The 457,088-nt window shown below is 70.3% G+C and carries 415 protein-coding genes, 7 tRNA genes, 3 rRNA genes, 14 pseudogenes and 2 riboswitches (2 of these 441 cut by a window edge); of the genes and pseudogenes, 185 read left to right on the top strand and 254 right to left on the bottom strand.

Annotated features, from left to right (window positions below; translation table 11 throughout):
- Nucleotides 1-406, top strand: the end of a protein-coding gene (locus OG819_RS28965) for an IS110 family transposase (protein WP_266647905.1). 932 nt of this gene lie to the left of the window's left edge; the window shows 406 of its 1,338 coding nt (coding positions 933-1,338); the start codon falls outside the window, past its left edge; it ends in the stop codon at nt 404-406.
- A 224-nt stretch (nt 407-630) separates the two neighbouring features.
- A pseudogene (locus OG819_RS28960) lies at nt 631-962 on the top strand (DUF721 domain-containing protein); the annotation flags it as partial.
- Nucleotides 963-1,028: 66 nt separating this feature from the next.
- Here the strand turns inward: OG819_RS28960 and OG819_RS28955 are convergent.
- Entirely contained in the window at nt 1,029-2,090 is a 1,062-nt protein-coding gene (locus tag OG819_RS28955) for a peptidoglycan-binding protein (RefSeq protein ID WP_266622797.1), read from the bottom strand.
- Between the two features lie 237 nt (nt 2,091-2,327).
- Between OG819_RS28955 and OG819_RS28950 the strand changes: the two genes are divergently transcribed.
- Nucleotides 2,328-3,233 (top strand): DUF2690 domain-containing protein, encoded by a 906-nt coding sequence (locus tag OG819_RS28950; protein ID WP_266622798.1) that lies wholly within the window; start codon nt 2,328-2,330, stop codon nt 3,231-3,233.
- A 45-nt stretch (nt 3,234-3,278) separates the two neighbouring features.
- Here the strand turns inward: OG819_RS28950 and OG819_RS28945 are convergent, their stop codons facing one another.
- Nucleotides 3,279-3,989: a hypothetical protein gene (locus OG819_RS28945; protein WP_266622800.1), complete on the bottom strand. Its 711-nt coding sequence runs from the start codon at nt 3,987-3,989 to the stop codon at nt 3,279-3,281.
- 294 nt (nt 3,990-4,283) lie between these two features.
- Between OG819_RS28945 and OG819_RS28940 the strand changes: the two genes are divergently transcribed.
- From OG819_RS28940 to OG819_RS28930, 3 genes are read left to right on the top strand one after another with little or no spacing between them, the layout of a single operon-like run.
- A complete protein-coding gene (locus OG819_RS28940; protein ID WP_266651534.1) occupies nt 4,284-4,889 on the top strand; it encodes a hypothetical protein in 606 nt (201 codons plus the stop codon).
- Complete coding sequence (locus OG819_RS28935; RefSeq protein ID WP_266651533.1) at nt 4,886-5,542, top strand: hypothetical protein; 657 nt, start codon at nt 4,886-4,888, stop codon at nt 5,540-5,542. The genes OG819_RS28940 and OG819_RS28935 overlap by 4 nt, the downstream gene beginning before the upstream one ends.
- Nucleotides 5,539-5,937, top strand: coding sequence for a DUF5958 family protein (locus tag OG819_RS28930; protein ID WP_266622804.1), 399 nt, complete (start codon nt 5,539-5,541; stop codon nt 5,935-5,937). The genes OG819_RS28935 and OG819_RS28930 overlap by 4 nt, the downstream gene beginning before the upstream one ends.
- Here the strand turns inward: OG819_RS28930 and OG819_RS28925 are convergent.
- The 3 genes from OG819_RS28925 to OG819_RS28915 form a co-directional block, all read right to left on the bottom strand.
- Complete coding sequence (locus OG819_RS28925; protein ID WP_266651532.1) at nt 5,852-6,808, bottom strand: DUF4253 domain-containing protein; 957 nt, start codon at nt 6,806-6,808, stop codon at nt 5,852-5,854. The genes OG819_RS28930 and OG819_RS28925 overlap by 86 nt on opposite strands.
- 32 nt (nt 6,809-6,840) lie before the next feature.
- Nucleotides 6,841-7,245, bottom strand: a complete 405-nt coding sequence (locus OG819_RS28920) for a hypothetical protein (protein WP_266622808.1) — start codon at nt 7,243-7,245, stop codon at nt 6,841-6,843.
- A 90-nt stretch (nt 7,246-7,335) separates the two neighbouring features.
- Nucleotides 7,336-7,872, bottom strand: a complete 537-nt coding sequence (locus OG819_RS28915) for a DUF4240 domain-containing protein (protein WP_266622810.1) — start codon at nt 7,870-7,872, stop codon at nt 7,336-7,338.
- Nucleotides 7,873-8,361: 489 nt separating this feature from the next.
- Between OG819_RS28915 and OG819_RS28910 the strand changes: the two genes are divergently transcribed.
- From OG819_RS28910 to mug, 8 genes are all read left to right on the top strand, one after another.
- Nucleotides 8,362-8,538 carry a hypothetical protein gene (locus OG819_RS28910; RefSeq protein ID WP_266622812.1) on the top strand — a complete coding sequence of 59 codons (177 nt, stop codon included), beginning with the start codon at nt 8,362-8,364 and terminating at the stop codon, nt 8,536-8,538.
- Nucleotides 8,539-8,574: 36 nt separating this feature from the next.
- Nucleotides 8,575-8,913, top strand: a complete 339-nt coding sequence (locus tag OG819_RS28905; protein WP_266622814.1) for a DUF4326 domain-containing protein — start codon at nt 8,575-8,577, stop codon at nt 8,911-8,913.
- A gap of 117 nt (nt 8,914-9,030) precedes the next feature.
- Complete coding sequence (locus OG819_RS28900; protein ID WP_266622816.1) at nt 9,031-9,645, top strand: hypothetical protein; 615 nt, start codon at nt 9,031-9,033, stop codon at nt 9,643-9,645.
- 63 nt (nt 9,646-9,708) lie between these two features.
- A complete protein-coding gene (locus OG819_RS28895) occupies nt 9,709-9,948 on the top strand; it encodes a ferredoxin (RefSeq protein ID WP_266622817.1) in 240 nt (79 codons plus the stop codon).
- Nucleotides 9,938-11,332: an FAD-dependent oxidoreductase gene (locus tag OG819_RS28890; RefSeq protein WP_266651531.1), complete on the top strand. Its 1,395-nt coding sequence runs from the start codon at nt 9,938-9,940 to the stop codon at nt 11,330-11,332. The genes OG819_RS28895 and OG819_RS28890 overlap by 11 nt, the downstream gene beginning before the upstream one ends.
- A gap of 24 nt (nt 11,333-11,356) precedes the next feature.
- Nucleotides 11,357-12,595, top strand: coding sequence for a cytochrome P450 (locus tag OG819_RS28885; protein ID WP_266651530.1), 1,239 nt, complete (start codon nt 11,357-11,359; stop codon nt 12,593-12,595).
- 102 nt (nt 12,596-12,697) lie between these two features.
- On the top strand, nt 12,698-14,140 hold the full coding sequence (gene purB / locus OG819_RS28880; RefSeq protein ID WP_266622821.1) for an adenylosuccinate lyase: 1,443 nt from the start codon (nt 12,698-12,700) through the stop codon (nt 14,138-14,140).
- Nucleotides 14,137-14,682 (top strand): G/U mismatch-specific DNA glycosylase, encoded by a 546-nt coding sequence (gene mug / locus OG819_RS28875; RefSeq protein WP_266590979.1) that lies wholly within the window; start codon nt 14,137-14,139, stop codon nt 14,680-14,682. Before purB ends, mug begins: the two co-directional genes overlap by 4 nt.
- A gap of 4 nt (nt 14,683-14,686) precedes the next feature.
- Here mug and OG819_RS28870 read toward each other — a convergent pair whose 3' ends face one another.
- From OG819_RS28870 to OG819_RS28860, 3 genes are read right to left on the bottom strand one after another with little or no spacing between them, the layout of a single operon-like run.
- Nucleotides 14,687-15,130, bottom strand: coding sequence for a hypothetical protein (locus OG819_RS28870; RefSeq protein WP_266651529.1), 444 nt, complete (start codon nt 15,128-15,130; stop codon nt 14,687-14,689).
- 57 nt (nt 15,131-15,187) lie between these two features.
- Nucleotides 15,188-15,910 (bottom strand): ABC transporter permease subunit, encoded by a 723-nt coding sequence (locus tag OG819_RS28865; RefSeq protein WP_266622825.1) that lies wholly within the window; start codon nt 15,908-15,910, stop codon nt 15,188-15,190.
- 3 nt (nt 15,911-15,913) lie between these two features.
- Nucleotides 15,914-16,834, bottom strand: coding sequence for an ATP-binding cassette domain-containing protein (locus OG819_RS28860; RefSeq protein ID WP_266651528.1), 921 nt, complete (start codon nt 16,832-16,834; stop codon nt 15,914-15,916).
- A 108-nt stretch (nt 16,835-16,942) separates the two neighbouring features.
- Here OG819_RS28860 and OG819_RS28855 point away from each other — a divergent pair, with 108 nt between their 5' ends.
- From OG819_RS28855 to OG819_RS28845, 3 genes are all read left to right on the top strand, one after another.
- Nucleotides 16,943-18,100, top strand: a complete 1,158-nt coding sequence (locus OG819_RS28855; RefSeq protein WP_266651527.1) for a histidine kinase — start codon at nt 16,943-16,945, stop codon at nt 18,098-18,100.
- Between the two features lie 9 nt (nt 18,101-18,109).
- Nucleotides 18,110-18,772 (top strand): response regulator transcription factor, encoded by a 663-nt coding sequence (locus tag OG819_RS28850; protein WP_266651526.1) that lies wholly within the window; start codon nt 18,110-18,112, stop codon nt 18,770-18,772.
- 122 nt (nt 18,773-18,894) lie between these two features.
- A complete protein-coding gene (locus tag OG819_RS28845; RefSeq protein ID WP_266622831.1) occupies nt 18,895-20,052 on the top strand; it encodes an ROK family transcriptional regulator in 1,158 nt (385 codons plus the stop codon).
- Between the two features lie 78 nt (nt 20,053-20,130).
- Here OG819_RS28845 and OG819_RS28840 read toward each other — a convergent pair whose 3' ends face one another.
- Both OG819_RS28840 and OG819_RS28835 read right to left on the bottom strand, forming a co-directional pair.
- Entirely contained in the window at nt 20,131-20,892 is a 762-nt protein-coding gene (locus OG819_RS28840) for a GntR family transcriptional regulator (protein ID WP_266651525.1), read from the bottom strand.
- A gap of 256 nt (nt 20,893-21,148) precedes the next feature.
- Nucleotides 21,149-22,033, bottom strand: coding sequence for an RNA polymerase sigma-70 factor (locus tag OG819_RS28835; RefSeq protein WP_266651524.1), 885 nt, complete (start codon nt 22,031-22,033; stop codon nt 21,149-21,151).
- 230 nt (nt 22,034-22,263) lie between these two features.
- On the opposite strand from OG819_RS28835, the gene OG819_RS28830 reads away from it, so the two are divergent.
- The 3 genes from OG819_RS28830 (at nt 22,264) to OG819_RS28820 (ending at nt 26,726) form a co-directional block, all read left to right on the top strand.
- Entirely contained in the window at nt 22,264-23,094 is an 831-nt protein-coding gene (locus OG819_RS28830) for an alpha/beta fold hydrolase (RefSeq protein ID WP_266651523.1), read from the top strand.
- A gap of 699 nt (nt 23,095-23,793) precedes the next feature.
- Nucleotides 23,794-24,993 carry a transposase gene (locus OG819_RS28825; RefSeq protein WP_266652869.1) on the top strand — a complete coding sequence of 400 codons (1,200 nt, stop codon included), beginning with the start codon at nt 23,794-23,796 and terminating at the stop codon, nt 24,991-24,993.
- A gap of 296 nt (nt 24,994-25,289) precedes the next feature.
- A complete protein-coding gene (locus tag OG819_RS28820; protein WP_266651522.1) occupies nt 25,290-26,726 on the top strand; it encodes a GNAT family N-acetyltransferase in 1,437 nt (478 codons plus the stop codon).
- A 61-nt stretch (nt 26,727-26,787) separates the two neighbouring features.
- Here the strand turns inward: OG819_RS28820 and OG819_RS28815 are convergent, their stop codons facing one another.
- A complete protein-coding gene (locus tag OG819_RS28815; RefSeq protein WP_266651521.1) occupies nt 26,788-27,984 on the bottom strand; it encodes a PLP-dependent transferase in 1,197 nt (398 codons plus the stop codon).
- 60 nt (nt 27,985-28,044) lie between these two features.
- Between OG819_RS28815 and OG819_RS28810 the strand changes: the two genes are divergently transcribed.
- Nucleotides 28,045-28,551, top strand: coding sequence for an Lrp/AsnC family transcriptional regulator (locus tag OG819_RS28810; RefSeq protein ID WP_266622842.1), 507 nt, complete (start codon nt 28,045-28,047; stop codon nt 28,549-28,551).
- A gap of 63 nt (nt 28,552-28,614) precedes the next feature.
- A complete protein-coding gene (locus tag OG819_RS28805; RefSeq protein ID WP_266651520.1) occupies nt 28,615-30,306 on the top strand; it encodes a DUF885 domain-containing protein in 1,692 nt (563 codons plus the stop codon).
- 172 nt (nt 30,307-30,478) lie between these two features.
- Here OG819_RS28805 and OG819_RS28800 read toward each other — a convergent pair whose 3' ends face one another.
- Nucleotides 30,479-31,384 (bottom strand): MBL fold metallo-hydrolase, encoded by a 906-nt coding sequence (locus OG819_RS28800; RefSeq protein WP_266651519.1) that lies wholly within the window; start codon nt 31,382-31,384, stop codon nt 30,479-30,481.
- Between the two features lie 148 nt (nt 31,385-31,532).
- On the opposite strand from OG819_RS28800, the gene OG819_RS28795 reads away from it, so the two are divergent.
- Nucleotides 31,533-32,402 carry a LysR substrate-binding domain-containing protein gene (locus tag OG819_RS28795; RefSeq protein WP_266651518.1) on the top strand — a complete coding sequence of 290 codons (870 nt, stop codon included), beginning with the start codon at nt 31,533-31,535 and terminating at the stop codon, nt 32,400-32,402.
- Nucleotides 32,403-32,614: 212 nt separating this feature from the next.
- On the opposite strand, the gene OG819_RS28790 is transcribed toward OG819_RS28795, so the two are convergent.
- A complete protein-coding gene (locus tag OG819_RS28790; protein ID WP_266622848.1) occupies nt 32,615-33,121 on the bottom strand; it encodes a rhodanese-like domain-containing protein in 507 nt (168 codons plus the stop codon).
- 163 nt (nt 33,122-33,284) lie between these two features.
- Between OG819_RS28790 and OG819_RS28785 the strand changes: the two genes are divergently transcribed.
- Nucleotides 33,285-33,731: an Lrp/AsnC family transcriptional regulator gene (locus OG819_RS28785; RefSeq protein WP_266622849.1), complete on the top strand. Its 447-nt coding sequence runs from the start codon at nt 33,285-33,287 to the stop codon at nt 33,729-33,731.
- 55 nt (nt 33,732-33,786) lie between these two features.
- Here the strand turns inward: OG819_RS28785 and OG819_RS28780 are convergent, their stop codons facing one another.
- The 3 genes from OG819_RS28780 to OG819_RS28770 all read right to left on the bottom strand — a co-directional run bounded on the left by OG819_RS28780 (nt 33,787) and on the right by OG819_RS28770 (nt 39,024).
- On the bottom strand, nt 33,787-36,789 hold the full coding sequence (locus OG819_RS28780) for an SMC family ATPase (RefSeq protein WP_266651517.1): 3,003 nt from the start codon (nt 36,787-36,789) through the stop codon (nt 33,787-33,789).
- Between the two features lie 76 nt (nt 36,790-36,865).
- Nucleotides 36,866-38,029 (bottom strand): exonuclease SbcCD subunit D, encoded by a 1,164-nt coding sequence (locus OG819_RS28775; protein WP_266651516.1) that lies wholly within the window; start codon nt 38,027-38,029, stop codon nt 36,866-36,868.
- 368 nt (nt 38,030-38,397) lie between these two features.
- The gene (locus tag OG819_RS28770) at nt 38,398-39,024 is read right to left on the bottom strand and encodes a YigZ family protein (RefSeq protein ID WP_266416863.1); all 627 of its coding nucleotides are present in this window, start codon (nt 39,022-39,024) and stop codon (nt 38,398-38,400) included.
- Between the two features lie 512 nt (nt 39,025-39,536).
- Here OG819_RS28770 and OG819_RS28765 point away from each other — a divergent pair.
- Nucleotides 39,537-41,528, top strand: a complete 1,992-nt coding sequence (locus tag OG819_RS28765; RefSeq protein ID WP_266651515.1) for an amino acid transporter — start codon at nt 39,537-39,539, stop codon at nt 41,526-41,528.
- Nucleotides 41,529-41,573: 45 nt separating this feature from the next.
- Here the strand turns inward: OG819_RS28765 and OG819_RS28760 are convergent, their stop codons facing one another.
- Together OG819_RS28760 and OG819_RS28755 are read right to left on the bottom strand one after the other, a co-directional pair.
- The gene (locus tag OG819_RS28760; RefSeq protein WP_266651514.1) at nt 41,574-42,119 is read right to left on the bottom strand and encodes a histidine phosphatase family protein; all 546 of its coding nucleotides are present in this window, start codon (nt 42,117-42,119) and stop codon (nt 41,574-41,576) included.
- Nucleotides 42,116-42,796: a hypothetical protein gene (locus tag OG819_RS28755; protein WP_266580801.1), complete on the bottom strand. Its 681-nt coding sequence runs from the start codon at nt 42,794-42,796 to the stop codon at nt 42,116-42,118. Before OG819_RS28755 ends, OG819_RS28760 begins: the two co-directional genes overlap by 4 nt.
- Before the next feature lie 346 nt (nt 42,797-43,142).
- Between OG819_RS28755 and OG819_RS28750 the strand changes: the two genes are divergently transcribed.
- The 3 genes and pseudogenes from OG819_RS28750 (at nt 43,143) to OG819_RS28740 (ending at nt 44,609) form a co-directional block, all read left to right on the top strand.
- A complete protein-coding gene (locus OG819_RS28750; protein ID WP_266651513.1) occupies nt 43,143-43,823 on the top strand; it encodes a response regulator transcription factor in 681 nt (226 codons plus the stop codon).
- Nucleotides 43,824-43,936: 113 nt separating this feature from the next.
- Nucleotides 43,937-44,161: pseudogene (locus OG819_RS59135) on the top strand (acyl-CoA dehydrogenase family protein); the annotation flags it as partial.
- 130 nt (nt 44,162-44,291) lie between these two features.
- Nucleotides 44,292-44,609 carry an acyl-CoA dehydrogenase family protein gene (locus OG819_RS28740; protein ID WP_266651511.1) on the top strand — a complete coding sequence of 106 codons (318 nt, stop codon included), beginning with the start codon at nt 44,292-44,294 and terminating at the stop codon, nt 44,607-44,609.
- Nucleotides 44,610-44,668: 59 nt separating this feature from the next.
- Here OG819_RS28740 and OG819_RS28735 read toward each other — a convergent pair whose 3' ends face one another.
- Together OG819_RS28735 and OG819_RS28730 are read right to left on the bottom strand one after the other, a co-directional pair.
- Nucleotides 44,669-45,187, bottom strand: coding sequence for a MarR family transcriptional regulator (locus OG819_RS28735; RefSeq protein WP_266651510.1), 519 nt, complete (start codon nt 45,185-45,187; stop codon nt 44,669-44,671).
- A 62-nt stretch (nt 45,188-45,249) separates the two neighbouring features.
- Entirely contained in the window at nt 45,250-45,915 is a 666-nt protein-coding gene (locus tag OG819_RS28730; protein WP_266622862.1) for an SDR family NAD(P)-dependent oxidoreductase, read from the bottom strand.
- A 389-nt stretch (nt 45,916-46,304) separates the two neighbouring features.
- Here OG819_RS28730 and OG819_RS28725 point away from each other — a divergent pair, with 389 nt between their 5' ends.
- Both OG819_RS28725 and OG819_RS28720 read left to right on the top strand, forming a co-directional pair.
- Nucleotides 46,305-46,712 carry a CoA-binding protein gene (locus OG819_RS28725; protein ID WP_266651509.1) on the top strand — a complete coding sequence of 136 codons (408 nt, stop codon included), beginning with the start codon at nt 46,305-46,307 and terminating at the stop codon, nt 46,710-46,712.
- Nucleotides 46,713-46,787: 75 nt separating this feature from the next.
- Nucleotides 46,788-47,228, top strand: a complete 441-nt coding sequence (locus OG819_RS28720) for a GNAT family N-acetyltransferase (protein WP_266622864.1) — start codon at nt 46,788-46,790, stop codon at nt 47,226-47,228.
- Nucleotides 47,229-47,247: 19 nt separating this feature from the next.
- Here the strand turns inward: OG819_RS28720 and OG819_RS28715 are convergent, their stop codons facing one another.
- Both OG819_RS28715 and katG read right to left on the bottom strand, forming a co-directional pair.
- Nucleotides 47,248-48,096 carry an alpha/beta fold hydrolase gene (locus OG819_RS28715; protein WP_266622866.1) on the bottom strand — a complete coding sequence of 283 codons (849 nt, stop codon included), beginning with the start codon at nt 48,094-48,096 and terminating at the stop codon, nt 47,248-47,250.
- 126 nt (nt 48,097-48,222) lie between these two features.
- Nucleotides 48,223-50,439 carry a catalase/peroxidase HPI gene (katG, locus tag OG819_RS28710; protein WP_266651508.1) on the bottom strand — a complete coding sequence of 739 codons (2,217 nt, stop codon included), beginning with the start codon at nt 50,437-50,439 and terminating at the stop codon, nt 48,223-48,225.
- A gap of 484 nt (nt 50,440-50,923) precedes the next feature.
- On the opposite strand from katG, the gene OG819_RS28705 reads away from it, so the two are divergent.
- The 3 genes from OG819_RS28705 (at nt 50,924) to ppk2 (ending at nt 52,513) form a co-directional block, all read left to right on the top strand.
- The gene (locus OG819_RS28705) at nt 50,924-51,340 is read left to right on the top strand and encodes a Fur family transcriptional regulator (RefSeq protein ID WP_266651507.1); all 417 of its coding nucleotides are present in this window, start codon (nt 50,924-50,926) and stop codon (nt 51,338-51,340) included.
- A gap of 118 nt (nt 51,341-51,458) precedes the next feature.
- Nucleotides 51,459-51,608, top strand: a complete 150-nt coding sequence (locus tag OG819_RS28700; RefSeq protein ID WP_266652956.1) for a hypothetical protein — start codon at nt 51,459-51,461, stop codon at nt 51,606-51,608.
- Nucleotides 51,609-51,628: 20 nt separating this feature from the next.
- Nucleotides 51,629-52,513 (top strand): polyphosphate kinase 2, encoded by an 885-nt coding sequence (gene ppk2, locus OG819_RS28695; RefSeq protein ID WP_266651506.1) that lies wholly within the window; start codon nt 51,629-51,631, stop codon nt 52,511-52,513.
- 16 nt (nt 52,514-52,529) lie between these two features.
- Here ppk2 and OG819_RS28690 read toward each other — a convergent pair whose 3' ends face one another.
- Nucleotides 52,530-52,889, bottom strand: coding sequence for a metalloregulator ArsR/SmtB family transcription factor (locus tag OG819_RS28690; RefSeq protein WP_266416836.1), 360 nt, complete (start codon nt 52,887-52,889; stop codon nt 52,530-52,532).
- A gap of 62 nt (nt 52,890-52,951) precedes the next feature.
- Here OG819_RS28690 and OG819_RS28685 point away from each other — a divergent pair, with 62 nt between their 5' ends.
- The gene (locus OG819_RS28685; RefSeq protein ID WP_266651505.1) at nt 52,952-54,100 is read left to right on the top strand and encodes a cation diffusion facilitator family transporter; all 1,149 of its coding nucleotides are present in this window, start codon (nt 52,952-52,954) and stop codon (nt 54,098-54,100) included.
- A 42-nt stretch (nt 54,101-54,142) separates the two neighbouring features.
- Here OG819_RS28685 and OG819_RS28680 read toward each other — a convergent pair whose 3' ends face one another.
- Nucleotides 54,143-54,700, bottom strand: a complete 558-nt coding sequence (locus OG819_RS28680) for a YbaK/EbsC family protein (protein WP_266622874.1) — start codon at nt 54,698-54,700, stop codon at nt 54,143-54,145.
- A gap of 43 nt (nt 54,701-54,743) precedes the next feature.
- Nucleotides 54,744-55,316, bottom strand: a complete 573-nt coding sequence (locus tag OG819_RS28675) for an XRE family transcriptional regulator (protein WP_266651504.1) — start codon at nt 55,314-55,316, stop codon at nt 54,744-54,746.
- A 107-nt stretch (nt 55,317-55,423) separates the two neighbouring features.
- On the opposite strand from OG819_RS28675, the gene OG819_RS28670 reads away from it, so the two are divergent.
- Entirely contained in the window at nt 55,424-56,281 is an 858-nt protein-coding gene (locus tag OG819_RS28670) for a DMT family transporter (protein WP_266651503.1), read from the top strand.
- A gap of 35 nt (nt 56,282-56,316) precedes the next feature.
- Here the strand turns inward: OG819_RS28670 and OG819_RS28665 are convergent, their stop codons facing one another.
- Nucleotides 56,317-57,117 carry an acyltransferase gene (locus OG819_RS28665; RefSeq protein ID WP_266634149.1) on the bottom strand — a complete coding sequence of 267 codons (801 nt, stop codon included), beginning with the start codon at nt 57,115-57,117 and terminating at the stop codon, nt 56,317-56,319.
- Between the two features lie 88 nt (nt 57,118-57,205).
- On the opposite strand from OG819_RS28665, the gene OG819_RS28660 reads away from it, so the two are divergent.
- Nucleotides 57,206-57,736: a gamma carbonic anhydrase family protein gene (locus OG819_RS28660; RefSeq protein ID WP_266416823.1), complete on the top strand. Its 531-nt coding sequence runs from the start codon at nt 57,206-57,208 to the stop codon at nt 57,734-57,736.
- A 15-nt stretch (nt 57,737-57,751) separates the two neighbouring features.
- On the opposite strand, the gene OG819_RS28655 is transcribed toward OG819_RS28660, so the two are convergent.
- Together OG819_RS28655 and OG819_RS28650 are read right to left on the bottom strand one after the other, a co-directional pair.
- Nucleotides 57,752-58,402 (bottom strand): DedA family protein, encoded by a 651-nt coding sequence (locus OG819_RS28655; protein WP_266622878.1) that lies wholly within the window; start codon nt 58,400-58,402, stop codon nt 57,752-57,754.
- 72 nt (nt 58,403-58,474) lie between these two features.
- Nucleotides 58,475-58,717 carry a hypothetical protein gene (locus tag OG819_RS28650; RefSeq protein ID WP_323138102.1) on the bottom strand — a complete coding sequence of 81 codons (243 nt, stop codon included), beginning with the start codon at nt 58,715-58,717 and terminating at the stop codon, nt 58,475-58,477.
- Nucleotides 58,718-58,971: 254 nt separating this feature from the next.
- Between OG819_RS28650 and OG819_RS58635 the strand changes: the two genes are divergently transcribed.
- The 3 genes from OG819_RS58635 to OG819_RS58625 are packed head-to-tail and all read left to right on the top strand — an operon-like array spanning nt 58,972 to nt 60,175.
- Nucleotides 58,972-59,214, top strand: a complete 243-nt coding sequence (locus OG819_RS58635; protein ID WP_323138103.1) for a hypothetical protein — start codon at nt 58,972-58,974, stop codon at nt 59,212-59,214.
- Complete coding sequence (locus OG819_RS58630) at nt 59,148-59,795, top strand: transposase (RefSeq protein WP_323139367.1); 648 nt, start codon at nt 59,148-59,150, stop codon at nt 59,793-59,795. The genes OG819_RS58635 and OG819_RS58630 overlap by 67 nt, the downstream gene beginning before the upstream one ends.
- Complete coding sequence (locus OG819_RS58625; protein WP_323139366.1) at nt 59,771-60,175, top strand: transposase; 405 nt, start codon at nt 59,771-59,773, stop codon at nt 60,173-60,175. The genes OG819_RS58630 and OG819_RS58625 overlap by 25 nt, the downstream gene beginning before the upstream one ends.
- 71 nt (nt 60,176-60,246) lie before the next feature.
- Here OG819_RS58625 and OG819_RS28640 read toward each other — a convergent pair.
- Nucleotides 60,247-60,381, bottom strand: a pseudogene (locus tag OG819_RS28640) (glycoside hydrolase family 3 N-terminal domain-containing protein); the annotation flags it as partial.
- Complete coding sequence (locus OG819_RS28635; protein WP_266651502.1) at nt 60,381-62,228, bottom strand: TIGR03767 family metallophosphoesterase; 1,848 nt, start codon at nt 62,226-62,228, stop codon at nt 60,381-60,383. The pseudogene OG819_RS28640 and the gene OG819_RS28635, both read right to left, overlap by 1 nt.
- Nucleotides 62,229-62,635: 407 nt before the next feature.
- On the opposite strand from OG819_RS28635, the gene OG819_RS28630 reads away from it, so the two are divergent.
- Both OG819_RS28630 and OG819_RS28625 read left to right on the top strand, forming a co-directional pair.
- Complete coding sequence (locus tag OG819_RS28630; RefSeq protein WP_266651501.1) at nt 62,636-65,014, top strand: beta-galactosidase; 2,379 nt, start codon at nt 62,636-62,638, stop codon at nt 65,012-65,014.
- 91 nt (nt 65,015-65,105) lie between these two features.
- Nucleotides 65,106-66,191: a LacI family DNA-binding transcriptional regulator gene (locus OG819_RS28625; RefSeq protein ID WP_266651500.1), complete on the top strand. Its 1,086-nt coding sequence runs from the start codon at nt 65,106-65,108 to the stop codon at nt 66,189-66,191.
- A gap of 215 nt (nt 66,192-66,406) precedes the next feature.
- Here OG819_RS28625 and OG819_RS28620 read toward each other — a convergent pair whose 3' ends face one another.
- Nucleotides 66,407-66,859 (bottom strand): DUF4442 domain-containing protein, encoded by a 453-nt coding sequence (locus OG819_RS28620; protein WP_266416808.1) that lies wholly within the window; start codon nt 66,857-66,859, stop codon nt 66,407-66,409.
- A gap of 249 nt (nt 66,860-67,108) precedes the next feature.
- Here OG819_RS28620 and OG819_RS28615 point away from each other — a divergent pair.
- A pseudogene (locus OG819_RS28615) lies at nt 67,109-67,965 on the top strand (hypothetical protein).
- 195 nt (nt 67,966-68,160) lie between these two features.
- Entirely contained in the window at nt 68,161-69,495 is a 1,335-nt protein-coding gene (locus tag OG819_RS28610) for an MFS transporter (protein ID WP_266651499.1), read from the top strand.
- Here the strand turns inward: OG819_RS28610 and OG819_RS28605 are convergent.
- The 4 genes from OG819_RS28605 to OG819_RS28590 all read right to left on the bottom strand — a co-directional run bounded on the left by OG819_RS28605 (nt 69,457) and on the right by OG819_RS28590 (nt 73,640).
- The gene (locus tag OG819_RS28605) at nt 69,457-70,302 is read right to left on the bottom strand and encodes a fused MFS/spermidine synthase (RefSeq protein WP_266651498.1); all 846 of its coding nucleotides are present in this window, start codon (nt 70,300-70,302) and stop codon (nt 69,457-69,459) included. The two genes, OG819_RS28610 and OG819_RS28605, sit on opposite strands and share 39 nt — an antisense overlap.
- Before the next feature lie 154 nt (nt 70,303-70,456).
- Nucleotides 70,457-71,236 (bottom strand): patatin-like phospholipase family protein, encoded by a 780-nt coding sequence (locus OG819_RS28600; RefSeq protein WP_323138106.1) that lies wholly within the window; start codon nt 71,234-71,236, stop codon nt 70,457-70,459.
- Between the two features lie 178 nt (nt 71,237-71,414).
- The gene (tuf, locus tag OG819_RS28595) at nt 71,415-72,587 is read right to left on the bottom strand and encodes an elongation factor Tu (RefSeq protein ID WP_266622888.1); all 1,173 of its coding nucleotides are present in this window, start codon (nt 72,585-72,587) and stop codon (nt 71,415-71,417) included.
- Between the two features lie 318 nt (nt 72,588-72,905).
- Nucleotides 72,906-73,640 (bottom strand): DNA alkylation repair protein, encoded by a 735-nt coding sequence (locus tag OG819_RS28590; RefSeq protein WP_266622889.1) that lies wholly within the window; start codon nt 73,638-73,640, stop codon nt 72,906-72,908.
- A gap of 49 nt (nt 73,641-73,689) precedes the next feature.
- On the opposite strand from OG819_RS28590, the gene OG819_RS28585 reads away from it, so the two are divergent.
- A complete protein-coding gene (locus tag OG819_RS28585) occupies nt 73,690-74,469 on the top strand; it encodes a TVP38/TMEM64 family protein (RefSeq protein WP_266416794.1) in 780 nt (259 codons plus the stop codon).
- Nucleotides 74,470-74,524: 55 nt separating this feature from the next.
- Here OG819_RS28585 and OG819_RS28580 read toward each other — a convergent pair whose 3' ends face one another.
- Nucleotides 74,525-75,694: a thiolase family protein gene (locus tag OG819_RS28580; protein WP_266622891.1), complete on the bottom strand. Its 1,170-nt coding sequence runs from the start codon at nt 75,692-75,694 to the stop codon at nt 74,525-74,527.
- 102 nt (nt 75,695-75,796) lie between these two features.
- Here OG819_RS28580 and OG819_RS28575 point away from each other — a divergent pair, with 102 nt between their 5' ends.
- Nucleotides 75,797-76,258 carry a helix-turn-helix domain-containing protein gene (locus OG819_RS28575; RefSeq protein ID WP_266622893.1) on the top strand — a complete coding sequence of 154 codons (462 nt, stop codon included), beginning with the start codon at nt 75,797-75,799 and terminating at the stop codon, nt 76,256-76,258.
- Nucleotides 76,259-76,468: 210 nt separating this feature from the next.
- Here the strand turns inward: OG819_RS28575 and OG819_RS28570 are convergent, their stop codons facing one another.
- From OG819_RS28570 to OG819_RS28560, 3 genes are read right to left on the bottom strand one after another with little or no spacing between them, the layout of a single operon-like run.
- Entirely contained in the window at nt 76,469-77,203 is a 735-nt protein-coding gene (locus tag OG819_RS28570) for a cupin domain-containing protein (protein ID WP_266622895.1), read from the bottom strand.
- The gene (locus tag OG819_RS28565) at nt 77,197-78,138 is read right to left on the bottom strand and encodes a PmoA family protein (protein ID WP_266622896.1); all 942 of its coding nucleotides are present in this window, start codon (nt 78,136-78,138) and stop codon (nt 77,197-77,199) included. Before OG819_RS28565 ends, OG819_RS28570 begins: the two co-directional genes overlap by 7 nt.
- A complete protein-coding gene (locus OG819_RS28560) occupies nt 78,135-79,346 on the bottom strand; it encodes a Gfo/Idh/MocA family protein (protein ID WP_266651497.1) in 1,212 nt (403 codons plus the stop codon). Before OG819_RS28560 ends, OG819_RS28565 begins: the two co-directional genes overlap by 4 nt.
- A 344-nt stretch (nt 79,347-79,690) precedes the next feature.
- Here OG819_RS28560 and OG819_RS28555 point away from each other — a divergent pair, with 344 nt between their 5' ends.
- Complete coding sequence (locus tag OG819_RS28555) at nt 79,691-80,566, top strand: undecaprenyl-diphosphate phosphatase (RefSeq protein WP_266580853.1); 876 nt, start codon at nt 79,691-79,693, stop codon at nt 80,564-80,566.
- 32 nt (nt 80,567-80,598) lie between these two features.
- Here OG819_RS28555 and OG819_RS28550 read toward each other — a convergent pair whose 3' ends face one another.
- Nucleotides 80,599-81,174, bottom strand: coding sequence for a carboxymuconolactone decarboxylase family protein (locus OG819_RS28550; RefSeq protein WP_266651496.1), 576 nt, complete (start codon nt 81,172-81,174; stop codon nt 80,599-80,601).
- Between the two features lie 221 nt (nt 81,175-81,395).
- Here OG819_RS28550 and OG819_RS28545 point away from each other — a divergent pair, with 221 nt between their 5' ends.
- Together OG819_RS28545 and OG819_RS28540 are read left to right on the top strand one after the other, a co-directional pair.
- Complete coding sequence (locus tag OG819_RS28545) at nt 81,396-81,680, top strand: helix-turn-helix domain-containing protein (protein WP_266622904.1); 285 nt, start codon at nt 81,396-81,398, stop codon at nt 81,678-81,680.
- Between the two features lie 294 nt (nt 81,681-81,974).
- Nucleotides 81,975-82,154, top strand: a complete 180-nt coding sequence (locus OG819_RS28540; RefSeq protein WP_266416779.1) for a hypothetical protein — start codon at nt 81,975-81,977, stop codon at nt 82,152-82,154.
- A gap of 63 nt (nt 82,155-82,217) precedes the next feature.
- Here OG819_RS28540 and OG819_RS28535 read toward each other — a convergent pair whose 3' ends face one another.
- Nucleotides 82,218-82,958: an SDR family NAD(P)-dependent oxidoreductase gene (locus tag OG819_RS28535; RefSeq protein WP_266622906.1), complete on the bottom strand. Its 741-nt coding sequence runs from the start codon at nt 82,956-82,958 to the stop codon at nt 82,218-82,220.
- Nucleotides 82,959-83,091: 133 nt separating this feature from the next.
- Nucleotides 83,092-83,670: a hypothetical protein gene (locus tag OG819_RS28530; RefSeq protein WP_266622908.1), complete on the bottom strand. Its 579-nt coding sequence runs from the start codon at nt 83,668-83,670 to the stop codon at nt 83,092-83,094.
- A 317-nt stretch (nt 83,671-83,987) separates the two neighbouring features.
- Here OG819_RS28530 and OG819_RS28525 point away from each other — a divergent pair, with 317 nt between their 5' ends.
- Nucleotides 83,988-84,473, top strand: coding sequence for a nuclear transport factor 2 family protein (locus tag OG819_RS28525; protein ID WP_266622910.1), 486 nt, complete (start codon nt 83,988-83,990; stop codon nt 84,471-84,473).
- Between the two features lie 85 nt (nt 84,474-84,558).
- Nucleotides 84,559-86,169: an apolipoprotein N-acyltransferase gene (lnt, locus tag OG819_RS28520; RefSeq protein ID WP_266651495.1), complete on the top strand. Its 1,611-nt coding sequence runs from the start codon at nt 84,559-84,561 to the stop codon at nt 86,167-86,169.
- Here the strand turns inward: lnt and OG819_RS28515 are convergent.
- Nucleotides 86,087-86,998, bottom strand: a complete 912-nt coding sequence (locus tag OG819_RS28515; protein WP_266651494.1) for a Gfo/Idh/MocA family protein — start codon at nt 86,996-86,998, stop codon at nt 86,087-86,089. The genes lnt and OG819_RS28515 overlap by 83 nt on opposite strands.
- A gap of 289 nt (nt 86,999-87,287) precedes the next feature.
- Here OG819_RS28515 and OG819_RS28510 point away from each other — a divergent pair, with 289 nt between their 5' ends.
- Complete coding sequence (locus OG819_RS28510; protein ID WP_266634151.1) at nt 87,288-87,800, top strand: DinB family protein; 513 nt, start codon at nt 87,288-87,290, stop codon at nt 87,798-87,800.
- A 131-nt stretch (nt 87,801-87,931) separates the two neighbouring features.
- The gene (locus OG819_RS28505) at nt 87,932-88,402 is read left to right on the top strand and encodes a hypothetical protein (RefSeq protein WP_266651493.1); all 471 of its coding nucleotides are present in this window, start codon (nt 87,932-87,934) and stop codon (nt 88,400-88,402) included.
- Nucleotides 88,403-88,428: 26 nt separating this feature from the next.
- On the opposite strand, the gene OG819_RS28500 is transcribed toward OG819_RS28505, so the two are convergent.
- From OG819_RS28500 to OG819_RS28470, 7 genes are all read right to left on the bottom strand, one after another.
- Nucleotides 88,429-89,046 (bottom strand): hypothetical protein, encoded by a 618-nt coding sequence (locus tag OG819_RS28500; RefSeq protein ID WP_266622917.1) that lies wholly within the window; start codon nt 89,044-89,046, stop codon nt 88,429-88,431.
- Between the two features lie 306 nt (nt 89,047-89,352).
- Nucleotides 89,353-90,036, bottom strand: coding sequence for a uracil-DNA glycosylase (locus tag OG819_RS28495; protein WP_054229079.1), 684 nt, complete (start codon nt 90,034-90,036; stop codon nt 89,353-89,355).
- Between the two features lie 113 nt (nt 90,037-90,149).
- Complete coding sequence (locus OG819_RS28490) at nt 90,150-91,730, bottom strand: ABC transporter substrate-binding protein (RefSeq protein WP_266651492.1); 1,581 nt, start codon at nt 91,728-91,730, stop codon at nt 90,150-90,152.
- A gap of 209 nt (nt 91,731-91,939) precedes the next feature.
- The gene (locus OG819_RS28485; protein ID WP_266416749.1) at nt 91,940-92,701 is read right to left on the bottom strand and encodes an SDR family oxidoreductase; all 762 of its coding nucleotides are present in this window, start codon (nt 92,699-92,701) and stop codon (nt 91,940-91,942) included.
- A gap of 16 nt (nt 92,702-92,717) precedes the next feature.
- Nucleotides 92,718-93,479 carry a 3-oxoacyl-ACP reductase FabG gene (gene fabG, locus OG819_RS28480; RefSeq protein ID WP_099923884.1) on the bottom strand — a complete coding sequence of 254 codons (762 nt, stop codon included), beginning with the start codon at nt 93,477-93,479 and terminating at the stop codon, nt 92,718-92,720.
- 189 nt (nt 93,480-93,668) lie between these two features.
- Nucleotides 93,669-94,052: a DUF3037 domain-containing protein gene (locus OG819_RS28475; RefSeq protein ID WP_266622922.1), complete on the bottom strand. Its 384-nt coding sequence runs from the start codon at nt 94,050-94,052 to the stop codon at nt 93,669-93,671.
- Nucleotides 94,049-94,813, bottom strand: coding sequence for a HipA family kinase (locus OG819_RS28470; protein WP_266622924.1), 765 nt, complete (start codon nt 94,811-94,813; stop codon nt 94,049-94,051). The genes OG819_RS28475 and OG819_RS28470 overlap by 4 nt, the downstream gene beginning before the upstream one ends.
- A 197-nt stretch (nt 94,814-95,010) precedes the next feature.
- Between OG819_RS28470 and OG819_RS28465 the strand changes: the two genes are divergently transcribed.
- Nucleotides 95,011-95,502, top strand: coding sequence for a Rieske (2Fe-2S) protein (locus OG819_RS28465; protein ID WP_266622925.1), 492 nt, complete (start codon nt 95,011-95,013; stop codon nt 95,500-95,502).
- Between the two features lie 18 nt (nt 95,503-95,520).
- Here the strand turns inward: OG819_RS28465 and OG819_RS28460 are convergent, their stop codons facing one another.
- Nucleotides 95,521-96,159, bottom strand: a complete 639-nt coding sequence (locus tag OG819_RS28460; RefSeq protein WP_266651491.1) for a cysteine hydrolase — start codon at nt 96,157-96,159, stop codon at nt 95,521-95,523.
- Between the two features lie 154 nt (nt 96,160-96,313).
- Here OG819_RS28460 and OG819_RS28455 point away from each other — a divergent pair, with 154 nt between their 5' ends.
- Nucleotides 96,314-96,781, top strand: a complete 468-nt coding sequence (locus OG819_RS28455) for a pyridoxamine 5'-phosphate oxidase family protein (RefSeq protein WP_266416738.1) — start codon at nt 96,314-96,316, stop codon at nt 96,779-96,781.
- A gap of 31 nt (nt 96,782-96,812) precedes the next feature.
- Here the strand turns inward: OG819_RS28455 and OG819_RS28450 are convergent, their stop codons facing one another.
- Nucleotides 96,813-97,715: a LysR family transcriptional regulator gene (locus OG819_RS28450; RefSeq protein WP_266622930.1), complete on the bottom strand. Its 903-nt coding sequence runs from the start codon at nt 97,713-97,715 to the stop codon at nt 96,813-96,815.
- 74 nt (nt 97,716-97,789) lie between these two features.
- Between OG819_RS28450 and OG819_RS28445 the strand changes: the two genes are divergently transcribed.
- Complete coding sequence (locus tag OG819_RS28445) at nt 97,790-98,725, top strand: DMT family transporter (protein WP_266651490.1); 936 nt, start codon at nt 97,790-97,792, stop codon at nt 98,723-98,725.
- Between the two features lie 27 nt (nt 98,726-98,752).
- Here OG819_RS28445 and OG819_RS28440 read toward each other — a convergent pair whose 3' ends face one another.
- Nucleotides 98,753-100,084 (bottom strand): aminotransferase class I/II-fold pyridoxal phosphate-dependent enzyme, encoded by a 1,332-nt coding sequence (locus tag OG819_RS28440; protein WP_266622933.1) that lies wholly within the window; start codon nt 100,082-100,084, stop codon nt 98,753-98,755.
- 35 nt (nt 100,085-100,119) lie between these two features.
- On the opposite strand from OG819_RS28440, the gene OG819_RS28435 reads away from it, so the two are divergent.
- Nucleotides 100,120-100,809, top strand: coding sequence for a pyridoxamine 5'-phosphate oxidase family protein (locus tag OG819_RS28435; protein ID WP_266651489.1), 690 nt, complete (start codon nt 100,120-100,122; stop codon nt 100,807-100,809).
- Nucleotides 100,810-100,864: 55 nt separating this feature from the next.
- Here the strand turns inward: OG819_RS28435 and OG819_RS28430 are convergent, their stop codons facing one another.
- From OG819_RS28430 to OG819_RS28420, 3 genes are all read right to left on the bottom strand, one after another.
- Nucleotides 100,865-101,836 carry a DMT family transporter gene (locus OG819_RS28430; protein ID WP_266622937.1) on the bottom strand — a complete coding sequence of 324 codons (972 nt, stop codon included), beginning with the start codon at nt 101,834-101,836 and terminating at the stop codon, nt 100,865-100,867.
- Nucleotides 101,837-102,065: 229 nt separating this feature from the next.
- A complete protein-coding gene (locus tag OG819_RS28425) occupies nt 102,066-103,076 on the bottom strand; it encodes a DMT family transporter (protein WP_266622939.1) in 1,011 nt (336 codons plus the stop codon).
- A 46-nt stretch (nt 103,077-103,122) separates the two neighbouring features.
- Nucleotides 103,123-103,764, bottom strand: a complete 642-nt coding sequence (locus OG819_RS28420) for a Clp protease N-terminal domain-containing protein (RefSeq protein ID WP_323139364.1) — start codon at nt 103,762-103,764, stop codon at nt 103,123-103,125.
- A gap of 310 nt (nt 103,765-104,074) precedes the next feature.
- Between OG819_RS28420 and OG819_RS28415 the strand changes: the two genes are divergently transcribed.
- Nucleotides 104,075-104,503 (top strand): SRPBCC family protein, encoded by a 429-nt coding sequence (locus OG819_RS28415; RefSeq protein WP_266622942.1) that lies wholly within the window; start codon nt 104,075-104,077, stop codon nt 104,501-104,503.
- 101 nt (nt 104,504-104,604) lie between these two features.
- On the opposite strand, the gene OG819_RS28410 is transcribed toward OG819_RS28415, so the two are convergent.
- Complete coding sequence (locus tag OG819_RS28410; RefSeq protein WP_266622944.1) at nt 104,605-105,246, bottom strand: PadR family transcriptional regulator; 642 nt, start codon at nt 105,244-105,246, stop codon at nt 104,605-104,607.
- Nucleotides 105,247-105,468: 222 nt separating this feature from the next.
- On the opposite strand from OG819_RS28410, the gene OG819_RS28405 reads away from it, so the two are divergent.
- Nucleotides 105,469-106,284, top strand: a complete 816-nt coding sequence (locus OG819_RS28405; RefSeq protein ID WP_266622946.1) for a PhzF family phenazine biosynthesis protein — start codon at nt 105,469-105,471, stop codon at nt 106,282-106,284.
- A 119-nt stretch (nt 106,285-106,403) separates the two neighbouring features.
- Here the strand turns inward: OG819_RS28405 and OG819_RS28400 are convergent, their stop codons facing one another.
- Nucleotides 106,404-107,204, bottom strand: a complete 801-nt coding sequence (locus tag OG819_RS28400; RefSeq protein ID WP_266651487.1) for a CPBP family intramembrane glutamic endopeptidase — start codon at nt 107,202-107,204, stop codon at nt 106,404-106,406.
- Between the two features lie 202 nt (nt 107,205-107,406).
- Here OG819_RS28400 and OG819_RS28395 point away from each other — a divergent pair, with 202 nt between their 5' ends.
- Complete coding sequence (locus OG819_RS28395; RefSeq protein WP_266651486.1) at nt 107,407-109,176, top strand: substrate-binding and VWA domain-containing protein; 1,770 nt, start codon at nt 107,407-107,409, stop codon at nt 109,174-109,176.
- A gap of 113 nt (nt 109,177-109,289) precedes the next feature.
- Here OG819_RS28395 and OG819_RS28390 read toward each other — a convergent pair whose 3' ends face one another.
- A complete protein-coding gene (locus OG819_RS28390) occupies nt 109,290-110,810 on the bottom strand; it encodes a glutamate-cysteine ligase family protein (protein ID WP_266580906.1) in 1,521 nt (506 codons plus the stop codon).
- Between the two features lie 536 nt (nt 110,811-111,346).
- On the opposite strand from OG819_RS28390, the gene OG819_RS28385 reads away from it, so the two are divergent.
- On the top strand, nt 111,347-111,931 hold the full coding sequence (locus tag OG819_RS28385) for a hypothetical protein (protein ID WP_266622951.1): 585 nt from the start codon (nt 111,347-111,349) through the stop codon (nt 111,929-111,931).
- 435 nt (nt 111,932-112,366) lie between these two features.
- Entirely contained in the window at nt 112,367-112,573 is a 207-nt protein-coding gene (locus OG819_RS28380) for a DUF5999 family protein (protein ID WP_054229126.1), read from the top strand.
- Between the two features lie 99 nt (nt 112,574-112,672).
- On the opposite strand, the gene gcvP is transcribed toward OG819_RS28380, so the two are convergent.
- Nucleotides 112,673-115,558 carry an aminomethyl-transferring glycine dehydrogenase gene (gcvP, locus tag OG819_RS28375; RefSeq protein WP_266651485.1) on the bottom strand — a complete coding sequence of 962 codons (2,886 nt, stop codon included), beginning with the start codon at nt 115,556-115,558 and terminating at the stop codon, nt 112,673-112,675.
- 180 nt (nt 115,559-115,738) lie between these two features.
- A riboswitch (glycine riboswitch) is annotated at nt 115,739-115,834 on the bottom strand.
- 114 nt (nt 115,835-115,948) lie between these two features.
- On the opposite strand from gcvP, the gene OG819_RS28370 reads away from it, so the two are divergent.
- On the top strand, nt 115,949-116,320 hold the full coding sequence (locus tag OG819_RS28370; protein ID WP_266580912.1) for a PRC-barrel domain-containing protein: 372 nt from the start codon (nt 115,949-115,951) through the stop codon (nt 116,318-116,320).
- A gap of 53 nt (nt 116,321-116,373) precedes the next feature.
- On the opposite strand, the gene OG819_RS28365 is transcribed toward OG819_RS28370, so the two are convergent.
- From OG819_RS28365 to OG819_RS28305, 13 genes are all read right to left on the bottom strand, one after another.
- On the bottom strand, nt 116,374-117,822 hold the full coding sequence (locus tag OG819_RS28365; protein WP_266651484.1) for a DNA polymerase IV: 1,449 nt from the start codon (nt 117,820-117,822) through the stop codon (nt 116,374-116,376).
- A 44-nt stretch (nt 117,823-117,866) separates the two neighbouring features.
- Complete coding sequence (locus OG819_RS28360) at nt 117,867-118,511, bottom strand: MerR family transcriptional regulator (RefSeq protein ID WP_266622956.1); 645 nt, start codon at nt 118,509-118,511, stop codon at nt 117,867-117,869.
- A gap of 310 nt (nt 118,512-118,821) precedes the next feature.
- Nucleotides 118,822-119,295, bottom strand: a complete 474-nt coding sequence (locus tag OG819_RS28355) for a bifunctional nuclease family protein (protein WP_006123076.1) — start codon at nt 119,293-119,295, stop codon at nt 118,822-118,824.
- Nucleotides 119,296-119,381: 86 nt separating this feature from the next.
- Nucleotides 119,382-120,146, bottom strand: a complete 765-nt coding sequence (locus OG819_RS28350; protein ID WP_266622958.1) for a MerR family transcriptional regulator — start codon at nt 120,144-120,146, stop codon at nt 119,382-119,384.
- Between the two features lie 42 nt (nt 120,147-120,188).
- Nucleotides 120,189-121,154: an FHA domain-containing protein gene (locus OG819_RS28345; RefSeq protein ID WP_266580920.1), complete on the bottom strand. Its 966-nt coding sequence runs from the start codon at nt 121,152-121,154 to the stop codon at nt 120,189-120,191.
- A gap of 61 nt (nt 121,155-121,215) precedes the next feature.
- Nucleotides 121,216-122,058: a DUF881 domain-containing protein gene (locus OG819_RS28340; protein WP_266622960.1), complete on the bottom strand. Its 843-nt coding sequence runs from the start codon at nt 122,056-122,058 to the stop codon at nt 121,216-121,218.
- A 5-nt stretch (nt 122,059-122,063) separates the two neighbouring features.
- Entirely contained in the window at nt 122,064-122,396 is a 333-nt protein-coding gene (locus tag OG819_RS28335; RefSeq protein ID WP_003988855.1) for a small basic family protein, read from the bottom strand.
- Nucleotides 122,393-123,229: a DUF881 domain-containing protein gene (locus OG819_RS28330; RefSeq protein WP_266634153.1), complete on the bottom strand. Its 837-nt coding sequence runs from the start codon at nt 123,227-123,229 to the stop codon at nt 122,393-122,395. The genes OG819_RS28335 and OG819_RS28330 overlap by 4 nt, the downstream gene beginning before the upstream one ends.
- Before the next feature lie 167 nt (nt 123,230-123,396).
- Nucleotides 123,397-125,892: a mannose-1-phosphate guanyltransferase gene (locus tag OG819_RS28325; protein ID WP_266622961.1), complete on the bottom strand. Its 2,496-nt coding sequence runs from the start codon at nt 125,890-125,892 to the stop codon at nt 123,397-123,399.
- Between the two features lie 116 nt (nt 125,893-126,008).
- Complete coding sequence (locus OG819_RS28320; RefSeq protein WP_266622962.1) at nt 126,009-126,617, bottom strand: CDP-alcohol phosphatidyltransferase family protein; 609 nt, start codon at nt 126,615-126,617, stop codon at nt 126,009-126,011.
- Between the two features lie 166 nt (nt 126,618-126,783).
- Nucleotides 126,784-126,900: ribosomal RNA gene (gene rrf / locus OG819_RS28315) — 5S ribosomal RNA — on the bottom strand.
- Between the two features lie 92 nt (nt 126,901-126,992).
- A 23S ribosomal RNA gene (locus OG819_RS28310) occupies nt 126,993-130,115 on the bottom strand.
- Nucleotides 130,116-130,430: 315 nt separating this feature from the next.
- Nucleotides 130,431-131,956 (bottom strand): 16S ribosomal RNA (locus OG819_RS28305).
- Together the 16S, 23S and 5S rRNA genes form the textbook arrangement of a ribosomal RNA operon.
- A gap of 686 nt (nt 131,957-132,642) precedes the next feature.
- Here OG819_RS28305 and OG819_RS28300 point away from each other — a divergent pair.
- Both OG819_RS28300 and ptsP read left to right on the top strand, forming a co-directional pair.
- On the top strand, nt 132,643-133,092 hold the full coding sequence (locus tag OG819_RS28300; protein WP_266416665.1) for a PTS glucose transporter subunit IIA: 450 nt from the start codon (nt 132,643-132,645) through the stop codon (nt 133,090-133,092).
- A gap of 83 nt (nt 133,093-133,175) precedes the next feature.
- The gene (gene ptsP, locus OG819_RS28295; RefSeq protein WP_266416662.1) at nt 133,176-134,846 is read left to right on the top strand and encodes a phosphoenolpyruvate--protein phosphotransferase; all 1,671 of its coding nucleotides are present in this window, start codon (nt 133,176-133,178) and stop codon (nt 134,844-134,846) included.
- Nucleotides 134,847-134,914: 68 nt separating this feature from the next.
- Here ptsP and OG819_RS28290 read toward each other — a convergent pair whose 3' ends face one another.
- A complete protein-coding gene (locus tag OG819_RS28290) occupies nt 134,915-135,808 on the bottom strand; it encodes a hypothetical protein (RefSeq protein WP_266622963.1) in 894 nt (297 codons plus the stop codon).
- Nucleotides 135,809-135,830: 22 nt separating this feature from the next.
- Nucleotides 135,831-137,039 carry an MFS transporter gene (locus OG819_RS28285; RefSeq protein ID WP_266651483.1) on the bottom strand — a complete coding sequence of 403 codons (1,209 nt, stop codon included), beginning with the start codon at nt 137,037-137,039 and terminating at the stop codon, nt 135,831-135,833.
- A 114-nt stretch (nt 137,040-137,153) separates the two neighbouring features.
- Here OG819_RS28285 and OG819_RS28280 point away from each other — a divergent pair, with 114 nt between their 5' ends.
- Nucleotides 137,154-138,473, top strand: a complete 1,320-nt coding sequence (locus OG819_RS28280) for an aminotransferase class I/II-fold pyridoxal phosphate-dependent enzyme (RefSeq protein ID WP_266651482.1) — start codon at nt 137,154-137,156, stop codon at nt 138,471-138,473.
- Here OG819_RS28280 and OG819_RS28275 read toward each other — a convergent pair whose 3' ends face one another.
- Nucleotides 138,474-140,441, bottom strand: coding sequence for an acetoacetate--CoA ligase (locus OG819_RS28275; protein ID WP_266651481.1), 1,968 nt, complete (start codon nt 140,439-140,441; stop codon nt 138,474-138,476).
- Nucleotides 140,442-140,645: 204 nt separating this feature from the next.
- Between OG819_RS28275 and OG819_RS28270 the strand changes: the two genes are divergently transcribed.
- Entirely contained in the window at nt 140,646-143,012 is a 2,367-nt protein-coding gene (locus OG819_RS28270) for a TIM-barrel domain-containing protein (RefSeq protein ID WP_266651480.1), read from the top strand.
- A gap of 28 nt (nt 143,013-143,040) precedes the next feature.
- On the opposite strand, the gene OG819_RS28265 is transcribed toward OG819_RS28270, so the two are convergent.
- Together OG819_RS28265 and OG819_RS28260 are read right to left on the bottom strand one after the other, a co-directional pair.
- Nucleotides 143,041-143,574: an NUDIX domain-containing protein gene (locus OG819_RS28265; protein ID WP_266416646.1), complete on the bottom strand. Its 534-nt coding sequence runs from the start codon at nt 143,572-143,574 to the stop codon at nt 143,041-143,043.
- Between the two features lie 128 nt (nt 143,575-143,702).
- A complete protein-coding gene (locus tag OG819_RS28260) occupies nt 143,703-144,512 on the bottom strand; it encodes a M15 family metallopeptidase (RefSeq protein ID WP_266651479.1) in 810 nt (269 codons plus the stop codon).
- 288 nt (nt 144,513-144,800) lie between these two features.
- Between OG819_RS28260 and OG819_RS28255 the strand changes: the two genes are divergently transcribed.
- The 5 genes from OG819_RS28255 to glpK all read left to right on the top strand — a co-directional run bounded on the left by OG819_RS28255 (nt 144,801) and on the right by glpK (nt 150,982).
- A complete protein-coding gene (locus OG819_RS28255) occupies nt 144,801-145,226 on the top strand; it encodes a zinc ribbon domain-containing protein (RefSeq protein WP_266652867.1) in 426 nt (141 codons plus the stop codon).
- Nucleotides 145,227-145,254: 28 nt separating this feature from the next.
- Nucleotides 145,255-146,445 (top strand): lipid-transfer protein, encoded by a 1,191-nt coding sequence (locus tag OG819_RS28250; protein WP_266651478.1) that lies wholly within the window; start codon nt 145,255-145,257, stop codon nt 146,443-146,445.
- 171 nt (nt 146,446-146,616) lie between these two features.
- The gene (locus tag OG819_RS28245; RefSeq protein ID WP_266651477.1) at nt 146,617-148,242 is read left to right on the top strand and encodes a GGDEF domain-containing protein; all 1,626 of its coding nucleotides are present in this window, start codon (nt 146,617-146,619) and stop codon (nt 148,240-148,242) included.
- Nucleotides 148,243-148,664: 422 nt separating this feature from the next.
- Entirely contained in the window at nt 148,665-149,405 is a 741-nt protein-coding gene (locus tag OG819_RS28240; protein ID WP_266651476.1) for an MIP/aquaporin family protein, read from the top strand.
- A 56-nt stretch (nt 149,406-149,461) separates the two neighbouring features.
- On the top strand, nt 149,462-150,982 hold the full coding sequence (glpK, locus tag OG819_RS28235) for a glycerol kinase GlpK (RefSeq protein WP_266651475.1): 1,521 nt from the start codon (nt 149,462-149,464) through the stop codon (nt 150,980-150,982).
- 118 nt (nt 150,983-151,100) lie between these two features.
- Here the strand turns inward: glpK and OG819_RS28230 are convergent, their stop codons facing one another.
- Genes OG819_RS28230 through OG819_RS28210 form a run of 5 tightly spaced genes read right to left on the bottom strand, consistent with a single transcriptional unit; the run spans nt 151,101 to nt 159,092 of the window.
- Nucleotides 151,101-151,706 (bottom strand): ATP/GTP-binding protein, encoded by a 606-nt coding sequence (locus OG819_RS28230; protein WP_266416634.1) that lies wholly within the window; start codon nt 151,704-151,706, stop codon nt 151,101-151,103.
- A complete protein-coding gene (locus OG819_RS28225; RefSeq protein WP_266651474.1) occupies nt 151,687-155,316 on the bottom strand; it encodes a hydantoinase B/oxoprolinase family protein in 3,630 nt (1,209 codons plus the stop codon). The genes OG819_RS28230 and OG819_RS28225 overlap by 20 nt, the downstream gene beginning before the upstream one ends.
- 24 nt (nt 155,317-155,340) lie before the next feature.
- A complete protein-coding gene (locus OG819_RS28220; protein WP_266416629.1) occupies nt 155,341-155,736 on the bottom strand; it encodes a DUF742 domain-containing protein in 396 nt (131 codons plus the stop codon).
- A gap of 9 nt (nt 155,737-155,745) precedes the next feature.
- Entirely contained in the window at nt 155,746-156,186 is a 441-nt protein-coding gene (locus OG819_RS28215) for a roadblock/LC7 domain-containing protein (RefSeq protein ID WP_266416627.1), read from the bottom strand.
- The gene (locus tag OG819_RS28210; RefSeq protein ID WP_266651473.1) at nt 156,183-159,092 is read right to left on the bottom strand and encodes a nitrate- and nitrite sensing domain-containing protein; all 2,910 of its coding nucleotides are present in this window, start codon (nt 159,090-159,092) and stop codon (nt 156,183-156,185) included. Before OG819_RS28210 ends, OG819_RS28215 begins: the two co-directional genes overlap by 4 nt.
- Nucleotides 159,093-159,744: 652 nt before the next feature.
- On the opposite strand from OG819_RS28210, the gene OG819_RS28205 reads away from it, so the two are divergent.
- Entirely contained in the window at nt 159,745-160,308 is a 564-nt protein-coding gene (locus OG819_RS28205; RefSeq protein WP_266651472.1) for a hypothetical protein, read from the top strand.
- A 120-nt stretch (nt 160,309-160,428) separates the two neighbouring features.
- Here OG819_RS28205 and OG819_RS28200 read toward each other — a convergent pair whose 3' ends face one another.
- Both OG819_RS28200 and OG819_RS28195 read right to left on the bottom strand, forming a co-directional pair.
- Nucleotides 160,429-161,622, bottom strand: a complete 1,194-nt coding sequence (locus OG819_RS28200; RefSeq protein ID WP_266651471.1) for an FAD-dependent oxidoreductase — start codon at nt 161,620-161,622, stop codon at nt 160,429-160,431.
- A gap of 34 nt (nt 161,623-161,656) precedes the next feature.
- Complete coding sequence (locus tag OG819_RS28195; RefSeq protein WP_266416618.1) at nt 161,657-161,977, bottom strand: bifunctional 3-phenylpropionate/cinnamic acid dioxygenase ferredoxin subunit; 321 nt, start codon at nt 161,975-161,977, stop codon at nt 161,657-161,659.
- 215 nt (nt 161,978-162,192) lie between these two features.
- Between OG819_RS28195 and OG819_RS28190 the strand changes: the two genes are divergently transcribed.
- A complete protein-coding gene (locus tag OG819_RS28190; protein ID WP_266622991.1) occupies nt 162,193-163,014 on the top strand; it encodes an IclR family transcriptional regulator in 822 nt (273 codons plus the stop codon).
- Between the two features lie 269 nt (nt 163,015-163,283).
- Nucleotides 163,284-164,369 carry an S-(hydroxymethyl)mycothiol dehydrogenase gene (locus OG819_RS28185; RefSeq protein ID WP_266580959.1) on the top strand — a complete coding sequence of 362 codons (1,086 nt, stop codon included), beginning with the start codon at nt 163,284-163,286 and terminating at the stop codon, nt 164,367-164,369.
- Nucleotides 164,370-164,436: 67 nt separating this feature from the next.
- On the opposite strand, the pseudogene OG819_RS28180 reads toward OG819_RS28185, so the two are convergent.
- A pseudogene (locus tag OG819_RS28180) lies at nt 164,437-164,514 on the bottom strand (MBL fold metallo-hydrolase); the annotation flags it as partial.
- Nucleotides 164,515-164,518: 4 nt separating this feature from the next.
- Between OG819_RS28180 and OG819_RS28175 the strand changes: the two are divergent.
- From OG819_RS28175 to OG819_RS28140, 8 genes and pseudogenes are all read left to right on the top strand, one after another.
- Nucleotides 164,519-164,686, top strand: a pseudogene (locus OG819_RS28175) (MBL fold metallo-hydrolase); the annotation flags it as partial.
- Between the two features lie 43 nt (nt 164,687-164,729).
- Entirely contained in the window at nt 164,730-167,255 is a 2,526-nt protein-coding gene (locus OG819_RS28170) for an FAD-dependent oxidoreductase (RefSeq protein WP_266651470.1), read from the top strand.
- Between the two features lie 48 nt (nt 167,256-167,303).
- Complete coding sequence (gene solA / locus OG819_RS28165; protein ID WP_266651469.1) at nt 167,304-168,458, top strand: N-methyl-L-tryptophan oxidase; 1,155 nt, start codon at nt 167,304-167,306, stop codon at nt 168,456-168,458.
- 11 nt (nt 168,459-168,469) lie between these two features.
- A complete protein-coding gene (locus OG819_RS28160) occupies nt 168,470-169,615 on the top strand; it encodes an aromatic ring-hydroxylating dioxygenase subunit alpha (protein ID WP_266651468.1) in 1,146 nt (381 codons plus the stop codon).
- Entirely contained in the window at nt 169,608-171,074 is a 1,467-nt protein-coding gene (locus tag OG819_RS28155) for an aldehyde dehydrogenase family protein (RefSeq protein ID WP_266651467.1), read from the top strand. The genes OG819_RS28160 and OG819_RS28155 overlap by 8 nt, the downstream gene beginning before the upstream one ends.
- 129 nt (nt 171,075-171,203) lie before the next feature.
- Nucleotides 171,204-172,778 (top strand): APC family permease, encoded by a 1,575-nt coding sequence (locus OG819_RS28150; protein ID WP_266416583.1) that lies wholly within the window; start codon nt 171,204-171,206, stop codon nt 172,776-172,778.
- A 51-nt stretch (nt 172,779-172,829) separates the two neighbouring features.
- Nucleotides 172,830-174,383, top strand: coding sequence for a GMC family oxidoreductase N-terminal domain-containing protein (locus tag OG819_RS28145; protein ID WP_266651466.1), 1,554 nt, complete (start codon nt 172,830-172,832; stop codon nt 174,381-174,383).
- Nucleotides 174,384-174,505: 122 nt separating this feature from the next.
- The gene (locus OG819_RS28140; RefSeq protein WP_266624488.1) at nt 174,506-175,903 is read left to right on the top strand and encodes an IS1380 family transposase; all 1,398 of its coding nucleotides are present in this window, start codon (nt 174,506-174,508) and stop codon (nt 175,901-175,903) included.
- A 161-nt stretch (nt 175,904-176,064) separates the two neighbouring features.
- Here OG819_RS28140 and OG819_RS28135 read toward each other — a convergent pair whose 3' ends face one another.
- From OG819_RS28135 to OG819_RS28120, 4 genes are all read right to left on the bottom strand, one after another.
- Nucleotides 176,065-180,762, bottom strand: coding sequence for a hypothetical protein (locus OG819_RS28135; RefSeq protein WP_266651465.1), 4,698 nt, complete (start codon nt 180,760-180,762; stop codon nt 176,065-176,067).
- Between the two features lie 67 nt (nt 180,763-180,829).
- Nucleotides 180,830-181,711 (bottom strand): hypothetical protein, encoded by an 882-nt coding sequence (locus OG819_RS28130; RefSeq protein WP_266651464.1) that lies wholly within the window; start codon nt 181,709-181,711, stop codon nt 180,830-180,832.
- 37 nt (nt 181,712-181,748) lie between these two features.
- On the bottom strand, nt 181,749-183,266 hold the full coding sequence (locus tag OG819_RS28125) for a hypothetical protein (protein WP_266416574.1): 1,518 nt from the start codon (nt 183,264-183,266) through the stop codon (nt 181,749-181,751).
- Nucleotides 183,267-183,512: 246 nt separating this feature from the next.
- Nucleotides 183,513-184,217 carry a GntR family transcriptional regulator gene (locus tag OG819_RS28120; RefSeq protein WP_266651463.1) on the bottom strand — a complete coding sequence of 235 codons (705 nt, stop codon included), beginning with the start codon at nt 184,215-184,217 and terminating at the stop codon, nt 183,513-183,515.
- Between the two features lie 212 nt (nt 184,218-184,429).
- On the opposite strand from OG819_RS28120, the gene OG819_RS28115 reads away from it, so the two are divergent.
- The 5 genes from OG819_RS28115 to OG819_RS28095 are packed head-to-tail and all read left to right on the top strand — an operon-like array spanning nt 184,430 to nt 188,908.
- On the top strand, nt 184,430-185,773 hold the full coding sequence (locus OG819_RS28115; protein WP_266651462.1) for an MFS transporter: 1,344 nt from the start codon (nt 184,430-184,432) through the stop codon (nt 185,771-185,773).
- Nucleotides 185,774-185,826: 53 nt separating this feature from the next.
- Nucleotides 185,827-186,612, top strand: a complete 786-nt coding sequence (locus tag OG819_RS28110) for a putative hydro-lyase (RefSeq protein ID WP_266634157.1) — start codon at nt 185,827-185,829, stop codon at nt 186,610-186,612.
- 30 nt (nt 186,613-186,642) lie between these two features.
- Complete coding sequence (locus tag OG819_RS28105; RefSeq protein WP_266623006.1) at nt 186,643-187,401, top strand: LamB/YcsF family protein; 759 nt, start codon at nt 186,643-186,645, stop codon at nt 187,399-187,401.
- The gene (gene pxpB / locus OG819_RS28100; protein ID WP_266651461.1) at nt 187,398-188,042 is read left to right on the top strand and encodes a 5-oxoprolinase subunit PxpB; all 645 of its coding nucleotides are present in this window, start codon (nt 187,398-187,400) and stop codon (nt 188,040-188,042) included. Before OG819_RS28105 ends, pxpB begins: the two co-directional genes overlap by 4 nt.
- Nucleotides 188,039-188,908 carry a biotin-dependent carboxyltransferase family protein gene (locus OG819_RS28095; protein WP_266651460.1) on the top strand — a complete coding sequence of 290 codons (870 nt, stop codon included), beginning with the start codon at nt 188,039-188,041 and terminating at the stop codon, nt 188,906-188,908. Before pxpB ends, OG819_RS28095 begins: the two co-directional genes overlap by 4 nt.
- 27 nt (nt 188,909-188,935) lie before the next feature.
- On the opposite strand, the gene OG819_RS28090 is transcribed toward OG819_RS28095, so the two are convergent.
- From OG819_RS28090 to OG819_RS28070, 5 genes are all read right to left on the bottom strand, one after another.
- Nucleotides 188,936-189,793 carry an SGNH/GDSL hydrolase family protein gene (locus OG819_RS28090; protein ID WP_266651459.1) on the bottom strand — a complete coding sequence of 286 codons (858 nt, stop codon included), beginning with the start codon at nt 189,791-189,793 and terminating at the stop codon, nt 188,936-188,938.
- A complete protein-coding gene (locus tag OG819_RS28085) occupies nt 189,790-190,944 on the bottom strand; it encodes a glycosyltransferase (RefSeq protein WP_266651458.1) in 1,155 nt (384 codons plus the stop codon). Before OG819_RS28085 ends, OG819_RS28090 begins: the two co-directional genes overlap by 4 nt.
- The gene (locus tag OG819_RS28080; protein ID WP_266651457.1) at nt 190,941-192,065 is read right to left on the bottom strand and encodes a glycosyltransferase family 1 protein; all 1,125 of its coding nucleotides are present in this window, start codon (nt 192,063-192,065) and stop codon (nt 190,941-190,943) included. The genes OG819_RS28085 and OG819_RS28080 overlap by 4 nt, the downstream gene beginning before the upstream one ends.
- Before the next feature lie 139 nt (nt 192,066-192,204).
- Entirely contained in the window at nt 192,205-193,623 is a 1,419-nt protein-coding gene (locus tag OG819_RS28075; protein WP_266651456.1) for a HEAT repeat domain-containing protein, read from the bottom strand.
- Nucleotides 193,624-193,924: 301 nt separating this feature from the next.
- Nucleotides 193,925-194,317, bottom strand: coding sequence for an ankyrin repeat domain-containing protein (locus OG819_RS28070; protein ID WP_266416552.1), 393 nt, complete (start codon nt 194,315-194,317; stop codon nt 193,925-193,927).
- A gap of 360 nt (nt 194,318-194,677) precedes the next feature.
- Here OG819_RS28070 and OG819_RS28065 point away from each other — a divergent pair, with 360 nt between their 5' ends.
- Both OG819_RS28065 and OG819_RS28060 read left to right on the top strand, forming a co-directional pair.
- Nucleotides 194,678-194,872, top strand: a complete 195-nt coding sequence (locus tag OG819_RS28065) for a hypothetical protein (protein WP_266416551.1) — start codon at nt 194,678-194,680, stop codon at nt 194,870-194,872.
- Between the two features lie 37 nt (nt 194,873-194,909).
- Complete coding sequence (locus tag OG819_RS28060; protein WP_266651455.1) at nt 194,910-196,469, top strand: hypothetical protein; 1,560 nt, start codon at nt 194,910-194,912, stop codon at nt 196,467-196,469.
- A gap of 137 nt (nt 196,470-196,606) precedes the next feature.
- Here OG819_RS28060 and OG819_RS28055 read toward each other — a convergent pair whose 3' ends face one another.
- Nucleotides 196,607-198,106 carry a PLP-dependent aminotransferase family protein gene (locus OG819_RS28055; RefSeq protein ID WP_266651454.1) on the bottom strand — a complete coding sequence of 500 codons (1,500 nt, stop codon included), beginning with the start codon at nt 198,104-198,106 and terminating at the stop codon, nt 196,607-196,609.
- Between the two features lie 135 nt (nt 198,107-198,241).
- Between OG819_RS28055 and OG819_RS28050 the strand changes: the two genes are divergently transcribed.
- The 4 genes from OG819_RS28050 (at nt 198,242) to OG819_RS28035 (ending at nt 201,717) form a co-directional block, all read left to right on the top strand.
- On the top strand, nt 198,242-198,931 hold the full coding sequence (locus tag OG819_RS28050) for a YitT family protein (protein ID WP_266623019.1): 690 nt from the start codon (nt 198,242-198,244) through the stop codon (nt 198,929-198,931).
- On the top strand, nt 198,928-199,695 hold the full coding sequence (locus tag OG819_RS28045; protein WP_266651453.1) for a glycerophosphodiester phosphodiesterase: 768 nt from the start codon (nt 198,928-198,930) through the stop codon (nt 199,693-199,695). Before OG819_RS28050 ends, OG819_RS28045 begins: the two co-directional genes overlap by 4 nt.
- A 42-nt stretch (nt 199,696-199,737) precedes the next feature.
- A complete protein-coding gene (locus OG819_RS28040; RefSeq protein WP_266623022.1) occupies nt 199,738-201,087 on the top strand; it encodes an MFS transporter in 1,350 nt (449 codons plus the stop codon).
- Between the two features lie 255 nt (nt 201,088-201,342).
- Nucleotides 201,343-201,717 (top strand): RNA polymerase-binding protein RbpA, encoded by a 375-nt coding sequence (locus OG819_RS28035; RefSeq protein ID WP_003977404.1) that lies wholly within the window; start codon nt 201,343-201,345, stop codon nt 201,715-201,717.
- A gap of 176 nt (nt 201,718-201,893) precedes the next feature.
- Here the strand turns inward: OG819_RS28035 and fxsA are convergent, their stop codons facing one another.
- The 4 genes from fxsA to OG819_RS28015 all read right to left on the bottom strand — a co-directional run bounded on the left by fxsA (nt 201,894) and on the right by OG819_RS28015 (nt 206,027).
- Complete coding sequence (gene fxsA, locus OG819_RS28030) at nt 201,894-202,463, bottom strand: FxsA family membrane protein (protein WP_266623024.1); 570 nt, start codon at nt 202,461-202,463, stop codon at nt 201,894-201,896.
- A 125-nt stretch (nt 202,464-202,588) separates the two neighbouring features.
- Nucleotides 202,589-203,383, bottom strand: a complete 795-nt coding sequence (locus OG819_RS28025) for a polyprenol monophosphomannose synthase (RefSeq protein ID WP_266623026.1) — start codon at nt 203,381-203,383, stop codon at nt 202,589-202,591.
- A 539-nt stretch (nt 203,384-203,922) separates the two neighbouring features.
- Nucleotides 203,923-205,539: an amidohydrolase gene (locus OG819_RS28020; protein WP_266651452.1), complete on the bottom strand. Its 1,617-nt coding sequence runs from the start codon at nt 205,537-205,539 to the stop codon at nt 203,923-203,925.
- Nucleotides 205,540-205,586: 47 nt separating this feature from the next.
- Nucleotides 205,587-206,027 (bottom strand): Lrp/AsnC family transcriptional regulator, encoded by a 441-nt coding sequence (locus OG819_RS28015; protein ID WP_067366187.1) that lies wholly within the window; start codon nt 206,025-206,027, stop codon nt 205,587-205,589.
- 267 nt (nt 206,028-206,294) lie between these two features.
- Here OG819_RS28015 and OG819_RS28010 point away from each other — a divergent pair, with 267 nt between their 5' ends.
- On the top strand, nt 206,295-206,732 hold the full coding sequence (locus OG819_RS28010; protein ID WP_266623029.1) for a hypothetical protein: 438 nt from the start codon (nt 206,295-206,297) through the stop codon (nt 206,730-206,732).
- Nucleotides 206,733-206,745: 13 nt separating this feature from the next.
- Here the strand turns inward: OG819_RS28010 and OG819_RS28005 are convergent.
- Nucleotides 206,746-207,033 (bottom strand): annotated as a pseudogene (locus OG819_RS28005) (phosphotransferase family protein); the annotation flags it as partial.
- 221 nt (nt 207,034-207,254) lie between these two features.
- Between OG819_RS28005 and OG819_RS28000 the strand changes: the two are divergent.
- The gene (locus OG819_RS28000; RefSeq protein WP_266416527.1) at nt 207,255-207,515 is read left to right on the top strand and encodes a hypothetical protein; all 261 of its coding nucleotides are present in this window, start codon (nt 207,255-207,257) and stop codon (nt 207,513-207,515) included.
- Here OG819_RS28000 and OG819_RS27995 read toward each other — a convergent pair.
- On the bottom strand, nt 207,478-208,704 hold the full coding sequence (locus OG819_RS27995; protein WP_266623031.1) for an acyl-CoA dehydrogenase family protein: 1,227 nt from the start codon (nt 208,702-208,704) through the stop codon (nt 207,478-207,480). The two genes, OG819_RS28000 and OG819_RS27995, sit on opposite strands and share 38 nt — an antisense overlap.
- Nucleotides 208,705-209,055: 351 nt before the next feature.
- Between OG819_RS27995 and OG819_RS27990 the strand changes: the two genes are divergently transcribed.
- Nucleotides 209,056-210,288, top strand: a complete 1,233-nt coding sequence (locus tag OG819_RS27990) for a glycoside hydrolase family 18 protein (RefSeq protein WP_266651451.1) — start codon at nt 209,056-209,058, stop codon at nt 210,286-210,288.
- Nucleotides 210,289-210,339: 51 nt separating this feature from the next.
- Here the strand turns inward: OG819_RS27990 and OG819_RS27985 are convergent, their stop codons facing one another.
- From OG819_RS27985 to OG819_RS27975, 3 genes are all read right to left on the bottom strand, one after another.
- Nucleotides 210,340-210,999: a TetR/AcrR family transcriptional regulator gene (locus OG819_RS27985; RefSeq protein ID WP_266651450.1), complete on the bottom strand. Its 660-nt coding sequence runs from the start codon at nt 210,997-210,999 to the stop codon at nt 210,340-210,342.
- A gap of 148 nt (nt 211,000-211,147) precedes the next feature.
- A complete protein-coding gene (locus tag OG819_RS27980) occupies nt 211,148-211,294 on the bottom strand; it encodes an SCO1431 family membrane protein (RefSeq protein WP_107096575.1) in 147 nt (48 codons plus the stop codon).
- Between the two features lie 731 nt (nt 211,295-212,025).
- Complete coding sequence (locus OG819_RS27975; RefSeq protein WP_266623038.1) at nt 212,026-213,384, bottom strand: peptidase C39 family protein; 1,359 nt, start codon at nt 213,382-213,384, stop codon at nt 212,026-212,028.
- A 209-nt stretch (nt 213,385-213,593) separates the two neighbouring features.
- On the opposite strand from OG819_RS27975, the gene OG819_RS27970 reads away from it, so the two are divergent.
- Entirely contained in the window at nt 213,594-214,247 is a 654-nt protein-coding gene (locus OG819_RS27970; protein ID WP_266651449.1) for a hypothetical protein, read from the top strand.
- A gap of 436 nt (nt 214,248-214,683) precedes the next feature.
- On the top strand, nt 214,684-216,549 hold the full coding sequence (locus OG819_RS27965; RefSeq protein ID WP_266651448.1) for an AAA family ATPase: 1,866 nt from the start codon (nt 214,684-214,686) through the stop codon (nt 216,547-216,549).
- Nucleotides 216,550-216,722: 173 nt separating this feature from the next.
- Here OG819_RS27965 and OG819_RS27960 read toward each other — a convergent pair whose 3' ends face one another.
- The 10 genes from OG819_RS27960 to OG819_RS27915 form a co-directional block, all read right to left on the bottom strand.
- Nucleotides 216,723-217,826: a hemolysin family protein gene (locus OG819_RS27960; RefSeq protein ID WP_266623045.1), complete on the bottom strand. Its 1,104-nt coding sequence runs from the start codon at nt 217,824-217,826 to the stop codon at nt 216,723-216,725.
- Nucleotides 217,823-219,157 (bottom strand): hemolysin family protein, encoded by a 1,335-nt coding sequence (locus OG819_RS27955; protein WP_266651447.1) that lies wholly within the window; start codon nt 219,155-219,157, stop codon nt 217,823-217,825. The genes OG819_RS27960 and OG819_RS27955 overlap by 4 nt, the downstream gene beginning before the upstream one ends.
- A gap of 202 nt (nt 219,158-219,359) precedes the next feature.
- Entirely contained in the window at nt 219,360-219,815 is a 456-nt protein-coding gene (locus OG819_RS27950; RefSeq protein ID WP_266623047.1) for a PH domain-containing protein, read from the bottom strand.
- Nucleotides 219,816-219,832: 17 nt separating this feature from the next.
- Nucleotides 219,833-220,690, bottom strand: a complete 858-nt coding sequence (gene hisG / locus OG819_RS27945) for an ATP phosphoribosyltransferase (protein WP_266623049.1) — start codon at nt 220,688-220,690, stop codon at nt 219,833-219,835.
- 56 nt (nt 220,691-220,746) lie between these two features.
- Nucleotides 220,747-221,019, bottom strand: coding sequence for a phosphoribosyl-ATP diphosphatase (locus OG819_RS27940; RefSeq protein WP_086764978.1), 273 nt, complete (start codon nt 221,017-221,019; stop codon nt 220,747-220,749).
- Nucleotides 221,020-221,053: 34 nt separating this feature from the next.
- The gene (gene ribH / locus OG819_RS27935; RefSeq protein ID WP_266581013.1) at nt 221,054-221,539 is read right to left on the bottom strand and encodes a 6,7-dimethyl-8-ribityllumazine synthase; all 486 of its coding nucleotides are present in this window, start codon (nt 221,537-221,539) and stop codon (nt 221,054-221,056) included.
- A gap of 22 nt (nt 221,540-221,561) precedes the next feature.
- The gene (locus tag OG819_RS27930; protein ID WP_266651446.1) at nt 221,562-222,860 is read right to left on the bottom strand and encodes a bifunctional 3,4-dihydroxy-2-butanone-4-phosphate synthase/GTP cyclohydrolase II; all 1,299 of its coding nucleotides are present in this window, start codon (nt 222,858-222,860) and stop codon (nt 221,562-221,564) included.
- Nucleotides 222,857-223,498 carry a nicotinamide mononucleotide transporter family protein gene (locus OG819_RS27925; protein ID WP_266623053.1) on the bottom strand — a complete coding sequence of 214 codons (642 nt, stop codon included), beginning with the start codon at nt 223,496-223,498 and terminating at the stop codon, nt 222,857-222,859. Before OG819_RS27925 ends, OG819_RS27930 begins: the two co-directional genes overlap by 4 nt.
- On the bottom strand, nt 223,495-224,130 hold the full coding sequence (locus OG819_RS27920) for a riboflavin synthase (RefSeq protein ID WP_266416490.1): 636 nt from the start codon (nt 224,128-224,130) through the stop codon (nt 223,495-223,497). Before OG819_RS27920 ends, OG819_RS27925 begins: the two co-directional genes overlap by 4 nt.
- A gap of 153 nt (nt 224,131-224,283) precedes the next feature.
- Nucleotides 224,284-224,414: riboswitch (FMN riboswitch) on the bottom strand.
- Nucleotides 224,415-224,733: 319 nt separating this feature from the next.
- Nucleotides 224,734-225,978 carry an ROK family transcriptional regulator gene (locus OG819_RS27915; RefSeq protein ID WP_266651445.1) on the bottom strand — a complete coding sequence of 415 codons (1,245 nt, stop codon included), beginning with the start codon at nt 225,976-225,978 and terminating at the stop codon, nt 224,734-224,736.
- A gap of 120 nt (nt 225,979-226,098) precedes the next feature.
- On the opposite strand from OG819_RS27915, the gene OG819_RS27910 reads away from it, so the two are divergent.
- Nucleotides 226,099-227,310 carry an MFS transporter gene (locus OG819_RS27910; RefSeq protein WP_266623056.1) on the top strand — a complete coding sequence of 404 codons (1,212 nt, stop codon included), beginning with the start codon at nt 226,099-226,101 and terminating at the stop codon, nt 227,308-227,310.
- Here the strand turns inward: OG819_RS27910 and OG819_RS27905 are convergent.
- On the bottom strand, nt 227,270-227,731 hold the full coding sequence (locus OG819_RS27905) for a thioesterase family protein (protein ID WP_266623058.1): 462 nt from the start codon (nt 227,729-227,731) through the stop codon (nt 227,270-227,272). The two genes, OG819_RS27910 and OG819_RS27905, sit on opposite strands and share 41 nt — an antisense overlap.
- Nucleotides 227,732-227,830: 99 nt before the next feature.
- Nucleotides 227,831-229,096: an alginate lyase family protein gene (locus tag OG819_RS27900; RefSeq protein WP_266651444.1), complete on the bottom strand. Its 1,266-nt coding sequence runs from the start codon at nt 229,094-229,096 to the stop codon at nt 227,831-227,833.
- A 77-nt stretch (nt 229,097-229,173) separates the two neighbouring features.
- Here OG819_RS27900 and OG819_RS58620 point away from each other — a divergent pair, with 77 nt between their 5' ends.
- Entirely contained in the window at nt 229,174-229,464 is a 291-nt protein-coding gene (locus OG819_RS58620) for a TetR/AcrR family transcriptional regulator C-terminal ligand-binding domain-containing protein (RefSeq protein WP_323138108.1), read from the top strand.
- A gap of 7 nt (nt 229,465-229,471) precedes the next feature.
- On the opposite strand, the gene OG819_RS27890 is transcribed toward OG819_RS58620, so the two are convergent.
- Together OG819_RS27890 and OG819_RS27885 are read right to left on the bottom strand one after the other, a co-directional pair.
- A complete protein-coding gene (locus tag OG819_RS27890; RefSeq protein WP_266623065.1) occupies nt 229,472-230,203 on the bottom strand; it encodes an HAD family hydrolase in 732 nt (243 codons plus the stop codon).
- A gap of 140 nt (nt 230,204-230,343) precedes the next feature.
- On the bottom strand, nt 230,344-230,493 hold the full coding sequence (locus OG819_RS27885) for a hypothetical protein (RefSeq protein WP_266651443.1): 150 nt from the start codon (nt 230,491-230,493) through the stop codon (nt 230,344-230,346).
- A 3-nt stretch (nt 230,494-230,496) separates the two neighbouring features.
- Here OG819_RS27885 and OG819_RS27880 point away from each other — a divergent pair.
- Nucleotides 230,497-231,435 (top strand): annotated as a pseudogene (locus OG819_RS27880) (uracil-xanthine permease family protein); the annotation flags it as partial.
- Between the two features lie 715 nt (nt 231,436-232,150).
- The gene (locus tag OG819_RS27875) at nt 232,151-236,422 is read left to right on the top strand and encodes a discoidin domain-containing protein (RefSeq protein ID WP_266651442.1); all 4,272 of its coding nucleotides are present in this window, start codon (nt 232,151-232,153) and stop codon (nt 236,420-236,422) included.
- 114 nt (nt 236,423-236,536) lie between these two features.
- Here OG819_RS27875 and OG819_RS27870 read toward each other — a convergent pair whose 3' ends face one another.
- Nucleotides 236,537-237,655 (bottom strand): glycoside hydrolase family 6 protein, encoded by a 1,119-nt coding sequence (locus OG819_RS27870; RefSeq protein ID WP_266652865.1) that lies wholly within the window; start codon nt 237,653-237,655, stop codon nt 236,537-236,539.
- A 213-nt stretch (nt 237,656-237,868) separates the two neighbouring features.
- Between OG819_RS27870 and OG819_RS27865 the strand changes: the two genes are divergently transcribed.
- Together OG819_RS27865 and OG819_RS27860 are read left to right on the top strand one after the other, a co-directional pair.
- Nucleotides 237,869-238,543, top strand: a complete 675-nt coding sequence (locus OG819_RS27865) for a DUF5995 family protein (protein WP_266623077.1) — start codon at nt 237,869-237,871, stop codon at nt 238,541-238,543.
- Between the two features lie 88 nt (nt 238,544-238,631).
- Nucleotides 238,632-239,564, top strand: coding sequence for an LLM class F420-dependent oxidoreductase (locus tag OG819_RS27860; RefSeq protein WP_266651441.1), 933 nt, complete (start codon nt 238,632-238,634; stop codon nt 239,562-239,564).
- A 56-nt stretch (nt 239,565-239,620) separates the two neighbouring features.
- On the opposite strand, the gene OG819_RS27855 is transcribed toward OG819_RS27860, so the two are convergent.
- From OG819_RS27855 to OG819_RS27810, 10 genes are all read right to left on the bottom strand, one after another.
- Complete coding sequence (locus OG819_RS27855; RefSeq protein WP_266623081.1) at nt 239,621-241,330, bottom strand: NAD(P)/FAD-dependent oxidoreductase; 1,710 nt, start codon at nt 241,328-241,330, stop codon at nt 239,621-239,623.
- Between the two features lie 58 nt (nt 241,331-241,388).
- Complete coding sequence (locus OG819_RS27850; protein WP_266581041.1) at nt 241,389-242,177, bottom strand: carbon-nitrogen hydrolase family protein; 789 nt, start codon at nt 242,175-242,177, stop codon at nt 241,389-241,391.
- 252 nt (nt 242,178-242,429) lie between these two features.
- Nucleotides 242,430-242,810, bottom strand: coding sequence for a DUF742 domain-containing protein (locus tag OG819_RS27845; RefSeq protein ID WP_266623085.1), 381 nt, complete (start codon nt 242,808-242,810; stop codon nt 242,430-242,432).
- Between the two features lie 7 nt (nt 242,811-242,817).
- Entirely contained in the window at nt 242,818-243,288 is a 471-nt protein-coding gene (locus OG819_RS27840; protein WP_266651440.1) for a roadblock/LC7 domain-containing protein, read from the bottom strand.
- Entirely contained in the window at nt 243,278-245,569 is a 2,292-nt protein-coding gene (locus OG819_RS27835; RefSeq protein ID WP_266651439.1) for a nitrate- and nitrite sensing domain-containing protein, read from the bottom strand. Before OG819_RS27835 ends, OG819_RS27840 begins: the two co-directional genes overlap by 11 nt.
- Nucleotides 245,570-245,730: 161 nt before the next feature.
- The gene (locus tag OG819_RS27830) at nt 245,731-247,266 is read right to left on the bottom strand and encodes an HAD-IA family hydrolase (protein WP_266651438.1); all 1,536 of its coding nucleotides are present in this window, start codon (nt 247,264-247,266) and stop codon (nt 245,731-245,733) included.
- 44 nt (nt 247,267-247,310) lie between these two features.
- A complete protein-coding gene (locus tag OG819_RS27825) occupies nt 247,311-248,387 on the bottom strand; it encodes an ABC transporter ATP-binding protein (protein ID WP_266651437.1) in 1,077 nt (358 codons plus the stop codon).
- Nucleotides 248,388-248,390: 3 nt separating this feature from the next.
- Nucleotides 248,391-249,230 (bottom strand): ABC transporter permease, encoded by an 840-nt coding sequence (locus OG819_RS27820; protein WP_266416442.1) that lies wholly within the window; start codon nt 249,228-249,230, stop codon nt 248,391-248,393.
- Nucleotides 249,215-250,126, bottom strand: a complete 912-nt coding sequence (locus tag OG819_RS27815) for an ABC transporter permease (RefSeq protein WP_266651436.1) — start codon at nt 250,124-250,126, stop codon at nt 249,215-249,217. Before OG819_RS27815 ends, OG819_RS27820 begins: the two co-directional genes overlap by 16 nt.
- Complete coding sequence (locus tag OG819_RS27810; protein WP_266623096.1) at nt 250,123-251,280, bottom strand: ABC transporter substrate-binding protein; 1,158 nt, start codon at nt 251,278-251,280, stop codon at nt 250,123-250,125. The genes OG819_RS27815 and OG819_RS27810 overlap by 4 nt, the downstream gene beginning before the upstream one ends.
- A gap of 212 nt (nt 251,281-251,492) precedes the next feature.
- Here OG819_RS27810 and OG819_RS27805 point away from each other — a divergent pair, with 212 nt between their 5' ends.
- Entirely contained in the window at nt 251,493-252,233 is a 741-nt protein-coding gene (locus tag OG819_RS27805; RefSeq protein WP_266623098.1) for a GntR family transcriptional regulator, read from the top strand.
- Between the two features lie 106 nt (nt 252,234-252,339).
- Here the strand turns inward: OG819_RS27805 and OG819_RS27800 are convergent, their stop codons facing one another.
- The 13 genes and pseudogenes from OG819_RS27800 to fmt form a co-directional block, all read right to left on the bottom strand.
- Nucleotides 252,340-252,792 carry an Lrp/AsnC family transcriptional regulator gene (locus tag OG819_RS27800; RefSeq protein WP_015661832.1) on the bottom strand — a complete coding sequence of 151 codons (453 nt, stop codon included), beginning with the start codon at nt 252,790-252,792 and terminating at the stop codon, nt 252,340-252,342.
- 54 nt (nt 252,793-252,846) lie between these two features.
- Nucleotides 252,847-254,100, bottom strand: a pseudogene (locus OG819_RS27795) (RNA-guided endonuclease InsQ/TnpB family protein).
- Between the two features lie 222 nt (nt 254,101-254,322).
- Nucleotides 254,323-254,460 (bottom strand): annotated as a pseudogene (locus OG819_RS27790) (amino acid permease C-terminal domain-containing protein); the annotation flags it as partial.
- Nucleotides 254,461-254,485: 25 nt separating this feature from the next.
- A complete protein-coding gene (locus OG819_RS27785) occupies nt 254,486-255,928 on the bottom strand; it encodes a GuaB1 family IMP dehydrogenase-related protein (RefSeq protein ID WP_266634163.1) in 1,443 nt (480 codons plus the stop codon).
- Between the two features lie 107 nt (nt 255,929-256,035).
- Nucleotides 256,036-256,422 carry a barstar family protein gene (locus tag OG819_RS27780; protein WP_266623101.1) on the bottom strand — a complete coding sequence of 129 codons (387 nt, stop codon included), beginning with the start codon at nt 256,420-256,422 and terminating at the stop codon, nt 256,036-256,038.
- Nucleotides 256,419-256,868, bottom strand: coding sequence for a ribonuclease domain-containing protein (locus tag OG819_RS27775; protein WP_266623102.1), 450 nt, complete (start codon nt 256,866-256,868; stop codon nt 256,419-256,421). Before OG819_RS27775 ends, OG819_RS27780 begins: the two co-directional genes overlap by 4 nt.
- 241 nt (nt 256,869-257,109) lie before the next feature.
- Nucleotides 257,110-258,153, bottom strand: a complete 1,044-nt coding sequence (locus tag OG819_RS27770) for a sugar-binding transcriptional regulator (RefSeq protein ID WP_266581061.1) — start codon at nt 258,151-258,153, stop codon at nt 257,110-257,112.
- Between the two features lie 78 nt (nt 258,154-258,231).
- The gene (gene rpe / locus OG819_RS27765) at nt 258,232-258,918 is read right to left on the bottom strand and encodes a ribulose-phosphate 3-epimerase (RefSeq protein ID WP_266623104.1); all 687 of its coding nucleotides are present in this window, start codon (nt 258,916-258,918) and stop codon (nt 258,232-258,234) included.
- Nucleotides 258,919-259,128: 210 nt separating this feature from the next.
- Nucleotides 259,129-259,956: an alpha/beta fold hydrolase gene (locus tag OG819_RS27760; RefSeq protein ID WP_266623106.1), complete on the bottom strand. Its 828-nt coding sequence runs from the start codon at nt 259,954-259,956 to the stop codon at nt 259,129-259,131.
- A gap of 70 nt (nt 259,957-260,026) precedes the next feature.
- Nucleotides 260,027-261,517 (bottom strand): NAD(P)/FAD-dependent oxidoreductase, encoded by a 1,491-nt coding sequence (locus OG819_RS27755; protein ID WP_323138109.1) that lies wholly within the window; start codon nt 261,515-261,517, stop codon nt 260,027-260,029.
- 174 nt (nt 261,518-261,691) lie between these two features.
- Nucleotides 261,692-263,134: a transcription antitermination factor NusB gene (locus OG819_RS27750; RefSeq protein WP_266651435.1), complete on the bottom strand. Its 1,443-nt coding sequence runs from the start codon at nt 263,132-263,134 to the stop codon at nt 261,692-261,694.
- Nucleotides 263,127-263,300 (bottom strand): hypothetical protein, encoded by a 174-nt coding sequence (locus tag OG819_RS27745; RefSeq protein ID WP_266651434.1) that lies wholly within the window; start codon nt 263,298-263,300, stop codon nt 263,127-263,129. The genes OG819_RS27750 and OG819_RS27745 overlap by 8 nt, the downstream gene beginning before the upstream one ends.
- Before the next feature lie 198 nt (nt 263,301-263,498).
- Nucleotides 263,499-264,431, bottom strand: coding sequence for a methionyl-tRNA formyltransferase (gene fmt / locus OG819_RS27740; protein ID WP_266651433.1), 933 nt, complete (start codon nt 264,429-264,431; stop codon nt 263,499-263,501).
- A gap of 337 nt (nt 264,432-264,768) precedes the next feature.
- On the opposite strand from fmt, the gene OG819_RS27735 reads away from it, so the two are divergent.
- Nucleotides 264,769-265,311, top strand: coding sequence for a hypothetical protein (locus OG819_RS27735; protein WP_266651432.1), 543 nt, complete (start codon nt 264,769-264,771; stop codon nt 265,309-265,311).
- A 123-nt stretch (nt 265,312-265,434) separates the two neighbouring features.
- On the opposite strand, the gene OG819_RS27730 is transcribed toward OG819_RS27735, so the two are convergent.
- The 14 genes from OG819_RS27730 to pyrR form a co-directional block, all read right to left on the bottom strand.
- Nucleotides 265,435-267,582, bottom strand: a complete 2,148-nt coding sequence (locus OG819_RS27730; RefSeq protein ID WP_266623113.1) for a primosomal protein N' — start codon at nt 267,580-267,582, stop codon at nt 265,435-265,437.
- 472 nt (nt 267,583-268,054) lie between these two features.
- Nucleotides 268,055-269,263: a methionine adenosyltransferase gene (metK, locus tag OG819_RS27725; protein ID WP_266623114.1), complete on the bottom strand. Its 1,209-nt coding sequence runs from the start codon at nt 269,261-269,263 to the stop codon at nt 268,055-268,057.
- A 239-nt stretch (nt 269,264-269,502) separates the two neighbouring features.
- The gene (coaBC, locus tag OG819_RS27720; protein WP_266623116.1) at nt 269,503-270,705 is read right to left on the bottom strand and encodes a bifunctional phosphopantothenoylcysteine decarboxylase/phosphopantothenate--cysteine ligase CoaBC; all 1,203 of its coding nucleotides are present in this window, start codon (nt 270,703-270,705) and stop codon (nt 269,503-269,505) included.
- Between the two features lie 91 nt (nt 270,706-270,796).
- A complete protein-coding gene (gene rpoZ / locus OG819_RS27715) occupies nt 270,797-271,069 on the bottom strand; it encodes a DNA-directed RNA polymerase subunit omega (protein WP_003982715.1) in 273 nt (90 codons plus the stop codon).
- 47 nt (nt 271,070-271,116) lie between these two features.
- Entirely contained in the window at nt 271,117-271,674 is a 558-nt protein-coding gene (gene gmk, locus OG819_RS27710) for a guanylate kinase (RefSeq protein WP_266651431.1), read from the bottom strand.
- 37 nt (nt 271,675-271,711) lie between these two features.
- The gene (locus OG819_RS27705; protein WP_016638838.1) at nt 271,712-272,035 is read right to left on the bottom strand and encodes an integration host factor; all 324 of its coding nucleotides are present in this window, start codon (nt 272,033-272,035) and stop codon (nt 271,712-271,714) included.
- Nucleotides 272,036-272,312: 277 nt separating this feature from the next.
- The gene (pyrF, locus tag OG819_RS27700) at nt 272,313-273,155 is read right to left on the bottom strand and encodes an orotidine-5'-phosphate decarboxylase (RefSeq protein WP_266623119.1); all 843 of its coding nucleotides are present in this window, start codon (nt 273,153-273,155) and stop codon (nt 272,313-272,315) included.
- The gene (locus OG819_RS27695; RefSeq protein ID WP_266581071.1) at nt 273,152-274,258 is read right to left on the bottom strand and encodes a quinone-dependent dihydroorotate dehydrogenase; all 1,107 of its coding nucleotides are present in this window, start codon (nt 274,256-274,258) and stop codon (nt 273,152-273,154) included. The genes pyrF and OG819_RS27695 overlap by 4 nt, the downstream gene beginning before the upstream one ends.
- An 85-nt stretch (nt 274,259-274,343) precedes the next feature.
- Nucleotides 274,344-277,652 (bottom strand): carbamoyl-phosphate synthase large subunit, encoded by a 3,309-nt coding sequence (gene carB / locus OG819_RS27690; protein ID WP_266623121.1) that lies wholly within the window; start codon nt 277,650-277,652, stop codon nt 274,344-274,346.
- Nucleotides 277,645-278,802: a glutamine-hydrolyzing carbamoyl-phosphate synthase small subunit gene (gene carA, locus OG819_RS27685; protein ID WP_266651430.1), complete on the bottom strand. Its 1,158-nt coding sequence runs from the start codon at nt 278,800-278,802 to the stop codon at nt 277,645-277,647. Before carA ends, carB begins: the two co-directional genes overlap by 8 nt.
- Nucleotides 278,799-279,380 carry a hypothetical protein gene (locus tag OG819_RS27680; protein WP_266623124.1) on the bottom strand — a complete coding sequence of 194 codons (582 nt, stop codon included), beginning with the start codon at nt 279,378-279,380 and terminating at the stop codon, nt 278,799-278,801. Before OG819_RS27680 ends, carA begins: the two co-directional genes overlap by 4 nt.
- A complete protein-coding gene (locus OG819_RS27675; protein WP_266623125.1) occupies nt 279,377-280,663 on the bottom strand; it encodes a dihydroorotase in 1,287 nt (428 codons plus the stop codon). Before OG819_RS27675 ends, OG819_RS27680 begins: the two co-directional genes overlap by 4 nt.
- A gap of 5 nt (nt 280,664-280,668) precedes the next feature.
- Nucleotides 280,669-281,646 carry an aspartate carbamoyltransferase catalytic subunit gene (locus OG819_RS27670; protein WP_266651429.1) on the bottom strand — a complete coding sequence of 326 codons (978 nt, stop codon included), beginning with the start codon at nt 281,644-281,646 and terminating at the stop codon, nt 280,669-280,671.
- A gap of 96 nt (nt 281,647-281,742) precedes the next feature.
- Nucleotides 281,743-282,333, bottom strand: a complete 591-nt coding sequence (gene pyrR, locus OG819_RS27665; RefSeq protein WP_099923780.1) for a bifunctional pyr operon transcriptional regulator/uracil phosphoribosyltransferase PyrR — start codon at nt 282,331-282,333, stop codon at nt 281,743-281,745.
- 253 nt (nt 282,334-282,586) lie between these two features.
- On the opposite strand from pyrR, the gene bldD reads away from it, so the two are divergent.
- The gene (gene bldD, locus OG819_RS27660) at nt 282,587-283,087 is read left to right on the top strand and encodes a transcriptional regulator BldD (protein WP_152786397.1); all 501 of its coding nucleotides are present in this window, start codon (nt 282,587-282,589) and stop codon (nt 283,085-283,087) included.
- Nucleotides 283,088-283,285: 198 nt separating this feature from the next.
- Here the strand turns inward: bldD and nusB are convergent, their stop codons facing one another.
- From nusB to OG819_RS27595, 13 genes are all read right to left on the bottom strand, one after another.
- The gene (gene nusB, locus OG819_RS27655) at nt 283,286-283,720 is read right to left on the bottom strand and encodes a transcription antitermination factor NusB (RefSeq protein ID WP_266416352.1); all 435 of its coding nucleotides are present in this window, start codon (nt 283,718-283,720) and stop codon (nt 283,286-283,288) included.
- A gap of 2 nt (nt 283,721-283,722) precedes the next feature.
- The gene (gene efp, locus OG819_RS27650; protein ID WP_010988257.1) at nt 283,723-284,289 is read right to left on the bottom strand and encodes an elongation factor P; all 567 of its coding nucleotides are present in this window, start codon (nt 284,287-284,289) and stop codon (nt 283,723-283,725) included.
- Nucleotides 284,290-284,347: 58 nt separating this feature from the next.
- Nucleotides 284,348-285,454 carry an aminopeptidase P family protein gene (locus OG819_RS27645; protein ID WP_266623126.1) on the bottom strand — a complete coding sequence of 369 codons (1,107 nt, stop codon included), beginning with the start codon at nt 285,452-285,454 and terminating at the stop codon, nt 284,348-284,350.
- 352 nt (nt 285,455-285,806) lie between these two features.
- Entirely contained in the window at nt 285,807-286,685 is an 879-nt protein-coding gene (locus OG819_RS27640; protein WP_266623127.1) for a Pro-rich N-terminal domain-containing protein, read from the bottom strand.
- Nucleotides 286,686-286,880: 195 nt separating this feature from the next.
- Complete coding sequence (gene aroB, locus OG819_RS27635; RefSeq protein WP_266581083.1) at nt 286,881-287,972, bottom strand: 3-dehydroquinate synthase; 1,092 nt, start codon at nt 287,970-287,972, stop codon at nt 286,881-286,883.
- A complete protein-coding gene (locus tag OG819_RS27630; RefSeq protein ID WP_266623128.1) occupies nt 287,969-288,487 on the bottom strand; it encodes a shikimate kinase in 519 nt (172 codons plus the stop codon). Before OG819_RS27630 ends, aroB begins: the two co-directional genes overlap by 4 nt.
- On the bottom strand, nt 288,484-289,668 hold the full coding sequence (gene aroC, locus OG819_RS27625; protein ID WP_266623129.1) for a chorismate synthase: 1,185 nt from the start codon (nt 289,666-289,668) through the stop codon (nt 288,484-288,486). Before aroC ends, OG819_RS27630 begins: the two co-directional genes overlap by 4 nt.
- A gap of 178 nt (nt 289,669-289,846) precedes the next feature.
- Nucleotides 289,847-290,686, bottom strand: a complete 840-nt coding sequence (locus tag OG819_RS27620) for a shikimate dehydrogenase (protein WP_266623130.1) — start codon at nt 290,684-290,686, stop codon at nt 289,847-289,849.
- Nucleotides 290,667-292,511 carry an endolytic transglycosylase MltG gene (gene mltG / locus OG819_RS27615; RefSeq protein ID WP_266651428.1) on the bottom strand — a complete coding sequence of 615 codons (1,845 nt, stop codon included), beginning with the start codon at nt 292,509-292,511 and terminating at the stop codon, nt 290,667-290,669. Before mltG ends, OG819_RS27620 begins: the two co-directional genes overlap by 20 nt.
- 392 nt (nt 292,512-292,903) lie before the next feature.
- Nucleotides 292,904-293,368 (bottom strand): Holliday junction resolvase RuvX, encoded by a 465-nt coding sequence (gene ruvX / locus OG819_RS27610; protein ID WP_266422011.1) that lies wholly within the window; start codon nt 293,366-293,368, stop codon nt 292,904-292,906.
- 35 nt (nt 293,369-293,403) lie between these two features.
- Nucleotides 293,404-296,076, bottom strand: coding sequence for an alanine--tRNA ligase (gene alaS / locus OG819_RS27605; RefSeq protein ID WP_266416334.1), 2,673 nt, complete (start codon nt 296,074-296,076; stop codon nt 293,404-293,406).
- Nucleotides 296,076-296,420, bottom strand: a complete 345-nt coding sequence (locus tag OG819_RS27600) for a DUF6167 family protein (protein WP_266416331.1) — start codon at nt 296,418-296,420, stop codon at nt 296,076-296,078. The genes alaS and OG819_RS27600 overlap by 1 nt, the downstream gene beginning before the upstream one ends.
- 7 nt (nt 296,421-296,427) lie before the next feature.
- Complete coding sequence (locus OG819_RS27595) at nt 296,428-296,862, bottom strand: DUF948 domain-containing protein (protein WP_101406251.1); 435 nt, start codon at nt 296,860-296,862, stop codon at nt 296,428-296,430.
- 187 nt (nt 296,863-297,049) lie between these two features.
- Between OG819_RS27595 and OG819_RS27590 the strand changes: the two genes are divergently transcribed.
- The gene (locus OG819_RS27590; protein ID WP_266651427.1) at nt 297,050-298,396 is read left to right on the top strand and encodes an AAA family ATPase; all 1,347 of its coding nucleotides are present in this window, start codon (nt 297,050-297,052) and stop codon (nt 298,394-298,396) included.
- 33 nt (nt 298,397-298,429) lie between these two features.
- Here OG819_RS27590 and rpsD read toward each other — a convergent pair whose 3' ends face one another.
- The 3 genes from rpsD to OG819_RS27575 form a co-directional block, all read right to left on the bottom strand.
- Nucleotides 298,430-299,044 (bottom strand): 30S ribosomal protein S4, encoded by a 615-nt coding sequence (gene rpsD / locus OG819_RS27585; RefSeq protein WP_054233962.1) that lies wholly within the window; start codon nt 299,042-299,044, stop codon nt 298,430-298,432.
- A 314-nt stretch (nt 299,045-299,358) separates the two neighbouring features.
- On the bottom strand, nt 299,359-300,714 hold the full coding sequence (locus OG819_RS27580) for a replication-associated recombination protein A (RefSeq protein WP_266623136.1): 1,356 nt from the start codon (nt 300,712-300,714) through the stop codon (nt 299,359-299,361).
- Between the two features lie 44 nt (nt 300,715-300,758).
- Nucleotides 300,759-301,394, bottom strand: a complete 636-nt coding sequence (locus OG819_RS27575; RefSeq protein ID WP_266416322.1) for a vitamin K epoxide reductase family protein — start codon at nt 301,392-301,394, stop codon at nt 300,759-300,761.
- Nucleotides 301,395-301,533: 139 nt separating this feature from the next.
- Between OG819_RS27575 and OG819_RS27570 the strand changes: the two genes are divergently transcribed.
- From OG819_RS27570 to OG819_RS27555, 4 genes are read left to right on the top strand one after another with little or no spacing between them, the layout of a single operon-like run.
- Nucleotides 301,534-302,400, top strand: coding sequence for an ABC transporter ATP-binding protein (locus OG819_RS27570; RefSeq protein WP_266416319.1), 867 nt, complete (start codon nt 301,534-301,536; stop codon nt 302,398-302,400).
- Nucleotides 302,397-303,242, top strand: a complete 846-nt coding sequence (locus OG819_RS27565; protein ID WP_266623139.1) for an ABC transporter permease — start codon at nt 302,397-302,399, stop codon at nt 303,240-303,242. The genes OG819_RS27570 and OG819_RS27565 overlap by 4 nt, the downstream gene beginning before the upstream one ends.
- Entirely contained in the window at nt 303,239-304,444 is a 1,206-nt protein-coding gene (locus tag OG819_RS27560) for a sensor histidine kinase (protein ID WP_266651426.1), read from the top strand. Before OG819_RS27565 ends, OG819_RS27560 begins: the two co-directional genes overlap by 4 nt.
- Complete coding sequence (locus tag OG819_RS27555) at nt 304,441-305,064, top strand: response regulator transcription factor (protein WP_266416313.1); 624 nt, start codon at nt 304,441-304,443, stop codon at nt 305,062-305,064. The genes OG819_RS27560 and OG819_RS27555 overlap by 4 nt, the downstream gene beginning before the upstream one ends.
- A gap of 233 nt (nt 305,065-305,297) precedes the next feature.
- Here the strand turns inward: OG819_RS27555 and hisS are convergent, their stop codons facing one another.
- On the bottom strand, nt 305,298-306,560 hold the full coding sequence (gene hisS, locus OG819_RS27550) for a histidine--tRNA ligase (protein ID WP_266651425.1): 1,263 nt from the start codon (nt 306,558-306,560) through the stop codon (nt 305,298-305,300).
- Nucleotides 306,561-306,572: 12 nt separating this feature from the next.
- Entirely contained in the window at nt 306,573-307,298 is a 726-nt protein-coding gene (locus OG819_RS27545; protein ID WP_266623144.1) for an MBL fold metallo-hydrolase, read from the bottom strand.
- A gap of 181 nt (nt 307,299-307,479) precedes the next feature.
- On the opposite strand from OG819_RS27545, the gene OG819_RS27540 reads away from it, so the two are divergent.
- Nucleotides 307,480-308,319 (top strand): peptidylprolyl isomerase, encoded by an 840-nt coding sequence (locus OG819_RS27540; RefSeq protein ID WP_266651424.1) that lies wholly within the window; start codon nt 307,480-307,482, stop codon nt 308,317-308,319.
- Between the two features lie 135 nt (nt 308,320-308,454).
- Nucleotides 308,455-309,684 carry a DUF349 domain-containing protein gene (locus tag OG819_RS27535; protein ID WP_266651423.1) on the top strand — a complete coding sequence of 410 codons (1,230 nt, stop codon included), beginning with the start codon at nt 308,455-308,457 and terminating at the stop codon, nt 309,682-309,684.
- A gap of 111 nt (nt 309,685-309,795) precedes the next feature.
- Here the strand turns inward: OG819_RS27535 and OG819_RS27530 are convergent, their stop codons facing one another.
- From OG819_RS27530 to pgsA, 16 genes and pseudogenes are all read right to left on the bottom strand, one after another.
- Entirely contained in the window at nt 309,796-312,333 is a 2,538-nt protein-coding gene (locus tag OG819_RS27530) for a bifunctional (p)ppGpp synthetase/guanosine-3',5'-bis(diphosphate) 3'-pyrophosphohydrolase (protein ID WP_266623150.1), read from the bottom strand.
- Nucleotides 312,334-312,562: 229 nt separating this feature from the next.
- Nucleotides 312,563-313,111: an adenine phosphoribosyltransferase gene (locus tag OG819_RS27525; protein WP_266416297.1), complete on the bottom strand. Its 549-nt coding sequence runs from the start codon at nt 313,109-313,111 to the stop codon at nt 312,563-312,565.
- Nucleotides 313,108-314,223 carry a protein translocase subunit SecF gene (gene secF / locus OG819_RS27520; protein ID WP_266623152.1) on the bottom strand — a complete coding sequence of 372 codons (1,116 nt, stop codon included), beginning with the start codon at nt 314,221-314,223 and terminating at the stop codon, nt 313,108-313,110. Before secF ends, OG819_RS27525 begins: the two co-directional genes overlap by 4 nt.
- Before the next feature lies 1 nt (nt 314,224).
- Nucleotides 314,225-316,021 carry a protein translocase subunit SecD gene (secD, locus tag OG819_RS27515; RefSeq protein ID WP_266623154.1) on the bottom strand — a complete coding sequence of 599 codons (1,797 nt, stop codon included), beginning with the start codon at nt 316,019-316,021 and terminating at the stop codon, nt 314,225-314,227.
- 139 nt (nt 316,022-316,160) lie between these two features.
- The gene (yajC, locus tag OG819_RS27510) at nt 316,161-316,673 is read right to left on the bottom strand and encodes a preprotein translocase subunit YajC (protein ID WP_266416289.1); all 513 of its coding nucleotides are present in this window, start codon (nt 316,671-316,673) and stop codon (nt 316,161-316,163) included.
- A gap of 162 nt (nt 316,674-316,835) precedes the next feature.
- Complete coding sequence (ruvB, locus tag OG819_RS27505; RefSeq protein WP_266623156.1) at nt 316,836-317,906, bottom strand: Holliday junction branch migration DNA helicase RuvB; 1,071 nt, start codon at nt 317,904-317,906, stop codon at nt 316,836-316,838.
- 122 nt (nt 317,907-318,028) lie between these two features.
- Nucleotides 318,029-318,637, bottom strand: a complete 609-nt coding sequence (gene ruvA / locus OG819_RS27500) for a Holliday junction branch migration protein RuvA (protein WP_266416282.1) — start codon at nt 318,635-318,637, stop codon at nt 318,029-318,031.
- Entirely contained in the window at nt 318,634-319,215 is a 582-nt protein-coding gene (gene ruvC / locus OG819_RS27495) for a crossover junction endodeoxyribonuclease RuvC (protein ID WP_266634165.1), read from the bottom strand. The genes ruvA and ruvC overlap by 4 nt, the downstream gene beginning before the upstream one ends.
- Nucleotides 319,216-319,333: 118 nt before the next feature.
- A complete protein-coding gene (locus tag OG819_RS27490; RefSeq protein ID WP_266416280.1) occupies nt 319,334-320,086 on the bottom strand; it encodes a YebC/PmpR family DNA-binding transcriptional regulator in 753 nt (250 codons plus the stop codon).
- Nucleotides 320,087-320,161: 75 nt separating this feature from the next.
- Complete coding sequence (gene pdxT / locus OG819_RS27485; protein ID WP_266623158.1) at nt 320,162-320,770, bottom strand: pyridoxal 5'-phosphate synthase glutaminase subunit PdxT; 609 nt, start codon at nt 320,768-320,770, stop codon at nt 320,162-320,164.
- Nucleotides 320,771-320,809: 39 nt separating this feature from the next.
- On the bottom strand, nt 320,810-321,733 hold the full coding sequence (gene pdxS, locus OG819_RS27480) for a pyridoxal 5'-phosphate synthase lyase subunit PdxS (RefSeq protein WP_266416276.1): 924 nt from the start codon (nt 321,731-321,733) through the stop codon (nt 320,810-320,812).
- A 443-nt stretch (nt 321,734-322,176) separates the two neighbouring features.
- Nucleotides 322,177-322,722, bottom strand: coding sequence for a hypothetical protein (locus tag OG819_RS27475; RefSeq protein WP_266416274.1), 546 nt, complete (start codon nt 322,720-322,722; stop codon nt 322,177-322,179).
- A 25-nt stretch (nt 322,723-322,747) separates the two neighbouring features.
- A pseudogene (locus tag OG819_RS27470) lies at nt 322,748-323,548 on the bottom strand (formylglycine-generating enzyme family protein).
- A gap of 274 nt (nt 323,549-323,822) precedes the next feature.
- Nucleotides 323,823-324,983 carry a glycosyltransferase family 4 protein gene (locus OG819_RS27465; protein ID WP_266416272.1) on the bottom strand — a complete coding sequence of 387 codons (1,161 nt, stop codon included), beginning with the start codon at nt 324,981-324,983 and terminating at the stop codon, nt 323,823-323,825.
- Nucleotides 324,980-325,939, bottom strand: coding sequence for a phosphatidylinositol mannoside acyltransferase (locus OG819_RS27460; protein WP_266651422.1), 960 nt, complete (start codon nt 325,937-325,939; stop codon nt 324,980-324,982). Before OG819_RS27460 ends, OG819_RS27465 begins: the two co-directional genes overlap by 4 nt.
- On the bottom strand, nt 325,936-326,658 hold the full coding sequence (gene pgsA / locus OG819_RS27455) for a phosphatidylinositol phosphate synthase (protein ID WP_266634169.1): 723 nt from the start codon (nt 326,656-326,658) through the stop codon (nt 325,936-325,938). Before pgsA ends, OG819_RS27460 begins: the two co-directional genes overlap by 4 nt.
- 217 nt (nt 326,659-326,875) lie before the next feature.
- Between pgsA and OG819_RS27450 the strand changes: the two genes are divergently transcribed.
- Together OG819_RS27450 and OG819_RS27445 are read left to right on the top strand one after the other, a co-directional pair.
- On the top strand, nt 326,876-329,071 hold the full coding sequence (locus OG819_RS27450; protein ID WP_266651421.1) for an elongation factor G-like protein EF-G2: 2,196 nt from the start codon (nt 326,876-326,878) through the stop codon (nt 329,069-329,071).
- A 157-nt stretch (nt 329,072-329,228) separates the two neighbouring features.
- Entirely contained in the window at nt 329,229-330,902 is a 1,674-nt protein-coding gene (locus OG819_RS27445) for a hypothetical protein (protein WP_266623162.1), read from the top strand.
- A 127-nt stretch (nt 330,903-331,029) separates the two neighbouring features.
- Here the strand turns inward: OG819_RS27445 and OG819_RS27440 are convergent, their stop codons facing one another.
- Nucleotides 331,030-331,590, bottom strand: coding sequence for an HIT domain-containing protein (locus tag OG819_RS27440; protein WP_095855764.1), 561 nt, complete (start codon nt 331,588-331,590; stop codon nt 331,030-331,032).
- Nucleotides 331,591-331,657: 67 nt separating this feature from the next.
- Between OG819_RS27440 and OG819_RS27435 the strand changes: the two genes are divergently transcribed.
- The gene (locus OG819_RS27435) at nt 331,658-332,335 is read left to right on the top strand and encodes a potassium channel family protein (RefSeq protein ID WP_266651420.1); all 678 of its coding nucleotides are present in this window, start codon (nt 331,658-331,660) and stop codon (nt 332,333-332,335) included.
- A 63-nt stretch (nt 332,336-332,398) separates the two neighbouring features.
- On the opposite strand, the gene thrS is transcribed toward OG819_RS27435, so the two are convergent.
- From thrS to OG819_RS27420, 3 genes are all read right to left on the bottom strand, one after another.
- Nucleotides 332,399-334,375: a threonine--tRNA ligase gene (gene thrS / locus OG819_RS27430; protein WP_266416257.1), complete on the bottom strand. Its 1,977-nt coding sequence runs from the start codon at nt 334,373-334,375 to the stop codon at nt 332,399-332,401.
- Between the two features lie 127 nt (nt 334,376-334,502).
- Nucleotides 334,503-335,738: a hypothetical protein gene (locus tag OG819_RS27425; RefSeq protein WP_266651419.1), complete on the bottom strand. Its 1,236-nt coding sequence runs from the start codon at nt 335,736-335,738 to the stop codon at nt 334,503-334,505.
- Nucleotides 335,735-336,301 carry a DUF4365 domain-containing protein gene (locus tag OG819_RS27420; RefSeq protein WP_266623170.1) on the bottom strand — a complete coding sequence of 189 codons (567 nt, stop codon included), beginning with the start codon at nt 336,299-336,301 and terminating at the stop codon, nt 335,735-335,737. The genes OG819_RS27425 and OG819_RS27420 overlap by 4 nt, the downstream gene beginning before the upstream one ends.
- A gap of 170 nt (nt 336,302-336,471) precedes the next feature.
- Between OG819_RS27420 and OG819_RS27415 the strand changes: the two genes are divergently transcribed.
- Nucleotides 336,472-337,197, top strand: coding sequence for a 3'-5' exonuclease (locus OG819_RS27415; RefSeq protein WP_266623171.1), 726 nt, complete (start codon nt 336,472-336,474; stop codon nt 337,195-337,197).
- A 56-nt stretch (nt 337,198-337,253) separates the two neighbouring features.
- Here the strand turns inward: OG819_RS27415 and OG819_RS27410 are convergent.
- Together OG819_RS27410 and OG819_RS27405 are read right to left on the bottom strand one after the other, a co-directional pair.
- A tRNA-Val gene (locus tag OG819_RS27410) sits at nt 337,254-337,325 on the bottom strand.
- Between the two features lie 86 nt (nt 337,326-337,411).
- Nucleotides 337,412-337,858, bottom strand: a complete 447-nt coding sequence (locus OG819_RS27405; protein ID WP_266623173.1) for an SRPBCC family protein — start codon at nt 337,856-337,858, stop codon at nt 337,412-337,414.
- A gap of 89 nt (nt 337,859-337,947) precedes the next feature.
- Here OG819_RS27405 and OG819_RS27400 point away from each other — a divergent pair, with 89 nt between their 5' ends.
- Nucleotides 337,948-340,338, top strand: a complete 2,391-nt coding sequence (locus OG819_RS27400) for an SCO7613 C-terminal domain-containing membrane protein (protein WP_266651418.1) — start codon at nt 337,948-337,950, stop codon at nt 340,336-340,338.
- A 3-nt stretch (nt 340,339-340,341) separates the two neighbouring features.
- On the opposite strand, the gene OG819_RS27395 is transcribed toward OG819_RS27400, so the two are convergent.
- From OG819_RS27395 to OG819_RS27365, 7 genes are all read right to left on the bottom strand, one after another.
- The gene (locus OG819_RS27395) at nt 340,342-343,074 is read right to left on the bottom strand and encodes a Tat pathway signal sequence domain protein (protein WP_266651417.1); all 2,733 of its coding nucleotides are present in this window, start codon (nt 343,072-343,074) and stop codon (nt 340,342-340,344) included.
- A 78-nt stretch (nt 343,075-343,152) separates the two neighbouring features.
- Nucleotides 343,153-343,773: a hypothetical protein gene (locus tag OG819_RS27390; protein WP_266651416.1), complete on the bottom strand. Its 621-nt coding sequence runs from the start codon at nt 343,771-343,773 to the stop codon at nt 343,153-343,155.
- Nucleotides 343,774-343,775: 2 nt separating this feature from the next.
- Nucleotides 343,776-344,648 (bottom strand): carbohydrate ABC transporter permease, encoded by an 873-nt coding sequence (locus OG819_RS27385; RefSeq protein WP_266623179.1) that lies wholly within the window; start codon nt 344,646-344,648, stop codon nt 343,776-343,778.
- On the bottom strand, nt 344,645-345,601 hold the full coding sequence (locus OG819_RS27380; RefSeq protein WP_266651415.1) for a carbohydrate ABC transporter permease: 957 nt from the start codon (nt 345,599-345,601) through the stop codon (nt 344,645-344,647). Before OG819_RS27380 ends, OG819_RS27385 begins: the two co-directional genes overlap by 4 nt.
- Before the next feature lie 11 nt (nt 345,602-345,612).
- Complete coding sequence (locus OG819_RS27375; RefSeq protein ID WP_266651414.1) at nt 345,613-346,902, bottom strand: extracellular solute-binding protein; 1,290 nt, start codon at nt 346,900-346,902, stop codon at nt 345,613-345,615.
- A 1,193-nt stretch (nt 346,903-348,095) separates the two neighbouring features.
- A tRNA-Val gene (locus OG819_RS27370) sits at nt 348,096-348,170 on the bottom strand.
- A 132-nt stretch (nt 348,171-348,302) separates the two neighbouring features.
- Nucleotides 348,303-348,737, bottom strand: coding sequence for a TIGR02611 family protein (locus tag OG819_RS27365; protein ID WP_266623184.1), 435 nt, complete (start codon nt 348,735-348,737; stop codon nt 348,303-348,305).
- Between the two features lie 191 nt (nt 348,738-348,928).
- Here OG819_RS27365 and OG819_RS27360 point away from each other — a divergent pair, with 191 nt between their 5' ends.
- Together OG819_RS27360 and OG819_RS27355 are read left to right on the top strand one after the other, a co-directional pair.
- The gene (locus tag OG819_RS27360) at nt 348,929-349,342 is read left to right on the top strand and encodes an SsgA family sporulation/cell division regulator (protein WP_003959770.1); all 414 of its coding nucleotides are present in this window, start codon (nt 348,929-348,931) and stop codon (nt 349,340-349,342) included.
- 494 nt (nt 349,343-349,836) lie between these two features.
- Nucleotides 349,837-350,394, top strand: a complete 558-nt coding sequence (locus tag OG819_RS27355; protein ID WP_266623185.1) for a CGNR zinc finger domain-containing protein — start codon at nt 349,837-349,839, stop codon at nt 350,392-350,394.
- 67 nt (nt 350,395-350,461) lie between these two features.
- On the opposite strand, the gene OG819_RS27350 is transcribed toward OG819_RS27355, so the two are convergent.
- Nucleotides 350,462-350,614 carry a hypothetical protein gene (locus OG819_RS27350; protein ID WP_168490065.1) on the bottom strand — a complete coding sequence of 51 codons (153 nt, stop codon included), beginning with the start codon at nt 350,612-350,614 and terminating at the stop codon, nt 350,462-350,464.
- Between the two features lie 144 nt (nt 350,615-350,758).
- Complete coding sequence (locus tag OG819_RS27345) at nt 350,759-351,205, bottom strand: hypothetical protein (RefSeq protein WP_266623187.1); 447 nt, start codon at nt 351,203-351,205, stop codon at nt 350,759-350,761.
- Nucleotides 351,206-351,376: 171 nt separating this feature from the next.
- On the opposite strand from OG819_RS27345, the gene OG819_RS27340 reads away from it, so the two are divergent.
- A complete protein-coding gene (locus OG819_RS27340; RefSeq protein ID WP_266651413.1) occupies nt 351,377-351,895 on the top strand; it encodes a DsbA family protein in 519 nt (172 codons plus the stop codon).
- Nucleotides 351,896-351,910: 15 nt separating this feature from the next.
- Here OG819_RS27340 and OG819_RS27335 read toward each other — a convergent pair whose 3' ends face one another.
- Genes OG819_RS27335 through OG819_RS27325 form a run of 3 tightly spaced genes read right to left on the bottom strand, consistent with a single transcriptional unit; the run spans nt 351,911 to nt 354,659 of the window.
- Nucleotides 351,911-352,735, bottom strand: coding sequence for a GNAT family N-acetyltransferase (locus OG819_RS27335; protein WP_266651412.1), 825 nt, complete (start codon nt 352,733-352,735; stop codon nt 351,911-351,913).
- Nucleotides 352,736-352,788: 53 nt separating this feature from the next.
- Nucleotides 352,789-353,610: an aminodeoxychorismate lyase gene (locus tag OG819_RS27330; RefSeq protein ID WP_266651411.1), complete on the bottom strand. Its 822-nt coding sequence runs from the start codon at nt 353,608-353,610 to the stop codon at nt 352,789-352,791.
- Nucleotides 353,607-354,659 carry a chorismate-binding protein gene (locus OG819_RS27325; protein WP_266651410.1) on the bottom strand — a complete coding sequence of 351 codons (1,053 nt, stop codon included), beginning with the start codon at nt 354,657-354,659 and terminating at the stop codon, nt 353,607-353,609. The genes OG819_RS27330 and OG819_RS27325 overlap by 4 nt, the downstream gene beginning before the upstream one ends.
- Before the next feature lie 156 nt (nt 354,660-354,815).
- On the opposite strand from OG819_RS27325, the gene OG819_RS27320 reads away from it, so the two are divergent.
- From OG819_RS27320 to OG819_RS27300, 5 genes are all read left to right on the top strand, one after another.
- Nucleotides 354,816-354,888: transfer RNA gene (locus tag OG819_RS27320), tRNA-Gly, on the top strand.
- A gap of 39 nt (nt 354,889-354,927) precedes the next feature.
- Nucleotides 354,928-355,001 (top strand) — tRNA-Cys (locus tag OG819_RS27315).
- A gap of 1 nt (nt 355,002) precedes the next feature.
- Nucleotides 355,003-355,074: transfer RNA gene (locus OG819_RS27310), tRNA-Val, on the top strand.
- 34 nt (nt 355,075-355,108) lie between these two features.
- Nucleotides 355,109-355,180: transfer RNA gene (locus OG819_RS27305), tRNA-Val, on the top strand.
- 47 nt (nt 355,181-355,227) lie between these two features.
- Nucleotides 355,228-355,302 (top strand) — tRNA-Val (locus tag OG819_RS27300).
- A 67-nt stretch (nt 355,303-355,369) separates the two neighbouring features.
- On the opposite strand, the gene OG819_RS27295 is transcribed toward OG819_RS27300, so the two are convergent.
- The 4 genes and pseudogenes from OG819_RS27295 to OG819_RS27280 form a co-directional block, all read right to left on the bottom strand.
- Nucleotides 355,370-355,669, bottom strand: a complete 300-nt coding sequence (locus OG819_RS27295) for a zf-TFIIB domain-containing protein (RefSeq protein WP_054230604.1) — start codon at nt 355,667-355,669, stop codon at nt 355,370-355,372.
- A gap of 74 nt (nt 355,670-355,743) precedes the next feature.
- Nucleotides 355,744-356,682, bottom strand: coding sequence for an aminoglycoside phosphotransferase family protein (locus OG819_RS27290; protein ID WP_266623195.1), 939 nt, complete (start codon nt 356,680-356,682; stop codon nt 355,744-355,746).
- 295 nt (nt 356,683-356,977) lie between these two features.
- Nucleotides 356,978-357,184 (bottom strand): hypothetical protein, encoded by a 207-nt coding sequence (locus OG819_RS27285; RefSeq protein WP_266416192.1) that lies wholly within the window; start codon nt 357,182-357,184, stop codon nt 356,978-356,980.
- A 198-nt stretch (nt 357,185-357,382) separates the two neighbouring features.
- A pseudogene (locus OG819_RS27280) lies at nt 357,383-357,689 on the bottom strand (hypothetical protein).
- A 196-nt stretch (nt 357,690-357,885) separates the two neighbouring features.
- Here OG819_RS27280 and OG819_RS27275 point away from each other — a divergent pair.
- Complete coding sequence (locus OG819_RS27275) at nt 357,886-359,208, top strand: serine/threonine-protein kinase (protein WP_266634171.1); 1,323 nt, start codon at nt 357,886-357,888, stop codon at nt 359,206-359,208.
- 33 nt (nt 359,209-359,241) lie between these two features.
- Here OG819_RS27275 and OG819_RS27270 read toward each other — a convergent pair whose 3' ends face one another.
- The 8 genes from OG819_RS27270 to OG819_RS27235 all read right to left on the bottom strand — a co-directional run bounded on the left by OG819_RS27270 (nt 359,242) and on the right by OG819_RS27235 (nt 370,615).
- Entirely contained in the window at nt 359,242-360,060 is an 819-nt protein-coding gene (locus tag OG819_RS27270) for an RNA methyltransferase (RefSeq protein ID WP_266651409.1), read from the bottom strand.
- A 64-nt stretch (nt 360,061-360,124) separates the two neighbouring features.
- Nucleotides 360,125-361,369 carry a uroporphyrinogen-III C-methyltransferase gene (gene cobA / locus OG819_RS27265; RefSeq protein ID WP_266651408.1) on the bottom strand — a complete coding sequence of 415 codons (1,245 nt, stop codon included), beginning with the start codon at nt 361,367-361,369 and terminating at the stop codon, nt 360,125-360,127.
- A gap of 202 nt (nt 361,370-361,571) precedes the next feature.
- Nucleotides 361,572-365,381 (bottom strand): nicotinate-nucleotide--dimethylbenzimidazole phosphoribosyltransferase, encoded by a 3,810-nt coding sequence (gene cobT / locus OG819_RS27260; RefSeq protein WP_266651407.1) that lies wholly within the window; start codon nt 365,379-365,381, stop codon nt 361,572-361,574.
- Nucleotides 365,382-365,726: 345 nt separating this feature from the next.
- On the bottom strand, nt 365,727-366,938 hold the full coding sequence (gene cbiE, locus OG819_RS27255; RefSeq protein ID WP_266623199.1) for a precorrin-6y C5,15-methyltransferase (decarboxylating) subunit CbiE: 1,212 nt from the start codon (nt 366,936-366,938) through the stop codon (nt 365,727-365,729).
- Between the two features lie 175 nt (nt 366,939-367,113).
- The gene (locus OG819_RS27250) at nt 367,114-367,752 is read right to left on the bottom strand and encodes a GNAT family N-acetyltransferase (protein WP_266623201.1); all 639 of its coding nucleotides are present in this window, start codon (nt 367,750-367,752) and stop codon (nt 367,114-367,116) included.
- Nucleotides 367,753-367,916: 164 nt separating this feature from the next.
- Complete coding sequence (locus OG819_RS27245) at nt 367,917-368,747, bottom strand: MetQ/NlpA family ABC transporter substrate-binding protein (protein ID WP_266623223.1); 831 nt, start codon at nt 368,745-368,747, stop codon at nt 367,917-367,919.
- A gap of 99 nt (nt 368,748-368,846) precedes the next feature.
- Entirely contained in the window at nt 368,847-369,584 is a 738-nt protein-coding gene (locus tag OG819_RS27240) for a methionine ABC transporter permease (RefSeq protein WP_095855741.1), read from the bottom strand.
- Nucleotides 369,581-370,615, bottom strand: coding sequence for an ATP-binding cassette domain-containing protein (locus OG819_RS27235; protein ID WP_266651406.1), 1,035 nt, complete (start codon nt 370,613-370,615; stop codon nt 369,581-369,583). Before OG819_RS27235 ends, OG819_RS27240 begins: the two co-directional genes overlap by 4 nt.
- Before the next feature lie 574 nt (nt 370,616-371,189).
- Here OG819_RS27235 and OG819_RS27230 point away from each other — a divergent pair.
- Together OG819_RS27230 and OG819_RS27225 are read left to right on the top strand one after the other, a co-directional pair.
- Nucleotides 371,190-371,549 carry a hypothetical protein gene (locus OG819_RS27230; protein ID WP_266651405.1) on the top strand — a complete coding sequence of 120 codons (360 nt, stop codon included), beginning with the start codon at nt 371,190-371,192 and terminating at the stop codon, nt 371,547-371,549.
- 1 nt (nt 371,550) lies between these two features.
- Nucleotides 371,551-372,015, top strand: a complete 465-nt coding sequence (locus tag OG819_RS27225; RefSeq protein WP_266623226.1) for a hypothetical protein — start codon at nt 371,551-371,553, stop codon at nt 372,013-372,015.
- A gap of 25 nt (nt 372,016-372,040) precedes the next feature.
- Here the strand turns inward: OG819_RS27225 and OG819_RS27220 are convergent, their stop codons facing one another.
- The 4 genes from OG819_RS27220 to OG819_RS27205 all read right to left on the bottom strand — a co-directional run bounded on the left by OG819_RS27220 (nt 372,041) and on the right by OG819_RS27205 (nt 374,785).
- On the bottom strand, nt 372,041-372,544 hold the full coding sequence (locus OG819_RS27220; RefSeq protein ID WP_266416167.1) for a GNAT family N-acetyltransferase: 504 nt from the start codon (nt 372,542-372,544) through the stop codon (nt 372,041-372,043).
- A gap of 46 nt (nt 372,545-372,590) precedes the next feature.
- Complete coding sequence (locus OG819_RS27215) at nt 372,591-373,097, bottom strand: sigma-70 family RNA polymerase sigma factor (protein WP_266651404.1); 507 nt, start codon at nt 373,095-373,097, stop codon at nt 372,591-372,593.
- Nucleotides 373,098-373,170: 73 nt separating this feature from the next.
- Nucleotides 373,171-374,370, bottom strand: a complete 1,200-nt coding sequence (locus OG819_RS27210; protein ID WP_266651403.1) for a glycerophosphodiester phosphodiesterase — start codon at nt 374,368-374,370, stop codon at nt 373,171-373,173.
- Nucleotides 374,371-374,554: 184 nt separating this feature from the next.
- Nucleotides 374,555-374,785 carry a hypothetical protein gene (locus tag OG819_RS27205; RefSeq protein ID WP_266651402.1) on the bottom strand — a complete coding sequence of 77 codons (231 nt, stop codon included), beginning with the start codon at nt 374,783-374,785 and terminating at the stop codon, nt 374,555-374,557.
- 328 nt (nt 374,786-375,113) lie between these two features.
- On the opposite strand from OG819_RS27205, the gene OG819_RS27200 reads away from it, so the two are divergent.
- Complete coding sequence (locus OG819_RS27200; protein ID WP_266651401.1) at nt 375,114-375,734, top strand: lysophospholipid acyltransferase family protein; 621 nt, start codon at nt 375,114-375,116, stop codon at nt 375,732-375,734.
- A 94-nt stretch (nt 375,735-375,828) separates the two neighbouring features.
- Here OG819_RS27200 and OG819_RS27195 read toward each other — a convergent pair whose 3' ends face one another.
- From OG819_RS27195 to OG819_RS27175, 5 genes are all read right to left on the bottom strand, one after another.
- Nucleotides 375,829-377,367 (bottom strand): MFS transporter, encoded by a 1,539-nt coding sequence (locus OG819_RS27195; RefSeq protein ID WP_266651400.1) that lies wholly within the window; start codon nt 377,365-377,367, stop codon nt 375,829-375,831.
- Between the two features lie 2 nt (nt 377,368-377,369).
- The gene (locus OG819_RS27190; RefSeq protein ID WP_266623233.1) at nt 377,370-377,915 is read right to left on the bottom strand and encodes a TetR/AcrR family transcriptional regulator; all 546 of its coding nucleotides are present in this window, start codon (nt 377,913-377,915) and stop codon (nt 377,370-377,372) included.
- 107 nt (nt 377,916-378,022) lie between these two features.
- Nucleotides 378,023-378,994 carry an aldo/keto reductase gene (locus OG819_RS27185; RefSeq protein ID WP_266651399.1) on the bottom strand — a complete coding sequence of 324 codons (972 nt, stop codon included), beginning with the start codon at nt 378,992-378,994 and terminating at the stop codon, nt 378,023-378,025.
- A gap of 176 nt (nt 378,995-379,170) precedes the next feature.
- Nucleotides 379,171-380,604: an argininosuccinate lyase gene (argH, locus tag OG819_RS27180; RefSeq protein ID WP_266623236.1), complete on the bottom strand. Its 1,434-nt coding sequence runs from the start codon at nt 380,602-380,604 to the stop codon at nt 379,171-379,173.
- 82 nt (nt 380,605-380,686) lie between these two features.
- Nucleotides 380,687-381,880 carry an argininosuccinate synthase gene (locus OG819_RS27175; protein ID WP_266651398.1) on the bottom strand — a complete coding sequence of 398 codons (1,194 nt, stop codon included), beginning with the start codon at nt 381,878-381,880 and terminating at the stop codon, nt 380,687-380,689.
- Nucleotides 381,881-382,210: 330 nt separating this feature from the next.
- Here OG819_RS27175 and OG819_RS27170 point away from each other — a divergent pair, with 330 nt between their 5' ends.
- From OG819_RS27170 to OG819_RS27160, 3 genes are all read left to right on the top strand, one after another.
- Nucleotides 382,211-383,059: a hypothetical protein gene (locus tag OG819_RS27170; RefSeq protein WP_266623239.1), complete on the top strand. Its 849-nt coding sequence runs from the start codon at nt 382,211-382,213 to the stop codon at nt 383,057-383,059.
- A gap of 139 nt (nt 383,060-383,198) precedes the next feature.
- Complete coding sequence (locus OG819_RS27165) at nt 383,199-383,786, top strand: pyridoxamine 5'-phosphate oxidase family protein (RefSeq protein ID WP_266623240.1); 588 nt, start codon at nt 383,199-383,201, stop codon at nt 383,784-383,786.
- Nucleotides 383,787-383,789: 3 nt separating this feature from the next.
- Nucleotides 383,790-384,479, top strand: a complete 690-nt coding sequence (locus tag OG819_RS27160; RefSeq protein WP_266623241.1) for a L,D-transpeptidase — start codon at nt 383,790-383,792, stop codon at nt 384,477-384,479.
- Between the two features lie 67 nt (nt 384,480-384,546).
- Here OG819_RS27160 and OG819_RS27155 read toward each other — a convergent pair whose 3' ends face one another.
- The gene (locus OG819_RS27155; protein ID WP_266651397.1) at nt 384,547-386,040 is read right to left on the bottom strand and encodes a HAMP domain-containing sensor histidine kinase; all 1,494 of its coding nucleotides are present in this window, start codon (nt 386,038-386,040) and stop codon (nt 384,547-384,549) included.
- Entirely contained in the window at nt 386,037-386,786 is a 750-nt protein-coding gene (locus OG819_RS27150) for a response regulator transcription factor (protein WP_266623244.1), read from the bottom strand. Before OG819_RS27150 ends, OG819_RS27155 begins: the two co-directional genes overlap by 4 nt.
- A gap of 183 nt (nt 386,787-386,969) precedes the next feature.
- Here OG819_RS27150 and OG819_RS27145 point away from each other — a divergent pair, with 183 nt between their 5' ends.
- The 5 genes from OG819_RS27145 (at nt 386,970) to OG819_RS27125 (ending at nt 391,943) form a co-directional block, all read left to right on the top strand.
- Nucleotides 386,970-388,340: a ferredoxin reductase family protein gene (locus tag OG819_RS27145; protein WP_266651396.1), complete on the top strand. Its 1,371-nt coding sequence runs from the start codon at nt 386,970-386,972 to the stop codon at nt 388,338-388,340.
- A 7-nt stretch (nt 388,341-388,347) separates the two neighbouring features.
- Nucleotides 388,348-388,836: an FMN-binding protein gene (locus OG819_RS27140; protein WP_266651395.1), complete on the top strand. Its 489-nt coding sequence runs from the start codon at nt 388,348-388,350 to the stop codon at nt 388,834-388,836.
- Nucleotides 388,837-388,959: 123 nt separating this feature from the next.
- Nucleotides 388,960-390,297 (top strand): ferredoxin reductase family protein, encoded by a 1,338-nt coding sequence (locus OG819_RS27135; protein WP_266590987.1) that lies wholly within the window; start codon nt 388,960-388,962, stop codon nt 390,295-390,297.
- A gap of 19 nt (nt 390,298-390,316) precedes the next feature.
- Nucleotides 390,317-391,162: an FMN-binding protein gene (locus OG819_RS27130; protein ID WP_266651394.1), complete on the top strand. Its 846-nt coding sequence runs from the start codon at nt 390,317-390,319 to the stop codon at nt 391,160-391,162.
- Nucleotides 391,163-391,205: 43 nt separating this feature from the next.
- Nucleotides 391,206-391,943 carry an FAD:protein FMN transferase gene (locus OG819_RS27125; RefSeq protein ID WP_266652863.1) on the top strand — a complete coding sequence of 246 codons (738 nt, stop codon included), beginning with the start codon at nt 391,206-391,208 and terminating at the stop codon, nt 391,941-391,943.
- A 147-nt stretch (nt 391,944-392,090) separates the two neighbouring features.
- Here OG819_RS27125 and OG819_RS27120 read toward each other — a convergent pair whose 3' ends face one another.
- From OG819_RS27120 to OG819_RS27095, 6 genes are all read right to left on the bottom strand, one after another.
- Nucleotides 392,091-392,627 carry an arginine repressor gene (locus OG819_RS27120; RefSeq protein WP_101406180.1) on the bottom strand — a complete coding sequence of 179 codons (537 nt, stop codon included), beginning with the start codon at nt 392,625-392,627 and terminating at the stop codon, nt 392,091-392,093.
- Between the two features lie 10 nt (nt 392,628-392,637).
- Complete coding sequence (locus OG819_RS27115) at nt 392,638-393,843, bottom strand: acetylornithine transaminase (RefSeq protein WP_266623251.1); 1,206 nt, start codon at nt 393,841-393,843, stop codon at nt 392,638-392,640.
- Nucleotides 393,840-394,760 (bottom strand): acetylglutamate kinase, encoded by a 921-nt coding sequence (argB, locus tag OG819_RS27110; protein WP_266623252.1) that lies wholly within the window; start codon nt 394,758-394,760, stop codon nt 393,840-393,842. Before argB ends, OG819_RS27115 begins: the two co-directional genes overlap by 4 nt.
- Nucleotides 394,757-395,908: a bifunctional glutamate N-acetyltransferase/amino-acid acetyltransferase ArgJ gene (gene argJ, locus OG819_RS27105; protein ID WP_266416122.1), complete on the bottom strand. Its 1,152-nt coding sequence runs from the start codon at nt 395,906-395,908 to the stop codon at nt 394,757-394,759. The genes argB and argJ overlap by 4 nt, the downstream gene beginning before the upstream one ends.
- Nucleotides 395,905-396,933 carry an N-acetyl-gamma-glutamyl-phosphate reductase gene (gene argC / locus OG819_RS27100; protein ID WP_266651393.1) on the bottom strand — a complete coding sequence of 343 codons (1,029 nt, stop codon included), beginning with the start codon at nt 396,931-396,933 and terminating at the stop codon, nt 395,905-395,907. The genes argJ and argC overlap by 4 nt, the downstream gene beginning before the upstream one ends.
- A 185-nt stretch (nt 396,934-397,118) precedes the next feature.
- Complete coding sequence (locus tag OG819_RS27095; protein ID WP_266416118.1) at nt 397,119-397,535, bottom strand: DUF5997 family protein; 417 nt, start codon at nt 397,533-397,535, stop codon at nt 397,119-397,121.
- A gap of 57 nt (nt 397,536-397,592) precedes the next feature.
- On the opposite strand from OG819_RS27095, the gene OG819_RS27090 reads away from it, so the two are divergent.
- The 3 genes from OG819_RS27090 to OG819_RS27080 all read left to right on the top strand — a co-directional run bounded on the left by OG819_RS27090 (nt 397,593) and on the right by OG819_RS27080 (nt 399,369).
- The gene (locus OG819_RS27090) at nt 397,593-398,390 is read left to right on the top strand and encodes a LysR family substrate-binding domain-containing protein (protein ID WP_266651392.1); all 798 of its coding nucleotides are present in this window, start codon (nt 397,593-397,595) and stop codon (nt 398,388-398,390) included.
- Between the two features lie 125 nt (nt 398,391-398,515).
- The gene (locus OG819_RS27085; protein WP_266623257.1) at nt 398,516-398,929 is read left to right on the top strand and encodes a MerR family transcriptional regulator; all 414 of its coding nucleotides are present in this window, start codon (nt 398,516-398,518) and stop codon (nt 398,927-398,929) included.
- Nucleotides 398,926-399,369: a carboxymuconolactone decarboxylase family protein gene (locus OG819_RS27080; protein ID WP_266623258.1), complete on the top strand. Its 444-nt coding sequence runs from the start codon at nt 398,926-398,928 to the stop codon at nt 399,367-399,369. Before OG819_RS27085 ends, OG819_RS27080 begins: the two co-directional genes overlap by 4 nt.
- Here OG819_RS27080 and OG819_RS27075 read toward each other — a convergent pair.
- Nucleotides 399,356-401,833, bottom strand: a complete 2,478-nt coding sequence (locus tag OG819_RS27075) for an alpha-L-arabinofuranosidase C-terminal domain-containing protein (protein WP_266651391.1) — start codon at nt 401,831-401,833, stop codon at nt 399,356-399,358. The two genes, OG819_RS27080 and OG819_RS27075, sit on opposite strands and share 14 nt — an antisense overlap.
- A 168-nt stretch (nt 401,834-402,001) precedes the next feature.
- On the opposite strand from OG819_RS27075, the gene OG819_RS27070 reads away from it, so the two are divergent.
- On the top strand, nt 402,002-402,457 hold the full coding sequence (locus OG819_RS27070; protein WP_266623261.1) for a DUF6314 family protein: 456 nt from the start codon (nt 402,002-402,004) through the stop codon (nt 402,455-402,457).
- 12 nt (nt 402,458-402,469) lie between these two features.
- Here OG819_RS27070 and OG819_RS27065 read toward each other — a convergent pair whose 3' ends face one another.
- The 3 genes from OG819_RS27065 to OG819_RS27055 form a co-directional block, all read right to left on the bottom strand.
- Nucleotides 402,470-403,054, bottom strand: coding sequence for a histidine phosphatase family protein (locus OG819_RS27065; protein WP_266416104.1), 585 nt, complete (start codon nt 403,052-403,054; stop codon nt 402,470-402,472).
- Nucleotides 403,055-403,144: 90 nt separating this feature from the next.
- A complete protein-coding gene (locus OG819_RS27060) occupies nt 403,145-403,582 on the bottom strand; it encodes a GNAT family N-acetyltransferase (RefSeq protein ID WP_266651390.1) in 438 nt (145 codons plus the stop codon).
- A gap of 76 nt (nt 403,583-403,658) precedes the next feature.
- Nucleotides 403,659-405,095 carry a PLP-dependent aminotransferase family protein gene (locus OG819_RS27055; RefSeq protein ID WP_266623265.1) on the bottom strand — a complete coding sequence of 479 codons (1,437 nt, stop codon included), beginning with the start codon at nt 405,093-405,095 and terminating at the stop codon, nt 403,659-403,661.
- On the opposite strand from OG819_RS27055, the gene OG819_RS27050 reads away from it, so the two are divergent.
- From OG819_RS27050 to OG819_RS27040, 3 genes are all read left to right on the top strand, one after another.
- Nucleotides 405,094-406,032, top strand: a complete 939-nt coding sequence (locus OG819_RS27050; protein ID WP_266651389.1) for a DMT family transporter — start codon at nt 405,094-405,096, stop codon at nt 406,030-406,032. The genes OG819_RS27055 and OG819_RS27050 overlap by 2 nt on opposite strands.
- Nucleotides 406,033-406,076: 44 nt before the next feature.
- Nucleotides 406,077-406,268: a DUF1918 domain-containing protein gene (locus OG819_RS27045; RefSeq protein WP_266416097.1), complete on the top strand. Its 192-nt coding sequence runs from the start codon at nt 406,077-406,079 to the stop codon at nt 406,266-406,268.
- 512 nt (nt 406,269-406,780) lie between these two features.
- A complete protein-coding gene (locus OG819_RS27040) occupies nt 406,781-407,650 on the top strand; it encodes a 3-hydroxybutyryl-CoA dehydrogenase (protein ID WP_266651388.1) in 870 nt (289 codons plus the stop codon).
- Between the two features lie 937 nt (nt 407,651-408,587).
- Here OG819_RS27040 and OG819_RS27035 read toward each other — a convergent pair.
- Both OG819_RS27035 and OG819_RS27030 read right to left on the bottom strand, forming a co-directional pair.
- The gene (locus tag OG819_RS27035; RefSeq protein WP_266651387.1) at nt 408,588-408,959 is read right to left on the bottom strand and encodes a Uma2 family endonuclease; all 372 of its coding nucleotides are present in this window, start codon (nt 408,957-408,959) and stop codon (nt 408,588-408,590) included.
- A gap of 148 nt (nt 408,960-409,107) precedes the next feature.
- Complete coding sequence (locus tag OG819_RS27030; RefSeq protein WP_266651386.1) at nt 409,108-409,656, bottom strand: peptidoglycan-binding domain-containing protein; 549 nt, start codon at nt 409,654-409,656, stop codon at nt 409,108-409,110.
- 717 nt (nt 409,657-410,373) lie between these two features.
- On the opposite strand from OG819_RS27030, the gene OG819_RS27025 reads away from it, so the two are divergent.
- Nucleotides 410,374-410,601: a transposase gene (locus OG819_RS27025; protein ID WP_266651385.1), complete on the top strand. Its 228-nt coding sequence runs from the start codon at nt 410,374-410,376 to the stop codon at nt 410,599-410,601.
- A 41-nt stretch (nt 410,602-410,642) separates the two neighbouring features.
- On the opposite strand, the gene OG819_RS27020 is transcribed toward OG819_RS27025, so the two are convergent.
- The gene (locus tag OG819_RS27020; protein ID WP_266651384.1) at nt 410,643-414,452 is read right to left on the bottom strand and encodes a hypothetical protein; all 3,810 of its coding nucleotides are present in this window, start codon (nt 414,450-414,452) and stop codon (nt 410,643-410,645) included.
- A gap of 297 nt (nt 414,453-414,749) precedes the next feature.
- Between OG819_RS27020 and OG819_RS27015 the strand changes: the two genes are divergently transcribed.
- The 5 genes from OG819_RS27015 (at nt 414,750) to OG819_RS26995 (ending at nt 417,859) form a co-directional block, all read left to right on the top strand.
- On the top strand, nt 414,750-415,181 hold the full coding sequence (locus OG819_RS27015) for a DUF2690 domain-containing protein (protein ID WP_266651383.1): 432 nt from the start codon (nt 414,750-414,752) through the stop codon (nt 415,179-415,181).
- 348 nt (nt 415,182-415,529) lie between these two features.
- Nucleotides 415,530-416,039, top strand: coding sequence for a SigE family RNA polymerase sigma factor (locus tag OG819_RS27010; RefSeq protein ID WP_266652861.1), 510 nt, complete (start codon nt 415,530-415,532; stop codon nt 416,037-416,039).
- Nucleotides 416,040-416,242: 203 nt separating this feature from the next.
- Complete coding sequence (locus OG819_RS27005) at nt 416,243-416,677, top strand: hypothetical protein (RefSeq protein ID WP_266651382.1); 435 nt, start codon at nt 416,243-416,245, stop codon at nt 416,675-416,677.
- Complete coding sequence (locus OG819_RS27000; RefSeq protein ID WP_266651381.1) at nt 416,670-416,861, top strand: hypothetical protein; 192 nt, start codon at nt 416,670-416,672, stop codon at nt 416,859-416,861. Before OG819_RS27005 ends, OG819_RS27000 begins: the two co-directional genes overlap by 8 nt.
- A gap of 452 nt (nt 416,862-417,313) precedes the next feature.
- Nucleotides 417,314-417,859: a hypothetical protein gene (locus tag OG819_RS26995; protein ID WP_266651380.1), complete on the top strand. Its 546-nt coding sequence runs from the start codon at nt 417,314-417,316 to the stop codon at nt 417,857-417,859.
- 166 nt (nt 417,860-418,025) lie between these two features.
- Here the strand turns inward: OG819_RS26995 and OG819_RS26990 are convergent, their stop codons facing one another.
- Nucleotides 418,026-419,009, bottom strand: a complete 984-nt coding sequence (locus OG819_RS26990) for an IS66 family transposase (RefSeq protein ID WP_266651379.1) — start codon at nt 419,007-419,009, stop codon at nt 418,026-418,028.
- Between OG819_RS26990 and OG819_RS26985 the strand changes: the two genes are divergently transcribed.
- The 4 genes from OG819_RS26985 to OG819_RS26970 all read left to right on the top strand — a co-directional run bounded on the left by OG819_RS26985 (nt 418,914) and on the right by OG819_RS26970 (nt 421,738).
- Nucleotides 418,914-419,528: a helicase associated domain-containing protein gene (locus tag OG819_RS26985; RefSeq protein WP_266651378.1), complete on the top strand. Its 615-nt coding sequence runs from the start codon at nt 418,914-418,916 to the stop codon at nt 419,526-419,528. The genes OG819_RS26990 and OG819_RS26985 overlap by 96 nt on opposite strands.
- Nucleotides 419,529-419,574: 46 nt before the next feature.
- A complete protein-coding gene (locus OG819_RS26980; RefSeq protein ID WP_266651377.1) occupies nt 419,575-419,805 on the top strand; it encodes a hypothetical protein in 231 nt (76 codons plus the stop codon).
- Entirely contained in the window at nt 419,802-420,779 is a 978-nt protein-coding gene (locus OG819_RS26975; RefSeq protein ID WP_266651376.1) for a hypothetical protein, read from the top strand. The genes OG819_RS26980 and OG819_RS26975 overlap by 4 nt, the downstream gene beginning before the upstream one ends.
- 230 nt (nt 420,780-421,009) lie before the next feature.
- Nucleotides 421,010-421,738, top strand: coding sequence for a helicase associated domain-containing protein (locus tag OG819_RS26970; RefSeq protein ID WP_266651375.1), 729 nt, complete (start codon nt 421,010-421,012; stop codon nt 421,736-421,738).
- Between the two features lie 57 nt (nt 421,739-421,795).
- On the opposite strand, the gene OG819_RS26965 is transcribed toward OG819_RS26970, so the two are convergent.
- The gene (locus OG819_RS26965; RefSeq protein WP_266651374.1) at nt 421,796-421,942 is read right to left on the bottom strand and encodes a hypothetical protein; all 147 of its coding nucleotides are present in this window, start codon (nt 421,940-421,942) and stop codon (nt 421,796-421,798) included.
- 105 nt (nt 421,943-422,047) lie between these two features.
- Between OG819_RS26965 and OG819_RS26960 the strand changes: the two genes are divergently transcribed.
- Entirely contained in the window at nt 422,048-422,614 is a 567-nt protein-coding gene (locus OG819_RS26960; protein ID WP_266647764.1) for a hypothetical protein, read from the top strand.
- Here OG819_RS26960 and OG819_RS26955 read toward each other — a convergent pair.
- Nucleotides 422,532-423,488 (bottom strand): IS5 family transposase, encoded by a 957-nt coding sequence (locus OG819_RS26955; RefSeq protein WP_266647766.1) that lies wholly within the window; start codon nt 423,486-423,488, stop codon nt 422,532-422,534. The two genes, OG819_RS26960 and OG819_RS26955, sit on opposite strands and share 83 nt — an antisense overlap.
- A 570-nt stretch (nt 423,489-424,058) precedes the next feature.
- Between OG819_RS26955 and OG819_RS26950 the strand changes: the two genes are divergently transcribed.
- The 4 genes and pseudogenes from OG819_RS26950 to OG819_RS26935 all read left to right on the top strand — a co-directional run.
- Nucleotides 424,059-425,303, top strand: a complete 1,245-nt coding sequence (locus tag OG819_RS26950; RefSeq protein WP_266651373.1) for an IS110 family transposase — start codon at nt 424,059-424,061, stop codon at nt 425,301-425,303.
- A 1,057-nt stretch (nt 425,304-426,360) separates the two neighbouring features.
- On the top strand, nt 426,361-426,624 hold the full coding sequence (locus OG819_RS26945) for a helix-turn-helix domain-containing protein (RefSeq protein WP_266651372.1): 264 nt from the start codon (nt 426,361-426,363) through the stop codon (nt 426,622-426,624).
- A 109-nt stretch (nt 426,625-426,733) separates the two neighbouring features.
- Entirely contained in the window at nt 426,734-428,068 is a 1,335-nt protein-coding gene (locus OG819_RS26940; RefSeq protein ID WP_266651371.1) for a site-specific integrase, read from the top strand.
- Between the two features lie 51 nt (nt 428,069-428,119).
- Nucleotides 428,120-428,224: pseudogene (locus OG819_RS26935) on the top strand (3-hydroxyacyl-CoA dehydrogenase family protein); the annotation flags it as partial.
- Nucleotides 428,225-428,688: 464 nt separating this feature from the next.
- Here OG819_RS26935 and OG819_RS26930 read toward each other — a convergent pair.
- The 4 genes and pseudogenes from OG819_RS26930 to OG819_RS26915 form a co-directional block, all read right to left on the bottom strand.
- Nucleotides 428,689-428,823 carry a hypothetical protein gene (locus tag OG819_RS26930; RefSeq protein ID WP_266651370.1) on the bottom strand — a complete coding sequence of 45 codons (135 nt, stop codon included), beginning with the start codon at nt 428,821-428,823 and terminating at the stop codon, nt 428,689-428,691.
- 648 nt (nt 428,824-429,471) lie between these two features.
- Nucleotides 429,472-430,227 carry an HAD-IB family hydrolase gene (locus tag OG819_RS26925; protein WP_266651369.1) on the bottom strand — a complete coding sequence of 252 codons (756 nt, stop codon included), beginning with the start codon at nt 430,225-430,227 and terminating at the stop codon, nt 429,472-429,474.
- Nucleotides 430,224-430,526 (bottom strand): hypothetical protein, encoded by a 303-nt coding sequence (locus OG819_RS26920; protein WP_266651368.1) that lies wholly within the window; start codon nt 430,524-430,526, stop codon nt 430,224-430,226. Before OG819_RS26920 ends, OG819_RS26925 begins: the two co-directional genes overlap by 4 nt.
- A gap of 614 nt (nt 430,527-431,140) precedes the next feature.
- A pseudogene (locus OG819_RS26915) lies at nt 431,141-431,218 on the bottom strand (hypothetical protein); the annotation flags it as partial.
- Nucleotides 431,219-431,454: 236 nt separating this feature from the next.
- Here OG819_RS26915 and OG819_RS26910 point away from each other — a divergent pair.
- On the top strand, nt 431,455-432,045 hold the full coding sequence (locus tag OG819_RS26910; RefSeq protein ID WP_266651367.1) for a TetR/AcrR family transcriptional regulator: 591 nt from the start codon (nt 431,455-431,457) through the stop codon (nt 432,043-432,045).
- Between the two features lie 11 nt (nt 432,046-432,056).
- Here the strand turns inward: OG819_RS26910 and OG819_RS26905 are convergent, their stop codons facing one another.
- Nucleotides 432,057-433,043: a ScbA/BarX family gamma-butyrolactone biosynthesis protein gene (locus tag OG819_RS26905; RefSeq protein ID WP_266651366.1), complete on the bottom strand. Its 987-nt coding sequence runs from the start codon at nt 433,041-433,043 to the stop codon at nt 432,057-432,059.
- Nucleotides 433,044-433,204: 161 nt separating this feature from the next.
- Here OG819_RS26905 and OG819_RS26900 point away from each other — a divergent pair, with 161 nt between their 5' ends.
- On the top strand, nt 433,205-433,855 hold the full coding sequence (locus OG819_RS26900) for a ScbR family autoregulator-binding transcription factor (protein WP_266651365.1): 651 nt from the start codon (nt 433,205-433,207) through the stop codon (nt 433,853-433,855).
- A gap of 278 nt (nt 433,856-434,133) precedes the next feature.
- Here OG819_RS26900 and OG819_RS26895 read toward each other — a convergent pair whose 3' ends face one another.
- Nucleotides 434,134-435,144: a ScbA/BarX family gamma-butyrolactone biosynthesis protein gene (locus OG819_RS26895; RefSeq protein ID WP_099923622.1), complete on the bottom strand. Its 1,011-nt coding sequence runs from the start codon at nt 435,142-435,144 to the stop codon at nt 434,134-434,136.
- Between the two features lie 152 nt (nt 435,145-435,296).
- Between OG819_RS26895 and OG819_RS26890 the strand changes: the two genes are divergently transcribed.
- From OG819_RS26890 to OG819_RS26785, 22 genes are all read left to right on the top strand, one after another.
- Nucleotides 435,297-435,989 carry a ScbR family autoregulator-binding transcription factor gene (locus tag OG819_RS26890; protein WP_099923621.1) on the top strand — a complete coding sequence of 231 codons (693 nt, stop codon included), beginning with the start codon at nt 435,297-435,299 and terminating at the stop codon, nt 435,987-435,989.
- A gap of 461 nt (nt 435,990-436,450) precedes the next feature.
- Complete coding sequence (locus OG819_RS26885; protein ID WP_180293068.1) at nt 436,451-436,909, top strand: acyl-CoA thioesterase; 459 nt, start codon at nt 436,451-436,453, stop codon at nt 436,907-436,909.
- 53 nt (nt 436,910-436,962) lie between these two features.
- A complete protein-coding gene (locus tag OG819_RS26880; protein ID WP_099923619.1) occupies nt 436,963-438,168 on the top strand; it encodes a serine hydrolase domain-containing protein in 1,206 nt (401 codons plus the stop codon).
- Nucleotides 438,169-438,281: 113 nt separating this feature from the next.
- On the top strand, nt 438,282-439,706 hold the full coding sequence (locus OG819_RS26875; RefSeq protein ID WP_266651364.1) for an MFS transporter: 1,425 nt from the start codon (nt 438,282-438,284) through the stop codon (nt 439,704-439,706).
- Between the two features lie 16 nt (nt 439,707-439,722).
- On the top strand, nt 439,723-440,760 hold the full coding sequence (locus tag OG819_RS26870; RefSeq protein WP_099923617.1) for a ketoacyl-ACP synthase III family protein: 1,038 nt from the start codon (nt 439,723-439,725) through the stop codon (nt 440,758-440,760).
- Nucleotides 440,754-441,947, top strand: a complete 1,194-nt coding sequence (locus OG819_RS26865) for an FAD-dependent monooxygenase (RefSeq protein ID WP_266651363.1) — start codon at nt 440,754-440,756, stop codon at nt 441,945-441,947. Before OG819_RS26870 ends, OG819_RS26865 begins: the two co-directional genes overlap by 7 nt.
- 68 nt (nt 441,948-442,015) lie before the next feature.
- Complete coding sequence (locus OG819_RS26860; protein ID WP_266651362.1) at nt 442,016-442,294, top strand: acyl carrier protein; 279 nt, start codon at nt 442,016-442,018, stop codon at nt 442,292-442,294.
- Nucleotides 442,291-443,547: a beta-ketoacyl-[acyl-carrier-protein] synthase family protein gene (locus tag OG819_RS26855; protein WP_266651361.1), complete on the top strand. Its 1,257-nt coding sequence runs from the start codon at nt 442,291-442,293 to the stop codon at nt 443,545-443,547. Before OG819_RS26860 ends, OG819_RS26855 begins: the two co-directional genes overlap by 4 nt.
- Complete coding sequence (locus tag OG819_RS26850; RefSeq protein WP_266651360.1) at nt 443,544-444,644, top strand: beta-ketoacyl synthase N-terminal-like domain-containing protein; 1,101 nt, start codon at nt 443,544-443,546, stop codon at nt 444,642-444,644. The genes OG819_RS26855 and OG819_RS26850 overlap by 4 nt, the downstream gene beginning before the upstream one ends.
- The gene (locus OG819_RS26845; protein ID WP_099923612.1) at nt 444,641-445,588 is read left to right on the top strand and encodes an AfsA-related hotdog domain-containing protein; all 948 of its coding nucleotides are present in this window, start codon (nt 444,641-444,643) and stop codon (nt 445,586-445,588) included. The genes OG819_RS26850 and OG819_RS26845 overlap by 4 nt, the downstream gene beginning before the upstream one ends.
- Nucleotides 445,585-446,277: an HAD-IA family hydrolase gene (locus OG819_RS26840; RefSeq protein ID WP_266651359.1), complete on the top strand. Its 693-nt coding sequence runs from the start codon at nt 445,585-445,587 to the stop codon at nt 446,275-446,277. The genes OG819_RS26845 and OG819_RS26840 overlap by 4 nt, the downstream gene beginning before the upstream one ends.
- The gene (locus tag OG819_RS26835; RefSeq protein ID WP_099923610.1) at nt 446,274-446,984 is read left to right on the top strand and encodes an SDR family oxidoreductase; all 711 of its coding nucleotides are present in this window, start codon (nt 446,274-446,276) and stop codon (nt 446,982-446,984) included. Before OG819_RS26840 ends, OG819_RS26835 begins: the two co-directional genes overlap by 4 nt.
- Nucleotides 446,985-446,987: 3 nt before the next feature.
- Nucleotides 446,988-447,392, top strand: a complete 405-nt coding sequence (locus tag OG819_RS26830; RefSeq protein WP_266651358.1) for a hypothetical protein — start codon at nt 446,988-446,990, stop codon at nt 447,390-447,392.
- Nucleotides 447,389-447,955 carry a hypothetical protein gene (locus tag OG819_RS26825; RefSeq protein WP_266651357.1) on the top strand — a complete coding sequence of 189 codons (567 nt, stop codon included), beginning with the start codon at nt 447,389-447,391 and terminating at the stop codon, nt 447,953-447,955. Before OG819_RS26830 ends, OG819_RS26825 begins: the two co-directional genes overlap by 4 nt.
- Before the next feature lie 66 nt (nt 447,956-448,021).
- Entirely contained in the window at nt 448,022-448,987 is a 966-nt protein-coding gene (locus tag OG819_RS26820; protein ID WP_266651356.1) for an ACP S-malonyltransferase, read from the top strand.
- An 84-nt stretch (nt 448,988-449,071) separates the two neighbouring features.
- A complete protein-coding gene (locus tag OG819_RS26815; protein ID WP_266651355.1) occupies nt 449,072-450,616 on the top strand; it encodes an acyl-CoA carboxylase subunit beta in 1,545 nt (514 codons plus the stop codon).
- 30 nt (nt 450,617-450,646) lie between these two features.
- Nucleotides 450,647-450,877, top strand: coding sequence for an acyl-CoA carboxylase subunit epsilon (locus OG819_RS26810; protein ID WP_099923604.1), 231 nt, complete (start codon nt 450,647-450,649; stop codon nt 450,875-450,877).
- A gap of 219 nt (nt 450,878-451,096) precedes the next feature.
- Nucleotides 451,097-452,869 carry a biotin carboxylase N-terminal domain-containing protein gene (locus tag OG819_RS26805; RefSeq protein ID WP_266652859.1) on the top strand — a complete coding sequence of 591 codons (1,773 nt, stop codon included), beginning with the start codon at nt 451,097-451,099 and terminating at the stop codon, nt 452,867-452,869.
- An 88-nt stretch (nt 452,870-452,957) separates the two neighbouring features.
- A complete protein-coding gene (locus OG819_RS26800; RefSeq protein WP_099923603.1) occupies nt 452,958-453,620 on the top strand; it encodes a 4'-phosphopantetheinyl transferase in 663 nt (220 codons plus the stop codon).
- 89 nt (nt 453,621-453,709) lie between these two features.
- A complete protein-coding gene (locus tag OG819_RS26795) occupies nt 453,710-454,222 on the top strand; it encodes an SRPBCC family protein (protein ID WP_266651354.1) in 513 nt (170 codons plus the stop codon).
- A 539-nt stretch (nt 454,223-454,761) separates the two neighbouring features.
- On the top strand, nt 454,762-455,217 hold the full coding sequence (locus tag OG819_RS26790; protein ID WP_266651353.1) for an IS3 family transposase: 456 nt from the start codon (nt 454,762-454,764) through the stop codon (nt 455,215-455,217).
- A 466-nt stretch (nt 455,218-455,683) separates the two neighbouring features.
- Nucleotides 455,684-457,088, top strand: the 5' portion of a protein-coding gene (locus OG819_RS26785) for a reverse transcriptase/maturase family protein (protein WP_266651352.1). Its footprint extends 383 nt past the window's final position; the window shows 1,405 of its 1,788 coding nt (coding positions 1-1,405); the start codon lies at nt 455,684-455,686; the stop codon falls past the right edge of the window.

Below are 457,088 nucleotides of genomic sequence, written 5' to 3'. Positions count from 1 at the left end.
GACGGTCTTCCCCACCGCCGGCCATCTCGTGTCCTGGGCGAAACTCTCCCCACGCACCCTCCAGTCCGGAAACAAGAACACCTCCGGCCCCACCGGCAAAGGCAACCCCTGGCTCCGCGGCGCCCTCGGCGAAGCAGCAATCTCCGCCGCCCGCACCGACACCTTCCTCGGCGCCCGCTACCGCCGCATCGTCAAACGCCGCGGCCACATGAAAGCCCTGGTCGCCGTCGCCCGCTCCATCCTGGTCGCCGTCTGGCACCTCATGAACGACCCGACCGCCCGCTACCGAGACCTCGGCCCCGACTTCCACACCCGCAACCTCGACCCGGCCCGCAAGAGCCGCGACCTCGTCCGCCAGCTCAAGGCCCTCGGCCACGACGTCACCCTCACCCCGGCAGCCGCCTGACATCCCACGACCCCACCGCCCCACACCAGCCCCCGACCGTCACCATCGAGGGGCTATCTCGCCATCCCCATCTGACCGTTGAGTTTTCCGGTCAGACCGTCGCTAGCACCTCAGTGGTGTCATGCTGCTGCGCGTCCCACCGAGCGAGGGCCGTGCACAGCGTGGAGGCGAGGTCGGGCGCGGTGTGCCAGGTTGCACGGTGGAAGCCCGTCCAGGCGGCCACGACCGCGCCCAAGGCGCCGGTGAAGACCAGGGAGACGGCCTCGCCCCGCTTCCATCAGGCGCTCGCCGCGCACCAGGCAGCCGCGCCCGCGCAGCGGGTCGACCCCGGGATCGCAGAGGCCGGGGAGCGGCAGACGAAGGCAATGCGCGAACTCAGCCGCCTCGCCTTCCCCGAACCGCCCCTGACGGAGGGCCAGCCCCCATCGAGGACGCCCATGTCGAGCGCCACCGCCAGGCCGGCGCCACCCACGCCGCCGCCCTGCGACGGGCGCGGGCCTGGCGGGCGGGCGTAGCGTTCCCCCAGGCGTCTCAGCCAGTCGCAAGGACGGCATGAGCGATACGAGGGGGCTTCCCGGGCGGCGCCTGCCACCCGGGAAGCCCCCTCCAACGGAGTGATGTGTCAGCTGACCTGAAGGGTCAGGTTCTTGGGCCAGTGGGCCTGGTTGAGGTGGGCGAACAGGTTCTTGATGTCGGCGGGGGCGAGCTTGATGCATCCGTAGGACTTGTAGCTGCCCCGCCAGCGGCTTTCGCCGTTCTTGGTCATGTTGCTGTGGATGAACAGATCGCCCCGCGTGACACCCGTCTTGCCCTGCTTGGTGTGGCACGGCTTGTCCTCGAGGTGGATGGCGTAGCCCTTGATCGCGGTGTTGCGGTTGGTCTGGTGTCCGAGGATCTTGTAGGTGCCGCTGGGCAGCCAGCCGAGCTTCGTGGCGCACTCGTTCGTGCTGCCCATGCCGGACCCGGCACGGTAGCTCTTGACGATCCGGCCGTCGTGGTAGAGGGCGAGCTTCGAGTTACCCGGGGCGCTCAAGTTCTTGGTGAACTTCAGCCGGTACCCGCGTGGGGCGGGGGTGGTGCCCGCGGGGCCGTTCACCAGGGCGTTCCAGGTGTTGGGTCCGACGATGCCGTCCGCGCGCAGGTGGTGCTGGCGCTGGAAGGCCTTCACCGCGGACGCGGTGCCGGAGCCGAACGCGCCATCCGTCTTCGCAGCATGACCCCGAGCGGTCAGGAGTTGCTGGGCTGCGGTGACGGCGTGCCCGCGGTTTCCGGAGCGCACGGTGACGATCAGCGCGTTCCAGGTGTTGGTGCCCACGACGCCGTCCGCGCGCAGGTGGTGCTGGCGCTGGAAGGCCTTCACTGCGGACGCGGTACGGGAGCCGAACGCGCCGTCCGCTGTCGCCGCGTGCCCCCGAGCGGTCAGCAGGTGCTGAACTGCGCGGACCGCCGGCCCGCGGTTGCTGGAGCGCAGCGTGGGCCAGTTCCGGGCGTGCGAGGCACCGACGGCCTTCGCGCCGGGGTGGGCGGCGTGCAGCGGCTGGGCCAGGTGCGCCGGGTGGGTGGTGCCGGCGTCGTGGGCGGCGGCGATGCCAGCGGGTGTGGCCAGGCCGAGTACGGAGAGGAGCCCGGCGGAGGCGGCTGTGGCGGCGGCGATCCGCAGGCCTGTGCGGTACTTCGTGTTCATGATGGTTCGCCCTTTCGTGTCATGTCTTCGGGCATGTCCGTGACGCGCCAGGGCATGGCGCGGCCAGGGACTACCGGGGAGGGGATTGGCCGGGACGTTTTCTCCGGCTGACGACAACCTTGGACCATGTTCCGAGCCGGTTCTACGCTGATCGCGGTACCGGCCATACGCGCATATACACCGCGGCGTGTATGGGGTTTGACCTGGTGCTTGAAACTGGACAGAGGGAGCGTGCGGGTGGACACCCAGCCTCGAGACGACGCCGACAGCGGCCAGGAGCCGCCGACTTCCGCAGGGATCGAGCTGGGGCAGACACTCAAACGCTGGCGCGAGGAGAGCAACCGGAGCCAGAACGTGGTCGCCAAGAAGCTCGGGACTAGACAACCGACGGTCTCGCGATGGGAATCGGGGGCCACGCTCCCCGCCATCGAGGCGATCCAGGCGCTCTGGCGGATCCGAATGCAGGCCACCGAAACGCCACCGAGCGACGCGGAACTCGACCGGGTCCTGGAACTACACCAGCGCGCGGAGACGGAACGCGGCCGCTTCCCTAAGCAGTCCGCGCCATCGGCATCCCCAACGACGACGGCCTCAGCAGCTTTACCAGCACCGGCGGAAACCGGAAAGAAGGGGAGCGTGCTGACGATCCTCACCGCCTCGGGGGTGGTCGTTGCCATGGTGGTCGCGTTCATGGTCTGGCAACACTTCGCCGGTTCCACCCAAGCCGGAGGAGCGGACTACCCGTCGACATCAGCGGCATCGGCCCGGCCCGCACCGCCCGCCACATGCAGCGGCGCCTCCTGCACGTCCGTGGAGCCGACCACCACGGTGTGCGCGCAGGACGCCACCACGGCGTACAGTGGCCGCAGCTACGGAGTACGCGTCGAACTGCGCTACAGCCGCCGCTGCCACGCCGCCTGGGCCAAGATGAGCGGCACCTCCCCCGGCGACCGGATCACGCTCGCTGTCGGGAACGACGATGAAAATTCACAGGAGTACCGGCAGCAGACCGGTCATGACGCTCACACCCGCATGATTCACGTGGACGACGTGAGCGGTGTCCGTGCCTGTGCCATTGTCGAGGGCCGGGGCACCGTCTGCGCCACCACCAAGGCCGTCTCCGGCATCACCACACGACCGTGATCGGCTGCCCTGAAGTGTGACGGCTGCTCAGACCGCGGACATGAGTCAGCCGCGGCGGCCCTGGCGGACGGTGACCAGGTGCCGCCAGCGCTGCCGGGGGGCCACCTCCCCGTCGATCCAGCCAGCGCTCGATGCCTGGGGCAGGGGCAGGCCGGCCATGAAGTGGGCGATGTCGTTGTAGTAGCCGTAGTCGTCACCCGAGTTGAGGGCGATGCAGCGGGTGAGCTGGTCTTCCGAGGCGGTGACGGGGTGGTGGATGACGAGCGCGAGTTCGAGGACTGCTTGTACAGCGGTGATATCGGCGGCGTCGATCTCGGCGCGCAGCACGCGAGCGCCTTCGAGGTCGGAGAGGGTCCAGGCGTCGCGGGCAAGGACGGCGACCTGTGCGGTGAGGGCGGTGGCACGCTGGTCGAGTCCGGCGAGGAGCTGCTGGGCGAGGGTGATTTCGTCGTCGGTGCGGTCGGGGGCGGTGAAGGCGCAAGTGGGAGCGATGTGGGCTTGAGCGATGGCCTGCTCGCCGAGGTTGCCGTGCTGTTCGGCTTCCGCGCGGGCGGCGGTGTAGCAGGGGGCGGCCTGGTCCATGTCGCCGTGGGCGAAGTGGATGTCGCCCAGGACGCGGTTTTGCCAGCCGGGCCAGTCGAGGGTACGGGCGGTGGCGAGCGCGGTGGGGAGGGCGCCGGCCGCGCGGGCAAGGTGCGCGAGGCCTCGGGTGGCGTCGGGGACGAGTCGGCCTCCTGCTTCGTCGACGTAGCGCATGTCGTCGCGGGAGGCCGCATTCTGGCCGAGGTCTCGGTGGGAACGCGGGGCGGCCCTCGAACACGCCGAAAACAGCCATCGACCAGGGCGTTCACGAATACCGCTGGCCAGGCTGGACAGAAGCGGTTGAAGATCGCTTCCCAGTTGACCGGAGATCGTTTCCCGCTGATGGGGCGGCCACTCGATATGGAGTGGAGTCAGGACGGCTACGCAAGGCAGAGTGGGATGGTGAGTGAACTGTGGGCACATACCCTGACGTGGGCAGATGTGGATCCGGCTCGACATCCGTTCGAGATGGACGACGATGCGGCGGAGGAGTTGGCGAGCCTTGTCGCGCCCTTGCTGCCCAGCGCTGAAGTCGCTCGCGAGGATCGCTGGCGTTCTTTGGATCCCGTCACCGAGTTCCTGGCGGGCCGGTACGGCCGATGGGCCTGCGGATGGAACTGGTCGGTCGGTGAGGGCGACGTCGATGGAGGCGTCGTCGAGGTGTGGTGCTGTTCATCCGACTCCGTGACGACCCCGGATGCGACTGCCCCGCTGGCTGTTGAGGCCCTTCAGGAATGGCGTGGCTGGCTGGAGGACCTGGCGGATCGGTTCGCGGCCCTGACTCCGCTGGGGAACACCCCGGTGACTTCGACGGACCACTGGTACTGGGAGCGAGCATGCACCCGCCTGGTCACCGTGGTGGCCGACCGCACCCAGGCCGAGAGCGGCTGGTACGGGCACTGCATGCAAGTCCTCCGATGGTTCCTCGCCTACAACGGCATCGACGAGGGCCAGGCCCAGGAGATCGTCGAGAAAGCGGTCGGCGGCCGGTTCGGCAGTTGGATCGCACCTGACGTTCCGGCGGTCGACGCGGTGAGCTCGCGGTTCGCCAGAGGCGTGGGCGGAATCAGATGACTTCCGGGCCCGGCCAACCGAAGGACAGCCTCGCCGACTGGATGCTCGACCGGACGGAGGTCTCCTGGCCGTCCTGGCGCGGCGTATGCCCCGTCTCTGAAGCACCGGCCCGCGACGGCTTCCGGAATTTCTTCATGACAACGCGAGGCGGACGTGACAGCGAGGGAACCGCGCGGGTCCTGACCGCCCTCGAGTTGGCCTTTGCCGACGCGGAGCAGGGCAGGCCGCTGACCTTCGCCCTCATGGCGAAGTGGCAGCGGACCGTGCTGGGCCACGACGTCGTCGTCTTCCGCACGATGCCGGCCTTCGCGAAGGGCGGACGGGAGCGCTACGGCCTTGCACCCGATACGCGGGCGCGATTCGAGCGCTGTCTGTCCGAGAGCGCTCAACCGGATCTGCCCCTCCCCTCACGCGCTGCCCGGACCTACCTCGACATCCTCTTCTTCCATCCGTTCGAGGACGGCAACGCGCCCGCGGCCATGCTGGCGTTGGCCTTCGTCCTGGCACGGGAAGGCGTCCTCCTCGACCAGGTTCACCCACTGCAGACCACCCGCTGGGCCGACGACGCCGAAGGCGCAGCCGATCTGGCGGTGCTGCTCGGAATCCTGATCACCGCTGCGCAGCGGCATCTGTCACACGGGAAGCAATCATGAACGAACGCGACGTCCTGCTCAACGAGCTCGCGCAGGGGCTGCGCCCGATGTCAGAAGGCATTGAATGGTTCGACGGCCTCGGTCAGGAGGAGCAGTCCGAGGTGCTGCTGTTCCTGCGCCATCACTGCGTCCAGGCGCGCGCCGTCGCCGAGGACGCACCGGAGAGCATCCGCCGTGCCGGGCTGCGCCCGACACATACGCCCGCAGTGCTGATCTCACGAGGCCGGATCGACGAGCAACTGGGAAAGATCGCCGGTCTCGCGCCTCTCAACGAACGCCGCAAGGCGTTCCGGCTGCTGATCGCGGTGCTCACGATTGCCGACGCGCGGCGCCGCGAGCGCTTCTGCTCTGGCGGCTGCAGTCACTGGTGGCACAGACTGTCCGCCGTCGCCTGAAAACCCAGCACCACACCCCTGAAGGCCAGTTCCCGGTTGAGCGTCTTCTGCGGAGCGGATCAGTCCCACCAGAAGTCCCAGTGGTGGGCGCCGACGATCCGCCGGCGTATGCGGCCAGTGTGTACGGCCTGCTGCCCTGCCAGATGTTGTCCGGGCAGAAGGCGAAGTGCTCGGCCGCGACCAGGAGAGCCTCGTGCTCGTCCACAGGTGGTGCGGCGACGCTGAGGTGCAGCGTGGAGAACCCGACCGCGACGACACGGGCACCGAAGCGGTGTTCCCAGTCACGGAGGACCGCAGAGAACTTCGCGGTGTCGTTGTCGTAGTTGCAGGGTCCGGCCCAGCCCGCAGCCGTCAACGCCTCGGCACCGGACGCTGCGGCGACCAGTCCCAGACGTGTCTGTGGGCGGTCGGCGAGGAACGCCTGCGCGAACTCGGCGGCCAGTTGATCGGGGTTCGTTGCCGTCTCCCGGCTAGGCGCGAGGCCGGGCCAGGTCTGTCCGAAGGGGGCCGTGACGGCGAGGCGCCGGTCGGTGTCGAGGATGTCGTCGTCTTCATCGACGGCCGTGTAGGTCGCCCACCACTGCGCGAGCAAGCTGGCAGGGTCGTGGCTTGCCGCGAAGGACATCTGCTCGGGGAAGACCTCCCCGGATCCCCATGGGCGGAATTCGCCGTCGTTCGGATCCACCGAGTCGAGCAGCAGCGGCCACAGGCCAAAGCGTGTGTGTTCGGCGCGCATCCGCGTCCACAGCACAGCTGTGGCCGGCCCGTCACTGAGCCACAGGGGCTGTACGTCTCCGTCGCCTTCATCGGACGTGACCATCCGACCCGGCGGGAGCAGGCCCTCACAGCTCAATCGGGCTTCAGGGCGCATGCGGCGGATGCTGCTACTGCGACCGGGAGGCATCACTGAAAGGGTCCGACCACTCTGTCGCGGAACTGCTGGAAAGCGTGCCAGCCCGACGTCTGCCCCGGAGTGATCAGTTCCCCTTCGGCACAGTCGAGCGCCTTGCACCGCAGAGCGTCGGCAAGACGGAGGATGGGCGCCAGCACGTCGTCGCCGGAGCCCCGGATGTGGAGCATGACGGAGTCCACCGGGTCTTCTGAGCCGATGTTGAGCTCGATGGACCACGTGGGGCCGGAAAGTTCACCCCAGGCGGGGTCCGAGAGATCAACATCGGGAACGGCCTCGGTGACAGCCGCGAGTACGTCGTGTCGCCGGCCGAGCAGGTCCGGGGTGTAGTCGGCGGGGATCTCCTCCATCGAGGTGACGTCGTCAGGCAGGCGGAGAAGGAGCACGTCCCAGCTCATGATGGCCTTCCGGATAGGACTCGAGTACCGGTTACGGTGGGTCAGATCAGGCTGGGCTCTGTCGGAATCACGTGATGTTGCCGACTACTGTCAGTACGAATACAGCGCGGTCAAGGCGGGAAGCCTGCGAGCCATCTCTTGACGGTCGTCAAAATCGAAGTTCCCGGCAGGGTCCAGGTCGGGGTACCGGATGGTGAAGGCGTCGGCGGGAAGCTCCAGGCCGGTGGCCACCTGGTGGGCGTTCCAGGCGATGCTCAGTATCTCTTCACAGTCGAAGTCGATCCCTTCAGCCGCGGCAGCACGGACGCCAGGGAGTTCGGCAAGTGCGTCGGGGTCAGCAACGACGCGCTCGAATACCGCGCGGCCTTGGGCGATCAGCCATCCGCGGAAGTAGTCGAAGCCATCGTCCGAGCACCCGCCGTTGAGAACGTAGGCGGCGGCCCACAGCGGATTTCGGTATGAGTCGGCCATGAGATCCCAGAGGATCTGCTGTGCCGCGGTGATCTCTTGTGATGAGCGGCGGGCAAGCAGCTCAGAGGCACGGCCGGCGATGCCGGAAGCGTCCCTGATGTCGAGCACCTGCTCGCGGGCTTCCTCGATCAATATCCAAAACTGCTCCCTGTTCATGGCCGCGAGCATGCCACTACGTACTGACATCGGATTCCGGGACGGTGACTGCCAGGGGACACAGCCACCGTGCTGACCTGGCGAACTCTTATACGACGTTGGGGACCAACGGCTTGTGCCGAGAGCTTGAACGGTCCAGCCGTACCGGTCAGCGGCTTACGATGTTGTTCGGCGGGCCGCACCAGTCGCTGCCGAGCTTCCAGCGTGCGGGAGTACAGCCTGGCGACCGCATCTACCCCGTGCGAGCCCACCGCGCCCGTCTCCATGTGCTGGGGGTGCTGGAGGTAACTCACATCGTCCCCTGCGAGAACGTTGGCTCGGCGCTCCCCGACCGCGACCTGTACGCGCTTGGACCGCAAGGGCTGATCAGCGTCAGCGTCGTAGCCGGGGTTGTCGCTCGCCCACGCCGCTTCCGTGCAATAGCCAGCCCCGGTCGGTGACGTGTGCTGGACTTCGGCGAAGGTGGTCTCGCAGGAGGCCGGGCTGTAGTTGCCGATCACCTGCGCGCTGTCCGGGATGCCGGAGACCTTGTACCAGACGATGGCGGCCCGCTCCGCTCCACAACTCTTTGCCTTCGGAGGCTTCGGCTTGGTCGCGCTGCGGTCCGGGGACGGACGCCCCGCCAAGCGGCCGGAGCTGCTGCCGTACGAGGGGCCCGTGAGGTAGACACCGGAGGGTAGGCGGACGACCGAAGGGAATCCCATGCCCACCACCGTGATCAACCTCGAGGGTCATATCCACGAGTTCGGCCCCCGGCTCGAACACGCCCCGGCGGACCTCGTCTACATCGGCCGCCGCTGGACCATGGGCCACTGGGACCTCCCGCAGCACCCGCTCTACAACCCCTTCGTCTACGACACCCCCACCAAGAAGCGCGACGGAACCCGCGCCGAGATCATGGACAAGTACCGGGCGTATCTCCTCGAGCGCCCCGACCTCCTCGCCCAGGTGCCCGCATTGCGCGGCAAGACGCTGGCCTGCTGGTGCGTACCCGAGCTGTGCCACGGCGACATCCTCGCGGAGCTGGCCGACGCCTCGTAGCCCCGCCGAGGGCTTCGGGGTATCACCCCCACGGGTGTCCCCGGTGGCGTCGCGGCACCGGTGCCTGCTTGCTGGACCGAGAGGGGGACGGGGGCTTCGGGAGGAGAGCTGGCGCCGATGGAGCCGAAGGAAGAGCGGTTGCGGACACCGCGCGCCGCCGGATTGGCGGGGACGGTGTTCGCCCTCCTGCTGGCGGCGGCGATCGTGCTGGTGCGGATCGCCATCCCCACGGGGAACGCCGCCGACGAGACCGTCGCGCCGAACGAACAGTGGGCGGTGCGTACGGCTTTGGAGATCCTCCCGTTCACGGGGATCTTCTTCCTGTGGTTCATGGGCGCCCTGCGCGCACGGGTCGGCGATGCCGAGGACAGATTCGTCGCCACCGTCTTCCTGGGCAGCGGACTGGTCTTCGTGGCCACCATGTTCGGGGCCGGCGCCGCGGCGGGCAGCGTACTGAGCCAACCCTCCGCTTTCGGCCGCCACTTCGCCTACACGATGATGACGACGTACGCGCTCCGCATGGCCGCCGTGTTCGTCTTCACGGCCTCGACCATCGGTCACCGGCTCGGCGCCCTCCCCCGTCCGCTCGCCCTGTTCGGCTATCTCGTGGGCCTCGTCCTGCTCGTCGCGGGATCCTCGCTGCCCTGGTCGGAACTGGTCTTCCCGGCCTGGGCACTCGTCGTCAGCCTCCACCTCCTGCGCGTCGGCCTGCGCGCTCCGGCGAGCGGCTGAGCACCCTCTCGCGCATGCTGATGGCAGGGGGACGAGAACGGGCCACGGAAAGGCTGATCCTCGGTGAGGCTTGTCGTCGATCTCAACCGCTGCCAGGGATACGCACAGTGCGCGTTCCTGGCTCCCGATGTGTTCGCCATGCACGGGGACGAGTCCCTGCTCTACAACCCCGAGGCCGGGGAGGACCGGCGCGAGGACATGGCGCGAGCCGTGGCCGCGTGTCCCGTCCAGGCCATCACGGTGGACGCGGACTTCCTGGACGGGAACCCCGGAACCGACCAGGAGGCGACCGGTGAACAGTGACGGATCGCTGGACCGGCTCAAGCGTGAAGGCCGCATCGTCGTCGTCGGCGCCTCGCTGGCGGGTCTGCGGGCCGCGGAGACTTTGCGGGAGAAGGGGTTCGCCGGTTCCCTCACGATGATCGGGGACGAGCCCCACGAGCCCTACGACCGACCGCCGTTGTCCAAGCAGGTCCTGCTGGGCAGAGCGACGGCGGACCGCACCGGCCTCCCCCGGCACCGCGCCATCGACGCGCGTTGGCGCCTCGGAGTTCCGGCCACCGGCCTCGACATGGCGGCCCGGCGGGTACGGCTGGCCGACGGCGACGAGGTGGAGTACGACCGGCTGCTCATCGCCACCGGTGTACGGGCCCGTCCCTGGCCCCAGGAGGAGGAGGCGGAGCTCGACGGGGTGTTCGTGCTGCGGACCCGCGACGACGCCGACGCGCTGGAGCGCTCGCTCGCGCAGGGCCCCCGCCGTGTGCTCGTCATCGGCGCCGGGTTCACCGGCTCCGAGATCGCCTCCGCCTGCCGGGAACGCGGGATCGCGGTGACCGTGGCCGAGCGGGCGGGCGCGCCGCTGGTCGGGGCACTCGGCGGAGTCGTCGGCGAGGTCGCCGCGGAACTGCACCGCAAACACGGCGTCGACCTGCGCTGCGGCGTCATGGTGACCGGCCTGGAGGGCGACTCCGCGGGGCACGTCCGCGCCGCGCATTTCTCCGACGGGAACACCATCGAGGCCGACGTGGTGGTCGTCTCCCTCGGTGCCCAGCGCAACACCGAATGGCTCGCCGGGTCCGGACTCGGCGCGGGTCCCCGGGGGATCGCCTGTGACGCCGGGTGCCGGGCCTTCGACATCCGGGGCATCGTCACCGACGACATCTATGTGGCCGGCGACGTCGCACGCTCGCCGCACCCGCTGTTCGGATACCAGTTCCTGTCTCTGGAGCACTGGGGCAACGCCGTCTCCCAGGCCGAGACCGCCGCGCACAACATGCTGAGCGACAGTGCGGACCGCCGTCCCCACATCTGGGTGCCCGCCTTCTGGTCCTCCCAGTTCGGCGTGAACATCAAGTCCGTCGGGGTGCCGTCGATGGGGACCGAGATCCTCATCGCCCTGGGCTCCCGCGGCGAGCACAGGTTCACCGGCGTCTACGGGTACCAGGACCGCGTCATCGGCGCCGTCACCTTCGACCAGACGAAGTGGCTGCAGTTCTACCAGCAGCTCATCGAGACCACGGCGCCGTTCCCGCCGGCCTCCCCCACCGTGGACCGCCGCCCCGAGGGGCAGCAGCCGATGCCCGCGGACTTCCCCGACCCGTCCGTGCCCACCCACGGCCCGACCGTCACCCTCAGCGGATACGCGCCGGACGACCGGCGGCTGACGTTCACCCCCGCTCGGCACTGATCCGACGTTCCCTAGGACGCACTCATGACCGAAGCCATCCTGCGGCAGATCATCGACTACGCCCACCGTGCCGATCCGTATCCGCTGTACGCGGAGCTGCGCAAGACGCCGGTGTACCACGACGCGGACGGGCCGTTCGTCGTCAGCAAGTACTACGACATCCAGAGCCTGCTCCACGATCCGCGCATCAGCTCCGACGCCCGCAATCTGAAGACGCCGGTCGCCGGAGGCCCACTGGCCGCCGAGGCGGACGAGGAGACGGCCCTTCCGCCGAGCTTCCTGCGGCTCGACCCGCCGGAGCACGACCGGCTGCGGCGCATGACGAACCGGCCGTTCGGGCCGCCGCACTCCCCGCGGCGTGTCCACGAGATGCACGGCGAGCTGAAGGACATCGTCTCCGGGCTCATCGACGGCATCGACAACCCGAACCAGATCGATCTGGTCGACCAGTTCTCCTATCCCTTCCCCGTGACCGTGATCTGCCGGCTGCTGGGGGTGCCGCGCGAGGACGAGGCGCGCTTCCACTCCTGGGCGGACACGATCGCCGCCAGCCTGGACCCCGTCCCGGGCGCCGACGCCGACGAGCGCGCCAAGGTCTCCCACAACGCCCGCACCGAGCTGGGCATGTATCTGGCCGGGCTCATCGAGGAACGCCGCAAGAAGCCCGGTGACGACATGCTGTCCCAGCTGTCCACGGCGGGAGGGCCGGACGGTGTCATGACGACGATGGAGGTCCTGAGCACCGCGGCACTCCTGCTGATCGCCGGCCATGAGACGACGGTCAACCTCATCACCAACGGCATGCTGACCCTCCTGCGCAACCCCGACGTGCTGGAGCGGCTGCGCAAGGACCCGAACCTGGCCGTCCCCATCGTCGAGGAGCTGCTGCGGTTCGAGCCGCCGGTGCAGCTGGTGCCGCAGCGCACCACGGTCGCCGACATCGAGGTCCGCGGGGTCACCATTCCCAAGGGCGCGTCGCTGTGGCTGGTGCTGGCGGCGGGGAACCGCGACCCCGACCGCTTCGAGGATCCGGACCGGTTCAACCCGGACCGCGGGGACATCCAGCACCTCGGCTTCGGCAGCGGCATCCACAGCTGCTTCGGGGCTCCGCTGGCCCGCCTTGAGGCACAGCTCGCGCTGAGCGAGCTGGCCCGCAGACTGGAGAACCCCCGGCTGCTGGAGGACCCGCCGCCCTACCGGCAGAACGCAGTCCTGCGCGGACCACGCCATCTGCCGATCGCCTGCGACGGCATCCTCCCCTAGGGCAAGCCCTGGGCCTCCGGCCCAGGCCACCACCGCTGACCTGGGCTCCGGAGCGTACGGACGTTCCGGAGTCCCTCCGGACGGCGGGTAAACTCCGTCCACGTGACTGCCGCGCCTGCAAAGCCCCGTATCCCCAACGTCCTCGCCGGACGCTACGCCTCCGCCGAGCTCGCCACGCTCTGGTCCCCCGAGCAGAAGGTAAAGCTGGAGCGTCAGCTGTGGCTCGCCGTGCTGCGAGCGCAGAAGGACCTCGGGATCGAGGTCCCGGACGCCGCCCTCGCCGACTACGAGCGCGTCCTCGACCAGGTCGACCTGGCCTCGATCGCCGAGCGCGAGAAGGTCACACGGCACGACGTGAAGGCGCGGATCGAGGAGTTCAACGACCTCGCCGGGCACGAGCACGTGCACAAGGGCATGACGTCGCGGGACCTCACCGAGAACGTCGAGCAGTTGCAGATCCGGCTCTCGCTGGAGCTGATGCGCGACCGTACGGTGGCTGTCCTGGCGCGGCTCGGCAAGCTGGCGGGCGAGTACGCCGAGCTGGTCATGGCCGGCCGCTCGCACAACGTGGCCGCCCAGGCCACCACCCTCGGCAAGCGCTTCGCGACCGCCGCCGACGAGCTGCTCGTGGCGTACGGCCGCGTCGAGGAGCTGCTCGGCCGCTACCCGCTGCGCGGCATCAAGGGCCCGGTCGGCACCGCGCAGGACATGCTCGACCTGCTGGGCGGGGACGCGGCGAAGCTCGCCGAGCTGGAGCAGCGGATCGCCGGGCACCTCGGCTTCTCGCAGGCCTTCACCTCCGTCGGCCAGGTCTACCCGCGCTCGCTGGACTACGAGGTCGTGACCGCGCTGGTACAGCTGGCGGCCGCGCCGTCCTCGACAGCCAAGACGATCCGGCTGATGGCCGGGCACGAGCTGGTGACCGAGGGCTTCAAGCCCGGCCAGGTCGGCTCCTCGGCGATGCCGCACAAGATGAACACCCGCTCCTGCGAGCGTGTCAACGGCCTCATGGTCATCCTGCGCGGCTACGCCTCGATGACGGGCGAGCTGGCGGGCGACCAGTGGAACGAGGGCGACGTGTCCTGCTCGGTGGTCCGCCGGGTCGCGCTGCCCGACGCGTTCTTCGCGCTGGACGGTCTGCTGGAGACCTTCCTCACCGTCCTCGACGAGTTCGGCGCCTTCCCGGCCGTCGTCGCGCGCGAGCTGGACCGCTACCTGCCGTTCCTCGCGACGACCAAGGTCCTGATGGGCGCGGTGCGCGCGGGTGTCGGCCGTGAGGTCGCGCACGAGGCGATCAAGGAGAACGCCGTCGCCTCCGCCCTCGCCATGCGCGAGCAGGGCGCCGAGCGCAACGAACTCCTCGACAAGCTCGCCGCCGACGAGCGCATCCCGCTCGACCGTGCGCGCCTCGACGAACTGATGGCCGACAAGCTGTCCTTCACCGGTGCCGCGGCCGAGCAGGTCGCCGCCGTCGTCGCCCGGGTCGAGGAGATCGTGAAGCAGCACCCGGAGGCCGCGGGCTACACGCCGGGGGCGATCCTCTGACCCGCTTCACCCAGGCGGAGCTGGAGGCCGCCCGCGACCGTCTCGTACCGGACGTCGTCGCGGACGGCCTCGGTGTGCTGTTCTGCGGTATCAACCCCGGTCTGATGACGGCGGCGACGGGCCACCACTTCGCCCGGCCCGGCAACCGCTTCTGGCCGGTGCTGCATCTGTCCGGGTTCACGCCGAGGCTCATGAGACCGTCGGAGCAGCAGGAGTTGCTGTCGTACGGGCTCGGCATCACGAATGTGGTGGCGCGGGCGACGGCACGGGCCGACGAGCTGAGTGCGGAGGAGTACCGCGAGGGCGGGCGGCTGCTGGCGTCGAGGATGACGGGGTGGAAGCCGCGGTGGCTGGCCGTGCTCGGGGTGACCGCCTACCGGGCCGCGTTCGACGATCGCAAGGCCCAAGTGGGGCCGCAGGAGCGGACGTTCGGCGACACACGCGTGTGGGTGCTGCCCAACCCGAGCGGGCTGAACGCGCACTGGACGGCGCAGACGATGGCGGAGGAGTTCGGGCGGCTGCGGGAGGCTGCGCGGGGCTAGCGGGTCATGGTGGGGCAATCTCCGTGACGGTGGCCAAGAGTTGGAACGGGAGTTCCTTGTCCCACTGGGATACGCCAAGGGCCATCCACCGGCCCGTCTTGGGCAGCCTCCACAGCTGTACGTTCGGCACGTGCGAGCTCAGGGAGGCCCAGGGCTCCGGTATGTCCTCGTCGTCCTGCGCACGTTCGAACGTGCTCTCCAGGCTGATGACATCGGGCGCTCCCCAGCGCTCGGTCAGCCGCTCACCGAGTCCGTCCCGGTCGCATTCGTACTGCGCCTCGGTCTCCTCCCGCTCCGTCCCGTCGTCCTCCCAGAAGTCGCCGCTCGTCTGTAACTCGGCGATGTGATAGCCGGGTCCCCCCGTGCCCACGTCCGTCCTGCCGTGCTCCGCGGGGAAGTCCCGGGCGCACAGCAGGTCGATCGTGGCCAGCCAGTGCGTGATGTCCATGGCTCCAGTAAACCGGCCACCACTGACAACTGGCGGGGCGCCGGCGTCTGCCCGAGGTCAGGCGTCCCGGCGCCGTACGCTCCACGCCCCCGCCGCGAGCGCCGCCGCCGTCCACAGCCCGGTCACCGCGAGCCCGGTCCAGGGGCCCAGGGCGCCGTCCCAGGTCTCGTGGAGAACGACCTGACCGGCCCGGTCGGGGAGGAGGTCCGCGATGTTGTTCGACATGTCCCCGACCACGAAGGACACGATCAGCAGGAACGGTACGAGGATGCTCAGCGTCGCCACTCCGCTGCGCAGCAACGCCGTCAGTCCGGCCGCGAACAGCGCCATCAGCGTGAGATAGACGGCGCAGCCGACCGCGCCACGCGTCTCCTCGGCCAGGCTCAGGCCGTCGGCCTTGGTGCCCAGGACCGCGTGGCCCACCGCCAGCGTGACGAGGCCGGTGATCAGGCCGACGGTCAGCACGGGCACGGCGATCGCGGTCGCCTTGGCCACGAACCAGCGCCCCCGGTGGGGCACCGCGGCCAGCGACAGTCGCAGTGCTCCGCCCTGGAACTCGGACGACACGGCGGTCGTGCCGAACGCGATCGCCGCGATCTGTCCGAAGCTGACGCCGAAGAAGGCCGAGAAGAGCGGGTCGAAGTCGTCACCGCCGGAGTCGGACGAGGCCAGCGCGGAGAAGAGTGCCGTCACCGCGAGGATCGTGGCGAGCGCCGCGAGCAGTGACCGCAGGGTGCGGATCTTGATCCACTCGGAGCGGAACACGGGCGTGAATGCCATGGGTCAGGCCTCCTGGTGCTGTGCGGTGAACTCGGTCTCGGTGGCCGTCAGATCGAGGTAGGCCTGCTCCAACGTGCCTGCGGTGGCCGCCAGTTCGAGGATCGGGACACCGGCGGCGGACAGCAGGGTCCCGATGTCGTCCACGCGTGGGTGCGGCACGGTCCAGGCCCCGTCCTCGTCCTGCACGGCGTCGTGTCCGTGCCGGGCGAGCGCGTCCTTGAGGGCCCCGGCGTCCGTCGTACGGATGCGTACGTGGGGTTGCACGCGCGCGTCGATGAAGTCCCGCATGGGGGTGTCGGCCAGGAGTCGTCCCCGCCCGAGGACCACGAGGTGGTCGGCGAAGGAGGCGGTCTCGTTCATCAGGTGGCTGGAGACCAGGACCGTGCGGCCTTCCGCCGCCAGCCGGCGCAGCAACTCGCGGATCCAGACGATGCCTTCGGGGTCGAGGCCGTTCGACGGCTCGTCCAGCAGGACCACCTCGGGGTCGCCGAGAAGGGCACCGGCGATGCCCAGCCGCTGGCGCATGCCGAGGGAGTACGTCTTCACCCGGCGCCGCCCGGCCGACGCGAGTCCCGTCTCCTCCAGCACCGCGTCGACCCGGCCGACCGGAATGCGATTGCTCGCCGCCAGGGCCCGTAGATGGTCCCGGCCGGTGCGGGAGCCGTGCGCGGCCTGCGCGTCGAGCAGGGCGCCCACCTGGCGCAGCGGCTCGGTAAGGGTGGCGTAGGTACGGCCGCCTATCGTCGCGGTTCCGGAGGCGGGCCGGTCGAGGCCGAGGACGAGGCGCATGGTGGTGGACTTTCCGGCGCCGTTGGGGCCGAGGAAGCCGGTGACCTTGCCGGGCCGGACGCTGAAGGTGAGGTGGTCCACGGCCCGGCGGGTGCCGTACTCCTTGGTGAGGTCTCGTACGTCGATGCTGGTCATGCCCAACAGCCTGGCCGTTCAGGGGGATCGGCTCCTCCCCCGACGGTGGAGATCGTCTCCCCCGCCCGGGGGACGCCGATGGTCGGTGCCGGCTGTCACGATGTCGCAATGGCCCGCTTCCTGCGCCCGCTGTTGCGGGGGACGACGTATACGCGTCTGCTGCACCTTTGGGTGCCGATGCTGATCGTCAGTGTGTGGATGTTCATCGACGCGTCGAAGCCGTATGTGCCCGCGCTGCTGCTGATCCCTGTCGCCCTGATCCCGGCGGTGCGGATGGGCGAGGGTGTGCAGGCGCGGCTGCTGCTGACACCGGGCAGGCAGGACACGGGGATCTCCGTGGCACCGTCGACGACTTGGCGGGACCGGGGCCACACGATGCTGTGGCTGGAGGCGCGGATGGCTCTGGGGTGGGTGGCGGGGCCCATCACCGTATGGGGGCCGATCCTGTCCGTCACGCTCGTCGGGCTGGCCGTCGGACGAGTGCCGGACGGCGTCCCCGTCCTCAGCAGCGCTCGACCGCACTGGGGATACGCCGTCCTGGCACCGCTTCCCCTGATCGCGATGTACGGCGTGGTGGTCGGCCTCGGCGAGTTGGCCACACTGCTGGCCCGGCAGTTACTCGGCCCCTCGCGTGCGGAGCGGCTCGCCGCGCTGGAGGAGCGCACCGAGCAACTGTTGGAACGCAATCGCATCGCCCGTGAGCTGCACGACTCCATCGGGCACGCGCTGACGGTGGCGGTGGTGCAGGCGGGCGCGGCCCGGGCGGCGGGCGACCCGGAGTTCACCGAACGCGCGCTGGGCGCCATCGAGGAGACCGGCCGGGCCGCGCTGGAGGACCTGGAGCGCGTGCTGGGCGTGCTGCGTGAGGTGGAGCGGCCGGTGAGCAGCCGGCCGACGCTGGCGGACGCCGACCGGCTGCTGGAGTCCGCGCGGGCCTCCGGTGCGAAGGTCGGCGCGGAGGTGACCGGGCCGTTGGACACCGTGCCGGGGCCGGTTTCCCGGGAGGGGTACCGGATTCTGCAGGAGGCGCTGACCAATGTGCTGCGGCACGCGGGATCCGTCCCCGTCCGGGTCCGTATCCGGGTGGCCGACGGCACCCTCGATCTGGAGGTGCGCAATCCGCTGACGGCGGCGATATCCGGTCCGGGCCGGGGCAGTGGTCTGCGGGGCATACGTGAGCGCGCGGCGCTGCTCGGGGGCCGGGCACGGACCGGGCCGGACGAGGGTGACTGGCAGGTGCATGCGGAGCTGCCGACGCGGCACTAGGCTGGCCGGATGCCGGTCACCGTTCTCCTGGTCGATGACGAACCCCTCGTACGCGCGGGTCTGCGGGCCGTGTTGGAGGCGCAGCCGGACATCGAGGTGGTCGGGGAGGCCGCCGACGGGGCGGCGGTGATCCCGCTGGTGCGGCAGTTGCGGCCCGACGTGGTCGCCATGGACGTACGGATGCCGCTCCTGGACGGAATCGAGGCCACGCGCGCGGTGCTGCGGACGGTCGACGACCCGCCGAAGATCCTGGTCATCACGACCTTCGAGAACGACGAGTACGTGTACGAGGCGCTGCGAGCCGGTGCCGACGGGTTCCTGCTGAAGCGGGCGCGGCCGACCGAGATCGTGCACGCGGTGCGGCTGGTGGCCGAGGGCGAGTCGCTGCTGTTCCCGGCCTCCGTGCGGCAGCTGGCCGTGGAATACGGCGACGACGGCGGGAACCGGGCGGCGCGCGCGGTGATGGAGCGAGCCCAGTTGACCGAGCGTGAGGCCGAGGTGCTGCGGCTGATGGCCCGGGGGCTGTCGAACGCGGAGATCGCGGGGAGGCTGATCGTCGGGACCGAGACGGTCAAGTCGCACGTCAGCGCCGTACTGGCGAAGCTGGGCACCCGGGACCGCACGCAGGCGGTCATCGCGGCGTACGAGTCGGGGTTCGTGGCTCCGGGCTGAGACGGTGGTCCGCCGGTAGCCGAAGCGACCGGTCGGTAGTAAAGGAGGTCCCCGGCTCTCGCCGGGGCGCGCCGCGCCGAGTACGATCCGGCCAACACGCGCGCGAGCTGGGAGGACGGACGTTGGGGCGGTTGACCGGCGGGGACCCCTCTCTGCTGCGAAGGATCAATTCCGCTGTCGTGCTGCACGCGCTGCGTGCCACGGACTGCGCGACACTGACCGAGATCACCCGGGTGACCGGGTTGTCCCGGCCCACGGTCGAAGGTGTCGTGGAAGGGCTGATCGAGGCGGGGCTCGTGGTCGAGCAGGCGGCCGAGGAGGGCGCCGCACGGCGCCAGGGCCGTCCCGCGCGGCGGTTTCGGTTCCGGGCCGAGGCGGGCCATCTGCTGGGCCTGGAGATCGGTCCCCATCGTGTCGCCGGGCTCCTCGCCGATCTGGACGGCCGGGTGCTGGGCGCCATGTCCAAGGACGTGGACGAGACCGCGTCGGCGGACGAGCGGCTGGAACGGCTGCGTACGGCGGTCGCCGACCTGCTGCGCCGCGCGGGTGTCGCCCGCAGCTCCCTGCGGGCGGTCGGTGTGGGCAGCCCGGGGATCGTCGAGGCGGACGGCACCGTACGCCTGGGCACGGCGCTGCCGGAGTGGACGGGGCTGCGCCTCGGCGACCGACTGAACCGTTCCTTCAAATGCCCGGTGCTCGTGGAGAACGACGCCAACGCGGCGGCGGTCGCCGAGCACTGGAAGGGGTCGGCGACGGAGTCGGACGACATGGTGTTCGTGCTGGCCGGGCTGAGTCCGGGGGCCGGTTCGCTGATCGGCGGGCGGCTGCACCGGGGCTACGGGGGCGCCGCCGGGGAGATCGGGGCGCTGCATCTGCTGGGCCGCGGAGCCACCCCCGAGACGCTGCTGTCGACCACGGACGAACCCCTGCACCCGCTCGACGAGCAGGCCGTCGCCGAGGTCTTCGCGCTGGCCAAGGGCGGTGACCTGCGGGCCCGCGCGGCGGTCGACCGCTTCATCCAGCGACTGGTGCACGACGTGGCGGCCCTCGTCCTCGCCCTCGACCCGGAACTGGTCGTCGTCGGCGGCTGGGCCGCCGGTCTGGACGGCGTGCTGGAACCACTGCGGCGCGAGCTGGCGCGCTACTGTCTGCGCCCGCCCAAGGTGGCGCTCTCCCTGCTGGGCGAGGCGGCCGTCGCGACGGGCGCCCTGCGGCTGGCTCTCGATCATGTCGAGGAGCAGCTGTTCGCGGTGGAGGGGACCGTGACCGCACGCCGCTGACCAGCGGTCTCACGGGAACAAAAAAGCGTCACGCCCCGGGGTGTTCCGGGGCGTGACGGCCGAGACCTGTGCCGCGGCTCAGGAGGCCCGGCGCTCAGGATCGTGGTGGATCTCCATGCCGCCGGAGTCGCCGAAGGTCAGCCGGCAGGTGTCGGCGCGGTAGGTGGCCACGGAGACCGCGGCGGTACGCCCCTTGGCGAAGTAACGGGTCGTGACGACGAGAACGGGCGCCCCGGGCAGCCGGTCGAGCTCCTTGGCGTCGTCCGCGCGGGCCGAGCCGAGCTCCACGGCGCGGTTCTGGCCCTCCAGGTCGAGGTGCTGCAGTTCGCGCAGCACGGCACGGGCGAGCGTGGCCCCCGACGGGGCGTCGATCGCGGGGAGGCCGGGCACCGAGGACGCCGGGATGTAGAGCAGCTCGGCGGCGACCGGCTGGCCGTGCGTCATACGGGAGCGGCGGATGGTGTGCACCTGGTCGTCGGGGTCCGTCTCCAGGGCGTCGGCCACCGCGGCGGGCGGGACCGCCACCGCGCAGTCCGTGGGCCGCCAGGCGTCGCCGACCGCCCCCGGCCACACGTGCTGCTCGGTTCCGACGGCCACGCCCACCCGCGGCGGGGCGACGGTCGTGCCCACCCCGCGGCGGCGCTGCAGTCGCCCTTCGAGCTCCAGCTGCTCCAGCGCCTGGCGCAGTGTGGCCCGGGCGACGCCGAACCTGGCCGCGAGATCGCGTTCGTTGGGCAGGATCTCGCCCACGGAGAACTCAGAGTCCAATGCCTCGGTGAGCACCGTCTTGAGATGCCAGTACTTCGGCTCCGGCACCGTTTCCAGCTGCGTGGTCCCCACCCTGTCCTCCGCAATCGCCGTGGCCCGGCGGCGTTTTAGCGCCCTTGTTTATTAAAGGTTCTTGCACTATCTCTGCGACCATAGGCCCGCCCCCACCCTTGGTCAAGACCAATCCTCGATCCCTTACGGATTGCACAGACGCCATGCCGCACAGCGTTCACAGGGCGTTCGCGGGGGGCGACGTTCGTGACACAACGCCGAAAGCCCCCGTCCAGATGACGGGGGCCTTCGATGGTGCGGTAGGGCACCGCGGCGGCTACCGCCTACCCAGGGACGCCAGCTTCTCGGGGTTGCGCATGATGTAAACGCACTGGATTCGGCCGTCCACGACATCCAGCTGCACGACACTGTCGGGCCGGCCGCCGGAGAGCACGAGGAGCGCGGCGCCGCCGTTGAGCTCCAGGGGGCGGTACGACGGGTCGGGAACGCCCTTCTGGGCGACGGCGTACATGAAGCGGCCCACCTTGTCGGCGGTTTCGATGACCCGCAGCGGCGCCTTCGACAGTCCGCCGCTGTCGCCGATCAGGCGAACGTCCGGGGCCAGCAGGGACAGGAGCCCCTCCAGGTCGCCTTCGGCCGCCGCAGCGAGGAACCGCTCGGTCAGGTCGCGGCGTTCGGCCGGATCGACCTCGTAGCGCGGCCGTCGTTCCTCGACGTGTCTGCGTGCCCGTCCGGCGAGTTGGCGCACGGCGGGCTCCCCCCGGTCGAGAACGGCGGCGATGTCCGCGTACGGGTAGCCGAACGCCTCCCTGAGGACGAACACCGCGCGCTCCAGGGGTGACAGGGACTCCAGGACGACGAGGACGGCGAGCGAGACGGAGTCGGCGAGCACGGCCCGTTCGGCGGTGTCGGGGGCGGTGTCCCCGAAGTCGGTGACGTACGGCTCGGGAAGCCACGGTCCGACGTACGCCTCGTTGCGCGACTTCACCTGGCGCAGCCGGTCGACGGCGAGCCGGGTGGCGATGCGCACCAGGTAGCCGCATGGCTCGCGCACCTCGGACCGGTCGGCGCCGGACCAGCGCAGCCAGGCCTCCTGGACGACGTCCTCGGCGTCGGCCACCCGCCCCAGCATGCGGTAGGCGACGCCCATCAGGACGGGGCGGTGCTCTTCGAAGACCTCGGTCGCGGTGTCGATGGCCACGGCTCCATCCCATCCCGACACGTTCCGCCGTGTCCAGGCGGCGCCGGTGCCTTTCGGAGCACAAAAACCAGCGGCCGGCGGGCGGGTGGCCGGCTGTCGCCCGTCGAGTCGGACGGCGTGGGCGAGCAGTTCCAGGTGACGGCGACCGGGGGCTACCCGTCGGTAGCGGTTGCTGACAAGCTGTCTACGAAGACGGTTCGTCAGCGTGTCACCAGACGAGGAGCAGCATCATGTCCGCCACGGTCTCCTTCAGCCTTCCCTCCGCGCACGGTCCGCGGACCGTGACCATGTCCTACGCGCGTGTGGGCACCGGAGAACCGCTGCTCCTCCTGCACGGCATCGGCCACCACCGGCAGGCCTGGGACCCGGTCGTGCACATCCTGGCCGCCGAGCGGGAGGTGATAGCCGTCGACCTGCCGGGATTCGGCGAGTCCCCGGCGCTGCCCGGCGGGCTGACGCACGACCTCGGGACGGTGGTGCCCGTGCTCGGCGCGCTGTGCGAGGCGCTGGAGATCGAGCGTCCGCACGTGGCGGGCAACTCCCTGGGCGGCCTGCTGGCCCTGGAGTTGGGGCGCGAGAAGCTCGTACGCTCCGTCACCGCGTTCTCGCCCGCCGGGTTCTGGTCGCCGGTCGAGCGGCGCTACGCCTTCGGTGTGCTGCTCGCGATGCGACAGGGCGCGCGGCGCCTGCCGCTCCCGGTGATCGAACGGCTCTCCCGCTCGGCGACCGGGCGGGCGGCCCTGACCAGCACCATCTACGCCCGGCCCGGCCGCCGTTCACCCGAGGCCGTCGTCGCCGAGACCCTCGCGCTGGCCCACGCCGAGGGTTTCGCCGACACCCTCCGGGCCGGCACCACCGTCCAGTTCACGGACGACATCCCGGGGCTACCCGTCACCGTGGCCTGGGGTACCCGGGACCGGCTGCTGGTGCGCCGCCAGGGGATCCGGGCCAAGCACATCATTCCCCGGGCCCGCCTGGTGCGGCTGCCCGGCTGCGGCCACGTCCCGATGAACGACGACCCCGCGCTTGTCGCCCGCGTCATCCTCGACGGCAGCCGCTGAGCGACGCCGGGTGAGGCGCCGCGCGCTGGAGCCCGGGGCGATGCCCGCGCCGACCAGGACACCGCCGCCGCCGGTCGGCGCCGTACGCACCGGCGCCGACCGGCGGCGGCGTACACAGTGCCGCATGAGCCACCCGAGGCGAGACCATCGCGCAAGACACCCGGACCGAGGACGTCGCACAAGACACTCAGGCCGAGGCCCTCGCAAAAGACACCCGGGTTGGGGGCATCGCATAAATCCTCCGGGCCGGGGACGTCGCACAAAACCCCCGGCCGGAAGCCTCACACGAGTGGAGGGGGACTGGACCGTGGGCGACGACCCCCGCGCGCAGCGGTGGGCTCGGCGGCCGGGCGGGTGGCGTGGACGGGGCATCCGTGGGACATGCCGGCGTGGAGGCGGATGCCGGTTCCCTTGTCGGCGGGGCCAGTTGTTCACCTGGTCTCTTGCGAGGAGGCCCCGGCGTTCACGCCGGGGGGAATCGCATCCTGTGACGGCGATGAGGAGCGTCGCCGTATCCGGCTCCCCGGGGCGGAGCGCCGGTAGGGTCCGCCGACGGAGCCGGGTAATAACGAACGGGTATGCCTTTGTCCGCTGGTTGGGGTGGTTGCGACGGAAGGGGGGTGCGGGTGTGCGGGTGTCGCACGTACGGTCGCTTGGCGGGAGTCGGGTGATACAGGGCGGGGTGGGGGTGACGCCGTGGTGGCGGTGAAGGGGGCCGACGGGGTCGGGCATGCCCGGTACACGTACCGGCTGCGGGTGTCGTCCACGGCCCGCGCGGGGCTGCTGGCCGAGTGGGACCGGTGCCGGTGGGTCTGGAACGAGTGCGTGGCCCGCTCCAAGAAGGCCCACGCCGACGGGGAGAAGTGCGGCCCCGCCCGGCTGGACAGGATGCTGACCCAGGCCCGCACAGTGGTGCCGTGGCTGGCCGAGGGCTCCTCGGTGCCGCAGCAGCAGCTCATCCGGGACTTCGGCACGTCCCGCGCGAAAGCCCTGAAGGACACCAGGCAGCGGCTGCCGATGCACCGCCGGGCCGGGATGCCGAAGCACAAGAAGAAACGCGAGGCGCTGCCCACGCTGAACTACACCCGGCGCGGCTTCCGGCTGAAGGACGGGCGCCTGCACCTGGCGGGCGGGATCGTCCTGAGCGTGGTGTGGTCCCGCGAACTGCCCGCCGAGCCCTCCTCGGTGCGTGTGTACCAGGACAGCGTCGGGCACTGGTACGCCTTGTTCGTCGTCCCCGTCCAGACCGAGCCGTTGCTGCGGACCGGTCGGGTGATCGGGATCGACTGGGGGGTGAAGGAGACGGCGACCACCACCAGCGCCGCCCACGACCTACCGCACGTCGAGCACGGCCGGAAGGCACAGGCCAGGCTGACCCGGTACGACCGCATGATGGCCCACCGCAAACCCAGGAAGGGGCAGGCCGCCTCCAGCGGCTACCGCGAGGCGAAGAAGTGGCGGGCGAAGACTTACCAGAAGATCGCCCGGCAGCGGCAGGACACAGGCCGCAAGTGGGCGAAGAAGGTCGTGCGCGACCACGACGCGATCGCGGTGGAGGACTTCCGCCCGAAGTTCCTGGCCAGGACCACCATGGCCCGCAAGGCGGCGGATGCCGCGATCGGCGCCACCAAGCAGGCTCTGGTCGAGATGGGCCGCAAGCACGGGCGGGATGTCCGCCTGGTGCATCCCGCGCATACCACCATGGACTGCGGATCGTGCGGAGCGAGAACCAAGCACGCACTGCCGCTGTCGCAACGTACCTACACCTGCACCATATGCAAAGCGGTGTCCCCTAGGGACAAGAACTCCGCGCGTGTGATGCTCGTCCGGGCTGGTCTGGCCCCGGCTGGTGTCGAGGGCGTAAGACCTCCTGGAGCGCCGCTCCAGGGGGCGGCCTGAGCCAGGAATCCCCTCCCTTCAGGGAGAGGAGCAGTCAAACAGGTGTTGCAGCCGGGGCACATAGGTCAGTGACCGCGCCCAACTCCCGTACCCTGTAAGGGTTGGGCCGCGCACCGGAGTCATCCCCCGGTGCGCGGCCACTCTCGTGACCAGGCGCGTAAGCCAGGCGCTCCGAGGCAGGCAAAACAAGCGCAAAAAGAACCGCAAAAAGGATAGAACGACACTTTACCGATCAGTCACAGGCCGTTCGTGATCACGCAACACCACTCCTTCACAGTGGCTGCATGACTCCAGACATGTCTGATGTGACCCGGGCGAAGCACGGACGCCCCGTCCACCACTGGCGACGCGACGTGGTCGAGCTCGCCGCGCTGTTCACGGCCGTCGCGGTCGCCGACGCCGTCGCCAATCTGATCGGACACGGACCCGACGGTCCGGCCCTGCTGGTGATCTCGTCCGTGGTCCTGGCGGCCACGGCCGGATTCCACACCTGGTGGGCACGCCGCCACGGTCACGCCCCGCCGGCGGACGATACCGGTACCCGGACACTCGCCGTGGGGCGACCGGCCGGGCAGGCCGACCGGGCCCAGGCGATGCCGGAGGCCGTCACGGGGGCGACCGTCCTGTGGCGGATGCGGACGACGGTGAAGGACGAACCGGGATCGCTGGCCGCGCTGTGCACGGCGCTGGCCCACCAGCGGGTCGACATCCTGAGCCTGCAGACGCACCCGCTCGCCGCGGGCACGGTCGACGAGTTCCTGCTGCGCGCGCCCGCCGAGCTGGCCGCGTCCGAGATGACCCGCGCCCTCTCGCTGGCGGGTGGCACCGGGACCTGGATCGAGCGGGCCGACGCCCACGACCTGGTGGACGCTCCGACGCGCGTCCTGGGACTGGCCACGCGCACCGCTTTGGACGCGGCGGAACTTCCGCTGGCCCTCCGGCAGTTGCTCGGTAGGTGCACCATTCGTTCGCTGCCCGCCCGCTCCCCCGGGTCGAGCCGGGCGGAGGAGGGTGCGCCGGTCGAAGGAGTGCTGGAAGACACGGTGATGCGGTTGCGCGCACCGGAGGGTGGGGTGATCACGGTGGAACGGCCGTATCTGCCGTTCACGCCGACCGAGTTCGCTCGGGCGCGGGCGTTGGTGGAGCTGGACGCGCGGCTGGGTCCGCGCATTCCGCTCAGCCAGGACATGCTGACACTGCCGGAGGGCAACGCGATCACCGTGCGTCGCGCCGACGTCTCCGACCTCGACGCGGCGAAGGCGATGCACGAGCGCTGCTCCTCGAGCACGTTGAACATGCGGTACCACGGGCCGGTCGGGGACGCGGACCGCTATCTGAACCACCTGCTCAGTCCTCGCTTCGGGCGCACCCTCGCCGTGCAGACGGCGTCGGGACGCGTCGTGGGTCTCGGCCATCTCCTCTGGGACGGCGACGAGACGGAGATCGCGCTGCTCGTCGAGGACGACTGGCAGCGGCGCGGCATCGGCGGCGAACTGCTCGGCCGTCTCGTGACCATGGCCGTCGAAGCGGGCTGCGAGAGCGTGTACGCCGTCACGCAGGCCTCCAACACCGGCATGGTCGCCGCCATGCGCGGCCTGGATCTCCCCCTCGACTACCAGATCGAGGAGGGCACCCTCGTCATCACGGCCCGCCTGGACGCCACACCGGTGACGTCCCGACTGCCGTACGACCAAGGACACAGGCAGGCGCAGAAGCAGGGGCAGAAGAAGTAGGACGGCGCACGGCGGACGCCGCGAGGCCCCGGGCACCCTGCCCAGGGCCTCCTCCCACCGGTCACCGCCCCAGCGCACCGTCCAGGTCGGCCCACAGGTCCTCCACGCCCTCCAGCCCCACCGACAGACGCAGCAGCCGGTCGCTGACCCCCGCCTCGCGGCGGTCGGCGGCGGCCACGATGCGATGGCTGATGGACGCCGGATGCTGGATCAGGCTGTCGACGCTGCCGAGGCTCACCGCCGGGGTGATCAGGCGGACCCCGGCGACGACCTCGTGCGGGTCGCCGTGGACCTCGAAGGCGATCATGGCCCCGCCGATCCGCGGATAGTGGACGCGGTCGACGCGCGGATCGGCGGCGAGCCGAGAGGCGAGTTCCGCGGCGTTCGCGGACGCGGCCCGGACCCGTACGGGCAGGGTCGCCAGGCCCCGCAGCAGCAGATATCCGGCCAGCGGATGCAGCACACCGCCGGTCGCGAAGCGCACTTGGCGCAGTCCCCGCGCGAACTCCTCGTCGCAGGCCACCACTCCGGCCATGACGTCCCCGTGTCCGCCCAGGTACTTGGTGGCGCTGTGCAGGACCAGGCGGGCCCCCTGTCCGGCGGGGCGTTGCAGCACGGGTGTGGCGAAGGTGTTGTCGGCGAGCAGCGGGACGGAGCCGCAGGCGTGCGCGACGGCGCGCAGGTCGAGTTCGGCGAGCGTCGGGTTGGCCGGGGTCTCGACCATGACAAGCCCGGTGTCCGGGCGCAGGGCGTCCGCGATGCCCGCCGGGTCGACCCAGGTCACCTCGGTGCCCAGCAGTCCGGCGGTCAGCAGGTGATCGCTGCAGCCGTACAGGGGCCGTACGGCGACGACATGGCGCAGGCCGAGCGCGCCGCGCACGAGCAGTACGGCGCTCAGCGCGGCCATACCGCTCGCGAAGGCGACCGCGCTCTCGGTGCCTTCGAGGCGGGCGAGGGCGGTCTCGAAACGGGCGACGGTCGGGTTGCCTAGGCGGCCGTAGACGGGCGGGCCCTCCGGTTCGGCGCCGTCGGCCGCGAACGCGTCGATGCGGGCGGCCTCGCCGCGGCTGTCGTACGAGGGGTAGGTCGTGGACAGGTCGATCGGCGCGGCGTGCAGCCCCAGCCCGGCGAGGTCCTCCCGCCCGGCGTGCACGGCCTCGGTGGCGAGGGCTCGGGCGCGGGGCGCCGGGACACGGGTGTCCTGAACGTCGTAGGGGTCGTCCTGAGCGTCGTATGCGTCGTGCACCACGGATTCCATGCACAGCAGACTGAACACCGGACGGGACCCCGGCCGCACACTCCGTGTTACGTTCGGGCCATGGCTGAATCCGTCGTACTCGATCCGGTCGATCTTCATCTGCTGCGGCTGCTCCAGAACGACGCACGGACGACGTACCGCGATCTGGCCGCGCAGGTCGGAGTCGCGCCCTCGACCTGTCTGGACCGGGTGACGAGGCTGCGCCGCGCGGGGGTGATTCTCGGCCATCAGCTGCGTCTCGATCCGGCGAAGCTCGGGCGAGGCCTGGAGGCCTTGCTGTCCGTGCAGGTCAGACCACATCGGCGGGAACTGGTGGGGCCGTTCGTGGAGCGGATCAGGGCGCTGCCCGAGTCCCGGACCGTCTTCCATCTCACCGGGCCCGACGACTACCTGGTCCTGGTCGCGGTCGCGGACATGGCAGATCTGCAGCGGCTGGTCCTGGACGAGTTCACGTCCAGGCGCGAAGTGGCCCGCGTGGAGACCCGGTTGATCTTCCAGCAGTGGGACTGCGGCCCCCTCCTCCCGCCCGCCCCGCCCTCGGCCTCGCCCTCGGCAAAATCAAGCTGATGTCGGCCCCGTGCCCGGTCGACCGGGCTGACGCGGCACCCGTCCCCGTATGAGGATGTCGGCATGTCAGAGACGAAGAGCCCGCTGCCCCGCGAGGTCGCCGACGCGTACGTCGACGAACTCATCGCCCTCGATCCGGTCCTCGGTACCTACCTCGGTGTGAAGGAGAGTGCCGGAAAGCTCCCAGACACCTCGCCCGCGGGGCAGGAGGCCGTCGCGGAGCTGGCGCGTACGACGCTCGCCCGGCTCGACGAGGCGGAGCGGCGACCGGGCGCGGACAGCGACGTCGAGCGCCGCTGCGCCCGGCTGCTGCGCGAGCGGCTCACAGCCGAACTGGCCGTCCACGACGCCGACGAGGGCCTGCGGGCCGTCGGCAACATGCAGACGGCCGCGCACTCCGTGCGCCAGGTGTTCACCATCGCCCCGACCGAGACGGACGAGGACTGGGCCGCGATCGCCGAGCGGCTGCGCGCGGTGCCGACCGCGCTGACGGGGTACCGCGAGTCCCTCGCCCTCGGGCTGGAGCGCAAGCTGTACGCGGGCCCGCGCCCCACCGCGACCTTCATCGAGCAGCTCACCGAGTGGTCGGACCCGGACGGGCAGGGCCACGGCTGGTTCGAGGACTTCGTGTCCGCGGGTCCCGAAGCCCTGCGGGAGGAGCTGGACACGGCCGCCCGGACGGCCACGCGGGCCCTGGTGGAGCTGCGCGACTGGATGCGTGACGTCTACGCGCCGACGATCGAGGGCGCGCCCAACACCGTGGGCCGCGAGCGGTACGCGCGCTGGACGCGCTACTTCAACGGTACGGACCTCGACCTCGACGAGGCGTACGCGTACGGCTGGTCCGAGTACCACCGGCTGCTCGCGGAGATGCGGTCCGAGGCCGAGAAGATCCTGCCCGGCGCCGAGACCCCCTGGGTGGCGCTCGCACACCTCGACGAGCACGGCAGGCACATCGAGGGCGTCGACGAGGTCCAGGCGTGGCTGCAGGACGTGATGGACCGCGCGATCGACGCACTGGACGGCACCCACTTCGAACTCGCCGAGCCGGTGCGGAAGGTGGAGTCGCGCATCGCACCACCCGGCGGTGCGGCGGCCCCGTACTACACCGCACCGTCCGCGGACTTCTCGCGGCCCGGCCGCACCTGGCTGCCCACCATGGGGCAGACCCGCTTCCCCGTGTACGACCTCGTCTCGACCTGGTACCACGAGGGCGTCCCCGGCCATCACCTCCAGCTCGCCCAGTGGGTGTACGTGGTCGACGACCTCTCGCGCTACCAGGCCACCGTCGGTCTCGTCAGCGCCAACGCCGAGGGCTGGGCGCTGTACGCGGAGCGGCTGATGGACGAGCTGGGCTTCCTGGAGGACGCGGAGCAGCGGCTCGGCTACCTGGACGCGCAGATGATGCGCGCGGCCCGGGTCATCGTCGACATCGGCATGCACCTGGAACTGGAGATTCCAGCGGACTCCCCCTTCCACCCGGGCGAGCGCTGGACCCCGGAGCTGGCTCAGGAGTTCTTCGGCGCGCACAGCAGCCGTCCGGCGGACTTCGTGGAGAGCGAACTCACCCGCTACCTCTCCATCCCGGGTCAGGCCATCGGCTACAAGCTCGGTGAGCGGGCCTGGCTACGGGGCCGCGAGAACGCGAAGAAGCGGCACGGGGACGCCTTCGACGCCAAGGCCTGGCACATGGCGGCCCTGTCGCAGGGGTCGCTGGGCCTGGACGACCTGGTGGACGAACTGTCCCAGCTCTGACGGTCACGGACGGCGGCCGGGCTCCCCACGACGACGGGGCCCGGCCGCCGCGTATCAAGTACGCCGCACCTCAAGTACGCCGCACCTCAAGTACGCCGCACCTCAAGTACGCCGCGTATCAAGTACGCCGCGTATCAAGTACGCCGCGTATCAAGTACGGGGAGTTCCGGACCTACCGGGCGTGCTCGGCGTGTTCGGAGCACAGACAGCCGACGCCCTTCTCGATCCACTCCTGGCCGACCCACTCCGGGTGCCGCTCGGTCATCAGCGCCGAGATCTCCTCCACGATCGTCCGCTCGTCGAGGGCCGAGTCGCGGCGGGCCCAGGTCTCGTCCCGCAGCAGCCGAAGGTAGTCGCGCACGTCGGCCAGCAGCCGCGCACCGCCGATCTCGCCGTGGCCGGGCACCACGATCCCGGGGCTCTCGGCCGCCAGCTTCTCCATCACCGCGATCCAGCGGGTTCCGGACGTGTCGGTGTCGTGCGGCGGGAACCAGGGGAAGATGGCGAACTGCCCGGCTTCCACGAGGTCCCCCGTGAACAGGACGTCCGCGTCCGGCACCCTGACCACCTGGTCGCCCCTGCTGTGGGCCCGGCCGGTGGCCCTCAGCTGCACCACCCGCCCGCCCAGGTCCAGGTCGTACGCCTGGTCGTAGACGACATCGGGCCGCGCGAGTTCGACACCCTGGAGCCGGCGTGCGACCGTCTTGCCGAGCCCCTTGAACATCTCCAGGTATCCCGGCCCCTTCACCTCCAGGTCCTCGGCCTGATCCCGGTTGAGCAGGAACGTCGCCTCCCCGGCGAAGACCTGCGCCCCGAAGGAGTGCTCGGGGTGAAAATGCGTCGTCGTCAGGTACAGCCGACGTCCCTTGGCATGGTCGGCCGCGAACTCCAGCACTTTTTCGGCGTTGCGCGGGCCCATCCCGGTCTCGACGACGAGCACGGCGCTGCGACCGCCGATGACGCCGATGTTGGGCACGAGAGGCACCCGCCGGTCGGGAATGACCACCAGGTCACGGGCCAGCTCCTGAACACCCTCGACGTGGACGACGGGATCCGTCGTCACCGTTTCCTCGGACACTGCGACTCCTCGGTGTTGCGCTGAGCCACCAGTCCAGCGCGGGACGCACGGAGGCGTCCAACACCGATCTCGCCACCCCGATACCACGCGGGTATCGTCGCAGTTGAGAGCGGCCGAGAGAGCGTCTCGGAACAGCGATGGAGCGACGATGGAGCTGCGGACCCTGCGCTACTTCGTGGCAGTCGCCGAAGAACTCCACTTCGGCCGGGCCGCCGCACGACTGCACATGACCCAGCCCCCGCTGAGCCGGGCCGTCAAGCAGCTGGAGACCGACCTCGGCTGCGCACTGCTGCGGCGCTCACCCGCGGGCGTCACCCTCACCCCCGCCGGAGCCCTGCTCCACGACGAGGCACGCGCCCTGCTGGCGCAGGCCGACCGGACGCGGGCCCGGGTGGCCGCCGCGGCCGGCCCGGACACCCTGACCATCGGCACCCTCGCCGACAGCGCCGAGCAGGCCGGCACCCGGCTGGCCGCCGTCTACCGGCACCGACACCCCGCCGTACGCATCCACATCCGCGAGGCCGACCTGACCGACCCGACCATCGGACTGCGGGCCGGCCTTGTCGACGTGGCCCTGACCCGGGCGCCGTTCGACGACACCGGCATCACCACCCGTGTGCTGCGGTCGGACCCGGTCGGCGTGGTCCTGCGCGCCGACGACCCGCTGGCCGACCGCGACCGGCTGCGCCTGGACGAACTCGCCGACCGCCGCTGGTTCCGGTTCCCGGAGGGAACGGACCCGGTGTGGCAGGCCTTCTGGACGGGCCCACCCGATGCCTACGGGCGCCGTGACGGACCCGTCATCCGCACCGCCCACGAATGCCTCCAGTCCGTCCTGTGGAACGACACCGTCGGGCTGATGCCCCTCGCCCACTCCCACGCCCTGCCCGAGGGCCTCACGGTGATCCCCCTGGTGGATGCCCCGCCCAGCGACCTCGTCATCGCGTGGAACAGCGCCCACACCACCCCGCTCATCCGCTCGTTCGTCAGCCTCGCAACGACCCTCCCTCGGACCTAGTGCCGCAGCAGGCAACGTTCGCCCCGTCGCGACGCCCGGCACGCTCCCCCACTGCCTCAAGGGCGCGGGAGGTGCCCCCACTCGCCGCACCGGCCGAAAGCCCAAGTACGTCCAGTACGAGGACTTCCGGCCGGCACGCCCAGAGCACGCACCGGGCGCCGCTCCTTGACGGGCAAACGCTGCCTGCCGCGGCACTAGGACCCCAGGAGCGGTCAACAGCCACAGTCCGCCGCGTCCACCGGAGCCGTCAGCGGGTCCGCCGCGCGCCGCTCGTCTCCCTCCCAGGTCTCGTACGCGAAACCTTCGCGCACCCAGTACTCGAAGCCGCCGAGCATCTCCTTGACCTGGAAGCCGAGTTCGGCGAGGGCGAGGGCGGCGCGGGTCGCGCCGTTGCAGCCGGGTCCCCAGCAATAGGTGACGACGGGCACCGACTTGTCGAGGAGCCGCTCGGCCTGCTCGGGGACGAGCGCGGTGGGCAGATGGATCGCGCCGGGCACGTGCCCCTGGTCCCAGGACGCGGTCGAGCGGGAGTCGAGGACCACGAAGCCGGGGTCGCCGCCGGCCGCGAGCGCGGAGGCGACGTCGGAGACGTCGGCGTGGAAGGCGAGGCAGGCGCCGAAGTGGGCGACGGCCGCGGCCGGGGACGCCGGGGCGACGCGCAGAACGGCGTTCGTCATGGTCGCGGTGCTGGTCACAGTGGTGCCGCCGGTCACAGTCATGGTCTGGCCTTTCCTCCCTGCCCCCGCCGGACCGGCACCTTCGCCGTACCGGTCTCACGGGGACTTCCTGGCCAGAAATCTACGGTCGGTGATCCTCTTCCTGAAGTGGGGATCCACGGCATCACTCTTGATCGGCCGGGGATTTCCCTGCTATCCATCGCTCATGACCGCGTATTCCCCGGACGCCACCGACTGGCACATCCTCGATGTCCTCCAGCGCGAGGGCAGGGCCAGCTTCGCGGAGCTGGCCCGTGCCGTCTCGATGTCCGCGAGCGCGGTCACCGAGCGGGTGCGCCGCTTGGAGGAGGCGGGCGTCATCCAGGGGTACGCGGCCGTCGTCGACCCGGAGCGCCTCGGTCTGCCGATCCTGGCCTTCGTGCGGCTGCGCTACCCGAACGGCAACTACAAACCGTTCCACGACCTCGTCGGGGCGACGCCCGAGATCCTGGAGGCGCACCACGTCACGGGCGACGACTGCTTCGTCATCAAGGTCGCGGCGCGCTCGATGAGCCACCTGGAGGAGATCTCCGGCAGGATCGGCACCCTGGGTTCGGTGACCACGAGTGTCGTGTACTCCTCACCGCTCCCCCGGCGCCCCTTGGGTCACTGATCCCCCGCTGACCCGGCCCACGCCGGGCCGCCGAATCGGTCCTGGACGCCCCGCTTCAGTCCTGGACGCCCCGCTGCCGTACGACCGATCCCGTTCTGCCCTTCACGACCTCCAGCTGGGCGTGGATACGCCGCCGCAGGTCCGCGACGTGGCTGACGATGCCCACGCTGCGGTCACGCTCCCGCAGTGAGTCGAGCACGTCGAGGACCTCGTCCAGGGTCTGGTCGTCGAGGCTGCCGAAGCCCTCGTCGATGAAGAGCGTGTCCAGCCGCACTCCACCGGCCTCGTCCGTGACGACGTCCGCGAGGCCGAGGGCCAGCGCGAGCGAGGCGAAGAACGTCTCGCCCCCGGAGAGCGTCGCCGTGTCGCGCTCCCGGCCGGTCCAGGCGTCCACGACGTGCAGTCCGAGTCCGCTGCGGCCACGGCCCGCGCGGTCGTCGGAGTGGACGAGGGTGTAGCGCCCGGAGGACATGCGCTGCAACCGTACGGTCGCGGCGGCGGCCACCTGTTCCAGGCGGGCGGCGAGGACGTACGACTCCAGCCGCATCCTGCGCTCGTTCTCCGCCGAGGTGCCCGCGGCCAGCCCGGCCAGGCGTGCCACCCGGTCGAACTCCTCGCGCAGCGGCGCGAGCCGGCGCACGGACGTGCCCGCGCGCGTGGACAGCCGGTCCAGTTCCGCGCAGCGGCGGGCGGCCTCGTCCTGGGCGGAGGCGGTCTCCCGCAGCCGTCGGGCGGCGGACTCGGCGGCCCGTTCGGCGGCGGCCAGGTCGGCGGCCGGCTGCCGTGCGGCGGCGGCCGTGTCGGCCTCGGCGAGCACGGCACGTACCGCGCTCTCCTCCAACTGCCAGGCGTCGAGGCGTCGTTGGAGGTCCCGGTGGGCTGCGTCGTCGAGCAGCGCGGCGGCCGCGGCCTGGGGGGTGTCGAACCCGGCGCGGAAGGCCGCGTCGGACAGGCGCGCGTCGGCGTCCTTGAGACGCTGCGCGGCATCCTCGGCCGCGCGCACAGCGTCCGCGGCCTGCGTGAGCAGCGCGGCCTGCCGCTCCAGCTGGGCGGCGCGCGCGGCGACGCTGTCGGCGGCGCCCCGGGCCTGCGTCAACTCCTCCTCCAGGGAGGCCCTTTCGCGGTCGTTCCGGTCCCGGTGGGAGACCCGGGCGGCGGCGCGCAGTGCGGCCTCCTGCTGGGCCACGACCCGCCGCTCGCGCTCGAGCCCGGCATGCGCGAGCCGCTCCCGCGCGGCGTGCAGTCCGGATCCCGCAGCCCGCGCCTCGGCGTAGTGCCGCTCCAACTCGTCTGCCTGTTCGGCGAGTTGTGCGGTCGGCGCGTCGCCCGCCTCGGCGGTGGCGGCCGCCACCGCCTCGCGTACGACGCCGAGCCGCCGCTCGTCCGCGGTGGCCTGCTCGTCGGCACGCTGGTACGCGTCGAGCGCCCGCTCCTCGGCCTCCCGGTCGACGTGTCCGTCGATCCTGCGCGCGGGCTCGGGGTGTTCGGTGGCGCCGCACACGGCGCAGGGCTCGCCGTCGACGAGACCGGCGGCGAGTTCCGCGGCGATGCCCTGAAGACGCTGTTCCTTCAGGTCGAGCCAGTGGGCCCGCGCGTCGGTCGCTCGTTCACGGGCGGCAAGGGCCTGGGCGTGGGTGGCGGCCGCGTCCCGGGCGAACTGGTCGCGCCGACGGGCCGCCCTGAGCCGCGCCTGGGCGGGATCGCGCTGTACGGCGAGCTGCTCCGCACGCGTGGCGGCCTCCTGCGCGGACTCGATGCGCGCCTGGAGGTCGGCCCGGGTCGCCTCCCAGGTGGCGAGCCAGCTCTCGGCGTCCTGGCGGACGTCGTCGTCCTCGCGCTCCTGGCGGTCCAGGGAGGCGCGCTCCTGGGTGAGTTCGCCGAGTCGGCGCTCCGCCCTGCGGGCCGACTCCAGGCCGCCGAGCTCCTCGGCCGCCTTGCGCGCCGCCGCCGCCAGCCCGGGCGCACCGGCTCCGGCGTAGGTGTCCGGCAGGGCGAGACGCGCGCGTGCCTCGGCCGTCGCCGCGCTCCGGTGCTCGGCCTCGGCGGCGTCGCGCAGATCGAGCGCGGGGGCCACCGCCTCCGCCTTGCGCGCCCGCTCCATCAGCGCCTGCGCCTCCTGATGGGCGTCGGCGCGCTCCTCCAGCCGCGCGGCGCGCTCCCGCGCCTCGGTGAACCTGCGCTGCAGCCGGGCGACTTCGCGTACGTCGTCGAGTACGCGGTCGGCCGCGGTCTGCGCGGACTCCGCGGCCGTACGTGCGCCGCGCGCGAGGGTCAGCCGCTCGCGGGCCGTGCTGCGGGCCACGGCGGCCCAGGTCAGGACGGCCTCGGCGAGACCGGGCTCACCGGGTGCGAGATCGGGCAGCGGCACCTCGACGATGTCTCCGGCGGCCTGCTGCATACGGTGCGCGTCGGCGAGCAGCGCCGCGTCGCCCTCCCGCGCTTCGGCCTCGGTGGCCCGGCGCCGCTCCGCGAGCCGCTTCTCGACCTCTGCGAAGCGGTGGGTGTCGAAGAGCCGGCCGAGCAGCTTGCCGCGGGCCTCGGCGTCGGCCCGCAGGAAGCGGGCGAAGTCGCCCTGGGGCAGCAGCACGACCTGGCAGAACTGCTCACGGCTCATGCCGAGCAGTTGGGTGATCTCCTCGCCGATCTCCTGGTGGGAGCGGCTGAGATCCTTCCAGGTGCCCGCCGACGCCTCGTACTCGCGCAGCCAGCTCTGCGCCTTTTCGGTGGTCGTGCCCGTACCGCGCTTCTTGGGGCGGGCCCAGGGCGGCTGCCGGGTGACCTCCAACCGGCGTCCCGCGACGGTGAGTTCGAGAGTGATCTCGGTGCGCGTCGCGGGTGCCGCGTGGTCGCTGCGCAGGGTCTGGCCCTGGCCGCTCTGGCGGGCGCCCGGGACCGCCCCGTACAGCGCGTAGCAGACGGCGTCGAGGACGGACGTCTTGCCCGCGCCCGTCGGCCCGTGCAGCAGGAAGAGCCCGGCCGCCGACAACTCGTCGAAGTCGACGCTCTGGGTGCCTCCGAAAGGCCCGAAGGCGGTGATGTCCAGGCGGTGCAGCCTCATCGGGCCTCCTTCAGGTCGCGCGGGCCCCGCACGCCTCGCATGTCCTGCCTGTCCTGCGCGTCCCGTGTGCGTGGTGTCACCGGGCGACCTCCCGGACGGCCTCGTCGGCGCGGACGGCGTCGAACGCGCCCCTCAGCACGGCCCGCTCGTCGGCGTCGGGGCCCGCGCCGCGCACATGGGCCACGAAGTCCTCCGCGATCTCCTGCTCGCTGCGGCCGGCGAGCCGCCGGGCGTAGGAGACGTCCGGGTCCTCGGGTGCCCGCTCCGGGTCGAAGACGAGGCTGAGCGTGTGCGGGAAGCGCTCGGTCAGCCGGGCCATGGGCTCGGCGGGGCGCACCGGGTCGGTGAGGGTCGCCTCGACCCACGCCTCCTCGTGGCGCGTCAGCAGCGGATCGGCGAGCAGGTCTTCCAGGTGACCCCGGACGCGGGCGAGCTTGCGGGGAACGGGACAGTCCACCCGCTCCGCGCCCACGAAGCCCTCCGGCCCCAGGTCCACCAGCCACATGCTCTTGTGGTGGTCGACCTCCGAGAAGGAGTAGGGCAGCGGGGAGCCGGAGTAACGCACGCGCTCGGTGATGGTCTGGCTGCCGTGCAGATGGCCCAGTGCGGCGTAGTCGACGCCGTCGAAGACCCCGGCGGGTACGGCGGCGACCCCGCCGACGGTGATGTCCCGCTCGCTGTCACTGGCCGCCCCGCCGGTGACGAAGGCGTGGGCGAGGACCACCGAACGGGTGCCCCGCCCGCGCGTGGCGAGGTCGGCGCGGACCCGGTCCATGGCGGCGGCGAGGACGGCTTCGTGCCCCGCCTTCTCGACACCGAACTCGGCCTTGACCAGGGCCGGTTCGAGATAGGGCAGGCCGTAGAAGGCCACGTCGCCGTGGTCGTCGGCGAGGATCACCGGCGTGCCGCACGCGGAGGGCTCGGTCCGCAGGTGGATGCCCGCACGGCCGATGAGCCCGGCGCCGACGCCGAGCCGACGCGCCGAGTCGTGGTTTCCGGAGATCATCACCGTGGGCGCCCCGAGGTCGGCGAGCCGGTGCAGCGCGTCGTCGAAGAGCTCGACGGCGGCCAGCGGCGGCACCGCCCGGTCGTAGACGTCTCCGGAGACGACCACGGCGTCCACGTCGCGCTCACGCGCGGTGGCGACGAGGTGACCGATGAACCCGGCCTGGGCATCGAGCATGTTGACCCGGTGGAAAGCCCGGCCGAGATGCCAGTCGGACGTGTGCAGAATCCTCAAGGCGCCACTCCGACCCGCATGTTTCCCCTTACTACGCCCTGAAACCAGCACCCACCAGCACGGGCCTCCCTGTCAGCACCGACCACGCTAACGCCTGTCCGCCCCTGATCTCTCACGGATCGCGTTCCGCCGACGGCATCCGATGCGATATATCCCTCTATATCCTTATTGATTTACCCTTATTGATTTGGATGACGGCGCACTCCGGGCCATGGGGGTGGCGGAGCCGTGGGCAAGCCGTTCGATGCCCGGGAGGTGCACATCTGGCGCGTCCGCGGCGGCAGGATCATCGACCTGGAGGTCCATGTCGAAACCCCCTGATGCTGGAGGCGCTCAAGCCGTAACCGCTCACGGGGCCCTTGCCGGCCCTAAGCGTCCCCGTACGCCTCTCCGCCGAGTTCGAACCCGGCCGTCCCGGCGGTGGCGTCGGCGAGCCAGGCGCGGAAGGCCCCCACCTCGGTGTCCGGCAGCCCGATCTCGATCGTGACGGCCTCGCCGTACCGGACGTCACGGACCTCGCGCCCGGTGGATCGCAGGTCGTTCTGTATCTTGCCGGCACGCTGGTGGTCGACCGTGACCGTGGCCAGCCGGAAGCGTTTGCGCGTGAGGGTGCCGAGGGCGTCCAGCGCCTCGCCGACCGAGCCGCCGTACGCCCTGATCAGTCCGCCCGCGCCGAGCTTGACCCCGCCGTAGTAACGGGTGACGACAGCGACGACGTACCGCATGTCGCGGCGCAGCAGCATCTGGAGCATGGGCACGCCCGCGGTGCCGCCGGGTTCGCCGTCGTCGCTCGCCTTCTGGACGGCGGCGTCGGCTCCGATGACGTACGCGTAGCAGTTGTGCGTGGCGTCGGCGTGCTCCTTGCGGACGCCCGCGATGAACTCCTGGGCCTCCCGCTCGGTGGCCGCCGGGGCGAGGGCGCACAGGAAGCGGGAGCGGTTGACCTCGGTCTCGTGCACACCCGCGCGGGCCACTGTGCGGTACTCGTCCTGCATCACGCCAGCGTATGCGCTTCCCGCGCGGGTACGTCACGGCGGACCCGGCCCGCGCGGCGCGGGCCGGGTCCGCCGGTGGTCTCGTCGGTCCGGCGAGGGAGCGCGGCTCGCCGCGCAGCGGTGGCAGCACGCGGCGGACCCGGCGGCCGCGCACCCGGCGGCCCGGGATCGCCGGAAGCCCGGCCCCGGCCACGGCCGCGGCGGGCCGACCTCCACGCCTTCGGCCCCGCCGCGTACCGCGCCCGACCGCGCCGCCGGGTCCGCCGGTGGTCGCCTCCGGCGGACGCACCACGCCCCGGCCGGGCACGCGAGCGCCCCGGTCGAGGCGCCCCGAGCCTCACGCCATCGCCCCGGCGAGAGCACGACAGCCCAGGTCGACTGGCGGCCGACCCCGGTCGCCGACCCCCGGACGTCCGGGGGCGGCTCCGGTGCGCGGGGCAAGGTGGTGGATACTCGCTCCTCGTTGCCCGAAGCCGGATCGCCGGCCCGACCGATCGCAGGGAGATCGCAGCATGACCGGCACCCAGGTGGACACTTCGGACTCCGCCGAGCCTCTCGAACGCGAGCCCTCGGCAGCCGCGCCGCGCTGGCGCGCGTGGCTTCTGGAGGGGCTCAGCGAGCAGTCGGCCAAGCACCCCGGCCCGCACGCCACCCCGGACGCCGAGCACCAGGGCCACAAATGGTGGCGGGTGATGTGCCTCACCGGCGTCGACTACTTCTCCACGCTCGGCTACCAGCCGGGCATCGCGGCGCTCGCCGCCGGACTGCTCTCCCCGCTCGCGACGCTCGTCCTGATCGCGCTCACCCTCTTCGGTGCCCTGCCGGTCTACCGTCGCGTCGCCAAGGAGAGCCCGCACGGCGAGGGTTCGATCGCGATGCTGGAGCGGCTGCTGCCCTGGTGGGCCGGGAAGATCTTCGTCCTGGTGCTGCTCGGCTTCGCGGCCACCGACTTCCTGATCACGATCACTCTGTCCGGAGCGGACGCCTCCGCACACGTCGTGGAGAATCCTTTCTCTCCGCACTGGATGCACGGCGGGAACACCTGGATCACCCTCCTCCTCATAGCCGCGCTGGGCGCCGTCTTCCTGAAGGGCTTCAAGGAGGCGATGGGCATCGCGGTGGTGCTCGTGGCCACCTACCTCACCCTCAACGTCGTGGTCCTGACCGTCTCGGCCTGGCAGGTGCTCAGCCACCCGGTCAAGATCGGCAACTGGACGGACGCGTTGACGGCCGCACACTCCTCGCCGCTCGGGATGATCGGCGTGGCGCTCCTCGTGTTCCCGAAACTGGCGCTGGGCATGTCCGGCTTCGAGACGGGTGTGGCGTTGATGCCGCAGGTCGAGGGCGACCCGACGGACACGTACGAGAAGCCGACGGGCCGGATCCGCGAGACCCGCAGGCTGCTCACCGCGGCCGCCGTGATCATGAGCGGCTTCCTGCTGCTGTCCAGCCTGGCGACGACGATCCTGATCCCACAGGACGAGTTCAAGAGCGGCGGCTCGGCGAACGGCCGTGCCCTCGCCTACCTGGCCCACCAGCACCTGGGCGAGGCCTTCGGCACGGTCTACGACATCTCGACCATCGCGATCCTCTGGTTCGCGGGCGCCTCCGCGCTCGCCGGCCTCCTCAACCTCGTCCCGCGCTATCTGCCGCGCTACGGCATGGCGCCCGAGTGGACCCGCGCCGTCCGCCCCCTCGTGCTGGTCTTCATGGCGGCCGCCGTCCTCATCACGCTGTGGTTCCACGCGAACGTCGACGCCCAGAGCGGCGCGTACGCGACCGGCGTCCTGGTCCTGATGTTCTCCGCGGCCTTCGCCTCGGCGGTCGCCGTCCACCAGCGGGGCCACCGCGTCGCCGTGATCGGCTTCGGCGCGATCACCGCGGTCTCCGGCTACACCCTGGTCGCCAACGGCATCGAACGCCCCGACGGCATCAAGATCGCGCTGATCTTCATCCTGGCGATCCTGATCACCTCGTTCGCCTCCCGGGTGCGCCGCGCCTTCGAACTGCGCGCCGCCGAGGTCACGTTCGACGAGACCGCGGCCCGTTTCATCGACGAGGCCGCGGCGAGCGGCCCGCTGCGGCTGATCGCCAACGAGCCGCACGAGCACAGCACCCGGGAGTACCGCGCAAAGGAGTACAGCCAGCGCGAGCAGACGCACATCCCGGACGGCCGTCCCGTGCTGTTCCTGGAGGTGTTCGTCACGGACTCCTCGGACTTCACCGCCGACCTCGCCGTGCACGGCGAAGAGAAGTACGGCGTGCGCAGGCTGCGCGTCGAGGGCGCGACGGTGCCCAACACCATCGCGGCCGTCATGATGCGGCTGCGCGACCACACCGGTCAGGTCCCGCACGCCTACTTCAACTGGACCGAGGGCAACCCCGTCGGCCACCTGATCCGCTTCCTCGTCTTCGGCGACGGCGAGGTCGCCCCGGTCACCCGCGAGGTGCTCCGGCGAGCCGAGCCGGATCCCGAGCGCAGGCCCCGGATCCACGTCGGCTAGCCGTTCCTCCGGCCCGTCGGTCCCTCTTCCTTCCCTCCCGCCCCGTCAGTCCTTCTTCTTGCCCCGTGGCAGGGTCATGCCCGTCAGCAGCGCCGTGCCCGGGGCGAGCGCGTCCCAGGAGTCCCCGTGCCAGGCGAGGACCGCTGTCGCGGAGGTCGGGAACTTCGTCCGTACGTCGTCCAGCGCGTCGTCGAGGCTGTCCCCGGCCAGTTCGAGCACGAGTTCCTCCAAGCCGGGGTTGTGCCCGATCAGCAGCAACGTCCCGATGTGGTCGGGGACTTCGTGCAGGGCCGCCAGCAACTCCGGTACCTCGGCGCCGTACAGCCGCCGGTCGAACCGTACGGGTGGCGGGGTGCCCCACTGCCGCGCCGCCAACTCCCAGGTCTGGCGGGCGCGTACCGCGGTGGAGCACAGGGCGAGGTCCGGCAGACAGTCGGACTCGGCGAGGGCGCGCCCGGCGGCGGGGGCGTCGCGGCGGCCGCGCGGGGCGAGGGGGCGCTCGTGGTCGGCGACGCCGATCGGCCACGCGGACTTGGCGTGCCGCAGGACGACGAGTCGGCGCAGCGGACCGGTTCCGGCGCGCCCGGTCACCGCTGCGCCCCGATGTCACGGGTGAGTTCGAGCCCGAGGAGACGGTCCGCGTAGGCGTACGTCTCGAAGCGGGCGCCGTCCGGCACGTCGTCCGCGTGCTCGAGGCGCCGCAGCACCTCCAGTACGGCGGGTACGTCGAGGTCGTCCTCCCATGCGGCGCGCAGTTCCTGTCGTACGCGCTCGGGGACGGGCTTGGACGGCCGGGTGGCCCAAGTGGCGACGGACTCGCGCCAGCGCGCGAGCGTCTCGCGGGCGCCGTCGAGGTCGGCGGTGGCGAGGTCGACGGGCTGCCGGCGGGGGGCCGCGAGCAGGACCATCCGCAGCAGCGACAGGTCGGCCTCGCCGCTGACCGGGGCGACCTCGACCCGGATGCCCTCCCCCGCTGTGGCGTCGGGCGCGAGCACATGCAGGGCCGGGCCCGCACCGCTCCGGTCGCCCTCGGCCCGGCGGATGCCGAGCGCGTCGGCGCGCGCCCGGAGTTCCGCGGGCGGGTCGGCCACCGTGACGACGGGGGTCCCACCGAGTTCCAGGGTCCTGGCGAGCACGTCGGCGACCAGCAGCACCCGTAGGGCGGACAGATCGTCCCGCTCCACGTGGGCCTCGAGGCGGGTCAGGCTCCGGCGGGCAGGGACGGCATCAGTGGGCTCGCCCGTTCGGGCGTCGGTGATACGCAGCACGGGGCGAGCGTAGGCGGGCGGGCGTCCCGGCGCAGGGAAGTGGGCCCATTCCGGACAGGCGGGTTCCCTTCACGGCGGGAGAATCCGCACGTGGGCGCGGTGCCGGTGGGAGGGCGAGGACGGCAGGGGGCCGTATCCCGTGCGCCCTTCCCCGGCTGTCACCCCCGCACAACGGAGTGATGGTTCCACCCCAGTGGTGTAGCCCGCTGCACCAAGGGTCCGGGAGGGCGCTCTCTCGTGAGCGGGGGCGGGGGACGGAAGGGTTGATCCCAGCGGACAACAGCCCGTCGACCTCGGAGATCTCCCCTCCGCACGCTCCTCCGGCCCGGAAGAGGACCTCACCCCCATGACCATCCGTGTCCTGCTCGCCGACGACCAAGCCCTGCTGCGGGCGACGTTCCGCATCCTGATCGACTCCTGCGCCGACATGGAAGTGGTCGACGAGGCCTCCGACGGCCGGGCGGCGGTCTCGCTCGCCCGCGCCCACCACCCCGACGTCGTCCTCATGGACATCCGTATGCCGGGCGCCGACGGCCTCACCGCCACCGCCACCATCCGCGCGGACCCCGACCTCTCCACCACCCGCGTCCTCATCCTCACCACGTTCGAGACCGACGAGGACGTGGCCCGTTCCCTGCGCGCCGGAGCCAGCGGCTTCCTCGGCAAGGACGTCACCGCGGACGAACTCCTGGCCGGCATCCGCACCGTGGCCGCGGGCGAAGCGCTCCTCTCTCCCCGGGCCACGCACACCCTGGTCACCCACTTCCTCGCCTCCCCCGCGCCCAGGGCCCAGTCGGCGCTTCCCGGACAGCTGGCCGCTCTCACCGCCCGCGAGCGGGAGGTGACCGCGCTGGCGGCCGAGGGCAAGTCCAACGACGAGATCGCCGAGGAACTCGTCGTCAGTCCGCTGACCGTCCGCACCCATGTGCACCGCGCCATGACCAAACTCCACGCCCGGGACCGGGCCCAACTGGTCGTCATCGCCTATCGGTGCGGGCTCGTACAGGTCCCGCAGCCCCGGGAGTGAGCGCGCTCGGCCCGCGCGTCGGCCCTCTGGCCACAGCGGCCCGCCGTGAGCGAGAATGCCGTATGCCAGAATTAGAGAATGTGACTTATGCCACTCACTAGGGGGCGCGACTCGTGGACCTGGACTTCACGGACGACCAGACGGCGCTTCGGGACACGTTGCGCACGTTCTTCGAGAAGGAGTCGTCCACCGCGGCCGTGCGCGCGGCGGAGCCACTCGGGTTCGACGGTGCGCTGTGGCGGAAGGTCGTCGACCTGGGGCTCGCCGCGATCGCCGTACCCGAGCACCTCGGTGGTGGCGGCGCGGGTTTCGTGGAACTGGCCGTCGCTGCGGAGTGCCTCGGGCAGTCCCTCGCTCCCGTACCCCTGATCGAGGCGGCGGTGGCGAACGACCTCATCGCGTCGCTGCCCGACGAGCGGGACCCCCGTCTGGAGCCCCTCACCGCACGCGCCGTCGCGGGCGAGCCGGATGGCGGTCGACGAGGAGGTCACACGCCTGCTCGCCCTCCGCAACCGCTGGCGCGCCCAGAAGGGCGAACTCCCCGGCGTCGAGGGCTCGATGTGGAAGCTGTTCGCCACGGAGGCCGCGCAGCGCCACTCCGGCGACATCCTCGACATCCTGGGCGCCGAGGGCGTACTGGCCCCCGAGGCGGCCGGCGCCCCCGCGGGCGGCAGGTTCGAGGAAGGCTTCCGGGCGGCGGTGGTCGGCACCATCTACGGTGGGACGAGCGAGATCCTCCGGGAGATCATCGCGGAGCGCCACCTCAGGCTGCCCAGGAACCGGTAGCGCCACGGGGCCCCGCAGGGCTGGCGAGGAACGTCCGCCCCGAGACGAACCCCCCGGCGTCAGGCCTTGGGAGAGCCCTCGGGCAGCAGGTCGATCTCGTCCTCGGCGTGCTCGTAGAAGTCGTCGGCGAGCCGATGGCACAGCGTGGCGAGCTGCCGCAGCTCCTCCGGTGACCAGTCCGCCAACGCCACCGTCATGCCTCGGCAGCTCGCCTCACGTACGCGGTCGACCGCGTCCCGGCCGGTCGGCGTGAGCTCGATGCGCTGGGCCCGGCGGTCGTTCGGGTCCGGGACTCTGGTCAGATGTCCGGCCTTCTCCAGCTGCTGCACCTGCCGGGTCACATGGGACGCCTCGACGGACAGCAGGTTCGCCAGCTCGCTGGGGCGCAGCGAGCCGGAGTCGGCGACCTGCCGCAGCAGCGCCACGGCGGCTCGGTCCAGAGGAAGCCCGGCCAGCGCCATGAGACGCTCATGCTGACGAACCCTGCTGGTCAGATACGAGATGCGGGTGAGCGCACGCTCGATCTCGGCCACGTCCGTCAACGAGGGATCGGCCGCTGGGGGCGGTGGTGTGGGCATGGGACGAGCTTAACGTCCACTTGCATGAGTCAAGCAATACGGGCCTGTTCGGACTCCGCGGGTCAGGAGTCGAGGTCGTCGGCGAAGTGCCGGTAGCCGTGCCGGTCCCGGTGGATGTTCCAGAGGGACTCCGCCAGCGCGGCGGGGTCCTTCCTGGGGTGTCCGGGGCTGATCGCGCCGGGGATGACGAGTTGCGCGACGTGGATGCCCTCGTCGGCGAGCACGCCGTGCAGGAGGTGTCCGTAGGCGCTCTCCGCGGCGAAGGCGAGGGAGGTGCCGGCCCGGTCGGGGTGGGGTACGGCGGCGGTACCGCCGTTGACGAAGAGGATGGTGCCGCGGCCGAGGGCGCGCATGCCGGGCAGTACCTGGTGCACGGCGGCGACGGGGCCGTACACCGAGAACTCGATCGGGCCCACGAGATCGGCGGGGGTGGTCTCCAGGACGGGGCGCATGAACTCCCGCTGCGGGACCGGGCTGTACTGCATGACCTCGATGGGCCCCAGGGTCGCGGTCGCCGCGTCCAGCGCCGCTTCGAGGGCCTTCGGGTCGCGTACGTCGGCCGCGAAACCGCGTGCTGTCAGGCCCTCGCCGGCCAGATCCGCGGCGAGCGCCCGCGCCCGGTCCGCGCTGCGTGTGATGAGGGCGACGTCGAACCCCTCGCGGCCGAACCGCCGTGCGACGGCGACTCCGAGGCCGGGTCCGGCTCCGATGATGGCGATGGTGGTCATGGTCTTCCTTGGGGCCTCGGGGGTGGGGCAGCCTACGAGGGGCAGCATGCCCCCGGTGGGCACCCCGCCGCTCGTCCCTCACGGCGACGCCCCGTACGAAGGCCCTCGGGTGGCGCCTCGTACGGGGTGCCCTCAGGGCGTTGACGAGGTTCCGGCCCGGGAAGCGCGTCCACAGTGACAGCTCGGGCCGACCAGGTCCTCGTTGGTGTGGGGACCGTACACGTCGGCGGTGTCGATGAGGGTGGCGCTCGGGTCCCTTGACACGGCCCCCCCACGCCACGGGGAATCAGCGTGTGCCTCATGCTGTTGTCCGGCTGAGCGAGCAGACGGGCCGCTGCGGCCCACGGCAGTCCACGACAGTCCTTGACACCAGACCCAGGAGGCCGACCGTGTACGGCGACCCGGCAACGATCCGCAAGATCCTCACCGAACTCGGCGACACCTGGGCGATCGTCGGCCTCTCGTCCAACGAGCGGCGCGCGGCGTACGGAGTCGCCTACGTCCTTCAGCGCTACGGCAAGCGGATCGTCCCCGTGCACCCGAAGGCCGAGACCGTCCACGGCGAGAAGGGCTACCCCTCGCTCGACGCGATCCCGTTCGACGTCGATGTCGTCGACGTCTTCGTCAACAGCGACCTCGCGGGGCCCGTCGCCGACGAAGCCGCCACCGTCGGCGCCAAGGCCGTCTGGTTCCAGCTCGGCGTCATCGACGAGGGCGCGTACGACCGTACCCGCGCCGCCGGACTCGACATGGTCATGGACCGCTGCCCCGCCATCGAGATCCCCCGCCTCGGCTGACCGACGTTCGCGCGCCAAGCCGGTTCGCGGCAAACCCGGTTGACGGCCCGTGGTGGGGATGGGTTTGCTGCTCCGGTGTCCACTCTCCGTTTCCAGCAGTCGGACGACGAGGCCGGTCTCAAGGACTGGCGGTACGTCCACAATGTCATCGTGCCTCCCGCCGCCCTGTCGCTCGACGAGGTCCGTGAGCGTGCCGGGCGCAACCACTTGGAGGTCGTGTACCTCGGCGACGTCCTGGTGGGCTGCTCGACCGTACGTCCGCCGAAGGACGGCGGCTCGACGGCGACGGTGATCGCCCGGGTACTGCCCGAACACCGTCGGCAGGGGTTCGGCGAGGAGCTCTACGAGCGCGGGCTGGAGCGGGCTCGGGCGCTGGGCGCGGAGATGATCGAGACGGTCGTACTGGCGTCCAACGAGGACGGGCTGCGGTTCGCCGTGCGGCGCGGGTTCGTCGAGATCGAGCGGTATGTGCTGCCGGGCGAGACGGCCGAGTGGGTCGACCTGCGGCTGGCCTGAACCCGGTGGTGCGCAGCGGTCACCGCGCCCGGTCGAGGAAGGCCGTCACGGTGGCCGTGAAGCGCCCGGGGTCGTCGAGCCACGGGTGGTGGCCGGCCCCCGGCTGAACGGTCAGTTCCGCGTCGGGGAACAGCTCCGCGACGGCGGCGGCCACCCGCGGCAGTGGGCCGCTGTCGAGTTCGCCCGCGAGCAGCAGGACCCGTGCGTCCAGCTCGGCGACGACGGCGCGGGCCACGGCTGGTTCGAAGGCGCCGGCGGACGCGTACAGGTCCGCGGCCTCCTCGTTGGTCTGTTCCGCCTCGGTCCCGGCGTGCGCCTGTGCGGTCGCGTCCCAACGGCCGTAGAAGAACGGGGCGACAGCGTCCCAGTCGGCATCGGCCGTCGAGCCCGCCCAGATCCGTTCGTAGGCGTCGTACGCTTCCTCGAACCACGGCTCGGCCTTGCGCCGCGCCGCCGCCTCCCGGCGGTGCTCCTCGGTGAAGTCGACGCCGAGGGCGCGGGCGCGAGCGGTGACGAGTGTGAGGGTGCGGACGCGGTCGGGATGCCGGGCCGCGTAGAGGAGCGCGAGGTCGCCCGCAGCCGAGTGGGCGAGGAGATCCACTCGCTCCAGCCCGAGGTGCGCCCGGAAGGCCTCGACGTCGTCCACCTGCCCGTCGCAGCGGTACGTCGCCGGGTCGGCCGGGACGGCGGAGTCGCCGGTCCCCCGCAGATCCAGCAGGAACAGCCGACGGTGTCGCGACAGCCCGCCGAGATCGCCGAGGTAGGCGGAGGCACGCATGGGACCACCGGGCAGACAGAGCAGCGGCTCGCCCTGGCCCGTGACGTGGTAGGCGAGTTCGGTCCCGTCGGGGGCGGAGAGGATCGGCATTCCGTCATCCTCATGACGCCGACACCCTCGGGGCAAGCGTTTTTGCGCACGCCTCGGGGGGGTCCCCGGGCCGAGGACGTCCAGGTCGGCCGGTGCGGGCCGACCTGGACGTCAGGGTCGTACTGGTCAGACGAGGTCGAACCGGTCGAGGTTCATGACCTTGTCCCACGCGGCGATGAAGTCCTTGACGAACTTCTCCTTCGCGTCGTCGCTCGCGTAGACCTCGGCGAGCGCGCGCAGCTCGGAGTTGGAGCCGAAGACGAGGTCGGCGCGGGTGCCGGTCCACTTGATCTCGCCCGTGGCGTCGTCGCGGGCCTCGAAGGTGGTCGCGTCCTCGGAGGTCGCCGTCCACGTCGTGCCCAGGTCGAGCAGGTTGACGTAGAAGTCGTTGGTCAGCGTTCCGGGGTTCGTGGTGAGGACACCGTGCGAGGACTGCTGGTGGTTGGCGCCCAGGACGCGCAGGCCGCCGACGAGGACCGTCAGCTCGGGGGCGCTCAGGGTCAGCAGGTTCGCCCGGTCCAGCAGCAGGTACTCGGCCGGCAGCCGGTTGCCCTTGCCGAGGTAGTTGCGGAATCCGTCGGCGGTCGGCTCCAGCGCGGCGAAGGACTCCGCGTCGGTGTGCTCGTCCGTCGCGTCGACACGGCCCGGGGTGAAGGGCACCTCGACGTCGTGACCGGCGTCCTTGGCGGCCTTCTCGACCGCGGCGCTGCCGCCGAGGACGATCAGGTCGGCGAGGGAGACCTTCTTGGCACCGGCGTTGAAGTCCCGCTGGATGCCCTCCAGCGTGCGCAGCACCGCCGCGAGCTGGTCGGGGTCGTTGGCCTCCCAGCCGCGCTGCGGCTCCAGGCGGATACGGGCGCCGTTGGCGCCGCCGCGCTTGTCGCTGCCGCGGAACGTCGAGGCCGACGCCCACGCGGCGGAGACCAGCTGCGAGACGGTCAGGTCCGAGTCGAGGATCTTCGCCTTGAGGGCGGTGACGTCCTCGGCGTCGATGGGCGCGCCCTGCGCCTCCGGCAGCGGGTCCTGCCACAGCAGGGTCTCCTCCGGGACCTCGGGGCCGAGGTAGAGGGACTTCGGGCCCATGTCACGGTGGGTCAGCTTGTACCAGGCGCGGGCGAAGGCGTCCGCGAACTCCGCGGGGTTCTCGTGGAAGCGGCGGGAGATCGGCTCGTAGATCGGGTCGAAGCGCAGCGACAGGTCCGTCGTGAGCATCGTGGGCAGGCGCTTCTTCGACGGGTCGTGCGCGTCGGGGATGGTCTCCTCGGCGTCCTTCGCCACCCACTGGTTGGCGCCCGCCGGGCTCTGCGTCAGCTCCCACTCGTAGCGGAAGAGGTTGTCGAAGAAGCCGTTGCCCCACTGGGTCGGCGTGCTGGTCCAGGTGACCTCGAGGCCGGACGTGATCGCGTCGCCGCCCTTGCCCGTGCCGTACGTGCTCTTCCAGCCCAGGCCCTGCGCCTCGATCGGGGCGGCCTCGGGGTCGGCGCCCACGGCGTCCGCCGGGCCCGCGCCGTGGGTCTTGCCGAAGGTGTGACCGCCCGCGATCAGGGCGACCGTCTCCTCGTCGTTCATCGCCATGCGGCGGAAGGTCTCGCGGATGTCGCGGGCCGCGGCGATCGGGTCCGGGTTGCCGTTGGGGCCCTCGGGGTTGACGTAGATGAGGCCCATCTGGACCGCGCCGAGCGGGTTCTCCAGCTCGCGGTCGCCCGTGTAGCGCTGGTCGTCGAGCCAGGTGGTCTCGGGACCCCAGTACACGTCCTCCTCGGACTCCCAGACGTCCGCACGGCCGCCGGCGAAGCCGAAGGTGTCGAAGCCCATCTGCTCCAGGGCGACGTTGCCGGTGAGGATCATGAGGTCGGCCCAGGAGAGGCTCTGGCCGTACTTCTTCTTGACCGGCCACAGCAGGCGGCGGGCCTTGTCCAGGTTGCCGTTGTCCGGCCAGCTGTTCAGGGGGGCGAAACGCTGCTGCCCGGCACCGGCGCCGCCGCGGCCGTCGCTGATGCGGTAGGTGCCCGCGCTGTGCCACGCCATACGGATCATGAAGGGGCCGTAGTTGCCGAAGTCGGCGGGCCACCAGTCCTGCGAGGTGGTCAGCACCTCGGCGATGTCCTGCTTCACGGCCGCGAGGTCGAGGGTCTTGAAGGCCTCGGCGTAGTCGAACTCCTCACCGAGGGGGTTCGCCACGGCGGGGTTCTTGGCGAGGATCTTCAGGTTGAGCCGCTCCGGCCACCACTGACGGTTTCCGCCGCCCTGGGTCGGGTGCGCGGCGCGTCCGTGCGCGACGGGGCAGCCACCTGCGCCCTCCGATTTCGCATCGGTGACGATTGCATCATGGTTCTCGGACATGGGAATCCTTCCGGACGGGGCGGATCACTGTGCTCAGGAACTGCGGGCGGTGAAGCGGTCGGGCGGAACAGTCGAAACAGCCGGGGCACAGGCCCCTGGGGACGTCGTCGACGACACCGTACGACCGGCACATGACGTAGGGGCGGCAGTCGCCGACGCGTCGCTCGAACCGGGTCGGGCTGCCGGGTTCGGCACGGCGTACACGGCGCACCGCGATGGGTGCGCGGAGGGCCCCGTGCGCGGGGCACCGGCGCCACTCGTACGGACGATGCGCCTCGCGTGGACGCTGCGCTCGGGGATGCGCTCGCGGCTGAAGTGGGCGAGCTCCACCCGTCTCCTGAACCGTCACGTGCTTTTCCCTGCTGTTGTCCTGTCCCTTGGCTGCCGCCGGAACCGATCCTACGATGGACTCAATCCAAGTCAATACGAGAACCAGACCCGTACGGATTCATTCGTCAGACGATGCATGGTTAGGCTGGTGAGCATGAGTAACCTGCTCGAACGACTTCGCGGACGGGGCTGGCGGATGACCGCCCAGCGCCGGGTGGTCGCCGAGGTACTCGACGGCGAGCATGTGCACCTCACCGCGGACGAGGTACTCGCGCGCGCCACCGCCCGACTGCCGGAGATCTCGCGCGCGACCGTCTACAACACCCTCGGCGAGCTCGTTTCGCTCGGCGAGGTGATCGAGGTGGCCACCGACGGCCGCGCCAAGCGCTACGATCCGAACGCCCACCGCCCCCACCAGCACCTGGTGTGCTCGGTCTGCGGCGCCATCCGGGACGTCCACCCGAGCGGCGACCCGCTGTCCGATCTGCCCGCCTCCGAGCGGTTCGGCTTCACCGTTTCCGACGTCGAGGTGACCTACCGGGGCCTGTGCCCGGACTGCGGCCGCACATAGGACGAGTTCCACACACAGGGCGAGTTCCGCACACAGGACGAGTTTCAGCCACCGCACGCCGACCAGTCCCCGAGCGAACCGCGTCTGGGTCCGGTCCCCGCACCCTCACCATCACCCCATGGAGTGGACCGCACTCGGCGACGTCACCACGGTGAGCGACGCCGACGGCACCCACGCTCTCGGCGTCGCACAGGCCGGACTGTGCTTCCTGGCCTGCGCGGCCTTCGTCGCGTACGGAATTTACCGGATCGTGCCGCAGTTCCACTGAGTGAAGCCGGGGAGGCCGCGATGACGCCATTGCTGACGGGTCTGACCGTCGATTACAGCGACCACGACGACCCGGTACTGATTCGGCCGGACGGCAGTCCGGTGGAGACCTGGCGTGAGAACTACCCGTACCACGAGCGCATGGAGCGCAAGGAGTACGAGTGGCACAAGCGCCTGCAGCAGATAGAACTGCTGAAGCTGCAGAGTTGGATCAAGGCGACCGGCCGGCGTCTCGTCATCGTCTTCGAAGGGCGCGACGCGGCCGGCAAGGGCGGCACGATCAAGCGCTTCACCGAGCACCTCAATCCGCGCGGCGCCCGGGTGGTGGCACTGGAGAAGCCGACCGAGCGCGAGCGCGGACAGTGGTACTTCCAGCGGTACGTGGAGCATCTGCCGACCGCGGGCGAGATCGTGATGTTCGACCGGTCCTGGTACAACCGGGCCGGCGTCGAGCGGGTGATGGGCTTCTGCATGGACGACGAGTACCGGCGCTTCATGCGGCAGGCGCCCGCCTTCGAGCGGATGCTCGTCGACGACGGAGTGGACCTGATCAAGTTCTGGTTCTCGGTGTCGCAGGGCGAGCAGCGCACCCGCTTCACGATCCGCCAGGTCGACCCCGTACGGCAGTGGAAGCTCAGCCCCATGGACCTGGCCTCCTTGGACCGCTGGGAGGACTACACCGCCGCCAAGGTCACCATGTTCCGCGAGACGGACACCGAACAGGCCCCCTGGACCGTGGTGAAGAGCAACGACAAGAAGCGGGCGCGCGTCGAGGCGATGCGCAGCGTCCTGGCCCGCTTCGCCTACGCGGACAAGGACGACGAGGTCGTCGGCAGCCCTGACCCGAGCATCGTGGGCGCGGCGGCGAACCTGCTGGAGGCGGGCGAGGACGACACCGGCCACTGAGCGCCGGGGGTTTCCCTCAGTCGTGCGGCGGGCGGTCGGTGAGGCGGTGGTCAGCCAGGTTCAACGCCTCGTCGACCACCCGGCGCAGATGGCCGTCGCCGAGTGAGTAGATCACCCGGCGGCCCTCCTTACGGGTGTTCACCAGACCGGCGAGACGCAGCCTGGCCAGATGCTGACTGACGGCGGGGCGGGCGGCACCGCACGCCTCGGTGAGCGTCGTGACATCGGCTTCTCCCCCGGTCAGGGCGTGCAGGAGGGCGAGGCGGGTGCGGTCGCCCAGGAGGGCGAGGAGTTCGGCGGCGAGCGCGAACTGTTCCTCGCCCGGGGTACGCGGATGCGCATCATGCGCAGGTGATAGGTGCATGCGTGCGCTCATACGCACATAATGGCCTCGTGGACGCCGGCACGTCCACTCCCGCGCAACGGAAGGGGACCCCCGTGAGCGACCGGCACGACGCGTACGGCCACAGCCACAGCCATGAGCACGGGCAGGGCCAGGGCCAGGGCCAAGAGCACGGTCGCCCGGCACGCGACCACCCGCAGCCCCACACCCACCCCCAGCCCCACTCGCACCCCCACACTCACACCCACGACACTCCTTCCGGCCCGCTCCCCCGTCTCCGCCACCTCCTCACCCCCCACTCCCACGAGACCGGCGACAAACTCGACTCCGCGCTGGAGTCGTCGGCCCGCGGTATGCGCGCCCTGTGGGTGTCCCTCGTCGTCCTCGGCGCGACCGCCGTGGCACAGGCGGCCGTGGTCGTGATCTCCGGGTCGGTCGCGCTGCTCGGCGACACGGTGCACAATGCCGCCGACGCGCTCACGGCCGTCCCCCTCGGCATCGCCTTCGTCCTGGGCCGGCGCGCGGCGACGCGCCGCTTCACCTACGGCTACGGCCGGGCGGAGGACCTCGCGGGCATCGCGATCGTGCTGACGATCGCCGCGTCCGGCGCCTTCGCGGCCTGGACCGCGGTCGCGCGGCTGATCGACCCGCGCCCCCTGCACCACATCCCGGTCGTCGCGGCGGCCGCGCTGATCGGCTTCCTCGGCAACGAATGGGTCGCCCGCCACCGGATCCGTGTCGGGCGTGAGATCGGCTCGGCCGCGCTCGTGGCGGACGGCCTCCATGCCCGCACGGACGGATTCACCTCACTGGCGGTGCTGGTGGGGGCGGGCGGCGCGGCACTGGGGTGGCAACTCGCCGACCCGCTGGTGGGGCTGGCCATCACGGCCGCGATCCTGCTGGTGCTGCGCGACGCCGCCCGCGAGGTGTTCCGGCGCGTGATGGACGCCGTGGACCCGGAGTTGGTCGACTCGGCCGAGCGGGCTCTGCGGGCGGTCCCCGGCGTGCGCGATGTGGGTGAGCTGCGGCTGCGATGGATCGGGCACCGGCTGCGCGCCGAGGTGGCGATCGTGGTGGACGGCGAGGCGCGCGTGCGGCAGGCGCACCGCATCGTCGTCGAGGCCGAACACGCCCTGCTGCACGCCGTACCGAAGCTCACCGCGGCCCTCGTGCACGCCGATCCGGCGCCCGCGCCCGGCGAGACGGACCCGCACCTCGCACTGGCGCATCACATGGTCGCGTAACCCCGCATCCGGCGCCGGGGCATCACGTCGTCGTGCAACCGGTCAGGCGAGCCCCAGCCCCTCCAGCACCACCACGTTCGGCAGCTCGGCGAACGCCTTCCCCGGCACCAGAAGCTTTCCGCGCCGCCGGCCACTGCCCACCAGGACGTACGGCAGCTCCACGACCGCCGAGTCCACCAGCACCGGCCAGTCGCCCGGCAGTCCGATCGGGGTGATGCCGCCGTACTCCATGCCGCTCTCGCCGGTCGCGGTCTCCATCGGGGCGAACGAGGCCTTGCGGGCGCCGAGTTGGCGGCGGACGGCGCCGTTGACGTCGACGCGGGTGGTGGAGAGGACCACGCAGGCGGCGAGCGTGGTCTGGCCGCCGCGCCTGCCCGCGACGACCACGCAGTTGGCCGACTGCTCCAGCAGTTCCTTGCCGTAGTGCTCGACGAAGGTCGCGGTGTCGGCCCACTCCGGGTCCGTGTCCACGTACACGATCTGGTCGGCGGGGACGGTCCCACGCCAGTGGCGTACGCCGTCCGCGACCGGGCGGGTGAGCTCGTCGAGGCAGTCGGGGGCGGCCGTGGCGTGGTCGAAGTGTCCGATGGGAGCGCGCATGACGGCACGCTAACAGCCGCTCCGGTCCGCCCGGTCGGGTGTCTCAGTGCACGGGCGGGACCGACACCGCCATGACCATCTCCACCGGCACATCGCCCTTGTTGCCGTACGTATGGGGGGTGTCGGCCTCGAAGGACGCACTCGCGCCCTCGAGGACGCGGTACTCGGTCCCGTCGACGGTGAGGGTGAGTTCGCCCGCCATGACATGGACGAGTTCGACCGTCCCCGTGGGGTGCGGGTCCGAGGGGCTGCCGTCGCCGGGCATCAGCCGCCAGTCCCACATCTCCAGCGGTCCCGGCGCCTCGGTGCCCGCGAGGAGGCGGTTGTAACTGCCGGCGTCCGTGTGCCACAGCCGTACGGCCTGCTCGGCCGGGACGATCCGGACTTTGGGCCCCTGCTCGTAGTCGAGGAGGGTCGTGATGCTGACACCGAGCGCGTCACCGATCTTCACGACGGTACCGATGCTGGGGTTGGTCCTGGCCTGCTCGATCTGGATGAGCATGCCGCGGCTGACTCCGGCGCGGCCCGCGAGCGTGTCCAAGGTGAAGCCGCGCTCGGTGCGCCAGCGCTTGACGTTGCGCGCCAGGGACTGGGTCAGCAGGTCGAGATCCGACACATTCCGTCCAATAATCCGCGTCCAATATTCTAAATGACAGAGTTCAACAGAATGAACTATGCTGTGGTGCACCCGATCGTTCACCGAACTGTACTGCGAGGCGACCCATGACAGTGCTCTTCGCCCTGGCCACCAGCCTCCTGTGGGGCCTGGCCGACTTCGGCGGAGGGCTGCTGACCCGACGTACGCCCGCACTCACCGTGGTCGTCGCCTCGCAGTCGATCGCGGCGGCGGTACTGGGCGCGATCGTGGTGGCGACCGGCGGCTGGAGCGCGGCGGGACCTCAGCTGTGGTTCGCGTTCGCCGCGGGACTCGTGGGACCGGTCGCGCTGCTCTCCTTCTACAAGGCGCTCGCCCTGGGCCCGATGGGCGTCGTCTCCCCACTCGGCTCGCTGGCCGTGGCCGTCCCCATCACCGTGGGACTCTTCCTCGGCGAACACCCCGGACTGACCCAGATGGCGGGCATCGCGGTCGCCGTCGTGGGCGTCGTCCTCGTCGGCGGGCCCCAGCTGAGGGGCGCCGCCGTGCAGCGACAGGCGGTGCTGCTCACGCTGATCGCCGCGCTGGGCTTCGGCACGGTGTTCGTGCTGATCGCGCAGGCTTCCTCGTCGGTGACCGGGCTGTTCCTCGCGCTGTTCGTGCAGCGCGTGACCAACGTCGTCACGGGAGGCGCGGCACTCTTCGTCGCCGTGCGGCGCGGCGCCGTCGCCCTCCCCAAGGGCGGCTTCCCCTGGCGCTCCCTGCCCGCGCTCGCCTTCGTCGGCCTCGCCGACGTCGCCGCGAACGGCACGTACTCCGTCGCCGCCCAGCACGGCCCGGTCACGGTGGCCGCCGTCCTCGCCTCGCTCTATCCGGTGGTCACCGCCCTGGCCGCACGCGGCTTCCTCAGCGAACGGCTGCGCGCGATCCAGGCGGCGGGCGCGGGCCTGGCCCTGGTCGGCACGGTACTGCTGGCCACCGGCTGATCGACGCCCCTCAGGAAGACTCGGCTCAGCGACGCTCAGGAAGACTCGGCGTCAAGCTCCGCCAGCCGCGCCGCCGACTCCTCGTCCAGCTCCGACAGCGCGAGCAGTTGTTCCGGTGTCACCCCGTCGGGAATCGGTACCGGCGCGGGCGTCCGCAGCGGAGGCTGCCACCCGTCGACCACGTCCCAGCGCCGTACGACCCGCGCGGGCGCGCCCGCGACGACCGCGTGGTCCGGCACCGCGCCGCGTACCACCGCACCGGCCGCCACCACGACGTTCCGCCCGATCCGCGCTCCCGGCAGGATCACCGCCCCGGTGCCGATCCAGCAACCGGGTCCGATCTCCACCGGCTCCATCCGGGGCCACTGCTTGCCGATGGGCACGTGCGGATCGTCGTACGAGTGGTTCGTGGACGTCACGTACGCATACGGCCCGAAGTAGCAGTCGCTGCCAATCGTGACCGTCGTGTCGGCGATGACGTGGCTGCCGCGGCCGAGCACGACACCGTCGCCGATGCGCAGGATCGGGTCGGAGCCGAGGTCGAGGTCGGGCATCAGACCGGCGGTGAGGGTGACCTGCTCGCCGACGATGCAGTGGGCGCCGAGGTGGATCCACGGTTCACCGAAGACGGTTCCGAGCGGGAAGGCCAGTCTGGTACCCGTTCCCATCGCACCGAAGCGCAGCCGCCCCGGGCGCTCGGCGGTCACCGAACCCGTGCGCTGCACCCAGGCCCAGCCCGCGTGGACGGCGCGCTGCGCGAGACGGCGCCACCATGATGAGAACACGTTCTTGTTGCTGGGCACCCGCTCACGGTACTCAGGACGGCCGGGACCCAGCAGAGATCACCGCTGTGATCTTCGCCCCACCGGGGCCGGCGGCGATGGCATACGGTGCCGCTGTAGCGACGACGACGAGGAGACGGCGATGACGCAGCAGGCGCTGATCATGGGGATCGGCGGCAAGGACCCGCAGGTGGACCCGGAGTCGTTCACGGCACCGACGTCCGTGGTGATCGGGGACGTCACTCTGCACGCGGGCGCGAGCGTCTGGTACGGCGCGGTGCTGCGCGCCGACTTCGGTCCGATCGTCATAGGCGCCGACAGCAACATCCAAGACAATTGCACCCTTCACGTCGACCCCGGATTCCCGATCACGGTCGGCGAGCGCGTCTCGGTCGGCCACAACGCCGTACTGCACGGGGCGACGGTCGAGGACGACTGCCTGATCGGCATGGGCGCCACGGTCCTCAACGGCGCGGTGATCGGCGCCGGTTCCCTGGTGGCGGCCCAGGCCCTGGTCCCCCAGGGCATGCGGGTCCCGCCGGGCTCCCTGGTGGCCGGAGTCCCGGCCAAGGTCAAGCGCCCCCTGACGGAGGAGGAACGCCAGGGCATCACCCTCAACGGCACCGTATATGTGGACCTGGCGAAGACACACAAGAAAGCGCACGGGAGCTGAAGCGCCCGACGACAACTACTCGGAAGCCGCCACCGGCTCCCGCTCCCCCGTCTCGATCTCCGCCGCCGCCTTCTTCGCCTTGCGCTTCACGATCAGCATCGAGGCGAGCCCGATGAGCACGGCCACCACGAGCCCGACCCACGAGAACCGCTTCAGCCAGGACTCGGCGACGACACCCACGTAGTAGATGACCGCGGTGGTACCCCCGGCCCAGATGATCCCGCCCAGCACATTGGCGATCAGGAACTTCCAGTACGGCATCTTCAGCACACCCGCGAGCGGCCCCGCGAAGATCCGCAGCAACGCGATGAACCGGCCGAAGAAGACGGCCCACATGCCCCACTTCTGGAAGGACCGCTCGGCCGTCGCGACGTGCCCCTCGCTGAAGTGCCTGGGGAACTTCGCGCCCAGCCAGGCCAGCAAAGGGCGGCCGCCCTTGCGGCCGATGGCATAGCCGATGGAGTCTCCGACGACCGCGCCGATGCTGGCGCACGCACCGAGGATGACGGGGTTGATGCCCGAGTGCTGTGAGGACAGCAGCGCCGCCGAGACCAGGATGATCTCGCCGGGCAACGGGATGCCCAGGCTCTCCAGGCCGATGACCAGGGCCACCAGCGCATAGATGCTGACCGCGGGCACCGTCTCGAGCCAATGCTGGACGTCCAACGCCGGTTCCTCCCGAAATCACACGCTTCCCGGCGTGCGCCCGAGATGGGCGCACGCCGGGAAGCCTACCGCTCAGCCTCGCGCGGCGGCGTCCCACAGGTCGCACCGGTGCTCCTGGTGGACGGTCGTGCTCACGACATTTCCGCCCCGGGACGCGGTCCGCAGCGAGAGGACCGGACCGATGCCGTCGGGCATCGCGGGCTGCCCGACGGCACGTGGCATGGCCGCGCCGGCGCGGGCGGCGACGGCTGCCTCGAAGCCGCGCAGTACGACCTCGCGCATGGTCTGTTCGTCGACCCGCACGTCGATGGACATGCGGTCCTGTTCTTGGTTGTTCAGCCTGATCTTGCGGGTAGCCGCGGGCGTTCACGCCCGGGAGGAATCGCGTCCCGTGGCTGTGACGCGGAGCGTCGCAGCGGCTTCTTTTTCGGGTGCGGTGCGCCTGTGTCGCTGTCCTGCGGAGCCGGAGAACGAGCGTGAGGCGTACATGTGCGTGACCGTTCGCTTGATCGTGTTGAGCATGTACGCGATGGGGCGGACTGTATGCCCAGAGGCTTAGGGTCGGCGTCATGAAGTTGGTGGTGCAGGTCAGGCTGCTGCCGACGCCCGAGCAGGCGGCGGCACTTGAGGCGACCCTGACCGCCTGCAACGAGGCCGCCACCTGGGCCGCGTCCGTCGCCTTCGAGGAGGGCGCGCGCAAGAACCTGGCACTGCGAAAGCTGGCCTACCAGGACATCAAGACCCGGTGGGGGCTGGGGCACAGGCCGCCCAGCACGCGATCAAGAAGACCTGCGACGCCTACACCACCCTGAAGGCCAATCTGCAGGCCGGCCGGTACGGCAAGCCGGGATCGAAACGCCACACCCGCGCCTCGGGTAAACCGGTCACCTTCCGCCCAAAGGCCGCCCAGCCCTACGGTGACCGGATGCTGTCCTGGCAGCACGAGGCTCGCACCGTGTCGATCTTGACCACGGCTGGCAGGATGAAAAACCTCGCCTTCACCGGACAGGCCGAACAGCTGGAGGTCCTGGCCCAACGCCGCCAGGGCGAGTCCGACCTGCTGCACCACGGTGGGAAGTGGTACTTGATCGCGACCTGCGAGATGCCCGAAGCCGCGCTGAACACCCACCCGGTCGCCTTCCTCGGCGTGGACCTCGGCATCGTGAACATCGCCGCCACCAGCGACGGTGAACGCCACTGCGGGCGCCGGATCAACCGGAAACGGGAGAACGACCGCAAGCTGCGACGCAGGCTACAACAGAAGCAGACCAAGTCGGCCAAGCGGCGGGCGAGGAAGTACGCGCGTAAAGAGGCCCGCCGTAACAAGGACATCAACCACAAGATTTCGAAACGGATCGCGGCGGAGGCTTGGGGGTACCTCCCACGCCCTTAAGGCAGTGGGGGAGCACCGGTCGCGGAATCGCCCTGGAAGACCCGAAGGGCATTCGCGAGCGGGCCCGGCTGAGAAAGCCCCAACGCACCACGCTCCACTCCTGGCCCTTCGCGCAACTCGGCGCCTTCATCGCCTATAAGGCGAAGAAGGCCGGGGTACCGGTCGTGTACGTCGATCCGGCGTACACCAGCCAGGAATGCTCCCAATGTCATCACATCGAACGCGGCAACCGGCCCTCACAAGCCCGGTTCGCCTGCCGGTCCTGCGGATTCGTTGATCACGCGGACCGCAACTCGTCCCACAACATCGCCCACCGCGGGTGGATGGCGTGGGTCTGCGGGGTCCAGTCAGCGGCCCCTGAACTCACGATCATCGCGTGAGCTCTGGACGCGGCCGACCCCATCACCGCCAGCGATGGTCACGAGCTGCAAGCCCGGGAATCCATTCCCGGGTCGTTGACCGCGAAGTGCTTGACGGTCGCCATGAGGCCCTCGCCCTGGACGCCGCGGATCTCGGCCGCGACCATGTCGCCAACGAGCAGCGGGCCCTCCCCGAAGGTCTCGAAGTTGCGGCCCGCGCACGGGGTCACCCTGCCGCCGGTCCGCCCGTCACCACCAGTTCCGTGTTGCGGTCCCCGGCACCGCCCGCCCAGCCCTCCTGGACACCGCCCTTCATGCTCTCGGCAAGACCGGGAGCGTTGTAGGCCACTTCCCGGTACAGGGAGGCGAGTCCCACCGCCGACAGGTCGTCGAAGTCCCGGGCGGTGCGGTGCGGCGCGGCGGACTCGACGAGGGTGGTGAACAGGGACACCGTTCCGTCCCCGTTGTCGGCCAGTTCGATCAGCCGGGCGTGGTGCGGATAGTCCACGTGGGAGGCGGTGTTGACCTCCCAGAAGGAGCGGGCGGGCATCGCGTGCGGGTGCGGCGTGATCCGGTTGACGTGACTGTGCCCGTTGATCCAGGCCACCACGTTCGGGAACCGGCTGAGCAGGGCGATGACCTCCGCTCCGTCGTGGCGCGGCTCGTCCGTGCGGGCGGCGTCGGGACGGCGGGTCATGCTGGGGCTGTGGTGGTGACTGAAGACCAGGATGTGGGCGTCGTCGGCCCCGGTGTTGCGGACGAGCCGGCCGTCCGCGTCGTAGGACCGGGAGCTGTGCGCGGCCAGGATCCCTTCCAGCCAGCGGAGTTGGTCGCTGCCGAGTGAACCCTCGTAGTGGCCGCTGCGATACGTCGTGTCGATGCTGATGCCGACGACGTTCTCGGCCACCTTGAAGGAGTAGTACATCCGCTCGCCGTCCAGGTTGTCCTGGGTGTAGCCATGGCCGACCGGACCGGCACCGGCGTGGGCGGGATCGAGATGCGCGGCGAGATAGTCGTGCGGGGTGCACAGCCGACGCCGCTCGTCGGCGGTCACGGTCCGCGCCGAGGCCGCGTTCGTGGTGAGGATCGCCTTGAGCACCTCGCTCTTGGGGTCGTCACCCGACCCGAGCGCCTTGGCGTAGGCGGCCGCGTCCGCGGCGGACACCGACAGCAGCTTGCGTGAGCCGACGGCGAAGTCGTTCAGCGCGGGCGACAGACAGCCGCCCGGCAGATCGTCGTGGTTGCCGACCGTGGAGTACCAGGGGACGCGCAGCCCCGGGCTGGTGACCGGGCGGGTGGCCGCGTCGAGGAAGCCGGGGATCAGGGGCAGCCCGCGCCGCTTGTCCAGGTCGCGCAGGTGGGGGTCACCCGGGTGCCAGTACAGGGGAAGACCGGAGTTCTGGGCGCCCTCGTACGCCGCCGGGTCACCGGTGTTCGGCGTGATCCGGCCCCCGTTCATGACGGCCAGGAACCACTCCAGTTCGATCGCGGAGTTGTTGTCGACGTTGTCGCCCGTCGTCATCACGAAGGCGGGGCGCAGCCCGGTGTACGGCCCTCCTCCGAGCGCGTTCACCTGTTCTACGAGCGCGACCGCCCCGGCCACCGTCAGCGCCTCCTGCGCCCGCCACGACGAGGCACCGCGCGAGCGCAGGAACTCGGTGCGCAACGGGTTCTGCACGTCGGCGAGATGGAGGTCGGTGAACTGCACGAAGCACGCGAGCGGGGTGCGCCGGTCCTGGCGCCCGGCACCGGGCGTGGCGAGCTCCTTGCGGACGACCAGGGGCCAGCCGGGGCCCGAGACCAGCCGCCGGTAGGTGCCGGGGCCGGCGCCACCGCCGAGGCGGGCCGTCGTCTCCAGGGTGGTCAGGGCGTACGGCGCTGCCCGCGGGGCGCCGCGGGCCTGCCGCTGGGCGGCGGCGCTCCGAGCGGCGGGCTCCATGGCGGGGTGTCGGCGCCGGCGCGGCAGGAGCGCCCCCGCGCTGGTTCCGGCGACGCCGGCCGCTGCCGTGGCGCCTGAGGCGAGCAGAAATCGACGACGGTTGACGGCGGCGGACACGGGTTCGGTTCCGGCCATGGGGCGACCCTCCGGTGCCTCCGAGCGATTCACTGGCTGGAACCACTCAGTCAGGCCGCGGGGACACCGGCGTGGCCTCACCGTGAACGCCTCCGGAACAGGCAGAACGCGACTCGACCCGTACGTTTCCGGCCGCGTCGCCCGGCCACCGGGAGGTCCGGTGGCGGCGCGGACCGCAGCCGTCCAAAACCGTTTCGCCGACGGTCCCAAAGTCCCTTGACGCATGCGATGTTACCGATAACATCACTTGGCCTGGGAGCGTTCCCAAGACCCAAGACCCACGGCCGAGTACGACCCCGAAAACGAGCCCGAGCCCGAGAACGAGCGATAGCACCGCGCCTCAGCCACACCCCGCCGTAGCCGACGCCCTCCCCCCTGCCCCCCGACCCCGGACCGGAGAAGTCCCGATGCCGCATCTCCTGCGCGTCCCCGCGCCTCCCGCACCGCCCCTGACCGGCCACCTGCCCTTCGCCGACGCCCCGGGGGCGCCCGACCCCATCGAGGTGACCAGCCGCTACCTCACGCGCGGCGGCCGCCCCTGGTTCCCGGTCTCCGGCGAGTTCCACTACTCGCGCTACCCGGCCCGGGACTGGGAGGAGGAGCTCCTGAAGATGAAGGCGGGCGGGGTCACCGTCGTCGCCAGCTACGTCATCTGGATCCACCACGAGGAGATCCAGGGCCGCGTCCGCTTCGACGGCGACCGCGATCTGCGACGCTTCGCCCAGCTGTGCGCCCGGCACGGCCTGGACTTCATCCCCCGCATCGGCCCCTGGTGCCACGCCGAGGTCCGCAACGGAGGCTTCCCCGACTGGCTGCTCGCCCGCACCCGCGCGCCCCGCACCGACGACCCCACCTATCTGAAACCCGTACGGGGCTGGTTCGCGGAGATCGCCGCACAGCTGCGCGGACTCGACCGGGCCCACGGCGGTCCGATCGTCGCGATCCAGATCGAGAACGAGCTCTACGACCGGCCCGGCCACCTCCTCACCCTGAAGCGGATGGCCCAGGAGGCGGGTCTGAGCGCGCCGCTGTGGACGTCCACGGCGTGGGGCGGGGTCCAACTGCCGCCCGACGAACTGCTTCCGCTGTACGGCGGCTACACCGAGACGTTCTGGACTGAGGCGGACGGAGGCTGGCCGGACACCTGCCGCAAGCACTTCTTCTTCACCCATCAGCGCGACGACGAGGGCATCGGCGCCGACCTGCGCCCGACGACCGTACGCGGCGGCGACCCCGCGCCCACGGACCGCTTCCCCTGGGCCACCTGCGAGCTCGGCGGTGGCATGGCCGTCGCCTACCACCGCAGGCCACGCGTCGAGCCCGACGACATCGGCGCCCTCGGCCTCACCAAGATCGGCTGCGGTTCGGTCTGGCAGGGCTACTACATGTTCCACGGCGGCACGAACCCGGCCGGTGAACTCACCACCCTCCAGGAGTCCCACGCCACCGGCTACCCCAACGACCTGCCCGTCCGCACCTACGACTTCCAGGCGCCGCTGGGCGAGTACGGCCAGGTCCGGCCCTCGTACCACGCACTGCGCCTCCAGCACCTGCTGCTGGCCGACTTCGGCGACGTGATCGCCCCCATGCGGTCCGTCCTGCCCGAGCGGCAGCCCGCGTCCCAGTCCGACCGGGACACCCTGCGCTGGGCCGTGCGCGGCGACGGCACCTCCGGCTTCCTGTTCGTCAACAACCACCAGCCGCACGAACCGCTGCCGGCCCACCCCGGCACGACCTTCACGGTCGACTTCCCCGACGCTCCCGCCCTGACGTTGCCCAGCGCCCCGGTCACCGTCCCGACCGGCGGGTACTTCTGCTGGCCGCTGCGTCTCGACGTCGCCGGTCTACGGCTCGACTGGGCCACCGCCCAGCCGGTGTGCCGGGTCGAGGACGACGGGCGTACGGTCCTGGTACTGGCCGCCACCGACGGCATTCCGGTCGAACTCGCCCTGGAGGCGGGCACGGTCACGTCCGTCGACACGCCCTCCGGAGCGGTCGACAAGGCCGACGGCCGTGTTCTGATCACCGGTCTGCGTCCCGGCACCGACGCCCTCGTCCAGGTGAGGACCGCGGACGGGAACGAAATGGGCCTGCTCGTCCTCGACGCCGCCACCGCGCGCACCGCCTACCGGGGGACGGCGTGGGGCGCCGAGCGGCTGGTCCTCTCGCCGGACAGTGTGGTTTTCGACCAGGACGAACTCCGCGTGCACAGCTCCGCGTCGCGACCTTCCTTCGCCGTACTGCCCACGCCCGCACGGCCGTTGACGGTGGCCGGAGCACCCCTGTCGGCGACGGCCGACGGTGTGTTCACCCGCTGGACGACCGAGGAATGGGCCGACGGGGACATCGCGCCCGCCGCCACCCTCGTGCGCCCCGCGGGCCCGCCGCCCACGACCGAGACCGGTTCCCTGGGCCGGGCGAGCGTCCCGGCGGACGAACACTTCGCCGCCTCCGCGGCCGAGTATCACGTCAAGCTGCCGGACGACCTCCCGCACCGGCCGCCCGGCACCCTCCTGCGCATCCGCTGGACCGGCGACGTGGCCCGCGCGTACGTCGGAGACACCCTCGTCGCCGACCAGTTCTTCTCCGGACGCGTCTGGGACATCGGCCTGGACGGGCTCCCCGCGGCGGCCCCGCGCAACCATGGGCTGCGGCTGCTGTTGCTGCCCTTGGCCGCCGACGCTCCGGTGTATCTGCCCGAGCGGGCCGGCGACGTCACGGGGCGGGCGGCCGTGTGGCGCGTCGAGTGGGTGACCACCCGCACCTGGGCGGTCCGGGCGGGCTGACGAAGGGGAGGCGGGCCCGGCGGGCCTATCCTGTGGGCCTGCCGGGCGGATCGGGACAGACCGCCGCCGTGACGTCGGAGGATGCGCCCCCATGACCCGAGGTGCCACGGACGGCGCCGTCCCCCAGGGAACCGAGGGCCCCAAGGGACGCAGCCGGCGCAGCTTCGCGGGAGCGCGCCCGGTGATGGACGACGTGGCCCGGCTGGCCGGTGTCTCGAAACAGACGGTCTCCCGGGTGCTCAACGGCAGTCCCGCGGTGCGGCCCGAGACCCGGGAGGCGGTGATGGCCGCCATGCGCACGCTCGGCTACCGGCCGAGTCGCAGCGCGCGTTCCCTGGCCAGCGGCAGGACGCGGATGCTCGGGGTGATCTCGTTCGACGCGGCCCGCTACGGGCCCGCCTCCATCCTGACCGCTATCAACTCCGCTGCCCAGGAAGCCGGTTACCTGGTCAGCTCCATCGCACTCGACACGGCCGACCGGGACACCCTGGTGCGCGCCGTGCACACGCTGTCGGCCGAGGGGGCGGACGGCCTGCTCGCCATCGCACCGCAGCGCTGGGTGGGCAAGGCCCTGGCGGAGGCGGCGCTCGACGTCCCCCTGATGGTCCTGGAGAACGACCTCGGGGACGACGCGTCCTACGTCACCGCGGACTCCCGCGACGGGGCGCGCCAGGCCACCGAGCACCTGCTGAAGCTAGGCCACGGCACGGTTCACCACATCGCGGGCCCCACGGGCTGGCTGTCCGCCGAGCGCCGCCTGGAAGCGTGGCGGGACACCCTTCGGGCGGCGGGGGCCGAGGTCCCCGAACCGCTCATCGGCGACTGGAGCGCGGACTCCGGGCACGCGCTGGGCCGCCGCCTGGCCGGGCGCCCCGACGTCACGGCGGTGTTCGCCTCCAACGACCAGATGGCGCTCGGCCTGCTGCGCGCCCTGCACGAGGCCGGGCGCCAGGTGCCGGACGACGTCAGCGTCGTCGGCTACGACGACATCCCCGAGGCCGCCCACATGCTGCCCCCGCTGACGACCGTGCGTACCGACTTCGCCGCGACAGGCCGACGCTCGCTTCAGCTGTTGCTGTCGCGCATCGACGGACCGGCGAAGCCCCGGGTCGATCACATCGAGCCGGTCCAGCTCGTCGTCCGCCGCAGCACGGGCCCCGCGCCGCGGGAGTGGTGACGCGCGGGAGCGATCGAGCCGCGGGAGCGATGGCGCCGCGGGAGCGATGGCGCCGCGGGAGCCGTAACACGGCTGAAACGGTGACACGGCGAAGGCCGTGCCGCGGCGGGAACCGCCGGGCGGGCCCGCCCGGCGCTCGGCCGAGAGGACCCGCTCTGTCGTTCCGTTCGCTCGGCTCAGCCTCTCGACTCAGCCGCTGGGCTCAACCCTTCGGCTCAGCCGTTCGGCCGAAGGGTCCACACGACGGTCATCTCGCCCGTCACGGCGCCGTCCGCGCGCTGGATGGCGATGGCCACGGGGAACTCGGGGCGCTGCCCCGCGTCGAGTTCGGCGATGACCTCGGCGGCCGGGCGGCCGAGGGTCGCGGTGGCCGTCACGGGGCCCATCGCGAGCTTCTTGTACGCGATCTCGGCGCTGACCGCGAGCGGCACGGCGCGCGACAGCTGCTCCCCGAACGCGGCGAGGACGATCGCTCCGCTCGCCGACTCACCGAGGGTGAACATCGCTCCGGCGTGCGGCCCGCCGACGTGGTTGTGGTAGTCGCTCTGGTCCGGCAGGGCCACCACGGCTTTCTCCGGCGTGGTCTCCACGAACTCGAGGTTCAGCGTGCGGGCCATCGGCACCGTGGCGGCGAGCATCTCGCCGATCGTCATCTGGTCTGCGCTCATGCCGACATGTTACTCATGAGTAGTTCGATCTGGCCAGATTTCGATGCGTCCCTGACAAGGAGCGGTGACCGAATCGTTTTCCTGCTGCCACTAGGGTTGGCGCCCATGTGGCCAGGACAGCAGCCGCCCGGGGGCGAGCAGAACCCGCAGAACAACAGCCCGTACCAGTAGCCGAATCCGTACCAGCAGCCCGGCTACCAGCAGCCCAACCCGTACGGGCAGCAGCCGCAGTGGGGCACCCCTGAGGGCATGGGCGCGCCGCAGCCGCCCCAGGGCGGGGGCGACGGCGGCAACCGGACGAAGGTCGTGGCAATCGTCGCGGCCGCGGCTGTGGTGGTGGCCGCGGGCGTGACGGGTTTCCTGGTCCTCGGCGGAAACAAGGACGACAAGGCCGGGGGCGACACGAACAACACCTCCAGCCCGTCGACGTCGGCATCGACGGACCCGAGCGACTCGGCGTCCATTTCGGACGACAACCCGCGCGGTACCGAGACCGAGAAGCCGACCATCGCCGGCTGGAAGGTCGTGGTGAACCCCAAATGGGGTATCGCCTTCGACGTGCCCGCGGACTGGGAGGTCCAGTCCCCCGGCTTCGGGATCGGCTTCGAGTTCCCGAAGGAGGAGGACAAGGGAATCACGATGTCGGGCACCGCCGAGAACAAGTCCAAGTGGTGCACCTCGGACGACGACAAGGACGGCCGGACCGAGGACACCCCGCTGGCCGTGGTGGGGACCAAGGGCGCCAGTGGCGCCAAGACCAGCGACGAGATCGCGGTCAACACCCCCGTCTGGTGGGTCTTCGGTGGCTACACCCAACCCGACAACCCGACAAGAAGAGCCTCTCGTACGACAAGAAGGGCACGCCCTTCACGACCACCTCGGGCATCACGGGCAGCATCGGGTGGGCCCAGTCGACCAACACACCCGACAAGGGCAAGTGTGCGAGCGACGGCAAGGCACTGACGTTCGGCTTCAAGAACTCCGCGGCCGATTTCGTGTCGTTCAACTTCTACGGGGCCAAGGGCGTGAAGGACGAGGTCTCCAAGGCGACCCTCATGAAGATCCTCGGCACGGTCCGGCTGCACGGGACCCCGACCGGCGGCTGACCTCGGTGGCACACCGGCCCGCCCCGACGGGCGGGCCGGAACGCCGGGGAGCCTCAGCCCTTCAGGTGGTTACGGAAGACCCAGCGGCCCGTGATCGCGTCCTCGTCGACGAGCAACACTGCCCCGGGGCGACGGGAAGGGCCGCGCCCGGCGCACGATGTTGCGTGAGGGGACCGCGGCGGCGATAGTCGGCCGGTGACCTCTGCCGCCGACGCCTCCCGCCGTGCCCGCCGCCTCTCCGGGGCGGGCCGCAACTACACCCTGCTGACCGCCGCCGCAGTCGTCACCAACCTGGGCAGCCAGGGTGCGCTGATCGCCGCGGCCTTCGCGGTGCTCGACGCGGGCGGCGACGGGGGTGACGTAGGGCTGGTGGCGGCGGCGCGGACGCTGCCGCTGGTGCTCTTCCTGCTGATTGGCGGAGCGGTCGCGGACCGGCTGCCGCGCCACCGGGTCATGGTCGCCGCCAACGCCCTCAACTGCGTCTCGCAGGCGGTGTTCGCGGTCCTCGTCCTCACCGGTGAGGCACGGCTGTGGCAGATGATGCTGCTGTCCGCGCTCGGCGGCACCGGGCAGGCGTTCTTCAGCCCGGCGGCCGAGGGCATGCTGATGTCCTCGGTGAGCGGGGAGCAGGCGAGCCGCGCCTTCGCCATGTTCCGGATGGCGATGCAGGGCGCTGGTCTGGGCGGTGCGGCCCTAGGCGGGGCGATGGTGGCCGTGGTCGGGCCCGGCTGGGTGCTCGCCGTGGACTCGGTGGCGTTCGCGGCCGCCGGGGCGCTGCGGTCGTTCCTGGACGTGAGTCACATACCGCCGCGCGAGCCAGGCGGCGGGCTGCTCTCCGATCTCTACGAGGGCTGGCGGGAGTTCGTCGGACGCCCGTGGCTGTGGACGATCGTCGCGCAGTTCTCGGTGGTGGTCGCGGTCGTCGGCGCCGCCGACGCGGTCTACGGTCCGTTGGTCGCCCGGGGCAGCCTCGGCGGGCCCGGGCCATGGGGGCTCGCGCTCGGCGCGTTCGGCGCCGGAACCGTCGGCGGCGCCCTGCTGATGACCCGCTGGAAGCCGCGCCGGCTCCTGCTGGCCGGCACCCTCTGTGTCTTCCCGCTCGCCGCCCCGGCCGCCGCACTCGCCGTGCCGGTGCCGGTGGGTCCCCTGTGCGCCGTGATGTTCGTCAGCGGTGCGGCGATAGAGGTGTTCGGGGTGTCGTGGATGACCGCCCTGCACCAGGAGATCCCCGAGGACAAGCTCTCCCGCGTCTCCGCCTACGACTGGTTCGGCTCGATCGCGATGGTCCCGCTGGCCACCGCCCTGGCGGGCCCGGCCGAAGCGGCCTTCGGGCGTACGACCGCCCTGTGGAGCTGTTCGGCGCTGGTCGTCGTGGTCACGGCGGCGGTGCTGTGCGTGCCGGACGTACGGAATCTGACGCGGCGGACCAAGCCGGTGGCCCAGGGATCACCGGTGGCCCAGGGGTCACGGGTAGCGCGGGGCGAGCTCGGGTCAGCCGATGCTGAAGGCGCCGCCGGGCGGCTCGGGTGAGGGGACCGCGTCCTCGTCGCACACGGGTGCGGCGGAGCCGATGAACTCCCGCAGTGCCGGGCCGTTTTCGACGCGTGCGGGAAAGGCGTCGGCGGCGGTGCGGCGGGCCAGGACGGCCGTGTCGAGCGCGCGGTGGGAGGCCACGAGCACCGCGTTGCCGAAGCGCCGCCCGCGCAGGACGCCAGGTTCGGCGATCAGGGAGAGCTCCTCGAACACCGTGGCGAACGTGGCGAGTTGGGAGCGCAGAAAGGCGAAGGGCGCGGCGTCGGCGAGGTTGGCCAGATAGACGCCGTCCTCGCGCAGCACGCGCGCCGCGGCGCGCGCGTAGGCCGTGGACGTCAGGTGCGCCGGGACACGCGTGCCGCCGAAGACGTCCGCGATCACGATGTCGGCGGAGGCGGTCGCGGCGGATTCGAGCCAGCCCCGGGCGTCCGCGGCGTGCAGCGTGATGCCGGCGTCCTCGGGCACGGGCAGGTGCTCGCAGACCAGGTCCAGCAGGCCCCGGTCGGCCTCCACCACGTCCTGCCGTGAGCCGGGGCGGGTCGCGGCCACATAGCGGGGCAGCGTCAGAGCTCCGCCGCCGAGGTGGAGCACGTCCAGGGCGCGCCCCGGCTCCACGGCCGTGTCCAGGACGTGCCCGAGCCGTCGGGTGTACTCGAACTCCAGATGCGTCGGCTCGTCCAGATCGACGTACGACTGCGGCGCGGTGTCGACCGTCAGCAGCCAGGCCCGCTTCCGGTCCACGTCCGGCATCAGCTTGGCGGTTCCGTGATCCACGGTCCGTGTCACGGGTATCGGCTCGTCCACGGGTCCATTGTGCCGCCGATACCGCTGTGCTGCGGTTGCGCCTGGTTGTATGGCGGGCGGCGGCTGGTCGCGCCCACGCGGCAAAGCCGCAGGATGTCACAGCCCCCGCGCCCTTTCCGCGGGGGCCGCGGCCGGGTCGGTCACAGGGGCACGGTCAGCGCTGCCAGACCTCCGCGATCTCCTCGGCGTGGGCCGTCGCCTGGACCCGGCCCGCGCGGGCTGCGGCCTCTCTGACCGCGGGATCCAGCGGGTTGCGGCCGAAGGCCTGCTTGGCGGTGGCGTCGGGGGTGACGACGGCGACCCGGGCGCCCGCCTCGGCGAGCTTCCTGCCCTGGTCGGCGGCCGAGACGAGGGGGCCGCCGCCGGTGCCGACGGGTGCCAGGACGACGACCTGTCCATACCCCGCGGCGAGGTGGGCGTTGGCCGGGGAGTGCGTGCCGCCGTCCATCCAGCGGCGGCCGTCGAGGGCGACCGGTGGCCAGGCGCCGGGGACCGCACAGCTCGCGGCCATGGCGTCGACGAGCTCCACCCCGCTGTCCTTGTCGAAGACGCGCAGCTCACCGGTGGCCGTGTCGACAGCGGGCATCCGCAGCGGCCGGTCGGGCCACTCGGGCGAGACGAGCCGGCTCTCGATCGCGGCGCGGCGCGTCGCGGCGTCCGGAGTGGTGGCCGCCAGCGCCATCCGGCCCGTCTTGCGGCCGTACGCCTCGGGGGTGCGGGAGGACAGCGTGGCCCAGGCATAGCGGACGTACGCGCCGATGCCGAGGTGTCCGGGCACCTCGCCGCTCTGCGGGCCGAGTTGACGCTCGTAAAGCTGCTCCGCCGTCAGCTTGCCCGAGGCGAACTGGGCACCCACGGACGAGCCCGCCGACGTACCGATCACCACATCGGCGTCGCTCAGATCCACGCCCGCCTCCGCGAGTCCGTACAGCATTCCGGCGAGCCAGCCGATCCCCCCGCTGCCCCGCCGCCGAGCACAAGTGCCTTGTCCGCCATGGGTTTCCCCCTCCATCGCGACCTGTCTGTGATCAGTCTCGCGCACGGCACTGACATCGGGACGAGCGGGTGCCCGCTCCTTTCGTAGCGGGCACCCGCGTCCTCCCTCTCGGTCGTCAGCCGACCGAGGTCACCGTCCCCGCGCCGACCGTCCGGCCGCCCTCGCGGATCGCGAAGCCGAGCCCCGGCTCCAGCGGCACCTCGCGCCCGAGCTCGACCGTCATCGTGACGGTGTCGCCGGGCCGGGCGGCCACCCGCTCGCCGAGGTCGACGTCGCCGACCACGTCCGCGGTGCGGATGTAGAACTGCGGCCGGTACCCGGTGGAGACGGGTGTCGTACGGCCGCCCTCGCCCGTCGACAGGACGTACACCTGGGCCGAGAAGCGGCGGCTGGGTACGACACTGCCGGGCGCGGCGACGATGTGTCCGCGGCGTACCGCGTCACGGGGCACCCCGCGCAGCAGCAGCGCCACGTTGTCCCCGGCCTGCGCCTCGTCCATGGGCTTGCCGAACGTCTCCAGGCCGGTGACCACCGTGTCGACGGCCGCGCCGAGCACTTCGACGCGGTCACCGACCCGGATCGTGCCGCGCTCCACCGCGCCGGTGACGACCGTCCCGCGCCCGGTGATCGTGAGCACGTTCTCGACCGGCAACAGGAACGGCGCGTCGAGGTACCGCTCGGGCATGGGCACATACGTGTCCACCGCGTCGAGCAGCGCGTCGATCGCCGCCGTCCAACGGGGGTCGCCCTCGAGGGCCTTGAGACCGGACACCCGTACGACGGGTACGGACTCGCCCCCGTAGCCGTGCGCGGAGAGCAGCTCGCGGACCTCCAGCTCGACGAGGTCGATGAGCTCCTCGTCGCCACTCGCGTCGGCCTTGTTCAGGGCGACGACGATGTGGTCGACGCCCACCTGCCGGGCGAGCAGCACGTGCTCGGCGGTCTGCGGCATGATCCCGTCGAGCGCGGAGACGACGAGGATCGCTCCGTCGAGCTGCGCCGCGCCGGTGACCATGTTCTTGACGTAGTCGGCGTGACCCGGCATGTCCACGTGCGCGTAGTGACGGGTGTCGGTCTCGTACTCGACGTGCGCGATGTTGATGGTGATGCCGCGCGCGGCCTCCTCCGGGGCCCGGTCGATCCGGTCGAACGGTACGAAGGTGCCGGAGCCGCGCTCGGCGAGGACCTTGGTGATGGCGGCGGTCAGGGTCGTCTTGCCGTGGTCGACGTGACCCATCGTGCCGATGTTCAGATGCGGTTTGGTGCGGACGTATGCCGTCTTGGGCATGGCGATACCTCGAAGCCTCTTCAGTGTCAGCGGAGCCGAGTGATGGCCCCGGCGCTCAGCGGCCGGGACGGGGACCCCCAGGACTTGCCGACCCTCCCCCTGCGGGGTCCGCCGGACTTTCCGGGAAGGGTCAGCTTCGGGCGCCGTCGACAGCGGCCACGATGATCGGGACGGCAGCCTTCGGCGCATCCGCGACTGCGGATGCTGCGAGGAGGAAGGCGTACCGGAACATGAGGCGATCATCGCCGACGTGTCAGGCCACGTCGAATGGTTTTTCTCGCCACGGATGCCCGTGTGGTGAACGTTTCTGTGGGTGTCTCAGGGGCCGACGTTCTTGAGGGCCTCGCGTACGGAGAGGGGCGCGAGCCGCCCCCGTTCCCGGGCGACGAAGTCCCGTACCGCCTCCGGGTCCGTCTTCGCGTACTCGCGCAGACACCAGCCGATCGCCTTGCGGATGAAGAAGTCGGGGTGTCCGGACTGCCGTACGCAGTAGGCGAAGAGCCTCTCGGTGTCGGTCGTCTCCTTGTGGCGGAGTTGGTGGAGCAGGGCCGTACGGGCGACCCACAGATCGTCGTCCTCGATCCACGCGTCCATGTCGCTCGTCAGCTTCGGGTCGGCGGCCACGAGGCCTCCCACTACGTGGGAGGCGAGTGCGTCGACGGTGTCCCACCAAGGGACCGTGCTGACGAGATGGCGTGCCACCGGGAGGAAACCGGAGGAGAGTTGCCTCACATGGCGGCGCAGATAGTCGACGGCGAAGTAGTGGTACTCGCGCTCCGGAAACGCCCAGCAGCGCAGGGCCACGGCGGCGCAATCGGCCTCTACAGGGGCCGCTGTTCCGCGAAGGACCGTGCGGGACAGCGTGCGGCGATCGGGCGTGGTCAGACCGAGGAAGGGGGCGACGTCCTTCATGTACGCCCGCATGGACACGGCCCGTTGCGGATCGGCCGCCGCGCCGTACGTGGCGGTGAGCCGTTCCAGGACCGTGTCCGCGAGGGAACTGTTCGGCACCTCGAACCGCGTACCCGACGTTCCGGAACCTGTGACGCCCATGAGACGAACCATACGGCGATCACACACACGGGTCGGTTAGTGTCGCCGAATGCTCGATGCCACCACCCGCTCTGGGGGCACCGCCACAGCCGTTCCCCCGGCTCCCGTCACTGAGCTCTCCCTCGCCGCGGAGTTCGCCGTCGCCACGCCCACGGGCCTCGCCGCCCGTTGCACGAGAGTCCTGCTCTCGCCCTGGGCCCGGCTCTCCCTGCTGCTGGTGCTGCTCGCGGCGGCCGCGTCGAGCGTGTTGCTCTTCGAACCGCAGCGGCTGCTCTCCGACGGCTGGCCGCCGCAGCTCAGCGGGGCCGCGGCGGCCGTGGTGTTCGCGGTGGCGTACGGGCTGTGCACCGTGGCGTTCGTACCCCGGCCGCTGCTCAACCTCGCGGCGGGCGCGCTCTTCGGCTCGCAGCTGGGCCTCGGCACGGCGCTCGCGGGCACGGTGCTCGGCGCCGGTGTGGCGTTCGGGCTCGGCCGGATCCTCGGGCAGGACGCGCTGCGCCCGCTGTTGCGCGCCCGCTGGCTGAAGGCGGCCGACGGACAGCTCAGCCGGCACGGCTTCCGCACGATGATGATGGCCCGGCTGTTCCCCGGCGTGCCCTTCTGGGCGGCGAACTACTGCGCGGCCGTCTCCCGTATGGGCTGGCTGCCGTTCCTCCTCGCCACCGCCCTGGGATCGATCCCGAACACCGCCGCGTACGCCGTGGCCGGCGCCCGGGCCTCGGCGCCCACCTCCCCCGCCTTCCTGATCGCCATGGGCTTCATCGCACTGCCGGCCCTGGTCGGCGCGGTGGTGGCCTGGCGCAAACGCCACCACCTGCGCGGACACTGATCAGCCTCCGGGCAGGGCAGATCACGGGAAGACGGACGACCCGGGCCGTCCGGGGTTACACGGCCTCCAGCACCATCGCGTTGGCGAGTCCACCGGCCTCGCACATCGTCTGCAGGGCGTAGCGGGCTCCGCGCTCGCGCATCGCGTGGACGAGGGTCGTCGTGAGCCGGGTTCCGCTCGCGCCGAGCGGGTGGCCGAGCGCGATCGCCCCGCCGTGCACGTTGACCCGGGACAGATCCGCGCCGGTCTCCTGCTGCCAGCTCAGGACGACGCTCGCGAAGGCCTCGTTCACCTCGAAGAGGTCGATGTCGCCGAGGGTGAGCCCCGCCTTGCGCAGCACCTTCTCGGTGGCCGGGACGACGCCCGTCAGCATCAGCAACGGATCGGAGCCGGTGACGGCGAAGCTGTGCAGCCGGGCGAGCGGGCGCAGGCCGAGCCGGGCCGCGGTCTCGCTCGACGTGATGAGCACGGCCGACGCGCCGTCGTTGATCGGACTCGCGTTGCCCGCCGTGACGGACCAGCCGATCTGAGGGAAGCGCTCGGCGTAGGCCGGGTCGTAATAGGCGGGCTTGAGTCCGGCGAGTACCTCCGTGGTGGTGGCGGGCCGGACGCTCTCGTCACGCGTGACGCCCTCCAGGGGCGCGACCTCGGCGTCGAAGAGGCCGTTTCCCCAGGCCGCGGCCGCCTTCTGGTGCGAGCTCGCCGCGAAGGCGTCCATCTGCGCGCGCGACAGGCCCCACTTGGCGGCGATGAGCTCGGCGCTGATGCCCTGCTGCACCAGGCCCTCGGGGAAGCGCGCCGCGATCCCGGGTCCGAAGGGGCCCTCGGTACCGCGCACGTTCGAGCCCATCGGCACGCGGCTCATCGACTCCACCCCGCAGGCGATGACCATGTCGTACGCCCCCGACAGGACACCCTGGGCCGCGAAGTGCACGGCCTGCTGGGACGAGCCGCACTGGCGGTCCACGGTGGTCGCGGGCACCGTCTCGGGAAAGCCCGCCGAGAGCACGGCGTAGCGGGTGATGTTCGCGGCCTGCTCGCCCACCTGGCTGACGGTCCCGCCGATGACGTCGTCGATCAGCGCCGGATCGACTCCGGTGCGCTCGACGAGGGTGCGCAGCGTGTGGGCGAGGAGCTCCACGGGCTGGACATGGGCGAGGGATCCGTTCGGCTTGCCCTTGCCGATGGGGGTGCGTACGGCTTCGACGATGACGGCGTCACGCATGTTTGATCTCCAAACTCACCAAGTTTGATTTCCAAACCCACTAGGTGACTCAAGAGTAACTCGATGGGTTGGACAAACCAACCCACCCCCTAGACTGGTGGCATGAAGGACGCTCGCCCCTGTTCGATCGCCGACACGCTCGCTCTCGTCGGCGAGAAGTACTCTCTGCTGGTCATGCGTGAGGTGTCGCTCGGCGCCACCCGCTTCGACCAGCTCGTCCGCAACATCGGCGCACCGCGCGATGTGCTCACCGCCCGTCTGAAACGGCTCGTCGAGGCGGGCGTCCTGGAGAAGGTCGAGTACAGCGACCGCCCGAAGCGCTACGAGTACCGGCCCACCCAGGCCGGTCTGGAACTGGAGCCGGTGCTGCACACGCTGATGGCGTGGGGCGACCGCCATCTCCAGGAGGGCGGTTTCCGTCCCATGGTGCTGGAGCACACCTGCGGCCATGAGCTGGTCCCGCAGGTCGTGTGCCGGGAGTGCGGCGAGGTGGTCGAGCACGGCCATCTGACGGCTCACCCGCAGACCCCGGGCTGGACGGCGACGGGGCCTGCGGCGGCGTAGACCTGAAAGGGGCCCCGTAGGGGCTAGGGCCTGTCCGGCGGATCATGCCGGAGACGCGGGGCTTGGCACGCCCATCTGCGGCATTGTCGTCGGTTGCCGACGCTCCGCCTCGACGCCCTCCTCCGCCTTGCAGCTGCACGCACCAAGCCCGGCTCACCAGCGTCGATGAGGCACCGTCGCTTCCCTCCGACTTGATCCGCCGGACAGGCCCTAATCGGTTCCCTTGTAGACGTCGAGCCGTCCGCACATCCCGAACTTGCCGTACGCGGAGGGCTGTTCGGCCCGTACGAGGGCATCGCCGAGGTGGGAGACGTCGCCCCGCTCCAGCCGGTCGAGCTGCTCTCCCGTGGCCGCGGCGGCGGCCTCGGCACCGCGCCTCCATCGCTCGCGCCACGCGGCGAGCCGGGGCCGCACCAGCGCGGCCGCGGCCCGGTGGAACGCGGCGAGCGGTTCGGGCCCGTCCGCCGCGCGCAGCGCCCGATAGCCCTCCAGGGCGAGGTCCCGCCGGGCCCGGGCGACCCGTTCCCGCTCCTCCTCGGGCGCGTCGGCCGGGATCGCCGTCGCGGCCGCGTAGGTCTGGGGGTCGGTCAGGTACTCCGGTGGCAAGGTGAGCACGGCGTCACCCGCTTCGGGAAGGCCATTGTTCTGCATGAGGACGGTGATGCGCAGATCGTCCTCGTTGACCAGCCGGTGGATGGTGCCGGGCGTGAACCACGCGACCGTACCGGGTTCCAGCGGTGTGACCTCGTACCCGGACGTCGTCAGCGTCTGCACCGCACCGCGCCCGCCGGTGACGACGTACGCCTCCGAACAGGTCAGGTGCAGATGGGGCGTTCCGCCGGAGACCCCGTCGGCGGCGGGCCAGTCGTACACACAGAGGTGCGAGACGGCGACGGCGCCCGGCAGCCCGGTGAACACCGGGCCCTCGTGCGCTCCGCTCACCACGGGTGCTGCTCCAGGTACTTGGCGACCTCCTCGCGCTCCCAGGCCCCGTCGGCCACGACAACCCGGTAGCGGCGGGCGAGGGTGTCGCCGGGGGCGAGTTCGAGCTCGTCGAAGAAGGCGAACGAGGGGGCGACGGCGGCGAACGGATCGTTGCGCACGAACCAGTGGGCCGGGTGGGCGCCGCCCTCCCCGGTGTGGTCGTTCTCGGGGGCGTGCGCGAAGACGAGGGTCGCGTGGCCGTCGGCACCATCGTGCTCGCCCGAGTACGCGAGCCAGGGCGCCTGCTGTCCCATCAGGCCGGGGCCCTCGGAGTCGGGCCCGATGACGCGGCCGTCCCGGAAGGCTCGCGGTCCGCGCCAGAACAGGCCCGTGTAGCCGGCCGTCTCCCGCCCCGCGGTGGTCGGGCTGCCGAAGCGCAGCGGTTCGTCCCGCCGGTTGGTGACCGCGGTCGTCCACGTCAGCGCCCAGGAACCCGACACGGGATCGACGTCGTGCACCTCGACCCGGCGCTCCTCCTCGGCCCACAGCTCGCCGTCGTACGGATGCCAGGTGAGGCGCTCGGCGATGACCGCGCGGTGCCCGTCCGAGGCCACCTCGTCGAAGCCGACGTGCGCCATCGACCCGACACGCTCGGGGAGCTCGAGGTACCCCTCCCCGTGGACGTACGAGTTGCCGCCCCACAGGTTGGCGCCGGACAGGTGCGAGGCCGTCATCTGGAGGCCCTTGTGCCAGCGGTGGTCGTTGGGCCGGTAGTCCGTGACGACGTCGCCGGCCAGCGTCCTGAGGGGATGCACATACGGCTTGGGGGCCTCCCAGGCCGCCTCGGGCCGGTAGACGTAGCTCAGCAGTTCCACGCCGGTGCCGGTGTCGCTGATCGTGATGCGATCACCGTGGACGTGGACGATGCGCAGCGCGCCCTGTGCGGACTCGGTCATGCCGACGCCTCCTGGCTCCCGGTGGACTCGGACTCGCCGGTGACCGTCGCGGACTCGGCGGACGGCGCCCAGCCCGGCGCGCCCCCGTGCAGAGCCGTGTAGAACGGATCCCCGGGACCGACCTCGCCCGCGCGGACGGTCGTGTCCGTGAACGCCGACTTGTAGAGGGCGGTGATCAGTTCCAGGCTGGTGCGCCCGTCCGCGCCGCTGCTGCGCGGCCGCTCCCCCGCGCGCATGCTCGCGACCAGCTCCCGCAGCTGCTCCAGATGCGAGCTGGGCACGTCCGCACCGAAGTCCCGCCAGGCCGCCGCGTCCTCGTCCGGCACGCCGGGAGCCGGGGTGATGTGCCAGTTGTCGTTGCTGTGGCCGTAGAGGTGTGTGAGCTCGACGGTGGCGCGTTCGCAGTCGATGCGGATACGGCTCACCTCGTCCGGGCTCAGGACGCTGTTGACGATCGTGGCCAGGGCACCGCTCTCGAAACGGACGAGGGCGGTCGAGACGTCCTCCGTCTCCACGTCGTGCACCAGGCGCGCGGCCATCGCCCGCACCTCGCTCCACGGCCCCATCAGATCCAGCAGCAGGTCCATCTGGTGGATGCCGTGTCCCATCGCGGGCCCGCCACCCTCGGTCTCCCAGCGGCCGCGCCAGGGCACGGCGTAGTACGCGGCGTTGCGGTACCAGGTGGTCTGGCAGTGCGCGACGAGCGGCCGGCCCATGGCCCGGTCTGCGATGAGGCGCCGCACGTGCCGGGAGCCCGAGCCGAACCGGTGCTGGAAGACGATGGCCGCGTACGGGCCCCCGTCCTTCCCCTCCTCCGCCTCGACGGCGTCGAAGTCGGCGAGCGTCAGGACGGGCGGCTTCTCGCACCACACCCAGGCCCCGGCGCGCAGCGCGGCGACGGTCTGGTCGCGGTGCAGGGTCGGCGGGGTGCAGATGGCGACCAGGTCGGGCCGCTGCTCCTCGAGCATGCGGTCCAGATCGGTGTACGCGTGCGGGATGCCCGCCTCGGCGCAGAACTTCCGGACGGCATCCTCGGCGATGTCGACCGCGGCGACGATCTCCGTCTCGCCCTCCTCGGCGAGCCGGGCCAGCGCGGGGACGTGGCCATCGCGCGCGATGGCGCCCGTACCGATGACGGCGACCCGGATACGGCGGCCCTCGAACGGGGTCGCGAGGCTGTTGGCGGCGGACTCGGCTCTATTACTCATGTACGTGATCAGCGCTCCATCGGACGTGACTCCAGACGTTGGCCAACGCATGGTGTCACCGATACGGAACCGGTGACAGCAAGCGCTTTCTCTACTGCTGCAACGTATGTGCAGGCCCAGCGGCAGGTCAACACCCCGGTCACCCGGTGGACAACGTTGCCCACCGGGTCGACACAAGACAGTCACCGTCCTCCCGCCGCCCGCGCACCGCCCGCTCACGAAACCCCTCTGGCCGCACCGTCCTTGGGGGACGCTACGCTGCCACTGACACCCGTGATCACCGCGCTCCGCGGCTCGGCGTGCCCGTCGCCCTTTTCCGATCAGCGCTTGGACCACCTCACTTCATGTCTTGGTTTGAATCCCTCATCCTCGGACTCGTCCAGGGGCTGACCGAATTCCTTCCCGTCTCCTCCAGCGCGCACCTGCGCCTGACCGCGGCGTTCTCCGGCTGGAAGGACCCCGGAGCGGCCTTCACCGCGATCACCCAGCTCGGCACGGAGGCGGCGGTACTGATCTACTTCCGCAAGGACGTCGGCCGGATCCTCGCGGCGTGGTTCCGCTCGCTCACGAACAAGGAGATGCGCAGGGACCACGACGCCCAGATGGGCTGGCTGGTCATCGTCGGCTCCATACCCATCGGCGTGCTCGGCCTGACCCTCAAGGACCAGATCGAGGGGCCGTTCCGGGATCTGCGGGTCACCGCGACGATGCTGATCGTCATGGGCGTCGTCATCGGTGTCGCGGACCGGCTCGCGGCGCGCGACGAGACCGGTGGCAAGCACCGGGCGCCGAAGCAGCGCAAGACCCTCGAGAACCTGAACGCCAAGGACGGCCTGCTGTACGGCCTCTGCCAGGCGATGGCGCTGATCCCCGGTGTCTCGCGGTCCGGCGCGACCATCAGCGGCGGTCTGTTCATGGGCTACACCCGTGAGGCCGCGGCCCGTTACTCCTTCCTCCTCGCCATGCCGGCCGTGCTCGCCTCGGGCACCTTCGAGGTCAAGGACGCCACCGCGAACGGCCATGTGTCGTGGGGGCCGACCATCTTCGCGACGGTGATCGCGTTCGCGGTCGGTTACGCGGTCATCGCGTGGTTCATGAAGTTCATCTCGCACAAGAGCTTCATGCCGTTCGTCTGGTACCGGATCGCCCTCGGCATCGTCATCATCGCGCTGGTGGCCACGGGCGGACTGAGCCCGCACGCGGCCGAGTCCGCGGGCTGACGCTCACCGAAGGCGCCCCCTCACAGGCCCCCTCAGGCGCCCGGGCGGTCCGTCCCGGGCAGGGCGAGTGCCCAGGGTTCCGGCTCGATCCGCGCGCCGTTGGCGACGTACGCGATCGTGCGGTACCAGCCCGCGAGGACCAGCAGCTCCAGGACTTCGGGCTCGTCGAGGTGCTCCCGCAGTCCGCTCCACGCCGCGTTGCTCACGTGGGCCGTGTCGTGCAGTTCGTCGACGGCGCGGAGCAGCGCGGCCTGCCGGACAGACCAGGCCGGATCGCCGGGTTCGCCGGTCGCCGTGAGCGCCACCTGGCGCGGAGCGAGTCCGGCCGTCTCGGCGTACGTCGCCATGTGGACGCCCCACTCGTACGCGCATCCGGAGCGGGCCGTGACACGGGCGATGACGAGTTCCCGGTCGGCGTCGCTCAGCCGGCCGTGGACGAGGAGACCCGCGCCCAGTGCCCGCATGCGTGAGGCGAGGTCCGGGTGGCGCTCCAGCACCTCGAACAGCATCAGAGGTTCGCGGGTGACACCGGGCGGCATCCACCGGCGTAACGCGCGGTCGGTCTCTGGCTCGTAGGGCGGCGTGACGCCGTCGATGCGCTGCTTCATGGCTCGCAGCCTTGCGCTTCTGAAATCGAAGCGCAAGAGTGAGAGGTGAGCGGCTCCCTGCGAGAGGTACGCACTTGGGCACGACACCTGCGCCGAACGATTCGACTTCCGGTACTGCGACGCGGGGCGCCCCGGGTCCCGGCGGCCCTTACGAGGGCACGGGCAGCTCGGTCCCCGGTCCCGGCCGCCCTGTGCGCGGCTCGGCCACCGGTCGTCCCGTCATGGCGGCGCTGGATCTGCTCGGCCGACGCTGGACACTGCGGGTCATCTGGGAACTCCACGTCAACGGCGCCCCGATCGGCTTCCGGGACCTCCAGCGCCGCTGCGACGGCATGTCGTCCAGCGTCCTGTCCACGCGCCTCACGGAACTCCGCGAGGCGGGCATCGCCACGTCGACAGCGACGGCGACGCAGCCGGCATGGCACCTCACCGCGCTCGGAGACGACCTGGTCACCGCGATGGAGCCGCTGCTCGACTGGTCCCACGCCTGGGCCGAGCGGCGGTAAGCCGATCCCGGCCACGGCGAAACCCGGGCGACGGCACACCTCCGACCTGCCCATACTCCAGCGCATGGCCCTGACCCAGGCGGTTCGCCGAGTCACTCCGGAGTACTCGGCGCGGTGGACACCGACTGGGGATTGATAGACGCGTACGTCACCGCTCAACTCCGGGGCCAGTGCGTCGTCGTATGGATCGACTGAGCCCATTCGCGTCGCTCCGCGTCGGCCGTGACGAACCGCATACGGGTCGAGTAGCCACCCGGTAGCGCTGTGTCAGCCCTTGCCCCTAGGCTGGTCCGCATGTCCCCCGATTTAATGTCCTCTGGTTCCGTGCGGTCCGCTGCCGTGCTCAACGAACAGATCCGCGCCTTGTGGATGCGCGCGGGCGGCTCCCTCTCCGCCCAGGAGCGCGCGGAGTACGAGCTGCTGGTCGTGAAGTGGGCGGAAGCGATACGCGGAGAGGTCGTCGAGGCCGCGTGAGACCGGGGGGCATGGGGACCCGCGCGAAGTCCAAGGGCCGATGACCGGCCTCTCTGCCGGGGCTCACCGTCCCCCGGACACGCGCAACACCGTCCCCGTCGTGTACGACGCATCGGGCGACATCAACCAAGCGATGGCCGCGGCGACTTCCTCGGCCTGACCGACGCGGCGCAGCGGAATCGACGAGGCGGCGCGCTCAGCTCGGCCCGGATCTCCGCTGGTGGCGTGCATCTCCGTGGCGATCATGCCGGGTGCGACCGCGTTGACGCGGATGCCGTCCGGGCCGAGTTCCTTGGCGAGACCCACCGTCAGGGCGTCGACGGCGGCCTTGGTCGCCGCGTAGTGGACGAAGTCACCGGGGCTGCCGAGTGTGGCCGCCGTCGAGGACACATTGACGATGACGCCGCTCCCCCAGGCCGCCATGGACCGGGCGGCCCGACGCGAACACAGCAGCGTGCCCAGCAGGTTGACGTCCACCACGCGCCGTAGATCCGCGGGGTCGGTGTCCGCGAGCCTGCCGAGCGGACCGGTCACACCGGCGTTGTTCACCAGCCCCGTCACCGGCCCGAGCCGGTCCGCCGCCGTGTCGAAGAGCCGCTCGACGTCGTCCTCGTCGGAGGTGTCCACCTGGACCGTGACACAGCGCGCCCCCGCCGCACGGACGGCTCTCGCGGTCCACTCCGCGGCGGCGCCGTCGCGCACGTACCCCACCACCACGTCGTGCCCGTCCGCCGCGAGTCGCGCACAGGTCGCGGCACCGATCCCCCGGCTGCCGCCCGTGACGACGGTGACATGACGTGTCATACGTGCCTCCTGGTGGGGAACGGGCAACCCGGGCCGGGCTCGAGCCGTGCTCGTCTTCGATCACTCTACGATCGAGGACACACCGCCGGGCAGGGGGTGACGGAGCCCCACCGCACCCGCGTCTGCTCCTGCCTCAACTGCCTTGGGCATCTGGAGAGTTGCGGAACCGGGCGACGGGGTACGCAGCGCCGGACGGCACGCGGAACACACGGCCTCGGGCTCGCCGCAGCCCGGGGACGCCCTGCCACAGCACGGCCCCGTTCACACGCTCCCAGCCCGCGGTCGCCCGGGACCGCGCCCACTGCGCCACGGCCAGGACGACCAGCATGATCGGCGGCATCACCTGACGGGACGTCACGCCGATGAACAGCAACCAGCAGGCCAAGACACCCACGAAGCCCGCCATGCGCCGCAGCGACAGCCGCCGCACCGCGTCCTGCCCGTCGAGCGGTTCGGCGACGCTCCCGATCGGCACGGCATCGTCGTACGTGCGGCGCAGCCGGGCGGGGAGACGAAGACACATCGGCAGCACCACCAGGGACACGAAGACGATCGCGAGCGATCCCACCATCAGCACCTCGCGGTGGTGAGCCGTGCCGACCAGGGCGAGCAGCGCCGCTTCGGACAGCACCGCACCCACGGCCATCATCAGCGCGGACATCCGCTCCAGATACACCACGCGTATCAGCCCGTCGCGGGCGTCACCAGCCACCGTCGTACCCCCTCACCGCCCGGACACCCGCATGGGCAGGCAAGATCCAACTCCGGGCGGAACACTGGGTCAAGACGCGACAGCTTCAGGATGCGCGGTCTTGACCACCCGTTGGCCGATGCGTGGGCGAGTCGGCGATCATCGCGCTCCACCGGCAGCTAGAACACGCACCACGTCGATGGTCACGCCTCCGGCCGTTCCTCGACACGACCCGGCGTGGCCACCGATACGTGGCCACCGATATTGGTGCACGATTGGTGCACGCCAATTGGGGCGCGCCCCTTGGCTGCGCACGTCCCGTGGCCAACACTGAGCCGATGACGCAGCGTGTGGAGCTCGCGACCGTGATGGACCGGTTCGCCGTGGACGAACTCGTCACCGCATACGCGGTGGCGGTCGACGACGGCGACTGGGAGGCGTACCGGAGGCTGTTCGCACCGAACGGACGCGCCGACTACCGCTCGGCAGGCGGTATCGAGGGCGACGCCGACGAGGTCGCGGGATGGCTCGCACAGAGCATGGAGCTCTTCCCCATGCGGCAGCATCTGATCGTGAACCGGCGGCTGCGGTTCGGGGTGCTGGACCATGACACGGACGACACGGCCCAGGTCCAGGCGGACTACATCAATCCGATGCGGTTCGCGGGCCACGACGGTGGGTCCACCGCGCCCGATTTCGTGTGCGGCGGCCGGTACGCCTTCGGTCTGCTGCGTACGCACCTCGGCTGGCGCCTGCGCGAGGTCGTCGTCCAGGAGAAGTGGCGCCGCACCCCGCAGCCACGCCAGGAACCCGCCGCCACCTGACCGGAAAGCCCTGACCGGACGCCCCCTGTCGGAGATCGTCCGCGACGCGCACACTGGAGGCATCCCCCGGGGAGGGAGGCCCTGTATGAAGTGGCCCGAGCGTTGGCCCGAGCGTTGGCCGGGCAGTGGGACCGGTCTTTGGCTCGCCTCCCCGTGGCGGCGCGCGATCGTCGCCGCGCTGGCCGGCGCACTGCCGATGCTCGCCTTCCCCGCCCCTTCGTGGTGGTGGTTCGCGTACGTGGCCCTCGTGCCCTGGATCCTGCTGGCCCGCTCGGCCCCGACGGGCAGGCGGGCCGCGTACGACGGCTGGCTCGGCGGGCTGGGATTCATGCTGGCCGTGCACCACTGGCTGCTGCCGAGTCTGAATGTGTTCACGGTCGTCATCGCGGCACTGCTCGGCGCGCTGTGGGCGCCCTGGGGCTGGCTCGTACGGCGGTTCCTCGGCGGAGTGCCATCGGCAGGGCGGGTCGGGGCCGCGCTCCTCGTGCTGCCGTCAGGCTGGCTGATGGTCGAACTCGTCCGGTCCTGGCAGGGCTTCGGCGGACCCTGGGGGCTGCTCGGGTCGAGCCAGTGGCAGGTGGAACCCGCACTGCGGCTCGCGTCCGTCGGCGGGGTGTGGCTGCTCAGCTTCCTGGTGGTCGCCGTCAACGTGGCGGTCGCCGTACTGGTCGCGGTGCGTGAGTCCCGTATGCCCGCCGTCGCCGGACTGGTCGCGACGGCCGCCGCGACCTCGGCGACCTGGGTGTGGTCGCCTCGCCCGGACGTGACGGGCCAGGTCCGGATCGCCGTCGTGCAGCCCGGGGTGATCGGCGGCGCGAACAGTGCCGAGGCGCGTTTCTCCCGCGAGGAGACCCTCACCCGCACCCTCGCCGGACAGGATCCTGACCTCGTCGTCTGGGGCGAGAGCAGCGTCGGTTTCGACCTCGCGAACCGTCCCGACCTGGCGAACCGGCTCGCCGCGCTGTCCCGGCTGACCGGCGCCGACATCATGGTGAACGTCGACGCGCACCGCTCCGACCACCCGGGGATCTACAAGAGTTCGGTCCTGGTGGGACCGCAGGGCCCGACCGGCGACCGCTACGACAAGATGCGGCTCGTCCCCTTCGGCGAGTACATACCCGCGCGTTCCCTCCTCGGCTGGGCGACCTCGGTCGGGAAGGCGGCGGGCGAGGACCGCAGGAAGGGCACCGAGCAGGTCGTGATGAACACCGGACACGGACTGCGCGTCGGCCCGCTGATCTGCTTCGAGACGGCGTTCCCCGACATGAGCCGCCATCTCGCCCAGGACGGCGCCGAGGTGCTGCTCGCGCAGTCCTCGACCTCGACCTTCCAGCACAGCTGGGCACCCGAGCAGCACGCCTCGCTCGCCGCACTGCGGGCCGCCGAGACCGGCCGCCCGATGGTGCACGCGACACTGACGGGGGTCTCGGCCGTCTACGGCCCGGGCGGCGAGCGGATCGGCTCCTGGCTCGGCACGGACGCGAGCACGGCGGCGGTGTACGACGTACCGCTGGCGCGGGGCGTCACCCCGTACGTCCGGTTCGGCGACTGGCCGGTGCACGCGGCGCTGCTCATCCTGGCGGCGCTGTGCGCGACGGAGGGCTTCCGGGCGTTCAGGCCGCGGCGGACCGCTCCTGAACCGCTCGTACCACCCGCTCGCACAGCTCATGAGTCGCCAGCACGTCACGGGCGCTGAGCACCTTGCCCGCGCGCGCGGCGTCGAGGAAGGCGAGCACGCCCTGCTCGATCCCGCGCTGCCGGGCCACCGGCACCCAGTCCCCGCGCCGCCGCACGGACGGCTGCCCCTTGTGGTCGATCACCTCGGCGAGGTTGACCACCTGACGCTTGGTGTCCTGCCCCGAGACCTCGAGGATCTCCTCCGCCGAGCCGCTCATCCGGTTCATCACACCGAGCGCCGTGAAGCCGTCCCCGACGAGCTGCAGCACGACATGGTGCACCAGGCCACCGTCGACCCGGGCCCGTACGATCACGTCGTCGATCGGCCCCGGCAGCAGGAACCGCAGCGTGTCCACGACGTGGATGAAGTCGTCGAGGACCATCGTGCGCACGTCCTCGGGCAGACCTATGCGGTTCTTCTGCATCACGATCAGCTCGCGGGGGTGCTCGGCGCACTGCGTGTACCCGGGCGCGTAACGCCGGTTGAAGCCGACGGCGAGGCTGACGTTGCGCTCCTCCGCGAGCCGCACCAGACGTTCGGAGTCGGCGAGCTCGTACGCGAGTGGCTTGTCGACGAACGTCGGCACCCCCGCCTCCAGGAGCCGCGTGACGATCTCGGGGTGCGCGACGGTGGCCGCGTGCACGAACGCCGCGTCGAGGTTCTGCGCCAGCAGCTCCGACAGGTCGGTGTGCCGCTGCCGCTGCGGCAGGCGCAGGCTGTCGCCGACCCGGGCGAGTGTCGCGGGCGTCCGCGTCTGCAGATGCAGCTCGACCCCCGGCTGGACGCCGAGCACCGGCAGGTACGCCTTCTGCGCGATCTCGCCGAGTCCGATGCAGCCGACCTTCACCAGGGTCTCCTTCAGTTGCCGACGCGGGCCTCGCCGGAAGCATACGGCCGCTGCGACGGCCGGATAGCCGACGATGCCGGTGCGCTGGGCGACCTGGACGGCCTTCCGGGCGATTCGGGTCGTACGGGGCCCGCGGCCCGCCCTGCCCGAGGGGCGGCGGCATGGCGTGCGCCGCGTCGACGAACTGCGATACGGGTTGCGGGAGTTGTTGACCGGAATGCTGCGCGACCGACTCCGCGTTCGCAGGAAAGCCCTGGTGAACGAGCGCGCGCTCGACGAAACTACGGGCATGACGAAGCAGCGCACCGAACCCGCCACCGACGCCGACGAACGGTCCATGCTGGAGGGCTGGCTCGACCACCACCGCGAAACACTCGAGATGAAATGCGCGGGTCTCGACGACGCCCAGCTCAAGACCGCCTCGGTCCAGCCGTCCGAGCTGTCCCTGCTCGGTCTGGTGCGGCACATGGCGGAGGTGGAGCGGGGCTGGTTCCGCAAGGTCCTGGTGGGCGACGATCCGGGGCCGATCTACTACAGCGACGAGGACCGGGACGGAGAGTTCCATCTCACCGACGCGGACACCTGGGACGAGGCGTACGCCACCTGGCAGGCCGAGATCGGGATCGCCCGGCGCAACGCGGCTCGTTTCGCGTTGGACGATGTCTGCGAGGGCGAGAGCAAGTTCACCAAGGACCCCATCAACGTGCGGTGGATCTACACCCACATGATCGAGGAGTACGCGCGTCACAACGGTCACGCGGATCTCATCCGGGAGCGGATCGACGGCGCCACGGGTGAGTGAGGCAGCGTGACTCGGCTTCGGGTCACCTTGCGGACAGCGGCGCCCTCCGGAGGGGCGGAAGCATCACCCGTGTGGGGCAACCTCCGCTTGTCCGCTCCCCAAAGGGAGCCGAACGCAGCAGAGTTGAGCGGGTGCATCGAACGACGACCGCCGCAACGCTCCTGGCAACCGTGGCCACCGCCGCCCTCTCCGGCTGTGTGACCGTCCAGCGACCGCCCGCTCCCACCCTGCCGACCGCGCCGTCCCGGCCTTCGCCGCCACGTCCGGACGGCAGGACCGGCCCGCAGGTCGTGCAGGCGCCGGCGCGCGAGGCGCTGGAACTCATCGGGCCGTCCAGGAAGCCGTCACCGAGCGCTCCGGCGCCGCACCGTACGCCCGTCCCGGCGCCCGCCGCCCCCCAGGCGCCCGCCGCACGCCACCCGCACAACGCCGCCCCGCACCCACACCCGGAGCCCCACCCGCCCGCACCCCGCATCGCCGTCCCGCCCGCCCCACAGGGCCTGCCGAACAACACGGACGTGTGCGCCCTCGGCCGGAAGTACGGGGGCTGGAAGGCGGACAGCCCGGAAGCGGTCATCTGCAAGGGGACGTACGGGAATTGACGCCGCCGGGACCCGGGCGACGCGGCCTAGGGTCGCTGTCTCGGCGGCCCCAGGGTCTCTCCTCCCGGCCCCCCATGGGAACCGGGCCCACCGAAGGAACCAGGCCCACCGAAAGGACCTGGCCCCTCGACGGTGCCGGGGCCCTCCCCCGGTGCCCCGTCCGACGGCCCGTCCCCGTCGAGTCTCAGCTCCAGTCGGCCGATCGCCGCCCGTACACCGTCGCCGTAACGGTCGTCCCCGAGGGCGCCGACCGCGCCCCGCGCCCGGCGCAGATGGCTGCGGGCGGCTTCGGAGCGGCCGAGTTTCACATAGTCGGCCGCCAGGTTCAGATGCAGCGACGGGTAGAACGCGCGTGCCGCGAGCGACTGGTGGGGCTCGACGCCCCCGCCGTCGGTGAGTTCCTCGGCTGCCGACAACGCCCTGAGATCCCAGGCCAGTTCGTCCGCGGGGTCGTCCTGCGTGTCCGCCAGGTAGTGCGCCAGGGTGCAGCGGTGCAGGGGGTCGCCGTCCTCGCCGATCTCCCCCCAGAGGTCCAGGAATCGCCCCCGAGCCTCTTCGCGGTCGCCGCCGTGGTGCAGCATGACGACCTGCCCGATCCGGGTCATCATGGCATCCGGCGCCGCCTGCTCCTGTTGCTCCGCCACCGCGTCCTCCAGGCTCGTCGCTGTCCCTTCCGACGCTAGGGCCTGTCCGGCGGATCATGCCGCAGGCGCGGGCCTTGGCACGCCCATCCGCGGCGTTGAGGCGCCCCCCGTTTCCCGCGACCTGTATCCGCCCGGACAGGCCCTGGCCGGGCGCACTGACCATCGGGCTCAGCCGCCCCCCGTACGCCACTGAGCGTTCCGGTGACAGCGGGACCAGAGCCCCCTCCCGGCCCAGGTCCCGCCTTCGGATCACGCCTGGACCACGGGATCCGCTCACGTGTCCGCCACGCCGTCGGGCGCCCCGGATCAGCCCAGGTTCGGAATCCGCCAGTCGATCGGCTCGTGGCCCTGTCCCGCGACCGCCTCGTTGATCTGCGTGAAGGGGCGGGAGCCGAAGAACTTCTTGGCGGAGAGCGGCGAGGGGTGCGCGCCCTTGACCACGATGTGCCGCTTCTCGTCGATGAGCGGGAGCTTCTTCTGCGCGTAGTTCCCCCACAGGACGAAGACCGCCGGGTCGGGCCGGTCGGCCACGGCACGGATCACCGCGTCCGTGAACTTCTCCCAGCCCTTGCCCTTGTGCGAGTTCGCCTCACCGGAGCGCACGGTCAGCACCGCGTTGAGCAGCAGAACGCCCTGCTCGGCCCACGGCATCAGATAGCCGTTGTCCGGGATCGGGGTGCCCAGCTCCTCCTTCATCTCCTTGTAGATGTTGCGGAGCGAGGGCGGGGTCTTCACCCCCGGGCGGACCGAGAAGCACAGGCCGTGGCCCTGACCCTCGCCGTGGTACGGGTCCTGGCCGAGGATCAGCACCTTCACCCGCTCGTAGGGAGTCGCCTCCAGCGCCGCGAAGACCTCCTCGCGCGGAGGGTAGACGGGACCGTTGGCGCGCTCCTCCTCCACGAACTCGGTGAGTTCCTTGAAGTAGGGCTGCTGCAGTTCGTCACCCAGGACGCCGCGCCAGGACTCGGGCAGCATGGCGGTGTCGGTCACGTCAAGTTCCTCCGATGTGCGGTCACTTCCAGGTCTCAGAACCTACAGGCGACCACTGACAATCGGCCCCGCACCCCGTATGACCACGCTACCCGCCAGGGCCTGCCGGTGCCCTACCAGCTGGTCTTGCGGTACAGCTCCCACATCATCATGATCGTCGAGGGGTCCAGGGCCTGCTCCCCGCCCGAGATGTCCTCGCTCGCCGCCACGAACTGCTTGCCCTGCCACAGCGGCAGCAGCCGAGCGTCATCGACGAGAATCTGCTGGGCCGCCTCGAACTCCTCGACCACCGCTCCACGGTCGCTCTCGCGGCGCGAGGCGGGCAGCAGGGTGTCGGTGATCCGGGGCGCCGGATAGGGCGTACCGAGCGCGTTCTGCCGGCCCACGAAGGGGGCGATGAAGTTCTCGGCGTCCGGGAAGTCCGGGAACCAGCCGCGCCCGAACACCGGGTACTCGCCCTTGCGGTAGCCCTCTTCGTACGTCTTCCAGGGGCGCCCGTTGAGGGACACACGGAACAGACCGGAGTCCTCGAGCTGCCTCTTGATCTCCTGGAACTCCGGGGCGGTTTCGGAGCCGTAGCGATCCGTGGTGTACCAGAGGGTGAGGGGGACGCGCTCGGTGATGCCCGCCTCCAGGAGGATCTGCCGGGCCTTGGACGAACTGGGGTCCCCGTAGTCGTCGAAAAAGCCCGTGGTGTGACCGGTCAGGCCCGCGGGGACCATGGAGTACAGCGGGTCGACGGTGTCCTTGTAGACCTTGTGCGCGATCGCCGCACGGTCGATGACCTGGGCGACCGCCTTGCGGACCGCGAGCTTCCTGGCCCAGGGATCCTTCGGGTTGAACACCAGGTAGCTGATCTCCATGCCCGCGCCCTCGACGAGCTGAAGGCCGTCGTCCGCTCCCCCGCTTCGGAGCGAGACGATGTCCTTGGAGGCCAGTCCGCGGTACGTGACGTCGATCTTCTTGTCCTTGAGGGCGTCGACCATCTGCCCCGAGTCCTGGAAGTAGCGGATGGTGACCGCGTCGTTCTTGAGCTCGGCGAAGCCCTTGTAGTGGTCGTTCCTGACGAGTTCGGCCTGCTTGCCGTCCTCGTAGGAGCGCAGGCTGTACGGGCCGGACCCGATGACCTTGCCGTCCTTGCGCAACGAGTGGGCGGGGTAGTCGTCGGGGTCCACGATCGACATGGCCGGCGTGGCGAGGACGAACGGGAACGTCGCGTCCGGCTTGTTCAGGTGGAAGAGGAGCTCGCGCTCGCCCCGTACCTGGATCCGGTCGGGGCTGCCGAGGAGGCCGGCGGGACCGCTGGGCAGGTTGATCTTCTTGATCCGGTCGATCGAGTACTTGACGGCCCGGGCGTCCAACGAGTCGCCGTCGGAGAACTGCATGCCGGCGCGCAGCTTGCAGCGGTACACCAGGTTCGTTCTGTCGGTGAACGCACAGCTCTGGGCGGCGTCGGGCTCGGGCGTGGTCGTCCCGGTGGGGTAGCTCAGGAGCGTCTGGTAGATGTTGCGGAACAGCTCCCACGAGCCGTCCCAGGAGGCGGCCGGATCCAGCGTGCTCGGGGCACTGGTGGTGCCCACGACGATCGGTCCCTTGTCGTCGGAGGACGCCGAGGAGAGGACGCCGCACCCGGCCACCAGGGCGACGGACGTGACCGCCGCCAGCTGCCGCAGACATTGGTTGCGGTTGAACACGCGCACGCTCCTCGATCTGCCGTACCAAGGGTCGGCAGACCATACCGCAGCGCCCGGCCGGTGAACCCGCGTTCCCTGCGCGGCACTTGATCAGCGCGTTTGTGACAAGGTTGTCATCGGGCTGTCCGTCTTCATACGTCGACGCGGGCGCCGATTTCGTCCATCAGCGCCCGCGTCGATGCTCCGTTCGTCCCGTCTCGGGGCTCCGGTCAGCCCACTCCGGCGTTCAGGAATATGCCGCCGTCGACGACGAGCGTCTGACCGGTGATCCAGTCCGACTGCGTCGAGGTGAGGAAGGCGGCGGCGCCCCCGATGTCGGAAGGCACGCCCAGTCGGCCGAGCGGGTAGGACGCGGCCGCCTCCGCCTCTCGGCCCTCGTACAGGGCCTGCGCGAACTTGGTCTTGACCACGGCGGGCGCGATCGCGTTGACCCGCACCTTGGGCGCGAACTCGTGCGCCAGCTGCACGGTCAGGTTGATCATGGCGGCCTTGCTGATGCCGTACGCGCCGATGAAGGGCGAGGGGGCGATGCCCGCGACGGACGCGATGTTGACGATCGCGCCGCCGTTCTCGCTCTGCCAGGCCTTCCAGGTCAACTGGGCGAAGCCGAGCGCCGAGATGACGTTGGTCTCGAAGACCTTGCGTGCCACGTCCAGGTCCAGGTCGGCCATCGGGCCGAACACGGGGTTCGTACCGGCGTTGTTGACCAGGTAGTCGACGCGGCCGAAGGCCTCCATGGTGCGCTCGACGACGGTGGCCTGGTGGGCCAGGTCGTGCGCCTTGCCGGCGACGCCGATGACGCGGTCGGCACCGAGTGCCTCGACGGCCTCCTTGAGGGCGTCCTCGTTGCGGCCCGTGATGCACACGCGGTCACCGCGCGCGACGAGGGCCTCCGCGATGCCGTAGCCGATGCCGCGGCTCGCGCCTGTGATGAGCGCGACCTTGCCGGAGAGTTCGGGGAGTGTGGTCATGTCGTGCCCTCCGGCGTCAGTTGAGCGGTCCGCCGGCCACGTACAGGACCTGGCCGGAGACGAATCCGGCGGCCTCGCCGGTGAAGAAGGCGATCGCGTTGGCGATGTCGTCGGGGTTGCCGACGCGTTGCACGGGGATCTGGGTGGCGGCCGCGGCCTGGAAGTCCTCGAAGCCCATGCCCACGCGCTCGGCGGTGGCCGCCGTCATGTCGGTGGCGATGAAGCCGGGGGCGACGGCGTTGGCGGTGACGCCGAACTTGCCGAGCTCGATGGCGAGGGTCTTGGTGAGGCCCTGCAGACCGGCCTTGGCGGCGGAGTAGTTGGCCTGGCCGCGGTTACCGAGCGCCGAGGACGACGACAGGTTGACGATCCGGCCGAACTTGGCGTCCACCATGTACTTCTGGCAGGCCTTCGCCATCAGGAAGGCGCCGCGCAGGTGCACGTTCATGACCGTGTCCCAGTCGGACGCGGCCATCTTGAACAGCAGGTTGTCGCGGAGCACGCCCGCGTTGTTCACCAGGACGGTCGGCGCACCGAGCTCCTCGGCGATCCGCGCGACCGCGGCCTCGACCTGGGCCTCGTCGGAGACGTCGCAGCCGACCGCGATGGCCTTGCCACCGGCGGCGGTGATCTTCTCGACGGTGTCCTTGCACGCGGCCTCGTCGAGGTCGATCACCGCGACGGCGCGGCCCTCGGCGGCCAGTCGTACGGCGGTCGCGGCGCCGATGCCGCGCGCGGCACCGGTGACTACGGCTACGCGCTGCTCAGTGGTGGACATTGCTGGTTCTCCTCGCCCTTGAAAAGCCCTGCGGCATGAAATGCTCTGCGGTGGTATGTCCCGCGGTGGCATGTCTTGCGGCTCACACGGTACGCCCGTCCGGTGAGCGACCGCTTAGTACCTTCAGTAGACGTGACGCTAGAAGCCCTGGCACCCGGTGTCAACGGCACACGGCGCGGGTGTGATCCATTACCTGACCAGCAACTGGAGCAACCGCTCCGTCTCCGCTTCCGGATCGGCGGTGAGTCCGGTGTGCACGGGTCCCGGCTGCACCACCGTCGAGCGGGGCGCGATCAGCCAGCGAAAACGCCGCCCGGCGTCGTCACCGGCGGCCTGACCTGCCGCTTTGCCACCCGCGCAGACTCCTTCGACCGCCCGCAGCGCGGCCCGTACGCCGGCCGTGTCGGCCTCCGGGTCCAGGGCCAGCAGCTTGGCCTCGTCCAGATGGGTGCGCACCCCGACGAAGGACTTGGCGCGGCAGTACACCAGTACGCCCGCGTTGAAGCACTCGCCGCGCTCGACCCGCGGCACCACGCGCAGCAACGCGTACTCGAAGACGTCCCGCTCGCTCACTTGTCCCCCTCGAAGCCCTTGATGCGCCCCTCGATCACACCGGCGCGCGCCAGGAGCGGCTGCGCATAGGCACGCCGGAGAGCGTCCGGCGAGTCGAAGCCGGGTTCGTCGGCCAGCCACGCGTCGGGAATCTCCGCGGTCACCTCGGCCAGCAGGTCCTCGGTCACCAGCGGTGCCAGGTCGGCCGCGGCGGAGGCGATGTCCGGGCCGAACGGCGCGAGCGCGTGGTCGGAGGCGTCGTAGGGCTTGGCCGCGGAGTTCGCCGCGCCCGGCCAGTGGTGGTGCCAGATCATGGTGGCGCCGTGGTCGATGAGCCACAGGTCGCCGTGCCACATCAGCAGATTGGGGTTACGCCAGGAACGGTCGACGTTGTTGACCAGCGCGTCGAACCAGACCATCCGCCCGGCCTCCTCCGGGCTCACCTCGAAGGCGAGGGAGTCGAAGCCGATCGCGCCGGGAAGGAAGTCCATCCCGAGGTTCGGACCGCCGCTCGACTTGAGCAGCTCCTGCACTTCCTGGTCCGGCTCCCCGAGCCCCAGCACCGGGTCGAGGTCGAGTGTCACCAGGCCGGGCACACGCAGGCCGAGCCGGCGTGCGAGTTCACCGCAGACGACCTCCGCGACGAGCGTCTTGCGCCCCTGCCCCGCGCCGGTGAACTTCATGACGTACGTCCCGAGATCGTCGCCCTCGACGAGCCCCGGCAGCGAGCCGCCCTCACGCAGCGGCGTGATGTAGCGGGTCACGATGACTTCCTTGAGCATCGCCCCAGGCTACTGGGGCGGTCACGGCCACCGGACGCGACCCGTGGGCGCCCGCGGCGGCGGAGCCCCGAGCCGGTCGGCGCGGCTGTCGAACCGCTGTCGATTCGGTCAAGAAGTCCCTAGCTCCTGAACAGGGCACACGGGCGGACCGTACTTGTGTACGGATCACCATCACGTCCGTTGAAGGGAATGTCAGCATGACCAGCGAATCGCTTCACCCCGTTCCGACCCCGGCCCGCCGCACCGTCGTGGCGGCGGTCGGCACGGCGGGACTCGCCGTCGCGCTGACCGCGTGCGGGTCGGACAACAAGTCCTCCGACTCCACCAGCTCCAACTCCGGCTCCAGCGCGAGCAGCGGGGGTACGGGCGGGGGCGACAACGCCGCGGCGGGGAACGCGGGCGGCACGGTCCTCGCGAAGACCACCGACATCCCGGAGGGCGGTGGCAAGGTCTTCGAGTCCCAGGGCGTCGTCGTCACCCAGCCGACCGCGGGCACCTACAAGGCCTTCTCCTCCAAGTGCACCCACCAGGGCTGTGCGGTGAAGGGCATCGCCGACAACGTCATCACCTGCCCGTGCCACAACAGCCAGTTCTCCGCGACCGACGGCAGTGTGAAGAAGGGGCCCGCGACGCAGCCGCTGGCCGCCGCCAACATCACCGTGGACGGGGACTCGATCAAGCTCGCGTGACCCGGCCGGGCCCGCGCTTCAACGGCGCGGTCGCTTGAGGCAGGCCAGCACGTCGTCGGTCGCCGTGATCGTGGCGACCAGGGCGAGTGTGTTGCGGATCATCGCGGGGGTGTAGTCGGAGGGCACCCCCGCGATGGCGTCCGCGGGCACCACGGCGGCATAGCCGCGGTTCACGGCGTCGAACACGGTATTGGGGATGGCCACGTTGGCGGAGACACCGGTCACGACGAGGGTGCGACAGCCCAGGTTGCGCAGCAGCGCGTCCACTTCGGTGCCCGAGAGCGGGGACAGCCCGTGCAGGCGACGTACGACGAAGTCCTCCTCGGCGACCTCGATCGGCGCCGCGACGCGGACCGCGGTGGTGCCCGACAGCTGCTGCACGGGCAGCCGTTCGGCCGCGCGGAACAGGCGGGCGTTGCGGTTGGCGCCCCGCCCGTCGGGCCGTCGCTCGGCGATCGCGTGGATCACCTGGACGCCGCTGTCGTGGGCGCCTGCCACCAGCCTGGCGATGTTCGCGAGGGCCCCCGACGACCGGGCCTCTCTGGCGAGTTCGGGCAGGGCGCTGTCCGGGCCGACGACGCCCTGCTGGCACTCGACGGTGAGCAGAACGGTGCCGTCCGGGTCGAGGAGTGTGCTGAGCTGTTCATGCGAAGGCATGACTCCCCTTGTCGTCGAGGGCCGGGGCGGGCGAGCGTAACGAGCATTGCGCACGGACGGAAGACGGCCCATGCTTTTCTGACGAACCGCCAGAAGCTCTCTGTCGACGCAGAAGATCGTCGCACAAGGTCGACACGAAAGAAGAGGTGACCGTATGACCGTCACTCAGCGCAGGGGTCGGAAGATCATGATGACCCCCGGCGAACTGGACGAGTTCCTCACCACCCAGCGCACCTGTCGCGTCGCCACGGTGTCGAAGGACGGCGCCCCGCACGTGAGCGCGCTCTGGTTCGTCTGGGACGGCACCTCGCTGTGGCTGTACTCCGTGGTACGCAGCAAGCGCTGGACGGAGCTGCGCCGCGACCCGCGCGTCGCGGTGGTGATCGACACCGGCGAGGACTACGGGGAGCTGCGCGGTGTCGAGCTGTCCGGCACGGTGGAGTTCGTGGGCGAGGTCCCCCGCACCGGTGAGCTGTGCGCCGAACTCGACGTCCCCGAGACCTTGTTCGCCCGCAAGAACTTCGGCCTGGAGGAACTGCCGCACGACGGCCGCCACGCGTGGGCCCGGCTGACGCCGACAGCGATCGCCTCCTGGGACTTCCGCAAGCTGCCGCCGCTCTAGGGCCTGTCACAGCCCAAGCCCAGGTCAGCGCTCAGCCGATGCTCTCCCCCGCCGCCCGCAGCGCCCCCACCGCCGCTCTGATCGACGGGCGGCGGTCGGCGTCGGCGCGCCAGATCACGTAGACATGCCGCCGGACGGCCTGCCGCAGCGGCACCGTGACGACCCCCTCGGGCATCGGATGGCGTCCGAGCAGCGGCGCGATGCAGACACCGAGCCCCGCGGCGACCAGGCCCAGCTGTGTGTGCGTTTCGCCGGCACGATGGCCGATGTGCGGCTCGACGCCCCGGGAGCGCAACGTGAACATCAGCCACTCGTGGCAGAACTCACCCTCGCCCCAGGTGATCCACTCGTCGTCGGCGAAGTCGCCGAGGTCGACCTCCGCGCGGTCCGCGAGCCGGTGGCCGACCGGCATCGCCACATCGGCCGGGTCGTCGAGGATCGGGGCCTTGACCAGACCGTCGGGCAACGGCATCGGCTTGTTGTACCAGTCGAGCACCACCGCCAGATCGAGGTCGCCCCGGATCACCCCGGCGACCCCGGCCTCGGGCTCCAGCTCGCTGGAGCGCACCCGCAGCCCCGGGTGTTCGGCGCGCAGCGCGGCGAGCGCGGCGGGGAACAGCCCGCGTGCGGCGGTCGGAAAGGCGGAGAGCCGCAGCTCGCCGACGACCTGACCGCGCTGGGCCTCCAGGTCGGACTGGGCGAGCTCGACCTGCGACAGGATGCGCGCGGCATGGTCGGCGAGCAATCGCCCGGCGTCCGTGAGACGCACCCCGCGGCCATTCTTGGCGAGCAGCTGCTGCCCCACCTCGCGCTCCAGCTTGGACATCTGCTGGGAGACGGCCGACGTCGTGACATGCAGCCCCTCGGCCGCGCCGCTCACCGAGCCGTGCCGTGCGAGGGCGTCGAGGGTGCGCAGGCGCTCCAGATTCAACATGTAAGCAATGCTACGAGATATCGCTCGAACAATCTCGCTTGTCCTACGGGATTGTCTCCTTCATCGTTACGTCCATGAGCGCCGCGACCACTCCCCGAACCGACACCCCGACCGCCACGACCCCCCGCCGTCGCACCGCCCTCGGCTGGCGGATCCGTTTCGGCGTCCTCTCGCTGATCTGGGGTTTCAGCTTCCTGCTCATCAAGGTCGGGACGGAGGGCTACGCGCCGTTCCAGGTCACCTTCGGACGGCTGCTGTTTGGGACGGCGGTGCTCGCAGCGGCGATGGCGGTGAAGCGGGAGCGACTGCCGCGCGGGGCCCGCACCTGGGGTCATCTCGCGGTCGCGGCCTTCCTGCTCAACGCACTGCCGTTCTCGCTCTTCGCCTACTCCGAGCTGACGATCCCGTCCACGCTGGCGGGCATCTGCAACGCGACCTCACCCCTGTGGGGCATGGCCCTGTCCCTGGTCGCCCTCTCCGAGGACCGTCCGACCCGGCGCAGGGTCGCCGGTCTGGGCATCGGCTTCCTCGGCGTCCTGACGGTCCTCGGTGTCTGGCAGGGCTTCCACGGCCTGGACGCCAGGGGCACGGCGATGGCCCTGCTGGCCTCGCTGAGCTACCCGATCGGCTGGATCTACGTCCGCCGCACCCTGGCCGGCGCCGGCCACTCGCACCTGTCGATGACCGGCGCCCAACTGCTGCTCGCCACCGTCCAACTGGCCCTTGTCACCCCGCTGTTCACCACACTGCCGAGCCGCTTCCCGGTCGTCCCGCTGCTCGCGATCGCCACCCTGGGAGCCCTCGGCACGGGCCTGGCCATGCTCGTCCAGTACGGCATCGTCGCCGAGGTCGGTCCGACGACGGCCCAGATGGTCACGTACTTCATCCCGGTGATAGCCACCGCCGCGGGCGTCGCGATCCTCGGCGAGTCGCTGAGCTGGTCGACGCCGGTCGGCGCGGTGATCGTCCTCGCCGGCGCGGCACTCACCCAGGCCCGGCCGCGCCGCTGACCGCGCCGTCAACGCGTACGGACCGCCTCACGCGTAACCACGCACGGGCGCCGGGCCGACCGCGGAGGCGATGGCGTCCGCCAGTGGTTCGATGTCGTCCGGCGTCAGGATCGAGACGGTGATCCGGATGCCGGGCGGCGCGCTCATCCGGAAGCGCGCCCCGGGCGCGACCGCCCAGCCGGCGTGCAGCAACCGCGCGACCGCCCCCGTCTCGTCCGGGACGGGGATCCACACGTTCATCCCGCTGCGCCCGTACGCCTCGATGCCACGCTCCTTCAGGGCGTCGATCAGCGCGTCCCGGCGCCACCCGTACGCCGCCGCCACGGCCCGTACGTCCACCGCGCCGTTCGCCCACAGGTGTACGACCGCCCGTTGCAGCAGATGGCTCACCCAGCCGGGCCCCAGCCGTTGCCGCCCATGCACGCGGTCCATGGTGACGGGGTCCCCGGTGAGGACGGCGAGCCGCAGGTCGGGGCCGTAGGCCTTCGCGGCGGAGCGTACGAAGGCCCAGCAGCGGGTCACCCCGGCCAGAGGGTGCAGCGGCAGGTCGACGATCCGGTGCCCGTGGTCGTCCTCGACGAGCAGGACCTCCGGGTGCTCCTTCAGCACCGAACGCAGGGCACGCGCGCGTGGGGCGCTGACCACGGCGCCGGTCGGATTCTGCGCCCGGTCCGTGACGATCAGGGCGCGGGCACCGGCCACCAGGGCGTGTCGTACGTCGTCGGGGACCGGGCCCTCGTCGTCGACACGCACCGGGACCGTGCGCAGCCCGAGCGCCGGGGCGAGGTCGAACACGCTGCCCCAGCCGGGATCCTCGACGGCGACCGTGTCCCCGGGCTTGAGATGGGCCGCCAGCACACGCTCGATGGCGTCGAGCGATCCGGAGGTGACGACGACGGGCCCGTCGGGCACGCCGTCCGCGTCGAGATCGGCGCGCGCGAGCCGCTCGAGCTCAGCCTCGACCGCGGCCTCCCCGTACATCACGGGATCCCGGTCCGACTGCCTCGCCGCCGCCACGAACGCCTCGGCGAGACCGGGCAGCAGTGCCCGGTCGGGGTTGCCGTCAGCCACGTTGCGCACACCTTCCGGCACCTCGACCCGGATGTACTCGCGTCCCGTCGTGACGGGCTTCGAACGGATCCGGCTGCCCCGACGCCCCGCGGTCTCGATCACCCCGCGTTCGCGCAGTGTGCGATAGGCGGCGGCGACGGTATTGGGATTCACCCCCAGCTGCTCCGCCAACTCCCGCATGGGCGGCAGCAGTTGCCCCGGTTCGAGCTCCCCGCTGCCCACCGCGCGCTCGACGCTCGCGGAAATGTCCGCTGCACGTCGCCCTTCGATCCGATACTCTCCTAGCACAAACTAGATTATGCACTAGTACAATGGAGAGCGCAATGTCGGAGACGAGCACCCAGCCCGGGTCGACGCGGCCCGCCGCCTACACCCCGACCGACCGCACCGTCCCCACCCGTTCCAAGGAGCGCGCCGCGTACGACCACGAGCTGGTCCACGCGATTCTCGACGAGGGGTACGTCTGCCACCTCGGCTTCGTCCGGGACGGCGCCCCGGTCGTGCTTCCCACCCTCTACGGGCGGGTCGGCGAGCGCCTCTACGTGCACGGCTCGACGGGTTCGCGCCCGCTGCGGATGACCGGGCAGGCCGACCCGGGACTGCCCGTCTGCCTGACCGTGACCCATGTCGACGGTCTGGTCCTGGCCCGCTCCGCCTTCCACCACTCGATGAACTACCGCTCCGTGGTGGTGCACGGCATCGCCTACCAGGTGACGGACCCGGACGAGAAGCGTGCGGCCCTGGACGCGCTGGTCGACCAGGTCGTCCCCGGCCGTTCGTACGACTCGCGCCCCGCCAACACCAAGGAGCTCGCCGCCACCGCCGTCATCCGCCTCGACCTGAACGAGGTCTCCGCGAAGCTGCGCACCGGCGGCCCGAACGACGACGCCGAGGACCTCTCCCTCCCCCACTGGACCGGGGTCGTCCCCCTCACCAAGGGACACGGCACCCCGATCCCCGCCGACGACCTGGCCCCGGGCATCGAGCTGCCCGACTACCTCTCGGCCCTGTGACGGCGAGGCACCGGGCGGGATCACCCCCGGTGCCTCACGCCTCAGACTTCATGCCTCAGACGAGCGCCCGTTCCTCCTCGGGCACCCTCCGGGTATCCCCCCGGACGCTCCTCGCCTCGGCCACCGCAAGCCCCGCGACCGAACCCAGCATCAGCAGGGTGCCCGCGAGCGTCGCCGTGGTCAGTCGTTCGCCGAGCAGACCGACAGCCAGCACGGCCGCGCTCACCGGCTCCAGGAGCATGATCACGGAGACGGTCGCGGACCGGACGACTGCGGCGCCCGCGAAGAACAGGGCGTAGGCCAGAGCCGTGGGGACGGCGGCGATGTAGACCAGCAGGGCCAGCACGTGGGCCGGTCGGGCGGCGTGCGGGACCAGTCCCTCCGCCAGACCGACCGGCAGCAGGCAGACAGTGGTGACGGCGAACGTCCACACCGTCGTGCCGGAGCCGTCGACGCGGCCGTCACGTCCCCACCACCGGGTGAGCAGCGTCATCGTGGAGTATCCGGCGGCGGACACGACCGCGAGGGCGACGCCCCAGGGGCGCACCGTGGCACCTCCGCCACCCAGCACCAGCACCCCGAGCCCGCCGAGAGCCCCGGCGACGGCGGCGCTCCCGCCGCGCCCGAGCTTCTCTCCCAGGGTCAGTCGCGCACCGAGGGCGATGAGCACGGGCCCGGCGCCCAGGGTGACGACGGTCGCCACCGCGAGTCCGGTGGCCTCGACTGCGGCGAAGTAGGCGGTCTGGAAGACGGCGAGCCCAAGGCCCGTGGCACCGATCCGCAGGGCCTTGCGGCCGAACGGCTCCCGGGCGGGCGCGGACACGACCGGTCGGCGCCGCACCCGTCGAACGACGAGCAGCAGCACGAGTCCGCCCGCGCAGCGCCAGAAGGAGAGGGCGATCGGCCCCATGTCACTGGCCCGGTAGACCAGTGACGCGGCCGCGCCCGCGGTGCCCCAGGCGGCACCGGCGACGATCAGATAAAGGAGGCCTCGCCCGATGGGCAGGCCGGAAGCAGCATGCGACACGTGTTTCTCTCCGCTGATGCGCGCGACCGCGCACAAGGCGGCCGCGCGGAAGTTCGAGAAGGACCACGTCGCGGCCCGTGCCGAAGAGGCAGGGGCGTACGGAAAGGTCCTCGGACTTCTTCTGCGGGCAGCACCGTTCCACCCGGCACCGGGCCGGGTGGGGATTCCGGAGGACCCGCCTCAGGCGGCCGGAGGCGGCAGAACGAGCGTCGAAGGCATGGTCAGCACCCTAGACGGCGGTCCCGCGAACCGACAAATCCCGTTCCGCATCGCGCCCACCGCCCGCGACCGGCCCGTCCGAGGGCTTCGCGGGCGCCGACGACTGCGCGATGAACGCGCCGACCAGTACCACCGCACCGCCGACGATCTGCGGCGCCGAGAGATGTTCGCCGAGCAGGACCCAGGCGAGCACGGTCGCGATGACCGCTTCCAGGCAGGCCACGACGCCCGCGACCTGCGGGGAGAGCCTGCGCACGGAGAGCACTCCGGTGACGTACGCGACGACGGTCGCGATCAGCACGATCCAGCCGAGCAGCAGGGAGGCGGCGACGGACGTGCCGTTCATGTCCACGCCACCCCCGAGCACCGACCAGTCCATGGTCCAGGGGCGGGCGACGACCGTCAGCACGAGGGCGCCGACGAGCAGGCCGTACGCGATGACACCGAGCGGGTCCGGTGCCTCCTCGCCCGCGTCGCTGCCCTGGTCGGAAAGGACGAAGTAGCCGACCTGGCAGCAGGCGGCGGCCAGCGCGAGCAGCAGCCCGACGGCGTCGAAGCTCAGCCCGGACCACACCTCCACGACACAGGCCAGCCCGCCGACCGCGAGGAGGACCCCGAGGGCCGCGGCGCGTGTCACGGGCCTGCGCTGCACGAACCGCACCCAGCCGAGCACGAGCGCCGGCGCGAGGTACTCGACGAGCAGCGCGACACCGACGGGGATACGCGAGATCGCGGCGAAGTAGCAGGCCTGGACGCCCGCCACGGCGAGCAGCCCGAACCCGACGAGCAGGGCGGGGCGCCGCCGTACGAGAGCGCGGTGGCGCACGGCGAGCGGCAGCATCACCAGGGCGGCGCCCGCGACCCGCAGCCACACCACGTGGAGCGGGTCGAGTCCCGCCTCGATCAGCGGCTTCGCCGCGACGCCCGATCCGCCGAAGGAGACCGCCGACGCGAGCGCGAGGCCCAGCCCCACGCCCTTCCCACGGTTGCCCTGACTGCCCTGAGAGGTATGCACCGGCACATGATGACAGGCGACGACATGAGCGTCACCCTCGATGACACCTGTCTCAACGATTGGACCGGCAGCCCGGGTCGCCACCCCCGACATACCTCTCGAAGTCGAGGCCGAACTCCAACTCGAACTCGCCCTCGAACTCGTCCTCGACATCGAAGGCGCTCTCGATACGCAGCAGCAGTGCCCGTGCGTCCACGCCCGCCCGCCGCAGGACCTCGACGGCTCGCGCCTGCGGATCGGTGACGATCGCGGCGAGCAGATCGAGACCGCGGGCCCGTTCGTCGCCCCGCCGCTCGGCACGCTCCCACGCGCCCTCCATGGCGCCGGCCGCCACCGGCGACCAGCCCGCCTCGGCCACGACCGGTCGCCCGCCTGCCGCGGCCGCGACCGGAACCGTCCCCGAGTCCTCGATGGCGCTCCGCCAGCGCAGTCCGTAGCCGATGCTGCGCTGCACGAGATAGCCGAGCAGCCGGGCGACCTGCGGGGCTCCGTCGAACACGGCGCCCACCTCGGGGCCGGCCTCCAGCAGTGAGTGCAGCAGATGGGCGGTGTCGATCTGCCGGTCGCCGTCGCGCAACGCCCGCCTGCGCGCGCCGGAGACCACCGATGCCAGCTCGGCGCTGAGCCTGGCATCGAGTTCCGTGCGGTGGGAGCCGCTCTCGACGGCCGGTTGCTGGGGGATACGCGGTGGCACAATCCCCACCCCATCAGTCCCCGCGACCCGAGTCATCCTCGGTGTGCAGCATCTTCGGGTCCCACACAGGGTGGGCATCCGTGAGCGTGTTCTCCTCCTCACGGATGACTTCGCACCGTTCCTCCCGCAGAGCGCGCGCCGCCTTGCCTCGCGCTCCGCGCTCAACCGTGCCGCTCCGACGTGGGCCGGCTGCAGGCCGACTTCACAATTCCTGACGGTTCATCAGTATTGAATGTTCAGGGGGCTGCGGCTACGTTCCGCGACACCGTAGCTGCGCGGGGCGCAGCGCCCGACACGAAGGGGTGGCCGCATGGCCGAAGTCAGCGCGGAAGCACGCATCGAGGCGCCTGCCGAGAAGGTCTGGGCACAGCTCACGGACTTCTCCTCCTACGGCGAGTGGAACTCGACCCACACCAACTTCCCCAAGGGCGGCCCCGCCTCACTCGAGGTCGGCGGCACCTTTCAGGAGAACATGAAGCTCATGGGGTTCCCGGCCGAGGTCGAGTGGACCATCGAGGAACTGGAGCCCGCCCGCACCCTGGCCATCCGCGGCAAGGGCCCGATGGCGGTGACCGTCGCCACCCGCTACACCCTGACCCCCGACGGCGACGCCACCTCGGTGCGGATCGACGGGGAGTTCACCGGCGCGGCCGTCTCGCTGATGGCGGGCAAGCTCAAGGACTCTGCGACGGCCGCCCTCAACGAGTCGCTGCGCAAGCTGTCCGGACTGGTGACCTGAGTCCCGCACCTGGTCCGAGACCCGCGCCCAGCCCCCGTACACGGAGAGGCGCCCCGCGGAAACACTTCCACGGGGCGCCGTCAGGTACCACAGCATGCCCGTCAGTCCTCGTCGGCGAGGATCAGGTACAGCTTCTTGCGGGCGTCGTTGATGACCGCCAGCGCCTTGTCGCGCTGCTCCTTGCTGCCGGTCTTCCAGACCTGGCCGAAGGCCTCCATGAGGCCGAAGCCGGCCTGCCGGATCTCGTGCAACGTCTCCCAGTCGACCCCGCGCCCGGCCTCTTCCCACGGAGCGTCGGGGCCCGCCTCGGCCGCGCCGCGGCCTTCGTCGGTGAGCGAGAACAGCTTCTTGCCGCCCTCGGCCGCGCTGGTGATGAGACCCTCGTCCTCCAGCAACTGGAGGGTCGGGTAGACCGAGCCCGGGCTGGGCTTCCATGCCCCGCCGCTGCGCTCGGCGATCTCCTGGATCATCTCGTAGCCGTGCATGGGCCGGTCCTTGAGCAGAGCCAGGATCGACGCGCGTACGTCACCGCGCCGCGCCCTGCCCCTCGGGCCGCCCCGGCCGCCGCGTTGGCCGCCCCAGGAGCCCGGCCCGAAGCCGAACCCGGGGCCGCCGCCCGGACCACCCGGCCCGAAGGGCCCGAAAGCCCCACGCCGCCCTTCGAAGCCCCGGTCACGCGGACCGGGCCCACCGTGTCGGCCATGCCCACGTTCGAATCCAAATTCCTGTCCTTGGGAACGCATCGCCATCACTCCATTCATTCGTTGATCGGTCGCGATGCGTCAACGATATATCGGCATAGCTCGCCTGACAACCCCCCGAGATCCGGGCAGGTCAGGACGTATGGATCAGAAACCGAGGGGTGACCGGTGCGGCGGGGCGTACTCCTTGCGGGGCTCGAGACCGGTCCACATCCCCGGAATTGGCCTTGTCCCGTGGCCTGCTCGGGCCGCTAGCGTCGGAGCATGCGGATTCGAATCGTCGACGCCTTCACCGACCGTCCCTTCACGGGCAACCCGGCCGGGGTCCTCCTCCTCGACCACGACACGTTCCCCGAGGACACCTGGCTCCAGAGCGTCGCCCTGGAGGTCAACCACGCGGAGACGGCGTTCGCACACCGCGTCCCCGGGGGCGGCGACGCCGACTGGGCGCTGCGCTGGTTCACCCCCGTCGCCGAAGTCGCGATGTGCGGGCACGCGACCCTCGCCACCGCACACGTCCTACGCACCACGGGCGCCCACACGGGACCGGTGCGGTTCGCCACGCTCAGCGGCGTACTCATCGCCACGCCCCACGAGAACGGTTCCCTGACGCTGGACTTCCCCACCGCTCCGCTCACCCCGGTCGAGGTCCCGGACGGCGTCGCCGAGGCCCTGGGCGCCGAGCCGCTCACGACCTTCGACACCGGCCCGAACACCGGCGACCTGCTGATCGAGGTCGCCGACGAGAAGACGGTCCGGGGACTCACCCCCGACCACAAGGCCCTCGCCCGGTACTCGAAGCGCGGCATCATCGCGACCGCCCGCGCCGAAGACCCCGCCCGGGGCTACGACTTCGTCTCGCGCTGCTTCTTCCCGAACATCGGCATCGACGAGGACCCGGTCACCGGCAGCGCCCACACCGCCCTCGCGCCCTACTGGTCCGAGCGCCTCGGCCGCCCCGGTCTCACCGGCCTGCAGGCCTCCCCGCGCTCCGGCCTCGTCCGCACCGAGCTGCGCGGCGACCGTACGCTCCTCACCGGCCACGCGGTCACGGTCATCGAGGGCGAGCTGCTCGCGTAGCGGCACACGGAAAAGGCGTACGAAAGAGGTGCACGAAAGAGACACACGAAAGCAAAAGGTGCGTACGGAAAAGGGGCGTGCGCAACTTCGTACGCCCCTGACGGACCCGCTCACGCCGCTCAGGCGGTCGGCAGCCAGTCCACCTTCCCCGCCAGCAGCGCGTATCCCACGAACGCCCCGATGTCGAGCAGCGAGTGCGCCACCACGAGCGGTCCGACCCGGCCCCACCGCCGGTACAGGTAGACGAAGACCACGCCCATCACCATGTTCCCGACGAAGCCGCCGATGCCCTGATAGAGGTGGTACGAGCCGCGCAGCACCGCGCTCGCCACCAGCGCGGTCCCCGGCGTCCATCCCAACTGCCCGAGCCGGCGCAGCAGATACCCGACGACGATGACCTCCTCCAGTACGGCGTTCTGCACGGCCGACAGGATCAGCACCGGGTACTTCCACCACACGTCGGGCAGTGCCTCGGGCACCACCGTCAGGTTGGCGCCGAACCCCCGGGCCGCCAGATAGAAGGCGATGCCCGCGCTGCCGATCACCGCCGCGATCGCGGCCCCCCGCCCAAGGTCGGGCCAGGGCCGCCTACGGTCGAACCCGATCACACGCAGTCCCTTGCCCTCCCTCATGAGCAAGTGCGCCACCAGCGCGACCGGGACCAGGGCCGACGCGATGCCGAACAACTGCCAGGCCAGATCCAGCCAGGGGCGGCCCGGCGCAGCCGAGGCGTTGAGGGTGGCCGCCTGCTCCTTGAGACCCCCCGGTTTGGTGACCGATCCGACAAAGCTGATCAGTGCGGACACTCCGCTCGCCCCGAGCGACAGGCCCAGAACGAGCAGTGTCTCGTCCCGGAAAATCCGCCGCGTCAGCCGCTCCTCGGGGAATGAATCGGCCACCGACCCCGCCTCCACCTGCACTCCCGCCTCCAGTTGAGTAATCCCGCCGCGTCCCCATCTTCGCCCCGCTAGGGTCTCGAAAGAAGTTGCGAAGATCGTGCGCGACAGGCCGTCGGGGGGACGGACGCCGTACAGGGCGTACCTCCCCCCTTGCCTTTCTGCCCCACGGCTGTCTCTACGGCTTTCTCGCGACTCCGGCTCATTCAGGGAGGGCACCACCGTCATGGGACGTCACAGCTTGCCCGACGATTACGGGGCGGGCGCGGCCGACCCCCGTCCACGCGCACGCCGCCGCACGGTGGCCATCGCGACGGTGCTGGTCCTCACGGTCGCCGCGGGCACGGCGGTCGCGGTCCGCGGTGGTCTGCTCTCCTTCGGTTCGTCCTGCCGGGACGACGCCGTACATCTCACGATCGCCGCGTCCCCGGACGTGGCGCCCGCGCTCAGGGCCGTCGCCGCACACGCCCGCGACCACAACGTCACCTCGGACGGCCACTGCATCGCCGTCACCGTGGAGGCCCGCGCGTCGTACAAGGTCGCCGACGCGCTGAGGTCGGGCGACAAGTCCGACCTCCAGGCGTGGGTGCCGGACTCCACCCTGTGGGTGGACCGGGTCACCGGTGAGAGCAGCGCGACCCGGGTGACCGCGGCGGGCAGCGTCGCGTCCTCGCCGGTCGGCGTCGCGATGGTCCCGTCGGCCGCGAAGTCGCTGGGGTGGCCCGAGAAGACGTACACCTGGACCGAGTTGGCGGGCGCCTCGATGCAGGACGACAGGCTGAGGCTCGGTGCGGCCGACCCGGTGCGCAGCGCGACCGGTCTGCTCGCGCTGACCCGGCTCAACACCGCCGCGGCCACCATCAAGGGGGGCGACACCCAGACGGTTGCGATGACGAAGACGCTCTCCCAGCGCACGTCCGACAGCGACAGCCAGGCCCTGGACTCCCTCCCCCGCGACTCCTCCGGCGCCGAGCAGGGCAACCCGCAGCGCAACCAGGCGCTGATCCTCTCCGAGCAGTCGGCGTTCGCGTACAACTCCTCGGCCGACAGGGGCACCGAACTCGACCTCTTCTACCCCAAGGACGGGTCGCCGCGGCTCGACTACCCGTTCACCCTGGTCGACGAGTCGCGGCTGAGCACCGACACAAGCCGTGCCGCCCTGCGGTTCATGACACTGCTGGGCGAGTCGGACGGACAGCGGGTCCTGGAACGGTACGGGTTCCGCACCGACGACGAGAAGGTCTCCACCGCGCTGGTCACCGGGGCCGGCGGCCGCGCTCCGCAGCCGTTCGCGCGCGCCGCGCTGGAAGCCGCCTCGCCGAAGGCGGTCGACGAAGCACTCGGCACCTGGACGATCACGGTGCAGAGCGCCCGGATCACCACGGTCGTCGACGCCTCCGCGTCCATGGCGCAGCCCGTACCGGGCACCGGTCAGTCCCGTATGGACATCACCAGGGCGTCCCTGCTGCAGGCCCTCGCGACCTTCACACAGGAGGACGAGATCGGGCTGTGGAAGTTCTCCACCCGCCTGGACGGCGACCGCGACTACCGGGTGCTGGCGCCCACGGAACGCCTGGGCGACCGGAAGGGCAACGGCACCCAGCGGGACAGGCTGTCGGCGGCGTTCAGCTCCCTGACTCCCGTCCCGAACGGCGCGACGGGCCTGTACGACACCACACTCGCCGCGTACAAGGCGGCCACATCCTCTTACGTGAAGGGGAAGTTCAACGCGCTGGTGCTGCTGACCGACGGCGTCAACCAGGACCCGGGAAGCATCTCCCGCTCCGCCCTCGTCACCCAACTGCAGAAGCTCACCGACCCGCGGCGCCCGGTACCGCTCATCGCGATCGCCGTGGGTCCGGACGCCGACAAGGCGGAGGTCGAGGAGATCGCCGAGGCGACCGGCGGCTCGGGCCAGCAGGTCAACGACCCCGCGCAGATCCACTCGGTGATCCTCAGGGCGATCGTGGCCGCGGGCAACAAGACCCAGGGCTGACACCACACCCGCCGACGGGGCGAGGCGGCCTGAGCGGGGGGCCTTCGGGCACCCGGGGCCCAAGGCCACCCGCTCGCGCCGGTCCGGGCTACAGCTACAGCTACAGCTACGGATCAGCCCAGCGGCACCGGCTCCGGCAGCCCCACCGGCCAGGTGTGCACGGGCTCACCGAGGTGCATCAACTCGCCGTAGCGCCGGGTGGTCGCGGCCAGCGCGGCGCCCCTTCCGAGCCCCTTCTCCAGCGCCTGGTGGAAGGTGGCCGCCTGCCAGGTGGCCCCGTTGGCACGCAGCCGGCACCGGTCCTCGATCACCCCCAGGTAGTAGTCCCGGTCGGCGGGCTCGACGCCCCACCCGTCCAGCCCCGCCGCGGCGAGCGGCAACAGTTCGTCGCGGACCAGGTTCACGACCTCGACCTGCGCGGTGGTACCCCCGTACCGGCCCCGCCGCGGCCACTCCAGACGGGCGTCGATGCCATGACGGCAGGCCGCGTCGAAGTTGGCCGCCGCGGACTCGAACGGCAGCCGTGTCCACACGGGCCGCGCCTCCTCGGCGAGCGCGCGGACGACCCCGTAGTAGAACGCCGCGTTGGCCACGACATCGGTGACACTGGGACCGGCGGGCAGCACCCGGTTCTCCACGCGCAGATGCGGGACCCCGTCGGCGATGTCGTACACGGGCCGGTTCCAGCGGTAGACCGTGCCGTTGTGCAGCACGAGTTCGGCGAGCCTGGGGACGCCTCCGGCGTCGAGGACCGCGAGCGGATCCTCCTCGTCGCTGATGGGCAGCAGAGGCGGGAAGAAGCGCAGGTTCTCCTCGAAGAGGTCGTACGCCGAGGAGATCCACCGCTCGCCGAACCAGGTGCGCGGACGCACCCCCTGCGCCTGGAGCTCGGGCGGCCTGGTGTCGGTGGACTGCTGGAACAGCGGCGGCCGCGACTCCCGCCACAGCTCACGGCCGAACAGGAAGGGCGAGTTGGCACCGATCGCCACCTGTACGGCGGCAACGGCCTGCGCCGCGTTCCACACGTCCGCGAAACGCGCCGGCGTGACCTGGAGGTGCAACTGCACGGAGGTGCAGGCGGCCTCGGGCGCGATGGACTTCGACGTACAGACGAGACGCTCCACCCCGTCGATGTCGAGCACGAAGTCCTCGCCGCGGGCGGCCACGATCTGGTCGTTGAGCAGGGTGTAGCGGTCGACGTCCGAGAGGTTCGAGGAGACCAGGTCGTCACGGTCGAGCGTCGGCAGAATCCCGATCATCATGATTCCCGCGTCGACTTCGCCGGCTTTTCGATGGGCATATGCGAGTGAGGTGTGCAGCTCCTCGGCGAGCCGGTCGAATACCCGACCTGCCAATCGGTGTGGGGCTATGTTGACTTCCAGGTTGAACATGGCAAGTTCTGTTTGAAAGTCTCGGCTCGCAATCCTTTCGAGTACTTGCGCATTCATCATCCTGGGCATGCCGTCGGGCCCGGCGAGATTCAGTTCGATCTCCAGGCCCATGAGATTCTTCGGGCGATCGAACCGCTTCTCCTCCAGCAGCCGCTCCAGCCCCGCCAGACACCGCCGGAGCTTGCCTCGGTAGTGCCGGCGATCGGACAGGTCGTACGACCCTGCCACGACCTTCTCTCCCATCGAAGCGTCCCTCCTCGAATGGGCAGGCCGATCCTCCGGCCCCTGCTGTCCCGGAGGATGATGCCCAGGCAACACGATCGATAACGCCCTGCAGAGCCTCGTCGACCGCTAGCCTGGTACCCGTTGTCCGGAGGCACATTCACGGGGCATGAACCAGAGCACAGTTTCAGCCTGACACGATCTCGTGAAAAACGCCGACGAGAATCGGCCGACCCCTCCGGCAGGGAATTCCGAGGTCACCGCCGGGCCCCGACACAGAACCGGGATGAACCTCTCGTTTCGTCGACCGAATACCGCCTTGCTCTTCATATTCAGGACGGCTAGACGAAACACCATCTGAACACGTGTCGTATAAACTCCGCAAACGAGGCGGAGAGTTGGCGCTCGCGGTCCTAGGTCCTGTCGTCAAGTGACGTGCGGCAGGCGACATCCTGTCGGCAGATCCAGACCCCTCGCTCCTCCGACCCCGAGAGCTGACAGCGCCGTCCGCCCCCGCCCTCGCGCCACTGTGCCTGTCGAATGAGAGGCGACCCACCATGCCGCTTCATGTCCCCCCGGCTCCCTCGCCCGCCCTGCGCACCGTCCTCACGGCACTCGGTTCCCCCACCGCAGTCCGCGAGGCCCGCACCCCGTCCCTTCGCATGGCCCAGGGACCCGTCACCCCCGAACTCCCGTTGCCCGTACACGTCCTGGACCGCATCGCACCGGCCGGCGCCGCGACCACCCGGCTCGCCGGATGGCGCTTCCTGATCCGCTGCGGCGACCGCTCGGTGGCCGCGGCCGAGACCATGCTCACCCCGGACGGCTGGGCCTTCTCGCACTTCTTCGAAGGCCCCTACATCGCCTCGACCGAGCGCGCCCTGCGCCACGCCGAGAACATGAGCCAGTCGTATCAGCCGCGGCTGCTGTCCGTTCCCGAGCTCTACATGCTCACCCTCTGGCTGCATGGGGACTGCGCCGCGGACGGCGCCACCGGACACCCGGCGGCCACCGATCTCCTGGTGCCGCTGGCGCCCGCGCCGCCCGGCATCGCCGCGCACCGCCCGCACCGCGTCGCCGAACTCCTCCCGGTCCTCACACACCGGCTCACTCCCGCCCCGCTGCTCAGCTCGCCCGCGTAAGCGCCCGCCCGGAGAAGCACACCGAGAGCGCGTCGCCCCGTGCCCCGCCACCGTTGTACCGGTCGCGGGGCACGGGGCCGTTCGAACCCGGAGCCCAGATCCGGAGAACCCCGAGACCCGATCCCGAATCCGGCCGCTCGTTCGGGCCCGACAGCGCTCGTACGAGGGAGAACGCCCCATCCGCCCGACCGGACTAGCCCCATCCGGCCACCGCGAACCCCCCGAAGGGACGGTGCAGTTGAACTGAACCGTCCGCACAGGTGACGCGTCTCCAACCTGTGAGGAGCGCTGCTGCGAAATCCCTGCGGATTGACGCCCGTAGGGCAACACTGGGTTCCAAACACACACCACCGGGGGGCGGCCATGAGCACTTCAAGCCGCGGGAAAGACACCACAGCCACCACTCATCTCTCATCCCAGCGAAAGATCCCATCCATGTGCCAGCACCAGCCACCGTGTCCGACAGCCGAATCAGCCGACCGGGAGTCCGCCCGTCTCGTGGCGCACCACCCGGAGCAGGGATGGAGCCTCCTGTGCAACGGCGTTCTGCTCTTCGAGGACACCGGTGAGCTCCTGCCTGACGGCCAGATCATCGCCCCGCACCGCCCCCAGGGCAGCGAGCACGTGATGACTGCCGCCTGAGGCGCACCACCCGGTGGCGGTGACCGCCACCCGGACATGAAGAGGGGCCGGCCCGGAGACGTCATCTCCGAACCGGCCCCGACGCGTATCCAAGGGTGATTACTCTTCGTAAGCGTCCAGCGGCGGGCAGGAACACACCAGGTTCCGGTCGCCGTACGCCTGGTCGATGCGGCGCACCGGCGGCCAGTACTTGTCCGCGGCGGAGACGCCCGCCGGGAAGACGGCCTCCTCGCGGGAGTACGCGTGCTCCCACTCGCCACCGAGCGCGGCAGCCGTGTGCGGCGCGTTCCGCAGCGGGTTGTCCTCGGCCGCCCAGGTGCCCGAGCCGACCTTGTCGACCTCCGTACGGATGGCGATCATCGCGTCGCAGAACCGGTCGAGCTCGATCAGGTCCTCGGACTCGGTCGGCTCGATCATCAGCGTGCCGGCCACCGGGAAGGACATCGTCGGCGCGTGGAAGCCGTAGTCGATGAGCCGCTTGGCGATGTCGTCGACACTGACGCCGGTCGCCTTGGTCAGCGGACGCAGATCGATGATGCACTCGTGCGCGACCAGCCCGCCGGGGCCGGTGTAGAGCACCGGGAAGTGCGGCTCCAGGCGCTTGGCGATGTAGTTCGCGGACAGCACCGCCACCTGCGTGGCCCGCTTGAGGCCCTCGCCGCCCATGAGACGGACGTACGCCCAGGAGATGGGCAGAATGCCCGCCGAGCCCCAGGGAGCGGCCGAGATCGGCCCCACGCCGGTCTCGGGACCGGCCGCGGGCTGCAGCGGGTGGTTCGGCAGGTACGGCGCCAGGTGCGCGCGTACGCCGACCGGGCCCACGCCCGGACCGCCGCCGCCGTGCGGGATGCAGAACGTCTTGTGCAGGTTCAGGTGGGAGACGTCACCGCCGAAGTGGCCCGGCTTGGCAAGACCCACCAGCGCGTTGAGGTTGGCGCCGTCGACGTACACCTGCCCGCCCGCCTCGTGCACCTGCGCGCAGATGTCGGCGACGTGCTCCTCGAACACACCGTGCGTCGAGGGGTACGTGATCATCAGCACCGCGAGCTCGTCGCGGTGCTGCTCGATCTTCGCGCGCAGGTCCTCGACGTCGATCTCGCCGTCCTCGGCGGTCTTCACGACGACGACCTTCATGCCGGCCATCACGGCGCTCGCGGCGTTCGTGCCGTGCGCGGAGGACGGGATCAGGCAGACCGTGCGCTGGTCATCGCCGTTGGCCCGGTGGTAGCCGCGTACGGCCAGCAGCCCGGCCAGCTCGCCCTGGGAGCCCGCGTTCGGCTGGAGGGACACCTTGTCGTACCCGGTGACCTCGGCGAGCCGCTCCTCCAGCTCCTGGATGAGCGTGAGGTAGCCCTGCGCCTGCTCCGCGGGCACGAAGGGGTGCAGCTGGCCGAACTCGGGCCAGGTGACCGGCTCCATCTCGGTGGTCGCGTTGAGCTTCATGGTGCAGGAGCCCAGCGGGATCATGCCGCGGTCGAGCGCGTAGTCGCGGTCGGACAGCTTGCGCAGGTAGCGCAGCATCGCGGTCTCGGAGCGGTACTGGTGGAAGACCGGGTGCGTGAGGTAGTCGTCGGTGCGCAGCAGCCCGGCGGGCAGCGTGTCCTCGGCGGTGGCGTCCAGGGCCTCGATGTCACCGTCGACGCCGAAGGCGGTCCAGACGGCGCCCACCTGCCTGCGAGCGGTGGTCTCGTCGCAGGCGATCGACACGTGGTCGGCGTCGACGAGGTGGAGGTTGACGCCTCCGTCGCGCGCGCCCGCCACGATCTCGGCGGCCCGGCCCGGCACCCGCGCGGTCAGCGTGTCGAAGTAGGTGCCGTGCACGACCTCGACCCCGCCGGCCGTCAGACCCGCGGCGAGGATCGTGGCGTACCGGTGCGTACGCCGTGCGATGGTCCGCAGGCCCTCGGGACCGTGGTAGACGGCGTACATGCCGGCCATCACCGCGAGCAGCACCTGCGCCGTGCAGATGTTACTGGTGGCCTTCTCGCGCCGGATGTGCTGCTCCCGCGTCTGCAGGGCGAGCCGGTACGCCTTGTGTCCGTCCGCGTCCACGGAGACGCCCACCAGCCGGCCGGGCAGGCTGCGCGCGAACTTCTCACGCACCGCCATGTATCCGGCGTGCGGACCGCCGAAGCCCATCGGCACGCCGAAGCGCTGGGTCGTACCGACCGCGATGTCGGCGCCGAGTTCACCCGGCGAGGTGAGCAGCGTGAGGGCGAGCAGGTCGGCGGCGACCGTGACGACCGCGCCGAGCTCGTGCGCCTGCTCGATGACGGGCTTCAGGTCGCGTACGGCCCCGGAGGCGCCCGGGTACTGGATCAGCACGCCGTTGATCTCGCGCCCGGCGATCTCGGCCGGGATGCCCTCGCTCAGGTCGGCGACGACGACCTCGACGCCGGTCGGCTCGGCGCGGGTCTCGATCACGGCGACGGTCTGCGGCACGGTGTCCGCGTCGACCAGGAAGAGGCCCTTCTTGTTCTTGCCCATGCGCCGGGACAGCGCCATCGCCTCGGCGGCGGCGGTGCCCTCGTCGAGCAGGGAGGCGCCGGAGGTGGGCAGCCCGGTCAGCTCGGCGACGACGGTCTGGAAGTTCAGCAGCGCTTCGAGCCGCCCCTGGGAGATCTCCGGCTGGTACGGCGTGTACGCGGTGTACCAGGCCGGGTTCTCCATGACGTTGCGCAGGATCACCGGCGGCGTGAACGTGCCGTAGTAGCCGAGGCCGATCATCGAGTCGAGCACCTGGTTGCGGTCCGCGAGGGAACGCAGCTCGGCCAGTACCTCGGCCTCGGTGCGCGCGCCCGGCAGCTCCAGCGCCTCGGCGTTCTTGATGACGTCCGGCACCGCGGCGGCCGTCAGCTCGTCGAGCGAGCCGTAGCCGACCTGCGCGAGCATCTTCGCCCGTGCCTCGGAGTCGGGCCCGATGTGGCGCTGTTCGAAGGGGATTCCCTGTTCGAGCTCGGAGAGCGGAATGCGATGGGCGGTCATTGCGGAGGCCTCCTGGTCTGACGCGACCTTCGAGGGGCACCACGACGTGGGTACCCCGACGGCCTCCCCCTCTGTCATCTCAACCTGAGAGCTTCACCGGACCGCCCGCCCACTGCGACCCGGCTTTCACCGTCGGTGAGAGCGGAGGCCTTCGACACCCGCTCTGCTTTCCAGAGTGACCTCGTCCGTGCGGTACGTGTGCCTGAGAGATTCCGGGGAGGATTTGCTCCTTCGGCGCCTCCGGTGGTGTCTGGAGGACTCTCCCGCACGGGGTCAGCAGCCGTCTGCAAGCCTACCAGCGAGGACAACGCACGAGCTTTCGAGTGGCCACCTTCCCGAATGTGCTCTTTTGTAGTGATTACGGATGAGTTGCTAGCGAGTGGAGGGCCCGTGCAGACCGATATCGATCCGCGCAACCTGATCGGCCGCAAGGCGCTCGACCGTAACGGCGCCAAGATCGGCACGGTCGACGAGGTCTATCTCGACGACGCGACCGGCGTCCCGGAGTGGGCCGCCATACGGACGGGTCTGTTCAGCAGGGACGCCTTCGTGCCGCTGGAGCCCAGCGAACTCGTCGAGGGCACGCTGCGTGTCCCCTTCGAGCGCGCCCTGATCAGGGACGCCCCCGACTTCGGCGTGGGCCGCCACCTCTCCCCCGAACAGGAACTCCAGCTCTACCACCACTACGGCCTGGACGTGACACCCCCGCCCCCACCCCCGGACCGAGACTTCGGCCGCCTGGCAGGCACGGACGAGGGTTGACCTCTCAGATGGGGCCCAGCTGACGCGCCCCGTCAGGGCGCGGGGCTCTGACATCATGCGGCTCCGCCGCGTGGGCGCGGCCAGCCACATTCCGCCCGCGGCGCCGATCCGACTTCACCCCCACGGCGATCGCAAACGGTCCCCCGCACCAACGGCAACGGATCCGCCAACTCCAAGGCAACATCATCCGTACGAAACGTCCGCACACGCCCCGGCTCGGAGTAAGGCGTCTCGAACCGCACAGTCACCCGCCCCAGCCCACTCCCCTGCACCCACCCGTGCCCGTACTCGGCATGCCGCACGTCATGCCCCGCTGGCCACCGCCGCTCAGCAGGCGGCACCTGTTCAGGGACCGTGTCCTGCGCCCCTTCCTCGTCCGGATGCTCCGGCACCGCCGACTCCCCCGCGGCGGCCTCCGCCTCGGCCTGGGCCTGGGCCTGGGCGAACAGGTCCTCCTGCGTGTAGTCGGCGAGCCCCGAGACGCCGACCCCCAGCAGCCGTACGCCCCCGGTGGTGTCCACGGCCTCCAGAAGTCGCGCTGCGGCCTCACGTACGACGCCTGGGTCGTCCGTCGGCCCCCGCAGCGTCTCGGACCGGGTCAGCGTCGAGAAGTCGTACCTCCGCACCTTCAGCACGATGGTCCGCCCGGACAGCCCCGCGTCGCGCAGCCGCCGCACACAACGGTCGGCGAGCCGCTGAACCTCCAGGCCGACCCGCATCCGGTCGTGGATGTCCACGTCGTACGTGTCCTCCACCGACACGGACTTCGTCTCCCGCTCGGCCACCACGGGCCGCTCGTCATGCGCCAGCGCCATCGCGTACAGCGCGTGCCCGTGGGCCTTCCCCAGCAGCCGTACGAGCTCGTCCTCGCCCGCCTCGGCGATCTCGTCGACCGTGGTGATCCCGGCCCGGCGCAGATGGTCCCCGGTCGCGGGCCCGACACCCGGCAGTGTCCGCACCGACATGGGCCCGAGCAGCGCGCGCTCGGTCCCCGGCTCTATGACCACGAGACCGTCGGGCTTGGCCTGCTCCGAGGCGATCTTGGCGAGCATCTTGGACCCGGCGAGCCCCACCGATCCCGTCAGCCCCGTGACGGTCCGGATGTCCACGCGCAGCTTCGCCCCGGCCAGCCGCGCGGAAGCCTCGTCCCAGGCCGCTTCCCCGGCCTCCAGATCGACGAACGCCTCGTCCAGGCTCAGCGGCTCCACCAGCGGCGACAACGCCCTCAGCAGCCCCATCACCTGCTCACTGATCTCCCGGTAGAGCGCGAAGCGGGGCACGAGGTACGCGGCGTTCGGCGCCAGCCGCCGTGCCTGGGCCATGGGCATCGCCGAGTGCACCCCGAAAACCCGTGCCTCGTACGAGGCGGTGGCGACGACTCCGCGCGGTCCCAGCCCGCCCACGACGACGGCCTTCCCGCGCAGGCTCGGCTTGGCTGCCTGCTCCGCCGAGGCGAAGAAGGCATCCATGTCGAGATGCAGGATCGTGGGCGCGGTTCTCACATCTCCGATGCTGCCCTACGCCACTGACAACGCCCCTGTGGGCGTCAGACGGCCCGATTGCGCCGGCGCGCCAGCTCGTCCGTCGGGTTGTGCCTGACGAGCGACTCGCCCGTGTCCACACGCTCCCCGTGCAACTGCGAGAGCGCGCTCTCGACGTCCCGCCACACCACACCCACGGCGATCCCGAAGACGCCCTGACCGCCCTGCAACAGGGCGTGCACCTCGTCGGGCGAGGAACATTCGTAGACGGTCGCACCGTCGCTCATCAACGTCATCCGCTCCAGGTCCCGGAAGCCGCGCTCCCTGAGGTGCTGGACCGTGGTGCGGATGTTCTGCAACGACACTCCCGTGTCGAGGAACCGCTTCACGATCTTCAGGACCACGACGTCCCGGAAGCTGTAGAGCCGCTGGGTCCCCGACCCGTAGGCGGGCCGCACACTCGGTTCGACCAGACCGGTCCTGGCCCAGTAATCCAACTGCCGGTAGGTGATGCCCGCGGCGGCACACGCCGTGGGACCGCGGTAGCCGATCTCCTCGGCAGCCGCCCCTCCCTCACCGGACTCACCAGAAACCGCTGTCGGCCGCTGCGGAACGTGACCGGCCGCGCTGCCGTGAAGCGGGTACGGGCCGCTCTCCCCCAGACTGCGTCCGGGGGCACCCCCAGCCGTACCGTCGCCGCTGCTTCTCACGCCGACCTCCGTCCTTGACCTGCCTTCTCGACGGTAGGCAGTCACCGGGGGTGCGTCAACGATCGCCACACTCGGCACGCCGAGTGATAATCACCCTAGGAGTGGTTTCCCGTGTCCCACCGCGGGGAAAGGCTAGCCGAATGCTCTCGGAGCGGGCCGCAGCGCGCCCCACGGGCCACGGGCAATTGCCACCCCGGAATCCTGCGATCCATCGGCTTGTCACGGGCTGGACATCCCGCCCGCTCCACGAGCCCGGGTGCCCGATCGCCCACCCGAGGGCGACCGGCCCGTCACCGGTCGACCGGTCCCCTCACTGGCTGTTGGTCCCGAAGTCCTCGGGCGAGATCTGGTCGAGGAACTCGCGGAACTTCTCCACCTCGTCCTCCTGCTCGTCCGGGATCGCGATGCCGGCGTCGTCGAGCACGCCGTCGCTGCCATAGATCGGCGTCCCGGTGCGCAGCGCCAGCGCTATGGCGTCGGACGGGCGGGCGCTGACCTCGACCCCGCTCGCGAACACCAGCTCCGCGTAGAAGACCCCCTCGCGCAGATCAGTGATGCGCACCTCGGTGAGCTCCTGGCCGACGGCTTCCAGCACGTCCTTGAACAGGTCGTGGGTCAGCGGTCGCGCGGGGGCCATGCCCTGCTGGGCGAAGGCGATCGCCGTCGCCTCCCCCGGTCCGATCCAGATGGGGAGGTAGCGGTCGCCTCCCACTTCACGCAGGAGCACGATCGGTTGGTTGGAGGGCATTTCGACCCGGACACCTACGACATCGAGCTCGTTCACACAGTAACCCTAGGCCGTGCCCGGGACGTTTGGGTAGTCGGGCACAGAACGGGTGGCCGATCCGGACGGCCGCCGGGCACTTCGGGTCAGGGCAGCCGTACGCCCAGCGCGGTCTGCACCAGCGCGGCGTGCAGCTTCACCGTGAGCCCCGCCAGCTCCTTCGTACGGGCCTCGGCATGCGCCCTGGTCTGCGGATTGCGGTGGCGCCGCAACGGCGCCACCACCTGGTCCACGAGCCCCGCGTCACGGTCGGCCGCAGCCTTCATGGCACGCAGATGGCGCGGCTCGATCCCGGACCGCCCCAGCTCGACGACGAGCACCGCGACCGTCACCGCCTCGGCGTCATATGCCCCGTCCGGAAGCGGGGCGAGGAGTCCGTACGACTCCCACTCCTGAAGCTCCTTCTCGCCGATCTCGGCGGCGGCCAGCAGCTCCGCACGACCCACACGGGCCGCCGTGGGCGCCTCGGGCTCCCCGAAGAGGTCGCCGAGCGCACTGAACGTCTCCCCGTCACCGGAGTCACGCTGCCGCCCCACGGACGGCAACCGCACCGGCTCCCCGCGCTCCAGAGCGTCCAGATGCTCGCGGATCACCTTCAACGGCAGATAGTGGTCCCGCTGCATCCGCAGTACGTGCCCGAGGCGCTCGACATCGGCCTGGCTGAACTTGCGATACCCCGAGGGGGTCCGCTGCGGCTCGATGAGCCCCTCCGACTCCAGGAACCGGATCTTGGAGATCGTGACTTCGGGAAACTCGTCGCGCAGCGTGTTCAGCACCGAGCCGATGCTCATCAGCCCACTGTCCGCTGCGGCGGTACCGCTCCCGGCACCGCCGCTCGGTGTTCGAAGCATGGACCTTCCTGAGGGTCCCCCCGGACGGAGTCCGGGGGAGGGTCAGATGCCTCGCTGGCTCGCGTAGAAGACCAGCCGGTACTTCCCGATCTGCACCTCGTCGCCGTTCGACAGCGGGACCGAGTCGATTCGCTCCCGGTTGACGTACGTGCCGTTCAGGCTGCCCACATCGGCGACCGTGAACGAGCCGTCCGCGGCGCGACGGAACTCCACGTGGCGACGCGACACGGTCACGTCGTCCAGGAAGATGTCGCTCTGCGGATGACGCCCGGCCGTGGTCAGCTCACCGTCCAGCAGGAAGCGGCTGCCCGAGTTCGGACCGCGGCGCACCACCAGGAGCGCCGAGCCGAGCGGCAGCGCGTCGACGGCCGCCTGCGCCTCCGGAGAGAGCGTCGGCATCTGCGTCTGGCCGGTGACCTCGGCGTCGTAGGCCTCGATGCCCGAAATGGAGATCGTGGACGTGGTCTCGGACGCACGCTCCGGGACCGCTCCGGGCCGCAGCGGCGCACCGCAGTTGGAGCAGAAGCGGCTGTTCTCCGCGTTGCGGTTACCGCACCTCGTACACACCAGGGCCGACATGGACGGATCCTCCTGCCGCGGCTGCCCTCCAGGGGCATGGGACGCGTGCGGGCCGGAGGCGAACCCTCCACCCGCACTTGAGGCTGACGGTTCCCCGAAACCTATGCGTCCGGACTGGGCAGGGTCAACAGACGGCGCGCCCTGACCACCGGGAATGTCACCGACCTGGTCCCGGAACAGCGGGCGGTCGCCGCCCTGGCCCTCCGCGTCTCCATGGCGTGGTGCACGATGCCGGGCAGTCGCGTTGTCGCTGCCCTCTCCTCGTGCGCTCTTGCCGAACAACTTCGCAAACAACTTCACGGGCGATTCCCCTTGACCGAAACAGACCCGCCCGTGGGGCAGGACGAACACTGATTGAACACACCGGTCGACCCGGACATCCTCACAACGTCCGTATCCACCAGACAGTTTCCACCACGCACCACCCATTCGGTGCGCCGACCCCCCGCAACCTCATGCCCTCGCCGGACGACGCCCATGCACCCCCGGTTCACTGGGAGGACGACCGAGCGTAGTCAGGCTGCTTCGCAGCCCGCAAGGCATCCACAATGATCTTCGTCGCACGCTCCACCGTTACGGTGGCCTGCTCCTTCTCAAGAGTCTGCACCACGCCTCCGGGGATGTTGAGCGCCGGCTCGAGGTCCTGCGGCTTACCAATGACCTTGAAACGATAGGGCTGGGTGATCTTGTTCCCGTCGACGCTCACACCCTTGCCGGAGTCGGCGAGATAGGTACTGGCGACGACCCGAACACCGTTCACCTGGATCGCCTCCGCGCCAGCAGCGCGCAGTTCCTGGATCGCGTCAAGCAGCATGTCCGCCTTGACCGTCCCCTTCGTGTCGTTGATCGTCAGCGTGATGCCGGGTCCCTGCGCCGCCACCGTGCCCGCCAGAATGCCGAGTTGCTTCTCCTTCTCGGCGGTCTGCTTGCGGGCCTCCGCTGCCTGGTTCGAGCTGCTCTCCAGCTCGGTGCGCTGATCTTCGAGACCCTGCTTCTCGTCTTCTAGACGCTGCGTACGGCTGTCGAGTTCATCGAGGATCCGTACAAGATCTTCTTGACGCGCGCCGCGCAGGGCGCTCCCGCTGTCGCTGTTGGAGGCCACCTGAACCGCCAGACCGAAGCCGAGGCCGAACAGAAGCAGCGCGACGATGAGTTGCGCGCGCGTCACCCGCGGCGGCCACAACCCCTTCACGAGCCGCTGCCGGCCGGTCAGCGACGGCTCAGCCTGCTCTTCACCGTGCTCAGGCCCCGAACTCTCGGGAGCCGCGGCCGGGACCTCTTCGGGAAGTTCCTTGCGCAGCCTGTTCTCGGGTGTCTCGCCCTCGTTGCTCATCTGCCTCACGCCCGGAACACGTGCCGACGGATCGCCGCGGCGTTGGAAAAGATTCGGATACCGAGGACGACCACGACGCCGGTGGACAACTGCGCGCCCACGCCCAACTTGTCGCCCAGGAAGACGATCAGCGCGGCGACGACCACGTTCGACAGGAAGGAGACCACGAAGACCTTGTCGTCGAAGATGCCGTCGAGCATCGCCCGCAGACCTCCGAACACGGCGTCGAGCGCCGCCACGACGGCGATCGGAAGGTAAGGCTCGACGACCGCCGGAACCTCGGGCCGGACCAACAATCCAGCCACGACTCCCACGACGAGGCCCAGTACGGCGATCACGATGTGCCCTTCTCTGTGCTCGGCTGTGCTGTACGTACGATCACACTCGGTGCGGCGGACAACTGGACGTCCGTTTCGACGGAAATGGCGGTCCGGATGCCGTAGTTCTCCTGCAGGGCGTGCAGATACAGGCCGTCGGCACTGTTCTGGAACCTGGTACTGAGCCGTTCGCCGTCCCCCACCGCCAGCACCGTGTAGGGCGGCACCAGCGGCTTGTTGTCGACCAGTATCGCGTCACCGGCGGCCCTGATCGCCGACAGTGCCGTCAGCCGCTGTCCGTTGATCGAGACGGCCTCCGCGCCGGACTCCCAGAGCCCGTTGACGACCCGCTGCATGTCACGGTCGCGGACGCGCCCGATGTCGGAGAACCCACTGGTCTCACGGGGATTGCCGTCGCCGCCCTCGGTGGCTTCCTTGGCGTCGTTCACGACGAGTTTCACACCGGACCCGTGGACGGCGACGGCACCGGACAGGATGCCCACCAGATCGGCCTGACCGCTGCCCCCCTGCTTCTTCAACGCCTCGTTCTGCCGGGCGCTCACGTCGTCGCGCAGGGTGTCGACACCGCTCTCGAGCTTGTCCGCGGCCGCGGTCTCGCGCTCGACGCGGTCAATGAGCTCCTGGCGCTCCTTGGCGACGACGGGGGCCGCTATCCGCGCGTTCGCCGCGCCCACGGTGACCACCAGGGCCGCGAGGACGAGACCGGCCGCCAGACCCAGCTTCGCCCGTACCGTTTTCGGTATGCCGCCAGCGCCCTCGGCCTCCCTACGGGCGGCAGCCTCGGCGTATCCGTCGTCGAGGCTGTGATCCATGACGTTGGTGAGCAGCGACATGGAGGCGTCCGGGCGCGGGGGGCGCGGAGGTGTGCTCCGAATGGGGGGCTGCTGCGGCATGCCGCACATCGTCGCACGTCGCGGGCGCTACCTCCGAATGGCCCCACCGGCGTGCCGGACAGGCCCCTTTGGGGGCACTTGTCCGGCACGCACGCGTGCTGTCCGTTTCAGCGACCGGCGCTGTCCACGACGGCCGCCCACTCGTCGAGCAGGGCCTCCGCGGACGCGTCGTCCGGACCCTCCGCCCACAGATGTGTGACCGCCTCGGCGGGGTCGGGCAGCACCATCACCCAGCGCCCGTCGGTCTCCACGACCCGTACACCGTCGGTCGTGTCCACGAACCGGTCCCCGGCCGCCTCCACGACCCGGCGCATCACCAGGCCCTTGACGGCCCAGGGAGTGGCCAGATCACGCTTGAGGACATGCGCCCGCGGAATCCGCGCGTCGATCTGGCTGAGCGTGAGCTGCGTACGCGCCACCAGCCCGATCAGTCGTACGAAAGCCGCCGCGCCGTCGAAGACGCTGCTGAACTCCGGAATGATGAATCCGCCACGCCCGTCACCGCCGAAGATCGTCGACTCCTCGCGTCCGACCCTCGTCAGATCGTCTGGAGACGTGGTCGTCCACTCCACCTGTGTCCCGTGGTACGCCGCCACCTGCTCGGCGATCCGCGTGGTGGTCACCGGCAGCGCCACCCGCCCACTGCGCCGCTCCGCGGCCACCAGGTCGAGCATGACGAGCAGGGCCCGGTCGTCCTCGACGATCCGCCCCTTCTCGTCGACGAGCGAGAGCCGCTCACCCACCGGGTCGAAGCGCACCCCGAACGCGGCGCGCGCGGACGCCACGATCTCGCCCAGCCGGACCAGACCGGCCCGCCGCGTGTCCGCCGTCTCCGTTGGCCTGGACTCGTCGAGACCGGGATTGATGGTCAGGGAGTCCACACCGAGCTTGCCCAACAGGCTGGGCAGCACAAGCCCCGCACTGCCGTTCGAAGCGTCTACGACCACCTTCAGACCGGATTCGGTGATGCCGGTGGTGTCCACGTTCCTGAGCAGTGATCCGGTGTACGAGTCGAAGACGCTGGCCGGGAAGTACAGATCCCCGATCTCACCCGGGAACGCGCGCCGGTACTCCTGCCGCGCGAACACTCGGTCCAGCTTCCGCTGACCTCCTTGCGACAGATCGGCACCCTGCCCGTCGAAGAACATGATGTCGACGGAGTCCGGCACCCCGGGCGTCGTACGGATCATGATCCCGCCCGCACTGCCTCTGGCGGTCTGCTGTCGAGCCACCGGCAGCGGTACGTTCTCCAGGTCGCGTACGTCGATGGCGCTGGCCTGCAGCGCCGAGATGACCGCCCGCTTCAGCGCGCGGGCGCCTCGGGAGTGGTCGCGGGCCGTCGTGACGGTGGAGCCCTTCTTCAGCGTCGTCGCGTACGCCCCCGCGAGGCGCACGGCGAGTTCCGGAGTGATCTCCACGTTCAGGATTCCGGTGACACCACGGGCGCCGAAGAGATGCGCCTGCCCGCGCGACTCCCAGATCACCGAGGTGTTGACGAAGGCGCCGGCCTCGATGGTCTTGAACGGATAGACGCGTACGTTTCCCTGAATGATCGATTCTTCACCGACGAGGCATTCGTCGCCGATGACGGCGCCGTCCTCGATCCGCGCGGCCCGCATGATGTCGGTGTTCTTCCCGATCACGCAGCCGCGCAAATTGCTGTGCGGGCCGATGTACACGTTGTCGTGGACCACGGCTCTGTGCAGGAAGGCCCCGCTCTTGACGACGACGTTGGAGCCGACGATGGTGTGCTCGCGGATTTCGGCGCCCGCCTCGACCTTGGCGTAGTCACCGATGTAGAGCGGACCTCGCAGTATCGCGTCGGGGTGCACCTCTGCGCCTTCGGCGACCCACACGCCAGGGGAGATCTCGAAACCGTCGATCTCGACGTCGACCTTGCCCTCCAGGACGTCGGCCTGCGCTTTCACATAGCTCTCGTGGGTGCCGACGTCCTCCCAGTAACCCTCGGCGATATAACCGAAGACCGGCTTGCCCTCCTTCATCAGTTGAGGGAAGACATCGCCGGACCAGTCGACGGAGACGTCGGCCTCGACGTAGTCGAAGACTTCGGGCTCCATCACGTAGATACCCGTGTTGACGGTGTCGGAGAAGACCTGACCCCAGGTCGGTTTCTCCAGGAAACGCTCGACCTTTCCCTCTTCGTCCACGATGGTGATGCCGAATTCAAGGGGGTTCGGTACACGCGTCAAGCAGACAGTGACCAGCGCACCCTTTTCCTTGTGGAAATTGATGAGGTCGGTGAGATCGAAGTCGGTCAGGGCGTCACCGGAGATCACTAGGAAAGTGTCGTCCTTCAGCGCCTCTTCGGCGTTCTTGACGCTCCCGGCAGTACCGAGTGGCTTCTCCTCATTGGCATAAGTGAGCTCCATACCGAGCTCCTCGCCGTCACCGAAGTAGTTCTTGACCAACGAGGCCAAGAACTGGACAGTAACCACGGTCTCGTTGAGCCCATGCCTTTTGAGCAGCCGCAGCACGTGCTCCATGATCGGGCGGTTCACCACCGGCAGGAGCGGCTTGGGCATGCTTGAGGTCATGGGGCGAAGGCGTGTGCCTTCGCCTCCGGCCATCACGACGGCCTTCATGTCGGAAGCGTCCTCCTTGAAGAGACGACGGTCTAGCCGACTTCACCCGTCCTGATTGTCCCGCAGTTTTCGAGTGCGGGCCATCCGGGCGCTTCAGCTGCCCCATCGGGCCGAGCTCAATCGGCCATGGTGTCCGCCGTGAGAAGCCGGCGGACCTGGACCACGTAGAGGACTCCTGCCCACCAATAGAGGGTTGTACCCCACCCGGCGAACGCCCATCCGAAAATCGCGGCGAGTGAGGCGAGCCATCCACTTCCGTCACTGAGCAGCAACAGAGGGAAGGCGTACATCAGGTTGAAGGTGGCAGCCTTCCCGAGGAAGTTCACCTGCAGCGGCGGATAGCCGTGACGCCGCAGGACAGCCACCACCACCAGCAGAACCAACTCGCGCGCCAGAAGTACAGCCGTCAACCACAGCGGTAGAATCTCGCGCCAGGTGAGCCCCACAAGAGTGGACAGAATGTAGAGCCGGTCCGCCGCGGGATCGAGCAGCCGGCCGAGGCTGCTGATTTGATTCCAGCGTCGCGCGAGCTTCCCGTCCAGATAGTCACTGATGCCGCTCAGCATGAGCACCAGCAGGGCCCAGCCGTCACTCTTGGGACCACCGAACTCGGGCCGGAGGATCAGCCACAGGAAGACGGGTACGCCGACGAGGCGCGCCATGCTGAGGATGTTCGGGATGGTGAGGACCCGGTCCGTCTGGACGCGGGTCTCCTGGACCTCCACCCGGGGGCCTCCTGTGGGAAACGAGCCAATGATGCCCCCTGACCTTACCCGCAGCGCTCACGTGGGAGCGCGGAGGGGTGCAGGAGCCACCGCGAAAACAGGCCTGGGCTCGAACGCAGAAAACCCCCGTACCGATTTCCCGGTACGGGGGTTCCCCCTAAAATTTGTTCGGCGGCGTCCTACTCTCCCACAGGGTCCCCCCTGCAGTACCATCGGCGCTGTGAGGCTTAGCTTCCGGGTTCGGAATGTAACCGGGCGTTTCCCTCACGCTATGACCACCGAAACACTATGAAACTGTAACTACCGCACCATTGCCGTGGCCCGACAACGGGGTTGTTCGTGGTTTCAGAACCAACACAGTGGACGCGAGCAACTGAGGACAAGCCCTCGGCCTATTAGTACCGGTCACCTCCAGCGGTTACCCGCCTTCCAGATCCGGCCTATCAACCCAGTCGTCTACTGGGAGCCTTAACCCCTCAAGGGGGTGGGAGTCCTCATCTCGAAGCAGGCTTCCCGCTTAGATGCTTTCAGCGGTTATCCCTCCCGAACGTAGCCAACCAGCCATGCCCTTGGCAGGACAACTGGCACACCAGAGGTTCGTCCGTCCCGGTCCTCTCGTACTAGGGACAGCCCTTCTCAAGACTCCTACGCGCACAGCGGATAGGGACCGAACTGTCTCACGACGTTCTAAACCCAGCTCGCGTACCGCTTTAATGGGCGAACAGCCCAACCCTTGGGACCGACTCCAGCCCCAGGATGCGACGAGCCGACATCGAGGTGCCAAACCATCCCGTCGATATGGACTCTTGGGGAAGATCAGCCTGTTATCCCCGGGGTACCTTTTATCCGTTGAGCGACGGCGCTTCCACAAGCCACCGCCGGATCACTAGTCCCGACTTTCGTCCCTGCTCGACCCGTCGGTCTCACAGTCAAGCTCCCTTGTGCACTTACACTCAACACCTGATTACCAACCAGGCTGAGGGAACCTTTGGGCGCCTCCGTTACTCTTTAGGAGGCAACCGCCCCAGTTAAACTACCCATCAGACACTGTCCCTGATCCGGATCACGGACCCAGGTTAGACATCCAGCACGACCAGAGTGGTATTTCAACGACGACTCCACACGGGCTGGCGCCCGCACTTCACAGTCTCCCACCTATCCTACACAAGCCGAACCGAACACCAATATCAAACTGTAGTAAAGGTCCCGGGGTCTTTCCGTCCTGCTGCGCGAAACGAGCATCTTTACTCGTAGTGCAATTTCACCGGGCCTATGGTTGAGACAGTCGAGAAGTCGTTACGCCATTCGTGCAGGTCGGAACTTACCCGACAAGGAATTTCGCTACCTTAGGATGGTTATAGTTACCACCGCCGTTTACTGGCGCTTAAGTTCTCAGCTTCGCCACCCCGAAGAGTGACTAACCGGTCCCCTTAACGTTCCAGCACCGGGCAGGCGTCAGTCCGTATACATCGCCTTACGGCTTCGCACGGACCTGTGTTTTTAGTAAACAGTCGCTTCTCGCTGGTCTCTGCGGCCACCCCCAGCTCAGAGTGCAAGACTCATCACCGGTGATGGCCCCCCTTCTCCCGAAGTTACGGGGGCATTTTGCCGAGTTCCTTAACCATAGTTCACCCGAACGCCTCGGTATTCTCTACCTGACCACCTGAGTCGGTTTAGGGTACGGGCCGCCATGAAACTCGCTAGAGGCTTTTCTCGACAGCATAGGATCATCCACTTCACCACAATCGGCTCGGCATCAGGTCTCAGACTATGTGCCAGGCGGATTTACCTACCTGACGTCCTACACCCTTACCCCGGGACAACCACCGCCCGGGATGGACTACCTTCCTGCGTCACCCCATCACTCACCTACTACAGGTCTGGTCCGTCGGCTCCACCACTCCCCTTTGCCCGAAGGCTCCGGGGCGGCTTCACGGACTTAGCATCGCCTGGTTCGATGTTTGACGCTTCACAGCGGGTACCGGAATATCAACCGGTTATCCATCGACTACGCCTGTCGGCCTCGCCTTAGGTCCCGACTTACCCTGGGCAGATCAGCTTGACCCAGGAACCCTTAGTCAATCGGCGCACACGTTTCTCACGTGTGTATCGCTACTCATGCCTGCATTCTCACTCGTGAACCGTCCACCACTGCCTTCCGGCGCGGCTTCACCCGGCACACGACGCTCCCCTACCCATCACAGCCGCCGTTGGGCGTATTGCTGCAATGACACGACTTCGGCGGTACGCTTGAGCCCCGCTACATTGTCGGCGCGGAATCACTAGACCAGTGAGCTATTACGCACTCTTTCAAGGGTGGCTGCTTCTAAGCCAACCTCCTGGTTGTCTCTGCGACTCCACATCCTTTCCCACTTAGCGTACGCTTAGGGGCCTTAGTCGATGCTCTGGGCTGTTTCCCTCTCGACCATGGAGCTTATCCCCCACAGTCTCACTGCCGCGCTCTCACTTACCGGCATTCGGAGTTTGGCTAAGGTCAGTAACCCGGTAGGGCCCATCGCCTATCCAGTGCTCTACCTCCGGCAAGAAACACACGACGCTGCACCTAAATGCATTTCGGGGAGAACCAGCTATCACGGAGTTTGATTGGCCTTTCACCCCTAACCACAGGTCATCCCCCAGGTTTTCAACCCTGGTGGGTTCGGTCCTCCACGACCTCTTACAGCCGCTTCAACCTGCCCATGGCTAGATCACTCCGCTTCGGGTCTTGAGCGCGCTACTAAATCGCCCTATTCGGACTCGCTTTCGCTACGGCTTCCCCACACGGGTTAACCTCGCAACACACCGCAAACTCGCAGGCTCATTCTTCAAAAGGCACGCAGTCACGACGCACTGAGTAAACTCAATGCGCGACGCTCCCACGGCTTGTAGGCACACGGTTTCAGGTACTATTTCACTCCGCTCCCGCGGTACTTTTCACCATTCCCTCACGGTACTATCCGCTATCGGTCACCAGGGAATATTTAGGCTTAGCGGGTGGTCCCGCCAGATTCACACGGGATTTCTCGGGCCCCGTGCTACTTGGGTGTTTCTCAAACGAGCCGTTGACGTTTCGACTACGGGGGTCTTACCCTCTACGCCGGACCTTTCGCATGTCCTTCGCCTACATCAACGGTTTCTGACTCGTCTCACGGCCGGCAGACCGTGAAAGAGAAATCCCACAACCCCACATACGCAACCCCTGCCGGGTCTCACACGCATATGGTTTGGCCTCATCCAGTTTCGCTCGCCACTACTCCCGGAATCACGGTTGTTTTCTCTTCCTGCGGGTACTGAGATGTTTCACTTCCCCGCGTTCCCTCCACTTGCCCTATGTGTTCAGGCAAGGGTGACAGCCCATGACGACTGCCGGGTTTCCCCATTCGGAAACCCCCGGATCAAAGCCTGGTTGACGACTCCCCGGGGACTATCGTGGCCTCCCACGTCCTTCATCGGTTCCTGGTGCCAAGGCATCCACCGTGCGCCCTTAAAAACTTGGCCACAGATGCTCGCGTCCACTGTGCAGTTCTCAAACAACGACCAACCACCCATCACCCCCGGTTACCACCGGAGTTCACTGGGGCCGGCACTGAAGGCAGCCAACAATCGGCCGAACCCTCAGACACCCAACAGCGTGCCCGACACCCCCACCACTCACGATCAGCTTTCCACGCCCCGAAGAGCAGTACTCACAGCCTGAGATGACCGAAGATGCCGAATAATCAACGTTCCACCCATGAGCAACCACCGTCGAACATTTGCCGACGTAATGGCCCTGGACCACCGGGCAAGCCCGGCAGCCTAGATGCTCCTTAGAAAGGAGGTGATCCAGCCGCACCTTCCGGTACGGCTACCTTGTTACGACTTCGTCCCAATCGCCAGTCCCACCTTCGACAGCTCCCTCCCACAAGGGGTTGGGCCACCGGCTTCGGGTGTTACCGACTTTCGTGACGTGACGGGCGGTGTGTACAAGGCCCGGGAACGTATTCACCGCAGCAATGCTGATCTGCGATTACTAGCAACTCCGACTTCATGGGGTCGAGTTGCAGACCCCAATCCGAACTGAGACAGGCTTTTTGAGATTCGCTCCGCCTCACGGCTTCGCAGCTCATTGTACCTGCCATTGTAGCACGTGTGCAGCCCAAGACATAAGGGGCATGATGACTTGACGTCGTCCCCACCTTCCTCCGAGTTGACCCCGGCAGTCTCCTGTGAGTCCCCATCACCCCGAAGGGCATGCTGGCAACACAGAACAAGGGTTGCGCTCGTTGCGGGACTTAACCCAACATCTCACGACACGAGCTGACGACAGCCATGCACCACCTGTACACCGACCACAAGGGGGCGACCATCTCTGGCCGTTTCCGGTGTATGTCAAGCCTTGGTAAGGTTCTTCGCGTTGCGTCGAATTAAGCCACATGCTCCGCTGCTTGTGCGGGCCCCCGTCAATTCCTTTGAGTTTTAGCCTTGCGGCCGTACTCCCCAGGCGGGGAACTTAATGCGTTAGCTGCGGCACCGACGACGTGGAATGTCGCCAACACCTAGTTCCCACCGTTTACGGCGTGGACTACCAGGGTATCTAATCCTGTTCGCTCCCCACGCTTTCGCTCCTCAGCGTCAGTAATGGCCCAGAGATCCGCCTTCGCCACCGGTGTTCCTCCTGATATCTGCGCATTTCACCGCTACACCAGGAATTCCGATCTCCCCTACCACACTCTAGCTAGCCCGTATCGAATGCAGACCCGGGGTTAAGCCCCGGGCTTTCACACCCGACGTGACAAGCCGCCTACGAGCTCTTTACGCCCAATAATTCCGGACAACGCTTGCGCCCTACGTATTACCGCGGCTGCTGGCACGTAGTTAGCCGGCGCTTCTTCTGCAGGTACCGTCACTCTCGCTTCTTCCCTGCTGAAAGAGGTTTACAACCCGAAGGCCGTCATCCCTCACGCGGCGTCGCTGCATCAGGCTTTCGCCCATTGTGCAATATTCCCCACTGCTGCCTCCCGTAGGAGTCTGGGCCGTGTCTCAGTCCCAGTGTGGCCGGTCGCCCTCTCAGGCCGGCTACCCGTCGTCGCCTTGGTGAGCCACTACCTCACCAACAAGCTGATAGGCCGCGGGCTCATCCTTCACCGCCGGAGCTTTTAACCCACCCAGATGCCCAGGCAGGTGTTATCCGGTATTAGACCCCGTTTCCAGGGCTTGTCCCAGAGTGAAGGGCAGATTGCCCACGTGTTACTCACCCGTTCGCCACTAATCCACCCCGAAGGGCTTCATCGTTCGACTTGCATGTGTTAAGCACGCCGCCAGCGTTCGTCCTGAGCCAGGATCAAACTCTCCGTGAATGTTTTCCCGTAATCGGGACGACACCACGAGAGCGGAACCAGGAAGAGGAATAATCCTCCCGGTTCACAGCATCCTCGCTGTGCGCCTACCAGGCAGTGCCCGGCAGGACTTTTTCAAAGGAACCTCGCTCCAGCCGATCGGCCGGAGACGGGGTATCAACATATCTGGCGTTGATTTTTGGCACGCTGTTGAGTTCTCAAGGAACGGACGCTTCCTTTGTACTCACCCTCTCGGGCTTTCCTCCGGGCGCTTCCCTTCGGTCTTGCTTTCTTGCTTTGTTCTTGCGTTTCCGACTGTATCAGACCGTTTCGCGATCCGATTTCCTCGGTGCTTTCCAGGTTTCCGCTTCCGCGTTTCCCTTTCCGGCGGTCCAAACAGTATCAGCGTTTTTCCGTCTCTCTGACCAAGGTCCTGCGGACATGCAGAACCAGACCCCGAGATAGGATCTGACAAGTTGGGTGCTGCCAGGCAAGGACGCTTGGTCGCGTCGCTCAGCCTCAAGCAGGAGCACGACTGTACATGGGGGTTTGGAGCGCGCGCAAATCGTTTGCGTGGTGCTCCAGGGCCGCCAACCGGGACCTCTCATGCGGAACCGACAGTTCATATGACATACCCTGCTCAGCAGTGCGCCGTCCGGTACAGGCAGTGACGGCCCATATGAATCTCCACCCCTGGGAGGCTTCCCATGACCACCGTGACGTCCCCTCTTGCAGGACGCACCATCGGACTCGCCGCGGTACCGGATCCCGTCTTCTCCGGAGCGATGGTAGGCCCCGGCACGGCGATCGACCCCGTGCGCGAGCCCGGGGAGGCTGTCGCCCCTGTGGACGGGGTGATCGTCTCGCTTCACCCGCATGCCTTCGTCGTCGTCGACGGACAGGGCCATGGCGTGCTCACGCACCTGGGCATCGACACGGTGCAGCTCAATGGCGAGGGTTTCGAGCTCCTCGTCAACAAGGGTGACACCGTGACGCGCGGTCAGGCCGTCGTGCGTTGGAACCCAGCTGCCGTCGAAGAGGCCGGCAAGTCCCCGATCTGCCCGGTCGTGGCGCTCGAGGCGACGGCCGACTCCCTCTCCGATCTCCGCGAGGACGGCGATGTGAAGGCCGGCGACACCCTTTTCAGCTGGCAGTGACATCAACAGCACTGCCGTCGTAGACGGCAGGTTCTAAAACCACCGCGGCGGCGAGACGCGCCGCACTACCGGAGACGGGTGAGATGGAGACAACGCTGCGAGGCGTCGGCGTGAGCCACGGTGTGGCGATCGGCGAGGTTCGGCACATGGGAACGGCGGTGCTTGAGCCGCCTGCCAAGCAGATCCCGGTGGAGGACGCGGAGCGCGAACAGGGGCGCGCCCGCAAGGCCGTCGAGGCTGTGGCGGCCGATCTGATGGCGCGCGGCAATCTGGCGGGGGGCGAAGCCCAGGCCGTGCTCGAGGCGCAGGCCATGATGGCCCAGGACCCCGAGTTGATGGCGGACGTGGATCGGCGTATCGCGGTCGGCAGCACGGCCGAGCGAGCGGTCTACGACGCGTTCGCCTCGTACCGCGCGCTGCTGGCGGGTGCCGGTGAGTACCTCGCCGGTCGCGTGGCCGACCTCGACGACGTGCGAAACCGTATCGTCGCCCGGCTGCTCGGGGTGCCCATGCCGGGCGTCCCGGACAGCGACGAGCCGTACGTCCTTATTGCTCGTGACCTCGCGCCCGCGGACACGGCGCTGCTCGACCCCACCCTCGTCCTCGGCTTCGTCACCGAGGAGGGCGGCCCGACCAGCCACAGCGCGATCCTGGCTCGGGCACTCGGAGTGCCCGCGGTCGTCGCGCTCCCCGGCGCCGGTGAGCTCGCCGAAGGCACGGTGATCGCCGTGGACGGCAGCACTGGCGAGATCTTCGTGGAGCCGAGCGCCGAGAAGCGGGCGCAGCTGGAGGCCGCGGCGGCCGAGCGCAAGGCGGCTCTGTCTGCCTCGACCGGACCTGGTGCCACCTCCGACGGTCACAAGGTGCCGCTGCTGGCCAATGTCGGCGGTCCCGCCGATGTGCCGGCCGCTGTCGAGGCGGGAGCCGAGGGCGTCGGTCTGTTCCGTACCGAGTTCCTCTTCCTGGACGACAGCAAGCAGGCGCCGTCCGAGGAGAAGCAGGTCGATGCGTACCGCAAGGTGCTCGAGGCGTTCCCCGAGGGACGTGTCGTGGTGCGGGTGCTGGACGCGGGCGCGGACAAGCCGCTGGACTTCCTCACTCCTGCCGACGAGCCGAACCCGGCACTGGGTGTGCGGGGTCTGCGCACCCTGCTCGACCACCCCGACGTCCTGCGTACGCAGCTGACGGCGCTCGCGAAGGCTGTGGAGGGGCTGCCGGTCTACCTCGAGGTCATGGCGCCGATGGTCGCCGACCGCGTCGACGCCAAGGCGTTCGCGGACGCGTGCCGCGCCGCCGGGCTGAAGGCGAAGTTCGGCGCGATGGTCGAGATTCCGTCGGCCGCGCTGCGGGCTCGCTCGATCCTGCAGGAGGTCGAGTTCCTGTCGCTGGGGACCAACGACCTCGCGCAGTACACCTTCGCCGCCGACCGGCAGGTGGGCGCGGTGTCCCGTCTGCAGGACCCGTGGCAGCCCGCGCTGCTCGACCTGGTCGCCCTGTCCGCCGAGGCGGCGAAGGCCGAGGGCAAGAGCTGTGGTGTCTGCGGTGAGGCCGCGTCCGATCCGCTGCTCGCGTGTGTGCTGACCGGTCTGGGTGTCACCTCCTTGTCGATGGGTGCCGCGTCGATTCCCTATGTCCGGGCGACACTCGCCAAGTACACGCTGGCGCAGTGCGAGCGCGCTGCCGCGGCCGCGCGTGCCACGGACACGGCCGAGGAGGCGCGCACGGCGGCTCAGGCGGTGCTGTCCGGCGAGTAGCCGGGACGGTTCGTCGGGCGACGGTTGCGAAGGGGCGCTCCACCTGCGGGTGGGGCGCCCCTTCGCGTTCAGTGCGCGTGGCCTGGCGCCTCTTCTCCGCTTCCGAGGTCGGGTGGTACGCAGTAGTCGACGCCGGACTCCGGGGAGACCAGGTCTCCGGACACGACATCGGTGCAGTAGGCGTCGAAGACCTCGCCTGCGGTGAGGGGTTCCAGGCCTTCTCCGCGCAGTCGCCATCCGTAGACGCGGTCGGTCATGCCGGGGGCGGTGGTGCGCATGACCAGGCCTCCGGCGCTGCCGGTGGCGAGGCCCAAGGCGAGGACGGTGGTGAATTCGAGGGCTTCCGCCTCGTCGAGGCGGGTGGTGCCCTCGGCGTCGTCGTCGGCCCGCAGCACCGCGACGAGTGTTTCGGGTGCCGCGAAAACGCTGCACACGAGATGGCGCTCGCCGGGGCTCGCGGTGTCGAGGACGCGGGTGAGCAGGTGCGTGGCGCGGGCGAAGGCCGCCCGTCCGATGTCCTCTCCGCAGGATGCGCAGTTGCCGATGCGGGCCAGGAGCGTGGTCGCGTACTCCCAGGTCGCTTTGCGGACGGCTTCGTCGACGAGGTCGGGAACGAGTTCGTCGAGGGGCTGTCCTTCGTACGGAACGGTGGGCCCGGAGGCGGCGAGTTCCGCGGTGAAGCGTGTACGGCTGGTGACGGCGTCGGGTTCCAGGCCGTTGTGGGTGCAGAACTCCGCGTATTCCTCTGGGTCGAAGAGCGCGACCGTGGTGTGGCTGCCCTGGGCTGCCAGGGTCTTGAGCAGGGATTCCACCTGCTGGAGGTAGGTCGTGTGGTCCTTGAACGTGAAGGTGCGGTAGCGCCGCATCGCCGTGAAGTCGTGCTCGTCGGTCAGCAGACCGATGGTGCCGGCGATTTCACGACGCAGGACGCGTCGCATGGTCTGGTGCTCGGTGTGCGCCATGTTTCCCCCTGTGCACAGTCGATCAATGCTCACTCACAGTAACTGGAGGCACTGACAACGCGGGGCTGGAGAGGTGGTCGCGCACCATACGGTGCTGAAACACGCAGGTCACAGCGATGGTGGTGCCGAAGACCGTCCAGCCGAGCGGGCCGGTCGCGATGGCTGCGGTGACGGCTAGTGGTCCAATGCTTCGCTGGGCGGACTGCGCCAGTCCATGGACGCCGAGGTAGGCGCCCTGGGCCGTCCCGGGCGCGAGGGCGACGGAGAGTTCCCAGGAGACGGTGGCGTGCAGCATCTCCGCCACGGTGAAGGCGATGGCCGAGGTCGTGAGGAACAGCGCGGTGGTGATGACTCCGCCTGTGGCCGAGAGCGTCATGGCGACGCCGCCGAGAGCGAAGGCCCCGGAGAGGGGTAGCAGCAGGGAGCGCGCGGCGGCCGTCGTGGCGCCGAAGCGGGCCAGGGGCACCTGAAGGGCCACGACCATCACGTTGTTGAGGACCATGAGCAGCGGGGCGAGCCCGTGTGGTGCCTGGTCGGAGTGGGCGATCCAGAGTGGCAGGCCGACCTTGAACACGGCGTCGTCGAGGAAGAGGACGGTCTCGGTGGCGACGTACGCGAGGTAGCCGCGGTCGCGCCATGGGTTGGCCGGCTTGGTGGTGGGGACCGGGTCCTTGGACGTGGCGATCGTGCGTGCGGGGGACGGCGGTTCGGCGCAGCGCACGGTGAGGAGGGCCGCGGCGACGAACGACAGGGCGTCTCCTGTCAGGAGCCATTGGTAGGCGGTGGTGGTGCCGACGGTGAGGGCGGCCGCGGCGGTGAGGCCGCCCAGGGCCCATCCGGCGTTGGCGACGGTTCTGGTGACGGCCTGGTAGCGGACGCGGTCGGGTCCCGAGACGCGGGTGGCGTACAGCTTGGTGAGCACATTGGCGGCCCGGTCGCCGAAGCTGCCGGCGGCCGAGAAGGCCAGCAGCAGGGCGTAGTTGTCGGTGGTGAGCAGTGCGAGGGAGGCCAGGGCTCGCAGGATCTGCAGGAAGATCAGGACGCGGGTCAGGGGCAGGCGGTCGGCGATGCGGCCGCCGAGTGGTGCGCCGGCGATACCGATGGCCCCCGAGACCGCGGCGAGGGTACCGACCTGTGCCACGGACAGGCCGGTGACGTAGGTGAAGTACAGGACCGAGACGGCTGCCCACAGGCCGCTGCCGGTCCGGTCGACGAGGGCGATCCAGAGCATTCTCCGGCCGTCGGGGCCTCCTGGAATGCGTGACGACCATGCGGCGGCTGCGCGACTGATCGGGCCCACCGTTCCCCCTTGCTTCCATTTTTGTATTGATACATACTTGGCAATGTGGCAACACAATATGGGATCGGTGGTACGACGGCCAAGGGAATTGCCTCGTCCGTCGAACGAGGCGTGGCCGAAGGCGCGTTGGGGCCGGGTGCGGCGCTGCCTCCGGTGCGCGGGCTTGCCGACCAACTCGGGGTGAGCCCGGGAACGGTCGCGACGGCGTACAAGGAACTGCGGCGGCGCGGGATCGTCGTGACGCGCGGGCGGGGCGGGACCGTGGTCGCCGCGGCTCCCGCGGTGGCGTCACGGAGACCCCCGAAAGTGCCGGACGGGCTACGGGACTTGGCGGGCGGCCATCCTGACCCGCGGCTGCTTCCGCGCCTGGTACCGCCCTCGCGGCTCTCCCCCGGCGCGCGGTCGCACCGCAGCACTCCGCGTCTGGCGCGGTTGGAGGACGCGGTGCGCGACTGGCTGGGACCGGACGGTGTGCCGACGGACCACGTGACCTTCGCACATGGCGCGCTCGATCTGATCGGGCGGCTGCTGTCGGTGGAGTTGCGCCCCGGTGACGCCGTCGCCATGGAAGACCCCGGCTACCACCATCTGCTGGACCTGGTCACGGCTCTGGGGCTGCGTACGGTCCCGGTCGCGGTGGACGACCAGGGGATGCGGCCCGAGGCCCTGCGAGACGCGCTACGGGCCGGCGTACGAGCGGTGGTGTGCAGTCCACGGGGGCAGAATCCGTACGGCGGTCGCTTCTCGGCGGAGCGCCGGGACGCTCTGGTCGCCGCACTCCGGGAAGAGCCCGATGTGCTGGTGGTGGAGAACGACCATGCGTCCGCCGTCGCCGATGCGCCTCTTCACACGTTGGCCGCGGGCGGTCTGACGCGCTGGGTGCACGTACGGACCGTGAGCAAGTTCCTGGGGACGGACCTGCGGTGGGCGGCGGCGGCTTGCGATCCGATCACGCTGGCCCGGCACGACGGCCGGATGCTGCTCACCTCCGGCTGGGTCAGCCACCTCCTCCAGGAGACGGTGTACGGGCTGATGACGGACGACGACACACGCGCGTTGGTCGCGCGCGCCGAAGAAACGTACGCGCTGCGGCGGAACACACTGCTCCACGAGTTCGCGGAGCGTGGCATCGAGGCTCATTCCGTGAGCGGAATGAATGTCTGGGTACCGGTGCGGGACGAGTCGGCCGTCGTCAATGGGCTGCGGTCCCACGGGTGGTGGGTCGCTGCGGGTGCGCGGTTCAGGCTCGCTTCCCCGCCCGGTGTACGGATCTCGGTCGCGGAACTCGAACCCACCGACGCGGTGCGCCTGGCCTCGGACTTCGCTGTCGTGCTCGGTGAGTCCGAGGCCACCTACGGAGGTTGATCAGCCGCGCTTGCGAGCCAGCTCTTCGTAGAAGTGCAGCAGCTCGACGTTGTCCACGGAGCTGACGTTGACCGCCTTCTCCAAAGGGGCTCCCTGGAGAAGGCGCTTGACGGGGACCTCGATGCGTTTGCCCGTGAGGGTGTGCGGGACGCCGGGGACCTCGATGACCTCGTCGGGAACGTGACGCGGGGAGAGCTGTTCGCGGATGGTCTGCTTGATGCGGTTCAGAAGGGCCTCGTCGAGCGCGGCTCCGGGGGCGAGGTGGACGAAGAGGGGCATCCAGTAGCCGCCGTCGGGCTGTTCGATGCCGATGACGAGCGACTCCTTGATCTCGGGGAGGCGTTCGACGGCTTCGTAGATGTCGGCCGACCCCATGCGCACCCCCTGGCGGTTGAGCGTCGAGTCCGAGCGACCGTGGATGACGACGGAACCACGCGAGGTGACGGTGACCCAGTCACCGTGGCGCCAGACGCCGGGATACGTGTCGAAGTAGCTGTCGTGGTAGCGGCTGCCGTCGGGATCGTTCCAGAAACGGATGGGCATGGACGGCATCGGGTTGGTGACCACCAGCTCACCGACCTCGTCGGTCAGGGGCTTGCCGCCGGGGTCCCAGGACTGGAGGTCGGTGCCGAGGCCGGGGGCCTGGAGTTCCCCGATGTACACCGGGAGCGTCGGAACCGCTCCCGCGAAGCAGGAGCACACGTCCGTGCCACCGCTGACGGAGGCGATCCACAGGTCGTCGCGGACCTCGTCGTGCAGCCAGCGGAAGCCGTCCGGCGGCAGGGGCGAGCCGGTCGTCGCGACACACTGCACGCGCGTGAGGTCGAAGTCCCGGGAGGGGTGGACACCCGCCTTGCGGCAAGCCATCACATACGCGGCGGACGTGCCGAAGAGGGTCGCTCCCGTGCGTTCGGCGATCCGCCACTGGGCGGCCGTGTCCGGGTAGCCGGGGCTGCCGTCGTAGAGGACGATCGTGGCGCCCGTGAGCAGGCCGGAGACGAGGAAGTTCCACATCATCCAGCCGGTGGACGTGTACCAGAAGAAGCGGTCCTCGGGACCGAGGTCGCAGTGCAGGCCCAGTTGCTTGAGGTGCTCGACGAGGATGCCTCCCTGGGACTGGACGATGGCCTTGGGGAGGCCGGTCGTACCGGAGGAGTACAGCACCCACAGAGGGTGGTCGAAGGGGACCTGCTCGAAGACGGGCGCCACGTCCGCCGAGGTCAGCTCGGACCAGTCCAGGGCGCCTTCGGGGGCTTCGGTGCCGAGCATCGGGATGTGGACGACGGCACGCAGGGTCGGCAGTTCGCGGCGCAGCTCGGCGACCACGTCCCGGCGGTCGTGCTCCTTGCCGCCATAGCGGTAGCCGTCGACCGTGAAGAGCACGACGGGTTCGACCTGCTGGAAGCGGTCGAGGACACTGCGCGCGCCGAAATCGGGGGCGCAGGACGTCCACACGGCCCCCACGGCGGCCGTGGCGAGCAGGGCGGCCACGGCCTGCGGAATGTTCGGGAGATAGCCGCTGACGCGGTCTCCCGGGCGTACTCCGAGGGCGCGCAGCTCGGCGGCCAGGGAGCCGACCTGGCGGCGCAGCTCGGACCAGCTCACCGGGGTCGCCTCATGGGTCTCGTCGACGTAGAGGAGCGCCGGTTCGTCCGTGCGGGTCTCGGCCGCGCGCAGGGCGTGCTCGGCGTAGTTCAGGGTCGCCCCGGGAAACCACTCGGCGCCGGGCATCGAGCGGTCGCCGAGCACGCGCGCGTAGGGGGTCGAAAACCGTACGTCGAACCACTCGGTGACGGCCTTCCAGAACGCGTCCAGTTCCCGTACCGACCAGCTGTGCAACGCCGGGTAGCCGCCGTCGGACGGGGCTCCGTGGTGCTCGGCCGCCCAGGCCTGGAACTTCGTGACCTGCGCCTGGGCGATGCGCTCTGGGTCGGGCTGCCAGAGCGCTGAGGGGTTCGCGGTGGACATGCGGCTGCTCCCGGACTGTGGGCGTCGGTCGCGCACGAGCTGGGGTGTGCGCGTCACGCGGCTGACACGGACGATGCCATGTGATCGACTTCCGCACCAGGGTGTGCCGTAGATGGTCGTCCGCGTGAAGATGTGCCCCCACCACGGGTGAACGGCAGTTGAACGGCTCACTCATTTGGCGCAGGCAATGGCAGGGTGAGCAGCATGGACGGTCGTGACCTGGTGCGTTCGGTGAAGACGGTCGGTTCGACGGGGGCGGCCCAGGGGTTGCTCACCGTGCGGGCCGGATGGCGAAGGTGGCGTGCCGACGCCGCCGGGCTGCCGCGCCGGGGGGCCGAGCGCGCGCGGGTGCCGGGCCTGGTGCAGGGGGTGGAGCCGGGGCCCGGGGGTGGGGTCGTCCGGTTCACGCGGTCCGAGTTGAAGATCACGGTCGCGGTGAGCGGGGCGGTGTTCTGGGGCTGGGACGGGGCCGGTCCTGAGCCGTCGTACGCGCTCGCGGGCCGCTGCCCGGAGCCGGACCCGCGCGCCGTCCTGGAGCCCGACAAGGACGGCGGCTGGCGGGTGGTCGCCGAACGGGTGACGGTCGTCGTCTCCCGGCACGGTGCCGTCGAGGTGCGGACCCCCGGTGGTGTGATCCTGCGCCGTGATCTGCCACCCCGTTGGTGGGAACCGGTCGACGGGGGCGCGGCGCGCTGGATGCAGCGCTCCGAAGTCGCCGCCGACGCACGGTTCTTCGGCCTGGGCGGGCGTGCGGCCGGTCCCAGGCTGCGCGACGGTGCGTACCGGCTGTGGAACACGGATCCCGGGCACCCCTTCGCACCGGGCGACGATCCGCTGTACATCACGATGCCCGTGCAGATGGTGGTCTCCGATGCGGGCACCCATCTCGTGTTCCACGACACCTCCTGGGACGGCACGGTGAGCCTGCGCGAGGGAGAGGAGGGCGCGGGGTCTGGGCACGACCGGGCCGGGACGTGCGAGCTGCGGATGGACGGCGGCCCGCTGCGCTGTTGGGTGATGGTGGGCACCCCCGCGCGTGTGCTGCACGCCTGGGTCTCGCTCACGGGGGCGCCCGCGCTGCCGCCCGCGTGGGCCCTGGGGCACCATCACGCGCGCTGGGGCTTCGGCAGCGAGCAGGAGGTGCGGCGGATCGTCGCGGGCTATCAGGAGCGCGGCCTGCCGCTCGACGCGGTCCACCTGGACATCGATCACTACGACGCGCACCAGGTGTTCACGGTGGACCGGGAGCGCTTTCCGAAGCTGCCGGCGCTCGCCGAGGAACTGCGCCGCGACGGCATCCGGCTGGTGTCGATCGTCGACCCGGCGGTCAAGGCCGAGCCGGGCAACGCGGTGTACGACAGCGGCGTCGCCGAGGACGCCTTCGTAGAGGATGCCTCGGGCCGACTGGTGCGGGGTGTCGCGTGGCCCGGGGAGTCGGTCTATCCGGACTTCACGCACGCGCGCGTGCGGCAGTGGTGGGGCGGCCTCTACGAGGAGCGGCTGGCGCAGGGGTTCGCGGGCTTCTGGCACGACATGAACGAGCCGACGTCGTTCACGGCGTTCGGGGAGTCGACGCTGCCGAGATCGGCTCGGCACTCCCTGGATGGACGCGACGGTGACCATCGCGAGGCGCACAACGTGTACGCACTGGGCATGGCTCGGGCCGCGTACGAGGGCCTGCGCGAGCTGGATCCCCAGGAGCGGCCGTTCCTCTTCTCGCGCTCCGGGTGGGCCGGAATGCAACGCTACGGAGGGACCTGGTCCGGAGACGTGGCCACCGGCTGGCCCGGGCTGCGTGCCTCGCTGTCGCTGGTGATGGGGCTCGGGCTGTGCGGGGTGCCGTACTCGGGTCCCGACGTGGGGGGTTTCGACGGCAGCCCTTCGCCCGAGCTGTACCTGCGGTGGTTCCAGCTCGGCGCGTATCTGCCGCTGTTCCGCACGCACGCGAGTCTGCGGGCTGGGCGCCGGGAGCCCTGGGAGTTCGGTGACGACGTGCTGGAGCACGCGCGCGCGGCTCTCGTCGAGCGGCGGCGGCTGCTCCCGTACTTCATGACGCTGGCACAGCTGGCCCGCCGCACCGGCGCACCCTATGTGCGGCCCCTGTGGTGGGCGGCGCCCGAGGACCGGTCGCTCAGGGACTGCGAGGACGCCTTCATGCTCGGTGACTGCCTCCTGGTGGCACCGGTGTTGGACCACGGGGCCGACCGTCGTGCGGTGCAGCTGCCTCGGGGGCGTTGGTACGACACGGTCACGGAGGAGGTGTACGAGGGGCCGGCCCAGGTCTTGCTCGACGCCCCTTTGTCACGGATTCCGGTGCTGGCGCGCGCGGGTGCCGTCGTTCCCGTTCGGGGCGACGACGGCGGCCTGGAGCTGGAGGCGTGGGCTCCGGCGCGCGGGCGGGTCGGGGGCGGGCTCGCTGTGCCGGACCTCGGCGACGGCTGGGACGAGCCCGAACTCGAACGCTATGTGACGCGCTGGGAGGGGCAGCGCGTGGTGGTCCGGCGGGACGGGGAGGGCGGACCGAGCGAGCCGGAGCGTCTGGTCCGGGTGCGGGGCCTCGGGGCGCGGTAACGGCCTGTGAGCACCCCGTGCGGTCCCCTCAGTACCGTCCCTCGAACCATGCCCGCGCGGCCAGGGTGTGCAGCGGGAAGGCGAGCTCGGCGGGCCGGCGCAACAGATGCCAGCCCTCCGTCTCGTCCGTGGCGGCGGACGGCGGCAGTTCGGCGGCCGGGCGCTCCGGGAGGAGCCCGAAGAGGAGCAGGTGACCGGCGGGAGAGCTCATCGCGTCGGCGAGCCGGACCTCGCGGCTCGCCACGTCGATTCCCGTCTCCTCCTTGAGTTCCCTGGCGACGGCGTGCCGCCAGTCTTCTCGGTGGTCGATGAACCCTCCGGGCAGCGCGATGCCCCCGCGCGCGGGGGCGATGGTCCGGGTGATGACGACCAGGGCGGTGCCCCTGTCGTCGTAGACGGGCTGCAGGGCCACCGCGACCGGCAGCGGATTGCGGTAGGCCACGCTGCCGCAGACGGCGCAGGTGCGGGGCCATCCGGAGTTGCCCTCTCCGTAGGGTGCTCCGCAGCTCGAACAGTGCGAGTCCGGCGCGAAGTCGGCGGGTGGGTGCGGGGTTGCGGACACGCCGCGGACTGTAGCCGATCACTCCGGGCTCGTCTTCGGGTGGCTCATGAGGTGCGGGTCCGGGCGCCTCTCCATGTGCGTCTTGCGATGCGGGTCCGCCCCGCCGTCACGGGGCGGACCGACCCGGCTCAGGGGGACGAAGTCAGTGACTTCTTGGACACGGGGAAGTCGAAGTACGTGTCGGGGTGGGGCTCGGGCTTGTACGTGTAGTGCCACCACTCCTCGGCGAGGTTGACGAATCCGAGGTCTTCGAGCGTGCTCTTCAGGAGCAACCGGTTGGCTCGCTGCACGCCCTGGACGCGTGGGTCCAGCGTGTGGGCGAGGGTGTCGAAGCAGTCGAAGCCGGTGCCCATGTCCACGGAGTTGTCAGGGAAGCGCTCGGCCTTGGGCCCGTAGCAGGGCACGAGGGGTTCTCCGGGGACGTACGGTCGGGTCGGCTTCGCCGGGAGCCGCACGATCGTGAGGTCCATCGTCGAGCCGCGGCTGTGCCCGGATTTCTCCGCGATGTAACCGTCCTCGAACAGCCGGGTCTTGTCGACCTGCGGATAGAACTCGGGCTTCATCGCCTGGTCGTCGAGGTCCTCGGCCCAGCGCACGAAGTGGTCGACGGCGCGCTGCGGCCGGTAACAGTCGTACACCTTGAGGGTGTAGCCCTGGTGCAGCAGTGTCACCTGAGCCTTGTGGAGGGCCTCGGCGGCGGGCCGGGTGAGGATGCAGATCGGCTGCTGGTAGCCGTCGATGCGCTCGCCCACGAAGTTGTGCGGCGTGAAGTAGCGCATCTCCTGGATGATCGTCGGGTCCACGGATCTCAGGGCCACGAAGTCCTCGGGAGCCTTCGGCTCGGGTGTCGCCCGGGCGGTGGCGGAGGCGGCGGTCACGGCCAGTAAGGCGGCGAGCGTGGTCACCAGACCGCGCACGGCGGTGGAGAGTCGTGTCATGTCCCTTGCATCTATCAGGCGCGGGGTCCGTCGGGGAAGGGATCGCATACGGTCGGACACCATCGAGTGAGAAACTCCGGGACTGCTCAAGGGCGCCCAGAGCCGGCCTGGGGGGTACGGCCGGAACCACCCCCGTGGGCCCCGGCCGTACCTCCCGATACTCCGACGCCCACTAGGCCTGCATGGTTCTCCCCGTCGCGCTGCCCATTTCCCGGTGCCCGTGGCACACTTCTGACGTTCCGTCAGATCCACTGCCGTGGAGGGGTCTTGTCGCGTACACGCACACCTGTGGTCACCGGATGGTTCGCCGGGGACGGGGACGACTTCCATCTCCTCGGCACGCGCTGCTCCGCGTGCACCTCGGTCTTCTTCCCCCGCGAGGACGCCTTCTGCCGAAATCCGGGGTGCCGGGGCGGCGAGCTGACCGAGATGCCGCTGTCCCGACGCGGTTGCGTCTGGTCGTACACCGACAGCCGGTACCGGCCTCCGTCACCGTATGTGACCGATACGGAACTCTCGTGGGAACCCTATGCGTTGATCGCTGTGGAGCTGGAATCCGAGCGGATCGTCGTACTCGGACAGACGGTTCCCGGAATCACCGTCTCCGACCTGGCGGTGGGCATGGAGGTGGAGGTCGTCCCCGGCGTCCTGAACGAGGACGAGGAGACGACCTGGACGACGTGGCACTGGCGGCCGACGGGGGTGACGGCATGAAGGGCATGTGGCGGACGGGGGTGAGGGCATGAGCGATGAGGTGGCGGTGCTCGGCGCGGGCATGCACCCGTGGGGCAAGTGGGGGCGCGGTTTCGTCGAATACGGGGTCGCGGCGGCGCGCGCGGCGCTGGCCGACGCGGGGATCGACTGGCGGGACGTCGGCTCGATCGTGGGCGCGGACACCGTCCGCGCCGGCTATCCGGGGTACGTGGCGGGAGCGACGTTCGCGAAGGCGCTCGGCTGGCAGGGAGCGCGGGTCACGAGTGTGTACGCCGCGTGCGCGTCGGGGGCGCAAGCTGTCAACACGGCGCGGGCACAGATCCTTTCGGGCCTCGCGGACGTGGTCCTCGTGGTCGGTGCCGACGCGGCGCCCAAGGGATTCTTCCGCCCGGCGGGCGGAGACAGGCCGGACGATCCCGACTGGCTGCGGTTCCGGGTCCTCGGAGCGACGAATCCGACGTACTTCGGGCTGTACGCGAGGCGGCGGATGGCCGTGCACGGGGACACCTTGGAGGACTTCGCGCAGGTCAAGGTGAAGAACGCCGCCCTGGGGGCGTTGAATCCGAACGCGCGGTACCGCAAGAGGGTCACCGCCGAGGATGTGGCGGGTTCCGCCGTCGTCGCCGACCCGTTGCGGCTGCTCGACATCTGCGCGACCTCCGACGGGGGCGCCGCCCTCGTGCTGTCGAGCATGGACTTCGCGCGACGGCACGGGACGGCGGACCCCGTACGGATCCGAGCGGTGTCGACGGTGACACCGCGCTACCCCAACACCGTGCTCGATCTCCCGGACATCGCCACGGACTCCGCTGTCGCGGTGGAGCCCGCGGTCGGCACCTTCCGGGCCTCGATCGCTCGGGCGGCGTACGAGGAAGCGGGCATCGGTCCCGAGGACCTCTCGCTCGCCGAGGTGTACGACCTGTCCACAGCCCTGGAACTGCAGTGGTACGAGGATCTGGGGCTGTGCGGGGAGGGCGAGGCCGCCAAGCTACTGCGGGAGGGTGCCACGACGCTGGGCGGGCGCATACCGGTGAACGTCAGCGGCGGACTGGCCTCCTTCGGAGAGGCCGTTCCGGCGCAGGCCATAGCCCAGGTGTGCGAGCTGACATGGCAGCTGCGCGGAGACGCGGGTGACCGGCAGGTCGCGAGCGCGCGCGTGGGAATCACGGCGAACCAGGGGCTGTTCGGACACGGCTCGTCGGTCATCGCCGTCCGCTGAGTCGGCGGCCGGCCGAGCGCACCGCGTCGAGGACCGTCGTGCGCTGCGACGACCGCCGTCAACGGACGCTCGTCCCCGCCGCGTCCGCACTCGGTGTGACGACCTCGGAATGCTGCGTGAACAGCTCGTGAATCGCGCCCGGGCGTACGCGGGCGCGGCCAGTATGCTCCCGTGCCCTCCTGGACGGATACTGTCCGCTTCGCCTTCCAGCCGGTCGTCAATCTGACGACCGGAGGGGTTGCGGCGCTGGAGATACTCGCCCGTCCCGAGTCCGGTGACATCCTGGCGCAGGCCCGCCGCGACCCCGAACTCGACGGCCGACTGGCGGCGTTGGCGATCCGCGCGGCGGCCCACAGGGAGACGATGCTGCCGCTGCACGTGAATGTCTTCGCCGGGACACTGGCCGATCTCGGAAGGCTCGCGGCGCTGCGCGACGCCGTGCGGGAGGCCGGTCGGCTGCCGTGGGAAGTGACGATCGACGTCGGTCCGCCGTACACGCATGTGCCGCACCACGCCCTGCTCGAGGCGGTGTCCACCGTGCGGAGCGAGGGCTTCCGGATCTGCGCCGACGGGGTGGGCGACGGTGACGTACCCCTGCGGCTGCTCACGGACCTCGCGCCCGAGCTGATGAAGCTCGACGCGTCCCTGCTGGCGCGGCCGGCGGCGGTCCGGGCGATGCGGACACTGTGCGAGCAGTTGGGCGCACTGCTGTCCGTGGAGGGCGTCGAGACGGAGCTGCAGTGCGCGGCCGCGGTGTCGGCGGGGGCGCAGCTGGCGCAGCGCGAGCTGTTCGCACCGCCGGCTCGGCTGCCCGTCGCGGACGTATACGTTCCGGCTCTCTCCCCCGGCCTCGCGGTGGCGCCCCGGTCGGGGCCGTCGGTACGGCAGTTCGTGCGGCCCGCCGCACTACTGCCCGCGACGGCGTCCGCCGGGCAGGTGCGGGCGCTGCTCACCGGATCGTCCGACGTGTCCGGTGTACTGCTCGTGGACCCCTCCGGGATCCCGGTCCGCTCGGTGCACCGGTCACGGTTCCTGCTGTCGATGTCGGGGCGGTACGGGCATGCCCTGTACGCCGACCGGCCGGCCGCCAAGCTCGGCGATCCGCCGCGTACGGTCGGCGTCGACGCGACCGCGTGGGAGGTCCTCGACGTGGTCGCGGACGGCGAGCGGGACCGTACGTCGGACGATGTCGCGGTCGTCGATCACTACGGGCGGTGCGTGGGAGTCGTACGCCTTGCCGATCTCGTACGAGCACTCTCCGAGAGCCGGGTCGAAGAGGCGGCCGGGCTCAACCCGTTGACCAGGCTGCCCGGTTCGGACGCGATCACCGGCGAGGTGGACCGGCGGATCGCCGACGGCTTGATCTTCGCGCTCAGTTGGCTCGATGTCGACCACTTCAAGCAGGTCAACGACGGAGCGGGCTTCGCGGCGGGCGACGAACTGATCCGGGCGGTCGGGCGGGCGCTGCAGCACGCCGCTTCCGGGGCGACCCGCGTGGGGCACATCGGCGGCGACGACTTCCTGGTCCTCGCGGACCCGGAGACTCTCGGTCCGCTGGCCGGTTCGGTGCTTGACGCACCCTGGTCGGCGGGCGGATGTCCTGTCACATTGTCGCTGGCCACGATCCTGTGCGCGCCGGGCAGCGTGAGCGACCACCGACAGGCGGCGGCCTGTCTGGCACCGCTCAAGCGGGCCGCGAAGGCGCTGAGCGGGGCGAGTTGGGTGCTGGGACAGGCGGGACTGCCGGGTCATGAGGTCCTGCGTGGTTCGGGGGCGGAGCGGGCGCAGGCCGGTTGAGCGACGGGCCGGGAGCCCTGGGCGACGACCATGCGGCCCGGGGCCCTTGTGACGGGTGAGGGTCGGGAGACGGTCTGCCCGAGGCAGGTACATCGGGCAGGCCCGTACCGTGCCCCGATCGTGGCTCGTTCGCGGCCCTCAACCGTTGCCGTCGCCGACCTTGACGCCCCCTGGGCACCGGTGAACACTTCCGGATGTCAGTCGGCATCGCCGCATTCGGGCGTCTTCAAGCACCGCGCCGCTCGGGTTTTCGACCTGTTCCGCAGGCCGTCCCCCACGGGCGATTCCGCTGCGACGGCACGCTCGTCACGGACGCCGGGCGGGGCGCGGGACCTCCCTGCCCTCGGCTGAAGTAGCCATGGGAAACGCACCCCACACGGTGGCCCGGAGCGGACCGCTCCGGGCGAGGCCTAGGAGCCGCCATGAGCAACGGCGACATTCTTGTCGGCGAGTTGATCGGCACTGCGATTCTGATTCTGTTCGGCGCGGGCGTCTGTGCCGCGGTCACCCTCAACAAGTCCAAGGCGCAGGGTGCCGGCTGGGTCGTCATCGCGTTCGGCTGGGGTTTCGGCGTGCTCGCCGGTGCCTACACCGCGGCACCGCTGTCCGGCGGTCAGATCAACCCGGCCGTGACCATCGGTTTCGCCATCGAGGGCTCGACGAAGTGGGAGGACGTGCCCTTCTACATTCTGGGCCAGTTCGCGGGCGCCGTCGTCGGCGCCGTGCTCTGCTGGCTGCTCTACCTCGGCCAGTTCAACCTCAACGCCGACGAGGACAAGGCGATCGAGACGCTGGGCATCTTCTCGACCAGGCCAGAAATCGACCATCCCGTGCAGAACCTCATCACCGAGACCATCGCCACCATCGGCCTGATGCTGCCCATTCTGGCCATGGTCGGCGGCCACAAACACGTGGCGGGAATCGGTGACGCGGGACTGCCCGTCCAGCTCATCGCGTTCCTCGTGGTCGGTATCGGACTCTCTCTGGGCGGCCCCACCGGGTACGCCATCAATCCGGCCCGTGACCTGGGACCGCGCCTCACCCACGCATTGCTCCCGATTCCCAACAAGGGCACCTCGGAGTGGAGTTACTCCTGGATCCCGGTGGTCGGCCCGATCGCTGGTGCCGCCATCGGGGCCGCGATCTACAACGCAGCCTTCTGACGAGAACGCAGCCTTTCTCACGCACGCTTCTGACGAAGAAGACGTAAGGGGACGTCATGACGGAGAACGCCGAGAAGTACGTCGCCGCAATCGACCAGGGCACCACCTCCAGCCGCTGCATCATCTTCGACCGGGGCGGCGCGATCGTCGCCGTCGACCAGCGCGAGCACCGCCAGATCTTCCCCAAGCCGGGCTGGGTGGAGCACGACGCCACCGAGATCTGGTCCAAGGTGCAGGCGGTGGTCGCGGGAGCGATCGCCAAGGCCGGGCTGCGCGCCGACCAGCTGAGCGCGCTCGGCATCACCAATCAGCGTGAGACGACGGTCCTGTGGGACCGGGCCACCGGCAAGCCCGTGCACAACGCGATCGTCTGGCAGGACACCCGGACCTCGGCGCTCTGCAACGAGCTGGGCGGCACGGACGGCCAGGACCGCTTCCGCGAACAGACCGGACTGCCGCTGGCCAGCTACTTCTCCGGCCCCAAGGCGGCCTGGCTGCTCGACAACGTGCCGGGGCTGCGCGCGCGTGCCGAGCGCGGCGAGATCGCCTTCGGCACCATCGACTCCTGGCTGATCTGGAACCTGACCGGCGGCACGGACGGCGGGCGGCACGTCACCGACGTCACCAACGCCGGACGCACCATGCTGATGAACCTGGAGACCCTTCAGTGGGACCCGTCCATCCTCGCGGCGATGAACGTCCCCGAGGCCGTACTGCCCGAGATCAGGTCGTCGGCCGAGGTGTACGGCACCGCCGTGGGCCAGCTGGCGGGCGTCCCCGTCGCCTCGGCGCTCGGCGACCAGCAGGCGGCGGTCTTCGGGCAGGCCTGCTATGACGTGGGCACGGCCAAGAACACCTACGGCACCGGCAGTTTCCTGCTGCTCAACACCGGCAACCGGCCGGTCCCGTCGAAGAACGGGCTGCTGACGACCATGGGCTACAAGATCGGCGGCGAGGCGCCCGTCTACTGCCTCGAGGGATCGATCGCGATCACCGGCGCCCTGGTGCAGTGGTTCCGCGACCAGCTCGGCATCATCCGCAGCGCCGACGAGATCGAGACGCTGGCCGCGAGCGTCGACGACAACGGCGGCGCGTACATCGTGCCCGCGTTCTCCGGCCTGTTCGCACCCTACTGGCGCTCCGACGCGCGCGGGGTCGTCACCGGTCTCACCCGGTACGTCACCAAGGCACACCTCGCCCGCGCGGTCCTGGAGGCGACGAGCTGGCAGACCCGTGAGGTCGTGGACGCCATGTTCCAGGACTCCGGCGTGCAGATCACCACCCTGAAGGTGGACGGCGGCATGACCAAGAACAACCTGCTGATGCAGCACCAGGCGGACGTCCTGGGGGTGCCGGTGATCCGTCCCCGGGTGTCCGAGACGACATGTCTGGGGGCGGCCTACGCGGCCGGGCTCGCGACCGGTGTGTGGAACGACCTCGACGAGCTGAAGTCGCACTGGCGCAAGGACGTCGAGTGGACACCGTCCATGGAGGCCTCCGTGCGCGACCGTGAGTACCACAACTGGCGCAAGGCGGTGGAGAAGAGCTTCGGCTGGCACGAGGGCGACGTCAGCTGAAACAGGGGTCCACGCGTGCGTGTGTCTCGCGTGAGCCACACGCGCGTGCGGGACTGCGGCTCGTACCCCGGTCGGCGGGGGTACGGGCCGTATCCGCGGTTCGGACCGTAAGCGCGGGTCAGGTGGTGACCGGTTCGCGCCGGTCGGCTCCGTACGCCATCGCGTGCTGGACGACCTCGATGAGGACCTCCTTGGCCGACTCCCGGTCTCTCGCGTCGCACAGCACGACCGGAACGTCGTCGTCGAGGTCGAGCGCCTGACGGACGTCGTCGACCGGGTATCGGGCCGATCCCTCGAAGCAGTTGACGCCCATCACGAACGGTATGGAGCGCCGCTCGAAGTAGTCGACAGCCGCGAAACAGTCCTCCAGGCGGCGCGTGTCGGCGAGTACCACGGCGCCCAGGGAGCCGGAGGCGAGCTCGTCCCACAAGAACCAGAAGCGGTCCTGTCCGGGCGTCCCGAAGAGGTAGAGCACCAGGTCCTCGCGGAGCGTGATGCGGCCGAAGTCCATGGCGACCGTGGTGGTGTGCTTGCCCTCCACACCGCTGGTGTCGTCGACCGGGCGGCCCGCCTCGGTGAGCACTTCCTCGGTACGCAGCGGTTTGATCTCGCTGACCGCACCCACCAGAGTCGTCTTGCCCACCCCGAAGCCACCAGCCACCAGGATCTTGAGCGTGACGGGCTCGACCGGGGGCTTGCCGCGCTCAGAACGCCCGAAGATCATCGATCTCTTCTCCTGCTTGATGGGGGTCGTGCGACGGTGGGCCGTAGCCCCCGCCGCCGGGGGTTTCGATGACAAGTACGTCGCCGGGGCCGACGTCCGCCGTATCACTTGCGCCAAGTTCCGTGACCGTGCCGTCCGCGCGCTCCACCCGGTTGGCGCCGAGCGCTCCGGGCTCGCCGCCGGCCATGCCGTAGGGCGGGACCCTGCGGTGCTGGGACAGCGTGGAGACGGTCATGGGCTGGTGGAACCGGATACGGCGCACGGCCCCGTCCCCGCCGCTCCAGCGCCCCGCGCCACCGCTGCCCGGTCGGACCGCGAACTCGTCGAGCCGGACCGGCAGTCGCCACTCCAGGATCTCGGGGTCGGTGAGCCGCGAGTTGGTCATGTGGGTCTGCACGACGGAGGCGCCGGGGAAGCCGTCGCCGGCGCCGGACCCGGAGGCCACCGTCTCGTAGTACTGGTACCGCTCATTGCCGAAGGTGACGTTGTTCATCGTTCCGGATCCCTCGGCCTGCACACGCAGGGCTCCGTACAGCGCGCCGGTGATCGCCTGAGAGGTCTCCACATTGCCCGCGACCACGGCGGCCGGGGGCTCGGGAGCGAGCATCGAACCGCGCGGCACCACGATGTCCAGCGGGCGCAGACAGCCGTCGTTGAGCGGGATGTCGTCGGCGACCAGGGTGCGGAAGACGTACAGGACTGCGGCGTTGACCACCGCGAAAGGTGCGTTGAAGTTGGTGGTGAGCTGCGGGGAAGTGCCCGTGAAGTCGACGGTGGCGGAGCGTTTTTCGCGGTCTACGCAGACACGGACACGGATGACCGCCCCAGAGTCGGTCTCGTAGGCGAACTCACCGTCTTCCAGTGCGTCGATGACACGGCGTACGGCTTCCTCCGCGTTGTCCTGTACGTGCCGCATGTAGGCCTGGACGACGTCGAGGCCGAAGTTCTCGATCATGCGGGCGACTTCGTCGACGCCCTTCTGGTTGGCCGCGATCTGGGCACGCAGGTCGGCGAGGTTGGTCTTCGGATTGCGCGAGGGGTAGGGCGCCTCGGTGAGCAGGCGGAGCGTCTCGGCCTCGCGGAAGCGGCCGTTCTCGGCGAGCAGCCAGTTGTCGAAGAGGATGCCCTCTTCCTCGATGGTGCGGCTGTTCGCCGGCATGGAGCCCGGGGCGATGCCGCCGATCTCGGCGTGGTGACCGCGCGAGGCGACGTAGAACAGGATGCGCTCACCCTCCGTGTCGAAGACCGGGGTGATCACGGTGATGTCGGGGAGGTGGGTGCCGCCGTGGTACGGGTCGTTGACCGCGTACGTGTCACCCGGGCGCATGCTGTCGCCGCGTCGCCGGATGACCTCCTGCACGCTCGTGCCCATGGAGCCCAGGTGGACGGGGATATGAGGGGCGTTGGCGACAAGGCTCCCGTCGGGGTCGAAGAGCGCGCAGGAGAAGTCCAGACGCTCCTTGATGTTGACCGACTGGGCCGTCGACTCCAGACGGGCACCCATCTGTTCGGCGATGGACATGAAGAGGTTGTTGAAGACCTCGAGGAGAACCGGGTCCGCTTCTGTGCCGAGATCGGAACTCTGAGTAACCGCCACGCGTTCCATGACCAGATGCCCGTCGTCGGTCATCGCGGCCCGCCAGCCGTCGTCGACGACGGTCGTCGCGCTGGCCTCGGTGATGATCGCGGGACCGGTGACCGTTTCGGCGGGGGGCAGTTCCTCGCGCCGGTGCAGGGGTACGTCGCGCCAGGCGCCGCCCGTGTGGAGGCTGACCGTCTCCGTCGCGCCGCGAGCGGACGAAGAGGTGGTCAGGGCGGACAGATCGGGGGGTTCGGTGAGACCGGTGGCTTCTACGGAGAGGGCTTCCACGACGACCGGGCGGTCGAGGGTGAAGGAGTAGGTGGCGCGATGGCGTTCTTCGAAGGTGTGGGTCATGGTGTCGGGCTCGGTGAGTTCGACGGTGAGCACCGTGTCCGTTCCGTCGTAGCGGAGTTGGGCGCGGCGGGTGACGCGGATGCGGTCCTCGGGCACGTCCTCGGCGAGGAGTTCCCCTCGGGCGGCGCCCTCCAGGTCCTCGGCGGTCTTGAGGATGCCGGGCATGGCAGAGGCCTCAAGGGGTGCCTCCACGGACTGCTCGCGCATGGCCGTCGTGTCGGCGAGTCCGATGCCGAGGGCGGACAGGACGCCTGCCATGGGCGGGACGAGGACCGTGCGGATGCCGAGCGAGTCGGCGACCATGCACGCGTGCTGGCCGCCCGCGCCGCCGAAGGTGGTGAGCGCGTACCGGGTGACGTCGTGGCCCTTCTGGACCGAGATCCGCTTGACGGCGTTGGCGATGTTGGCCACGGCGATCTGCAGGTAACCCTCCGCGACCTGCTCCGGGGTACGGTCGTCGCCGGTCTTCTCACGGATCTCGCGCGCGAGGGCCGCGAATCGTTCACGGACGAGCGTGTCGTCGAGCGACTGGTCGCCGTCGGGGCCGAACACCCGGGGGAAGTGGGCGGGCTGGATGCGGCCGAGTGCGACGTTGGCGTCCGTGACGGTGAGCGGGCCGCCACCCCGGTAGCAGGCGGGGCCGGGATCGGCGCCGGCCGAGTCGGGGCCCACGCGGTAGCGGGAGCCGTCGAAGTGGAGCACCGAGCCGCCGCCCGCGGCGACGGTGTGGATGTCCAGCATGGGCGCCCGCAGCCGGACCCCCGCGATCCGGGTGGTGAAGACCCGCTCGTACTCGCCCGCGAAGTGCGAGACGTCCGTGGAGGTGCCGCCCATGTCGAAGCCGATGACGCGGTCGAAGCCGGCCAGCTGCGACATCCGGGCCATGCCGACGATGCCGCCGGCCGGGCCGGACAGGATGGCGTCCTTGCCGCGGAACTGACCCGCTTCGGCGAGGCCACCGTTGGACTGCATGAACATCAGGCGCACGCCCTGGAGTTCATCGGCGACCTGCTGGACGTAGCGGCGCAGCACGGGCGACAGGTAGGCGTCGACGACGGCGGTGTCACCGCGCGGGACGAATTTCATCAGCGGGCTGACCTCGCTCGAGAGCGAGATCTGCGGGAAGCCGGTGCGTGCCGCCAGCTCTCCGACGGCCTGTTCATGGGCGGGATGGAGATGACTGTGCATGCAGACGACGGCGACGGCCCGGATCCCGGAGTCGTACGCCTCCTGGAGGGGCCCGGCGAGGGTCTCCAGGTCGGGGGCGCGCACGACCGTGCCGTCGGCGGCGATCCGCTCGTCGACCTCGACCACGCGTTCGTACAGCAGCTCGGGGAGCTCGATCGCGCGGGCGAAGATGTGGGGGCGGTTCTGGTAGGCGATGCGCAGGGCGTCGCGGAAGCCACGGGTGACGACGAGAAGGGTGCGCTCTCCCTTGCGTTCCAGGAGGGCGTTGGTGGCGACGGTGGTTCCCATGCGGACGGCGTCGATCCGTGCGCCCTGGGCGTCCTCGCCGCTGCCGAGGAGTTCGCGGACGCCCGCAACCGCCGCGTCGGCGTACCTCGCCCGGTTCTCGGACAGCAGTTTGTGCATGAGCAGGCGGCCGTCCGGGCGCCGCGCGACGATGTCGGTGAAGGTGCCGCCTCGGTCGACCCAGAACTGCCAGCCTGTCACGTCTGTTCCCCGCTTCCGCCCAGCTCAGAGCGCCCGGAGGCCGCTGATCACGTCGCGCAGAATACTCTCGTCCGGCAGCTCGGCAGGGGGTACGGGACGTGTCACATGGACCATTTCCTCGGCCACGAGGTCCCCGATGAGGACCCGGACCACTCCGATGGGCAGGTCGAGCTCGGCGGCGAGCTCGGCGACCGACTGGGGGGTGTCACGGCAAAGTTCCACGATGTCCACGTGTTCCGGGGACAGCGAATGGTCGGCTTCGGGATCGTCCGCGTGAGGCTCTGTGACGACCACCGCGATCAGATCGAGGCGATGCTGGGCCGGACTGGTGGTGCGCCCGCGTGTCATGGCATAGGGACGGACCACCGGTCCGGCGTCGTCGTCGAACCAGTGGCGTTTTCCCCGACCGTCTCCGCTCATGCCATCCCACTACCCGCCCGCGGGCAGATCGGTGCGCGGAGCGGCGGCCAGATGTGCGCCGACCCGCTTGACCAGGAGCGTCATTTCGTAGGCGACCTGCCCGACGTCGGAGTCGGCGTCCGAGAGCACGGCGAGGCAGCTGCCGTCCCCGGCGGCGGTGACGAAGAGGAAGGCCTCCTCGAGCTCGACGACGGTCTGCCGGACACCGCCCGCCTCGAAGTGGCGGCCCACACCCTTGGCGAGGCTGTGGAAGCCGGAGGCGACGGCGGCCAAGTGCTCACTGTCCTCCCGGGTCAGATCCTTGGAGGCCCCGGTGGCAAGGCCGTCGCCGGAGAGCACGATCGCCTTGCGGATGCTGGCCACGCGGTCCACCAGGTCGTCGAGCAGCCAGTTCAGCTCTCCCGACGTCTTGCTGGTCGCGGTGGGCCCTGTGGCCTTCGGTGCGGTCATCGACCGTCCCCCTTTGTCGTTCCTGGTGCTGTGCCGCCCTGGGCCCCGTCGCCCGCGGCGTTCTTCTCGCGACCTCGCTGCCAGCCCCGCTGGAGCGAGGCCATCCGGCTGCGTACCTCGTCGGCGTCGCGATCGGCGAGATCCGCCCCCTTCGGGGTGCGGGCCTTGTCGCGCTCGGCGCGCCGTTCGGGTCCGTCCTTCAACTGCGGGGCCAGATTGGCTTGTCGGACGCGGCGGGGCAGCGGGCTCGCACCCGATTCTGCCCCCTGTGTCGCGGCGGCGGAGCCCCGGGTGGTCCCAGCCGTACCGGACGACGAGCCGGTGGGGCGCGTGCGCCGGGGGAGAGCGGGGGCCTCTCGGCGGCCGGGCGCGTCCGAGCGGGGACCGGCCGTCTCGGCGCGAAGGCCGGCGGTCTCCGCGCGTTCGCCGTTGCGGCGCCCCGAGGTCTCGGTGCGATCGGTACGCCGGGCGGCCGACGACTGTGCGCTCGCCCTCTCCGCCACACCTTGGCGTTCCACGCGTTCGAGGGCCGGTTCGAGGCTCTCCACCGGCTTCAGAGCCTCCGCGGGCTCCTCGCCCGCCTCTCCGCGCCTGGGCCTCGTCCGGGTCACGGGACGACCGTGCGAGCTGACCAGCTTGGGAGTTCTGCGGCGCGGCAGCGGGACCGGAGCCCCCGAGTGGTCGTCGTCGCCGGAGCGGGCCTTCTCGCCGCCGTCTGTGCGGGTCTGCTGGTGGGGCCGGTGCTGCTCGACCGGGACACCCGCGATGGAGCGGCGCGCCCGGAACAGACCGCCCTGCTCGGCGTCCTCGTCGTCGAGCGGGCCCGGGAAGCCGCCGAGGGCGTCCAGATCGACCGGTGCCTCCAGCTCGACCGGTCCGTCCAGGATCGAGGCGGGCAGGCCGGGGAGGCGCACCGCTGTCTCGGAGAGCGCCGCCTTGCGGTCCTCCTCGATCTTGCCCTCCTTCGAGGGCAGCGCGCGATCGAGACGGAAACCGATGCCGTTGGTGTCCGGGATGTCGTCCGTGAGCAGCGCGTCGGGGATGAAGACCACGGCGGTGGTGCCGCCGTACGGGGAGGGCTGGAGGGAGACACGGACGTTCTGCCGCTGGGCCAGGCGGCTGACCACGAAGAGACCGAGCCGGTCGGTGTCGGACAGCTCGAACTCGGGGGTCTCGGCGAGCCGCAGGTTGGCGTCGAGGAGCGCTTCGGCCGCCATGCCCAGACCGCGGTCGTGGATCTCCAGGGTGAAACCGTTGGCGACGCGTTCGCCGATGACCTGCACGGCCGTGTGTGGGGGCGAGAACACCGTGGCGTTCTCCAGGAGTTCGGCCACCAGGTGGGTGAGGTCGGCGACCGCGGGCCCGGTGACGGCGACGCGGGGCAGCCGGCGTACCTCGATGCGCTCGTAGTCCTCGACCTCGGCGACGGCGGCGCGGACGATGTCCATGAGCTGGACGGGCTTGCGCCACTGTCGGGACGGGGCCGCGCCGGACAGGATGACCAGGCCCTCGGCGTGCCGGCGCATGCGTGTGGTCAGGTGGTCGAGGCGGAACAGGTCGGCGAGTTCGTCGGTGTCCTCGGTCCTGCGTTCCATGGTGTCGAGGAGAGTGAGCTGCTTGTGCAGCAGGACCTGGCTGCGGCGGGCGAGGTTGACGAAGACCTCGGAGACGCCGTCCCGCAGTTCGGACTGTTTGACGGCGGCCTCGACGGCCGCGCGCTGCAGGGTGTTGAGGGCCTGGCCGACCTCGCCGATCTCGTTCTTGTCGTACTCCAGGCGGGGCACTTCGGTCTCGACGTCGACCTGTTCGCCCGCGGAGAGGCGGCGCATGACGCTGGGGAGTCGGACGCCTGACGCCTCGTGGGCGTCCAGGCGCAGCCGGCGCAGGTCGCGGATGAGGCCCCGGCCGATGCGTACGGACATGATGAGCGAGGCCAGCAGGGCGATGAGTCCGAGGACACCCGCGATGACGGCCTTGACGATGACGCCCGTGGCCACGGGGTGGACCCGGTCCTGGTAGCGGTCGCCCGCCTCGTCGTCGAGGTCGGCGAGTTCGTCGAGCACGTGTCCGGCCGCCCGGTCCCAGCTGCGTGCGGTGACACCGTGGGGGGATCCGGCCGGGAAGGTGACCACGGCCTGCTCCGCCATGCGCAGGGGAGCCGTGTCGGCGTTCGACCAGTAGCGCTCGAAGCGGCCGCGTTCCGAGGAGGGCAACAGCGGCAGGCTCATGTCGTACAGCAAGGTGCGCTGCGCGACGAGATCGGAGATGTCGCGGATCTCGTCGCGGGTGACGCGGCCCGCGACCAGCGCGGAACCGAGGAGGGCATCCTCACGGGAGAGCAGTTCGCGGGCGTTGGCGACGTTGACGAGGGCGCGGCCCTGCTGGTCCATCTCCACGTTGTCCACCACGTGGAGGTTGGCCATCAGCGTGTAACAGGGTTCGACCAGACGGTTGTAGAGGTCGAGGGCCTGGGCCCGGTTGACGGTGCCCTCCTCGACACTGCGGCGCAGCGAGTCGACGCCGTCGAGGGCGTCCAGGATGGAGGTGAGGCGCTGTGAGGTGCCCCCGTCCATCTCCTCCCGTACGTCTTCGTCCTTGGCGTTCTTGCGGACCTTCGCCACGACCCGGTCGGTCGCGGTGCGACTGCGCTTCAGGGCCGTCAGCGCGTCGGAAGCCCGGGGGTCGGCGAGATAGACGAGTGTCTGGCGACGTTCCTGCTGGAGAACGCCGACGGTGTCCTCGGTGGGGTAGCCGATCTTCTCGACGACGTCCGACACGTTGAACAGCTGGTTGGCCGCGCGGCCGGTGATTACCGTCGCGAAGGCCCAGATCCCCGTCAGGGAGAGGAGCGGCACGAGGAGCAGCGCCACGATCTTCCGGCGGATGGACTTCCCGCGAAAGCGCATGGCCTCCCCCAGCTCGACCCCCTCCGGCCCGGGGGTACACCTGTGCGTCAACAAACGGCGTGAGCCTACTACTGACTCACAGGTAACTCGAAGACCTGTCCGGGCGGCCGCCCGGCGTGAAGAGGATGGAAACCTGGCTCACGAGGGAACCGGGCATGGGCAGTTGTCCGTTCATTGGGGGAGATTGCCGCCCCGAATCCGGCATGGCGAGCCGGAGCTCATCTGACCGGTGAACTTGGTCAGTTGGCCGGAATTTTTCGCTTGTTGGGAATCTTCGGGGCACATCGTTCGTCCTTCTCTACGGGAAATGGGCGCGGAATCGGCCGCAGGGGCCGCATGCCGCGTCCAGGCGGCGTAAAACAGCGCAAGCCGGGCAGCCACTGGGGAGCAGGTGTCGCATGACACCCGTGCGAGGGTCTGCTGGGCGGTGGGGAGTGACAAGTTGATGGGCACGGCGGAGCGGGGCGGGGCGCCCGGGGCGGGTACTGCGGCGCCTGTGGCGGTGCGGTCGGCCACACAGGCACCGGAGCGCGACATTCCGGCGGACGGACGCGATCGGGCGAGCGAGCGGAGCACGGCCCGGGAGGAACGAGACCGGGAGGAACGAGACCGGGAGAACGCGCGGGCGGGCGCCAGGAACGGAAGCGAACGCATGAGCACCCGGGCCGTCGCCGAGGGCGGTCCCGAGCCGACGAGCGGGCGGGGCACGGCCCCGGGTGGGTATGAGCAGACGGGTAGGCAGGGCGTCGCCGTCGGTCAGCGGCGCGTCGGCGGGCGGACTCGGGCAGCCGTCGGGCCCACGGACGCGGGCGAAGAGCAGTCGCACTACCGCCCGTTGTGGGTCGAGGAGCCCGCGCGTCGGCGACGGCTGCCCGACCCGGTGCGTACGGCGGCCGTGCGTGCGGTGCTGATCATTGCGGTGACCCTGATCCAGGCCGTGATCGCCTTCCTGTCCACGCTGGCGGAGTCCTGGCTCGCCTTCCCGATGGTCCTGAGCAGCGTGGCCAGCACGGTGGTGGCCACCTGGGCAGCCCTCGACGTCTGGGTCACCCGTCAGGTATGGAATCAGCGCAACGGCGTGGTGTCCGAGCCGAGCAGCACCGCACGGGCCCTGCGGCGCGAGCGGCGCCGGGCCCGACGGCAGGCACGCACGGCGGAGCGCGCTCAGAAGCGAATACGGCGGCAGGGCGGTGCCGGGCAGTTGTCACACCCCTGAGCACGGCTCGCGGTTGAGTACGGCTCGCGACCGAGCACGGCTCGCGGGTGTCCCCGGCACGCCCGAGGGGCGGACCCGGCGGGCTCATTGAACCCCGTCCGCCGGTCCGCCCACGGGCCGTCAGCTCGCCCCGGCGCCCGCCGGCTCCACCGGGTTCTCGCCGCGTGCCAGTTCACGGCGTGCCTTCATGAACGGGCGGGGGCGGTCGATGGAGAGCACAGCTGTGGTGCGCCCGTCGCGCTCGTAGAGGGCGAGGAAGCCGCCTTCGGCCGGTGCGCCGTCGTCGAGCGCGCCCTCGGCGAGACGGACGGTGTCCGTCTCGTGCCGACGCCCTGCGAACTGGATCCGCGCACCGTACTGATCGGACCAGAAGTAGGGCAGGGACCGTGCGCTCTCGACGGTGCGTCCGGCGAGCAAGTTGTGCACCGCGACCCGGGGTTGTTCGGTGGCGGAGGTCCAGTGTTCGGCGCGGGCGCCTCCGACGCGGGCGACGTCGCCGACGGCGACCACCTGCGGCAGCGCGGTCACGCAACCGTCGTCGCACAGCACGCCGTCGTGCAGAGCGAGTGTCGAACCGGCCAGCCAGCCGGTGTTGGGGGTGGCGCCGATGCCCACGATCACGACATCGGCGAGCAGGACCCGGCCGTCGGAGAGCTCCACACCTGTGACGGTGCCGCTCCCCCGCAGAGCGGCGACACCGATGCCGGTCACGAGGCCGACGCCACCACGGCGGTGCAGGGCGGCGCACACGGCGGCCATCTCCGGGCCGAGTTGCGGGACGAGAGGCAGGGGTGCGGCCTCGACGACGGTGACGTCGTGGCCGAGTCCGGCGCAGGAGGACGCGGTCTCGGCGCCGATGAAGCCGCCACCGATGACGACGACACGGCGCGGCCCTCGGGAGATTTCCGCGCGCAGGGCGCGGGCGTCGTCGAGGGTGCGCAGGGTGTGTACGCCGAGGAGACCGTCCCCCGGGAGCCGGCGGGCCGAGGCGCCGGTCGCGATGACCACGCCGTCCGTGGAGACGGTGCGGCCGTCGTCGAGGAGGACAGTGCGCCCCCGGGCGTCGAGGCCGCGGGCGCGGGCGCCGAGCAGCCACTCGGCGTCGAGTTCGGCGCTCTCCTCGACGTCGATGAGGGCGAGTTGGGTCTCGTCGGCGCGGCCGGTGAGGAAGTCCTTGGAGAGGGGTGGGCGGTCGTAAGGGTGGTGGGGCTCGTCCCCGACGATCACCAGGCGGCCGTCGAACCCCTGGGCCCGGAGTTCCCGGGCGGCGTACAGCCCGGAGAGGGAGGCGCCGACGACGGTCACGGTCCTCATGAGGCGCGCTCTTCGGCGCACTCGGTCAGGGCGTTCATGCGGCGGTGCCCTCCTCCGCGGCCAGGTGGACGTGGATGACTCCGTCGTCGACGGTGACGCGGTGGGTGCGGACGGGACGACGTGCGGGGAGGCACGTCGGGCGGCCCGTGCGGAGATCGAATGAGGCGGCGTGCAGCGGGCATTCGATCAGACAGCCCTCCAGCCAGCCCTCCGAGAGGGAGGCGTCCTGGTGGGTGCATGTGTCGTCGATGGCGTACAACTCGCCGTCGGCGTTGAACACCGCGATGGGCGGCGTGGTGTCGACACGGACGGATTCGCCCGCGGGGAGGTCGTCGAGGCGGCAGACGGGAATCATGGGCCCCCCTCTCGGTCCTGGACTCTTCGTCCGGGACCTCCTGGTCCAGGTGGGTCCGGAGACCTTTCGGGTTCCGGACGCTTCGGTAACATGATGTTTCGCATGGCGCACGAGGGAGCGCTATGCGCAACAGAATCCGCGCGGGGGTCCCGTCACGTCAAGGGCTTCCCGCAGATGCGGCCCAAACCGGGCCGTCAGGTGGTGAGAGTTGAGCTATGACCCGCACGCAGAAGCAGGATGAGCACACCGAGGAGAGTTCCGAGAAGCAGAGCGGGAGAGGGGCCGGCAGCGCCGTCCAGTCGGTGGACCGCGCCGTGAGTGTGCTGGAGATCCTCGCCCGGCTCGGCGAGGCCGGGGTCACCGAGATCGCCGAGGAGCTGGACGTGCACAAGTCCACCGCCTTCCGCCTGCTCGGCGTCCTGGAGAACCGCGGTCTGGTGGCCCAGGCCAAGGACCGCGGGAAGTACTACCTGGGGGCCGCCGTACTGCGCCTGGCGGGGGCGGCGGCGGTGCGCCTCGACATCTCCCAGGAGGGCGTACCGGTCTGCCGCGAACTCGCCGACGAGCTGGGCGAGACCGTCAACATCGCGGTGCTCGACGACGACGCGGCGGTCAACATCATGCAGGCGCGCGGCACCGCGTCGGTCACCGCGCAGAACTGGCTGGGAAGGCGCACCCCGCTGCACGCGACCTCCAGCGGCAAGGTGCTGCTCGCACACATGCCGCCCACCCTGCGCGAAGGCCTGCTCGCGCGCACCCTGCCGCGCTTCACCGAGCGCACGATCACGGGTACGACCGTGCTGCGCGCCGAGTTGGAGGCCGTGATCGAGCAGGGCTACGGCGTCACCATCGAGGAGCTGGAGCTGGGGCTCGCCGCCGTGGCCGCGCCGATCCGTGCGCATGACGGCAAGGTGATCGGGGCGATCAGCGTGTCGGGGCCGGTGTACCGGCTGAACTCCGACCGGCTGCCGGAGCTGGCCAAGCGGACGGTGGCGGCCGGGGCCGACCTGTCGCGGCGTATGGGGTACGGCTTCTGAGAGCCCTCACGGGCGCGGGTCCGGACCGCCGGGGACATCGGTGGAGCCGCGGGCCGTATGTGGCCGGTCGCGCGGTTCCCCGCGCCTCCGACGGGGCGGGGCACGGGACTCTCCCGACCCCGCCCCTCTGTGTGTCCGGCACGTTTCGGGCGGCCCGTTCCTTTTGCCAAGGGTTAACCCCGACCCCTTGACGACCCCATGACGGCGTTCTCAATATGTTCCTCATCGCGCAACCCATCGCGCATTGCGCAACAGCAGAGGAGCTTGTCGTGCCACACGAGGTCCGTGCCGTAGTCGCCGTCAAGAAGGGCGCACCCGTCGAGGTGCAGACCATCGTCGTTCCCGACCCGGGCCCCGGTGAGGTGCTCGTCAACGTCCAGGCCTGCGGGGTCTGCCACACGGATCTGCACTACCGGCAGGGCGCGATCACCGACGACTTCCCCTTCCTCCTCGGCCACGAGGCGGCCGGCACGATCGAGGCGGTCGGCGACGGCGTCACCGACCTGGTCCCCGGCGACTACGTGGTCCTCGCCTGGCGGGCCCCCTGCGGAACCTGTCGCTCCTGTCGCCGTGGCCGCCCCTGGTACTGCTTCGACTCCCGTAACGCCACCCAGCCGATGACGCTGCTCGACGGCACGCCGCTCAGCAACGCGCTGGGCATCGGCGCCTTCGCCGAGAAGACCCTGGTCGCGGCGGGGCAGGCGGTGAAGATCGACCCGGCCGCCCGCCCCGAGGCCGCGGGCCTGATCGGCTGCGGGGTGATGGCCGGATACGGCGCCGCGGTCAACACCGGCAACGTCGGGCGCGGTGACACGGTCGCCGTCATCGGCTGCGGAGGCGTCGGCAACGCGGCGATCGCGGGTGCCTGTCTCAACGGCGCGATGAAGGTCATCGCCGTCGACATCGACGACAAGAAGCTCGACCAGGCCGAGAAGTTCGGCGCCACCCACACGGTGAACTCGCGCGGCACGGATCCCGTCGAGGCCGTGCGCGCGCTCACCGGCGGTTTCGGGGTCGACATCGCCATCGACGCGGTGGGCCGCCCGGAGACGTACAAGCAGGCCTTCTACATGCGTGACCACGCGGGTGTGCTCGTCCAGGTCGGCGTCCCGGACCCCGAGATGAAGATCGACCTCCCCCTGATCGACCTGTTCTCACGCGGCGGTGCGCTGAAGTCCTCCTGGTACGGCGACTGCCTGCCGAGCCGCGACTTCCCGTTCCTCATCGACCAGTACCTGTACGGGCTGCTCGACCTCAACGCCTTCGTCAGCGAGACCATCTCCCTCGACCAGGTCGAGGAGGCGTTCGCCAAGATGCACCGCGGTGAGGTACTGCGGTCGGTGGTGGTCCTGTGAGCCGAGCCGAGCCCCAGGGACACGGTCACCGACAGGACCACGCGGTACGGGTCCAACGCGTCGTCGCCCCGTCCGGCTTGCGGCCGGGGTGGGTGAAGGACCACAACTCGTTGTCGTCGGGGTGCAGGAGCACGGGCGCGCCGGTCAGCTTCCACGGCGGCCCCGGCACGACCGGCCGCTCGTACGCGGGCCGGCCCACCATCGAGGCCTCGCTCCGCAACCGGCTCCTCGCCCTCCCCGGCAACACGGTGGTCCGTTCCGGGCACGGCGAGGACACCACCATCGCCGCCGAGCGGCCCCACGTTCCCACCGCCTGATCCCCGACCCCTGAGCGCGTCCACTCCCCCGGCAAGGAGGGGCATGTCCAGCACGCCCGCAAACCATCCCCGTGTCGTCATCATCGGCGCCGGCATCGTCGGCTGCTCCCTCGCCGACGAGCTGACCGCCCGCGGCTGGACCGACGTCACCGTTCTCGAGCAGGGGCCGCTGCCCGCCCCGGGCGGCTCCACCTCGCACGCGCCGGGCCTGGTGTTCCAGACCAGCCCGTCCAAGACGCTCACTGCGTTCGCCCGGTACACCGTGGAGAAGTTCAACTCCCTCCAGGTCGATGGCGTCTCCTGCTTCAACCCGGTCGGCGGTCTCGAACTCGCGACCACGCCCGAGCGCCTCGCCGACCTGCACCGCAAGGCCGGCTACGCGGCCTCCTGGGGCGTACGCGGCGAGATCGTCAGTGCGGCCCGCTGCAAGGAACTGTGGCCGCTCATCGACCAGTCGGCCGTCCTCGGCGGCTTCCACACCCCCGACGACGGCCTGGCCCGCGCCGTACTCGCGGCCCGCGCCCAGATGGAACGCGCCACCGAGAAGGGGGCCCGCTTCCTTGACCGCCACACGGTCACCGGCATCGAACAGGAGGACGGCAAGGTCACCGCCGTGGTCACCGACCGCGGCACCTTCCCCGCCGACCACGTCGTCTCCGCTGCCGGTTTCTGGGGCCCGGTCATCGGCCGGATGGCCGGGGTCGACGTCCCCCTTCAGCCGCTCGCACACCAGTACGCGAAGACCAAGCAGCTCCCCGAACTGACCGAAGCCACCCCGGGCGCCGGCTCCGGAGCGACCGCCCACGCCTCGACCGACGCCTCGAAGCCCATCCTCCGCTTCCAGGACCGCGACCTCTACTTCCGCGAACACCACGACCGCATCGGCATCGGCAGCTACGCCCACAAGCCGCTCCCCGTGGACCCCTTCGGGATCCTCCCGTACGACGAGGCACGCGCCAACGACATGGAGATGCCGTCCTCGTACCCCTTCACCGAGGAGGACTGGGCCCCGAGCTGGGACGACTGCCGCTGGCTGATGCCCGCCCTGCGCGAGACGGAGATCGAGGAGGGCTTCAACGGCGTCTTCTCCTTCACCCCGGACGGCATGCCGGTGCTCGGGGAATCGCGCGAGCTGCGCGGTTTCTGGCTGGCCGAGGCCGTCTGGGTCACCCACTCCGCGGGGGTCGCGAAGGCGGTCGCCGAGTGGATGGTCGACGGGCGCGCCTCCATCGACCTGCACGAATGCGACCTCACGCGCTTCGAGGACGCGCAGCGCTCACCGTCGTACGTCCGCGAGCGCGGCTCACGGCAGTTCATCGAGGTGTACGACGTCCTGCACCCCCTCCAGCCGATGGACGACCCACGCCCCCTGCGCGTCAGCCCCTTCTACGCCCGGCAGCAGGAACTCGGCGCGTATTTCCTGGAGGGCGGCGGCTGGGAACGCCCGCACTGGTACGAGGCGAACGCCCCGCTCGTGGACGGCTTGCGACTCCCCGAACGCGACGCCTGGTCGGCCCGCTACTGGTCGCCCATCGCGGCCGCCGAGGCGAAGGCGACCCGCGAGAAGGTCGCCCTGTACGACATGACCCCGCTGCGCCGCCTCGAAGTCACCGGGCCCGGGGCCCTCGACTTCCTCCAGCGGATGACCACCAACAACCTCCGCAAGAAGCCGGGCGCCGTCACCTACACCCTGCTCCTGGACGAGACGGGCGGCGTGCGCTCCGACCTCACCGTCGCGCGCCTCGCCCCGGACCGCTTCCAGGTGGGCGCCAACTCCCCCACGGACCTGGACTGGCTGATCCGGCACGCACCGGGTGGGGGCACCTCCCGCTCGAGCGAAGCCGACACTGGGGGAGTACAGATCAGGGACATCACCTCCGGCACGTGCTGCGTCGGCGTGTGGGGTCCGCTCGCCCGCGAGCTCGTGCAACCGCTGACCCGCGACGACTTCTCACACGAGGGCTTCGGCTACTTCCGCGCGAAGGAGACCCATCTCGGGCACGTCCCGGTGACGGCGATGCGGCTGTCGTACGTCGGCGAGCTCGGCTGGGAGTTGTATACGTCCGCCGATCTGGGGCTCAGGCTCTGGGACACACTGTGGGACGCGGGCCAGGAGCACGGCGTGATCGCGGCAGGGCGCTCCGCCTTCAACAGTCTGCGGCTGGAGAAGGGCTATCGCGCCTGGGGCGTGGACATGACCGACGAGCACAACCCGTTCGAGGCGGGGGTCGGCTTCGCGGTCCGGATGGACAAGGACGGGTTCGTCGGCCAGGAGGCGCTGCGAGGCCTCGCCACCGAGGAACCCGCACGCAGGCTCACCCCGCTCCTCCTCGACGACCCGGTCACGGTCGTGCTCGGCAAGGAGCCCGTCTACATCGACGGCGCCCCGGCGGGTTACCTGACCAGCGCCTCGTACGGCTACACGCTGGGCCGCTGCGTCGCGTACGCCTGGCTGCCGGCGCTCCCGACCGGCACGGGCGTGCACATCGAGTACTTCGGCGAGAAGGTCCCCGCGACCGTCGCGGAAGAACCCCTCTTCGACCCGAAGATGAACCGAATCCGCCGCTGAAACCGATCAATAGACATGAGCCCGGCGAAATGGCATGAGGAGGCCCCTGTGTCCCCCACGTACGACGTGATCGTGATCGGTCTCGGCGGTATGGGCAGCGCCGCCGCCCACCATCTGTCCGCCCGCGGTGCCCGCGTGCTGGGCCTGGAGAAGTTCGGCCCGGTGCACAACCGCGGCTCCAGCCACGGCGGTTCCCGCATCACCCGCCAGTCCTACTTCGAGGACCCGGCGTACGTGCCGCTGCTGCTGCGCTCGTACGAGCTGTACGATGAGCTGGAGCGGGCGACCGGCCGGGAGATCGCCACCCTCTGCGGCGGCGTCATGGTCGGACGCCCCGACTCGCGGACGGTCTCCGGTTCGCTGCTCTCCGCCGAGCAGTGGAACCTGCCGCACGAGATGCTGGACGCCTCCGAGATCCGCCGCCGTTTCCCGACCCTGAGCCCGAAGGACGACGAGGTCGCGCTGTACGAGGCGCGCGCCGGGCTCGTGCGCCCCGAGAACACCGTCGCCGCGCACCTACAGCTCGCCACCCGGCAGGGCGCGGACCTGCACTTCGACGAACCGATGACCCGCTGGGAGCCGTACCGGGACGGAGTACGCGTCCACACGGCCGAGAACACCTACACGGCGGCCCAGCTGGTGATCTGCCCGGGCGCGTGGGCACCGCAGTTGCTCACCGATCTCGGGGTCCCGTTCACGATCGAGCGCCAGGTCATGTACTGGTTCCAGCCGAGGGGCGGGGTCCAGCCGTTCCTGCCGGAGAACCACCCGATCTACATCTGGGAGGACGCGGCCGGAGTCCAGGCGTACGGCTTCCCGTCGATCGACGGGCCGGAGCTGGGAGCCAAGGTCGCTTTCTTCCGTAAGGGGATCGTGACCACCCCGGAGGCCATCGACCGGACAGTCCACGAGAACGAGGTCCAGGCCATGGCGGATCACATGTCCCGGCACATCCCGGATCTGCCGGGCACCTTCCTCAAGGCTGCCACCTGTATGTACTCCAACACCCCCGACGAGCACTTCGTCATCGCCCGCCACCCCGCTCACCCGGAGTCCGTGACCGTGGCCTGCGGATTCTCCGGGCACGGCTTCAAGTTTGTGCCGGTCGTCGGCGAGATAGTCGCCGACCTCGCCCTGACCGGCACCACCGATCATCCGATCGGGCTGTTCGACCCCCACCGCCTCGCCGCCGCGCCCGCCTGAGGAGTCCGCACGTGACGACGACCCCCGTCTCCCCGTCCCCCCTCTCCCCCAGCCTGATCGCCACTCTCCCCGGGCACTACTACACCGACCCGGAGATCTTCCGGCAGGAGCAGGAGTCCCTGTTCGAATCGATGTGGTTCTGTGCGGTCCGCTCCGCGGATCTCGCCGGGCCCGGCGCCTTCCGCACCGTCCAGGTCGGCCGCGAGAGCGTACTGATCACCCGCTCGCGCACGGGTGAGCTGCGCGCCTTTCTGAACATCTGCCGCCACCGCGGGGCCCGGCTGTGCACCGAGGAGTCCGGCGAGGTCCGGCGCAATCTGCAGTGCCCCTATCACGCCTGGACCTACGACCTCGACGGCAAGTTGGTCGCCGCGCCCAACCTGATCAAGATGCCGGACGTCGACCGCGACGAGTACGGCCTGGTCAAGGTCGCGCTGCGGGAATGGCTCGGGTATGCCTGGGTGTGCCTGGCCGACGAGCCGCCCTCCTTCGAGAGGACGGTGATGGGCGCGGCCGTGGAGCGGCTGGGCGACGCGGCCGCCATCGAGCACTACGGCACCGAGAAGCTGGCCCTCGGCAAACGCATCACCTACGACGTGAAGGCGAACTGGAAGCTGATCGTCGAGAACTTCATGGAGTGCTACCACTGCGCGACGATCCACCCCGAACTCGTCGACGTCCTCCCGGAGTTCGCCGATGGCTACGCGGCGCAGTACTACGTGGGGCACGGCGCCGAGTTCGGCGAGGACATCCAGGGCTTCACGGTCGACGGCAGCGAGGGCTTCGGCCGGCTGCCCGACATAGCGGACGACCAGGACCGCCGCTACTACGCGATCACTGTGAAACCGACGGTCTTCATCAATCTGGTGCCCGACCATGTCATCCTGCACCGCATGTTCCCGCTCGCCGAGGACCGCACGGTCGTCGAGTGCGACTGGCTCTACGCGCCGGAGGTCGTGGAGTCGGGGGCGGACGTGTCCAAGTCCGTCGAGCTCTTCCACCGGGTCAACGAACAGGATTTTGAGGCCTGTGAACGTACGCAGCCGGCCATGGCCTCGCGGGCGTACCGGAAGGGTGGTGTCCTGGTGCCCACCGAGCACCACATCGGGATCTTCCACGAGTGGCTGATCCGGCAATTGGGAGGCCCCAGTGCCTGACCTGTTCATCGACGGTACGTGGCGGAGCGCTCTCGACGAGCGCACACGCGAGATCCGCTGCCCCGCCGACGGCTCCCTGGTGGGCGTCGTCGACGAGGCCGGCGGCAAGGACACCGTCGAGGCGATCGCCGCCGCGCGCCGCGCCTTCGACGAGGGGCCCTGGCCCACGACCCCGGCCGCGGACCGCGGTGACCTGCTGCTGCGCGTCGCCGACCTCCTCCTGCGCGACAAGGACGCGCTCGCCCGCGCCGAGTCGCTCGACACGGGCAAGCGGCTCGTCGAGAGCGAGTACGACATCGACGACATCGCGAACTGCTTCCGCTACTTCGGGCGGGCGGCCGCCGCCGAGACGGGCCGGGTCGTCGAGACCGGTACGGCGAGCGTCGACAGCCGGGTCGTGTACGAGCCGGTCGGGGTGTGCGCGCTGATCACGCCCTGGAACTATCCGCTCCTGCAGACGGCCTGGAAGGTCGCCCCGGCGCTCGCCGCGGGCAACACCTTCGTCCTCAAGCCGAGCGAGCTCACCCCGCACACGGCGATCCATCTGATGCGGCTGCTGGAGGAGGCCGGGCTGCCGCCAGGCGTGGCCAACCTCGTCCTCGGCGCGGGCCCCGAGGCAGGGGCTCCGCTCGGTGACCATCCGGACGTCGACCTCGTCTCCTTCACCGGCGGGCTGCAGACCGGGCGGCGACTGATGGCGGCCGCGGCCGGGACGGTGAAGAAGGTCGCCCTGGAGCTCGGCGGCAAGAACCCGAACATCGTCTTCGCCGACGCCGACTTCGAGACGGCCGTCGACATGGCGCTGACCGCGGTCTTCCTGCACTCGGGACAGGTCTGTTCGTCCGGGGCGCGGTTGCTGGTCGAGGACTCGCTGCACGACCGGTTCGTCGACGAACTCGTCCGCCGGGCCTCGGAGATCCGGCTCGGCGGCCCGTTCGACGAGCGGGCACAGAGCGGGCCGCTGGTCTCGGCGGCCCATCGCGCCAAGGTCGAGGCGTACGTCGCCAAAGGGCTGGCGGAAGGCGCGGTGCTGCGCTGCGGCGGCGCGCGGCCTTCCGGGCCCGAGTTCGAGGCGGGCTTCTACTATCCGCCGACCGTGCTGGACGAGTGCTCCTCCGACATGTCCGTGGTCCAGGACGAGTCCTTCGGGCCGGTGCTGACCGTGGAGCGCTTCAGCGATGAGGCGGAGGCCGTGCGGCTCGCCAACGACACGATCTACGGACTCGCGGGCGCCGTCTTCACCACCGACGAGGCCAAGGCCCAGCGCGTGGCGGCCCGGCTACGGCTCGGCACGGTCTGGATCAACGACTACCACCCCTACGTCCCTCAAGCGGAATGGGGCGGTTTCAAGCAGTCCGGCTTCGGGCGCGAGCTCGGACCCTCCGGCCTCGCCGAGTACCGCGAGGCGAAGCACATCTGGCGCAACACCAACCCGTCCCCACAGGGGTGGTTCGCGTAATCCCCCGATGATCCCCCGATGACCATCCGGTGATGTCCGGATGATCTGATCCGCTGATCCCTTGCTCCCCTGATTCCCCCACCCACCCGCACGAGCCGCGCCCCTCTCCCCCGATCCAGGAGGCCGCTCATGACCACCCATCCACCCAAGACCGAGCAGAACGACGACGCGGAACTCTCCGAGTTCGGCTACAAGCCCGAGCTCAAGCGCACCCTCGGCAACTTCCACACCTTCGCCGCCGGCATCAGCTATATCTCCATCCTCACCGGCACCTTCCAGCTCTTCTACTTCGGCTACGGCAGCGGTGGCCCCGCCTACTGGTGGTCCTGGCCGATGGTGTTCATCGGCCAGTTCATGGTCGCGCTCTGCTTCGCCGAGCTCGCCGCCCGCTACCCCGTGGCCGGCTCCGTCTACAACTGGTCTAAGAAGGTGGGCAATCCACACATAGGCTGGCTCGCGGGCTGGATGATGCTGCTCGCGTCGATCGTGTCGATCTCGGCCGTGGCACTCGCCTATCAGTTGACGCTTCCCCAGATCTCGTCCACCTTCCAGTTCGTGGGCGACGGCACGGGCAAGTACGACGTCGCCACCAACGCGGTTCTGCTGGCGGCCGTACTGATCCTGTTCACCACCCTGGTGAACGCCTTCGGCGTGAAGCTGATGGCGACCATCAACACGGCGGGCGTCTTCATCGAGCTGATCGCCACCGTCGTGCTGATCATCCTGTTCGCGGTGCACATCACGCGCGGCCCGCAGGTGGTCATGGACACCCAGGGCACCGGCCATGGACAATCGTTCGGCTACCTCGGCGCGTTCCTGGTGGCCTCGCTGGCGTCCGCGTACGTCATGTACGGATTCGACACGGCCTCGTCGCTCGGTGAGGAGTGCCTCGACCCGTCGCGCAACGCGCCGCGCGCCATCATCCGTGCCATCGTCGCCTCGTTCGTCCTCGGCGGGCTCGTGCTGCTGCTCGCGCTGATGAGCGTCTCCAGCCTCAAGGGCGACAAGCTCTCCACGGACGGTCTGCAGTACATCGTCCTGGACGTGCTCGGCCCGACGGCCGGCAAGGCGATGCTGTGGTGCGTGCTGATCGCGGTCACGGTGTGTGCCCTGGCCGTGCACACGGCGGCGATCCGGCTGGCCTTCGCGATGGCCCGCGACAACAACCTGCCCGCCTCCTCGAAGCTGGCCAAGGTCAACCAGCGCTTCCAGACACCGGTCCTGCCGACCGTGATCATCGGTGTGCTCGCACTGGCGATCCTGGTGGTCAACATCCGCCAGCCACAGATCTTCACCGTGGTCACCAGCATCGGCATCATCATGATCTACCTGGCGTATCTGCTGGTCACCGGTCCGATGCTGGTCGCGCGGCTGCGTGGCAAGTGGCAGCCCGCCGGCGACGGCAAGTTCTCGCTCGGGCGCTGGGGCCTGCTCGTCAACATCGTCGCCGTGGTGTGGGGTGCGGCCATGACGATCAACCTGATCTGGCCGCGCTCCGCGGTCTACAACGCGGCCGCGCCGTACCACTGGTACCTGCGCTGGGGTGCTGTCCTGTTCGTGGGCATCGTCGCGGGCGGCGGCTACGCCTACTACTGGTTCGTGCAACGGCACCGGACCGGGGTGCTCGCCGAGCACCAGTTCCAGGCCTCCGCGACGGAGTCCGTCGCGACTCCCGCGACTCCCGTGACCCCCGTGACCGACTGAAGGACCGTCACACGACCGACCGAAGACCAGAACAAGGAGGTCAACTCCCCCATGAACGTCGATGAGTTCGACTATGTCGTGGTCGGTGGCGGTACCGCGGGCAATGTGGTCGCGGCCCGGCTCTGTGAGGATCCGTCCGTCACCGTGTGCGTCCTCGAGGCGGGCCCCAGCGATGTCGGCGACGACGACATCCTGAAGCTGGAGCGCTGGATGGGGCTGCTGGAGTCCGGATACGACTGGGACTACCCGGTCGAACCGCAGGCCAGCGGCAACAGTTTCATGCGGCATGCCCGTGCCAAGGTGCTCGGCGGCTGCTCCTCGCACAACTCCTGTATCGCCTTCTGGGCACCCGCGGAAGACCTGGACGACTGGGCCGCCGCGGGCTGTACGGGGTGGAGCGCGGCCGAACTCTTCCCGCTCTACCAGCGGTTGGAGTCGAACGACGCTCCCGGCGACCACCACGGCCGCACCGGCCCGGTGAAACTGCGCACGCTCAAGGGCGCGGACCCCTGTGGCTCCGCCCTGCTGGAGGCATGTGCGCAGGCGGGCATTCCTACTACCGCCTTCAACACCGGCAAGACCGTGGTCCGTGGCGCCAACTGGTTCCAGATCAACTCCGACGAGAACAACATCCGGCAGTCCTCGTCGGTCGCGTATCTGCATCCGGTCATGGACAAGCGGCCGAACCTGGAAGTACGCACCGGGGTGCGGGCCAAGAAGCTCGTGCTCGACGGCCGCCGCTGTGTGGGCGCCGAGTATCTGGACCCGGGCCTGATCCACACCCGGACGGTGCGCGCACGCCGCGAGGTGATCGTGTCGTGCGGGTCCATCGACACGCCCAAGCTGCTGATGCTGTCGGGCATCGGGCCCGCCGCGCATCTGCGCGAGGTGGGCGTCGAGGTGGTGGTGGACTCGGCGGGTGTCGGCCAGAACCTCCAGGACCATCCCGAGGGCGTCATCATGTGGGAGGCCAAGCAGCCCATGGCCACCACCTCCAGCCAGTGGTGGGAGGCGGGCATCTTCTACGACACCGAACCGGGCCTGGACCGGCCCGACCTGATGTACCACTACGGTTCGGTGCCGTTCGACATGAACACGGCTCGGCACGGGTTCCCTACGTCCGAGAACGCGTTCTGCCTCACGCCGAACGTCACCCGCGCGAAGTCACGCGGCACGGTGCGGCTGCGCACCCGGGACTACCGGGACAAGCCGATGGTCGATCCGCGCTACTTCACGCACGAGCACGACGTGCGTGTGATGACGTACGGGCTGAAGCTGGCGCGGAAGATCGCGTCGCAGCCCGCGCTCAGTGGCTGGGCGGGTGCTGAGCTCGCCCCCGGTCCGGACGTACGGACCGACGACGAGCTGCTCGACTACATCCACAAGACCCACAACACCGTCTACCACCCGTCCTGCACCGTGAAGATGGGTGCGGACGACGACTCCTCGGCCCCGCTCGACGCGCGGCTGCGGGTCAAGGGGGTCGAGGGGCTGCGGGTCGCGGACGGCTCGGTGATGCCGGATCTCATCTCCGTCAACCCCTGCATCACGACGATGATGATCGGCGAGAAGTGCGCGGACCTGTTGAAGGAGGACCGGGCTTAGCCTTGATCCACCGGCCGGCGTCTTGTGGATAGCGGCTAGAAAAACGAGGAAGTGCCTTGTGACCTGCGATGATGGGAGTTCTTCAGGCTTCCAGCACGCACGATCGGCAAGGCACTTCCGAGATGAAAGTTTCCCATACATCGGCGGCGGTCTCCGCTGCGTTCGATGACCCGAATCTGATCGCGTATGCCGGGCTGGTCCCGGTGATGCGCCTGGCCGAGCGGGGCGGTCTTTCGCGTCTGGTGGCCGAGAACGTGAAGCTGACCGGCGCGAGCAACAGCGCGGGGGCGGCGGCGGACGCCAAGGTCACCAGCATCGTCGCGGGCATGGCCGCAGGTGCGGACAGCATCGACGACCTGAACGTTCTGCGCCATGGTGCGATGACGGCCGTGTTCGCGGGCATTCGTGCCCCGTCCACGCTGGGCACGTTCCTGCGCTCGTTCACCCACGGTCACGCTCTCCAACTGCACGCCGTTCACCGCCGGTTCCTTGGCGCGCTGGCCGCGCATACCCCGCTGCTGCCCGGCGCCGACGCGATGGCATTCATTGATGTCGACTCCACCCATAAACGGGTCTACGGCCGGGCCAAACAGGGTGCCGAGTACGGCCGGTTCAAGGGCATCCGCACCCTCCACCCCCTGCTCGCCACCATCTGCACGCCCGGCTCCCGCCCGGTGATCGCCGGAGTCCGCATGCGCCGCGGCAAGGCAGCCGACTCCCGCGGCGCCCCGAAGTTCGTCAGCGAAGCCCTGGCCACCGCCCGGGAGGCCGGCTGCACCGGCACCCGCATCCTGCGCGCCGATTCGCAGTTCTACAACGCCGGTGTGATCGCCGCCTGCCGCCGGGCCGGAGCCCACTTCTCGATCACCACCGGCATGAACCCCTCCATCAAACGGGCCGTCCTCGCCATTCCCACCGAAGCATGGCAGCAGATCACCTACCCGACCGCGGTGCCAGACCCCGAGACCGGCGAACTCATTTCGGACGCCGAAGTCGCCGAGATGCCCGCCTACACCGCCTTCGCGAGCCGCAAGAAGAGCGAGCAAGTCACCGCCCGGCTGATCGTCCGCCGGGTCCGTGACCTCGCCAAACCCGCCGTCGTAGGTGAGCAGGGCGAACTGTTCCCCGTCTGGCGTTACCACCCGTTCTTCACCGACAACCCCGCCCCCACCCTCCAGGCCGAGCGGGAACACCGCCACCACGCGGTGGTCGAACAGGTCATCGCCGACAGCAAAGCCTCCGCACTGACCCACCTGCCTTCCGGACACTTCCACGCCAACGCCGCCTGGCTCACCCTGTGGGCCATGACCTACAACCTGCTGCGGGCCACCGGCGCGCTCACCTCCGCCTTCCACGCCAAGGCCACCACCGCCACTCTCCGTGCCCACCTGGTCCAGATTCCGGCCCGGATCGCCCGCTCCGCACGGCGTATCACCCTGCACCTGCCACACAACTGGCCCTGGCAGCACGCCTGGACACATCTTTTCGACACCGCCCACGACCCACCCGGACCCGCCTGACGACCCTGCCCACCCCGCCCGCCAAGGCCCAACCGGAACCGAACAACGTGGAAATGCTGGGCAGACCAGCGGGTGCCACCTGCCCGCCCACAATCACCGCCCCGAAACCGGCTCAGGATCAGTCAGAAGATCATTTTCAGACCACGTCGGTGGATCAAGGCTTAGGCCCCCTGAGGCGCCGGGCGCTTGAACATCCGCGTCGCCGTGATCTCCGTGTGTACGGCTTCCCCGGCGGGAGCCTCACGCGGCAGTCCCGGTCGGAGGTGTTCCTCCACGCTGATGTACTTCAGCCCGGCGCGCAGGTCGGCGTCGTTGCGCAGGCGGATGACGAGGGGGAACTCCGCGAGCGCGGTCGTGTCGAACAGGCCGGTGGTGTAGAGGAGTTGGACGCCGAGCGCATCCGAGACGGCCCTCTGCAGCTCCAGCAGGTACGTCGCGTTGGCGCGCCCGATGGGATTGTCGAGGAAGAGCGTGCCGGCGTGTCGGTGCTTGTCGCGGCCCCGGTCGTTGCTGCGCAGCGCGGCCATCGTGCAGTACAGCGCGATGGCCGCGGTGAGCAGCTGGCCACCGGAGAACACGTCACCCATCTGTCCGACGGGGACGCGCTCGGCGCGCAGCACGGCGTCCGGCTTGAGGATCTCGACGGCGACGCCCTTCGGCTGGAGGGCGGCGCTGACTCCGCGCAGCAGCAGTGACATGCCGTCGCGCCGCATGTCGGAGTTCTTCTTGACCGCCGCGCGGGTGGCCTCGTCGACGACCTCGCCGAGCCGCTCGGTGAGCGTGGCCTGGTCGGGCTCCTCGAAGCGGATACGCAGGAACTCCTGCCCGGACCACTCGCCGAGCCCCTCCGGCAGCCGGGACAGCCGCTGCGCGGATCGCAGGGTGGCGAGCGCCGATTCCACGAGCCCCCGCAGCCGGTCCACGATCGAGTCCCGGTTGCGCTCCAGCTGGGCCAGCTCGTCCGTCAGCACCCGCAGTCGGGGCGCGAAGGCGTCCGCCCACTTCTGGGCGTGTTCGGGCAGCGCGGACGCGGGCAGCTCACGGATCTGCTGCCGGGCCGGGGTGCGCACCTGCTCGTACCGGTTGGAGTTGGCATGCCGTACGAGGATGTCGCTCGCCTCGCGCACGGCGCCCTCGGCCGCGGAGAGGTCGGCGGCGCAGCCGCGCAGGGAGCGGCGGGTCTCGGCGGCGGAGTTCCGGGCCTCTTCCAGAGTGCCGGGGTAGGGCTCGGGCTCCTCCTGCTCGTCGTCGGAGTGCTCCCGCAGCAGGTCCCTGAGCAGGGCGGCCGTCTCGTCGAAGCCACCGGCCCCGTCCTCGGCGGCGCGGTGCGCGTCGAGCAGCTCGGCGTGCGCCTCGCGCGCCTGGCTGAGCGCCTCGGCGCGGGAGGCGAGTTCACCGGTGGCCGTGCGCAGCAGCGACTGCGCGTGTTCGGCATCGCGCGGGACCAGCTCCTGCGACAGCTCGGTGTGGGCCTCGCCGTCCTCGGGCGCATGCCGCTCGGCCTCGCCGCGCAGCCGCCCGAGCTGCTCGCTGGCGGTGGACATGCGGGTCTCCAGAAGTTGTACGAGCTCCTCGGCGCGGGCCGCCGCGGCCTGCCGGGACGGCCCGTCGGAACCGTCCGGCGCCTGAAGGAGCTGCGCGGCGCGCGTGCGCACCTTGTTGCTGAGGCGGTCCAGCTCGGCGAGGGCCGCGCTCTCGTCGCTCTCGGCGCGGGCCTGTTCGGCGCGCAGATCGGCGCCGACGCCGACCTTCTCGTACAACTGTGACGCGGCCCGGTAGGCCTCGCGCAGGGCGGGCAGCGAGGACTTCGCCGCCTCCGACGGGTCCTCCGGTACGTCGTCGGGGGCGCCCGCGATCTCGGCGCGCTCGGCGCGCAGTGCGCGGGCCGTGCGGCGGGCGTCGTCGGCGGCGCGCTGGGCGGCGCGGCGGTCCTCGTCGGCGGCGCGGGCGCGCTCCAGGCACACCTGGGCACGGGCCTCCGACTCGGTCGCCTCGTCGGCGAGTTCGCGCACCTTGACCTGCCAGCCGGCGCGTTCACGCAGCCGGAAGGCGAGTCCGGCGAGCGCGTCGGCCGCGCGCCGGGCACGCTGGGCGGCGTCCTGTCGCTCATCCCGTACGAGGGCTGCCTCGGCCGCCGTCTCGTCGGCCTCGGCCCGCACGGTGCGCGCCTCGGCCAGCTCCGCCTCGGCCTCCTCGGCGAACGCGCGCGCGTCGCGGGCGGCCCCGGCCAGTTCGACGAGCCGCCCGGCGGGGCAGCCGGTGCGCCAGGACGCGAGCCTCGCCGCGAGTTCTCGGTCCTTGCCGAGCCGGGCCGCGAGGGTGCGAATCTCCTCGTCCCGCTCGGCCGCGCGGGTGCGCAGCGCCTGCCGTTCCTCGTCGGCGGCGTGCTCGTCGTGCATGGCCGGGTTCGGCGGTACGAGGAAGACGCCGCCGTCGCCCGCGTCGGGGGCCGGGGTCGGGGCGAGCAGCGCGGCGGCCGTGCCGACGGCGACGGCGGAACGCGGCAGCAGCGCCGCTTCGCTGAGCGCCTCGCGGGCCCGCGCGTGGGTGTCCGGGTCGGTGATGATCACGCCGTCGACGAGCTCGGGCCTGGCGGCCAGTACGCGTGCGTGGTCGACGGGGTCGACGGCCTGTGCGAGATAGCGCCAGCCGGGCAGGGCGGGGATGCCGTGCTCACCGAGGTACTCGACGGTGGCCAGCACATCCGGGCCGGGCGGCAGGAGTCCGCCGTCGCCGAGGGCGCCGAGGATCCGGGCGTCGTCGGCCGCGGCGGTGCGCAGCTCGAAGAGCTGGCGTTCGGCGGAGGCGACGCCGTCGTCGAGCAGCTCGCGCAGTTCGTCGGCGTACTGGTCCAACTCCTCGGGCGTGAGGGCGCCTTCGGCCTGCGGCCAGACGTCGGCGGAGGTGCCGCCGGTGCCGCGGCCGGTGTCACCGCCCTTGCCGTGACCGCCGGAGGCAGCCGCGTCTCCGGCCGCCCGGGGCACCGGTACCCCGCCGCGCCGCGGTCCGGCGGCACCCGGCAGGCCGAGCAGCTCCGCGAGCCGTTCCTCCCCCGCCAGCGTCTCGGCCGTACGCCGCTCGCCGTCGTACGCGCGCTCGGCCGCCGTCGCCGCGTCCGCCGCGCGAGCGGCCGTCAGCTCGGCGCGGGACTCGGTGGACGCCGCCTCGCGGGCGTGCTCCGAGGCCCGTCGCGACGCCTCCCGCGCGGTGTCCCACACAGCGACGGCCGTCTTCTCGGCGTCGCTCGCGGCGAGGGCGGCGCGGGCCGGGTCGGCGTCGGGGGCGGTGTCGTCCAGCCAGCCCGCGCGGACCGCCTCGGCGGTCTCCTGCTCGACCTCGCTCAGGCGCTGGCGCAGGTGTCCGACCTCGCTGCGGGCGCGCTGCGCGGCGGTGGCCGCGGCGGTCGAGTCGGCGTACGCGGTCTCGCCGACCTCCTGGAGTCCGGCGGACCGCTCCTCCTCCTCGTTGGCGAGCGCCTCGGCGCCTTCGGCGGCGCGGTGCAGTGCGCGGACGAGGTCTACGGCGGCCTTGGCGCGGGCGGCGAGCGCAGGCGCGGCATCCCGCTCGGCTTCGAGGATCGCGGCGGCCACGCGCGCGGAGCGGTCGGCGGCGGCACGGTGGCGCAGTACGAGCTCGGCGGCCTGCCAGGAGGAGTGGAGGGTGCGCGCGTCGGCCAGTTCGCGCTTCTGGGCGGCCGCCGACTTCTCGGCCCCGGCGAGCGCCAGTGAGGCGTGCCGGTAGGCGAGTTCGGCGGCGATCAGGGCGCTGCGCTCGCGTGCGCCCTCGGCGTGGGTGACGGCGTACGCGGCGGCGGTCACGCGCTGCGCGAGCTCACCGGCGCGGACGCGCTCGCGCACGGCTCGCGCGGACAGTCGCCGGGCCAGGGTGCGGGTGCGACGCTCGGCGGCCGTGTGGATGTCACGCGCGCGTCCCCGTGCCTCGGCGGCCTCGACGATCCGGCCGAGCAGATCCGCGGAACCCGCCGTGAAGTCCCGCTCAGCGATCAGTTCGGCCCGCCGCCCCAGCTTGTTGCCGAAGCCGCCGACCAGGTCGGCGAGCCCGTCGGTGTCGCGGGTGTCGGTGACGGCGCGCAGCAGCAGGTCGGTGAAGTCGGAGTCCTTCTTGACCGCGAAGAGACCGGCGGCCTCACCCTCGTCGGCATTCATCTCCCGCTGGTAGCGGAAGAGTTCGGGGTCGAGACCGAGATCCGTCAGGTGCTCGTTCCAGCGGTCGTGGATCTCCTCCCAGTGCACTTCGAGGTGCGGATACGCCTTTCCGGCCTCGGTGAGCGCGTCGCGGAAGCCCTTCATGGTGCGGCGCCGCCCCTGTGCGCCGGACGCGCCCTCGACAGGCGGCCGGACGGCGGTCGCCTCGGCGACGGGCAGGTTGTCCAGGCTCAGCCCGGGGCCGGGCCGGAAGGAGTACCAGGCTTCCGCGAACTTCCGCGGGTCGTTGGAGACCTGCCGCCCCCGCCACTCGCTGGCCTTGCCGACCACGACGCACTCGCCGGTCAGTGTGTGCTGCCACTCCAGTGCGACATGACCGCAGTCGTCGGCGAGCAGGAACTTGCGCAGCACACCGGAGCTGGCGCCGCCCAGGGTGTTGCGGTGGCCCGGCAGCATGACCGAGAAGATCAGCTTGAGCAGCACCGACTTGCCGCCGCCGTTCTCCAGGAAGAGCACGCCCGCGGGCGCGGGCCGGCGCGGCGGCCCGACGGGCTCCTCCTCGAAGAACTCCGCCTGGGTGGGCGCGGGGTCGGGCACCGGCTCGCCGACACCCCGCAGGTCCAGCACGGTGTCGGCGTAGCGCGCACCGGCGGGCCCGATGGAGTAGAGGCGGACCCGGGACAGCTCGTACATGGCGGCGGACTCTCGTAGTAAGTCTTCGGATTACGTGCGTGGGATACGTAGGTGTACGTAGGTGGGTTCAGGAGTGGAACGGCAGCCCGGCGTCGGCCACCAGCTCCAGGTCGTCGGTGCGCTCGGCGGGCAGCAGCGTCGGGGTGCCGTCGGTCACCGGGACGACGCCCAGCTCGAGGAGCTCTGCCATCGCGGCGCTGCCCGCCATGTCCCGCACCTGGAGCTGGTAGCGGGCCGTCGTCCGGTAGGTCCCCCCGGAGTCGTCCCCGGTCCGCTGGAGGAATCCGGAGTCGGTGAGGAAGGCGACGGCCTTGCCGACGATGCCGGTGGTCGAACCGGCCAGTCTGCGCGCGTCCTTGGTGGCGCCGGTGGAGCTGCGCCGCGCCCAGATCCGCCAGGCCGCTTCCAGGCCGGGCGCCTCGGTCGCCGGGTCGGTGTTCTCGCCCTGCTCCTCGGCCCGCTCCTCCAGACGGCGGCAGGCCTGTCGTACGAACGCGTCGACGCCGTTGACCGAGACGCGCCCGATATATCCGTCGTCCGCGAGGTCCTCCGGGCGCGGGAAGGCCATCGCGGCGACGGAGAGGTGGGCGAGGCCGTGCAGGAAGCGGTCCGCGGAGTCGGCCGAGGTGCGACGGGCGTAGTCGCCCATCCGGACGGCGAAGACCGAGTCCTCGGCGGCCGTCACCGCCATGCCCGCGCGCGGGGACACCTCCAGCACGACCAGGCCGAGCCCGGCGGCCACGGCGTCGGCGAGCCGGGCGAACGGCGGGTCCTCCCGGTAGCGCCGCAACAGCTCCGCGTACTCCTGGTCCCGTGCCGGCTGCAGTTTGGGCTGCAGCCCGAAGGCGACGAGCCGCGCCGCGTCGGCCGCGTCGGCGGGGGTGACAGGAGCGTTCGCCGGCGCGGCGACGACATCCGGCTCACTCCACTCGACATGCTGCTCGGTCACGACAGAGGCTCCTTGTACAGAGTTACGAGGCTGGGGTTCACGACCGATCCGCCGCCATCCCCGCCGCGTCCAGCAAAGCCATCCCCACTATCAGATCGGCCCCTCCGAACTCGGGGTCATCGAGCTCGACCCCGTCGTCCACGGCGAACAGCAGCTTCTCCTCACCCTGCCGATAGGCGGTTCCAACCGGCGGGCTGGCCGCGTGAACCGCCAACAGGGCGACCAGGTAGGGGAGTTCGGGATCCCGGCGGCGCGCCTCGGCAAGGAGCCCCGACAGTCGCCGCGGCGCGTCGGCGGGCAGATCGAGCAGTTCCATCGCGGAAGCGAGCTGCTCCTCGCTGAACCGGCTGTCGTCCGGCGTGGCGATCAGGTCCGGCTCGGGCATCTCCGCCCCGAGGTGCTCCCGCTCCAGGGGCGGTGTCAGCAGGAGCTCGACGAGGTCCCCCACCCGTACGGCCCCCGGCGTACGCAGACCCGTCCCGCGCGCGAAGAACGCGTCCGTCACGCGCCGCGCCTGTGCGACCGGCAGCGGCAGCACGGGCGCGACGAGGTGGCCGTAGAGGTCGATCCCCGAGGTCGTCATGGGTGTGGCGAAGGCCTGCCGGTCCTGCTCGGCGCGGAACAGGGGCCCGGCCTCCAGGAGCCGGGACTGCAACTGCGTGTGCCGGCGGATGCAGTCCTTGACGATGTCGACGAGCTCGGCGGCGCGGCGCTTCTGCTCGGGGTCCTCGGACTCGTCGCGGGCCTTGCGGATGTTGGTGAGGATCGCGTTCTCGTGGCGGTAGCGGTCGGCGACGTGGTCGAGCGCCTCGGCGATCATGTCGGGCACGGCCTGGAGCCAGTCGACGGCCCGCACATTGCGCCGGGTCGCGTCGAGCGCCCTGCGGAGCGTCTCCGAGTACTGCACGGTCCGGTACCGGGCCTGCTCGGCGGCGAGCTGGGCGTCGGCGAGGCGACCGCGGCTGATCAGCACCTCGAGCTTGACCTCGGCGGCGATCTGGGCACTGGTGACGTCGGTGTCGAGGGCGCCGACGAGGACGTTGACCGCCTCGTCCGTCGTACGGAGGTAGACGGTCCCCCCGTACCCGGGCACCTCCTCGATCAGCTTGAAGTCGTAGTCGCGACGCACATAGGAGCCGTCGGGAGCGAAGGTGCCATATACGGCGCGGAAGCCGCGGTCGACGCTGCCGACGTTGATCAGGTTCTCCAGGACCCACTTGGCGACGCGCTCGTGCTCGGCGACGGGGCGCTGCGGGGCCTGCGCGGCGATGCGCGGGATGAGCCGGGCCACTATCTGGTCGTGGTCGGCGCCCGTGTCGAAGTCCATGTTCAGTGTGACGAGGTCGATGGCGGCGAGGGCCACCTCGGCCATCCCGTAGACCGTGTACTCGCCCGCGAGATTCGCCTTGCGCACGTCGAGGTCGTGCAGCGGCGCGGTGCAGGCGAGCGCGCGCAGCCGCCGCGCCAGGCCCTCGTCGGCGGCCGGGCCCGGTGCGGGGCGCGGCCCCGCGCTGAGCTGGGGCGGAGCGCTGTCCGTCGATGCAGGCGAAGTCACGGTGCACAGACTAGGTCCTCGGTCTGACAACGGTCGAAACGACGCAGAAGCGACCGCCGTCACACCGACACCACGCAGCCCGTCACACCGACCCCAGGCAGCGCGTCACACCGACCCCAGGCAGCGCGTCAGACCAGCTCCACGCAGCGGGTCACGCCGACCCCGCACAGCGCCTCGCGCTCGCCGCCTCGCCAGAGCGACGGAGCGAACCGCCGCCGCGGCCGTCCTCGAGAGTCATGACCCGGCTCAGCCGATCCCCTGCGCCCCGTCGGCGACCCGCCGCGCGTACGCCTCCACGACCCCGGTGAGGGAGTCGTGGAGATAGACCGCGAGCAGCTGCTCGGCCCCGTCGCGGTCGCCCGCCTGGAGCGTCTTGAGGATCTCATGGTTGCGCGCGAGGTACGGCTCGTGGAGCCGCCGCGGATCGGCCACCACGTGGAAGGCGAGGCGCAGTTCGGCGAAGACGCTGCGCATCAGCTCGTCGGTGCGGTCGCTTCCGGCGAGCGCCACCAGCTCCCGATGGAAGTGGATGTTGGCCGTACTGACACCTTTCCAGTCACCTTCGCGCGCCGCCCGCTGCCCGTCCGCGACGGCCTGGGCGAGGTCGTCCACGGCGTAGGGCGGCTTGCCGAGGCCGCGGACCACTGCGCACTCGACGAGGGTGCGGGTGCGGTAGATGTCCTCGACGTCCTCGATGGTCAGCACCCGTACGAAGACACCGCGGTTGAGCTCGTGCACAAGGAGTCGTTCGTGCGTGAGCAGCCGGAACGCCTCGCGCAGCGTGTTGCGGGAGACGCCGAGCGCCCCGCCGATGCTGTCCTCGGACAGCCGTGTCCCGGGCGGGAAGTACCCCTCGGCGATACGGCTCCTGAGGATGTCCGAGACCCGCTCGGCGGTGCTGGTGCGGCCCAGCAGGGCGCGATCGTCGGCCAGTTCCGTCAGCTCTGCCATGCCCGGAATTCAATCGCAGAAATAAGAACGAAACAACACGGGTATTGAGGGATCGTTCAACGATCCTCTACCTTGTCGGTCAGGCGCCCATCGCACGACCGCCCGGCAAGGCACGGCACAGCCACGCCACGGCCCGGCCCGGCACAGCACGGCACGACCGCTCGGCACGGCTCAGTCCTCAAGCACTCTCCGTCCCTCACTGCGAGGTGCCCATGAGCACGACCCCCGGCACGACCCCCGGCACGCCCCCTCCATCCCAGGCCCTGACTGCCGACCCCCGGCCCGGCACGGCCGAACTCACTGTCCAGGAAGGCCCGTTCGCCTGGCTGCGGGCACTCGGTCCGCGCGGCCGTCGGGCCTTCGCCGGCGCGTTCGGCGGCTATGCCCTGGACTCGTACGACTACTTCACGCTGCCGCTGAGCATGGTCGCGCTGGCGGCGTACTTCGGCCTGGACAGCGGCCAGACCGGTCTGTTCACCACCGTCACCCTGGTCGTCTCGGCGGTCGGCGGCGCGATCGCGGGTGTGATCGCGGACCGGATCGGACGCGTCAAGGCTCTGATGATCACCGTGATCACCTACGCGGTGTTCACGGTGGCCTGCGGTTTCGCCCCCAACTACGAGACGCTGCTGGTTTTCCGTGCCCTTCAGGGCCTTGGATTCGGCGGTGAGTGGGCGGTCGGCGCGATCCTGGTAGCGGAGTACTCGACCGCCAGGCACCGGGGACGCACACTCGGCGCGGTCCAGAGCTCCTGGGCTGTCGGCTGGGGACTGGCGGTGATCGTCTACACGCTGGTCTTCCAGTTCCTCGGCGACGACCTCGCCTGGCGCGTGATGTTCTGGACCGGCGCGCTGCCCGCACTGCTCGTCGTCTGGGTGCGGCGCCGGGTGCAGGACGCCCCGGAGGCGGCCGCCGTGCGGGAGAAGAGCGCCGAGAAGGGCTCGTTCGGCGCGATCTTCAAGCCCGCCTCGGCCGACGGCCCCGGTCTGCTGCGCACCACCTTCTTCGCGGTCCTGCTCTCCACCGGCGTCCAGGGCGGCTACTACACGCTGGCCACCTGGGTGCCCACGTATCTGAAGACGGAGCGCGGCCTGTCCGTCGTCGGCACCGGCGGCTACCTCACGTTCCTGATCTCGGGGGCCTTCATCGGCTACCTCACCGGCGGCTATCTCACCGACAAACTGGGCCGCAAGCGGAACATCCTGCTCTTCGCGATCCTCTCCGCGGCCTGCATCCTCACGTACGCCAACATCCCGAGCGGCGCCAACACGCTTCTCCTCGTGCTCGGTTTCCCCCTCGGCTTCTGTATGTCGGCGATCTTCAGCGGTTTCGGCTCGTTCCTCAGCGAGCTGTACCCGTCGGCGGTGCGCGGCACGGGGCAGGGCTTCACCTACAACACCGGGCGCGCCGTCGGCGCCGCCTTCCCCACCACCGTCGGCTTCCTGGCCGACAGCTGGGGTGTCGGCGGCGCCCTGGTCTTCGGCGCGATCGGCTACGCCCTCGCCGCCCTGGCACTGATCGGACTCCCCGAGACCAGTGGGAAGGAACTCCTGTGAACCACACCGTCCAGGAGAAGCCGTCGAGGCTTCGCCGACACCGCACGTCGAGCGTGCTCGACAAGCACGCGTGGACCCCCGAAATCGCGCGCGCCCGGTTCCGTTCGGGCGTGTCGGGCCCGACGGCCGGGGTCGCCGCCGGGTACACCCAGGCCAACCTGATCTCGCTGCCCGCCGACTGGGCGTACGACATGCTGCTGTTCTGCCAGCGCAACCCGGGGCCCTGTCCGGTCCTCGACGTCACCGACGCCGGTTCCTGGACCACCCCGCTCGCCGTGGGCGCGGACCTGCGCACGGATCTGCCGCGCTACCGGGTGTGGGAGCACGGCGAGCTGGTCGACGAGCCCACGGACGTGGTCGACCGCTGGCGCGACGACCTGGTCTCCTTCCTCATCGGTTGCAGCTTCACCTTCGAGTGGGTGCTGACCGAGGCGGGCGTTCCGATGCGCCACATCGAGCAGGGCCGCAACGTCTCCATGTACGTGACCGGGCGGCAGTGCCGTCCGGCGGGGCGGCTGCACGGCCCCGTGGTGGTGTCGATGCGCCCGATCCCGCCCGAGCACCTGTCCACGGCGATCAGGGAGAGCAGTCTCATGCCCGCCGTGCACGGCAGCCCGGTGCACTGCGGCGAGCCGTCGGGGCTGGGCATCGAAGATCTCTCACGGCCCGACTTCGGCGACGCGGTGGACGCGGAGCCGGACGACATCCCAGTGTTCTGGGCCTGCGGGGTGACACCCCAGGCGGCCGTGATGGCGTCCCGCCCGCCCTTCGCGATCACCCACGCACCGGGCCGGATGTTCCTCACCGACGCCCGCGACGAGCAGTACCGCGTGGCCTGAGAACGACCTACGAAGGAGAGACTGCACCTCATGACCCCGATCGACCTGAACGCCGACCTCGGTGAGGGCTTCGGCCGCTGGCGGCTGACCGACGACGAACAGCTGCTGTCCGTCGTCACCAGCGCCAATGTGGCCTGCGGCTTCCACGCCGGGGACGCGGCCACCATGCGGCGGGTGTGCGAGCTGGCGGCAGAGCGGGGCGTACGGATCGGCGCTCAGGTCTCCTACCGCGACCTGGCGGGCTTCGGGCGGCGCGCCATGGACGTGCCGCCCGACGAGCTCGCGGCCGAAGTCGCCTACCAGATCGGCGCCTTGGAGGTCTTCGCACGCGCGGCCGGGTCGTGCGTGTCGTACGTGAAACCGCACGGCGCGCTCTACAACCGCGTCGTGCACGACGAGGAGCAGGCCGCGGCGGTCGTCGAGGGCGTGCTGCTCGCGGACGGCGCCCTGCCCGTCCTCGGCCTCCCGTCCTCCCAGCTCCTGAAGCTGGCCGAACAGGCCGGACTGCCCACCGCCACGGAGGCGTTCGCGGACCGCGCCTACACCGAGCAGGGCACCCTGGTGCCCCGCACCCAGGCCGACGCGGTGATCACGGAGGCCGAGACGGTCGTCGAACGCTCGCTGGGCCTGGCCCGCTTCGGCATGGTCACCTCCCGCTCCGGGACGCGCATCCCGGTCCGCGCCCGCTCCTTGTGCCTGCACGGCGACACCCCGGGCGCGGTGGACCTGGCACGTCTGGTCCGCACGCGACTGGAGTCCTCGGGCGTCCACGTGCAGGCCTTCGCATGACCGCTGTTCCGGGCGCCGGCGGCACAAGGGCGCTGCCGGTCGGTGACCACGCCCTGCTCGTCGAGGTCTCCTCGGGCGCCGCGGCCCAGGCCCTGCACGCCGAACTGCTGCGCCGCCGCGCCGAGGGCTCGCTCTCGGTCGCGGAGATCGTCCCCGCGGCCCGCACGGTCCTCCTGGACGGTCTGGACGACCCCCTGCGGCTGGCGGAGCAGCTCCCCCGGTGGGAGATCCCGCCGCACGCCGCGCGAGCGGAGGAGGCGGTCGAGATCCCCGTACGGTACGACGGTCCCGATCTGGCGGATGTCGCGGCTCTGTGGGGAGTCCCCGAGCACGAGGTGCCCGCGATCCACGCGGCGGCCGAGTTCCGTGTCGCCTTCTGCGGGTTCGCGCCCGGATTCGGCTATCTCACAGGGCTGCCGACCCGGTTCGACGTGCCACGCCGGGCGACTCCGCGGACGGCGGTTCCGGCGGGTTCCGTGGCGCTCGCGGGCCCGTACACGGGCGTGTACCCACGCTCCTCGCCGGGCGGCTGGCAGCTGATCGGCACGACGGACGCGGTGCTGTGGGACCACGCGCGCGTGCCGGCCGCGCTGCTCGCCCCGGGGACGCGCGTCCGGTTCGTACCGGTGGGGTGCTCATGACCGACCGGGCCCTCGCCGTCGTGCGCGCCGGGGCCCTGACCACCGTCCAGGACCGGGGCCGCCCAGGCCACGCCCACCTCGGCGTACCCCGCTCCGGCGCGCTGGACGCGCCCGCCGCGGCGCTGGGCAACCGGCTCGTCGGCAACCCGGTGGAGGCGGCCGTCCTGGAGACGACGCTCAACGGATGCGCCCTGCGCCCCCGTTCGGCGGTCGTCGTGGCCGTCACCGGCGCGCCCTGCCCGGTCACGGTGGACAGCCGTCCGGCGCCCTGGGGAGCGCCCGTGCGCGTCCCCGCCGGAGCGTTGCTGGACATCGGCCCGGCCCGCGCGGGGGTACGCGCTTACGTGGCCGTCGCCGGCGGAGTGGCCGTGGATCCGGTCCTCGGCAGCCGCTCCACGGACCTCCTCTCGGGGCTCGGTCCGCCGCCGCTCACGGACGGCACGGTGCTGCCTCTGGGGCGACCCGACGGTGTCCACGCGCGCGTGGACGTGGTTCCGCATCCGGGGCCGCCGTCGGAGCTGGTCCTGCGGGTGACACCGGGCCCGCGCGACGACTGGTTCACGGCCTCGGCGCTGCGGACCCTGGCGACGGGCGCCTACCGGGTGTCCTCCGCGAGCAACCGCATAGGGCTGCGTACGGAAGGACCCTCACTGGAGAGGGCCGTTTCCGGCGAGCTCCCCAGTGAGGGCATGGTGCTGGGTGCCGTGCAGGTACCGCCCGACGGCAGACCGGTCGTCTTCCTCGCCGACCATCCGACCACCGGGGGGTATCCGGTGATCGCGGTGGTCCGTGGCGCCGACCTCCCCGCGGCCGCCCAGGCGGTCCCGGGCACGCCGGTGCGCTTCATGGTCGTACGCCGCCGCTGACGGGCTCCGGCCCGGCGCCTCGAACCGTCATGCCGCGTCCGGCCGCTCCGCCACCGACAGGGCGGCCAGCGCGGACGCCACGGCGCGCGAGGCGCTGAGGTCGAGCCGGGCGCTGGTGCCGCGCACCCGGTGGCGCACCTCGGCGGCGGCCAGGGTGAGCAGTTGGGGCAGCAGATCGGTGCACCGCCGGGCCACCCACCCCGTCCCCGCGGTGGCCAGCCACCACAGACTGGCCGACCGGGTGGGCGCGCGGAACTCGGGCTCGGCCGAGGGGGCGTTCCCCGTGGCGATGCCCTCCTGTTCGAGCAACGCGTGGAAACGCAAGGCGAGTTGTCGGTGTCCCCGCTCCCCGGGGTGCAGCCGGTCCGCGCTCCACATCGCACGGTCCGTCAGCCAGGCGCCCTCCGCCGCGTGCAGATGCACGGCTCCATGGCGCTCGGACAGGGCGTGCACGACCGTGTTGACGGCCCGCTGCCGCCGGGCCAGGGGCCTGGCCAGCGCCCCCGGCAGCCCGAGCATCGCACCGGGATCCGGCAGGCAGGCGGTCAGCAGGACGGCGTCCTGGGCCCGCAGCGCCGCGTACACCCGGTCGAGCCGCGCGGCCACGGCGTGGATGTCGAAGGAGCAGCGAAGGGTGTCGTTCACACCGATCACGACGGACACCACGTCCGGACGCAGGGCGAGCGCCGCCGGGGTCTGCCGTTCCAGGACGTCGCGCGTCTGGGCCCCGCTCACCGCGAGGTTGGTGAACTCCACGGACCTGTCCGGGCCGTCGGACAGCCCGGCCACGAGCAGGGCGGCCCAGCCACGCCAGGCCTCGCCCACAGGGTCGCCCACGCCCTCGGTGAGCGAGTCCCCGAGGGCGACGAACCGAAGGGGTCTCATCCGACGCCCTCCTGGAGGCGGGGCCGGGTCTCGACCACCGCGTCGTGTGCGGCGAGGAACGCCTCCACGGCGGTGCCCCAGCCGAAACACTCCGCACGCGCGCGTGCGGCTTCCCTGCGCGCGTCCTCGGGGCGCCCCAGGAGCAGTCGTACGGCGTCCGCGAAGGAGTCCCCGCTGTCCGCGGCGGTGGCTCCGGCGGACCCGACCACCTCCGGCAGCGCGGACACCGCGCTGGCCACCACGGGTGTTCCGCACGCCATCGCCTCCAGGGCGGCCAGCCCGAACGTCTCGGCGGGCCCCGGTGCCAGGCACACGTCGGCGGAGGCCTGCAGCGCGCCGAGCAGCGCGCGGTCGGCGACATGCCCGAGGAAGGTGACGGGCAGCCGCCGTTCCCGGGCCCGCTGTTGGAGCCGGGCCCGCAGCGGCCCGTCCCCGGCGACGACGAGCACGGCACGCTCGCCACGCCGCAGCAGCGCCTCCAGCGCGTCGAGCGCCGTACCGGGCCGCTTCTCGACGGACAGCCGGGAGCACATCACGAGCAGCACCTCGTCCCCGCGCGCGTACCGCTCGCGCACCCCGGGGTCGCGCAGCCCGGGGTGCCGGCCGACCAGGTCGACGCCCAGCGGGGCCCGTACGACATTGCGGGCCCCGATGCGGACGAACTCGCGCTCCGCGAACTCCGTGGTGCACACGACCCGCGCGTAGGTGTGTGCCGTACGGGTGTTGAGGGCGTCCGCGGCCCTGCGAGCCATCCCCTCGGAAAGCCCCCAGGTGCGCAGGACCCCGTCGGCGGTCTCGTGGGAGACCATGACCGCGGGCACCCGGGCGCGCCGCGCCCACACCCCGGTCCACCGCAGGGTGGTCCGGTCGGAGACTTCGAGACGGTCGGGCGCGAGCGACTCCAGGAGGCGGGCGACCCGCCGCTTGTCCGTGAGCACGCGATAGCCGCCGGTGCCGGGCAGCAGCGGCCCGGGCAGCGTGATGACCCGCCCCTGCTCGGTCTCGCGGTCGGTGGCACGCTCGCCCGGGACGACGAGCACGGGCTCGTGTCCGGCGGCCAGGTAGCCGCTGCCGAGTTCCCGCAGGGCGGTGCGCAGACCGCCCGACGCGGGGGCCACGAAGTTGGCCAGCCGTACGATGCGCAGGCTCATGCCGCCACCACCGTCCGCGCCGAGAGCACGTCGGCGTAGTGGTCGATGAGCTGGTCGCCGACCGCCGCCCAGGTGCGGCCCTCGACGGTGGCCCGCCCGGCGGTTCCGTAGGCGGCCCTGAGGGTGGGATCGACGGCGAGCGCCCACACCGCGTCGCGTACGGCGGCCCCGTCCCGGGGCGGCACCAGCAGCCCCGTACGGCCGTGTGCGACCAGGTCCAGCGGTCCGCCCGCGGCGGGCGCGACGACCGGTACGCCGCTGGCCATGGCCTCCTGCACGGTCTGGCAGAAGGTCTCGAAGGGGCCGGTGTGCGCGAAGACGTCCAGGGAGGCGAAGATGCGGGCGAGTTCGTCGCCGGTGCGGCGCCCGAGGAAGACGGCGCCGGGGAGCGCCTCGCGCAGGGTCGTCTCGCTGGGCCCGTCGCCCACGATCACGACGCGTACGCCTTCCAGGCCGCAGGCTCCGGCGAGCAGTTCGACCTGCTTCTCGGGGGCGAGCCGGCCGACGTAGCCGACGATCAGCTCGCCGTTCGGCGCCAGTTCGCGCCGGAGGGCCTCGTCCCGGTGTTCGGGGCGGAAGCGGACGGTGTCCACGCCGCGCGGCCACAGCCGCACCCGGGGCACACCGTGTGCCTCCAGGTCGTGCAGGGCCGCGCTGGACGGGGCGAGCGTCCGGTCGGCGGCGGCGTGGACGGAACGTATCCGCCGCCAGGCCGTGGCCTCGCCCGCGCCCACGTACGTACGGGCGTATCCGGCGAGGTCGGTCTGGTAGACGGCGACGGCGGGGACGCCGAGCCGGGCGGCGGCCGCCATGCCGCGGACGCCGAGGATGAAGGGGCTGGCCAGGTGGACGATGTCGGCGCGGTGTTCGGTGATCGCGGCGGCGACGCGTCGGCTGGGGAGGGCGACGCGGACCTGGGGGTAGCCGGGGAGCGGTAGGGAGGGGACACGGACGACGGGGCACGGCGCGAGGGCGTCGGGCCCGTGCCCGGCCGCCGTGGCCGGGGCGACGACGAGGGGAGCGTGACCGCGATCGACGAGGTGCCGGGCGGTCTGGAGCGCGCAGTGAGCCACGCCGTTCACATCGGGGGGAAAGGATTCGGTCACGATGACGACACGCATACCCGTGTTGTCGCCGTGCTGGACGTGGCCGCGTCAACGTGGATCTTTCCTGCCGAGGAACGCCCCGTGAGCGTTGTACTGCACGCTTTTCCAGGTCGGCCCGCGGCCACGCCCTCCTGACCCGCGGGTCACTTCGTGTTCACACCGCGGGTGCGTCGGGCCCGATCCGGCTGCGTACGGCTGTCTGTACTTCCGCTTCCTCGGCCGGATCCGACGCCAGCCGCCGCAGCTGATCGACCACGCGCGCGTCACCGGTTTCGGCATGTCGTGCGGCCACCTCGCGGGTCGACTCCTCGCAGTCCCACAGGCACTCGACGGCGAAGCCGGCGGGGAAGGACGGGTCGGTGGCGGCGAGGGCTCGGGCGGCTCGCCCGCGCAGATGGGACGACGCCGTCTCCCGGTAGACATGGCGCAGCACGGGTGCGGCGCAGACGATGCCGAGGCGTCCGGCTCCGTCGACGAGGGTCCACAGCGTGGGTGCGTCAGGGCCTTCGCCGCGTACGGCCTCACGCAGGGCGCCCAGCACGAGTTCGCTGTCCTTGGTGCCGCCCCTGCAGGCGAGCAGCCGTCCCGCGGCGGCGCCCAGGGCGTCGGGTCGCTCGGCCCACCGTCGGGCCCGGTCGACGGCGGCGACACTGCGCATGCGTTCGAACGCGTCGACGGCGGCCTCCCCGACGGTCGCCGTGCCGCCGGTCGCGGCGGCCTCGATCAGATCGAGAGCGTCCGGATCGTTACTCTCGGCGAGGTAGCGCAAGGCGGTGCAGCGGGCTCCGTCGCCGCCGTCCCGGGCGGCCTCGAGAATCTCGGGCCGGTCCTCGGGGCCCGCGACGGCCGTGAGGCAGCGCGCGGCCGGCACATGGAGTGCGGCTCCGCGATCGAGGCCCTGCTGGGCCCACTCGAACACGGCCCGCACGCTCCATCCCGGACGTGGTCCGGTGGGGCGCAGTTGCCGCTGCCATCGGTCGAAGGAGCCCTGTTCCTGGGCGGCCCGCACACGGGCGGCGATGGATTGGCGCGGGTCGTCCGCCCACAGCCGCCAGGGCCGGGGCTCGAACGCGTCGCGCACCTGGGCGGCGAGCGCGGCCTCGCCCTCCGGATCGGCCGGGAAACGGGCGAGAACGGGCGCGGCGAGGGCGCGCAGCCCCGCGTCGTCGTCACGCAGGGCCAGCTCGTCCAGGGCCCAGGCCCAGTTGGTGCCCGAGGCGGCGTACCTGCGCAGCAGTTCCAGGGCGTCCCGCCTGCCGTACGAGGCGAGGTGGCCGAGGACCGCGAGGGCGAGCCCCGTGCGTGACTCGCAGTCGTCGAGGACGTCCTCGATGTCGAACAGATGCCGCTCGATCTCGTCGAGCTCACCGCTCAGATCGAGATAGAGACGGGCGTAGTACAGGGAGCGGTTCTCCACCTGCCAGTCGTGGCGGGGATCACTCAGCACACAGTGGTTCAGTGCCGCGAGCGCCTCGGCCCGCGGTGCGGTGAGCGCGTGCAGCGTGCCGTCGCCGCGGCCCCTCTGGAGCAGGCCGAGCAGCGTTCCGCTGGGCGCTATGACCGGATCGAACATGGGAAACAGCCTCACATCAAGCGTCGACGCAACCGGGATCCTGCATTACCTGGCCGCGTGACAACACGTCGGAGCGCCCGCCGTTTCTTGCTTGCTGTAGACCATCTTCCTCTGCCTCTCGTTGGTGGGCCCGTACGGGCCGCGTCACGGCCCGCGCGGTGCGGCAACATCTGCCCAGCCATCGCGTCCGTGAATCACGACGTCATGATGACTCGGCAGTTCTTCCTGCCGCGACCGTATTTCCGGCGGCCCCGTACCGCCTCCCCCGTTTTCGGTGTTGTGCCTGGTCAGCGTGTTCGAATCAGTGCGCGCCGAACAATTCGAGAAGTTCCGTCTTGCCGAACATCCTGGCGGTGTCGACGGCCGAGGGCGTACCCGCGGCCGGGTCCGCGCCGCCGTCCAGGAGCGCGCGAATGACCGCCTCCTCGCCCTTGAAGACGGCCCCCGCGAGGGGCGTCTGGCCGCGGTCGTTGATGCGGTCGGCCTCGGCACCGCGCTCCAGCAGGGCGCGCACCGCCTCGGCGTGGCCGTGGTAGGCGGCGAGCATCAGCAGCGAGTCACCGCGGTCGTTGGTGAGGTTGGCGGGAACACCCGCGTCGACGTACGCCACGAGCGCCTCGGCCTCCCCTCGGCGCGCCAGATCGAAGATCTTGGTCGCCAGCTCCACGACTTCGGGGTCGGGGGCTTCACTCATCGGCCGGACCACCTCTCACAAGGACAACGACAACTACGTCATGCGGGACTGCGGGAGCGTACGACAGCGGGCGGACTGTCATGCGCAGGTCCGTGCGACAGCGATGAGTGCGGCCGTACGGGTGATTCGCCAGCGTACTGGCTCCGACGGCACATCACCGGCGTCGGTCGAGGCAAAGATCACCACAAGCCTCACAAGAGGCGACAGGAGGCAACAGACCTGCCCAGGGGGCCCTGAATGACTCCGCCGACTGGATGAAATCAGCCGAAATTCACCCTGTTGCACCTTTTATCGTATGGATACATCCTGTGATCCTGGAAGTACTCATGGTGACTGTCCCCACGAACCAGGAGAGCACAAATGATTCTGTCCATCTCAGGCGTCGTCCTGCTCGGCATCATCGTCTTCCTCTTCTTCCGCAAGGACGGACTCAAGGCGTCGCACGCCTGTGTGTCCTCGCTCTTCGGCTTCTACCTCGCCAGCACGGCCATCGCGCCGAGCATCAAGGCGGGCGGGGAGAGCCTGGCGAGCCTCCTCGGCGGGATCAAGTTCTGACATCCCTGCCCATCGCACGCACCTTCAGGAGACAGCAGTGGCCCGGCGCCCTCTCCCCCGCATCCTCAGCAACGGCAGCGCGCAGATCGCCCGAAGCCGGGAGCTGGCCCGAACGGCAGCCGACAGCGCCACCGACGTCCTCCATCCACTGATCACGATCACTCGTGGACTGCGCCGGCTGGCAGCCTCCGGCGGGCGCAAGTGGGCGGCCACCCCCAAGGACCGGCGCGGGCCGCTGCTGTTCCTGGTGGCCTCGGTGATCCTGGTCGTGGCGCTGGTTCCGTACGGACCGCTGCTCGCCGCCATCACTCTGATGGCGGCGGCAGCGTGGACCGGCCGCCAGCCCGTCTCACCGGAGCCCACGGGCCCCGACGAGGCGCAGATCCAACGACTCCAGTCGTTGTACGAGGCCCTCGTCCCGTACTTCTCCACGGCCGAGGACCCGTCCCCCCTCTACGCCCACGGCGGCGACTGGGAGAAGGCCTTCCCCACACACGACTTCGACGACGACGGGCGCGTGTCACGTCTGCTCGTCCGCTACCCGGCGTACTTCACGGACGGCGAGGCGGAGTCCCGGGCCCGGATCGAGCAGCTCCTGCACGCCAAGTCGGGCCGCGGTCGCGAGTACCACTTCGACTGGGACGAGGAGGGCAACGAACTCACCGTCACCGTCCTGCCGTCGCTCCCCACCGACATCGCCGCCCAGCGTTTCGTCACCTCCCCCGGCGAGACGGTCCTGGGCTTCACCGACCCGGCCGACGTCCAGCGCACCCTCCCCCTCACCTACGGTGAGGAACAGCGCGACGTTCCCCCGGTCGTGTGGCGCACCGGCATCCGCTCGACCGAGCCGCACCTGCTGATCGCCGGCGATCCGGGCAGCGGCACGACCACACTCGTGCGCTCCATCGCCCTCCAGGCCCTTCAGTACGGCGATGTCGTCATCGTCGAGGGCGGCGGCACCGGCGAGTACGCGTGCCTGACCGGACGGGACGGTGTCCTCGCCGTCGAGTCCGGCCTCGCGGGGGCGCTCGCGAGTCTGGAGTGGGCCGCGCACGAGACGGAGCGGCGGCTGATCTCCGCCAACCGTGCGCGGCAGGCGGGGCACCCCGCCCCCGACGACACCAAGAACCCCCTGTGGATCCTGCTCGACCGGCCGAGCGCGCTCGGACACTTCGCCGCCGCCGACGGCCGCAACGATCCCCAGGCACTCCTTCAGGTCCCGCTCCGGCACGGGCGCGCGGCGGGCGTCACCGTCGTCATCGCCGAGCAGTTCGAGGATCTCGAGGCGCTCAGCGAGGCCGTGCACCAGCACACTCGCGCGCGCGTGGTCCTCGGTACGGCGTCTCCGGTCCAGCTGGAGGCCGTCCTTGGCGCGCCTCCGCACACCACTCCCACCCGGGATGTGCCGCCCGGCCGCGGGTACGCCCGGTTGGGCGCCGGTCCCGTCCTGCGCCTTCAGGTTCCGGCCACGCCCGACCCCTATGACGACGCCACCAGCGAGACCCATCGACGCGCCGTCCTCGACCTGCTGCCGGAACGTACGACTCCGGCAGAGGCGAACCCGGTCCCCGCGGAGGCCGCGGTCGCGGAGGGCTGAGCGGGTTCCCTGGTTGTGGAGTTCGGCTGCGGGTGAGTGGGGCTGGTCGCGCAGTTCCCCGCGCCCCTGGGTGGGGGCTGCGCCCCCAGCCCCCACCGGCCCGCAGCCGACGAACCCACCCGGGGTCCGGTTGGCTACTAGGCCACGAACGTGCGGGGAGCTTCGTTGCCGCCGGTCGCGCCCGTTTCCACCAGGCGGGCCGCCGCGGCCAACCGGGCCGCCGCCTCCTCGGCCACCGCACCCCCCACGGTGAACGGCAGCCGCACATACCCTTCGAAGGCACCGTCCACCCCGAACCGCGGCCCGGAGGGCACCCGGACCCCCACCCGTTCGCCCGCCTCGGCGATCCGCGAGCCGGACAGCCCGCCGGTGCGCACCCACAGCGTCAGCCCGCCGTGCGGAACGGTGAACTCCCAGTCGGGCAGCTCCCGGCGCACGGCGGCGACGAGCGCGTCCCGGTTCTCCCGGGCCTGCGCACGCCGGATCTCCAGGGCCTGCTCCCACCCCCCGGTGCTGAACAGCCAGTTCACGGCCAGCTGCTCCAGCACGGGCGTTCCGAGATCGGCGTACGCGCGCGCGGCGACGAGACTGCGGATGACATCGGGGGCCGCACGGACCCACCCGATCCGCATCCCCGCCCAGAACGCCTTGCTGGCCGACCCCACGGTGATGACCGTGGACCCTGAGGGGTCGAAGCCGCAGACGGGGCGGGGCATCGACAGCCCCTCCTCCAAATACAGCTCGCTCATCGTTTCGTCGACCACCAGTACGGTCCCCGCCGACCTCGCAGCGTCCACCAGACGGCGGCGCTGGTCCTCGTCCGCGAGGGCTCCCGTCGGGTTGTGGAAGTCGGCGACGACGTACGCGAGCCGGGGCGCGGCGTCCCGCAGGACCTGGCGCCAATGTTCCACGTCCCACCCCGCGAGCCCCTCGGCCATGGCGACGGGGACGAGCCGGGCGCCCGCCTCCCTCATCAGCTGGAGGATGTTGGCGTAGGAGGGGGACTCGACGGCAATGCGTTCGCCGCGCCCGGCGAAGAGATGGCAGATGGCGTCGATAGCGCCCATCGCGCCGGTCGTCACCATGATCTGCTCGGGCATGGTCGGAATGCCCCGCGCGGTGTATCCCTCGGCGATCATCGCGCGCAGCGCGGGCAGCCCCGCCGGATAGTCGCCGTGCGTGTGCGCGTACGGCGGCAGCTCCTCCAGGGCGCCCTGCACCGCGCGGGTGAGCCAGGGCTCCGGCGCGGGCAGTGAAGCGCAGCCGAGGTCGATCATGGAACCGAGGGCCTCGGGGGGCAGCGGTTCGAGGCCTCGCGCGGGCAGCGGGTTCCCGGCGGGGACGGCGGTCCAACTGCCCGCTCCCCTGCGGGACTCCAGGAACCCTTCGCCGCGCAGCGCCTCGTAGGCCGCGGCGACCGTCGTACGGCTGACGGAAAGGGACAGCGCGAGCTCCCGCTCGGCGGGCAGCCGCGCGGCCACCGGAACCCGGCCTTCGAGGACGAGCAGCCGGATGCCGTCGGCGAGCGAGCGATAGGCGGGCGGACGGCGGCTGCCGGGGCCCGCGGGACGCTCCTGCTGAGAGTTGAGCAGCCGGGCGAGTTGCGCGGCACCCACCGCCGAAGTCCACTGCGTCATGATTCCCAGTCCACCTTCCCCGGATTGGCCTTGGATGGCGCCTTCCTACAGGCCACAGAATGTCACGGGCCAGGCCACCATCACCACCACGGCTCATCACAGGTCATCAAGGGCCATCACCACAGGGGGCACCTCTTGTCCACGCACGCCGACTCCCCGCACCGGGAACGCAAGGAATCCGGGCGGCGGCTTCCGCGTCGCCTCGTCCAGCTGTACGTGGGCCTCGCGCTGTACGGCGCGAGTTCGGCCCTGTTGGTGGAGTCGGGCCTCGGTCTGGAGCCCTGGAACGTGCTGCACCAGGGGCTCGCCGAACTGACCGGTCTGACGATCGGCGTGGTGTCGATCTTCGTGGGCGCCGCGGTGCTGCTCCTGTGGATCCCGCTGCGCCAGCGCCCGGGCCTCGGCACGGTCTCCAACGTGTTCGTGGTCGGCATCGCCATGGACGGCACCCTCGCCCTGGTACCGGACGCCCACACCTTGACCGTACGGATTCCGCTGCTCGTGGCGGGCATCGTGCTGAACGGCGTGGCGACAGGCCTCTACATCTCGGCCAGCTTCGGTCCGGGTCCCCGCGATGGCCTGATGACGGGCCTGCACCGGCGCACGGGACGCTCGGTCCGGCTGGTGCGCACGGTCCTGGAGGTGGCGGTCGTCGCGACCGGATTCGCGCTCGGCGGCACGGTCGGCATCGGCACGGTGCTGTACGCCGTCGCGATCGGGCCGCTCGCCCAGTTCTTCCTGCGCGTGTTCGCCGTCCGCCCGGCACCGGGCGGCAGCACCGTCGTTGCCGCCGGTCAACCGGAGCGAGCGATACTTCCAGGGTGAGCCCGCGCATACGCCACCCGTACCTCGACCACCCCGGCCCGATCGCCTTCGCCCACCGGGGCGGTGCGGCGGACGGTCTGGAGAACACCGTCGTCCAGTTCCGCCGCGCGGTTCAGGCGGGCTACCGCTATATCGAGACGGATGTGCACGCGACGTCGGACGGCAAGCTCGTCGCCTTCCACGACGCGACCCTGGACCGGGTGACGGACGGCGCGGGCCGGATCGCGGAGCTTCCCTGGGAGGACGTGAGCCACGCGCGCGTGGCGGGCAAGGAACCGGTCCCTCTCTTCGAGGAGCTCCTCGAAACCTTCCCCGACGTCCGCTGGAACGTCGACGTCAAGGACGAACCCGCCCTCCACCCCCTGCTGAACCTCATCGGCCGCCTCGACGCCTGGGACCGCGTCTGCGTCGGCTCGTTCTCCGAGGCGCGGGTCTTCCGCGCCCAGCGTCTGGCCGGGCCTCGTCTGGCGACCTCGTACGGCACCAAGGGGGTCGTGGGGCTGCGGCTGCGCTCGTACGGCGTCCCGGCCGCGCTGCGTGACTCGGCGATCGCCGCCCAGGTGCCCGAGTCCCAGTCGGGCGTGCCGGTGGTCGACCGGCGCTTCGTACGCGCCGCCCACGCGCGCGGCCTGCAGGTCCACGTGTGGACGGTCAACGAAGCCGATCGGATGCACCGGCTCCTGGACTTGGGCGTCGATGGCATCATGACCGATCACATCGACACGCTGCGCAGGGTCCTGGAGGACCGGGGCACCTGGGTCTGAGCCCTCTCGCGCGGTCCGTTCAGCGGGAAGCGAGGGGCACGGGTGGGCACCGACACCGTGCGGGCACAGACGGCCGACGAGGTAGCCGAACGGCGGCGCGAGCAGCGCGGCTGGTACTTCTACGACTGGGCGTGCTCCGTCTACTCGACGAGCGTGCTCACCGTGTTCCTGGGCCCCTATCTCACGTCCGTCGCCAAGCACGCGGCGGACGCGGACGGTTTTGTCCATCCCCTGGGGATCCCGGTCCGCGCCGGCTCGTTCTTCGCCTACGCGGTCTCGGCGTCCGTCATTGTGTCGATCTTCGTGATGCCGATGGCGGGCGCGGCCGCCGACCGCACCGGCCGCAAGAAGCCCCTGCTCGCGCTCTGCGCCTATCTCGGCGCCACGGCCACCACGGGCATGTTCTTCCTGGACGGCGACCGCTATCTGCTCGGCGGTCTGCTGCTGGTGGTCGCCAATGCCTCGGTGGCCGTGTCGATGGTCCTGTACAACTCCTACCTGCCGCAGATCGCCCCGCCCGAGGAGCGTGACGCGGTCTCGTCCCGCGGCTGGGCCTTCGGCTACGCGGCGGGCTCGCTGATGCTGGTCGTGAACCTGGTCCTGTATTCGGCCCACGGCTCCTTCGGTCTCTCCGAGTCGGTGGCCGTCCGGATCTGTCTGGCCTCGGCGGGCATCTGGTGGGGCGCCTTCACCCTCGTACCGCTGAAGCGGCTGCGGGACCGGCCCACGGCATCCGCGGGGCAGGCGCCGGGGCACGGATGGCGGCAGCTGGCGGCGACCGTTCGCGACATGCGGGGCAAACCACTCACGCTCGCCTTCCTGTTGGCCTACCTCGTCTACAACGACGGTATCCAGACGGTCATCTCGCAGGCGTCGGTGTACGGATCGGAGGAGCTGGGTCTGAGCCAGTCGACCCTGATCGTCGCCGTGCTGCTCGTCCAGGTGCTCGCGGTCGGAGGCGCCCTGGGGATGGGACGGCTCGCACGGACGTACGGCGCGAAGCGCACGATCCTCGGCTCGCTCGTCGCCTGGACCGTGACGCTCGGCGCCGGGTACTTCCTGCCGGCGGGAGCGCCCGTCTGGTTCTTCGTCCTGGCCGCCGGGATCGGCCTGGTCCTGGGCGGCAGCCAGGCGCTCTCACGCTCGCTCTTCTCGCACCTGGTTCCGAGCGGGAAGGAGGCCGAGTACTTCTCCGCGTACGAGATGAGCGACCGGGGGATGAGCTGGCTCGGCCCGCTTCTGTTCGGTTTGACCTACCAGCTGACGGGAAGTTATCGGGACGCGATCATCTCGCTTGTGGCCTTCTTCGTCATCGGATTCGTGCTGCTCGCGAGGGTTCCGGTACGGCAGGCCGTGCACGACGCGGGAAATCCCGTACCGGACAGGATTTAGCACCTGAGGCCAAAGGCCGGTAGTGTACGCGTTTGGCCTGCCAGGCGTACCGTTACTGCGCGTCAAAGATACTGAAGCGTTGGGTGACATCTGCTGCCAGATGTGACAAACCGGGCGCCGGTGGGTACAACAAGGGGCGGCTACGACGGCGACGCATGACCCACAACGGGAATCTTTACCGCCGACCGGACGTTGACCGGATGACGACGACAGCGACACCTGTCCTGTGGGCGACAAGCCCGGGAGGCACGATTCATGAGTGAGCGAGCTCTTCGCGGCACGCGCCTCGTGGTGACCAGCTACGAGACGGACCGCGGCATCGACCTGGCCCCGCGCCAGGCCGTGGAGTACGCATGCGAGAAGGGGCACCGGTTTGAGATGCCCTTCTCGGTCGAGGCGGAGATTCCGCCGGAGTGGGAGTGCAAGGTCTGCGGGGCCCAGGCACTCCTGGTGGACGGCGACGGCCCTGAGGAAAAGAAGGCCAAGCCCGCGCGTACGCATTGGGACATGCTGATGGAGCGGCGCACCCGAGAGGAGCTCGAAGAGGTCCTCGAGGAGCGCCTGGCCGTTCTGCGCTCCGGCGCGATGAACATCGCGGTGCATCCGCGGGACAGCCGCAAGTCCGCGTAACCCCTCCGAGGGTTGGGCGGCATACCACGCACGCAGCCGCGAGCGCCGTACGCACGTTGTACGGGGCTCGCGGCTCTGTGCGTTCCCCGTGCCCCTTCAGGGGCACGGGGAACTGCGCGACCAGCCCACACCGGCCCGCAGGTGAAAAACCCACGGGCCTGCGATGGGAGCCGAGGTCAGCGGTTCAGCGGTGGGCGTGGGCCCGGGTCCGTCGCCGGGTTCTCTTCCCTGATGACCTCGCCCTGGACGACCTTGCCGTCGGGGCGGTGGATGCGCACCTGCTGGAAGGCGTCACCGACGGTGCCCGGCGCGGCCTCGCGGATCTTGCGGTCGATGGTGCGCTCGGCGTAACGGCTCACGGTCTTCTGGACGGGCGGGATCAGCAGGAGCAGGCCCAGCGCGTCGGAGATGAGTCCGGGGATCATCAGGAGCAGGCCGCCGAGCATCATCAGCCCGTTGCCGTTGCCACCCCCGGTCGTGGGGGCCGCCCCGCTCTGCTGCTGTTGCAGCGTCTCGCTGAGGTTGCGGAAGGCACGGCGGCCGGCCCGCTTGATGACCACGGAGCCGAGGACGAAACCGGCGACCAGCAGCAGGAAGACCCCGAAACCGCTAGCCGCGCCGGCGACCACGGTCAGGAGCCAGATCTCCAGCACCAGCCAGACGGCGATGCCGAGCGGCAGATACGTGCGCAGCCGGGATCGCCGCGGCCGCGCGGGGTATGTGGGAGTCGGTGCGCCAGTCGTCATGCACCCAGTGTGCCTGGGCACAGCTCAGTACGGGATAAGCGGATGATCAGCCGTAGCTGTGGAGTGAAGTGAGGGCGCATCGCGAGGGCGGGCCCATGCGGGCCGCCCCCACTTCGCAAGCGCTCCTACGGCGTGTGGTTCCGGCCGGTGATCCGGCCGACCCGCTCCCCCACACCCCACGTGGTGACCCGCCACAGCGCCTCCACGAGGATGTCGCGGCTCATCTTGGAGTCGCCGAGCTCACGCTCGACGAAGGTGATGGGCACCTCGACGACGTGGAAACCGGCCTTGACCGCGCGCCGGGCCAGGTCCACCTGAAAGCAGTACCCCTGGGACGCGACCTCACCGAGTCCGAGACCTTCGAGGGTCTCGCGGCGGAAGGCGCGGAAGCCTCCGGTGACGTCCCGGATCGGCACGTCGAGCATGAGCCGGGAGTACAAGCTGCCGCCACGCGAGATGAACTCGCGGGACTTGGGCCAGTTCACGACCCGCCCGCCCGGCACCCAGCGCGACCCCAGCACGAGGTCCGCGCCCTTGAGGGCGGTCAGCAGCCGGGGCAGTTCCTCGGGCTGGTGCGAGCCGTCCGCGTCCATCTCCACGAGGACGCCGTAGCCGTGCTCAAGGCCCCAGGCGAAGCCCGCGAGATACGCGGCGCCCAGGCCTTCCTTGCCCTTGCGGTGCAGCACCTGGACGTGGTCGTCCTCGGCGGCCAGCTCGTCGGCGAGCTTGCCCGTGCCGTCCGGGCTGTTGTCGTCCGCCACGAGAACGTGTGCATCGGGCACCGAGGCTCGTACCCGGCCGACGATCTTCTTGATGTTCTCCGCCTCGTTGTAGGTCGGGATGATCACCAAGGCCGTGCCGAGCGGGCCGAACTGCCTCCCCTTGGCTCCTGCCGCGAGGGTCCCGTCGCCGTCGTTCACTACTGCCCCTTCATGTCCGTACGCAGGGGTCCACCATAGTGGCCGCAGCCTGCACTGACGCGTCGGCGCGTTAGTGCGGGGGTGTCGATTCGGCAAGAGCCGGGTAAGAGAGCGCCCGCCGCGCCGGAGCACCGTACTGCGGATCGGGGCCCGGCGCCCTTCGGGCCGACCTGGGACCCGCTGGCTGCGGGTCGACCGAAAGCCGTTGTCTACTGGACGTCCGGGCCCCACCCGGGTCACACCCTTCCGACAGGCATGAACGTTCCCTCGCCGTCGCACTGGCGCTGAGCCTGGCTCCCAGTGGTGGTGCGCCGGTGCGGCACACCACCCCTGACCCAGCGGCGCTCCGGCGACTGCGTGGAAGTTCTCCGGTCGGACGTCCGGTGGTGGACCCGGCCGAACCTACCGGCCCCCCGAGGCCAGCTGTCAACACTCGTCTGACCTGCTGGTTTTCCCTCAATTACCTGGTCAGCGCGGAGGATGCGCAGGTCGCGCGACGCGGCGGCGGCGGATGAACACCACGACGCCACCCCCGCAGATCACTCGCCCGGCCGTACGAAGACCGTCCGTCCTGCGACGACCGTCCGCAGGCACACGGGCAGGTCTCCGCCGGGGCTCAGATCGGGCAGTCCAGGAGTACCCGAACGAGGGTCGGTCGACCAGCGCGCGACCCGGTCGTCGGGTGCCTGCACGACCAGTTCCTCAGTGCGCCACACGGCGTAGTCGGCGGGTGCGCCCGGCACCAGGACTCCCGCGTCGTCCCGTCCGATCGCCCGCCACCCGCCGCGCGTATGCGCCGTGAACGCGGCGCGCACGGAGACCCGGTGCCCCGGCGTGCGGTGGAACGCGGCGGCGCGCACGGTGCCCCACGGGTCGAGGGGGGTGACGGGGCTGTCGGAACCGAAGGCGAGCGGCACGCCGGTGCGCAGCAGGGCCGCGAACGGGTTGAGTGCGCGGGCCCGCTCGGCACCCAGGCGCTGGGCGTACATGCCGTCCTCGCCGCCCCACAACGCGTCGAAGGCGGGCTGCACGGAAGCGGTGAGGCCCAGCTCGGCGAAGCCGGCGATGGTCTCCGGGGTGAGCATCTCGGCGTGCTCGACGCGGTGCCGGGCGGCGCGCACGCGGGCCAGGCCGACTTTTTCGGCGGCTGCGCGGACTCCCTCGACCACGGCGGTCACGGCGGCGTCCCCGATGGCGTGGAAGCCCGCCTGGAGGCCTGCCTCGGTGCAGGCGACCACATGCGCGCCCACGGCGGCGGCGTCCAGGTAGGCGGTGCCGGTGTGGTCGGCGTCGGCGTACGGCTGGTGCAGGCAGGCGGTGTACGAGCCCAGGGACCCGTCGACGAAGAGGTCGCCCGCGGCGCCGATCGCGCCCAGCGCCCTGGCCTTGTCGACATCCTCTTCGGCCCAGTAGCCGACGACCCGCGGGCCGGCTTCCTCGGCGGCGAGCCGCAGCAGTCCGGTGAAGTCGTCCTCGGAGGAGATCTCCGGGCCCGCGCACTCGTGCACGGACCCGATGCCGAGCGAGGCGGCGTGGGCGAGCGCGGCGCGCTGGGCCTCGATGCGCTGGGCCGGGGTGAGGGCGCCGAGCGCGGCGGCGCGCACGGCGTGGTGGGCGTCCCGGGTCAGGGGGCCGTCGGCCGCGTAACCGGCCCGTGCGGTGACCCCGGGTACCAGGTCGAGGAGCGCGGTGGTGACCACGGCGGAGTGCACGTCGATGCGTGAGAGGTAGAGCGGGCGGCGCCCGGTCGCCTCGTCGAGTTCGGCGCGCGTCGGGGGGCGGCCGCCGGGCCAGCGGGCCGCGTCCCAGCCGTGGCCGAGCAGCACCCGGTCGGCGGGGCGGGCGGCGGCGAACTCGCGGACGAGGGCGAGGGCGGCGTCCAGGGAGGGCGCGTCGGACAGGTCGAGACCGGTGAGCGCGAGCCCGGTGGAGGTGGTGTGGACGTGGGCGTCGGTGAAGGCCGGGGTGACCAGTGCGCCTTCCAGGTCCACGACCTCGGCGACCCCGTCGGCGAAGGCGTCGGCCGCGCCTTCCGAGCCGACCCAGGCGATCTGTCCGCGTTCGACGACCATCGCGGTGGCGAAGGGGTCGGCGGGACTGTGGACTTCTCCACCGCGCAACAGCACGGTGTCCGACGTGGCGGTGCTCTCACTCATGGGGAACAGTCTCGCGCCTGCCGGTGTCCGGCCGGTCCCCGGGTGGGTCAGATGCGGGGTGGGCGCGCCTCGTACGGCGTCGACAGCACCACGGTCGTGCGGGTCGACACGCCCGCCAGGGTGCGCAGGCGGGCGAGGAGTTCCTCCAGTTCGTGCGGGGTGGAGACCCGCACCTTCAGGATGTAGTTCTCGTCGCCCGCGACGCTGTGGCAGGCCTCGATCTCGGGCACGCCGGCGAGGCGTTCCGCGATGTCGTCGGGGGCGCTCGGGTCGAACGGCTTCACCGAGATGAAGGCGGTCATGGGCAGCCCGACGGCCTCGGGGTCCACGACCGCGGCATAGCCACGGATGACACCGCGCTGTTCGAGCCGACGCACCCGCTGGTGCACGGCGGACGTGGACAGGCCCGTGGCCTTGCCCAGGTCGGTGTAACTCATCCGCCCGTCTGCGACGAGCAGCTGCACGATCTGTCGGTCCAGCTCCTCCATGGCGCAAGAACCTACAGGGCCCTTGATCTCGTCGGATACCTCAGCGGCGCAGGTCATACCCGGTTTGTGATGTGGCAGAGTTCTGACTGTGAACCGCCTGGTGGACAAACCCACCGCGCCGGGCACCTGCGGGCGGCATGTGACGAACGACACAGTGCCGCAACCGGGTCCGTGATGTTCTCGTGATTACCGCAGAGACGGGACGGGAAATGCTTGCTGTGGTCGAGGCCGCAGTGCCTTGTCGGCCCACCCGAGGGGGAGAATCCCATGCAGAGTCTTAAGCGTCCTGGTCGTACCGCATCCAAGCGGCCCAAGCTGGTCGTCGATCCCGAGCCGGAGGGCGTCGAACCCGACGCCCTCGACGGTGAGGAACTCGACGCCTACGACACCTTCGAGATGTACCGGGTGATCTGCCCGGACTGTGCCCAGCCCATCGCGCTCCTCGCGGACGAGGAGAGCCTGCCCGAGCACGCGCTGTGCGCCTCGCCGTGGAACCCGTTCGGGCTCACGGTCTGCGCCGGCACGGGCCGCGCCGCAGGCGACGCCCGGCCCGCCGACGAGTCGGCGGAGCCTCAGGAGCAGGACACCGCCCTTCTGTTGACGCTCCCTCAGGGGCTGGACTGGCGGACACAGCCCTTCTCGCACGTCGGCGGCCCGGGCTCGCGCCCGATGCGGGGCCCCGAGATGCGCCGTCAGGCCGCCTGAGCGGCCCTCGCGTTCAGCGACCGGCGCCCGGTCCCTCCCAGTAGCTGCCCTGCACCATGGCTCGCAGGCTGTCATGGTGCAGGATCAGTGTGTCCGGGTCCGGTGGTACACCGACCTCGCCGAAGTGCACCTGGCGGTAGGCGACGCGCAGCATGACGATCGCGTGCCGCAGCGCCGCGTACAGCGTGTGGAAGTCCATGTCCTGGGCTGTGTGACCGGTGAGTTCGGCGTAGCGCCGTTCGACGCGGTCGCGGCGCAGGAAGTCGGGCAGTCCGCGCTGGCCGAAGCTCACCGTCAGGTCCAACGGGGCGGTCGTCGGGCACTGCAGGCCTCCCTGGGGGTACGGCGGTTGACGTCCCCCGGAGGGGTGCGGCCCCCGGGGCGCCAGTTGACGGTACGTCAGATAGCGGCCCGGGGCCAGACGGCGGCGCCCCGGACCGACCCCCCGTAGGGGCCCGCAGCGAACCCACGCACGATTTCGCGAGCGGGTGACCTGCCCGCTCGCCTGCGCGTTTCCCCGGTATGACCCCCACCTTTGCGGCGACCGAGCGACGCCGTCGGATCTTCGTCCCCGCTCCGGCGGAATCCGTGCGGCCCGCCAGCGCCGCGCCGCCGGCCCAGGATCCCCCCATCTACCGCGCGCTGATCCGCACCTGGGCCGAGCGCGGCCGCACACTGCCGGGGCGCCACGACCCGGAGTGGATCCGGCTGACCGCGCCACCGGTCCTGTACGGCTACGGGCAGTTCAGTGTGACTCCGGCCCCGCGAGGTGACGGGCGATGACGATCCGCTGGATCTGATTGGTGCCCTCGACGATCTGCAGCACCTTGGCCTCGCGCATATAGCGCTCGACCGGGAAGTCCGCGGTGCAGCCGTATCCGCCGAGCACCTGGACGGCGTCCGTGGTGACCTTCATCGCCGTGTCCGTGCACAGGAGCTTCGCCATGGCGGCCTGCTTGGCGAAGGGCCGCCCCGCGTCGCGCAGCCGTGCCGCGGCCAGATAGAGCGCCCGGCCCGCCTCTATCTGCGTCGCCATGTCCGCGAGCATGAAACGCAGGCCCTGGTAGTCGGAGATCGGCCGGCCGAACTGCTCGCGCCCTGTCGCGTACGCGACAGCCTCGTCGAGGGCCGCCTGGGCGACGCCTATGGCGCAGGCCGCGATGCCGAGCCGTCCGGAGTCGAGCGCGGCGAGGGCGATCGCGAAGCCCTGCCCTTCGTCGCCGATGCGTCGGCCGTCGGGCACGCGCACGCCGTCGAAGTGGACCTGCGCGGTGGGCGAGCCCTTCATGCCCATCTTCTTCTCGGGCGGGGCGGCGCTCAGTCCCTCGGCGTCGCCGGGCACCAGGAACGCGGTGATGCCGCGCGGGCCCTCGCCGCCGCTGCGGGCCAGCACGGTGTAGAAGTCGGCGATGCCGCCGTGCGTGATCCAGGCCTTGGTGCCCGTGATCGCCCACTCTCCCCCGCTTCCGGTTCCTGCCCCACTTCCGGCTTCGCCCGAGCGGGCGGCACCGCCGCCTTCCCGGACCGCCTTCGTCCGCAGGGAGGCGGCGTCCGAACCGGAGGACGGCTCGGAGAGGCAGTAGGCGCCCAGGAGACCGCCGCCGAGCATCGCGGGCAGGTGCTCGGCCCGCTGTTCCTTGGTGCCGTAGTTCGCCAGGGCGTGGCAGGAGAGGGAGTGCACGCTGACACCGAGGCCGACGGTGAGGCGGGCCATGGCGAGCTCTTCGAGGACCTGGAGATAGACCTCGTACGGCTGGTCGCCGCCGCCGTACTCGGAGTCGTACGGCAGTGCGAGCAGTCCGGATGCGGAGAGCAGTCCGAAGATCTCGCGCGGGAAGCGCCCGGCGTCCTCCTCCTCGGCCGCTTTCGGTGCGATCTCGCGCTGTGCGATGTCGCGGACGAGCGAGATCAGATCCCGGGCCTCGTCCGTGGGCAGTTGACGGTCCACCTGCTGCGGGGCGCGGTCGGGCATGGCGACGCTCTCCTCCCTGTAGGGCGCGTCGGCGCACGCACGCCGGGGGTGGGGCTGCGTCGCCGGGTCTCACGGCCCAGCCGATACGGCCGTTCCTGGGTGGAGAACGACCTGGTCAGCGGCTCTGGCGCTGTGAGTATGCCCGTTCAAAGGCACCGAGTCACCAGTCGACGACCGCTTACCGAAAGAAAGGGGAACCGCCCCGATCACCCCGCCCAATTGGTCCGAACCATTGACGCACTGGTCTAGTCCTCCTACTGTTCCGTCAACGCCTCTCCGCGTTCATGCGAAACAGCACGCGCAGGTCCCAGCATGCCTCCCCCACGCTCCCCTCCCCCACGAGGAGAACCGATGCTCCGACCGCACCGCCCCCGCTCCCGCTTCCCAGCGCTCCTGTCCGCCGCCTGTTGCGCCGCCCTCGGCGCCACGCTGCTCGCCGGCGCGGGCACGGCCACCGCGACCCCGTCGACCCAGGAAGCCGCCGGTTCAAAGGTCGTCGGCTACTTCACGGAATGGGGCGTCTACGACCGGAACTACCACGTCAAGAACGTCGAGACGTCCGGCTCGGCCGCCAAGCTCACCCACATCAACTACGCCTTCGGCAATGTCACCGGCGGCAAGTGCGCCATGGGCGACGCCTACGCGGCGACCGACAAGGCGTACACCGCCGACCAGTCGGTGGACGGTGTCGCCGACACCTGGGACCAGCCCCTGCGCGGCAACTTCAACCAGCTGCGCAAGCTGAAGAAGAAGCACCCGAACCTCAAGGTTCTCTGGTCCTTCGGCGGTTGGACCTGGTCGAGCGGTTTCGGCGAGGCCGCCAAGAACCCGGCCGCGTTCGCGCAGTCCTGCTACGACCTCGTCGAGAACTCCAAGTGGGCGGACGTCTTCGACGGCATCGACATCGACTGGGAGTACCCGAACGCCTGTGGCAACACCTGCGACACCAGCGGCAGCGCGGCCTTCAAGAACGTGATGGCGGCGCTGCGGGCGAAGTTCGGCTCCGGCAACCTGGTCACCGCGGCGATCACGGCCGACGCCACCGCAGGCGGCAAGATCGACGCGGCGGACTACGCGGGCGCGGCGCAGTACGTCGACTGGTACAACCCGATGACCTACGACTTCTTCGGCGCCTGGGACGCGGCCGGCCCCACGGCCCCGCACTCTCCGCTGAACTCGTACACCGGCATTCCGAAGGCGGGCTACTACACCTCCGCCACCATCGCGAAGCTCAAGGGCCTGGGCATCCCGGCCTCGAAGCTGCTCCTGGGCATCGGCTTCTACGGGCGCGGCTGGACCGGCGTCACCCAGGCGGCTCCCGGCGGCACCGCCACCGGGCCGGCGGCGGGAACGTACGAGCAGGGCATCGACGACTACAAGGTGCTGAAGACGAAGTGCCCGGCGACGGGCACGGTCGCCGGGACGGCGTACGCCAAGTGCGGCACCAACTGGTGGAGTTACGACACCCCGTCGACCATCGCGGGGAAGATGACGTACAAGAGCCAGCAGGGCCTGGGCGGCACCTTCTTCTGGGAGCTCAGCGGTGACACCTCGAACGGGGAGCTGATCAAGGCGATCAACTAGCCGGTGTCGTACGTGAGTCGGGGCGGGGGCCCGATCGCCCCCGCCCCTCGCTCAGGTCTCGCGGCGGGCCGGCTGCGGAGCCCGGTAGGAGGGGTCGAGCTCCTCGACCGCGCGCATCGCGCCGCCCAGCATCTTCACCAGCAGCTCGCGCACCGTGTCGCGCGGCAGGGCCGGGTGGCCGATCCAGTCGAGGGTCGCGCCCTCGACGCTGTAGAGCCAGCCGAGCAGCGCCATCCGGGGCAGCGGAGCGATCTTGCGCCTGCCGTACGCCCCTTCGGCGATGGTCTCGACGATGACCTCGCGCACGCCCTCGCGGATGGCCTGCACCTCGGTGTCGAAGCCGACCCCGCCGGTGATGATCGTGCGGTACGCGGCCTGGTTGTGCTCGGCGTAGCGCAGATAGCCGTCGATGGCACGGTGCACCCGCTCGGCCGGGGGCAGTTCGAGGCCGCTCGCCGCCCGGGAGATCAGGTCCGCGACCGAGTCCTCGACGATGGCGAGGTAATAGCCGCGCTTGGACTTGAAGTAGTAGTAGATCAGCCCTTTGGCGACATGCGCCTGGCGGGCGATGTCATCCATCGACAGCGCGTCGTAGGACGTGTCGGCGAACAACTTCCGCCCGATGGCGATGAGTTCGGCGCGGCGCGCCAGTGAGCGATCGGTGCCGCGCGCCCGGGGGCGGTCGGCGGCGCGCTGTTGACTATGATTCAATTCCGGCCCTAGTCTCCGACTGCCAGCGGGACGTTGGCAGTATGGCAGACCGGTACCAAGCACTCGTTCGACTCTGATCGACTGGGCGCGGTCTTGGGGAGAACTGTCTACTCCGAAATCGGTTCACCCGCACGCCCGCCGGTTCAGTTCACAGCAGGCCGAGCTGAGTGACGAGCATCGCGAGGACCACGACGAAGGTCCAGCCTGCGACGTGTTCGAGGATCTTGGGACCGTCGTCCTTCGGACCGCCGGTGCGGGCGCGGAGACGGGTTGCGGTGGCGGAGCTCGCGGTCATGGTTTCTCACTGACGTAGTGGTGCGGTGGCATCCCCCGCCTCACGCCGGCTCCCCACCGACCCCACCACCTTGCCACCGGAACGGGTTTCGGCGGTAGAGACCTTGGTCACCCCGGGCACCTCGCACACCTCGACGGGACACACCGGACACTTCGACCACCTTCGAATACCTCGCTTTTCGGCAACGATGCACCTGGGGTTGTCGGCTGTTCGCCGGGGAGCGTGCATGAGGGCGGTTTAGCTCGATCGTGTGATGGTCGACTTCCGGGCTTGCGGCGTCCTGGGCCGTCCGGGTTAACGTGATCGTGTGATCTGGGACGCCGGGTACGGCGCCAGCGTGCGGGGCCCCTGCTCCACCGGAGTGATGGTTCAGAGCCTCCCCCGTCGCCTCTGGCCGTACCCATGTGGCCAGGTCGCGAAGGGAACCGACCTCCCGGGCCCGGACCACGCACAGGATGCGTGTCGCCGCCCCGGGGTCGAGTACGCCGGGGACCAGTACGCCCAAGACCGTTCGGGGCGTGCGGCTGAGCAGACTCACTCCTGCTCAGTCCAGAGGAACGGTGTGGGTCTCCTCACAGGACAGCGCCGCGCCCTTCCCGGGTGCGCCGGGTCTCGGCGACCCGATCCGCCGAGTACCGCGGAAAGATCGCCGGCACCCAGGACCCGGTGCAGGGCTGAGGGACCATGACCGAGGGACCAGGGGGCGGCACGCCGGGGGTCGCCCCCCTCACTCAGCGGACCCCGACCGCCTCGAGCGCCTCGCGCTGCCGCGCCGAAGGACTCGCCGGGAAGTACAGATAGCAGACCCCGCCCGTACCGGAGACAACGCTCCCGGAGGCGTTGTATCTCTTGGTACGGAGCCAGATGTTCTCCCACTCGCGCCGCTTGTAGACCCGGCGCACGGCGTCGTCGCCCGGCGAGGCGGGGTCATTGGCGATCACATCGCCGGCCGCGGTGAATCCGATGACGGTCATGAGGTGGCCCGATGTCCCGTAACCCGCCCCCGTCAGCTCGGACTTCAGGAACGACTGGGACGTTATGGCCGGGATGTCGGCGGCGATCAGTGTCTCCAGGTCGGTGAGCGAACCGAGCCTGGTCACCACGCCCTGGAGGTCCTTGTACGTCGCCGCGTACGCCGCGTTGAAGGGCCAGTTGCCGCAGCCGCCGTACTGGTAGTCGTAGGTGAAGCGGGCCGCGTGGCAGACCTGCGGGTCGGTGAAGGCCGGGTTGACCCAGGCGAGTTGCTGCGCGGTGGGTTTGCGCCCCCAGTGCTCGATGATCATCTGCGAGGAGGTGGGGCTGCACCAGGCCTCGCCGCCGTTGTCGTACTCGGGGTACTGGCCCGCGTGGATCTCCTGGGAGTAGCGCGGGACCGTCAGCTCCTTCGCGAGCCGGGGGGTGGAGGCCGGGACGGTGAAGCGGTCGGGGATGTCGGAGCCCATCGCGCCGAGCCGCCATACGGTGGGCGTCAGCCCGGAGCCCGGGCTGCGGTACAGGGTCAGACGGAGCCGGTACGAGGCGAGGCGCAGGCCCGAGGCCGCGTCGTCGATCGAGAAGGTGTCCGTCCAGATACTGCTCTTGCCGTCCTTCTGGCCGTCCACGGAGGTCCGCTTGATGTCCTGGTCACCGGCCGCCCAGCGGCCCATCACGTACCAGGGGGTGGCGGTGCCGTCGGAGTACGTGCCCGTGAGCTCGACCTGGAGCCAGGTGCCCGCCGGGGTGTGCGCGTTCCAGGAGGCGATGGCCTCGGTGGCGGGGACGGCGAGCCGGTGGACCGGAGAGGTCCAGGTCGCGTACTCCCAGGTCGCGGTCTTTCCGGTGTGCGGGTCCGTGTAGTGCGCGGTGCCCGCCGGGGTCGCGATCACCAGGCCGGGACGGGCGGCCGCGAGGACCTGCGTGCCCTTCCCGGTGCCGGTCCGCCAGTCGGCGTCCGAGACCCAGGCCCGGTTGTCCACGGGGGCCGAACCCACGTGCCCGTGCGCCGCCCTGGCCGGGGTGGCCGCGACCGCGGTACCCGCGGTACCGGTCGCCGCCGCGGCGAACGCCACGGCCAGGAGGGCTCTGCGGGACGGTTCTGAAGCTCTGGTCATGGGTGGGAGACCCCCAGTTGGTCCGGAAGCGGCGGTTCCCCACTATGGACGGTGGACGGCGGCTCCTGCCAGCACCTCGGCCTGTGCCGCGCCCATCAATATTGGTCGGGACCACTGGCATGACCTGCGGCGCCTCGGTTTCGGCGGGGCCGCGCCGACCGCCACTAGAGTGTTCCCCGTACAGGGGTGCGTGTGCCCGCAGGGTGGATGTGCCCGCAGCTCACCGCACCTCGGGAACCGACATTCACGACCTCGCCGCGCGCCTGCGTGCGCTGCCGCCGTCCTGCGGACCTGTCCGTCTGATCGGCGTCGACGGGCACGCCGGCTCGGGGAAGACCACGTTCGCCGGGCGGCTGGCCGCGGCACTGGGCGACGCGCCCGTCCTGCACCTCGACGACATCGCGACACACGAGCAGCTGTTCGCCTGGACCGAACGGCTGCTGCGCCAGGTGGTCGAACCGCTGAGCAGGAGCGAAACGGCGCGCTACGCCCCCTACGACTGGACCGCCCGCACCTTCGGTCCGGTCCGCGAACTGCCGCCCGCGCCCGTGATCCTGCTGGAGGGGGTCGGCGCCGGCCGCCGGGCGCTGCGCCCGTATCTCGCGCGGCTGCTGTGGATGGAACTGGCGTACGACGAGGCCTGGACACGTGGGCGGCGGCGGGACGGCGAGGAGCAGAGCGCGTTCTGGGCCGGATGGGTCGCCGCCGAGCGTCGGCATTTCGTCGAGGATCCCTCAAGGCCCTTTGCCGATCTTCTGGTGCGGCAGTGTCCTGAGGGATACGAGGTGTTTTCGGGACCCACTGAGACCGCTGGACCAGACCAGCCACTCACTCACGGTGACGGATCATCCGCAATGTGCTGAACTTGTGAAGACCCCCGCCGGGGAAGTTCCCTCAGTGCCTCAACTCGGCTTGACCCGGGGGCCGTACAGGACTTACGTTCTGAATGTGCGGCCTTTTGAAGCCGCCCGCAGTCGCGAAGCCCCCGGTTGTTCCCCCGTGATCGGGGGCTTCGTTCTGCCCACATCCTTTCATTTCGGGCGCTCCGCGCCGCGATTCGCTCACCCTCGGTCACCGAGTCGAGTGCGCCCCGTCTGCTCCCATCCTCGTGGAACGGGGTGTGCGGCACCCTTCGGCAGGCCCATGAACCGCAGGTACGATGCCTCTCGGTGCGACCTTCGGACGGCTGCCTTGCGCACCGATGCAACTCCCGTCCGCGGCACAGGGGTTCGACCAAAGCTGCCGACGGGCACCGGCCCGTTCGGAGAACCATCGGGGGCACGGTTTGTGGGGGACGTGATGGACTTCGGCATGCAGGGCCGGGAGGCCCCGGCCGACCTCGCCTGGATGCGAGGTGTGGACGCCTACACGATGGGCGCCTATCCGCAGGCGGAGGAGGAGTTCCGCACCGCGGTCCGGATGGACCCGGGCATGGCGGACGGCTGGCTCGGACTGCACGCGCTGCGGGTGGACACGACGACCGCGCTGCTGCGGATGTTCCGGCACCGGGACCGCTTCGGTGAGCAGCGCTCGCGGCACCGGCGCACGCTCAACTCCTGGTACTGGCTGGGCTGGTGGGTGCAGCCGGTACTGGAGAGCCCGCGCGATCTGCTGCTCGCGCACGCCTCGCACTGGCTGGACGGCCGCCATGTGCCCGAGCTGGACCGGGCGCTCGCGGGACTGCCGCCGGTCGACGCCGATCATCAGGTGCGGTTTCTGCACGCCTGCCGGGCCTATCTGGTCAAGGACTGGGAGCAGCTGGTCCGGCACACGGATCCGCTGATCGACGACCCCATGCTGGGCATAGAGGCCGGCCTCTTCGGCGGCATGGCCCGGGTCCGCCTGGAGATGTTCGGCCAGGCGGAGCCGCTCCTGTTCTCCGCGTTGATGCGCTGCCGCAGTGAGCAGCCGCAGCGCAAGGAGCTGCGGTACTGGCTCGCGCGGGCCCACGAGGGCACCGGGCGGTCGGCGGCCGCGCTGCCCCTCTACCGGGCGGTGCACCGCGTCGACCCCGCCTTCATGGACACCTCGGCCCGGTTGGCCGCGATCTCCGAGGGCGACGGGTACGACGATGCCGCCGCCGACCTCGCGGCGATCACGCTGGCCGGGGTCGGGCAGGACGTCATGGAAGGCCCCGACGGCATCGATCCCCTGTTCGGCGGCGAGGGCCGCGACCTGAAGCTCTCGGAGCCCGATCCCCTTCCGCCGGGCGCGTTGCCGCCGGAGACCGACGTGGTGCGCGAGAAGGCCGTGGTGCCGGTGCAGCCGCTGCCGGCCGGGCCGACCGACCCCGCCTTACTCGAGGAGGCGCTCGCCGAACTGGAGCGCATGGTCGGGCTCGAGCCGGTGAAGCGTCAGGTCAAGGCGTTGTCGGCGCAGCTGAACATGGCGCGGCTGCGGGCCGGACAGGGCCTGCCGGTGCAGCCGCCGAAGCGCCACTTCGTCTTCTCCGGCCCCTCGGGCACCGGCAAGACCACCGTGGCTCGCATTCTCGGACGGGTCTTCTACGCGCTCGGGCTGCTCGGCGGTGACCACCTCGTGGAGGCGCAGCGGGCGGACCTGGTCGGCGAATACCTGGGCCAGACCGCCGTCAAGGCCAACGAACTGATCGACTCGGCGATCGGCGGGGTCCTCTTCGTGGACGAGGCGTACGCGCTGTCGAACTCGGGCTACGGCAAGGGGGACGCGTACGGGGACGAGGCGCTGCAGGTGCTGCTGAAGCGGGCCGAGGACAACCGCGATCACCTCGTCGTCATCCTCGCCGGCTACCCGGAGGGCATGGACCGCCTGCTGGCCGCCAACCCCGGCCTCTCCTCCCGCTTCACCACCCGAGTCGACTTCCCTTCCTACCGCCCCCTGGAACTCACCTCCATCGGTGAGGTGCTCGCCGCCGAGAACGGTGACATCTGGGACGAGGAGGCGCTCGACGAGCTGCGCTCGATCGCCGGGCATGTGGTCGATCAGGGCTGGATCGACGAGCTCGGCAACGGGCGGTTCCTGCGCACCCTGTACGAGAAGAGCTGCGCGTACCGGGACCTCCGTCTCTCCGGCTACCCGAACACTCCCTCCCGCGACGACTTGTCGACACTCCGGCTGCCGGACCTCATGCAGGCGTACGGGGAGGTGTTGTCGGGGCGGGGACCGCAGGACCCTTCGGCGATGTGACCAACGGTCCTCGTCCTCGAACGCCGGACGCACCGAGGCTTTCAGGGGCGCGGGGAACTGCGCGACCAGCCCCCACCGCCCCGCGGCCGAACAACCAGGCGCAGGGGGAATCGGGGCGCAGCCCCGGTCCGGGGGTGTGGGGAGCCGCGCGAGCAGCTCCCCACACGGTGGCGTCAGGTTGCCAGGGCCTGCTCGGGGGCCTCGCTGAGGCGGGGTTCCGTGAGCGGCGTGGCCACCGCGGCAGCGTCGGCGTCCGTGTCTCGATGGGCCGGGTCGCGCACCTCGCCCACCAGGAGCTCCAGGACGTCTTCCAGCGCGACAAGACCCAGGACCTTCCCCGACGCGTCCGCGACCTGCGCGAGGTGCGTCGCGGCGCGGCGCATCACGGTCAGGGCGTCGTCCAGCGGGAGTTCGGAGCGCAGGGTGGTCATGTGCCGCCACAGGTGCTGGGGTACCGCCCGTTCGGACTCCTCCAGGTCGAGTACGTCCTTCACATGCAGATAGCCCATGAAGGCGCCGTTCTCCGCGACCACCGGGAACCGGGAGTACCCGGTGCGGGCGGTGAGCGCGACGACCTGGCCGGGGGTGACGGAGGGACCGACGGTGACCAGCGAGTCGTGGTCCAGGAGGACGTCCGTGACCGGGCGGGAGCCCAGTTCCAGGGCGTCTTCCAGGCGTTCCTGCTCCTCCGGGTCCAGCAGGCCCGCCTGGCCGGAATCCTCGACGAGCCGGTTGAGCTGCTCGCTCGTGAAGGCCGCCTCGACCTCGTCCTTGGGTTCGACCCGGAAGAGTTTCAGGATGAGGCGGGCGCAGGCGCCCAGGGCGACGGTGACGGGACGGCACAGGCGCGCGAAGGCCACCAGGCCGGGGCTCAGCCACAGCGCCGTCTTCTCGGGCGCGGCCATCGCCAGGTTCTTCGGCACCATCTCGCCGATGACGAGGTGGAAGAAGACGACGAGGGCGAGTGCGATGACGTATCCGAGGGGGTGGATCACCCCTTCGGGGAGGTGGACCGCCTCGAAGACGGGCTCCAGCAGGTGGGCGACGGTCGGTTCGGCCACCGCGCCGAGCGTCAACGAGCAGATGGTGATGCCGAACTGGGCCGCCGCCATCATCTGCGGCAGCCGCTCCAGGCCGTAGAGGACCTGTCGGGCGCGGGCGGTGCCGAGGGGTTCGATCTGGCTGCGGCGGACGGAGACGAGCGCGAACTCGGCACCGACGAAGAAGCCGTTGGCGAGCACCAGCAACACGGCGAAAAGGAGTTGGAGCACGCTCATCGGGCGGCCTCCGGCACGGCAGCCGCGTCGGCGGTCCTGACCAGCCGGACCCGTTCGGCCCGGTAGTGCCCCACTTGGCTTACGGACAGACGCCAGCCGGGCAGCTCGGCCTTGTCGCCGGGGGCCGGGATCCGGCCGAGCAGATCGGCGACGAGGCCCGCGACGGTCTCGTACGGGCCCTCGGGCACGTCAAGGCCTATGCGCTGCAGGACGTCGACCCGGCAGCTGCCGTCGGCGTCCCAGGCGGGCCGTCCGTCCTCGGGCGGCGCGGCGGCGAGCTCCGGCAGGTCCTTGGCGTCGTGTTCGTCACGGACCTCCCCGACGAGTTCCTCGACGATGTCCTCCAGGGTGACGACGCCCGCCGTACCGCCGTACTCGTCGACGACGACGGCGATCGGCTGCTGGTTGCGCAGCTGCTCGAGCAGGGGTTGCACGGGCAGCGTCTCCGGGACCAGCAGCGGGGCCTGGGCGATCCGGCCGACGGGGGTGCGCAGCCGGTCCTGGGAGGGGATTGCCAGGGCGTCCTTGAGGTGCGCCATGCCGACGATCTCGTCGATCCGATCCCGGTAGACGGGGAAGCGGGAGAGGCCGGTGGCGCGGGTGAGATTGACGACGTCCTCGGCCGTGGCGGAGGACTGGAGGGCGCTGACCCGTACCCGCGGGGTCATGACGTGCTGCGCGGTCAGGTCGGCGAGCGAGAGGGTCCGTACGAAGAGATCCGCGGTGTCCTGCTCCAGCGCGCCGGCCTGGGCCGAGTGCCGGGCCAGGGAGACGAGTTCGCCGGGGGTGCGGGCGGAGGCCAGCTCCTCGGCGGGTTCGACGCCCAGGGCCCGTACGAGCCGGTTGGCGACCGTGTTGAGCGCGGCGATCACCGGCCGGAAGAGGCGGGAGAAGACGTGCTGGGGGCCCGCGACGAAGCGGGCGACCTGCAGGGGCTTGGAGACCGCCCAGTTCTTGGGCACGAGTTCGCCGATCACCATCTGCACGGCCGCGGCGAGCAGCATGCCGACCACCACGGCGAGGCCGGACACGGCGCCCTCGGGCAGTCCGAGCGCGGTGAAGGGGCCGTGCAGCAGTTCGGCGAGCGCGGGTTCGGCGAGCATGCCGACGACGAGCGAGGTGATGGTGATGCCGAGCTGGGTGCCGGAGAGCTGGAAGGACAGCTCCTTGAGCGATTCGACGACCGTAGCGGCCCGTCGGTCGCCTTCGGCCGCCGCCTTCTCGGCGTCGGGCCGCTCGACCGTGACGAGGCCGAACTCGGCCGCCACGAAGAAGCCGTTGGCGAGGATCAGCAGGAACGCCGCCCCAAGGAGCAGCAGGGAGATGGTCATGATGCCGCCGCCTCGATATGTCGGGAGGGGGCGGCGCAGGTACTACAGGACGATCCGTCCATCGCTGGAGGGAGTCACTCCTCGGGTAGCAGGGGGCCTCTGAGTCACCGGGTGGAACACAGTGGCGGAGGCGCAACGAAAACGCCTCCGCCAACAGGTTAATCAAGACATGGGCCTGTATGGCAGGGTGGAAGGCCGAGAGTCAGCCGTGATGTTGCTCCGGGTTGCCGATGGAGCGGGCCTCGGCGAGCGCGCGCAGGGCGCGGGCGTCCTCGATCGCGCGCTTTTTGGCGATGCCCGGCTGGATGCCGAGCGCGGGCAGGCTGGTGCCGTCGCTGAGGTTCAGGAACACCCAGGGGTCGCCGGGACGCAGGTTGACCTGGAGGATCTCCGCCCAGTCCAGGTGTCGCCTGCTGGTGATGTTGACCACGGTGACGCCGGTCTCGTCGGCGACGACTTTGGGCCGGGAGAGCATCAGCAGGACGCCGAAGACCAGCGCGCCGGTGAAGACGAAGGTGAGCTGGTCCCCCGGGCTGAGCTGTTCGAGGAGCATCGCGACCGTACTTATGACGACGAAGATCGCGGCGCCCGCGGTGAGCAGCACGGCCCGGGTGCGGGACGGCCGGAAAGTGACGGGGAGCGTGGGAAGGTCGGGCATGGCTTCGGTCGGGGTCCTCAGAGACGGCAGGCGTGGATGGCCGTGGTCAGGATGGCCCGCGCGCCGAGGGCGTACAGGTCGTCCATGATCCGCTGGGCCTCCTTGGCGGGCACCATGGCGCGGACGGCGACCCAGCCCTCGTTGTGCAGGGGGGAGATGGTCGGCGACTCCAGGCCGGGCGTGAGCGCGACGGCCTTCTCCAGGTGCTCGGCGCGGCAGTCGTAGTCCATCATCACGTACGTCCGTGCGACCAGGACGCCCTGGAGACGGCGCAGGAACTGCTGCACCTTGGGCTCGGCGTCCTCGGCGGTGTCGACCCCGACGCGGCGGATGACGACGGCCTCGGACTTCATGATGGGGTCGCCGAAGACCTCGAGACCCGCGTTGCGCAGCGAGGTGCCGGTCTCGACGACGTCCGCGACGACCTCGGCGACACCGAGTTCGATCGCGGTCTCCACGGCGCCGTCGAGGTGGACGACGGAGGCGTCGATGCCGCTGTCGGCGAGGTGCTTGGCCACGATGCCCTCGTACGAGGTGGCGACCGTCATACCGCCGAGGTCCTCGATGCCCTTGGCCGTGCCGGGCTTGGTGGCGAAGCGGAACGTCGAGCGGGCGAAGCCGAGCGGGAGGATCTCCTCCGCGTTGGCGCCCGAGTCGATGAGCAGGTCGCGGCCGGTGATGCCGATGTCGAGGCGGCCGGAGGAGACGTAGATCGCGATGTCGCGGGGGCGGAGGTAGAAGAACTCGACCTCGTTGCCCGGGTCGACGATCCGCAGTTCCTTGGACTCCCGGCGCTGCTGGTAGCCGGCCTCATGCAGCATCTCCGCCGCAGGTCCTGACAGGGAACCCTTGTTGGGGACGGCGATGCGCAGCATGAGGTCGGCTTCCTTCGTTCGTGCGTACGGTACGTACGGGATTGCGGGGTTACTGCTCAGAGGTGGGCGTACACGTCGTCGAGGGAGATCCCGCGCGCCACCATCATCACCTGGACGTGGTACAGGAGCTGCGAGATCTCCTCGGCGGCGGCGTCCTTGCCCTCGTACTCGGCGGCCATCCAGACCTCGGCGGCCTCTTCGACGACCTTCTTGCCGATGGCATGGACGCCCTTGCCGACCAGCTCGGCGGTGCGTGAAGTGGTGGGGTCGCCCGTGGCGGCCTTCTGCTGGAGCTCCGTGAAGAGCTCCTCGAACGTCTTCTTGGACATGATGCTGCCCACCCTACGCGCTACCGCCCCTGCCTCAGCGCCAGGGTTCGGATACTGAGCGCAGCGTGGCCGCGGTCGCGACGGCCGCGGTCACCGCCTCGTGCCCCTTGTCCTCGTTGGAGCCCTCGATGCCCGCGCGGTCGAGGGCCTGCTCCTCGGTGTCGCAGGTCAGCACGCCGAAGCCGATGGGGACGCCGGTGTCGATGGAGACCTGGGTGAGGCCCTGGGTGACGCCCTGGCACACGTATTCGAAATGCGGGGTACCGCCGCGGATGACAACGCCGAGCGCGACGATCGCGTCGTAGCCGCGGCCCGCGAGGACCTTGGCGACGACCGGCAGCTCGAAGCTGCCGGGGACCCTGAGCAGGGTCGGCTCGTCGATCCCGAGCTCGTGCAGGGCGCGCAGCGCGCCGTTGACGAGGCCGTCCATCACCTTTTCGTGCCACTGTGCCGCGATGACCGCGACGCGCAGGTCGCCGCAGTTGCGTACGGACAGTTCAGGTGCACCCTTGCCGCTCACGTCTCTCCTCAGTGCTTTCTTGTTACTGGTTGCCGCAGGCGGACACGGTGGCCGTGTCGAGCCAGGGCAGGTCGTGACCCATCCGGTCCCGCTTGGTGCGCAGGTAGCGGAGGTTGTGCTCGCCCGCCTGTACGGGCATCGGCTCCCGGCGCGTGACCTTGAGGCCGTGCCGGACCAGCGCGTCGGTCTTGTCGGGGTTGTTGGTCAGCAGGCGCAGGCTGTGGACGCCGAGGTCCTCCAGGATCTGCGCGCTCGCGCCGTAGTCCCGGGCGTCGGCGGGCAGGCCGAGTTCCAGGTTGGCGTCGAGGGTGTCGCGGCCACGCTCCTGGAGCTCGTAGGCGCGCAGCTTGGACAACAGGCCGATGCCGCGCCCCTCGTGCCCACGCAGGTAGACCACGACGCCCCGGCCCTCGGCCTGGATGCGCTCCATGGAGGTCTGGAGCTGGGGGCCGCAGTCGCAGCGCAGCGAGTGGAAGATGTCGCCGGTCAGGCACTCGGAGTGGACACGAACGAGGACGTCCTCGCCGTCGCCGATCTCGCCGTGCACGAGGGCGACGTGCTCGACGCCGTCGACGGTGGAACGGTAGCCGTACGCCGTGAACTCACCGAAGGCGGTGGGCAGTTGGGTCTTGGCTTCGCGGCGGACCGTGGGCTCGGCGGTACGGCGGTAGGCGATCAGGTCCTCGATGGAGATGATCGTCAGGCCGTGCTTGCGGGCGAACGGGATCAGCTCGGGCAGACGGAGCATGCGTCCGTCCTCACCGGCGATCTCGACGATCGCGCCGGCCGGGCGCAGGCCCGCGAGCCGGGCGAGGTCGACGGCGGCCTCGGTGTGGCCGTTGCGGACGAGGACACCGCCGGGCTTGGCACGCAGCGGGAAGATGTGGCCGGGGCGCACGAAGTCACCCGCCTCGGCCTCGCCGCCGGCCAGCAGCCGCAGTGTGGTGGCGCGGTCGGCCGCGGAGATGCCGGTGGACACGCCGTGGACGGCGGAGGCGTCCACGGACACGGTGAACGCGGTCTTCATCGACTCGGTGTTGTTCTCCACCATCTGCGGGAGCTGGAGGCGGTCGAGTTCGTCGCCCTCCATCGGCGCGCAGATCAGTCCGCGGCACTCGCTCATCATGAACGCGATGATCTCGGGGGTCGCCTTCTCGGCGGCGATGACGAGGTCGCCCTCGTTCTCCCGGTCCTCGTCATCGACGACCACGATCGGGCGGCCCGCCGCGATGTCGGCGATGGCCTTCTCGATCGGGTCGAGCGCGAAGTCCGAAGCATCTTGATCGTGCCCGGTGCTGTACCAGACGGGTGCCATGGTCATGCGGGGGCTCCTTCCAGGACGGGCTGCCCGGCCTTGCGGGAGCGCAGCCACCAGTCGCGCATGCCCGACAGGACGAGCGCGCCGTAGACGACGTAGACGAAACCGGAGAACGCGTAGCCGTTGGCGAAGTTGAGCGGGACGCCCACCAGGTCGACCAGCAGCCAGGCGAACCAGAACTCGACCATGCCGCGGGCCTGCGCGTACATGGCGACGATCGTGCCGACGAAGATGTACGCGTCCGGCCACGGGTCCCAGGACAGGGTCGGGTACGCGTGGAACAGGCCGCTGACCGCGAGGGTGCCCACGGCCGCGGCGCCCACCATGTAGGCGCGCTCGCGCCAGGTGGCGAACCGTACGGAGATGTGACCGTCCCGACTCTCGTCCTTGCCGCGGTTCCACTGCCACCAGCCCCACAGGGCGACGACGATGACCACGACCTGCTTGCCGGCGCTTCCGGTGAGGTGCCCGACGAAGGCGCTGAAGAGGATGACGCCGGACAGGAGTTGCACGGGCCAGCTCCATATGGAGCGCAGCCAGCCGAGCGCGAGCGCGATCAGACCGATCGTGTTGCCGATCATGTCCGACCACATGATGTGCTGCCCGAGGAGCGTGAACGCCTCGGAGTTCAGCCAGTTCACTGCCCGCTCCCCTGGGTGTCGGGCAGCGCGACCGGCTGCTCGCCACGGGCACCGAGCAGTCGCTCGACGTACTTGGCGATGACGTCCACCTCGAGGTTGACCGGGTCGCCGGACTGCTTGTGGCCGAGCGTGGTCAGGTCGAGGGTGGTGGGGATGAGGCTGACGGTGAAGAAGTCGGGGCCCGCGTCGACCACCGTCAGGCTGATGCCGTCGACGGTGATGGAGCCCTTCTCGACCACGTAACGGGAGAGGTCCGCCGGGAGCGAGATCTTCACGATCTCCCAGTTCTCGGACGGCTTGCGCTCGATGACCGTGCCCGTGCCGTCGACGTGGCCCTGGACGATGTGCCCGCCGAGACGCTCGCCCACGGCCATCGGGCGTTCCAGGTTGACGCGGGAGCCGACGGTCAGGGCGCCGAGGCTGGAGCGGTCCAGGGTTTCGGCCATGACGTCGGCGGTGAATTCGTCGCCTTCGTGTTCGACGACCGTCAGACAGACGCCGTTCACGGCGATGGAGTCGCCATGCTGCGCGCCCCGCGTGACGACGGGGCCACGCAGACGGAAACGGGAGGCGTCGTCGAGCATCTCGACGGCGGTGACCTCACCCAGCTCTTCGACGATTCCGGTGAACACTTCCCGGGTCCTCCTGCCTCATAGGGCACGGACTCCGGGGCCTGTCGATGACGACAGAATGAGCGGACCGCGACACCGGCAGCGAGCCGCATGGGGCGACATATCCCGAAGGACACGTCGAAACAAACGGCAGCGCGCACGAATGCCCGCCCGCCGCGCACTGCCTCCCATCCGGACTTTAACCGTCGGTCCAGGAATTTCACCTGGTCAACCGGCCGCTGGAAGCGACCGGGTCGCGGACTATAACCGCCGGTTCGGACTTTCACCGACCCCGGAGTGCGCTGCTTCTGGTACAGCATCAGTGTGCCACGCCTGATCCACGTCCATGCGCGTGAACCTCTGTGGGGTGCCTCACAGGCCGTCCGGATGGACTTCCACGACGAATCGCGAGAGGTCAACTACCGCGAGGCCGCTCACGCTTGACACGCTCGACCTATTGGTCCATACCCATTGACCACTCTGGTCTAGTCCTCTTAGGGTTCCATGATCAATGGTTTGTCGAAGCCGAGGCGTAGCACTCGCCCCTTGAGCGACCCGGTGGCGGTGACGGAGGCCCTTGCCCCGCCGCCGGGTCTCACCTTCCGAGGGGTCGCCCGAGTGGAATCACCGGGGGCGCGGCGCGAAAAGGTCGTCCTGGGCTGATTCCCGGGCGGTCAGGAGAGCTCCGCGGAGCACCGCACCGCCGCCCAGCGTGCTCGCACGCACCTCGACCGGCAGCGGGGACATCCGGACGAGTCGCTCGCCGACCCGCGCGGCCAGCACCTCCCCGCCCGCCTGCCCCACCTCCCCGCCGAGCACCACGCATCCGGGGTCGAGGACGGCCACGACGGACGCGGCGCCGACGGCGAGGCGGTCGGCGAGGGCGGAGAGGAAGCGGTCGGCTCCGGAGGAAGAGGAAGAGGAAGAGGAGGCCGAGGCCGAGGACGAGGGTGAGGACGAGGGCGAGGAAAGGGCCGCCACCGCCTGCCGCACCAGCGCCGCCGCCTGCGGTTCGCCGGACGACGTCGGCGCCGCCACCAGCCCGTACCCGGACGCGAGTTCCGCGATCGCGGCGGACCCCGCCAGGGAGTGGAATCCCCCCTCACAGTCCGTCGCCGAGGGCAGCGTCGATGTGCCCGGTACCGGCAGGAAGCCGATCTCACCGGTGCCGCCGGACGCACCACGGCGGAGTCTGCCGTCGAGGACGACGGCCGCACCGGTGCCGTGGCCGAGCCAGAGCAGGACGAACGTGTCGCGGTCGCGGGCGACACCGTCACGCTGTTCCGCGAGGGCGGCGAGGTTCGTCTCGTTCTCGACGATGACGCGGGCGGGCAGCCGTTCCTGGAGGGCGGCGACCAGGCGGCGGTGCCACTCGGGCAGGCCGGAGGAGTCGCGCAGTTCGCCGGTGGCGGGGTCGATGAGGCCGGGGGCTCCGACGCCGACCGTGTGCAGGCGCTCCGCCCCGGCCTCCTTGGCCGCGCGTTCGACCAGCGTGACCGCCTGCTCGACGGCGGGACCGGTGCCGGTGTCGTCCGCGATGGGCACCGACGCCCGCGCCAGTTCCCTGCCGAGGAGGTCGCAGACGACGACCGAGACGCCCTCGGTGCGGACGTCGAGGGCGGCGAGTTGGGCCCGGTCGGCGACGATCCCGTACAGACGGGCGTTGGGGCCGCGGCGCTGCTCCCCGGACTCCCCCACCACGTCGATCAGTCCGGCGGCCGTGAGGCGTTCGACGAGGTCGGCGACGGTGGGCCGGGACAGCCCCGTGAGCTGCTTCAACTGCCCTGCCGTCAGGGGGCCTTCCTGCTGGAGCAGGCGCAGGGCGACGCGGTCGTTGATGGCCCTGGCGGTGCTCGGTGATGCGGGCATGCCGGGATCCTCCCAGATCAGTCGCTCGGTCGGCGGCCAGTAAATCATCTATCTATCAGGCAGGGTTCCTGATAGTTTACGGCGGCAGCGCGGGGAGCGGAGCCTGGAGGGGCGGGAAAGATGGGTTACATGGTCGACGACCTGCGTGAGGTGAAGCGGGCGCGGTACGCCGTGGCCGCCGTCTTCGCGGTGCACGGAGCGGTGACGGGCTCGTTCGCGACCCGTGTCCCCTGGATCCAGGACCACGCGTCCGTCAGCACGGGCCAGCTCGGACTGGCCCTCGCGTTCCCGGCGATCGGGGCCTCCGTCGCGATGCCCCTGGCGGGCCGGATCAGCCACCGCTTCGGCGCCCGCACCGCGCTGCGCGGGCTGATGTCCCTGTGGACGCTGTCGCTGATCCTCCCGTCCCTCGCGCCGAACATCTACACGCTGTGCCCGGCCCTCTTCGTCTACGGCGCGTCGGCGGGCATGGCGGACGTGGCGATGAACGCGCTCGGCGTCGAGATAGAGAGCCGCCTCGGCAAGTCGATCATGTCGGGGCTGCACGGCATGTGGAGCGCGGGCGCCCTGATCGGCTCGGCCGGCGGCACCCTCGCCGCACACCTCGGTTCGGACGCACGCCTGCACCACGCGCTGGCGGCCGGGGTCCTGACGGTCCTGGGCCTCACCGCCTGCCGGTGGGTGCTGGACCTGCGACCGGCCGAGGACGAGGCCCCGCCCCCGCGGTTCGCGCTGCCGCCCAAGTCCGCCCTGCTGATCGGCGCGATCGGCTTCTGCGCCGTGTTCGCCGAGGGCGCCAGCCTGGACTGGTCCGCGGTCTACCTGAAGGGCGAGCTGGGCACCTCGGCCGGTCTCGCGGCGGCCTCGACGACCGGATTCATGCTGACCATGGCACTGGCCCGGATCGTGGGCGACGCGGTGGTCAACCGGTTCGGCGCGGTGCGCACGGTGCGGGCCGGTGGCGTACTGGCCGTGCTCGGTGGGCTTCTCATCGTCGTCGCGGACCATCCCGCCGTGGCGATGAGCGGCTTCGCCCTCCTGGGCCTCGGCATCGCGGTCGTCGTCCCGCTCTGCTTCGCGGCGGCGGGGCACAGCGGCCCCAACCCCAGTCAGGCCATCGCGGGCGTCGCCACCATCACGTACACCTCGGGCCTGGTGGCGCCGAGCGCGATCGGCACACTGGCGCAGGCGACGAGCCTGGTGGTGTCGTTCGGGCTGGTCACGGTACTGGCGTGTGGCCTTGTCGCGTTCGCGGGGGTGCTGCGCGCGGGCGAGCGGGACCGGCCCAAGGTCAGTCCCGCGAGCGCAGCAGTTCCCGACCCGCGGCCCTGAAGCGGTCGCTCCACGGCGTGGGGCGCAGCGTCGCGGCGTCGAGCCGGACGAGGACCCGCGTCCCGTACGCGTAGGTGATCGCTGCGTCGGCCGAGCAGAAGCGGAAGCCGTACGTCAGTCCGGTGTTCCCCAGGCGTTCCAGCCAGAGGTGGACGGCGTACTCTCCGGGGCGGTTGATCGGGGCCTCGTAGCTGATCCGGAGTTCCTTGACGGCGTTGCAGAAGTCGCCCGCCGCCTCCCAGTCGCCCTCGTAGCCGAGGAAGCCGTGGTCGTTCCAGAGGGCGGCCCAGGCGCGTTCGACCATCAGCGGGTAGCGGGCGTTGTGGAGCAGGCCGAGTGCGTCCAGGTCGTCGAAGTGGACGGTGACGGGGAGGAGCCGCCCGTAGGCGAGGGCGGGGGCGGCGGGGGCTTCGGCGGTCACGGGCGGGGCTCCTGAGGGTGCCGGGTGGGGACGGTGGGTACACCTCCATCCTAAGCGGCCGCTCAGGAACCCCTGATCAGGGTGTTCGTACGCCTCCGGTCAGCCGGCGATCGAGTCCAGCTGCTCGGCGGCGGGCCGTAGCGCCCACAGGTCGCCGCCGGGCGGTGTCTCCAGCTTCGGCACCGCGGCTCGGGCCGCCCGGTCACCCGCGTCGGCCGCGGCGTGCACGATGTCACTGGCCGCGTAGCGGTGGAACTCCAGCTCCGGGTGGGGCCACGGCGTGGCGCCCGTCGCGGCGGGCAGCAGATAGTCGACGGCCTTGGCCAGGCTCTGGCCGTCGGGCCCCGTGTACCGCCAAAGGTTCACGCCGACGTGTCGGCCGATGGCCGCGAGGCGGGTGTAGGCGACGAGGTCGAAGGTCGAGTAGTGCCAGCTGCGGGTGCGGGTGAGCTCCTGGGGCTGGCTGCCGTCGGCGGCGACCTGTGGGTCGATCCGCTTGGGCTCCGCGCCGAGGACGGTCCGGCGGGCGAGGTCCTCGTCGCCGGTCGCGTACGCCAGGGCGGCGAGCTGCATGTCGTAGAAGGTGCCGTGGTTGTTCTCCGCGGCGCCCTCCTCGCCGCCGAAGGCACTGTTCTCCAGCCAGTCGCGGTAGTCGGTGTTCCAGGCGCGCATGGCGGTGCGGTCGCTCTTCGACCAGCCGGGGGCGCCCGTCTCCAGGATCGCGATCGCGTCCAGGACGCTGGTGTACGACTGCGAGAAGTCGATGATGCCGATGGCCCGGCCGTCGTACTTGCAGGGGATGAACTGCCCGTGGTTCAGGTTCGGGTTCATCCGGGTGGCCGGGGCGAGGAACCAGGTGCGCAGGACGGTGGCGGCCTTCTCGGCGTACTGCTTCCTGCCGGTGTAGTACCAGGCGAGCGCGAGATCGTAGGTCGAGTCGAAGACCTTCTCGACGTCCTGGCGGTCGGTGCCGGTGTCGACCTCGGGGTTGCGCTGACCGTCGCGCTGGACGTACGGGCAGCCCCAGGGGTTGTCGTCGGTCTTCGACTGGGAGGGCCACCAGTACGGGGCCTGGCTGAGGTAGTCGTGGACGTCCCCGCCGGGGGCGGGCTTGGGCTTGTCGACGACCGTCCAGGGGCCCTGGGTCAGCCAGTTGTCGGCGCGGGCCGTCAAGTCCTTGAGGGTGCGCTTCAGTTGGAGATCACCGCGGTCGAGGCGGAGCCGGGTCTCCTGGAGCCGGGTGCCGTCGAGGACGGCGGTCCGGGGAACCTTCGGCGCCGCGTGGGCCGAGGCGGAGGGGACGACGACCGCCGCGAAGGTCGCCAGGCCGGCGAGCAGAACAGCCAGACGGGGTCTTGCACTCATCGAGGCTCCGATCAGAGATGTGAACGCAGTTCATGAGTAAGACCGTGCGAGCGTAGAACTGCCAGGTACCCGTGACAATGGTCCGGACGAAGTTTCACGTACGAGGAAAGCGAAACCCACCATGGACCTCGGCGCGCGCTGACTTTCAGCGGCGCGGTCAGCGTCCAGGCCTGATCGGCCCGATGGTCCAGGCGCTGCTTCTCATCGACGTTGTGTACGGCGTGCTGTGGTATCGGCTGCTGCTCGACCACGCGCCGCTGGACGAGGCGGCGGGTCGGCAGCTTGCCTCGCTTTCCCTCCGGTCGAAAGCCAAGGCCATCGAGGAGAAGACCGAACTCCTGGCCCTCACACCACGCCGAGGTTCGTGAGAGCCGGTCAGACGTTCATGCGTGACAGGTGGTCGGGGAGGTCGGTGAGCCGTTCGATGCGGAGCACCGTCTCGTCTGCCGTCGGCGATGGTCCACCGGTGACGAAGTCGACGCCGCGGTCCAGCCAGATGCCGGTGAGCCCGGCGAGGGCAGCCGCGTTCACGTCGCTTTCCAGCATGTCACCCACGTTGACCGCCTGCGCGGGGTCCGTCCGCATCCACCGGCAGGCGGCGGCGTAAGCGACGGGCTTGGCCACACCGAGCTCGGTCGGGGTCAGGACGGCTTCGAAGTACTCCAGGAGGCCGAAGCGGGCGAGCTTGGCACGCTGCTGCTCGGGGTCCCCGTTGGTGAGAACAGCCAAACGCGGTCCTCGGGGAAGCCGTTTCAGGGTCTCCAGGCATGGCTGGACATCGGGATAGCACCGCCAGGACTCCTCGAACACGGTGAGGTAGCGCTCGGCGATCCAGGCGTCCAGAAGGCCGGGACTTTCAGGAACCGGCTCGCCGAGCATCGGCAGGAAGGAACGGAGCCTGTGCCGGTGATGCTCAGCGAACGAGCACTGACCGGCCAGGTACTCCCGCATGTGGCGCCCCTCGAGCGTCCACCACAACGTCACCAGCTCCTCCGGTGGAGCCGTCGCGTTCGGCGCGGCCTGGACGATCCGGCCGATCGCTTCCCAGACCGCGCTTCGATGATCGACCAGGGTGCCGTCCAGATCGAAGAAAACCACATCCGCCACAGGGTGATCATCTCGTGGCGCTTGCCCCTGACGCCGTAGTGGGTCCCGCGTCAACGTACTGGGCGGCCGCGCCGGTGCGCGCACTGCCGGAGACTCGCGGTCTGCGGAAGTCCCGAATTCCCCTTCGTGGCCGCCGGATGTCAGTCCTCGTCCGGGATTGCCTGGGCACCGTCCCGTCCAGGCATCCGGACGAAGGCCGGGTTGGCCGAGATCGCCGAAGACTCCATGCGGTCGGCCTCATCGGACGCGCCGTCGGCGCGCAGTGCCCGGATCAAGTCATGTAGGACCACCGGCTGATCCGCTTCAACCTCGCCCCCGTGACCGCGTCGACGTACTGGCCGCAGGACCAGTGGACCGCGCTCGCCACGATGATGTTCACCGGCCTTGCTCTGGTCGTACTGCGGGGCTTCTGGTCCCGCATCGCGATCTTCCTGGGCCTCATCTTCGGATACCTGCTCTCGTGGATCCTCGACCTGACGGCGGGCAAGATCCACTCGGCGGACGCGGGCGGCAAGGTCGTCGATCACTGGCGCCTCGACCTGACCCCGGTCAAGGAGGCCGACTGGATCGGTTTCCCCCACCTGCACGCCCCCTCGTTCAGCGGATCGGCGATCATCGTGGCCCTTCCGGTCCTGATCGCTCTGGTCGCAGAGAACACCGGTCACATCAAGGCCGTCGGCGAGATGACGGGCGACCCGTTGGACGACAGGATCGGCACCGCCATCATGGCGGACGGCGCGGCGACCATGATCTCGACGGTTGCCGGAGGCCCGGCGACGACCACGTACGCGGAGAACATCGGCGTCATGGCCGCGACCCGCGTCTACTCGACGGCTGCCTACATGTGCGCGGCGTTCTTCGCGTTGCTCTTCGGCCTCTGTCCGAAGTTCGGCGCGGTCGTGGCCGCGATTCCGGGCGGTGTCCTCGGCGGCATCACTGTGATCCTCTACGGCATGATCGGCCTGCTCGGCGCCCAGATCTGGATCCGCAACAAGGTCGACTTCTCCCAGCCGCTCAACCTGATCCCGGCTGCGGCCGGCGTGATCGTGGGCGTCGGCGGCGTGAGCCTGAAGATCACCGACAACTTCGAGCTCAACGGCATCGCCCTCGGCACCATCCTGGTGCTGACCGGCTACCACTCTCTGCACTGGCTCTCCAAGGCCGCGGGCACGGACCGACCGGCCCTTTTGGACGGCGGCCTGACGGAGTACGACCACCAGAAGGAGTCGTAGGCGTCCACCACGGGGCCGAGTCATACGAACCTCCCGACAGGCAAGCTCCACCAGACCCTGGTTCGCCAGGACGTTCACCTGCTGCTGATGCGGCGCAAGGAGCTGCTCCGTGTCCAGCGTCCAGCCATGCCCGGCCGCCAGCCCACGCTCGCACAGCGCCTCCAGGCGGAGACAGCGGCAGCACGCTCGGCGCGTGGCGTCGATGCCGGCGTCCTGTAGGACGCCGGCACGCTGGGGACGAGGACTCGCCCCGTCGGTAACCCACCACCCGCGACGCAGATTCGCGCAAGAATTTGCGCATCTTGCGTTCACTTGCGGTCTCGGAGCGCAAGTCCGCAACCACCGCCGTGTCGCGGACCGGACTGCGCGGGCCCGTAAATCTGACTCCGACGCCTGCCATTTGGCCGCCTCATCGGCTCGGAAGTGGCGCCCGCGCCGCCATCGCTCCTGAGTGATGGGTGCTTCTGGTGAATATTGTGCCGTTCCAGCTGTAGACCCACCCATGCCACTCTGCAATATTTCGATGAAACAACGCAAAATCCTGCCCACATGGTGCCCTGATGGAGATCTTCTCCGTCAGGTCGGCTCCTGTCGCCTGTACGCACCGCACCCCGCTCCGCACTGATCGTCCTGCACCTTTCTGCACCACTCCGCCGGAAACGAGCCGCCCTCGCCGCCCCACCGGCGCGCGAGCCTCCGCAGGAAGTGACCCCGCATGACTCGACACAAGCAGAGATCCACAAGGCGGCGCGCAACGACCGCCGTGCTCGCCTCCGCCGTCATGGTTCTGGGCCTGCCCGCCGTCGGCGCACACGCGGCCGGCGGCCCCAACGCCGCCGCGGACGCCGTGACCACGGCGGGCAGCACCCGCGGCGCACACGCCGCAGCCAACGTCACCGACGGCGACACCGACACCTACTGGCAGGCCGGAAAGAAGTCGGCCCAGTGGGTGCAGACCGACCTCGGACGGACCAAGCGCGTCCGCCAGGTCGTGCTGCGGCTGCCCGAGCACTGGCAGACCCGCAAGCAGACACTGGCGCTCCAGACAAGCGCCGACGGAAAGAGTTTCGCCACGCTCAAGTCGTCGACGCAGTACGTCTTCAGCCCCGGCAACGACAACACGGTGAAGGTCTCCTTCCCCACGACCCTCGCCCGGTACGTACGGGCCGACTTCAGCGCCAACTCGGTCGCCGGCACCGCTCAGCTCGCCGAGATGCAGGTCCTCACGACCGCCGCCGCGACACCCAACCTCGCGCAGGGCAAACCCTTCACCGAGAGCGGGCACGCCGACGTCTACGGCGCGGCCAACGCCGGTGACGGCAACCGCAACACCTACTGGGAGAGCACCAACAACGCCTTCCCGCAGTGGCTCCAGGTCGATCTCGGCTCGTCGGTCAAGATCAACCAGGTAACGTTGCGGCTGCCCGGCGGCTGGCCGAGCCGCAGCCAGACGTTCAAGGTCCAGGGCTCGACCGACAACCAGAACTTCACCGACCTGACGGCCTCGAAGGCGTACACCTTCGACAGCTCCAACGACCAGTCGACGACCATCTCCTTCGACACGACCACCACGCGGTACGTGCGCGCGCTGTTCACCGCCAATACCGGCTGGCCCGCCGGGCAGGCGTCCGAGCTGGAGGTCTACGGACCGGCGACCGGCGACACCCAGGCACCCACGGCGCCGTCCAACCTGAGCTACACCGAGCCGGCCACCGGGCAGATCAGACTGACCTGGAGCGCGGCCACCGACGACACGGCCGTGACCGGCTACGACATCTACGCGAACGGCCAGTTGCGGGCGAGCGTCGCCGGGAACGTCCTGACCTACACCGACACCCAGCCGGCCGGCAGCGACATCACGTACTTCGTGCGGGCCAAGGACGCAGCGGGCAACGTGTCCGCCGACAGCAACAGCGTCACCCGCAAGGGGTCGAGCGGTGACACCCAGGCCCCCACCGCGCCCGGAAACCTCGCCTACACGCAGTCGGGCAACGACGTGCAGCTCACCTGGCAGGCGTCGAGCGACAACGTCCAGGTCACCGGCTACGACGTCTACGCCAACGGCCAGGTCGTCAAGACCGTGGCGGGTGACGTCACGACGTACACCGACACTCCGTCGGCGGGGGCCACGGTCACCTACTACGTGAAGGCGAAAGACGCCGCAGGGAACGTGTCGGTGGCGAGCAACAGCGTCACCCGGACCGGTTCCGGCGGCGGTTCCGACCTCGCCCAGGGCAAGCCCATCGAGGCCTCCTCGTACACCTTCACCTACGTCGCCACGAACGCCAACGACGGGCAGACAGGCACCTATTGGGAGAGCGCGGGCGGCGCCTACCCGGCCACCCTCACCACCAAGCTGGGTGCCGACGCCGACCTCAACCAGGTGGTCGTCAAGCTCAACCCCGATGCCGCCTGGTCCACGCGTACGCAGAACATCCAGGTGCTCGGCCGCGACCAGGACGCGACCGCGTTCACCAGCCTCGTGGCCGCGAAGGACTACACCTTCAACCCGTCGAGCGGCAACACGGTGACCATCCCGGTCTCCGGCGCCGCCGCCGACATCCAGCTCAAGTTCACCTCCAACTCCGGTGCTCCCGGCGCGCAGGTCGCCGAGCTCCAGGTGATCGGCGCTCCGGCCGCCAACCCGGACCTCAAGGTCACGGGCGTCACCAACACACCCGCGGCCCCGGTCGAGTCGGACGCCATCAGCCTGACGGCGACCGTCACCAACAGCGGCCCCAGGGCGTCCAAGGCCACCGACCTGAACTTCACGCTCGGCGGCACCAAGGCCGCCACCGCGGACGTCCCGGCCCTCGCGGCCGGCGAGTCGACGGCGGTCACGGCGAGCATCGGCGCCCGGGATGCGGGCAGTTACCCGGTCGGCGCCGAGGTGGACCCGTCGAACAAGGTCATCGAGCAGAACGAGGCGAACAACGTCTTCACCCGCTCCGACTCCCTCGTCGTCAAGCCCGTCTCCAGCTCGGACCTGGTCGCCGCTCCGGTCGCCTGGACGCCCTCCAGCGCCTCGGCGGGCGACAACGTCGCGTTCACCGTCGCGATCAAGAACCAGGGGACGGTGGCCTCGGCCTCCGGCGCCCATGGCGTCACGCTGACGGTCCAGGACGCGGGCGGCGCCACCGTCAAGACGCTCACCGGCTCCTACAACGGCGCCATCGCGGCCGGCCAGACGACCGCACCGGTCGGCCTCGGCTCATGGACGGCCGCCAACGGCAAGTACACCGTCAAGACGGTCATCGCCGACGACGCCAACGAACTCCCGGTCAAGCGGGCCAACAACACCACCACGCAGTCCTTGTTCGTCGGCCGCGGCGCGGACATGCCGTACGACATGTACGAGGCCGAGGACGGCACGGTCGGCGGCGGTGCCAAGGTCGTCGGCCCGAACCGGACCATCGGCGACATCGCGGGCGAGGCGAGCGGGCGCAAGGCGGTGACCCTCAACGGGACCGGCCAGTACGTCGAGTGGACCACCCGCGCGGCGACCAACACCCTGGTGACGCGCTTCTCGATCCCGGACGGCACCGACACGACGCTCAACGTCTACGTGGACGGCCAGTTCCTCAAGGCCATCGACCTCACCTCGAAGTACGCCTGGCTCTACGGAAACGAGACCTCGCCCGGCAACTCGCCCGGCTCCGGTGCCCAGCGCCACATCTACGACGAGGCGAACGTACTGCTCGGCAAGACCGTCCCCGCCGGTTCCAAGATCCGGCTCCAGAAGGACGCGGCCAACACCTCCACCTACGCCGTCGACTTCATCAACACCGAACAGGCGACGGCGAACCCGAACCCGGACCCGGCCACGTACACGGTCCCGGCCGGCTTCTCCCACCAGGACGTACAGAACGCGCTCGACAAGGTCCGCATGGACACCACGGGCAAGCTCGTCGGCGTCTACCTGCCCGCCGGAGACTACGAGACCTCCAGCAAGTTCCAGGTCTACGGCAAGGCGGTCAAGGTCGTCGGAGCCGGGCCGTGGTTCACCCGCTTCCACGCACCCACCTCGCAGGAGAACACCGACGTGGGCTTCCGGGCCGAGGCCACCGCGGGCGGCTCGTCGTTCGCCGACTTCGCCTACTTCGGCAACTACACGTCCCGGATCGACGGTCCGGGCAAGGTGTTCGACTTCTCCAACGTCTCCAACATCACCATCGACGACATCTGGGTCGAGCACATGGTGTGCCTCTACTGGGGCGCCAACACCGACAACATGACCATCAAGAACTCCCGCATCCGCGACACGTTCGCCGACGGCATCAACATGACGAACGGCTCCACGGACAACCACGTCGTCAACAACGACGCCCGCGCCACGGGCGACGACAGCTTCGCCCTCTTCTCGGCGATCGACGCGGGCGGCGCCGACGAGAAGAACAACCTCTACGAGAACCTGACGTCGACGCTCACCTGGCGTGCGGCCGGTATCGCCGTCTACGGCGGCTACAACAACACCTTCCGCAACATCCGGGTCGCCGACACCCTGGTCTACTCCGGCATCACGATCTCCTCGCTGGACTTCGGCTACCCGATGAACGGCTTCGGGACCGATCCGACGACGATCGAGAACGTCTCCCTGGACAGAACGGGCGGCCACTTCTGGGGCTCGCAGGTCTTCCCGGCCATCTGGGCGTTCTCGGCCTCCAAGGTCTTCCAGGGCATCCGCGTCAACGACGTCGACATCGACGACTCCACCTACGGAGGAGTGATGTTCCAGACCAACTACGTCGGCGGCCAGCCGCAGTTCCCGGTGAAGGACACGATCTTCACCGACATCTCCATCACCAACTCCAAGAAGAGTGGGGACGCGTTCGACGCGAAGTCCGGGTTCGGCATCTGGGCCAACGAGCTGCCCGAGCCCGGTCAGGGACCCGCCGTCGGTGCGGCCACTTTCCGCAACTTGCGGATGAGCGGCAACGCGGAGGACATCCGCAACAAGACCACCACCTTCCAGATCAACATCCAGTAGCTCCCGACCGCACCGCATCGAGCGGGGCCGCCCTCCACAAGGGTGGCCCCGCTTCGCGCAGGAGCCGCTGCCGGACTCCGGCACGTCCTCCTACGACCAGGCCGAGGGCGAGGATCAGCGCGCCAGCTCATAGGCGTACTCCGCCGAGAACGTCCCCGGTGTGCCCTTGCAGCCGTCCGACTCCCCCGGCAGCTTCACCCACAGATAGGCGTCGATCCCGGCCTGGCCGGTGTCCAGGGTCGGCGCCCGGCCGATCTTCCGGCCCGCCGGATCGCACCACTCCCCGTCGGCCGGCGCGCCGTTGCCGTTGCGGCTGGTGTCGATGACGGCACCCAGGCGCGCGGGGCCGCCCAGCGCGGACAGCACCTGCCGGGCGTAGATGATCTCGTCGTTCGTACGGTGGAAGTTGGACACGTTGGTGAAGATGCCGTCGGAGGACGCGCCAGAGGCGGCGCCCGCCTGTTCGAGGAGCGCGGCCTGCCGGGCGGCCGGGTTCCAGGCGGAGTGGCCGGCGTCGTAGTAGACGCGGGCCCTGGGGTCGGCGGCCTTGAGGACGCGGCCGGCACGGGCCAGCGAGGCGAAGCGGGCGGCACGGTCGCTCGCGGGGAGGCAGCCGGCCTGGGCGACCGAGTCGGGCTCCAGGACGACGATGACCTCGTCGTCGCCGAGGCCCGCCGCGAAGTCGTCGATCCAGCCGTCGTACGCGGCGAGGTCGGGCGCGCCGCCCTGTGAGGCCCCGCCGCAGTCGCGCTGCGGGATGGCGTACGGCACGACGACGGGGACCCGGCCCTCGGCGGCGGCGCCCGCGGTCACCGCCCTGACCCGCGCGGTGATGGTGGCCGACGTGAAGTCGGCGAACCAGACGGCGGCCGGACGGTCGGCGATCCGGGACTCGATGACCGCGCGCCGGTAGTCACCGGGGTGGGCCGCGACCCAGTCCAGGACCTGGGAGTCGGGGTGGCTGTAGAGCAGGGCGGGGGACGCCACGGCCTTCGGCTCCTTCCTGCTCGGGGTGGGCGTCGGGCTCGGCTTCGGGGACGGGGGGTGCGACGACGGGGGCGGCGAGGCGGAGGTCCTGGTCGGGGAGGGAGTCGGTACGGCGGGCGGCTGCCGGAGGCCGGGCGAGCGGGTCACCAGCGGTCGGGCGTCGTCGGAGGGGCGCTCGCGGTCGAGGGCGGACATCGTCCCCGTCACCGCGCCGACCGCCATGACCACCGAGGCCGCCGCGACCATGGCGGCGCGCCGGGCCACCCGCCTGCGCTCGGCCCTGCGTGCGGCCAGGCGCCGCGCACGTAAGCCAGACACGTACCGCTCCCCCCGGTTCCCACCACGTTCCCGCCACCGCCGGCCAGATCCGCTCCTCCCGACACGGGCGTGTTCCCCCGTTCCGGGGATGCGCCCGGCCAGGCGTCACTCCGGTCAGCCTAGGACTGGGACCCTGCCCTCATGACGCAGTTGGAACAGTTCACCACCCCCGTGGACGCCGTCGTCTCCCGGATGCGCGCCCTGGCGGCGACCCTGCCCGAGCGGGACGGAGTCGCGGTCTTCAACCGCGTCTACCTCACCGTCACGGTGGAGGTCGAACGGCGCCTGGGCGCGGGGGAATTCCCGGACGGCGAGGCCGCGGTCACGCTGGATGTACGTTTCGCCGAGCGCTATCTGCGTGTGGCCGAGGAGGGGTCTCCACCCGCCTGCTGGCGCCCGCTGTTCCAGTTCCGGCGCCATCCCGGAGTACGTCCGCTGCAGTTCGCGCTCGCGGGCGTCAACGCGCACGTCGGACACGATCTGGCGCTCGCCGTCGTGGACACCTGTCGTACGCTCCGCTGCGAACCGGCCGATCTGGAGGACGAGTTCGAGCGCGTGGGTGACCTCCTCGTCTCGCTGGAGGAGCGCGTCCGCGAAGATCTGATGCCGGGCCCCGACCTCCTCCAGATCGCCGATCCGCTCACCCATCTGCTCGGCTCGTGGAGCCTGGAGAAGGCCCGCGACGCCGCATGGTCCGCGGCGCGGGCCCTGTGGGCGCTGCGCGGACTCCCCGACCTCGCCGAGGAGTTCGCCGACCGTCTCGGCAACGTGGTGGGCCTGGCCGGCCGGATGCTGCTCACGCCTCTGGGGGACTGATCCGGCCATACCGCCGCGTACGACCCGTAACTCACTCTCGTACGCGATACGTTCACGGTTCAAATGCCTGATGCGAAGGAGCACGAGCATGGCTGCTCGGCTGGGTCTGAGTCTTCCTCAAACACGCCAGTTCGACATCGGTCGCGACGTCCCGGACGTGGCGCGCACGGCTGAGGAGATCGGCTACGAGAGCCTGTGGGTGTTCGAGCGCGCCCTGTTCCCGGAGCCCGCGACACAGGGGCTGTACGGCGTCCCGAACCTGCCCTGGCCCGACTTGTACCGCGGCGTCGCCGAGCCGCTGGTGACCCTGACGCTGGCCGCGGCGGCCACGCAGCGGGCGCGCCTCGGCACCAGCGTGCTGGTCGCCCCGCTGCACGGCCCGTTCCAGTTGGCCAGGACCCTCGGCACGCTGGATGCGGCGAGCGGTGGCCGGGTCGTGGTGGGCCTCGGTACCGGCTGGTCGCACGACGAGTACGCCGCCGCGGGCGTGGCGCCGTTCGAGGAGCGGGGCCGGGTCCTGGACGAGGTCCTCGACGTGTGCCGTGCGGTGTGGGGCCCGGACCCGGTGTCGTACGAGGGACGGCTGACCAGGATCGAGTCGGCTGTGGTCGCCCCGAAGCCGGCCCGGCCGATCCCGATCCTGCTGCCCGCCTTCAGCAAGAAGGCACTGACCCGGCTCGTGGACCGGGGCGACGGCTGGCAGCCCGTGGCCCAGGGAGGCGCCGACCAACTCGCCGCCCAGTGGCGGCAGGTGCAGGACTTCGCGGCCGAGCGCGGGCGCACCGAGCCGATCCAGTCGGCGGTACGGGTCAACGCGCGCCCCTCCGCCAAGGCCTACGACGGCGCGGACCGCCAGCCCTTCCAGGGCAACGTCGACCAGATCGTGTCGGACCTGGTGCCGTACGCCGAGATCGGTCTCGACGAGTACTTCCTCGACCTCCAGGAGGGCCCGCGGGACGCCGAGGAGCTCAAGGACCTGGCCGCCGAGGTGTACGCGGCGGCGCGGGCGGCCGGAATCTGACCGGCCGCCCCACGAAGGCCGCCTCACGAGGGCCGGCCCAGGCGGACCGGCCCGGCTCAGTCCTCGGGCAGTTCCACCGGCGCGATCTCGTCGTAGACGTCGCCGGGCCCGGGGTTGGTCGGGTCGGTCGCCCCGCCCAGCTGGTGCATGACGCCCCAGACCGCGTTCAGCGCGGTCTGCACGGCGCCCTCGGCCCAGCCGGCCGTCCAGGAGATGTCGTCGCCGGCGAGGAAGATGCCCCGCTTGTCCTCGGGCAGCGCGTCCTGCATGAAGTGCGTGAACAGGCGGCGCTGGTAGCGGTAGTGGCCGGGCAGGTTCGCCTTGAACGCGCCCATGAAGTAGGGCTCGTTCTCCCAGGACACGGTCACCGGGTTGCCGATGATGTGCTTCCTGATGTCGACGTTCGGGTAGATCTCGCCGAGCGACTTCAGCATGACCTCCATCCGCTCGTTCGCGGACAGCGGCAGCCACTTCAGGCTGTCGTCGCACCACGTGTACGAGAGGCAGATGACGGCGGGCTTGTCCGGGCCCTCGTCGAGGAGGTAGGTCCCGCGGGTCATGCGGTCGGTGAGCGTCATCGACATGACGTCACGGCCCGTCGGATTTCCCTTGTCGTCGACGGCCTTGTCCAGCCAGAAGGGCCGGTCGACCGGCACGAAGAGCTTGGAGGACTCCATGTAGTGGGTCCGCTCGATCGCCGTCCAGTGGTCGATCGGGAACAGCGAGTCGTCGCAGGCGATCTTGGAGAGCAGCATCCAGGACTGGGCGGTGAAGATCGCCGCCCTGAACGTGCGGATGTCGCCGTTAGCGTCCGTCACCGTGATCCGGTTGCCCGCGGTGCGGTGCAGCCGGGTCACGGCCGGGCGCGGGGCGCCGTCGTGCAGCTTCGCGAGCGAGGTGCCGTACGCCCAGTGCACGATCTTCTGCGGCTCGCGCTCCCACAGGCGCAGCGGGAGCTGCTGGGAGCCGCCGACGATGCCGCGGTGGTGGTCGTCGGCCTCGGTGTAGACGACCCGGAGGATCTCGAGGATCGAGTTCGGGAAGTCGGTGTCCCAGCCGCCCGTGCCGAAGCCGACCTGGCCGAAGATCTCGCGGTGCCGGAAGGACTTGAAGGAGTCCGAGTCGCAGAGGAAGCCGTAGAAGGTCTGGTTGTCGAGCTTCTCGACGAGCTTCGCCCAGATCTCGCGGATGCGCGGCACATCGCGCTCGCGCATGGCCTGGTTCATGTCGGAGAAGTCGGCGCCCTCTTCGAGGCAGGCGTTCCAGGCGTTCATCACGTCGCGGTAGACCTGCGGCAGGTCGTCGACGGTGGTCGCGTAGTGCGACTCGCCCTTGAGGTCGACGACCGTCGAGGGAGTGGACTCCGCGAGGGGGTTGGGGAACGGCCGGGTCTCCAGACCCACCAGGTCGATGTAGTGCTGGAGGGCCGTGGAGGAGGGCGGGAAGCGCATGGCGCCCATCTCGGCGGTGAGGGACGGGTCGCACCCCTCGAAGCCCACGGTCCGCAGGCGGCCGCCGATCTCGTCGGCCTCGTAGACGACGGGCTTGAGGCCCATCTTCATCAGCTCGTAGGCGGCCACGATGCCGGACAGGCCGCCGCCGATGACCGCGACCTCGGTGCCGTGCTCGGTCGCGGGTATCTGGCCGAGGCCCGCCGGGTGGGCGAGGAAGTCGTCGTACGCGTACGGGAAGTCCGGTCCGAACATGGTGATCGGCGGCTGCTGCGCGTCGGCGTGCTGGACGGCGGTGGGCACCGTGGACGTCATGGGGTACGGACTCCTTGCGGGAAAGCTGGTGAGGGGAGGCGCCGGAGGCGGCCGGGTGTCAGACGAGCGACCCGTAGAGGCCGGGGCGGCGGTCCTTCAGATACGGGTTCGCCTCGCGCGAGGCCGCGAGGAAGTCGGGGTCGGCGTCGGCGAGGACGAGTTCCTCACCGCGTCCGGCCCGGGTGCGGGCGATCCCGTCGGGACCGGCCAGCGTGGACAGTCCGACGAACTCGAACTCGCCTTCCGGACCGACCCGGTTGACGTACGCGACGTACATCTGGTTCTCGAAGGCGCGCACCGGGACGACGGACTCGGCGACGAACTGGAACGGGTGCATCTGCGCGGTCGGCACGACGAGGAGGTCGGTGCCGGCGAGGGCGTGCGCCCGGACGTTCTCCGGGAACTCGACGTCGTAGCAGATCATGAGGCCGACGCGGAGGCCGTTCAGCTCGGCCTGGACGACGGGCTGGACGCCGGGTGTGAAGTGGTCGCGCTCGAAGCAGCCGAAGAGGTGGGTCTTGCGGTAGTTCGCGAGCCGGGTGCCGTCGGCGGAGATGAGCTGGGCGGAGTTGTGGACCGTCTCGCCCTCGCGCTCGGGGTAGCCGTAGGCGACGGCGACGCCGTGGCGGGTGGCGATCTCGGCGATCGCGTCGGCGGAGTCCCCGTCGGCGGGCTCGGCGAGGCGGGCGATGTCGTCGCCGATCGCGTACCCGGTGAGGAACATCTCCGGCGCCGCCACGAGCCCGGCCCCGGCGGCGGCGGCACGGCCCGCGGCCTCGTCGAGGACCTTCAGGTTCTCGACGACCGAGCCGGGGCGGCCGGAGCTCTGGAGCAGGGCTGTGCGCATGCGTGGTCCTCGCGGGTACGGAGGGGTTCGGGGGCTGTCTAGACGGTACGGGCGGAGGGCTCGGGGGGACAAGGAGGAGCCGTTGCGTGCCGGTGGACGAATCGTTGCGTGCGCCCGGCCTTGGGCGGCGATTCGTTGCGCGCCCTCGGACAGCGCCCGAAACCCCCTGAGGCGCAGGTCACAGACGTCGTCAAGAGCCGTCCCGACATCCCGGTCCGGGTTCGGGTCCGGGTCCGGGTCCGGGTCCGGGTCTCACAGCTCGCGCAGTCGCTCCACGATCTCGCGCAGCAGCTCCGGGTCGGCCGCCGGGGCGCCCGGTTCCAGGCGGCGCGGTGCGTCGATGCGTACGAGTCCGGCCTCGGCCAGGTCGCCGAGCAGCACGCGGACGACGGTCAGGGGCAGGTCGGCGTCGGCGGCGAGTTCGACGACCGGCCGGGGTCCGTGGCGCACCAGGGCCAGCAGGGCGGCGCCGGCGTGGTCGACACCCGGCCGGCCCTCGTCCGTCCTCAGGGCGGTGACCCGCGACATCAGATCGATCGTGTGCCGATCCGAGGGCCGGGTCCGGCCCCGTGTCACGGTGTAGGGCCGCACCATCGACCCGGTCTCGTCCTCGTACCAGTGGTCGTCGGTCACGGCCGGGTCAGGGGCCCGCGGGGTCGGCGGCCGACCGTACGGCGGCGGCCATGTGGCGGCCCACCCGGCGGACGAGCAGCGCCATCTCGTGGGCGAGCTGTCCGACGTCCGTCTGCACCTCGCTCAGGACGGCCAGCCGGCTGCCGTCGCCCGCCGGGGTGATGAAGAGATAGGCGTCGTCGAGCATCACCATGGTCTGGCGCACCTCCCCCGCGGCGAAGCGTTCGCCGGCCGAGCGGGCCAGGCTGTGGAAGCCGGAGCAGACCGCGGCGAGGTGCTCGATGTCCCGTCTGCGCATACCGTCCGAGCAGCTCAGCGGGAGGCCGTCGGCGGTGAGGAGCACGGCCTGCCGGACATGCTCGGTCCTCGCCACGAGGTCGTCGAGCAGCCAGCCCAGGTCCGCGCCGGGCGATTCGGCGGTGGTGCTCGTGGGCTCGATGGCCCGGTCGGAGTGCTCGGGGGTCTGGTCACGGAGCATCGTCGGCGTCCGTCCCTTCCTCGGTGTCGGTTCGCCGCTCGGAGCCGGGCCCGGTGGGCAGGCCCTTGCGGCCGCGGTCGAGGCCGCGCTGGAAGGCGCCGAAGACCGCGCGGACCTCCTCGGGGGTGACCTCGCGCTCCGGCGTCTCGTCGGCGGCCGGGCCCTCGGTGCGCAGCTGGGGGGCGAGGGAGGTCTGCCGGACTCGGGTGGGCAGGGCGGCCGGGCTCGTGGCCGGAGCGCTCTCCGGCGCGGGGTCCACGTGCCGCGTGTGTGCCTCTCGCGGTTTCCGGAGGACCGCGGTGCCCCTCGGGGAGGTCCGGGACGGCAGCGTTCGCCGGTCCGTGTCCGCCGCCGGCTCCGGCCGCTCGGGGTCGACCGGCGCGAGGACCGCCTCCGGCAGCAGCACCACCGCCGTCGTACCGCCGTACGGCGACCGGCACAGCGTGACCTCGATGCCGTGCCGTGCGGCGAGCCGCCCCACCACGTACAGCCCGAGCCGGTCGTGCCGGGTCGGGTCGAAGTCGTCCGGTGTGGTGAGGGTGCGGTGGGCCTCCTCGATCTGTTCGGGCTCGAGGCCGAGTCCCCGGTCGTCGATCTCCAGGACGAACCCGCCCCCGGTCCGGCCGGTACGCAGGGTGACCTGGGCCTGGGGCGGCGAGAACACGGTGGCGTTCTCGACGAGTTCGGCGATCAGATGGACGACGTCGGCGACGGCGTCCGCCGCGACACCCACCTCCGGCATCGGCGGGACCACGACGCGCGCGTACTCCTCGATCTCGCTCACCGCGGAGGCCATCACGCGGGCGACGGGTACGGGTCGGCGCCATCTGCGGCCGGGCGCCGCGCCGGAGAGGATGATCAGGCTCTCCGCGTGGCGCCGCATCCGGGTGGTGAGGTGGTCGATCCGGAACAGGTCGTCCAGGACGTCCGGGTCGTCGGTGCGCCGCTCCAGCGTGTCGACCAGTTTGAGCTGGCGGTGGACGAGCGCCTGGTTGCGGCGGGCGATGTTGAGGAGCACCGCGAACAGCCCGCTGCGCAGGGTGGCCTGTTTGACGGCGGCCTCGACGGCCGCGAGGCGGGCGGTGTTGAAGGACCGGCCGACCTGGCCGATCTCGTCGGCTCCCGCCTCCCCGTCGGCCAGGGGTGGTGCCTCGGTGGCGGCGTCCACGTCCTCGCCCGCACTCAACCGCCTCATCACGTCGGGCAGTTGGCGGTTAGTGAGGAGGTCGGCGGCGTCCCGGAGGGTCTCCAGACGGCGGGAGATGCGCCGGGCGCCGCGTACAGCGAACCACAGGGACAGTCCCACGGCGGCGAGTCCGAGCACACCGACGATCGCGGTCTTGGCCAGCTCCCGGTAGGCGAAGGCCCGTCCGCGTTCAGCGGAGTTGACGGCCGAGCGCGTGCACAGCTGCATGTACCGCTTGACCGCCCGGTCGGTGGTGGTGCGCCAGGAGCCGGCCGCGACGGCCTCCCCCGCGCCCCGCGCGCCCGCCCGCAGCAGGGCGTCCTCGCCCCGGGTCAACCCCCGGTACAGGAAACCGCGCTGGAACTCCTCGAAGAGCGCACGCGAGTCGGCGGGGAGGTCGGGCACATACGTCCGCTCGAAGACCCGGCGGTCCTCGATCGTCGCGGTGAGCGTGTCGTACTGGCGGTCGGTGAGCGATCCGGCGGCCCGCGCCCCGGCGACGAGGGCGTCCTCCCGGGAGACGAACTCCCTCACCCGCACCAGCTCGATGACCACCTGGGCCTCGCGCGCCAGCTGTCCGGCCTGCAGCGCGGTCAGCGCGGACTCGACGTCGAAGCCGGGTTCGACGAGGGTGCCGTACTCGGTGACCGCCCGGTCCCAGGTGATGGCGCGGGACAGCACCCGCTCCCGCAGCCCCTCCAGCCCGTCGAAGGAGCGCAGCACGGCGTCGAGCGCCTGTCGCTGCCTGCCGGAGAGCCGGCCGCGGTCGCCGTCCCGGATCGCCGTGCGCATGGCGGTCACGGCGCGGTCGGTGCGGCGCTGCTGCGCCATCAGGTCGAGGGCCGCCGCCGTGCCGTGGTCCGCGCCCAGGTAGGCGGCCGCGAGCCGCCGTTCGATCTGGATCTGGCCGACCGCCGTGTCGACGGGTGTCCCGAAGTCGTCGTACATCCCCTGGACCCGGACGAGCGCGCGCAGTTCGCCGGTGACGGACACCATGGCGAAGCTCCACAGCACCATGAGGGCGACCACCGGTGCGAGCGCGAGCGCCACGATGCGCGTACGGACCGTGGTGGGACGGCCGAAGGACCAGCGCATGGACTCCCCAGGACGACAGGACGGTCGGGTGGCCGGGCGACGGTTGGTTACCCATCGGTGTTACTCGCCGGTAGCGGCGCGGATCAACCTACGTGATGGCGCGCCCGCATCGCAATGGCTTCCTCATGGCTTCCTCATGGCTTCCTGGACTGACTCTCGGTTCAGTGCGCGGACATGCCCGGCCGGTCGGCGAGTTCGGCGGGGTCGGAGAGCTCGGCGCGGGGCACGGCGAAGGTGGTCACGACCGCGGCGTGGTCCGAGGGCCAGTCGTTGCCGGCGACGTCGGGCCAGGGTCGCGGCGTGCCGGTGCCGAGCGCCCGGGAGTCGAGCACGGTCAGCCCCCGGTGCAGCACGAAGTCGATCCGGTCCTGCGGCTCGGGCCGCCCGCTGCCGTCCTCGTGCTCCACATGGACCGGCGACCAGGTGTGCCCGGGCTCCCGTACGGGGTCGGGGTGGGCCTCGCGGTAGGAGTCGCGCAGGCCGGCCTCCTCGGCGGCCCTGGTCACGGGCCACTCGACGTCCGGCCGGTCCAGGTGCGAGGGCGCGTTGAAGTCACCGACCAGGACCACGGGGACCGCCTCGGTGGCGGACTCGGCGATCCGCCTCAGGATCTCCCGCATCTGCTCCAGCCGGACGCCCTCGTGGGCGATGAGTTCGGCCGCCGGGAGCCGGTCGAAGCGGGCCTCGTAGGGGCCGTACGGCGTGTAGTCGAGGTGGGCGCTCCAGACGTCCACCTCCTGGCCGCCGTCCAGCCGGACGCGCACTCCGGTGCCGCCGTAGAAGCCGACGTCCGGGTCGCCGTGGTGGGCGGTGATCGGGTAGCGGCTGATGACGCCGAGGTTCTCGCCGGCCCGGTGGTGGTGCCAGCCGAGTGCCTCGGCGAGCTCCTGTGCCGAGGTGCCGTAGGTCTCCTGGAGGCCGACCACGTCCGCGCCGGTCCCGGCGATGACCTTGAGCTGCTTCTCGCGGTGGTCGTCGACCTTCGTCCCGCCGCACCAGAGGTTCCAGCTCATCACCCGCAGCTCGCGGGGCGCGACCATGGCGCGCAGCCGGGCCGGGGTCACCTCCTCCAGGCTGGTCAGGACGGTGCGTCCGGGCACGGAGGCGATCGGCGCGAGCGAGGGCACGGCGAGCACCGCACACCCCGCGGCCTCGGCGGACGCCACACCCGTCTCGGTGTCCTCCACGGCCACGCACCCGGCGGGCTCGACGCCGAGGGCGCGGCAGGCGGCGAGGTAGGGGTCGGGGGCGGGCTTGGTGCGTTCGGTGTCGTCGGCCGTGACGGAGACGGCGAAGTGCTCGGCGCCCAGGGCCGCCAGAACGGTGTCGGCGACGGCGCGCGGCGACGCGGTCACGAGGGCGGTGGGGACACCCTCGCGGACCAGTTCGCCGAGGAGCCGCAGGGCACCCGGGCGGGGCACGATGCCGGTGCGGACCCGGTCCGCGAACTCCCGGTGCAGCTCGGTGGCGATCTCCCGAGCCCCGGTACCCGTGAGCCCGCCGAGCCAGGCGGCGGTGTACTCGACGGGCCGGCCGAGCACCTCCGGCTGGTCGGCCCCGGTCAACGGGCGCCCGAGCCCGTCGGCCACCTGCTCCACCGCCTCCCACCACAGTCGCTCGGTGTCCACGAGCGTGCCGTCCATGTCGAACAGGACGGCCTGGAGCGGGAGGTGGGGGGCGGTGGTGCGGAGGGTCACGGTGCTCTCTTTCACTCGGCTTTTCTCAGTGGGGGATGCGGCGGTTACCGCGTGCGCTCGGCCACCAGCACCGGCCGCTCCGGGAGGCTCACGGTCACGGCGGCGCCCGAGCCGAGCCCGGCGGCCTCGTGGGTGGACAGGTCGGCCTTGACCTCGGTGGCGTCCGGGAGCAGGACGGTGACGCGGGTGGCGGCGCCGAGGAAGGCGGTGGCGACGACACGGGCGGTGCCGGCGTCGTCCCCACGTACCCGCACCGCCTCGGGCCGTACGAGCACATCCACCTCCGTCGCGGCGGGCGCGTCCCCGTCGACGGGCAGCCGCTGTCCGAGCACCTCCACCACGCCGGAGTCCAGCCGCCCCGGAATCCGGCTCATCGTGCCGACGAACTCGGCGACGAAGGCCGTCGCGGGCCGCCCGTACAGCTCGGCGGGCGCGGCGCACTGTTCGAGCCGCCCGGCCCGCATCACGGCGACACGGTCCGCCATGGACAGCGCCTCCTCCTGATCGTGCGTCACGAACAGGGTGGTGATGCCGAGTTCCTGCTGAAGCCGGCGGATCTCCTCACGCAGGGTGAGCCGCACCTTGGCGTCCAGTGCGGAGAGAGGCTCGTCGAGCAGCAGCACGCGCGGACGCAGGGCGAGCGCGCGGGCCAGCGCGATGCGCTGCTGCTGGCCGCCGGAGAGCTGGTGCGGGAATCGCTCGCCCTTGTCGGCGAGGCCCACGAGGTCGAGCAACTCGGCGGCGCGGGAACGCCGTTCGGCCGTACGTACCTTGCGCATCCGCAGCCCGAAGGCCACGTTGTCGAGGGCGCTGAGGTGCGGGAAGAGGCTGTACGACTGGAAGACCATCCCGGCGTCGCGACGGTGGGCCGGGACCCGGGTGACGTCCTCGCCGTCGACCAGCACCTCGCCGGAATCGGGGTGTTCGAACCCGGCGAGCATCCGCAGCGCGGTGGTCTTGCCGCAGCCGGAGGGTCCGAGCAGGGCGAGGAGTTCGCCGGGCCGGACGGTCAGGTCGAGGCCGTCGAGGGCGACGGTCGGGCCGAACTCCCGTCGTAGGCCACGGAATTCAACGGTGGCGGCCTTGGCGTCGGCGGCCTTCTCAAGCGTGGTGACGGTCATGGTTCATCCCCGGGATGCGGAAGCGGAACGGGAGCGCCCGCCGAGCCCGGCGAGCGAGAGGAGCAGGGCCCAGGTGACGAGCAGGCTGAGCACGGAGACGGCGACGGAGAGCTGTGCCTGCGAGCCGCCGACGCTGTAGATCCACACGGCGAAGGGCTGGAAGCCGAGCAACTGGGCCACGGTGAACTCGCCGAGGACCAGGGCCAGGGTGAGGAAGGAGGCGTTGAGAAGCGCTCCGCGCAGATTGGGCAGCACGACCCGCACCAGCGCCTGCGGCCAGTTCGCCCCGCAGCTGCGTGCGGCCTCGACGAGGGTGCGTACGTCGACGGAGCGCAGCCCGGCGTCCAGGGCCCGGTACACGAACGGGAGCGCCATCACGACGTACGCGAGCACGAGGACGAACGGAAAGTCCGGGTTCTGGAGGGCCACGAACGTCTCGAACAGCGGGGTGCGGGAGAGGTGTTCGGGGCCCCACTTGAGGACCGTGGCTATCCCGGCGACGAAGGCGATCGGCGGGACGACCAGCGGCAGCGAGCAGATCACCTCGACGACGGGCCGCAGCTTCGGCGCGCCGAGCCGCAGCGCGACCATCGCGGGCACCATGAGCAGCAGAACCACGGCGATGGTGGCGGCGGCCAGTTCCAGCGAGAGGAGAAGGCTGGAGCCGAAGCCGTCGGCGGAGACGATCTGACGGTACGCGTCGAAGGTGATCCCCTGGTTCGGCACGTCGACCGTGAAGATCACGGACGCGGCGAGCGGGACCAGGAAGTAGAGCCCGGCGCACACGAGGACGACCCCGCGCCAGGGACGTACCCGTGCCGTCTTGTTCAGGCTTCCAGCCATCGCGCGCTCCGTCGTTGCAGGGGCAGGTACACGGCCATGACCAAGCCCGCGATGAGGACCATGTCGAGGCTGAGGGCGAGCGCCACGTTCTCCTGGCCGACCAGCACGTTGCCGGAGATGGCGTCGGCGATCTGCAGGGTGACCAGCGGGACCGCGCTGCCCACCATGGCCGCCGCGGTGGCGTAGGCGGCGAAGGCGCTGCCGAAGAGCAGCACGAGGCCGCCGAGCAGGGAGGGCGTGAGGACGGGGAGGGCGACATGCCGCCAGTACTGGATTCCGGTGGCGCCGTTGTTCTGCGCGGCCTCGCGCCACTGGGAGCGCAGGCCCTCCAGGGCGGGCGTGATGGTGAGGACCATCAGCGGGATCAGGAAGTACAGGTAGACGATGACCAGGCCCCAGAAGCTGTAGAGGTTCCAGCCCTTGTCCTTCAGGCCCAGGTGCTGGGTCAGGACACCGGCGTTGCCGAGGGTGGCGACGAAGGCGAAGGCCAGCGGGACGCCGCCGAAGTTGGCGAGGACGCCGGACGCGGTGAGGACCGCCTCGCGCAGGGCGCGGAAGCGGGAGGTCACCACGGCCTGGGCGAGCGGCAGTCCGAGGACGGTCGCGAGGCCCGCGGAGACCGCGGACAGCTTGACGCTGCCGATCAGGGCGGTGAGGTAGGCGCCCTGGAGCGAGCCGGTCAGGTTGGCCGTGGTGTACGAGGTGGCGCCGGTCGTCTGGTCCTTGACGGTGAAGGCGCCGTTCAGCATGGCCAGGGCGGGGATGCCGAAGGCGATCGCGACGAAGACGAGCAGCGGGAGGACGGCGAGCCAGCCGGGGGCGCGGCGCCGCCGCCGCTGGGAAGCGACGGCGGCGGGCGTCACGTCGGCCTCGGCCTCGGTGAGGACGGTGGTCATCCGGAGACGGCCTTGCCCCAGCCCTGCGCGAGGACCGTCTTGGCCTTGGCCTGCTGGGCCTCGGTCGGGAACTTGGGCGTGCCGGAGACCGCGGGGAGCTTGGCGGCGGCGGTCTTGTCGAGGGTGCCGGCCGTCTCCATGGCGGTCATCAGGGCCGGGCGGGCGTAGCCCCCCAGCCAGAGGTTCTGGCCCTCGGCGCTGTAGAGGTACTCCTGCCACAGGCGGGCGGCCGCCGGGTGCGGGGCGTCCTTGTTGACGGCCTGGGAGTAGTACTGGGAGAACTCGCCGTCCGTGGGGACCGTGACCGTCCAGTCGACGCCCTTGGACTTGAACTCGTCGGCGTAACCGGCGTTCAGGTAGTCCCAGTCGATGCTGATCGGGGTCTCGCCCTTCTCGACGGTGGCCGGGGTCGACTCGACGGGCGTGTAGTTGCCGTTCTTCTTCAGCTTGGCGAAGAAGTCCAGGCCGGGCTGGATGTCGTCGAACGAACCACCGCCTGCGAGCGAGGCCGCGTAGACACCGCCGAAGGCCGAACCGGACTTGGTGGGGTTGCCGTTGAGGGCGACCTGCCCCTTGTACTCCGGCTTGAGCAGGTCCTTGAAGGTCTTCGGGCACTCCTTGACCTTCTTGGCGTCGCAGCCGATGGAGATATAGCCGCCGTAGTCGTTGAACCAGCGGCCCTGCGCGTCCTTCTGCCCCTCGGGGATGTCGGCGAAGGCGGTCACCTTGTACGGCGCGAGCAGCCCCTGCTGGGCGGCGCTGAGCGCGAACGAGCTGCCCAGGTCGAGGACGTCCGGGGCGCGGTCCTGCCCCTTCCTGGACGTCACGGCGTTGATCTCGTCCTGGCTGGAGCCGTCCGGGTTCTCCACCTCGATCTTGATGCCGTACTTCTTCTTGAAGCCGTCGATCAGGGCGCCGTAGTTGGCCCAGTCGCGGGGCAGCGCGATCGCGTGCAGCGTGCCCTCCTTCTTGGCGGCCTTGACCAGGGCGTCGAGGCCGCCGAAGTCCGCGGCGGAGGTCGCGGTGGCCGCGCTCTTGCCGTTGGCGGTGGTCGACTTGTCGTCGGGGGCCGCGCCACAGGCGCTGAGGGCGAGGGCGGCGGCGACGGCGAGGCCGCCGGTGAGGACGGCGGTCCTCGGCAGGAACACGGTCACGGTCTCTCCAGGAGTACGCACGAGGGCTCGAGTAGTGCGGAGAACTTGTCTGAACAAGTTGGCCCCAGTAGGCCCGCCGCTGGTGTCGTGTTCGTAAACACTGGCGAAACCCTGAACCCTGATTCCCTGCACAATCCCGGTGCGCGCAGATCACCGTCCGGTCTCGATTAGGCTGGTCACGCTGTGCACAGCAGTCGAGTCAGAGGGGAAGCATGCCGGCGCGACACGAGGAGATCGCCGACGAACTGCGGCGGGCGATCGACCGCGAGGAGTACACGGTGGGCAGTCTGCTGCCCGCGGAGACGGACCTCGCGGCCCAGTACGGCGTGGCACGCGGCACGGTCCGCCAGGCCGTCGCGGCCCTGACCGCCGAGGGCCTCATCGGGTCCCGCCAGGGCGCCCGCCGGGTGGTCCTCGCCAGCCGCCGCAGCCAGAGCTTCGCCGAACTGCGCAGCTTCGCCCAGTGGGCGCGTGCGATGGGCCGGGAGGCGACGGGACACGTCGTCGAGCAGGAGCACCGCCCGGCGACGGCGGAGGACGCCGTGCGCCTCCAACTCCCCGAGAAGACACCCGTGTTGCACGTCCTGCGGGTCCGCGGCCTGGACGGCGAGCCGGTCCTCCTGGAGCGGACCGTGTACGCGGACTGGATCTCCCCCGCCGTCGAGGCCATCGAGCCCGACTGCCCCTCGGTCACCCAGCGGCTCTACGAGGACACCGGCCTGGTCTTCGCCTACGGCGAGCACGTCATCGACGCGGTGGCGGCGGGCGCCCAGGACGCCGACCTCCTCGGCGTCCGCCGCACCAGTCCCCTCCTGAGGGTCCGCCGCGTGACGACCACCCGCGAAGGCCGCCCGGTGGAATGGTCCGACGACCGCTACCGCTCGGACGCGGTGAGCTTCAGCGTCCACAACTCGATCGGCAACAACGCGCTGGCCCGCAAAACAGCGGAGTGAGGTGGAGCGCCCCAAAGGGGCGCGGGGCTGTGACATATAGCGGCTCCGCCGCGGGGCGCGCCCAGCCACACCGAACCCGCAGCCGCCACCCAGCCCCAACGACCCCTTACGTAGGCGACCCCGACGAAAACCGCCGCAGCAACGGAGACAACACCAGCACCGACTTCGTACGCTCCACGAACGGCTCGCCCGCAATCCGCTCCAACACCCGCTCGAAGTGCCGCATGTCAGAGGCGAAGACCTGCACCACCGCATCCGCCTCCCCGGTGACGGTGGACGCGGCCACCACCTCCTGATACCGCTCCAGCCCCCGCTGAATGGTCTCCGGCGAGGTGTTCCGTCGGCAGTAGATCTCGACGAACCCCTCCGTCTCCCACCCCAGCGCCGCCGGATCCACCCGCACGGTGAACCCGGTGATGGCACCCGTGGCCCGCAACCGGTCCACCCGACGCTTCACGGCTGGCGCGGAGAGGCCGACCAGTTGGCCGATGTCGGCGTAGGAGCGGCGGGCGTCCTCGGCGAGGGCGTGCACGATGCGTTCGTCGAGATCGTTCAGCACTGCGGGTGTTTCACTTTTCTGATGGCGCGAGACGGGAGCGGCGGTAGCCGTAAGTCAACTACACCGGGACTGAAGTCCCGGGCTTGCACAACGGGTGTCACTGGCGGTGACGTGGCGTTTGCGTCCAGTCCCACCCTTGAGTTTCAGGGGTGGGGCAGGGGCCGTTGACGGGGCCCCGCATCGCCACAACTCCCGTGCTCTGGCCCGGATGTTACGGGAGCCGTTCCGATCCGCGTGATCAACGAATCCGCAGGACCGGCACGCGAACCAGGCCTGCGAGACCCGGTTCGCCCTGTCGATGTGCCCGCACTCGGCACAGGTACGGGAGGTGTACGCCGGATCAACCTACACCACCAGCACCCCCGCCTTGCGGGCCTTGTACGCGATGAACGCCCCCAGCTGGTCAAACGACCAGCTGGAGTGGGTGGCCCGTTGGGGCTTACGAAGCCGTACCCGCTCGCGGATGCCCGTCAGTTCTTCGAGGGCGATTCCCCGACCGGTGCGTTCAGCCTCGGCCACCACATGCTTCGCGATCTTGTGATTGATGTCCCGTGCCCGCCGCGCCTCCTTGCGCCGCCGCTTCTTCAGGCGGCGCTTGGCGGACGGCGTGCTCTTCCTCTGCAGCTTGGTGCGCAGCGTGCGCTCCCGGGCGCGCATGCGGTTGAGTTCCCGTCCGGCCATGATCTCGCCGTCCGAGGTGGTGGCAATGTTCACGATGCCCAGGTCGATACCGAGGAAGTCCACCGGTTCGGCGTTCGGCTCGGCCTCGGGTACCTCGCAGGTCGCCAGCAGGAACCACCTGCCATCCCGGCACACCAGATCGGACTCGCCCTTGCGGTACAGCTCCACCGTGGCCAGCTGCTCGGGGCTCGCAGTGAACGCCACGTCCTTCACCCGCCCCGAAACGGTCCAGATCGAGACCCGGCGCTGGGCGATCTGCCAGGACAGCATCCGGTCGTCGTACGGCTGCGCCGCCTCCGGGCGGAACGTGACCGGCTTCTCCGTGGCCCGCCGGTACCGTTTCGAGCCCGGCCTGCCCAGATTTCCGGCCCGCAGGTTCGCCCTGAGCGTGGCGTACGCGTCACATGTCTTCTTGATCACGTGCTGGGCAGCCTGCGCGCCCAGGTTCCATCGGGCCTTGATCTGGTCGTAGGTGTGCTCGCGCAGCGCGAAGTTCCGCTTCATATCCTTCTCGAACGCCACGCCGTCGGCCCAGCTCGCCGCCTCGTTGCAGGCGCGCAGAGTTGCCTCAAGTGCCGCCGCCTGCACCGGCGTCGGCAACAGCTTCACCTGCACCGTCAGCTTCACGATCACCCAACATACACACACGTACGACCACCCGCCGCACGTTCACCTTTGATCACCCGACCGGGTGAACCCGTCTCTGAACGCACCGTCCCCTCGGCCCGCCGGAGGCGACACCCGGCCGCTCCGCGACCGAACACCCAGCAGCGATACCGCGGGGCGACCACGAGGACGCGATTCCTCCCAGGGCTGAAGCCCTGGGGTTCCTCGCAAGAACAGGCTGAGGTAGAACACGAGACCAGTGGCCATCCAGACTCCGAAGAGCACCCAGGTGACGGCCGAAAGACTGCTCATCATCCACACGCACAGGGCGAAGCCGATCGCGGACAGCACCGGCGCCGACGGCCCCCGTGAGCGCACCACGGGGGCCGTACGACGGCGGAACCGGTCAGCTCCAGCTGGCGTGCAGGGGCTTGCCCTCCGCGTAGCCGGCCGCGCTCTGGATGCCGACGACCGCGTTCTCGGCGAACTCCTCAAGGGAGTTCGCGCCCGCGTAGGTGCAGGAGGAGCGGACGCCCGCGATGATCGAGTCGATCAGGTCCTCGACGCCCGGGCGGCCCGGGTCTAGGAACATCCGCGAGGTGGAGATGCCCTCCTCGAAGAGGGCCTTGCGGGCGCGGTCGTACGCCGACTCCTCGCTCGTACGGTTGCGGACCGCGCGCGCGGACGCCATGCCGAACGACTCCTTGTACAGGCGCCCGTCGGCGTCCTGCTGAAGGTCGCCCGGGGACTCGTACGTCCCCGCGAACCAGGATCCGACCATGACGTTGGACGCACCCGCGGCCAGCGCCATGGCGACATCACGGGGGTGACGGACACCGCCGTCGGCCCACACGTGCTTGCCGTACTTCTTCGCCTCGGCGGCGCACTCCAGGACGGCGGAGAACTGCGGCCGCCCCACGCCGGTCATCATCCGCGTCGTACACATGGCGCCGGGGCCGACGCCGACCTTGATGATGTCCGCGCCCGCGTCGATGAGGTCCTTGACGCCTTCGGCGGCGACGATGTTGCCCGCGACGATCGGGATCTGCGGGTCGAGCGCGCGCACGGTCCTGATCGCGCTGATCATCGACTCCTGGTGGCCGTGCGCGGTGTCGATGACGAGCGTGTCGACGCCCGCGTCGAGGAGCTGCTTGGCCTTGCCCGCGACATCGCCGTTGATGCCGACGGCGGCCGCGATGCGCAGCTTTCCGTCGGCGTCGGTCGCCGGGGTGTAGAGCGTGGCGCGCAGGGCGCCCTTGCGGGTGAGGATGCCGGCGAGCTTGCCCTCGGCGTCCACGGCGGGGGCGTAGCGCCGGTTGGCGCCGTCCAGCGTGTTGAAGGCCTCGCGCGGCTCGATGTCGGCGTCGAGGAGCAGCAGGTCCCGGGACATGACCTCGACCAGCTGCGTGAACCGGTCCACGCCGGTGAGGTCGGCGTCGGTGACCACGCCGATCGGGCGGCCGTCCTCGTCGACGACGACGCCCGCGTTGTGGGCGCGCTTGGGGAGCAGCGCCAGCGCGTCGGCGACGGTCTGGTGGGGAGCCAGGACGATGGGGGTGTCCAGCACCAGGTGGCGTCCCTTGACCCAGGTGACGACCTCGGTGACGACCTCGATCGGAATGTCCTGCGGGATGACCACGAGGCCGCCGCGGCGGGCGACGGTCTCGGCCATCCGGCGGCCCGCGATCGCGGTCATGTTGGCGACGACGAGGGGGATCGTGGTGCCCGTGCCGTCCGGGGCGGTGAGGTCCACGCCCTGCCGGGAGCCGACCGCTGAGCGGCTGGGGACCATGAAGACGTCGTCGTACGTCAGGTCGTACGGGGGCTGGATGTCGTTGAGGAAACGCACGTGCTGCACATCCCAGTCGATCAGAGGTGGCCCCCGGACAGGTCAGCCAGGGGGAAGAGCACGTACTTCATTCTCCCATGGCGACCTGAATGTGATGCCCGCACAGATCATCCAGGCTGGTCAGGGGGCAGTTGGTCGGATCCTCCAAGGGAGAGGACGACCGACAGCGTGGCGTCGTGCTCCTGGTAGTGCCCGGCGGCCGACTCCAGCACCTCCTGAGCGATCTCCCACTCGTCGGGGCGGACCTTGGCGTAGCGCCGCCAGCCGCTCACCAGGATGAGGCGGCCCGGGCTGGCGGGCCCCCAGTCGGGGTCGCCCAGGCAGTCCGCGAGGGCGTCCCAGTTCCGGCCGAACCATTCGGGCAGGTCGAGGGCGCGGACGCAGCGCTCCATGAAGCCCGCCTTGTCCGAGACTCCGCTGAGGTCGAGCACGCTGACCTGCCATCCGACCGCGCGCGCCGCCCGGAACACCTCCGCCAGCGGGCCATCCGTCATCTCAGCACCGCCCTGAACGACTTGTAGTGATCACCGGTGTAGTAGATCTCACCGCCTTGCCCGGTGACAATGCGCCGGGCTCCCCGATCGTGCTCGCCGGGGGTTTTGACCGTGTACTCGTGGTAGTAGCCGCGCTGGTGCTTCGGCAGCAGGCCCTCGAAGTTCCCGAAGACGACGCCGTCCCGGGCGTACGGGAAGGGGCCGCCCTTGTCGATCAGGGCGAGCGTCTCGCGGGCCTCGGCGGGAAGCCGGGCCGCTTCGACCGTCCTCATCCCGCCGGCCCAGGAGGGAACCGGAACCGCCGATCGCGCCGCCGACGGAGCTGTCGTCACCGCACCCGCACCGATACCGGTACCGGCCGACTCCGTCGACGAGCAGCCCGTCAGCAGCACGCCGAAACACAGAAACAGCCCCAGGAGAGCCCGGGGCACCCACCGCACCACCATGCCGCCGATGCTGCCACGCCGCCCTCCGCCCGGCGCGCCGATACCCCGAAGCGCCCCCCAATGGGCCACCACCCACCGGCCTGCCCTCCCGGACAGGGACACCCGTCCGCGAGAGACACCGCAGACGTGCCCCGAAGGTCACCGATGTCGGCCCCGACGGACCCGGGGTATCCGCCCCGACGGCCAGGTCCGTTTGCCCGCAGGCCCCACAGGGGTCGCCGTCCGTGTCATTCCAGGCGCGTCACGGCCCGTCCGGGTCCGCCCGGTTCAGGGCCGGGCGGGGGGCCGGCCCCGCCGTCATCAGGTAGTCCGCGGCGGACGTGTCCGTCACCAGGCTGGTGACGAGCCCGGACCGCAGCACCGCGTCGATGGCGGCGGCCTTGCGCTGTCCGCCCGCGATCGCCACGACCTCGGGGATACGCCGCAGCCGGTCGGCCTCGACGGTGATGCACCGCTCGCCCAGGTCACGGCCGACCCGGCGCCCCTCGGCGTCGAAGAGGTGCGCGGACATCTCGGCGGCGACACCGAGGGACGCGTAGTGGCCGCGCTCCTCGTCGCTGAGCATGTCGTGCACCGTCGAGATGCCGGGCTCCCAGGAGCCGATCGACACGCAGGCGACCGTGACCTTGTCGAAGTACTCGAAGGCGCGGGCGATCCCGGTCTGGCTGCGCAGCGCCGCCGCGGTGGCCGCGTCGGGCAGCAGCATCGGCGCGTAGATGGGGTGGGCGTCGCCGCCCGACACCTGCGCGGCGCGCCGTACCGCCTCCACCGATCCGCGCTCCGCGGTCCCGGCGTCGTACACGCCCGTCAGCTGCACCACCGTGCACGGCGGGAGCCGGTCGAGCGCCGCCGCCATGTGGATGGTGGAGCGGCCCCAGGCCAGGCCCAGCACATCGCCCTCGTTGACCAGCTCACCGAGCAGGTCGGCGGCGACCTCGCCGAGGTTCTCGGGGTCGGGCGACTCCTCGGCCTCGGCCGGGGACTCGACCACAACGGCGTGCCGCAGGCCGTAGCGGGCGCGCAGCGCGTCGGAGCGCTCCGCGTCCAGCTCGGCGGGCACTCGGATCTCGATCCGTACGAGATCCCGTTCGAGAGCGGTTTCCAGGACCCGGGCCACCTTGAAGCGGCTGACGCCGAACTCCTCGGCGATCTGGATCTTGGATTTGCCCTCGAGGTAGAAGCGGCGGGCCATGGCCGCCGCCTGCACCAGCTCAGCGGGTCCCATCCGCATGGCTGACCGGCCCGCCGACATACCCGACACGGCGCTCTCCTCACTGCTGTTCACACTCTGGATTCGCCGTTCATCCTCGCAGATCCGGCGTACTTGATCAGCCCTGATGGGCGGCGTTCACGTTCCCTTGGTTCAGTGGTCGCACGCCCACGCCGCATGGGCCGTCGCGCCCTGAGCCTGAGTGCGCAATGCACGTACCGCCTGGGCCGGGTCAGCGGCCCCGTACACGGCCGATCCGGCGACGAAGACGTCCGCGCCCGCCTCCGCGCACCGCTCGATGGTGGACGCCGACACGCCGCCGTCGACCTGAAGCCACAGCTCGAGGCCGTGCTTGCCGATCAACTCACGAGTGCGGCGGATCTTCGGCAGCATGATGTCCAGGAACGCCTGGCCGCCGAAACCGGGCTCGACCGTCATGATCAGCAGCATGTCGAGCTCGGGGAGCAGATCCTCGTACGGCTCGATGGGGGTCGCGGGCTTGAGCGCCATGGAGGCGCGGGCGCCCTTGGCCCGGATCTCGCGGGCGAGCCGCACCGGCGCGGCGGCCGCCTCGGCGTGGAAGGTGACGGAACCGGCACCCGCTTCGACGTACTGAGGCGCCCACCGATCGGGGTCCGCGATCATCAGATGGCAGTCCAGCGGCGTGTCCGTCGCACGGGCCAGGGACTCTACGACCGGCACACCGAGCGTGAGGTTCGGTACGAAATGGTTGTCCATGACGTCGACATGGAGCCAGTCCGCGCCTTCCACCGCGTGTGCCTCCTCGGCAAGACGGGCGAAGTCCGCGGACAGAATGCTGGGGTTGATCTGCACGGCCATGCCCCAAGCCTGCCATGCCCCGGGCCGGTTGCTCTCCTTGGTCCGGCCCCTGGGCCGTACCTGAGACATGCCGGACGGAAAGCGCCCCCGCTCACCCGGCACTCCCCGCACACACCGCGTGTCAGGGAGTCATCGAATGCCCCACTCGGAGTGACACGAACCCGGCGTTGCCGGGCGGCCCACCACACGGTCCGGGAGCCACCGGGTTGGTCAGCCGCGGGCGAAGGCCAGCAGGTCGGCGTCGAAGACGTCCTTGAACGGGGCGACCATCGACAGGCCGTGCGGGGCACCCGGGTAGACCTTCAGCGTGGCACCCTTGACGATTTTCGAGGACTTCTCCGCGGCCGCGACGATGGGCACGATCTGGTCGTCGTCGCCGTGCGCGATCAGGGTGGGGACGTCGAACCGCTTCAGGTCCTCGGTGAGGTCGGTCTCGGAGAACGCCTTGACGCAGTCGTACGAACCCTTGATCCCCACCTGTAGGGACCAGAGCCAGAACGCGTCCCGCGTGCCCTGGGACACCTGTGAGCCGGGCCGGTTGGCCCCGTAGAAGGGCGCGCTGAGGTCCTTGTAGAACTGCGAGCGGTCGGTCTCGACGCCCTTGCGGATCTCGTCGAAGACCTCCAACGGCAGCCCCTCGGGGTTCGCTTCCGTCTTGAGCATCAGCGGGGGGATCGCGCCGAGGAGCACCGCCTTGGCGACCCGTCCGGTGCCGTGGCGGCCGATATAGCGCGTCACCTCGCCGCCACCGGTGGAGTGGCCGACCAGGATCACGTCACGCAGATCGAGCGCCTCGATCAACTGCGCCAGGTCGTCGGCGTACGTGTCCAGGTCGTTCCCGTCCCACGGCTGACCCGAGCGGCCGTGGCCACGACGGTCGTGCGCGATCGCGCGGAAGCCGTTTTCGGCCATCATCCGGATCTGGGGGTCCCAGGCGTCGGCGTTCAGCGGCCAGCCATGACTGAAGACGACCGGCTGCCCCGTACCCCAGTCCTTGTAATAGATTTCCGTGCCGTCCTTCGTGGAAATGAAAGGCATAGCATATTTCTTTCGATCGAGTTACGTGCGAGATCCCTGATCGGCTGAAATGCATGACGGATATTTCACGCTACCCGACACGCTGCTTCTGCGCGCGGTACGTCTCCAACAGGCGGAGCCACACCTCACTCGCGGTGGGGTAGCTCGGCACGACATGCCACAGCACGGGAAGCGGCACTCTGGCGACAATGGCCGTCGTGGCCGAGTGGACGAGTTCGGCAACGCCCGAGCCGACGAACGTGGCGCCCACCACCGTGTCGGTATCGCGATCGATGACCAGTTTGGCGCGCCCGAGGTAGTCCTCACGCATCACATATGTGCCGGCCAGAGCGGCCATGTCGTACTCGACCGTCGCCACGTCCAGTCCCGCCGCGCGTGCCTCCCGCTCGGTCACGCCGGCCGATCCGACCTCCGGGTCGGTGAAGGTCACCTGCGGGTTGCCCCGGTGTCCGTCGGCGGAGCCCGGCGGACCGCTCCACGCGCCGACCGCCGGACCTCCCGTGGCACGGGCGGCGATCACCTCACCGGCCACCCGCGCCTGGTACTTGCCCATGTGGGTCAACAGCGCACGTCCGCAGACATCACCGACGGCATAGAGCCAATGCCCGTCCACCGCCCGCACGCCCTGCTCGTCGTCGACCGCCAGAAAGCCGCCGTCGGGGCATCCCACCGTCGGCAGCCCGATGTCCTCGGTGTTCGGCGTACGGCCGGTGGCGAGCACCAGTTCGTCGGCGACGAGCGTGCTCCCGTCGTCCAGCCGGACGGTGACCTCACCGCCGTGCGGCAGCCCGACTCCCGTGTCACGGGGATCGTCGCGTCGCACCTCGGTGATCGACCTGCCGGGAAGCAGCCGCACCCCCGCGGCCGTCAACTGGTCACCCACCATGCGCCCGGCGAAGGGTTCCGACCGGGCCAGCAGGCCGGCGCGCCGGTACACGACGCTCAACTCCTCGACGCCCAGCGCCCTCAGCCAGGTCGCCGCCTCGCACGCGACCACCCCACCGCCCAGCACGACGACCCGGCGGGGCACCTCGCGCAGATTGGTGACGTCGCGGGACGTCCACGGGTGTGCCTCGCTCATGCCGGGGATCGCCGGCACGGTGGTGCGCGAACCCGTGTCGATCACCACCGCGTGCCGCGCGGTCAGCGCACGGCTGCCGCCGGCCGCCGTCTCCACCACCACCGAGCGCTCCCCGGTGAGCCGCCCGTACCCGCGCACGACATCGATGCCGACGCCGAGCGCCCAGCGGATCTGCGAGGAGTCGTCGAGGCCGTTCACGACGGTGTCCCGGCGGGCCAGTACCGCCCGCACGTCCAACTCGCGCCCGCTCAACAGCGAGGACACACCCGGCACATGCCGTGCGCCGCCCAGCACCTCGGCGGGGCGCAACAGGGCCTTGCTGGGCATGCAGGCCCAGTACGAGCACTCGCCACCCAGTAACTCCGCCTCGACCAGCACCGCGTCCAGACCGGAGAACTGCGTGGCGTACTGAGCCGCGTTCTCGCCGGCCGCGGCGCCGCCCAGGACGATGACGTCCCACTCGGAACGATCGGGATCCACACGCGCTTCCATCATTCACGCCCTCAAATACGAGAATGGTGAACTCGGAGGATTCGGCGATGGCTCGCTTGTCACGCTCGGAGGAGGGTTGCCATTCCTCCCCCTAATCCGCTCGGCCTTTCTCCGAATACGAGAAAGGGTACGCCTTCGGGCTGTTCTCGGCGCTGGGACGGATCACGCCGTCCGGCGGATCAGCGCCAGATACATGGCGTCCGTGCCGTGCAGATGCGGCCACAGCTGTACGTCCGGGCCGTCGCCCAGCACCGGTACGCCGGGCAGGAGCGGGCGGGCGTCGAGGAGTTCGGCGGAGCCTGTGTCATAGCGCTTCAGGACGTCGTCCACGACCGCGCGGGTCTCGGCGAGGTGCGGCGAGCAGGTCGCGTAGCCGACGACACCCCCGACCCGTACGGAGTCGAGCGCCGTGCGCAGCAGCCCGCGCTGGAGGGGCGCGAAGCCGTCCAGATCCTCGGGGCGGCGGCGCCAGCGGGCCTCGGGACGGCGACGCAGGGCGCCAAGACCCGTGCAGGGCACATCCATGAGCACCCGGTCGAAGGTGCCGGGCAGCCACGGCGGACGGGTGCCGTCGGCGGCGATGACCTGGTAGGGGCCGGGATTGCCCGCGAGTGCCTTCGCCACCAGGCCCGCCCGGTGCGGCTGTTTCTCCGAGGCGAGCAGCACGGCACCGCGCTCGGCGGCCAGTCCAGCGAGCATGGCCGCCTTGCCGCCGGGGCCCGCGCAGCCGTCCAGCCATGCCTTGTCGGGCCCCTCGAGCGGCGCGTTGGCAAGGGCGAGCGCCACCAGCTGGCTGCCCTCGTCCTGGACGCCCGCACGCCCCTCCCGTACGGCGTCGATGGCACCCGGCTCGCCGCCCTCGATGAGCCGCACGGCGTACGGCGACCAGCGTCCCGGCAGCGTGGACTCCTCCCCGAGGGCGTCGAGGAGTTCCTCGGCGGTGGAACGCCCCGGTCGCGCCACGAGCGTGACCTCGGGCCGCTCGTTGTCGGCCTCAAGCAGGTCCTCGATCCCGGCACGGCCGCCGCCCAGCGAGTCCCACAGCGCCGAGACGACCCAGCGTGGGTGCGAGTGCACGATGGCGAGGTGGTCCTCGGGGTCGTCGTCGTAGGGCGGCGCGACCTGCTCCAGCCAGGCGTCGAGATCCTGCCGAGCGACCTTGCGCAGCACGGCGTTGACGAACTTGGCGCGTCCGTCGCCGAGCACGACGCGGGCGAGTTCGACGGAGGCGGACACGGCGGCGTGCGTCGGGATGCGCGTTCCCAGAAGCTGGTGCACGCCGAGGCTGAGCACGTCGAGCACGGGCGGGTCGACCTCTCGCAGCGGCCGGTCGACACAGGCCGCGATGACGGCGTCGTACGTCCCCTGCCGGCGCAGCGTCCCGTACACCAGCTCGGTCGCCAGCGCCGCGTCCCGCCCGTCGAACTTTTCCGGGCCCTCCTTCTCGCGCGCCTTGCGCAGCAGCGGCGGCAGGACGAGGTTCGCGTACGCGTCCCGCTCGTCCACGGCCCGCAGCGCCTCGAAGGCGAGCATGCGGACGGGGTCCTTCTGGGGGCGACGGTAGGGCTTGCCGGGCTTGCGCGGCCCGCGGGACTGCTCACTCACGAAAAAGGTGCTCCGGATCCTGGATGGTTCGACCCCTCAAGCCTACGTCCGGACAGACATCGCCGACCTGGCGACCGCGTGCGCCTTCCGGCCGTCGCCCGCCGCCGCGGTTGAGATGGGTCTTGACGGTGGCCTCGCCGATGCGGAGGCGGTACGCGATCTCCATCTCCTACGGTCGTCCCGCCGCCAGGTGGCCGAGGTCGGCAGGGCCAGGTACGGCGGCGCAGCGTAGCCGCCACATCCCGGACGGTGCGTCAACTTCACGTACTGCCACGAGTACTACGGGGCCGGTCTCACGGTGGACGGCGGGGTCGGCCCGAAGAGCGGGCGGGTGCTGCGCGCACACGCCTTGTACGACCGGGTGTCAGGCTCCGAGCCGCTCCCCTGAGGCGATGCGCACCCCGCGCGCCCAGTCGGCGGCGCGCATCGGCTTCTTGCCCTGGGCTTGGACCCAGAGCAGCTCGACGGCGTACGAGCCGGTCCCGGCGTACACGTTGTTCTTGGCCACGGACAGCTCGCCCGGGGCGAGGTCGGTGCGCTCGGGCACGGGTGTCGCGTGGATGAGTTTGAGCCGCTCGCCACGGAAGACGGTCCAGGCGCCGGGCGCGGGCGTGCACCCGCGCACCATCCGGTCGACGCGCAGCGCGGGTGCGGACCAGTCGACATGGGCGTTCTCGACGCTGATCTTCGGCGCCAGGCTGACGCCGTCCGCAGGCTGCGGCACGGCCTTCAGGGTGCCGTCCTCGATACCGTCCATGGTCGCGACGAGCAGCCCGGCGCCGGCGAACGCGAGCCGGGTGAGCAGGTCCCCGCTGGTGTCGGTGCGCCGGATCTCCTCGGTGACCGTCCCGTACACGGGCCCCGAGTCGAGGCCTTCCTCGATGAGGAAGGTGGAGGCACCGGTGATCTCGTCCCCCGCCATGATCGCGTGCTGCACGGGGGCGGCGCCGCGCCAGGCGGGCAGCAGGGAGAAGTGCAGATTGACCCACCCGTGGGCGGGCACGTCGAGGGCGACCCGCGGCAGCAGCGCCCCGTACGCCACCACGGGACACGCGTCGGGCCCGATCTCCCTCAGCCGGGCCAGAAAGTCCTCGTCCCGGGGCTTCACCGGCTTCAGCACCTCGATGCCGGCCTCCTCCGCCCGCTCGGCGACCGGACTCGCGACGAGCCGCCGTCCCCGGCCGGCCGGGGCGTCGGGCCGTGTGACCACGGCGGCCACCTCGTGCCGCCCGGAGGCGATCAAGGCGTCCAGTGCGGGAACGGCGACCTCGGGGGTACCTGCGAAGACGAGCTTCATGGGTGGCGGCTGGCCTCTCGGGCGGGAACGCTTCAGGACCCTGCACACCCGCCGGTCCGGACGGGGTACGGGGCAGCGCACCAGTCTATGCGGCGCGGCGGCCCGGCGGCTCGGGGGTTTGACGGGGTGCGGGTCGAACACCCGCACACACGCCGAAGGCCGAGGCGAGACAACGGCGCGACGGGGGCGTACGCCCCCGGACGCGCCCTGTGCATATGCCCTTACGCCCCCGCAGCGTGACCACTCACCCGCAAACGCGTTGGTCAAGAGAGAGTTGACCACATCGGGCCGCGATCGCGGCCCGATCCTTTTCAACGCCGGTTCGAGAGGCTTGTTCATGGCCGACCACGCAACCCACGACGCCCAGGCTCGGGCCAGCCTGCACTTGCTGGTGCGGGACATCGAGCGGGTCCGCCGGCAGGTGGACGCACTGCGCACGCTCACCGCCCAACTGGGCAACGTCTACCGTCCGCGCCGCTCCGGCCCCTCCGCGGGCTTCGTCGTCTACGGACGCGCCCCCGCCCCGACCGTCCGCCTCGCCCAGGAATTGCGCGACAGCGTCGAGACCCTGGTCACGGCCGCCGTGGACTTCGACCGCTCACTGGGCTTCTCCTGGGACGCGGTGGGCTCCGCCCTCGGGGTCACCAAGCAGGCGGTGCACCGCCGCTACGGCGCCCGCCGCGCCGCCGCCCAGGCCGCGGCCGAGGCCGAGCGCTCCACGGAGACCTCGGGCACCCGCACGGTCTCCGTCAACACGGGCATCGCCACGGTGCCGACGGTCCCCGCCGCCCGCTCCATGCCGACCCAGCCGACCTCGGGCAGCCCCACCCTGCGCGACGAGGTCAGGCCCACGGCGTTCCCGGGCCCCCGCAACGGCTGACCCCACCTCTCGCCTGCCTCCCGGTATCGTCCAAGCCGGGAGGCGGCCCAGGTCGGGGCAACCCAGGTCCCGGGCAGGGGCAACCCAGGTGGGGATGCGAACTCGTCCCCCTGATGGCAATCGTCAGCCGATGTCCGGCGGATCGATCCGAATCCGTACGGGCTCACTCCCGCCCCGTGCCATCCGTGCCGCCTGCGCGGCCTTCAGCGCGGCCGCCAACGCCGCCCCGCTCCCCGGCGGCACCCGGACCAGCGCCCGCTCCCACCGCTCCCCTGGCGGCGGCGCCCCCACCCGGCGCGGTCCCCCGGCATGCGTGACGGGCAGCGGCACCGGCCCGAGCACCTCCGCATCGCCCGGAAGCTCGACCACTGCGAGAAACCCGGCGAGCGCCTCCGCCGTACCGGACACGGCCGCCATCCGGGAAACCGGCGGAAAGCCCAGCTCGGCCCGCTCGGCGAGCTCCCGCACCGCGTGTCCGACGGGATCCCACCGTACGAGCGCCTGCACGGGCCGCAGGGTCGGCTCCGCGACGACCACGACCGTGCCCCCCGCCCCCTGCCCGCGCACCAGCGCCGCCGCGCCGATCCACCGTCGCAGCGCGTCCTCGCCGGCTCGTAGATCGGGCCGCGACACCATCGCCCAGCCGTCGAGCAGCAACGCGGCCGCGTACCCGCCCTCCGCGACGGGCTCGGCCCCCGGCGTGCTCACGACGAGCGCGGGCGCTCCCGGCACCGTGTCGAGCACCTGCTCGCGCCCCGACGTCCGCACGGGCACGGCCGGAAACGCCCGCCCCAGCTCCTCCGCGGTCCGCCGCGCGCCCACGACCTGGGCCCGTAGCCGGAAACCACCGCACTCGGGACAGTGCCAGGCCGCCTCGTCGCGTCCGCACCACGTACACAGCAGCGCCCCGGCGTCTCGCGCCTCCAACGGTCCCGCGCAGTGCCGGCAGCGAGCCGGAGCCCGGCACTGCGCACAGGCCATCCGCGGCACGTACCCACGCCGCGGCACCTGCACCAGTACGGGCCCTTGCCGCAGTCCGTCCCTCACCGCCTGCCAGGCGAGGCTCGGCAGGCGGGCGGCCCGCGCCGCCTCGTCCCGTGCGAGATCCCCGTCCCCCACGGTCCGCACGAGCGGCGCGCTCGCCCGCACCTGTTCCCGCTCGGCGACCAGCGGCAGCGCCCACCCGCTCTCGACCAGCTGTGCGGCCTCGACGGTGCAGCCCCAACTCCCCAGCAGAAAGGCGCACTTGTCATGGGCGGCCCGCAGCAGCAGCACTTCTCGCGCATGCGGCTGCGGCGCGTGCTGCTCGCTGTGGCTGTCGTCGCCGTCGTCCCAGATGACGACAAGGCCCAGGTCCCGTACCGGCGCGAACATGGCGGCCCGGGTCCCCACGACGGCCCGTACGGACCCACGCCGCACGGCCAGCCACTCCCGGTACCGCTTCTCGGGCCCGGCCTCGGCCGTGAGCACCGCGTGCTGCCCCTCGCCCAGCACGGAGGACAGCGCGGCGTCGACCCGAGCGACGGCCCGGCCGTCCGGCACGACGACAAGCGCGCCACGCCCCGAGGCGAGCGTCGCACCCACGGCTCTGGCGATCTCCTCGGCCCAGCCGGGCCCCGGCAACGCGTTCCACACGGCCCGCGGTGCCCCGCCCGCGGCGAGCGACTCGAGAAAGGACGCCCCCCGCCCGTAACGGGTCCAGGAGGCCGTGTCGGGCGCGCCGGGCGGAGCGAGCGGCGCGGGCGAGGGCTTCTGCTCGGCTCGCGCGTTGCGCGGCGGGACGGCGAGCTGCAGCACGTCCGCGAGGCTCCCCGCGTACCGATCGGCGACGGCGCGCGCGAGTCCCAGCAGCTCGGGCCCGAGCACGGGCTCGGGCGACACGACCTGGGCGAGCGCGGCGAGCGGCCCCGCATAGTCGGACTCGGCGAGCCGCTCGACGAGAAACCCGTCGATCAGCCCTCCGCCCTCACGGCGGCCCTCCCGCACCCGATGTCGCCCGGCCCCGAACCGCACCCGAACCCGCACGCCCGGCTGCGCCTCGGTGTCCAGCTCCTCGGGCACGGCGTAGTCGAAATACCGGTCAAGGTGCAGCACACCCTTGTCGACGAGGACCCGCGCGACAGGCAGCTCCTTGGCGAGCTTCGCCCCCCGCCACGTCCGCGGCTTCGCCTTGGGCGCCCTGGCCTGCCGGACGCCTTCCCGAATCAACGCAAGCTGCTCGGGCGGCGCACCCTCCGCGCCACCCTCACCCCACCCGTTCGCGCTGCTCACAGCAACATTCCTACCAGACCGTTCCTTTGGACTGAGCAGGAGTGAGCCCGCTCAGCCGCACGCCCCGAACGGTCTTGGGCGCACTGGTCCCCGACGTACTCAACCCCGAGGCGGCGACACGCATCCTGTGCGTGGTCCGATCCCGAGAGGCCAGTTCCCTGCGCCACCTGGCCATGTGGATACGGCCAGAGGCGACGGGGAGGCCCTGAACCATCACTCCGGTGGAGCAGGGGCCTCGCACACTGGCACCGTACCCGGCGTCCCAGATCGCACGATCACGTTAACCCGATCGGCCCAGGGCGCCGCAAGCCCGGAAGCCCGGAAGCCGACCATCACACGATCGAGCTAAACGGCCTCACGCACGCTCCCCAACGAACAGTTGCCAACCCCACTGACACCACCACGCGCCCTGGGAAACGGTGAGGCCCGGCACCCCCGAAGGGATACCGGGCCTCACCGCACAAGCGTTCCCTTACAGACCGACAGCCTTGCGCAGGGACTCCACGCGGTCCGTGCGCTCCCATGTGAAGTCGGGCAGCTCGCGGCCGAAGTGGCCGTAGGCGGCCGTCTGGGAGTAGATCGGGCGCAGCAGGTCGAGGTCGCGGATGATGGCCGCCGGGCGGAGGTCGAAGACCTCGGCGATGGCGGTCTCGATCTTCTCGGCGTCGACCTTGGCGGTGCCGAAGGTCTCGACGAAGAGGCCGACGGGCTCGGCCTTGCCGATGGCGTAGGCGACCTGGACCTCACAGCGGGACGCGAGGCCCGCGGCGACGACGTTCTTGGCGACCCAGCGCATGGCATAGGCGGCGGAGCGGTCGACCTTGGACGGGTCCTTGCCCGAGAAAGCGCCGCCGCCGTGGCGGGCCATGCCGCCGTACGTGTCGATGATGATCTTGCGGCCGGTGAGGCCGGCGTCGCCCATCGGGCCGCCGATCTCGAAGCGGCCGGTCGGGTTCACCAGGAGGCGGTAGCCCTCGGTCTCCAGCTTGATGCCGTCGTCGAGAAGGGCCTTGAGCTCCGGCTCGACCACGAACTCGCGGATGTCGGGTGCGAGGAGGGAGTCGAGGTCGATGTCCGACGCGTGCTGCGAGGAGACGACGACGGTGTCCAGACGGACCGCCTTGTCGCCGTCGTACTCGATGGTGACCTGGGTCTTGCCGTCGGGGCGCAGGTACGGGATGGTCCCGTTCTTGCGGACCTCGGACAGCCTGCGCGAGAGCTTGTGCGCGAGGTGGATCGGGAGCGGCATCAGGTTCGGGGTCTCGTCCGTCGCGTACCCGAACATCAGACCCTGGTCGCCTGCGCCCTGCTTGTCGAGCTCGTCCTCGTCGCCCTCGACCCGGCTCTCGTACGCCGTGTCGACACCCTGCGCGATGTCGGGCGACTGCGAGCCGATCGACACCGAGACACCACAGGAAGCTCCGTCGAAGCCCTTCTTCGACGAGTCGTAACCGATCTCCAGGATCTTGTCGCGGACCAGCTGGGCGATCGGCGCGTACGCCTTGGTCGTGACCTCGCCGGCCACGTGCACCAGGCCGGTCGTGATCAGCGTCTCCACGGCGACCCGGGACGTCGGGTCCTCGCGCAGAAGCGCATCGAGAATGGTGTCGCTGATCTGGTCAGCGATCTTGTCGGGGTGACCCTCGGTCACGGACTCCGAGGTGAACAGGCGACGGGACACAACGCTCCCTGTGGTTGCAGCGGCTGCTGGCTGATCATTGGTGGACGGGACGAGAGCTGCGCTCGGCGTCGTCCGAGAACAGTTTATCGGTCGCACTCGCCCACAGGCCCCCTGTCTCGCTTCTCGGAAGCCCTGTGACCTGCGGCACGGGCATTCTGCGCCATGACGATCCTTCTCCACCAGGGTCGCCACGGGCGATTTCACGCTGATGGACGCGGCGGCTGGGGTTAATGAGACCCTCACACCAGGCGGCGTCCCACCAGGTCCCACACCATCTCGGCCAGAGCCTCCTTGGGTCCGTACGGCACCGGGGTCTCGCTGCCGTCGGCCCCCAGCACCACGGCCTCGTTCTCCTCGGCGCCGAAGGTCTTGCGCTCCCCCACCTCGTTCACGACGAGAAGGTCGCACCCCTTGCGCGCCAGCTTCGTACGACCGTTGGCGAGGACGTCGTCCGTCTCGGCGGCGAAACCGACGACCACCTGGCCCGGACGGGGACGGTCCACCGAGATCTCCGCGAGGATGTCCGGGTTGCGGACCAGAACGATCGGCTCCGGTTCCTGGTCGTCCTTCTTCTTGATCTTTCCGGCCGCGTACGAGACCGGGCGGAAGTCCGCCACCGCCGCCGCCATCACCACGGCGTCGGCGTCCGAGGCCGCCTTGAGGACCGCCTCGCGCAGCTGCACGGCCGTCCCGACCCGCACCACGTCCACGCCCGCCGGGTCCGGCAGCGCGGTGTTCGCGGCGATCAGCGTGACCCGGGCGCCCCGCGCGGCCGCCGTGCGCGCCAGGGCGTAGCCCTGCTTGCCGGAGGAGCGGTTGCCGAGGAAGCGGACGGGGTCGAGCGGTTCGCGGGTGCCTCCGGCGCTGACGACGACGTGGCGGCCGGCGAGATCGGGCTCGGTCACGCCGCGGGCGAGCACCCGGCGGCAGACCTCGAAGATCTCCGCCGGGTCGGGCAGCCGTCCCTTGCCGGTGTCGACGCCGGTCAGACGCCCCACCGCGGGCTCGATGACGACGGCGCCGCGCCGGCGCAGCGTCGCCACGTTCTCCTGGGTGGCCGGGTGCTCCCACATCTCGGTGTGCATGGCGGGCGCGAAGACGACCGGGCAGCGGGCGGTGAGCAGGGTGTTGGTGAGGAGGTCGTCCGCCAGGCCGTGGGCGGCCTTGGCGAGCATGTCGGCCGTCGCGGGGGCCACCACCACCAGGTCCGCGTGCTGTCCGATGCGGACGTGCGGGACCTCGTGGACGTCCGACCAGACCTCGGTGGAGACGGGGTGGCCGGAGAGCGCGGACCAGGTGGCGGCGCCGACGAAGTGCAGCGCGGACCCGGTGGGGACGACGCGCACGTCGTGACCCGACTCCGTCAGCCTGCGCAGCAGCTCACAGGCCTTGTACGCGGCGATGCCACCGCTGACCCCCAGCACGACCTTGGGCTTGTCCACCGTCTCTCCCCGAGCTCGGAAACGTACGACTCCATGACACACCACAGGCCCGGCGGTCGCGCCGCCGGGCCTGGGATGAGCGATTGAACGACTACTGCGCGGGGCCCTCGACGGCCTCGGACGTCAGCAGACCCGCGTTGATCTCGCGCAGGGCGATCGACAGCGGCTTCTCGTGGACGTGGGTGTCGACGAGCGGACCGACGTACTCGAGGAGGCCCTCGCCGAGCTGCGAGTAGTACGCGTTGATCTGACGGGCGCGCTTGGCCGCGTAGATCACGAGGCTGTACTTCGAGTCGGTGGCCTCGAGGAGCTCGTCGATCGGAGGGTTGATGATGCCCTCGGGAGCGGTAATGGAAGAGGACACGCTCTGCCTTCCGAAAGGTGGAAATGACCTAAAAGTGACCTGAAAGATCAAACAACTTCTACCAAGGCTAGCAGCTCACGCGCCACGTCCTCGACGGAGGTGTTGACCAGGGTGACATCGAACTCCGACTCGGCCGCGAGTTCGATCTTGGCCGCCTCCAGGCGGCGCTCGATCACCTCGGGCGGCTCGGTGCCCCGCCCGGTGAGCCTGCGCACCAGCTCGTCCCAGGAGGGCGGAGCCAGGAACACGAGCAGGGCCTCCGGCATGGACTCACGGACCTGCCGCGCACCCTGGAGGTCGATCTCCAGGAGGACGGGCACACCCGACTCCAGGTGCTCAAGGACGGCGGCACGCGGCGTCCCGTAGCGGTTGCCGGCGAATTCGGCCCACTCCAGCAGCTCGCCGTTGGCGATCAGCTTGTCCATCTCCTCGTCGGAGACAAAGAAGTAGTGGACTCCGTGCTTCTCACCGGGGCGCGGCTTGCGGGTCGTCGCCGACACCGAGAGCCAGACCTCGGGGTGTTCCTTGCGCATATGAGCGACGACCGTGCTCTTGCCGACCCCAGAGGGGCCGGAGAGCACGGTCAGCCGCGGACGTTCACTCATGCAGCGATTATTCCAGCAATCCCGGTATGCCCAGGACTCAGGCGCCGGAGCCGCCGAACTCACGCTCCAGGGAAGCGATCTGGTTCGAGCCGAGGCCGCGCACGCGGCGACTCTCGGAGATACCGAGTCGCTCCATGATCTGCTTGGCGCGGACCTTGCCCACGCCCGGCAGGGACTCCAGGAGAGCGGAGACCTTCATCTTGCCGATGACGTCGTTCTCCTGACCCTGCTTGATGACCTCGTGAAGGGAGGCGCCGGAGTGCTTGAGTCGATTCTTGACCTCGGCCCGCTCCCGGCGAGCCGCGGCGGCCTTTTCGAGCGCGGCTGCGCGCTGTTCAGGGGTAAGGGGCGGAAGAGCCACGCCTACGTCACCTCGGATGTCGAACTGTCGGATACGGACCGGTGAGGAACCTAGTCGCCCCACACCTGGTGAGCTACGAGCAACACGCTTGCCCATTCGCTCTCGACGGAGACTAGCGGGCAAGTGCGCCGGAGTCAGCGAGAACAGAGGAAAAGTCCTGGTCAGCCTCCCTGGAGGCGGACATTTACGACATACTGCCCCGGATTTGAGGATGTATTCAGACTCGAACCGCTCCGGAGCCACTCATCGGAGGACTGTCGACCGCCCCTTGAAGAGCTCAGGCGGCGCCCACGGCAGCCCTGATCTCCTCCGCGAACCGCTCCGCGGACCCCCGCAGCGCGATCACGTCGGGACCGTGACGAAGAACACCCCGGCTCACGTTCGGCACGACATTGCGCACCGCCGTCCCGAAGACGCCCGACAGATCGGCCGCGGTGGCTCCCTGGGCGCCGATGCCGGGCGCCAGGAGCGGTCCGTTGATGTCCAGGTCGTAAGAGGAGAGGTCGCCCAGCGTGGCGCCGACGACCGCGCCGAAGGAACCCAGGGGCGTCTCTCCCGCGTTCTCGGCGGCGAGGTGGGCCAGCATGGTCGCGCCGACGTCGCGACCGTCCCCGCGGACCGCGTGCTGCACCTCGCCGCCCTCCGGGTTGGAGGTGAGCGCGAGGACGAAGAGCCCCGCGCCGCTCTCGCGCGCCAGCGCCACCGCCGGCTTCAGCGAGCCGTAGCCCAGGTAGGGCGACACGGTCAGCGCGTCCGAGAAGAGCGGCGCGTCCTTGCGCAGGAAGGTCTCCGCGTACGCGGCCATGGTCGAGCCGATGTCGCCGCGCTTGGCGTCCATCACGACCAGCGCCCCGGCCGCCCGTGCCTCCTCGACCGACTTCTCCAGGACGGCGATGCCGCGCGAGCCGAACCGTTCGAAGAACGCGCTCTGCGGCTTGAGAACCGCGACCCGCTCGGCCAGCGCCTCGACGACGGTGCGGCTGAACCGCTCCAGGCCCACGATGTCGTCGTTCAGGCCCCAGTCGGTGAGCAGCGACGCGTGCGGGTCGATGCCCACACACAGCGGGCCGCGCTCGTCCATCGCACGGCGAAGACGTGTGCCGAAGGGTTCCAGGCTCATGCGGACTTCCTCACGTCGGCGCCGACCGCGTCGGCGAGGGTGGCGTACGGGCTGGTACGGAGACGGGCGGCGAGCCCCTTGTGGATCGCTCGGCCCCAGAAGGGACCCTCGTAGATGAACGCGCTGTACCCCTGGACCAGCGTGGCGCCGGCCAGGATGCGCTGCCAGGCGTCCTCGGCGTTCTCGATGCCGCCGACGCCCACCAGGGTGATCCGGTCGCCCACGCGCGCGTAGAGGCGACGCAGCACCTCCAGGGAGCGCGCCTTCAGCGGCGCGCCCGAGAGCCCGCCGGTCTCCTTGACGAGCAGGGGTTCGGACTTCAGACCGAGTCCCTCGCGCGCGATCGTGGTGTTCGTGGCGATGATCCCGTCCAGGCCGAGTTCGACGGCGAGGTCGGCGACCGCGTCGACGTCCTCGTCGGCGAGGTCGGGCGCGATCTTGACGAGCAGCGGCACACGCCGGTCGGTGACCGCGCGGTCGGCGGCCTCGCGGACGGCGCTCAGCAGCGGCCGCAGTGCCTCGGTGGCCTGCAGATTGCGCAGGCCCGGCGTGTTCGGCGAGCTCACGTTCACCACCAGGTAGTCCGCGTGCCGGGCGAGCCGCTCGGTCGACTTCACGTAGTCGCCGACGGCCTCCTCCTCCGGGACGACCTTGGTCTTGCCGATGTTGACGCCCACGACGGTCCTGAAGACGGGCGTACGGGCCCCCAGACGCTCGCTGACGGCCGCGGAGCCCTCGTTGTTGAACCCCATGCGGTTGATCAGCGCCCGGTCCGGCACAAGGCGGAACAGTCGCTTCTTGGGGTTGCCCGGCTGCGGCTCCCCGGTGACCGTGCCGATCTCGATGTGGTCGAAGCCGAGCATCGACATCCCGTCGATCGCGACGGCGTTCTTGTCGAAGCCCGCCGCGAGCCCGAAGGGACCGTGCATCCGCAGCCCGAACGCCTCGGTCCGCAGCTCCTTGTGGCGGGGCGCGAGCGCGGCGGCGATGAACGTACGCAGCACGGGAATGCGGACGGCGAGCCGGATCCAGCGGAAGGCGAGGTGATGGGCCTGCTCGGGGTCCATCCGCTTGAAGACCAGCCGGAAGAAAAGCTTGTACATGTCTCAGTGTCCTCTTGCAGCTCTCGGTGTCCTCTGAAGCCTCATGAAGAGGGGGACACCGTTTCCGGTGTCCCCCTCAGGGCTGCTAGTCGCGGGCCGCAGTCAGATGTTCGGCGTGTTCCTGGAGTGAGCGGACGCCCACGTCGCCGTGGTTGAGCGCGTCGATTCCCTGGACGGCGGCGGCGAGCGCCTGGACGGTCGTGAGGCACGGCACGGAGCGTGCCACCGCGGCCGTACGGATCTCGTAGCCGTCGAGGCGGCCACCGGTGCCGTACGGCGTGTTGACGATCAGGTCGACCTCGCCGTCGTGGATGAGCTGGACGATGGTCCGCTCGCCGTTCGGGCCGGTGCCCTCCGACTGCTTGCGCACGACCGTCGCGTTGATGCCGTTGCGCTTGAGCACCTCGGCCGTACCGGAGGTGGCCAGCAGCTCGAAGCCGTGGGCGACCAGCTCGCGCGCCGGGAAGATCATCGAGCGCTTGTCGCGGTTGGCGACCGAGATGAAGGCGCGGCCCTTGGTCGGCAGCGGGCCGTACGCGCCCGCCTGGGACTTGGCATACGCCGTGCCGAACACGGAGTCGATGCCCATGACCTCACCGGTGGAGCGCATCTCCGGGCCGAGGACGGTGTCGACACCGCGCCCGTGGATGTCGCGGAAGCGCGACCACGGCATGACGGCCTCCTTGACGGAGATCGGCGCGTCGAACGGCAGCTCACCGCCGTCACCGTGCGCGGGGAGCAGCCCCTCCGCCCGCAGCTCCGCGACGGTCGCGCCCAGCGAGATCCGGGCGGCGGCCTTCGCCAGCGGGACCGCGGTCGCCTTGGAGGTGAAGGGCACGGTGCGCGAGGCTCGCGGGTTGGCTTCGAGGACGTACAGGATGTCCCCCGCCATCGCGAACTGGATGTTGATCAGGCCGCGCACCCCGACACCCTTGGCGATGGCCTCCGTCGAGGTCCGCAGGCGCTTGATGTCGAAGCCGCCCAGCGTGATCGGCGGCAGCGCGCACGCCGAGTCGCCGGAGTGGATGCCGGCCTCCTCGATGTGCTCCATGACACCGCCGAGGTACAGCTCCTCGCCGTCGTACAGCGCGTCGACGTCGATCTCGATCGCGTCGTCGAGGAACCGGTCGACCAGGACGGGCCTGGAGGGGCTGATCTCGGTCGACTCGGCGATGTACGAGGACAGTCGCGTCTCGTCGTACACGATCTCCATGCCGCGCCCGCCGAGGACGTACGACGGCCGTACGAGGACCGGGTAGCCGATCTCGTCCGCGATGGCCTTGGCCTCGGCGAAGGTGGTGGCGGTGCCGTGCTTGGGGGCCGGGAGGCCGGCCTCCGCGAGGACGCGTCCGAAGGCGCCGCGGTCCTCGGCGGCGTGGATCGCCTCGGGGGACGTACCGACGACCGGCACACCGTTGTCCTTCAGCGCCTGCGCCAGGCCCAGCGGGGTCTGGCCGCCGAGCTGGACGATGACACCGGCGATCGGGCCGGCCAGCGACTCCGCGTGGACGATCTCCAGCACGTCCTCGAGCGTCAGCGGCTCGAAGTACAGGCGGTCGGAGGTGTCGTAGTCCGTGGAGACGGTCTCGGGGTTGCAGTTGACCATCACGGTCTCGTAGCCCGCCTCGCTGAGCGCGAAGGAGGCGTGGACGCAGGAGTAGTCGAACTCGATGCCCTGGCCGATGCGGTTCGGGCCGGAGCCCAGGATGATCACCGCGGGCTTCTCGCGCGGCGCGACCTCCGTCTCCTCGTCGTAGGAGGAGTAGAAGTACGGGGTCTTCGCCGCGAACTCGGCGGCGCAGGTGTCGACCGTCTTGTACACCGGGCGCACGCCCAGCGCATGCCGCACCTCGCGCACGACGTCCTCGCGCAGCCCGCGGATCTCGGCGATCTGGACGTCGGAGAAGCCGTGCCGCTTGGCCTCGGCGAGCAGCTCGGGGTCGAGCTTGTCGGCGGCGGCCAACTCGTCCGCGATCTCCTTGATCAGGAAGAGCTGGTCGACGAACCACGGGTCGATCTTCGTCGACTCGAAGACCTCCTCGGGCGTGGCGCCCGCGCGGATGGCCTGCATGACGGAGTTGATCCGGCCGTCGGTGGGCCGCACGGCCTCTTCCAGGAGAAGGGCCTTGTCACCGGGCTCGCCGACGAACGTGAACTGGCTGCCCTTCTTCTCCAGCGACCGCAGCGCCTTCTGCAGCGCCTCGGTGAAGTTGCGGCCGATCGCCATGGCCTCGCCGACCGACTTCATGGTGGTCGTCAGGGTGGAGTCGGCGGACGGGAACTTCTCGAAGGCGAAGCGCGGGGCCTTCACGACCACGTAGTCGAGCGTCGGCTCGAAGGAGGCCGGGGTCTTCTCCGTGATGTCGTTCGGGATCTCGTCGAGCGTGTAGCCGACGGCGAGCTTCGCGGCGATCTTGGCGATCGGGAAGCCGGTCGCCTTGGAGGCGAGCGCCGAGGAACGTGAGACGCGCGGGTTCATCTCGATGACGATGATGCGGCCGTCGTCGGGGTTCACCGCGAACTGGATGTTGCAGCCGCCGGTGTCGACGCCGACCTCGCGGATGATCGCGATGCCGATGTCGCGCAGCCGCTGGTACTCGCGGTCGGTCAGCGTCATCGCCGGCGCGACGGTGATGGAGTCACCGGTGTGGACGCCCATCGGGTCGAAGTTCTCGATGGAGCAGACGACCACGACGTTGTCGTTCTTGTCGCGCATCAGCTCCAGCTCGTACTCCTTCCAGCCGAGGATGGACTCCTCCAGGAGCACCTCGGTGGTCGGGGAGAGCGTGAGGCCCTGGCCGGCGATGCGGCGCAGCTCCTCCTCGTCGTGCGCGAAGCCGGAGCCGGCGCCGCCCATGGTGAAGGAGGGGCGGACGACGACGGGGTAGCCGCCAAGCGTGTCGACGCCCCTCAGGACGTCGTCCATGGAGTGGCAGATGACGGACCGGGCGGACTCGCCGTGGCCGATCTTCGCGCGGACGGCCTCGACGACGCCCTTGAAGAGGTCGCGGTCCTCGCCCTTGTTGATCGCCTCGACGTTGGCGCCGATGAGCTCGACGCCGTACTTCGCCAGCACACCCTGCTCGTGCATGGAGATCGCGGTGTTGAGGGCCGTCTGGCCGCCGAGCGTCGGCAGCAGGACGTCCGGGCGCTCCTTGGCGATGATCTTCTCGACGTACTCGGGGGTGATCGGCTCGATGTACGTGGCGTCGGCGATCTCCGGGTCGGTCATGATCGTCGCCGGGTTGGAGTTGACCAGGATGACCCTCAGGCCCTCGGCGCGCAGGATGCGGCACGCCTGGGTGCCGGAGTAGTCGAACTCGGCGGCCTGGCCGATGACGATCGGGCCGGAGCCGATGACCAGGACGGACTGGATATCGGTGCGCTTAGGCACGCTGGCCCTCCATCAGGGATACGAAGCGGTCGAACAGGTAGGCGGCGTCGTGCGGGCCCGCTGCCGCTTCGGGGTGGTACTGCACGCTGAAGGCCGGCTGGTCGAGGAGGTGGAGTCCCTCGACGACCTGGTCGTTCAGGCAGACGTGGGAGACCTCGGCGCGGCCGTAGGGGGTCTCGGAGACCTTGTCGAGCGGCGCGTCGACGGCGAAGCCGTGGTTGTGCGCGGTGACCTCGACCTTGCCGGTCGTGCGGTCCTGCACCGGCTGGTTGATGCCTCGGTGGCCGTACTTCAGCTTGTAGGTGCCGAAGCCGAGGGCGCGGCCGAGGATCTGGTTGCCGAAGCAGATGCCGAAGAGCGGGGTCTTGCGGGCGAGGACCTCCTGCATGACGGCGACGGGGCCGTCCGCGGTGGCCGGGTCACCGGGACCGTTGGAGAAGAAGACCCCGTCGGGGTTGACGGCGTACACGTCCTCGGCCGTGGCCGTGGCGGGCAGCACGTGCACCTCGATGCCGCGCTCGGCCATGCGGTGCGGGGTCATGCCCTTGATGCCCAGGTCGACGGCGGCGACGGTGAACTTCTTCGCGCCGATGGCGGGGACGACGTACGTCTCCTTGGTGGCGACCTCTTCGAAGAGGCTGGCGCCCTTCATCTCGGGCGCCTGGCGCACCTCGGCGAGCATGGTGCCCTCGTCGGGCAGCGCGTTGCCGGAGAAAATGCCGACGCGCATGGCGCCGCGCTCACGCAGGTGACGGGTGAGGGCGCGGGTGTCGATACCGCTGATGCCGACGACACCCTGGCTGCGCAGTTCCTCCTCCAGCGAGCGCCGGGCGCGCCAGTTGGAGGGCACGCGCGCGGGGTCGCGTACGACGTAACCGGAGACCCAGATCCGCTTCGACTCGGGGTCCTCGTCGTTGACGCCGGTGTTGCCGACGTGCGGGGCGGTCATGACGACGACCTGGCGGTGGTACGACGGGTCGGTGAGGGTCTCCTGGTAGCCGGTCATCCCGGTGGAGAACACGGCCTCGCCGAAGGTCACCCCCACGGCCCCGTAGGCGCGGCCACGGAAGGTCCGGCCGTCCTCCAGGACGAGTACGGCGGGAGCTGCCTTGTGCCTCTGCGAGGCGGCTCCCTGGATGGAGGTCGTCATCGTGCGCCTTCCGTCTTGGTGCTCTTGTTGATCATGTCGTTCAGGGTGTCGACCCACTCGGTGTGCTCGGCCGCGCGGTCCGAGCGGAACCCGGAGTCGATCAGCTTGTCGCCGTGTGCCCAGGTGACGACGAGCAGACCGCCCTCGCTGAGGACCTTCCCGGCGATGCCCTTACCGAGCAGTGCCTCGCGCAGTGCCTCGGCCGGGATGAAGAAGTCGGTGGCCCCGGGGCGTACGACGTCAAGACCCGCGTCGGTCAGCGTGAGCTCGACTCGGCTGCGGGTGCCCAGGCCGTGCGCCACGATGCGGTCCAGCCACTGCCCGGCAGTGGTGGAGCCGTGGTAGCGGCCGCTCATGCTCAGTTTCGCCGGGCCGGGGTCTTCCGGCACGGTGGGCAGCTCGGGCAGGTCACCTTGGAGGGTGCCGCGCCACTTCCAGCCCTCGCGCATCAGCCAGTAGACGAGGGCGACGAACAGGACGAGGCCCACGAGCCAGCCGATCCGGGCGGCCCAGTCGGTCACTTCGGCCGACTTCTGTTCGGCGGCCACGGAGGCGGCCATCGGGATGAGAGGTGTCACGCGAGCTTCCCGTCGACGAGGGTGGCCTTGCCCCGCAGCCAGGTGTGCGTGACCCGGCCCGGCAGCTCACGGCCCTCGTAGGGGGTGTTGCGGCTGCGCGAGGCGAAGCCCGCGGGGTCCACGGCTCCACGGTATGCCGTGTCGACGAGCGTGAGGTTGGCGGGCTCACCTGCCGAGACGGGACGGCCGTGGCCCGCGGCCTGCCCGATCCGGGCGGGCTTGAAGGACATGCGGTCGGCGACACCGGCCCAGTCCAGCAGCCCGGTCTCCACCATCGTCTGCTGGACGACGGAGAGCGCGGTCTCGAGCCCCACCATGCCCATGGCGGCGGCGGCCCACTCGCAGTCCTTGTCCTCATGCGGGTGCGGCGCGTGGTCGGTGGCCACGATGTCGATCGTGCCGTCGGCGAGCGCCTCGCGCAGGGCCGTCACGTCACGCTCGGTGCGCAGCGGCGGGTTGACCTTGTAGACCGGGTTGTACGAGCGGACCAGCTCGTCGGTGAGGAGGAGGTGGTGCGGGGTGACCTCGGCGGTGACGTCGATGCCCCGCGACTTGGCCCAGCGCACGATCTCGACGCTGCCCGCGGTCGACAGGTGGCAGATGTGGACGCGCGAGCCGACGTGCTCGGCGAGCAGGACATCTCGGGCGATGATCGATTCTTCGGCCACCGCGGGCCAGCCCCCGAGCCCCAGCTCGGAGGAGACGACGCCCTCGTTCATCTGGGCGCCCTCGGTGAGGCGGGGCTCCTGCGCGTGCTGCGCGACGACGCCGCCGAAAGCCTTCACGTACTCCAGGGCCCGGCGCATGATCACCGCGTCGTCCACGCACTTGCCGTCGTCCGAGAAGACCGTGACGCCTGCCGCGGATTCGTGCATCGCGCCCAGCTCGGCGAGCTTCTTGCCCTCCAGGCCGACCGTGACGGCGCCGATGGGCTGCACATCGCAGTAGCCGTGCTCCTGGCCGAGCCGGTAGACCTGCTCGACCACGCCGGCGGTGTCGGCGACCGGGAAGGTGTTGGCCATGGCGAACACGGCGGTGTAGCCGCCGCTCGCCGCCGCGCGCGTACCGGTCAGGACGGTCTCGGAGTCCTCGCGGCCCGGCTCGCGCAGATGGGTGTGCAGGTCGACGAGGCCCGGCATGAGGACCTTGCCGTCGGCCTCGACGACCTCGGCGCCCTCGTCGGAGAGGCCGGTGCCGACCGCCTCGATGACGGCGCCGTCGATCAGCACGTCCTGCGGCTCGCCCCCGAGCACCTTCGCACCACGGATCAGGATCTTGCTCATGCTTCTTACTTCTCCTCGGTACGGGTGTGGGTGACGGCGGGCTCGTTGCCGCCAAGGAGCAGGTAGAGCACGGCCATGCGGATCGAGACGCCGTTCGCCACCTGCTCGACAACGGTGCAGCGGTCGGAGTCGGCGACCTCGGCGGTGATCTCCATACCGCGGACCATCGGGCCGGGGTGCATCACGATGGCGTGCTCGGGCATCTTCGCCATGCGGTCGCCGTCGAGGCCGTAGCGCCGCGAGTACTCGCGCTCGGTGGGGAAGAACGCCGCGTTCATCCGCTCGCGCTGGACACGCAGCATCATCACCGCGTCCGACTTGGAGAGAGTGCTGTCGAGGTCGTACGAGATCTCGCAGGGCCAGGTCTCCACGCCGACCGGCACCAGGGTGGGCGGCGCGACGAGGGTGACCTCGGCGCCGAGGGTGTGGAGCAGGTCGACGTTGGAGCGGGCGACCCGGCTGTGCAGGATGTCGCCGACGATCGTGATGCGCTTGCCGGCCAGGTCCTGACCGATCCCGGCGTCGCGGCCGACCAGGCGGCGGCGCATGGTGAAGGCGTCGAGCAGGGCCTGCGTGGGGTGCTGGTGGGTGCCGTCGCCGGCGTTGATGACGGCGGCGTCGATCCAGCCGGAGGTGGCGAGCCGGTACGGGGCTCCGGAGGCGCCGTGCCGGATGACGACGGCGTCGACGCCCATGGCTTCGAGGGTCTGGGCGGTGTCCTTCAGGGACTCCCCCTTGGACACCGAGGAACCCTTGGCGGTGAAGTTGATGACGTCCGCGGAGAGGCGCTTCTCGGCGGCCTCGAAGGAGATCCGGGTACGGGTCGAGTCCTCGAAGAAGAGGTTGACGACGGTGCGGCCGCGCAGGGTCGGCAGCTTCTTGATCGGCCGGTCGGCGACCCGGGCCATCTCCTCGGCGGTGTCGAGGATCAGGACGGCGTCGTCGCGGGTGAGGTCGGCGGCCGAGATGAGATGACGCTGCATCTGTCAGGCTCCGTAAGGCAGTTCAGGAGAATTCGGGCAGGCGGGCGCGCATGGAGGCGCACTCGGGGGCGTACGGCACTGGCGTAATCCGGAGTGCTAGTGCTGTGCGTCCGAGGAGGTCCGCTTCGCACCGAGCAGCACGGTGTCGCGACCGTCCTCCTCGGCGAGCTGGACCTTGACCGTCTCCCGCAACGACGTGGGGAGGTTCTTGCCGACGTAGTCGGCGCGGATGGGCAGTTCGCGGTGGCCGCGGTCGACGAGGACCGCGAGCTGCACGGCGCGCGGGCGGCCGATGTCGTTCAGCGCGTCGAGTGCGGCGCGGATGGTGCGGCCGGAGAAGAGCACGTCGTCGACGAGGACGACCAGGCGGCCGTCGATGCCGTCACCGGGGATCTCGGTGCGGGCCAGCGCACGCGGCGGGTGCATGCGCAGGTCGTCGCGGTACATGGTGATGTCGAGCGAACCGACCGGGATCTTGCGATCGGTGATCTCTTCGAGCTTGTCGGCCAGCCTGCGGGCCAGGAAGACGCCCCGGGTCGGAATGCCGAGGAGCACCACGTCGTCGGCGCCCTTGGCACGTTCGACGATCTCGTGGGCGATGCGGGTCAGCACCCGCGCGATGTCGGGGGCCTCGAGAACGGGCCGCGCATCGGCTTCGTACTGCTGCTTGTCCTGCTCTGTGTCCATACGAAACGGACCTCCTTCTCCGCCTCACGGGACGGATCATTAAAGGACGTCGGATTTGCGCCATCCACGGTACCAGCTCGGCAACGCGCCTGATCACCACCCTGCGGACCACCGCCGGTGACTCCCACGCGAAGGTCGGTCCGGACCATTCGGCTTGACGGGGGAGAGTAACGCTGCGTAACCTCACAGTGAGTCACCAGAGTCACCAGCCGCGCGGCGGAGCCGCACGTTGATACAGCGTCCGGGGAGCTATATGTCCAGCGAATACGCCAAACAGCTCGGGGCCAAGCTCCGGGCCATCCGCACCCAGCAGGGCCTTTCCCTCCACGGAGTCGAGGAGAAGTCACAGGGACGCTGGAAGGCGGTCGTGGTCGGGTCGTACGAGCGCGGCGACCGCGCCGTCACCGTGCAGCGCCTCGCCGAACTGGCGGATTTCTACGGGGTTCCCGTGCAGGAGCTGCTGCCCGGCACCACTCCTGGCGGAGCCGCCGAGCCGCCGCCGAAGCTCGTCCTCGACCTGGAGCGGCTGGCCCACGTGCCGGCCGAGAAGGCGGGTCCGCTGCAGCGTTACGCCGCGACGATCCAGTCCCAGCGCGGTGACTACAACGGCAAGGTGCTGTCGATCCGCCAGGACGACCTGCGCACCCTCGCCGTCATCTACGACCAGTCGCCCTCGGTCCTCACCGAGCAGCTGATCAGCTGGGGCGTCCTGGACGCGGACGCGCGCCGCGCCGTCTCCCACGACGAGAGCTGACCCCTTCGGGGAGTTCAGCAGAAACGTGCCGCCGGGGTGGCCGGAACCATGTGTTCCGGCCACCCCGGCGGCTTTCTGCGGGCCTCTGGAACCTCACGGGTACGGGAACGCCGGAGGGCCCGCAGCGGACGTGCTGCGGGCCCTCCGGCGTTCTGGTGCGTCGTCTACGGGCGCGTACGGACCACGGGCGCCGTTCGACTAGGCCTCGTCGCGGCGCAGCGACGGCTTCAGGTCCTTCAGCCGGCCCAGCAGTCCGTTCACGAACGAGGGCGACTCGTCCGTGGAGAACTCCTTCGCCAGCTGCACCGCCTCGTCGAGGACCACGGCGTCGGGGGTCCCGTCGACCCAGATCAGCTCGTAGGCGCCGAGGCGCAGGATGTTGCGGTCGACGACCGGCATCCTGTCCAGCGTCCAGTCGACGGCGTACGTCGCGATGAGCTCGTCGATCCGCTTCGCCTTGGTGGCGTAGCCCTCGACCAGCTGCATCGTGTACTCGCTGACCGGGGGCTGCCGGGTGTCGGTCCGGGAGTGCCGGATCCAGTCCGCGAGGACCGTCAGGACGTCCACGCCGCGCTGGTCGCCCTCGAAGAGGATCTGGAAGGCGCGCTTGCGGGCCGTGTTGCGGGCAGCCACGGTTAGCTGTTCACCCGGCCGAGGTAGTCGCTCGTGCGGGTGTCGACCTTGATCTTCTCACCGGTGGTGATGAAGAGCGGGACCTGGATCTGGTGACCGGTCTCCAGGGTGGCGGGCTTGGTGCCGCCGGTGGAGCGGTCGCCCTGGACACCCGGCTCGGTCTCCTGGATGACGAGCTCGACGGCGGCCGGCAGCTCGACGAAGAGCACCTCGCCCTCGTGCTGCGCGACGGTGGCGGTGAAGCCCTCGATCAGGAAGTTGGCGGCGTCGCCGACGGACTTGCGGTCGACCATGAGCTGGTCGTACGTGTCCATGTCCATGAAGACGAAGTACTCGCCGTCCATGTACGAGAACTGCATGTCGCGCTTGTCGATCGTGGCCGTCTCGACCTTGACGCCGGCGTTGAACGTCTTGTCGACGACCTTGCCGGAGAGCACGTTCTTCAGCTTGGTGCGCACGAAGGCCGGGCCCTTGCCGGGCTTGACGTGCTGGAACTCGACGACGGACCAGAGCTGGCCTCCGTCGAGCTTGAGCACCAGGCCGTTCTTGAGGTCGTTCGTGGAAGCCACGGTTGCGGAATCTCCTGGACTGACGTGGACGACCCCGGGACACGCGCGTAGCGATTGGCTAGAGCGCGAGCAGTTCCTTGGTCGTGATGGTGAGTAGCTCGGGTCCGCCGTCCGCCTCGGGGCGTACGACGAGCGTGTCATCGATCCTGACACCGCCCCGGCCCGGGAGGTGGACCCCCGGTTCGACGGTGACCGGCACGCAAGCGTCCAGTTTACCCATGGCTGCGGGAGCGAGCTGCGGGTCCTCGTCGATTTCGAGCCCCACACCGTGTCCGGTCAGCGGAGGAAGGCCCTCCGCGTGCCCCGCGGAGTCGAGCACCTGGCGGGCTGCCCGGTCCACGTCACGGTAGGCGGCGCCGGGCGCCAGCGCCTCGCGTCCGGCCCGCTGGGCGGCGAAGACGAGGTCGTACAACTCGATCTGCCAGTCGGCGGGCGAGGTGCCGATCACGAAGGTACGGCCGATTTCACAGCGGTAGCCGCGATAGGTCGCGCCCAGGCAGACGGAAAGGAAATCTCCCTCCTCGACGCGCCGGTCGGTGGGCCGGTGCGTGCGCCGTCCGGAGTTCGGTCCGGTGCCGACGGAGGTCGCGAAGGCGGGACCGTCGGCGCCGTGGTCGACGAGCCGGCGCTCCAGCTCCAGCGCGAGATGGCGCTCGGTGCGGCCGACGAGGATGGACTCGAGGAGCTCCCCGAGCGCCTGGTCGGCGATCTCGGCGCCGATCCGCAGACAGGAGATCTCCTCCTCGTCCTTGATCACCCGCAGCTGCTCCACCGCGCAGCCCAGGTCGGCGAGGCGCAGGCGGGGGGCCACCGAGCCGATGGCCCGGTGCCGGGCCACGGTGAGGTGGTGCTCCTCGACGGCCAGGGAATCGGCGCCCTGGGCGAGGGCGGCATCGGCGGCGGCCACGGCCGGGTCGCCTCCGGCGCGCGGCAGCACCACCACGCGCAGCGCCTCGTCGGGACGCCCCTCGCCGGCCTCGCCGCTCGGCGGAGCGCCGCAGAGCAGCAGGTCCTCGCTCGTGCCCAGCAGGAGGACGGCACCGCGCGGGGCCGCGCCCCCGAGGTACCTCACGTTGGCCGGGCGGGTGACGAGCGCCGTCGCGCTGCCGCCCGCCGCACAGCGCTCCCGAAGCCGCTCGCGTCGCGCCGCGTACACCTCTGACATAAATCGAGCCTACGAGCGTCGACGCGATGTCGCCGTTCCAGCGGGGCCGGATGGGCGGCAGGCGGCCGACGGTAAGGCGGAGGCACCGCGGCGAGGGTTCAGGGGGCTGGTTCCTCGACTGCGATCGGCGGGGGTCCGACAGGCGGTGCGCCCCGGCTCGCGGGGCACCCCCCAGGGGACCGGCACGTCGGAGGCAAGCACCCCGGCGGTACTCCGGACATCGGCGGGCGGCGACGCCACGGATACGGCACCCCTACGGGGTCGCGGACGGCGCTCTGCCGCGAGCCGCCCGGCGCTCCTCCACCGATGCCGTGCGGCGTGCGGCCGACGCGTTACCGCCGCTCTCGCCGGGCTACCACTGCGGTGGGCTCGCGAGGGAGCGGGCCAGGACTTCGTCCAGGACGCGGGCCGTGGACGGGATGTCCAGCTGGGAGTTGTCGATGATGGGGAGCCCGGAACCGTACCAGCCGGCCATCCGGCCGTGGATACGGGCGACTTCCTCGTCGGTCAGGCGGCGGTTTCCGGAGCGCTCGGCGTTGCGCTCCAGGACTATCTCCAGGCCCGGCAACAACACCACGGGCAGCAACCCCGGGCCGACGTGTCGCTTCCAGCCGCCGAGGCCGACGACCGGGCGGTCCGGGAAGACCGCGTCGTCGAGGATGCAGGAGATGCCGTTGGCCAGGAAGTTCCGCGCGGCGAAGCCGCAGGTGCGGCGGGCCAGGCGGTACTGCGCCTCCGAATGGTCGTTCCACCCCGACTGCGGATCGGCGAAGCCCGAGCGCACCCATTCGCGTACGTCGTCGAGGCTGATGTGGGCGGTCGGCACCCGGCGGTGGTCCGCCCAGTACTTGGCGACGCTGGTCTTGCCCGCGCCCGCGGGCCCGATGAGCAGTACGGCGAGGGTGGTCGCCGTGGGGTCGGGGGCGCCCGTGGCGGGCGGCGCGCTGGGCATGGCGACCGGGCCGCCCGGGGGCAGTTGCACATGGCCCGTCGTGTCGGGAATCGCCGGTGCGGGGGCGTGCTGCGGGGACGCGGGATGCGGCAGGTGCGAGGGCGGTGCCGGATGTCCCGGAGGCGGACCGGCGAAGCCGGGGCCCGGTGGGCTCATGGGCGCCGGACCGGGGGGTCCGCCCGGGTGTCCCGGGTGCTGTGCGGCCGACGACCAGTCGGCGGCCGGTCCGTGCCCCGGCTGGTGGGGCGGCGGCAGCGGAGCCCCCACTGCGTGCTGCATCCGGTGCCACTCCGTCTCGTGCAGGCGATTGACGCTGGCGAGCGGAGCCTCCCGCTCTCCCCCACAGCCTAAAGGGCATGGGAGAGGCCCCGCCGAACGGTACCTTCCCCGGCCGCCGTTGTGTGAACGGCCGGGGAAGCTGCGGAGTGCCCATGAGGGGAGGGCAAATCGGGCCAACCAGGGGCCCGTTGGGAGCTACTCCCCCACTTCGCCGTACGCGGCGAGGAGCACGGCCGGGTCGGGGCCCTCCAGGACGGTCGGCTTGGCCAGCCCGTCCAGGACGATGAAGCGCAGCAGGCTGCCGCGGGACTTCTTGTCGACCTTCATGTTCTCCAGCAGCTTGGGCCACTGGTCGTAGCGGTAGCTGAGCGGAAGGCCGACGGACTCCAGGATCGTGCGGTGGCGGTCGGCGGTCGCGTCGTCCAGCCGGCCCGCCAGTCGGCCGAGTTCGGCGGCGAAGTGCATACCGACGGCGACGGCCGCGCCGTGCCGCCACTTGTAGCGCTCGTTCTTCTCGATGGCGTGCGCGAGGGTGTGGCCGTAGTTGAGGATCTCGCGGAGCCCCGACTCCTTGAGGTCGCCGGAGACGACCTCGGCCTTCACCTTGATGGAGCGCTCGATGAGCTCCGCGGTGTGCGGGCCCGCGGGCGTCCGTGCCGCCTCGGGGTCGGACTCGATGAGCTCCAGGATCACCGGGTCGGCGATGAAACCGGCCTTGATGATCTCCGCGAGCCCGGAGACGAAGTCGTTGACCGGCAGCGAGTCGAGCGCGGCCAGGTCGCAGAGCACGCCCGCGGGCGGGTGGAAGGAGCCGACGAGGTTCTTGCCCTCGGCGGTGTTGATGCCGGTCTTGCCACCGACCGCCGCGTCCACCATGGCCAGCACGGTGGTGGGTACGGCGATCCAGCGCACCCCGCGCAGCCAGGTCGCCGCCACGAATCCGGCCAGGTCGGTGGTGGCGCCGCCGCCCACGCCGACGATGACGTCGGTGCGGGTGAAGCCGGACTGGCCCAGCGCCTTCCAGCAGTAGGCGGCGACCTCCGCGGTCTTGGCCTCCTCCGCGTTGGGCACCTGGATGGCGACGGCCTCGAAGCCCTGTCCGGCCAGGTCGGCGCGGAGCGCCTCCCCGGTCTCGGCGAGCGCCTCGGGGTGGATGATCGCGACGCGCTGGGCCTTGTCGCCGATCAACCCGCCCAGTTCACCGAGGAGTTGACGGCCGACCAGAACCTCGTAGGGGTCGGTGCCCGCGGTGCCGCCGACCTGGATACGCGTCACTGCCTCGCTCATGCTTCCTTCAACTCCAGTGCGTCGAGGACGGCTTGAGCGACCTCTTCGGGGGTGCGGCCGTCGGTCGGCACGACCGACCGGGCCACTTCGGTGTACAGGTGGCGGCGCGCCTCCATCAGCTCGCGCCACTGCCGGCGCGGGTTGACCGCGAGCAGCGGACGGGCCGCGTTCAGGCCGGTGCGCTGGACCGCCTCCTCGACGTCCATCGAGAGGTAGACGACCCGGTGCCCGGCGAGCAGCGCGCGGGTGTCGGCGTCGAGGATCGAGCCGCCGCCCAGCGCCAGCACCCCGTCGTGCTCGGCCAGCGCCTTGTGCACGGCGCTCTTCTCGATGGCGCGGAAGACCGGCTCGCCCTCGTCGACGAAGATGTCGGCGATCGTGCGGCCCTTCTCGGCCACGATGTCGTCGTCCGTGTCGCGGTAGGCGCAGCCGAGCCGCTCGGCGACCAGTGCGCCGACAGTGGACTTGCCCACGCCCATCGGCCCGACGAGGACGACCAGCGGTCCAGCGGTCACCGCACGACCAGGTTCTCGAGGTACGACTCGACGTTGCGCCGCGTCTCGGGCACGCTGTCGCCGCCGAACTTCTCGGCCACCGCGTCCGCGAGGACGAGGGCGACCATGGCCTCGGCGACGATTCCGGCGGCCGGGACCGCGCAGACGTCGGAGCGCTGGTGGTGGGCCTTGGCGGCCTCGCCGGTCGCCACGTCGATGGTGGCCAGCGCGCGCGGCACGGTCGCGATCGGCTTCATCGCGGCACGTACGCGCAGCAGCTCGCCGGTGGTCAGACCGCCCTCGGTGCCGCCGGAACGGCCGGAGGTACGGCGGATGCCGTCCTCGGTGTGGACGATCTCGTCGTGGGCCTTGGAGCCGGGCACACGGGCCAGCTCGAAGCCGTCGCCGACCTCGACGCCCTTGATCGCCTGGATGCCCATGAGCGCGGCCGCGAGCCGGGCGTCGAGGCGCCGGTCCCAGTGCACGTGCGAGCCGAGGCCCACCGGCACGCCGTACGCGAGCACCTCGACGACGCCGCCGAGCGTGTCGCCGTCCTTGTGGGCCTGGTCGATCTCCGCGACCATCGCCTTCGACGCGTCGGCGTCGAGGCAGCGCACCGGGTCGGCGTCGAGCCTCTCGACGTCCGAGGGCTTGGGGTAGACGCCGTACGGGGCCTTCGCCGCGGCCAGCTCGACCACGTGCGAGACGATCTCGATCCCGGCCGTCTGCTTCAGGTACGAACGGGCCACCGCGCCCAGCGCGACACGGGCCGCGGTCTCCCGGGCGGAGGCGCGCTCCAGGATCGGCCTGGCCTCGTCGAAGCCGTACTTCTGCATGCCCGCGAGGTCGGCGTGGCCGGGCCGGGGCCGGGTCAGCGGCGCGTTGCGGGCCACCTCCGCCAGCACCGACGGGTCCACCGGGTCGGCCGCCATGACCTGCTCCCACTTGGGCCACTCGGTGTTGCCGACCATGACGGCCACCGGCGAGCCGAGGGTGAGTCCGTGCCGGACACCGCCCAGGAAGGTGACCTCGTCGCGCTCGAACTTCATCCGGGCACCGCGCCCATAGCCCAGGCGCCGCCGGGCCAGGTGGTCCGCCACCATCTCCGTGGTGATCGGCACGCCGGCGGGAAGACCCTCCAGCGTCGCGACAAGTGCGGGACCGTGGGACTCCCCCGCGGTCAGCCAGCGCAACCTGCTCAACGGTGCTCCTCATGCTCGCGCCCTGGTACTGCTTGCTGCGTACACGCGTCCTCGTGTACGGCGACGGCGCGACCGGGTGCGCGGCCCGGGCCCGCCACCTCCGATCCTCCCACGTCCGGGCGTGGTGTCCCGCCGCAGGTCCATCAGGCGGGACGCCACCCAGCGCCCCGGGCGGGGCTCAGCGGCTCGCGAGGGCCTGCTCGCCCGCCTTGCGCATGGCGTCGAGCGGCGCGGGCGCGCGTCCGGTCATCTGTTCGACCTGGAGCACCGCCTGATGCACCAGGAGGTCGAGTCCACTGACCACGGCGCCGCCGTAGCCGGACCAGCGAGCCGCGAGGTCGGTGGGCCACGGGTCGTACAGCACGTCGAAGAGCGTCGCGGGCCGTTCCGGTACCGCGGCGGACAGGGCGTCCGTCGTGCCCGCCGGGGTGGTCGCGATCACGAGCGGGGCGCGCAGGGCCCGCGCGGCGTGCGCCCAGTCCTCCGTACGGACCTCGACGTCGAGCCGCTCGCCCCACTGCCGCATCTCGGCAGCCCGCTCCGCGCTGCGGACATAGGCGACGACCTCGCCGGTGCAGATCCGGGCGAGCGCGGCCAGCGCGGAGGAGGCGGTGGCGCCCGCGCCGAGGATCGCGGCGGAGTCCACCTGCTCGATCCCGCGCTCGCGCAGCGCGGCGACCATCCCGGGGATGTCGGTGTTGTCTCCGACGCGGCGCCCGTCGTCGGTGAACACGACGGTGTTGACCGCCTCCACGGAGGCCGCCGTCTCACTGACCTCGTCAAGCAGCGGGATGACGGCCCGTTTGAGCGGCATGGTCAGCGACAGGCCCGCCCACCCGGGACCGAGGTCCCCGAGGAAGCCCGGCAGCGCCTCCTCGTCGACCTCGAAACGGTCGTAGGACCAGTCGTCGAGTCCCAGTTCCCGGTACGCGGTGCGATGCAGCACCGGCGAGAGGGAATGGGCGATCGGGGAGCCGAGTACCGCGGCCCTTCGGGCGTCAGTTGCCCGAACTCTCATTGAACTTGTCCTTGAGCTTCTGGAATTCCGCATAGGTCTTGGCGAATTCGGTGTTGCTCTGCCCGTCGGTCGCCACGAAATAGATCCAGCCGTCACTGGTCGGGTTGAACGTCGCCTTGAACGCGTCGTCCCCGGGGTTTCCGATCGGCCCGGGCGGCAGGCCCCTCCGCGTATAGGTGTTGTACGGGTCCATGTTGCTGTTGATCTCGGACTCGCTGATGTTGATGTTGCTCTGGCCCTTCAGATAATTGAAGGTCGAGTCGAACTGGAGCTTCCTGTTGGTCTCCGTGTTCGTGGCCTTGAGACGGTTGTAGATCACCTCGGCCATCTTGCGGAAATCGTCGTGGGTCTTGCCCTCGGCCTGGACGAGGCTCGCGACCGTGACGACCTGCAGCGGGCTCTCCAGGTTCAGTTCCTTGGCCTTGGCCGTGAGGTTGTACGCCGCGTACTTCTCCTTGGCCTGCGCCACCATCTGCTTCAGGATCGCCTCGGGCTTCATGCCCTTCGCGGCGGGATACGTCGCCGGGTAGAGGAATCCTTCCAGCGGATCCTTTATGTCCTTGCTGTTGCCCGCCCAGCTGGGAAGTCCGAAGGTTTTGTACTCCTTCTTGGCGATCTTCCCAGTGGTGCCGTCCGCGAGATCGAGCTTCTTGTCGATCGCCTGGTAGACAAGGATGTTGCGTTGCCCGGGAGCGACGATCACATTGTTCTGGCTCTTGGGGTCGAGCATCAGCTTGACCGCGCTGGCAGCCGACATGCCCTTCTTCAGCACATACGCGCCCGCCTGGATCTTGTCCCCATTGGGGGTCTGCTGCTGAGCGGAGACGAAGGCGTCGACGCTCTTGACGATGCCGGCGTCCTTCAGCACCCGTCCGATCGCATAACCGAACGCACCCTTGGGAATCTCGACCGTCACCTCGCCCGAGCCGTCACCCGCGTAGTCCGGAGCCGGTCCGAAACGATTTTGGTAGGTATGGTACCCGTAATATCCGACTGCGCTGATACCGCCGCCGAAGACCAGCACCACCATCAGGCAGGCGCAGCCACTGCGGCGCTTCTTGCCCTTGTCGCTCTTGCCGCCACGGACCTTCCGGTCGCCGCGGCCGGCCTTGGGGTCGTCGTCGAGGTCGTCGTCATCGTCGTCACCGCCCGCGAAGAAGGCGTGTTCACCCTGATCGGGACCCGGGTCCCAGTCGGTCTCCGGTTCGGGCTCGGCACGGCGGCGGGCGGGCGGCTCCGGCGGCGGGTACGCGTCGGGCGTGCCGTACTGGTCCGGCTGCTCGGCGGCGTACACGGCGGCCTGGTCCCCGTACGGGTCCGTCGGGTCGGCGGCGTAGGCGACTTGGCGCTGCGTCCCGTTGTCCCACCCGCCGTTGTGGTACTGCTGCTGCTCCTGGCCGTGGTACTGCTGCTGACCCGGATCGACGTACTGCTGCTCCTGGCCGGCGTACTGCTGCTGGCCCTGGCCGGGAAAGTGCTGCTGTCCCTGGTCGTGGAACTGCTGCTGCCCCTGGTTGTTGTACTGCTGCTGCTCCTGACCGTGGTACTCCTGCTGACCCTGGCCGTGGTAGTGCTGCTGACCCTGGCCGTAGCCGCCCTGCGGACCGGGACCCCATTCGCCGTACTGCGCCTGCGGCTGCGGCTGCGGCTGCGGCTGCGGCTGCGGCTGCTGCGGATAGTGCTGCGGCTGCTGCGGATAGTGCTGCGGCTGGCCGCCGTAGGGGGACTGGCCGTCGACGGCCTGCCCTTCCCATCCGCCATCCCCGTACAACGGGTCCTCCGGATTCCACGGTTCGGAGCCTGCGCCCCGGCCATACTCAGTCATCGATCCCCTACGAGCCGCGAGGCGGTGGGGGCTGAGCGCCCGTGACCCGGCATCCTATCCGCCTCTTCTGCTGTGTGACAGCTGTTCGAACAGTCCCACATGGCGCGGAACGTTACCGTATCGCGATCAGTTGACATTCATTTCTCGGCTGGGAAATGGCCGGCAGTCGCCTGCTTGGCTTCCTACCTCACCGTCGGCAGCCCCGTCACGGAAGCACCCCGTTGAGGTCTTTCACCAGCTCCACCGGTTGCGACCGCCCGCCTGACGGCCAGAAAGGTTCTTCGCCCCGTCCGTGTCCCTGTCGTGACGGGTTCCACAGACGGGGCACGTCCGCTCTCACAATCGACGGTCGCGACGTTCACGCCTGGGACCGGTGACCCTTGAACGACAGCTCAGGCAGTGGTCTCGACGCCCTCGCCCGGCGCCTTCCCCGACGCCCGTTCGGACTCCAGAGCCTGCTGAAGGATGATGACGGCGGCCGCCTGATCGATGACGGACCTGCCCTTTTTCGACTTCACGCCCGACGCGCGTAGACCCTGGCTGGCCGTCACCGTGGTCATCCTCTCGTCGAGGAGGCGGACCCCGACGGGCGCGATCGCCCGGGCCAGCTCCTGGGCGAAGGCGCGCACCTTCACGGCGGCCGGGCCCTCGCCCCCCTTGAGGGAGCGAGGGAGCCCGACGACGACCTCGATCGGCTCGTACTCCTCGACGAGTTGCTTCAGCCGGCGCTGCGCGGCAGGGACATCGCGCCCCGGCACGGTCTCGACCGGAGTCGCGAGGATCCCGTCGGGGTCGCACGAGGCGACCCCGATCCGGGCGTCCCCGACGTCGATCGCGAGCCGGCGGCCGCGGCGCATGCCGCGGCCGCCCCCGCTCTCGGTACCGTCCGCGCTCACTTGGCCGTCTCGGCGACGAGCCGCTCGACCGCGTCGACGGCCTCGCCGATGGCGGCCGCGTTCTGGCCGCCGCCCTGGGCGACGTCGGGCTTGCCGCCACCGCCGCCGCCGAGGGTCTTGGCGGCCGTACGCACCAGGTCACCGGCCTTGAGACCGCGCTCGCGGGCGGCCTCGTTGGTGGCGATGACGGTGAGCGGCTTGCCACCCGCCGTGGTGAACAGGGCCACCACGGCGGCCCGTCCGCCCTGGATGCGGCCGCGCACGTCGAGAACCAGCTTGCGCAGGTCGTCGGCGCTGGTGCCGTCCGGGACCTGGCCGGTGACCAGAGCCACACCCTGGACGTCCTTGGCGGACCCGGCGAGACCGGCGGCGGCCTGCAGGACCTTCTCCGCGCGGAACTTCTCGATCTCCTTCTCGGCGTCCTTCAGCTTGCCGAGCATGGCGGAGACCTTCTCGGGCAGCTCCTCGGGACGGCCCTTGATCAGCTCCTGGAGCTGGGCGACGACCGTGTGCTCGCGGGCGAGGAAGTTGTAGGCGTCGACACCGACGAGGGCCTCGATACGCCGTACGCCGGAGCCGATCGAGGACTCGCCGAGCAGCTTGACCAAGCCGAGCTGGGAGGTGTTGTGCACGTGCGTGCCGCCGCACAGCTCCTTGGAGAAGTCGCCGATGGTCACGACACGGACGCGCTCACCGTACTTCTCGCCGAACTCGGCGATGGCGCCCTGCTTCTTGGCCTCGTCGAGGCTCAGGATCTCGGCGTGCACGTCCAGGTCGCGGGCGAGCACCTCGTTGATCTTCTGCTCGACGTCGGTCATGACGGCCGTCGGAACGGCCGAGGGGGAACCGAAGTCGAAGCGGAAGCGGCCGGGCTGGTTCTCGGAACCGGCCTGGGCGGCCGTCGGACCGAGGGCGTCGCGCAGCGCCTGGTGGGTGAGATGCGTGGCCGAGTGGGCGCGGGCGATGGCCGTCCGGCGACGGGAGTCGATGGTGGCCTGGGCCTGGGCGCCGACGGTGACCTCGCCGACCTGGACGACGCCCTTGTGCACGTACACACCCGGGACGGGCTTCTGGCAGTCGCGGATCTCGATGACGGCGCCGGTGTCGACCTTGATGCGGCCGGTGTCGCCGATCTGGCCGCCGCCCTCGGCGTAGAACGGGGTGCGGTCGAGGACGATCTCGACCTCGTCGCCCTCGGTGGCGGCGGGCGAGGAGACACCGTCGACCAGGATGCCGACGATGCGCGACTCGCCGGCGGTGCGGTCGTAGCCGATGAACTCGGTCTCACCGGCGGCGTCGGCGATCTGGCGGTAGGCGCCGAGGTCGGCGTGGCCGGTCTTCTTGGCCTGGGCGTCGGCCTTGGCCTTGTTCCGCTGCTCCTTCATCAGACGCCGGAAGCCGTCCTCGTCCACCGAAAGGCCCTGCTCGGCGGCCATTTCGAGGGTGAGGTCGATCGGGAAGCCCCAGGTGTCGTGGAGCAGGAAGGCCTTGTCGCCGGCGAGGACCGTGCCGCCGGACTCCTTGGTGTCCGTGATGGCCGTGTCGAGGATGTTCGTGCCGGCCTTCAGGGTCTTGAGGAAGGCGGCCTCCTCGGCGAGGGCCACGGTCTCGATGCGCTGCCGGTCGGTGACGAGCTCCGGGTACTGCTGGCCCATCATCTCGATCACGACGTCGATGAGGTCCTTGACGACCGGACCGGTGGCGCCGAGCAGCCGCATGTTGCGGATGGCGCGGCGCATGATGCGGCGCAGGACGTAGCCGCGACCCTCGTTGCCGGGGCTGACACCGTCGCCGATGAGCATCACGGAGGTGCGCATGTGGTCGGTGACCACGCGCAGCGAGACGTCGGAGTCGTGGGCGGCGCCGTACTCGACGCCCGTCAGCTCGGTGGCCTTCTTGATGACGGCCATGGAGGTGTCGATCTCGTACATGTTCTGCACGCCCTGCAGAATCATGGCGAGGCGTTCCATGCCGAGGCCGGTGTCGATGTTCTTGCTGGGCAGCTCGCCGAGGATCTCGAAGTCCTCCTTCGAGGTGCCCTCACCGCGCTCGTACTGCATGAAGACCAGGTTCCAGATCTCCACATACCGCTCGTCGTTGACGGCGGGGCCGCCCTCGACGCCGAACTCGGGGCCGCGGTCGTAGTTGATCTCGGAGCACGGGCCGCAGGGGCCGGGGACGCCCATGGACCAGTAGTTGTCCTTCTTGCCCAGACGCTGGATGCGCTCGGCCGGGACGCCGATCTTGTCGCGCCAGATGGTCTCGGCCTCGTCGTCGTCGAGGTAGACCGTGATCCACAGGCGCTCGGGGTCGAGGCCGTAACCGCCCTTGTCCTGGGGCGAGGTGAGCAGCTCCCAGGCGTAGGTGATGGCGCCTTCCTTGAAGTAGTCGCCGAAGGAGAAGTTGCCGCACATCTGGAAGAACGTGCCGTGCCGGGTGGTCTTGCCGACCTCTTCGATGTCGGGCGTGCGCACGCACTTCTGCACGCTGGTGGCGCGCGACCACGGCGGCTTGACCTCACCGAGGAAGTACGGCTTGAAGGGGACCATGCCCGCGGGGACCAGGAGCAGAGTCGGGTCGTCCGCGATGAGCGACGCCGAGGGAACGACGGTGTGACCGCGCTCCTCGTAGAAGCTCAACCAGCGGCGGCGAATCTCGGCCGACTCCATCAGTGGTCCTCATTCCGGTTGTACGAGTACGTCGACCTCTCGACGTACGTCGGGTTCTTGCTGTGTCTCGGACTGTTCTCGATCGCGGCGATGCGCCGGGGCGCGGGCAGCTCGGGGCGGTGATCGAGCCCGAGCGCCTCGTCCAGTTCGGCCTCCCGCTCGGCCATGCCGTCGCGGACGTCGAGCGCGAAGTCCTTGAGCCGGTGCCCGGCCTCGATCGCCTTGTTCGCGGCCTGGGCCGCGAGGCTCTCGGGGGTCAGCTGCTTGAGCTTGCGGTTGACCTTGGTGGTGGCCCACACACCCGCGGCTGCGCCGGCGGTGAACCAGAACGTACGGCGGAACATCGCTGCGTCAGTCCTTCTTCCGCTTTCCCCGTCGCGCGGACGGGACGGTGCGGCCCACGATCACGGTACGACGGGAGGCCTTGGGGGGCACATTGTCCTTGCGGCCGCCGATGGCCCGGCGGACGCCGTAGCCGAACGCCGCGACCTTCACCAGCGGGCCGCCGAAGGTGGACGCGACGGTCGTGGAGAGCGCCGACGCGTTCGAGGTGACCTCCTGGACGTCCGACGCGATGGCGTCGACCCGGTCGATCTGGGTCTGCGCGGAGCGCACCGCCGCGGAGGCGTCGGCCAGCAACGGGACGGCCTGGTCGGTCACGTCCGCCACCAGCTTGGTGGTCGCCCTGAGCGTCTGGGCCAGCCTCGCCAGTGCGACGGCGAGGAAGGAGACCAGGATCGCCCAGAAGACGGCCACCAGGATCCCGGCCACCTCTCCACCGGACACTGTCGCACCCGCTCCCTAGTACGTGCCTGCCAGTACGTGCCTGGACATCGTGTCTGAACATCAAAAAGTCGTCCCCCGAGCCTATCGCGCCGGGGCCGCCGCTCCGTACCGCATTACCGGCTGCCCGGCCCGTAGTTGCGCGAAGCGATTGTACGGACCGCTTACGGGTCAGTACGCTCCGTGTCCCATGCGAGCTTCTGAGTGCTCCGACCGGTCCACGCCCGGCAATCTGCCCCTGGAACTCAACGCGTTCGTGGGTCGCGCGGCCGAACTCGCACAGCTGGCGGAGACGCTGCGGCGGGCCCGCCTGGTGACGGTGACGGGCATGGGCGGCGTGGGCAAGTCGCGCCTCGCGGCACGGGCCGCGGTACGGATCGGGCCGCGCGACGGCTCATGGCGGGTGGAGCTGGCCTCCGTACGCGATCCGGATCTCGTCGCGCACGCACTCGTGGAGGCCCTCGGTCTGGCGCACCAGACGTCGAGACCACCCCGCCGACTGCTCCTCGACCATCTCGCCGAGCGTCAACTCCTGCTGGTCGTGGACGGGTTCGAGCATCTGGTGGACGCGTGCGCCGCGCTGGTGGGCGAACTGCTGCGGCATGCGCCGGGGCTGCGAGTGCTCGCCGTGGGCCGCAGACCGCTGGAGGTCGAGGGTGAGCTGCTCTTCCCGCTGGCCCCGCTGCCCGAGCGGGAGGCCGCGGAGCTGTTCACGGACCGGGCGGCGGCCCGGGTGCCCGGGTTCGCGCTGGACGACGGCAACCGGGCGCACGTCCTGGAGCTGTGCCGACGCCTGGACGGGATCCCGCTCGCCGTCGAGCTGGCTGCGGGCCGGCTGAGCGCCCTCTCCCCCGGGCAGCTGCTGTCCCGGCTCGAGGACCGCTTCCGGCTGCTGACCGGCGGCGGGCGCGACGCCCTGCCACGCCACCAGACGCTGCGGACGGCGATCGGCTGGAGCCATGAGCTGTGCACGTCCGAGGAGCGGCTGCCGGGCGCGGTGAGCGAGGACGTCCGCCGGGTCTGCGAGGACCACGGGGAGCGCTGGGCGCTCGCGTACGCGCAGTATGTGCTGGCGTACGAGGCCCAGGCCGCGGGTGATCCGGGGCGCGCCCGGGATCTCCTGGAACAGTGCCTGGACACCGGGCACGCCTTCCACGACCTGCTCGGCACGGTCCTCGCGATCGAACTGCTGGCGCTGGTCACGGAGGCGGAGGGCGATCCGGCCGAGGCCGCGCTGCTGCAAGGGGCGGCGGCCCGGCTGTGGCCCTCGGTGGGCCTGCCGCTGTTCGGCTCGGCGTACTACAACGCGCCGCACGAGCGGTGCGAGGCCGGTGCCCGGCGGCGGCTGGGCGACGAGCGGTACGAGGAGTGCGTACGGGCGGGGGCACGGCTCGGGCGGGAGGCGGCGGTGGCGCGGGCACTGCGGCGGCCGGGGCCCCGGCCGCTGGGTGCGGTGCCCGCGCCGCGCGGGCTTCCCCCGGACACGCGCAAGCCCGCCGTCTCGCCCACCTCGAAGGGCGGGGAGACGACGGGCTGACACGCAGGTGGTGCCGCGTCCGCTGTAAGACGATCAGCGGGCGTAGTACTCGACGACGAGCTGCTCGTCGCAGATCACCGGGATCTCCTTGCGGTTCGGCTCGCGGTCCAGGCGGAAGGCCAGGGCCGGGAGGTTCACCTGGAGGTAGCGCGGGGTCTCGCCGTCGGGGGCGAAACCACCGGCGCGGGAGACCTCGAACAGGGTCTTGCTACGGCTGCGCTCGCGGACCATCACGACGTCGTCGGGACGGACGCGGAACGAGGGCTTGTCGACCTTCTGGCCGTTGACCTCGATGTGGCCGTGGACGACCATCTGGCGGGCCTGGTAGATCGTGCGGGCGATGCCCGAACGCAGGACCAGCGCGTCGAGACGGCGCTCGAGCTCGATGATCAGGGCCTCACCGGTCTTGCCCTGGACCTTGGAGGCACGCTCGTAGGCGCGGACGAGCTGGCGCTCGGACACGTCGTACTGCGCGCGCAGACGCTGCTTCTCGAGCAGACGGACCTTGTAGTCCGAGTTCTGCTTGCGGCCACGGCCGTGCTCGCCCGGCGGGTAGGGGCGGGCCTCGAAGTACTTGACGGCCTTCGGGGTCAGCGCGATACCGAGGGCACGCGACTTCTTGACCTTGGGGCGGGACTGATTCGCCACTTTTTCTCTTTCTTCGATTTCGGCTCACCAGAGTTAAGGGAGGTCGCAATCCGCAGCCCGGGAAACCCTCCTCGTCCCTACGGACGGGGCGGGCAGCCGCTCCTGGGTCTGGGCACATACGTGCAGCACGCGAGTGGCCCACCGACCGTTCCCGGAGACCGGGTGGTGGTGGGCTGCCCGCGACACCTTCGACGGTGCGCGACGCTCCTGGAATCCCTCCGTGGTGGCAGGGGCTCCGGCTGGATGTCCCGTTCTGGTGGTGCCGACCGGAGCCGGACACGGGACGCAGCGCTTCGGGTCATGTTACAGGGTGGTCAGGACCGTCCTCTACCGAGGCGCTTCCTGGTCCACTCGACCGCGTCCGCGTAGCGCGCCTCGGCGCCGTGCCGGGTCGGTGTGTAGTACTCGCGGTTCTTGAGCTCTTCCGGGGCGTACTGCTGGGCGGCGATGCCCTCGGGCAGGTCGTGCGGATACACATACCCCTGGGCGTGCCCGAGCTTGGCCGCGCCCTTGTAGTGCCCGTCGCGCAGATGCATCGGCACCGGGCCCGCGTGCCCCTTGCGTACGTCCTCCATCGCGGCGCCGATGGCCATCGTCGCGGCGTTGGACTTCGGGGCCAGGGCCAGGGCGATGGTGGCGTGGCTGAGGGTCAGGGCGGCCTCGGGGAAGCCGATCATGGCGACGGCCTGGGCGGCGGCCACGGCTATCGGCAACGCGTTCGGGTCGGCGAGGCCGATGTCCTCGCTGGCGGAGATCATCAGGCGGCGGGCGATGAAGCGGGGGTCTTCGCCGGCCTCGATCATCCGGGCCAGGTAGTGCAGCGCGGCGTCCACGTCGGAGCCGCGGATGGACTTGATGAGCGCGCTCGCCACGTCGTAGTGCTGGTCGCCGTCGCGGTCGTACGTCACGGCGGCGCGGTCGACGGTCTCCTCCAGGGTCTGGAGGGTGATCTCCTGCTCGCCTTTGTCGAGCGCCGCGCCGGCCGCCGCCTCCAGGGCGGTCAGCGCACGGCGGGCGTCTCCCCCGGCGATGCGCAGCAGGTGCCGCTCGGTGTCCTCGGGGAGGGTGACGGCCTCCTTGAGGCCGCGCTCGTCGGTGAGCGCCCGGCGCAGCAGGCCGCGCAGGTCGTCATCGGTGAGCGGTTCGAGGGTGAGGAGGAGGGAGCGGGACAGCAGCGGGGAGATCACCGAGAAGTACGGGTTCTCGGTCGTCGCGGCGATCAGGGTCACCCAGCGGTTCTCGACGGCCGGGAGCAGGGAGTCCTGCTGGGCCTTGCTGAAGCGGTGGATCTCGTCCAGGAAGAGGACGGTCTCCTTGCCGAAGCCGCCGGTGGCGCGGCGGGCGCCGTCGATGACCGCGCGGACTTCCTTGACGCCCGCGGTGATCGCGGAGAGCTCCACGAAGCGCTTGTTGGTGGCCTTGGAGACGACGTACGCGAGGGTCGTCTTGCCGGTGCCGGGCGGGCCCCAGAGGATCACCGAGGACGGTCCGGCCGGCCCGCCGTTCCCCTCGCCGACAAGTCTGCGCAGGGGTGAGCCCGGCTTCAGCAGATGCTGCTGGCCCACGACCTCGTCGAGGGTACGCGGGCGCATCCGTACGGCCAGGGGGCTGCTGGACGGGTCCTTCTCCTGGCGTTCTTCTGCTGCGGCGGTGAACAGGTCGGGCTCCACGTCCAAAACCCTATGTCACACCACTGACAATCCCCGCAGGGCTGTCAGCTGGTCCAGAAATCCCACCAGCGGGTCAGGATCAGCATCCCGATGATCCCGATGTGCATGACGGGCAGGACCCAGGTGAACTCGCCGAAGAAGCTCTTCAGCCAGCGTGGGGCGGGCAGGAAGTTGTTGCGGATGTTCGACGAGGTCACGTACCAGAACATGATGATCGTGGCGACCCAGGCCAGCGAGCACCACAGGCACAGCGAGTTGATCCGGTACAGCGACTGGAACTGCAGCCAGGTGCAGAATCCGACACCGAAGAGGGTGCCGGCGTTGAAGGTCAGCCAGTACCAGCGCGGGTAGGTGGCCCGCGCGAGCAGGCTCATCCCGACGCAGATCACGATGCCGTACGCGACGAGACCGAGCATCGGGTTGGGGAACCCGAAGGCCGCGGCCTGCTTGCTCTTCATGATGTTGCCGCAGGAGACGACCGGGTTCAGGCTGCACCCCGGCACGAAGTTCGGGTTCTCCAGCAGCTTGAACTTGTCGATCGTGATGACCCACGCGGCGAGCAGACCGGCCGCACCGGTGATCACCAGCAACAGGGCGAGCGCCCGGCTGCCGCCGACCGTCCGGGGACCGTCGGAGCGTTCCTGGTCGATGGAGACGTCCTTGACTGTCGTCTTGCTCATCACGCCGTTTCCGTAGTCTCGAAGGGCCTGCGGGCAACCGACATTGTGCCGCACCCAGATGTGTGTCCACCGTTCGATGGACATAAGGAGGTACGCACGGTCGTCCCGGAACGTTCGCTTCGGCGGCAGGCTCGACGGCATGACAACACACGCGAACGAACTCGCGGTGGACGTACGGGGGCTGCGCAAGCAGTACGGGGACGTGACCGCCGTCGACGGCATCGATCTCGGCATCCGCCGCGGCGAGGTGTTCGGCCTGCTCGGACCCAATGGCGCGGGCAAGAGCACCACGGTGGAGATCCTCCAGGGCAACCGCGGGCGGGACGCGGGCGAGGTGTCCGTGCTCGGCGCGGATCCAGCGACGGGCACACGCGCGTGGCGCTCGCGGGTCGGCATCGTCTGGCAGGACGAATCGGCGCCCGCGGAGTTGACGGTCGGCGAGACCGTACGGCACTTCGCCCGCTACTACCCGAGGCCCCGCGACCCGGAGGAGGTCATCGGGCTCGTCGGTCTGGAGGCGAAGACGGACAGCCGCGTCAAGGCGCTCTCGGGCGGCCAGCGCAGGCGTCTGGACGTGGCGCTCGGGGTGATCGGCGGCCCCGAGCTGCTGCTCCTGGACGAACCGACGACCGGCTTCGACCCGGCCGCCCGCCGCCAGTTCTGGGACCTGATCCGGAAACTGGCCGACGAGGGCACGACCATCCTGCTCACCACCCACTACCTGGAGGAGGCGGAGGCACTGGCGGACCGGCTCGCGGTCGTCGCGCGGGGCCGGGTCGTCGCGGAAGGCGAACCCGCCGCGCTGCGCGAACGCTTCGGCACCGAGGCGACCGTCGAGTGGACGGAGGCCGACGGCACCGAGCGCCGTGAGCGCACGGACACCCCCACCCGCACGGTCGCCGAGCTCACCCGCCGCTTCGACGGCGAGATACCCGGGCTGAGCGTGACCCGCCCGACCCTGGAGGACGTCTATCTCCGCCTGACCGGACAGGAGAGCGCGCGATGACCCTGACGACCGAACGCGTACGCAGTGAGGCGTCCTCGGGGGGGCTGCCCGGAGCCTGGGGGCTCGGCCTGCGGCGGGGCGCCCTGGAGATCAAGCAGTTCTTCCGTCAGCGCGACCAGGTGGTGTTCACCTTCGCCTTCCCCGTCGTCTTCCTGTTCCTCTTCGCGTCGATCTTCAAGGACGACGTGCGGGGCGCGGGCATCACCGCCTCCCAGCTGTACGTCCCGGCGATGATGGCCGCGGGCATCATGTCCACGAGCTTCCAGTCCCTCGGCATCTCCATAGCCATCGAGCGGGACGAGAAGGTGCTGCGGCGGCTGCGCGGCACTCCGATGCCACCGGCCGCGTACTTCCTGGGCAAGATCTGGCTGGTTCTGGTCACCGGTCTCCTGGAGACGGCGATCCTGCTCGTCGTCGGCACGTCGCTGTACGACGTGAAGCTGCCCTCGGATCCCGCCAAGTGGGCCGACTTCGCCTGGATCTTCGTCCTGGGCCTGACGGCCTGCGCCCTGCTCGGCATCGCGATCAGCTCGGTCCCGAAGTCCGGCAAGAGCGCCACCTCCGTCGTCGTACTGCCCTTCCTCGTGCTGCAGTTCATCTCCGGGGTCTACATCGCCATCGACACGATCCCCGGCTGGATGCTGAACATCGGCGCCCTGTTCCCGCTGAAGTGGATGTGCCAGGGGCTGCGCGGAGTGTTCCTGCCCGAGTCGGCGAAGGTCCTGGAGCAGGCGGGCGGCTGGGAGTTCGGGCGGATCGCCCTGGTGCTGGGGGCGTGGTGCGTCGGAGGATTGCTGCTGTGTCTGCTGACCTTCCGCTGGAAGAACCATCGCGACGGATGACCGAACGGGTCGCCGGACCTGGCGGCGCGAAGAGCTCGTACACCTGGGACCGCTCCTTCCGGCTCTGGGACTCGTACTTCGCGATCGTGTGTGTGGCCACCCTGGTGTTCGTGCTCGGCACGGGGCATCCGGGGTGGCACCTCCGCCTCGTCTCGGCGGCGCTGCTGGTGGCGCTGATTCCCTGGTACGTGGCGGTGGGGCGCCCCGTCCTCAGCGGCGACCCGCCCGACGAACGCCGGGCCCTCGGCTATCTCGCGGGAGCGATCGTGCTGTTCCTGCCGTCGGGGATCCTCGTCGGCGAGACCCGGCTGATGGCCTTCGCGCTCGTCCCCCAGTGCTTCATGGCGCTGCGGCTGCGCTGGGCGCTCGCGGCCGTGACGGTCATCAACATCGCGCCGGTGGTGGGTTGGGCGCTGCTGTGGTGGCCGAGCGACCAGGACGTCTTCTTCAACTCGCTCTTCGGCGTGGTCACCCTCGTCTTCGCGGTGGCCTTCGGCAACTGGACCATCCGCATCATCGAGCAGAGCCAGGAACGGGCCGAGCTGATCGCCGAACTGGACGCCAGTCGCCACGAGCTCTCCCGGCTCTCGTCGGCACACGGCGCGCTGGCCGAACGGGAACGGCTCTCCCGGGAGATCCACGACACACTCGCACAGGGCTTCACGAGCCTGCTGATGCTGGTGCAGGCGGTCGAGGCCGAACTCGACCACGACGTCCCGCAGGCCCGCCGCCACCTGTCCCTGATGGCGGAGACGGCCCGGCAGAACCTCGCCGAGGCGCGGGCCCTGGTCGCCGGAGGCGCGCCCGCCGACCTCGACGGGGCCTCGCTGCCCGACGCGCTGCGCCGGCTGGCCGCGCGCCACGAGGCGACGGTCGACATCACCGGACCCGCACGCGCGCTGCCCGCCGGGCCCGAGGTCGTGGTCCTGCGCTCCTGCCAGGAGGCGCTCGCCAACGTCCGTAAACACGCGGGGACTTCGTCGACGATCGCGGTCGCCCTGACGTACGCCCACGACTGCCTGACCCTCTCCGTACGGGACGACGGCCCCGGCTTCGACCCCGCCGCGCCGACCGGCGGCTACGGTCTGACCGGGCTGCGCGCCCGGGCCGCGGAAGTGGGCGGCAGGGCCCAGGTGCGCAGCGCGCCCGGCGAGGGCACGACCGTCACCGTCCGCCTGCCCGTTCCAAGGAGTGACTCGTGATCCGCATCGTCCTGGCCGACGACCATCCCGTCGTACGGGAAGGGCTGCGCGCGATGCTCAGTGCCGAGCCCGACCTCGATGTGATCGCCGACGCGTCGAGCGGCCCGCAGGCGGAGGCGCTGGCGGCCGAACTCCGGCCGGACATCGTCCTGATGGACCTGCGGATGCCGGGGGGCGGGGGTGTCGACTCGATCGTGCGGATGACCGAGGCGGGGCTGGGCTGCCGGGTCATCGTGCTGACGACGTACGAGACGGACCGGGACATTCTGCGGGCGGTCGAGGCCGGAGCCGCGGGCTATCTCCTGAAGGACCTCCCCCGCGCCGAACTCGCCGACGCCGTCCGCTCCGCCGCGCGCGGTGAGACCGTGCTGGCACCCTCCGTCGCCGCCCGCCTCGTCGATCAGCTCCGCACGAAGCCGGAGCGGCCGAGGTTGTCCGAGCGTGAGACGGCGGTGCTGCGGCTGGTGGCGGAGGGCTGCACGAACGCCGAGATCGGGCGCCGCCTGTTCATCGGCGAGTCCACCGTGAAGACCCACCTGCTGCGGGCCTTCACCAAACTGGGGGTGGACGACCGCACCGCGGCGGTGACGAGCGCGATGCGCTTCGGCCTGCTGGACTGACCTTCTCCCGCCCCGGGGGGCTGCGCCCCCAGCCCCCCCGGGTGTGTTCCCTGTCTGCGGGCGGGTGGGGGCTGGTCGCGCAGTTCCCCGCGCCCCTTAAGAGCGCTGGCGCGCATCTTTCAGCCCGTCCGGCGTATGAGGACGAGGCCGTTCAGGCCGATGGGGGTCTGGGGGCGGAGCCCCCAGGGACAGGATGGGTCGGGTAGGGGCGGCGGGGGCGGGGAACCCGGTTCTCAGCCCAGTCGCGTCTCGAGCTCCGCCACGATCTCGTTCACACCGATCGCCACCTGCTCACCGGACTCCATGTCCTTGAGCTGGACGACACCCTCGGCGAGATCCCGCTCACCGGCGACGATCGCGTACCGCGCCCCCGACCGGTTCGCGTTCTTCATCGCCCCCTTGAGCCCCTTGGAACCGTAGGAGAAGTCGGCGGCGACACCGAGCTTGCGCAACTCGGTCACCTTGGCGAAGAGCACCCGGCGGGCCTCCTCCCCCAGCGGAACGGCGAACACGCTCGTGGCCGCGGGGAGTTCGAGCGAAACACCCTCCGCCTCCAGGGCGAGCACCGTACGGTCGACGCCCAGTGCCCAGCCCACCGACGGCAGCGCGGGACCACCGATCATCTCGGACAGCCCGTCGTAGCGCCCGCCGCCGCCCACCGCGGACTGGGAGCCCAGACCGTCGTGGACGAACTCGAAGGTGGTCCGCGTGTAGTAGTCCAGGCCGCGCACCAGCTTCGGGTCGTCCTCGAAGGAGACGCCCGCGGCGGTGATCAGCTCACGCACCTCCTCGTGGTACGTCTTGCACGCGTCGCACAGGTAGTCGCGCAGCAGCGGCGCACCCACCAGCTGCTTCTGCACGTCATCGCGCTTGTCGTCGAGGACCCGCAGGGGGTTGATCTCGGAACGGCGCAGCGTGTCCTCGTCCAGGTCCAGGCCGCGCAGGAAGTCCTGCAGGGCGGCCCGGTAGACCGGACGGCACTCCTGGTCGCCCAGCGAGTTCAGCAGGATGCGGAAGTCACGCAGGCCCAGCGAGCGGTACGCCTGGTCCGCGAGGATGATCAGCTCGGCGTCGAGCGCCGGGTCCTCGGCCCCGATCGCCTCGGCACCGACCTGCGAGAAGTGGCGGTAACGGCCCTTCTGGGGGCGCTCGTAGCGGTAGTAGGAGCCCGAGTACCAGAGCTTGACGGGGAGGTTGCCGGCCTTGTGCAGGTTGGCCTCCAGCGCGGCGCGCAGTACGGAGGCCGTGCCCTCGGGACGCAGGGCGAGCTGGTCGCCGCCCTTGGTCTCGAAGGCGTACATCTCCTTGGTCACGATGTCGGTGGACTCACCGACGCCGCGCGCGAAGAGTTCGACGTTCTCGAAGCCGGGCGTCTCGATGTAGCCGTAGCCGGAGTTGCGCAGCGGCGCGGCGATCGCCTCGCGCACGGCGAGGTACTTGGCGCTCTCCGGCGGGATCAGGTCGTACGTGCCCTTGGGGGCCTTGAAGGTGCTCACGAAAGTCTCTCGTCACATTCCTCGTCGGGGAGCGGGCTCGGCGCCGCGCGCTTGGCGGTCCGCCGCCACCTGCCGCAGATACGGGTTGGTGGCGCGCTCCTGGCCGATGGTCGTCTGGGGGCCGTGGCCGGACAGCACCACGGTCGAGTCGTCGAGCGGCAGGCACACACGGGCCAGCGAGCCGAGCATCTCGTCCATGTCACCGCCGGGCAGGTCGGTGCGTCCGATGGAGCCGGCGAAGAGCAGATCTCCCGAGAAGAAGACCGGCGGAATGTCTGATCCGTCGCGGGCTTCGGGCATCCGGAACGTCACCGACCCCTTGGTATGGCCGGGCGCGTGCGCGACGGACAGCTCGAGACCGGCCAGCTCCAGCCGCGTGCCGTCGGTCAGCGTCCGTACGTCGTCCGGCTCCCCCACGGTCAGCTCGCCCATCAGCGGCATGCCGATGGACCGGCCGAGCGCCCGCTCCGGGTCGCTCATCATGTACCGGTCGTCGGGGTGGATCCAGGCCGGTACGTCATGCGCGCCGCAGACGGGCACGACCGAGGCCACGTGGTCGATGTGGCCGTGGGTGAGGAGGACGGCGACGGGCTTGAGCCGATGCTTCTTGAGTGCGTCCTCGACTCCCTGGGCGGCCTGGTGGCCCGGGTCGATGATCACGCACTCCTCACCGGCGGCGGGGGCGACCAGGTAACAGTTGGTGCCCCAGGCCCCGGCGGGGAACCCGGCAATGAGCACGATCGTCCTTCGTGGTGGGCGTACGCGTGGTGCCGTACGGGGTGGCTGGCTGTGGATCAGAGCCTACCGGCGCTGCCGTTTCCTCAGCTAACCCATATACGGTACGGGGCACACGCAGGCGGTCGGCTCACAAGACGCACGCGTCCCACTTGACGTACGAGACGCATGAGGAGATAACCCGGTGGTCACCCAGGAACAGCGGCGGCGTCAGCTCGCCCGGGAGAAGTTCTTGCGGCAGCAGCAGCGGCGTACGGCCGCGCGGCGCAAGTCACACATGCGCAACACGGTGGTCGCGTCGGTCCTCGGCGTGATCGTCGTCGGCGGTGTGGTGTCGTACGCGACCGGGGTCTTCAAGAACGACGACAAGAAGGCCAACGCGGGCGCGGAAGTCAGCCCGAGCGCCTCCGCGCCCACCAAGGCGCCGGACCCGTGCGCCAAGCCCGCCGAAGGCGCGGTGAAGTCGCTGAGCTGGAAGAAGGAGCCGGCGATGAGCATCGACAAGTCGGCGGACTACACGATGAAGCTGGCGACGACCTGCGGCGACATCGACATCGCGCTGAAGACGGCCGCGGCCCCGCACACCGTGAACTCGTTCGACTTCCTCGCGAGCAAGGGGTTCTTCGACCACACCAAGTGCCACCGGCTCACCACGAACGGCATCTACGTGCTGCAGTGCGGTGACCCGAAGGGCACCGGCACCGGCGGTCCCGGGTACACGATCCCGGACGAGAACCTGAAGGACACCACCCTCAAGGGCGGTGTCTACCCGGCGGGCACGCTCGCGATGGCGAACCAGTACAACGCCCAGACGAAGCAGGGACGCAACACAGGCGGCAGCCAGTTCTTCCTCGTCTACCAGGACAGCCAGCTGCCGGCCGACTACACACCGTTCGGAACGATTTCCAAGTCCGGCCTCACGGTTCTCAAGAAGATCGCCGCGGCCGGAGAGAGCACAGGCCAGGGCGACGGGGCGCCCAACGCGACGGCCGTGATCAACAAGATGACCGTGACGAAATCCTGACCGTCAACTGCGAAATTTCGGTCGCGCTGGATGCGGACAGCCGCCGGGCTGGTCGCCTATGTTGGCCGTGACGAAACTGTGGACGATGCCCAGGGGCGCTGAAGCCCCTCGCAGGCATCATGTGGAGGAGGCGCTGTGAGCAGCGACCCGTGGGGCCGCGTCGACGAGACGGGGACCGTGTACGTGCGTACCGCCGACGGCGAGCAGGTCGTCGGTTCCTGGCAGGCCGGCTCGCCTGATGAGGCGCTGGCCTACTTCGAGCGCAAGTACGAAGGCCTGGTTGTCGAGATCGGCCTCCTCGAGCGGCGAGTGAAAACCACCGACTTGTCGGCGAAGGACGCCCAGATCGCGATCGGTCATATCCGCGAACAGGTGGACGCCCACCACGCGGTCGGCGATCTGGACGCGCTGAAGAAGCGGCTGGACAAGCTCGTCAAGACGGTCGACGCGCGCCGTGAGGAGCGCAAGGTCCAGCGTGCGAAGCAGTCCGACGAGGCGCGGCACGCCAAGGAGGCGCTGGTCGTCGAGGCGGAGGAGCTGGCGCAGAGCGACCAGTGGCGAGCGGCCGGCGAGCGGCTGCGCTCGCTGGTGGACACCTGGAAGGGGCTGCCGCGACTCGACCGTAAGTCGGACGACGAGCTGTGGCACCGCTTCTCGCACGCGCGCTCGGCGTTCTCCAAGCGCCGCAAGGCGCACTTCGCCTCGCTGGACGCGCAGCGCGAGGACGCCCGCAAGATCAAGGAGAAGCTGGTCGCGGAGGCCGAGTCGCTGTCCGCCTCCACGGACTGGGGTCCGACGGCGGCGCGTTACCGCGAGCTGATGGCGGACTGGAAGGCCGCGGGCCGCGCCCAGCGCGAGCACGAGGACGACCTGTGGAACCGCTTCCGCGGCGCCCAGGACGTGTTCTTCGCGGCGCGCAGCTCGGTCTTCGCCGAGCGGGACGCCGAGCAGTCGGAGAACCTGAAGCTCAAGGAGGAGCTGGCCGAGGAGGCCGAGAAGCTCGTCCCGGTGCAGGACCTGAAGGCCGCCCGTGCCGCCTTCCGTTCCATCAACGAGCGCTGGGAAGCCATCGGCCATGTGCCGCGCGACGCCCGCCCGAAGGTCGAGGGGCGGATGCACGCGGTGGAGCGGGCTCTGCAGGAGTCCGAGGAGACCGAGTGGCGCCGGACCAACCCGGAGGCACGCGCGCGTGCCGAGGGTCTGACCGGTCAGCTGCAGGCCGCCGTGGACAAGCTCCAGGGACAGATCGAGACAGCGCGCGCCGCCGGCAACGCGTCGAGGGCCGACAAGCTCCAGAAGGAGCTCGATGGCCGTCAGGCACTGCTGGACCAGGCGTTGAAGGGTCTGCAGGAGTTCGGCGGCTGAGGCTGCCGAGGCGGCTGGGTTTTCCCGCCACTACGTAGAGGGGCTCCCGTACGGTTCGTACGGGAGCCCCTCTACGTAGTGGCCCGTCGACGGGCCGCCGGGCCGCGGAACTCAGGACCCGTCGGAGGGCCTGCGCGCCGAGGTCACCCGGTACACGTCGTACACGCCCTCCACGCCCCTGACCGCCTTCAGGACGTGCCCCAGGTGCTTGGGGTCGCCCATCTCGAAGGTGAAGCGGGAGGTGGCGACGCGGTCGCGGGAGGTCTGGACGGCCGCGGACAGGATGTTGACGTGCTGATCGGACAGCACGCGGGTGACGTCCGACAGGAGCCGGGAGCGGTCCAGGGCCTCGACCTGGATGGCGACCAGGAAGACCGAGGACTGGGTGGGCGCCCACTCGACGTCGAGGATGCGCTCGGGCTCACGGGACAGCGAGTCCACGTTGACACAGTCGCTGCGGTGAACCGACACACCGCTGCCGCGGGTGACGAAGCCGATGATCGGGTCGCCCGGCACGGGCGTACAGCAGCGGGCGAGCTTGACCCACACGTCGTCGACACCCTTGACGACGACGCCGGGGTCGGCGTTGGAGCGGCGCTTGCGGCCGCGTCCGCGCGCGGGCGGGACACTCTCGTCGATCTCCTCGGTGGCCGCCTCCTCGCCGCCGAGGGCCTGCACCAGCTTCTGCACGACGCTCTGCGCGGTGACATGGCCCTCGCCGATCGCCGCGTACAGCGACGAGATGTCGGGGTAGCGCATCTCGTGCGCGAGGGTGACCAGGGAGTCGCCGGTGAGGATGCGCTGGATCGGCAGGTTCTGTTTGCGCATCGCGCGGGCGATGGCGTCCTTCCCTTGCTCGATCGCCTCGTCGCGGCGCTCCTTGGAGAACCAGGCGCGGATCTTGTTGCGGGCGCGCGGGGACTTCACGAAGCCCAGCCAGTCGCGGGAGGGGCCCGCGCCGGCCGCCTTGGAGGTGAAGACCTCCACCAAGTCGCCGTTGTCCAGGGTGGATTCGAGCGGGACGAGGCGTCCGTTGACCCGTGCGCCTATCGTCCGGTGGCCGACCTCCGTGTGGACCGCGTACGCGAAGTCCACCGGTGTCGCGCCGGCCGGGAGCGCTATGACGTCGCCCTTGGGCGTGAAGACGAAGACCTCGTTGCGGGAGAGGTCGAAGCGCAGGGACTCCAGGAACTCGCTCGGGTCCTCGGTCTCCTTCTGCCAGTCGAGCAACTGGCGCAGCCACGCCATGTCGTTGACGGTGTCCTGGCCCGCGCTCCCCTTGGCGGCCCGGGGCACATCCGTACGGATCTTGGAGGAACCGGCGACGGTCTCCTGCTTGTACTTCCAGTGCGCGGCGATGCCGTACTCGGCGCGGCGGTGCATGTCGAACGTGCGGATCTGGAGTTCGACCGGCTTGCCGTTGGGGCCGATGACCGTCGTGTGGAGCGACTGGTACATGTTGAACTTGGGCATCGCGATGTAGTCCTTGAACCGGCCGGGGACCGGGTTCCATCGCGCGTGCACGGTGCCGAGGGCGGCGTAGCAGTCCCTGACGGTGTCCACGAGAACACGGATGCCCACCAGGTCGTAGATCTCCGCGAAGTCACGGCCGCGGACGATCATCTTCTGGTAGACGGAGTAGTAGTGCTTCGGGCGGCCGGTGACGGTCGCCTTGATGCGGGCGGCGCGCAGGTCGGACTGGACCTCGTCGGTCACTATGGCGAGGTATTCGTCGCGCTTGGGGGCGCGCTCGGCGACCAGGCGGACGATCTCGTCGTACATCTTGGGGTAGAGGATCGCGAAGGCGAGGTCCTCCAGCTCCCACTTGATGGTGTTCATGCCCAGGCGGTGGGCGAGCGGCGCGTAGATCTCGAGGGTCTCGCGCGCCTTCTTCTCCTGCTTCTCGCGCTTGAGGTAGCGCATGGTGCGCATGTTGTGCAGGCGGTCGGCGAGCTTGATGACCAGGACGCGGGGGTCCTTGGCCATGGCGACGACCATCTTGCGGACGGTCTCGGCCTGCGCGGCCTCGCCGAACTTGACCTTGTCGAGCTTGGTGACACCGTCGACGAGCAGCGCGACCTGGTCGCCGAAGTCGCGCTTGAGCGTGTCCAGGCCGTACTCGGTGTCCTCGACGGTGTCGTGCAGCAGGCCCGCCATCAGCGTGGCCGGGTCCATGCCCAGCTCGGCGAGGATCGTCGTCACGGCGAGCGGGTGCGTGATGTACGGGTCGCCGCTCTTGCGCTTCTGGCCGCGGTGCCAGCGCTCGGCGACCTGGTAGGCCTTCTCGATCTGCCGCAGCGTCGACGTCTCGATCTTCGGGTCGTTGCTGCGCACTATCCGTAGCAGCGGCTCCAGGACCGGGTTGTACGGGTTCGAGCGCTGCACGCCGAGCCGGGCCAGGCGGGCGCGGACACGGTTGGAGGAGCTGCTGGGACGGCCGGAGGGGGCGGCTGCGGGACGGACCGCCGGGGTGCTCGCGGGGCGCTCGGAACGGGCCGGCTTGGGGCGTGGCTGCTCGGCCGCCTTGCCGTCGGGGGCGGTCTGGGCGTGCTCGACCCGCCCGCTCGTGGCGTTCTTGGCGGGCGTCGCCGCGGGGGCCGAGGCAGGCTCGGGCTTGGCGGCGGTGAGTGGCTGGGCCTCGTCTGGCAAGAGGGCTCCTCGTGCGCGTTCCGGGTCCCCCGGTCAGGCTCCGGAAACCCCATGGTAGCGATCCTGGGCGTCGGACTCGCTTTCGGCCGCTGTGACGGCCTCCTACAGGAGGAACGCGAGAGGCGGGCTCCGGATTCCTCCGGGCCCGCCTCCACGGTGTCCTATGGGTGTCTCAGGGCCTTCCCAGGCCTTTCCCGGGGCTTTCCCCCAGGTGCCGCGACCACGGCCCTCAGACCTTGAGGAGCGCCTCCAGCGGAGCGCCCGCGAGAGCCGGCTCCAGACGGCCTCGGCCGCCGAGGAAGCCGAGCTCCATCAGCACGGCGACGCCCGCGACCTCGGCGCCCGCCCGGCGGATGAGCTGGAGCGAGGCCTCGGCGGTGCCGCCGGTGGCGAGGACGTCGTCGACGACCAGGACGCGGTCGGCCACGCTCAGGTCCTCGGCGTGCACCTCGATCTCGGCCGAGCCGTACTCCAGGTCGTACGACTGCGACAGGGTCGCTCCGGGGAGCTTGCCCGCCTTGCGTACGGGGATGAAGCCGATCCCGGCGCGGACGGCGACGGGGGCGCCGAGGATGAACCCTCGGGCCTCCAGGCCGACGATCTTCGTGGCCTCGGCCCGCACGGCGATCTCCGCCAGGGCGTCGGTGAGCGCCGTGAAGGCCGCCGGGTCCGCCAGGAGCGGCGTGATGTCCTTGAACATCACCCCCGGCTCCGGGTAGTCGGCCACGTCACGGATCCGGCTGAGCAGCAGCGTCGTGATGTCGGTGAGCTCGGTCATCGGCGCTTCCCCGAAGGTCGGCCACGGCCTCGGTTGCGGGACGCGGGCTGGTTGCGCGGGCCGACGACCATCGGCCCGTCGTCCTCCGGCTCGTCGTCCAGCATCACCTCGGTGACCTCGGTCTCCAGGGGCTCGCCCTTCGCGGCGGCCTGGGCCCGCTTGGCGAGGACGCGCTTCCTGAGGGCCTTCATCTGCGGCTCGCGTTCCTTGAGGTCGGCGACGAGCGGCGTGGCGATGAAGATCGAGGAGTACGCACCGGCCGCGAGGCCGACGAACAGCGACAGCGAGATGTCGTTGAGCACGCCCGCGCCGAGGACACCGCCACCGATGAACAGCAGGCCCGCGACCGGCAGCAGCGCGACCACCGTGGTGTTGATCGAACGGACCAGGGTGCCGTTGATCGAGCGGTCGGCGATCTCGCTGTACGTGTAGCGGGTCTGCTTGGTGATGTCCTTCGTCTGCTCCTTGAGGCTGTCGAAGACGACGACCGTGTCGTAGAGCGAGTAACCGAGGATGGTGAGCAGACCGATCACGGTGCCCGGGGTCACCTCGAAGCCGACCAGGGCGTAGATGCCGACCGTGATGGTGATGTCGTGGATCAGGGCCACGAGCGCGGCCACGGCCATGCGCCACTCGAACGCGATCGCCAGGTAGATCACGACCAGGACCATGAAGATCGCCAGGCCCTCCCAGGCCTTGTTGGCGATCTGGTCACCCCAACTGGGGCCGACCAGGTCCGCGTTGATCTTCTCCGAGTCGACGTTCAGGTCCTTGGCGAGCTCGTCCTTGATCTTGTCGGACTTGTCCGTGTCGATGCCTGCGACCTGGATGCGCAGTCCGCCGTTGCCGAGCTTCTGGACGACCGCGTCGTGGCCGGACGCGTTCTGCGCGTACGTCTCGGCCTGCGACACCGAGACGCTGGTCTTCTCGGTGGTGAAGACGGCGCCGCCCTGGAACTCGATGCCCATGTTCAGGCCGCGCACCGTCAGGCCGAGGATGGCCGTGATGGTGATCAGGATCGAGATGCCGTACCAGATCTTGCGCTTGCCGACGAAGTCGTAGCCGATCTCGCCGCGGTGGAGCCGGGCGCCGAGGGTGCCGAGTTTCGACATCTCACGCCTCCTTCGGGTCGACGGGGGCGGAGGGACGGCGAGTACGGCGCAGCAGTGGTTTGGCGCCCAGCGCCTTGGGGTCTAGGCCGGACCACTTGTGGCCGCTCGCGTAGAACTTCCGGCGGGCGAGGAGCGTCATCAACGGCTTGGTGAAGAAGAAGACGACGACCACGTCGAGCACCGTGGTCAGACCGAGCGTGAACGCGAAGCCCTGGACCTTGCCGACGGTGACAATGAAGAGCACCGCGGCGGCGAGGAACGACACGAAGTCGGAGACCAGGATGGTACGCCGGGCGCGCGGCCAGGCACGCTCGACGGCCGGGCGCAGGGAGCGGCCCTCGCGGATCTCGTCCCGGATGCGTTCGAAGAACACGATGAACGAGTCCGCTGTGATACCGATCGCGACGATCGCACCACAGACGGCAGGCAGGTTCAGTGCGAAGCCGATGGCGGGACCGAGCAGCGCCATGAGCACGTAGGTCAGGATGGCGGAGACCATCAGGGAGGCGATGGCGATGACCGACAGGCCCCGGTAGTAGACCACCAGGTAGATCATGACCAGGCCGAGGCCGATGGCGCCCGCGACCAGACCGGCGTGCAGCTGCTCGCCGCCGAGCGCAGCGGTCACCGTGGTGACGCTCGACTCCTTGAAGTCGAGCGGCAGCGCGCCGTACTTCAGCATGTTCGCCAGGCTCTGCGCCTCGGTCTGGTCGAAGCTGCCGGAGATCTCCGCGCTGCCGCCGGTCAGCGCCTGCTGGACGAACGGGTCGGAGACCACATCACCGTCGAGGACGATCGCGAACTGGTTCTGCGGGGACTGGTTCTTCGCGAGCTTGCCGGTGATGTCGGCGAACTTCTTGGAGCCACCGGAGGTGAACTCCATGGTGACCTTCCAGCCCGCCGCGCTCTGGGTGTCGAAGACCGCCGCGGCGCTCTTGATGTCCGTGCCCTTGACCTCGGCGGGGCCGAGGACGTACTTCTGCCACTGGCCCGAGGTGTTGTTCTTGCCGCAGGCCACGGTGGGATCGGTGGCCTTGGAGCCTTCGCCGGCCTTGGCGCGCTGCGCCTTGTCCGTGCAGTCGAGCGCGGTGTACTGGGCCTGGAGCTTGGTGGCCGCGGCACTGGCGCTCGCGCTGCCGCTCGCCGACGGCGAGGCGCTGGAGGAGCCCGAAGGGCTGGCCGAGGAGCTCGCGGAGCTGCTCGCGGACGGCGTGGAGTCGGCCTTCAGGGCGTCGGTGACCGCACGGCCCTGGGACGTGGCGGAGGCCGTCGGGCTCGCGGAGCTCGACGAGGTCGCCTTGTCGGTGGCCTTGTCCGTGGCCTTGTCCGTGGCCTTCGAGGAGGAGCTGCTCGAAGCGCTGGGGGACGGACTGGCCGACGCGGCCGAACCGGAGACCTCGGTGGCCAGGACCGGGCGGAAGTAGAGCTTCGCGGTGGTGCCGACCTGATCCCGGGCTTCCTTGGAATTCGTGCCCTTGGGGATGTTGACAATGATGTTGTCGGATCCCTGGGTCTGCACCTCGGCCTCAGAGACGCCGAGACCGTTGACACGGCGGTTCATGATGTCGACCGCGGTGTTCATGTTGGTCTTGTTGATCGCGTTCGGCTGGCCCGGCTCGTTCTTCGCCGTGAGCGTGATGCTCGTGCCGCCGGCGAGGTCGATGCCGAGACGCGGGGTGGGGTGCCCGGAGAGGAACATCCCCCCCGTGAGCGCCGCGATGGCGATCAGGATGAGGGCCAGCGAGCGCCCCGGCCTGCTCTGGGCGCTCGCGCTCCGGCCCTTCTTCGGTGCTGCCACCTTCTCGTACTCCCTCTCGGGCCGCCGTGCGCGGGGTCAGCGCGTGGACGGCCATGACATGGTGTCGGGATTCCGTGCGAAAACGCAGGTCCCGGAGGCGCGGGGCGCAAGCGGATCGCGCCGCCTCCCCGGGGCGTGCCTACTTCGCGTCGGACTCGCCGTCGGTCTTCTTCGGCTCTGCTTCGTCGGCCTTGTCGGCCTCCGCCTCGGCGGGCTTGTCGGACGGCTCGGCGGCGACGTCCTTCTTACCGAGGTCGAGGGGCTTGTCGTCGGAGGCGTCGGAAGAGGCGTCGGCGGCGGGCTCGTCGGTCTCGGTGAGGGAGGAGGCGTCGTCGGGAACGACCGACCCGTCCGCATCCAGGTCGTGCTCGATGCCGTGGACGATGCGGTTGTACTCGTCGTCCGACAGCACGGCGCCGATCGCGTTCTTCGCAAACAGCAGGTCGACGCCCGGGCCGGCGTCAAGGAGGACCGAGTCCTCGTTGACCTCCTTGACAGTGGCGTACATGCCACCGATCGTGCGCACGCCGGAGCCGGGCTGCATGTCATTGCGCATGGAAGCGGCCTGCTGCTGCTTCTTCTTGGCCGACCGGGTCATCAGGAACATGGCCCCGATGAGCACGATGAACGGGAGGAGGGTCACGAGACTCACGGGTCGGAACTTCCTTCTTCGACCGCGATGTGAGCGGCCTGCTGGATGGGGGTATGTATGCCGTCGACAAGGGCGGCATCGGCGGAGTCTAAGCGAGTCCGCGCTCAGGGAACAACGCTCAGCATGGCACCGGGGTTCCTGACCCCGCGAGTGCGCGCGCCGTCACGCCCCGAACAGGTCCCCTTGTCCGTTTCCCCCGGTCGACTGGCGCGGCGGCGTCAGGCCGAGATGTGCCCATGCGGCCGGGGTGGCCACCCGGCCGCGCGGTGTACGGGCGAGCAACCCCTCCCGTACGAGGAAGGGCTCGGCGACCTCCTCGACGGTCTCGCGCTCCTCCCCCACCGCGACCGCGAGCGTGGACAGACCGACCGGGCCGCCGCCGAACAGCTTGAGCAGGGCCTCCAGGACACCGCGGTCGAGCCGGTCGAGGCCGCGGGCGTCGACCTCGTAGACCTTGAGCGCGGCCGCGGCGATCTCGCGCGTGATGATCCCGTCGGCCTTGACCTGCGCGTAGTCCCGGACGCGGCGCAGCAGACGGTTGGCGATACGGGGTGTGCCGCGGGAGCGCCCCGCGATCTCGGCGGCGCCTTCCGAGCCGATCTCCACGTCGAGGAGGTGTGCGGAGCGGTGGATGACGCGCTGCAGCTCGGCGGGCTCGTAGAACTCCATGTGGGCGGTGAAGCCGAAGCGGTCGCGCAGCGGGGGCGGCAGCAGGCCCGCACGCGTGGTGGCGCCGACCAGCGTGAACGGAGGCAGCTCCAGCGGGATCGCGGTGGCGCCGGGGCCCTTGCCGACGATCACGTCGACGCGGAAGTCCTCCATCGCCATGTAGAGCATCTCCTCGGCGGGCCGGGACATGCGGTGGATCTCGTCGAGGAACAGCACCTCGCCCTCCTGGAGCGAGGAGAGGATGGCCGCGAGGTCGCCGGCGTGCTGGATGGCGGGGCCGCTGGTGATGCGGATGGGGGCGCCCATCTCGGCGGCGATGATCATCGAGAGGGTGGTCTTGCCGAGGCCGGGAGCGCCGGAGAGCAGCACGTGGTCGGCGGTGGCGCCGCGCGCGCGGGCGGCACGCAGGACGAGGTCGAGCTGCTCGCGGACCTTCTCCTGGCCGATGAACTCGTCCAGGTCCTTGGGACGCAGGGCCGCCTCGACGGCCTGGTCCTCACGGTCGGCGGACGCGCCGACGAGCCGCTCCGCGGCGCTCTCGTCGGTCGTGTCGTCCCAGTTCACTGAAGTTCTCCTCGCCGTGGCATGCCGGCTGTGTCATCCGGCCGGGGGTCCGGGGGCTGCTCCCCGGGAGGACACCGCATGCGCGTGGTGCCTCGCGGTCTGGTGGTCGGGCGGCCGGTGGTTCAGCGGGCGCGGTTGAGGGTCTGCAGGGCGGCCTTGAGCAGCTGGCCCACCTGGGGTGTGCCCTCGGCGGCCTCGGCCTGCGGAGCGACGGCGGAGACGGCCTCGTCGGCCTCGCGCGTGGCGTACCCGAGACCGATCAGCGCGGCGTGCAGCTGGTCGCGCCAGCCGGTGCTGACCGGGGCGCCGATGCCGGTGCCGGTGCCGAGGGGCTCGCCGAGCCGGTCCTTGAGCTCCAGCAGGAGCTTCTGGGCGCCCCTCTTGCCGATGCCGGGTACGGCCGTGAGCGTCTTCTCGTCGCCCGTGGCGATCGCGCGGCGCAGGGCGTCGGGCGAGTGCGTGGCGAGCATGGCCTGCGCGAGGCGCGGGCCGACACCGCTGGCGGTCTGCAGCAGCTCGAAGGTTCCTCGCTCGTCGTCGTCCGCGAAGCCGTACAGCGTCAGGGAGTCCTCGCGCACGACGAGGGAGGTGGCGAGCTTGGTCTGCTGTCCCATCCGGAGCCCGGAGAGCGTGTTGGGCGAGCACTGGACGGCGATACCGATGCCGCCGACCTCGACGACCGCGGAGTCCGGGGCGAGGGCGGCGACCGGGCCGCTGACGAAGGCGATCATGCGGTACGGCCTTTCGAGGCGTGGTGCGATGCGGGTTTCGACGCGTGCAGGGCGGCGGCCTGTTGGAGCCGGTTCTGCGCGACGGCCTGCTGGAGTCGGCTCTGCGCGGGGGCGCGCCAGATGTGACAGATGGCGAGGGCGAGGGCGTCCGCCGCGTCGGCGGGCTTGGGCGGCGCGTCGAGCCTGAGCAGCCTGGTGACCATCGCACCGACCTGGGACTTGTCCGCGCGTCCGCTGCCGGTGACGGCGGCCTTGACCTCGCTCGGGGTGTGCAGGGCGACCGGAAGGCCGCGGCGGGCGGCGCAGAGCATGGCGACGGCACTGGCCTGGGCCGTGCCCATCACCGTCCGCACGTTGTGCTGGCTGAACACCCGCTCCACGGCGACGGCTTCGGGCTCGTACTCGTCGAGCCACCGCTCGATGCCCTGCTCGATCGCGACGAGGCGCAGGCCCAACTCGGCGTCCACCGGAGTGCGTACGACCCCGACGCCGCGCATGGTCAGGGGTCGGCCCGCGACTCCCTCGACCACCCCGACACCGCATCGGGTCAGCCCCGGGTCAACACCCAGCACCCGCACCCCGAACCCCCCTTTGCGGATCATCATCCGTCCTCGACAGGCTAACCGCTGCCACTGACAACGACGGCGGGCCGGCAGGACGTGTCCCGCGGGCCCGCCGAAATGGAACCTTGGCAGCTCAGGCGTCGACCTTGGCCATCACGTCGTCGCTCACGTCGAAGTTGGCGAAGACGTTCTGCACGTCGTCGCTGTCCTCCAGGGCGTCGATCAGCTTGAAGATCTTCCGGGCGCCCTCTTCGTCGAGCTCGACCTGCATGGTCGGGACGAAGTTGGCGTCGGCGGAGTCGTAGTCGATCCCGGCGTCCTGCAGGGCCGTGCGGACCGCGACCAGGTCGGTGGCCTCGGAGATGACCTCGAAGGACTCGCCGAGGTCGTTGACCTCTTCGGCACCCGCGTCGAGCACGGCACCCAGGACGTCGTCCTCGGTCAGCTCGCCCTTGGGGACGATGACGACGCCCTTGCGGTTGAAGAGGTACGAGACGGAGCCGGGGTCGGCCATGTTGCCGCCATTGCGCGTCATGGCGACGCGGACGTCCGAGGCGGCGCGGTTGCGGTTGTCGGTGAGGCACTCGATGAGCACCGCGACACCGTTCGGGCCGTAACCTTCGTACATGATCGTCTCGTAGTCGGCGCCACCGGCCTCGAGACCGGCGCCACGCTTGACCGCGGAGTCGATGTTCTTGTTCGGAACCGAGCTCTTCTTGGCCTTCTGGATGGCGTCGAACAGCGTCGGGTTGCCGGACACATCGGCGCCGCCCGTACGGGCCGCGACCTCGATGTTTTTGATCATCTTCGCGAAGAGTTTGCCGCGCTTGGCGTCGATCACGGCCTTCTTGTGCTTCGTCGTAGCCCATTTAGAGTGGCCGGACATCTGCCTGTCTCCTTCGCGTAACCCATCCGGTACGAACTCCCCCAGCCTTCAGGAGCCTGGGGGGACCCCCAGATCCTACAAGGACTCCGGTGTCCGGTTCGCGCGGACCATGTCGACGAACAGGCCGTGCACGCGGTGGTCGCCGGTCAGTTCCGGGTGGAACGACGTGGCGAGCGCGGTGCCCTGGCGTACGGCGACGATGTGACCCTCGTGCTCGGCGAGCACTTCGGCCCCGGCGCCCACGGACTCGACCCAGGGGGCGCGGATGAAGACGCCCTCTACAGGATCGCCCTCGACGCCCCGGACGTCGACCGCCGCTTCGAAGGACTCGTTCTGACGTCCGAAGGCGTTGCGGCGCACGATCATGTCGATGCCGCCGATCGTCTCCTGGCCCGAGCGCGGGTCGAGGATCTTGTCGGCGAGCATGATCATGCCCGCGCAGGTGCCGTAGACCGGCATACCGCCGCGCACGCGCGCGCGGAGGGGCTCCATCATGCCGAACAGGACGGCCAGCTTGGAGATGGTGGTGGACTCCCCGCCCGGGATGACCAGGCCGTCCACCTCGGCGAGCTCCTCGGGACGCCGCACCGGCCTGGCCACGGCGTCTGCCGAGGCCAGGGCGATGAGGTGCTCCCGTACGTCGCCCTGGAGTGCCAGGACGCCTATGACAGGTGCGTCAGTCATGTACGTGATGCCTTTGTCCGGTCTCTGGTGTCCGGCCTCTTACCAGCCGCGGTTGGCGTAGCGCTCGGTCTCGGGAAGGGTGTCGCAGTTGATGCCGACCATGGCCTCGCCCAGGTTGCGGGACGCGTCCGCGATGATCTTCGGGTCGTCGTAGAAGGTGGTCGCCTTCACGATGGCGGCGGCACGCTTGGCCGGGTCGCCGGACTTGAAGATACCGGAGCCCACGAAGACGCCCTCGGCGCCGAGCTGACGCATGAGCGCGGCGTCGGCGGGGGTCGCGACACCACCGGCGGAGAACAGCACGACCGGGAGCTTGCCGAGCTCGGCGACCTCCTTGACCAGCTCGTACGGGGCACGCAGGTCCTTGGCGGCGGCGTACAGCTCGTTGTTGTCGAAGCCGCGCAGCCGGGCGATCTCGTTCTTGATCTGGCGCAGGTGACGGACCGCCTCGACGACGTTGCCGGTGCCGGCCTCGCCCTTGGAGCGGATCATGGCGGCGCCCTCGGCGATGCGGCGCAGGGCCTCGCCGAGGTTGGTGGCACCGCAGACGAAGGGGGTCGTGAAGGCCCACTTGTCGGAGTGGTTGACCTCGTCGGCCGGGGTGAGGACCTCGGACTCGTCGATGTAGTCGACGCCGAGCGACTGGAGGACCTGGGCCTCGACGAAGTGGCCGATGCGGGACTTGGCCATGACGGGGATCGAGACCGCGTCGATGATCTCCTCGATCATGTTCGGGTCAGACATACGGGCCACGCCGCCGTCCTTGCGGATGTCGGCGGGGACCCGCTCCAGGGCCATGACGGCCACGGCGCCGGCGTCCTCGGCGATCTTCGCCTGTTCGGCGTTGACCACGTCCATGATCACGCCGCCCTTGAGCTGCTCGGCCATGCCGCGCTTGACGCGGGCGGTGCCGGTTGCGGTGTTCTCTGCGGGCTGGGCGGAGTTGGAGAGCGTGCTGGACACGGGTTGACCTCACTCGGTGGAAGAGGGTTTCTGCAGCACTGAGGAAACGTGAGTGGACCAGTCCACAGCAAGGGCCAATGGGGAGCCGGTGGATCCTTTTCGCCCCCGCCGCCCCTACCCGTCCCATCCCCACTTGGGGGCTCCGCCCCCAAACCCCCGATCGGCCTGACCAGCCTCGTCCTCAAACGCCGGACGGGCTGAAGACGCGCGCCAGCGCCCTCAAGGGGCGCGGGGAACTGCGCGACCGGCCCCCACCGGCCATCAGCTGAACGAATCGGGCGGGCGGGGGATCCGGGGCGAAGCCCCGGCTTCAGGGGCGCGGGGAACTGCGCGACCAGCCCCCACCGGCCGTCAGCCGAAAGGCAATGGGCAGGTGGGGATCCGGGGCGAAGCGGCGAAGCCCTGCGGCAACACCCACCCGCGGCCGAAGGCAACCCCCGTCGTCAGGTCGTGGGGCGGTCCGCCAGCGCGATGGGAGGCTCGTCGTCCATTTCGAAGGCCATCGGGAAGGGCGCATGGCCGGCGAGCCGGAACCAGCGGACCTTGCGGTGGCGACGAAGAGCCCGGGCGGCACGTACCGCGTCGTTGTGGAAGCGCCGAGCCATCGGCACCCGCCGCACCGCCTGCGCCAGCTCGGTCGCCGCCGCGTCGCCACCCGGCGCCTCCCGCACCGCCTCCACCTGCTGCACTTCTCCGAAGACGGCCCGCAGGGCCTGACTGAGCTCGCTCTCGGCCACCTCGCGCTGCTCCTCCTCCGCCTGCCGCGCGGCGTGCGCGGCCTCGTACAGCACGATCGAGGCGGCGGGATCGAGCACTCCGGAGGTCGCCAACTCCTGGGCGACCGAGGCACGGCGCAACAACTGCGCGTCGAGCGCGGCGCGGGCGGCGTCGATCCGGGCGTGCAGCCGGTCCAGGCGCCCCGCGGTCCAGCTCAGGTAGAGGCCGATCGCGGCGAGGCCGACGAGGATCCAGATGAGGGTTGCGGTCACGGGCGGCAAGGCTACCCGGGTGCGGTCACCCCTCCCCCACGTCCCAGGCGCAACGGAAACCGCCGTGCCCGGTGGAGGAGTCGGGGGTGTTCTTCGACCGGGCGGCCACCCGGTAGCGGTTGCAGTACGAGGCGTGGCACAGGTACGAGCCGCCGCGGATGACCCGTTGGCCGGGGTCCCCCGCCGAGTTCTCGGAGGGCACGGTGAAGGCCTCCGCGCACCACTCCCACACGTTGCCCGAAGTGTTGTACAGGCCGAAGCCGTTGGGGTCGTAGGAGTCCACCGGGACGGTTCCCGTGCGGCCGCCGGGGCGGGTGCTGACCCGGGGGAAGTCGCCCTGCCAGGTGTTCATGCGTTCGTTGGCCAGCGGGGGCGATCTCGTCTCCCCAGGGGTAGCGGCGGCCTGCCGAGCCGCCGCGCGCCGCGTACTCCCACTCCGCCTCGGTGAGCAGCCGGGCGCCCGCCCAGGCGCAGTACGCGAGGGCGTCGTGGTGGGAGACGTGCACCACGGGGTGGTCCGAGCGCTCCTCGAGGTCCGAGCCGGGGCCCTCGGGTGCGTTCCAGCGGGCCCCCTCGACGCCAGCCACCAGGGCGCCGCGGCGACGGCCCCGAAAACCGCCTCCCGCGCGCGTGGGTGCAGCAGCAGGTGGAACACGAACGAACTGCCGTACCGCTCCGCCTCCGTCACATATCCGGTCGCCCGCACGAAGTCCGCGAACCGGGCGTTGGTGACGGCCGTCGCATCGATCCGGAACGGCTCGACGCGCACCGTACGGACCGGTCCTTCGCCGTCTTCCGCGTAGCCCTCGCCGAAGGCGTCGCCCATACGGAACTCGCCGCCCGGCAGCGTGACGGCGACGGCGTCAGGCGCGGGACCGGGACCGGGACCGGGACCGGGATCGGGATCGAGACGAGGAGGCCGAGGGAGGACGCCCGTGCCCGTACCAGGGAGCGATACCGGTTCGGAGAGCTGGAAAGACGAACCGGCCTCCTCCCGCGGACCGACCTCCCCGTGCGAGCCCGCCTCCGCGCGCGGGGGCGCGCAGCACGACCCTCCCCCGTCCAACCCCCCGCCCGACGCCGCCCTGTCCGGCACGTGTTCAGTCCCGGGCCAGTCCGAACCGCGCCCGAAGCCCCGTCCGTTCGTCCGCGGCGACCGCTGCCGCGCCGTCCGTCACCGTCTCGTAGACGGACAGGATGTCCGCGCCGACGGTCGACCAGTCGAAGCGCCGTACGTGGGCGCTGCCCCGTGCGCGGAGTTCGGCCCGGCGCTCGGGGTCGCCGAGCAGTCGCAGGGCCGCCGCGGCCAGGTCGTCCGCGTCCTCGTTGGCGAAGAGTTCGCCGGCCGCGCCCTGGTCGAGGACCTGCGCGAAGGCGTCGAGGTCGGAGGCCAGGACCGGCGCGCCCGCCGACATCGCCTCCACGAGGATGATGCCGAAGCTCTCGCCGCCGGTGTTGGGCGCCACGTACACGTCGACGCTGCGCAGGAAGCGGGCCTTGTCCTCGTCGCTGACCATCCCGAGGAACTCGACCCGCGAGCGCATCTCGGCGGGCAACGACTCGACGGCCTCCTCCTCGTCACCGCGTCCGGCGATCAGGAGCCGGGTCCCCGGGCGCTCGGCGAGGATCTTGGGGAGGGCCTTCATGAGGACGGGCAGGCCCTTGCGGGGCTCGTCGATGCGGCCGATGAAGCCGAGGGTGTCGCCCTGCCACTCGGGCTTGGGCTTGGCGCGGGCGAAGAAGTCGACGTCGACGCCGTTCGGGATGACGACCGCGTCGCCGCCCAGGTGCTCGACGAGGGTGCGGCGGGCGTACTCGCTCACCGCGATCCGCGCGCTGATCTTCTCCAGGGCGGCCTGGAGGATCGAGTACGCGGCGACCATGGCCCGCGAGCGCGGGTTGGAGGTGTGGAAGGTGGCGACGATGGGGCCCTGCGCGGCCCAGCACGCGAGCAGGCCGAGCGAGGGCGAGGCCGGCTCGTGGATGTGGATCACGTCGAAGGTGCCGTCGTGCAGCCAGCGCCGTACCCGGGCCGCCGACAGGAAGCCGAAGTTCAGACGCGCCACGGAACCGTTGTAGGGCACCGGGACCGCGCGGCCCGCCGAGACGACGTACGGCGGCAGCGGTGTCTCGTCGTCCGCGGGGGCCAGCACGGAGACCTCGTGCCCGCGACGGATCAGGTGTTCGGCCAGGTCACGGATGTGGAACTGGACGCCGCCCGGCACGTCCCAGGAGTAGGGGCAGACGATGCCGATCCTCACGGAGTCCTCTTCTCGGAATCCTTCTGGGTGTTGTCAGGATTCTTGTTGTCAGGGTCCTTCCCGGGATCGAGGTCCTTGAGCCACAAGCGCTGCAGCATGTGCCAGTCCTCCGGATGTTCGGCGATACCCGTGGCGAAGGCGTCGGCCAGCGCCTGTGTCATGACAGACGTCTTCTCGGCCCGGTTGCCTGTCTCGGGGACCTCGACGGGGGGATGCACACGGCCCTGCATCACGGGTGAGTCGTCGTACCAGAGCGTGACCGGCAGCAGGACGGCCCCGGTCTGCTGGGCGAGCAGCGCGGGACCCGCGGGCATCCGGGTCGTCTCGCCGAAGAACTCCACCTCGACGCCCGAGGCCGACAGGTCGCGCTCGGCGACCAGGCAGATCAGTCCGCCGTCCCGCAGCCGCCGGGCCAGCGTGCCGAACGCGGTGCCGCCGCTGTGCGGCAGGACCTCCATGCCCAGGCCCTCGCGATAGGCGACGAAGCGGTCGTACAGCGATTCCGGCTTGAGGCGCTCGGCGACCGTCGTGAACGGGGTCTGCAGCTTGGTGGTGACCCAGGCGCCCGCGAGGTCCCAGTTGCCCATGTGTGGCAGGGCCAGGATGACGCCCTTGTCGGAAGCGAGCCCGTCCGTCAGGTGGTGCACGTCCTTGACGTCGAAGCCCGTCCGCACGCGCTCCTCGCTCCAGGCGGGGAGGCGGAAGGACTCCATCCAGTAGCGCAGGTACGAGCGCATGCCCGCCCGGGAGAGTTCGGCGAGCCGCTGCGGGGTCGCGTCGGGCAGCACGCGCGCGTAGTTGCTCTCCAGCCGCTGTACGCCCTTGCCGCGCCGCTTCCAGGCGATGTCCGCGACGGTGCGGCCCAGGCGTACCGCGACCGGCTCCGGGAGCTTCTTGACGGTGCTCCAGCCGAGCGCGTACGCCCCGTCCACCAGCCTCTCCTGGAGGCTGGTCACGACGCGGCGCCGCTGTTGTGCGCCGCGGCCGCGGCGTCCGCCTCCGCGGACTCCCGGCGCACCGTGACAACGCGCTGGATCAGCGTGACCAGGCTGCCGACGGCGACGATCCACAGCGCGACGGGCAGCAGCCACTGGATGCCGGGCACCCCGAACTTGTGCAGCCCCGCGAGGCCCGCCGCGACCAGGGAGATCACCAGGCGCTCGGCGCGCTCCACCAGGCCGTTGACCGCTACCGGCAGGCCGATCGACTCGCCGCGGGCCTTGGTGTACGAGACCACCTGGCCGCTGGCCAGGCAGAAGATCGAGACGGCGCACAGCGCGTTGTTGTCACCGCTGCCCGCGTACCAGAGCGCGAAGCCGCCGAAGATCGCGCCGTCGGCGACCCGGTCGAGCGTGGAGTCCAGGAAGGCGCCCCAACGGCTGGAGCGGCCGAGCTGGCGCGCCATGTTGCCGTCGACCAGGTCGGAGAAGACGAAGAGCGTGATGACGATCGTGCCCCAGAAGAACTCTCCCCGGGGGTAGAAGACCAGCGCGCCCGCCATGACTCCGGCCGTACCCAGAAGGGTGACGGTGTCGGGGCTTACCCCCCGACGGATGAGAAACGCGGCGAACGGTGTGAGGACACGCGTGAAGAATGCACGCGCGTACTTGTTCAGCATGGCCTTCCCGACGGTCGGTGTCGCCGCGCGGCCCCTGCTGGCCACCGGCTGGCCCATCGTAGCCACGCGCGCGCTTGTGCGACGGGCGGGCACCCGCACCCCGTGTCACGGTGGGATGCCGTCGATGTCACGGCGGGATCGCGTCCCCCGTATGGACGCACCGTGACGCGAGTGCAAAGCTCGAAGACACCGCGGGCGTCATCGGAGCCGCACCGCACGCGGTTGCGGCTTGCCCGCGCCCAAAGAGACCTCACCGTGCACGGGAGGCAAGACCATGGGCGACAAGGCGAACGCACACTCCGGAGCCGCCGGCAGGGCTACAGCGGCCGACCACCCCGCGTCCGTACGGAATGTGGTGCTGGTCGGCCACAGCGGATCCGGCAAGACGACATTGGTGGAAGCTCTCGCGCTGACGGCGGGAGCGGTGAATCGGGCGGGCAGGGTGGAGGACGGCACCGCCGTCTCCGACTACGACGAGATCGAGCACCGGCAGCAGCGCTCGGTACAGCTCTCCCTGGTACCCGTCGACTGGGACGGATACAAGATCAACATCATCGACACCCCCGGATACGCCGACTTCGTCGGGGAACTCAGGGCCGGTCTGCGCGCCGCGGACGCGGCCCTTTTCGTCGTCTCGGCCTCGGACGGGGTGGACGGCTCGACCCGGATGGTGTGGGAGGAGTGCGCGGCGGTCGGCATGCCACGCGCCATCGTGATCACCCACCTCGAGTCGGCCCGCGCCGACTTCGACGACATGACGCGGATCTGCGCCGAGGCCTTCGGCGCGGACGACCCGGACGCCGTACTGCCGCTGTACCTGCCGCTGCGCGGCGCGGCGGGACCCGACGGACACGCCCCCGTCACCGGGCTGATCGGGCTCCTTTCGCAGCGCCTGTTCGACTACTCCTCCGGGGAACGCAAGGAGGCCGAGCCGGGACCGGAGCAGCTGCCGCTGATCGACGAGGCGCGCAACCGGCTGATCGAGGGGATCATCGCCGAGAGCGAGGACGAGACCCTCATGGACCGTTATCTGGGCGGCGAGCGGATCGACCTCAAGACGCTCGTGCAGGACCTGGAGCGGGCCGTGGCGCGCGGGGCCTTCTTCCCGGTACTGGCGGCCGCGCCCGCCTCCGAGGGGGCCCGCCAGGGGCTCGGCACGGTCGAGCTCCTCGAACTCGTCACGGGCGGCTTCCCGACCCCGCTGGAGCGGCCGGCGCCCACGGTGACGACACCGGAGGGGCGGGAGCGCGAGGTCACGGCCTGCGATCCGAACGGGCCGCTGGTCGCGGAGGTCGTGAAGACGGCCAGCGACCCCTATGTGGGCCGCGTCTCCCTCGTCCGCGTCTTCTCGGGGACCCTGCGCCCCGACGACACGGTGCACGTCTCCGGGCACGGGCTGGCCGACCGCGGCCACGAGGACCACGACGTCGACGAGCGCGTCGGCGCCCTGTCCGCCCCGTTCGGCAAACAGCAGCGCTCCCTGAGCCACTGCATCGCGGGCGACCTGGCCTGTGTGGCGAAGCTCAACCGGGCCGAGACCGGCGACACGCTCTCGGCCAAGGACGACCCGCTGCTGATGGAGCCCTGGCAGATGCCGGACCCGCTGCTGCCGCTCGCCATCCAGGCGCACAGCAAGGCCGACGAGGACAAGCTCTCGCAGGGTCTGGGGCGGCTGGTCGCCGAGGACCCCACCATGCGCCTGGAACAGAACCAGAACACCCACCAGGTCGTCCTGTGGTGCCTGGGCGAGGCCCACGCGGACGTCGCCCTGGAGCGGCTGCGCAACCGGTACGGCGTCCAGGTCGACGTGGTCCCGCACAAGGTCTCCCTACGGGAGACGTTCGCGGACAGGGCCGCGGGGCGCGGCCGCCATGTGAAGCAGTCCGGCGGCCACGGGCAGTACGCGATCTGCGAGATCGAGGTCGAACCCCTCCCGAACGGCTCGGGCATCGAGTTCGTGGACAAGGTCGTCGGCGGGGCCGTGCCCCGGCAGTTCATCCCGTCCGTCGAGAAGGGCGTACGCGCCCAGGCCGCGAAGGGCGTGGTCGCGGGCTATCCCCTCATCGACGTACGGATCACCCTGCTCGACGGCAAGGCGCACTCCGTGGACTCCTCCGACGCGGCGTTCCAGACCGCGGGCGCGCTGGCCCTGCGCGAGGCGGCCGCCGACAGCAGGATCCATCTGCTGGAGCCGGTGGCGGAGGTGACGGTCCTGGTCGGCGACGAGTACGTGGGCGCCGTGATGAGCGACTTGTCGGGGCGGCGCGGCCGGGTCGTCGGCACCGAGCAGACGGGCGGCGCACGCACGCTCGTACGGGCCGAGGTCCCGGAGATCGAGATCGGGCGGTACGCCGTGGATCTGCGCTCCCTCTCGCACGGCACCGCACGCTTCAACCGCACCTACGCGCGACACGAGCCGATGCCGTCACAGATCGCCGAAAGGATGCGCGAACAGGCCCAGAACGCCTGACAGTTCGACTCCCTTCACCCTCGGCGGGCGGCTTCGGCCGTCCGCCGACGAATGTCGGTCGCGGCCGATACTCTGGGAACTGATCAAGACGATGACCTGATCAACAGGTGTGCGGGGCAGGGAAGTCGGGAAAGCCGCAGGAGCGGGGGCGGCGGCGATGGGGGCGGAAGTGGCGTTCGACGGTTTCGATTTCACTCCCGGGGCGCAGGTGCCGCTCTCGGGTTCCGCGGGACAGACGGCGGCGACCTTCGCCCTGGCCTCGGCGGCGTACCGGGACAGCGATGTCGCCGAGATCCTCAAGGCGAACAACCAGTGGCACGAGTCCACCGTCAGCTCAGGCCGCAAGTGGGCCACGATCTTCAGGCCCAACCTCGGCGAGGCCTTCGGGCGGGCGGTGGTGGACCGCATGCTGGGCGCCGGCCGCAAGCCCCTCATCCAGTCCTTCGGCACCGAGCCGCAGGTCGTCGTCGAGCACTGCCTCGCGGCGAACCGCATCCGCCGGGAGCGGGACAACTGGCTGTCGGCCGTCATGGTGCTGTGCGGTGTGCTGTTCCTGCCCGGGCTGCTGGTGTGGCTGCTGGTCTTCCAGCTCCGGTCCATGGTCGCCAAGCAGACGAACAAGCGCGCCGGCGCCCTCGGCACCACGCTCCTGGTCGCCTTCGGCGCCCTCGCCGTGGTCTTCCTCGTCCGCATGCCCTTCACCGGCTTCTGGGCCTGGTACGCGCGTGCGTCGGTGGTCCTCCCGGTGATCGGCTGGCTCTGGGCCAAGCAGATCTGCGAGCGGTCCGCCAAGGACCTGCGCGAGCGCTGGGACAGCCTGCTGTCCGGCGGTGGCCTCGGCGCCAAGATCCCGGAGGCGGTGCCCGGGAGCCCGGGCGAGACGGCCGCCGAGCGGCTGCGCCAGGCCCTGGCCGCCCTCAGCGCCGAGCAGCAGTCCAACTCGGTGTTCTACGCCGGACCCAAGGGCATACTCGGCATGGGCACCCGCTGGGGCAGCTGGCAGCTCGCCGAGGACCTCGTCCCGAAGGACCCGGACAAGGAGATCCACCCCTTCCGCAGCTGGGACGTCGTCCGCAACATCCACGACAAGCTCCGCATGCTGGAGCGCGGCCCGCTCAACACCGGGGGTTTCCCCACCCCTTCGATCAAGCACTGGGTCGTCTCGCCGATCGGTGAGAACGCCAAGGAGGTGTCCCGGCCGGGCGGCACGGACGTCGAGGCGTACACGATCAAGAGCCACGCCATCCAGGACATCTGCAACAAGCAGCAGTTCGGCAGCGGCCAGCGGCACTACCTCGGCGTGCAGTGGACACTGTGGGACGGCCAGTTGATCATCACCATGCTGATCACCGTGACCGTGCTGCACGAGACGCTGCGCATCGAGGTCACCGGGCACGCCCTGGGTCCCGTGCACTCCCTGTTCACCAGCAAGCCCGAGGCGCCGACGAAGGAGGTCGCCAAGGCGGTCAAGTTCTGGGAGACCCGCAAGGTGAAGCTGCCGCTGGTCACCACGGACGAGGTCGTACGTCTCACCGCGCGCGCCCCGCTCACCGGGTACCCGCCGCTGCTGAACTGGCTCGGCGGCAAGCTGACGCTGCCCGAGCCGTTCGGCCTGCGGCACGCGTGGGCCGACCAGCCCTGGCGGCACCGCTTCATGGCCGACGACGCCCTGCGGGCGGCCACGCCGGTGCTCCGTGTCGTCCACGCGGCGGCGATCAAGGTGCTGGACGAGAACGGGGTCGACACGGAGAAGTTCGGGAACCGGTCGGCGTTCCTCAGCACGGCGGTGCAGGATCCGTCGCCTCGGAAGGCGGACCTCTACGACGCGTGAGCCTCCGGCGGAGGGGCGGGATGGGCCGGTGCGCAGAGTGACGATCGTCAGGGGCTGGTCGCGCAGTTCCCCGCGCCCCTGAAGGGGCGCTTCGACGGGGCGCCTGTCAGCAGGCGCCTCGTTTGAACTAGTGCGTCGGCCAGGCCTCTGCCAGCATCTTGCGGGTGTCCGCCAGGAGCTGCGGAAGCACCTTGGTGTGGCCCACGACCGGCATGAAGTTGGTGTCGCCGCCCCAGCGGGGGACGATGTGCTGGTGGAGGTGGGCGGCGATGCCCGCGCCCGCCACCGTGCCCTGGTTCATGCCGATGTTGAAACCGTGCGCGCCCGAGGCGGTGCGCAGCGCGGTCATCGCCTGTTTGGTCAGCTCGCCGAGCTCGGCGGTCTCCGGGTCGGTCAGGTCCGTGTAGTCCGCGACATGACGGTAGGGCACGACCATGAGGTGGCCGCCGTTGTACGGGTACAGGTTGAGCACCGCGTACACCTGCTCACCGCGCCTCACGATGAGCCCGTCCTCGTCGGACTTGGCGGGGATCGAGCAGAACGGACAGCCGTCGTCGGCCCCCGGGCCGGTGGGCTTGTTCTCGCCCTGGATGTAAGCCATCCGGTGGGGCGTCCACAAGCGCTGGAACGCGTCCTGCGTTCCCACTCCGATCTGCTGCTCCGGCTCACTCGTCATGTGGTGCAGCATATTGCTTCGCCCGTTCGCGGCGTGTCGGCGGGGCTCTCCCGAATGCTCGCCGGGCCAAGCTGGGCCGATGGACGACGACAGCCGACAGGCCCGGTGGGAACGGCGCACCGAGATCCCGCTCAGTCTGGCCTCGGGGTTGTTTCTCGCCGCGTACGCGGTCCTGGTCCTCGGGCACACGCTGCCCGTCGTCTGGCGGCAGGCCTGTCTGGCGGTGATGCTGGCCGCCTGGGCGCTGTTCGGCGTCGACTACGCGGTGCGCTGGCGCCTGAGCGGACAGCGCCTCGGCTTCGTCCGATCGCACCCGGTGGACACCCTGGCGCTCCTGCTGCCGCTGCTGCGTCCGCTGCGCGTCGTCAAGGTCTACGAGGCCGTCCAGCGTCACCACGGAGAGCCCCGTCTCTCCCTGCACGCGCGCGTGGTCTTCTACGCGGGGTTGTCGGCCGCGCTGCTCGGCTTCGCGGGCTCCCTCGCCGTCTACCAGCAGGAGCGCGGGGCGCCGGGCGCCTCGATCCGGACGTTCGGGGACTCCGTGTGGTGGACCTGCACCACGCTCACGACGGTGGGGTACGGAGATGTGGTGCCGGTGACCCCGATCGGGCGCACGATCGCGTCGGTACTGATGGTGTGCGGGCTGGCGCTGCTCGGCGCGGTGACCGGCTCGTTCTCGTCCTGGCTGCTCCAGGTGTTCGCGAGCGAGGACGAGAACGACAAGCTCAGGGTCAGGGAGAGGCCCCCGGGGAGCTGAGCTCTCCGGGGGCCTCCGGGCACGTACGCGTCAAAGAAACACCGTACGGGTCGGACCCGCGCGTCAGACCTGCGCGCGCTCCTCGACGACCTTCATGATCTTGGCGATCGCCTCGTCGACCGGGATGCCGTTCTCCTGCGAGCCGTCGCGGTAGCGGAAGGAGACGGCGCCGGCCGCCATGTCCTCGTCGCCCGCGATGACCATGAAGGGCACCTTCTGCTTCTGGGCGTTGCGGATCTTCTTCTGCATACGGTCGGAAGAGGCGTCGACCTCGACCCGCAGGCCCTTCTTCTTCGCCTCGGTGGCGAACTTCTGCAGGTACTCCACGTGCGCGTCGCCGATCGGGATCCCGATCGCCTGCACGGGCGCCAGCCAGGCCGGGAACGCGCCCGCGTAGTGCTCGAGGAGCACCGCGAAGAAGCGCTCGATGGAACCGAACAGCGCGCGGTGGATCATGACCGGACGCTGCTTGGAGCCGTCGGGGCCGGTGTACTCCAGGTCGAAGCGCTCGGGCAGGTTGAAGTCGAGCTGCACGGTCGACATCTGCCAGGTGCGGCCGATGGCGTCCTTGGTCTGGACGGAGATCTTCGGACCGTAGAACGCGGCGCCGCCCGGGTCCGGGACGAGCGGGAGGCCCTGCTTCTCGGCCACCTGCCGCAGCGTCTCCGTGGCCTCTTCCCAGACCTCGTCGGAGCCGACGAACTTCTCCGGGTCCTTGGTGGAGAGCTCCAGGTAGAAGTCGGTCAGGCCGTAGTCGCGCAGCAGGTTCAGGACGAAGGTGAGCGTCTTGTCGAGCTCCTCCGCCATCTGCTCCTTGGTGCAGTAGATGTGCGCGTCGTCCTGTGTGAAGCCACGGGCGCGGGTCAGGCCGTGCACGACGCCCGACTTCTCATACCGGTACACGGTCCCGAACTCGAAGAGGCGCAGCGGCAGTTCACGGTAAGAGCGGCCGCGCGCGTCGAAGATCAGGTTGTGCATCGGGCAGTTCATGGGCTTGAGGTAGTAGTCCACGCCCTCGTCGAGCTGCATGGGCGGGTACATGCCGTCGGCGTACCAGTCCAGGTGGCCCGAGGTCTCGAAGAGCTTCCCCTTCGTCGCGTGCGGGGTGTAGACGAACTCGTAGCCCTCCTCCTCGTGGCGGCGCCGCGAGTAGTCCTCCATGACCCGGCGGATGACGCCGCCCTTGGGGTGGAAGACGGCCAGGCCGGAGCCGATCTGGTCGGGGACGGAGAACAGGTCCAGCTCGCTGCCCAGCTTGCGGTGGTCGCGCTTCTCGGCCTCGACGAGGAAGTCGAGGTGCGCCTTCAGCTCCTCCTTGGAGGGCCAGGCGGTGCCGTAGATGCGCTGGAGCATCGGGTTCTTCTCGCTGCCGCGCCAGTACGCCGCGGCGTTGCGCATGAGCTTGAACGCCGGGATGTTGCGGGTGGTGGGCAGGTGGGGACCGCGGCAGAGGTCCTTCCAGCACAGCTCGCCGGTCTTGGCGTCGAGGTTGTCGTAGATCGTCAGCTCGCCGCCGCCGACCTCGACGTCCGCGCCGTCGTCCGAGGACGCGGAGCCCTTGATGCCGATGAGCTCCAGCTTGTACGGCTCCGCGGCGAGCTCCTCGCGGGCGTCCTCGTCGGTGACCACACGGCGCGAGAAGCGCTGGCCGCGCTTCTGGATCTCCTGCATCTTCTTCTCGATGGCCTTGAGATCCTCGGGCGTGAACGGCTTCGCGACGTCGAAGTCGTAGTAGAACCCGTCCTTGACCGGCGGACCGATGCCCAGCTTGGCCTCGGGGAAGAGCTCCTGCACCGCCTGCGCCATGACGTGCGCGGTGGAGTGGCGCAGGATGTTGAGGCCGTCCTGGGAGGAGATCTCGACGGGCTCGACCTCCTCGCCGTCCTTCACCTCGTACGCGAGGTCCTTCAGCTCGCCGGCCACGCGGGCCGCGACGATGGTGCGCTCGCCGGAGAAGAGGTCGGCGGCCGTAGTGCCCGTCGTCACCACGCGCTCTTCCCGCTCGGAATCGCGTTGGATGATCACACGGACGTCTGACACCGGTCTCTCCTGACTGAAGGGGGCAAGCTCACCCAGTGGGCATGGCAGTGCGATGCCTGCCCGGCGATCCTACCGAGCCCGGGCCACCCTCCGCGAAACGGTTACCAGCAAAGCTCCACAAAGCCCTCTAGTCCCCGCTGCACGCCTCCTCAAGGAAAGCCGTGATCTCTGCGGTCTCCTGGAGCGACTTCATCAGCCGGTCCCGCTCGGCCTCGTCCACCTGCACCGGTACGACCCCGGAGGCGTCCGTGAGCCTGCGGAAGCCGCCGCGGCTCTCCAGCCGCCCCAGCACCCGCACCGGCAGCCCGACCAGATGGGCGTGGCCCGCTATCCGGTACGCCTCCTCGTCGAGGGTCAACCGGACGTGCTGCACCTCCGCTCCCGCGATCACCCGCAGCCGTACGGTGCCCTCGCCGCGCGGCTGGGACCTGCGCATCCGCACCACGGCGCCGGTGAGGCGGACCGCCACGGACGGCTCCGCGCGCAGATAACGGGCCCCGGCCTCGCGCAGGACGGGCAGGTCGCCGGGCGAGAACTCGACGGCCTCGTCGGGCGCCGCACAGCCCTCGGGGACCCCGGCGGCGGGCGCCCACTCGACGGCGATCCGGGCGCCCTCCGTGCCGCGCACGAGGGCGACGACGGCCTCGGTGAGTTCATGGCTGACGCCCGCCTCGACGGCCGCGTCGAAGGCGTCCATGCCGCCGGTGGCCCGCTGGTAGTCGATGGCCTCGCGGACGGCGTAGAGCGCTTGGTGCAGGCGTACGGAGAGCGGCCGGCCGGTGTCGACGGGCACGAAGGCGGTGAGGCGTCGCCCGCCGGGGTCGGCGCCGACGAGCACGTGCTCCAGGGAAGCGGCGGCGGGCCTGCGGTGCCGGGCGCCGTAATAGCCCGCACGCGCGCGTGTGGCGAGCGCGGCCGCGAGCAGCATCGAGCGGGCGGCCGAGCGCAGCCGCTCCTCCACGCTCCAGGGCGTGGCGCCCACGGGCCCGGTCGGCACGTCGCGCCACCAACGGATCTCGTCGCTGGGCACGGCGAGCGCGACCAGGATGTCGCGCGCGGACGGCGCGGCGCTGCGGGAGAGTGCGACGAGCGCCTCGCCGAGGAGGTCGTCGCTGTCGGGGAAGGCCCGGTTCTCCGGTACGAGCAGGCTCGTACCGCCGCCACCGGGCCCGGGTGGGGTCCACCTGCCGTACCGTCCGGCCGCTCCTCCGCGGCGCTGCCAGCCGTGGCGGTACAGCAGCGCGCCGAGGACGGCGGGGTCGACCTGGCCGGGCTCGGGCGGCTCGGTCCAGTGGGATTCGACGGGGTGCGGCCTGACCGGCCGAAGGGGTTCGCCGATGGAGTCGATGGGGCGGTGTGTCAAGGTTTCCCTCCCGTCCCGACCCGCGTCATGATCTCGCAGAGCGCCCTGTCGTCGAAGACGCGCGCGGTCGGTATTCGCACGGTGGTCCGGCGCCGGCCGGTGATCGCGTGACCGGCGAGGTTGATCCAGTAGCAGCAGTGCCGCAGGTCGAGGCGGTCGTGGCTGGCGCGCAGCCAGTCCTCCTGGGACCTGGGCACGAGCATCACGACCAGGATCTTGTGCACCGAGACCGGGGTGCGGGCGAGCTTCGCCAGGTGCTCGTTGTCGAGCGTGAAGGAGAAGGCGGGCCCGGGCGGGTTCGGCGGGATCTGGTACGTGCACTTGAGCTGCACCTTGATGGTGACTTCGTCGTCGACGGTGTGCCCGGGGGCGCTGTGGCTGACGTGCCAGTCGATGCCGTTGTCCGGAAAGGGCTGCGACAGCGAACAGCCCGCCGCCGCCGCGACGGCGTGCAAGTAACCCACCTGCAAGGTCTCCATGCAGGCGGTGGTGGCGAGTGAGCCGCGATGGGGTGCCGTCCGCTGGGGCAGCAGCCCGCCCCGCTCGGGCTGCGCGAGTGCCATGAGTCCAACAGCCTTCCAAGCCAAGTGATTCCCCGCGACGGGCCGCTGAACTGCAAAGACCCGTACCTGTGTTGTCTCCTTCCGGCGTACGGCGCAAACAGCGCGGGTATCACCAAACGGGCAGAAGACGGGACGTCAGCTGCCGTAGGTGAACGAGGAGTTGTGTGCGTATGACGTGCTGGTACGAGGGCCCCTTGGCCGCGTTCGACACGGAGACCACGGGCGTGGACGTCGAGACCGACCGGATCGTGTCGGCAGCCGTCGTCGTCCAGGACGCCGCGGGTTCCCGGCCCCGGGTGACCCGTTGGCTGGTGAACCCGGGCGTACCGGTGCCCGCGGGTGCGACAGCGGTGCACGGGCTGACAGACGAACACCTTCAGCGCAACGGCCGCTGGCCGTCGCCGGTGATGGACGAGATAGCCAGGGTGCTGGGCGAACAGGCCGCGGCGGGCCGCCCGCTCGTCGTGATGAACGCGCCGTTCGATCTCACGCTCCTGGACCGGGAATTGCGCCGCCATCGCGCCTCCTGTCTCGACCGGTGGTTCGATCCGGCGCCGCTGCGCGTGCTCGATCCACGGGTCCTGGACAAACATCTGGACCGCTACCGCAAGGGCCGCCGCACCCTGACCGACCTGTGCGCGCACTACGACGTGGTGCTGGAGGGCGCGCACGACGCGGCGGCGGACGCACTGGCCGCGATGGAGGTGGTACGAGCGGTGGGGCGCCGTTTCGCCACCCGCCTGGAGCGGCTGTCCCCCGCCGAACTGCACACCCTGCAGGCGGTGTGGCACGCGGCACAGGCGCGCGGTCTGCAGGCGTGGTTCGCGCGCAGCGGTTCTCCGGAGGCGGTGGATCCGGCGTGGCCGCTGCGTCCGGAACTGCCGGCGGCGGCCTGAGCCCGTGCGGGACAACGAAAAACCGGTCCGTCTGTGACGGACCGGTTTTCTCCGGGTGGGCGATACTGGGTTCGAACCAGTGACCTCTTCGGTGTGAACGAAGCGCTCTCCCACTGAGCTAATCGCCCGGGAACGCACTGAACAATACAGGTCCCCGCGGGTGTGGTTCAAACCGCTTCGAGGTGAGCCGTTCAGTCACCCGTGAGGTGGGGGGTCAGTCACCCGTGAGGCGGGCCGCCAGTCCGCGCCGTCCCGCGCGCATCATCAGGGCGTGGTTGGCGCGGAACACCGGCCGTCCCGGGACCGCGAACCGCCGCAGCAGCGGCTTGCTCACGTCCACCTCCTGGTCGTACTGGGCGCGGGTGCCGGGCCCGGCGGTGGTGAGCGTCCAGCGCGCCCAGCCGTCGATGTCGCCCGCCATCGCGATCTCCAGGACCCCGGCCGCCGGGTCGCGGCGCAGCTCGCGCGCCGTGAACACCAGGTCGTACGGCAGGAACGAACGGATGCGCATGGTGCCGCTGCGGTCGTCGATCCGGATCACCTCACGGACCTGGGGCCACCAGCGCGGATAGTCCTCGGCCTGTTCGAGGACGGGATAGACCTCGGCGGGCGGCGCGGGCAGGGCCCACACACTGCGGAAGCGATAATGGCTCCAGTCCATGGACGGAGTGTGCCCAACCGGACAACTGAGTACGACATGAGTACGCGCACTCATGCCGAGGAAGGTGACCGGGACCACACTCCCGAGGTATGACCCACATTCCGCCCCCGGCCGAGGAGTTGCGGCTCCTCGACACCGAGCTGCGGCAACTCGACGCGCGCCGGGCCCTGTTGCTGGCCCGCCGCGCCTGGCTGATCACCGCGCTCCGGCCGCCCGTGGCTCCGCCGCCCCCGTCCCCGCCCGTACGCCGGCCCGAGACCACGGCGCCCCGCGTGCAGAACGTGCTGCTCGTCCTCGGCGGCATCCTCCTGATCGTCGCCGCGATCGCGTTCACGCTGGTCAGCTGGGGCCGGATGGGGATCGCCGGGCGGGCTCTGGTGCTGGGCGCGGTGACGCTGGCGGCGCTCGGCTCGCCCGTGCTCCTGTTCCGGCACAGGCTGCGCTCAACCGCGGAGGCCGTGGCGGGGCTGGGTCTCGCGCTGACGGTCCTGGACATGTACGCGTTGCACGAGGTCGCGTTCGCCGACACGAACGGCCTGGGGTACGCGGCCATCACGTCGGCCCTGCTGGCGGCTCTGTGGGCGGCGTACGGGCTCGCACTCGGCGGGGCGCGCCGACCGACCGGTGAACCGGCCACCCTCACGCGGCTCCCGCTGCGCCTGCCCCTGCCGACCGCGCTGGCCGCCGCACAGCTCCCGCTGATCCTCTGGGCGGCCGCGGCCGACGCGGGCGCCCCCGCCATGACGGCCGCGCTGCTGGTGACGGCGGCGCTCGACACGGCCGTCGCGCTCCGGGTTCCCGTGCGGTCCGTATGTCTCGTCGCCGCCGTGGGCGCGTACGGCTTGGGCGGCTGGGGCTCCTTCGCGGCCGGCTGGCTGTCCTGGACGGCCACCGGCCCGGGCGCCGCCGCCCGTGCGGCGGCGCTCCTTCTCTTCGCCGGGGCGATCGCGCTGGCGGCGGCGTGGCGGCTGCCGGACACGAACGTCGCCATCTGGGCCGCCTCGGCCGGCGGCCTGCTCACGGTCGCCGCGCTCGGTGGCGTCCCGCGCTCGTCGCTGCCGGCCCACTGGACGGTCCCGGGGTATCTGGTCTGCGCTGTGGCCCTGTTGGCGGCCGTAGGCACCCGGCTCCCCGAGCCGATGAGGCGCGGCCTCGCCCTTGCTTCCGGCTCCGTGCAGGCGGTGGCGGTGGTGTGGGCGCTGCCGCCGGTCGTCGTCGCTCTGCTGGGCCCGGTGACCTGGGTGGGGCGCGTGTGGACCGGCGCCCCCTCGACGGCGCGCGAGGCGGTCACGGCCGACGGCTTCCCCTGGCCTCCGTACGCCGCCACGGCACCGCTCGTTCTCGTGGTCGTCGCCACCGTGCTGGCCGTGGCCGTGCGCGGTACGGAGTGGCGCCCCAGGGCGACGGTCGGCGCGTCGGCCCTCGTCTGGGCGGCCGTGCTCATCCTTCCCGCGGCCCTCGAGATCCCCTACTGGGCCGGGATGTCGGCACAAGGATTCACGATCGTGGCGGCGCTGGCGTACGTCGCCCGCTCGGCGCGGTCGCGCCCGGTCCCCTTCCTCCTCGCCCTTGTCACCTCGGTGAGCCTCGCGTGCCTCTCCCTCGCCACCAAGGGCACCACCCTCGGCGTCCTCACCGCGCTGGCCGTGCTGTTCGCCGCCGTGTCCGGGCGCTCGCGGCTCGCCCCGGTCGCCGCCCTCACGTACGCCACCGCGCTGGCCTGTGCCGTGGGCGCGTTTCTCGGCTGGCAGTCGCAGTACATCGCGCTGCTGGTGCTCCTGGTACCGGTCGTCGCGGCCCTCCTCGCCGCGCGCCTCGCCGGCTCCCCCGCGCGGGTGCCCGTCGAGGTGACGGGCGCCGTCGCCGGACTGCTCGCCGTCGGCCTCGCGGTGACCGATCCGCCGCTGCTGGCCCTGGTCCTGGCCCTGTGCGGAGTCATCGCCGCGGGCACCGCCGTACGAGAAGACCGGCGGGCCGCCGGTTACGCGGCCACCGCCCTGTTCGTGCTGGCCGCCTGGGTCCGGCTGGCGTGCTGGGGTGTCGGCTCCGTGGAGGCATACACGCTGCCGGTGACCGTCCCGGCGCTGCTGGTGGGGGCGGTCGGGCGGCGCAAGGATCCGCTGACCTCGTCCTGGACGGCGTACGGAGCGGGGCTGTCCGTCACGCTCGTGCCGAGTCTTGTGACGGCGTGGACCGACCCGGACTGGCCGCGTCCCCTGCTGCTCGGTGTCGCGGCCCTCGCGGTCACCCTCGTGGGTGCCCGGCACCGGCTGCGGGCCCCGCTCGTTCTCGGGGGCGGCGTGCTCGCGCTGGACGCCCTGCACGAACTCGCCCCGTACCTCGTGCAGATGGCGGGCACGCTGCCGCGTTGGGTGCCTCCCGCACTCGCCGGTCTGGCGCTGCTCGCACTCGGTGCGACGTACGAGCAGCGGATCCGGGACGCGCGGCGGGTGCGGGAGGTGTTGGAGAGGATGCGCTAGGCCTTAGGGCATCTTGTCGCCGAGCAGTGCCAGGTTCTCGATGGCGGCGAGGCCGTACAGGGCGCTGTCGTTCGAACTGACCCAGTTGGCCTCGCTGCCGGGAACCAGCGTGACCGGGCCGCTCAGCGGCTCGGTCTTCCACGGCGAAGACTCCATGTAGCCGTCGGAGCTGTAGAACTTCGTCCACGCGCGCTTGGCGAGCGTCGCGTCGCCGGTCTGGACGGCGGCGTACGCGTCGAGGCGCGAGTGGCCCTGGAACAGCAGCAGGGAGCCGAAGTTGGAGCCGTAGCGTGCCGCCTGTTCGGTCTTGGTGGCGTTGAAGTAGCGGCAGTAGTCGAGGTAGACCTCCTTGAACTTCGGCACGTCGACCAGGTCGATCAGCTCGGCGCACAGTTCGTTGAGGCCGAAGACGGCGGAGAGGTGCGAGACCGACACGACCGGCGCGGAGGCGATGGCGAACCTGCCGGTGTCGAGGTCGTAGAGCCCACTGCCCTGGACGAAGCCGTTGGGCTGTGCGGCGATCGTCTCCATCGTCGACAGCACGCGCGCCTTGGCCTTCTCCCACTTCGGGCCCTTGCGCTCCCACTCCGTGAGCCAGGCCGAGACCAGACCGCTCCAGTCGGTGCCGAAGCCGATGGACAGGGCGTGCCGGTCGGGGGTGTACGGCTCGGTGCGGATCTTGCGGATCGGGTCGAGGACGAGGAACGTCTCGTCGGAGTCGACGTTGGCGTGCATGAGGTCGCCGACCCGCTCGTCGGCGGTGAGGTAGTAGTAGTAGCGGCGGTATGTGGTGTTGGCGATGCGCTGCTGTTTGGCGCTGTCGGCGTAGTGCTGCACGCCGTGCCGGGTGCCGAGGCCCGCCCACTGGCCGAGGTGGTAGACGTCGACCTCGCCGGTGTGCCGGGTGAGCGCCTCGGCGAAGCGGAAGATGTCCGAGCGGCCCGAGCGGAGATAGGCCATCCACAGCCAGATGTCGGGCGACAGCTCGGAGTTGTCCCACGCGTAGCCGCCGACGTCGTAGCGCCACTGGTGGCGCACGGTGTCGTAGGAGTGCATGAAGTCGCCGTAGTCCCAGAAGCCGTACCAACGGCGCATCTCCACCTGGTCCTTGTAATAGGTGAAGAGGAAGTCGAGGTGGTCCTCGATCTTCGCCTTGGCGGCGGTGGAGCGGTCCGGCTCGGAGAAGAGGCCGCCAAAGACCTTGGCCTTGATGAGCTGCTTGGGCGAGGCGGCGAGCTGCGGCAACACCCGTACGGCCGCGACCTGTTCGGCGAGCGTCCCGGGCGTGGGCGTCGACTCGTTGGCCCAGAAGAGGAGTTCGGAGGTGCGGGCGATGCCGTACGGGGTGCCGAACTCGGGTTCGTAGTCCTCGTAGGTGATGTTGAGGCCTTCGAGCTGTTCGGCGTAGGTGTCCTGGCCCATGCCGTCGTGGTAGAAGCGCAGGTCCATGGGCTGTGCCTCGGGCGACCAGAGCCAGAGGGTGACCTCGGCCTCGTCGGTCGCCGCGTCGCGGATGTCGAGCTGAGCCGGGTACTTCTCCCAGAAGTCCCTGAGGCCGAAGGAGAGGCCGCCGCTCGCCCCGCCGACGTAACCGAACCCGCTCGCCCGGCGGCCGCCGCCCGCGCCGATCCAGCCGTGGCCCTTCTTGGTGCGCTTGCGCAGGGTGAAGCCGTCCGCGGAGAGCTGCGAGAGGGTGTAGTCGCCCCACTCGGGGATGTACTGCAGCCGTGTCGTCACCCGCTGGTCCCAGGTGGACGGGTCGGGCAGCTTCTCCCCCGCGAACTGTGCCGCCTGCACGGCCGCGCCCGGGTCGCGGCGCAGACCGGTGATGCCCTGCACGGCCTCCCGCAGCAGACCGGAGCCGTCGCCGCCGATGCGGATGTGCCGGTCGTACGCCGCGTCGCGCATCGGCACGTTGAAGCGGACGCCGAGCCCGCGGATGAAGTCTCCGCTCGTCTTCCCCGGCTCCTGCTTCCCGTCGAAGGTGATGGTGTGCACCATCCGGAAGGAGTCGGCGCCGGCGTAGAAGTACAGGCGGACCGAGAACGGCAGCCAACTGCGGTCGCCCTTACGGTGCTTGCCGTCGATGCGGACGACGGCACGGACCGGCCCCTCCTGCTCGACCGTGACCTCACCGATGACGCTCTCGAACCGCTCGTACTTCTCCGCGCCCTGGTCCTCGTCCTCGATCTCGGGCTGGCGGATCAGCACCAGCCGGCCGTCCTTGGCGATCTCGGTAGAACCGCGCTTCACCGATTTGACGAGCGTGGAGCCGCTCTTGCCGATCTTCGCGGTGATGACCCCGGTCGAGATGTCGACGGTGCCGCCGTGCTTGTCGACGGTCACCTTCTTGTCGGGGGCGGTGGGCGTACCGGCGGCGAGCGTGAGCTTCCCGGAACCGGAACTGACGGCGTGCGCGGTCCACTTGAGGGAGCCGTCCGGCCAGTACCCGATCGGCCAGGACTGCACCGGCACGTCCTTGCCCTCGCCGTCCGTGAGCGCGAAGGTCTGGTCCCGCTGATAGGCGCCCTTCGGCCAGGGCACGCCGACGGTCGAGCCGGGGGCGGCGCCGAGACCGCCGTCCTCCAGCCAGTCCAGGGTCACAGGGTCGGTGTCGGCGGCCTCGGATCTGGCGGCGGCCTGCGCGTTCGTGCTTCCCAGGGCCCAGCTGAACTGTGCGGCGGCTCCGGCGACGGCGGCCGCCTTGAGAAGGGACCTGCGGGGGATGGGAGACATGGCCTTTCCTTTCCGTGCGGGGAAGTCAGGGGCATGACAGAGAGAGGTACGACGCCAGGGCGCCGACCTGCGAAGAGCTCAGCGGCGGTAGCGCCCTTCGACGGCCACGGCCGCCGCCGCGACGGCCCCCAGGACGGGGACCGCGAGCGGCGCGACGAAGAAGGCGGAGCAGGCCACCACGGCCAGTCCACCGACGAGCAGGAAGGACCCGGCCGGGTCGAGGACCGTACGGCGTCCGGCCTCCGCCAGCAGCACCCGCCAGGAGGCGTCCGGCTCCCAGACGGCCGCCGCGCGCAGCCCGGCGACAGCGAGGCCGAGCAGGGCGAACAGACCCACGGCCCCGACGAGCGGGCCGCCGGGGATCCCGGCGCGCACGGCCTGGACGTCCACCCAGACCGAGGCGGCCGCGGCCCAGCCGGCGACCCCGGCGATCCAGCCGCCCCGGACGGCGGCCCGGAAGTCGGCGAGGAACTCCCGAAGGCCGCCCGCCTCGTGGGACGTACGCCGCCGTAGATGCCGTGCACCGGCGGCGAACGCGGCGGGGTAGGTGACGAGCGGCAGCGAGGCCACCGCGATCCACACCCCGGTGAGCAGACACTCCGCGAACACGGCGAACCGCTCCGCGAAGACCGATTCGCGGGCTGCCCGGCGCGCCTTCGCCCGCCGCTTCGCCTCCGCCCGCGGCTGAGTGGTGGCCATTCTCAGCCCTTCAATCCGGAGGTCGCCATACCGTCGATCAGATACCGCTGGAAGGCGAGGAAGAACAGCAGCACGGGCAGCAGCGCGACCAGCGACATCGCGATCATGCCGCCGTAGTTGGCGACGCCCTCCTGGTCGCGGAACATCATCATGCCGAGCGAGACCGTGTACTTGCCGGGCTCGTTGAGGTAGATCAGCGGGCCCATGAAGTCGTTCCAGGCGTTGATGAAAGTGAAGATCGCGCTGGTGATGAGCGCGGGCCGGGACAGCGGCAGCACGATCGACCAGTAGATCCGCAGATGGCCGCAGCCGTCGAGCCGGGCCGCCTCGTCCAGCTCGCGCGGCAGGTTCCGCATGAACTGCACCATGAGGAAGACGAAGAACGCCTCGGTGGCCAGGTACTTGCCGATCAGCAGCGGAATGTAGGTGTTGATCAGCTCCATCTTCTGGAACATCACGTACTGCGGGATGAGCAGCACGTGATACGGCAGCAGAAGCGTGCCGATCATGAGGGAGAACAGCAGGTTCCGGCCGGCGAACCGGATCTTGGCGAAGGCGTAGGCCGTCAGCGAGCAGGAGATGACGATGCCGACGACGGAGCCGAGCGCGTAGAAGAGGGAGTTCTGGAAGAAGGTCGCGATCGAGATGTCCGCGATGCCGTCAGCCAGGCCCTTGAAGTTGCCGAGGACGGGACTGGTCGGGAACAGGTCCAGGCTGCCGATGATCTCCCGGCTGGGCTTGAACGAGGCGCCGATGACCCAGATGACGGGGTAGAGGACGACCGCGAGGATCAGCAGGGCGCCGATGTGCCAGACCAGCGAGCCGGTGCGCTTGCGGCTGCCGGCTTCGAGGGGCTTGCGCAGGGTGGTGCTCATCGGGCGTCCTCCTCGTAGTGCACCCACCGCTTCTGGGACCAGAAGAGGACGGCCGTCACCAGCGCCACGGCGAGCAGCAGCATCCAGGCCATGGCGGACGCGAAGCCCATCTGGGACTCCTTGAAGCCCTTCTGGTACAGGTAGCAGGTGTAGACGAGCGTGGCGTCCGCCGGTCCGCAGGAGGCGTTGGAGACCACGTACGCCGAGCCGAAGATCTGGAAGGAGTGGATGGTCTCCAGGAGCACGTTGAAGAAGAGCACCGGCGAGATCATCGGCAGGGTGATGTTCCAGAACCGACGCAGCGGTCCGGCGCCGTCCACCTCGGCGGCCTCGTACAGCTCCCTCGGCACCTGCTTGAGCCCGGCGAGGAAGATCACCATGGGTGCGCCGAACTGCCAGACGGTGAGTGCGACCAGGCTGTAGAGCACCCAGTTCGGGTCGCCGACCCAGCCTCCCGTGTGGACGCCGAGGAACGACTGCGTACGGTCCACGATGGCGTCGTCGGAGAAGAGCGCGCGCCACACGAACCCGACGGAGACGCTCGCGCCGATGAGCGAGGGGGCGTAGAACGCGGCCCGGTAGAAGGCCTGTCCGCGGCGGCTCTGCGCGAGCAGCAGAGCCACCCCGAGCGCCAGCAGCAGCTTGAGCGGGGTGCCGATGATGACGTACTTGGCCGTCACCTCGACCGACTTCTGCCACCGGGGGTCGTGGAACATCGTGGTGAAGTTGTCGAAGCCGATCCACTTCGGCGAATTGAAGAGGTTGTAGTCGGTGAAGGCGAAGTAGAGGGAGGCGGCCATCGGGCCCGCGGTCAGCAGCAGGAAGCCCGCGATCCACGGGGACATGAAGAGATAGCCGGCGAGGTTTTCCCGGCGGCCCCGCCGCCTCTTGGCGGCGGGGGCCTCGGGACGTATCTCCGGGGCGTCGGGCGGAGAGTCCTTGACGAGCGTCACGGCGGTTCCCATCAGGAGGCGAGGGCGGTCTTCGCCTCGGAGAAGAACTGCTTGACCGCGTCGGCGACCTTGGTCGTGCCCTGCGACATGTCACCGGCGATGCGCAGGAAGGCGGCCTCACAGGTGTCGGCGCCCGCCGGGTGCGGGGTGATGGTGCCGAGCACTCCGGCCGCGGCGACGTCCGTCTCGTACTTCGCGATGGCCTGGTTGGGCGCGTCGGTCGGCTTGTATGCGTCGAACTGCTCGGTGGTCGCGAGGATGCCGCGGTCGTAGCCCATGATCTTGCCGACCTCGGGGTCGTGGACCATGAAGTCGATGAACTGCGCGACCTCCTTGGGGTGCTTGGTGTGGGCGGAGGCGCTCAGCATCAGGGAGGCGAGGTACTGGCCGGTCTGCTTGCCGTCGGTGGTGGGGATCGGCGCGAGACCGTAGGTGCTGGTGCCCTCGGCCGAGTAGCGGACCGTGAAGTTGTCCCAGGTGAACTCGGAGGCGCCGTGGGCGGCCGAGAGCGAGGACTTGGGCTTGTCCTGCTCGACCCGCTTGGGGTCGGTGATGATGCCGGCCTTGACGCGGTTGTAGGCGTCCGTCCACCACTCCGTCAGGTCGGCCTCGTCGAAACCGAGTCCGTCCTTGGTGAAGAACGCCTTGCCGTTCTGCCTGAGGTAGAGGTCGTACAGGTACATGATGCCGAAGTAGCCGGTGTCGCCGGGCAGCTTCTGGGTATCGTGGATCTTCTTCAGAGCGGCGAAGTACTCGTCCCAGGTCCAGCCCTGCTTCGGATTGATGCCCGCCTTCTCAAACACCTTCTCGTCGATGACAAGTGACATGGTGTTGGATCCGACCGGAATACCGAGCTGCTTTCCGTCGACCTGGCCCACCTTCTCGACTCCGGCACGGAAGTTGTCGAGGCTCAGATTTCCCGCGTCTATCTGAGTCCTGAGGTCGAGCAGCACACCTCTCTTGTCGTACTTCCGCAGGAATCCGACCGCGTTCTGGAATACGTCCGGGGGATTTCCACCGGCGGCCTGGGTCTGGAACTTCTCCCAAAAGGCCACATAATCCTGGAAGTCGGTCTTCACCTTGATCTTCGGGTACTTCTTCTCGAAGAGCGCGATGGACTGGTTGATCCGCTTCGCCCGCTCGTCGGCACCCCACCAGGCGTACCGGATCGTGACCGTCCCGTCCCCGGAACTGCCGCTGTCCCCGCCGCAGCCCGTCGTCGCGGCCAGCCCCAGCGCGGCCAGTGAAGCTCCGGCCGCCTTGAGGACCGTACGCCTCTCAACACTCCCGTTGTTTCCCACAGTCGGGCCTCCTCGCGACGTCGGTGTCGCTGCGTGAATCGTTTCAAGTAAGCGCTTGCTGGCACAAGGTACGGAGGGCTTCCAGGCGCGTCAATGATTCGGACAGGAATTGATGTGACACGGTTCGGCCGCGCGGCGACGGGTGTTGGGGGTGCCGCGCCGACGGGAGTGCCCGAGTGTGCAGGTCCGGGGCGTACGGTCGGGATGTCGAACGAAAAACGACGGGTCGGGCGATCGTCGGGACGGGCCGAAAACAACTGCCGCACGGACGGGGATGCGGGCACGGGACGGACGCGAACGAGGGCTGCGCACACCGAGAGTGAGGGGGTGTGGGGTGGGCCTTCGCGAGGGAGTGTTGGCCGAACTGGCGCACACATGGATGGTGTTGGGTGTGATCGGGGCGAGGGGGGACGCGGGGCGGCGGGCCGGGACGGGCGTCCGCAAGGGGGTTCGGCGGGCTCGGCGGGGTCTGCAGGTGGGTGAGAGGGGCGGGTTCCGGGGTCGCCGGGTCCGGGCCGGTTTGAGGCGCGTCCCGGCTGGTCGAGCGGTCCCCGGTGAGTCCGGGGCGGCCGAGCCGGCCCGGGCGAGTCTCGGCCGGCTTGGGAGGGTCTCGGCCGGCTTGGGAGGGTCTCGGGCGGCTTGGGAAGGTCTCGGGCGGCTTGGGAAGGTCTCGGGCGGCCTGGGAAGGTCTCGGGCGGCCTGGGTGAGTCGCGCCGGTGCGGGTGACGGGTGCGTGTCCGAAGAACGGTGGCTTGCTCGCGATGGGCGGGCGTTAGCCCTGGTCGGCGGGGCGGTGCGGGGGCGCCGGGAGGGGGCACCGTCGCCTGCGTGGCGGGTGCTGGAGAGGGCGAGGGCGTCGGCGCCGATTCCGATGGCTGCCGCGATCCGGACTGCGGCTCGGATTCCGACGCCCGCGCGGGTACCGGAACTCGGTACGTGTACCGATACCGGGTTCCGGCACCTAGTTACCCGAACCTGGGTTCCGGTAACTGGGTTCCGGTAACTGGTATCGCCACGGAGTGCGGTCCGTCGGCGCCGTGGGGCGCACCTCGGGCCTCGGGCTCTTGGATTTCGCACGTGGAACCGGAGGCTCACGTGCCGCTGGTCGCGGCCTCATACCCCCGCGGGGTTGTGCGGAAATGACGAAGGCGGCCCTGTCCACGCATCGCGTGGAACTGGGCCGCCTCTCGTACTGGTGGGCGATACTGGGATCGAACCAGTGACCTCTTCGGTGTGAACGAAGCGCTCTCCCGCTGAGCTAATCGCCCGGGCGCAGGGAGAACATTACCCGATGTCAGAGGGTGGCTCCGACCAGCCGAGCGGCCCCCGGGAGGGACCTTCGGAGCAGCACCGGAAGGGGTCCCACCAGGAGTCCCGTGGCGGGTCGCGTCACCCCTTGGTCACTCCTGGATGTTCCACGGCATCTGGACACCGAACTTCCAGAGGTAGACGCCTCCAAGGGCCCCGACGATGACGAGACCGACGCTCGTGAGGATGATGTTGCGGCGCCGCACCTTCGGGTCGAGCGCCCGCTGTGTCGCCTCCGTGACCTTGCGTTTCGTCCAGCGGAGCACCAGCTGCGCCCAGACGAACTCGGTCGCCCAGATCGCCATGCCGCCGAAGATCACCAGCCAGCCGGGGCCCGGCAGCGGAAGCATGATCACGCCCGCGACGACCACCGCGAGCCCCACGACGAAAACACCCACCTGCCAGCTCAGATGCAGCGCACGGCGGGCCTTGATGAATTCCGGCGCCCGCGATCCGAGCGGCCCCTCGGTCTTCGTCTCACCATCGGCCGTGGCGACCTCGCCCGGCTCGTCACTCCCCGTATTCATACGACCAAACCCTACCGGAGAGAAACCAGTCACCGGAATGGCTCTATCCGGCGAACCCACTCTCGGCCGGAAGAGTTACGTAAAGACACGCAAAACGCTCAGAGGGGTTTACAACGGCACCGTAGGTGGCATGTCGATTTCGCCGACGTGCGAATCCCCGAGCGCACACTGAGCGAAAGGCCCTGGCGCTTATGAACACCACGGTCAGCTGCGAGCTGCACCTGCGCCTCGTTGTGTCGAGCGAGTCCTCACTGCCTGTACCCGCAGGACTGCGGTATGACACGGCCGATCCCTACGCCGTGCACGCCACCTTCCACACCGGAGCCGAGGAAACCGTCGAGTGGGTGTTCGCCCGCGACCTCCTCGCCGAGGGCCTGCATCGGCCCACCGGTACCGGCGACGTCCGAGTCTGGCCGTCCCGGAGCCATGGCCAGGGCGTCGTATGCATCGCCCTGAGCTCCCCGGAGGGCGAGGCCCTGCTGGAGGCCCCGGCGCGGGCCCTGGAGTCGTTCCTGAAGCGAACGGACGCCGCCGTGCCCCCCGGCACGGAACACCGGCATTTCGATCTCGACACGGAGCTCTCACACATCCTGGCCGAGAGCTGACGAGCCCCCCATAGAGCCGCCCGGCGCCGTCCACTCGGGGAGACGGCTCGGGCCTAGACATCCGCATTGGGCACAACCACAAAGGGCACGAACACCGACGCCGTCGCCGCGGACTCCCGCGGGGGCGGCGCCTGTGCGCGTGGTCGACAGCAGACCTCGCGACGGCCACGGCGCCGGGGCGCGCCGCCGGGGCCGGGGCGGCACGGAATCAAGCCCCTGGTCGGGGTCGGGGGCCGACAGACCGGACGGGGCCGCACCGCACGCCTCTCGCACCCCGCGTACCAGCGGTGAGCCAAGCTCAGAGCCGGCCGGGCCGTGACGGGGCCCGAGACGGTTTCGGAGGTGTTCGGGGTGCGGGCCCGGGCCCGCGAACTGGCGCGGAGGCATGGCGGGCCGCGTACACCTCCACCGCCCCGCTCCCCCGCGCCGGGAAGCCACTACCATCGGCCAGCATCGGCGGGCGCCGGCCCGACCCCCAGGCCAGGGAGCGAAACGTGCTGATCACCCACGACACCCGGTGTTCCCTGGACGCCGTGGTGGATCTGGTGAACACCGCGCCGGACGACAACACGACCGACGGGCTCGCGGATGTCGCGTCCCTCGCCGATTTCGTACGAAAGCACGAATTCAGTGATGTCGGCGTGCTGTCGGAGCACGATCTCGCGGCCGTACGCGGGGTCCGCGGCCGGTTCGCCGGAGTCTTCTCCGCCGACGACCCCCGCATCGCCGCGGCTCTCATCAACGAGCTGGTCGCCGCCGCCGGCACCACGCCCCGGCTCACCGACCACGACGGTTACGACTGGCACGTGCACTACTTCGCGCCAGGCGCCTCGGTCGCCGACCACCTCGCGGCCGACTGCGGGATGGCGCTGGCCTTCTTCGTGGTCGCCGGAGAGCAGGACCGGCTGCGGCGCTGCGAGGCCCCGGACTGCCGGCGCGCCTTCGTGGATCTCTCCCGCAACCGCTCGCGCCGCTACTGCGACAGCCGGACCTGCGGAAACCGACTCCACGTGGCGGCGTACCGGGCGCGCCGCAAGGAGGCGGCGGGCTGACGGACGCAGGACGCGCGGCGGGCTGACGGAGCCCTCGGCGGGTGGCGCCAAGGGCTCCGCGTACGGCTCAGAGCAGCAGCAGATCGTGCAGCGAAGCCATGAGCAGCAGACAGCCGATCACCGCAAGGAAGATCATCAGCGGTGGCTGGGAAAGCGCGTAGAGACAACCCCGCGGCTCCTCGGGAGGCGCAGCGGTGTCGCTCTGTGTTGTGTCCAGCATCTCGCGGCGATGATGACGCAGCCACCACCCGCTCCGCGATCAACACGCCCCGAATGACCGGGAGTTCGCCAATATCCGCGATGACCAGGCGCGAACGTGATCGTTTCCGCGCTCTCCCATGATCCTCTGTGTCGTTTCAGTCCGTCATATGCCGTGCTTCTTCAAGATGGCCTCGATGTCGCTGAAGTCGTCGCCGGAGCCGGTGGCCCGAGGCGTCGTCGCGGGTCGGGCGGCCGGGCGGGAGCCCTGGCTCAGCGAGGGCGCCGAGGCCGCGGGGGCCACGGCCTCGCGCTGGGCGGCCCGTGCGGCGGCCTTGCGTTCCTTCCGGGTCCCGCCGCCGCGCCGCTCCACGGCCCGCGTGGTCATGGACAGCAGCCAGGCCACGCCCAGCACGCCGAAGCCCGCCCACGCGGTGGGGCTGAAGGCGGTGTCGACCAGCCAGCCGACGACCCCGGTCATCACCAGGCCGACGGGCACCAGCGAGTAGGCGGCGATGCGGGCGGCGGAGAGGAAGCGCTTGCGGTAGGCCGTGACCGCGGCGATGCCGAGGCCGGCCGCGGAGACGGCGGAACAGACGGTCTCGGCAATCATCCGGTCCTCCAGGGCAGGGCGCGGTACAGCGGGTCGGTTCGTCCCTTCCATCCTGCACCGCCCGACGTCCGATATGCCATGCTCCGGGTGGACCTCAGGGACATCTCCGGGTCGGGGTCCTCCCCAGGTCCCGGTTGGGGCGCCGTCGGCGGGGCTGGGAGACTGGGTGCCATGAACGACTCCTCCGCAGCCCGCGCCACCGCCGTCCTGGACGTCTGGTGCGAACTCCAGTGCCCCGACTGCCGCAGTGCCCTCGCCGACCTGAGCGCACTGCGCGCCCGCTACGGCGACCGTCTGGAGCTGCGGCTGCGGCACTTCCCGCTGGAGAAGCACAAGCACGCCTTCGCCGCCGCGCAGGCCGCCGAGGAGGCCGCGGAGCAGGGCCGGTCCTGGCCGTACGTCGAGGCGGTCCTCGACCGTATCGAGGAGCTCGACCGCAAGGGCGAGCCCTTCCTGATCGAGGTGGCCCGCGAACTCGGCCTGGACGCGGAGGAGTTCGACACCGCACTGATCGACGGGCGGCACATCCTGATCGTCGACGCCGACCAGGCCGAGGGCAAGGCCATCGGCGTGACCGGCACCCCGACGTATGTCATCGGCGGCGAGCGGCTCGACGGCGGCAAGAGCCAGGAGGGACTGCGCGAGCGCATCGAGGAGATCGCCGACCGCCTGCTCGCCGAGGGCAAGTGAACCTCGGAGCAGGGTTCAGAGCAGGTCCTTGTACAGGTGGTAGGTGAGCGTCTCGTAACCGAGTGACTCATAGAGCCGCTCGGCGGGGGTGTTACCCGCGAAGACGTTCAGCATGATGGCGGGTCGGCCGGACGCGACCCCTTGCCCCTCCGCCAGGAGCATCAGCGTGCGGCCATGGCCCTTGCCCCTGTGCCGCGCGTCGGCCTCGACCTTGTAGACGAAGGCCCTGTCCTGACGCGAGCCCGTCCAAAGCGTGCCGACCGCGGTCCCTTCGTGCTCCAGGACGCTGAAGACCATGCCCTCGGTGGCCAGGCCGTCCGGCAGCAGGGTGGCATAGTCCCTCAGGGCCCTGGCACGGGCCTCGGCCTCGGGCACCCCGCGCTCGATCCAGCTCTGCGCGTAGGCCTGTCTGTCCTGCTCCTGCCAGGGGCCGAACTCCTCCGCGGTCATGGGCCGCCCCCGGCTCCCCGCAGGCAGCTCGGGCCGGGTGTCGCCGAGCGGCTTCTCCATATGGCGGTTGCGTACGACGTAGCCGAGAGCCGTCGCCACCTTGAGCGCCGCCTCCGCCTCCGCGGGCACCGATGCCTCAATCCGCGTGCAGCTCCACCCGCGCACCACCTCCTCGGCGGCGAGCGCGGCCACCGTGCCCCGGCCGCGCCGGCGGTCCGGCTCATCGATGCGCAGGTCCAGGATGCGAGCCACCGAATCACCGAAGTCGGGGCTCGTGCCGAGATGTATCACCCCGACGGGACGGCTGTTCACACACACCTGGTAACGGCGTGAACGCGTCCCGTCGGCCTCGCGCTGAAGCGGCTCGGTCGGCCGCAGGGTCGTGGTCATCAAGGGTGTTCTACCCGCGCCGGAGCTCCAGGTCAGCTCAATATCCGTGGCTCTTACGGATCGAGGTCGTCGCCGGAGCGCTCGTCGAAGATCCGCATGGCCTTGGCGGTCACCGGGCCCGGCGCGCCCGGGAGTTGGCGCCCGTCGACCTGGTGCACACCCTGCACGTCCCGCAGCGTGGACGTCAGGAAGACCTCGTCCGCGCGCTCCAGGACATCCAGCGGCAGATCGGTCTCCCTGGCGCCGGTCCACTCGACGGCGAGCGCGCGGGTGATGCCGGCGAGACAGCCGGAGGCGACGGGCGGGGTGTGGATCTCGCCGTCGAGGACGACGAAGACGTTCGACCCCGTCCCCTCGCACAGCTGCCCGACCGTGTTGGCGAACAGCGCCTCACTCGCGCCCTGTTCGCGCGCGCGGGCCAGGGCGACGACGTTCTCGGCGTACGAGGTGGTCTTGAGGCCGGTGAGAGCGCCGCGTTCGTTACGGGTCCAGGGCACGGTGATCACAGCGGTGGAGTCGGGACGGCGGGTGGACTCGCCGAGGGCGACGAACAGGGTCGGTCCGTGTTCGCCGCGGTCGGAGCCGAGCGGACCGTAGCCACCGGTGTACGTGATCCGCAGCCGGCCGAGCGGCATCGGGTTGGCGTCCAGGACGGCGGCGCAGGCGCGGCGCACCTCGTCCCGGTCGGGTTCGGGCAGCCCCAGGCCGCCCGCCGAGCGGACCAGCCGGTCGAGATGACGGGTCAGCGCGAAGGGCCGCCCGTCCACCGCCTTCACGGTCTCGAAGATGCCGTCACCCACGGTCAGTCCGTGATCGAAGACGGAGACGCGGGCGGACTCCCTGTCCTGCAGACCCCCGTCGAGCCAGATCTTCACTTCAGAGTCCTTCCGCTTTCGTACGCCTCTTCGAACTGTCCCGACGCTACCGCGAGCAGCCTGGCGGCCTTCAGCTCGGTCTCCCGCCATTCGCCTTCGGGGTCGGAGCCCCAGGTGATGCCGGCGCCGGTGCCGAAGCGCAGGACGCCTTCGGCGCGGTCGGTCCAGAAGGTGCGGATGCCGACGGCGAGCTGTGCGGTGGTGCGGTCGGCGTCGACCCAGCCGATGCCTCCGCAGTAGGGGCCGCGAGGTGCGGTCTCCAGGGCGTCGATGATCTTCAGGGCGCTGGACTTGGGGGCGCCGGTGACGGAGCCGGGCGGGAACGCGGCGGCCAGCAGTGCGGGCCAGCCGGTGTCCGCGGGCAGTTCGCCACGAACGGTGGAGACGAGGTGGACGAGCCCGGGGTGCTTTTCGACGACGCACATGTCCGGGACGGTGACGGTGCCGGTGGCGCAGACACGGCCGAGGTCGTTGCGGACCAGGTCCACGATCATGACGTTCTCGGCGTGATCCTTGTCGAGGAGGTCGGCCTCGGTGCGTCCGGTGCCCTTGATGGGGCCCGACTCGATGACCGAGCCGGTGCGGCGCAGGAAGAGTTCGGGCGAGGCGGTGGCGATCTCGACGCCGTGGCAGGGCAGGCGGATCGTTCCCGCGTAGGGGGCGGGGTTGCCGCGGGCCAGCAGCGCGGTGAGGGCGTCGATGTCGGCGTCGGGAGCGAGGGGGGCGGACAGGACACGGCAGAGGTTGGCCTGGTAGACCTCGCCGGCGGCTATGTGGGCGCGGATACGCCGTACACCGGCCGTGTACGCGGCGCGGTCGAGGGAGGACGTCCAGTCACCGGGCGTGGGGCCCTGCCACTGCCCGGGGACGGTGGCGGGCACGGGTTCGGTGCGTACGTCGGCGAAGCGGGCGCAGACCAGGCCGCCCTCGAAGTCGGCCGCCACGGCCCAGAAACCGGCCGAGTCCAGGGCCGCGGGGTCGCTGGTGACGTCGAGGAGACCGGTCGCGACGAGGCCACCGAAACGGGCGAGAGGAGGGAGGTCGAGCACGCAGTCGAGTCTAGGTCGGGTGACCTGCGGGTGCCCTGACCGTGTCCTTTGCCGGAGGAATCGCAGCATGCTGCGCAAACGCGTTTTTGTGCTGGCCCGGGAATCCGCTAGAGTTCAACACGTCGCCGGGACGCGCAAGCCGAACGGAAACGACACGCGGACGTAGCTCAGTTGGTAGAGCGCAACCTTGCCAAGGTTGAGGTCGCCAGTTCGAACCTGGTCGTCCGCTCGCAGGAAGTGGGGGATCGTCCCGAACCCCCACACTCCTGGTGGAGTGGCCGAGAGGCGAGGCAACGGCCTGCAAAGCCGTCTACACGGGTTCAAATCCCGTCTCCACCTCCAAGGACGATTAGCTCAGCGGGAGAGCGCTTCCCTGACACGGAAGAGGTCACTGGTTCAATCCCAGTATCGTCCACTGGTCCGCAAGGACCCGGTCCACATGGATCCCCGCGCGATTAGCTCAGCGGGAGAGCGCTTCCCTGACACGGAAGAGGTCACTGGTTCAATCCCAGTATCGCGCACGCAGTACGCATCACCGGCACCACCCGCACCATCTGCAGGTTCACCTGCGCGATTAGCTCAGCGGGAGAGCGCTTCCCTGACACGGAAGAGGTCACTGGTTCAATCCCAGTATCGCGCACCAGCCGAAGCCCCCGGCCGTCTCGTACGGCCGGGGGCTTCGTCGTGCCGGGTTGTTCCTCCGGTCGTGCTCAGGAGGAGAAGAGCATGTGGCCGAAGCTCTTGTGGCGGTGGTGACCGCCGTAGTGACCGCCGCCATGGCCTCCGTGTCCGCCGTGCTGCGGGGCGCCCCACGCGGGCGCGGGCGCCGAGGGGTAGGCCTGCGGGGCGGGCGGGGGCGGCGCGGGCTGCGACCACTGGGACTCCACGCGGCTCAGCGCCTCCAGCTCGCCGTAATCGAGAAATATCCCGCGGCAGCCGCTGCACTGCTCGATCTGGACGCCATTGCGGTTGTACGTGTGCATCGGCGCATGGCACTTCGGACACTGCATGCTCGGCTCAACTCCTCGCCGTTCGGTACCGCTTCCGCCAGGACAGACACTGTCCGGCCTCGAACGGTTGCACCCTACGCGGTCGGGTCGTGTGCCAACTCGGGCGGGACAAAACCCATTCGGTCACAGGCGTCGATCACGGCCTGCTGCACCTCGTCCAAGGGGCGGTCCTCCCCGACGGACTTGGCGATCGCGAGGGCCGCGGTCTGCACGGTGAGGGCGCGGGCCGCCACGTCCAGGGCGGGCCAGGGGTCACCGTCGGCGGGGACGGCCGGGCCGCCCGCGCGTTGGTAGGCGGTCAGGAAGCGGGTCCACTCGTCGGGCGGCAGCAGGCCGCAGGCGTACCAGGCGGCCGGGCGCGCCAGGTCCCAGGTCGGGACGCCCACGCCGAGGTCGTCCACATCGATGAGGAGCCAGGGGCCGACCGGCGCGGGATGGCGGACGAGCTGGCCGAGGTGCAGGTCTCCGTGACAGAGGGTCCCCACGGCCGGCATGGGGGCCTCGGCGCGGGCCCAGGCAGGCAGGGCCGCCCAGGCGCGCAGCACCGGGGCGGCGGCCGGGTGCGGGCCCGCCGCCCGGAGCCGGGCGATCGCCCTGGCCGCCTTGGCGGGGCCTCGCATGGCTGGCAGGCCGTCGGGCGCGGGGGTCCGGTGGAGGCGGGCCAGCAGGGTCGCGGCCGCCTCCCAGGGAGCGGCCTCGGGGGTCTCCGGGTCGACCGGGGTGCCGTACGGCCAGAAGGTGACCAGGCGGCCGTGGAGGTCGACGGGCTTCGGGCGGAGCGGGGTGAGGAGGGTGCCGGTGAGGGCCGGGTGTGCGGCGGTCTCGAGACGGCGGGAGAGTTCGACGGGATCCGTACCGGGGGCGTGGGCCTTGGCCACGGTGTCGCCATGGCGGACGACGGTGCCGTCGTGCCGGTCGGCGAGGACGGAGTCGTGGTGGGCGCAGGCGGTGTCCCCCGGGTGGGCCGCGGTGCGCGCCCCGGCGGTCAGGGCGGGCAGCACGTCTGCGGTCACGGGGCCCCCTGGGGTGTGCGGTCGGTTCCTCGCGAGCGTACGTTCTCCGCCCCCGCCGCCCCTACCCCGTCCCGTCCCTGGGGACTGCGCCCCCAGACCCCCGTGGTGGGTTCTTCGACTGCGGGTGGATGGGGGCCGGTCGCGCGGTTCCCCGCGCCCCGGCCCAGGACAAAGCAATGCCCGCGCAGCTCCCCAGCTGCGCGGGCATTTGTGCCGTCCGCCGCACCCCCGTCCCCACGGGGTTTCATGGCCGGATGTCCCCGCCCGGACCGCTCTTCCGGGCCTGGGGCGCCGCTCAGCGCCCCAGCATCACGCCCACGGACGACGCTTGTGTGACCACTGCGTCCCAGCCGCCGAAGACGACTACGAGCAGGGCCGCGAGAGGAAGGACCATCGCTGTCGCCACCAAGGGGTGGCGCTGACCCTGACGACGCGGGCGGAACGCGGTGCTGTACGCCTTGCGTCCTGTGCGGATCGCCGTCCGCGGTGCCGTGTGGGCCATGGTCCCTCTCCTGACCGAGCATCTGTGTGGTTGGCAGCGGCGAGTGTCTGACCTCGGGGGACGAGTGCTGCACCCGCCGCTTGACCTCAAATCTATGGGTGCGGTGGCGATCGGTCGTCATGCCCTCGTACCGATTGCCGGGCCTCCCGGAGGATGAGCGATGACCTGCGGTCTACTCCCCTGGGTGGAGACGAGGACCTAGGTCTCAGGGTCTTCCCGGAGGGGGCGTCCGGTGTGCCCCGACTGTTCCGAGCTGTCCTCCCTGGGAACCCGCTGCTCGACCAGCGCCGGTACCCGCGTCGCCAAGAAGCGCGCGGTGCGCACCACTGACCCTCCCCACTGCCTGAACGGCGTGGAGGGACCCCCACCGGGTGACTTCGCTCACTTCCACCACCCCCCTGCGCGCCGCGGTCTCCACCCCGCGACGCACCCCGCTCGCCACCACCTCGTACGTACGCGTCATGTCCCCGCCGTCCACGACCAACCCCACGCGATCACCCTTCACAGGTTCAATCCCCCTTATACGACGGCCGGTTGGGATCACAGACAGCCCAAAGCAGCTCTGTTCGCCCATTCCCTGACCGTCTTTCACGTTTCCCACCCGGCACTGACAATCGATCGGGCTGTGAGGGCGCGGCCTCTGCGCGCACCCGGCCGCGGAAACGTAAGCTGTGGCTCGTCAAACGGACCGGGCAGCGGGGATGGACATGGCGATGATGCGCCTGAGGCGCGAGGACCCGCGTGTCGTCGGCTCGTTCAGGCTTCACCGACGGCTCGGCGCGGGTGGAATGGGCGTGGTCTACCTGGGCTCCGATCGCCGTGGCCAGCGGGTCGCGCTGAAGGTGATCCGACCGGATCTGGCGGAGGATCAGGAGTTCCGGTCACGGTTCGCCCGCGAGGTCTCGGCGGCCCGGCGGATCAGGGGCGGCTGCACGGCGCGGCTCGTGGCCGCCGATCTCGAGGCGGACCGGCCGTGGTTCGCCACGCAGTACGTGCCGGGACCCTCGCTGCACGACAAGGTCGCCGAGGACGGTCCGATGTCGGCCGCCGACGTGGCCGCCGTCGGGGCCGCGCTGTCCGAGGGGCTCGTCGCCGTCCACGAGGCCGGTGTCGTGCACCGGGACCTCAAGCCGTCCAACATCCTGCTGTCCCCCAAGGGGCCGCGGATCATCGACTTCGGCATCGCCTGGGCGACGGGGGCCAGCACGCTGACGCATGTCGGTACGGCCGTCGGCTCGCCCGGGTTCCTCGCGCCCGAGCAGGTGCGCGGGGCCGCCGTCACCCCGGCGACCGACGTGTTCGCGCTCGGCGCCACGCTGGCGTACGCGTCGACCAACGACTCGCCCTTCGGACACGGCAGTTCCGAAGTGATGCTGTACCGAGTGGTGCACGAGGAGCCGCAGCTGCACGGCGTTCCGGACGCGCTGGCTCCGCTCGTCCGCGCGTGTCTGGCCAAGGACCCCGAGGAGCGCCCGAGCACGCTCCAACTCTCCCTACGGCTTAAGGAGATCGCGGCCCGCGAGGCCCAGGGCCTGGCCGACGTACGCCCGCCGGCACAGCGGGGCGATCCCGACCGGCCGACGGGGCGCCTCGCCGAGCAGTACGCCGAGCAGCCCACCCAGCGCCGCCCGCAGGGCACACCGCCGCCGCGCACGGGCGGCACCAACGGGGGTTCACGGCCGTCGCAGTCGAGTGCGCGCCCCGCCCCCGCCCGGGGTACCGGGCGCTCCGGCAGCAGGCCCGTGTCCCGCAGCGGCACCGGCCGTCCCGCACCCCGGACCACGGGGACCGGGCGGCGTCCCGCCAATCCGCGCCTGCTGCGCCAGCGGCTCTTCGTGTTCGTCGTGGTGACACTGCTCGTCGCGCTGGGCATCGCGGCGGCGCAGGGCTGCCAGGGGCCGGCACGCGGACTGGGCGACGGGGGCACTCGCAAGGACGTACGCCAGGAGCAGTCGTCGCACGCGCCGCCGCCCGGCGATCCGACCGCCGAGCAGGTCCGGAGCCGACCGGACAAGAACGGCTAGCCGGAGCCCGTCCTGGGGCGTGTCGGACACGGCTCAGGGCTGGGGGCGGCCCGTCGCCACAGCGTAGAACGCGACCGCGGCCGCCGCGCCGACGTTGAGCGAGTCGACGCCATGGGCCATCGGGATGCGGACCCATTCGTCCGCCGCCATCAGGGCCTTCGTGGACAGGCCGTCGCCCTCCGCGCCCAGCATCAGCGCGACCCGGTCCACCCGGTGCGGGGCCGCCTCGTCCAGGGACCTCGCCTTCTCGTCGGGGGTGAGGGCGAGCAGGTTGAAGCCGGCGTCGCGGACCGTCTCCAGGCCCTTGGGCCAGGTCTCGAGACGGGCGTACGGGACCGAGAAGACCGCACCCATCGAGACCTTCACGGAGCGGCGGTAGAGCGGGTCCGCGCAGTCCGGGGAGAGCAGGACCGCGTCCATGCCGAGGGCTGCCGCGGAGCGGAAGATCGCGCCGATGTTGGTGTGGTCGTTGACCGCCTCCATGACGACCACCCGACGGGCGGAGCGCAGGAGTTCCTCCGCTGTCGGCAGCGGCTTGCGCTGCATGGAGGCGAGCGCGCCCCGGTGCACGTGGTAGCCGGTGACCTGCTCGGCGAGTTCCGGGCTGACCGCGTACACCGGCGCCGGCATCTCGTCGATGACGTCGCGCATGACGTCGACCCACTTGGCGGACAGGAGCATCGAGCGCATCTCGTACCCGGCGTCCTTGGCGCGTCTGATGACCTTCTCGCCCTCGGCGATGAACAGGCCCTCGGCGGGTTCGCGCTTGCGGCGCAGCTCCACGTCGGTCAGGCCCGTGTAGTCACGCAGACGCGGGTCGTCGGGGTTCTCAACGGTGATGAGATCGGCCACAGGGTGATACTGCCTTGTCCTGGGTGCGGTGCCAACGGCTGGGCACAGGTTGGGTTACCGGTGGTTACTCGGAAGCGTTCAGCGGGCTGTGCACACCCACGTTCACGACCTCGCCGATGACGATCACCGCCGGGGGCTTCACGTCCTCGGCGCGTACGGTCTCGGCGACCGTGGCCAGGGTCGCGTCGACGCGGCGCTGGGCGGCGGTCGTGCCCTCCTGGACCAGGGCGAGGGGGGTGTCGGCCGGCTTGCCGTGCGCGATCAGGGTCTCGGCGATCCGGCCGATCTTGTCGACGCCCATGAGGACGACGAGCGTGCCGCGCAGCCGGGCGAGGGCCGGCCAGTCGACGAGGGAACGCTCGTCGTCAGGGGCGACATGACCGCTGACGACGGTGAACTCATGTGCGACACCCCGGTGGGTGACCGGGATACCGGCCGCACCCGGCACCGAGATCGAGCTGGAGATGCCGGGCACGACCGTACAGGCGATGCCCGCCTCGGCGAGCGCCTGGGCCTCCTCCATGCCACGGCCGAAGACGAACGGGTCGCCGCCCTTGAGCCGGACGACCGACTTGCCCTGCTTCGCGTGCTCGATCAGCGCGTTGTTGATGGCCTCCTGGGCCATGTACCGGCCGTAGGGGATCTTCGCCGCGTCGATCACCTCGACGTGCGGCGGGAGTTCGGCGAGCAGGTCGCGCGGGCCCAGTCGGTCGGCGATGACCACGTCGGCCTCGGCGAGCAGACGGCGGCCGCGGACCGTGATCAGGTCGGGGTCGCCGGGGCCGCCGCCGACCAGGGCGACACCCGGGGTGCGGGTGCGGTGGTGGGGCGCCACGAGGGTGCCGTCGCGCAGACCCTCGACCACCGCGTCGCGGATCGCGGCGGTGTGGCGGGGGTCGCGGCCCTTGGCGTTCGTGGTGAGGACGGCGACCGTGACGCCCTCGCTGTGACCGGTGGCCGGGGTCCAGGCGGTCGCGGCGTCGGCGTCGTCGGAGCGGACGCACCACACGCGGTGGCGCTCGGCTTCGGCGGAGGCGTCCGTGTTCGCCTGGCGGTCGCTGGTCGCGATCAGGGCGTACCAGGCGTCGGCGAGGTCACCGTCCTCGTACGGGCGCTTCGTCCAGGTGATCTCGCCCGCGTCCGCCATCGCCTCGACGGAGGGGGTGGCCTCGGGTGACACGAGGTGGATGTCCGCCCCTGCCGCGATGAGCGCCGGGAGGCGGCGCTGGGCGACCTGCCCGCCGCCGAGGACGACTACGCGGCGGCCGGTGAGGCGGAGGCCTACGGGGTAGGCGGGGTTTTCGGCCATGGAGGTGCGGCTCCTCGTACGGGGCCGCTGCGCTCGACTGGAGCGGCCTTGACGTGCTGTTTTGGGTGCGGGTCCACGATACGGCGGGGGCGGGAGGGGGTCTTTCCCCAGGCCCGCCCCTTCCCGGCAGTGACACTGTGCGGCTCCGCCGCGTGGGGGGCTGCGCTCCGAAGCCCCCGGCACGTGCGGGTCCGTCGCCGGTCTACTTTTCGGTTACCCCCGCGGAATCGAACGTCGCCACCTCGTGCATCGCCCTCGCCGCGCTCTGGACCACCGGCAGGGCCAGCAGCGCGCCCGTGCCCTCGCCGAGGCGCAGGTCCAGGTCGACCAGCGGGCGCAGGCCCAGCTTGTTCAGGGCGGCGACATGGCCGGGCTCGGCGCTGCGGTGACCCGCGATGCACGCCGCGAGGACCTCGGGGGCGATGGCGCGGGCCACCAGTGCGGCGGCGCCGGCGCTGACGCCGTCCAGGATCACCGGCGTACGCAGGGAGGCGCCGCCGAGGAGCAGGCCGACCATGGCGGCGTGCTCGAGGCCGCCGATCGCGGCGAGGACGCCGATGGGGTCGGCCGGATCCGGCTGGTGGAGTTCGATGGCACGGCGTACGACCTCGGTCTTGCGGGCGAGGGTCTCGTCGTTGATGCCGGTGCCGCGGCCCGTCACCTCGGACGGGTCGGTGTCGGTGAAGACGGAGATCAGGGCAGCCGACGCCGTCGTGTTGGCGATGCCCATCTCGCCGGTCAGCAGCGCCTTGTTGCCGGCCGCCACCAGGTCGCGGGCCGTCTCGATGCCCACCTCGATGGCGGCCGTGACCTCTTCGCGGGTCATCGCGGGGCCGGTCGTCATGTCGGCGGTGCCCGCGCGGACCTTGCGCGGGAGGAGACCCGGGGTCGCGGGGAGGTCGGAGGCGACGCCCACGTCGATGACGCAGACCTCGGCGCCCACCTGGTTGGCGAAGGCGTTGCAGACCGCGCCGCCGCCCAGGAAGTTGGCCACCATCTGGCCGGTGACCTCCTGCGGCCAGGGGGTGACGCCCTGGGCGTGCACGCCGTGGTCGCCCGCGAAGATCGCGACGGCGGCGGGCTCCGGGATCGGCGGCGGGCACATCCGGGACAGGCCGGACAGCTGCGCGGAGATGATCTCCAGCATGCCGAGCGCGCCCGCGGGCTTGGTCATCCGCTTCTGGCGCTCCCACGCCTCGCCGAGCGCCTTGGCGTCCAGCGGGCGGATGTTGGAGACCGTCTCGGCGAGCAGGTCGTGCGGCTCCTCACCGGGCAGCGCGCGGCGGCCGTACGTCTCCTCGTGCACGACCCAGGACAGCGGGCGGCGCTTGGACCAGCCCGCCTGCATCAGCTCGGGCTCCTCGGGGAACTCGTCGACGTAGCCGACGCAGAGGTAGGCCACCACGTCCAGGTGCTCGGGCAGGCCGAGGGCGCGGACCATCTCGCGCTCGTCGAAGAAGCTGACCCAGCCGACGCCGAGGCCCTCGGCGCGGGCCGCGAGCCACAGGTTCTGGACCGCGAGCGCGGAGGAGTACGGGGCCATCTGGGGCTGGGTGTGACGGCCCAGGGTGTGGCGGCCGCCGCGGGTCGGGTCGGCGGTGACGACGATGTTGACCGGGGTGTCGAGGATGGCCTCGATCTTCAGTTCCTTGAACTGCTTCGCGCGTCCCTTGGGCAGCGACTTGGCGTACGCCTCGCGCTGACGGGCCGCCAGTTCGTGCATCGTGCGCCGGGTCTCGGCGGAGCGGATGACGACGAAGTCCCAGGGCTGGGAGTGACCGACGGACGGCGCGGTGTGCGCGGCCTCCAGGACCCGCAGCAGCACGTCGTGCGGGATCGGGTCGCTTCGGAAGCCGTTGCGGATGTCGCGGCGCTCGCGCATCACGCGCAGCACGGCCTCGCGCTCGGCGTCGTCGTAGCCGGGGGCCGCGGGGCCGGTGGACTCTCGTACGTCTTCCACTACGGCCGTGCTCTCTTCCTGGTCGGCGACCTGGGTGTCCAGGTCGTCCGCTCGCTGTGCGACTACTACGGGCTCCGGGTCCGCCTCCCGCGGCTCCGGTACGGGGGGTGTCTCCGCCTCGGGCGCGCGGGGCGCGGGAACCGGAGCGAAGGGCTCGGGTTCGCCGGCGGGCTCCGCCTCGGCGAGGGGTGCGACGGGCACCTCCTGGCTCTCCACCGCCACCGCTTCCACCACTGCCGGGGGCTCTTCGGCCGGGGGCCGCTCCTCCTGGGGCAGGGGCGGCACGGTCATGGCGTGCGGCGGGGTCGGGGCCAGGTGCGGGGTCGTCGGCACCGTGCCCTCGACGGGCACGAACTGGCCGAGGGACTGGTCCGCGGTGGGGTCCAGGGGGGCGCCCTGGAATCCGGGTGCGCCTGCCGTGCCGCCGGGGTGGTGCTCACCGTGCGACTGGTTCGTGGCCGCGTGCGGCGCCTGTGCGTGGGCGGCGACACCGACCGGTACACCGGCACCGGCCTCGGCGAACGCGGCATGCGCCTCGGCGGGGGCCGCGAACTGCGCGGCCTGGACCGGGAAGGCCTCGGCGCCGGGGACCGCGTGTCCGTGCGAGTCGTCCGCGGCGTACGCCAGCTGCGCCTGCGCCTCGGCGGCGGCCTGCGCGGCGGACACCACGAGGGGCTCCGGGGCGAACTCGGGCTGTGCGAACTCGGGCTGTGCGGCCTGCGCGTGGGGCGCGGGCGCCGCACCGGTGTCCGCCAACTGGACCACGGGTTCCGGGGTGTGGACACCGGCTTCCGGGAACCGGTCGTCCTGCGCCGGGAACCGGCGCGCCTGGTCCACCGCGCGGGCGGTGGGATCGGCGACGTGGGCGGCCTGGTCCACGAGTTGGGGGGCCTGTTCGGTGGCCCCCGGCTCGGCCGCGGGCGTCGGCTGTGGATCATGCGCGGGCTGGAGCGCCTGCTCGGTGGCCAAGTACTCCCCGGCCTCGGAAGCCTGGGCCGGGGCGTCGGCGAAGTGCCCGGCGGTGTCGTCCACCGGCGGCGCCACGTGCGCGAGGTCCTGGGCGGCCGGGAAGGCGGTGGGGGTGGCCTCGGTGGCCCCCGGCGTCTGGGAGCCGTCCGGCTCGGCCGCGGACTCAAGGCCCGGCGCCATCTCAAGGCCCGGCGCCATCTCAAGGCCCGGCTCGGCCTCGGGGCTCGGCCCGACCTCCGCGACCTGCGGGACGAAGTGGCCCTCCGGCGCCTCGGGCGCGTGGGCGGCCTCCGGGGCCTGGGGCGCCTGCGCGACTCCCTGACCCTCGACCTGGCCCTCGACCGCCTCCGCAGCCTGGGGAGCCGGAACGACTACCGCGGGCTCGACGGCTTCCGGGGCCTCCGCGACCGGGACCTCCGCCACCGGCACCGCCTGCGGCGTCACCGCCTCGGCGACCACTCCGGCCTCGGGGCCCTGCACGGCCTCCGGGACGACCGCTTCCGCGGCCGTCCCCTCGGGGCTCGCCGACGGCGCTCCCCACGGCACCGCGCCCTGCGGCGGGATCTCGGAGAGCTGCGGTACGTCGAGGTACTCGGGACCGATGGTCGGGGGACCCGCGTGCCGTACCGGAGTTGCGGCGGGCACGGGGGTCGCGGGGGTGGCCATGGGCGCGGCGGCAGGGCCGCGGTCGGCGAGCGAGCGCACCGGGCTCGCGGAGCCGTCCGGGGTCGGCGGGCCGAGGTGCAGCGGGCGACGCGGCGCCGCCGGCTGCGGGACGGGCGCGGGGCCGGGTACGCGGACACCGCCGAGGTCGAGCGAACCGCTGTCCCGGCCGGCCGTCTCGTGCGGGCCCGGCTCATGGACGAGGGGCTGTTCCTCGACGAGAGGCTGCGGGGGCGGCGGGGCCACCTCGTTGCCCCACGCTCCCTGCGCGCCCGGCATGAGAAGCAGGTCGTCGTCCTCGGCGGGGCTCTCGGAGGGGTCGAGGAAGGTGTACGCGCCCGGGGCAGAGACGCCCGGCTGCTCCACCATGCCTGCGCTCTCCGGCAGTCCCTCGCCCGGGACCTGGCCGGTGTCGGTCATGCGTACCCCTCGCCCATCGGTTAGTGCTTCCAAGTCCTGCTCGCCCGGAACGGCGCACCGACCGCCCCGCAGTGAAGAACGAGCGTGCGTGCCCAGCGGCACGAACGACCGGCCAACAAAGACGACAAAGCCATTAACGGGCATTGTCCCGGTCGTCCGACCCTCGCGACAGCTTGATCCGCGACGGCCCGCTGTGGACTGCGCCACGTTGCGCGTCCTCAGGTTCTGCCGTACCACACACGCCTCAAAACGGGCGCGTTTTCCGGACATTGGCCTACGAAAGGCCGATCGCCCTGGAGCGGTACAACGATCGGCCAGCCTACCGCGCGCAGTACGACAACAGGATCACGGGTTGCGATCGGGCAGACGGCCTGTGAGCAGGAACGCGACGCTCCGCTCGGTCTCCGTCCAGGCCCTTGTGTCGAGTTCGACGGACTGGATGAGGGCGCATTCGACCTGATATCCGTGCTCGCTGAGATCGCGGCCCACGAGTTCGGCCGCGTCGCGGGTCGCCGCGTGCGTCACGATGCGCTGCGGACGGCGGTCGGCGACGGCCGAGACGACCTGTACGCCCCCGCCGCCGACACGTACGACATCGGGTTCGGGGAGGTTCTCCAGGACGTGCGGCGCGGTGCCGTGCACGATCTGCATCTGGACGCCGTAGCGGCGCGCGGAGTCCTCGGTGCGCGCGCAGGAGCCGGGGTTGCGGTCGACGGCGATGACCGCCGCGCCGGTGCGCGCCGCCTCGGTGGCGAAGGCGCCACTGCCGGAACCGATGTCCCACACGAGGTCTCCGACGCGCGGGCCCAGCCGGGCGAGTTGGGCGGCGCGCAGCAGATCCGTTTCGCCTTCGCCCAGTGCGCCGCCGTACGCCTGGGCGGGCAGCGCCCAGCCGCGCGGTCCGGTGCCCGGGTCGCGTCCGGCGATCCAGCCGCCGTCCTCGGCCGCGGCCACGAAGCCGCCGATGACGATGACGACGTTGGGGTCGCGCCAGGTGTGGTCGGCGGCCTTGTCGGAGGTGAGGATGGTGACCCGCTCGCGCGCGGTGCCGAGTTCCTCGCAGATGACGAAGGTGCGGTGGACGCCCTCGAGGAGCAGGCCGAGTTCGGCGGGGCCGGCGCCGGGCGAGGTGAGGACGGCGACCTTGGTGTGGGCGCGGCAGACGTTCACCGCGCGGCGCAGGGTGCGGCGGTGCGCCACGACCACCTGTGCGTCGTCCCAGGGCATGCCGGCGCGGGCGAAGGCGGCGGCGACCGAGGAGACGGCGGGCACGACTTCGACCTCGAGGCCGAACTCCGGGGCGCGCAGGGTGCGTACGACTCCGAAGAAGCCGGGGTCGCCGTCGGCGATGACGACGGCGCTGCCGCGATGGCCCGCGATGCGTCGGGCGGCGAGGGAGACGCTGCCGAGGCGGATGCGCTCGGCGGCCCGGGGTACCTCGGGGAGTGCCAGGTGGTGCGCCGCTCCGGCCACCAGGGTGGCCGCGCCGAGGGCGGAGCGCGCCGCGGCGGTCAGGGGCGAGCCGTCCCAGCCGATCACCGTGACCCGGTCGGCCATCGTCGTCAGTCTCCAGAAGGTTTTCGCAGGTCGTCGGGGGGCAGCCCGCGGGCGGGCTCCGTGAGGGTACCTGGTGTCGCTGGGTGATGGCCCGGGGGGCTCTGCCGGGTGGGAGCGGTTTCTCGGGACGCGGTGCCAGACGTCCCCCGGATTCGGCCCGGGGAATCCCGCCGGTTCAGTTCCAGTCGGAGAACGACGTGAAACCGCCTGTGTCGGCGAGCTGGTCGCCGACTCCGTCGAGGTCCTCCGGGAGGAGGCTCCAGACGATGAAGTCGGTGCGCACGTCCACCCAGCGCCCGTCCTCGGTGCGGGTGTGCGCTATACAGGCGTTGCGCAGGACGCCCTCGCTGATGCAGCCGATCTTCTGGGCGACCTGCTGGGAGGCGGTGTTGTCGGCCGCCGTGCGCAGTTCGATGCGCTCGAACTTCTGGTCGCGGAAGAGCCATCGGGCGGTGGCGAGCGCCGCCTCGGAGGCATAGCCCTCGCCGCGGGCCCAGGGGGCGATGACGTACGACAGTTCGGTGGAGCGCACATGCCAGTCGGTCTTGGCGAGCTGCACGATGCCGACCAGGCGCTGGGTGAGGAACTCGGTGACGGCGAGGTCGAGTCCCCGGCCCGCCGCACGTTCGGTGGGCGCGTACTCGTTGATCCAGATGCGGGCCCTGTCCTCGGTATAGGGCTGGGGCACGTCGGTCCAGGCCCCGACCTGCTCGTCGTTCATCATCGCGGCCAGGGAGGGGACGTCGTCCTCGTCGAGCGCGCGCAGGACCAACCGCTCCGTGCTGATGGAGATGTCGGGGAAGGTGCTGGTCATGCGCCGCTCCGTAACCGTCGGGGACGTCGGGCCCTCGGATCCTTCGGGCCCGCTGAACTGCCCAGCATGCAGCATGAGGCCACCGAACTGCACCACGGGGTCCACTCCCAGTGATGGAGTGGACCCCGTACGGTGACCCGACCGGAACGACGGGATGACCGGAACTAGAACGACGGGATGACCGAACCGGCGTACTTGTCCTCGATGAACTTCTTGACCTCCGGCGAGGTCAGGAGCTTGGCGAGCTTCTTCACCCGCGGGTCGCTCTCGTTGCCCTTCTTGACGGCGAGGAAGTTGCCGTAGGGGTTGTTCGTCGCGGACTCCAGGAAGAGCGCGTCCTTGGCCGGCTTGAGGCCGGAGGAGATGGCGTAGTTGCCGTTGATCACCGCGGCGTCGACATCGTCCAGGGAGCGCGGGGTCTGCGCCGCCTCCAGCTCCTTGAACTTGAGGTTCTTCGGGTTCTTCGCGATGTCCTGGGTGGTCGCGCTGTTGCCCGCGCCGTCCTTGAGCGTGATGAGTCCCTTGGAGGCGAGCAGCTTGAGCGCCCGTGCCTCGTTGACCGTGTCGTTCGGGACGGCGACCGTCGCACCGCTCTTGAGCTCGTCGGTCTTCTTGATCTTGTGGGAGTAGAGACCGAGCGGTTCCAGGTGGACCGTGACGACGGGCACGATGTGGGTGCCGTTCTTCTTGTTGAAGTCGTCGAGGTACGGCTGGTTCTGGAAGTAGTTGGCGCCGACGGACCCGTCCTCGGTCGCCGTGTTCGGCGTGACGTAGTCCGTGAACTCCTTGACCTGCAGGTCGAGGCCGGCCTTCTTCGCCAGGTTGTCCTTGATGTAGTCGAGGATCTCGGCGTGCGGGGTGGGGCTCGCGGCGACGACCAGCGGACCGCTGGTGTCGGAGGCGCTGCCGCTCTTGTCCGAGCCGCAGGCGGAGAGGCCGAGGGTGAGGGCTCCGGCGGCGAGGACTGCGGTGGTGATCTTGGCCGTGTTACGCACGAAAAGTGCCTTTCCTTAAGGGTGTAGCAACCCCGTGGTGGGTGGTCACGGGGAAATCTGCGGGTGGGGGGAGAAGCAGAAGGGGGTGTTCGGGCGGTCTCAGGCGACCTTGCCGACCTCCGCGGTGGCGGGCTCCTTGGCCTTCAGCAGCCGCAGCTTCGGGGCGGCGCCGGAGTGGCCGCCGCGCCGGTGCAGGGTGCGGGCCGCGTAGTCGCCGGCGAACTGGATGAGGGAGATGACGACCGCGAGGATCGCCACGGTGATCCACATCAGTCCGGTCTCGAAGCGCTGGTAGCCGTAGCGGATGGCGATGTCGCCGAGCCCGCCGGCGCCGACGGTGCCGGCCATCGCGGAGTAGCCGATGAGGGCGACGATCGTGGTGGTCGCGGAGGAGATCAGCGACGGCAGCGACTCCGGTACGAGCACCTTGCGCACGACGGTCCAGGTGTTGCCGCCCATCGACTGCACGGCCTCGACGAGACCGCCGTCCACTTCGCGGACCGCCGTCTCGACCAGGCGCGCGAAGAAGGGGATCGCGCCGACGGCGAGCGGCACGATCGCCGCCTCGCGTCCGATGGTCGTTCCCGTGATCGTGCGCGTGAAGTTCATCAGCGCGACCATCAGGATGATGAACGGCAGCGAGCGGGCGATGTTCACGACCTGCCCGATGACCTTGTTCACGACGACGTTCTGCAGGAGTCCGCCGCGGTCGGTCAGGACGAGCAGAACGCCGAGCGGCAGACCGCCGACGATCGCGATCAGCGTGGACCAGCCGACCATGTAGAGCGTGTCCCAACACGCCTGGGACAGCAGGGGCTGCATCTCCGACCAGGTCACTTGGCACCGTCCTTCACGAGCACGGGCTGCTGGCCCTGGATGTCGATCTGCAGGCCCTGCTCGCGCAGGAATCCGATCGGCACGACGTTCTCCTCGTAGCGGCCGGGCAGTTCGATGCGCATCCGGCCGACCTGCTTGCCGGCGACGGTGTCCATCGCGGCGCCGAGGATCGAGATGTCGATGTTGTACGTGCGCGAGAGCTGCGAGATGACGGGCTGGGTGGCGGCCTCGCCGTGGAAGGTGACGTCGATGACGGTGCGGTCGTCGCCGGACGGCTCGCCGCTCACCGGGAAGAGCGCCCCGGCGAGTTCGGAGCCGGGGGTCGCGAGCAGTTCGCTGACGGTGCCGGACTCGACGATGCGGCCCTTCTCCATGAGCGCGGCCGAGTCGCAGATCGTCTTGACCACGTCCATCTCGTGGGTGATGAGCAGGACGGTCAGACCCAGCTGCCGGTTCAGGTCGCGCAGCAGCTGGAGGATCGAGCGGGTGGTCTCGGGGTCGAGGGCGCTGGTGGCCTCGTCGGAGAGCAGCACCTTGGGGTCGCCGGCCAGGGCGCGGGCGATGCCGACGCGCTGCTTCTGGCCGCCGGAAAGCTGGGCCGGGTAGGCCTTGGCCTTGTCGGAGAGGCCGACCAGGTCAAGGAGTCCAAGCGCCTTGGAAGAACGTTCCTTCCCTGACAAGCCAAGGATTTCCAGCGGCAGCTCGACGTTGTCCTGGACGGTGCGCGACGACAGCAGGTTGAAGTGCTGGAAGACCATGCCGATGCGGCTGCGCGCCTGGCGGAGCTCCTTGCCGGCGCGCGGGCCGCGGCCGACGAGCGCCGTGAGGTCCTGTCCGGCGACGGTGACCGTGCCGGCGGTGGGACGCTCCAGGAGGTTGACGCAGCGGATGAGGGAGGACTTGCCGGCGCCGGACTGGCCGATGACGCCGTACACCTCCCCTTCGCGGACGTGCAGATCGACGCCGTCGAGGGCGGCCACTTCACGGCCGCGCGAGCGGTAGACCTTGGTGAGGCCCGTTGTCGTGATCACTGGGGTTTCCGTCACTGTCGAGTGCGGGGCGCGGGTGTGCGCCGGCACGGGTGCATTCGGTCGGGAACGCGACACGGTTCTCGCGGTGGCGATGGAACCGGATGAATCCGGGGGAGAACATGCGCGCGGGCGGGCGCCGCTCACGTACGGGGTACGGACAGCGCACGGCGGTCTCGCTTCGGGGCGCGAGACGGGGCGGTGGTGCGGGGGCCCTCTAGAAGGCGCACATTCGACACATACAACGAGCACCGGGCGTCATGGTCGCCTCGGTCGCAAAGATGCGGTTGCTCGTCGTGGTCATGGGATCAAGTAAAGCAGACGCACAGGCGGGACCCGGAACCGCTGTCCGCAATGCGGACAGTGATGGACACTTCTCGGCCGGGGGTGGAGACCTCCGCTCCCCCCGCCTGTGACCAGCGCGGACAGGGCCGAGAGGTCCTTCGGGTCTCTCACCACGAGGTCCGCGTCCGGCTCGGACGCCCCATGGGCTGTGGCCAACGCCACGGCGGTCGTCCACGGGTGGCAGGCCGGGGGCGAGGGCATCAGGCCTTTTGGCCCGTAATAGGGTCACGGCATGCTTGTTGCCCTGACGGTCGCGACCGCCGTCGCCGCGCTCGCGCTCGCCGCCTGGTGCGGTTGGGCCGCCTACCGTGATCAGCCCACCAAGGACTGGCACTTCATCGGCATGGCCGTGGTGACGCTGCTCGCCGTGGTCCAGCTGGTGGTCGGCATCGTGCAGCTGGCGCGCGGCGAGAAGCCCGACCAGGGCACGACGATCTTCGTGGCGTATCTGCTCGGTGCCTTCGCGTGCATTCCGGCCGCGGGCTTCATGTCGCTGGCGGAGCGCACCCGCTGGGGATCGATCACGGTGGCGGCCGCCGGTGTCGTCCTCGCCGTACTGGAAGTGCGGCTCTATGACATCTGGGGAGGCTGAGATGACGGCCACGGAGGAGAACGGGCCCGCGCCTCAGGAGAATCGGGAGGGTCCGAAGAAGCAGCGCACCCGGCTGATCAGCGGGCCCGGCATGCTGCTGCTCTGGCTGTACGGCGTGATGGTCGTCGGCGCCGTGTCGCGCTCCGCCGTCCAGATCTCAACGGACTTCGACAAGGCCCCGCTCGCCTACTCGCTGTCGGCGGTCGCGGGCCTCGTCTACGGCTTCATCACGTACTCACTCGTACGCGGTGGCGAAACGGCCCGCAGGGCGGCGCTGGTGTGCTGCGCCGCCGAGCTCGCGGGCGTACTGACCGTCGGGACCTGGACGCTGGTCGAGCCGTCCGCCTTCCCCGACACCACCGTGTGGTCGGACTACGGGATCGGCTATCTGTTCATCCCGGTACTGCTGCCACTGTCGGCCATGTACTGGTTGCGCAAGGCGCGTACGGCCGACAGGTCGGCGTAGCCCGGGCCCGTGTCACGGGCGCTCGTCAGGCGCTGGTCACGAACGCGCCCGCGTCGGCGCCCTTCTGCAGGGTCACCAGGGTGAGCCGCTCGTCGACGCGCTCCGTGGAGACCTGCGCGTAGCCGTGCTTGCGGTACATCCGCAGATTGCGGTCGCTGCGGTGGCCGGTGAAGAGCTGGAAGGACTTCGCCGCGCCGTCCGCCGCGAGCTTGGCCTCGATCGCGGCGAGCAGCCGCCCGCCCAGGCCGTGGCGCTGCATACGCGGGTGGACGATGAGCTTGTTGATACGGGCCGTGCCGTCCGGGTCCACGGCTCCGCGGACCGAGGCCACCACCTCTTCGCCCAGCCGGGCCACCAGGACCGTACCGCCCGCCAACTCCGCCCTGAGGGAGTCGAGCGGCTGCGTGAGCGGCTCGATGCCGTAGTCCCCGTACAGCTCGGCCTCGCTCTGGTAGCAGAGGTACTGCAGCTTGAGGATCTGCTCTGCGTCCTGCTCGGTCGCCCCCGAGATGGTCACGCTCATGCCCATGTGTGCATGCCTCCCGCTCACCTGTTCCACTGGTCGTCCCTCACTCCTATCCCCGCGGTTCACGGGCCGCAACCACCGGGGAGAGCAATCGACGCAGACATCCCAGGCATCTGGAACGTTCCGGACCCAGACTGCCCTGTGAGATACCCAACTCGCCTGCGATCTCCCGATAGGTGAGGTCCTTCGGGGAGAACAGTGCCGCCATCAGGCTCGGGCAGCGGCCCGGCAGCCGCCGGACCGCGTCGTGCAGGGCGCGCCGGCTGTCGGCGGTCATCACCTGCTGTTCGGGGCCCGGCCGGCTGTCGTCCGCGGGTTCGGAGAGGTACGGCCGTTCATGACGGGCCGTACGGCGGGTGCGGCGAACCTCGGAGCGCACGGCGCGGCGCAACCAGCCCTGCGGGTCGACGGGCGGCCCGTCCGAGTCGAGGCGCTCCAGAAGGCGCAACCAGACGGCCTGTTCGAGGTCGCTCTGCTCGGTCCCGGACGCATATGCCTCCGCCGAGGCCTCGGCGGCGAGCAGCGGACGCAGCGTGGAAACCATCTCGTGGGTCATATGCGGCGGGACGCCGCCGCCCCGGCAGGGGGTTGCCGGGGCGGGCGACTGTCACCCCATCGGGGTGAGTGGATCATCCGTTGACGAAGTCCTCGCGGGCGAGCAGCGCGGTGTCCGCGTTGTCGGAGAAGACGCCGTCGATACCCGTGGCGAAGTAGGTCTTGAAGGCGCCGAAGGCGTCGCCGTAGGCGTTCGGGTCGGTGCCCTGCCGGAAGTTCGCGGGCAGGAAGGTGTTTTCGTTGCGCATCGTGTACGGGTGCAGGATCAGGCCCGCCCGATGCGCGTCGGCGACCAGCGTGGTCGGCGTGGTGAGGGCGCCGTTCGCGTCCTTGGGGATGACCAGGTCCAGCGTGGGGCCGATGCCCTGCGCGTACGAGGCCAGCCACTTCAGGCCCTCGGGCTTGACCAGGTCGGCGACGGTGCGCGGGTCACCCGCCGTGACGAAGTCCCAGGGGCGGGTGTTCGCGGCGGAGAGCAGCACGACGAGCGGGTTGTCGACCAGCTTGTCCAGGCGCTGGATGCTGGTCGGCTCGAAGGACTGGATGATGACCGGCGAGTTCTTCTTGTCCTTGCCGTGCTTTCGGAGCACCTTGGCGAGGCGCTCCTCCAGACCGAGGCCCAGCGCCCGGAAGTAGGTGGGGTGCTTGGTCTCGGGGTAGATCCAGACCTGCTTGCCACGCTTGCGGGTCTGCTCGTCCTGCCAGTGGAGCACCTCTTCGAAGGTGGGTATCTCCCAGCGGCCGTTGTAGAGCGTGTTGTGCGGGCGGTTGGCGGGGATGCGCTCGACGGCCCGCAGGGTCTTCAGCTCGGCGAGGGTGAAGTCCTCGGTGAACCAGCCCGTGGTGGGGACGCCGTCGAGGGTCTTGGTGGTCTTGCGGTCGGCGAACTCGGGGTGCGCCGACACGTCGGTGGTGCCGCCGATCTCCGGCTCGTGCCGGCAGACGAGGTGACCGTCCTTGGTGGGCACCAGGTCACCGGCCTCGATGACGTCGGCGCCCATGTCGAGGGCCAGCTGGTACGAGCCGAAGGTGTGCTCGGGCCGGTAGCCGCTGGCGCCCCGGTGCCCGATGACGGTCGGCTTGGGCAGGCTCTTGTAGCCGCCGTGCCCGCCGCTCCCGTGCCGCTCGTCGGCTCTCGCCGCACCCGGCAGCCCGAGGACCGCTCCGCCCGCGCCGAGCACCGCGGCCCCGAGCAGTGCGCGTCGCGCCGTGCCCCGGCCCTGCCCGTTCGGCCCCCGCGACTCCGGTGTCCCCTGTGTCCCCTGCGTCCCCATGAGCGTTCCTCCCGCCGTACCGCCCCGTACCTGTCAAAGCGGGTCGATCGTAGGTTCCCTTGCGTGACGGGAGGGAGACCTGCGGCGGAACACGTGGGTGCCGCCGGATGTCGTACGGAACAAGGAGGCTGTCGGTCCGTCAGTTTCGGAATGACGGCGGTGGGTACGCGCCCTGGGTGCGCGGTCAGAGGCTGCCGATTCCGGGGTCCCGGTCCCGGGCGGCACTGACGGCCCCGGAGTCGCTGAGGTGCTGGGCCGCGTGGGCGCGTCCGCGGGCGTCGCGCAGGCCCCTGGTCGCCCGCGCCTCGATCCGCGCCGAGTCGGGGCTGTCGTAGACACGGCGGCGGTCCCTACGGATCAGCGTGACTGCCGCACTCCCGACGATCAGGACCAGGGCGGCAAACGCCACGATCATGTATCCCACGATCCCCCCGTTCAATCCGTTCGACCCGGGTAAGACGTGCGACCCGGTCAAACTGTGCGACTCGTTCGGCGTGGCGGCCGAAGCCGCCGCGAGATACGTCACATGCTTCCGTTCGTGTGACGAACGCGCAACGGCCCGCCACCTCAGGTAAACATTGGTCAACAGTCCGTATCCAGTCGGTGAACCCGATGTGCAATCACCGGGGGGCCGCGAGTATCGTCCTCACCTGCACATACTTCATACCGATCCCTTGACACCGGAGGGCCCGTTGTCCCGCTTCGCGCTCATCAAGGCAGTGCTCGGACCGATCATGCGCCTGATGTTCCGCCCACAGGTGGAAGGCGTGGAGCACATCCCGGGCGACGGTCCGGTCATCCTGGCCGGCAACCACCTCACGTTCATCGACTCGATGATCATGCCGCTCTTCTGCGACCGCCAGGTCTTCTTCATCGGCAAGGACGAGTACGTCACCGGCAAGGGCATCAAGGGTCGACTGATGGCCTGGTTCTTCACCGGCTGCGGGATGATCCCCGTCGACCGTGACGGCGGCCGCGGCGGTGTCGCGGCGCTGATGACCGGCCGCCGGGTGCTGGAGGAGGGCAAGGTCTTCAGCATCTACCCGGAGGGCACCCGCTCCCCCGACGGCCGGCTCTACCGCGGTCGTACCGGCATCGCCCGGCTGGCCCTGATGACCGGCGCGCCCGTGATCCCGTTCGCCATCATCGGCACGGACAAGGTCCAGCCCGGTGGGGCCGGGTTCCCGCGGCCCGGCCGGGTGACGCTCCGCTTCGGTGAGCCGATGGAGTTCTCGCGGTACGAAGGCATGGACCGTGACCGTTATGTGCTGCGGGCCGTGACCGACTCCGTGATGACCGAGGTCATGCGCTTGTCGGGGCAGGAGTACGTGGACATGTACGCCACGAAGGCCAAGGCTGCGTAGCGCCTCCGGCGGTTCGGCCGTATCTCGGGTGCGGGTGCGTTGTGGCTGGTCGCGCCCACGCGGCGGAGCCGCACAATGTCACAGCCCCGCGCCCCTATCGGGGCATCTCCTCACCTGCATTTTCCAGTTTCTGGCCCTTCAGCAGGAACCACGCCCCTGCCGCCGTGGCGAGCAGTACCACCGCTCCGATGCCGGACGCCAGTGCCAGGCCGTCCACGAAGGATGTGCGGGCCGCGGTCAGCAGGGCCTCCGAGGTGTGGGTGGGCAGGGTCGCCGCCGCCTCCACCGCGCCGCCCAGCGACTCGTGGGCCCCGGCCGGGGTGCCCGCGGGGCCGGTGAAGCCCGCGTAGACGCCGGTGACGATGGAGCCGAGCAGGGCGATGCCCAGGGCGGCGCCGAGCTCGTACGCCGTCTCGGATACCGCGGACGCGGCTCCGGCCTGCTCCTTGGGCACGCTGGAGAGGATCACGTCGGCGGTGACGGTGAACGAGAAGCCCGCGCCGACGCCCACGATCAGGAGCGCCGAGCCGAGCACCGAGTACCCGGTGGACTGCTCCAACAAGGTGAGCACGCCGAGCGCGAGGCTCACGGCGGCGAGACCACCGGAGACCACGGCGCGGACCGAGTAGCGGCGCGCGACCGAGCCCGCGATCAGACCGGCTCCCACCGCGCCGATGGCGGCGGGCAGTTCGGCGAGCCCCGCCTGGAACGGCGGCCTGCCCTGCACGAGTTGCAGGAACTGGGAAAGGAAGAAGACCAGCCCGGACAGGCCGAAGACGGTCAGCAGATCGGCGAGCACCGCCGCCGAGAAACCCCGGTTGCGGAACAGCCGCATGTCCAGCAGCGGTACGGGCATCGCGAGTTGACGGCGTACGAAGCCGAGGAGAGCCCCGACGCCGAGCAGGCCGACGGCCGTCGGCTCCCAGGTGAACCCGTGTGTGGCGGCCTCCTTCACCGCGTACACGATGCCGATCATGCCGACGAGGGAGAGCACGACGCTGGCCAGGTCCCAGGGGCCGGGGTTCGGGTTGCGGGACTCGGGCAGCAGCTTGATGCCGACGGGGACGAGGATCAGCATCACGGGCACGTTGATGAGGAAGACCGAACCCCACCAGAAGTGTTCGAGCAGGAAGCCGCCGACGACGGGCCCAACCGCCGTACCGGCGGAGGCCGTGGCGCCCCAGATGCCGATGGCGAGGCTGCGCTCGCGCGGGTCGTGGAAGAGGTTGCGGATGAGGGCGAGTGTGGCGGGCATCAGGGTCGCGCCCGCGACGCCGAGCAGCGCCCGCGCCAGGATCATCATCTCCGGGCTCGTCGCGTACGCGTTGAGCATCGATATCGCGCCGAACGCCGTGGCGCCCATCAGCAGCAGCTTCTTGCGGCCGATGCGGTCACCGAGGCTGCCCATGGAGACGAGCAGACCGGCGATGACGAACGAGTAGACGTCACCGATCCACAGGAGCTGGGTGCCGGAGGGCTTCAGGTCCTCGCTGATGTAAGGGGTCGCGAGACCGAGTACGGTCGCGTCGACGGCCACCAACAGCACGGCGAGGACGAGGACGCAGAGCGCGAGCCAACGGCCCGGACGCTTCTCCACCTCCGTCGTCAACGCCGGCTGCAGGGTGCTGGTCATGATCACTCTCTCCGTAGTGCGCCGCCGAGCAGCAGCTCGACGATCATGTAGTGGAAGTCCTTGGCGGCGACCCGGCCCTCGGTCACGGCCCACGCGCCCGAGGCCATGAGCCCGTAGAGCGCCTCGGTGAGCCAGGCGGGGCTGAGGTCGATGCGGAACTCGCCGCCCTCCTGGCCGCGCCGGAACAGGGCGGCCATCCGGACATCGAGCCGGGCCCAGCCCTCGTTCTGCCCCTCGCCCTCGAACAGCTGGTTCTCGGTGTAGAGGAAGGCGAGCAGCCCGGCCACCCGTTCGAGCTCCTTCACCAGGCGGCGCAGGGCCTCCTGAGCGGTGCCCTCGTCGAGGCGGGCGGCCTCCAAGGCCGCCTCGCACTCCTCGATACCGAGGGCCTCAAGCGCCCGGACGAGCGCGTCCCGCCCGGCGAACTGGCGGTGCAGCGTGGCCCGGCTGATCCCGGCCGCCTTGGCGACCTCGTCCATGGTGGCGGTGGATTTACGGGTGAGCAGGGCGGCTGCGCTGCGCAGCACGTGGTCACGGTCGACGGCCATGAGACAACTGTACCCCTTATGAGACATCTTTGTCTCATAAGGAGCATGTGAGTCTCACGTGCGTCGCGTTTTGCCATCTTTTGCGGTGCTTGAGTCTTTTGCCGTGCTCAGTGCCAGGGCAGCTGCCCGCGCCGCTCCCAGTACACGTGCGGGTCCTCGGCGAGCGCGGCGAGGCGGGTCAGCTGGTCCTCGTCCAGGTCGATGACCGCCGCGTGCAGATTCGACGCGAGCTGGGCGGTGGTGGCCGCGCCGGAGAGGACGACTCCAGCCCAGGGCTGTCGCAGTACCAGTGCGAGGGCGACGGCGTCGGCGCCGAGACCCGTCTCCTCGGCGATCGCCCGCACCGCGTCCGGCGCGTGCTCGGCGGCCAGGCGGCCGTTGGCCATGCCCTCCTTGACGATCACCGTGAGCCCGGCGTCGTGCGCCTCGGCGAGGGCGGGAGCCGCCGAGGTCTCCAGGACGTTGTACGTGGACTGGACGGTACGGAAGAGGGGCTCACCGTCGACCGTCACGGCGAGCGCGGCGCGGATGGCGTCGGCCTGGGCGGGCCCGCTGGTGGAGAAGCCGATCGAGAGACCCTGGGCGGCCGCCTCGGCGAGCTTCGCGTGGAGTTCCTTGTCGGTGAGGGCCGGGCTGTCCGGGGTCACCGAGTGGATCTGGTAGAGGTCGAGCCGGTCACCGAGCAGCTCGGCCGTCTCGGCGCGCTGTCGCTCGTAAGTGGCGAGGGTGTGGTCCTTGACCTCGTGCTTCTCGGCGTCGGTGGTCCAGTCCGCGGTGTACGTGTAGCCCCACTTGCTGCCGATGACCACGTCGTCGACGTCCGGCCGACTCTTCAGCCAGCCGGCGAGGAACTCCTCGGAGCGGCCGTAGGAGCGGGCCGCGTCGAAGTAGCGCACGCCCTGGGCGTATGCGGCGTCGAGGAGTTCGTGGGTGCGCTCGCGCAGCGTTTCGACGCTGCGATTCTCTCCGAGGTCCTGGTCTCGGCCGAGGTTGATGTAACCCGGGCGGCCGACGGCGGCGAGGCCCAGGCCGATGTGGCAGGTGGGCGTCGTGGCGGTCGCGAGACGGGCGAAGGGCATCGCGGGCTCCGTTCGGTCGGCTCCGGTGCGGCTCCGGTGCGGCTCCTGACCAACGTAACCCGCGATGACCTTCGTTTCAGAGCTCGGCCGGTGCGGTCATGCGGCGCGTGCGGGATTGTCGGGGTTGCTCGCGCGACTCCCCGTGCCCCCTACGGGCGCTTCCCTTACTGCTTCTTCTACTGCTTCTTCTTGGCCGTGGCCCACGCGTGCTGCCCGGCCACGTCCGACTTCACCTCGGCGAGCTGGATCGCGACCGCGCTGGGTGCCGTACCGCCGCGGCCGTCACGGGAGGCGAGGGCGCCCGGGACGTTCAGGACGGAGCGCACCTCGGGGGTGAGATGGGTGGAGATCTTCGCGAACTGCTCGTCGGTGAGCTCGTTCAGCTCCTTGCCGTCGGCCTCCGCGACCTTGACGCACTCGCCCGCGACCTCGTGCGCGACACGGAACGGCACGCCCTGCTTGACCAGCCACTCGGCGATGTCCGTGGCGAGCGAGAAGCCGGCCGGGGCCAGCTCCTCCATGCGCTCGCGGTGCACGGTGAGCGTGGCCATCATCCCGGTGAAGGCCGGGAGCAGGACTTCCAGCTGGTCGATGGAGTCGAAGACCGGCTCTTTGTCCTCCTGGAGGTCGCGGTTGTACGCCAGCGGAAGCGCCTTGAGCGTCGCCATCAGGCCCGTCAGGTTGCCGATCAGACGGCCCGACTTGCCGCGCGCCAGCTCCGCGATGTCCGGGTTCTTCTTCTGCGGCATGATCGACGAGCCCGTGGAGAACGCGTCGTGCAGGGTCACGAAGGAGAACTCCTTCGTGTTCCAGATGATGATCTCCTCGGCGATCCGGGAGAGGTTCACACCGATCATCGCGGTGATGAAGGCGAACTCCGCGACGAAGTCACGCGACGCCGTCCCGTCGATCGAGTTCGCGACGGAGCCGTGCTCGAAGCCGAGGTCCTTCGCCACCGCCTCCGGATCCAGACCGAGGCTGCTGCCCGCGAGCGCGCCGGAGCCGTACGGCGAGACCGCCGTCCGCTCGTCCCACTGGCGCAGGCGTTCCGCGTCCCGGGACAGGGACTGGACGTGTGCGAGGACATGGTGGGCGAAGAGGACCGGCTGGGCGTGCTGAAGGTGGGTGCGGCCGGGCATCGCCACGTCCGGGTGCGCCTCCGCCAGGCCGATCAGGGCGTCCTGGAGGTCGGCGATCAGACCGCCGATCGTACGGGCGTGGTCGCGCAGGCACATGCGGAACAGCGTCGCGACCTGGTCGTTCCGGGAGCGGCCCGCGCGCAGCTTGCCGCCGAGGTCGGGACCGAGGCGCTCCAGCAGGCCCCGCTCCAGGGCCGTGTGGACGTCCTCGTCGGCGATCGTGCCGACGAAGGAGCCGTCGGCGACGTCCGCTTCGAGCTGGTCGAGGCCCGCGAGCATCCTGGTCAGCTCGTCGTCCGTGAGGAGGTGCGCCTTGTGCAGCACGCGCGCGTGGGCGCGCGAACCGGCGATGTCGTACGGCGCGAGCCGCCAGTCGAAGTGGACGGACGCGGACAGCTTGGCCAGGGCCTCGGCGGGACCGTCGGCGAATCGGCCGCCCCAGAGCCGGACGTCACCGCTGTTGCTGCTCACTTGCTGTGCTCCTCGGAGGTGTCGGATGTGCGACCGCCTCCCTGCCGTGAGACGGCCAGGGAGGCGGCAATCACGCTACTGCTTACGCGAGGTCGCGCTTGGCCGCGATCTTCGACGACAGGCTGTAGATGTCGATGAAGCCCTTGGCCGCGGCCTGGTCGAAAGTGTCGCCCGTGTCGTACGTCGCCAGGTCGAAGTCGTAGAGCGAGGTCTCGGAGCGCCGGCCCGTGACGACCGCGCGGCCGCCGTGCAGGGTCATCCGGATGTCGCCGTTGACGTGCTGGTTGGCCTCGTTGATGAAGCCGTCCAGGGCGCGCTTGAGCGGGGAGAACCACTGGCCGTCGTAGACCAGTTCGCCCCAGCGCTGCTCGACCTGCCGCTTGTAGCGGGCGAGTTCACGCTCGACCGTGACGTTCTCCAGCTCCTGGTGGGCCGTGATGAGCGCGATCGCGCCCGGGGCCTCGTACACCTCGCGGGACTTGATGCCCACGAGCCGGTCCTCGACCATGTCGATCCGGCCGATGCCCTGGCCACCCGCGCGCTCGTTGAGCTGCTGGATGGCCTGCAGGACCGTGACGGGCCTGCCGTCGATGGCAACCGGGACGCCCTCCTTGAAGGAGATGACGACCTCGTCGGCCTCGCGGGCCTCGGCCGGGTTCGAGGTGTACTCGTAGATGTCCTCGATCGGCGCGTTCCAGATGTCCTCGAGGAAGCCCGTCTCGACCGCGCGCCCGAAGACGTTCTGGTCGATGGAGTACGGGGACTTCTTGGACGTCGCGATCGGGAGGTTCTTCGCCTCGCAGAAGGCGATCGCCTTGTCCCGGGTCATCGCGTAGTCACGGACCGGGGCGATGCACTTGAGGTCGGGGGCGAGCGCGACGATGCCGGCCTCGAACCGCACCTGGTCGTTGCCCTTGCCCGTGCAGCCGTGGGCGACCGTGGTGGCGCCGTGCTTCTGGGCGGCGGCGACGAGGTGCTTGACGATGGTCGGCCGGGAGAGGGCCGACACCAGCGGATAGCGGTCCATGTAGAGGGCGTTGGCCTTGATCGCCGGGAGGCAGTACTCCTCGGCGAACTCGTCCTTGGCGTCCGCGACCTCGGCCTCGACGGCACCGCAGGCGAGCGCGCGCTTGCGGATGACGTCCAGGTCCTCGCCACCCTGACCGACGTCGACCGCGACGGCGATGACCTCGGCGCCCGTCTCCTCGGCGATCCAGCCGATGGCGACGGAGGTGTCCAGACCGCCTGAGTAGGCGAGTACGACGCGCTCGGTCACGGGTTTCTCCTCACACTGCATTCGCTGGTATGCATGAGTATGCAGTAGTCCGCATGATTCGTCAATCTCGGGCCGCCCCGACACGGCGGCCACGGGCCCGGACGGCACCCGCGAAGGTCGCGAGACGAAATCTTCGGGAGTGCTTGAACGATGGAACGCGCTTTCTCGTACCTCTCCGCGAACGCAGGCGCCGCGTTTTCGTACACCGAGGTTCTTCTGCACCGAGGTTTTTGCCGCCGAGGTCTTCGCGGACCGAGGCGCGACGAGCAGCGGGCCGCCCGGATGACCACCGGACGGCCCCCCATTCCCCGACCCGAGTGACGCTTCCGCATGTCCAGGGCCCTTCCGAAGTACAACAAGCGCCGCGTCCTGATGATCGGCGGCACCGCCGCAGTAGTGCTCTCCGGAGCGGTGATCGCAGGCAACGCCTTGGCCGGGGAGACGTCCAAGAGCGGCACGAACGCCACCACCAAGGCCGCGACCTCCCCGGGCACCGTGAACTGCCCGGCCGTCGCGCCGAGCCTGCCCGCGATCCCCGCCTCCGCACAGGCCGAGGTCACCCGCAACCTCACCCTCCTGGACACCCAGATCGCCGAGGCCAACAAGCGGCTCGTCGACACCGTCGGCCAGGGCGGCCCCAACTTCGTCCAGAACGCGATCCTCGGCCCCCTCAAGGACAAGCGCGTGGCGACGATCAACCGCATCGCCACCGCGATCGGCCGCACCGCGGCCAAGCCGACGGGTCTCGACTCGCTCGCGCCCTGCACCCTGAACGCGAACGGCGTGAACTCGGGTGGCGCCGCGGCCACCGCGACCCCGAGCGCGACGGCCACCCAGCAGGCCGGCAACACGGGGAACACCGGGAACGCGGGCAGCACCACCGCCGCCGGCACCATCACCTGCCCGGACGTCGCGTCGAAGCTGCCCGCGATCCCCGCCTCCGCACAGGCCGAGGTCACCCGCAACCTCACCCTCCTGAACACCCAGATCACCGAGGCGAACACCCGACTGGCGAACACCGTCGGCCAGGGCGGACCGAACTTCGTGCAGAACGCCATCCTCGGCCCCCTCGCGGACAAGCGGAAGTCGACCATCGACCGCATCGCCATCTCCATCGGCCGCACCGCGGCCAAGCCCACGGGTCTGGACTCCCTCGCGACCTGCACGCTCAACAAGTAGCCCGCACCCGCGACAAGTGACGGCTCCCGTGGCCGCTGCGCCCCGACTGCCGGCCGGGGCACAGCGGCCACGGATCTTCCGTCGGCCTTTCGCCGAATTCCTTAGACAGACGAAAGGCCTTGCCTAATAATCGTTAGACATGGGAAAGACTTATGAGCGCATAGACGGCAGGCTGCGTTCGTTCATCGAGGCGCAGCCCCTCTTCTTCACCGCGACCGCACCCCTGTCCGGGGACGGCACGGTCAATCTCTCCCCCAAGGGCCTCACCGGCTCGTTCGTCGTCCTCGACGAACTCACCGTGGCCTACCTGGACTTCGCCGGCAGCAACGCGGAGACGATCGCCCATCTCCGGGAGAACGGCCGGATCACCCTCATGTGGTGCGCCTTCCAGGGCCCGCCGAACATCGTCCGGGTGCACGGCCGCGGCGAACCCGTCTTCCGCGACGACCCCCGCTTCGAGGAACTGCTCACGCACTTCCCGGACATCGATCCGACCCCGCACGGCCTGCGCGCGATCATCGTCGTGACCGCCGAACTCGTCCGGGACACCTGCGGCTACGCGGTGCCCTTCATGTCGTACGACGCGGACCGTGACCTGCACGCCAAGCGATTCGCGCGCGAGGACGACGCCTCTCTGAGCAAGTACTTCGCCAAGAAGGACCACGTGGCGACGAGCCTGGACGGCCTACCCGGGCTGCCGCTCCCGCTGCCTCCCCGTACGGTCTGAGCCATGCGCCTCGCAGCCGTCGCCCTCGCGTCCGTCTCCCTCCTCGCCCTTTCCCCGAGCGACCCGCCCGCCCTCCCCGAGCAGATGGCGGACACCGGCGGCGGCAGCCAGCTGATCACGGCACAGGCGCCCCGCGAGGACTCGACGTCGGGCACGCTCACCTGGTGGGACCGGCGTGACGGGCACTGGGTGAAGGCCGGTTCGGCGGCGGCGCGCTTCGGGGCGAAGGGGCTGGCCGAAGGGGGCTCGCGCAAGCAGGGCTCGAACACGACACCCACGGGGCTGTACGACCTTCCGTTCGCCTTCGGGACCAAGACCGCACCGGCCGGCACCTCGGTCGGGTACCGGCCGGTGCGGGAGGAGTCCTGGTGGTGCCAGGACAACGACTCCCGTTCGTACAACCGGTGGACCGAGCCGCGCCCGGCCGACTGCCGTGCGTCCGAGTCCGAGCATCTGATCGCGTACAAGGCGCAGTACGCGTACGCGCTTGTCGTGGGGTTCAACTACGAGCGGCCCGTGCGGGGGCGGGGCGCGGGGATCTTCCTGCACGTCAACGGGGCCGGGGCGACGGCTGGTTGTGTGTCGGTGTCGGAGGATGCGATGCGGCGGGTTCTTGGGTGGGCCGATCCCGCGCGGACGCCCCGTATCGCGATCGGGACGGTGAGTGGGGGGACCGCGATCACTCGTTACTAGGTGCGGGTGGGTTGTGGCTGGGCGCGCCCAGGCAGCGGAGCCGCATGGTGTCGCAGCCCCGTGCCCCTTACGGGGAGGCCAGTCGGACCGTGAACTGTGTCGCCCCCGGACGGCTCTCCAGCGCGACCGTGCCGCCGTGGGCCTCCACCACGGCCGCCACGATGGACAGCCCGAGGCCCGCACCACCGCCCGCGCCCCCGGTACGGCGGCGGTCCGCTCTGGTGAAGCGTTCGAAGACGCCGGGCTGGACGTCCTCCGGGACTCCCGGACCGTCGTCGTGGACCGTCAGGACGGCCGTTTGGGCGTCGGTCTCCAGGGACACCGTGACGTTGGTCCCGACGGGGGTGTGCCAACGGGCGTTGGCCAACAGGTTGGCCAACACCTGTTGGAGGCGGTGGGCGTCGCCGGTCACCGTGACCGGTTCCTCCGCCAGTTCCAGCGTCCAGCGGTGGTCGGGGCCCGCGGCGCGGGCGTCGGTGACCGAGTCGAGGACGAGGTGGGTGAGATCGACGGGAAGGCGCTCCAACGGGCGGCCCGCGTCGAGGCGGGCGAGCAGAAGCAGGTCGTCGACCATCTCGCCCATCCGCGCCGACTCGGCGGCGATGCGTTCGAGGGCTCGGGTGACCTTGGGCGGCACCGGATCCGGGTGCAGCAATGCCAGCTCGGCGTGGCCGCGGACCGAGGCGATGGGCGTGCGCAGCTCATGGCTGGCGTCGGCCGCGAAGCTGCGCAGTCGTTCCTCGCTCGCGTGCCGCTTGGTCAGTGCGTCCTCGACATGGCCGAGCATCCTGTTGAACGCGCCGGCGACGCGGCCCACCTCGCTGCGCGGGTCCTGCTCGGGCGCGCGCGGCGGCAGCGCCACCTCACCGCTGGCGAGCGGCAGCTCGCTGACCCGGGTCGCGGTCGCGGCGACCCGGCTCAGGGGGCGCAGCGACCAGCGCACCCACAGGGCTCCGGCGACTCCGGCGACCACGAGGGCCAGCCCGAAGACACAGCCGGCGACCAGTTCCAGGCGGTGCACGGCGGCCCGGACCGGTTCCATCGGCAGTCCCGTGATCAGGACGTCGCCGTCCAGTCCGCGCGCCGCCATCACGCGGTAGTCGCCGAGCGCCGACAGACAGACGGTGTGGGCGTGGCCGTCGGCGGGGATGCCGGCCAGGGTCCGCTGGTCGGAGGCGGTCAAGGACACGTTCAGGCCCGCGATGTCCTGGCCGGAGGGCACGACCGCCGCATTGGTCACGTCCCGGCCGACCAGCCGCGCGCCGAAGGTGCCGGTGCTCTGCCGCCGGGTGTCGCCGTGCTCGTCGCCGTCGTGGTCCGACGGCTTGACGGCGCCGTGCTCCAGGCTCGCGGGGAACCGCACTCCCACGTCGTGCAACTGCTGGTCGAGGCGGCCGGTGAGGAAGCCGTTCAGCTCGTACACCGCGGCCACACCGACGGCGGCGCAGCTGACGGCGAGCAGCACCACAAGCCCGGCTGTGAGCCGGGCCCGCATCGTCCGGGGCCGCGGCAGCAGGCGTACGCCCGCCCGCACCCGTAGCCATAGGCGCCGCCTCATCATCCGGCCACCGGTTTGAGCACGTACCCGGCGCCCCGCACCGTGTGGATCATGGGTTCGCGGCCCGCGTCCACCTTTTTGCGCAGGTACGAGATGTAGAGCTCCACGACATGGGCCTGGCCGCCGAAGTCGTACGACCAGACGCGGTCGAGGATCTGCGCCTTGCTGAGCACCCGGCGCGGGTTGCGCATCAGGAAGCGCAGCAGTTCGAACTCGGTGGGCGACAGCTCGACCAGCTCGCCGCCGCGGGTCACCTCGCGGGCCTCCTCGTCCATCACGAGGTCGCCGACCGTCAGGCGCGGGCCCTCGTCCAGTTGCCGGGCCATGCCCGCGCGGCGCAGCAGTCCGCGCAGCCGGGCGACGACCTCCTCCAGGCTGAACGGCTTGGTCACGTAGTCGTCGCCGCCCGCCGTGATGCCCGCGATGCGGTCCTCGACGGAGTCCCGCGCGGTGAGGAAGAGCACACAGACCTCCGGGCGCACGGTGTGCAGGATGCGCAGCACGGCGAAGCCGTCGGTGTCCGGGAGCATCACGTCGAGGACGACGGCGTCCGGCATCAGCTCGCGTGCCTCGGTGACGGCCGAGGCCCCGTCGCCCGCCGTCCGGACCTCCCAGCCCTCGTAGCGCAGGGCGCCGGAGAGCACCTCGGCCAGGTCGGGGTCGTCGTCCACGACGAGGACACGTACGGGGGTGCCGTCGGGACGGGTGAGCGCGGGCAGGCCGGTGCCTCGGGAGCGGGGAGTGTTCATGTCTCTTCCAGGATCACCCCTCGCCGGAGTCGGCGACGCCCCTCCGACCTCTGAGTTTCCTCTGAGTACGCCGCATGGGCCGCTCTCTGTTTCCTGTGAATCCGCGACGAAGGAGCCCGTTCAGAGGCTGCTCAGAAGTTGCCGAAGCACTGTTACCTCCCGGACAGCCGGAAGGACGGACATATGACCACGGTGTACGAGCGGACAGCGGTCCCTCGCCCGTCACGCGGACGCGGACGACCGCGCCCCTCACCCGCCGGGCCCCTGCTGGCCCTGCTCTGGGCCGGGGCCGCCGCGGTCGTCGCCTTGTGGTGGTACGACACCAGGTCGGTGGTGGGCCTCGCCGGGTGGCTGACGGACGCCGGGCGGATCGCCGGACTGCTGTGCGGCTACAGCTGCGCGGTGCTCGTGGCGCTGATGGCCCGGGTGCCACTCCTGGAGCGGCGCATCGGCTCCGACCGGGTGGCCCGCTGGCACGCCATGGCCGGCCGGTACACGGTCAGCCTGCTGGTGGCGCACGTCACGCTGATCCTCTTGGGGTACGCCGCCCAGGACGGGGTGGGCATCGTGCACGAGACGCTGAGCGTGGTGCTCGACTACCCGGACATGCTCAAGGCCACGACCGGCATGCTCATCCTCTTCGCCGTCGGGATCACCTCAGCGCGCGCGGCCCGCCGCCGGATCAGCCACGAGTTCTGGTACTACCTGCACCTGCTGACGTACGCGGCGGTATTCCTCGCCTTCTTCCACCAGCTCTCGCTGGGCTCGGACTTCGTCGGCGACTCCGCCGCCCAGGCCGCCTGGTACGTGCTCTACCTGGGCACGGCCGCGCTGGTGGTGTGGTTCCGGCTGCTCGCCCCGGTGCGGCTCAACCGGCGGCACAAGCTGCGCGTGGAGTCCGTGCACCGCGAGGCGCCCGGCGTCTTCTCCGTCGTCGTGTGCGGGGAGCGGCTGGGCGAACTCGGCGCCGAGGCTGGGCAGTTCTTCCGCTGGCGGTTCCTCTCGGACGGCATGCGGTGGACCTCGACGCCGTACTCGCTGTCGGCGCCGCCGCGCCCCGACCGAATGCGAATCACCGTGAAGGCGCTCGGCGACCACAGTGCCGCCGTGGGGCTGCTGCGGCCCGGTACCCGGGTCTGGGCGGAGGGTCCCTACGGAGCGCTGACCGCCGAGCGGCGCACCGCCTCCAAGGTGCTGCTGATCGCGGGCGGCGTCGGCATCACGCCGCTGCGCGCCCTGTTCGAGTCACTGCCGGGCGGGCCGGGCGAGGTGACGCTGCTCTATCGCGCCCGTACGACCGAGGACCTCGCGCTCGGCGCCGAGCTGGAGGCGATAGCGCAGTGGCGCGGGGCGCGCGTCCTGTACGCGGTCAACGGCGCCGACGGGACGCGCCCCCGGTTCACCGCCGAGTCCCTGCGGGCGTCCGTGCCCGATCTCGCCGGGCACGACGTCTATCTGTGCGGTCCGCCCGCCATGGCACGGGACCTGTACGGAGCGTTGCGCGCGGCCGGGGTCCCCAACCGTCGTATCCACCACGAGTCGTTCGAGTTGTGAGGCCGCCTTGCACGCCCTGAAGAAGCACCGTCCGCTGCGCCGCGTGATGCTGGCGGCCGCCACCACCGTCACCGGTTTCGTCCTGCTGCTGTCGCTCAAGCCGCACACGCCGCCGACCGTGGCGCAGGCGTCGTCGTCCGCCGGGCAGTCGCCGTCGCGGTCCCAGGCGTCCCAGGCGCCCTCCGGGACACCATCACCCAAAAGCACGAAGAGCGCCGGCACCAAGACCGTCACCGGTGACACGGTCCAGACCCGCTGGGGCCCCGTCCAGGTGCGGATCACGCTGAAGAACGGCAAGATCACCGATGTGACCGCGGTCTCCTACCCCTCGGACAACCCCCGGGACCAGGAGATCAACAGTTACGCCCTTCCCCAGCTCAGGAGGGAGGCGCTGGCAGCGCAGAGCGCCTCGATCGACTCCGTCTCAGGAGCCTCGTACACCAGCGACGGATACAAGCAGTCCCTCCAATCGGCACTGGACTCGGCAGGCCTCTGAACGCACGGCGGTCGGGGGCCGTATCTCTGGTCCAGGGGCCTCTCCCTCAGCCCCGTCCCCACGGACGACCACGGAGGAACCGTGTCCACGATCGCCGGTGGCCGCGCCGCGCGGCGCCAGACCATGCGCCGTATTCGCCCACGACGCTCACCCGCCGTGCCACTGCTGCTCATTGTCGGGGCGGGTGCGGCCGGGGTCATCTGGCTCTGGTGGGACAACACCCCGTCCATCGCCGACGACAACAGCAGGATCCTCAACGCGGGCCGGATCACCGGGCTGCTCGCGGGTTATCTGATGGCGCTGGTGGTGCTGCAGATGGCGCGGGTGCCCGCCCTGGAGCGCCGGGTGGGCTCGGACCGGGTGGCGCGCTGGCACGCCATGAGCGGCCGGTACACGATCTGTCTGGTGCTGGCCCATCTCGTGCTGATCATGTGGGGCTACGCGCTGCAGGCCGGCAAGAGTTTCGGCGACATCGTCCAGCAGACCATCGACTCGGTCAACCAACTGCCCGACATGGGCAAGGCGGCGATCGGCACCGGTCTGCTGTTCCTCATCGGCCTGCTCTCCATGGGTCCGGTGCGCCGCAGGATGGGCTACGACACCTGGTACCACATCCACCTGCTCACCTACGCCGCCGTCTTCCTGACGTTCTGGCACCAGCTGTCCACGGGCAACGAGTTCGCCGTCGAGCCGACCGCGAAGACGGTCTGGTACGGGCTGTACGGGTCGGTGACGGCCCTGGTGATCTGGTACCGCGTCCTCTCGCCGATCCGGTTGAACCTGAAGCACCGGATGCGGGTCGAGGCCGTGATCGAGGAGACTCCCGGGATCGTCTCGGTGCTGATCAGCGGGCGCAAGCTGCACCGCATGGGCGCGGAGGCCGGGCAGTTCTTCCGCTGGCGCTTCCTGGCGCCCGGCATGCGGTTCAGCTCGCACCCGTACTCGCTGTCGGCGGCGCCCCGCCCCAACATGCTGCGGATCACGGTGAAGGCGATCGGCGACCACAGCTCGGCACTGCGCGACCTGCGGCCCGGTACCCGGGTCTGGGCCGAGGGCCCGTACGGGGCGCTGACGGCGGGCAAGCGCAGCCGCGGCAAGGTGCTGCTGGTGGCGGGCGGGGTCGGCATCACTCCGATGCGGGCGCTGTTCGAGACGCTGCCCGGCTCGGCGGGCGACCTGACGCTGCTCTACCGGGCCAACACCACTCAGGACCTGGCCCTGTGGGACGAGCTTGCGGCGATCGCCGAGGAGCGCGGGGCCCGGCTGATGTACGCGGTGAACAGCCCCGAGGGAGAACGTCCGGACATCTCGGCGGAGACGCTGAGCCGCAAGCTGCCGGACATCGACCGCCACGATGTCTTCATGTGCGGGCCTCCCGGCTTCGCGCAGCAGGTCTACGAAGCACTGCGCGGCGCGGGGGTTCCCGCCCGCCGCATCCATCACGAGTCGTTCGAGATGTGAGCGACGGGAGTCAGGAGCGATGAAGAAGAGCCACCCCATTCGGCGTGTCGTGCTGGCCGGCGCCGCGACCGTGTCCGGAATCGTCCTGTTGCTGTCGCTGAAGCCCGCCTCCGATCCGGCGTCCGCGTCGGCTCAGGGTGCCTCGCCCCAGCAGTCGGTGGCGGGGCAGGAGGCTCCCCAGGGCGGCAGTGCGCAGCAGTCGTCCACGGGGGCCCAGACGGTCACCGGCGACGTCGCGCAGACCCAGTACGGGCCGGTCCAGGTCCGCATCACCGTCAGCGGCGGCAAGATCACCAAGTCCGAGGTCGTCCAGATCCCCAGTGGCGGACGCAGCACCGAGGTCAGCAACGCCTCCGTGCCCAAGCTGAACCAGGAGGCCGTCACCGCGGGCAGCGCGGACATCGACGCGGTGTCGGGCGCCAGTTACACGAGCGCCGGATACAAGAAGTCGCTGCAGTCGGCTCTCGACAAGGCCAAGGCGAGCGGCAGCGGTTCCTCGGGGGCCGCCGGATCGACCGGGTCCGCGGGTTCGGGCTCCTCCGGCTCCTCCGGCTCCTCCGGCTCCGCCTCGTCGCAGGCGCCCGCCGCACAGGCCAAGACGGTCACCGGAAGCGTCGCGCAGACCCAGTACGGGGCGGTCCAGGTCCGTATCACCGTCAGCGGCGGCAAGATCACCAAGTCCGAGGCCGTACAGGCGCCCAAGGGCGGGCTGAGCGACCAGAAGACCGCGCTGGCCGTCCCCAGGCTCAACCAGGAGGCGGTCGCGGCCGGGAACGCGGACATCGACGCCGTCTCCGGTGCCACCTACACCAGCACCGGTTACAAGCAGTCCCTGCAGTCGGCCCTGGACAAGGCCGGTGGCTGACCCGGACCAGGAGCCGCCCGCCCTGCGGCACGCGGAAGAGGTCATGGGCACCGTCTTCTCCTTCGACGTGCGCGGCGGTGAACCCGCGGCCGTGCGGACCGCGTTGGAGGAGGCGGTCGCCCAACTCCACCAGGTGGACGAGATGTTCAGCACCTACCGCGAGGACAGCCAGATCTCGCGTCTCGCGCGCGGTGAGGTGACGGTCGAGGAGTGCGATCCGGACGTCGCCGAGGTGCTCGACCTGTGCGCCGAGGCGGAGCGGGTCAGCGACGGCTGGTTCAGCTCGACGTACGAGGGCCGGCTCGACCCGACGGGGATCGTGAAGGGCTGGGCGACCGAGCGCGTGGCCCGGCACCTGGCGGCGGCCGGCGCGACCGGAGTCAGCGTGAACGGCGGCGGCGACGTCCAGCTGTTCGGCGCGCCCGGCACACACCGCCCGTGGCGCGTCGGCGTCTCGGACCCGCTGCGTCCCGGTTCACTCGCGGCCGTGGTCTCCGCGACCGGAGTGGACGAGCTGTCGGTGGCCACCTCCGGCACCGCCGAGCGCGGCGCCCACATCGTCGACCCCCGCACCGGCCGCTCCGCGGTCACCGACCTGGTCGCCGTGACCGTCGTGGGCCCCCACCTGACCTGGGTGGACGCATGGGCGACAGCAGCCTTCGCGATGGGCTCCCGAGAGGCCCTGACCTGGCTGGAGTCCCTCCCCGACATCGAGGCCTTACTGATCACGGCGGGAGACGAGGTGCGGTGCACGGGGGGCCTGGCACAGCGCCTGGGGTGAGTGTCCGTTTTTAGGGGCGCGGCGCGTTGACATTATGCGGCTTCGCCGCGCGGGCGCGACCAGCCACAACCGGGCCACACCCAAAACTCAAACACACGGAAGTGGAGGCGCACCCCAACCCGGGGTGCGCCTCCACCGTCGTACAGCTCAGTGATTGTTCTGAGCCAACCGCAGCAAATGATCGGCCAGAGCCTGCCCACCCGTCGGATTGCGACTGATCAGCAGCAAGGTGTCGTCACCGGCGATCGTCCCGAGGATGTCCTGCAGCTCGGCCTGGTCGATGGCGGAGGCAAGAAACTGCGCCGCCCCCGGAGGGGTCCGCAGGACCACGAGGTTCGCGGAAGCCTCCGCGGAGATCAGCAGCTCCGCGGAGAGCCGCCGCATCCGCTCCTCCTTCGCCGACTCCCCCAGCGGCGCGCGCGGGGTGCGGAAACCGCCCTCGCTCGGCACCGCGTAGATGAGGTCACCGTCGTTGTTGCGGATCTTCACCGCGTTCAGCTCGTCCAGGTCCCGGGAGAGCGTCGCCTGCGTGACGCTCAGCCCGTCGTCGGCGAGCAGCTTCGCCAACTGGCTCTGGGAGCGCACCGGTTGCCGGTTGAGGATGTCCACGATCCGGCGGTGGCGTGCGGTGCGGGTCTGCGGCACGGCAGGCCCGACGTGCTCGTGATCCTGCGCCTGACTCATCGTCGTCGTCTCATTCTTTGGCTCGTCCGTCCCCGTTGGTCACAGCGTCGAGGACACCGGGAAGGGCCTGGAGGAACGCGTCCACCTCGTCGTCGCTCAGGTTCAGCGGGGGCATCAGCCGTACGACATCGGGGGCGGGCGCGTTGACCAGGAGACCGGCGTCCTGAGCCGCCTGCTGCACCTGGGGCGCGAGCGGCTCGGTGAGCACGATACCCAGGAGCAGGCCCGCACCTCGGACATGGTCGATCAACGGGTGACCGAGTGACTCGATTCCGCCCCGCAGTTTCTCGCTCGCGGCCTTCACGTTCTCCAGCAGCCCCTCGGACGCGATCGTGTCGAGGACGGCGAGTCCGGCGGCGCAGACGACCGGGTTGCCGCCGAAGGTCGAACCGTGGTGGCCGGGCTTCAGCAGCTCGGCGGCCCGGCCGAAGGCGACGGTCGCGCCGAGCGGCAGTCCGCCGCCGAGGCCCTTCGCGAGGGTGACGACGTCCGGCAGGACACCTTCGTGGTCCTGGTAGGCGAACCAGGGCCCGGTGCGGCCGATGCCGGTCTGCACCTCGTCGAGGACGAGGAGGCTGCCGGTGGCGGCGGTGATCGCGCGGGCGGCCTTGAGGTAGCCGGGCGGGGGGACGACCACGCCGTTCTCGCCCTGGATCGGCTCGATGATCACGAGGGCGGTGTCCTCGGTGACCGCCGCGGCCAGCGCCTGCGCGTCGCCGTACGGGACGTGGGTGACGTCACCGGGCAGCGGCAGGAAGGGCTCCTGCTTGCCGGGCTGTCCGGTGAACGCGAGGGCGCCCATGGTCCGGCCGTGGAAGCCGCCGTGGGTCGCCACCATGTGCCTCCGGCCGGTGAGCCGGCCGATCTTGAAGGCGCCCTCGTTGGCCTCGGCGCCCGAATTGCAGAAGTACACCCGGCCCTCGCGGCCGAAGAGCTGGAGCAGCTTTTCGGCGAGCGCGACGGGCGGCTCGGCGACGAAGAGGTTGGAGACATGGCCGAGGGAGGCGATCTGCCGGCTCACGGCCTCGACGATCGCCGGGTGGGCGTGGCCGAGCGCGTTGACCGCGATACCGCCGACGAAGTCGAGGTACTCCTTGCCGTCGGCGTCCCACAACCGGGTGCCCTCGCCGCGGACGAGCGGCAGCCGCGGGGTGCCGTAGTTGTCCATGAGCGCGCCCTGCCACCGCTGGGTGAGCTCCGCGTTGCTCCCGGTCATTCGGCGTCCCCCTGGTCATCGGGCTGTGCGTCCGGCACGACCATCGTGCCGATCCCCTCGTCGGTGAAGATCTCCAGCAGGATCGAGTGCTGGACCCGGCCGTCGATGACGCGGGCGGTGGTGACGCCGTTGCGTACGGCGTGCAGACAGCCCTCCATCTTCGGCACCATGCCGCTGGCCAGCTCGGGCAGCAGCTTCTCCAGTTCGGAGGCGGTCAGGCGGCTGATCACCTCGTCGCTGTTGGGCCAGTCCTCGTAGAGGCCCTCGACGTCCGTGAGGACCATGAGGGTTTCGGCGCCCAGTGCCGCAGCGAGAGCCGCAGCCGCCGTATCAGCATTGACGTTGTAGACATGTCCGTCGTCCTGGCTCCGGGCGATCGACGAGACGACCGGGATCCGGCCGTCGGCGAGCAGTGCCTCGATGGCGCCCGTGTCGATCGCGGTGATCTCGCCCACCCGCCCGATGTCGACCAGTTCCCCGTCGATCTCCGGCTGGTGCTTGGTGGCGGTGATGGTGTGCGCGTCCTCGCCGGTCATACCGACGGCGAGCGGCCCGTGCTGGTTGAGCAGCCCGACCAGCTCGCGCTGCACCTGACCGGCCAGGACCATGCGTACGACGTCCATGGCGTCCTCGGTGGTGACGCGCAGGCCCGCCTTGAACTCGCTGACGATGCCGTGCCGGTCGAGGGCGGCGCTGATCTGCGGGCCGCCGCCGTGCACGACGACGGGCTTGAGGCCGGCCTGCCGCAGGAACACGACGTCCTGGGCGAAGGCGGCCTTCAGCTCCTCGTTCACCATGGCGTTTCCGCCGAACTTGATGACGACCGTCTTGCCGTTGTGGCGGGTCAGCCACGGAAGTGCCTCGATGAGGATCCGGGCCTTGGGCAGTGCGGTGTGTTTCCGCGTCACATTGCTCATGAGGAGTAGGCGCTGTTCTCGTGGACGTAGTCCGCGGTGAGGTCGTTGGTCCAGATCGTGGCGGTCTGGGCGCCCGCGGCGAGGTCGGCGACGATGTGGACCTCGCGGTAGCGCATGTCGACGAGCTCACGGTCCTCGCCGACGCCGCCGTTCTTGCAGACCCAGACGCCGTTGATGGCGACGTTGAGCTGGTCGGGCTCGAAGGCGGCGCCGGTCGTGCCGATCGCGGACAGCACGCGTCCCCAGTTGGGGTCCTCGCCGTGGATCGCGCACTTGAGGAGGTTGTTGCGGGCGATGGAGCGGCCCACCTCGACGGCGTCGTCCTCGCTCGCGGCGTTGACGACCTCGATCTTGATGTCCTTGCTGGCGCCCTCGGCGTCCCGGATGAGCTGCTGACCGAGGTCGTCGCAGACCTTCCGTACGGCCTCGGCGAACTCCGCGTACTCCGGGGTGGCCTCGGCGGCGCCGGAGGCGAGCAGCAGCACGGTGTCGTTGGTCGACATGCAGCCGTCGGAGTCGACGCGGTCGAAGGTGGTGCGGGTGGCGGCGCGCAGCGCCCTGTCGAGGGTCTCGGAGTCGAGGTCCGCGTCCGTCGTCAGCACGACGAGCATGGTGGCCAGGCCGGGGGCGAGCATGCCCGCGCCCTTGGCCATGCCGCCGACGGTCCAGCCGTCACCCGCGTACACCGAGGTCTTGTGCACGGTGTCGGTGGTCTTGATGGCGATGGCGGCCTTCTCGCCGCCGTGCGCGGAGAGCTGGGCGGCGGCCGCCTCGACCCCGGGCAGCAGCTTGTCCATCGGCAGCAGTACGCCGATGAGTCCGGTCGAGGCCACGGCGACCTCGCCGGCGTTGAGGTCCAGGACCTCGGCGACCTTCTCGGCGGTCGCGTGCGTGTCCTGGAAGCCCTTGGGACCCGTACAGGCGTTGGCGCCGCCGGAGTTGAGGATCACGGCGGAGACCTGGCCGCCCTTGAGGACCTGCTCGGACCAGAGGACCGGCGCGGCCTTCACGCGGTTGGAGGTGAAGACGCCCGCGGCGGCGAGGCGGGGCCCGTTGTTGACCACGAGGGCCAGGTCGGGGTTGCCGTTCTCTTTGATGCCTGCTGCGATGCCGGAGGCCGTGAAGCCCTTGGCAGCGGTGACGCTCACGGTGCGACTCCGATCGTGGAAAGACCCGTTTCCTCGGGAAGCCCGAGGGCGATGTTCATGCTCTGCACGGCCCCGCCGGCCGTGCCCTTGGTCAGGTTGTCGATGGCACTGATCGCGATGATGCGGTGCGTCGCTTCGTCGTACGCGACCTGGACCTGAACGGCGTTGGAACCGTAGACGGACGCGGTGGCGGGCCACTGCCCCTCGGGCAGCAGGTGGACGAAGGGTTCGTCGGCGAACGCCTTCTCGTAGGCGGCGCGCAGGGAGTCGCCGGTGACCCCGTCACGCGCCTTCGCGCTGCACGTGGCGAGGATGCCGCGGGGCATGGGCGCGAGGGTGGGCGTGAAGGAGACGGTGACCGGCTCCCCCGCCGCCGCGCCGAGGTTCTGGATCATCTCGGGGGTGTGCCGGTGGACGCCGCCGACTCCGTACGGGGACATGGAGCCCATGACCTCGCTGCCGAGCAGGTGGGGCTTGGCGGCCTTGCCCGCGCCGGAGGTCCCGGACGCGGCGACGATCACGGCCTCGGGCTCGGCGAGTGCGGCCGCGTACGCCGGGAAGAGGGCGAGGGAGACAGCCGTCGGGTAGCAACCGGGCACCGCGATGCGCTTGGACCCCTCCAGCGCGGCGCGGGCGCCCGGCAGTTCGGGAAGGCCGTACGGCCAGGTGCCGGCGTGTGCGGAGCCGTAGAACCTCTCCCAGTCCGCCGGGTCCTTGAGCCGGAAGTCGGCGCCCATGTCGACGACCAGGACGTCCGGGCCGAGCTGCTCGGCGACGGCGGCGGACTGCCCGTGGGGCAGCGCGAGGAACACGACGTCGTGGCCGGCGAGGACGTCCGGGGTGGTCTCCTGGAGGACTCGGTCGGCCAGCGGCAGCAGGTGCGGCTGCAGTGCGCCGAGGCGCTGGCCCGCGTTGGAGTTGCCGGTCAGGGCGCCGATCTCGACCTCGGGGTGCGCCAGGAGCAGACGCAGGGCTTCGCCGCCCGCGTACCCACTCGCTCCCGCCACTGCTGCGCGTACCACCATGAAACCCTCCTCTTGGATGGCATGACTATACGTTTCGCTGCACGTTTATGCAATCCAGTCGTAGCGATGCCCGGGCCGGTCCATGGGAGACACGGCCCAGGGGCCCTTCAGCTCAGCCGATGGACAGCGGCCTGAGGGGTGGGGAACGCCGGGGGGGGAGGGTGCGGGCAGGTGGGGCGGCGGGGTCAGGAACGGGAGCCGCGGGGCTGGGCGGCGCGCTCGGCGTCCTGCTCCGCGCGCTTCTCCTTGATCCGGGCCTCCTCCTTGCGGACCTCGGCCTGCGTGGCGCGCTCCCGGCGCAGCCACCCGGGGTCCTCCTGCTTCAGGGCGTCGATCTGCTCCGTGGTGAGCGCTTCGGTGACCCCGCCGCGGGCGAGACCGGCGATGGAGATGCCCAGCCGCGCCGCGACCACGGGTCGGGGGTGCGGGCCGGTGCGTCGCAGGTCCTGGAGCCACGCGGGCGGGTCGGCCTGCAGGGCGTTCAGCTCGGCGCGCGTGACGACGCCCTCCTGGAACTCGGCGGGGGTGGCCTCGAGGTACACACCCAGCTTCTTCGCCGCGGTGGCGGGCTTCATGGTCTGGGTGGTCTGGTGCGACGTCATGGGTCAAGGGTATCGAGCGTGTGCGCGACCTCCGACCACGACCGATAGCCTGGCGAGGTGACAGGCTCGGAAGTACCCCCTTCGTTCCGGCTCGCCTATGTCCCGGGAGTGACGCCCACGAAGTGGGTGCGGATCTGGAACGAGCGGCGGCCCGACATCCCCCTGACGCTCGTCGCGGTGTCCGCCGCCGAGGCGTTCGACGTGCTGCGGGGCCGCGGCGCGGACGCCGGATTCGTCCGGCTGCCGGTCGACCGGGAGGACCTCAGCGCGATCCCCCTCTACACCGAGACGACGGTGGTCGTGGTCCCCAAGGACCACATCGTGGCGGCGGTCGACGAGGTGACCTGCGAGGATCTCGCCGACGAGATCGTGCTGCACCCCCTCGACGACACCCTCGACTGGGAGCGTCCGCCGGGACAGCCCGCGTTCGAACGCCCCGCCACCACCGAGGACGCCGTCGAACTCGTGGCGGCGGGCATCGGGCTCCTCGTCGTCCCCCAGTCCCTCGCCCGCCTGCACCACCGCAAGGACCTCACCTACCGGCCGGTCACGGACGCCCCGGAGTCGCGCGTCGCGCTGTCCTGGCCGCAGGACGCGACCACCGACCTGGTCGAGGACTTCATCGGGATCGTCCGCGGCCGGACCGTCAACAGCACACGGGGGCGCGCGCAGACCCCGGCAGCCACCCCGGCCCCGTCGAAGGCCAAGCGTCCCGAGACGGGCGGCGGCACACGGCGCAAGCCCGCCGCGGGCAAGTCGTCCGGCAAGTCGACGACCGGCCGGAACACCCGCGCCGGCGGTTCCGGCGGCGCCAAGGGCGGCGCGAAGCGGGGCAAGCCCCGCCGCCGCTCCTGACCCGAGCGCCACACCCGACCCGCACGCCGGTCCCGACCCTGGCCGAAAGGCCGTCGCCCCCTCTCCAGGATTGCCCGGCAGATGAAGCTTGACCTGGAGCGCACTCCAGGTTCTACGGTTTCTCCATGCCCAGCGAACAGCCCCTCCCGCAGGAGCCGACGCTCACGATCGCCCAGGTCGTCGAGCGCACCGGACTCTCGCACGACACGCTGCGGTACTACGAGAAGGCCGGCCTGATCGAACGGGTCGGCCGGACCACCGGCAACCAGCGGCGTTACGAGGCGGCCGACCTGGCCTGGCTGGAGTTCCTCATCCGGCTGCGCGAGACGGGCATGTCGATCGCGGACATGCAGCGGTTCGCGGAGTTGCGGGCGCGCGGCGACATCACGGTCGCCGACCGGCTCGGGATGCTCCGGGAACACCGCGCCGACCTCGCGGACCGCATCCGCGCGCTGCGCCGCAACGCGGCCGCCCTCGACGACAAGATCGACCACTACGAACGGCTGCTCGACCAGCCGGGATCGGACGACCTCTCATGACTGTCACGGACACCGCCACCACTCGCGACGAGCGCTTCGCGCACGGCCTTGAGGTCCTCAAGCGCGTCGACGGCGAGGCCGGAGAGCGCGTCGTCGACGCGCTCGGCGACATCAATCCCGAACTCGGCCACCAGATCGTCGCCTGGGCCTTCGGCGACATCTACGACCGGCCCGGACTCGCCCCGCGCGACCGCCAGTTGGTGACGTTGGGCATGCTCACCGCGCTCGGCGGCTGTGAGGTCCAGTTGGAGGTGCACGTCAACGCGGCCCTGAACGTGGGTCTCTCTCCGGACGAGATCGTGGAGTCGCTGCTGCACTCGGCCGTCTACTGCGGCATACCGAAGGCGATGAACGCGAGCCTGGTCGCGAAGAAGGTCTTCGCCGAGCGTGGGCTACTGCCCGCCGGACAGCAGCCCACGCCTTCGGCTACCTCTGTCTGATCCGCAGGAAGGTCACCGAGTTCGCCGGGAAGGTGTACGTGAACGTGTCGGCGACGCGGTCGAAGGTGGACTTCACGGGTGCGACCGCGGTGACCGTCTCCGAGTTCACCGCCTCGGGCGCGGCCTGGAGAGTGGTGACGGCGGCCTTGCGGCCCGCCTTCGCCCCGCCCAGGTCGATCGCGGTACGGGCGTCCGCGGCCTGCGCGTTGACGACCTTGATGATCAGGTCACCGGTCCTCGCGTCCCGCGTGACGACCTGGCGGAACGGCTCCGCGGGCTTGTCGTCCTTGAAGCTCCCCCACTCCTGGCCGTCCAGGTAGAGGGTCACCTGCCGGCCGCGGACCTTGATGTCGACGTCGTACGCCTTGCCCGTCTCGATCGTGCCGGGCTTGGAGATCAGCGTCGACTTGCCGCCGTCGACGGCCTGTTCGACCGCTGTCGTGGTGTTGTTCCAGCCGCCGAGGTTCCACCAGTAGTAGTTACCGGTGTCCTTGACGCCGAAGGCGACGAGGAAGCCCTCCTTGCCGGACTTCTTGGTGGCCTTCACGTGCAGGTCGTAGTCGTGCCAGGCCGGGTCGCCCGCCGACACCATGGTGTTCTCGGCGCCCACGTCGGTCTGCGCGTACTGCCCGTCCTCCAGGCTCCAGCTCCCGCCGCCCGTGTGGGTCCACTGGGAGGCGCCACCACTGAAGTCGTCGCCGAGCAGTGTGGCGCCGTCGGCGCCGGTCACCTTCACGTCGTCGTACGCCGCCGTGGTCGCCCACGTCGACAGGCCGACAGCGCCGGAGATGGGTGCGCTCAGCGAGGGCGTGCTGGTGGCGGTCGACGACACCACCCGGTCGCCGACGTTGTTCATGAAGAGCTTCTGCACCTCGTAGTCGGCCGATCCCCACGAGGCGTGGTTGTTGAACCAGATCATGTCGGGGCGCCACTGCACGTAGTCCTCATTGGCGAGCAGTGGGGCGTACGAGGCGAGCTTGACGACGTCCGCGTTGCGCTCCAAGCCGGTCATGTACGCGGCTTCGGCGAGGGCGTTCTTGAAGGTGTTGGCGCCGGAGGCGTACTCGCCGAGGAAGACCTTGGGGCCGTTCCTGTCGTAGGAGTCGTAGCGGTCGTTGTTCTGCAGGAACCACTGGGGGCTGTTGTAGTAGTGCTCGTCGACCAGGTCGACGTTCGCTTCCTTGTTGAGCTTCCAGGCGGTGTCGAAGGTGGTGCCGGAGTCGTCGGGTCCGGCGTTGGAGATCACCTTGATGTTCGGGTACTTGGCCTGGATGGCGGCGCGGAACTGCTTGAAGCGGGCGAAGAACTCGTCGGGGAGGTTCTCCTCGTTGCCGACTTCGAGATGGGTGAGGTGGAAGGGCTTGGGGTGGCCCATCGCCGCCCGCTTCCCGCCCCATTCGCTGGTCACCGGACCGTTGGCGAACTCGATGAGATCGAGGGTGTCCTGGATGTGGCGCTTGAGGAGCGCGTCGTCGTCGGTGGCCTTGTTCTGGCCGCAGCCGGTGACGAGCGCGGGCACCACGGGCAGCGGCATCGCGCCGATGTCCTCGGCGAACTGGAAGTACTCGTAGTAGCCGAGCCCGTAACTCTGGTTGTAGCCCCAGAAGTTGGAGTTGGTGGCCCGCTGCTCGACCGGACCGATGGTGTCCTTCCACTGGTACGAGCGCCGGCGCTGGTAGCCGGAGGCCTCGTCGTAGCCCTGCATGCTGCCGGTGTTGACCAGACAGCCGCCCGGGAAGCGCACGAAACCCGGGTGCAGGGCGGCGATCTTCTCGGCGAGGTCCTTGCGCAGGCCGTGGCCCTTGTAGGTGTCCCGGGGGAGCAGCGAGATCATGTCGAGCGCGACGGGAGCGTCGGCGGCGACGGTGAGACGTCCGGTGGTGCTGTCGCGGGTCGCGGTGAACCTGGCACGGTACTTGGCCCAGCCGCCGCGCGCGGTGACCTGCCGGGCCTCGGCGAGCGTACCGTCGGCGTCGTGCAGGGTCACGGTGAGCGGCGCCGTCGCGTCGGCGCGGGCCCAGACCGAGAAGTCGTACGTCTTGCCGCTCTCGACCCTGATGCCGGTGTTGTAACCGGAGTTGGTGACGGACGAGCCGGCGCCCAGGGCGAGGTAGGTGCGGTTGCGGGCGTCGAGGCGTCCGTCGTCGTCCACGGTCGCCGCGGTGCCGGTGGTGGCCCACGAGGTGAGCGGCGTGTAGGACCTGTTGTCGGCGGTGCTGTACTCGAACGACCGGTTCTGTACGAGTTCCGCGTACAGTCCGCCGTCCGCGGCGCGGTTGATGTCCTCGAAGAAGACGCCGTACATGGTGTCGTCGATCTTCGCGCCCGAGCCCTTCGGGTCGACGGTGATCGCGTAGTCGGTGACGTCGGCGGCGGCGTGGGCGGGCCCGGGAACGACGGCTGAGGCCACCAGGAGTGCGGTGGCCGTGAGTCCGAGTCTCCAACGGGTGCGGGTGCGTGGCATGGATACTCCGCGGCTCTGTGGTGTCGAGTTGTTCGAGGCGTTCCTTGCGTTCCTTGCTTGTGTTCGAAATCGCGGACAACGATCAATACTTCGAACGGCAAGATAGGGAGGGGGTCAGAGCGCGTCAATGGGTCGCGCGGCATCGCATGGGACGGAGAACGGGACGGTATGGGCGAGTTCTGGCCAGTGGCGGACGCGCTCGGCTACCTGGGCGGGAGCTGGCGGGTGGAGCGTGCGGTGCGGGATCTCGCGAGCGGCGCGGAGGGTCGGTTCACGGGGGAGACGGTTTTCGGCCCACTCGAAGAACCGGGGTCCGCGCACGGACTTCTGCACCGGGAATCAGGCACGTTCGTATGGCAGGGCACGCCTCGGCCCGCCGAGCGGACGCTGCGCTTCCTGTCGGGGCCGAGCCCGGCGACGGCCATCGTCCAGTTCTCCGACGGCCGCCCCTTCCACGACCTGGACCTGAGCACCGGCCAGTACGTCGCCGAACACCCGTGCGCGGCGGACCTCTACCGGGGTGAGTTCACGGTGTTCGGGCAGGACCGCTGGCGCACGGTGTGGCGGGTGGGCGGCCCCGCCAAGGACCTGGTCCTCACGACCGACTACACACGACTGACCTAGGGCAGGCAGGCCTCAGGCGCGCTGCGGTACGGCTTCGAGGCGCAGGTTCCAGCGGCCGTTGGTTCCGATGAGGGTGACCGTCGACAAGGGGCGCACATCGATGTTCCAGTACGTCGACGGCTGGGCCTTGAGCGCGTAGACGAGCGCGGCCCGTACCACCGAGGGCTCGGCCACCGCGACGATCCGGCTGCCGTCGTCCGCCGGGCGGGTGTCGAGCCAGCCGCCGACGCGGGAGACGAAGGAGAGCAGGGACTCGCCGCCGTGTGGGGCGGAGCGCGGATCGGAGAGCCAGGCGTCGACCGCCGACGGCTCGCGGGCCATCGCCTCACCCAGCGTGAACCCACGCCAACGTCCCATGTCGCAGTCGCGCAGCGCGGGCTGGGCCAGCGGCGCGTAGCCGAGGGCGTCGCCGGTGGCCCGGCTGCGTGGGGTCGGTGAGCAGTAGCGCAGCTCGGCCGCCGCCAGTGGCACGAGTTCGGGGGCGGCGCGCTGCACTTCGTCCCAGCCGGCCTGGTCCAGCGGCCGGTCGTCCTCGAAGCGCTCGGCCAGCAGCGAGGAGCTGCGGGCGGCGGCGACGAATGTGACCCGAAGATGCATGCGGAGATCGTGGAGCGCGGGACTCCGCAGGTCAAGGGGTGTTACGCAAGGTATATCCGGGCTTGCTGAAGTGTGCCTGCCGAAGCGGACCTACGGGAACATGAGCGCCATCCACTGGTGGGGGCGCTCCAGTGGCTCGAAGCCGAGCTTCGCGTAGACGCCGTGCGCGTCGTGGGTGGCGAGGAGGAGGCGGCGCAGGCCGAGAGGTTCGAGGTGGTCGCGGACGGCGGCGACCAGGGCGGTGCCCAGGCCCTTGCCGCGGACGGACGGGTCCACGTAGACGTCGCAGAGCCAGGCGAAGGTGGCGTGGTCCGTGATGATGCGGGCGTAGGCGACCTGCTCGCCCGAGGTGCTGTCGTACGCGCCGAAATTGAGGGAGCCCGTGATGGCGCGGAGCTGCTTCCCGCGGGAGCGGCCGATGGCCCAGTACGCGTCGGTGGAGAGCCAGTGGTGGACGCGGTCGATGTCCACTCGGGCGGTGTCGGCGGAGATCTCGTAGCCCTCGGGGAGGTGACGTGCGGAGGTCATCGGAGGAGACTCGCAGCTCAGGGTGAGTGTGGTCGAGCGGATTTGTTCTCGTCCTCGGTCGGACTGCCCGAGCCGGTCACCTCAGCACCCCGTCGCACGCCACGCGCAGCCGTCGTACCCCCTCCGTGATCTCCTCGGTTCCCGCGACCGCCGCGAAGCTCAACCGGAGGTACCCAGCAGGGGGCTCCGCGCTGAAGTAGGGGCGGCCGGGGGTGACGGCCACGCCCTCGCGGAGGGCCGCGGAGACCAGGGCGGACTCGTCGGTGCCGTCGGGCAGGCGCAGCCACAGGTGGTAGCCGCCGGAGGGGATGTGGGGCAGGGCCAGCTCGGGAAGCGTCAGACGGAGCGCGGCCGTCATCGTGTCGCGGCGGTTCCTCAACTCGGCGGAGACGGCCCGCAGATGACGGGGCCAGGCGGGTGAGCCGACCAGTTCGAGCGCGGCCTCCTGAAGGGGGCGCGGAACGAAGAAGGTGTCCACGACCTGGATGGCCCGCAGTCGTTCGAGGACCGGACCGCGCGCGGCCAGCGCACTGACCCGGAAGCTCGGCGAGGTCGCCTTGGTCAGGGAGGAGACGTGCACGACGACTCCGTCGGGATCCTCCGCGGCCAGCGCCCGCGGCAACGGCCCCGCGTCCTCGTGCACGAGACGTCGCACGAAGTCGTCCTCGATGACGAACGCGCCCGCCTCGCGCGCGATCCGCACCACGTCGGCGCGCCGCTCGGGGGCGAGCACGGCGCCGGTCGGGTTCTGGAACAGCGGCTGGCAGACGAACACCCGGGCGCCGGTCGCCCGGAAGGCGTCGGCGAGCAGGTCCGGTTTCACCCCGTCCGCGTCGACCGGCACGGGTACCGGCCTGAGGCCCGCCGCGCGGGCGATCGCCAGCATGCCCGGGTACGTGGGCGACTCGACCAGGACCGGGGCCCCCGGCGGGGCGAGTGCCCTGAGCGCGGTGGTCAGCGCGGACTGGCCGCCCGCCGTGACGAGCACCTCAGCGGCGGTGATCGCACCGCCGATCCCCCGCGCGAACCACTCGCGCAGCTCCGTGAGCCCCTCCATCGGTGGCCGGGACCAGGCGCCGGGGCGGCGGCCGGCCCGCGACAGGGCCGCTCCCATGGCCCGCTCGGGCTGGAGCGAGGGGTGCAGATAGCCGCCGTTGAACTCGACCACGCCGGGCGGCGGGGCGGCGAGCGAGACGAGGACCCCGGAGGCGTCCACCGTGCGCGGGACGAGTTCCGTCGCGGCGTCCGCGCTCAGCGCGACCTCCTGCCAGGAGGTGTCCCCGGCGGGCGCGGCGGACGTACGCGGGTGCGCGCGGAACGCGCCCGCGCCCGGCCGGGTCACCACCAGCCCCTCGGCGGCGAGCTGAGCCAGCGCCCGCGACACCGTCACCGGGCTCACCCGGAACCGCTCGACCAGTACCCGGCTCGATGGCAGCTTTCCACCCGGCGAGTAGCGGTCCAGCTCCCGTCGCAACTGATTCGCCAGATCACCCACACTGCTACGCTCTTGCATGAGAACACAGAGTAGCGCTATCGACGAGACCGGGATAGCGGTCAGCACGCCCGGAGCACCCGAGCCGCATGTCTCCGTGAACCGCCGTCCCGGCACGCTCCAGGCCGCCCTCGGCGTCACCGCCTTCTCTCTCACCTTCCCCGCCACCGCCTGGGGCCTGGAGGGCTTCGGCCCCTGGTCGCTCGTGGCCGTGCGCAGCGCCCTCGCCGCCGTCATCGCGGGCGGCTGTCTGCTGGCGCTGCGCGTGCCCGTACCGTCCCGGCGGCACTGGGCGGGGCTCGCCGTGGTCGCCGCCGGTGTCGTGCTCGGCTTCCCGCTGCTGACGACGCTCGCGCTGCAGACGTCCACCACCGCCCACGCGGCCGTGGTCGTCGGGCTGCTGCCGCTGACGACCGCGCTGCTGTCGGCGCTGCGGACCGGCGCGCGCCCCTCGCGGATGTTCTGGGGCGCCGCCCTCGCGGGCGCGGCTGCGGTGATCGCGTTCACCGTGCAGCAGAGCGGTGGGGCGCTGAGCAGCGCGGACGCCTACCTCTTCGGGGCGCTGCTGATCTGTGCCGCGGGCTACACCGAGGGCGGCCGGCTCGCCCGGACCATGCCGGGGTGGCAGGTCATCGGCTGGGCGCTGGTCCTGTGTCTGCCATTGTCGGTGCCGGGCGCGCTGGTGGCGCTGTCGTACGAGCCGGTCCACCCGACGGCGCACAGTGTGGCGGGGCTGCTGTGGGTGGCCGCCGGATCGCAGTTCCTGGGTCTGGTGGTCTGGTACCGCGGGATGGCGGCGATCGGAATTCCCAAGGCCAGCCAGTTGCAGCTCGCGCAGCCGCTGCTCACACTGGTGTGGTCGGTACTGCTTCTCGGCGAGCAGCTCACACCGGCCGCGCCCTTGACAGCCGCGGCCGTGCTGATCTGCATCGCGCTCACCCAGCGAGCGCGGGGCTGAGCCCCAGGACCATTACTCCCGCAGATGACGAGGAGACCCTTCAGATGCATGCAGACGTGGGCGACAAGCTCGTGCAGCACGGCAGGGTTGTCGGACAGCACGACAAGGTCGCGGAGATCACCGAAGTAATTGGAGCGGAGGGCACGCCCCCGTATCGCGTGCGCTTCACGGACGGGCACGAGGCGGTCTGCTCACCGGGCCCCGACTCGGAAATCCGTCACAAGGACCCGCTGTAGGCATTCGGGCACGAGGACCCGCTGCACGCTTTCGGCTCACGAGGACCGTAGACATGCGGTTCACGAGGACCGGCTGCGGAGGTTGGGTCACAGGTCCGGCTGTGGACATGCGGCAGAGATTCAGATTCAGGACACGGGTCGCGCCGGCCGCTGGTAGTGGTCGGCAACGACCCTCGCCGACGCGGTCGACGCCGACCTCCTCGGCCGATCCGAACCCCGCGCGTCGGCCGCGCTGTCGCGCCATACCCCGAACGGGCTGATCCCGAAGCTCGTACGGCGCTGCCGGACGGCGGACAGTCCGCCCCGCGAGCAGTCCGCCCCGCGAGGACCATCCACCCCACTCCTCCACGCTCCGGATCCGTCCGGACACCGACCGTCTCCTCGACCGGCATGCCGCACCCGGCCGATCGATCATCGATACTTCGGAGTAACGTGCACGGGACGTGCACGATCGGAGCAGGCACCGAACAACGGTGGTCCTGCGACAGCCGTAGATCAGTGAAGGGGACGATGTGACCGACACCGCGGGAGACATCACACGCGTCGGAGTGGTGGGCTGCGGCCAGATGGGAGCGGGCATCGCCGAGGTCTGCGCCCGCGCCGGTCTCGACGTCAAGGTCGCCGAGACCACCGGTGAGGCGTTGGAGATCGGCCGTACCCGGCTGTTCAACTCCCTCTCCAAGGCCGCCGAGCGCGGAAAGATCTCCGCGGACGAGCTCACCGCCACCCAGGACCGGCTCAGCTTCACCACCGACCTCGGCGAGTTCGCCGACCGCGATCTGGTGATCGAGGCGGTCGTCGAGAACGAGCAGGTGAAGACCGAGATCTTCCAGGTGCTCGACCAGGTGGTGACGCGGCAGGACGCGATCCTCGCCTCCAACACCTCCTCGATCCCGCTGGTCCGGCTCGCGGTCGCCACCTCGCGCCCCGACCAGGTCGTCGGCATCCACTTCTTCAACCCGGCCCCGGTGCAGCAGCTCGTCGAGCTGATCCCGGCGCTGACCACCTCCGAGGACACCCTCAGCCGGGCGCAGCTGTTCGCCGAGAAGGCCCTCGGCAAGCACGCGATCCGCGCCCAGGACCGCTCCGGGTTCGTCGTCAACGCGCTGCTGATCCCGTATCTGCTCTCCGCGATCCGGATGTTCGAGTCGGGCATCGCCAGCCGCGAGGACATCGACAACGGCATGGAGCTGGGCTGCGCCCACCCGATGGGTCCGCTCAAGCTGTCCGACCTGATCGGTCTGGACACGGTGGCCTCGGTCGCCTATTCGATGTACGAGGAGTACAAGGAGCCGCTGTACGCCGCTCCCCCGCTGCTCCAGCGCATGGTCGACGCGGGCCGGCTCGGCCGGAAGTCCGGCTCGGGCTTCTACACGTACTAGAGAGTGCGGCAACGCCGCCAAGTGGCGCTGTTCAAGGGCGAGTTCACCCGGAACAGCGCCCACGGCGGCGCTGCCGTCCGGCGGCTCCCGCGGCGCCCGCCAGGCCCCCCTCCCCGCGTCCTCGCCCAGCCCACGTGGACTGCACGGGAACACGGCCTGTTGAACGGCATCGACCGACAGCAAACCGACCCTGACCTGGGACTTTGTGTCTTTCGAAGCTGTCAGGGCCTTCCCCGCTTACTCAGCGAAAAATCCCTGGAAAGTCCCCAGGACAGAGCTGAAAGTCCCTGAAAAGTCCCTGGGAAGTCCCTGGTTCGAAGCAGCCCGACCAGCGCTTGTGAGCCCCGCGCCGGTGTCGCGGGCAATTGGATTCGGACCCGAGACCTACGCATTACGAGACCGTGAGCGTTCGTATTGCGTAGTGCCTGGTCGTGCTGCTGAGTGACGTTCTGCCTGATCAGAGCACGTGCGGTCAGTTGGTCGGTGCGGCCTCGTGTTACGTCGTCCAAAGGCGTCCGGCCACCGGCTGGCCACCGGAAGGGGCACCGCTGACGACAAGAAGCAAGGCTACCCGGGTTGTGAGCCTCCCACAGTGCCTCCGACAGCAGATTCACGCGCAGCAGCTGGGCCAGGACGGCCGTGTCCACCTTGTCGTTCTTCAGCCGCGCAGAGGCGATTGCCTTGCATCGCAGCGGATGCACCAGATGCGGCTCGAAGCCGTAGTCCTCCAACAGCTGAACCAGCCACCCCAGCCGTAGGCTGCCTCCTACTCGATCCTGCTCGACCCCGGTCCGGTGCGCATACGTATGCAAGCACCCGTCGACGGTTGCATTCAGTGAACCGACGGTACGAAATTCCCTGCTCAGGGCACCTTCACACCAGATTGGAAGGTGATTTGCAGCAAGTCTTGGTCGAGACCGCCCATGGACCGGCGCGCTCAGTGGGTGCCGGTCTCCGGTTGGGGACGGGGCAGCTCGTCCAGGTCGAGGGTGAACGTACGGCCGTCGGCCGGCTCGATGGGGAGCTTGCCCGTGGCGTACTTGTGGGTGTGTGCCGCGATGTAGCCGTCCCCGCTGGGTTGGGTGTGCACGACAACCTCTCCGGCGTACGGGTCCACGACCAGGTAGACCGGGATGCCGTAGCGGCCGTACTCGCCAGTGCAGTCGTCGCAATCCTTGCGCGCTGAGGAGACCGACACAGAGCGGCCCGCCGCGCAAAGAGCATCGCCTCCGGTACTCCAGGTGCCAGGGACGATCCGTACGGCCCCCTCGCGGAACTCCGAGTCGAACTTCCGTCGCTTCTCTGCCATGGCACCACCTCTTCCCCCCAGGGGTTTCCATCCCCCAAGCAATCGCCCATGCCCGGCGTACATGACGAGGGCGGCCCGGAACTGAGCCCCGGACCGTCCTCGCTCCCCCCGTTCCCCCGTTCCTCCCGTCAGTGTTGGCCGGACGGCCTCAGCAGGCGGTGATGGTGTTGTAGTAGGCCACCTTGTAACCCTTGGCGGCGTGGATGCGGACCTCGTACTTGCCGCCGACGCGCTTCAGCCAGACGTCGTGGTCCCACCCGTGGTACGTAACCACGCCGTTGCCCTGGTTGTCGAGGTAGTCATCGGCCCTTCCGAAGGTCTTCGTTCCGACGATGCCGTCCTTGGTCAGGCCTTCGCCAGCCTGCCACGACTTCGTGGCGGCCTTCGTGTTCGGGCCGAACTTGCAGTCGATGTCGCTGTAGTCGAACTTGGTCCCGTTGCTCTCCTTGGCCCCATCGGCCCACAGGATGACCTGCCACAGGCCGGTGGCGTTGCTGTGCGAGTGGCTGGTGGTGGACAACTGACCCTCGTCGCCCCAGTCGTCGGTGACCTTGCTTCCCGAGCCGTCGATATAGCTCTGGGCTGCGATGGACGAGGCCGGGGCGGCGACGCTCGCCGAGGCCAGCGGCCCGGCAAGCAGGCCGCCGCCGAGAAGCAGCCCTGTTGCGGCCAGCGCCACACGCTTGCGTACGGACATGAGATTCCTTTCCCGTCGGCGGGGCTCCCCCGTTGCCGGCACGACAGTCACCAGGACGCGAGTGCTCCGGTGAACGATCGGACCGACGGCCGCGGCGCGGCCGCCCACGGATCTGCGCCTCCGACATGGCCGGCGGGACCCGATGACCACCAGCTTCGGCGGCTGCGCATTGTTCAGCAGGCCCCTTCCGCCACCCTGAACAAGTCCATGGGGCCCCTGCGGGGTTCAGCAGATCCTCCGGTAGGGCATTTCGGGGATGTAGGTCTTCCAGTCGGCCCGCGACAGCGTGCTCCCCTCGCGACGGACGACTCGCTCTCTTGGCCAACCGCTACGGGTCGAGGTCGTACTTCTGCCAGGGCACGTGTTCACCCGCGACGTACAAAGCGCTGCCGTCCGAATCGAACGCGGCAGCCAGGATCCCGTCCCCGGGCGTCGGAAGAGGAGGGCCAGCGGTTGGTGGAGTGAGCCCAGAGATTCCGACATCTGGACGCTGTGGCTTTCCCGTCCTGACCTGGCCCCGGCTTTTCGGTTCCAGTCGGCCCCAGCTGATTGCACCTTCAACTCCGGCCCGAGCTGGCCCCGCCTCCGACATGCACAGGCACCCAGCCGCGACCGTTCCTCGAACGTCCGTCGGAGCCAACTCGGGCCGGAGAAGCGGGGCCAGCTCAGAGCGGGAAAGCCAACGTTGGATGTTTCGTCATCCAGGGGAAGTAATCCATGGTGGCAAAGTGGAAAAATTACCCCGCAGAGTTCAAGCGGGACGCGGTGGATCTGGTGCGCTCCTCGAAGGACCGCACCCTCACCGAAATCGCACGGAGCCTGGGCATCCATCTGGAGACGCTGCGGAAGTGGGTCCACGAGGGCAAAGCCCGCACCCAGGCCGCGGACGGTGGGGGTAATGCCGGTATGACCCCGACGGGAAAGAAGAGCTCAAGCGCTGTCTGAGCCAGAACTCCAGGGCACAGGGGCGGCCTCCCGGCTTCGGGCTAGCAGACACTCCGGTAGGGGACGTCTGCCAGGTACATGCGCCATTCGTCGCGTGACAACGTGCCCCCGGCACGTCGGCATGCCGCGCCGGACACGTCTGCCGGGTCCAGGTCGAAGTGCTGCACCGGCACGTGCGTACCCGCTGCGTACAGGCTGCCGCCATCGCTGGTGAAGGCGAGGGAGACGATCTCGTCACCGGCCGTGGGCAGGTCGGTACCCAGCTGCTGGCGGGAAGCGACGTCCCACAGCCGCAAGGTGCCATGGGATCCGGCCGCGGCCAGCGTGCTCCCGTCGGGGGAAAAGGCCAGCACGGTAGGTTCCTCCTCTTCGTCCGTGGAGCTTCTGAAGAAGCCGCCGGGTAGTACGCCCAGGGAGGTGGCGCGCCGGGTGTCCCACAGCGTGATGCCTCCTGCGTCCGTGTCCGCGAAGGCGACGCGGCTGGCGTCCCGGCTCAGGGCACCGACGCACGGGCAGTTCTGCGTGGTCCATTGGCGGCCATGGCCATCAGTGGGCAGCAGCGTACCGTCGTCGGTCAGCAGGACACCGCCGTCGTCGGAGACGGCGGTGACGTGATCGCCGGTTCCGGCCCCGTCGTCGGAGTCATGCCGGTGGATGACCTTGATTTTCCTGCCATTGCCGGCGTCCCAGATCGTCACGGAGGCGTCTGCGGCGTTGGTGGTCATCAGCTCCCGGCCGTCGAGGCTGAGGATCAGTCCTGCGAGGAACCGGTCGCCGTGGTAGGGCCTGATGTCGGTGAGCCGCCGGTTGCGCACGGTGTCCCACACGGTGATGTGTGTCGGGTCTTCGAGTGGGTCGGGCGGTCCCGATCCGAAGGCGAGGCGCCGGCCGTCGGCGCTCAGTGACATCACCGTCACGTCGTTGCCTTCGAAGGTGGCGGAGGTCGGAGGCGGCCCGGCGGCGGAGATCTGGTACCTGAGCCGGCCGGTGCGGCCGTCGATGATGCGGGGTCCCGACGCCGCCTTTCCTCGACTGTTCAGCACGGCCAGCACGGCGCCGTTCGCGCTGAGGGCTGCCGTGGCCACGGCATGATCGTTCCACTGGGGTCTGAGGGCGTTACCGATGTCGAGACTGTGGACGACGGTCTGTTCGTCGGACTCCTGGGTGGTGTAGCGCAGGACACGAGCCGTGGTGTCGATGCGCAGATCGCTGGGCTGGGTGTCGGTCAACGGGTGGTTGAAGACGGGAGCTTCGGGGTGGTCGAGCCGCCACAGTCGGATGTCGTTGCTTCCCCATCCGGCCAGCAGCTTGCCGTCCTCACTGAACACGTAGGCCCGCGGCGATACTTGGCGGAGTCGTGGCAGTCGCCTGCCGGTACTGACCGTGAGCCGCTGCAGCCCGGTCGCGTCCATCAGTGCCAGAGTGCGGCCGTCGGGGGCGAATTGGAGGTCGGCCTCGTTCCCGCAGGCGGTCCGTTTGTGCCAGGCCGTGTCGATCCGGTGGTGCGATCCGACGTCCCAGACACGGACGCTGCCCTGCATGCACAGGGCCACCAGCCGCTGGTCCGGGCTGATGTCACCGCCGGTGGACCCTCTCAGCTCGGGGGACGTGTGGGTGAACAGGCGGCGCCCGCTCTCGTCGCTCCACACCTCCAGGTGGTCGTCCGCGGCGAAGAACAGGGCGTTGCCATGGGCGCTGAAACCGGACCAGGTGCGCGCATCTTCTACTCCGCCACTGGGTCCCTGGTCGTTGCTCCAGGTCCTGGAAGGCAGGGCCGATGATCCGGAGGGGCCCAGGGCGGAGCCGTGGTACCGGTGCGTGCGTGTGTCCCACAGACGCACTCGCATGTCGGCAGTGTCGTCGTCCGTGGCCGGTATGGCCAAGTAGCGCCCGTCCGGGCTGACGTCGGCCGCGGCCGTGGGACCGTCCGTGCCACCGGGCAGCCGGTAGCTGTCGGTCCGTCGCCGGGTCCGTAGGTCCCAGCGGCTGATCGTGCCCGCTCCGACCCTGATCAGAGTCCGGCCGTCCGGACTCAGCTGGTCGACGTCCGCGGGGCCGGGAGGCGTGAACGTGGGCAGGTCGTGCTGGGCGAAGGCGCCGATGAGGGCTGAGCGGGTCTCCGGGGTGTGGCTGAGCTGCCAGGCGGCGACGCTCAGCCGCAGCGCCGTTCTCGGGTCGGTCGTACGCAGACCGGCGGCCGCGGTGGCCGCGCGGCGTGCGGCGGCGGCGAGGTGCTGTCGCTCGCTCGTACGGTGCTGTTGCCAGGCCACCGCGCCGGCCACCAGAGCGAGCACCAAGAGCACGGACACGGAACTCACCAGCCCGCCCAGCCGACGGCGTTCACGGGTGCGCGTGTCCATGCTGGTGGTGAGGAAGTCACTTTCCACGATTGTCAGTTCACGGGTGCGCTCGGCATTCGGGAAGGCCTCGGCGGCCTCGGCCAGCCGCGCTCCGCGGTACAACGCGCCCGGATCGCAGCCCAGTTCATGCCAGGCCGCGGCAGCCTCGGTGAGTCGGCGCAGGACCCGCAGCCGGTGCCGATCGTCTTCGATCCAGCCCCGCAGCCGGGGCCAGGCGGTGATGAGCACCTCGTGAGCGAGGTCGACGCGGTCGTCGTCCAGGGTGAGCAGCCGGGCGCGGGCCAGTTGCTCGATGACGGTTGCGGTGTCCGTCGGGTTGCCGAAGTCGAACTCCTGGCGGTGGGCGGGTCTGCGGGTGTCGGGGGCGCCGTCGCCAGGGGTGACCAGGCGCAGCAGGATCCGGCGGGCGAGGTCGGTCTGGGCCGGTGTGAGTCGGGCGTGGATGTTTTCGGCGGTGCGGGCGATGGCACCGTGCAGGCCGCCAGCCGCCTCGTATGCGTCCAGGGTGAGGGCGCGGCCTTTGCGGCGCCGCCAGGTTTCTAGTAGGGCATGCGACATCAGCGGCAGGGCCCCGGGTTCGCCTTCGACCTCGTTGAGAATGCGGGTCGTCAGTTCACGTTCCACGATCAGCCCGGCGGCCTGTGCGGGCTTGACGATGGCCTGGCGTAATTCGTCGCGGCTCATCGGCCCGGCGAGCACGGTGCCATCCTGCAGGGCAGCAGTCAGTTGGGGGTGTTCGGCGCAGCGACCGAGGAAGTCCGCGCGTACAGCGATGACGACGCGCAATTGGCTCGCAGGGTCGGTGGCGGTCAGGAGGTGGTCGATGAACTGGTCGCGCTCGTCTGGATCGTGGCAGAGGGTGTAGAGCTCTTCGAACTGGTCAACGATCAGCCACGTGTCACCATCGGCGTCCTTCGGTGCCAGCCGCTGCTCGTCGGTGCGCAGGGGGTTCTCGCCAGGTGTGAGGACGCGCAGTGCGGCCGGCTGTGGACTGGCCGGGGCCGGGGCGCGGAGGCGGGGGATGAGGCCGGCCCGCAGTAGAGAGGACTTGCCACTGCCCGACGGGCCGAACACCGCGGTGAACCGACGGGAGCGGGTCAGCTCGACCAGGCGGTCGGTGATCTCGTCGCGGCCGTAGAACAGATCGGCGTCGCCCGGCTCGAAACGAGCCAGCCCCCGATACGGGGGCTCAGCATTCTCGTTCTCGGTGCGCGGCTCGGCCGCTGCCTCTGCGGCCGCCTCACGCCAACGAGCCTCCCACTCTTCCGGATCGCCGCCGCAGGCCTGCACGTAGGCGAGTACGACCGGCAGGGTCGGCAGCCGCTCACCGCTGGCCGCCTGCGACAGGGTGCTCGCCCCTTGCCCCGTGCTCTGCGCCATCACCCGGTACGTCGGACTCCCGGCCTTCGCGCGGAGCTTGCGCAACTCGGCCGCGAGCCGTGCCACCGGTCCCGCACCGGGATCGAGCGGGCCTTCCGGACGTCCTGCCATCGACGCCTCACCCCTCTTCTCCGCCGCTTCCCCCGTGGACTCGGCGCGAGCCCCTGCACGCTACGACGTGTGCGGGCAGGAGGACAAACCACACGCACTCTCTTTGGTCAGCACGGCGCGCCAAGTCGGCAACCTGCGGCGCGGCCATTGATCAGGGTGGCGGAACCGGCTCCCCATTCAATCCGCAGGCCGGAACTGTCAGGTCAAGCGGGGTGAACCACCTCGCAACTCGCTGGACGCTGCCGACCGTCTGCCGCTGCAGGCAGGCAGGCAGCTGCCGAAGAAGGGAACATCTCCATGCACATGCGACGGATCGCGTCGGCTGTGGCGGCTACCGCCATCGCTGCCGGCGGGATGGTTGCCAGTACGGGAACAGCCGAGGCCGCGCGTATCTCCTGCTACGCCTCCAGCTGCAACCACCTCAACCCGTACAAGACCACCTGTACCGGAGACGCAATCCGGCCTGTGCCGGGCGCGAAGGACAGCGACGGTTCCGTGGTGTACCTGTACTACAGCCCTTCCTGTCGTGCCACGTGGGCCGAGACCTGGAACGCTCCCTACAAGACCCGCATCGTGGTCTACCGGGACGGCGGAAGCCTTTACAGCGAGGACTGGGCGACCTACGGGGCGCACACCTGGACAGGAATGATCAACGACGCCGGTTATAAATCCTTCGCCGTGATCTGCCCGCCTGACGGTTTGGGCTGCGCTCAAACCAGCTCCTACTGAGCACAACCGCTGCCGAACCCGCACCAGAGTGCACGGTGGGGCCGGGCTGCTGGCCGGCGCGAGGGGACCGGCCAGCAGCCCGGCCCGGCGGCCAGGACGATACCCACCGCTCGTCGGCGGTGCGGATCCGCCTTCTGCGGCCGACACGCCCCGCAGCGCGCCTGAGCTGCGGTCCAGCCAGTGGCCTGGGTGCGGCAGATGGGCAGGCTGCTCCGTCCGGGCGGAAAGGCCGCTGCCAAACGACACAGACCGCACCAAGATCGGGCCGATCGGCCGCCGTGAACAACCCAAGTGCGCCGTGCAGTACGGCGCCAGTGCATTAAAGGAGCCCCACGCATGAAACCCCGCATGCATCGCGCCACGGTGCTGGAATTCGAGGACTACGTCCGTACCCGGCACGACGCTCTACTGCGCAGCGCCCGGCGCTTGGTCGGCGACCCGCTCGACGCCCAGGACCTCCTGCAGATCGCGCTGTTACGCACTTACCGCCAGTGGGAACGCATCGCCGACAAACGACTCGCCGACGCCTACCTGCGCCGCGTCATGATCAACACGCGCACCGAGTGGTGGCGGGCACGGAAACTGGAAGAAGTTCCGACCGCACACATACCCGAGGCGTCCGTCAAGGACTCCAGCGACCAACACGCCGACAGGGCCCTGCTGACGGAAGTCCTGCAGGATCTGGCCCCCAAACAGCGCAGCGTCGTCGTGCTCCGGTACTGCGAGCAGATGACCACGAACGAGACCGCCGCCACGCTCGGCATGGCCCCCGGAACGGTCAAAAGCACACTGCATCGCGCGCTCACCCAACTCCGTCAGGAGATCGCACGCCGCGACCCTGACGCGGCATCGGCGTGAGCCACGGGACACGGATGAGCAACGGCCTGCCGCCAGAGGAGACGACGCACACGCTTGGCGGGAACGGCTGGGCTGGCACCGGCTGCCCTCCTCTTTACGCTCAAGCACAGAGCACCCCTGTCGGTCCCCGCCCCGAGCACCTTGCGTTGCGTACGCCGACACGGCACGATCTCATCCGTGAACGAGCAGAGGCGGTGGGGCGCATGGACGCCGAATTAACGGCGCTCGCTTCCTCAGGTGCGACGACCTTGATCGGGCTGATGGTGACGGACGGCTGGCAGCAGGTACGCCGCCGCTTCGCAGCCCTCTTCGGACATCAGAGCACGGACGTGGACGAGGAACTGGAACGCTCCAGAAACACGCTGGTAGCAGCTCGTCAGGCGATGGACCCAGCGACCGCCGACGACCTGGAGGCCGAGTGGCGCTCCCGGCTTCGCCGGCTGCTGGCCGACGACCCCGGTGCCGCCCATCAACTCCGCGCCGTTCTGGACGAGTTGGCTGGCCCGGCGGACGGGGTGCACACCGAGACCCACTTCCGGGAGACCACCATCAACGGCCCGGTCAACACCGGTTCGGGGGCTCAGATCACGTACGGCCTCACCTACGGAACGAGAAGCGACCCGAGCGTTCATGAGTGACGACCGGAATCACGGCCGTTCTGCACAATTCCACACCAGCTTCGACCGAACCACGATCAACGGTGCGGTGAACACCGGGTCAGGCCCGCAGACCAATATCTTCAACATCTTCAACAACATCGTTTCGCCCACCCGGCTGGAACGGCTGGCGGACTCAGCGGCAGCGGCCGCCAGGGCTCACTGAGCGGACAGGTCCCCCCTACCCTGCAACCCCGAGGCCTGCCCCGCCCGCCATCCGTAGCAGGTTCCGTCATACCCGACCGTCGACCCGCCACCCCCTCAGGTGCCGCGACTGGCCACCGTCCCGCCGCACCGGCAGGCGTCGTGACCGGGCACGCCGGCCCGCTGGACAGCCTACGGGTTTCATTCTTTGCTTCCGTCGGTGGTCCCGGCACGGGAATCATGGCGACACCCGCGACCGCTCGGACCCGGACGCCCACACCAGCCCGGAACCTTGCCGGTGTATTCCCCCAGTCTGCCCGTGCCTTCCGCACGGCTGAGGGTCAGGCGGCCGGGATCGCGCGTCCGCTTCCTCTTGACCAGGTCCCTCAGGCGCAGCGAGACGCTCTCACCGGGCTCGCGGGGGCGGGCGGCCGGGTGATGGTGATGAACCCGCGTCCAGACGGTGACTGCCTGATGAATGCCCTGCTGGCAAGCGAGTTGATGCCCGGGGGTGAAGCTTTCGGGTTCGAGGCCCCGCTCGAGGATGGCCTGGTGCAGCCGGCGACGGCCCAGGCCGTCCGCGAAGACGCCGCGGACCGGCTTCAGGCGGAACTGGCTTCAGACCTTCGCCCCCTGTGGGACACCATCTACACCATCGTCCTTCACGGCTACGCCACAGATCACGCCGCCCGCGTCGACGACACAATGGGTATGAGCCAGGATGAATGGTACCAAATGCATTACCGGTGGGCCCAACAACCAGAGGCCGCCGCAGAACTGGACGCCTACCGCCAGACACTCGTCGACCAGCTACGGACATCAGGATCATGGGCCAACACCGCAGGCGACGCCGCTCCCATCCTGCTCGCCCGCATCTTCCGCCTCAACATCGAGGTCATCCAGCCCAACGGAGCCGTCGTCCTCCTCAACCCCGTGAACTCCGACCGGCGAGTCGTGCTCCTGCGAACCGGACACGACGGCCACCACTGGATGGGCACCCGCTGGCCGGGAGCGCAATGAGGTCTTCTCGGCAACGTGATGGCTGCGGTGCGTGACCGCGTTCGGGTGGTTGGGGCAGTGACCCGACATCAGATATGGGTGAAGCCCCTGGTAGGAACGAGTCTGCGAAGATGTACGCATTCAGAAGGAATGGGCCTGATCGGTTACGTTCGGTGAGGGTCGCCGGTCAGGTGGTCTGTGCGATGGGTGGCATCCAGAGGTTGCCGGTGAAGGCGCGGTGGATGGCCTCGAAGGCGGTCAGGCCGTGTTTGCGGGCGGAGTCGAGGTAGGAGCGCACGCCGAGCCAGGCCTTGGCGCCGGTCTCGGACTGGTGGCAGCCGGAGATCTTCAGCTGGGTCTTGACCGGCCGGAGTGCGCGCTCGCCGCAGTTGTTGGTGAAGGGCACGTGCCGGGGGTCGTCGGCGCAGCGCAGGACGTCGTGCGCCTGGTCGCGAAGCCGGGTGAGGAGGTTGCGGGCCGGACTCTGTTTCCGGCCCGGCACTTTGGGGTGAAGGCTGAGCCCGACCTTGATGCCCTGGTGGAACGCCTCGTACTGCAGGAGGAGGGCGTCGGGCGCGATCTCGGTGATCTCCCGGTTGCGGACGCGTACGGCTTGGCGGTTCAGGCCGGCCAGGGCCCAGCGGATCTGCTGGTGCCACTTCTGGTCGGGGAAGTCCTCCTCGGCGGCGGTGAGTTCGCGGATCAGGTGGGCGCCGCACAGTTGGTGTGTGCACGTGTCGTAGCCGGCGTAGAGGGAGAGGGAGTCGTGGACCAGGACGCCCCGGAAGTGCGGCAGGACCTTGCCGGTCTCCGCGCCCTTGCGGGAGCGGGGCGCGAGGTGGAGGAGGGTAAGGAAGTCGGTGCAGGCGACGCGGAGCCAGCGCCGCACCGAGCCGATGCGGGTGGTGGTCTCGTCGGCGTGCAGGACATGCCCCATGGTCAGCAGGGCCCGGATCAGGTTCAGCGAGTCGGCGACCAGGTCGGCGGCCTCGGGCAGCAGGGAGGCCACCCAGCCGGTGGAGACCTCCGCGCCGGTCACGTCCTTGAGCAGGATCGCGGTCCGCTCGACGGGAATGTGCTGGAAGACCAGCAGGTAGACGGCGAGCGCCCGCAGGTTGGCACCATAGGAGGAAGGCGATCCCGCGCCCGCACCACACAAACCCGCCCCCACGGTGTCCCGGCCGACGTACGCACCTGGATCAGAGCACAACACGCCGCCTGGCCCCACCTACGCCCCCAACAGCAACAACTCCTCACCGACCTGGACATCACCCCCAGCACAGAAAATGCCGCCGCCCGCCGCCGGACCAGCCGCGTCTACCCCTCAAGCCCCGGACTCGCCCACGCCCGCGCCTACGCCGCCCTGAACGGCCACCTCTCCTGCAGCAAAAACACCCACCACGACGGCTTCGCCCTCGGCAACTGGCTCGTACAAACACGCCGCAGAGCCCGACAAGGACGCCTGGCCACCACCACCAGCCAGGCACTCGACACCCTCGACCCCTGGTGGAACCCACCCTGGCCCAGCATCTGGCAACGCACCTACCAGCAGGCGAAGTTGAACCATCGCAACGGCCAGGACCCCTCCCCCACCCTCCAGCGATGGACCGAGCGGCAACGCACCCGCTGGAACACCCTCCACCCCCAGCAACAACGCCTCCTCACCACCATCGACATTCACCCCGGATAGAACCGACAACAGCGGCACTGTCAGACCCATGCGGGACAATTCCGCCATGGGTGAATCTCTCGCGACACAGATGTTGAGCGCGGACCTTGAGACGGCCTGCCCTGCCTGCGGCTACCTGATGTGGGTCCGCTACTCGGAGGTCGTGGCCCAGACCGCCGTGATCTGCCCCTGCTGCTACACCCAGATCTGGCTGGTCGACGAGACCGGCAGCGCGCAGAACGCGGGCGACGTCGTCCAGCAGCAGATCACACAAGCTCTGAAAGGCCTCTTCCGGTGAAGTACCAGCAGCGTCTCCAGGTCGCCGTACGCGAACGCCTGCGCAAACTCATGACCGCGCCCTACTCCAGCGCCGGCCACGAAGTCCACCTCGCCGTCACCTGGATCAACAGCCAACCCGCCCTCACAGGACTCCTCGAAGAGGCAGCCCGGCAGGAGCCGGACCTAGACCGGGAGAAGTTCCGCACCGGCCTGTCCCGTAGCGGGCGGTTCTTCTGGTCAAGCCGGACCGAGGAAGGACGGGCCTCGCTCGTCTGGGAGCTGATGCAGGACATCGCCAAGGCGGAAGCGGAGGACCCAGAAGCCGGCTGGCGCGTCGGAAGCGACTACAGTCCCAAGAGCAGCCTCCAGGACAGTTGGCGGGAGTTCGCCGAGGACATCCTGCAGCCCCTGTTCGACTTCCTCAGCGAACACGTCGGCGCCGAAAGCAGCATCCTGCACACCCTCGAGCGCTACCGCACCCGCATCGAGTGGTTCGACCGCGAAGAGCTGTACACGCGCTTCGAAGCCGATCGCGCCAACGGCGAAGAGGTCTACAACCTCGACCTGCAGCGCTTCCTGTTCCTCGAAGGCGACCACATCACCCAGGCCAAACCACGCTCAGCCTCCGGCGAAGCCGACCTCATCGGCGACCTCGACGGCCGCGACCCTCTGGTCTGCGACGGAAAGATCTTCGACGGCAAGGGGCGCGGCAAGGGCTACCTGGTCAAAGGGCTGCATCAGGTCATCAAGTACGCCCACGACTACGGGCAGCACACCGCCTACCTCGTCATTTACAACATCAGCGACAAGCTCCTCGAGATGCCAACTGACGGCACCCCCGGTGCCTGGCCCCCGTACACCGAAATCGCCGGTGTCCGCGTCTACTTCATCCACGTCCGCGTCCTGCCACCCACCACCACCGCCAGCAAAGCCGGCAAAGCCACCCGCGTCACCCTCACCCACGACGACCTCACCAACCCCGACACCCCTTGAGGCCGCGTCACGCCAAGTAGCGGCCCACTGGAACTGCACCACGATCAACCAATCTGCACAGACGACATGCAAGCAGGTCAGACAGCCACCGCACCGCTCAGAACCACACCCCGAGCACCCCAGCACCTCGAAGACCATCCCGAAGAACTGAGAAGTCCCAGCTCACAGCCATAGCAACAGCTCAGAAAAACTGGGCGACGACACGCGTCACCGAACTGGAGACGTTGGGGATGGTGTGGTCGGCGTGGGACACCGCGTGGGCCGATGGCCTCGCCGTGGCGAAGGACTACGCGGCCGTACACGGCCACTTCCTCCCGCCCACCAACGCCGTCTGGGGCGGGGACCGCATGGCCATCGGGGTATGGGCCAAGAATCAGCGCGCCGCCGCCCGGAAGACCCATGAGAACGCCGTACGGCGTGCCGCCGGGGAGACGGGCGTCTCGTCGGCTGGGGAACTATCGGAGAGCCGTCTGGAGGCTCTGGACGCGATCGATCCGGCCTGGTGCCCGGCCGCCTGGGGAATCGACTGGCAGCGCGGCTTCCACCTCACACTCATGCATGTCCGGTCCGGCGGGGCGCTGCCCGTACGGGCGGGCGAGGTGCTCGTGCAGGGCGAGGACCTTGGCGCCTGGACGATGGCGCAGCGCGTGGGCTGGGATGCGCTGGCGCCCGCGCAGCAGTGGATGCTCGACAGCGTCCTTGGACTTGAGCCCGCCGGCGAGACGGAGCAGCCGTCTGCGCGCCGGACTCAGGCCGCCCGGTGGGCCGGCCATCTCGCTGCGGCTCGTCAGTTCCACGCCCGCGAGGGTCACTTGAACGTGCCGCGCAAGCACGTCGAAGACGTCGGCGGCATCCCAGCCAAACTGGGTGGATTCCTCGACAACACCCGCCGCAGGGCCGACAAGCTCGCCCCGGAACGCCGCGCGGAACTCGACGCCCTCGACATGCACTGGTCGTGAGCTGATCTCCTGGGGCGGAGCCGCTGCAGCCGTTACGGCTGCAGCGGCTGTGCCGCCCTAGCGCTGTATCAGGTACCCGCCGTATCCCCCGCCGGCCACGAGGGCCGTCAGGAAGGCCATGGCCCGCGGGGATACGTAGAAGCCGATGTTCACGTCGAGGTCGTCGCCGACCTGGACACGGATCTTCTTAGTGCGTTGTGGCAAAGGGAGTCCCTGTTCGATGAGCAGGGACTATTCCGTGTGCGGAGCATGATTGCGGAGGGATAGGGGCAGGCAGCGGACGGCTTGTTGTGGATCGAGGAGGGTGCGATGCCGTCGGTGCTGGGGTTGATGGAACAGCGTGAGGCGCGGGCGAGGCGGGATCTGGAGTCTTGGACGGAGGTTCTGGAGCAGGCTCAGGCGGAGGTGGATGCCGCGCGGGAGCGGGTCGAGCGGGCCCGGGTGGGGCGTGAGGAGCTCGTGTCGGTGCTGGCCGAGGAGAGCGACGTTGATACGCCGGTTTCCGTGTCGTCTGGCGGTGAGACGGCTGCCGGTGTGGGATCGAGCGGCCCCGGCGCGGGGCAGGGCGAGCGGCCGCCGGTGTGGCGGTCGGGCATGGGCGAGGAAGCGCTCAGGGGCTTGTACCGGGAGGTGTTCGCCGCGGTGGTGGCTGCGTCGGGGCCGGTGAACGGAGTGGAGCTGACGCGGGCGGTGGGCCGGGAGGCGGAGATCAAGAACGAGGTGGAGAAGATCCGTCACCGTGCCTATGTGCTGGAGAAGCGGGGCTGGCTGGTGCGGGCGGGGGACGGACGGTTCATGCCCGCGCCCGCAGCAGTCGGCCGGGGCGCCTCTCCGGCCAGCGCGGAGCGTCCCCGGCCAGGCGCCTCGACAGCCTGATCACAGCGGCCCACCACACCATCTGGGTGTGGTGGTCGGGGCGGCGTTCGTGGTCGCGGTTGAGGCGGCGTGAGCGGGAGAGCCAGCTCAGCGTGCGCTCCACCACCCACCTGCGGGCCAGTACGACAAATCCGCGCCTGCCGTCGGAGCGGCGCACGACCTCGATCCGCACTCCGTGGCGGGCAAACGCCTTCGCCAGTGCCGGACCCTGGTAGGCGCTGTCGACCCACACCAACTTCAGCAGCCGGCCCGGCTGGTCCATGAACGTCTCCAGCAGCGCGGGGGCGGCCTTGGAGTCGTGCACGTCGGCCGTGGTCACGGTGACCTCCAGGAGCAGGCCCTCGGTATCGGTCAGGATGTGACGCTTGCGCCCGTCACGTGACTTCCCGCCGTCGTATCCGCGGCTGTCCTCGCCGACGGTCTCGGAGGCGTCCACCGACTGACTGTCGATGATTCCCGCGCTGGGCTCGGTGTTGCGGCCTGCGCGTTCCCTCGCCACGCAGCGCAGGCGTTCGTGCAGCTCACGCACGTAGTCGCAGGCCCGCCAGCGGCGGAAGAAGTCGTAAACCGCCCGCCAGTACGGGAAGTCGACCGGCAGGGCCATCCACTTCACGCCGTTGTCGACCAGGTAGCGCACAGCGTCGAGCATCTCGCGGTGGCAATACGCCTCCGGACGCCCGCCCTGCTTGAGGAGCCAGGCCGGTACCGGCATCGCCGCGCGGACCTCGGCCCACTCCGCGTCCGTCATGTCACTGGGATAGCAGCCTGCCCGCCGTCCCGGAGCGATCGAACCGAACCTGTGCGCGTAGCAGTCGCACTCCGGGGTGACCGCGGTGGACGCGGGTACAGCAGAGATGGTCAACTGGTCGGACAACGGGTCTCCTTGCTCGTGACCGGCCTCAACAACCACGTCACTACCAAGGGGCCCGTTTCTTCATGCCCGCGACCACACCGGCAACTCTGTCCGAACGATCACCCGCGCCGCAGGCTTCGAACGAGATCCGGTTTGCCACAACGCACTAAGACGAGGACGCAAACGACCCATCGAACGCTCCCGACTAGGGCACTACCCGACGCCATGTTCCCCCTACGTTCCCCTTGACTCACCAAGGAGGCCCGTCGCTATGCACTCCGAGGAGAAAGGCCAGGTCAGCGTTCCAGCGCACCTTCGGTGCGCGCCGGGGGCGTGGTAAATCCCGTGGCGTGCGCTGAGGTGCTTCTGTCCGCCCTGACGTGGGCTGATGCATGTCCGGGACGCTGGAGGGGTTCGTTCCGGCCGAAGTCGATGTCTCTGTGATGCCGGTGAGCTCGCAGGTCAGCGTGACGCTGAGGGCCGTCCACGGGAACCGTGGAGTGTTGCTGTGAGCACGTGCGTCAGAATTCCTGTTTTGCCCTGGCCCTCCCGGAACGGCATACCGGTTGTCGGCTGGGAGGGAGCAGAGCCGTGGACGTGTTGCACGAACGCTGCGCTGGTGCGGACATCAGCAAGAAGGACGCCAAGGTGTGCGTTCGCGCGCCGAGTACGAAGCGGCGGGGGTCGTTCACCACCGAGACCACGACGTGGGGTTCGACGACGAACGCGGTCCTTGCCCTGCGGGATCACCTGCTCGCGGCCGAGGTCACGCTGGTGGTGATCGAGGCCACCAGTGACTACTGGAAGCCGTTTTACTACCTGCTGGCCGAGGACTTGGACGTGATCCTGGTCAATGCGAGGCAGGTCAAGAACCTGCCCGGCCGCAAGACCGACGTCTCTGATGCGGCCTGGCTGGCCCAGCTCGGCGCTCACGGCCTGGTCAGGCCGTCGTTCGTGCCCGACCAGCCCGTGCGTGAACTGCGGGACCTGACCCGCGCCCGCACCCAGCTCACCCGCGAGCGCGGCCAGATCGTCCAGCGCCTGGAGAAGCTACTGGAGGACACCGGGATCAAGCTCGCCGCGGTCGCCTCCGACATCATGGGCGTCTCCGGCCGGGCCATGCTGGAGGCTCTCGTCTCGGGTGAACGCGAGCCACAGACCCTCGCGGAGCTGGCCAGGCGCAAGCTCCGCAACAAGATCCCCGAACTCACCGAAGCCCTGACAGGCCGCTTCCGCGACCATCACGCTTTCCTGGTCCGGCTGCACCTGGACCACTACGACCAGCTCACGGATTCGGTCGGACAGCTGGATGCACGGATCGAGGAGGCGATGGCCCCCTTTCGCCCCGCGCTCGACCTGCTCGACACCATCCCCGGGATCAACCGCGCGGTCGCCGAGGTGATCATCGCCGAGACCGGCGGCGACATGGCCCGGTTCGCCTCCGCCCGGCACCTCGCCTCCTGGGCCGGGGTCTGCCCCGGTCACCACGAATCCGCCGGCCGCACCAAAAACACCAAGGTCCGTCCCGGCAATCCCTACCTGAAGGGAGCACTCGGGCTCGCGGCGTTCGGCGCGGTGAGAACCAAAGACACCTACCTGCAAGCCCGTTACAAGCGGCTCACCGCTCGCCGCGGCCCGCTCAGGGCCCTGGTTGCCGTCGAGCACTCGATCATCACCGCGATCTGGCACATGCTCACCGACAACGTCACCTACCGCGAGCTCGGCGGCGCCTACTTCACCCAGCGCGACCCCGAACGCGCCACCCGCCGCGCGATCAACGCCCTCAACCAGCTCGGCTACACCGTCACCCTCAACCCGCGAGGAGCCACAGCCTGACCACCCCACGCCCAAACACCCGGCAGCCCCTCCGGCCACCGGACGCTCAGTCCTGCCCAAACAACCCCTGACCTGGACCTATTTACGCGTCAGAGGCTTAGATCACGGATTTCGTCGCCGAATACAAACCGTCGACCTACGCATTACGATTTCGTCGCGCCCAGACATCCACCACTCCACCGCAGACTGCGTCCTGCCTCACTCCAATTGCAGAGCCGCGAGGGTAGAGCAACAGCGCTATGTCCGATCGATCCGAACCAACTGAGAAGCGTCGCTCGTCCCTCTGCTCCTGGGACTTTTTAGGAACTTTCAGCGCTGCCCGAGGGACTTCCGAGGGACTTTTTGCCGCCTAACGCGGCAAGCTCTCGAAAGATCGGAAAGGGCCTCCGACGCAGGCCAGAAGGCCTTTCCGAGGTAAAGCCGCAGGTGGCGGTAGACGAGTCGGGATGTACGCCGGGTTCTGTTCTACACGCCAACGGGGTATCAGAGACGCTAACGAGCTCATGCTCGACGTCCGGCTCCCCGACCGCTTCCCTGCCGCCCGTGCCGCCGCCCGAAGCAGTGGTAGGCACCACCATCGAACACTGGACTTGGAGGGCCGAGCGAGGACAGTTCGACCCCCGCAAGGAACTGGCCGCGCAGATGAATTTCCGAACGATCTCCGTGTATACGGCCAGCAGCCCCAACTCCCGCGTCTCCGGATCACCTCCGCCTGCGCGGAGAACACGTGGACCGACCGGCGGCAACAACACGGCAATTCCGCGGCTTTCAGTCCGCTGTCGCTTCACCCGTCGCTGACGCTCACGGTAGTTCGCCTACGGCAGACGCCCACGACTTGAGACCTGCGCGGACATCATGCCAACGTACGGGTGCTGGCAAAACCGCAGCTCAACGGGAGGATGATCCAGCGTCTTGGACTGCTACGCCCGAGACCAACAGTCGCACCTCAGCATCCCCTGAGGCAGCCAATACGCGCTACCAGAATTTCCCGGTTTCACCAAGCCCAGACTTCTCCGGATCGTGAGGGCATCAACGTTTCTGACCCTGGAGACCGGAGATGCACGACCAGATCGCATCCACGCATGAAGCCGCGTTCTTGAACTTGAACAAGGCGGCCGAATACCTTGGAATTTCACCGAACACCCTGTATGTATGGCGTCACCGACGGCAAGGTCCGCCGAGCTTCCGCATGGGCCGCCGCGTCATGATCTCGGCGCTCGATGAGTGGGTCACAGCGCAGGAGCAGGCGGATTCACGTTCCCACGTTGCTCTCAATCCACTCAACCAGAAGCCGATGAAGCGCGCCGTACGCACTCCTTGAGCGCTATCTACGAGTCCGAAGGCGGTGCGTCGATCTTTCGAGTCCCGGCGCGCAACTGCCCACCATGCCATACGACCATACCCAACTGAGTTCATAGGAGAACATTCCCTTGGCGGGGTACATAGAAGACCGCTGGCTCAAGAAGAAGCCCAACAAGGACACCGGTAAGCGGGAGCGAACTGCCCTATGGGGCCAGGGCAAGCGCTACCGAGTGAAGGGCATCCCGGGCGTCCGGGACCGCTCGTTCGAAACGAGCGAGGACGCGAAGCAGTGGCTCGCCAAGGCGCAGACCGACACCACACGTGGCGAATTCGTCGCCCCCCGAGACGGGGCGATCCCCCTCGCCCAGTACATCGAGAAGCACTGGTGGCCGAGCCGATCGGACGAACCGTCGACCGCCGCCCCCATGCGCAGCAAGATCTGGAACCACATCATCCCGTTCCTGGGTGCAACGGCGCTCCGGGACATCGACGCTGCCGTGCTGCGCGTCTGGAAGGCCCAGCTGCTGACACGGGTCGAGGCGTCCACGGCCCAGGTGATCTGGATCCACCTTTCCACGATCCTAGAAGCCGCCGTCGACGACGGCCGCCTGGTCAAGAACCCCTGCAAGGCCAGCCGGACTGTCAAGGCGCCCAAACCCGCGAAGAGGAAGGCCAAGGCATGGGCCAGGCCGACCGTGGATGCCGTCCGGGCGGCCCTCCAGGATCGATACCGCATCGCGGTGGACCTCGGTGTTGGCCTCGGCCTGCGCCAAGGCGAGGCGTTCGGCCTCGGCGAGGAGGACTTGGACTTCGATGCCGGTGTCGTACACGTCCGCCGGCAGCTGCAGTGGGACTTCAAAGGAAGGCCGTACTTCTGCCTGCCCAAGGGCGGCAAAACGCGAGACGTTCCCCTCTCCCCCAACCTCGCCAAGCGTGTCCAGGACCACTTGCGCCGCTTCCCTTCGATCGCCTGCACGCTCCCGTGGCGTAACCCTGAGCCGCCGGCGACCGAGCTGGAAGGGCGACAGCGTAAACCGATCAGCGTCCGGCTGGTCCTGAGCTCCCCGCAGGCCAATCGAATCAACTACTCGATGTGGAGCAAGCGGAGCTGGCGGCCCGCACTCGCGGCGGCCGGTGTCGTGAAGAAGGTCGGCGAGAAAGCTGAGACGTACGGAGGTCGCAGCCGTCGGTACCCCGTCTACGAACTCTCCCGCGAGGACATGTTCCACGTCCTCCGGCACACGTACGCGAGTACCCAGCTTGAGGCCGGCGAGTCGATCGTGAGCGTGTCGGAGTGGCTCGGGCATGCCTCGCCGCAGACCACGCTGACGCACTACGCTCACTTCATGCCCGGGGCGGGCAAGCGGGGCCTCGCCGCCATGGACGAGTGGTTCGATCAAGATCCACAACCGAATGTCCCTGAGAAGTCCCTGGGCGCCCCACAGGCCCAGAACAGGCCATGAAACCGCAGGTGAGGGCGGTAATCACTCACACGGACAACGTGTACGAGGAGCGAGGAGTACAAGGAGCCGCTGTACGCCGCTCCCCCGCTGCTCCAGCGCATGGTCGACGCGGGCCGGCTCGGCCGGAAGTCCGGCTCGGGCTTCTACATGTACTAGCGAGTGCGGCAACGCCGCCAAGTGGCGCTGTTCAAGAGCGAGTTCACCCGGAACAGCGCCCACGGCGGCACTACCGTCCCGCGGCTCCCGCGGCGCCCGCCAGGTCCCCATCCGCGCGTCCTCGCCCAGCCCACGTGGACTGCACGGGAACACGGCCTGTTGAGCGGCATCGACCGACAACAAACTGACCCTGACCTGGGACGGCGGGCAGTATCGGACCTGCCTTCTCCTGTTCCATACGGAAGCCGCAGACCGGACTCACGTCGCCTACATGCCGGACACCACCTGGCCAATAGACGGGCACCCGCCAGGCTCATCCCGGGGTTCGTCTCACGCCCCGGTTCTGATGTCGTCTTTCTGTCTTTCGACACGTCAGCAGCGATTCACTTGCGTTCGTCTTTCCGGTCCCCACCTGACGCCTCTTACGACGCCTTTTCCTCATCGCTCACCACGACAGTCTTCAGCTAACGCAGCATGAGGTCGAAGTCCTCGATGGAACGCCCGTTCACCCCTGGCGCGCCCTTGTTGGCCTTGACCTTCTCGTACGCCTCCTGAACCTCCCACTTCGAGATCTCAAACGGCTTGTCTGATGATTTCAACTGGTCCACCCAGCTCCTCCCGGAGAACCTCCGGTTGACCGAACGAACAATCAGCCACGGATGCCCCGGTCTCTTCATTCCCCCTTCATTACAAAGGGTTCCTCACTACTACGAGCCGGTCCGCCAGCACGCCCCGCATCGGTACTCGAGCCCTCACGGTTCCTCCGCTTGGGCCACTCCCTCTCGCCACCCGTTTTGCACTAGCGACATTATCGAGACGTGCCTTCTCACGTTCCATGCGAAAGCCGCAGATCAGACTCACGTCGCCTCCGTGCCGGACACCGCCTGGCCAGTAGACGGGACTCCCGCCAGACTTATCCCGGAGCAACCACAAATCTCCGGTTCTGATGTCACTTATCTTCTAACGACACTTCAGCAGCGATTCACTTGCGTTCGTCTTCCTGATCCCCACCTGACAGCTCTACCGCCGCCTTTTCCACATCGCTCACCACGACGGTCGTCAACCAACGCAGCATGTGGCGGTTTGGCACCATCCCCCGCAGGACGGCGCCGAAGGGCCAATTCCTTCATCTCTCGCACAGCACCGCATCGCGAAGCTCTTCCTACCTGAACTCCCCTCTGCGCTCGTGACACACGCGGTTTGAAGCCCCCCCCGCAGGGCGACTCCGAAGGGCCACAAAACCTTCATCATCCGTACAACACCATTCCTGGAAGCTGTCCTGCAACCAGCTCCCTTTCATGTTCAGGACACAAGAGACGGGACACCCGGCAGCGGCGGGGCAGAAGGCGTAGCAGCTCCGGCGAGCCGCCGACGACCACCGGATGTCCGACCTCGGTGAGCATGGGCAGGTCGGTGACGTGGTCGCCGTAGCCGTAGCAGTCGGCGACGGCCACCTGCGGGTACCTGTCCAGCACTGCCCGTACGGCCTCCCGCTTGGCCGTTCCGATCATCGGCGGCCCCAGCAACTCCCCCGTGAACCGGCCACCGTGCGCCGCCGGCCGTGCGCAGACGACCTCGGCCGCGCCGATCGCCTCGGCGATCGGCTCCAGGACGGCCGACAGGGAGCCGGAGACGAGAACCACCGCCGCGCCGTCGGCGAGATGGCAGCGCAGTGCCGCCAGTGTTTCGGTGCGGAAGAAGCCGCCCTCCCGAGCGCGCTCGGCGAACCACCGTCGACCCCAGGCGGTCACCTCGCTCACCAACTCCCCCTGCCAGGCCCGGAAGTAGGCCCGGTTGAGCAGCTCCCGCGGCTCGCCTGCGGCGGCTCGGGCCGCCAGCTCCGCGCGCAGCGCGGTCGCACCGGCGGTCGCGGTGGGGCCGTACCGCTGCTGCCGGTAGTAGACGAGGAAATCGAAGAGGCTCTTGCACGTGATCAGCGTCTCGTCGACGTCGCTGAAGACCAGGGTGTGCGGCCCCCGCAGGCCACGACCGGCAGCGCTCACCGGCCCAGCACCGTCTCGGCGTACTCGTGCGCGGCCGCTTCCAGGCGCAGCGCCCCGTGTGCCGCGGCCGTGTGCACATCGCGCCAGCAGCGCTGAAGTTCGCCGGCGGCATCGTGGGCCTGGGCGCCGCCGCTCCGGAAGAGCCGCTCCACCGCGGTGACCAGGAGGTCGACGACGAAGGCCACGTCGCGGCGGTTCTCCGCCACGGCGAGGGCGCCCTGCTCGGTGTCCGCCCGGTGCGCGGCCCGTTCCAGCAGCAGCCCCGCGGCGTCGATCTCGGCGGAGGAGCGGGCGAGCACCTCCCGCGCCGAGCTCCCCGGCCCCCGAGCCGCTCGGCCGCCCGGGCCGTCCAGGCGCGCAGCGCGAGGCGGGCCGCGCCGAGCGCCGGCGCGGCGAGGATCGCGGGGCCGCCGAGGTGGGCGGGGACCGTGTGACAACGGGCCCGCCCTGGGCCGGGGGTGCCGCGCAGCATCTCCGTCAGCGGGAAGGCGCGGTGGCGAGGGACCTCCAGTGGGGCCACCGTCACCGAATGGCTGCCGGTGCCGCGCAGGCCGGTGCTGTTCCAGGTGTCGAGCACGGTCACCGCCTCCGCGGGTACGGCGAGGACGAGAGGGCCGGTCCCGGGCTCGCCCTCGGGTTCGGGCACGGCCAGCAGCAGCCAGTCGGCGTCTGTCACGCCACTGACGCACCGCCACTCACCCTGCAGCAGCCAGCCGTCGGGGGTGGGCACAGCCGCGCCGGAGGGGGGCACCACGGCTGCCGAGATGCGCACATCGGGCGACGTTCCCCACAGGTCCCGTCGCCCCTCGGGCGGCAGGTAGGCGGCGAACCGTCCGTGCGCGGCCCACAGCCCTGCGCACCAGGCGGTGGAGGCACACTGCTCGGCGAGTTCGGCGGTTCTCAGCAGCAGTTCGGTGAAGGTTCCCTCGTGGCCGCCCCAGGCTGCGGGGACGAAGTGCCGGGGAAAACCCGCTTCGGTCAGGGCCGACACGGTCTCCGGGTGCAGGCGGCGGCTCTCGTCGGCCTCGGCGGCGTGGTCGCGTACCGACCACGAGGAAGCGGGGGCGACGGGTGCGGTCGTGTTCACAGCTCGGCTCCTGGGATGGAGTGGATGGAGAGTGGACGGAGATCGGGGACTAACAGGACGTCCGACGGGTTTCAAAAATTCCTGCAAGAAGGTATTTTTGCTGTTGATCGGGGGTGCCAGTCGGAGAAAGGGGCTATGTCATGCCCAAGCAGGAGCGTTCCCGCCGGACCTATGAGCTGGTGCTCGACGCTGCGGCCGCGGAATTTGTGCGTTTCGGCTACTCCGATGCCAGCCTGGGTCAGGTCGTCGAGCGGACCGGCCTGACGAAGGGCGCCCTCTACGGGCACTTCTCGTCGAAGCAGGACCTCGCCGCGGCGCTGCGGCGCCACCTGGAGGCGGTGGTCGAGGAGTTGCTCGGCGATATCGGCCAAAGACAGGGCCAGGGATTCGCCGAACTCGGGGAGTTCATCTGCTCCGTGGCCGAACGCATCTCGGCGGATGTGCGCCTGCAGGCCGCACTGCGCCTCGCCGACGAGGAGTTCCGGGCCGGCGGCAAGCCCTCGGTGCTGCTGGCGAGCGTCCAGGAGATGTCCCGCAAGCTGCTCCGGGAGACAAAGGCCGCAGGCCGGCTAGATGTCGCGCTGCCCCTCGATGCGTTCGCCGACCTGACGGTGGCCCTGCTCTTCGGTGCCTACCACGCGTCGGGCGAGCTCAGCGGGGAGGAACTCCCGCAGCGCGTACGGAACATGTGGAGCGTCCTGGCGAAGCTCGCCACCAAAGGGGCGGGATGAGGCCCCGGCGGTCAGGCGGCGTGGGAAAGGCCGTCCGGTTGGTCACTCCGGTCGCTCCAGGTCATGGCGACCGTGGTGACGACCGTGCCGCCCTGGGCGATGTCCAGGAGCAGCCGGGAGGCCGCTCCGTGCGGCTGCTGCTCGCGGACGACCAGGTCGATGGGCCGATCGAGTTCGGCGAAGGCGAGGCAGTCGGCCCGCAGCCCGGTCAGAACCCGCGGTGCGCCGCCGTTCCCGGGCCGGTCCTCGGCGGTGAGCATGTGGCCTAGTTGGCGGGCGCCTTCCAGCTGGGCCATCAGCGGCATGTGGTCGACAGGGTGGTCGAAGAGGACCGCGTGGTCGAGGTCGGCCCGCATCCGCCAGCCGCGGGAGGAGCGTTCGAGGACGCTGCCCTTGGCGCGCAGCCGGCCCACCCGCTGGGCCGGCACCCGCTCGCCGAGCGGGCGGGCCGCTTCCTCCGGGGCGGTCACGGAGGGGGCACCGCGGTGGCGGAGCAACTGGTAGCGCCGCTCGTCCACGGCGGCGAAGCGGAGGCTGCCCCGGCCGAACTCGCGGCCCTCGATGCTGAGGGCGACGTCCAGCCGTACCTCCGACCGCCGGGGCCGCTCCTCCGAGCGGTGCCAGGCGGCATCCAGGATGACGGGCAGCAGGGTGCGGCCGATGCGCAGCGCGGTGTGGTCGGTGACCTCGAAGGAGAGGCCGAAGCCGATGAAGCGGTGGCCGAGCGGGACGCCGTACCAGCGGTGCGCGAGGTAGAGCGAGGCCTGTCGCAGAGTTTCGGCCACCAGCAGCGGATCGCTGAAGCCGAGGCGGTCCGGGTGGTAGAGCGAGTGGTCGCGCGGCCACTGGGCGGCGACCAGGAAGCGGTCGTCCCCGACGGGCAGGGCATCGGTCACGAAGACCTCCGCCATGGCCGCCCGGTGGACGAGATGGCGCGGAATGGGTTGCAGGAAGGTCAGTTCGGGCTTGAGAGTCGGCAGCGCAGCATGAATCTGCATGGTTCCCCCTATGGTGACAAGCGCGCAGGCTTACGAATCGGTGTTCGAGAGCAGGCGGTGCTGGCGAAAAAATATACCTCCTGGAAGGTATGATGCAAGGGGGGTTCCAGGGAACGGTCACATATGAGACTTTCCACGCGAAGAGGACATGGAGGGCCAAGGTGGCGAAGGAAACCGAATCGCGCCCGGTGCGTACGCGCCGTGCCGCGACCAACGCCAAGGGCGAGCCGCTGAAGCAGGACCGCGCGGCCCGCACCAGGGAGAGCGTCCTGGAAGCCGCTGCGGAGGCCTTCGCCGCGAAGGGCTTTCCGGAGGTCACCGTCCTCGACGTCGCCGAACGAGCCGGCCTGACCAAGGGAGCGGTCTACTTCCACTTCGCCAACAAGGACGCGCTCGCCGTCGCGGTCGCCCAGGAGTTCTACGGCCGGGTCGGCGAGGTGACGGAGGCTCTGCGCCGCGAGAACCGCACGCCGCTGGACCGGGCGATCGAGTTCGTGCGCCGCAACGCCGTACTCTTCCGCGACGACCCGGTCATCCAGGCCGGGGCGCGGCTGCAGATCGAGCGTCGCTACATCGACTCCTCGCTGCCCACGCCCTACGTGGGGGCGCTCGAGGCGCTCACCGAGTTCCTCACCGGCGCCGAGGAGGAGGACCAGCTGAGCCCGGGTGCCGATCCCGAGGTGCTGGCCCGGGTGCTGCTGTCCGCGTTCTTCGGCGCACAGCACATGTCCTGGGTGCTCAACGACCGCAAGGATCTGGTGGAGCGGGCCGAGGAAACCCTGCAGTGCCTCTTCCCCGGGCACCGCTCCTGACAACCTGAGCACTGCTCCTGGCCATGGGCCGCGGGTGCTCCGCGAGCACCCGCGGCGACCCCGACAGGGGACGGGCAGCGGACGGGCAGCGGCGATCCGGGCCCAGGTCTCGGTCGGCACCGCTCGGCCACCGTCCGCCGGCCGGCCCTCGCCCGGAAGGGTGGGAGGCGAGCCCCCGGTGCACCGCGAACAACATGGCGCACCACAGGCACGTCTCGCCTACCGGCACCGATGCGGTGGGCGGAGGGAGAAGGTGCCTGCCGGTCCGGTGACGTCTCTCAAGCCGCCGCCTCACGGCGCGTCAGGCCCTGCGGCACGTGGTACGCGATGTGTGCGGAGACCAGGGTGGTGTCTCCCTGTACGGCGGTGACCTCCGCACTCCGCGGTCCGGCCGCCCGGCCGGGCCCGGGCCGCACGGTGATGCGCACCGGCGCGTCCAGCTCCCCGAACGTCTTGAAGACCGCGGCGACACGCGTGAGGGTGGGCCGTGACGGAGCGCCCAAGGCGGCCACGGCCTGTCGGAACGCCTCCAGGAGCAACATGCCCGGTACGTGGTCGGACGGGTGGTCGAAAAGCACCGGATGACCGAGGTTCATGTCCAGCCAGAACGCGCCGTGGGGACCCCCGGGGTCCCGGGCGAGCAGCACATGGTCGTCGTGCCCGTATCCCACCTGACGGGGGTCGAGCCGCCGGAGCCCCTCGGGGAGCACTTCGGCCGGCCGGGCTTCCGCCTGTTGCCTCGTGCGGTTGCGGGCCATCGCGTAGAGCCTGGAGTCCAGCACCTCCCAGTGCATGCGGACCCGGCCGATGCGGGCGCCGTCGACCGATGCCACGGCTTCGAGGGTCATGCCAAGGCGGCGCGGAGTCCTTGCCGTCCGCGTGCACGCGACGTCGAGGACGACAGGGACCGGGCCCTCGTGGCAGGCCGTCGATCCACTGCCCTGCAGATCGAACTCGAGCGCGTTGAGGACGAACGGATGCCCCTGCGGTATGCCGTAGAAGCGGTGCGAGACATGGATGAGCGCCTGGCGGACCGTCTCCACCAGCAGCAGCGGATCGGTCCGGCTGCTGTTCCCGTCGTGATGGAGGAACCCGTCGCGGCGCCACAGGGCGGCCACCGTGAAAAGGTCTTCCTCCGTCCGGCGGGCGTCGGTGAGGAAGACCTCCGCCGCGGAGGCCTTGTGGACGGCGCTGGGCGGCAGTTGACGGCTGAACGAGAGTCTGCGGCCAGGTCCCGTCGGCGTTGTCCGTCGTGCCGGAAGGTACCTTGGCGATGCGCTGATGGACATGCGAAAACCACTCCCCCTTGTGTGATGTCCCCAAGACGCGGTCACCCCGTGCCGCATGGGGCAGGCCGGGTGACCGCTGATCACGACGAGAAAATATACCTCTGCGAAGGTATATTGCTAGGGGTTTCAACCGACGAGCGAAGGAAGCGACCGTGAGCCAGAGGCAGGACAGCAACCGGGGGCCACTGTGGCTGGCGCCGAAGACGGCAGGCTCCTCCGTCACCCTCGGGCCGGAACCTCGGCAGGAGCGCGCGGTGCGCACCAGGGCGGAGATCCTGCGCTGCGCGGCGCAGCTCTTCGCGGAGCGCGGCTACCAGCAGACGGGCATCAAGGACGTGGCGGAGAAGGTCGGGATGACCAAGGGGGCGGTCTACTTCCACTTCCCCAACAAGCAGTCCCTGGCCGTTGCCGTCGTGGAGGCGCTGTACTCCAGCTGGCCTCTGGCACTGCAGGCGGTGAGGGCCAAGGGGCTCTCGCCGCTGGACACGGTGATCGAGATGTTCAACGAGGCCACGGCGGCGTTCCTGAACGACCCGGTCATGCAGGCCGGCACCCGGCTGCAGAACGAGCGGGACGTCATCGACGTCGAGCTGCCGCTGCCCTACGTGGACTGGACGAACCTGATCTCGATGCTCCTGCGCGAAGCCCGGGAGCAGGGCCAGCTGGCGGAGCACGTGGACCCTGACGTGGCCGCCCGGGTGGCGGTCGCGGCGTTCTTCGGCGCCCAGCACATCTCCAACAACCTCCACGAGCGGGCCGACTTCGCCGAACGCTGGCGGGAGGTGCGGGACCTGCTGTTCCCCGCGCTGCGCGCCCGGCCGCGGCCCGCCTCCGACCAGCGCTGACCCTCCGGGCACCCGGCGCGCCGAGGGCGCGCCGGCCGGGGTGCCCGCCCGCATACCTGCCGAGACGCTCGCCCGCCTCGGCGCCGCAGCGCTGCGACCAGGTGAACCACCCGTGACTCGACGACTTTTGACGCAGCGCCAGGCCTCCTCTTAGAAAAATACCTTCTCAAAGGTATGCTTCGTGTGTCAGGATCAATCCAGGCGCTCGACAGGGGCCAGCCTGAGAGCCACCCGAGGTCTGTGCAGAGGTGTGTGCCGATCCGCTTCGGCCCGTCTCAACGAGGAGACGGCGCGGCAGAGCGACCGAACAGGACCCCCTCGACGATTCGAAAGTCCACCCATCCCGAACCCTCCCGACCACGAACCGCCTGCAGCAATTCGCGCACCAGGCAGATTGCTGAGCGCAGACGGCCATGCCGAGACGAGGTCTATCGATGAGCAGTCACTCATCCGTGAAATCCGTGAAACTGGACAGCCCGAAGGTCACGACGCAGTATTCCGGCCCCACGGAGAATCGCATGGGCCCGGCATCGGTCGAGATCTCGTTGAGGTGGGGCGACGTGGATTCGTACGGTCACGTGAACAACTGCGAGATCGTGCGAATCATCGAAGAAGCACGCATGAGATGGCTCATGTCGACCGGGGCCTTCGACGGTGAGACCGCGGTGGTCGCCGCGCACGAGATCGGATATCTGCGACCGCTCGAGTACTCGCTGGACCCGGTCAGCGTCGAGGTGTGGACATCGAATATCAGACGGTCCAGTTTCGAGTTCAACTTCCGAATACTCGACGACTCGAAACAGGTGAGCGTCAAGGCGGTGAGCCGGATGGTGATGTTCGACCTCACCAAACAGGAGAGCTACCTCATCCGCCCACCTCTGCGAAAGCATCTCGACGATTTCTGCGGGGATCGCCTGTAACCCTGCTCGCCTCCAGGAACCCGTAGGCCAATTCATTACGACAGGAGTTTTCAATGCAGCTCGACGCGGATCGACTGTCCGCCCTCGGTGAGTACTTCGACCGGCAGGTCGACGACGGGAAGATGCCGGGTTGGTCGTGCCTGGTCTCCCAGCACGGGGAGGTCAGGTACGCGGCGGCCGGCGGCATGGCCAACATCGCCGACAGCAGCCCGATGAAGACGGACAGCGTCTTCCGGGCGTGGTCGCTGAGCAAGGCGATGACCTCGGTGGCCTTCATGACGCTCGTCGAGAAGGGCCTGGTCGGGCTGAACGACCCGGTCTCCGACTACCTCCCGTCCTACGCGGACCTGCGCGTCTACCGCTCCGGAATGGCCGAAGCCCCCATCACCGAGGGCCTGTTGGAGCCCATGCGGATCTGGCATCTGCTGACCCACACCTCGGGTCTGGGATACGGCTCCCACCAGTCCCATGCGGTGGACACGATGTATTCGGGCGCCGGCTACGCGCTGGGCGTCCCGGCCGGTGTCGGCCTCGCCGGGGCAACGGAGGCCTGGGGGTCGTTCCCCCTGCGGTTCCAGCCGGGTTCGGCCTGGAACTACGGGGTCAGCACGGACGTCCTGGGACGGATCATCGAGGTGATCTCGGGGAAGCGCCTCGACGCCTATATGAGGGAGTCCCTCTTCGAGCCGCTGGATCTCAAGGACACCGCGTTTCATGTGGATCCGAACCAAGCGCACCGCTATGCGGAGATCTACACCCCCGCGGGCGAGAGCGGCGGACTGAACCCGCTCGGACTTCCCGTCGACACCGAGGTCCCGGTCTTCCTCTCGGGCGGGGGCGGCATCTACACCTCGGCAGAGGATTACATCAAGTTCCTCGGCATGCTCGTGAACGGCGGCCGCATCGGGTCCACGTCCGAATTCGTGATCTCGCCCATGACCGTCGAGTCGATGCGCAGCAATCACCTGCCGGGCAACGTCACGCTGGGATCGGGTTACGGCCACTGGCCCGTGCCCGCCATCAACGAGGTGATGAAGTCCGTTGGCTTCGGGCTCGGCTTCATGACCATGCTGTCGCCCGGAGACAGCCACATTCTGACGCGTGCGGGCGAGTATGCGTGGCTGTCGGCAAGCAGCACCAACTTCTTTGTCGACCCATCGTCGGGCGTGGCCGCGCTCATCGTCCCGCAGCTCTTCCCGTCGCGCACCCTCCCCATCATGAACCGGCTGCGCCAATTCGTTTACCAGTCGTACCGGTGACGGTCCGAAAGCCGCTGCCGCCCGGCAGCAGAGCCCCCGAGAAACCGCAATCCCCCCAAGTAACCCCAATCCCCCCTCAGTAACCGCAATCAAGAAAGGCTGGGGAAATTCCCTTGTCGAATGTAGCCACCAAAGCGCCGCCGAGCCCCGTGCGCTCGGCATTCAGCTCGCTCGGACAGGCGACATTGCTGATCGCCGCGGCGTTGACGACGGTCGACGCCTTCATCGTCAACGTGGCCCTGCCCTCGATCCAGGATTCCTTCGGCGTCTCCGCGTCGACGTCGCAGTTCGTGGTGAGCTGCTACGGCATCACCTACGCCGTCCTGCTGGTGCTGGGCGGCAGGTTCGGTGACCGATTCGGGCGCCGCCGGCTCATCCAGATCGGCATCGCCGGATTCACGATCGCCTCGCTGATCTGCGGATTCGCGCCGAACATCGAGATGCTGGTCGCTGCTCGCGTCCTGCAGGGAGCGGCCGCGGCGCTGCTGCTGCCACAAGTGCTGTCCACGATCCAGGCCGCCTTGGAGGAGCCTGCCAAGACGCGTGCCATCAGCTACTACGGCGCGATCGGCGGCCTGTCGGCGGCAGTAGGACAACTCCTCGGCGGCATGTTCGTGTGGGCGAACATCGCCGACCTCGGATGGCGGCCGATCTTCCTGGTGAACGTACCGCTGGGCCTTCTGGCCATGATCGGCACGCGGCTCTGGGTGCCCGAGACCAAGGCGACCCAGCCGCAGGGAGCGGACCTCGGCGGCACCGCGCTGTTCGGCACCGCCGTCCTCGCCCTGCTGATTCCGCTGAGCGTCGGACGACAGACGCACTGGCCGCTGTGGACCTGGGCGCTGTTCGTGGTCTCCGCCGTGGTCGCCGTCGTGCTGTGGCGCTACGAGCGCAAGGTGGAGACCTCGGGTGTCGTCCCGCTGATCGCTCCCTCGTTGCTCACGAAGGGCATCATGCAGCGCGGTCTGCTCGTACTGGGCAGCGGCTTCCTCGCCTTCGGCGGTTTCATCTTCGTCTTCGCGCTGGCCGTCCAGGGCGGCAACGGGATGAGCGCCTTCGAATCCGGCCTGTCCATGGCACCGATGGCGGTCGGTCAGTTCCTCGCGGCCCTGCGGGCGCCGAAGCTGATCGGCAACGTCGGGGTGCGCACCCTCCAGATCGGTGGTGTCCTGCAGGCGGCCGGTCTGGTCGGCCTGATCGTGCCCGCCCTGCTGTGGTGGCCGCACCTGCACTTCTACCACCTCATGGTCGGCATGTTCCTGATCGGTGCCGGCAACGGGCTGTTCGTCCCGACGGTCTACCGCACCGTGCTGTCCTCGATTCCGCCGAACCAGATCGGCGCCGGCAGCGGCATCGTGACGACGACTCAGCAGACCACGCTCGCACTCGGCGTCGCACTGCTGGGCGCGGTCTTCGTCGGGGTCTCCGGCCACAGCCACATGCGCCTCGGCTTCATCGTCGTAGCGGCGGTCTTCCTGGCCGTGGCGGCCATGTTCGCGCTGTTCGGCAAGTTCATGCAGGAGAAGAGCACCCAGTGAACGGAGGGCGGCACACATGCTGATCAACAGCCTTTACCTGAACGGCTGCACGGTCTCGTATCCCGACAAGCGGATCCCGGTCTCCGACGCCCTGTCGCAGGGACTGGTGCGCGACTTCGACGAGACCATAGGAAACCCCGACGTACCGGTCTTCGACAGCCGACAGCCGGTCGCCGACCTGGCGGTCGACGCGCTGCGAGGAGCCCTGAAGTCGGCCGAGACGGACGCGTCGGACGTGGGCCTCCTGCTCCACTGCAGTTGGTGGCACCAGGGCTTCGACATCTGGAGCGCGGCGCACTACGTCGCGCACCAGACCGGTGCCCTCGGCTCCTTGCCTGTCAACATCTCGCAGGGATGCAACGCTCCGATCGCGGCGCTCGAACTCGTCGGCCGGTCCATGCTGTCCGACGCATCGATCACGGCGGCCGCCGTGACGGTCTCGGACGCGATGCTGGCACCGCAGGTCGACCGCTGGAACCTCAACTACGGCTGCGTCCACGGCGATGCGGGGACCGCGATGCTCGTCACGCGTGAGCCGGCCGCGAGCAACTCCTTCAGGATCATTTCCCTGGCGAGCAGCGCGGCTCCGGAACTCGAGGAGATGAATCGCTTCGGATACGACCCGACGCCCGGCCCCGCGCTGCGGGAGGGCGGCAAGGTCGACCTGAAGGCCGCCAAGAAGGCGTACCTGACGGAATACGGCATCGAGCGCTTCGCGCAGCGTTCGCGGGAATCCCTGACGGGCTGCGTCCGACAGGCCCTTGACGACGCGGGCCTGTCGGGAAGCGAGGAGCGCATTCGGGCGGTTGCCGTCCCGCGGCTCAGCGGAAAGATCTTCGAGACCGTCTATCGTCCGCAACTCGCGCCGTTCTTCGGCGCCGAGAAACTGCTGTGGCACGGCGGACGGACCGCCCATCTCGGGGTCGCCGATGTGGGCGCGAACATCGCGGACATCTACGAAGAGCAGGATCTGCGGCCCGGCGACGTGTGTGTGATCGTCAATGCCGGCGGCGGATACACCTGGTCCTGCCTGGTGTTGGAGCTGGTGTGCTAGACGTATTGATCGTCGGTGCGGGACCGACGGGGCTGACGGCCGGGTGCATTCTTGCCCGGCGAGGCCTCTCGGTCCGCATCGTGCGAAAGCATCCTCCGTTCACGGGCCATTCGCGGGCTTCGGTGATCTGGCCGAGGGCCCTGGAAATCCTGGATTCGTTCGGCGTCACCGAAATTCTCGAATCGATCGGCAGCCGTGTCACCCGAGTCGGCTACTACTCGTCGGGCAGCTCCATCGGCCGCTTCGAGATCGATCGCCTGACGGACACCAGGTTCGGTTACGCGCTCGGCATCTCGCAGCACGAGACCGAGGCCGTGCTGGAGGAGGCCTTCCTGACGGCCGGCGGCGACATCGGCGACGCGGAAGTCGTCGGACTGGAACAGGACGCCCGGCAGGTGTCCGTCCACATCCGCTCGGGCGGGCACGACTCGACCGTGTCGGCCCGCCTGCTGATCGGCGCCGACGGAGCGAACAGTGCGGTTCGTGAGCTGCTCGGCATCGCGATGAACGACGTGGGCCCGAGGGTCTCCTTCAGGATCGCCGACGCCGTGATCAGCGGGCTGCCCGAGGACCAGGCCAGCTACTGCTGGACGCCCGGCGGCGGCATGGCCATCGGACCGCACGATCGGCACGCGTACCGTCTCGCGCACCGGCTCACCCCGGACGCCCCGGACCCGTCGCCGGAGTCCTTCCAGCGGTTGCTGACCGAGCGCGGTCCGCAGGCACACCGCGGGGTCGTGCAGGAACTGATATCCACCGCGGACTTCCAGGCGCGATTCGCCATTGCGGAGCGTTTCGGCGTCGGCCGCAGCTGTCTGGCCGGCGATGCCGCGCACGTAATGGCACCGGCCGGCGGCCAGGGAATGAATTCAGGAATCCTTGACGCCGCCGCACTTTCCTGGCGTATTATGGAATCACACCGGAATGGCGCGGCGGAAAACAAACTGCCGGAGAATATGCTTCCGGATTACGATGCAGAGCGCCAGGGCGTGATCAGGAAGATCATGGCGACTGCCATTGAGCACGCCCGTGACGGCGGACTGCGCTCGGATTCTGAAATCACCGAGCGGGATCGACGGTACCGCGACATGTGGACCGACTCCGCACTGCATGTGGATCGAGTGGCCAGGCTGAGCCAGCTGAATCTCGATCCGGCACGTACCGGTGCCGAGCACATTCCCTTCTGAGCCCCACGGAATTCGACTTTCCCGAGTCGGGCCAGTTTTCGAAGAAATCCACTGAAACGGATGAGGACATGACTGCTGTAATTACTGATGACGTTGTCCGCAACGCCACGCTGGACATCATCGTCGACGAGCTCGAGCTGGACATCGAGCCGGACGAGGTCGATGTGCACGCCGACCTGATCGACGTCTACGGTGCCGACTCCCTCGGTCTGATCCAGGTGCTGGCCCGGGTGAACAAGCAGCTGTCGATCCGGGTCCCCCGAGAACTCGCCGTCGACCTGCGCACCGTGGACCTCCTGGTCCAGCAGATCGTCCGGATACGCGACGCCAAGGACGGCGGCCAGTGACCCGCGCCCGCCGCCGGGTCGTGGTGACCGGCATGGGATGTGTGAGCAGTATCGGCACCGGGGTCGAGGACTTCACCGAGGGCGTCAAGGCTGGCCGCAGCGGTGTCTCGGAGGTCAAGGCCTTCGACAGCAGCGACTTTCCGGCCCATCTGGGCGGCGAGGTCCAGGACTTCGACCCCGCCTCGATCGTCCGCGTCATCGACGTGGCCGACTGGGGACGCACGGCCCACTTCGCGGCCGCCGCGGCCCGCCTGGCGGTGGAGGACGCCGGGATCGAGTTCGACGAGGCCACCCGCGCGACGACGGGGGCGATCATCGGCACCACCAACGGTGAGGCACCCTCGGTCGACACCCTGACCCAGCAGTGGCTGGACGGCGGCCCCAGCACGATCTCCGCCGACGTGGTCCGCAAGATCCCCGCGGGAAACATCGCCGCGGCCGTGTCGGTGGAGCTGGACCTGCACGGCGAGACCGTGGTCATCCCGACGGCCTGCTCCGCCGCCAACTACGCCATCGGCAGCGCGGCCGACAAGATCATCGCCGGTGAGTCCGACGTGATGGTGGCCGGCGGCGCCGACAGCGTGAACCGGTTCACGCACGCCGGGTTCCTCAGCCTCGGCGCGGTGGCCGACGGGGTTCCCCGGCCGTTCGACCGGGACCGCACGGGCATCGTCACCGCCGAGGGCGGCGCGGTCCTGGTCCTGGAGGAACTCGAGCACGCCCGGCGGCGCGGCGCGCACATCTACGCCGAGCTGCTCGGCTACGGGCTCAGCTGCGACGCCCACCACATCGTGCACCCGGACGCGGAGAGCATCGCCGAGTGCATCCGCAAGGCACACGCCAACTCGGGCATCGACGCCGGCGAGGTCGACTACGTCTGCGCCCACGGCACGGGCACGCCGACCAACGACATCACCGAAGTCACCGCCACCCGGCTGGTGTTCGGCGACGAGCATCCACCGATGAGCTCCATCAAGTCGATGCTGGGCCACACGATGGGCGCGGCCAGCGGGTTCGGCGCGATCGCGTGCTGCAAGGCGATCGAGGAGTCCTTCCTGCCGCCCACCATCAACCTGCGCACCGTGGACCCGGCGTTCGGGGACGGCATCGACTTCGTCGGCTCGGGCGCCCGTACCACCGAGGTACGGGTGGCGCAGAACCACGGCTTCGCGTTCGGCGGCAACAACGCCATCACCATATTCGGCGCCTATTCCGACCGTGAGCCGGTCGGCGCGGGAGGGGAGCGGCGATGACCTCGTCCGAGGAACTCCAGATCTCTGATGTGTCCGTGCTGTCCGCGGCCGGCGTCGGCCTGGACGCCCTGCGCGAGCGGCTGCGTGAGCCGGCCGCGGCCGGCACGGCACCGGGCGGCGAGCCGTCGGCCGCCGACGCCGACCACTACGTGGGCCTGCCCGGCCGGGTGGCGGCCGTGCCGGACTTCAAGATCACCGACTACGTCCCCCGGAAGGGAACGAAGAACCTCGACCGCACGACGGCGCTGGGCCTGGCGGCCAGCACGCTGCTCAAGCGCGACCTGAGCGCGCGGGCGGACATCTCCGACGCGTCCTGGGAGTCCACCGGGATCGCCATGGGCACCGTCGTCGGCAGCCTCCGCAGCAGCGTCGACCTGGACGTCGACATCATCGAGGGCAAGGGGATCGACCTGATCAACCCCGCGGTCTTCCCCAACACCACGATGAACTGCTGCGCCAGTCAGATCGCGATCTGGCACCGGCTGCGCGGACCGAACTCCACCCTGGCCAACGGAACCGTCAGCGCGCTGTCCGCACTGCGCTACGCCGCCCGGCTCATCCGCTGCGGTCACGCCCGGCGGATGCTCGTGGGCGGCGTGGAAGAGCTGTCGCCCCACACGGCATGGGGGACCCGGCTGAAGAAGGACGTACAGGAGTCCGTCGTCATCGGGGAGGGCGCGGCGATGGTCGCGCTCGAGCCCGCGGGGCCGGACGCACCGCCCGCCCTGGCCACGGTGACGGCCTGCGAGGTGATGTTCGCGCCGCCGCGCACGCAGGCCGGGTACGCCGAGGCGCTGCGCCGCGCGGTCGCCCGCGCGCTGGAGTCCTGCGCGGCCGCCGGTGTCGACGTACGGCTGGTCCTGCCCGGGGCCGTCGGAACGGTCCTCGAGCAGAGCGAGGAGTCGGCTCTCGAGCAGTTCGACGTCGAGCGGGTGGACGTACGGACGGCGGTCGGTGAGTGCGGCGGCGCCCTGGGTGCCATGCAACTGGCCGCCGCGGTCGCGCTGGGGCGGCCGGGCACCGGCGTACTGATCACCGGGATCGACGACTCCGGAGCCGTGGCGGCGGCGGTGCTCACCATCGGCGGGCGGTCATGAGCGCCACGACGGACGCCCGAGTGCGCCGGGACCTGGTCCACCGCGCCAACGACCAGGAAGTTCTCGTCTCCCCGCCCTGGCGACAGGGCGGGGGCGAGTACGGCAGCACCACGGTCACCACCGGCATCAGCCCGTACTACCGCGACCACCCCGGTTCGCACTGGCTGGACGCGCTGCTGCTGATCGAGGCCTGCCGGCAGGCGGCGCTCAGCGCGGCGCACGAGTTCGCGGGCCTCTCGCGCGACATCGCCTTCTTCTTCAACTCGATCGACATGGAGATCACCGATCCCGCCGCCCTGGCGGGCGTGGACGGCGAGTTGACGATCGTGACGGCGTTCGAGCAGCTCAGGCTGCGCAGCGACGGGACGCCGAAGCAGATCGCGTACACGCAGCGCGGCACCGACGGCTCGGGCCGGACGGTGGTGCGTACGTCGATGGCGGTGCAGGGCGTGCCCAAGGGCCGCTACCAGGAGCTGCGGGCGTATCAGCGCGACGGCTTGGTCCCGCCGACCACGGCGGGTCTGCGGCCCGAGGCCGGCCGGCGGGCCGGGCTGAGCACACCGCAGAGCGTGGCCCGGACGCAGACCGCCAATGTGGCGCTCGCCCGGCTGCGGGCCGGAGCGGACGGCGTCAGCGCGGCCCTGGCCCCCGACTTCGCGAACGCGAGCCTGTTCGACCACGACTACGACCACTACCCGGCGATGGTGCTCATCGAGGCCGGCCGCCAGCTGGCGCTGGCCGGCAGCCGGCGGCCCGCCGAGCACGTCGTGACCGCGGTGCGCGCGACGTTCGAGCACTTCGCCGAACTCGACCGGGAGACCCGGATCGTGGCGAGCCACGACGAGCGCTGGGTCGACGTGGAGTGCGCGCAGGACGGTCTGGTCGTGACCCGGATGTCGTTCGGGCTGGCCCCGGCCGGCCCGGACGCCGGGGAGGTGCCGTGAGGCACGCGATCTGGACCGACTTCCGGGGCGTGCTCACCCCGCCGCTGCGGGAGGGGCTGCGCACCTACTGCGAGGGCAAGGAGTTCACGCCCGAGCAGCTCGGCCGGTGCCTGCGGGCGATCGCCGACCGGCACGGCCGCCCGGACGGGATGGCCGTGCTGGACTCCGGGGTCCTCACCGAGCGGGAGTGGACGGCGGAGATCGAGCAGGAGCTGTCCGCCCGGTTCGGGCTCGACGCCGACCTGTCCGGCCTCGGCCCCGAGTGGTGGAGCGACCGCAGGATCGACACCAAGTGGCTTGCCGCGCTGCGGACTTGGCGGGAGGCGGGCGCCTTCGTCGGGATGATCTCCAACCTTCCCCCGGACTGGCGGGAGTACTTCGCGGACTTCCGGTCCTGGGACGACCTGTTCGACGAGGTCCTGCTGTCCTGCGACATCGGCGTCCGCAAGCCCGACGCCGCGATGTTCCGCCTGGCCGAGACCCGGTCCGGCCTCCCGCCCGAGTCCAACGTCCTCGTCGACGACCTGGACGACAACGTCGCCGGCGCGCGGCGGGCGGGCTGGGTCGGGGTGGTCGGCGGCGGCGATTCCACCTGGGCCGCCGTCGAGCGGATCGATTCGATCGTGCGCGTCGGCGCACCACACCACGTCATGCGCGTCGGCGCACCTCACCAAGGAGCAGAACGATGACCAGTCGATCGGTGTTCGTCACCGGAGCCAGCCGCGGCATCGGGGCGGCGATCGCGAGTGAATTGAACAAGCAGGGCTATCGCGTGGTGGGGACCGCCCGCACCACGAAGCCGGAGGTCGAGGGCGTCTCCTTCGTCGAGTGCGACGTGCGCGATCCGCAGTCGGTGAGCACGGCGGTCGAGCAGGCGCGGGAGATCCTCGGCGAGATCGACATCGTCGTCAACTGCGCCGGGATCATGAACGACGGGCCGCTGCTCACCCAGACCCACGAGGGCGTCCAGGACGTGCTCGACACCAACCTCAGCGGCTCCATCAACGTGGCCCGGGAGACCGTGTCGGACATGATGGCGAACAAGTGGGGGCGCCTGGTCTTCGTCTCCTCGATCGTGGCGCTGTGGGGCTCGCCCGGCCAGGTCAACTACGCGGCCTCGAAGAGCGGCCTGATCGGCCTTGCCCGCTCGCTGGCCTGGGAGCTCGGGCGCGCCGGGATCACGTCCAACGTGGTGCTGCCGGGCCTGATCGAGACCGACATGATCGCCGACCTGTCGAAGCGGCGGCGCGAGGAGATCCTCTCCCAGACGGCACTGCGCCGGGTCGGCCGGCCGGAGGAGGTGGCCGCGCTGATCGCCTTCCTGGTGTCCGACGAGGCCGGCTTCATCACCGGCTCGTCCATCCCGATCGGCGGCGGCGTCGGCATGGGCGTGTGACCCATGACTGCCGTACGCCATCCCCTCTCCGATGCCGCTCGACGGCTGCCGCTGGTGGCTGTGGACGACGTCCGGGAGAGCGACGGGGGCTTCGTCGGCCGCAAGAGGATCGTCGCCGACGACCCCTATCTGGCCGGCCACTTCCCCGACCTGACGGTGTACCCCGGGGTGTTCCTGGTCGAGAGCCTGCAGCAGATGCTCGAGCTGCACATCGACGGGGCCCTCGGCGGCATCGAACTGGTGGAGCTCGGCTCGGTCCGCTTCAGCCGACCGGCCCTCGCCGGCGACGAGTTGGTCTTCGAGACGGCGGTCAGCGGTGACCGCGCATCTCTGGTCACCAGGACGACCTGCAGCATCGACGGGCAGCGCTGCGCCCGCATCACCGCGACGTGGAGGTGCCGGACATGACGACATCAACCGTGCCGGACACGACGACGCCGTCGACTGTGCCGGACACGACCGCACCCTCAACCGTGCCGGACAGGACGACGCCGTCGGCCGTGCCGGCCACGGCCCACCCCGACCCCGGTGACCTGCTGCCCTACGGCTACCCCGCGCTCCAGATCGACCGGATCGTCCAGCACACGCCGGGTGCGCTCATGGCCACGAAGGCCGTGACCTATCACGAGCTGGACAGCCACTTGGGTCGCTCCAGGCCGGGCGAGTTCCCCACCAGTCTTCTGCTGGAGTCGTTCCTGCAGGCCTGCGGGCTGCTCATCGTCCTCGAATCCGACGGGGCCGACCGCCAGCTGCTGATCTTCGGGTCGGCGCGCGGAGTGCGGGTGACCGGCGCGGTGTACGCGGGCGAACTCCTCGAGCACTCCGTCGAGTTGATCGACCGGGACGAGGAGACGGCCACGTTCAACGGCGTGGCGCGGGCCGGGGACGGCCGCGTCGTCCTGGAGGTGGAGCGAGCCATCACCCTGCTGCGCCCCGCCGACTCGCTCGCGGGCCCGCAGCGCGGGGACTGACATGTCGGAGACACCCAAGATTCGGAGATATCCAAGATGGGGGATTCGGTGGGGTACCACTACGTCGTGACCGCCCCGGGACAGGGAGTCCAGCGGCCGGGGATGCTCGACCCCTGGCTGGACGGGGTTTCCGGGGCACCCGCACTGGTCGACGACTGGTCGCAGGCCGTCGGCTTCGACCTGGTCGAGGCCAGTCGTGACGAGACGCTGCTGGCGGACACCGCCTTCGCACAGCCGCTGATCGTCGCCGTGTCCGTGCTCGCGCACCGCCTGTTGCGCAGCAGGCTCGGGCCGGCCGCCGGCGACGTGCTGTTCGCGGGGCACTCGGTCGGTGAACTGGCCGCCGCGGCCGGCGCCGGCTACCTCAGTCCCGAGGCCGCGGTCGCCCTGGCCCGGGTGCGGGGCGCGGCGATGTCCGCGGCGTGCGCGGTGGCGCGGACCGGCATGGCGGCGGTGATGCCGACCAGGCGGGACGGCGCGCCGGACGAGGACATCGGCACCGCGGTCACCGCGGCCGGCCTGGCCGTGGCCAACTTCAACGGCAGCCACCAGTTCGTGGCGGCGGGGCCGTTGGACCGTATCGAGGCCCTCGCCGATGCGCCGCCGCCGGGGGTACGGGTCGCCCGGCTGTCCGTCGCGGGCGCCTTCCACACCGAGGCCATGGCGCCGGCGGTGGAACCGTTCGCCCGCGCGGTACAGGCGGTCACCATCACCGAGCCTGCCTCGGCGATGGTGGGCAACGAGGACGGCGCGCCACTGGCTGGCCCGGACGACCTGCGGCGTCGGCTGATCACCCAGATCACCTCGCCGGTCCGGTGGGACCTCTGCGTGGCGGCGATCGCCCGCCACGCGCCGGACGCCCTGCACATCGAGTTGGCTCCGGCGGGGCCGCTCACCCGGCTCCTGCAGCGTTCCCACCCGGGCGCGCGCGCCGTCGCGGTGGCCACCCCGGAGGACATCGACCGTGTGGTCGCCGAGGCCGCGGCGAGCGGGCGGCCCGCGGTGGAGAGCCGGTTGGCGGTCGCCCGATGACGGCGACCGCCCCCGTAGGTCCCGGCCGCGCGGGGCCTGCCGGGGCCGCCAGGATCACGCCCGAGGAGACAAGAGGGGGACGAAATGCTTAGCGGCGTCGAGGAGTTGGTGGCCCTCAAGCAGGTGATCGCCGAGGGAGCGGATGCCGCCGCCACCCAACGGCAGCGCGACAAGGGCAAGCTGACCGTGCGGGAGCGCATCGACCAGCTGCTCGACCCGGGCTCCTTCCAGGAGGTCGAGCCGCTGCGCCGGCACCGCGCGACCGGGTTCGGCCTGGAACGCCGCAAACCCCACACCGACGGGGTGGTCACCGGCTGGGGCACGGTGGAGGGCCGCACGGTCTTCGTCTACGCGCACGACTTCCGCATCTTCGGCGGCGCGCTGGGCGAGGCGCACGCCGAGAAGATCCACAAGATCATGGACATGGCCATCGCGGCCGGTGCGCCGCTGGTGTCGCTGAACGACGGCGCGGGCGCCCGCATCCAGGAGGGCGTCACCGCCCTGGCCGGCTACGGCGGCATCTTCACCCGCAACACCAAGGCGTCCGGTGTCATCCCGCAGATCAGCGTGATGCTCGGTCCGTGCGCGGGCGGCGCCGCGTACTCGCCCGCCCTCACCGACTTCGTCTTCATGGTCCGCGAGACGTCGCAGATGTTCATCACGGGTCCTGACGTGGTCAAGGCGGTGACCGGCGAGGAGATCAGCCAGAACGGCCTGGGCGGCGCGGACGTCCACGCGGAGACGTCGGGCGTGTGCCACTTCGCCTACGACGACGAGGAGACCTGCATCGCGGAGGTCCGCTACCTCATCTCCCTCCTTCCGCAGAACAACCGCGAGACGCCCCCGGCAGAGGCGACCGGGGACCCGGCCGACCGCCGCTGCGAGGAACTCCTCGACCTGGTCCCCGCCGACGGCAACCGCCCGTACGACATGCGCGCGGTGATCAGGTCGATCGTCGACGACGGCGAACACCTGGAGGTCCACGAGCGCTGGGCCACCAACGTCATCGTCACCCTGGCCCGCATGGACGGCCAGGTCGTGGGCATCGTGGCCAACCAGCCGCAGTCGCTTGCGGGCGTCCTGGACATCGAGGCCTCCGAGAAGGCGGCCCGCTTCGTCCAGATGTGCGACGCCTTCAACATTCCCCTGGTGACACTGCTCGACGTCCCCGGCTTCCTCCCCGGTGTCGACCAGGAGCACGGCGGCATCATCCGGCACGGCGCGAAGCTGCTGTACGCGTACTGCAACGCCACCGTCCCCCGCATCCAGCTGATCCTGCGCAAGGCCTACGGCGGCGCCTACATCGTCATGGACTCCCGCTCCGTGGGCGCCGACCTGTCCTACGCCTGGCCCACCAACGAGATCGCGGTGATGGGCGCCGAGGGCGCGGCCAACGTCATCTTCCGCCGCCAGATCGCCGCGGCCGAGGACCCCGACGCGATGCGGGCCCGCATGGTCAAGGAGTACAAGGCCGAGCTGATGCACCCGTACTACGCGGCCGAACGGGGCCTGGTCGACGACGTGATCGACCCCGCCGAGACCCGCCGGATCCTGATCAGGTCCCTGGCCATGCTGCGCACCAAGCACGCCGAACTGCCGTCCCGCAAGCACGGCAACCCGCCCCAGTGAACTCGCCACGACCTGAACGGAGTTGACCCCATGACCACCGTCATCGACCCTGCCGCCCCGTCCCCCCTGGTCCGCGTCGAACGCGGCCACGTCACCGACGACGAACTCGCCGCGCTCACCGTGGTGCTGCTCTCCCGGGCGACCGCGCAGGACGCCGACGCCCCCGCCACCCAGGGCGCCCCCCGGTGGGACCGCCCCGAGCGGCACGCCCCCTACCGCTTCCCCGGCAGCTGGCGCCGCAGCCCGGGGACCAGAGGCTGACAGGGAGGGGACGAGGAGGGGACGAGGAGACGGAGAGGGACATGGACATGGACGGCATGCACAGCTCCGAATCGACACAGTCACGGGTGGAGGCGGCGCCCTCTGAGCGGCCCTGGCCGACGCGTGTGCTGCTGGCAGGGGAGGAGGAGCGGGGCGATGAGCCGCACATCCACCGAGGGATCGACTGAGCGGTGGGAGGGGAAGGGCCGGATGAGCGTCATGCGCAAGGTGTTGATCGCCAACCGCGGGGAGATCGCGGTCCGGGTCGCCCGGGCCTGCCGGGACGCCAGGATCAACAGCGTGGCGGTGTACGCCGACCCCGACCGGGACGCCGTTCACGTCCGGGCCGCCGATGAGGCGTACGCCCTGGGCGGCGACACCCCCACCACCAGCTATCTCGACCAGAACAAGGTCCTGGCCGCGGCCCGCGAGTCCGGAGCGGACGCGATCCATCCGGGCTACGGCTTCCTGTCGGAGAACGCCGACTTCGCGCAGGCCGTGCTCGACGCGGGCCTGGTCTGGATCGGCCCGCCGCCGCAGGCCATCCGTGACCTGGGTGACAAGGTCGCCGCCCGGCACATCGCCCAGCGCGCCGGCGCCCCGCTGGTCGCGGGCACGCCGGACCCGGTCTCCGGCGCGGACGAGGTCGTCGCGTTCGCCGAGGAGCACGGGCTGCCGATCGCGATCAAGGCCGCCTTCGGCGGCGGCGGCCGGGGCCTCAAGGTCGCCCGTACCCTGGAGGAAATCCCCGAACTCTACGACTCCGCCATACGCGAGGCCGTCGCCGCCTTCGGACGCGGCGAGTGCTTCGTGGAGCGCTATCTGGACAAGCCGCGGCACGTGGAGACCCAGTGCCTGGCCGACCAGCACGGCAACGTCGTCGTCGTGTCGACCCGTGACTGCTCGTTGCAGCGCCGGCACCAGAAGCTGGTCGAGGAGGCCCCGGCGCCCTTCCTCTCCGACGAGCAGGTCGCCGAGCTGTACTCCGCCTCCAAGGCGATTCTGCGCGAGGCCGGGTACGTCGGCGCCGGCACCTGCGAGTTCCTCGTCGGCCAGGACGGCACGATCTCCTTCCTGGAGGTCAACACCCGCCTCCAGGTGGAACATCCGGTCACCGAGGAGGTCGCCGGCATCGACCTGGTCCGTGAGATGTTCCGCATCGCCGACGGCGAGGAACTCGGCTACGGCGACCCCGAACTGCGCGGCCACTCCTTCGAGTTCCGCATCAACGGCGAGGACCCGGGCCGGGGCTTCCTGCCCGCCCCCGGGACCGTCACCCGGTGGCACCCTCCGACCGGGCCGGGCGTGCGCCTGGACGCCGGCGTGGAGTCCGGCAGCGTGATCGGCCCGGCCTGGGACTCCCTGCTCGCCAAGCTGATCGTCACCGGCGCCACCCGCGAGCAGGCCATCGAACGGGCCCGCCGCGCGCTCGCCGAGTTCGAGGTCGAGGGCATGGCGACCGCGATCCCCTTCCACCGGGCGGTGGTCGAGGACCCGGCGTTCGCCCCCGAACTGACCGGCTCCGCCGAGCCGTTCACGGTCCACACCCGATGGATCGAGACCGAGTTCCACAACACCATCCCCGCGTTCGACGCCGCGACGGGCGGAGACGAGGAGCCGGCCGGCCGCGAGACCGCGGTGGTCGAGGTCGGCGGCCGGCGCATCGAGGTCTCCGTCCCGGCGTCGTTGGGCCTGTCCCGCGCGCGCACGGCGGCGGGCGGAACGCGCCAGATCAAACGCCGCTCCGGCACCCGCAAGGCCCAGTCCGCCGTCTCCGGCGACACCTTGGCGTCGCCGATGCAGGGCACGATCACCAAGGTCGCGGCCGAAGAGGGTGCGACGGTCGCGGTGGGCGACCTCGTCGTCGTGCTGGAGGCGATGAAGATGGAGCAGCCCATCAACGCCCACAAGGCCGGCACGATCGTCGGCCTGGAAGCCCGGGTCGGCGCGAGTCTCACCGCGAACGCGGCAATCTGCGCCATCAGGGGATGAAGCGTTGAACATCCACCGGCACGAACCCGACCGAGCACCTGTGTTTCCCGTGTCCCCTGCGTCCCCTGCGTCCCCTGGAACCGGGTTGATGGCGTCCCTGCTCCCGCCGCAGGTGGTGGCCATGGAGTCGTTCGGGGAGTGGGAGGGGGACTGGAGAAGGGCGCTGTTTCCCGTCGAGGCGCGGGTCGTGGACAAGGCGATGGACAAGCGTCGGCGGGAGTTCGCGGGTGTAAGGGTGCTTGCCCGGCGGTCATTGCGAGTCCTGGGGGTGTCGCCGGTGCCCTTGGTGCCGGGTGCGCGGGGTGAACCGGGGTGGCCGCCGGGCGTCGTAGGGGCGATGACGCACTGCACTGGATACCGGGCGGCGGCGGCTGCCCGCGCGGAAGCGGGCGTGGCCGCGGTGGGGATCGACGCCGAGCCGCATGCCCGGCTGTCGGCGGAGGCACTGGAGATGGTGGCGGGCCCCAGTGAGCACGACCACTTGAAGCTGCTCTCGGAGCGATGGCCGGAGGTGTCCTGGGGGTGCCTGTTGTTCTCCGCGAAGGAGGCGGTCTTCAAGGCGTGGTATCCGCTGGCCCGCTGCGAACTAGGCTTCCTCGAGGCCGAAGTGGAGTTGTGGGCGGACCACGACCGCGCCGGGGGTTTCAATGCTGCCGTGTCGCGGCCCGGGCCGTTCACGGCGGTGTCGGGGCGGTGGCGTATCGCCCGGGGAGTCGTCGCGACCGCGGTCACGGTGGACGCGACGGCGTGATCACCACAGTGACGCCGGCTCTCGGAACAACATCAACAACTCTGGCCGAAGCCGCAAACGGAACGGTCCTGTCTCGGAAGGTTGAAGCAATGCGTCTTGCCGATGGTCCCCACGTGGAGTGCGAGATCGAGATCGCCGCTCCACCGGAGCGGGTGTGGGGGCTGGTGTCGGACATCGCCACCTCGGCCCGGCACAGCCCCGAACTGCAGGAAGTGGAGTGGCTGGACGGGGCCGAGGGACCGGCCGTCGGCGCGTACTTCTCCGGCCGCAACCGCAATGCCGGGCTCGGGGAGTGGCACACCGTCAGCCGCGTCGCAGCACTGGAGGAGCAGCGCACCTTCCGGTGGGAGGTTGTCTACTACAACGACCGCAGCCACGGCGAACCGCTGGCCTTCTGGGCATACACGCTGGAGCCGGTCGCGGACGGGACCGGTACGCGCCTGCAGCACGGCATGCGGCTCGGCACCGCCCGCGGCCCGCTGCAGGACTTCGTCGAGAAGTACCCGGAGCAGGAGGAACAGATCATCGACGGCCGACTGGCCCGACTGCGCACCGGCATCGAGACGACGCTGGCCGGCGTTAAGGCGGAGGCTGAGGCGTAACCGACGCATGGGGCCCGACCGGCCGTGGCGTCGCGCTCGTCATGCACGCGGCACCACGGCCGAGTCGCGGCCTTCCTCCTCGCGTGCGAGCCAGAATTCATGATCGGGTGACCGCCTTGCCGCCAACACCGTTGCGTTTGAGTGTTGAGTCGCAGGTCAAGCCCTGGTGAATGCCGCAACGGGACGTCCTGAGAGATCAGCTTGTGTCGAGCAAGAAGATCATCGGGAGTCCCGCTGCTGGACAAGCCCACGGCTCGCCGCGGTTCGGCCCGGCGAGTTGGATCAGCAGCATGCCGTGCCCACCAGCGTACTTGGGGCTTCCCCGGACCTTCCCGACGACGTTGTCCTCGGCGTCGGCTCCTCCTCCCCTTCCCGGAACTCGCCCGGTCCCTGCGCTCGGCCGACCGCGCGGCCACCACCGCCCACGCCTTCCACCAGGCGACGGCGATGGTGCGCGAGGCGTCGTCGCTCTTGGGCCGTCTGGGCACTCGTGAGCGCCTATGGTTCGACCACGTCACTGGCGGGGTGCTGGGCCGAATGTGTCTGCGGGCGTCGGAGCCCGTCTCCCAGTTGAGCGAGACTGTTGGCGTAGCGGGCTCGCCCGGTCAGGCAGCCTGCCCCCGCAGTCCCTGACCGGCGGCACGTTCGAGGACGCGCCGGCCGGGGAGATCCGCGAGAACCATGCCTCTTCCCGGGGCGCCTACGGCGCCCCGCGCGTGCACGCCGCCCTGCGGCGAGGCGGCCATACGGTCAACAGGAAGAGGGTCGAGCGGATCATGCGCGAGAGTGACATCCGAGGCGTCACCCGCCGCAGGTGCCGCCACCTGACCAAGCAGGACACCAAGGCCGCCCCTGCCCCGGACCTGGTCGGCCGTGACTTCACCGCGAAGCGGCCCGGCACGAAGCTCGTCGGCGACATCACCTATCTCGTGCGCCGTGAGGCGCTTTGTCGTATCCCCTATGCAGTAGGGAGGAACTTGGAGGAACGTTCTTAGGTCGCCCGGCTTACCCGGACGCGAAAGCGCGAAGGGGACCAGAGCATGCCGGGGAAGCGGTGACCGTCCGGAGGTGTCCAGGGCGGGGTGTCGCAAGACCTGCGCGATATGGCCAAGGCTTGATTGCTTGAAGTCCAATCTCCAGCGGCGTAAGTGATCGCCCGTCGGAATGACGCTTGAAACCGACGCCTCGTCATGTTTCGGAATGGCAGATAGTCCGGGGCAACCTCCATGACGGTGGCACCGCCCAGCGAGGGCGGCCAAGGGGATGAGTGGGCGGCCTGTGTCGCGCTCGATACGTACGACGAAGACGTACCGCGGGATCGCCTACGGGGCGCGAGCCCTATGGCGACGGAGTGCTCGTAGTACTCGTGGGGGTCACGTCCCACCAAGGGGGCCGGGAAAGCCGGCCGCAGGGCGAAGGGGCACAGGTAGTCCAGACGTCCAGTGAAGGGAGGTATGCGTAATGCAAAACGCCGGAACGGTGCTGGACGTCATCCGCAAGCGAGGGGAGCGAGGACTGCCGGTGGAAAGGCTCTATCGGCAGCTGTTCAACCCTCAGTTGTATCTGCTGGCCTATGGGCGCATCTACGCCAACAAGGGTGCGATGACACCCGGGGTCAGCGCGGAAACCGCAGACGACATGTCGCTGGAGAAGATCGACAGCATCATCGACGCCTTACGCGCCGAACGCTACCGATGGTCTCCGGCCCGGCGGGTCTACATCGAGAAGAAGGGATCAACGAAGAAACGCCCGCTCGGATTGCCGACCTGGTCGGACAAGCTGGTCGCCGAGGCGGTCCGTCTCCTCCTGGAGGCGTACTACGACGTCCAGTTCTCCGATCGCTCCCACGGTTTCCGCCCCCAACGGGGCTGCCACACCGCGCTGACGGAAGTGGCACGGACCTGGCGGGGAGTGCACTGGTTCATCGAGGGCGACATCTCCGACTGCTTCGGCAGCCTGGACCACGAGGTGATGCTCAAGGTTCTGGGAGAGAAAATCCACGATGGCCGGTTCCTGCGGCTGATCAGCCGCATGCTCAAGGCCGGGTATCTGGAGGACTGGAAGTGGAACGCCACGCTCAGCGGTTCACCGCAGGGCGGGGTGGCTTCCCCGATCCTGTCCAATATCTACCTGGACCGACTGGACCGGTTCGTTGAACAGTCCCTGCTGCCGGAATACAACCTCGGGGACCGTCGTCGGCCGAATCCGGCATATCTAACCGTTCAGCACGCGATCGCGAAGGCACGACGCCACCAGGACCGGGAGGCGGTGCGGGTGTTGCGACACCAGCAGCGTTCCCTGCCCTACGGCGACCCGAACGATCCGAGCTATCGGCGGTTGCGCTATGTCCGTTACGCCGACGACTTCCTGCTGGGGTTCGCCGGTTCCAAGCGCGAAGCCCAGGACATCACGTCGAAGATCAGGGCCTTCCTGCGTGAGCAACTCAGGCTGGAATTATCCGAGTCCAAGACGCTGATCACGCACGCCACCAGCCAGGCGGCGCGCTTCCTGGGCTATGAGATCCGGGCTCTGCATGCCGACACAAAGATCACCGATGGACGTCGGTCGATCAACGGCACACCCGGGCTCTTCGTGCCCGAGCAGGTGATCCGCACCAAGTCCGCGCTCTACAAGAAGAAGGGAAAACCGGCTCCGCGTGGAGTACTGCTTCACGACGAGGACTTCTCCATCGTCGCGAAGTACCAGGCCGAGTACCGGGGTCTCATCCAGTACTACCTCCTCGCCCAGAACGTGCACCGTCTGAGCAAGCTCCACTGGATCATGGAGACCTCATTGCTGAAGACCTTGGCCTGCAAATACCGCAGCACGGTCCGGAAGATGTCTCGGAAATTCCGGGCAACCGTCG

It is taken from the genome of Streptomyces sp. NBC_01549, assembly GCF_026339955.1.
Classification (GTDB): Bacteria; Actinomycetota; Actinomycetes; order Streptomycetales; family Streptomycetaceae; genus Streptomyces.
This window is presented reverse-complemented; position numbering and strand designations above follow the sequence as displayed.

Bases quoted from the DNA above. Each gene is read 5' to 3' on its own strand.
- OG819_RS28415 (WP_266622942.1), top strand. From the start codon at position 104,075: ATGGCCGAAGTCAGCGCGGAAGCACGCATCGAGGCGCCTGCCGAGAAG.
- ruvX (WP_266422011.1), bottom strand. From the start codon at position 293,368: ATGCGCCGCGGCCGCCGGCTCGCGATCGACGTCGGGGACGCCCGGATC.
- OG819_RS28300 (WP_266416665.1), top strand. From the start codon at position 132,643: ATGACCACCGTGACGTCCCCTCTTGCAGGACGCACCATCGGACTCGCC.
- OG819_RS28090 (WP_266651459.1), bottom strand. From the start codon at position 189,793: ATGAGACCCCTTCGGTTCGTCGCCCTCGGGGACTCGCTCACCGAGGGC.
- OG819_RS28445 (WP_266651490.1), top strand. From the start codon at position 97,790: ATGAGCGCCGCGACCACTCCCCGAACCGACACCCCGACCGCCACGACC.
- OG819_RS27820 (WP_266416442.1), bottom strand. From the start codon at position 249,230: ATGGCTGGAAGCCTGAACAAGACGGCACGGGTACGTCCCTGGCGCGGG.
- OG819_RS26860 (WP_266651362.1), top strand. From the start codon at position 442,016: ATGACTGCTGTAATTACTGATGACGTTGTCCGCAACGCCACGCTGGAC.
- rpe (WP_266623104.1), bottom strand. From the start codon at position 258,918: ATGGCCGTGCAGATCAACCCCAGCATTCTGTCCGCGGACTTCGCCCGT.
- OG819_RS27695 (WP_266581071.1), bottom strand. From the start codon at position 274,258: ATGTACAAGCTTTTCTTCCGGCTGGTCTTCAAGCGGATGGACCCCGAG.
- OG819_RS27115 (WP_266623251.1), bottom strand. From the start codon at position 393,843: ATGACCGGGAGCAACGCGGAGCTCACCCAGCGGTGGCAGGGCGCGCTC.
- OG819_RS27135 (WP_266590987.1), top strand. From the start codon at position 388,960: ATGCGCCGTATTCGCCCACGACGCTCACCCGCCGTGCCACTGCTGCTC.
- gcvP (WP_266651485.1), bottom strand. From the start codon at position 115,558: ATGACCGCCCATCGCATTCCGCTCTCCGAGCTCGAACAGGGAATCCCC.
- mltG (WP_266651428.1), bottom strand. From the start codon at position 292,511: ATGACTGAGTATGGCCGGGGCGCAGGCTCCGAACCGTGGAATCCGGAG.
- OG819_RS28085 (WP_266651458.1), bottom strand. From the start codon at position 190,944: ATGAGCCTGCGCATCGTACGGCTGGCCAACTTCGTGGCCCCCGCGTCG.
- OG819_RS28770 (WP_266416863.1), bottom strand. From the start codon at position 39,024: ATGCAGGACGAGTACCGCACAGTGGCCCGCGCGGGTGTGCACGAGACC.
- OG819_RS28730 (WP_266622862.1), bottom strand. From the start codon at position 45,915: ATGACCACCATCGCCATCATCGGAGCCGGACCCGGCCTCGGAGTCGCC.
- OG819_RS28560 (WP_266651497.1), bottom strand. From the start codon at position 79,346: ATGAGTAATAGAGCCGAGTCCGCCGCCAACAGCCTCGCGACCCCGTTC.
- OG819_RS28935 (WP_266651533.1), top strand. From the start codon at position 4,886: ATGACTTCCGGGCCCGGCCAACCGAAGGACAGCCTCGCCGACTGGATG.
- OG819_RS27620 (WP_266623130.1), bottom strand. From the start codon at position 290,686: ATGAGAGTTCGGGCAACTGACGCCCGAAGGGCCGCGGTACTCGGCTCC.
- OG819_RS28020 (WP_266651452.1), bottom strand. From the start codon at position 205,539: ATGAGTGAGAGCACCGCCACGTCGGACACCGTGCTGTTGCGCGGTGGA.
- OG819_RS28095 (WP_266651460.1), top strand. From the start codon at position 188,039: ATGACCGACCGGGCCCTCGCCGTCGTGCGCGCCGGGGCCCTGACCACC.
- OG819_RS27860 (WP_266651441.1), top strand. From the start codon at position 238,632: ATGGCTGCTCGGCTGGGTCTGAGTCTTCCTCAAACACGCCAGTTCGAC.
- OG819_RS28035 (WP_003977404.1), top strand. From the start codon at position 201,343: ATGAGTGAGCGAGCTCTTCGCGGCACGCGCCTCGTGGTGACCAGCTAC.
- OG819_RS28540 (WP_266416779.1), top strand. From the start codon at position 81,975: ATGTCCCCCGATTTAATGTCCTCTGGTTCCGTGCGGTCCGCTGCCGTG.
- OG819_RS27385 (WP_266623179.1), bottom strand. From the start codon at position 344,648: ATGAGCACCACCCTGCGCAAGCCCCTCGAAGCCGGCAGCCGCAAGCGC.
- tuf (WP_266622888.1), bottom strand. From the start codon at position 72,587: ATGCCCAAGACGGCATACGTCCGCACCAAACCGCATCTGAACATCGGC.
- pxpB (WP_266651461.1), top strand. From the start codon at position 187,398: ATGACCGCTGTTCCGGGCGCCGGCGGCACAAGGGCGCTGCCGGTCGGT.
- OG819_RS28350 (WP_266622958.1), bottom strand. From the start codon at position 120,146: ATGCTTCGAACACCGAGCGGCGGTGCCGGGAGCGGTACCGCCGCAGCG.
- OG819_RS27570 (WP_266416319.1), top strand. From the start codon at position 301,534: ATGACAACACACGCGAACGAACTCGCGGTGGACGTACGGGGGCTGCGC.
- OG819_RS28750 (WP_266651513.1), top strand. From the start codon at position 43,143: ATGACCATCCGTGTCCTGCTCGCCGACGACCAAGCCCTGCTGCGGGCG.
- OG819_RS28820 (WP_266651522.1), top strand. From the start codon at position 25,290: ATGTCTGATGTGACCCGGGCGAAGCACGGACGCCCCGTCCACCACTGG.
- OG819_RS28510 (WP_266634151.1), top strand. From the start codon at position 87,288: ATGACGAAGCAGCGCACCGAACCCGCCACCGACGCCGACGAACGGTCC.
- OG819_RS27340 (WP_266651413.1), top strand. From the start codon at position 351,377: ATGAACGACTCCTCCGCAGCCCGCGCCACCGCCGTCCTGGACGTCTGG.
- OG819_RS27250 (WP_266623201.1), bottom strand. From the start codon at position 367,752: ATGACCAGCACCTTCCCCGACATCTCCATCAGCACGGAGCGGTTGGTC.
- OG819_RS28070 (WP_266416552.1), bottom strand. From the start codon at position 194,317: ATGAGTGAAGCCCCCGACCCCGAAGTCGTGGAGCTGGCGACCAAGATC.
- OG819_RS27080 (WP_266623258.1), top strand. From the start codon at position 398,926: ATGACTGTCACGGACACCGCCACCACTCGCGACGAGCGCTTCGCGCAC.
- OG819_RS28575 (WP_266622893.1), top strand. From the start codon at position 75,797: ATGAAGGACGCTCGCCCCTGTTCGATCGCCGACACGCTCGCTCTCGTC.
- OG819_RS27035 (WP_266651387.1), bottom strand. From the start codon at position 408,959: ATGGCAGAGAAGCGACGGAAGTTCGACTCGGAGTTCCGCGAGGGGGCC.
- OG819_RS28620 (WP_266416808.1), bottom strand. From the start codon at position 66,859: ATGAGCGCAGACCAGATGACGATCGGCGAGATGCTCGCCGCCACGGTG.
- OG819_RS27805 (WP_266623098.1), top strand. From the start codon at position 251,493: ATGCCGGCGCGACACGAGGAGATCGCCGACGAACTGCGGCGGGCGATC.
- OG819_RS28055 (WP_266651454.1), bottom strand. From the start codon at position 198,106: ATGACGCAGTGGACTTCGGCGGTGGGTGCCGCGCAACTCGCCCGGCTG.
- OG819_RS27490 (WP_266416280.1), bottom strand. From the start codon at position 320,086: ATGTCCGGCCACTCTAAATGGGCTACGACGAAGCACAAGAAGGCCGTG.
- OG819_RS27275 (WP_266634171.1), top strand. From the start codon at position 357,886: ATGGACATGGCGATGATGCGCCTGAGGCGCGAGGACCCGCGTGTCGTC.
- OG819_RS28865 (WP_266622825.1), bottom strand. From the start codon at position 15,910: ATGGCATTCACGCCCGTGTTCCGCTCCGAGTGGATCAAGATCCGCACC.
- katG (WP_266651508.1), bottom strand. From the start codon at position 50,439: ATGTCCGAGAACCATGATGCAATCGTCACCGATGCGAAATCGGAGGGC.
- OG819_RS28785 (WP_266622849.1), top strand. From the start codon at position 33,285: ATGACCGCGTATTCCCCGGACGCCACCGACTGGCACATCCTCGATGTC.
- OG819_RS28220 (WP_266416629.1), bottom strand. From the start codon at position 155,736: ATGAGCGGAGACGGTCGGGGAAAACGCCACTGGTTCGACGACGACGCC.
- OG819_RS28330 (WP_266634153.1), bottom strand. From the start codon at position 123,229: ATGTCGCTGCTCACCAACGTCATGGATCACAGCCTCGACGACGGATAC.
- OG819_RS27055 (WP_266623265.1), bottom strand. From the start codon at position 405,095: ATGCAAGAGCGTAGCAGTGTGGGTGATCTGGCGAATCAGTTGCGACGG.
- cbiE (WP_266623199.1), bottom strand. From the start codon at position 366,938: ATGGCCGACCGGGTCACGGTGATCGGCTGGGACGGCTCGCCCCTGACC.
- OG819_RS28650 (WP_323138102.1), bottom strand. From the start codon at position 58,717: ATGTCCATCGACGTGCGGGTCGACGAACAGACCATGCGCGAGGTCGTA.
- OG819_RS27145 (WP_266651396.1), top strand. From the start codon at position 386,970: ATGACCACGGTGTACGAGCGGACAGCGGTCCCTCGCCCGTCACGCGGA.
- OG819_RS27005 (WP_266651382.1), top strand. From the start codon at position 416,243: ATGGACGCCGAATTAACGGCGCTCGCTTCCTCAGGTGCGACGACCTTG.
- OG819_RS27525 (WP_266416297.1), bottom strand. From the start codon at position 313,111: ATGACCGAGCTCACCGACATCACGACGCTGCTGCTCAGCCGGATCCGT.
- OG819_RS27780 (WP_266623101.1), bottom strand. From the start codon at position 256,422: ATGACGGATGGCCCGCTGGCGGAGGTGTTCCGGGCGGCGCGCGCGGTC.
- OG819_RS27120 (WP_101406180.1), bottom strand. From the start codon at position 392,627: ATGAGTCAGGCGCAGGATCACGAGCACGTCGGGCCTGCCGTGCCGCAG.
- OG819_RS27870 (WP_266652865.1), bottom strand. From the start codon at position 237,655: ATGGTCGCGGCGGCCTCGGTGGTCATGGCGGTCGGCGCGGTGACGGGG.
- OG819_RS27900 (WP_266651444.1), bottom strand. From the start codon at position 229,096: ATGAGTGCAAGACCCCGTCTGGCTGTTCTGCTCGCCGGCCTGGCGACC.
- OG819_RS28470 (WP_266622924.1), bottom strand. From the start codon at position 94,813: ATGCTCAAGGAAGTCATCGTGACCCGCTACATCACGCCGCTGCGTGAG.
- OG819_RS28535 (WP_266622906.1), bottom strand. From the start codon at position 82,958: ATGACACGTCATGTCACCGTCGTCACGGGCGGCAGCCGGGGGATCGGT.
- OG819_RS27825 (WP_266651437.1), bottom strand. From the start codon at position 248,387: ATGACCGTCACCACGCTTGAGAAGGCCGCCGACGCCAAGGCCGCCACC.
- fxsA (WP_266623024.1), bottom strand. From the start codon at position 202,463: ATGACGACTGGCGCACCGACTCCCACATACCCCGCGCGGCCGCGGCGA.
- OG819_RS27045 (WP_266416097.1), top strand. From the start codon at position 406,077: ATGCATGCAGACGTGGGCGACAAGCTCGTGCAGCACGGCAGGGTTGTC.
- OG819_RS28325 (WP_266622961.1), bottom strand. From the start codon at position 125,892: ATGAAGGCCGTCGTGATGGCCGGAGGCGAAGGCACACGCCTTCGCCCC.
- OG819_RS27000 (WP_266651381.1), top strand. From the start codon at position 416,670: ATGAGTGACGACCGGAATCACGGCCGTTCTGCACAATTCCACACCAGC.
- OG819_RS28450 (WP_266622930.1), bottom strand. From the start codon at position 97,715: ATGTTGAATCTGGAGCGCCTGCGCACCCTCGACGCCCTCGCACGGCAC.
- OG819_RS26970 (WP_266651375.1), top strand. From the start codon at position 421,010: ATGGTGTGGTCGGCGTGGGACACCGCGTGGGCCGATGGCCTCGCCGTG.
- OG819_RS28940 (WP_266651534.1), top strand. From the start codon at position 4,284: ATGGACGACGATGCGGCGGAGGAGTTGGCGAGCCTTGTCGCGCCCTTG.
- OG819_RS27445 (WP_266623162.1), top strand. From the start codon at position 329,229: ATGGGGGCGGAAGTGGCGTTCGACGGTTTCGATTTCACTCCCGGGGCG.
- hisG (WP_266623049.1), bottom strand. From the start codon at position 220,690: ATGCTGCGCATCGCCGTCCCCAACAAGGGTTCCCTGTCAGGACCTGCG.
- OG819_RS28190 (WP_266622991.1), top strand. From the start codon at position 162,193: ATGACCCGCACGCAGAAGCAGGATGAGCACACCGAGGAGAGTTCCGAG.
- glpK (WP_266651475.1), top strand. From the start codon at position 149,462: ATGACGGAGAACGCCGAGAAGTACGTCGCCGCAATCGACCAGGGCACC.
- OG819_RS27865 (WP_266623077.1), top strand. From the start codon at position 237,869: ATGACGCAGTTGGAACAGTTCACCACCCCCGTGGACGCCGTCGTCTCC.
- OG819_RS28705 (WP_266651507.1), top strand. From the start codon at position 50,924: ATGAGTAACCTGCTCGAACGACTTCGCGGACGGGGCTGGCGGATGACC.
- OG819_RS27150 (WP_266623244.1), bottom strand. From the start codon at position 386,786: ATGAACACTCCCCGCTCCCGAGGCACCGGCCTGCCCGCGCTCACCCGT.
- OG819_RS27360 (WP_003959770.1), top strand. From the start codon at position 348,929: ATGAACACCACGGTCAGCTGCGAGCTGCACCTGCGCCTCGTTGTGTCG.
- OG819_RS26810 (WP_099923604.1), top strand. From the start codon at position 450,647: ATGACCACCGTCATCGACCCTGCCGCCCCGTCCCCCCTGGTCCGCGTC.
- OG819_RS28905 (WP_266622814.1), top strand. From the start codon at position 8,575: ATGCCCACCACCGTGATCAACCTCGAGGGTCATATCCACGAGTTCGGC.
- OG819_RS27085 (WP_266623257.1), top strand. From the start codon at position 398,516: ATGCCCAGCGAACAGCCCCTCCCGCAGGAGCCGACGCTCACGATCGCC.
- OG819_RS27155 (WP_266651397.1), bottom strand. From the start codon at position 386,040: ATGATGAGGCGGCGCCTATGGCTACGGGTGCGGGCGGGCGTACGCCTG.
- OG819_RS28600 (WP_323138106.1), bottom strand. From the start codon at position 71,236: ATGCTGTACGGACTCGCGGAGGCGGGCGTGGATCTGAGCGACGCCGAT.
- OG819_RS28735 (WP_266651510.1), bottom strand. From the start codon at position 45,187: ATGCCCACACCACCGCCCCCAGCGGCCGATCCCTCGTTGACGGACGTG.
- OG819_RS28815 (WP_266651521.1), bottom strand. From the start codon at position 27,984: ATGGAATCCGTGGTGCACGACGCATACGACGCTCAGGACGACCCCTAC.
- OG819_RS27185 (WP_266651399.1), bottom strand. From the start codon at position 378,994: ATGCCCTTCGCCCGTCTCGCGACCGCCACGACGCCCACCTGCCACATC.
- fabG (WP_099923884.1), bottom strand. From the start codon at position 93,479: ATGTCCACCACTGAGCAGCGCGTAGCCGTAGTCACCGGTGCCGCGCGC.
- OG819_RS28780 (WP_266651517.1), bottom strand. From the start codon at position 36,789: ATGAGGCTGCACCGCCTGGACATCACCGCCTTCGGGCCTTTCGGAGGC.
- OG819_RS27745 (WP_266651434.1), bottom strand. From the start codon at position 263,300: ATGGAGATCGCGTACCGCCTCCGCATCGGCGAGGCCACCGTCAAGACC.
- OG819_RS27965 (WP_266651448.1), top strand. From the start codon at position 214,684: ATGGACTTCGGCATGCAGGGCCGGGAGGCCCCGGCCGACCTCGCCTGG.
- OG819_RS28715 (WP_266622866.1), bottom strand. From the start codon at position 48,096: ATGCCGATCCTCTCCGCCCCCGACGGGACCGAACTCGCCTACCACGTC.
- OG819_RS28250 (WP_266651478.1), top strand. From the start codon at position 145,255: ATGAGCGATGAGGTGGCGGTGCTCGGCGCGGGCATGCACCCGTGGGGC.
- OG819_RS28105 (WP_266623006.1), top strand. From the start codon at position 186,643: ATGACCCCGATCGACCTGAACGCCGACCTCGGTGAGGGCTTCGGCCGC.
- OG819_RS28405 (WP_266622946.1), top strand. From the start codon at position 105,469: ATGCGGATTCGAATCGTCGACGCCTTCACCGACCGTCCCTTCACGGGC.
- aroB (WP_266581083.1), bottom strand. From the start codon at position 287,972: ATGAGCGAGGCAGTGACGCGTATCCAGGTCGGCGGCACCGCGGGCACC.
- OG819_RS28555 (WP_266580853.1), top strand. From the start codon at position 79,691: ATGTCTTGGTTTGAATCCCTCATCCTCGGACTCGTCCAGGGGCTGACC.
- ruvA (WP_266416282.1), bottom strand. From the start codon at position 318,637: ATGATCGCCTTCGTCAGCGGCCCGGTCGCCGCCCTCGCCCCGGACTCC.
- OG819_RS28210 (WP_266651473.1), bottom strand. From the start codon at position 159,092: ATGCGCTTTCGCGGGAAGTCCATCCGCCGGAAGATCGTGGCGCTGCTC.
- OG819_RS27640 (WP_266623127.1), bottom strand. From the start codon at position 286,685: ATGCAGCACGCAGTGGGGGCTCCGCTGCCGCCGCCCCACCAGCCGGGG.
- OG819_RS28690 (WP_266416836.1), bottom strand. From the start codon at position 52,889: ATGAGCGCACGCATGCACCTATCACCTGCGCATGATGCGCATCCGCGT.
- OG819_RS27405 (WP_266623173.1), bottom strand. From the start codon at position 337,858: ATGGACTGGAGCCATTATCGCTTCCGCAGTGTGTGGGCCCTGCCCGCG.
- OG819_RS28380 (WP_054229126.1), top strand. From the start codon at position 112,367: ATGTGCCAGCACCAGCCACCGTGTCCGACAGCCGAATCAGCCGACCGG.
- OG819_RS28625 (WP_266651500.1), top strand. From the start codon at position 65,106: ATGACCCGAGGTGCCACGGACGGCGCCGTCCCCCAGGGAACCGAGGGC.
- OG819_RS28000 (WP_266416527.1), top strand. From the start codon at position 207,255: ATGACCCCCACCTTTGCGGCGACCGAGCGACGCCGTCGGATCTTCGTC.
- OG819_RS26960 (WP_266647764.1), top strand. From the start codon at position 422,048: ATGCCGTCGGTGCTGGGGTTGATGGAACAGCGTGAGGCGCGGGCGAGG.
- alaS (WP_266416334.1), bottom strand. From the start codon at position 296,076: ATGGAGTCGGCCGAGATTCGCCGCCGCTGGTTGAGCTTCTACGAGGAG.
- OG819_RS26945 (WP_266651372.1), top strand. From the start codon at position 426,361: ATGCACGACCAGATCGCATCCACGCATGAAGCCGCGTTCTTGAACTTG.
- OG819_RS27010 (WP_266652861.1), top strand. From the start codon at position 415,530: ATGCATCGCGCCACGGTGCTGGAATTCGAGGACTACGTCCGTACCCGG.
- OG819_RS28390 (WP_266580906.1), bottom strand. From the start codon at position 110,810: ATGGGAGAGAAGGTCGTGGCAGGGTCGTACGACCTGTCCGATCGCCGG.
- argB (WP_266623252.1), bottom strand. From the start codon at position 394,760: ATGAGCAATGTGACGCGGAAACACACCGCACTGCCCAAGGCCCGGATC.
- OG819_RS26850 (WP_266651360.1), top strand. From the start codon at position 443,544: ATGACCTCGTCCGAGGAACTCCAGATCTCTGATGTGTCCGTGCTGTCC.
- OG819_RS28345 (WP_266580920.1), bottom strand. From the start codon at position 121,154: ATGGGTGGTGCGTGGTGGAAACTGTCTGGTGGATACGGACGTTGTGAG.
- OG819_RS27350 (WP_168490065.1), bottom strand. From the start codon at position 350,614: ATGCTGGACACAACACAGAGCGACACCGCTGCGCCTCCCGAGGAGCCG.
- OG819_RS27400 (WP_266651418.1), top strand. From the start codon at position 337,948: ATGACCCACATTCCGCCCCCGGCCGAGGAGTTGCGGCTCCTCGACACC.
- OG819_RS28410 (WP_266622944.1), bottom strand. From the start codon at position 105,246: ATGCGTTCCCAAGGACAGGAATTTGGATTCGAACGTGGGCATGGCCGA.
- OG819_RS28630 (WP_266651501.1), top strand. From the start codon at position 62,636: ATGCCGCATCTCCTGCGCGTCCCCGCGCCTCCCGCACCGCCCCTGACC.
- OG819_RS27440 (WP_095855764.1), bottom strand. From the start codon at position 331,590: ATGCTGCACCACATGACGAGTGAGCCGGAGCAGCAGATCGGAGTGGGA.
- OG819_RS28955 (WP_266622797.1), bottom strand. From the start codon at position 2,090: ATGAACACGAAGTACCGCACAGGCCTGCGGATCGCCGCCGCCACAGCC.
- OG819_RS28240 (WP_266651476.1), top strand. From the start codon at position 148,665: ATGAGCAACGGCGACATTCTTGTCGGCGAGTTGATCGGCACTGCGATT.
- OG819_RS28680 (WP_266622874.1), bottom strand. From the start codon at position 54,700: ATGCGCGCTCCCATCGGACACTTCGACCACGCCACGGCCGCCCCCGAC.
- pgsA (WP_266634169.1), bottom strand. From the start codon at position 326,658: ATGGGCCAGCCGGTGGCCAGCAGGGGCCGCGCGGCGACACCGACCGTC.
- OG819_RS28930 (WP_266622804.1), top strand. From the start codon at position 5,539: ATGAACGAACGCGACGTCCTGCTCAACGAGCTCGCGCAGGGGCTGCGC.
- OG819_RS28565 (WP_266622896.1), bottom strand. From the start codon at position 78,138: ATGACCGAGTCCGCACAGGGCGCGCTGCGCATCGTCCACGTCCACGGT.
- gmk (WP_266651431.1), bottom strand. From the start codon at position 271,674: ATGAGTGAACGTCCGCGGCTGACCGTGCTCTCCGGCCCCTCTGGGGTC.
- OG819_RS27560 (WP_266651426.1), top strand. From the start codon at position 303,239: ATGACCGAACGGGTCGCCGGACCTGGCGGCGCGAAGAGCTCGTACACC.
- OG819_RS27065 (WP_266416104.1), bottom strand. From the start codon at position 403,054: ATGCATCTTCGGGTCACATTCGTCGCCGCCGCCCGCAGCTCCTCGCTG.
- OG819_RS28545 (WP_266622904.1), top strand. From the start codon at position 81,396: ATGGCGGCGCTGGATCTGCTCGGCCGACGCTGGACACTGCGGGTCATC.
- OG819_RS28850 (WP_266651526.1), top strand. From the start codon at position 18,110: ATGCCGGTCACCGTTCTCCTGGTCGATGACGAACCCCTCGTACGCGCG.
- OG819_RS26880 (WP_099923619.1), top strand. From the start codon at position 436,963: ATGCAGCTCGACGCGGATCGACTGTCCGCCCTCGGTGAGTACTTCGAC.
- OG819_RS26830 (WP_266651358.1), top strand. From the start codon at position 446,988: ATGACTGCCGTACGCCATCCCCTCTCCGATGCCGCTCGACGGCTGCCG.
- OG819_RS28790 (WP_266622848.1), bottom strand. From the start codon at position 33,121: ATGACTGTGACCGGCGGCACCACTGTGACCAGCACCGCGACCATGACG.
- OG819_RS27760 (WP_266623106.1), bottom strand. From the start codon at position 259,956: ATGCCTTTCATTTCCACGAAGGACGGCACGGAAATCTATTACAAGGAC.
- OG819_RS27565 (WP_266623139.1), top strand. From the start codon at position 302,397: ATGACCCTGACGACCGAACGCGTACGCAGTGAGGCGTCCTCGGGGGGG.
- OG819_RS27910 (WP_266623056.1), top strand. From the start codon at position 226,099: ATGGGTTACATGGTCGACGACCTGCGTGAGGTGAAGCGGGCGCGGTAC.
- OG819_RS27575 (WP_266416322.1), bottom strand. From the start codon at position 301,394: ATGAGCAAGACGACAGTCAAGGACGTCTCCATCGACCAGGAACGCTCC.
- OG819_RS28855 (WP_266651527.1), top strand. From the start codon at position 16,943: ATGGCCCGCTTCCTGCGCCCGCTGTTGCGGGGGACGACGTATACGCGT.
- OG819_RS27450 (WP_266651421.1), top strand. From the start codon at position 326,876: ATGGGCGACAAGGCGAACGCACACTCCGGAGCCGCCGGCAGGGCTACA.
- OG819_RS27230 (WP_266651405.1), top strand. From the start codon at position 371,190: ATGCTTGTTGCCCTGACGGTCGCGACCGCCGTCGCCGCGCTCGCGCTC.
- OG819_RS28670 (WP_266651503.1), top strand. From the start codon at position 55,424: ATGACAGTGCTCTTCGCCCTGGCCACCAGCCTCCTGTGGGGCCTGGCC.
- OG819_RS28590 (WP_266622889.1), bottom strand. From the start codon at position 73,640: ATGGGCGTCACAGGTTCCGGAACGTCGGGTACGCGGTTCGAGGTGCCG.
- OG819_RS28065 (WP_266416551.1), top strand. From the start codon at position 194,678: ATGATTCTGTCCATCTCAGGCGTCGTCCTGCTCGGCATCATCGTCTTC.
- OG819_RS28660 (WP_266416823.1), top strand. From the start codon at position 57,206: ATGACGCAGCAGGCGCTGATCATGGGGATCGGCGGCAAGGACCCGCAG.
- OG819_RS26980 (WP_266651377.1), top strand. From the start codon at position 419,575: ATGGGTGAATCTCTCGCGACACAGATGTTGAGCGCGGACCTTGAGACG.
- OG819_RS27980 (WP_107096575.1), bottom strand. From the start codon at position 211,294: ATGACCGCGAGCTCCGCCACCGCAACCCGTCTCCGCGCCCGCACCGGC.
- OG819_RS27295 (WP_054230604.1), bottom strand. From the start codon at position 355,669: ATGCAGTGTCCGAAGTGCCATGCGCCGATGCACACGTACAACCGCAAT.
- OG819_RS27130 (WP_266651394.1), top strand. From the start codon at position 390,317: ATGAAGAAGAGCCACCCCATTCGGCGTGTCGTGCTGGCCGGCGCCGCG.
- OG819_RS28915 (WP_266622810.1), bottom strand. From the start codon at position 7,872: ATGAACAGGGAGCAGTTTTGGATATTGATCGAGGAAGCCCGCGAGCAG.
- OG819_RS27020 (WP_266651384.1), bottom strand. From the start codon at position 414,452: ATGGCAGGACGTCCGGAAGGCCCGCTCGATCCCGGTGCGGGACCGGTG.
- lnt (WP_266651495.1), top strand. From the start codon at position 84,559: ATGAAGTGGCCCGAGCGTTGGCCCGAGCGTTGGCCGGGCAGTGGGACC.
- OG819_RS27025 (WP_266651385.1), top strand. From the start codon at position 410,374: ATGGTGGCAAAGTGGAAAAATTACCCCGCAGAGTTCAAGCGGGACGCG.
- OG819_RS58635 (WP_323138103.1), top strand. From the start codon at position 58,972: ATGAAGTTGGTGGTGCAGGTCAGGCTGCTGCCGACGCCCGAGCAGGCG.
- OG819_RS28525 (WP_266622910.1), top strand. From the start codon at position 83,988: ATGACGCAGCGTGTGGAGCTCGCGACCGTGATGGACCGGTTCGCCGTG.
- OG819_RS28580 (WP_266622891.1), bottom strand. From the start codon at position 75,694: ATGCGTGACGCCGTCATCGTCGAAGCCGTACGCACCCCCATCGGCAAG.
- OG819_RS28285 (WP_266651483.1), bottom strand. From the start codon at position 137,039: ATGCTCTGGATCGCCCTCGTCGACCGGACCGGCAGCGGCCTGTGGGCA.
- OG819_RS28830 (WP_266651523.1), top strand. From the start codon at position 22,264: ATGTCCGCCACGGTCTCCTTCAGCCTTCCCTCCGCGCACGGTCCGCGG.
- OG819_RS26800 (WP_099923603.1), top strand. From the start codon at position 452,958: ATGGCGTCCCTGCTCCCGCCGCAGGTGGTGGCCATGGAGTCGTTCGGG.
- OG819_RS27225 (WP_266623226.1), top strand. From the start codon at position 371,551: ATGACGGCCACGGAGGAGAACGGGCCCGCGCCTCAGGAGAATCGGGAG.
- OG819_RS27160 (WP_266623241.1), top strand. From the start codon at position 383,790: ATGCGCCTCGCAGCCGTCGCCCTCGCGTCCGTCTCCCTCCTCGCCCTT.
- OG819_RS27075 (WP_266651391.1), bottom strand. From the start codon at position 401,833: ATGCCACGCACCCGCACCCGTTGGAGACTCGGACTCACGGCCACCGCA.
- OG819_RS27015 (WP_266651383.1), top strand. From the start codon at position 414,750: ATGCACATGCGACGGATCGCGTCGGCTGTGGCGGCTACCGCCATCGCT.
- OG819_RS26905 (WP_266651366.1), bottom strand. From the start codon at position 433,043: ATGCAGATTCATGCTGCGCTGCCGACTCTCAAGCCCGAACTGACCTTC.
- OG819_RS27960 (WP_266623045.1), bottom strand. From the start codon at position 217,826: ATGAGCGTGCTCCAACTCCTTTTCGCCGTGTTGCTGGTGCTCGCCAAC.
- OG819_RS28435 (WP_266651489.1), top strand. From the start codon at position 100,120: ATGTCGGAGACGAGCACCCAGCCCGGGTCGACGCGGCCCGCCGCCTAC.
- OG819_RS28075 (WP_266651456.1), bottom strand. From the start codon at position 193,623: ATGTTCGATCCGGTCATAGCGCCCAGCGGAACGCTGCTCGGCCTGCTC.
- OG819_RS28395 (WP_266651486.1), top strand. From the start codon at position 107,407: ATGGGACGTCACAGCTTGCCCGACGATTACGGGGCGGGCGCGGCCGAC.
- OG819_RS26910 (WP_266651367.1), top strand. From the start codon at position 431,455: ATGCCCAAGCAGGAGCGTTCCCGCCGGACCTATGAGCTGGTGCTCGAC.
- OG819_RS28870 (WP_266651529.1), bottom strand. From the start codon at position 15,130: ATGGACATCACGCACTGGCTGGCCACGATCGACCTGCTGTGCGCCCGG.
- OG819_RS28200 (WP_266651471.1), bottom strand. From the start codon at position 161,622: ATGAGGACCGTGACCGTCGTCGGCGCCTCCCTCTCCGGGCTGTACGCC.
- OG819_RS27050 (WP_266651389.1), top strand. From the start codon at position 405,094: ATGAGAACACAGAGTAGCGCTATCGACGAGACCGGGATAGCGGTCAGC.
- OG819_RS28925 (WP_266651532.1), bottom strand. From the start codon at position 6,808: ATGCGCCCTGAAGCCCGATTGAGCTGTGAGGGCCTGCTCCCGCCGGGT.
- OG819_RS27390 (WP_266651416.1), bottom strand. From the start codon at position 343,773: ATGGCCACCACTCAGCCGCGGGCGGAGGCGAAGCGGCGGGCGAAGGCG.
- OG819_RS27215 (WP_266651404.1), bottom strand. From the start codon at position 373,097: ATGACCCACGAGATGGTTTCCACGCTGCGTCCGCTGCTCGCCGCCGAG.
- OG819_RS26835 (WP_099923610.1), top strand. From the start codon at position 446,274: ATGACCAGTCGATCGGTGTTCGTCACCGGAGCCAGCCGCGGCATCGGG.
- OG819_RS28015 (WP_067366187.1), bottom strand. From the start codon at position 206,027: ATGGAGGAGCTGGACCGACAGATCGTGCAGCTGCTCGTCGCAGACGGG.
- OG819_RS26825 (WP_266651357.1), top strand. From the start codon at position 447,389: ATGACGACATCAACCGTGCCGGACACGACGACGCCGTCGACTGTGCCG.
- OG819_RS27875 (WP_266651442.1), top strand. From the start codon at position 232,151: ATGACTCGACACAAGCAGAGATCCACAAGGCGGCGCGCAACGACCGCC.
- OG819_RS27415 (WP_266623171.1), top strand. From the start codon at position 336,472: ATGACGTGCTGGTACGAGGGCCCCTTGGCCGCGTTCGACACGGAGACC.
- OG819_RS28010 (WP_266623029.1), top strand. From the start codon at position 206,295: ATGCAGAGTCTTAAGCGTCCTGGTCGTACCGCATCCAAGCGGCCCAAG.
- OG819_RS28550 (WP_266651496.1), bottom strand. From the start codon at position 81,174: ATGAAGCAGCGCATCGACGGCGTCACGCCGCCCTACGAGCCAGAGACC.
- OG819_RS28205 (WP_266651472.1), top strand. From the start codon at position 159,745: ATGAGCACCCGGGCCGTCGCCGAGGGCGGTCCCGAGCCGACGAGCGGG.
- OG819_RS26815 (WP_266651355.1), top strand. From the start codon at position 449,072: ATGCTTAGCGGCGTCGAGGAGTTGGTGGCCCTCAAGCAGGTGATCGCC.
- OG819_RS28270 (WP_266651480.1), top strand. From the start codon at position 140,646: ATGGACGGTCGTGACCTGGTGCGTTCGGTGAAGACGGTCGGTTCGACG.
- OG819_RS27335 (WP_266651412.1), bottom strand. From the start codon at position 352,735: ATGACCACGACCCTGCGGCCGACCGAGCCGCTTCAGCGCGAGGCCGAC.
- OG819_RS26805 (WP_266652859.1), top strand. From the start codon at position 451,097: ATGCGCAAGGTGTTGATCGCCAACCGCGGGGAGATCGCGGTCCGGGTC.
- OG819_RS27365 (WP_266623184.1), bottom strand. From the start codon at position 348,737: ATGAATACGGGGAGTGACGAGCCGGGCGAGGTCGCCACGGCCGATGGT.
- cobT (WP_266651407.1), bottom strand. From the start codon at position 365,381: ATGACCGACACCGGCCAGGTCCCGGGCGAGGGACTGCCGGAGAGCGCA.
- OG819_RS27675 (WP_266623125.1), bottom strand. From the start codon at position 280,663: ATGAGCAAGATCCTGATCCGTGGTGCGAAGGTGCTCGGGGGCGAGCCG.
- ptsP (WP_266416662.1), top strand. From the start codon at position 133,176: ATGGAGACAACGCTGCGAGGCGTCGGCGTGAGCCACGGTGTGGCGATC.
- OG819_RS27070 (WP_266623261.1), top strand. From the start codon at position 402,002: ATGGGCGAGTTCTGGCCAGTGGCGGACGCGCTCGGCTACCTGGGCGGG.
- OG819_RS27205 (WP_266651402.1), bottom strand. From the start codon at position 374,785: ATGATCGTGGCGTTTGCCGCCCTGGTCCTGATCGTCGGGAGTGCGGCA.
- OG819_RS27995 (WP_266623031.1), bottom strand. From the start codon at position 208,704: ATGCCCGACCGCGCCCCGCAGCAGGTGGACCGTCAACTGCCCACGGAC.
- OG819_RS27590 (WP_266651427.1), top strand. From the start codon at position 297,050: ATGCGAGCTTCTGAGTGCTCCGACCGGTCCACGCCCGGCAATCTGCCC.
- OG819_RS27840 (WP_266651440.1), bottom strand. From the start codon at position 243,288: ATGCTCCGTGACCAGACCCCCGAGCACTCCGACCGGGCCATCGAGCCC.
- OG819_RS27095 (WP_266416118.1), bottom strand. From the start codon at position 397,535: ATGACGTCGCACCAGACCACCCAGACCATGAAGCCCGCCACCGCGGCG.
- pyrR (WP_099923780.1), bottom strand. From the start codon at position 282,333: ATGGACACAGAGCAGGACAAGCAGCAGTACGAAGCCGATGCGCGGCCC.
- OG819_RS27345 (WP_266623187.1), bottom strand. From the start codon at position 351,205: ATGATTGCCGAGACCGTCTGTTCCGCCGTCTCCGCGGCCGGCCTCGGC.
- OG819_RS27915 (WP_266651445.1), bottom strand. From the start codon at position 225,978: ATGCCCGCATCACCGAGCACCGCCAGGGCCATCAACGACCGCGTCGCC.
- OG819_RS28485 (WP_266416749.1), bottom strand. From the start codon at position 92,701: ATGACCACACTCCCCGAACTCTCCGGCAAGGTCGCGCTCATCACAGGC.
- OG819_RS27420 (WP_266623170.1), bottom strand. From the start codon at position 336,301: ATGGCACTCGCGCAGCCCGAGCGGGGCGGGCTGCTGCCCCAGCGGACG.
- OG819_RS27210 (WP_266651403.1), bottom strand. From the start codon at position 374,370: ATGGGGACGCAGGGGACACAGGGGACACCGGAGTCGCGGGGGCCGAAC.
- OG819_RS28290 (WP_266622963.1), bottom strand. From the start codon at position 135,808: ATGGCGCACACCGAGCACCAGACCATGCGACGCGTCCTGCGTCGTGAA.
- OG819_RS27195 (WP_266651400.1), bottom strand. From the start codon at position 377,367: ATGACCAGCACCCTGCAGCCGGCGTTGACGACGGAGGTGGAGAAGCGT.
- OG819_RS26795 (WP_266651354.1), top strand. From the start codon at position 453,710: ATGCGTCTTGCCGATGGTCCCCACGTGGAGTGCGAGATCGAGATCGCC.
- OG819_RS27930 (WP_266651446.1), bottom strand. From the start codon at position 222,860: ATGACCATGGCACCCGTCTGGTACAGCACCGGGCACGATCAAGATGCT.
- OG819_RS28340 (WP_266622960.1), bottom strand. From the start codon at position 122,058: ATGAGCAACGAGGGCGAGACACCCGAGAACAGGCTGCGCAAGGAACTT.
- fmt (WP_266651433.1), bottom strand. From the start codon at position 264,431: ATGAAGCTCGTCTTCGCAGGTACCCCCGAGGTCGCCGTTCCCGCACTG.
- OG819_RS28810 (WP_266622842.1), top strand. From the start codon at position 28,045: ATGGCTGAATCCGTCGTACTCGATCCGGTCGATCTTCATCTGCTGCGG.
- OG819_RS28945 (WP_266622800.1), bottom strand. From the start codon at position 3,989: ATGCGCTACGTCGACGAAGCAGGAGGCCGACTCGTCCCCGACGCCACC.
- OG819_RS27835 (WP_266651439.1), bottom strand. From the start codon at position 245,569: ATGCGCTGGTCCTTCGGCCGTCCCACCACGGTCCGTACGCGCATCGTG.
- OG819_RS27645 (WP_266623126.1), bottom strand. From the start codon at position 285,454: ATGTCAGAGGTGTACGCGGCGCGACGCGAGCGGCTTCGGGAGCGCTGT.
- OG819_RS28120 (WP_266651463.1), bottom strand. From the start codon at position 184,217: ATGGCAGAGCTGACGGAACTGGCCGACGATCGCGCCCTGCTGGGCCGC.
- OG819_RS27220 (WP_266416167.1), bottom strand. From the start codon at position 372,544: ATGGGCATGAGCGTGACCATCTCGGGGGCGACCGAGCAGGACGCAGAG.
- OG819_RS28385 (WP_266622951.1), top strand. From the start codon at position 111,347: ATGCCGCTTCATGTCCCCCCGGCTCCCTCGCCCGCCCTGCGCACCGTC.
- OG819_RS28700 (WP_266652956.1), top strand. From the start codon at position 51,459: ATGGAGTGGACCGCACTCGGCGACGTCACCACGGTGAGCGACGCCGAC.
- OG819_RS27855 (WP_266623081.1), bottom strand. From the start codon at position 241,330: ATGACGTCCACGGTGCCCACCGCCGTCCAGCACGCCGACGCGCAGCAG.
- OG819_RS28635 (WP_266651502.1), bottom strand. From the start codon at position 62,228: ATGGCCGGAACCGAACCCGTGTCCGCCGCCGTCAACCGTCGTCGATTT.
- OG819_RS28230 (WP_266416634.1), bottom strand. From the start codon at position 151,706: ATGATCTTCGGGCGTTCTGAGCGCGGCAAGCCCCCGGTCGAGCCCGTC.
- OG819_RS27395 (WP_266651417.1), bottom strand. From the start codon at position 343,074: ATGTCTCCCATCCCCCGCAGGTCCCTTCTCAAGGCGGCCGCCGTCGCC.
- OG819_RS26995 (WP_266651380.1), top strand. From the start codon at position 417,314: ATGAATGCCCTGCTGGCAAGCGAGTTGATGCCCGGGGGTGAAGCTTTC.
- OG819_RS28860 (WP_266651528.1), bottom strand. From the start codon at position 16,834: ATGACCAGCATCGACGTACGAGACCTCACCAAGGAGTACGGCACCCGC.
- OG819_RS28885 (WP_266651530.1), top strand. From the start codon at position 11,357: ATGACCGAAGCCATCCTGCGGCAGATCATCGACTACGCCCACCGTGCC.
- OG819_RS27165 (WP_266623240.1), top strand. From the start codon at position 383,199: ATGGGAAAGACTTATGAGCGCATAGACGGCAGGCTGCGTTCGTTCATC.
- OG819_RS28170 (WP_266651470.1), top strand. From the start codon at position 164,730: ATGTCCAGCACGCCCGCAAACCATCCCCGTGTCGTCATCATCGGCGCC.
- OG819_RS28740 (WP_266651511.1), top strand. From the start codon at position 44,292: ATGGCGGTCGACGAGGAGGTCACACGCCTGCTCGCCCTCCGCAACCGC.
- OG819_RS27170 (WP_266623239.1), top strand. From the start codon at position 382,211: ATGTCCAGGGCCCTTCCGAAGTACAACAAGCGCCGCGTCCTGATGATC.
- OG819_RS26870 (WP_099923617.1), top strand. From the start codon at position 439,723: ATGCTGATCAACAGCCTTTACCTGAACGGCTGCACGGTCTCGTATCCC.
- secF (WP_266623152.1), bottom strand. From the start codon at position 314,223: ATGTCGAAACTCGGCACCCTCGGCGCCCGGCTCCACCGCGGCGAGATC.
- OG819_RS28260 (WP_266651479.1), bottom strand. From the start codon at position 144,512: ATGACACGACTCTCCACCGCCGTGCGCGGTCTGGTGACCACGCTCGCC.
- OG819_RS28805 (WP_266651520.1), top strand. From the start codon at position 28,615: ATGTCAGAGACGAAGAGCCCGCTGCCCCGCGAGGTCGCCGACGCGTAC.
- OG819_RS28150 (WP_266416583.1), top strand. From the start codon at position 171,204: ATGACCACCCATCCACCCAAGACCGAGCAGAACGACGACGCGGAACTC.
- OG819_RS28465 (WP_266622925.1), top strand. From the start codon at position 95,011: ATGACCAGCGAATCGCTTCACCCCGTTCCGACCCCGGCCCGCCGCACC.
- pyrF (WP_266623119.1), bottom strand. From the start codon at position 273,155: ATGAGCCTGGAACCCTTCGGCACACGTCTTCGCCGTGCGATGGACGAG.
- OG819_RS28080 (WP_266651457.1), bottom strand. From the start codon at position 192,065: ATGCGTGTCGTCATCGTGACCGAATCCTTTCCCCCCGATGTGAACGGC.
- OG819_RS27125 (WP_266652863.1), top strand. From the start codon at position 391,206: ATGGGCACCGTCTTCTCCTTCGACGTGCGCGGCGGTGAACCCGCGGCC.
- OG819_RS27850 (WP_266581041.1), bottom strand. From the start codon at position 242,177: ATGCGCACAGCCCTGCTCCAGAGCTCCGGCCGCCCCGGCTCGGTCGTC.
- argC (WP_266651393.1), bottom strand. From the start codon at position 396,933: ATGGTGGTACGCGCAGCAGTGGCGGGAGCGAGTGGGTACGCGGGCGGC.
- OG819_RS28145 (WP_266651466.1), top strand. From the start codon at position 172,830: ATGAACGTCGATGAGTTCGACTATGTCGTGGTCGGTGGCGGTACCGCG.
- OG819_RS27955 (WP_266651447.1), bottom strand. From the start codon at position 219,157: ATGACCATCTCCCTGCTGCTCCTTGGGGCGGCGTTCCTGCTGATCCTC.
- OG819_RS27990 (WP_266651451.1), top strand. From the start codon at position 209,056: ATGCTCCGACCGCACCGCCCCCGCTCCCGCTTCCCAGCGCTCCTGTCC.
- OG819_RS28795 (WP_266651518.1), top strand. From the start codon at position 31,533: ATGGAGCTGCGGACCCTGCGCTACTTCGTGGCAGTCGCCGAAGAACTC.
- OG819_RS58620 (WP_323138108.1), top strand. From the start codon at position 229,174: ATGGTCCGGACGAAGTTTCACGTACGAGGAAAGCGAAACCCACCATGG.
- carA (WP_266651430.1), bottom strand. From the start codon at position 278,802: ATGACGACCTCCATCCAGGGAGCCGCCTCGCAGAGGCACAAGGCAGCT.
- OG819_RS27435 (WP_266651420.1), top strand. From the start codon at position 331,658: ATGGACGACGACAGCCGACAGGCCCGGTGGGAACGGCGCACCGAGATC.
- OG819_RS28275 (WP_266651481.1), bottom strand. From the start codon at position 140,441: ATGTCCACCGCGAACCCCTCAGCGCTCTGGCAGCCCGACCCAGAGCGC.
- OG819_RS26845 (WP_099923612.1), top strand. From the start codon at position 444,641: ATGAGCGCCACGACGGACGCCCGAGTGCGCCGGGACCTGGTCCACCGC.
- OG819_RS28215 (WP_266416627.1), bottom strand. From the start codon at position 156,186: ATGACCGCACCGAAGGCCACAGGGCCCACCGCGACCAGCAAGACGTCG.
- bldD (WP_152786397.1), top strand. From the start codon at position 282,587: ATGTCCAGCGAATACGCCAAACAGCTCGGGGCCAAGCTCCGGGCCATC.
- OG819_RS27200 (WP_266651401.1), top strand. From the start codon at position 375,114: ATGTTCCGCCCACAGGTGGAAGGCGTGGAGCACATCCCGGGCGACGGT.
- OG819_RS28460 (WP_266651491.1), bottom strand. From the start codon at position 96,159: ATGCCTTCGCATGAACAGCTCAGCACACTCCTCGACCCGGACGGCACC.
- OG819_RS28115 (WP_266651462.1), top strand. From the start codon at position 184,430: ATGAGCACGACCCCCGGCACGACCCCCGGCACGCCCCCTCCATCCCAG.
- OG819_RS27940 (WP_086764978.1), bottom strand. From the start codon at position 221,019: ATGTCCAAGAAGACGTTCGAGGAGCTCTTCACGGAGCTCCAGCAGAAG.
- OG819_RS28765 (WP_266651515.1), top strand. From the start codon at position 39,537: ATGACCGGCACCCAGGTGGACACTTCGGACTCCGCCGAGCCTCTCGAA.
- OG819_RS27735 (WP_266651432.1), top strand. From the start codon at position 264,769: ATGGCCGACCACGCAACCCACGACGCCCAGGCTCGGGCCAGCCTGCAC.
- ppk2 (WP_266651506.1), top strand. From the start codon at position 51,629: ATGACGCCATTGCTGACGGGTCTGACCGTCGATTACAGCGACCACGAC.
- OG819_RS27815 (WP_266651436.1), bottom strand. From the start codon at position 250,126: ATGACCACCGTCCTCACCGAGGCCGAGGCCGACGTGACGCCCGCCGCC.
- OG819_RS27600 (WP_266416331.1), bottom strand. From the start codon at position 296,420: ATGTTCCGCCGTACGTTCTGGTTCACCGCCGGCGCAGCCGCGGGTGTG.
- OG819_RS27060 (WP_266651390.1), bottom strand. From the start codon at position 403,582: ATGACCTCCGCACGTCACCTCCCCGAGGGCTACGAGATCTCCGCCGAC.
- OG819_RS26895 (WP_099923622.1), bottom strand. From the start codon at position 435,144: ATGTCCATCAGCGCATCGCCAAGGTACCTTCCGGCACGACGGACAACG.
- OG819_RS27775 (WP_266623102.1), bottom strand. From the start codon at position 256,868: ATGGTGGTGCGGTGGGTGCCCCGGGCTCTCCTGGGGCTGTTTCTGTGT.
- OG819_RS28140 (WP_266624488.1), top strand. From the start codon at position 174,506: ATGAAAGTTTCCCATACATCGGCGGCGGTCTCCGCTGCGTTCGATGAC.
- OG819_RS28900 (WP_266622816.1), top strand. From the start codon at position 9,031: ATGGAGCCGAAGGAAGAGCGGTTGCGGACACCGCGCGCCGCCGGATTG.
- OG819_RS27190 (WP_266623233.1), bottom strand. From the start codon at position 377,915: ATGGCCGTCGACCGTGACCACGTGCTGCGCAGCGCAGCCGCCCTGCTC.
- cobA (WP_266651408.1), bottom strand. From the start codon at position 361,369: ATGGCCGAAAACCCCGCCTACCCCGTAGGCCTCCGCCTCACCGGCCGC.
- pdxT (WP_266623158.1), bottom strand. From the start codon at position 320,770: ATGACTGACGCACCTGTCATAGGCGTCCTGGCACTCCAGGGCGACGTA.
- OG819_RS28585 (WP_266416794.1), top strand. From the start codon at position 73,690: ATGCTCGATGCCACCACCCGCTCTGGGGGCACCGCCACAGCCGTTCCC.
- OG819_RS27030 (WP_266651386.1), bottom strand. From the start codon at position 409,656: ATGTCCGTACGCAAGCGTGTGGCGCTGGCCGCAACAGGGCTGCTTCTC.
- OG819_RS27950 (WP_266623047.1), bottom strand. From the start codon at position 219,815: ATGCCCGACCTTCCCACGCTCCCCGTCACTTTCCGGCCGTCCCGCACC.
- OG819_RS28195 (WP_266416618.1), bottom strand. From the start codon at position 161,977: ATGATTCCCGTCTGCCGCCTCGACGACCTCCCCGCGGGCGAATCCGTC.
- OG819_RS28455 (WP_266416738.1), top strand. From the start codon at position 96,314: ATGACCGTCACTCAGCGCAGGGGTCGGAAGATCATGATGACCCCCGGC.
- OG819_RS27285 (WP_266416192.1), bottom strand. From the start codon at position 357,184: ATGGCCCACACGGCACCGCGGACGGCGATCCGCACAGGACGCAAGGCG.
- OG819_RS27975 (WP_266623038.1), bottom strand. From the start codon at position 213,384: ATGACCAGAGCTTCAGAACCGTCCCGCAGAGCCCTCCTGGCCGTGGCG.
- OG819_RS28135 (WP_266651465.1), bottom strand. From the start codon at position 180,762: ATGTACGAGCTGTCCCGGGTCCGCCTCTACTCCATCGGGCCCGCCGGT.
- OG819_RS27670 (WP_266651429.1), bottom strand. From the start codon at position 281,646: ATGCAGCGTCATCTCATCTCGGCCGCCGACCTCACCCGCGACGACGCC.
- OG819_RS28920 (WP_266622808.1), bottom strand. From the start codon at position 7,245: ATGAGCTGGGACGTGCTCCTTCTCCGCCTGCCTGACGACGTCACCTCG.